The organism is Spinactinospora alkalitolerans, from assembly GCF_013408795.1.
Taxonomy (GTDB): domain Bacteria; phylum Actinomycetota; class Actinomycetes; order Streptosporangiales; family Streptosporangiaceae; genus Spinactinospora; species Spinactinospora alkalitolerans.
This window is the reverse complement of sequence record NZ_JACCCC010000001.1, coordinates 2,054,470-2,515,842: the sequence shown is the minus strand read 5'-3', so window position 1 is coordinate 2,515,842 and position 461,373 is coordinate 2,054,470. Positions and strand designations below refer to the sequence as shown.

The following is a 461,373-nucleotide window of genomic DNA, read 5'->3' as shown; positions in this document are numbered from 1 at the left end:
TGCGCCGCTTTCCGGTATCCGCCTTATGAGGGGGGGAAGGCGACCGGGAGCCGGGAGTCCGCTCGGACTCCGCTGGTGGGCTTTTCGCCGATTCGAGCCCTTACCAGGATGTGGAAGGTCGGCCGGGGCGGTCCCGTCCTCCGGCTGCGAGGGACCGCCCCGGCCTCGTAGTGCCCCTCTTTTGTCGCACAGCGGCAATGAGACCGTTCAAAACGCGAGTCAGGTTCTGATCATGCTGGACCCCATACCGCAGCACCCTTACCCGCCCGGCACACGCGTCCATGAAGCCAGCGAAGACGATGCGGTCGCGTTCATCCAGGGAACCGCCGCCATCGTCAGCTCCCGGCCGCAACCCGACGGCACATACATCTACCTGGTGCGCCCGGATCTCGGCGAGGCATCGCTCTCCTGGCCGTCCTACTTCACCATTCCGGCCAGAACCTGGGCGACGCCGCTGGACGCCGATCCGCTCCGTGGTCCGCGAGAGGCCCCCTCTGAGACCGATCCCGCACCGAGGAGGCGCACCGTTCGGCCGGACCCACCTGCTTCCAGGGATGAATCCCGCCGTCTTCGTGGAAGCGAGGCGGCGAACGAGGGCACTGAGCCGGCCCCGTCCCAGTAGTCGGCCGCGGGCGTGGTGCTCGCCGGTCCCACCGCCGCATGCCGCCGGCCGTCGCCGTCCGAGCCGTTCTCGGCAAGGAGTCGATCGCAGGCTTTTTGTCTGGTTATTTGCTGCCCTCCGGAAGTAATCGCCATCCTCGGGGATAGCCGAGTCTGTGGGGCGCCGTCCGGCGTCTTGTGGTGATGCGCCGGTGAGACCGGCGCGTCGGAGCGTTTCCCGAACACCACGATGAGCAATGACGAGGAGGAACCATGGCCCAGGGGCAGAACAGCGACAATCCGCGTGCCGAGCACGGTGACCGCCGACTCGAGGAGAAGCGCGAGAAGTACGGCGACCTCGCGAATCTGACCGTGGAGGAGCTGCAGCAGCGCGCCGAGGAGCGAGGGATCGAGAACCGGTCGGAGATGCGCAAGGAGGAGCTGCTCGAGGCGCTGTCGCGCGGCAACAGGTAACACCCCGGAGAAGGTGCGCGGGCCTGCCGCAAGCCGGGCGGGCCCGCGCGTTCTGCGCCGCTGGACGCCCGCCTGACCTCGGGTTTCGATGATGCCGTTGCCATCGCCGGCCCGTGTGCGGTCGTCGGCCGTGCCCGTGTGCCGTACGCCGGCCGCGAGGACGCCTCAGCTCTCGGCCATGAGGCTGGCGTGCAGCTGATCGAGTGTCTGGGCGAGCAGGCGGGAGACGTGCATCTGGGATATTCCCAATGCTTCGGCGATCTCGGCCTGGGTCTTGTTGCCGAAGAACCGCAGCAGGACGATGCGCCGCCTCCGGGCGGGGAGTTCGGCCAGCGCGGCCTGCAGCGCTTCGCGGTCCACGACGCTTTCCAACGCGTGGTCGGCTTGTCCGAGCGTGTCGCCGAGGGAGGTGTCCTCCTCCTGGCGGTCGCCGTAGGGCGCGTCCAGTGACAGTGCGCTGTAGGCGGTGGCGGCGTCGATCAACTCGACCGCGGCGTCTGTGTCCATCCCCAGCGCCTCGGCGGTCTCGGCCGTTGTGGGGGCGCGGCCGCGGCTCTGGGTGAACTCGATGGTGAAGCGGTTGAGTTCGGTGCGTTTCTCCTGGTGCTTGCGCGGCACGCGGACGGCCCAGGTGGCGTCGCGGAAGTGCCGCTTGAGCTCACCGGTGACCATGGGCAGCAGGTAGGAGACGAACGGCCTGCCGTAGCCTGGATCGAATCCCTTGATCGCCTTCATCACCCCGAGCATGGCGACCTGGTAGAGGTCGTCGAAGGGTTCGCCGCGGCTGCGGTAGCGCCGCGCCTCCCTGTGCGCCAGCGGCATGTAGATCTCGGCGAGCGTAGAACGGATGCGGGCCGCGTCCGGGGCATCGGCCGGCATCTCGGCCAGCGCGGCCAGCAGGTTTTCGGGGCTGGTGCGCGGCCGCGGAACCGGCGGTGCGGTATCGGCGCCGCTGCTGGGAGCGGACGAAGCGCGGGATCGTGGAGCGGTGTGCGTGTCCAAGGTGAGCATGGCAAGGCCCCCGTTTCGCCGAGCCGGTCAATCCGTGTGGGAGAGCGGTGGTGCCCCAACCGCTACTCGACCGGTTGCGGCCGTGCCGGACAGGGCACGGCCGACCGGAGTTTTCAGGCCGCGCTTTCGGACCTGTTCAAGCCCTGCCCTGGCCGCAAAGACACAAACACCTCGCTTTCAAGGCCACATTGCCATGGCCGAATGGATGGCGGTGAGGTGCGACGGGAGCCGATGGGGACGGCGGGTCCGTCAATGGCACCGTCCGCAGACCGCTGGACAGGACCGGACCCGCTCGCTTCACGCGACCGCTCTTACCTCGATGAAGCGGGTCCAGCGGAAAAGAGGCCTCCGTCCGCACGCATTCCCGGCCTCGGTCCCGATCCCGTTCGTGGCCGTTCACAAGAAGCCGCTCGGATTTACCGCATTTGTGAATGCGCTGGCCAAGACGCTGGCGGATCGTTCTTCCGGGTGCCGGATCCCGTGCACCGGCTCCGCTACTCGCCCTACCCGGACATCCACCATCCCGGTGACCACCGGGGAATCCGAGGAGGAGCCCGTCGTCAACGAGGTCGTCTCCCAGGTGGAGACGGCGGCGACCGCCGGCACTCCTGGGAACCGCGGGTCTACCCCTTCTACCGCGACGGCGCCTTCATCGTCGGACGGTTCGAGGCCACCCGCGGACTCGCCGCCCGGACCCCCGCCTTGCGGACCCACCATGCCGGCGCCTCCCCGGAGACCCAGGTGCGGCTGGTCGCCGAGTTGGAGGCCAAACTCGGCGTGGACGGCCGGAAGGACGTCGCAGGGCGCGCCCCTGGCCCCGGCGGAAGCACGCCAGAACCTCTCCTAACGTGAAGGTAGGGTTGCCGGTGGCAGCAGACGATCTGCCACGGAGACGACGCGGCCCTGCGAGGCGCGCATCCCGCGAACGCGACCACCGTGCTCCGGTCCCTCGCACCGACCGACCGGATCCGCGCCCGCCGTCTCCCCTCGTAATCCGTTGTCCCGCCGAGAACCGAGGCAGCCCTCACCATGCCCGAACGCGCGCCCGATCCCGCCGTCGACCCCGAGATCCGCTCCGAACGCGCCTTCCTCGCCGACGCCCGAGCCGCCTTGGGGCGCATGCACGAGGACGTCGTCACCACCGAGACCGTGCAGGACAGCTCCGAGGACGCCGACTACACGTTCACCAACCGACTGCTGGCCTCCGACCGGCAGCGGCGCGCCGAAGCCCTCGTCGACCTGCCCGACGTGCCGCTGTTCTTCGGACGGCTGGACTACCCGCCCGGCGCCGTCTACGAGGCCGATCCCGCCGACCCGCCGTCGGCGACCCGCGCGCCCGAGGCCGACCGGGTCTACATCGGGCGGCGCCACGTGCACGACGCCGACGCCACGCCCCTGATCGTGGACTGGCGGGCGCGGATCTCCGCCGCGTTCTACCGGGCCGGCCGCGACGACCCGCAGGGGGTGCTGCTGCGGCGCCGCTACGGCTTCTCCGACACCGCCGAGCTCACCGCCTACGAGGACGAGCCGCTGTCGGCTCCCGGCGGCCCCGCCGCGGAGTCCGGGTCGGCCGACACGCTGCTGGCCGCCGAGATCGAGCGCCCCCGCACCGGCCCGATGCGCGACATCGTCGCCACCATCCAGCCCGAGCAGGACCACCTGGTCCGGGCACCGCTGCGCCCCACCCTGTGCGTGCAGGGCGCCCCGGGCACCGGCAAGACCGCCGTGGGCCTGCACCGCATCGCCTACCTGCTCTACACCGAGCGCGACCGGCTCCGCCAGGACGGCGGCGTGGCCATCGTCGGGCCGAACCGCTCCTTCCTGTCCTACATCCGCAACGTGCTGCCCGCACTCGGCGAGGTCGGCGTCCGCCAGGCCACCGTCGAGGAGCTGATCGACCGGGTGCCCGTGCGCCGCGACGAGGAACCGCACGCCGCGCGGGTCAAGGGCGACGCCCGCATGGCCGAGGTCATCCGGCGCGCCCTGTGGGCGCAGCCGCGGCCGCTGGAGGAGACCCTGGTCGTGGAGCGCGGCTCGCGCAAGTGGCGGCTCCACCCGGAAGAGCTGGCCGAGGTGCTCACCGAGCTGCGCGGCCGCGGCATCGGCTACGGCGCGGGCCCCAACCTGCTCGTCCAGCGCATCGCGCACCTGGTGATGCGCCAGATCGAGAACGCGGGCGAGCCGTGCGACTCCGGCACGCTCACCGAGTTGCGCCGCAACCGGGCGATCAGCGCCGCGGTGCGGCGGATGTGGCCCAAGGCCGACCCGGTCCGGCTGCTGCTCGCCCTGCTCACCGACCGCGACCGGCTGGCCCGCGCCGCCGACGGCGTCCTCACCGCCGAGGAGCAGGAGGCGGTCCTGCTGCCCGGTCGGCCGCGCGGGCCGAAGTCGGCGAAGTGGTCCACCGCGGACCTGGCGCTGATCGACGAGGCCGCGGCCCTGATCGAGCGGCCGGCGACGATGGGCCACATCGTCGTCGACGAGGCCCAGGACCTCAGCCCGATGCAGTGCCGCGCGATCGGCCGGCGCTGCACCAGGGGCTCGCTCACCGTGCTCGGCGACATCGCCCAGGGCACCGGGCCGTGGGCGGTCGGCGACTGGTCGTCGCTGCTGGAGCACCTCGGCCAGCCCGACGCCCACGTGGCGGTGCTCGAGCGCGGGTTCCGGGTCCCGGCCCAGATCATCGACTACGCCGCGCGGCTGCTGCCCCAGATCGCCCCTGGCCTGGGCGCGCCCACCGGGGTGCGCCGCGCACCGGGAGCGCTGCGGGTCACCGAGGCGGCGCGGGACGACCGGCTCGGCGCCCTCGCGCTGGCCTGCCGGGAGGCGCTCAAGGGCGACGGCTCGGTCGGCCTCGTCGCCGCCGACGCCGACGCCGCCGCGATCCACGAGCGCCTGCTCGCCGAGGGCCTGGAGGCCGGGCTGCTCGGCGGGGCCGAGGACGCGCTGGAGGCCACCCGCCTGGTGTGCGTCCCGGCCGCCCTCGCCAAGGGCCTGGAGTTCGACTCGGTCATCGTCGCCGAACCGGCCCGGATCGCCGCGGCCGAGCCGCGCGGGCTGCACCGCCTCTACGTCGCCCTCACCCGCGCGGTCAGCGGCCTGCACATCGTGCACACCGACCCGCTCCCCCAGGCCCTGCGCGACGCCCGCGGTTGAGGGGTCCGGCACGGGCTTCCGGCCGGGCGACGGCGACCACCGCGGTCGCGTCGTGCGCAGTGCCCGGTTCAGCGCTGCCGCGGCGGTCTCGACCTCGGTCAGGGGCGTCTCGGGCGAGCCGCCGCAGGAAGGGGGGCGGTATCCGTCGGCGCAGTCGAGCAGTGTGCTCTCGTCGCGGGGATGGCGGTCGGCCAACGGAACCCCTTCGGTCGGGGTCCATGGCCTGGACGGCCGTGGCTCCCGTCGGCTCCCCACCCCGAGTGAAGTCTACTCTTACGAGAGAGTAGAGTTATGGACGACGGAGGACCGGCCGCCGCTTCCGATGCGTACTCGCCGGTCCTCCTCCCATCGCGGTGGTTCGGGTGCGTTCCCCAGCATTCAGGCGCCCGTACCACTGCGGTGGTCCACGGCGGACGGTCGGCGTGGAGGCGGGGAGCCCGAAGCTCCCCGCGACGGACGTCCCTGCTCTCTTCGCCAGGCGATAGGGGATCCGGGGCTTTCCAGGGTCCGTTGCCGCAGAAAGGAGAAGGAGTGGGAATGGTCGTCACACGACGGGAGATCGCCGAGCATCTGGAGGGCGCGTTCGGTTCCGGCCCCCTGAAACGGGGGCAGGTGATCAGCGCGGCGGAGTCGCAGGGAGCCCGCAGCGATGTGCTGAGCGTCCTCGGCCGGCTGCCCGATGGCTTCTACCCCCATCTGCGGAGTCTGTGGGATCACCTCCCCGAGGTCCCGCGCGATGCCCAGCCGCACGTCCGGCGGGATTCTTGAGACCGCGGCCCTCGCCGATGCGCGGCGCCTCGCCGCTCTGCCGGAGCTCCCGCCGGCCGCGGTGAAGCGCTGAGCCGGGTCCGCGCCGGCCGATCACGCCTTTTTCGGCTTTTACGGGCGGCGGACGTGCGGAGATCCGCGCGTCCCGCCGCCCGTTGCGTTCGCCCGCGGCTCCTGCCCCGCTGCGGTGGCCGGTCGGGGCCGGGACGGGCGTGTCACCGGGGCAGGATGAGGGTGTCGGCGGCGTCGTCGCCGCCGTCCCGGCGCTTGCGGGCGGCTGCGGAGTGGTACTGGCCGGGGACGGGTTTCTGCTGGTTGGCGCGGGCCAGCATGGCGGCGTCGCAGCCGGCGCACAGCGGGATGTAGTGCAGGCCGACGATGGAGAGCTGGGTACCGCGGGAGTACTGGGTCAGAGCCTGGGGGCGCATGTGGATGTCGTCGCCGCCGCACGTGGCGCAGGTGTAGGGGGTGTCGCGCGCCCATTGGGCCTCGCACGCGCCGCAGCGGATCACGATGCCCGCATCGGTGCGCTCGCCACTGAGGTCCTCGGTCTCACCGCAGGCGGGGCAGGTCATCTGACGTGGCATGGGCGGACTCCTCGCTGATCGATGCCGAGTGCGTCGCTGTGGCGAGGCCCGCCACGGTCGGCAACGGATATCCGGTACTCATCTTTCACGTTAGGGTAGATTGTTCTGAGGAGGTGCGTCGATGGGCGCGGAGCACATGCAGATCGGTGAGGTGGCCGAACGCACGGACCTGTCGCTGCGGACGATCCGCTACTACGGTGAAGTGGGCCTGGTGAAGCCGTCGGCGCGCTCCAAGGGCGGATTCCGGCTCTACACCGGCTCCGATGTGGAGCGGCTGCTGCTGATCAAGCGGATGAAGCCGCTGGACTTCAGCCTGGAGGAGACCCGCGACCTGCTCGACGTCCTCGACCGGCTGGAGGCCGGCGACGTCACCGAGCAGGAACGCACCGCACTGATGACCCGGCTCGACATGTTCGAAGAGGCCACCGCGGCGCGCTGCGCGGCACTGCGCCGGCAACTGGACATGGCCCGGGAGTTCGAGAACCGGCTCCGGGCGCAGCGCGGCAGGCACGAGGTCCGCGCCTGAAGTGAAGGGAACGGGACGCGACGGTGACTGCGGCAGAGACGGCGGCGAACGGAGCACCGGCCGCCGAGGTGACGGCCGAGGCGGCTCGTCGGCGTACGTTTGCGGTGATCTCGCATCCGGATGCGGGCAAGTCGACGTTGACCGAGGCGTTGGCGCTGCATGCGGCGGCCATCGCCTCGGCCGGGGCGGTGCACGGCAAGGGCGAGCGGCGCGGGGTGGTCTCGGACTGGATGGAGATGGAGCGCGCCCGCGGGATCTCCATCACCTCGGCGGCGCTGCGCATCGACTACGACGGCCACGTGCTGAACCTGCTGGACACCCCCGGCCACGCCGACTTCTCCGAGGACACCTACCGGGTGCTGGCCGCGGTGGACTGCGCGATCATGCTGCTGGACTCGGCCAAGGGCCTGGAGCCCCAGACCCTGAAGCTGTTCGAGGTGTGCCGGGCCCGGCGGGTCCCGGTGATCACCTTCGTCAACAAGTGGGACCGGCCCGGCCGCGAGCCGCTGGAGCTGCTCGATGAGATCGAGCAGCGCATCGGGCTGCGCCCCACCCCGCTGAACTGGCCGGTGGGCATCGCCGGGGACTTCCGCGGCCTGATCGAGCGGCCCGGCGGAGCCTACACCAAGCTGGAGCGCACCCCCGGCGGCGCCACCCGGGCCCGCGAGGAGACGCTGAACGCGCAGCAGGCCGCCCGGGCCGAGGGCCCGGCCTGGGCCCAGGCCGGCGAGGAACTCGAGCTGCTGGCCGAGATCGGCGCCGACTACGACCAGGCCTCCTTCCTGGCCGGGGCCTCCTCGCCGGTGCTGTTCGGCGCCGCGCTGCCCAACTTCGGCGTCGCCGCGCTGCTGCGCACCCTGATCGCCCTGGCCCCGGCCCCCTCGGCCCAGCCTGATGCCGGCGGCCGGCCGCGCCCGGTCCAGGCGCCGTTTTCGGGCCTGGTGTTCAAGATGCAGGCCAACATGGACAAGGCCCACCGCGACCGGATGGCGTTTGTGCGGGTGTGCTCGGGCCGCTTCGAGCGCGGCATGGTGCTCACCCACGCCGCCACCGGCCGCCCGTTCGCCACCAAGTACTCCCAGGCCGTGTTCGGCTCCCAGCGCCACACCATCGACACCGCCTACCCCGGCGACGTGATCGCCCTGGTCAACGCCGCCGCCCTGCGGGTCGGCGACACCCTCTACGCCGGGCCCAAGGTCGAGTTCGCGCCGATCCCCAGCTTCGCCCCCGAGCACTTCGCGGTGGCCCGCGCCACCGACGCCGGCCGCCACAAGCAGTTCCGCCGCGGCATCGACCAGCTCGACACCGAGGGCGTGATCCAGGTGCTGTCCTCTGAGGTGCGCGGCGACCAGGCCCCGGTGCTGGCCGCGGTGGGCCCGCTGCAGTTCGACGTGGTCGCCCACCGGATGGCCCACGAGTTCCGCGCCCCGATCGAGCTGGCCCACCTGGACTACAGCATCGCCCGCCGCACCGACGCCGCCTCCGCGCCCGCCCTGCACGCCCTGCCCGGCGCCGAGGTCCTGACCCGCCGCTCCGACCACGCACTCCTGGCACTCATCCACAACAAGTGGCGGCTGCGCGTGATCCAACGCGACAACCCCGACCTGACCACCGCCCCCCTCCTCGCCGGCGGCCTCGAAACCCAGGACTAGACCCACCCACCGCACCGAAAGCCCCGGCCCGACGGCCCCCGCAGGCCGACCAATGCCCCCGGCCGGTCCGGAGCACGCCCCGTGATGAAACGTTTTAGGAGTCATCCTGTCATCCTCCGCCTTACCTGACGCAGGCTCCGACGCCGAGCGGACCGGCCCGAAGGCGCCGAGAACCGCGGCGCCGAGCCCGTCCCACGAGTCGCCGCTGCCGCGCGGTTTCGCGGGGCGGGCGCGCGCCGGCGGTCCTCACCAGGTCACGGGCAGCTCGGTCAGGCCGCCGGTCAGCACATCGCTGTTGAAGGTCAGCTCTTCCACGGCCACGGCCGGGCGCATGGTGGGGAATCGCGGGATGAGCTGGGAGAAGACGGCCTGCAGCTCGATGCGGGCCAGGGGTGCGCCGATGCAGTAGCGGGCGCCGTGGCCGAAGGTGAGGTGGCCGGCCGCGCGCCGGGTGACGTCGAAGCGGTCGGGGTCGGCGAAGACGGCGGGATCGTGGTTGGCGGCACCGGTGTCGAGCAGGACCAGTTCGCCCGCGCGCACCGGGGTGCCGGCGATGTCGAGGTCGGTGCGGGCGTAGCGGGGGATGCCGCCGGTGTTCTTGGCCGGCGCGCGCAGGATCTCCTCCACCGCGGAGCCGACGAGGTCGGGGTCGGCCTGCAGCCGCCGCCACTGGGCGGGGTCGGCCAGCAGGAACAGGGCGCCCAGTCCGATGGCCACGACCGTGGTCTCGTGCCCGGCGAACAGCAGGGCCATGCCCAGCATGGCGGCCTCGTCGTCGCCGACGCCCTCGGTCGCGCACAGGCGGGAGATGACGTCGTCGCCGGGCTCGCGCCGCTTGCGGGCCACCAGTTCCCGGCCGTAGCCGAACAGGTCGGCCAGCCCTTGCTCGGAGCGGGCGCGGTCGCCCACGTCGGCGGCGGCCCGGGTCCAGGCGCGGAAGCGGTCGCGGTCGGCGTAGGGCACGCCGAGCAGTTCGCAGATGACCGCGATGGGCAGCGGCAGGGCCAGCGCCTGGTTGAGGTCGGCCGGTGGGCCCTGCCGGGCGAGGTCGTCGAGCAGGTCGGAGGTGAGCGCCTCCACGCGGGGGCGCAGCTCGCGCATCCGCCGGGGCGAGAAGTGCGGTTGCATCAGCGCCCGCATCCGCGCGTGGTCGGCGTGCTCGGTGTCGTGGTCGCCGTTCGGGCCGCCGAACAGGGCCGACTCCCCGGTGCGGGCGGCGTTCGCGGGGTCGGGATGGGAGCGGCCGAGCCGGTCGTCGTCCAGCAGGCTCCGCACCTGTCCGTGATCGGTGACCAGCCACGCTTCGTCTCCGACCGCGGTGCGGACCCGGTGGACGGGCCCGCGGGTCTGCAGTTCGCGCAGCACCGGTGCGCTGCGCAGCGGATGGGACTGCTCGAACGGCAGTCGGACGAGACTCATCGCGCCCTCCTTGTTGACGCCAACTTGTATACTCTTCTTTAAACAAGAGCACATGTATACTTCCGTGTCAACAAAGAAGGGCGGGCGGCATGAGCGAGGACGGCCGACAGGCACGTGAGCGACCGGGGACGCACGGGCCGGTGCGCCGGCTGCGCCGGGCCGAGCGGCGCGGGCAGATCCTGGACGCCGCCACCCGCGCCTTCGCCCGCGCCGGATTCGCCGCGACCGGCCTGGACGACATCGCCGCCGAGGCCGACATCACCCGGGTGCTGCTCTACCGGCACTTCGACTCCAAGGCGGCCCTGTACCGGGCGGTGCTCGACCGCGCCTGCCAGCGCCTGGACGAGCAGGTGGGCGTCGACGACTTCGGCGACGACGCCATCCCCTCGCTGCTGCGCGCCGCCGCCGCCGATCCCGACGCCTTCCGGCTGCTGTTCCGCCACGCCGCCCGCGAACCGGAGTTCCGCGACCTGGTCGACGCCCTCACCTCGGCCTCCACCGAGATCACCCGCAGGAACCTGGCCGGACGCCTGCCCGAGGGGCCCTGGGCCGACTGGGCCTGCCGGCTGGTCCCGGCCCTGACCATCGAGGCGGTCATCGCCTGGCTCGACACCGGCCGACCCGACCCCGAGGCCGCCGCCCGGCGCATCAGCGCGGCCGTGCACGGCGTGATCGACGCGGCCGGGGACCACCCCGGCTGACGACCGGCCGCTGCCTGATCGCCCAGCCGGGTGGGCGCGCCCGGTCCCGGTCCACTCCCGGTCCACGCATCGGCCGGACCGAAGAGGCTAGGGTCGCTGCGTGACCGCTTCCTGGGAGCCCGCGGCGGCGGGTGTGCTGCGCCTGCCCTCGGGTCGGCTCGTGCGCGGCAGGGGACTCAGACGTCCCCTGCCGGCGGGGCCGGTGCCCGCCTTCGCGCTGTATCTGCTGGGGCGCCGACCGCCCCCGGTCGACTGGGAGGCCCGCTGGCTGCGCTGGCCCGACTTCTGGCTGCCGTCCGACCGCGCCGCCACCGAGGCGGCGCTGCGCGAGGCGTGGGAGCGCGCCGGGACCGAACGCGTCGAGGTCGCCTGCGGCGGCGGACAGGGGCGGACCGGCACCGCGCTGGCCTGCCTGGCCGTCCTGGACGGAGTACCCGGCCGTGAGGCCGTCGCCTACGTCCGCGAACACTACGCGCCACGCGCCGTGGAGACCCCCTGGCAGCGCCGCTTCGTCACCCGTTTCCAGCGGTGACCCACCGCATCGGCGGCCCGGCGCCCGATCAGTCCTGGGTGGACCGCCGGAAGTGGCGGGTCCCCGGGGCCCGGGCAGCGGCGGCCGGGGCAAGGAAGCACAGGACGGCGCAGACGGCGAGCACGATGTCGGTCCCGAAGACCTGGGCGGCCGGGGCGATCAGCGCCAGGCCCACCGGCGCGAGCCCGTAGGAGAACAGGAAGTCCAGCGAGGACACCCGGGCGAGCTTGCCGGGCTCCACCTCGCGCTGGGCCGCGGTGAACCACGGGACGTTGAACAGCTCGATCCCCACCCCGGCCAGGGCGTAGGCGGCGAAGACCACCAGGGGGTCGACGGGGAACAGCAGGCTCAAGGGCGCGAACCCGTACAGGGCCAGCCCCGCCAGCGCGGTCCATCCCTGGGAGGAGAAGCGTCGGCGCCCGATCAGCACCGCACCCGCCAGCGCGCCGACGGTGTAGGCGGTCAGCGCGCCGGCCAGCACGGCCTCGGTGCCGAACACGTCCCGGCTGACCACGGGCAGCAGCACGCCGGTGGCCGAGTACCCCGTGGCGATCACCGTGGTCAGGGCCCCGAGGCCCGCGATGAACCAGGGGTGGCGGCGGGCCTCGCGCATTCCGTCGGCGAACTCGGCGCGAAAGGACGACCGGGCCCGGGCCTCCACCGGGCCCCGGACCCCCGATGGCGGGGCCAGGGCTGCCACCGCCCAGAGCGCGGCGGTGATCAGCAGCAGGGGGCCGATGCCGAGCACGGTGGACAGCAGCGCCGTCAGCCCGGGGGCCAGCAGGGTGGTGACCCGCACCGAGAAGGTGATCGCGGCGTTGGCCTGCTGGCGCCGCGGTTCGTCCACCACTTCGGCGGTCAGCGCCTGGAAGGCGGGTCGGCACGCTCCCTGGCCCGCACCGACCACCGCCGCCGCCGCGGCCATGAGCCCCGTGGAGCCTCCGACGCCGACGGCCACCAGGGGGGTGGCCGCCGCGGCCGCCGCCGCGGCCCACAGCACCACCGCCCGGCGCGAGAGGCGGTCGGCCAGGAGCCCGCCGAAGGGGACCGCCAGGAGGAAGCCCGCCGTCCTGGTGGCCAGGGCGAGGCCCAGGTCGAAGGCTGTGATGGAGCCGTCCAGGACGGCCAGCCCGAGGATGAAGGGCATGGCCCACGTGGCCAGCCCCGAGGCGGTGGTGCCCGACCACAGGCGGACGAAGGCGGGGGCGAGCAGGACGGTCCTCTGCGGCTCCTCGGCCCGCTCGGCCTCGGGTCCCTGCGGGTGGGCCACGGTCGCTCCTCTTCTGGTTCCGTACGCGCATCTGAATGGAACGCAATGAAAACAGTTATCGTTTTCGATGGCAAATCACGAGCGCGCCCCTGAGCCGCCCCCGGCGCCCGCCGCGGCCGCGCATCCGGCTCCGGAGCCCCCCGTCCCGGCGCCGGACCACCGCCCGCACCGCCGCGCCGCGCCCACTGTGACCTTCCAGACACTTTCAGCCACCGGAATGCGGATGACAATGATTTTCATTTTCACTAATGTATGCCCGGAACGCCTCGCCTGTCCGAATGGCGACGGTTCCGGTCCCCTCCGGACGGACACCCGTGACCGAGGCCGCCCGGTGCGGCCGCCACCACCGAAAGGATCCCCGTGGAGCGCTCCCTCATCGCCCAGCTCCCCCCGCCGCTGCCCGCGGAACAGATCATCGCCCTCAACCGGCCCAAGGAGGACCTGCACACCACCCGCTCCTACGCCTGGAACGGCTGGGACTTCGAGGTTCCCCCCAGGGTCTTCCTCCCCGGGGCCACCAGCAGGATGATCCACCAGCGGATCCTGGACGACGACATCGACGTGCGCGGACGGCGCTACGCCGCCATGGGCGTGGGGCTGGGCGTGGAGGCCGTCGTCGCCGGGCTCCGGGGGGCCGAGCGGATCTACGCTGTCGACGTCCACCCGCAGAGCGTGGCCGCCACCAAGCAGAACTACGAGCGCCTCGCGGGCGGCCGCACCGGGAGCACGCTGGTTCCCGTGGTCTCCGACATGTTCGAGGGCCTGCCCGACGGCGTCCGGCTGGACGTGGTCACCTTCAACCCGCCCGCCGTCAGCCAACCTGTCAGCAGCGACCCCGACATCGTCCGCAACGTCTGCGCGGGCGCACCGGTCACCGAGGCCCTCTTCACCCAGCTCCGGCGGCGCGAGCTGCTGGCCCCCGGCGCAGAGGTCTTCCTCGTCGCCTCCAACACCGCCGACCTGCGCCGCATCGTCGGCCAGGCCGAGGACACCGGCTTCACCGCCGAGGTGCGCCACCGCCACGACTGGGGCGACGGAGTCGTGACCCACCTGTTCCGTCTCCAGCGCGAGGGGGCGGCGTGAGAACCCTGGACGACCTCTTCCACCAGGCCCTGGACCAGGCGCGAGGGACCGTGGCGACCAGCGTCTTCTGGCTCCACCACGGCACCAGGCTCGCCGGGGGCGGCACCACCTACCTCAACCGCTACGTCGTCGTCCGCGCGGGCCGGGTCTTCGGGGCGTGCGCCTTCGAGGCGGGCGAGATCGCCCCCGAGGTCTGCCGCGAGGCCTCCGGGGCGCCCCTGGCCGAACTGATGTCCCGCGGCCCCCTGCCCCTGCGGGTGGCCGCCCTGGACGCCCACCTCGCCCAGGCCGCCCCGCACCCGGAGGACCTCCGGGCCGAGCGGGTCGAGCTGCCCGCAGGGACCCCCGAGGAGCGCGCCGAGGCGCGGGACGCGGCCATCGCCGATCTCGTGCCCATCGCCGAGGGCGCGCGGATCGGACTGATCGGCGTGGTCAACCCCCTCGTCGCGGCGATCCGCGAGCGCGGCGGCGAATGCCTGCCCTGCGACCTCAACCTGCGCACCACCCAGTGGGGCGATCCGGTGGCCGAGACGGCGGCGGAGGTCGTCGACGCCGCCGACGCGGTGGTGGCCACCGGAATGACCCTGGGCAACGGCACCTTCGACGAGCTCCTGCTGCGCTGCCGCGAACGGCGGGTCCCCCTGTACGTCTACGCCCAGAGCGGCGGCGCGGTGGCCCGGGCCTTCCTCGGCGCCGGGGTGTCGGGGGTCTCGGCCGAGCCCTTCCCCTTCTCCCAGTTCAGCGCCGACCCCACGGCGCTGTACCGCTACCGCGCCACGGACCGGGTGTGAGGCCGGGCACGGGCCTGGCAGCATGCCACCACGGGGAGATCCTGCAGGGCGTGTTCCTCGACGAACGGGGGCGCCCCTGCAGGGGCCTGGTCACGCTCCCGATGGCCCGGCCGCTGACCCGGGCGACGTTCACTCCCCTGCCGGGCACCCCGGCGCACCGCGTCCTGGTCCCCGGCCGGGGGCGCGCCAAGGCGGCCAGGGCGGCCGCCCTGGCGGTGGCCGAATGCGCACGGCTGTCGGGGACGCGCGCGTGCGGAGGGCTGCTGCACCTCAGCACGGGCGTGCCCGTCGGCCTGGGGCTTGGCTCCTCGACCAGCGACGTCCTGGCCGCGATCCGCGCCGTCTCGGCCTGCTTCCGCACGGAACTGCCGCCCGGCGCCATCGCGCGTCTGGCGGTGAGCGCCGAGCGGGCCGCCGATCCGACCATGTTCGGGGACCGGCCGGTGCTGTTCGCCCAGCGGCGGGGACTCGTCCTGGAGGAGCTCGGGGCCGCCCTGCCCCCGATGGCCGTGGTGGGCTGCCTGACCGGCGGTGGGCGGGCGGTCAGCACGCTCTCCGTGACCGGGCGGACCCACCGCGAGGACGACGTCGACGCCTATGAGCGGCTGCGCGACCTGCTGCGCCGTGCCATCGCCGCGGGTGACGCCGCCGAGGTGGGACGGGTCGCCGCCGAGAGCGCGCGCCGCAACCAGCGTCTGCTGCCCAAGGCCGAACTCGGCGCGCTGGAGGGCGTCGCCCGCGCCTGCGGCGCCGTCGGCCTGCAGGTCGCCCACAGCGGAAACGTCGCCGGCCTGCTCTTCGACGCCGGGCAGCAGGCCCTGCGGGAGCGCCTGGACGAATGCCGGGCCCGGCTGCGCGGTCACGGGCTCACCGCCGTACGGACCTTCCGGACTCCTCCCGAGAACGAAGGAGAACGACCATGGACGACCACGTATCCGAAGCGATCGGCAGACCGGACCTGATCGACCTGGGCGGCGGGCTCCTGTGCCTGCGGTTCGAGACGATGAAGGTGGTCTCGGCCCTGGCCGCGGTCCGCCACCTGATCGAGGCCGGGACCGTGCGCCCCGGCGACACCGTGCTGGACAGCTCCAGCGGCATCTACGCCTACGCCCTCGCCCTGGCCTGCCACCGCTACGGCCTGGGCTGCCACATCGTCGGCTCCACCACCGTCGACCGCACCCTGCGCGTCCAGTTGGAGGTCCTGGGCGCCTCGCTGGAGCAGATGGCTCCCTGCCGGGACCTGAAGCTGGACCAGAGCCGCCGGGTGCGCCGCATCCGGGAGATCCTGCGCGCCAACCCGCGCTACCACTGGATGCGCCAGTACCACGACCCCGTGCACTACCAGGGGTACCGCTCCGTCGCCGACCTCGTCCTGCGGGAGGCCGGCACCGAGGACCTGACCCTGGTGGGCGGGGTCGGCTCCGGCGCCTCGACCGGGGCGCTGGCCACCTTCCTGCGGCGGAGCGCACCGGGGACCGTGCTGGCGGGGGTGCAGCCCTTCGGGAGCGTGACCTTCGGCGGCGACGGCGTGTCCGACCCCGACATCATCATCGCCGGCATCGGCAGCGCCATCCCCTTCGGCAACGTCGACCACGCGCTCTACGACATCGTCCACTGGATCGGCTTCGAGGCCGCCCTGGCCGGGAGCGTGGAGCTGCTGCGCCGCCACGCCCTCTTCGCCGGACTGTCCAGCGGGGCCGCCTACCTGGCCGCGCGCTGGGAGAGCCTGCGCGCCCCGGAGCGGACGGTGCTCTTCGTCGCGGCCGACACCGGGCACCGCTACGCGGACTCGGTGTTCGCCAGGCACCGGGAGGCCTGTGCCGTGCAGGACCTGAAACCGCTCGACGTCACCGACCCGGCCGAACTCGGCCTGCCCTGGTCCCGCATGCGGTGGTCGGGGGCCGCGGCCCCGCGCCGGGCGGTGTTCGACGGGACCGGGTGAGCGGCGGGCCCGCGCCGGCTCCGGGAGGGCGCTCGCTCCCCGGGGCCGACGCGAGCCGGGCGGGCCTTTCCCCGGTCCGCTAGTCCGCGCGGAGCTCGCGCAGGTACTCGGCGAACTTCTCCAGGCCGTCGATGTTGCGGGGGCCGGAGATGCCCTCGTTGTAGTCCAGCACGAAGAAGTCCTCCTCGACCACGGCGGGCAGTTCGGCGGTGGCCGGTGACGACTTCAGGAACTCGATCTTGTCCTCGGCGGGCTGGTCGCCGTAGTCGAGGATGATGATGACCTCGGGCCGGGCCTGCACGACGGACTCCCAGCCGACCTGGGTCCACCGCTCGTCGAGGTCGGCGAAGATGTTCTCTCCCCCAGCGAAGCGGATGATGTCGTTGGGGGGCACCTGGCTTCCCGCGGTGAAGGGCTGGTCGGTTCCCGAGTCGTAGAGGAAGACCGGGACCGGCTCCCCCTCGGGGGCCTGCTCCCGCACCGCGGCGACCCGCTCCTTGTACCCCTCGACGAGCTCGGCGGCCTCCTGCTCGACCCCGAAGACGGCGCCCAGCCGCTCCAGGTCGGCGTAGAGGGCCTCGAAAGGGGGCATCCGTTCGGGGTGGCCCGGGTAGTTGTAGCAGGACTCGGTGTGCATGAAGCTCTGGATGCCGAGGTCGTCCAGGATCTCCGGGGTGATTCCGCGCTCGTCGCTGAACCCCGAGTTCCATCCGGCGAGGACGAAGTCGGCCTCGGCGTCCACGACCAGTTCGCGGTTGAGCAGGTCGTCGCTGAGGAACTCCACCTCCTCGTACTCCTGCGCCCACGGCGACTCCGAGACCGGGGGGTTGGCCGGCGGCAGCACGTAGCCGTGCACGTGCTCGGTCAGGCCCAGGGCGAACATCTTGTCGGCGCTGCCGCCCTCGTAGACCACGGCGCGCCGGGGGGTCGTGTACTCGACCTCCTCACCGCACCGGTTCACGGTGACGGTCCGCGCCTCGTCCGCGCTTCCCTCGACCCGGGCACCGCAGCCCGTGGCCAGGAGCGCGAGGGCGCCCAGCAGGGCGGCGCCCCGCAGGGGCGAACCGGGTGCGCCGGATGCTCGGTCGGTCATGTGCGTCCTTCTTTCTCAAGAGACATCAGAGGAGAGCGTGTAGAGCAGTTGCGGGTCCCCGGTGAGCGGGTGGGGGACGACGGTGGCCTCGACGCCGAAGACCTGCCTGACCATCGAGGGGACCAAGACCTCTCCGGGCGTCCCCGAGGCGACCAGCCGCCCCTGGGAGAGCACGCCGATGCGGTCGCACGCGGCCGAGGCCAGGTTCAGGTCGTGCAGGACCAGCAGGACGGTGATCCCGGCCCGCCTGACGAGGGAGAGCAGCCCGATCTGGTGGCGCACGTCGAGGTGGTTGGTGGGTTCGTCCAGGACGAGGACCCGCGGTTCCTGCACGAGGCAGCGGGCCATGAGCACCCTCTGGCGCTCGCCGCCCGACAGCTCGAGGACGCCCCGATCGGCCAGGTGGGCCACGTCCATCCGTTCCATCGCCTCGCGGCACAGGTCCTGCTCCCGGCCGTCCAGGGGCCGGTTGCCGCGCTGGTGGGGCGTCCGCCCCATGGCGACGACCTCGGCGACGGTGAAGTCCAGGTCGCTGCCGCTCTCCTGGGTGAGCGCGGCGACCGAGCGGGCGCTGCCGCGCAGGCTCAGCGAGGAGAGGTCCCGCCCGTCGAGCCGCACCACCCCGCTGCTGGGGCGCAGGGCCCGGTAGACGCAGCGCAGCGCCGTCGACTTGCCCGAGCCGTTGGGGCCGACGAGTCCGACGACCGCGCCCCCCGGCACCTCCAGCGACAGCTCGCGGACCAGGCTCGCTCCGCCGATGTCGACCGAGATCCCGTCCAGGTGCAGATCCATCACCGGCCGCCGAACAGATAGCCCCTGCGGCGCAGGAGCGCGATGAAGACCGGCACTCCGACCAGGGCGGTGATGAATCCCAGCGGAAGCTCGCGCGGGGCCACGAGCACCCGTGAGGCCAGGTCCGCCCAGACCATGAAGACCGCGCCGGCCAGGGGCGCCACCGTCAGGACCCGCCGGTGGCCCGCGCCCACGACGATGCGCACGACGTGCGGCACGACCAGCCCCACGAACCCGATCGCGCCGCTGACCGCGACCATGGCCCCGGTCATCAGCGCGGTCAGCGCGAACAGGCCCTTGCGCAGGCGGTCGGTGCCCACCCCCAGGCTCGCGGCCGTCTCGTCCCCCAGGGTCAGCACGTCCAGCGGCCGGCTCACCGCGCGCAGGACGAGGGTTCCTGCGAGGACCACGGCCGCCACCGGGGGAAGGGACCCCCAGGTCGCGGCGCCGAAGCCGCCCATCGTCCAGAACAGGACCGTGCTCGTGGCCTCGCTGTTCGGGGCGAAGTAGACGATCACGCCCATGACCGCCTGGAAGCCGAACGACAGCGCCACCCCGGTCAGGACCAGGCGCAGCGGGGTCACCCCGCCCCCGGCGGAGGAGATCAGGTACACCAGCGCCGTCGCGCCCAGCGCCCCCAGGAACGCGCCCGCCGAGACCGCGTAGACGCCCAGGGCGGTCAGGATCCCGAAGGCGCCGACGGCGACCGCGCCCACCGAGGCCCCGGAGGAGACGCCCAGGATGAAGGGATCGGCCAGCGGGTTGCGCACCATCGCCTGGATCGCCACCCCCACGGCTCCCAGGCCGGCCCCCACGATGGCGGCGAGCAGCACCCGAGGAGTGCGCAACTGCCAGATGATCTGGTACCGGGTCACCTCGTCGGCGCCGATCTCCCCGCCGCTGAGCGCCGCCCACAGGTAGCGCAGGGTGTCGGCCGGTGCGACCACCGCCGATCCCAGACCGATGGCCAGCACCGCCGAGAGCGCCAGCAGGGGCAGGAGGACCGCGACGGCGCCGAGGCCGCCCAGGGCCGGTGACCGGCCGGTTCCGGCGGTCCCGGTGGAACCGCCGGGACTCCGGACCGCTCTGGGCACCGATAAAGGGGGTGGGGCACCGGTTCGCGGCACGTGACACCTTCTCCCGAGATCGAAACGACGTTGCTCACCGGCACGCCCCCGCGTGCGGCGCGCCGCACCCCCTCGGGGAGGCGGGACCGGCTGCGGGGAGAGCGCCATGGGTGTTCCCGTTCCTCGAAAGGGGCAGGAGGACCAGGCATGAAAATGATAATCATTCTGTCAAGCCGGTGGGGCACACCACCGGACGCGAGGGAGGAACGCGCACGCCACCGCCTGGCCGCGGATCGTTCGCCCCTCCGCGCGGGCGTCCGTTCCCCTTCGCACCGCGCGCGGGCCCGCGGGGGCCGATGCGGGCCGGGGGCTCAGACCGGCGAGCCGGTAGAGGCGGGACCGGCCGTCGTGGTCCAGGCGCAGCGCCCGCCCGCGCAGCGCCAGATCGTTGACGGGAGTTGGAGGGCTGTGGCCGCAGCCCTCCAATCACCGCGCATGACCTGGGAAGGCCGCCGTCAGCGCCGGCGCGCCGGCGACAGCCCCACCAGGCCCGCACAACCACGGCAGGGACCGGAGACGATCCCGGCCCTTTCAACGTCTAGCGCGCCTCGTGGGGCGGGTCCGGGGACGCGGGGCTCCTGCAGGGCGAGGATCTCCTGCGGGGTGAGGTAGTCGCGCCAGAACGCGATCCGGCCGCCGGAGATCTTCAGGACCCACAGACAGCGCACGGCGAAGGGGCGGCCGGTGCCGGTGGCCACGCCGTGGGCGTCGTATTCGGCGGCGACCACTTCGGGGTCCGCGGTGCTGTGCACCGCGACCTCCCGGAACTCGTGGAAGTCCAGGGTCACACCGGCGAGGGTGGTGAAGCGGTCGCGGATCCGCGCCGGGCCGCCGGAGTCGGCGCGGTGGCGGCACCGGCGCGCGGTGCCCGCGGGCTACAGCGGTTTCTCCCACACGGCGGAGTAGCGCCACAGCAGGTGGCGGCGGAACAGGGACCCCGGCAGCAGGTGCCGCGCCTCCCGGCGGACCTCACCCCAGGCCATGTCGGGGTCGACGATGGGCACGCCGGCCGGACCGCCCCTGCCGCCGCGCCCGCAGCCGCGCCACCGGGACGCCGACGCCGCTGACGACCCAGTCCAGCGGAGTGCGGTTGTTCGCGAGCCCGACGACCGCCAGGCGCCCGCCGGGCGCCAGCAGCCGCACCATCGCCTCGACCGCCCGCGCGAACCCCGGGTGGTGCACCACCGCCACCGCGCTGACGAAGTCGTAGCCGCCCTCGGGCAGGCGGCCGCCGACGGCGTCGCAGACGTCGGCCTCCACGAAGTCGGCGTTGCCGACGTGCCCGCTGCGTTCGCGGGCGAGCGGCACCATCGCCGCCGAGCGGTCCACCCCCGTCGCCCTGCGGGCGCGCCCGGCCCGCCTGCGGACCAGCAGGCCGTCGCCGCAGCCCACGTCCAGTGCCGCACCGCGTCCCTGCGGCACCGCGTCGAGCACGGTCGGGTGGTAGTGCACGTTGTGGTTCCAGTACTCCTCGGGCACCCGATCACGGTAGCCCCTCACCGGACTCCCTCGGCGGTTCGTCCCCCGGTCCCGGCACCGCCCGTCCGGAACCGGTCAGGCCGCCCCCGGGCCGCTCCCACTCCCCGCACCGGGAGGACCGGTCGCCGTCGCGGCGGGTTTGCCGCCGGGACCGGGTCTGCCCTAGCTTGAGGGTAGTTAGGTTCGCCTAACCTTTCTGTGCGCCAAGGAGAGGGAGACACGATGGCAGAGCAGCGGCAGCGCGCGAAGAGAACCGTCCACCGCGGCCGGGTCGAGAGCGTGCAGCACGTGACCCCGCACATGGTCCGGGTGGTGCTCGGCGGCGCGGGGCTCGCGGAGTTCGGCGTCGGCGCGGCGACCGACAGCTACGTCAAGCTGCTCTTTCCCCCGCCCGGTGTGGACTACCCCGAGCCGTTCGACATCGACGCGATCCGCGGCGAGCGGCCCCGCGAGGAGTGGCCCGTGACGCGCACCTACACGGTCCGGACCTGGGACCCCCGGGCGCGCCTGCTCACCATCGACTTCGTCGTGCACGGCGACTCCGGCCTGGCCGGCCCGTGGGCGGCCGGCGCCCGCCCCGGCGACCTGCTGCGCTTCCTGGGCCCCGGCGGCGGCTACGCTCCGGCCCCCGAGGCCGACTGGCACCTGCTCGCCGGTGACGAAAGCGCGCTGCCGGCCATCGCGGCCTCGATCGAGCGCCTGCCCGGGGGACGCACGGCGCACGCCCTCCTCGAAGTGGCCGGCCCCGGCGAGGAACAGGACCTGGCCGCCCACCCCGACGTCCACGTGCACTGGCTGCACCGCGGCTCCAGGCCCGTGGGCGCCGCGCTCGTCGAGGCCGTGCGGGCGCTGGAGTTCCCTCCCGGCGAGGTCCAGGCCTTCGTGCACGGCGAGGCCGGCACCGTCAAGGAACTGCGGTCCCTCCTGCGCGTCGAGCGCGGCGTCCCGCGGGAGGGCCTGTCGATCTCCGGCTACTGGCGCCTGGGCCGCGACGAGGACGCCTGGCAGTCGACCAAGGCCGAATGGAACCGCCGGGTCGAGGAGGAAGAGGCCGCCCTCATCGCCGCCGCCTCCTGAGGCGACGGCGGGCTCGGGGACCCAGGTGGTCGAGCATCATCGAGGCCGACCAGACCGCGCCGAGGGGGGCGGCCGCGCCCCGGGGGACCCCGCTGGCGAAGAACCGCGCGGTGGCGCAACCGCCGACGCGTCCGCTCCGTCAATGGCGCCGATCGAGCAGCCCATGGTCCGCACGCCCCGGTCCACGAAGCGCTCGCCGTACTCGCGGTGGCCGTTCGGGAGCGGCCGGGGCTGATCGGTCCCCTGCTCCCCGTGGTAGCGCAGCAGTCGCCGGGCTCACCGGTGTCGCGCTCCGGCCAGGAAGTCGAGTACGGCTGCGCCGGCGGTGGTGCGGAACTCCTCGAAGTAGGCGTGCCGCGCGCCGGGGACGAGGTGCAGGCGGGCGCCGGGGATGCGGTCCGCGAGCAGCGACGCGTTCGCGGCGGGGTTGAGGGCGTCGTCGGTGCCGTGGACCACCATCGTGGGCGCCTCGATGGCGGGCAGCGCCTCCCACGCGTCATGGCGGTTGCTCGCGCTCAGATGCCTGCGCCGGGCGTAAGCGGGCATCGCGGGATCCCCGAGGGTCGTGTACGGGCCGGGGTGCAGCGCCAACCACTCCGGGGTGTACATCAGCTCGAGCAGGGCGCGCCGGGCCGCGGCCGGGTCGGGCTGGGCCAGGGACCTCCGGACGTCGTCTCCGCGTTCGACGCCGTGCCGCGTGCCCGGAGAGGTGCAGCCGAGCACGAGGGAGCCGACCCGCTCCGGGTGGCGGACGGCCAGCCATTGGGCGACCCGGCCGCCCATCGAGGTTCCGTACACGGCGGAGCGGTCGACACCGAGCTCGTCCAGCACCGCGATCACGTCATCGGCGAATCCCTCGGTGCTGTAGGGACTGTCGGGCTTGTCGCTGGCGCCGGTCCCGCGGTAGTCGAGGGTGATGGTGCTGTGGGCGCCGTCGAAGTCATGCCGGACCGGGTCCCACCAGCGGTGGTCGTTGGCCTGGCCCGCGAGCAGGACGAGTGGGGGGCCGTCGCCCCGGACCTGGTAGGCGATCCGGGTTCCGTCGGCGGCGGTGGCGTGCGGCATGTCGGGTTCCTTACGCGCCGACCGGCCGGGCCGGCTCGGCGTCTCGTGGGTGAGTGGCGGACGACGGTCACAACGCAGTCGGAGCGCCCGGGCGAAGAGGAACGGCCTCCACAGGCTTCCACGGACACGGTCGCCCCGTTTCACCGGCGAGGCGAACCGCCGCCCCCCTTCAGCCACACAGCGGAAAGCCCCGGTCAGACTCCGAGAGCGTATACGGAACCGTGTGATCCGGTTCCTCCGCGGAATGTGCGGCGCCCCCACCGTGGCGAAGTGTGATGACGCGCCCGCCCGCCCACAGGATCCGAGGAAGCGGCGAAGGCGGCGTTCACTCTGAGGACGGGGAGGAAGGAAGCATGGCCACCTGGAAGTCACCGGTGGAGTTGCGGATCGAGGCTCGGGACCGGCACCGCTGGTTGGCGGCGGCGGCGTTGGGCGGCCTGGTGGCCGGGCGCCGGCTCAACGTCGACGTGCGGTCATGGCCCGCGGTCGCGGTCGTCGGCGGCGTGCTGTTCGTGCTGCTGGGCGTCAACCAGCAGTTCCACGCCGACCTGCTGCGCACCCCCTCCCAGGCGTCCTCCCCCATCGGCCCGATCCTCAACGCCGCACCCGCCCTCGCGCTGAGCGCCTGGATCGCCGTTCGGCGTCGCCGGACGACCCGCGAGGCCGACCACTGATCCCCCGAGTCAGGGAACCGAGGAAAGGGGCTGAAGCACGACGGCTCGGCCCGTGGCGGTCACGGGGTCAGGGAGTCCAGGGCGGCCTGGATCTGACGGGCGGCCTGCTGGGCCACCGGCTGCAGTTCTTGGCGTTCGGGAACGCTGACCATGACGTGGGGGTCGAGTGCCTGCACGAGCGCGCCGTCCTGGTGGGCGCGGACGACGACGTTGCAGGGCAGCAGCAGACCGATCTCGCGTTCGGCCTCCAGCGCCTGGTGAGCGAGGTTCGGGCTGCACATGCCGAGGATGATGTAGGGCTCCATGTCCTCGCCGAGTTTCTCCTTCAGCGTGACCGTCACGTCGATTTCGGTCAGTGTGCCGAAGCCCTGGGCCTTGAAGGCCTCCTTGACCCGCGGGACGGCCTGGTCGTAGGGCAGGTCCAGGGTGATGCTGCGGGCGTAGTCCATGCTCTCCGGCCTTTCCGTGCGGTCGTCCTGTGGTCGGCTAGTCCTCGGTGGGCAGGCCGGCGTTCTTCCATGCGGTCATGCCGCCGGCCACGTTGAGCACCTTCTCCTTTCGGTCGCGGGCGAGCAGGCTGGCGGCCACCGAGGATCGGTAGCCGCTGCCGCAGGTCACGGCGAGCGGCCGGTCCGCGGGGACCTCGCCGATGCGGTCGGGGAGCTCGGCGCCGGTGATGTAGACGGCGCCGGGAACGTGCCCGCCGGCCCATTCGCCGGGCTGGCGTACATCGAGCAGGTCCACTTCGCCGTTGTCCAGGGCGTCGCGGAGGCGGTGGACGCTGATCTGCTGCAGGCTCTCGATCGGTCGGGCGGACGTGCGCCAGGCGGCCATACCGCCGGCCAGCCAGCCGATCGGGGGTGCGTAGCCGATGCGCAGCAGTTGCCAGGTGGCCTCCCACACCTGCTCGGAGCCGTCCACGACGAGCAGGACGTGCGCATCGGCGGGCAGCACGGTTCCGGCCCAGGTCGCGAAGGCGGGGCCGAGGCCGACGTTGAGCGCGCCGGGAATGTGTTCGCCGCCGAAGGCCTCCGGTGTCCGCGCGTCCAGGACGAGCGCCCCTGCCTGCTGCTCCTCGGCGAAGGCGTCCACGGGCAGGGCGGGAGGCTCGCCCAGCACGCCGAGAGGGTCCACGCCGGCGAGGTTCCGTTCGCGCATGCGCCGCCAGTACGGCGGGACCGCGGGCAGGTTGTCCAGCCGGATGCATTCGCGCACGAACTCGTCCTCGGAGTCCATCCGTGCCAGGATCGCGTTCGTTTTCCGCTCGTAGCCCAGCGTGGTCGACAGGCGGGAGCCGATGCTGCCCCCGCACAGTGATCCGGCCACGTGAGTGGGGAAGACCTGCACGCCGTCGGGCAGAGGCAGCAGCTTGGTCTGGACCGTGTCGCAGAACTCCCGGGCCGCCCGGCGGGCGTGCTCCTCTCCGCCGAGCAGGTCCGGCCGGGCCAGGTCTCCCACCAGCAGCGCCCCGCCGGAGAGCAGCAGTGCCGGAACGTCGGAGCCGGCGGAACGGTCATAGACCAGCAGGCTGATGTGCTCGGGGGTGTGTCCGGGCGTGTGCATCACCTCGATGCCGACGTCACCGAACTCGATGGTCTCCCCGTCGCGCAGCCCGCGGTGCTCATAGCCCAGCTGCGCCCGAGCCGATCCCCACAGGTCCAGACCGTCCTGGCGGGCGGCCAGCTCGCTCAGCCCGGACAGGTAGTCGTTGTGGCCGTGGGAATCGGCGGCGTAGGCGATGCGCAGGCCCTGCCGCCGGGCGGCGTGCAGATAGACCTCCACGTCGCGGCGGGGGTCGAACACCAGTGCCCGCCCGGTCTTCTCATCACCGACGAGATAGGAGGCATGGCCCAGGCTCGCGAGGTAGAACTGCTGGAAGAACATCGGTCACCTTGTGGCGCTGATTGTGAGACGGCGGGCCGCACTTCACGTCCGCCGGCGCGATCCGCTCCGTACCGGCGGCGCATCGCGCCGCTACCCGCGACCTCGGCGGATACACACCCGACAGCTGTGCCGACGGATCGGGGCGGCCTCCGGCCGGACCCGTCCGACGGCGGATGACGCCTACGGGCCCGGGCACGGCACGACCGGGCACTCCACCGGCCGGGGTGGCTCTGACCCGCGGAGCGAGATCGACCTGGAATAGTGGTCGAGTGCGGGCGAGCACGATGGGGTCGGCGACGCGGACATCTCCGACGGAGGTGTGACCGGGCACCCGCAATCCGTCTACGTCGCCGGAGCCCGCGGCTCGGTGGTGGCCGAGGGCGTCGACGGCGTGATCGCCGCCGCGGTCTACGCCGTCCAAGCCGGGATGACCGTGGTCACGACCTTGCGGACGGCACCGGCCTCCGGCGGGGCGCCTTTCCGGTCGGCGAACAGCAGGTGCCCGGCCCCGATCAGCGTGGGAGCGAGCGCGTCGACGTCGGCATCGGCCGCGATGCGGCCCAGTTCGCGCTCGGCGGTGAGGTAGGAGGCGATCATGGCCGTGGCCTCCGTCAGGACCGGCAGGCCGGTCGGCGTGGTCTGGCGCAGCCGGGCACGCAGGTCGTCCCGGAAGGTGACGAGGCCGACGATCGCCACGGCGACCGGCCCGAACAGGGCCGTCAGCGCGTCGGTGAGGTTGTCGGCGACGGTGCCGGTCCCGGCCGAGTCGCGCAGGGCGGCGGCCTGGCGGTCGATCCGGTCGATGCGGTCCAGCACAAGTTCGGCGAGGAAGGCGTCGAAGTCGGCGAAGTGCCGGTGCAGGACGCCCTTGGCACAGCCCGCCTCCGTGGTGACCGCCCGGCTGGTCAGTGCGCTCGGCCCGTCCCGGAGCAGGACGCGCTCGGCGGCGTCGAACAGATGCTCGCGCACGGCGCGTATGGCCACCCCTGTCGGCACCGTGCATCACTCCTCTCCCTTGCTCGGTCCCACCCGATTGTCGAGTGGGCACTTGCCCACTATGGTGGGCGCATGCCCACCATACCGCCGGAGCGAGCGCGCCCTTCCGAGCACGAGCCTCATCAACACCGACAGGTAGCGGAGTCGTTCGGCTCGGACGCCGAACGCTATGACCGGGCCCGGCCCCGCTACCCCGACGCCATGGTGGAGGCGATCGTCGCCGCCGGCCCCGGGCCCGACGTCGTCGACGTCGGCTGCGGTACCGGCATCGCGGCCCGGCAGTTCCAAGCGGCCGGCTGTCGGGTGCTCGGGGTCGAGCCGGACGCGCGGATGGCCGACTTCGCGCGGCGGAGCGGGGTCGAGGTCGAGGTGGCGGCGTTCGAGGTCTGGGACCCCGCCGGCCGAGCATTCGACGCGGTCGTCGCCGGGCAGACCTGGCACTGGGTGGACCCGGTCGCGGGAGCGGCCAAGGCCGCGCAGGCGCTGCGGCCCGGCGGCCGGCTGGCGGTGTTCTGGAACGTGGATCAACCGCCGCCCGACGTGGCGGAAGCCTTCGCCGAGGTCTACCGCGGGGTGATGCCCGACTCCCTTGCCTCCCGCCGATGGACGACCGACTCGGACGGGTACTCGGTGCTGTGCACCAGGGCAGCCGACGGGATACGGCAGGTGGGCGCGTTCGGCGATCCGGAGCAGTGGCGATTCGACTGGGAGCGGTCCTACACCCGGGACGAGTGGCTGGACCAGATACCCACTCAAGGCGGCCACAGCCGGTTCCCGCCGGCCAGGCTGGAGGAGCTGCTGGCAGGCATGGGCGCCGCCATCGACACGATGGGAGGCGGCTTCACGATGCGCTACACCACGGTGGCGGTCACCGCGGCGCGAACCGATGCCGCCTGACCTGCGGGGGCAGCCTGCGTCGGTAAGGGTGGCGCCTGCCGCCCGGCATGTCGGCTTACCGGCAGCCGTGGTCGGCATGGCTGGTGGAAGCCGCCGGCCGCCGCTGGTCGGCGGAGGAGAACCTCCAGACCGCCGGACCCCTCACCGGACTGGGCCGGCACCAGGCCCGGCACTGGCGATCCTGGCACCGCTGGACGCTGCCGGCCATGCTCGCTCACGCCCTCCTCACCGTTCTCGCCATCGGTCGGCGCACCAGCCGGACGACTCCCCACGGTCTGGCCGCCGTCACCGAAGTCCTCCGGTGCCTCCCCCTGCGCCGCACCGTCCAGACGAACCGTCGATGATGGGGCAGATGGCACCGGAGTCGCCGACCGGGTCGGCCGGTGGCGTGGTGCGCGCGTGCTCCAGGGTGGTGCGCAGCGCGCGCAGATCGGCGATGGCGGCATCGATTTCGGCCAGGCGCTCATCGAGCAGGCCCCGGACCTCCGCACATGGCGCCTGACCGCTGCGACCCACCGCCAGGATCCCGGCGATGCCGTCCAACCCCAGTCCGAGCGCGCGGGCCCGGCGGATGAACACGGCCACCTCCACCTCGGTCCGGCTGTAGCACCGATAGCCCTGCGGGCCGCGCTCAGGACTGAGGAGACCACGCTCCTCATACACCCGCAGCGCCTTTCGCGAGACCCCGGCCGCCTCGGCGATCTGGCCGGTCGTGAGCATCGCAGCCATCCGCCCGCCTCCTTCTTCGTCCTCCCGGTCTTGACCCGGCCCCCGGGGCCGGGTTCTAGCGTCACTACCAGGAACGAACGGAAGGAGCCGATCATGCCATTGCGTGAAGGCGAGACCTACCGCTGCCCCGACCCCGGCTGCGGATGCGAGGTCACGGTGACCCGCGGCGCTCCGGCCACCTGCACCGGTGACCAGAACCCGACGTGCTGCTGCGGCAGGACGATGGCCGAGGTCTCGTGACCCGCAAGCGGGGGCGGACCGAACCGGCCCGCTCCCGCCCGTGCACGCCCTCGGCCCCCTTGCCTTGAGAATGCCGACGACCGCGAGGAGCCGGTAACCACCACGGACAACCGTTGTTCCCTGACGCGGTGTTTCGGGCGCCGGATACCGGGCAGTGGGCCGCCGCCAATCGCGATCGACGACGACGGAGGCCGACGATGACCGTTGCCGGTGACATGCTCCAGACCTATCCGGCGAGCCTGGGCCACCTGGACCGGGAGAAGCTGACCCGCTGCATCCAGGAGTGCTTCACCTGCGCACAGGCCTGCACGGCCTGCGCCGACGCCTGCCTCAGCGAGGAGCGGGTGGCGGAGCTGCGCAAGTGCATCCGCGCCAACGACGACTGCGCCGACATCTGCCTGACGACCGGACGGGTGCTGTCCCGCCACACCGGCTACGACGCCAACATCACCCGCGAAGTACTCCAGGCATGTGCGCAGGCGTGCAAGAGCTGCGGCGACGAGTGCGCCCGCCACGCCGACATGCACGACCACTGCCGCGTCTGCGCCGAAGCCTGCCGACGCTGCGAACAGGCGTGCAACGACCTCCTCACCTCCCTCGGCTGAGGACGGGGCCGGTTCCGCCCCAGACGTAGGGCGTGCCGATCCTGCTGTAGGCGAGGTCCAGGGCCGCACGGGCGCTGCCGGAGGCCGATCCGGTGTAGGAGCCGCCGCCGGAATCCGGCGCGGTGGTGATGAGCCTGTCCACCATCGTGGTGGCCCTCAACGCCCAACTGCTGAGGAGGATCGGACTCGGCCCCGCCTTCGGACGAACCCGCCCGTTCCGTTCCCTTTTGCCGGATTGTCGCGTTGGCCGGTATGCTTTCCGCCTTGTGACGGACAAGACGGCGGATCCCTCATCGGCAGCTCGCCCCATCCGCTCCGCGGAGCCCTCGTGGAGAACCGCGTCGACGTCGTTGCGCGTCCTTGCCGTCATCCACAGCGTCGCCGCCGCCACGCGCATGACCGACGTACTCCCTGTCTTCCACGACCGGCGCGTCCAGCTCTTCAGCGTGCAGACGAGCGACGCCGTGTTCTCCTCCGGCGTCGAGGAACACATGAAGGAAACGGGATTTCTGCGCCTGACGTGGGAACAGGCGGCGAGCCTCGAATTCGATATCGTCGTCACCGCGAGCCTCGGGGACAACCTCCACGAATTGAAATCGCCGATTCTGCGAATTCCCCATGGCAATGGATACAATAAAAGGTGGAGCCGGGAGCCGGGAGCCGGGAGCCGGGAGCCGGGAGCCGGGAGCCGGGAGCCGGGAGCCGGGAGCCGGGAGCCGGGAGCCGGGAGCCGGGAGCCGGGAGCCGGGAGCCGGGAGCCGGGAGCCGGGAGCCGGGAGCCGGGAGTCTTCGGCCTGTCCGAGGACACCCTGAAGCACGACGGGCGTCTCGTTCCGTCCGCCATCGCGCTCTCTCACTCCGAGCAGCTCGGTCGGCTCGCCGAAGGCTGCCGCGACGCCCTCCCCCTCGCCTTCGTCGCCGGCGACCCCTGCTACGACCGCCTCCTCGCGAGCCTGCCCCGCCGGCTCAACTACCGCCGCGCCTTCCGTCTGCGCCCCGGCCAGCGGCTCATCACCGTCAACTCGACGTGGAAAGACGACTCGCTGTTCGGGCTCGACCCCGAACTCATACCGCGCCTCCTCGCGCAGCTCCCCCACGACGAATTCCGAATCGCCCTGATCCTGCACCCCAATATCTGGGCCTCCCACAGCGAATACCAGATTCGCGCATGGCTGTTCGACGCGCTCCGCGCCGGGCTGTTCCTCATCCACCCGCACGAAGGCTGGCGGGCCGCCGTCATCGCCTCCGACTGGGTCGTCTCCGACCACGGTTCCGTCGGCATGTACGCCGCCGCCGTGGGCCGACCGGTCCTACTCGACAAGAGCGGCCGCTCCGCGATCGACCCCTGCTCCGGCCTCGGCCGGCTCTTCGACGTCGCGCCGACCCTCGATCCGTTCGCGCCGATCCGGCCGCAACTGCACCTCGCCGAGGAACTCCGCGGACAGACGCACGCGACCGGCGCCGCATGGGTCAGCTCCGCACCCGGCCGCTCGCTCCCTCTGATCCGGGAAGCGGCCTACCGGATCATCGGCGCCCCGCCGCCGGAGACCGAACCCGCGCTGCTCGCCGTCCCCGCCCCGGAGCTCGGCAGCGCGTCGCCCTCCTCGCTGTGGACGCACGTCCGGCAGGTCGACGGCGGCGGTCCCGGCGAGCTCTCCGTCCACCGGACCCCGGCCGCCGTTGCCGCCGACGCCCCGATCACCGCGCCCCTTCCCGAAGGGGTGCTGATCGTCTCCGACGAGGAGCTCGACCACCGGCTGTTCGGACTGGCCGACATCGTCCGAGTCCCGCTGGACGCACTGCCCTGTGACGAGGAGACGTGGTCGGCCGACGTCTTCGAGCACCGCTGCGGCGCCCGGTTGACCGTCGTCCACGATGCGCACGGCGCCCGCGTGCGCACGCGCGACGGCCGATCGGCGTCGCTCGTCCTCGACTCGATCGACCACGCCGAGGACGCGGAGCTGGTGCTCGCCGTGCTGGCGGAGCGGATTCTGACCGGAGCGCACGCCGTCGAGGACATCGCGGCGTCGAGCCCTCTGGTGGTCCACGTCTCCCCCGAGCGCACGGTCCGCGCCGAGTTCCGCGCCACCACCCGCTGACGCCTGTATCCGATGGCCCGGTCAGCCGGTGCGGCCGAGTTTGGCGCGCACGCGATCGGCCGCGCCCGCGTTGCCGATGCGGGCATAGAGGTCGAGCGCCGCCTGCCAGTACCGGCCCGCGGCCTCGTCGCCGCCTCCGAGATCGCCGAGGGCTTCCACGGCCTTGCCCTCCTGGTAGGGACGCTGCGCCGCGCGGAAGCGGGTCACGGCCTCCTCGAACAGGGCCCGCGCCTGGTCCGGGTGTTCCGCCGCCAGCGATCGGCCCTGCCCCATCAGGACCTTGCCCTCGTTGGCGTGGTCGCGCCGTCCCTCTTCGGCGTATTCGCGGAAGCACGCCATGGACGCGGCGTAGCACTCCAGCGCCGCCGGGCGGTCGCCGAGGACGGCGTAGGCGTCGGCCCGGTGCATGTGGTGCAGGGCGTGGCTGCGCCTGCGCGCGGGATCGAGGAACGGCCGGGACCTGTCGAGGTACTCCAGGGCCCGGCGGGGCCGTCCGCGGCGGCGCTCGGTGATGCCCAGCCACTCCAGCGCGGCGCCCACTCCCCGTGGATCGGCACCGGCCTCGGCCGCCTCCAGTGAGCGCCGGAACCGTTTCTCCGCCTCGTCCGGCCGGCCCTGGCCGAGCAGCATCTCGCCCCACTGCGCCTGGACGCGCGCCTGGGCGTCGGCGTCCTCGCACGCCAGCGCGTCCTGCTCGGCCCAGGCCAGAATGGTCGCACGCTCGTCGCCGCGCCCGTTGGCGGTGAAATAGGCGTTGGTGGCCTCGGCCATCTGCCACCGGTAGCCGGGGGCCGGGCGGCTCCCGTCCCATATCCGGCCGGAACGCTCCATGCAGGACATGATCGCGGCGAGGTTGTCCCCGATCCACTCCATGGGTGCCGGCGGATCGCCGGGGCTCCGTTCGGCCGCGGGGTCGCGCCGCAGAGCAGCGGCGAAGTCCGGAGGCGGGAACGGCGGCCGTTCGCCGTAGAGCCGACCGAGCCGCCAGCGCTGGGACAGGTGGGTGTCCGCCGCGACGGCGCCGTGGAGGTAGTGGTCCGCGATCCGCTCGCGGATCCGCGCGCGCTCGCCGGGGCCGGTGCTGCGGTGGGCGCGCGTCGCGGCGTGTTCGTGGGTGAGGTCGTCCATCAGGCTGCGGCCGCGCCGGTCCGCCTTGACCAGCCCGCGGCGCAGCAGCTCGCGCAGTCCCGCTTCACCGCGCTCCGGGGAGTCGGGGAACAGCGCCGGAATCAACCCGGAGTCGAAGTCCCGGGTCGGATGCAGGCCGATGGCGCGGTAGACCTCGGCGCCATCCGGGCCGAGTTCGGCGTAGGAGACGTCGAACACCGATGACGGGCGGGCCATGGTGTCGTCGTCCCCGTCCTCGATGGCGGTCAAGCGGCCGTGTTCGGCCATCCGGGCGACGAGTCCACCGATCGGCAGGTTCGGCCGGTCGTGCAGCAGGCCGGCAGCGTGGCCGGCGACCAGGGGCGAGCCCGTGCACAGCGCGACGAGTTCGGCGAAGGCGCGGGGCTCCGCTGCCGTGCGCTCCTCGTCCAGGATTTCGACGAGCAGGTCCGCCAGGGCCTCGCCCGTCATCGGGGCCAGGTCCAATCGGCGCGGCCGGTCCTGAGCGAGCCCGGGGAGCGGGACGCGGCTGGTGACGATGACCAGTAGCCCCGGAAGGTTCGACAGGAACGGCCGGACCTGGGCGGCCGATTGGACGTCGTCGAGGAGGAGCACGACCGGACGCTCCTCGATCAGCGAGCGGAACAGGTCGATCTTCGCGGCGGGCGTCCCCAGCGCGTGCCCTTCGGTGACGAATCCGGTCAACGCGAAGTAGCGGTCGCACACCTCCTCGATACCGCGGCCCCGGCCGCCGCGGGAACCGCCTCCGCACTCCATGGCGATCTGGGCGTGGCCGAAGCGGTGCCGGTTCTCGTTGATCCAGGTGAGGGCGAGCGTGGTCTTTCCGATCCCGGACGACCCCGTGATGTTCCACAGGCGCCTCCCGCCGGCTTCGGCCTCCTCGGCCCAGCCGTCGAGTTCGGCGAACTCGACCGTACGGTTCTGAAACGCCGAGGTGACCGCGGGTAGCAGGCGAACTCCTCGTCTCCCCTGCTGCCCGAGGTCCACAGACCCGTTGAGTGTGCCGATCTGGATCAGCGTCCCCGAGACCTGGCCACCCGACGAGTTACGGATTGTGTCCACGGCGCCCCATCTTGGCCCATAATCCAGCACTCCACCAGTCCGCAGGTCAGCCACACGGCCGCGGTCGTGTGCTGCGGTCCGGCGCGTCGCCGGCGGGCGGGGTCAGGCGCTGATCGCTCCCGCCGTCGACGCGATCCGCGCCGCTGACGTGCCCAGGCCGGTGGGCGACCACGCGTGGTCGTCGGGGATGCCCGGCGCCGTGTGGTACCGGCGCTCGGCCTCGGTGTAGCGGACGCACTTGCGGTGCCACTCCATGATTCCCGACATCCACTCCTTGTGGTCGTCGGCGTGGCGGGTGAGGATCCTGCGGACCGGCTCGTCGAGGTCGAACTCCTCGAACAGCCTCGGCAGGTCGTTGGCGACGATGTGCTCGAACTGCTCCATCCGCGCCGTCATCAGGTCGGCCACGACGTCTCGTGCCGCCAGGCGGTCGACGCCCAGGAAGTTCTCGACGACCAGGACCATGTTGTGGATCTCCCCCTCGAACTCGATCTCCTTCTGGTAGGAGAACAGGTCGTTGGTGAAGCAGGCGTAGTCCTGGGCCGCGGTGTCCAGCTCGCGCATGACCCGCGTGTCGTAGACCTCCTGGGGCACGTCACCGGAGTGCGCGAGCCGCGCGAGAGCCATGGTCATGTCCGAGCCGAAGGTCTTGCGGCGCATCTCCATGTAGTCGACCGGGTCGGGCATGCGGTTCCCGGCCTGGTTGTCCAGCTCCCACAGCCAGCTCGCGGTCATGTCCTCCACCGCCGCACGGAACTGCTCCCGCGCGGGCGGCGCCATCGGACCCGCCGTGCGGCGCCAGAGGTCGGCCAGACCGCGCTCGATCGGGTTCGTCGGCTCGGGCATCGGCTCGCCGTTCAGCGGCATGAAGGCCGGCAGCCGCTCGTTGCAGAGCTTGGCCGCCGCCAGGTTGCGGCTGCCGCCGAACACCAGAGGGAAGTAGTCGTCGCCGTAGGTCCCCCACGCCAGCCAGTCCGAGGACAGGTAGAGCTCCTCCAGGTCGGCGTCGGCGTGGATCATGGCGGCGCAGTGCGGGAGGTCCAGGCCGATGAACCGCTGCTCGTCCCAGACCCCGCCGTACTCCACGCCGGGCACCGAGTCGAACATGCCCATGCGCCGCGCCCAGCCGATCGCGTACGCGCGCGCCGTGTCCAGATGCGGGCTGGTCCGGATGGGGTAGGGCATGGGGAGCTCCGGCAGCGGCAGGTGCCCCACGGGACGGAACAGCGGCTGGGAGAGCTGCCGCGACCTGCGCTGCAGACCCGGTACGACCGAGAGGAACGCCGGCCTGGCGGCCGCCGTGCCCAGCCCGGTCGGTCCCGAGAGCGGACCGGCCGGGCGGTTGGCGGCGCCCTCGTTCATGTACCGGCTGGACCTCGCGTGCCACTCGTGCCCGCCCGCCTGCCAGTCCTGGAGTCCCTTGACGTAGGCGGCCACCCCGGCCTGCTCGCCCGGGGACACGGCGTGCTCGGCCAACAGGCCGGGCACCTCACCCAGTGCCGTGTTCTCGAACTGCACCAGCCGGGAGGTCAGCAGTTCGTTGACCAGGTCGGCGGCCTCCTGCGTGGAGCGGCCGAAGAACCGCTCGAAGACCAGCACCGCGTTGGAGTTCTCCCCCTCCTCCCGGACCTCGCGCTGGTAGGAGAACAGGTCGTTGCGCAGGTGCACCGCATCGGAGAAGGTGTCGGCCAGGACCCTCATGGGCCTCGTCCCCGCGATCGCCTCGGGGATCTCGGCGCCGACGGCGACCTCGACGAGGTTGGCCGACCACGGCGCCCCACCGACCCTGCGCCGCATCTGTATGTACTCGATCGGGTTGGCGACGCGGTCGCGGTCGATGTTGTCCAGCTCCCACATGGATTCGACCATGAGGTTGTGCGTGCTGGTGATGAAGCGCCGCCGCCAGTCGGCCGACATCGACGGCACCGTGCGCCGCCACAGGTCGGCCAGTCCCGACTCGGCCGCGTTCTCCGGCTCCGGCGGCTCCCGCCCCTCCTCGGTCATGAACAGCTCGAGGCGGTCGAGGTAGGACCTCGCCCCCGCGAAGTCGCGGGAGTACTTGAACCGCTCGAGGAAGTCGTCGTCGAAGAAGAACACCCAGACGTACCAGTCGGTGATCAGGTCGAGCATGGGACCGTCGCAGTCCGGATGGGTGTAGGCGCACATCAGCGCGTAGTCCATGCCGGCCAGGTCCGCCTCGTCCCAGACGGTGCCGCCACCGGGTTTGGGGGCGTCGAGCATGCCCATCCGCCGAGCCCATTCCGTGCTGTGCTCGCGGGCCCGCTCCAGGTGGGGGTTGATCCTGGCCGGGTGCGGGAGGTAGAAGTCGGGCAGTTCGAAAGCCTCCATGAGCGCTCCTGCTCTCATCTCAATTCAAGGAATTCCATTCACCGGGCCGACACCAAAGAGACCACAGGGCCAGCGGGAATTCAATCGGAATGGAAATTATTCCGCGAGGCCTGCGGTCGAATGTTCGAGCGACCATACCCGGCCCGCGGTCAACCATTCCAGGAATCGGCGGATCGCTGCGATCGCCGCACCCGGGCGCCCGCGCGCCGCATTCAGAAATGGGGAGATCTACCGCCAAACCGCATCGGCGGTCGCACCGGGCCCGCACAGAAGGAGCGTGATGTCGCAATGGTCCGATCACGGGCCGCATTGATTACGGAGCGGATGCGGAGACCGTTATGGACAGTCCGGCGAAGGAGCCGCGCGTCGGACGGGAACCGGCTCGACGCCCCGCGTCGGATCCGGGAGGGACGTCCGCCGGGAGACAGGAGACCACCGGATTCGAATGAGGCGCCGGTCCCGGCACCGCAGGGCGGGGCGTCCGGCCGCGGCCACCGGGCAGACCCCGTCGACCGGGGTCCGACGGCCGCCCTCGTCATACTCGTGCGCTCGGCGGGGGCCCGGGGCCGTGGCCGACCGCCGGCAGGATCGCCTGATCGACGATGGCGGCGATGTAGGCGTCATCGGGCAGCGCGAACGTGTCGAGGCCGTACTTGAGCATGAGCGCCTCGCCGATGTCGAACACCACGGGGGTGAGCCGCGCGGGGTCGATGTGGCCGTGCTCGGCGTAGTGCAGCAGCACGGTGCGGGTGAACCGGCCGCCGCGAGCGTCGAACACGTCGCTGTAGAGCCGCTCGTGCAGGTCTGGCCGGCGGCGCGCCTCTTCCAGCAGGGCGGCCATGACCGCACCGTGGACCGGCTGCATCGCCCCGTCGCGCATCAGCGCGAGCGCGGCGATGAGGTCGCCGCGCAGGTCGTCGGCGCCCGGGGAGGGCTCCTCCATCGGATACGTCCGGTACAGCGCCTCGATCACGATGTCCTCGGGCGAGGACCAGCGCCGGTAGAGGGACGTCTTGGCGGTGCCGGCCCTGCGCGCGATGCCCTCCATGCTCAGCCGTCCCAGCCCGTGCTCGACGGTCTCCTCCAGGGCCGCCTCGTGGATGGCGGCCACGAGCTCCTCGCCGCGGCGCCGCCTGGCGGGCGTCCGGGCGTCCCCGTCGGCTGTCCGGTTCCGGTCGGTCACACCCAGCCCCTTCCTTGGATACGTCTGCGTATCTTATATTCCTCCTGTTGGATACGGAATCGTATCTAAGGTTCGATGGACGATCGAGGACGGACCCATGCCCCAGAACACGACCACCCGAGGCGGCCCGCCGCCGGAGTCCGGCGCGGTCCCCACGGCGCAGCGCTCGCTCGCCCCCGACCTGGCCCGCGGGTTCATGCTGCTCGTCATCGCCACCGTCCACGCCCACATGTTCCGCGTGGCCACCGGCGGGGGCGGCTACGCACTCGACGGCCCCTTCGACGTCGCCGTCACCGCCTTCATGGCGCTGTTCGGCGAGAACCGGGGCTACCCGATGTTCGCCGCCCTCTTCGGCTACGGCCTCGCCCAGATCCACCTCCGCCGCGCGGCCGAAGGACGCGAATGGCCGTGGGTGCGCCGCCTGCTGCGCCGGCGCGGCCGCTGGCTGGTGACCATCGGCGTCGCACACACCGCGCTGCTGTTCTACGGCGACATCATCGCCGTCTACGGCCTCATCGCCCTGCTGTTCACCGCGGTCCTGCAGTTCACCGACCGTCGGCTGCTCACCCACGCGTTCGCCTGGATGGCCGTCGGCGGCCTCTTCTACGCGGCGGTCAACAACGTGCTGTACTCCGCCGCGCAGGAGGGGTCCCAGGACGTCACTCCCCTGCTCGACATGGCGATGCGCGTGGTGACGCTGCCCTTCTTCTGGCCGCTGATGATCGCGATCTCGGCGTTCCCGTTCATGATCGGCGTGTGGGCCGCGCGGCGCCGCCTGCTGGAGGAACCGCAGCGGCACCGCGTCCTGCTGCGGCGCGTCGCGGTCTGGGGGATCGGCGCGGCGGTACTCGGCGGGATCCCGCACGCACTGATCAACATCGAGGTGTGGGACGCCTCCCCGATGGCCGCGGCCGCCGTCTTCTGGCTGCACCTGGTCGTCGGCTACGCGGGCGGCTTCGGCTACGCGGCGGTCATCGCGCTCGTCGCGCTCCGGCTGGGGCGGCGGCGCGGGCCGGTCGTCACCGCACTCGCCGCGACCGGGCAGCGGTCGATGACCTCCTATCTGCTGCAGTCGGCGGTCTGGGCGGTGCTGATCCCGCCCTACGCCCTGGGGATCGGTCCCTCCCTGACCGACGCGCAGGCCGTCGGCCTCGGCGTCGCGGTGTGGCTGGCCACGGTCGTGCTGGCCGACACCATGCGCCGCGCCGGCTTCAGGCAGGGACCGGCCGAGTGGTTCCTCCGCCGCATGACCTACGGCCGACCGGCCCCCGCCTCGCGGAACTGACCGGCGTCGGCGCCCGCACCGCCCTCCACGGGGCCGGGCGGTGCGGGCGCCGACGCGTTCCCGACGGGCGGTCGGCTCGTACCCGACTGGGGGACACCGTGATCACGCAAACGCGGCGGGAGCGCCAGGCGGCCACGTTGACCGATGACGTCCCCGCACCGCGGGCGCGGCCGTGCGGGTCGACTCAGCCGGCTGCGGTGTCGAGGCGGGCGATGTAGGCGTCCATGTAGTGGTCGCGGATGCCGTCGGTGCCGGGGGCGAACACGTCGGCGGTGTGGCCCTTGACCCGGTCCGCCAGACCGCCCATGAGGGACGGCGCCCTGTCGCGCATGCGGCCGTCGGCGTCGAAGTACTTCATCTCGGCGACGTGGCGGTAGATCGGTTCGGGCGGGACCTGGGCGACGATGTCGCTGTTGTTGACGAACCGGAACATCCGGCCCCGAAACGCCGTGTCGTAGGCATCGGCGAGCGCCGCGTCGCAGGTGCGCGGCTGGCCGAAGGTGTAGACGCCGTCGGCCAGCAGGCCGTCGACGAAATGCATCCGGGCGGCGGCCAGCATCGCCAGGGCGCCGCCGAGGCTGTGCCCGGTGAACCACAGCGACTGCCCGTCGGCGCGGAACTCCCGGACCGCGTCGAGGATGTCGGGGTAGACCGCCTCCAGGGCGGTGCTGAACCCCCAGTGCGCCATGCCGGTGTTGCCCGAGTGGGGGACCATGGGGGCGTTGGCGTCGGAGAGCCAGTCGCGGATCTCCTCGGCCTGGGTGCCGCGGAAGGCGATGATGACCATGTCGTCGCTGGCCATGGCGTAGGCCTGGGTGTCCTCCAGCGGGAACGGCGGGGTGTGCGGCACCCGGAAGAACCGGACGCGGTCGAACCCCCATTCGCGCGCCTTCTGCTCGACCTGCTCCTCGTCCTCGTAGGCGAGTTGCGCCGCGTAGGCCAGGCACCGCGCGTGCGGCAGCCGGTAGTCGGTGGTCGTGTGGTCGAAGGCGATCGTGGTCATTCCCTACCCCTGGTAGACGGATCAGCGGCAATCACTGTGCGTGATCGGTCTGTCCGATGGGTGCTCGACCAAACGGCCGCTACGGTACCGGCTCAGGTTCCGGACCACCGAAAACGAACGGGTCAATGCGGATTTCCCGACAAGCCCGGCGAATGAGGGCGGCACGATACTCGCTGACCCGGCGTAATGGGACGAGAGAATACGCTGCGGGCCGTGCCCGCAATTCCCCGATGGCCGCGGAACGGTGTCCGGGCCCGATCCGCCGATCCGGCCCGCTCGATCGTCACCGGGCCGCTATAGCCCCACCGGCATGCGGCTCGGGGTCCTTGAGCGCGGGCATCGGCGGCGCGCCCGCCTGTTCATGTCGATGGCGGCGCGCCTGTCCGGTGCCGAGACGGCCGACATCGTCAAGGTCCTGCTGTACCGACCGGGGTTCTTCGGCCACACCATGCCGGAGCTCACCTCCCGGGCGATGCGCGGCCCGTCGTTCTGGACGGCCGCGGAGCGGGAGTACACGGCGCTGCTCACCGCGCGGCTGCACCGGTGCCCGTTCTGCATCGACACGCACACCGAGCTGACGCGGATCGCCTCGCGCGGGGAGATCGGCGCCGCCGACCCGGAGTCGGCGCGCCCCGACGGTGCCCGCCGACCTCAGCACCGCTGGACGCCGGAGCCCGGCGACCGGGGCCGGGCCGGTCCGCTCCGGTCGGGAGGCGCGGGTGTCGGCCTCGCGGTGGCGCGACCCGCTCGGCGGCGCCGGCGCACCGGTGCGGGGGCGAGGCCGACGAGCAGTCCCGTGACGGTCAGCACCAGGCCCACCAGCCCACTCGCCGTGGGCGTGCTGGTGTGCAGCAGCAGACCGGCGGTCAACGCACCGATGGGGGTGAAGGCGTAGAACAGGCCCGCGTGGTCGGCCCCGATGCGGGGCAGGGCCGCGTACCAGAGCAGGTTGGCCGCGACGGCGATCACCAGTGCCAGATAGAGCAGGCAGGCCAGTTCGGTCGCCGTGGGCGTGCGGAGGAGGCCGGCGGCGCCCTCGGCGGAGAGGCTTGCGGCGGCGAGCAGGAGCGCGGCCGCGGTGACGGCGTAGGCGGTGGTGCGCAGGGTTCCGAGCCGGTCGATGAGCGGGACCGCGAGCAGGGAGAAGGCGATCTCGCAGACCAGCGCACCGAGGCACAGCAGCGCTCCGGATGCGCCGCTGCCGCCCGACCCGGTGGCCGCGACGGTGCCGACCGCGACGATCACGCATCCGGCCGCGACCGTGGGGCTCGGGCGGTGCCGGCGCATCGCCGGACCGAGGACCGCCAGGGCGATCGGAGCCACGGCCAGCACCGTGCCGACCAGCGTGGGATCGGCCGCACGGGCGGCGGCCACGAGGAAGACGTTGAACCCGGCGATGCCGACCAGCCCCAGCACGGCCGACCCCGCGAGGTCTCGCACCGTCGGCCGGGACGGGGCGGCCCCGCCCGCGGCGGGCAGCAGCGCCAGCAGGACCACCGCCGCGACGGCGAACCGGACGGCCTGCCCGCCGAGTAGGGGGTAGTCCCCCAGTCTGGCCGCGACCGGTGCCGAGGTGCCGATCAGGAACAGCGCGGCGACCGCGGCACCGCACCCCGAGATCCACTCGCCCCTCCGCCGCCGGTGCGTTCGGTCGGCCGCGGGCCCGCCGCCGGGGCGGGCCGCGTCAGTAGGGGGACGAGGCGCGAAGTCCATGGTCACCAGCATCGTCGGCGTCCAGGTGTAACACCAGCGACGTCTTCGGCACCCGGTGTTAAGCTGGACTTGATGCTGGAGTTTCGTCATCTGGTGGTCCTGCACTCCGTGGCCGAGCAGGGCTCGATGACCAAGGCCGCCGCCGAGCTGGCGTTCACTCCCTCCGCGGTGTCCCAGCAGATCGCCGCCCTGGAGCGGCAGACCGGCACCCCACTGCTGATCCGGCACGCCCGCGGAGTGCGCCTCACCGAGGCCGGCCGGCTGCTCACCGAGCACACCGGAGCGCTTCTGCAGCGCCTCCAGCGCGCCGAGACGGAACTGACCGACCTGGTCAACCTCCGTGCGGGCCGACTCCGGCTGGCCACGTTCCCCAGTGCCGGGGCACGCCTCCTCCCCGAGGCCATCGGCGTGTTCCGCCGCGAACACCCCGACGTCCAGATGAGCCTGGACATCCGTGAACCCGCTGCCTGCCCGGCTCTCGTCCGCGATGGCGCGCTCGACCTCGCCGTCGTGTTCGACTACCACCCCGGGCCGACGCTGCCGGTGGGCGACCTCGACCGGCACCGACTGCTCGACGATGCGATGCACGTCGCCCTGCCCGCCGACCATCCCGCCGCGGCCGCCGACCCGCGTCACGTGGCCATCGCCGAGTTGCGCGAGCAGCCGTGGATCCGCGACAGCGGCCCGGACCCCATGTGCCGGGAACAGCTCGACCACCTCTGCGCCGCCGCCGGGTTCCGCCCTCACGTCGCCTTCGAGAGCGACGACTACCTCGCCGTCAGCCGCCTCGTCGCCTCCGGTGTCGGTGTGGCCCTGGTACCCCGGCTCGCCGCGGACCACATGGGCCCCGGTGTCGCGCTCCGGGAGATACGCCCCCGCGTGCTCCGACGCATCTCCGCCGTCACCTCACCGACGACCACGCCCGCCGTCCGCGCGATGCTGACCGTGATCACCGACCTCTCACGGCACTACGCCTATTGAGGTCTGCAGAAGTCGAGTGGGCCTTTAGGTGCAGGGACGGTTCTGCGGGAGGTTGCCGGGAGAGTGCGGCCCTCTTGGCGCGTCCTTCACCGGTGAGCCCGGCGTGGGGCCGCGCCTCCCGGCCGAAGCGGTGGCGCGGGTTCGCGCACACCTTTGCCGTCTGCTTCGGCGGCGGGGCGCGGCGGGACGGCGTCCGCGCCGGACGCACCTCCCGTTCCCGGGGGGCGGCGCGCCCGGCGGCGCGCACCCGCGGGGCCGCACCGTCCTCCCCCTGTCCGGTTGAGGCCGCGGGGCGAGGGACCGCCCGGCCGACCGGTGCGCCCCCGGGCGGGATGATGGGCTACGGAGAACCGGTGTCGAGGGCGAGCTGGCCTGCGGGCACACCGCCGCTCCGGCGGGGAGCCGTGCGGCGGCGGCACCGCTGGCAGGTGACGGGGCGGTCACTGGGGCGCAGCCGCATCGGATCGGCGGTGGCCCGGCAGGCCGGCACCGCCACCCGCATCCCGATCCAGGTGGTCTCCTCCACCGCGTGCACCACCGCGGAGGCACCGATGGTGGCGGTGCGGCCCCGCAGCTCCTCGCGCTGCCTGCGCAGCAGCGCGGCCAGGTGCTCGGCGGCCGGGTCGGTCCCGAACAAGGGCTGCTGAGAACTCATGGGTCAGGTATGCCCACTACGACCGGGCCGACTGCCGGAGGGCGCCTCCCCGGTCCGCGTGACCTGGCGGCCACCTCGTGGAGCTTGGTGTTGAACTCCATGGATGCCCGCCTGAGCACATCGAAGGCCTGCTCGCCGGTGAGCCCGTGGCGCTCCATCAGGATGCCCACCGCCGCACCGATCTCCTGCCGGGTCTCATAACCGGCGCGCAGCGTCTCCCCCCGCTGGACGGCGGCGATCGCGACGGCCGCGTGCGAGGCGAACACCCAGCCCACCTCCCTGGAGTGCTCGTCGAAGGCGTGCGCCCTGCGTGAATACAGGTCCAGCGCGCCGAAGACCCTTTCGTGGGGGAACAGCTCGAACCCCATCATGGCGGCGATGCCCAGCTCCACCGCGCGCGGCCGGTAGCGCGGCCACCGGGTCTCCCGCGCCATGTCGACCACGAGGAAGCTGCGCTCGTGCCGGGCCGCGTCCAGGCACGGCCCCTCATCGGACTCGAACTGCGCCTCGTCGGATGCTCTGACCAGCTCACCGGTTGTCGCGGGCGTCTCAAAGCGGCGCCGCCTGCGGTCCACAAGCAGCACACCGGCCTCCTCGCAGCCGTCGATGGTCCGCACCGCCAGCCGCACGATCTCATCGAGGACGTGCTGCAGCGATCCCTGCGCCAGCAGATCCCTCGTGATGTCGGCGAACACCCTCGCGAGCTCCTCAGGTCGGACCTCGCTCACCGGCTTCTCCTCCCTCGACGGCGGTTCCGGTCGGCGAACCGGGGAGCGACCGCTGCGGACAATGCCGAGGCTTTCATCGGGCATCGACTCCGGGGCCGTGCGGCGCACGGCTCTCCCCGAGTGCGGGCGCGACCGGCCGAGCACGGGGCGACGGGGGTTCAGGTGCTCGGCCCCGTCCACGCGGTGCCCCCGCAGAACTCGTCGACGTCGCCCACCGTGAGCGGGGCGGGCAGCGAGTAGCGGGGCGGAAGGGACCGGAACGCGGGCTGGTAGCGAAGGGTGCTCCCGGTGTCGCTCGGGTAGGCGCCGGTGTCGACCCCGATGACGTCCTCCTGTTCGCGGGCACGGCCGGTGATGAGGTGCCGCCACTGCTCGATGGACACCGCCCCGGGCGACCACAGCCCCTGGGAGAAGAGGTTGAGGTGGATGCGGTCGTAGAGGGCGGCGGCGTCGAGGTAGCGGTCCAGGTCCTCATACGAGGGCCGCATGTTGAACCTGAGCCAGAACGGGACCGCGCCCAGGCGCAGCGTCCACATCGGGTCCCACTGCACGTAGGACTGCACGAGCAGGCGGTTGGCGGGCATGCCGCGGCCGCGGTACCACCAGCGGTACAGATCGGCGGCGAACGGGCTCAGCTGCTGCGGTTCGGTCACGGTGAGCCTGCGCAGCGAGTAGCCGTTGCGGGCGGCGGCGGTCTCGATGTCGCGGGTGAGCGCGGGATCGAACCCCCATTCGGCTTCGGGGCGCCGGCCGTCGGGCTCGGGCGGCTCCCACCGCCACCGGGGGGAGTTCTGCCCGGCCAGGTAATCGGCGATGCGCTCCCCACTGTTGTGGTACTCCTCCTCCGACACCCCGCCGAGGGCGCCGAACTGGAAATAAGCGCGCTCTCCCACCTGCCGGGTGCGCCAGTCGCGGGTGCACTCCAGCTGGATGACCGTCGCTCCCGGTGCCAGTCGCTGTTCGAGGAAGCGCTCGTAGACGCGGCCGAGCCGGAGCCGCTTGAGCCGCAGATAGGCCATTCCCTCCAGCATCGGGCGGTCCTGGGCGGGATCGTGCATGTGGTGCACGGCGACCTCGGGGTTGTTCGCCGCCACCATGCGCGCGGTGGGGGCCAGGGCGCGCATCGCGCCGATGGGGTCGTCGGGGTGGGTGGCGGTGTCATGGGCTCCCACCAGCAGGGTCTGCGGCAGGAACGGGGCCCGCAGCGCCGCCGCCAGGAACACCGCAGCACCGCTCGCCGAGCCGATGACGACGGCCGGATACGGACCGGAGCCGTACTGCCGGGTCACCCACTCGGCGAGTTCGTCGGCGCGCACCTGCTGCGCCCAGTTCAGCGGAATCCCCTGGCCGCGTCCCATGGCGGTGAAGGACGCACGGCGCAGCGAATGGGGCGGCGCCGAAGCGGCTCCGGCCAGAACCGCCGAGCCGGGCCCCACGGACATGCCCCGGTGGTCCTTGCCGCGCAGGAAGCGGCCGAGGGCCCGGACCATGTTCACCGACGAGTCGAAGTCGGTCAGCATCCGGGCGGCGCGCAGACGTCCCATGAGCATCTCCTCACGATCGGCCTCTCCCCGTCGAGCAGGTCGCGCGTGATCCGCGCCAGCTCCTCGGGGGCCGAGTAGTTCAGGGTGTGTCCGAATCCCGACACTTCGATCAGCCGGCCGGTCGGCAGCAGGCCGGCCACTTCCGCGCCCCATTCGTGCGGGACCACGGGGTCGCGGGTGCCGCGGAGCACCAGTGCGGGCCCGCGGACGCGCGGCAGCTTGCGCTCCACCGGATCGGCCAGCGCATGGGCGAACGTGGCGACCAGCCGACGCGGTCCGCAGTCGAGGTAGTCGCGGGCGAGGACCGCGCCGAGGCTCGGCCGCTCCCGGAGTCCGTCCAGCGCCAGACGCGCCAGCTGCCGGGGCAGCGTCCGGGCGCGCCGGTCCATCGTGGGGCCGTTGAGGACGGCGGGCCCCATCAGCTCCGGCGCGTGCACGGCCATGTCCACGACCACTTGGCAGCCCACGGAGTTGGCGACCAAGGGCGCTCCCGCCCGGCCGCTCGCACGCAGCCAGTCGGCCAGCGCGCGGGACAGGCCGCGGATGTCCAGGGCCTCGACGGGGCCGGGGGTCCGCCCGAAACCGGGCAGGTCCACCGCCACGGCCCGGAACGCGGGCGCGAGCGCGCGGGCGAAGGGCATGAAGTAACGGTGCGAGCATCCCAGACCGTGCACGCACACCACCTCTTCGGCCGCGGCCGGTCCCACGACGGCCGCGTGCACGCGGGTCCCCGCCGCCGGTGTGAACTCGCGCCCGATCCGGATCGGGGGACGGATCAGCGCCGGCATCGGCGGACGCCCGCGGCGGCGACTGCGCCCAGCGCCGCGGCCGCGGCGAGGCGCCGCACGGCGGTGCGGCGCCGGCCGTGCCAGCCTCCGTGCACGCTCCCGGTTCCGGGCGCCGGCCGGTAGAGGCTGCCGCTGCCGGCGGCCGCGGGTTCCTTGCGCGACAGGTGGGCGCGGTCCACCTGGGTTCCCATGATCCGCTCGGCCAGTCCCGGGGCGGTCTTGGACAGGGCGACCAGACCGCGGCCGGGTCCGACGACGACCTCGCGGCGCGGCACGCGCACCAGGTCCACGATGGCGCGGGCCACGCTCTCCGGTGTGTAGACCGGGGGCATCGCCACCACCTTGCGCCCGGTGTAGTTCGCGGCGTGCTGGAAGAACGGCGTGTCGATCGTGGCCGGCAGCACGCTGCACACGTGGATCCGCCGGGCCCCCTCCAGCCGCAGTTCCTGGCGCAGGGAGGCGCTGAGTCCGCGGATGGCGAACTTCGTCACGCCGTAGGCGTGGGTGTAGGGCTGGGCCACCACACCGACGATCGAGGAGACGTTGACCAGGACGCCGCGCCCCTGCTCCCGCAGGTGGGGCAGGGCCGCCCGGGCCCCGTGGACATACCCCATGAGGTTCACGTCCACGACCCTGCGAAAGTCTTGCAACGGCACTTCGCTGAACGGCCCGAACAGGGTCAGCGCGGCGGCGTTCACCCACACGTCGATCCGCCCGAACCGCTCGGCGGCCCGCCGCGCCAGCGCCTCGACGCTCTCGTGGTCGGCCACATCGGTGGGGACCGCGAGGGCCTGCCCGCCGTGGGAGCGGCACTCCTCGGCGACCTGCTCCAGCGCTTCTTCGCCCCGGGCGGCCAGCACCACCGCGGCCCCCTTCTTCGCGAGGGCCAGGGCGGTGGCCCGCCCGATGCCGCTCGAGGCGCCGGTGACGACGGCGACACGGTCCTTGACTCGCACGAGAATCGGTTCCTTTACCGTGATGAGCTGCACGTGAATGGTTCGGCCGCCACTACCCGCGACCCTGCCGGGAAAACGCCCGTCCGGACGGTCCCGGACTTCGATATCCGGTTCACCGGAGCCCGCCGTCCGGATCCGCGGGCGACCGGGGCGCGCGAGCCGGTGGCCGACGGGGCGGCCGGCGATCCGCGCTCGCACCCGGTCCTCGGCGAAGGGCCCGCCCGCGTGTTTGGCAACGGGCGGCCGGGGCAATGCGGGATGCATGGGTTCACACCGCGCTCCGCTGATCGACAGCACCCCGTACATGCTGGCCAAAGGCTACGCCTGGCTGCCCGACCGCCGCCGCCGCGCCGCCGGGGGCGTGGTCCGCGCACGGGTGCTGGGCCAACACGCCGTGGGCCTGTGCGGACCGGAGGCGGTGCGGTTCTTCTACGACGAGCGCCACGTGCGCCGGCACACCGCCATCCCCGAGCCGGTGCGCAGCACGTTGTTCGGCAACGGGTCGGTGCACACCCTCGACGGGGAGGCCCACCGCGTGCGCAAGGCGATGTTCCTGTCCCTGCTCGCCGACCCCGCCGGCATCGCCGCGCTGGTCGACCGCACGACCTCGGCGTGGGACGAGGCGGTCGCGTCGTGGGCGGACCGCCCGCGGGTCGTGCTGTTCGACGAGGCGAGCCGGATCGTCACCCGGGGGGTCTGCCGGTGGGCCGGTGTCCCCCTGGACGAGGCCGATGCGGCCCCGATGGCCCGCGACCTGGTGGCCATGGTCGACGGCTTCGCCACCCCGGGCCCGCGCCACTGGCGCGCCCGGTGGGCGCGCGGACGCCGGGAGGCCGGGCTGGCGGGCCTGGTGGAGGACGTGCGCGGCGGCGCGGTCACCGCGCAGCCGGGTTCGGCGCTCGACGTGGTGGCGCGGCACCGCGACGCCGACGGCGAACCGCTGCACCCGCGCGTGGCGGCGGTGGAGCTGCTCAACGTCGTACGCCCCACCGTCGCGGTCTGCTGGTTCGTCGCCTTCGCGGCGCACGCGCTGCACCTGTGGCCGCGGCACCGGGCGCGGTTGCGCGAGGGCGGCGAGGAGGGCGCGGCCTACGCCGAGGCGTTCGTGCAGGAGGTCCGGCGCTTCTACCCGTTCGCCCCCTTCATCGGCGGCCGGGCGGCCGCGGACCTGACCTGGCGCGGCGAACCGATCCCGGCCGGCGCGCTCGTGCTGCTCGACCTGTACGGGCAGAACCACGACGCCGGGCTGTGGACCGACCCCTACGCCTTCGCCCCGCAGCGCTTCCTCGACCGACCGGCCGGACGCGACGACCTGGTTCCGCAGGGCGGCGGCGACCCGCACACCGGCCACCGGTGCCCGGGTGAGGGCGTCGCCGTCGCGCTGCTGCAGGCCCTGGTGCTCCGACTGGCACGGCTGGACTACGACGTCCCGGACCAGGACCTGACGATCTCGCTGCGCCGCGTCCCGGCCCGCCCGCGCAGCGGCCTCGTCATCAGCGGCGTGCGCCCGCCCCCGCGGCCGCCCTCCGCCGCGGGCCCCGACCGATCGCGCTGACCCCGGTATCGGCGTTCACTCCGGCGGCTGCTCGTGCCGGCCGGTCTCCGCTCGCCGCTGGGTCGGGCCGTGCGAGGTCTGGAGGGTGAAGGCGGTGTTGACCAGGGCGATGTGCGACAGCGCCTGGGGGAAGTTGCCCACCATCCGCCCGGCGCGCGAATCGTACTCCTCCGCCAGCAGCCCCAGGTCGTTGCGCAGGCCGAGCAGCCGCTCGAACAGCGCGCGCCCCTCCTCCACCCGCCCCTGCAGGATGTGGTTGTCGGCGAGCCAGAACGTGCAGGGCAGGAAGGCGCCCTCGCCCGGGGGCAGCGCGTCGACCTCCCTGCTCCACGCGCTCATGGCGTAGCGCTGGACGAAGCCGTCCTCGCACAGCTCGCGCTCGATGGCCGCGACGGTGCCCTCCATCCGCTCGTCGTCGGCCGACAGGAAACCGACGCTGGTCATCAGCAGCAGCGACGCGTCCAGCCCCGAGGAGCCGTAGTACTGCGTGAACGTGCGGCGCTCACCGTCGTAGGCCTTGGCGCACACCTCGTCGAAGATCTCGTCGCGCAGCCGCTTCCACTTCTCCACCGGACCGCTCAGCTCGAAGTCCTCGACGGCCTTGACCGCGCGGTCCACCGCCGTCCAGGCCATCACCTTGGAGTGGGTGAAGTGGCGGCGCGGGCCGCGCATCTCCCAGATGCCGTTGTCGGGTTCGTCCCAGCGCGACTCCAGGAACTCCATCAGCGCGCGCTGCAGCCGCCACGCCTGCTCGTCCGGCGGGATGCCGCGGTCGCGGGCCTGGTGCAGGGCGTCCATGATCTCGCCGTAGGCGTCGAGCTGCCACTGCCGGGCGGCCTCGTTGCCGATGCGCACCGGGCGCGACCCGGCGTAGCCGGACAGCCAGTCCAGCTCGTTCTCCGGCAGCCGGCGCTCGCCTTCGATCCCGTACATGATCCGCATCTGCCCCGGGTGCCCGGCGACCGCGCGCAGCAGCCACTCCCGCCACGCGGCGGCCTCCTCCTCGTACCCGGCGTCCAAGAGCGCCAGCAGGGTGAACGTGGCGTCGCGGATCCAGCAGTAGCGGTAGTCCCAGTTGCGCACCCCGCCCAACTGCTCGGGCAGCGAGGTGGTGGGGGCCGCGACGATGCCGCCGCTCGGCGCGTAGGTGAGCGCCTTGAGCGTGATCAGCGACCGGATGACCGCCTCCCGGTACTCCCCGCCGTAGTCGCAGCGCCCGGCCCACTCCCGCCACCACTCGTCCGTGTCGTCGATGGCCCGGCCGATGTCGAGATCCCGCGGTTCGGGCGCGGTCGACGGGGTCCACGTCAACCGGAAGCCCACGCTCTGGCCCTCGGCGACGGTGAACTCCGCCACCGGTTCCGTCGGGTCGTCGACGTCGAACTCGACGTCGGAGTCGAGGTGGACGGCGTCGGGGCCCGCGACCATGCGCAGCCGGTGGCCGTCGCCGGGCAGCCACGGGATGACGTAGCCGTAGTCGAAGCGGACCTTCAGCCGGGAGCGGACCCGGACCCGGCCCCGCACGCCCTCCACCCGCCGCACCAGGTCGGGCGCGCGGTCGCGGATCGGCATGCAGTCGACGACCCGGATCGCCCCCTCGTCGTCACCGAACTCGGTCTCCAGCACCAGGCTGTCGTCGCGGTAGCGCCGCCCCAGCATCCGGTGCGGCCCCGCCGGGGCCATACTCCAGCGGCCGTTGTCGGCGTCGCCGAGCAGAGCCGCGAAGCAGGCCCCGGAGTCGAACCGGGGCAGGCACAGCCAGTCGATCCCCCCGTCGGTCCCGACCAGCGCCGCCGTCTGCGTGTCCCCGATCAGCGCGTAGTCCTCGATCCGCAAAGGCAATTCGCGTCCTCCTTCGCGGCGACCGCTACCCGGCCGGGGGCCGAACATGCGGTGCGGCCGGGCACCGCGACCGCGGCGCCGCAGCGGCGGCGCACGCGTCCTGCGCTCCCGTGGTCAGCGGGAGCGCAGGACGCCGCTGCGCTTGAACGGGCTGACGATGAGCGAGGTGTCCACGGCTGCGGCGCGGCGCGACCACGCGCCGCGCGAGATGAAGTCGTGCAGCTCCGCCTTTGACGGCGCGGCCACGTGGCACAGGATCTGGTACTCGCCCATCAGCACGGCCGCGTAGCGCACCCACGTCGATTCGAGCAGCCCGTGGCCGATTTCGTCGGTCGCGTGCGGCGCGGCCTTGATCCACAGCAGCGCCTCGACCGGGAGCCCCAGCAGGGCGGGCTCCACGACCGCGCGCAGGTGGACCAGGCCGCTGGCGCGCAGCGACTCCACCCTGCGCCGGGCCGTCGGCTCCGACACCCCGGCCATGCGGCCGAGCACCTCGTGGGTGAGCCGGCCGTTGCCCGACAGTCCGCGCAGGATCGCGTGGTCGACCTCGCTCAACGAGTCCGGCGGCGGGTTCTGCGCCGTGGGCGTGATCGGCTCGAACTCGCAGAGCCCCGCGGTCTCGTCGGAGGTGAGGACGCCGGGGAACCACTCGTGCACGGTCCGGTAGTAGTGCAGCACCGGCAGCGTCTCGACGCCGACGACGCCGGGCAGGCCGGGCAGTTCGTCCACGGTGAGGGCCAGCAGCCGCTCCGGCGCGCAGAACAGCTCGGTGACGCAGTCCGCGGTCCCGGTGACCGCGTAGCTGAACGTCGTGTCGGAGCGGCGGGCGAGCGCGGTGCCGCCCATGCGGAGGCCGCCGCTGGCGTGCCGGCTGCGGACGATGACCGGCTCGCCGCCGATGCACAGTCCGATGACCGTGACGAGCCCGCGCTCCAGCAGCCGGTTGCCGCGCCGCGCGACCGAGCGCTCCGGTTCGCCCAGCACGGCGGCGATCCGGCGCCACGGAGCCCGCCCGTCGACCTGGAGAGCGGCCATGATCCGCCGGTCGAGTCCGTCCAGCTCCTGCGGCATGGTAGCGCCCTCCGGTCATTCTGATGGCTGTTTTCGTCACTATAGCGATTCCACTTGTCTGTAACAGGCGGCACATGCATTCTTGGCCACACGTTTTCTTCAGCCAAGGAGGCCGACGTGTCCGACTCCCCCACCACACGGACCACCGGGGCGCTCCGGTGAGCCGCAAAGGCGCCGTGGCGTTGCTGGCCGTTCCCGTCGCCGCACTGCTGTCGTCGGTGTGGCTGCCGTTCGTCAACACCGACCGGCTCTGGTTCGGCCTGCCCGCGCTGTTCGTCTGGACCTCGGTGTGGGTCCTGGCGATCACGCCGTTCCTGGCGCTGGTGAACCGCACCCACCGCGGTGCCGACGAGGAGGACGGCCCGTGCTGACCACGACGTTCCTGGTGTCCCTGGCCGGAATGGCCGTCATCGCGCTCCTCGGCCTGCTCGGCCGCAAGAAGTCGGTGAACCTCTCGGAGTGGACGGTCGGGGGCCGCGACTTCGGCGCGCTGTCGATGTGGTTCCTCCAGGCCGGCGAGTCGTTCACGACCTTCACCTTCCTCGCCGTCGCCGGCCTGGCGTTCACCGGCGGCGCCGCCGCCACCTACGCCATCCCCTACATCCCGCTGAGCTACCTCGGACTGTTCTTCATCGGCCCGATGATCTGGCGGCTGGGCAAGGAGCACGGCTACATCACCCAGGCCGACTTCTACGCGCACCGCTACTCCAGTCCGCTGTTCGGCAGGCTCGTCGCCGTCATCGGCGTGGTGTTCCTGCTGCCCTACCTGCAGCTGCAGATCACCGGGCTGGGCCTGATCGTCGAACTGGTCACCGGGGACGCGGCGTCGGGCACGCTGAGCATGATCGTGGCGACCGTTCTGATGGTGGCCTTCGTCCTGTGGTCGGGGATCCGCGGCATCGCGACGACCGCCTACTTCAAGGACGCGCTGGTGATCGTCGTGATCGCGGTCATCGCGGTCCTGGTCCCGATGCACTACGCCGGCGGAATCGGCGCGCTGTTCGAGCAGGTCCGCGAGCTGCGCCCGGAGATGCTGACCGTCGGCGACGTCGAGGGCTTCTCCCGGACCTGGTGGTTCAGCAACGTCCTCGTCTCCGCGCTGGGCAGCGCGTTCCTGACGCTGCCGCATATGTGGCCGCCCATGCTCGCCTCCCGCAGCGCGGCGGTGATCCGCACCAACAACGTGTTCCTGCCGCTGTACCAGGTGGTCATCATCCTGCCGATCATCGTCGGCTTCACCGGGCTGCTCGTGCTCGACTCCGGCACCCGCAGCGACGCCGTGCTGCTCACGCTCGCCGCCGGCGCGCTGCCGGACTGGGCCACCGGCGTGGTCGCCGTCGCCGCCGCCGCGACCGCGATGGTGCCCGGGGCGGCGATGTGCCTGGGCATCTCGACGCTCGTCGCGAACAACCTGGTCACACCGCGCGGGGAGCGCGCGAGGTTCGCCGTCAACCACGGCGTGGTGGTCGCCTCGGCCTCGCTCGCGCTGGTCCTGGGCATCCTGCGCCCCGACCTGCTGGCGAACCTGCTGCTGCTCACGTTCAGCGGCCTGACCCAGCTCGCGCCGGCGCTGCTCGCCGCGATCGGCAGGCGGCGGCTGCTCGACGCGGGGCCGGCGATGCTGGGCATGCTGACCGGTGTCGGCGCGGTCATCGTCCTGACGTTCACACCGCTGCGCTTCGGCGACGTCAGCGAGGGCGTCGTCGCACTCGTCGTCAACGTCGCGGTGGCCGCCGCGGCCCAGCTCGTGCTGAACGCGCGCCGGAGGGCCGGCGCGCCGGAGGAGCCGACGCCGTCGGTGCCGGTCGCCGCGGAGAAGTAGAGAGGGAGGAGTGCGAGCCATGAGCGACACGACCGCGACGGATGCGGCAGCGGAGCGCGCGCGGCTGAAGGCCGCCGTCTGTGCGGAGATCGACCGGCGCGCCGAGGAGGTCACCGCGGTCTCCGAGGAGGTCCTGCGCCACCCCGAGACGGGCTGGCGGGAGACGCGCACGTCGGAGCGGGTGCGGCGGTGGTTCGACGGCATGGGCCTGGCCCACGAGGACGGGCTCGCCGGGACCGGCGTCAAGGCCCGCATGCGCGGCCGGACGTCGCGGCGCACCGTCGCGGTCCTCGGCGAGCTGGACTCGCTGCTGGTCTCCGGCCACCCCTACGCCGACCCCGAGACCGGCGCTGCGCACGCCTGCGGGCACAACGCCCAGATCGCGTCGATGATCGGGGCCGGGTTCGGCCTGGCCCCGGTCATGGACCGGCTCGACGGCGACGTCGCGCTGTTCGCCGTGCCTGCTGAGGAGTGCATCGAGGTCGACTGGCGGCTGTCGCGCCGGGAGGCCGGGGACTTCGAGTTCATCCTCGGCAAGCCGGAGCTGATCCGGCTCGGCGCGTTCGACGACGTCGACATCGCGATGATGACGCACGCCGGGCCGATGGTGAGCTCGCCGGCCGCGGCGGTCGCGATGTCGGCGAACGGCTCCCTGGTCAAGCGCGTCACGTTCACCGGCGTCGCCGCGCACGCGGGCGCGACGCCGTGGGCCGGCGCCAACGCGCTGAAGGCCGCGACGCTGGCGATCGCGGCGATCGACGCGCAGCGCGACACCTTCGACGACGCCGACACCGTGCGGGTCAGCCAGATCCTCACCGGCGGGGAGGCGGTCAGCGCGGTCCCGGCCCGCGCCGACATGGAGCTGATGATCCGGGCCGGGACGGTCGCGGCCATGCGCGACGCCGCGGCGAAGGTGGACCGCGCGCTGCGCGCCGGGGCGTTCGCGCTGGGCGTGGACGTGCGGATCGAGACGGTCGGCGGCTACCTCCCGCTGGAGACCGACGCGCCGCTCGCCGACCTGATGTACGCCAACTGCACCGATCTGTTCGGCGTGCGGGAGACGGTGCGCGACGGCGGCCGCATGGGCGGCTCCACCGACGCCGGCGACCTCGGCCACATCATGCCGGTCGTGCACCCGTGGGCGGCCTCCGGCAGCTCGGCGGCGTTCCACGGCCCCGGCTTCCACACCGCCGACCACGTCGCCGCCGCCGTGAACCCGGCGAAGTTCATGGCGATGACCGTCGTCGACCTGCTGTGCGACGGCGCCGCCGGGGCCGACCGGGTCGTCGCGGAGAGCGGGCCGAAGATGTCCCGCGAGGCCTACCTGGAGCTTCGCCGCTCCTTCGACACCGTGACCGGAGGAATCGTTGAGCACTGAGCTGTGCCGCCTGGACGCCGTGGAACTCGCGCGGATGCTGCGCGCCCGGGAGGTGTCGGCCCGCGAGGTGGTCGGGGCGCACCTGGACCGGATCGCGGCGGTCAACCCCGCGGTCAACGCGGTGGTGACGGTGTGCGCGGAGCGGGCGATGGCCGAGGCCGCCGCCGCCGACGAGCGCCTGGCCTCCGGCGCCGGGGTCGGCCCGCTGCACGGCCTGCCGATCGCGCACAAGGACACCCACGAGACCGCGGGCGTGCGCACCACGTTCGGCTCGCCGGTCTTCGCCGACCACGTGCCCGAACGCGACGAGCTGATCGTGGAGCGGATGCGCGCCGCGGGGGCCATCACGATCGGCAAGACCAACGTGCCGGAGTTCGCGGCCGGATCGCACACCTTCAACCCGATCTTCGGGACCACCCGCAACCCCTACGACACCGCCAAGTCGGCCGGCGGCAGCAGCGGCGGGGCCGCCGCCGCGCTCGCCGCGGGGATGCACCCGCTCGCCGACGGCTCCGACATGGGCGGCTCCCTGCGCAACCCCGCCTCCTTCAACAACGTCGTAGGCCTGCGCCCCACCCCCGGGCGAGTGCCCGCCTGGCCGTCGTCGCTGCCCTGGGAGACGATGGCGACGGCGGGGCCGATGGGGCGCACGGTCGCCGACGCCGCCCTGCTGCTGTCGGCGATCGCCGGACCCGACCCCCGGGCGCCCGGCGCGCTGGGCGAGCCGGGATCGGTGTTCGCGGCGCCGCTGGAGCACGACGTGCGCGGGCTGCGCGTGGGGTTCTCGCCGGACTTCGGCGGCGCGCTGCCGGTCGAACCGGAAGTGGCGCGCGTCGTCACCGAAGCGGCGAAGACGTTCGCCGGGCTGGGGTGCGTGGTGGAGGAGGTCCGTCCGGACCTCTCCGGCGCCGACGAGGTGTTCCGCACGCTGCGCGCCTGGCAGTTCCACCTGGCGTTCGGCCCGCTGATCGAGGCCCACCCCGGCCGGGTGAAGGAGGCCGTGGTCGCCAACGCCGCGGCCGGCCGCGCACTGTCGGGCGAGGACGTCGGCCGGGCCAAGGAGGGGCTGGCCGCGCTGTTCCACCGGTTCCGGGAGTTCTTCGGCCGCCACGACCTGCTGCTGCTGCCGGTCAGCCAGCTTCCGCCGTTCGACGTGGGACTGGAGTACCCGACCGAGGTCGCGGGCGAGCCGATGAGGGACTACCTCGACTGGATGCGCTCGGCCTGCCACGTGACGGTGACGGGCTGCCCGGCGATGTCGGTGCCGGGCGGCTTCACGCCGGACGGCCTGCCGGTGGGCGTCCAGCTCGTCGCGCCCTACGGGGCCGACCTGGCGCTGCTCCGCCACGGCCGCGCGTTCGAGCGGGCCACCCGCTTCGCCGAACGCCGTCCGGCACTGGAGTGACCGGCCGCCCCCGGTGCTGAGGGAGGGACGCCCGCGGGCGGCGTGGGCGCAGCCGCCCCGCCGCCCGCGGGGTCGGCCCTCACCCGGTCTTCGCGGGTGGCGGAGCCGAGCCGATCCGCGCCGCGTCGCGTTCGGGACGGGTGCAGGCGAGCGCGACGGCGCCGCACACCACGGTCAGGACGCCCCAGAAGAGGAAGGCGTTGTTGAGCCCGGCCTCCTGGGTGGCGGCCTGCTCGGCGATGAGCCCGGTGAGCCACGGCGCGATGATCCCGGCGAGGCCGTAGACCGCCGCGTAGGTGCCCAGCACCCCCGCGCGGCGGGCGGCGGGGGCGATCTGGCCGATGACGGTGCTGCCGACAGGGAAGGCGATCAGGCCGATGCCGCCGAGGACGCTGCAGGCGAGCTTGGGGTACAGGCCGGGGGCGTACACGAAGCCGATGAACGCGAACCCGGCCGCGATCACGCAGGCGCCGCCGAGGGCGCCGCGCGAGACGCGGCCGGAGAAGCCGCGGGCCATGAGTGCCTTCATGGTGTAGCCGAGCCCGATGTAGACGGCCACCGTGGTGAAGATCTGCCCGACGATGATGAACAGGCTGATCTGCTGCTCGGTGAGGTGCAGCACCTGTTCGGCGTAGAGCGGCTTGAAGGACAGGCCCACGGCGATCGCCCAGTTCCCTGCGAAGGCGCCCAGCGACACGGCGATGAAGGTGGGCGTGGTGACGATGCGCAGGAAGGACGGCCCTGTGCCCGGAGCGGGCGCGGCGCCCCCGACGGGGCCGGGACCGTGCGCGTCCGCCGCGGTGGTGTCGGGGGCCGCGGCGCTCGCCTTCGCCGCGGTGGCCGGTGCGGTCGCGGCCGTGGAGTCGGGGTCCCTGCGGCTGAGTGGCCCCTCCCGTCCGACGAAGATCCAGGCCAGGCACCACACTACGCTGGCCAGCCCCGAGACCAGGAACGCCGCCCGCCAGCCGTGGTCGACGATGAGCCAGGTCAGAACCGGTGCGCCGATCATGACGCCGAGCGAGCCGCCCGCCGAGAGCAGGGAGCTGGCCAGGTTGCGGTCGCCGTCCCTCAGCCAGGAGAAGGCCGCGTGGTTGACCAGGCCGTAGGTGGGGCCCTCCGATGCGCCCAGCAGCAGTCGGGAGAACAGGATGACCCCGAGGCCGGTGGCGAAGACCATGGAGATCTGCGCCACGCCCCACAGCACCGCGATCGCGCCCAGCGGCCGGGTGCTGCCGGTCCGGTCGGCCGCGAACCCGACCAGCAGGGTGGTGATGAAGAAGGGCACGTAGAAGGCGCTGCCGGCCAGCCCGAACTGGTCGAGCGTCAGGTCGAACTCGGCGATGATCGGGGTGGCGGCGAGGCCGAACGCCAGCTTGTCGGCGTAGTTCAGCGCCATCAGCACCACGAGCATCGCGACGATGAGCCAGGCCCGGCGGGAGCCGGCGGCCGCTTCGGGGGGCGTGTCCCGCTTGGCGGTACGGAGTGCCACGGTTTCGGCGCCTTTCACTCGTAACGGTCCTTCGGACGTGCCGGGGTCAGCCGCGGGAGGCGAGGTCGCGCTCGCCTTCGCGGCTGGCCGCGGCCGCGTGGCCGAGGATGTTGCGGACCATGAGGGAGGACTCCCCCGCGGCGCGCTCGGCGTAGATCCGGGCGCGCAGCTCGTGGACGTCGGCGTCGTCGGGCGCCGCGCGCACGGCGTGCTCGACGAGGTGGCAGGCGAGCCGGGAGTCCCCGTCCCGGTGCAGTTCGGCGGCGCGGTCGAGCACGCTGCGCACCCCGCCGGCCAGGCGCACCCATTCGCGCGCCTGCGCGTCCCGCGGCGCGGGCACCAGGTTGTCGGGCTCGCCGTCGTACCAGCCGCCGTAGCGGCGCCAGATGTTGCGGACGACGAACTGCGGATGGTCGTAGACGGGCTGCAGGTAGGGCCGGTCGGCCAGGTGGGCGGGGACGGAGACGGCATGGATGACCTCGTCCAGCGGCAGGCCCCGGTTCATCGCGGCCAGGGTCTGGGCCTCCAGGGACTCGAGCAGCTCGGCGGTTTCGGAGCAGGCCCTGCGGACCCGGTCGGCGCCGAAGACCGGCAGGCCGTGGCCGGGCAGCAGCAGTTCGGCGCCGAGGGCGGCCATCTCGCGCAGCGCGTGCGCCCAGTCGCTCGCGTAGCGCTGCACCTTCTGCGGGTTGCCGGCGTTGGGCAGCGCCCAGATGAACAGGTCGCCGGTGTGCACCGCCTTCAGCTCCGGGATCCAGGTCCAGGTGGCGTCGTCGGTCTCGCCGCGGGCGTGGTGCAGGTCGAAGGTGAGGTCGCCCCGGTGGAAGGCCATCCGGTCGCGGTAGCCGACATCGGGGTGGCGGAACCGGTCGGGCCAGCGGAAGTCCGGGGTGTCGACGGCGAACTGGCGGCGGTTGAGCGCGGTGTTGAGCCCGTTGGTGGCGCGGTAGCGGTCGAAGTGCGGGACGACGTCGGCGTGCGCGTGGACGACCGGGGCCGGCCACCCGCGTTCGGCGGCCTCCGCGTCGAAGGGGGCGACGCCGAAGACGTGGTCGACGTGGTGGTGGGAGTAGACCGCGCCGTACAGCGGGGTGTCGGGGCGCCAGTCGCGGATCCGCGCGTGCAGGTCGGCGGCCTCGGCGACGTGCCCGGCGTCCAGGAGCACCAGTCCGTCGCCGGTGTCCACGGCGTAGCTGTTGGCGAGCCCGCTGAAGACGAGGATCCGCTCGTGCACCTCCTCGGCGCGCGAGCGCCGGACCCGCACCGGATGGAAGTCGACCTTCAGGTCGAGGGCGCCCGTCCAGCCCTGCTCGGCGAGTTCCCGGATCGTCTGCATCGTGTGTCCCCCTGGGGTCGCGGCGCGGCCACTCTGCCTAACACTGTTCGGAAAAGCATGACGCAGGCCACATTAAAGCGTATGCTTTAATCCGGCAAGAGGGGATGCCGAGTACGTTGGGGGCAGCCGCCACTCGGACGCGTCCCCGCGACCACGAGGAGAACCATGCCCAGTCCGCGCTCTCCCGCGTCCACCACCAGGGAACGGCTCATCGAGACGGCCGAGCGGCTGTTCGCCGTCAACGGCATCGCCGCCGTCTCCCTGCGCGAGATCGCGGCGGCGGCCGGGCAGCGCAACACCTCGGCCGTGCACTACTACTTCGGCGACAAGCAGGAGCTGGTCCGCGCGATCTTCGAGTACCGGATGCGCGACATCAACGCCCTGCGGATGGAGATGCTCAAGCGGATCGCCGACGGCGGCCCGCAGGACGACCTCCGCGTCCTCCTGGAGGCCCTCGTCTTCCCCCTCGCGGCCAACATCCTCGAAGGCAGCCACTACGCGCGGTTCTTCTCCCAATTGGCCGCCGATCCCGTCCACCGGCGGGAGTTCCTGCACTTCGGCTGGGAGGAGGCCGACGGGCTGAACGCGGTGTGGGACGGGATCACCGCGCGCCTGTCCGGGCTGCCGGAGGCCGTGCTGCGCAACCGGCTGCGGATGCTGCGCACCCTCGTCATCATGACGGCGGGCGACATGGAGCAGCGCGGCGCGACCGCCGAGGCCGGCACGCCGCAGCCCTGGGCGGTGGACCTGGTGGACGCCGCCGAGGGAATGCTCACCGCCCCCTCGCGCGACGCCGAAGCCCCCCCGGGACGGGCGGACCGGCCAGTGTCCTGAGTCGTCGGCTCGGTGAAGATCGCCGCGCCGGTCACCGTCCCGCTGTCACGGCAGCCGCCGCAGGACGTCGGCCAGGGTCGCCACGCCCTCGCCGATGGCGGTCGGCGTGCTCGCGGCGTAGCCCAGGACGAGCCCCGGCCGGTCCGGGCGCCGGCCGTGCCACGACAGCGGATGCACCTTCACGCCGCGCGCGAGCGACGCTGCGGCGAGGTCGGCGTCGGCGAAGCCGGCGTCGAAGGTGATCATCAGGTGCAGGCCCGCCGCGGCGCCGTGCACGACCGCGTCCGGGAGGTGGGTCCTGATCGCGTCGATCATCGCGTCCCTGCGGCGGCGGTGGCGTCTGCGCAGGAGGCGCAGATGGCGCTCCATCTCCCCCGATTCCATCAGCCGTGCCAGGACCATCTGCGGCAGCACGGCGTTGCCGAGGTCGGCGTGGCGCTTGGCCGCCACGAGGGCGTCGCGGTACTTCGGCGGCGCGAGGACCCACCCCACGCGCAGGGCCGGAGCGAGGAGCTTGGACACGCTCCCGGCGTAGCAGACGTGCTCGGCGAGCATCGATCGCAGAGCCGGAACCGGTGGCCGGTCGTAGCGGTGCTCGGCGTCGTAGTCGTCCTCGATGACCAGCCCGCCCTCACCGGCCCACCGCATCAGCTCGCGGCGCCTCCCGCCGCCGAGCACCACCCCGGTCGGGAACTGGTGCGCCGGGGTCAGCAGGACGGCCGGGGCGCCCTGGGCGCGCAGCGCGTCGACGCGGATCCCTTCGGAGTCGACCGGGACCGGCGGGGCGACCAGTCCCCGGCTGCGCAGGTGCTGGCGGGCCCCGAGCGATCCGGGGTCCTCCACCGCCACCTCGGAGATCCCGTCGTGCCGGAGCACCTCCGCGAGCAGCCCGAGCGCCTGGGCGACGCCGGCGACGACGAGCACCTCGCCCGGGTCCGCCCTGATCCCGCGGTTGCGGGCCAGCCAGTTCACGACGGCCAGGCGCAGCGCCGCGGCCCCTCGGGGATCGCCGTACCCGAGGTCGGACGCCGAGAGGTCGCCGAGCACCGAGCGCTCGGCGCGCAGCCACGCCGCTCGCGGGAACGCGGCCAGGTCCGGCAGACCGGGCGACAGGTCGATCCGGGCCGGGACCGCTCGCAACGCGTCGAAGGCGTCCGCGCCGGGCGCGGCGAACAGCGCGTCCACCGGCGGCGGACCGGTGGGCGCGGGCGGCCGCGCCGCCGCCGGCGCGGCCACGGGAGCGGCGACGACGACCGTTCCGCGCCGACCGCGCCCGGCGACGTGCCCGTCCTCGGCCAGGCGCCGGTAGGCCTCGGTGACGACGCCGCGGGACACGCGCAGTTCCGCGGCCAGGACCCGGGTGGCAGGCAGCCGGTCGCCCACCGGCAGGCGGCCGTCCGAGATCGCGAGCCGGAGCCGCCGGGCCAGCCAGTCGGACAGCCCGCCCGCCGGCGCGTCGCCGATGTCCAGTTGGAGGAAGTCGGATCCGGACGTTATGGACCGGTCAAAGGCCTGCACTTTGGACCTGTTCACCGGACCACGATAGCGGCAGAGTGATCGGCGGCGGGGCACTCCCGGTGTCGCCGCCCGTACCACCGCCGCGCCCGGAGGACCGCCGTGACCATCGAGTTCCTGCTGACATCGCTCATCGTCGTCGCCACACCCGGCACCGGCGTCCTCTACACGATGGCGGCCGGCCTCTCGCGCGGCGCCCGCGCGAGCGTCGTCGCCGCGGCCGGGTGCACGCTGGGCACCGTCCCGCACGTGGTGGCGGCGATCACGGGACTCGCGGCGCTGCTGCACACGAGCGCACCGGCGTTCCAGGTCCTCAAGTACCTGGGGGTGGCCTACCTCCTCTACATGGCGTGGAGCACGCTGCGGGACGAGGGCGCGCTCGCGGTGCGGGAGGACACCGCTCCGCGTTCGGCGGTGCGGGTGATCGTCTCCGCCGTCCTGATCAACATCCTCAATCCGAAGCTCACGATCTTCTTCTTCGCGTTCCTGCCGCAGTTCGTGGGCGCCGGCGAGCCGAACGCGCTCCTTCACATGGTCGAGTTGAGCGCCGTCTTCATGCTGCTCACGTTCGTCGTCTTCGTCGGCTACGGCAGGTTCGCCGCCGTGATCCGCACCCGCGTCATCTCGCGCCCTCAGGTGCTGACCTGGATGCGCCGCGTCTTCGCGGGCGCGTTCGTCGCCCTCGGCGCCAGGCTCGCGCTCACCGAGCAGTGACGCCCCTCCCCTCTCTTCGATGCCGCGGCCGGTGGGCGGAGTGCGCCCGCCGAGGCGGTTCAGAAGTCCGTCCTGTGCAGGCGCCGCAGGGCGAGCGCGAGCTGGAGGCGCAGCCGGCCGGCGGGCTCGACCGCGTTCCAGCCGAGCCTGGCCTCGGCCTGGCGCATCCGCTCCCGCAGGGTCGAATGGTGCACGTGCAGGGCGGTGGCGGCGGCGCGCAGGCTGGCGTGGGTGGCGACCGCGTCCAGGGTGACCAGCATCCACGGCGCGGCATCGGAGGCCCGGTCCAGCCGATGGACGTCGGGGACCACGGGAGCGCCCCGGTCGACCCCCTCGGCGAGGACGGCGAGCCCGCCGAGCCGGTCCGCCTCGACGGTGCGCGGCCCCGGATCGACGGCCGTGCCCGCGGCGGTGAAGCGCAGTGCGAGGTGCGCCGCCGCCCACGATCCGGGCAGCTCCTCGACGGGGACGGCGGGACCGATCCCGACGCGCCCCGGCGGGGCGGGCCGGGGACGGCCGAGGTGCTCCACGAGGGCCTGGGCCCCGCCGATCCGGGCGGCGCCGGGCAGCGGCGCGGCGCCGTCGGTGAGCACGGCGAGCGCCCGCACCCGCGCTGCGGCCGGGTCCAGGCCCAGGCGGCGGGCGGCCCGCAGCCGGATGTCGCCGGAGGCCTCGGCGTCGAGCAGCACTTCGACGGAGGCGGGGTCGTCATCGGGGAAGAGGCGGCCGCGGGTGCGGTCGAGGACGACGCGCGCACCGGCGGCCAGGCGTTCGAGCACGATCTCGTCGAGGGGGCGCGGGCCGGCGGCGCGCTCGATCCAGACGCGGGCCTCGCCCCCGGGGTGGTGCAGCGCGGTCGACGGCCAGACCGGATCGGGCGGCGCGGCGGAGTCCAGTCGGCGGCCATCGGGCTCGACCCGGACGTGGACGCGCCGCTCGGGATCGGCCAGACGCGCGGAGCACCCCGTCAGCACGGCGGCGCCGCGCACGAAGGACTCCAGTCCCGCGTGCTCGTCGAGCAGGGTGTCGAAGTAGGCGATCACCTGGACGGCCGCGCCGGCGTCGGGGTCCAGCGCGGCCAGGCGGGCGGCGAGTTCCTGCATGGCGGCGATCCTGCTCCTGACCGGAGCGGTTGTCCAGATCGGCCGCAGGACGTGGTCGTGGTCGGGTCGGATCCTCTTCCGCCCCATCCCCTTCCCGCCGACGCTTCTCGACCGTTCTCGACCGTGAGTTTCAACCTCGGCCATCGGGGGTCGTGAAGCCTCAGCCCAAGGAGGGATCCGCGGTGACCGGGCGATCCTCTCGCGCGGCCGGAGGCCCATCAAGGGATCGCCCCGGCGCCGCGCCGCCCACGCCGCCACCGTGGGTGCCAGGGCGCGACCGGGGTTTCGGCGAGCGCCCACGGCGGCGGGCCGCCGTGGGCGACCGGGCCGGCCACCGAGGGCGTGAAACACCGGCCACAGGAGTTTGAACCCCGGCCCAAAGACTGAACGCACGCCGCCACCTCGGGCTCCGGGCCGAAACCGCGGTGTCGGTCTGTGCCCATGGTGTCGGCGTGCGCTTCGCGCGCGGGAGGGCGATTTCGCGTCCACGGGCCTTCGGCCACGCGAGAGAATCGCCCACCCGCACGCCACCCCTCCTGGGGCGGGCCTTCACAACCCCCTGGAGTCAAGGTGGAAGGGACCCACCCGCGCGCCCACTCCATCCCGGGGTTGGGGTTGAAGCCCCCCTGGGGTCGAGGTTGAAACCCAAAGTCGAGATCGCCGCCGGAGGAGACGCAGCCGCCTGCCGGTCCCCGACTTCCGCAGCCTCAGTAGGAGCCCAGCAGCCGCCGGATCCACTGGACGCGCGCCGCCTGGGCCGCCTGGGAGAGGGCGGCCTGCGGGAGCATCAGGTCGAAGCCGTGGAAGCCGCCGGGCCAGACGTGCAGCTCGGCCGATCCGCCGGCCTGCCAGATGCGGGTGGCGTAGGCGACGTCCTCGTCGCGGAAGGTCTCGACCGAGCCGACGTCGACGAACGCCGGCGGGAGACCGGACAGGTCGTCCGCGCGCGCCGGCGCGGCGTAGGGGGAGACGTCGGGTCCGCCGCGCTGCTCGCCGAGCAGCGCGCCCCAGCCGGTGAGGTTGGAGGTGCGGTCCCAGACGCCTTCGCCGTCGAGCTCGTGGCTGGAGGGCGTCTCGTTGCGGTCGTCGAGCATGGGGCAGATCAGCATCTGGCCCAGCAGGGCCGGGCCGCCGCGGTCGCGGGCCATGAGCGCGACGGCCGCCGCCAGCCCGCCGCCCGCGCTCGCCCCGGCGATCAGCAGCCGCTGCGGGTCGATGCCCACCTCGGCGGCGTTCGCGGCGGTCCACAGCAGTCCGGCGTAGCAGTCCTCAACGGGGGCGGGATGCGGGTGTTCGGGGGCGAGCCGGTACTCCACCGACACGACGATCACGCCGAGCTGCTCCACCCAGTCCAGCAGGGCGGTGATCGCGGTGCGGTTGTCGCCCATGATCATGCCGCCGCCGTGGATGTTGTAGACCCCGGGGGCCGGGGTCGCGGCGCCGGCCGGGCGGCAGATCAGCACCGACAGGTCGGGGGCGCTCTCGGGACCGGGGATGCCGCGCTCCTCGATCTCGATGCGCCCGCCCCGGCGCAGCTCCTCGTCGCCGGGCCGCTGGAGTGCGTTGCGCTCCCGCAGCGCGGGGATCAGGTCGGGCGTGAGCGTGCCGGGGGCCTGGCCGGCCATCACCATGGCCTGCAGGGCGGCGCTGAGCTCCGCATCGAACGGCGGATGCGCGGCTGTCGTCATCAAAGCCTCCTGGTGTCGCGGCCACACGAGCGTGACCTACGACTCATCCTTGGGTCCAGGCCGACGCGGCACCACCGCCATGCGGCGGGAGTTCCCGTCCCCTCCCCGCCACCTGGCGGAGGCGCGGCGGCGGGCGTACTTTCGCCGGTCTTGACCGTGTGGACCCTGAAACCACGGTTTCAACGTCGATAAGGTCGAAGTCGACGGGAAGGAGGCGGCTCAGGCCGACCGCGACTTCTGCAGGACCCGGTGAGAGGAGCCCCGTGCCCGACTTCGCCTTCACCTCCTTCGGGCGCGTGCACGGCGACCCGCCGCACGGCAGCGGTCTGCTGGTCGACCTGTCCGAGGCCCTGCACAATCCGCAGGCCGACCCGGCGATGCGCGAGCTGACCGGGCTGGACCCGCAGGTGCGCCGGCACGTCCTGGCCACCCCCGGCGCCGAGGAGATCGTCGAGCGCGTCGTCGGCCGGGCACTGGCGCTGCTGCCGTACTCCGCCCCGCCGGACGACCCGGTGAACGTGTTCGTGTGCTGCCAGGACGGCCGGCACCGCTCCGTGGCCGTCGCCGAGGAGTGTGCGCGGCGACTGCGCCGATGCGGTTTCACCGCGGAGACGGCCCACCGCCACATCGCGCGCGGCACCCGATGACCGCCCCGTCCCCGAACCGTCCGGAGGGTTCGGGGACGGGGCGGCGGGGCCGGGCCGGTCAGACGGCCGGGTCGGCTCCCGTGGCGATGACCCTGCCGCTCACTCGCCGGCCCCCGTCGCGGGCAGGACACGGCCGCGGACCTCGCCGAATCCGATGCGCCCGCCCGCGGTTCCCGGCGCGGTGGCGGAGATCGCGACCTCGTCGCCGTCCCGCAGGAAGGTGCGCTCCTCGCCGTTGACGCCGACCGGCTCCCCGCCGCCCCAGGTCAGTTCGATGAACGCGCCGCGCTGCCCCTTCTCCGGCCCGGAGACGGTGCCCGAGGCGTAGAGGTCCCCGGCACGCGTCGAGGCGCCGTTGACGGTCATGTGCGCCAGCATCTGCGCCGGCGACCAGTACATCTCCCGGTACGGCGGCCGGCTGACCTCCTGGCCGTTCCACTCCACGGCCATGTCGACGTCCAGCCCCCAGGCCCGGCTCTCCCGCAGGTAGGGCAGCGGCCGCGGATCCTGGACCGGCGTGTCGACGCGGGCGGCCTCGAGCGCGAGCAGCGGCACGACCCACGGCGAGACCGATGTCGCGAAGCTCTTGCCGAGGAACGGGCCCAGCGGCACGTACTCCCAGGACTGGATGTCGCGCGCCGACCAGTCGTTGACGATGACCGCACCGAACACCCGCTCGGCGAAGTCGTCGCAGGAGACTGGGCTGCCCTGCTCGGAACCGGTGCCGACGACGAACCCCATCTCGGCCTCGATGTCGAGGCGCCGGGAGGGCCCGAAGGTCGGCGCGGCCTCGCCGGGCGCCTTGCGCTGCCCGCAGGGCCGCACGATGTCGGTCCCCGACACCACGACCGTGCCGCCGCGGCCGTGGTAGCCGACCGGCAGGTGCTTCCAGTTGGGCATGAGCGGCGCCGCGTCGGGGCGGAACAGCCGGCCGAGGTTGGCGGCGTGGTGCTCGGAGGCGTAGAAGTCGACGTAGTCGCCGACCCGGAACGGCAGGTGCAGCGTCACCGCGCCGACCGGGTGGACCGCGCCGTCGGGGACGTCGCCCGACACCAGTTCGGTGATCTGCTCGCGCACCGCCGTCCAGCGCCGGTGCCCCTGCTCCATGAACGGGTTGAGCGTCGGCCGGGCGAAGACGTCGTCGCCGAGCGCCCGCGCCAGGTCCACGACGGAGTCGCCGACCCGGACGCCGACGCGCGGCGCGGCGCCCGGTGTGGAGAACACGCCGTAGGGCAGGTTGTCGAGCCCGAACAGCGAGCCGTCGGGGATGGTCAACGTCGTCACGGGGTTCCTCCGTTCGCGGTCGCCACCGAGGCCGGGAGCAGCCCCAGGCCGACCAGTTCGGTGAGCGGGTCACTGATGCTGCAGGTGCCGAAGGACGCGAAGGCCGCGCGGGCCGCCGCGGCGCGGGCCTCGTCCAGTCCGGCGACGCGGGCGGCCACCGCCGCCGCGTCCCGCTCGGCGAGCACGCCCGCCAGTTCGGCCGCGTCCGCGCCGCGCAGGGCGGCGTCGGCGGCGAGCAGCACGTTGAGGAAGCCGTGCTGTTCGAAGCCCGTCTCCGGGTCGGTGTTGCGGACGGCGTGGTGCAGGCCCGCGGTGGCCTTGAACGGCACCCCGGCGCCGACTACGGCCGCGATCGCCGCGGCGAGCTCGGCCTCGTCGGGGTACAGCTCGGCGCGCACGCCCCCGGTGCGCAACTTCGCGCGGTAGCGGGTCGAGGGCAGCGCCGCGATGATCTGTGCGCGGCGGTCGTCCCGCGGCACCTCGACGAAGACCTCCGCCCGTTGCGCCGCGGCGCCGGAGCAGGCCCGGTCCAGCGCGGCCAGCAGCTCCGGCGCGTCCGTCCCGTCGGGCACCGCGACCTCCAGGGCGCGCAGGTGCACCGGCAGCGCCTCGACCGCGGCGAGCGCGGCGCCGACGTGCCCGGGGCCGGAGGGGACCGTGACGGCGAGGTCCAGGCGGTCGCCGTCGGGGGCGGGCAGGAGCCGCGCCAGTTCGTCGAGCCCCGCCGCGGCCACCACGAGCGGCCCGACCAGGCCGGCGTGGGCCGAGGCGGCGTGGTGCGCGTGCGCGGGAACGGCGTCGGCCAGCGGCGCCAGCCCGGGCGGGAAGACCGCGGCGTCGTCGCACAGCCGCCTGGCGAAGGCGGGCAGCGAAACCGGTGCTGTCACTTCCGCGGCCCCTTTCCGGCCCAGGTCCAGGCGTAGTTGTCGTCCTCGCAGGCCAGGGCGCCTTCACCGAGTTCGAGCGGGCGGAAGGTGTCCACCATGACGGCGAGCTCGTCGAAGAACTCCACGCCGACGCTGCGCTCGTAGGCGCCGGGCTGCGGGCCGTGGGCGTGCCCGCCGGGGTGCACCGAGACCGACCCCTGGCCGATGCCCGAGCCCTTGCGGGCCTCGTAGTCGCCGCCGCAGTAGAACATGATCTCGTCGGAGTCGACGTTGGAGTGGTAGTAGGGCACCGGGATGGACAGCGGGTGGTAGTCGACCTTGCGCGGGACGAAGTTGCACACCACGAAGTTGTGCCCCTCGAAGACCTGGTGCGCGGGCGGCGGCTGGTGGATGCGGCCGGTGATGGGCTCGTAGTCGTGGATGCTGAAGGTGAACGGGTACAGGCAGCCGTCCCAGCCGACCACGTCGAACGGGTGGTGCGGGTAGACCATGCGGGTGCCCACGATGCCGCGGGACCCGCGGTGCTTGACCAGCACCTCGACGTCGGTGCCCTCGGCGAGCAGCACCTCGTCGGGGCCGTGCAGGTCCCGCTCGCAGAACGGCGCGTTCTCCAGGAGCTGGCCGTAGCGGGACAGGTAGCGCCTGGGCGGGGCGATGTGGCTGCCGGCCTCGATGGCGTAGGCGCGCAGCGGCCCGTCGCCGGCGGGCAGCCAGCGGTGGGTGGTGGAGGTCGGGATGAGCACGTAGTCGCCGGCCGTGGCCCTGAGCGTGCCGAACACCGTCTCCACCGTCGCCTCGCCGGACTCGACGTAGACGATCTCGTCGCCCACGGCGTTGCGGTACAGCGGGGACTGCGCGCCGGCCACCACGTAGGAGATGCGGACGTCGGCGTTGCCGAGGACCAGCCGGCGCCCGGTGACGGCGTCGGTCCCTGCCGCGCCGCCCTCGGGGAAGAGGTCGTGCAGCTTCAGGTGGCGCGGCCGCAGCGGGTGGTTGGGGACGGTGTCCTGGTTCGGCGGCTCCCAGACGCCGGAGTCCACGATCGCCGACGGGATGTTGCGGTGGTACAGCAGCGAGGAGTCCGACGAGAAGCCCTCCTCGCCCATCAGCTCCTCGTAGTAGAGCCGGCCGTCGTCGCCGGGGTGCTGGGTGTGGCGCTTCGGCGGGACGTCGCCCACCCGGCGGTAGTACGCCATGGCTCGCCTCCTTGAACGTCGGTGGGGACCGCGGCCGCGGTCGTGCGGACGCCGGACCCGCGGCGCTGTGGGTGCCGCGGGCGACCGAACGCCCTCCCCACATAGTTAACACATTGACTACTTTTTGGACAGGGTTGCCCCCGAGATCGCGGACGCCCGCCGCCGCTGCGGCGCGGACGCCTCCGGACGCGCAGGGGCGGGGAGGAAGAGGAGGGGCCGCTGCGCGCAGCGCTCCGCACGCAGCGCGCGCCACGCGCTCAGGTGCGGCCGCGGACGTCGAACTGGTCGCGGTTGGTGATCAGCTTGTCCAGCAGCATGATCAGGATGCGCTGCTCGGCCTCGGTGAGCACGCTGGTCCACCCGTGCTCGCGCTCGTTGTGGACGCGGAAGACGTCAACCATCTCCCGCCGGCCGCGCTCGGTCAGCGACAGCCGCACCGACCGGCCGTCCTCCGCCGAGGGCGCGCGGTCCAGCAGGCCGTCGGCGATCAGCGTCTTGGTCAGGTTGGAGACCGCCGCCCGGCTCATTCCGGTCAGATCGGCCGCGTTCTTCTGCTCCAGCGGCCCCACCAGCCAGGTGACGAACAGCAGCCGGAAGCCCGACCAGGAGCGACCGCGCGGGCGGTGCACCGTGGAGGCCAGGTCGTAGGTGACGATGTCGGAGGCCCGGTTGAGGGTCAGCAGCACCTCGGTGGCCAGCGGGTGCTCGAAGCCGTACTCGGCTGCCAGCCTCCGCTTGGCGAGGTCGACGAAGGACCAGAAGTCCAGGTCGCCCGGTGCCGGGAAGAGCTCGTCCCCCGGCTCCCGCCCGCCGTCTTCGCCCATGAGCCTCAGCCTATCCGCAGCAGGCCCGCGGCCCCCGCACCGGAGATAGTCAATACGTGGACTATATCCGGCGGGAAAGGCCGCGGGGCCTCCCCGCTACTTCGCGGCCGGGGCGGTCGGCGCCTGGGCGCCCGCCTCAGCGGCGGGGCGGTCCGCACGCGGCACCTTGAGGAACGCCAGCATGACCGCGCAGACGACCAGGCAGCCGATCGGGAAGTACAGGCCCACCGAGACGTCGTCCGCCGTGGCGTTGACACCGATCACGTATGGGCCGAAGAAGCCGCCGAGCGCGGCGATCGAGTTGATCGCCGCCAGACCGACGGCCGTGTGCTCCCTGGACAGCAGGCGCGAGGCCAGCGCCCAGTACGGCGCCATGTAGCCGAGGACGCCGATCCCCACCATCGACAGGCAGGCCAGCGCGATCACCGGGTCGGTCCGGAACTGGATGGTGCCGAACAGGCCCGCCGCCGCCAGCAGCATCAGGGCGATCACGTGGAACCTGCGCTCGCCGGTGCGGTCGGAGTTGCGGGCGACCAGCAGCATGCCCACCGCACCGACCAGGAACGGGATCGCGCCGAGGAAGCCGATGTTGGTCGCGGAGTACGACGGGTCCATCTGCTGCACGATCTGCGGCAGGAAGAACGTGAACCCGTACAGCCCGCACGCGGCGAACAGGTTGGCGACCGCGAGGTAGAGGACCCGCCCGTCCTTGAGCACACGGAGCTGGCCGAGGAAGGTCTCGGGCTCCGCTACGTGGGCGGCGGCGTTGCCGCCGCCCACGTAGCGGAGCCCGAGCACGCCGGCCCCGGCCTCGCCCGCGGCGAACAGTCCGGGGACCACGGCCCCCCGGTCGTCGAGCACGGCCGCGTCGGCGTTGATCTCCAGGCCGGCGTGGGTGCAGACGAGTTCGGCGGGCAGGATCCGCACCGCGTAGAACGGCGCCTTGTCGATCGGGTCGGGATGGTGCTGCGAGCCCTTGTTCGCCAGTGTGCGGTGGCGCAGGAAGTCGGGGTCGGCGCCCTCGGGCACCTGCGCGTTCCACCGGTCCACCGTCGCGATCAGGGCGTCCGCGGGAACGCCCATCGCCTCGGCGAGTCGCTCCAGGGTAACGGCGCGCAGCGTGCGGCCGGCGTCGGCCTCCTCCAGGACCCGTGCGGCGTCCCAGGCCGACACCGACGACATGTTGACGATCGCGCCGCCCGGCCGCATGTGGCGGGCCGCGGCCTGGGCCCCGAACAGCACGCCCTCGACGTTGACCGACAGGGTCGCGCCGATCTGCTCGGCGGAGATCTCCTCCGCCGCGGCGGAGGGGAAGATCCCCGCGTTGTTGATCCAGAAGTCGATCCCGCCGAACTCCTCCAGCGCGTCCCGCGCCAGCGCCTCGTGCTCCTCGGGTCTGGTGACGTCGAGGCGGCGGGCGAGCACCCGTCCGGGGCGGTCGCCGAGCGCGGTCGCGCGGGCCTCGGCGCCGACCTCCTCGGCGGTGGCTGCCATCTGCTCGGCGTCGATGTCGCCGCCGACCACGTCGACCCCGCGGGCGGCGAGGCCGGCCGCGAACCGGGCGCCCATGCCCCGGGCGGCGCCGGTGATCACGGCGGTCCGGCCCGGAAGCTCGGGGTAGACGGCGGTCATCGGGCGGTGCAGGACGCGTCCGGGGCCGGTGGGATCGGGCTCGCTCGTCATATGTTCTCCGTCGGTCGGTCGGCGGCCGCGCGGGGCCGCGGGTCGTCTGTGTGCGCTGGCCTCGGGGGGTGCCGAGGGAGGGGCGCGCTCAGCCGGGTTCGTCGTCGCGCCGCACGACGCGGCGGCGCACCCGCCAGCCGCCGGGTGAGCGGACCACGTCGTCGGTCAGGGTGGTCAGCCGCACCAGCCGGGGCTCGCCGCCCGCGGGGGTGCTGACGATCTGCAGGTAGGCGCGGACGGTGGCGGCGTGCTCGGCGGCGGCCGGCTCGGCGTGGACGTTGGTCACGACGTGGCGCCGGATCTCCCCCGCGGCCCGGGCGTCGGCGTGGAACCGCTCGGCGAAGGCGGTCAGCTCCGCGGTGCCGACCACCGGCTCGGGGTAGCTCGGCGAGTGGAACTCCCCGTCCTCGGTGAACGTCCGCGCCCACTCGCGCGCGCGGCCGCCGTCGATCCAGTGGCTCTGCGCGGCGTAGAGCTGCTGGATGCCGGCGAGCGCCTCGGCGTCGAGCGCTCGCTCGCAAACACCTGACACGGAAGGGACCTCCACGAGAAGACGTGACTTCGTTCGGTGACCGGGGTGGCAAACCCCTCGTGTATGTGCGATAATCGCACGTAATGTGCGCTTAACGAAAACAGTAAAGTGATCGAGCGCACGCGTCAAGAGGAGTGACATGCCTGAACCCCCCTCCGCCGGCCCCGGCGACGACACCCGTCCGCGCGACTCCGGACTGTCGAAGACGCTGGACAACGGGCTGCAGATCCTGGAGCTGCTCGTCCGCCACCCTCAGGGCCTCTCCCTCACCGAGATCGCCGACGGCATCGGGGTGCACCGGACCGTGGCCCACCGGCTGGTCCGCACCCTTGAGGCGCACCGCCTGTGTCACCGGGACTCCTTCAAGCGGATCTCGCTGGGCAACGGCCTGGTCCGCCTCGCCGAACCCGTCGAGCAGGACCTGCGCGCCCTCGCCCGCCCGGTCCTCGAAGGACTCACCGACGCCACCCGGGCCACCGCGCATCTGGTGGTGCGGGAGGACGAGGCGCAGGTGCGGATGATGATGATCGTCGAACCGCGGCACGCCCGGATGCACGTCTCGTTCCACGCCGGGCAGGTCGACCCGATCGACCGAGGTTCCGCCGGGCTGGCCATCCTGGCGGCGCAGCCGCCGGTCCCGAACGAGCGCGCCGAGGTGGCGCGGGCGCGCGAGCGGGGGTTCGCCGTCTCCTACGGCGAGATCGCGTCCTCCATCACGGGCATCTCGGCACCGGTGCCCGACAGGCGGGGCGCGCGGCCCATCAGCATCGGCCTGTCCCTGTTCGAGGTCTCCGACGAGGAGGCGCTCGGCACGACGGTCGTCGACGCGGCCCAGCGCCTCGGCGCCCTGCTGTGACCTGAGGGTCGGAGGCCCGCCGCTCCTGCCGCTCGTCGTTGCCGAGGGCCGGGACCTGCATCGTGGCCGAACCGATGACGTAGTCGGCCAGCGCGTAGGCGGCGGTGAGTTCGGGGCCGGTGAACCCGTCTGGACGGAGGGCCGGGCCGGCCGCCCGCGCCGCTGACCCCGCCCGGAGCCCCTGGTCCACGAGGAACTCCGGGAGGCCCCTCCGCCCTGCATCGGGGCACGCCGTCCCGATGGCGGGTCGCCGTCCGGCCCGGTGGGCGGGTGCGGGTGGCGGGGTCAGGGGGTCGAGCGGCGGATCGCGGTGATGATCCGGTCGCGCGCACGCCGGCCCTCCGGGATCCGGTACAGCGGGTAGACGTGGATCTGGCCGGGGGCCTCGTGGAAGTCCACCGGGACGCCGTCCCCCTCGGCGAGGGCGCGGAACCGGTGCGCGTCGGGGTTGAGCACGTCGTGGGTGCCGATGAAGACCGTGGTGGGCGGGAGCCCGGCCATGGTGCCGTTGATCGGGCTGACCACGGGATCGTCCGGATCGAGGTCGTGCGCCCACAGCCCGCCGGCGAACCGCAGCGCCGGGCTGGACAGCTCGGGGTCGCGCGGCTCCACCTCGGGGATCGCCGGGTTCCTCATCGTCACGTCCAGCCAGGGCGAGATCAGGATGAGGCGGTCGGGCTGGTCGCCGCCCTCGTCGCGCAGGCGCTGCGCCGCGGCCAGGACCATGCCGCCGCCCGCCGAGTCGCCCATGAGCACCACGTCGCCCGATGCGCGCTCCAGCAGCTCCCTGGCGAGCCCGGTGACCTCGGGCGCGACGCTTCCCGCGCACCCCCGGGGCGCGAGCGGGTAGACCGGCACGGTCACCCGCGCCGACAGCGCGGTCGCCAGTCGCTCGATCAGCCGCCAGTGCATGGCGCTGATCTCCTCGATGTAGGCGCCGCCGTGGACGAAGAGCACGTCGGGGCCGGGGGCGCCGGTCCGGGGCGCCACCCGGTAGCAGGGCCACCCGCGCCGGTAGTCCAGGTCGACGGCGCAGGTGCGCTCCAGGCGCCGGGGCGGCCCGTAGGAGGTGGGCCGCACCTGCTTGGCCTCGACCTTGCGGCGCACGACGTCGGGGTCGCGATACTCGACCTGGGCGCCGATCACGGACGCCGTCATCCTCAACAACCGGCTCGCGACACTGGGCACAACCGCCTCCGTCCTCATCGACCGGCCGCCCTGCGGCGGCGGGCTCCCGTTCCCCCTTCCCGCATCGGTCGCGGCTTCACGCCGATGCGAACTACAAGGCTCTCGCCTGCGGTGATGCACTCATGAACGGTCGAGCGGCCGGCTCCCCGCGGCAGCGGGCGGCGGTGGATGTGGCGCGGAGGTAAGGGAAGTGTCACCCGCGGCGCATCGCGCGGGAAACGGCGGGCGCGGCCCCGGGCGCGCCCGGGTGGACCGGTCGGCGGCCGGGGGTGTCGGCGGCGCAGGTCCGGGGAATCCGGTGATCCTCCCCTGGACGATACCGGGCGCCGCCGGGACGCTCCGGCGCCGCGGCCCCGCGGCAGCGGGCGGCGGGCGCACGGAAGGTGACAGCCCCTTGACCGAACGTGGACACCGAATTACGGTCTGGACCAATTGGCGGGCGCGAACGCCGAGTGGCCCGGGACGGCGCCTCCGGCGCCCCCAGCGTCGCCCGCCGCCACGGGAGGAATGCCCATCGCCCTGTTCGCACGTGAACCGAAACCAAGGGAGGCGGCGCACTCCACACACGTCGCCGACGAGGTCGCACGCACGGCGTAGCAGTGCGGGCGCACTCCCATCCCGAGGGTTCCGCACAGCCCTCATCTCCCCACCGCCGCGCCTCCCCGCCCCCTCCGGGCACCGGGCCGACCCGGCGCCCCCGGATCCGGGGATCGCGGTCCGATACGAGAAGGGCCTGCAATGAACCTGAAAAGGAAGTTCCTCTCCGCCGCCGCCGTCACCGCCGTGACCCCGCTCCTCTTCGTGCTGATGCCCGCGGGAACGGCCAACGCCCACGGCTACGTGTCCTCCCCGGCCAGCCGCCAGGCGCAGTGCGCGGCCGGAACGGTCTCCTGCGGCAGCATCAAGTGGGAACCGCAGAGCGTCGAGGGCCCCAAGGGCCTGACCAGTTGCAGCGGCGGCAACAGCCGGTTCGCCGAGCTCGACGACGACAGCAAGGGCTGGCAGGTCACCCCCGTGGGCAACTCGGTGGACTTCACCTGGACGATCACCGCCCGGCACTCCACGAGCACCTGGGAGTACTTCGCCGGCGGCCGGCGGCTCGCGGTCTTCGACGACCACGGTGCGCAGCCGCCCTCCTCGCTGACCCACAGGGTCGACCTCGGCGGGCTGAGCGGTGAGCAGAAGATCCTCGCGGTGTGGAACATCGCCGACACCGCCAACGCGTTCTACGCCTGCATCGACGTCAACGTCGGCGCCGCCTAGCGGCACCGGCGGCGGGGTGCGCGGGCCGCGCGGCCGGCGCCCCCGGAAGCAGGCGGGGGCCTCCGGATCGGTTCGGATCACCGGCGTCGGCGCCGAACCACCGGGGGCCCTCGCACGTCCGGCCGTCAGCGGTTCCAGGCCTCCGGTCGCGCGTCGGCGGCGAGCACCGCCGCGCACAGGTCGGCCGCGTGCCGGGCGGCGCGGACGTCATGGGCGCGGATGACGCCGGCGCCGCGCAGCACGCCGACGGCGACCGCGGCCGTCGACGCGGCGCCGCGCTCCCCTGTGTCCAGGCCGAGCAGCCGCCCCAGGAATATCTTGTTGGAGGCGGCCAGCAGCACGGGGTGGCCCGGCCGGGCGAACCGCCCGATCGCGGCGAGCAGCCGCAGCGACTGCCGCCAGGTCTTGCCCAGGTCCAGGCCCGGGTCGAGGATCACCCGGTGGGCCGGCAGGCCGGCGTCCCAGCACCGTTGTGCGAGGTGGCGCAGGTGCGCGGCGACGTCGCCGACGACGTCGCCGTAGACCGGGTCCGGGTCGGGGATCCCGGGCGGAAGCCGGGTGTGGGTGGCGACCACGGATGCGCCGTGCCGCGCGGCCGCCGGCAGGTAGCCGGGATCGCCGAAGCCGCTCATGTCGTTGCCCAGCACCGCTCCGTGCGCGAACGCCGCCTCGGCGACCGCGGCGCGCGTGGTGTCGACCGAGACCGGCGCGTCGAACCGCTCCCGCAGGGCGGTGACCGTTTCGACGACGAGGTCGCACTCCTCGAGGAGGGGGACGTCGCGGACGCCCACGCCGCCCGGTCGGGCGCCCACGTCCAGGATGTCGGCGCCGTCGCCCACCATGGACTCGGCGCGGCGCAGCAGGGCGTCGAGGCGGAAGTGGCGCCCGCCGTCGTAGAAGGAGTCCCTGGTCCGGTTCAGGATCCCCATGACGAGGGGGTGTGCGGTCACGTCGTGGCGCCTGCCGCCCAGACTCAGTTCCGTTCCCACACGTCCTCCCGTCCGCCGGTCAGTGCGCGCTCCGCCCACTGCGCGCCCTGCATGAGGGCGTGGTCCATGTTTCCGATCTCGTAACGCCAGGCCCCCATGCGCCCCCGTGAGCTGATGCCGTGCCCGGCCAGCCACGGCTCGATGGCCGCGAGCGCGGCGTCGCGGTCCAGCGTCGGCACCGGGTGACTCTTCTCCCGCAGGCAGTGCCACGTGGTGGCGGGGCGCTCGCCGGCTCGGAGCAGGCCGACGCGTTCCATGCCCCGGAGTACGGAGGCGACCACCGCGCCCGCGTCGACCGGCCGGTGGCGGGAGACCGAGAGCTCGGCCAGGAGCAGGGACTGGTCCGGGCGGGCGGTCATCCGCGGGGAGTAGTTCGACAGCAGCGTCACCCGGTGGAAGGGCACGTCGGGCTCGGGGTAGTAGACCCAGGTGCGTTCGGAGGGGACCGGGCGGTCCAGGCCCACTCCGACCACGTGGGTGCCGGTGGCCGCGAGCCGCCGGGCCGCTGCGCGCACGTGCGGCGGAGCGCCGTCGCAGCACCGCACCAGGTCGTCCATCGGCATGGTGCTGAGCAGGAGGCCGTAGCGGCGCGCGGCGCCGTCGGCGGTGTGGACGACGCGCCGCTCCGGTTCGACGCGCACGACGGGGCTGTGCAGTCTGATCTGCGCGGTCAGCGGGCGGGCGAGCCTGGTGTAGAGGTACCCGGTCCCCTCGCGGGCGGGGTAGCGGAAGGTGCTGTTGGGCCCCCAGTCCAGGTCGCCGTCGCCGAGCACGACGTGGCGCAGGGCCGCGTCGACGTCGACGACGGAGACGCGTTCGCCGATCCACTGGTAGGCCATCTCGTGGAGGGGGGTGGCCCACACCTTGGCGTTGTAGGGCCGCATGAAGTGCCGGGCGATGCCGTCGCCGAAGGTGGCGTCGATCCAGTCGGCGAAGTGGCGGGGTCTGGGCGGTGATCCGGCCGCGTTGACGTGCGCGCCGACCAGGCCGCGCAGGCACTCGTAGACGGTGGGGGCGTCCAGCCCGCCGAAGTGGTTCTGGAAGGGGTAGGGGATGTGGCGCTGCCGCATCCGGATCCACGCCGAGCGCCGGATCGTGGTGTGGTCGTCGCCGAGCAGCCCGTCCAGCAGCCGGTCGACGTAGGGATAGTGGCTGAAGATGACGTGGCCGCCGATGTCGTAGGTGAATCCGGCCTCATCGAGGTAGGACCGCGCGAGCCCTCCGACGCCGTCGGAGGCCTCCAGCAGCACCCACGCGTCGCAGCCGAGTTCGCGCAGCCGGTGCGCCGCCCCCAGACCGGTGGGGCCGGCGCCGATGATCACCAGGCGGTCACCGGTCATCGGTGGCGCCCTCCTCCCTCAGGCGCCGGAACAGCGCGATCAGTTCGTCGACGCGGTGGTCGAAGGTGAACTCGTGCCTGCGGGGCCAGATCGAAGCGCGCAGCTCCGACATCGAGCCGTCGTCGTGCAGCCGGGCGGCGAGGTCGGCGGGCCCGTCGTAGAGCAGGCCGACCCGGTGCCGGGTGACGAAGCGCTCCATCGCCACGGTGCAGCCGGGGTTGCGCACCTGGAGCAGCGGCAGCCCGGCGGCGAGCAGGGTGCCGACGCGGGCCGGGTGGTTGAGGTCGTCCCAGCCTGCCGCGCGCAGGTCGCCGTTGTTGCGGCTGGTGAAGCGGTGCAGCCATCCGGCGTCGTAGCGGGACAGCACCCGCACCCAGTCCCGCTGGTCGACGGGCGGGTGGACGTGCAGTCGGCCCGCGCACCGGTGCAGCGCGTCGCCCAGCCAGTCGCGCCATCGCCCCTGCGGGCCGGGGCCGTCGACGAGTCCGTGCAGGTGGACGTGGATCCCGAGGGCGGTGAGCTCGGCGAGGAAGTCGGTGCCGAAACCGAGCGGACGCCCCAGCACGGCGGTGTGCGGGGCGCCGTCGCGTTCGGCCAGCCGCTCGGCGCGGCGGCCCCGCAGCCAGTCGGCCTTGGGCAGGCTGCCGTCGATCACCAGCGTGCGGGCCGGATCGATGCGGCCGGGCAGCGCCAGCTCGAACCACTCCCGCTCCTCCGGGGTGGACAGGACCAGGGCGTCGGCCCGGGTGCACAGGTCGGCCAGCAGGCGCCACTCGCCGCGCGCGATGCTGCGCTGCGGGGACTCCTTGAAGTGCCAGACGAAGGGCACGCCGCGGGAGCGCCGCATGACCTCGTGGGCGAAGGGCACGGCCCGCCAGCCGAGCTGGGCGTAGACGACGTCGGGCCGCAGCTCGCGGACCGCCTCCGGCCAGTCCGCCGCCGGCACATCGGCGACGTGCCCGAACGGCAGCGGGCCCACGGTGTCGACGCCGAGGCCGTCGGGCGTCCACAGTCCGTGCAGCCGGTGCCCCCGCTCGGCGAGGGCCAGCACGCGTTCGGGCTGGTAGGACAGTTCCCCGACGAGCAGGATCCGCAGCCCGTCCGGGGCCGCCGGATGCGGCCTGCGCCGGAACCGGTCGTACAGGCGCCGCTCGTCGATCCGGGTGCCGTCGCTGGTGTGGAAGCGGAGCGGGTCGGCGATCCGGTAGCGCCGCCGGAACACGTTCAGGCCGCCGTCGTGGCGTTCGCGGATCGCCTTGTGCCGCTGGTCGGGGTGGTCGGTCCAGGTGCAGGTGACCCGGCCGGTGCCGACGGCCCTCCCGCGCCGGCGCAGCGCCGACCACAGCAGCCGGTCGAGGTCGTCGCTCTCCAGTTCCGAGCGCTCCACCCAGCGGTCCGGGGTCCGGCGGTGCATCACCTGGACGAGCTGGAGCGGTCCGCCGCACGGTCCGTCGAGGAACTCCGCCGCGTCGCCGTGCCGCGTTCCCGACCAGGCGAGCACGACCCCGTCGTCGTCGAACGGCTCCAGCAGGACGGCGAGGTGGGTGCGGTCGTAGACGTCGTCGGAGGGCAGGTAGGCGATCAGCGGTGCGCGCGCCATGTCCAGTCCGATGTTGGCCGCGGCGCCGAGGCCGCGGTTGACCGCCGAGCGGTGGCAGCGCACCCGGGGGTCGCGCAGGAACGGGCGCAGCGCATCGGGCGTGCCGTCGGTGGATCCGTCGTCGACCACGATGAGCTCCCAGTCCGGCACGTCCTGGGCGAGCAGGCCGGCGACGGCCCGCGGGAGGAAGGCCGACTGCTCGAAGGTCGGCATGACAACGCTGACCCGGGGTAGCCGGTCGCCATCATGGCCTCGGCTCTCATGGACCCCGATGTCCGCGGCGTCGCGTTCGTACGGTTGCGCGTCGGTCTCGGCGACCTGCTGTGCGGCGCCCCCGCTCTGCGGGCGGTGCGCCGGGCCCGCCCTGATCTGCGGATCACGCTGGTCACCTGGGCCGAGATGGCGCCGGTCGTGCGGCGTATGCGCGCCTGCGTGGACGAACTGCTGCCGTTCCCCGGCCATCCGGGGATCCCCGAGCGCCCGCCCCGCGCGGAGGAGCTGCCGGGGTTCTGGCGGCGGGCCGCCGAGCGCGGGTTCGATCTGGCCGTCCAGTCCTACGGCGACAACCCGGTGGCGGGCGAGGTGACCGAACGGATGGGGGCGCGCCTGGTCGCCGGGTTCGCGGTGGCCGGCTGGCGCCCGCCGGACCCGGCGCTGGGGCTGGCCTACCCCCGGGAGGCCCACGAGGTCTGGCGGCACCTGCGGCTGGTGCGGCGCCTGGGCGTCCCGGCCGCCGCCGGCGCCGACGCGCTGGAGTTCCCCTCCACCCCCGCCGACCACCGCGAGTACCGCGGCCTGTGCGGGCGCCACGGTCTGCGGCCCGGCGGCTACGCGGTCGTCCACCCGGGGGCCACCTGCGCCAGCCGGCGCTGGCCCGCCGACCGCTTCGCGCGGGTCGCCGACGCCCTCGCCCGGCGAGGTCTGCGCGTGGTGCTCGGCGGGGTCCCGGCCGAGCGGGGGCTCACCGCCGCGGTCGCCGGGGAGATGCGCGAACCAGCCACCGACCTGGCCGGGCGGACGACGCTGGGCGGCTACGCCCTGCTGCTCCGGGGCGCGCGGCTGCTGGTGGGCAACGACACCGGGGCCGCGCACCTGGCCGCGGCCGTCGGCGCGCCGAGCGTGACGGTCTTCCTCTCCGGCGATCCGGTGCGCTGGGCCCATCCCGGTCCCCGGCACCGCGTCGCCCGCAGCGACGTCGGATGCAGCCCGTGCCGGCACCTCACCTGCCCCATCGACTTCCGCTGCGCCTCGCGGGTGTCGGTGGACGACGTCGTCGGTCACGTCGAAGCCCTCATCGGGTGACCGGCGCCGGCGGAGGCGATGACGCCGGCGTAGTCGTCGGCCATGCGCTGGGCGGAGAACGACGCCAGGGCCCTGCGCCGCGCGCGCTCGCCCAGCGCGCGGCGCAGCGCCGGATCGCCGAGCAGCCGGTCCAGCGCCGCGGCCAGTCCCACCTCGTCCTCCGGCTCGACCACCAGGGCGTCCTCCCCCACTTCCGGGCCGACGTCGCCCACCGCGGTGGTGACGCAGGGCAGGCCGTGCGCCATCGCCTCCAGCAGCGCCAGCGACAGCGCCTCGCGGCGGGACGGCAGGCAGAACACGTCCAGGCGGCGCAGCAGCGCGGGCACGTCCGCGCAGTGCCCGATGAAGGTCACCGGCAGCCCCGGCGCCTGCCGCTCCAGCCGCGCCCGGTCCCGGCCCTCCCCCGCGACGACCACGGCGAGCGGGCGGCCGCCGCGGACCAGTCGGCGCACGGCCCCCAGCAGCACGTCGAAGCCCTTCTGCTCGGTGAGCCGCCCCACGGCGCCGATCAGCAGCGGCGTCCTCCCCGGCGGCCGCGCGGCCTCGGCGGGCAGGTCCACGCCGTTGCGGACCCGCACCACGCGCTCCGGGCGGACCCCGAGCTCGCAGAGCTGGGCCGCGATGGGCGCCGAAGGCGCCACCGCCCGGTCGAGCCCGCCGTACAGGGCGGACAGGCCCGATGGGTCGGGTCCGGGGTGCCCGGTGAGGTGCAGGGTGGCGACCGTCGGCGCGGTGTCAAGGGCCGCGGCCAGGCACGCGGCGTTGCTCGCCGGATCGACGAGGTTGACGTGCACCACGTCCGGTTCCAGCCGGGCCAGCGCCGCGGCCACCTCCGGGGCGCTGTCGCGGTGGCGGGCGAGGGGCACGGCGACGCGCTCCGCCACGTGCGGCACCGAGCGGAACGCCGGGGCGACCGGCTCGGAGACGACGAGGCCGCGCCGGATCCCCGGGGGCAGCCGGCGCAGCAGGTGCGAGGTGTGGACCTCGGCTCCGCCGAAGGCGTCGCTGTCCACCACGAACACCGCCCTCATACCGGCTCCACCCGGGCGGGCAGGACGAGGTCGGCGTAGAGGGAGAGGACCTGCCGGGCGAGCCGGTCCCACCGGTAGCGCGCCGCCCGCGCCCGGCCCGCTGCGGCCAGCCGGGCCGCGAGATCGCGGTCCCCCAGCAGCCCGGACAGCGCGCGGGCGAGGGGTTCGGGAGCCTCCGCGGGCACCAGCAGGCCGGTGACCCCGTCCTCGATGACATCGGGGATGCCGCCGGTGTCGGCCGCGACCACCGGCACTCCCGCCCGCAGCGCCTCGACCAGCACCGTCCCCAGCTCCTCGTAGCGCGAAGGCAGCGCCAGCGCGTCGACCGCCGCCAGTATCGGCGGGACCTGCTCGTGCGGGACGAAACCGCGCCAGTGCACTCGCGCGGCCACGCCGAGCCGGTCGGCGAGTGCACGCAGGCCCGCCGCCTCGGGCCCGTCCCCGACCACGACGAGGTGGGCGCCCTGGTCGGCGATGCGGGAAAAGGCCCGCAGCAGGACGTCGACGCCCTTCTGGCGGTGCAGCCGCCCCAGGAACAGGACGCGCGGCCGCGGCACGCCCGCCAGCGGATCGGGCCCGGAGGTCCCGCCGGCGAACGCGGGTTCGGCCACCCCGGAGGAGATGACGGACACCTTCTCCCGCGCCACTCCCAGGCCGCGGACCAGCCGCCGGGTGCGCGGGGTGAGGACGATGACGGCGTCGGCGCGCGCCAGCCCCAGGGCCTCCATCCGGCCGCCGAGCAGTTTCAGCATCGCTGAACGCGGCCCGTCGGCGGTGACCGTGTGCAGCACGCTGCAGTGCACGGTCAGGACGAGCGGCAGTCGGCGCCGGCTGACCGCGAGCAGGGCCAGCGGGACCACGGCGATGTCCTCTCCCAGGTGGGCGTGGACGAGATCGGCGTCCGCGGCCAGTCGGTGCACCCGTCCGGCCGCCGGCAGGCTGTACATCTGCCGCGCCCACGGCACGGGAAGGCCCAGGCGCACCACCTGCCCGCGGCTCCCCAGCGGCTCCCGCGTCGGCGCGCCGGGCGGCCGGGTCGTCAGAACCGTCTGCGCCACCCCCAACCGGTCGAGCTCCTCGCTCAACCGGGCGGTGTGGTTCTGCATCCCCCCGACGGGATCGAACCGGCGCCCCCGCCCCTCCAGCACGCCCGGCGGCACCTCGAAAACCGAGCACAGCCGCAATACCCGCATTCCCACCCCCCGCACGCAGCACCGAGCCGACGCCGGGCCGACTACCCGTGGACGCGGCGCGCATGCCCGGCCGCACCGATCGGACGCCGACCGCGCGGTGGAGGCGGCGCCCGACCGCGCGGTCGGCGGTGTTCAGGGCGTGGTTCTTCGCCTTCTGCGTGCTGACCGTGGTGGCGTGGGTGCCGCCGTACTTCCCGAGGTTCGCAGTGGTCGGGTGGTGCGCCCGGCGGGATCGGTTGCGGTCCGGTGACCGGAGGTCTGCTGTGCGGCCCCACACGGCCGACGGAAGGCTCCTCGTCCCGATCGGCCTCGACGGCCGCAACCGATCATCAGCCCAGGGTGGCGCCGAAGGCCAGTCCGAGCAGGTAGGTCAGTGCCGCGGCGGCCGCGCCGATGGCGAACTGGCGCAGTGCGCGACGCAGCGGCGGCGCGCCGGACAGCACCCCCACGACTCCGCCGGTGAGCATCAGCGCGACCCCGGTGAGCAGCCCGGCCGCCACGACGGCGGCGAGGCCCTCCGCCCCGGCCAGGAACGGCAGCACCGGCACCAGCGCACCGGTTCCGAAGAACGCGAAGCTGGCCCCCGCCGCGCCGATCCCGCTGCCGACGACGTCGGCGCCCTCGGAGCCGGACACGGCCGGGGCCGGACCGGAGTGCTCGCGGCGCAGCACCGCGTCGGCGTGCCGCCGGGCCTCCTCCGCCGGCATCCCCCGCGCCCGGTAGACCAGGGCGAGCTCGTTGGCGTCGACGTCGAGTGCGGGCAACGACGCCCGCGCGGCCTCGTCCGGTGTGGAGGCGGCCAGCAGCTCGCGCTGCGAGCTCACCGAGATGTACTCCCCGGCCGCCATCGACAGCGCCCCGGCCAGCAGCCCCGACAGCCCGGTCAGCAGCACGGTCTGCGTGCCGGCTCCGCCGCCGATCACCCCGAGGACCAGCGCGATGTTGCTCACCAGCCCGTCGTTGGCCCCGAAGACCGCCGCGCGCAGCGTTCCCGACATCCGGGCCCGCCCCCGCGCGGCGAGCCCGCGCACGACCTCGCCGTGGATCCGCTCGTCGGCCGCCATCGCGGGCGGGGCGTCGGAGTCGGAGTCGTAGACCGGCCGGCTCTCGGCCTGCTGCATGAGCGCCAGCACGAACACCCAGCCGAAGTGGCGGGCGAGGAAGGTCATCAGCCGCGTCCGCGGGGTACCGCGGCGCAGCCTGCCGACGTCCTCGCCGAGCAGGCCCTCCCAGTGCGCCACGTGGCGCTCCTCCGCGGCGGCCAGCCCGAGCAGGATCTCCCGCTCCTCACCGGAGCGGCGGGAGGCCAGCTCCCGGTAGGCCCGGGCGGCCTCCTGCTCGTCGGCCAGCAGGCGGCGCCACCGCCGCAGCATCGCGGGCGACGGCCCGAACGGCGGCTCCGATTCCTCGTCGTCTCCCGCTCCCATGGCGCCTCCTTCCGGCGCGGTGCGCGACCGGTACGCCCACGTCCCTACCCCGGCGGACGCGCGCCGAGCACCCGGCGCGCCGGGGCCGCGCCGCGCCTCCTTTGGCGCCGATCTTGACCTTGTGGGGCCTGAAGACGTTGAAATAACGCCCACAAGGTCAACGTGAGTTTCAACCTCGGCCACTGGGGGTCGTGAAGCCTCGACCCAAGGAGGGATGGCCTACACGCCCCCCTGGGATCGAGGTGGAGGGGACCTACCCGCGCGCCTACTCCATCCCGAGGCCGAGGATAAAACCCAAGGTCGAGATCAGCGAGAGAACCACCGCAAACCTCAGAACACCCCTCGGGACCTCGGCCCCGGCTACGCCGCCTCGGTGCCGAGCTGGGCGGCGACGAGGGTGAGCGCGCCGGCCCGGTCGAGGTCGCGGCCCTGCCGGTAGGCGGCCCGGTAGGCGTGCTCGCCCAGCTCGGCCCGGAGCCGATCGGCCAGCCGCACCGCATCGGGGTTGAGCGCTTCGAGCGAGCCGCGCAGCACGTGGGCGGCCCCGAGCGCCCGCACCGCCGGGATCGGCCGACCCGGGGCGCCCGCGGCCGCGTTCCGCCCGCTCCAGGGCGTCACCGCGCGCGGGGCTCGTGGACCTCGGCCATCCAGTCGGCGAGCTCGCCCAGCACCTGGCGGATCTCGGCGTGCGCGTAATGGGTGCGGTCCCAGCCGGCGTACAGCGAGAACGTCAGTAGGCCCTCGGGGCCGCGGATCCGCGCGGAGCACAGGCCGAAGGAGGGGAGGTCGGAGACCACGCAGACGCCCTCCCCCGCCGCCGCCAGCGCCTGGGCCATGATCGGCGAGTTCGGCTCGGCGACCGGGTCGATCGTGTGCTCCCCGCCGACCACGGCCGCGTCGAAGATGCGGCGCACGGCGCTGCCCCGCCCCATGAGGACGAGCGCCGCGTCGGCGAGCTCGGCGAGGTCCACCTCACCGCGCCCGGCCAGTGGGTGGCCGGGCGGCATCTGCGCCCACAACGGCGCGGCTCCCACGTAGATCGAGGCGAGGGAGGGCGGCGGGGGCACGGTGCTGATGCCGAGGTCGCCTTTTGCCTCGGCGACGAGGTCGAAGACCGCTTCGGGCTGGTGCGGCAGCACATCGGCGAAGGGGGCCGCCCGCTGCGCGGCGAAGGGCGCCACCAGGTGAGTGGCGGTGGCCGGCGGGCAGATCACCCGCAGCCGCACCCGCCGCTGCTCGGCCACCGAGCGCATGAGCTCCCGCGCCCGGGATGCCCGCCCGACCAGGTCGCGCGCGATGGGGAGGAAGCGCTCGCCGGCGGCGCTCAGCCGCAGCGGCCCGCTCCCCCGCTGGAACAGCTCGACGCCCAGCTCCCGCTCCAGGGTGCGCAGCTGCCGCGAAACCGAGGGCTGGGCGACGCGGACCTGTTTGGCCGCGCTCGTCACCGACCCGTGGTCGACCACGGTGAGGAAGTAGTTGACCACCCGCAGTTCCACAATGCCTCCCAGGCATGAACGGCCGACTTTTTGAGTATTGGACTGTATAGCCGCTGGGTGCCCAGACTGTCCACTGTTCATCTTTCGGACAACGGCCGTCCCCTTCCGGGGCAGGTCCTGAGCGGAATCCGGGGTCCCCATGACCACGACCGACGTCCCGGTCGGCTCGCGAACGCGGCGGGCGACGATCGCCTCGTTCGTCGGCACCGCCATCGAGTGGTACGACTTCTACATCTACGGGACCGCCTCCGCGCTGGTCTTCGCACGCCTCTTCTTCCCCGAGGTCAGCCCGGCCGCGGGCACCATGGCGTCGTTCGCGGCCTTCTGGGTCGGCTTCCTGGCGCGCCCTCTCGGCGGAATCGTCTTCGGCCACATCGGCGACCGCCTGGGCCGCAAGCAGACCCTGGTCGTCACGCTGCTGATGATGGGGGTCGCCACCACCGGCATCGGCCTGCTGCCGACCTATGCCGCCATCGGGCTGGCCGCGCCGCTGCTGCTGGTGGCGCTGCGCTTCGTCCAGGGCGTCGCCGTGGGCGGCGAATGGGGCGGAGCGGTCCTCATGGCCACCGAGAGCGCACCGAAGAAACGCCGGGGGATCTCGGGGATGTGGGTGCAGCAGGGATCGCCGGCCGGCGCCACCCTGGCCACCCTGGTCTTCATGGTCGTGGGCTACCTGCCCGACGAGGCATTCTTCTCCTGGGGTTGGCGCGTGCCCTTCCTGCTGTCGGCCGTGCTGGTCGTGGTCGGGCTGGTCATCCGGGTCAAGGTCGAGGAGTCGACGGACTTCGCCGAGACCAGGCGGCAGGCCGGAGTGGTCAAGGCGCCCCTGGTCGAGGTGCTGCGCTCCTCCTGGGGTCTGGTTCTGCTGGCGATCGGCGCCAGCGCCATCGGCATCTCCGCCGCCTACTTCACCAACACCTTCGTGCTGTCCTGGACCACCACCGAACTGCAGGTGCCCCGACAGACGATGATCTACGTGCTGCTGGCCGTCTCCGTCCTGCAGTTCCTCTGGCAGCCGGCCGCCGCGCTGATCGCCCAGCGCGTCGGCACGGTGCGGCTGATGGCCGGAGCGCTGATCGGCAACATCGTCGCCGTGGTCCCGATGTTCCTGCTGATCATGACGGCCCAGCCCGCGCTGATCACCGCGGGTCTGGCGCTGGGCATCGTCACCGGCTCCGCCTACTACGCCATGCTGGCCGGCTTCCTCGCCCAGGTGTTCCCGGCCAACGTCCGCTACACCGGCATCTCCGTCGCCTACCAGTTCTGCGGGTCGGTCATCGGCGGCTCGACGCCGCTGGTCGCGCAGTACCTGCTGACCTCCAGCGACGGCTCGCCGTGGGCGGTCGCCGGCTACTACGTGACGCTCCTGCTGCTCACCGTGGCCTGCGTACTGGTCCTGGCCCGGCGCCTGGCCGCCCGGCGGGCGAGCGGCGCCTGAGGGCCCGCGGCAGAAGCAGCACCGCAGACACGCAGAAACGGGGGATCCTCATGCGACTCGACGCACTGTTCACCAACGCCAGGTTCACCACGCTGGACCCGCGGCGCCCGCACGCTCAGACGATGGGGGTGGTCGCCGGGCGGATCGCCGGCTTCGACGAGGAGGTCGCAGGCGCGGCCGCCGACCGGGTCGTGGACCTGGGCGGCGCCCCGGCCGTCCCCGGCTTCAACGACGCCCACCACCACCTGAGCATGCGCGGCGACCGGCTGCGCTCCCTGGACCTGCGCGCCTCGCAGGTCCCGACCCTGGAGGCGCTCTACGAGGCGGTCGCCCGGCACGCCGCCCGACTGCCGGGGGACGCCTGGGTGCGGGGGGCCGGCTACGACCAGAACAAGATCGGCGCGCACCCCACCGCCGCCGCGCTGGACGCCGCGGCCGGCGGGCGGCCGGTCTGGCTGGAGCACGTGTCCGGGCACATGGGAGTGGCCGGCACCGCCGCCTTCGAGCGCGCCGGGTACCCGGGCCGCGACGGGGTGCCCGGTGTCGAGGGCGGCCACGTGGCGCGTGACGCCGACGGCCGTGCCGAGGGCCTGCTCCAGGAGACCGCCCAGGCGCTGGTCACCCGCGTGCTGCGCCCCGAGCCGGTGGAGGAGATCGTCGCGAGCATCGCCGCGGCCTCGTGGGCCGCGCTGGCCGAGGGGCTGACCAGCGCCACCGAGCCGGGCATCGGGGCCGTGGAGCACATCGGGCACGGGCCGGTCGACCTGCACGCCTTCCACCTCGCGCGGGAGCGGGGGGCGCTGGGGGTGCGCATGACCGTCATGCCCTATCTGACGGTGCTGCGCGACCTCGGGCTGTTCCAGCCCGGCGAACGCTGGTTCGGCCTCGACCTGGGGCTGCGCAGCGGCTTCGGTGACGAATGGCTGCGCGTCGGACCGACCAAGGTCCTCTCCGACGGCTCGCTCATCGGGCGCTCGGCCCACATGTGCTGCGGCTACCACGACGACCCCGACAACCGCGGGTTCCTCCAGTTCGAGCGCGAGGAACTGCGCGAGATGGTCGTCGAGGCGCACCGGTGCGGCTGGCAGGTCGCCGCGCACGCGATCGGCGACGCCGCGATCGGGGCCGTCTTGGACATCCTCACCGAGGCGCAGGAGCGGCACCCCCGCGCCGATGCCCGGCACCGGATCGAGCACTTCGCCGTGGCCTCCGACGCCCAGGTGCGCCGCGCGGCCGAGCTCGGGGTCGTCCCGGTGCCGCAGGGGCGCTTCGTCTCGGAGCTGGGCGACGGCATGCTCGCGGCCCTGGGTCCGGAGCGGAGCCGACGGTGCTACCGGATGCGCAGCGTCCTCGACGCGGGCATGGTGCTGCCCGGCAGCAGCGACGCCCCGGTGGCCCACGGCAGCCCGATCCTCGGGATCCACGACATGGTCAACCGGCGCACCGCCTCGGGTGCGCCGCTCGCCCCGGAGGAGGCGCTCACCCCGCTGCAGGCGCTGCACGCCTACACCGTCGGCTCGGCCCACGCCGTGCACGAGGAGGGCCGCAAGGGCGTGCTGCGGCGCGGCATGCTCGCCGACGTCGCCGTCCTCTCCGACGACCTGCTGAACGTCGCCCCCGACAGGATCAAGGACGTCTCCGTCGGAGCCACCGTCGTCGGCGGAAGGGTCGCCCACGACGGCGGCGCCGTCAGCGAACGGTGATTTCCTTCCCCGCGCGTCGGGGGGCGCCGGCGCCTCCTGTCACCATGGCCTCATGGATTCGGCACCGGATCGCGCGGCGGTCACCGTCTGCGAGGCGGGTGAGGACCAGCGGCCCGTGATCGAGCGGCTGGCCCAGCTCGAACGGCACGACCTGTCGGAGTTCCGCGGCTACACGCCGGACGCCGACGGGGTGTTCGCCTTCGACGCGCTCCCGTCGTTCTTCGGCGAGCCGGACCGCCGCGCCTACCTGATCCGCTCCGGGCCGACCCTCGCCGGCTTCACGCTGACACGGGGCCTTGCCGACGGTGCGACGTCGATCTTCGCGTTCTTCGTGGTCCGCGCGCTGCGCAGGCGGGGGGTCGGCCACCGGGCGGCCCTGGAGCTGCTGCGCCTGCGGCCCGGGCCCTGGGGTATCGCCTTCCAGGAGGAGAACCCCGGCGCCGCCCGGTTCTGGCGGCGGGTGGCCACCGCGTGCGTCGGGTCGGCCTGGCGGGAGGAGCGGCGCCCGGGTGCGGGCGGGACGCCGGACGTGTGGATCCGGCTGGACACGACCGAGCGGGCACGCGGCGGCGGGGGCTGAGGGCGGTCGTCGGAGCGGGCGTCCCCGCGTCCTGCGCCAGCCAGAGGTCCGGGCGGTGCCGCAGCACGGCGGCCCCGGCGCGGCGGGCCGCCCTGTCGGGCCTGCGCCCGCCCTGCCGCGTCGCGGTCGGGGTGCGGCCCGCTCCGCGACGGCGACCGGTCGGCGCTCTCACGCACCCGGGGACGCTGACGGGTCCTCCGGAACCGCTCCCGCCCGGCGCCTCCCGCCGTCCGGGCGGCGGAAAACCCGTCGCGGGGCCGTGCCCCGGCCGGTAGGTTCGAAGACTTCCCTCTCCGCGGGAAGTGCCCGGTGCGGGGCGCCGCACCACGACATGGAGGGAAGGTCCGGCCGATGAAGCACTCCAGCCCCGAGTTCGCCGCGATCGCCGAGCGGACGACGATCCTGCGCTGCCAGGTGGGATCGGGGGTCCACGGCATCACCGTCGCCGGCCAGGACGACCGCGACGAGATGGGCATCTGCGTCGAGCCGCCGGAGTACGTGATCGGACTGCGCCGGTTCGAGCAGTACGTCCACCGCACGCAGCCCGAGGGGGTGCGCTCCGGGCCCGGCGACCTCGACCTGACCGTGTACTCGCTGCGCAAGTGGCTGCGGCTGGCGCTGACGGGCAACCCGACGGTGTTGCTGCCGCTGTTCGTGCCCGAGGACGAGATCGTCCGCGTCACCGACCTGGGGCGGCGGCTGCGCGCCGAACGCGAGCGGATCCTGTCCCGCCAGGCCGGGCACCGGTTCCTCGGCTACCTGCGGGCGCAGCGCGACAGCATGCTGGGGCGGCGCGGCGGGCGGCACACCAACCGTCCCGAGCTGATCGCCGAGTACGGCTTCGACGTCAAGTTCGCCTACCACATGGTGCGGCTCGGCGTTCAGGGTTCGGAGATGCTGCGCACCGGGCGGGTGACGCTGCCGATGCCGGACCCGTGGGCGTCCTGGCTGCGCGAGCTGCGCCGCGGCGAGCACTCGATGGCCGAGGCGCTGGCCGCGGCCGAGGAGCTGGAGGCCGAGCTGCGCGACCTCGTCACCACCTCGCCGCTGCCCGAGCACCCCGACCACGCCTGGGCCGACGCCTGGCTGGTCGAGGCCTACCAGCGCACATGGAGCGAACCCGCCCTCGCCGCGGCGGCCGCCGCCGCGGGGCGGGGCTGACCGGAGGACGCCGGCGCCGCCGGACGGGCCGGTGCCCCACCCGCCGGCCGGCCGGGGAAGTCCCGGCCGGGCGGGCGGGCGTGAAGACGGGGGTGCGGTCTCTCCTCGCTCGCCCGGACGCGTCCGGCTCAGCCGCGCCAGGCGCCCCGGGCCGCGGCTTCGGCGGCGTAGGACTCCAAGTCCCTGGGGTCGCGTCCCGTCACGCGCCGCACCGCGTCGGTGGGCTCGGCGTCGCCGAGGCCGCGCAGGGCCGCGAACGCCGCGGCCGCGCCCGCGGCCTCCTCCCGCGAGGCCCCTGAGGCGACCTGGACGGCCAGGTACTCCTCCTCCGTCCCCAGGAAGCGCAGCCGCCGACCGCTCGCCCGGCCGATGACCGCGAGGGCCTCGGCGAACGACAGCGCCCGCGGACCGGTCAGCTCGTAGCTGCGCCCCGCGTGGCCGTCCCCGGTGAGCGCGGCGGCGGCGACCGCGGCGATGTCGTCGGCGTCGACGAACGCCTGGCGCGCCTCCCCCAGCGGCAGCGCGAGCTCGCCCGCCGTGACCGCCTCGCGGAAGAAGCCCTCGTCGAAGTTCTGGTTGAACCAGTCCGGCCGCACGACGGTCCACTCCGCTCCGGACTCGCGCACCGTCCGCTCGGCCGCCATCAGCCGCTCGTCGCCCATCGTCTCGATGCCCCTGCTGGAGAGCAGCACGATGCGCCGCACCCCCTGCCCGACCGCGCAGGCGACGAACGACGGGTCGATCGGCAGCTCGTGCGGCGCCATGAGGTACATGCGCGACGCGCCGGACACGGCGGGCTCCCAGGTGTCGGGGTCGGCCCAGTCGAAGCGCACCGCACCTCCGCGGGAGGCGGCGCGCACCGGGTGTCCCGCGGCGCGCAGCAGGTCGGCCACCCGTCGACCGGTGGAGCCGGTCGCCCCGAGGACCAGAATCGGTTGTTGTTGGGTCATGCGCACAGTCAAGCGCCCTCTACCTGACAGGGAGTGTCAGGTAGAGGGCGCGGGGTGGCCCGCGGGGGCACGCGGCGCGGTGGCCCGCACCGCGCCGCACCCGTCAGCCGGCCAGGTCGCGCCGGCGCAGCAGCGCGACCGCGGCCAGGGAGAACCCCAGCGCGTAGCAGCACAGCGTGACCGCGGCCCGCTCGCCGCCGACCACGTCGACGACGCCCGGGACCGGCCCGCCCGCGGCGACGCCCTCGGCCAGCGCCGAGACGAGCGATCCGGCGTTCGCGCCCGGAAGCGCGTCCCGCACCGGCTGCAGCGCCGTGAGCAGGTTGTCGGCGATGCCGGAGAGCAGGTTCTCGACGCCGAGGATCCACACGACGCCCAGCCCGATCGGCAGCGCCACGCCCCGGGTGAGGAACGCCAGCGCCCCGCCGGCCAGGCCCCACACGGTCAGGATCAGCCAGCCCGCCAGGAGTCCCCGCGCCGCGTCGGCCGCCGGCGGCCAGTCCATCGCCGCCCCGTCCAGCAGCGCGACCCCCGCGCCCAGCAGCGCGCACCAGGCCAGCGCGGCGACGACCGCCAGCAGCGCGGACAACGCGATCGCGGCCACCTTGGCCAGCGCGAACGCCGTGCGGGACGGCCGCTGGGTGAGCACCGTCTTCATCGTGTCCCAGCCGTACTCCGACCCCACGGTCAGCGCGCCGAAGACCAGCATCAGCGCGCCGGCGAACACCGGCATCGCAGACAGCGCGTTGACCACGAGCTGGTCGGGCAGTGCCGGCGCGAGCGCGGCCCGCCCCGGCCCGCCGTCCTCCAGCGAGGCCGAGTAGGGGATCGCGTAGCGAAACACGGTGAGCAGCAGCAGGAACGCGCCGAGCAGCACCAGGTTGGCCGGACGCCTGCCCAGTTTCACCATCTCGGCCGCGACGGCCGCCGCGAACGCGGACATCATCGGTTCCCTCCCCCGGTCCCGGTCACCTCGAAGAACGCGTCCTCCAGGGTGCGCTTCTCGCGGCACAGCTCGGTGACGGTGATCCCGGCGCCGACAAGCTCCTTGTTGAGCGGGCCGGCCCCGGCCGGATCGGTGCGCAGCCGCAGGCCGCCGCCGTCGAGCGCGACGCGGTCCGGCCCGACCAGCCGCTCCAGCAGCTCGCGGGCCCGGTCCAGAGGGTCGGCGCGCACGCGCAGCACGCTCTCGCCGCGCAGTTCGGTGACGTCGCCCTCCGCGACGAGGCGGCCGCCGGAGATCACCGCGACGCGGTCGCAGAGCTGCTCCACCTCGGCCATGAGGTGGCTGGACAGCAGGACGGTGTGCCCCCAGTCGGCGAGGTCGCGGATGAGCCCGCGCATGTCGCGCATGCCGCCGGGGTCGAGGCCGTTGGTGGGCTCGTCCAGGATGACCAGCTCCGGGTCCTTCAGCAGCGCCGCGGCGACGCCGAGCCGCTGCTTCATGCCCAGCGAGTACGTCGCGAACGCGTCGCCGCCGCGCCCGGCCAGACCCACCGTCTCCAGGGCCGCGTCCGTCCGGCCCGCGCGGATCCCGGCGTAGCGGGCGACGAGGCGCAGGTTGTCGCGGCCGGACAGGTAAGGGTAGAACGCCGGGCCCTCGATCAGCGCGCCGATCGCGCGCAGCGCGGCGGGGTGCCCGGGCGGGCGTCCCAGGACCCTGGCCGTTCCCGACGACGGGCGGATCAGGCCGAGCAGCATCCGCAGGGTCGTGGTCTTGCCCGCGCCGTTGGGGCCGAGGAAGCCGAAGATCTCACCGCGGCGCACGGTGAGGTCGAGCCGGTCGACGGCGGCCGCGCCGCCGTAGCGCTTGGACAGGTCCGTGGTGCGGACCAGCAGTTCGTCGGAGTCGTCGGGCATGGGCCGGCGCCTTTCTCGCGATCGCGGAGGTCGGATGCTGACCAGCCTGCTCCCCGGCCGGGGTCGCGGTCGTCACCCACGGAGCGGTTCCGCCGCTACGTCCGGGGGCGTAGTCGGACTGCGCCGCGGGCCGGGCGAGAGGCGCGCCCCTTCCCCGACGGCCTTTTCGCCGATCTTGGCCTTATGGGGCCTGAAAACGTTGGTGGTTTCCGATGGTGGTTGCAGCGGGGTGGGCGATGGTTGCCCTCCAGGCCACCGGTGATGCACGGAAAGCCCGCGGTGGCTGGGCGATGGTGCACGCCGTCCCCGGCCTCAGGGGGTCGAGGTGGAGGGCCCGCCCGCGCGCCTGCTCCGTCCCGGGGCCGAGGTTGAAACCCAAGGTCAAGATCGACAAGAGAGCCACCGCAAAAAGGCCGCACAGCAGACTTGAGCCGCACGTTCACCACCGGGCCGGTCCACCTGGCTTTCGCACTCGGTGGTGTGCACGCGATCCTCAGGCGGGCTTTCGAGCCTCGATCAGGAAGCGCGTCGTGTGCGCGACGAAGGGGCCGTCGGTGCGGATGCGCTCGTGCAGGGCGCGCAGCTCGGCGCGGTACCGGTCGACGGTGAACCCCGGAACCATCCAGATGACCTTGCGCAGGAAGTAGACCACCGCGCCCACGTCGAAGAACTCCGTGCGCAGCGACTCCGATCGAAGGTCGACCACCTCCAGACCGGCGGCCTCGGTCAGCGCCCCGGCGTCGTCGGGGTGGCGCCTGCGGCGCACCTCGGGCGGCTGCGGCCCGAGGAAGTACTCGACCAGTTCGAACACGCTCGCGGGTCCGACCTGCTGGGAGAAGTACGTCCCGCCCGGCTGCAGCACCCGGGCGATCTCCTCCCACCACGTGGTCACCGGGTGGCGGCTGACCACGAGGGCGAAGGCGTCGTCGGCGAACGGCAGCGGCGGCTCGTCCTCGTCGGCGACGACCGCCACCCCGCGCGGGCGCAGCAGCGCGGTCGCCCGTGCGAGGTTGGGCGGCCACGCCTCGGTGGCCACGGTCAGCGGGGGCAGCTTCGGGACGGCGGCGAGGACCTCCCCGCCGCCGGTCTGGACGTCGAGGGCGGCATCGGCCCGCGCCATCCGCTCGCCCATCGACCGCGCGTATCCCCAGGAGGGGCGCTCCTCGGTCGCCCGCCCGTCCAGCCAGGAGAAGTCCCAGCCCTCCACGGAGACGGACTCGGCCTCGGCGATCAGGTCTTCGAACGTAGGCGCCATGCCGCGATCGTCCCAGGCCCGCCCCACGATCGGCCAGCGGTTATCCGCGCGTCGCGGTCGGCCGTCGACGGGATCGCCCCCGGCCCCTTGGCCGGACACCGGGGCCGGGGCGTCCCCGCTTCAGAGACGGTCCGCGTCCGCCAGGAACGCCGTCCACTCGGACGCGGGGAATGTGAGGGACCCGTGACCTCTGTTCTTCGTATCGCGGACGTACACGACCTCAGGGGTCTCCGCGACCTCGACGCAGTTCCCACCGTCGCCACTGGTGTATGAACTCGTGTGCCAGTTCACCTGGTCATCTCCTTTTGGATCGTGCGGATCAGGTCCAGCGAGGCATCCGGGGGAAGCGCCTCGCCCAACAGTGTCCCGAACAGGGTTGACGCTTCGTTCACCCGCTCCGCTGCGTCGATCGTCTCCCCTCCGAGTGCATGCTCTGCGTACGCGACCGTCTGGGAGTCGTTGAGCGCGATCAGTCGGAACGGTGGACACAGCCCCGGGTGTCTGCGCGTCGGAGGAATCACCTGGAACCTGACCATCTCACCTTCTACCAGCTCGGCCACATGTCCGAGTTGGTCACTCATGATCTTCTCAGAGCCGATCACCCGGGTGAGGACCGCCTGATCAACGATGAACCACAACAGAGGTCGGTTCGGAAGTAGGGCGGGAAACCGTTCCGTTCGCGCCTTAGTCACCTGGTCCACCTGATCCGCGCTCGCCCGAACACGCCGTGCTCGGATCAGTGTCCGCGCATAATCCGAGCTCTGAAGCAGCCCTGGAATGAGCACCGGCTGATATTCCCGTAGCTCGGTTGCCCGGCGTTCCAGAAGCAGGGCGTCCCGGAACCATGCGGGAACGTCTCTTTGGTTCGTCAGCTCTTCCCACAGCCGGGTGAGAAATCCCCCTGTAGACAGCGCGGTATCAAGGGATTCCGAATGGTCTCTCCGTGGGGCACGTGTTCCTCGCTCCATTCCCGAGATCATCGCCTTCGACAACAGGACGGACCTACCGAGATCGGTTTGCGTTCTGCCTGATGCCAGGCGCAATCGCCGAAGCTCCGCACCGTAGCGCGCCCATATCGGACTGACCTTGTCTCCCACGTCTACACAGTTCCACGGACGGGCTACAGGATTCCACCGATTCCCGAAGAAGACCGGGAAATGTGGCTTCCCTGGCAGGTCGGAATGTGTAGCGGGATGGTTGCCCCATACGAAGTCCCGGCGACTGCGGACACAGCCCCGGGACACGGCCACCGTTCCAAGGAGTTCCGGTGACGAAACCACGCTACCAACCCCGCCATGCCCGGCAGGCGTCGATGATCCGGCCCTACCTGGTCGCCCACGAGGAACGGCGGCGGGCCGAGGACATCATCCGATCCGCCTCCTTCGCGCGTCGGCGGCGCGCCGCCCTCCGGGTGCTGCGGCAGAGCGCGTCATGAGCCCTTTGACCCCCGAAGAGCGGGATGCGCTACAGGAATTGCTCGACGACCTGATCGCCGCCACGGATCGCCATGAGTGCTGGTTCGGGCGCGTGCGCGAGACCTCCCTGGAGCTCCGCGACAAGATCACCGAAATGATCAACGAAGGTGAGCGCGAAAGGAAGGGATGAATTCCGGAACGGGGCCCACGTGCGGAAACGGAGTCCCGGCGCCGATCGGAGAAACCGGCTCCGGGGCAGGGGTCCGGGCGGGTCAGACGTTGTCGCGGGGGACGCTCTCGCTCCATTCGCGGGAGAACACCCGCTCGGCTCCCTCGTAGCCGTCCAGCGTCGCGTGCAGCACGAACTCGGTCTCGGTGGAGCGCAGTACGGTGCGGGTCACGGTCCGGGTGCTCCAGTCGCCGCGGGCGAAGCCCATCGTCCACGTCGACTCCCCGCGCACCGATTCGAAGTCGCCGGCCACCGAGTCGTAGCGCTCGTAGGCGCGGCGGCTCACGTCGAGGTCGATGCCGTCGTAGCGCACCGTCCCGTTGTCCTTCACGATCTCCAGCGACGAGCTGTAGTCAACGAGGTCGCGGAACACCCTCCAGTGGTGCTCGCCGGGGCTCACCTGCATGGTCGAGGCCGGCGGCGTCCCCTCGGGCTCGCCGAACGGCCGCGACCCGGTCTCGTCGGATTCGCCGGTCGGGCGCACCGGCAGCGTCAGGCTGCTGGTGCCCGCGTACACGCTCAGCAGCACGGGCCTGGGCGGCGGCCAGGCCAGCGGCCAATACGACGTCGACAGCGACAGCCGGATCCGGTGCCCCGGCGGGAACACCTGCGCCACGCCGTTGAGCTGCACGGCCGCCCGGTAGCGCTTGCCGGGGACGAGCGGTTCCGGCTCGTCGAAGCTGTCCCGGCGGGTGAAGTTCAGCAGGCCGTAGGTGACCCGGGTGGCGCTGCCGTCCGGGGCCACGTCCGACAGCCGCGCGGCCACCATCGCGACGGGTTCGCTCGCCGCGATTTCGAGGTACACGGTCGGCGAGCCGAGGATCTCGGTGCGCTCGGTGAGCACGTCGGTGTCGAAGACCAGCGAACCGCCGTCCTCCTCGCGCTGGTCGTAGGGCAGGTCGGGCGGCGCGTTGTAGGAGGCCCACTTGCCGGCGAACTGGCCCACGGACAGGGGCGACCGCACCGTCAGCTCCGCCTCCTCCATCGCGTCGCCCGGCGCTCCGATCCGGTGCCTGCTCAGGGGGTGGGTCACCTGCTCGACGTGCGGGGACGGCCAGGACGGCTCGCCCACCCAGCGGCCGGGCCGTTCGGCGTAGGCGGTGGAGGGCGGCACGCTCTCCTGCATCCACGCCTGCAGCATGGGCCCGTCCGTCGCGCCGTTGTCCGCGTCCTTGAGCCAGTGGTCCCACCAGCGCACGACCTCCTGCAGGTAGCCGATCGCCGGACCGGGCTCCCCGAGGTGCGGCAGCTTGTGCGACCACGGGCCGATCAGCCCCTTGCGCGGCACGTCCAGGTACTCCAGCAGCCGCGTCACCGCGTTGGAGTAGCCGTCGGCCCAGCCGCTGGAGGCCAGCACCGGGCACCGCACGGCCCGGTAGTCCTCGCAGACCGAGGCGTGCCGCCAGTAGTCGTCGCGGCGCTGGTGGTGCAGCCACTCCAGGACCCACGGGCGGCTGTGCTCCATCCGCTCCAGCCACATGTCCCGCCAGCGATCGCCGACCAGGGCCGGGTCGGGCGGGCAGGTGGCGTGCGCGAACATGGTGCCCGCCTCGGCGAGGTTGTCCGAGAGCATGCAGCCGCCCATGTAGTGGAAGTCGTCGGCGTAGCGGTCGTCGGTGAAGGAGGCGATGACGATCGCCTGCAGGCTGGCCGGCTGCCGGGCCGCGGCCTGGAGCGCGCTGAAGCCGCCCCAGGAGATGCCCATCATCCCGTTGCGGCCGTTGCACCACGGCTGGTCGGCCATCCACGCCAGCACGTCCTCGGCGTCGTGCTGCTCCTGCTCCAGGTACTCGTCGACGAGGACGCCCTCGGAATCCCCCGTGCCGCGCAGGTCCACCCGCACGCACGCGTAGCCGTGCCCGGCGATGTAGGGGTGGTGGATGGAGTCGCGCACCGAGGTGAGGTCGCGCTTGCGGTAGGGGATGTACTCCAGCACGCCCGGAACGGGCTCGTCATCGGAGGAGGTCGGACGCCAGATCCGGGCCGCCAGGCGGGTGCCGTCGGAGACCGGGATCCAGACGTGCTCCTCCTCCTTGATCGCGTTGGGCAGGGCGGTCACTTCGCGCATTAACGGGCGTCCTCCTCTCCTGGCGCCACTTCGTCGAACTCGAAGTTCAGCGCCTCCACGCAGCGGTCGTACTTGGCCTGCAGCTCCGCCTGGCTGTCCGCGCCGACGAAGATGTGGGCGAGCTCGTAGCTGTAGCTGTCCTGCCCCGGCATGTCGGAGAGCCGCTCGCCCTCCTGGGGCACGAGGTCGACCTTCACGCCGGGGATCTCCTGCTCCAGGCGGTCGACCTCCTCCTGCGTCGGCCTGCGCCGTACCACGCCGTCGGCGAAGCGCCGGTAGTACCACTTCGCGGCCAGGTCGTAGCTGCCCTTGTGGTCCGGCAGCCGCGGGTCGCGGCCGAGCGCGAGGCTGATCATGCAGTGGTGGTTGGGCACGCCGTCGACGTACTCGAACATCTCGGAGTGCGACTGCGAGTGCCGCGGGTTGACCTCCAGCAGGTTGACCTCCTCGGTCTCGGGGTCGTAGAAGAACTCGATGCTGAACGTCGCCGAGTCCATGCCGATCTGGGCGATCACCCGCTTGGAGATGTCCTTGAGCCGGCGCACCACGGGTTGGGGCAGGCGGGAGGGGTACTGGTGGCGCAGGAAGACGGAGCTGTCGGGGTAGTTGACGGAGTCCAGCGCCCCGTACACGGTGATCTCGCCGTCGAACACGTAGCCCTCGACCGCGGCCTGCACGCCCGTGAGCGCCTCCTCGGCCAGGCACGCCTGCCCGCCCGCGGCCGCGATCTCCGGGGGCAGGTCCATCCGGTCCATGATGTACTCGAACGGTCGGCCGATGCGGTGGACGCCCTCGCGGATCTCGGCCACCGCCTCCCGGAACTCCTTCTCGTCGGCGACGTGGAAGGCCAGCTCCGACGAGAAGGACTTGACCGGCTTGAGCCACATCGGGAACCGCAGGCCCGCCGGCGGCTCCGGCTCGCCTTCGAGGTCCACGAGCGCGAACCGCGGATGCTCGTCGATCACCTTCTGCTGCTCCAGCCGGCTCCAGTACTTGTGCTCGCACTTGACCACCGACTCCAGGCTCGTGCTGCGCGTTCCGTAGCGCTCGGCCAGGATCGGCACGATCGTGCTCACCGGGAAGTCCCAGTAGCCGACGATGGCGTCGATACTCCCGCCGAAGGCGTCCAGCTCCGACTCCGCCTTGCGGATCAGGTCCGCCACGGGGATCTCGCCGTACTGGAGCTCCTCGACGTTCAGCAACGGGTGGAACCGGTAGTCCGCCGCGTGCGGGACGTCCCGCAGCGTGTCCAGGTTCGCCTCGTCCAGCCCGATCACGAAGATGTTCGTCTGACTCACTCTTGTCTCTCCCCCGCTGCCTCTTCAGGTGGACTCCGCCGCTACCCGGCGTTCGGAACCCCAATCTCCATTGGCGCGGATCCACCGGTGGGCGGCCCTTGACGGCGCGCGGCCGGGACCGGCGCCGAGCGCGGCCGAGCCCTCGGGGCCGCGGCGTTGAACGGATTCCCAGGCGCGTCCGGTGAACCCCGCCGCGCTCCGAGGCATCAACCCAAGAGAAAGGAGTGGTGAACATGGCATCGAGAACGGCACCGCGCGGCCCGGTGGCCCGATCGAGCGGGCTGGTCGCGGCGGCCGCGCTCCCGGCGCTGCTGATCGCGGCGCCCGCACCCGCGGCCGGGGCCTCGACCTCGGCTCCCGGGGCCGAGGCCCCGCCGGACTGCCGCACCGACCAACTGGAGATCAGCGAGTACGGGCGCGGCGCCGCCACCGGCAGCACCTACATCGAACTGGAGTTGCGCAACACCTCCGACCGCGCCTGCACGCTGTACGGGTACCCGGGGGTGTCCTGGCTGGACATCGAAGCCCACCAGGTGGGCGCCGACGCCGACCGCACCGGCACCGCGGACCGGTCGTTCACCGTCGACCCCGGCGCCTCGGGCTACGCCACGCTGCGCCAGCCCAATGTCGGCAACTACGACCCGGCGGAGTGCCGGCCCGAGAACGTCGTGGGGCTGCGGGTCTACCCGCCCGACGCCTACGAGTCGACGTTCGCCGAGGTCCGGGGCATGCAGGCGTGCGCCAACCCCGACGTCGGGGTGCCGACCGTCACGGCCGTGCACCAGGACCCGCGGCCCTGACCCCCGGTGCGGCGGCCCCGCCCCTCCGGGGCCGCCTCCTCTGATCTCGTCGGTGGGTGTGCTCCACCCCGCCGGAATCCACATAGCCTTTGAAAGCTCGGCAAGGGCCCGATAGCGGCGTTCGGCCATAGCATCTCCGTGAGAAACGGTCGCCGTCTGATGAGGAGCCGACACCCGATGCGTTCCGGCCCCCGCGACGGCTCCCCTCCTGAAGACGCGCCGCTGCCCGGGGCGCTGCAGGCGTGCTTCGTGGTCGAGTCGGAGCGCTTCGCCTGGTGGGGCGTTGCCGACCCGCCAGGCCCCGTCGGGCTGCACCCACGCGTGCACGCCGTCGGCGATCTCCTGCAGCGCCGCGGCGTCGGGGCCGACCTCGTCGTTCGCCTCGCGCCTCCGGATCGGCTCTCCTTCGGATCGGGATCGGAGGCGCCCAGCCCGGGCCGGTCCACCGCGATCAGCCGCACTCCCCGATCGGCGAGGATGTCCGCGCCGAACCCCAGGCCGCGCCCCATGGCGGCACCGGAGAAGAACAGCACCGGCGCCCCGTCCGGCGGCCCCCACTGCGCCCAGCCCAGCCTCCGCCCATCGGGCAGCTCCACCGCGCCCAGGCGCTCTGCTTCCCGCACCCCGTAGTCCATGACCGGCACCGGAGAAGAGCCCTCGCGCCCCGGCCGAACCGTTTTCCCCGCCGGCACCCGAGACGGCGCGGCCGCGGACGCGGTGTCAGGCGGTGGCCTCGTGTCTGGCCCGCTGTTCGCGCAGCCGACCGCCGAACTCCTCGGCCATGTCCAGATGCTCCCGCAGCGTCCGGCAGCGCGCCGCCGCGGCCTCGCTGAACATGTCCAGGCGCGCGAGCAGGGCGTCGCGCTCGGGTTCGCCGAGCTCTCCGGCCTCCAGCCGGTCGAGGACGTCGAGCAGGTCGCGGGTCTCCTCCAGACTGAAGTCCAGCGGCTTCATCCGCTTGATCAGCAGCAGCCGCTCCACATCGGAGCCGGTGTAGAGCCGGAACCCGCCCTTGGAGCGCGCCGACGGTTCGACCAGCCCGACCTCGCCGTAGTAGCGGATCGTCCGCAGCGACAGGCCCGTGCGTTCGGCCACCTCACCGATCTGCATGTGGCCCTCACTCATGGACGCACCCCCTCAACTGAACCCACCCTAACGTGAGACGATTCTTCACCCTTCCGGAGCCGACGGGCCCCGGCCCGAGGAACAAGCGTGCCACGCCGGGCGGGCGGGTCAGTCGGTGCGGGGCGAGCGCCGCTGGAACTCGTCGATGAGGCGGGACGCCTCGGCCTTGCTGAGCCCTTCGGGCACCTCCTCGCCGGCCTCCCTCGCCAGCGTCTCCAGGTAGCTGAGCTGCGGTCCGGTGGCCGGCTCCTCGCCGGTCTTCCAGTCGTCGGTTTCCTTGCGCGGATCCTGGTCGGTCATGTGCCCGCCGCTACCCCGGATCGGGGCGCGGAACCCACCCGGTTCCGGTCGCGGCGGCGGGTCAGCGTGCCGCGGCGTCAGCGGTCGGTGCGCCCGGCCCGTTCGGCGCGGTCGAGCTCGACGGCCAGCTCGGCGACCAGGCTGCGGGCCCGGCTCAGCGACGGCGGGGCCGCTCCGGTCCCGGCCGCCCGCTCCGGCGGCCGCGCGGCGCCCGGGGGTGCGGCCGGGTGCAGGCTGACCTGTTCGGCCGACTCGTCGGCGTCGATGTCGAAGACGATGCGGTCGGAGCGGTGCCAGCTCTCGAACCACTCGACGGGCGCACCGCCGCGGTCGCTGCTGCTGCCCTCCAGCAGCAGCAGCGGCGCGCCCGCGGGGATGCCGAGGTGGCCGGCGATGGTGTCGTCGGCGGGCACGGCCCGGATCTGGCGGCGCCCGCTCACCAGGCGGATCCCGAACCGGTCCTGCAGCAGCCGGTGCAGGGACGCGTCGGTCAGCAGCGTGGCGGTGAGGCCCTCGATCCGGGACGCGGGCAGCCACGTGCGCACATAGGCCAGCGGGCCGTCCTCGACCGACCTCAGGCGTTCGAGCAGCAGGACGTCCTTCGTGCCGAGCTGCTCGCCGATGTGGCGGGGCGCGGTGGTCCGCTCCAGCCGCAGGACCCGGGTGCGCAGGGACAGCCCGGTCCGGTCGAACTGGTCGAACAGGCCGGTGACGCGCTGCACGAGCCGCCGGTGCTCGCCCTGGCCGACCGCCACCGGGGCCCGGCCGGGCGCGCGCCGCACCGTCCCCTCGTCCTCCAGGGTGGACAGTGCCTGGCGGACCACGCTGCGCGAGACGCCGAAGCGCTCGCACAGGGACGCCTCGCTGGGCAGGGTGTCGCCGGGCGAGATGGTGCGGTCCCGGATCTGCGCGCGCAGGGCGCCGGCGACCTGGGCGTGCAGCGGGCGGCTGTCGGTGCGATCGATGCGCATGGCCGGAATTGTAGGTGCCCCTGATTCGGCGGACGGGTCAGGACGGCGCGGCCGCGCCGCCGCCCGGATCGGGGCGGGCGCGGCCGCCGCGGGCCGCGGTCACGCCGCGGAGCGGGGCTCGCCGGCCCGCCGGACGTGGCCCCATCCCGGCGCCAGTTCGGCGGCCCTGCGGATCGACAGCACCAGGCTGGCCTCGCGGGCGATCCCCTTGCCCGCGATGTCGAAGGCCGTGCCGTGGTCCACCGAGACCCGGACCACCGGCAGGCCCACGGTGATGTTGACGCCGTCGTCGCCGTAGACGGCCTTGAACGGGGCGTGTCCCTGGTCGTGGTAGCAGATCGTGATCAACTTCCAGTCGCCGCGCACGGCCGCGGGGATGAGGGCGTCCGCGGGCAGCGGGCCGACCGCGTTGAGCCCCTCCTCGTTGAGCCTGCGCACCACCGGCTCCAGGATGTCGGCGTCCTCGTCGCCGAACAGCCGGTTCTCCCCGGCGTGCGGGTTCAGCCCGGCCACGCCGATGCGCTCGTCGGGGGTGCCCAGCGCCGCGGCGAACGACCCCACCAGCCGCAGCACCGACTCGACCCGCTCGGGGGTCAGCAGCCGGATCGCGTCGGCGAGCGAGACGTGCGTGGTGATGTGGAAGAAGTAGAGGTCCCCCGCGGAGAGCACCAGGCTGAAGTCCTCGACGCCGAACTCGTGCGCGAGCAGTTCGGTGTGCCCGGGCCACTTGTGCCCGCCCATGTGCATGGCGGCCTTGTTCAGCGGGGCGGTGACGATGCCGTCGACCAGTCCCCTCCTGGCCAGGTCGCAGGCGCGCATCACGAAGCGCGCCGAGGCGTCGCCGGCCTTCGCGCTCAGCTCGCCGTGGGGCACGTCGGCCAGTGACGGGCCGGTCTGCACGACCTCGATCAGCCCCGGCTCGTTGACGGCGTCGGCCGGCGACTCCACGGTGCGGACCGCCGCGGGGTCGCCCCCGACCGCGGCCACGGCCCCGCGCAGCGCGTCGGCGTCCCCGATGACCACCGGGCGGCTGATCTCGCGCAGCTCGGAGTGGCCGAGCAGGGACTTGGCGGTGATCTCCGGCCCGATGCCGGCGACGTCGCCCAGCGTGACGGCGAGCGTGGGAACGGTCATGGTGCTACCTCCTCTGGCGGACCGCTGTCGCGGCCCTGATGAGTACGTCGGTGTCGCCGAACCCGCCGGCCTTGGTGACCAGGAACCGGCCGTGCAGCGGCCCGCCGACCAGGGTGCCGATGGGGATTCCCGGGGCGACCTCCCCGGCCAGCGCGATGCCGGTGGCGGCCAGCGCGTCTGCGACGGCGCGCGCGCCGTCGCCGCCGGTCACGACGAGACCGGCGATGCGGTGCGCGCCCGCCAGGTCGGCCGCGAGCGCGCCGAACCGCCGGGCGACCAGCTCCGGGGCGAGCCGGGCGTCCCGGTCCTCCGGCGCGAGCAGGACGAGCAGCTCTTCGGCCGCGGCCAGCCGCTCATGGGCCGCGGCCGACCACCGCGCCCACGCGTCGGCGTCGAGCAGGGTCGCGGGGTCGGGACGCAGCAGCGCGTCGGGGCGGCGCAGGGCGAGCGCTTCGGCCTGCGCGCGGGTGGCATGGTGCAGCGAGGTCACGACGACGAGGGCCGGGGCGGGGTCCTGCTGCGCGGCCCAGGCGCCGGCCATGGGCCCCGCGAGTCCGGCCGAGCCCACCGGGACCGCGCCGCGGCCCGCGCGGGCGACGGCCTCGGCGAGCCGCCGCAGGTCCTCGTCGGTCTCGGCGTCGGCCACCACGACCGGGCCGGCCGCGGTGATCTCCTTGGCGCCGGCCGCGGGGTCGTCCCCGGTGAGCCGCACGTGGGCGGCGTCGAGGAGGGTGGGCAGGTGGCTCTCGCGGACGGGGGCGACCGGGTCGCGGCCGATGCCGGTCCGCGCCACCGGCACCCCGTCGACCAGCAGAACGCCGTCGCGCACGGTCCGCCCGGCCGGCGGGAACGCCGGGCAGACCACCGCGGTCGCGCCGGGCGCCCACGCCGACAGGGCCGCGTCGATCTCGGCCCGGATCGGGCCGCGGAGCGTGGAGTCCACCTTCTTGTACAGGTGGCGGGCTCCGGCGGCACGCAGCGCGGCGGTCTGCTCGGCGACCACCCGGGCCGCCTCCTCGGCGGGCAGCGCCCGGGAGTCGGTGCTCACGGCCAGCACGTCGGCGCTGACGTCGGCGCCGCCGGCGAGCCGCAGCTCGGTCGACCAGCCGGCCCGCAGGAACTGGACCGCGGTGTCGCCGGCACCGGTGAGGTCGTCGGCGATCAGGGCGATGGCGGGGCTCACGGGGCCACCTCCTCTTCCGGCTCCTCGGATCGGACGGTGGCCGCGGTTCCGCTGCGCTTGAGCAGCCAGGACACCATGAGGGGCGCCAGGAGCGCGCTGACCAGCACGCACGCCGCGACCTGGGAGGTCGCCGCCCCGGCGTAGGCCTGGAAGGAGGGGTCGGCCGCCGCGACGACGGCGGGGGTGGCGACCGCGTTGCCCGAGGTGGTGCCCGCGGCGAAGCCGATGGGGCTCTCCGCGCCCCGGCGCAGCAGCAGCCGGTAGCCCAGGTAGACCAGGCTGCCGGTGATCGGGGTGATCAGCACGCCGAGGACGACGCCGGTCAGTCCGCCGGAGGCCACGTCGGCGAGGTCGATCCCGGTGCCCAGCGCGAAGGCGAAGAAGGGGATCACGATGCTGGGGACGGGCTTGAGGGTTTCGCGCCACTGGGCGTCCACGTTGCCGACGATGACGCCGAGGATGAAGGGGACGATGGCGGCGAGCAGCGCCAGGAACGGGATCTGGCCGAGCCCGGAGGCGCCGATGAACAGCAGGGTGAAGAACGGGCCGTCGTTGACGGCTCCGGCGATGTAGGCGCCGCGGTCGCGCTCGCGGCCGTACTGCCCGGTGATCGCCAGCCACAGGCCGCCGTTGGCGTTGGTGGCCGCGGCCAGCAGGGCGAGGATGGAGACGCCGAGGAGCCCTTCGGGGCCGACGACCATTCCGAGCGCGATGATCAGCAGTCCGGGGATGACGCTCTTGCCGAGCAGCACCACGCCGGTGGTCGCCAGAACCGGACCCCCGGTGCGCATGGTCACCTGGGTGCCGGTGGCGAAGATCAGCAGGGCGATCAGCGGCATCGCGCTGTCCTTGAACAGCGCCGTGGTGAAGCTGCCGATCTCCAGCGCGCCGGGCGCGAAGGTGCCGACGAGCGATCCCAGGACCAGGGGCACCAGCATCAGGCCGCCGGGCAGCCGGTTCATCACTTTGAACATCGGGATCGCGGATCCTCCGGGATCGGACACGCCCACTCCTCTCCGGGCGACGAGCCCTGCTCGTCCTCGTCGCGCGCCACACTGGGAAACCGTACGGTACGTACTGCCTGTACGTACAATAAACGAACAAGTCGTATCGTACGTCACACGGCGCCGTTGGCACGACCGGATCCGCCCTGATCCACGCTGATCCGCGGGATATCCGTCGAGGGCCGCCCCGCACGGCCCGCCGGACGGCCGTTCCGGCCGGGGACGCCGCGCCGCAGGAGCGCCCTCCGGCGCGGCGGAATATCGGCCCTCGCCATGTGGTTGTGCGGGGTGCGGGTCGATGCGGTAGCAAGTGTCCCCCGGGCCTCACCCATCGCCTTCGCGGAATACCGCGGACCGGCACCCGCGCCCGGCGCGGGAGGGCCGGACGGTCTCGGAGCCGCGTTGCGCCACGCGCCGAGAGGCGACCGCCGCATCGCACCCGGCACACGTGAACGGGCCCGGCGAGCGTTGCTCGCCGGGCCCGTCCGCTGTACCGGAAGCCGAGTCCGGCGTGGCCCGCATCACGGAAGGCGGTTCGGTCACTCCATGAAGCGGGCTTGATCCGGACAGAGTCCGGCATGGGTTCGTCCGTGCCACCGCCTGAACAGCGGAAGCAGCCCTGACCCGCTCCCCCGGGTCACACGTGTGCCGCGGTCACGTACTCGGCCAGGACCGCGTCTCCGCGAATGCCACTCCTCCTGCCCGCCCCCACCGGCGGTAGCGGTCAGGTCAGCTCCCTGGCCAGCAGGGGGATCTGGCCGCCGGCCAGCACGGCCTCGACCTGGGGCGGCGAGAGCCGGTGGCGCAGCCGGTACTCCTCCCCCTTCGTGTCGTTGCGCACGGTCAGCTCGGCGCCGGAGGGCAGGGTTTCGGCCAGGTCGCGCAGGACGAGAACGTCGCCGGCATCGATGCGATCGTAGTCGGCCGGGTCGGCGAACTCCAGCGCCAGGACGCCGAAGTTGGCGAGGTTCTGCCAGTGGATCCTGGCGAAGGACTTGGCGATCACCGCGTGCAGACCGAGGTAGCGGGGGGTGATCGCCGCGTGCTCGCGGGAGGAGCCCTGCCCGTAGTTGTCCCCGCCGATCACGAAGTGCCCCGACTCCCGGGCGGTCTCGCGCGCCCGCTCCGGGTAGTCCTCGTCGATCTGGGTGAAGGTGAACTCGGCGAGCTTGGGGACGTTGGAGCGGAACGGCAGCGCGCGGGCCCCGGCCGGTGAGATCTCGTCGGTGGAGACGTCGTCGCCGACCTTGAGCAGGACCGGCGCCTCGATCCGGTCGGGCAGCGGCGGGAAGTCCGGCAGCGCGGAGATGTTGGGGCCCTTGACGAGCTCCTCGCTCTCGGCCTCCTCGCGCGGTAGCGGCGGAACCAGCATCGCGGTGTTGACGCTGGCGCGCTCGGGCAGCTCCAGCCTCGGATAGGCCATCCCGAGCTTCTCGGCCAGGTCGCGGGGGTCGGTGATGACGCCGGTGAGCGCGGAGGCGGCCGCGGTCTCCGGCGAGCACAGCCACACCGAGTCCTCCTTGGTCCCGGAGCGGCCGGGGAAGTTGCGCGGGAAGGTGCGCAGCGAGTTGCGGCCGACCGCCGGCGCCTGCCCCACCCCGATGCAGCCGAGGCAGCCGGCCTGGTGGATCCGCGCTCCGGCGTTGATGAGGTCGAAGGTCGCGCCCATCCGGGTCAGGTCGGAGAAGATCTGGCGCGACGACGGATTGACGTCGAAGCTGACCGCGCTGTCGGTCTGGCGGCCCTTCACCATGGCCGCCGCGATGGCGTAGTCCCGCAGCCCGGGGTTGGCCGACGAGCCGATGACCACCTGGCTCACGTCCGTCCCCGCGACCTCGCGCACCGGCACGACGTCGCCCGGCGACGACGGCCGCGCGATCAGCGGCTGCACCGATGACAGGTCGATCTCGTCGGTGACGTCGTAGTCGGCGTCGGGGTCGGCGAGCAGCTCCACGAAGTCGTCCTCGCGGTCCTCGGCGCGCAGGAAGTCGCGCACCGCGCCGTCGGCGGGGAACACCGTGGTCGTGGCGCCCAGTTCGGCGCCCATGTTCGCGATGACGTGGCGGTCCATCGCGGTGAGCGTGGCGACTCCCGGACCGTGGTACTCGACGATCCGGTTCAGCCCGCCCTTGACGCCGTGCCGCCGCAGCATCTCCAGGATCACGTCCTTGGCCGAGGTCCACGCGGGCAGCTCACCGGTGAGCCTGACGCCCCAGATCTCGGGCATCCGGACCCGCAGCGGACGGCCGGCGATGGCCATGGCCACCTCCAGGCCGCCGACGCCGATCGCCAGCATGCCCAGCGACCCCGCGGCGCAGGTGTGGGAGTCGGAGCCGGCCATCGTCTTGCCGGGGACGCCGAAGCGCTGCATGTGGGTCGGGTGGGAAACGCCGTTGCCCGGCTTGGAGAACCACAGCCCGTAGCGACGCGCCGCCGAGTGCAGGAACGCGTGGTCCTCGGCGTTCTTCTCGTCGGCCTGGAGCAGGTTGTGGTCCACGTACTGCGCGCTGAGCTCGGTCCTCGCCCGGTCCAGGCCCAGCGCCTCCAACTCCTGCATCACCAGGGTCCCGGTGGCGTCCTGGGTCAGGGTCTGGTCGATGCCGATCCCGATCACCTCTCCGGGCACCATCTCGCCTTCGACCAGGTGCGACTCGATCAGCTTGTGTGCGACGCCGCGTCCCATCTCGCTCCTTCTCCCCTTTCCCGCCTTTCTCTCGAAGCTGACCGGGGACGCGGGCGGCAAACCGAAATCGGCGCCGAATATGGCCGCGGGGCGAGGAGCGCGGCCCCGCGGGCGGCGCGGGTCCTGCCGGGGTGCCGCCCCGTCAGGACGGCGGGGGCTCGCTCCCGGAGCGCACCACCATCACCGGGACCGCCGAGTGGTGCAGCACCGCTCGGCTCACCGAGCCCAGCAGCAGGCCGAGGAAGCCGCCGTGGCCGCGGGATCCGACGACCAGCAGGGCGGCCCCTTCGCTCTGCTCCAGCAGCGCCTGGGCGGCGTGGCCCTCCATCACCGCGACCCGCACGTCGACGCCCCCGCTGCCCGGGGGACGTTCCCGGGCGACGAAGTCGTGGACGTAGCCTTCGACCCGCTCCGCGTTGGTCCGGCGGTCCCGGTCCGACTCCGCGTCCGCGTCCGGCGCCAGCGGACCGGGCGGCTCGGGTGCCCGCAGGACGTGCACGGCGACGAGGTCGGCTCCGATGCGCGCCGCCTCCCGCAGCGCGCACCGCAGCGCCGCCGCCGAGGCCGGGGAGCCGTCCACCCCCACCACGACGTCGCGCCGGTCCCCGCGCGCGCCCCCCTTCTTCTCGGGCGGGATCACCACGACGGGGCACGCCGCGTGGGCTGCGACGCGCAGGCTCACCGACCCGAAGAAGGTCGACCCCAGACCGCCCAGCCCTCGAGAGCCCACGACGGCGAGCTCGGCGTGCTCCGCCGCGGCGAGCAGGGCCGGAGCCGGCTCGCGCGCCGAGACCTGCGTCTGGACCGGCAGCCTCGGGTGGGCCCGGCCGACCCGCTCGGCGGCCGCGGCCAGGAACGCGCCGCCCCTCTCGGCCACTTCCGGGGTGGGGGCCATGCGGATGGCCTTGCCGAAGGGCTCCCTGACCAGAGGCATGCTCAAGGCGTAGACGATCCGCAGCGCCGCTCCCCTGCCCGCGGCGGCCGCCGCGGCCCACTCCAGGGCGGCCCAGGCCGGTCCCGATCCGTCCACCCCGGCGACGATCTCGCGGGGTCCGCGCGGTTCGGCGTTCTCCGGTGTCATCCTCGGCTCCCTCCGTCCGACGCCGCTGCCTCCTTAGAGGTACCCCGCCCGGGGTCCTGTTGTCGCAGACGGACGCGTCCCGTCGGCGTCGCGTCCGGAAGCGGACACGCGGGCGCCCGCCCGGCCTACCGCTCGGAAGCGCCGGCGACCGGGGCGGCGGGCCTGCTCCTGCGGCGGATGGCCAGGGACATCGCTGCGGCCACCGCGCACAGGGCGCCCGCTCCGTACCAGGCGAGGTCGTAGCCGCCGGAGTGGTCGCGGACGAGCCCGGCCAGGAGCGCCACCGCGCCGGCGCCGACCTGGTGTGCGGCCAGCACCCAGCCGAAGACGATGGGGCCGTCCTCGCCGAAGTGCTCGCGGCACAGCGCGATGGTCGGCGGCACGGTCGCCACCCAGTCCAGGCCGTAGAAGACGATGAAGAACAGCATCGGCGGCTGCACCTGGTCGGCGAACAGGAACGGCAGCAGCATCAGCGAGAGCCCGCGCAGCGCGTAGTAGACGCCGAGCAGCGCGCGCGAGTCGAAGCGGTCGGTCAGCCAGCCGGAGGCGACCGTACCGATCAGGTCGAAGACGCCGATCACGGCGAGCAGGGACGCCGCGGCCGTGATCGGCATGCCGTGGTCGTGGGCCGCCGGGACGAAGTGCGTGCCGACGAGGCCGTTGGTCGAGGCGCCGCAGATCGCGAACGTCCCGGCCAGCAGCCAGAAGGGGCGGGTGCGCGCGGCGGCGAACAGCACCCTCAGCGTGCGCAGCGCGGCCCCGGTCTGCGCGGGGACCGGGGCGGCCGGGCCCTCGGCGCCGTAGGCCGTGGTGCCGACGTCCTCCGGCCGGTCGCGCAGCAGCCACGCCACCAGCGGCACGACGGCCAGCGCCGTGAACGCGACCGTCAGCGACGCCGTGCGCCAGCCGTGGTGGTCGATGAGCACGGCGAGCAGCGGCAGGAAGAGCAGCTGCCCTGTCGCCGTCCCGGCCGTGAGGACGCCGGTGACCAGGCCGCGCCGCTTGACGAACCACCGGCTGGTCACGGTCGCCACGAACGCCATGGCCATCGACCCGGTGCCCAGGCCGACCAGCACGCCCCAGCACAGCACGAGCTGCCAGCTCGTCTCCATGAGGACCGTCAGCCCGCTGCCCGCCGCGACCAGCAGCAGCGCGGCCGAGACGACCCGGCGCATGCCGAACCGGTCCATCAGGGCCGCCGCGAACGGCGACGTCAGCCCGTACAGGACGATGTTGACCGAGACCGCGGCCGAGATGGTGCCGTGCGACCAGCCGAACTCCTCGTGCAGCGGCTCGATCATCACGCTCGGGGCGGCCCGGAACGCCGCTGCGCCGACGAGCGCGACGAACGCCACGGCAGCGACCCACCAGGCGCGGTGGACGCGGGGGAAGCGGTTCGGCGGATTCGCGGGGGGACGCCGGTCCGCGGAATCGGAGAATGTCTGTGTCACCGGATCATTGTGCGCCGCGCACCACCCTCCGACGAGTGGCCGGAAGGCCATGCTCCGCAAGAATCAGGCCATGGAGGGTGCCGGTGGTCTCAGGCGATCGCAACGGGTGTGCGTCGCCGTTGGCTCGGTCGTGCTGCTGATGGGGGCGGAACACCCGGATCGCCAGGACCGCAGCGGTGAATGGAGGCCGTCCGGTGATCCGGGCGGTCCACCCCCGCCGGAGTCCCCCCGGCGACCGTGATCCCCGCTCGCCCTCGCCTGCTCCTACGCGCGGGTCGGGGGTTCGTCGATGTCCTCGTCGCCTTCGAGTTTGTTCTTGTCCTTCCACTGGTTGGGCGGGTCCGTCGGTGACGGCGCGTCCTCATCCGCGATGTCAGCGGCGCCCGTGGGGTTCTCCTCGACCTGCTCCTGCGGCCTGCGGTCGGCCAATGGGCGCCGGTCGGAGTCCTCATCGCCCTCGTGCATCGCCGTCCTCCCTCCGCTGGCTGCGGCTGCCGCTACCCGCGGCGCTCGCGGGGCAAACCGCTCCCCCGGGCGGTTTCCGCGCTCATCCCGCGGTTCGCCGGTACGCTGCTCGGCATCGGCGCGCTCCATCGCCCTGGCGATCGGCCTCTCACACTCGGGACGGTGACGTGGCAGCGAAGGAAGCACGGTCCCCCGGACCCCTCGCAGGCGCCGCGGCCGCGGCGCCGCTCCGGTGCGCGCACGCCGGGCCTCCGGCCGGTTCCGGGAGCGCGCGGTGATCGCGCGGGGCAGCCGGCGGCTGCAGCGGCTGCGTCCCGAGGACCCCGCGACGGTGGGGCCCTACCGGCTGGTCGGCCGGGTCGGTTCGGGCGGCATGGGCACCGTCTACGCCGGCAGCGCCGACGGCCTGAGCGGTTACCTGGCGATCAAGGTGATCCACGGCGCGCACGCGGCCGACCCGGAGTTCCGCAGGCGCTTCGCCCGCGAGGCCAGGCTGATGGCCCGCGTCGACAGCCCCTGCGTCCCCCGGTTCGTCCACGCCGACGTGGAGGCCACGCTGCCCTGGCTGGCCACCGAGTACGTACCGGGGCCGACGCTGCGCCACCACGTCGAGCGGTACGGGGCGCTGCGCGGCGGCATGCTGCTGGGCCTGGCCGTCGGCGCGGCCGAGGCGCTGCGCGCGGTCCACGCGGTGGGCATCGTCCACCGCGACCTCAAGCCCGGCAACGTCATCCTGGCCCCCGGCGCACCGAAGGTGCTCGACTTCGGCATCGCATACGCCCACGAGGACCCGACCCTGTGGCTGCGCCTGCGCCGGATGCGCCGCCGGGTCAGCGAACTGCGGATCCCCCACCCGCCGTCGCCGCCCTACCGGACCGGTGCGCCGATCGCGTCCGGCGCACCCGGCGGCGACCGGGTGGGCACGCCCGGCTGGATCAGCCCGGAGCAGTACCGGGGCGCGCACGCGACCAGGCGCTCCGACGTCTTCCTCTGGGGCGCGCTGGTGGCCTTCGCCGCCGCACGGCACGACCCGTTCGGCCACGGCCACCCCAAGGTGCTGGCCCGGCGCGTGCTGCACGAGGAGCCGGACCTCGCGGGGCTGCCGCCGGGACTGGAGGAGCTGGTGCTGGCCGCGATGGCCAAGAGCCCCGGCGACCGCCCCGAATCCGCCGAGCTGCTGCGCCGGGCCCTGGCGCTGGCACCGGGCGGCGGGCGGGGCCCGGACGGCGCACCGGCGGGGACCGACCGGCAGCGCGTCCGCGCCCTCCTCGACCGCGAATGGACCCGGGTCTCGGCCCGGCTGCCCAAGCCGCCCCGGCGCAGCCGCCTGCCGGTGCCGTTCGGCCCGCGCCGACCGGAGTGACCCCGCAGGGCCGCCGCTCAGCGGCCCCGTCCGGCCGGCGCCCCGCGACCGGTCCCGGCTCATCCCGCGAGCACCGCCTCGAGGTCGAGGCCGCCCGCGCCCATTACGACGCCGCGCACCCGCGGACGCGATGACGCGGCGTCCGCGGGTGCGCGGTGGCCACGCCGCGGCGAACCAGGTGCCGCCCGAGCCCTGGCCGTTGACGTCGCCGGGCACCACGTCGCCGGGCACCACGTCGCCGACGTAGCGGTACAGCGGCCACCCTCCGAGCGTGATCTGCCACGTGCCGTCGGGCCGTTCGATCCGGTCGACGAGTCCCTGGTCGATCCCCTCGGTCGAGACCTCCTCCTCGCCCACGGCCGGCGGCCACTGCTCGGCGCACTCGCCTTCGCAGACCGAGGCCGGGGGCCGGCGGAGTCCTGGCCGAACCGGTAGAGCGTGCAGCCCTCGCTGTCGGTCACCACGTCGCTGATCGGGGTCCAGTCCGACACGCTCAGCGCCACCTGTCCGCCGCCGTCCGGGGCCTCCTCGGATACGGCCGCGCCGGGGGCGGCCTCGCCGGCGCCCTCGTCCGCGGCCCCGCCGTACCCGTGCCGCACGCGGTCGCCATCTGGGGCCGGGCGGCGCGATGGCGCTGCACGGGATCATGGCGCTGGAAGGAGCCGATGAGTAAAGAAATCGGAAATCCCATGAATTCCCCGTTATCGGCGGCCCTTTTGTTGAACCTGAGGTTTAACCTCGGCCCCGGGATGGAGTGGGCGTGCGGGTGGGTCCCCTCCACCTCGACCCCCTGAGGCCGGGGACGGAGGGCACCATCGCCCAACCACCGCGGATCCCACCTTCGGCTGAGGTTCGCGACCCCCGGTGGTCGAGGTTGAAACTCACGTTAAAGGTTCAGCTTCACATTCCATCGACGACCTCGCACCACCACCCCCGATCGCCGCGGCGATCCCGCTTTAGTAGCGTTGCGGATCAAACGTCGTCATCGAGGGAGGCGGACAGGTGTCGTCCACGGATGCGGCCGCGCGGCGCGCGGCCGTCCTGCGGGAGTTCGGCCGTCAGGCGGGCACGTTCGAGGACCGGCGGCTGAACTCCGCGTTCACCGTGCACCTGGAGCGCCTCGTCGACTTCGCCCGACCCGGCGCCGCCGACGTGTGCCTGGACGCCGCGTGCGGAACCGGGCTGGTCGCCCGCGCGCTCGCCGCGCGCACCCGGCACGTGAACGCACTGGACAGCACCCCGGAGATGCTGGCGGTCGGCAAGGAGCGCGCCGACGCCGAGGGCATCGCCAACGTGGTCTTCGAGCGCGGCGACGCCGCGGCCCTGCCCCACCTGGACGACTCCTTCTCCCTGGTGGTGTCGCGCTTCTCGCTGCACCACGTGGTCTCCCCCGCCGGCGTCACGGCCGAACTGGTGCGGGTGTGCCGTCCCGGGGGCCGCGTCGTCGTGGCCGACATGGTGACCGACCCCGCGGCGCCGGGCGACGCCGACCGCATGGAGCGGCTGCGCGACCCCTCCCACGGGTCGATGCCGACGGCGGAGGGGATCGCCGAACTGCTGGAGGCGGCCGGCGCGGCCGTGCGGCGCACGGACGTCTTCGACGTCTCCCGCCCGCTGCGCCAATGGCTCGAACAGGCCCGCACCCCCGCCGACGCCGCCGCGCGGATCGAGCGGGAGCTCGGCGCCGAACTCGACGGCGGCCCCGCCACCGGCCTGCGCCCGCACCTGGTCGACGGCGCGCTCTTCTTCACCCAGACCTGGGCGCACGTGGCGGCCGAGCCGCGCTGAGGAGGAGTTCACCGGCTTCATGCGCGGCGGCCGCCGGTGACGCCGGTCCGGCTCCGCACCGCGCGGGGTCGGCGCGGCCCCGACCCGCCGCGCCGACCGGGGCCGTCACCCGTCGACGACGATGCGGTAGGTCTGCGAGCAGCCCAGGGACGGCGACTGCAGGAGGCTGACGTCGACCGTCGGCTGCTCGCCGGGCCGGTTCCCGACCGCCAGTTCGCAGACCGCTCCCCGCCCGGTGAGCGGGTACCAGAACCACGTGTCGCCCACGGCGGCGCGGTCGACCGTCTGCCACCGGCCGTCGGTGAAGCGGTGGGCGGTCAGCACGACGTCGGCCTCGTACTCCCCTGCCCTGACCGCCGTCAGCGTGACCTTCAGGTCCTGGCCCAGCGTGGTGGTCGCGATGTGCTGCCGCTCCTCGGCGGGCGCGTCGTCGGCCGCGGCGGCCGTGGACGCGACGGCGGTCAGCGTGGCCGCCGCGGCGGCTGCGGCGAGCGCGAGGCGCGCGGAACGCCGTCGGGTGGAAGAGCCGATCGGCATGGGATCCTCCCGGGATCGCGAAGGGACCTGGCCGGTGCCACGGTCGTTGAGCCCTCTACCCGGTAGGACGCCCCACCCCGCCGAGGGTTGACGCGCTGTCCCACAGCGGACACCGGGAGCTGCGCCGATGTCGAAGCGGGTTTCTCACGGAGTGGGGCGGCACCCTGAAAAACCGCCGCCGGAACGAGGTGCCCGGCCTCAAGACCGGCGAGGAGCCTCCGGGCTCCGTCTGCGATGGGCCCGCACGCCGATGCCGCTGGCGAGGATGAGGATCGCACCGGCGAGGAGCAGCGCCGCGGCGCCGCCGATGGCGCCGTCGGTCCAGTCCCAGACCGCCTCCGGCACGGCCAGCGTGACCCCCGCGACCCCGGCCACCAGCAGCACCCATGCGCGCTCCCGCTGGTAGAGGACGAGGCAGCCGACGGCCACCGCCAGCGTCAGCGTGTAGCCCCACGCCACGTCCACTCCCCCGCCGTAGAACGGCTGCTGCGCCCCGAGGAGCGCGATCGTCGCCCCCGCCCCGAGCCCGAGCGCCCTGGGGGCGAGCAGGCCCGCGACCGCGAGCGCGCCCCAGACCAGTCCGAGTGCGATGAGCGCCAGCGCCCAGGCCGGTTCGGGCTCGTCCGGGATCTTCTCGACAGCGGCCAGTACCGCGATCACGCTCAGCACCGCGCAGGTCAGCAGGCCGAGAACGGTGGGCAGTGCGGCGTAGCCGAGGGCGGCCACGAGTAGACCGGTCGCCGCGGAGGCCAGGACGGTGTGGTCGTCGAGGGCGACGCCGACGGCGAACGCCGCGGTCGCGGCGGCGAGGGCGAACAGCGCTCCGGCGATCCTGCGCCGGACGGCCGGGACCCGGTGCCGGCGGCTCCCGGCGACGTCGCGCACCCCGCCGGCGGTCAGCACGCCCGCGGCGATCGCGGCCGCGGTGACGGCCGCCAGCAGCACCACCTTGAGCGTGCGGGTCAGCTCGTCCCAGGAGGCGCCGACCAGGACGACGGCGCCGGCCAGCACCAGCCCGCCGCCGAGGTAGCCCACGACCTCGATCCAGCGCACGCCGGACCGCTCCGGCTCCGCGGCGTCCAGGGCCTCGCGGACCGCGGCCGCCTGGGCCCCCGAGAGCACGCCCTGCTCGACGAGTCCGCGCAGCGCCTCCTCACGGGCATCGTCCGGACCCGCGTCCCCCGCCATGGCCACTCACCTGAATCATCGAACGGTCCGTGCACCGGCTGCTGCCGAGGATGGTAGTAGGCGGATCAGAACTTGGCGGCCCCGCGGGCCTCCTCGGCGGCGGCGACGACGGCGCCCAGGTCGGCTCCGCCCGCTGCGGTGACGGCCGCGGCGACCGCGCCCTCCACGAAGGGCGCGTCGACGAGGACGACGTCGGAGCGGGGATGGTCCTCCAGGACCGCGCGCGAGGTGAGTACGGAGCTGCCGATGTCGGGCAGGACGATGACGCCGCCGCCCCGGTCGGCCTGCTCGACGGCCGACGCGATCAGGTCGTAGCTGGTGCCGATGCCCCCGTCGTCGGTGCCGCCCGCGGCGACCAGCGGTACGGCGTCGGAGCCGAGTTGGGCGAGGAGGTCGCGCAGGCCGGCGGCGAGCCGGTCGCTGTGGGACACGAGTACGATGCCGACAGACGTGCTCATGAACACTTAGGTTAGATACCGGAACGCTGTTCAGCAATAGCGAAAGCGGGGACTCCCCATGGTGCAGTCGGTGCGCCGCGCGGTCCTGATGCTGCGCGAGCTGGCCGCCGAAGGGCCGGGCCTGGGGGTGACGGAGCTGGCGCGGCGGCTCGGGATCGCCAAGCCGACCGCGCACGCGCTGCTGCGGACGCTGGAGGCGGAGGGGCTCGTGATGCGCGACCGCGGGTCCGGCAGGTACCGCCCCGGCCCGGGCCTGCTGCAGCTGGGCAACGCCTACCTGGAGCGCCAGGAACTGCGGACGCGGTCGCTGACGTGGGCCGACGCGCTGGCCGCCCGCGCCAACGAGGCCGTCTGGGTGGCGGTTCCGGCCGAGAACCGGGTCCTCGTCGTCCACCACGCCTTCCGCCCCGACGGCGCGGTGCAGATCCTGGAGGTCGGCGCCACGCTGCCGTGGAGCACGTGCGCGCTGGGCAAGGCGATCGCGGCGTTCCTGCCCGGCCCGCGCCGCAGGGAGCTGCTGGCCGAGGAGCCGCCGGTGCTGACCGGATCCAGCATCACCGACCCCGCGGTCCTGGCGGAGCAACTGCGCGAGGTGGCGCGCCGGGGCTACGCCGTGGAGGACCAGGAGTCGGCGCTGGGCGACGCCGGGATCGCCGCGCCGGTGTTCGACGGCTCCGGCGAGGTCGCGGGGGCCATCGGCGTCGTGGGCCCGGTCGAGCGGGTCCTGGCCGAGCCGGCGGCGGAGGACAACGCCGTCGCGGTGCGCGAGACCGCCCGCAACCTCTCCCGCGACCTGGGCGCCCCCCGCGGGACGGGCTACGGCGGGCGGGACGGGTGGGATCGGGCATGAGGTCCCGCGCAGTCGGGCATGGAAGGCCCTGGAGGCCCCGGGGCGCGGCCCCGCCGTCCTTGACAGTGACCCGGGGCACACTTACTGTCCGATACACCGTTCATCATTGACGAACACCTCGGGTTTGCGCCGCATGTCCCGTCCGCCGAGGCCGCTGGAGGAGCCCAGCCGTGAAGAAGTTCCTCAACACCGCCGATTCCTTCCTGCCCGACGCCCTCGCCGGGCTCGCCGCGGCACACCCCGACCTGCGGGTGGACCTGGAGGCCCGGACGGTCACGCGCGCCCGGGGCGCCACGGAGAACAAGGTGGCCCTGGTCTCGGGCGGCGGGTCGGGGCACGAACCGCTGCACGCCGGCTTCGTCGGGGCGGGGATGCTCGACGCGGCCTGCCCGGGCGAGGTGTTCACCTCGCCGGTGCCCGACCAGATGCTCGCCGCGGCCAAGGCGGTCGACGGCGGCGCCGGGGTGGTCTTCGTGGTGAAGAACTACACCGGTGACGTGATGAACTTCCAGATGGCCGCCGAACTCGCCGGCGACGAGGGCATCGCGGTCGAGACGGTGCTGGTCAACGACGACGTCGCCGTCCAGGACTCCACGTTCACGGCGGGGCGGCGCGGCACGGGGGCGACCGTCTTCGTCGAGAAGATCGCCGGGGCCGCCGCCGCGCGGGGCGACGACCTCGCCGCGGTGGCGGAACTGGGGCGCCGGGTCAACGCGGCCTCGCGGTCCTTCGCCGTGGCGCTGACCGCCTGCACCACGCCCGGCTCCGGCGAGCCGGGCTTCGACCTGCCCGAGGACGAGATCGAGGTGGGAGTGGGCATCCACGGCGAGCCCGGCCGCAGCAGGGAGAAGCTGCGGCCCGCCCGCGAGATCGTGGCCGACGCGGTCGGGGCCATCCTGGACGACCACGACCTGGCCTCCGGCGACGAGGCCATCGTGATGGTCAACGGGATGGGCGGCACCCCGCTGAGCGAGCTCTACCTCGTCTACGGCGAACTCGCCTCGATCTTCGCCGAGAAGGGGGTCGGCATCGCCCGCAACCTCGTCGGCGACTACGTGACCAGCCTGGACATGGCCGGGTGCTCGATCACCGTCTGCAAGGCCGAGGAGCCCTTCCTGGCCCTGTGGGACGCCCCCGTGCACACGCCGGCCCTGCGCTGGGGAGTCTGAACGGCTTCCCACCGATCCCGACGTCATCGGTACCGCCGGTTCCGGCCCCGCGGCCTCGGGACCGGCGGGAGAACGGAGAAGCGGATGGACATCGAGCTCGCCCGAGCCTGGGTCCGGGCCATCGCCTCGGCCATCGAGGGCGACAAGGAGCGCCTCACCCGGCTGGACTCGGCGATCGGCGACGCCGACCACGGCAACAACATGCACCGCGGGTTCTCCGCCGTGCTGCAGGCGCTGGACGGCCACGAGGCGGCCACCGTCGGCGACGTTCTGGTCAAGACCGGGACGACGCTGATCTCCCGCGTGGGTGGCGCGTCCGGTCCGCTCTACGGGACGGTCTTTCGCACCGCGGGCAAGCGGCTCACCGGCCCCGAGGCCGATGCCGGCGAGGTGGCCGACGCGCTCGCCGCCGGTCTTGACGGGGTGCGCGGGCTGGGGGCCGCCCAGGTGGGCGACAAGACCATGGTCGACGCCTTCTCCCCGGCGCTGGACGCCTTCCGCGCCGCCGTGGAGGCCGGCGGCGACCTCGCCGCCGCGGCGCGGGCCGCCGCCGAAGCGGCCGCCGAGGGACTGGAGGCCACCACCCCGCTGCAGGCTCGCAAGGGCCGCGCCTCCTACCTCGGCGCCCGCAGCATCGGCCACCAGGACCCCGGCGCGGCCTCCACCGCCCTGATCTTCCACGCCCTGGCCGACGTGACCGCCCACTGACGGAGCGGGGTTCCGGAGGATGCCCGGCCGGTGGCTTCACGGGGCCGTGCGGCCACCACGCGAAACCGCCGACCTCGGCCGTGCGGTCGCCGGACCGGAATCCGACGGGTGCGCCGCCGCGGCCGTCCTCCGCGGCGGCGTACCCATGGTGGTCCTGGGTGTCCGGGACACCCTGCGGACCGATGCCGTGGCGGGCGTGCGCCGGTGCGCCGCCCTCACCACGCAACCGACGCTATTGCCCACCGATGACAATCCGGAGGGCCGCGCGGCGGATCGCCGAGGCGCGCCGTCGGCGGCGGCCGGGACGGCGCCCTCCCCCGCAGAGGGGGAGGGGGAGGGCGCCCTGGAGGGGAAGGCCGCGGGCGTTACCGCCGCGAACGGTCCACCGGGTCCTCCCGATCGCGGAGGCCGACCGACCGCACCGCGAGGGAATCGACTACCTGGAAATGATTACCAGATCCACTGTCGATTGTCGAAAGGCGATGGAGGGCACGTGACCGGGCGGGCGCGCGTCGCCGTCAGCGGCGCGCGGCCAGGTCGTCGGCCGGATGCGCCGGCCGGACCGCTCCGGACGGCCGGGCCGCTCCGGACGGCCGGGCCGATCCGGACGGCCGGGCCGACCGTTCCCTCCGCAGGACCGGGAGGAGGGTGACCAGGCCCGCTGCGGCCAGGGCGGCGCCGACCCATATCGGCGAGGTGAGGCCGTACCCCGACTCGATGCCCAGGCCGCCGATCCAGGACCCCGCGACGAGCCCGGCGCTGATGACCGAGGTGTGCACCGTGTTGACCAGGGGACGGTCGTTGCCCGCCCGCATCACCCGGGCCGTCATGGCGGGGGTCATGGACACGCCCGCCAGGCCGAGCAGGGCGACGGCGGCGACCGTGACGGTCGGGTCGTGCGCGAACAGGCCGAAGACGGCGAGCGCCGCCGTCACGGTGGCGAGCCCGGCGGCCAGCACGGGCACGGCGTGGCGGTCGGCGAGCCTGCCGACGACGGCGTTGCCGACGACGGTAGCCGCGCCGTAGCCGGCGAGGAGCAGCGGGACCGTGGCCGGGGCGAAGCCGCTGACCTCGGTGAAGATCGGCGTGAAGTAGCTGAACACGGCGAACACCGCGCCGATGATCAGCGCGCTGGTGGCGTAGGCCGCCCACAGCCGCCCGTTGGCGAAGGCCGTGAGTTCGGTGCGCAGGCTCTGTGCCTCCCCGCGCAAGGACCGCGGAATGACCAGCAGCACGGCCAGCCCGGTCGCCAGCGTCAACGCATCGACCGCCCAGAAGCTGGCACGCCAGCCGAAGTGCTGGTCGATCAGGGTGGCCGCGGGAAGGCCGAGGACCGTGCCCACCATCAGCCCGCCGAGCACGACCGAGGCCGCCCGGCCGCGTTGCGCGGGGCCGGTGATCTGCGCGCAGATGGCGAGCGACACCCCGAAGGTCGCCGATGCCGCGACGCCGGTGATGATCCGCGCGGCCATCATGACCTCGTAGTCCGGGGCCAGCGCCCCGAGGGTCTGCCCGGCGAGGAAGACCCCCACCAGGATCAGCAGCGCCCCCTTCGGGGGGATCCGCAGCAGTCCGACCGTGAGAACGGGGCCGCCGACGACCATCGCGGCCGCGTAGGCGGAGATGAGGTAGCCGACGGCCGCCACCGACACCCCGAACTCGGCCGAGAGTGAGGGCATCAGCCCCGACACCATGAATTCGCTCGTGGTCATCGAGAAGATCCCGAGTCCCAGCACGTAGACAGCCAGGGGCATGGTGGTCAGCTCCGTTTCGCAGAAGTTTTGGATCGATCAGTTCAAAACAAGGGCATAAAAAAGAGGAGGCTGCGGCGCCTCACTGAGCTTTGACGACTGCGTTCATGGGACAGGGGTGGGATTTCCAGGGCTCGAACCCGCTATGCCGCCGGCGCTACGCACACTGCGGCAGCCCCCCTGCGCGGACCCGGTCGTCAAACACCAGTCAGAACGCGTCGAGCACGGTGCCGGCAATCCCCTCCAGCGCGCTGCGATCGGCACCGGTGCGGGCGGCGACGCGCATGCCGCTGACCGTCGCGGTCACGAAGTGCGCGAGGACGCCGGCGTTCTTGTCCGCGCCGATCTCGCCGCGCATCCGCCCGGCCTCGATGGCCGTCCGCAGGGCCTCGACCCGGCGGCCGTAGTCGCGCTCGAGCAGGCGCGCGATCTCCCGGTCGCGTTCGGCCAGTTCGACGCCGGTGTTGACCACCAGGCAGCCGAGCCGGTCGCCGCATTCGTCGTCGATCACCTGCTCCAGCAGGACGCGGACCTTCTCCCGAACGGGCCCGTCGCCTTCCAGCAGCTCGATCTGCCGTCCGGTGGCGGTCTCCATGTAGTGCCGCAGCGCCTTGTCGAACAGGTCGCGCTTGCTCTTGAAGGTGTTGTAGATGCTGCTGCGCCCCAGGCCGGTGGCGTCGCACAGGTCCTGGGTCGACGTCGCCTCGTAGCCGACGGCCCGGAACGCGCGCATCGCCGCGTCGACCGCCCGCTCCTCGTCGAACTTCTTCGGTCGGGCCATGGTGGAACCGTACACGTTTTGGAACGCTTGGTTCAATACCTGGCCCGGCCCCTCGGCGACGCCGAATCGGAATGGCCGTGCGGCCGGACTGCGCCAATCGGCCGAGGGGCAACCGCAGAACCCGCAAGAGGTGACTCACCGACGACTTCAGGATCGGACGGAGGAGTCCGGCACGCCCAGGGCGAGGTAGCCGAAGCCCATGACACGGCGGTAACCGCGCAGCCAGGCGTCGCGGTACCGGTCGGGGACGTGCGCGACGTGGCGGTGTTCCGCGAGGACTCCCCCTATCGGTCGCTGGACGAGGTGCCGCCGGGCACCTCCAGCGGCACCGGCGCGGTCCGCCGCAGGGCCCAACTGTTGAAGTACCGCCCCGACCTGCACGTCGACCGCATCCGGGGCAACGTCAACAGCCGTCTGGCCCGCCTGGACTCCGCGGTGTGGAGTGAGGGCTGCGCCTCGGCCATCCGGTCGGCGGCGGACATGTGCTCATGGCAGGCCGGGTCGGCGAGCACCGCCCGGAAGGCCTCCTCGCTCTTCCACTGCGCGTAGTCCACCATGTGCGCACCGTCGAGGTCGGCGTGGGCGTCGGCCGCGCCGGGTCCCGATGTCAGGGCTTGCGGGAGACTCCGCACAGCAGCAGGTGCTGGTCGCCGCGCAGCTGCTGCGGCGGAGGGCCGTCGGGCCACCAGTGGGGCAGGAAGCCGACCCCCGGCTCGACCAGTTCGGTGCCGTCGAACAGGGCGGTGATCTCCTCGCGGCTGCGGAACCGGCCCGATCCCAGGCCCGTGAGGCAGATCTCCTCGGTGCGCCGGGCCTGCTCGTCGAACTCCCCGCCGGGGTTGTGGAAGTGGGAGACGGCCATGTGGCTGCCCGAGGGCAGCCGGTCCAGGTAGGTCCGGACCAGGCCGTGGGGGTCGTCGGCGTCGTCGAGGTGGTGGACGATGCTGATCAGCAGCAGGCCGACCGGCCGGTCGAGCCGGAGCAGCCTGCGGGTCGTCTCGTCGCCGAAGACCGCGTCGGGGTCGCGCATGTCGGCGACCACCACGGCGGTCTGGTCGTTCTCCTCCAGCAGCGCGCGGCCGTGCGCGAGCACGATGGGGTCGTTGTCGACGTAGACCACTCGGGCCCGGGAGTTCATCCGCTGGGCGGCCTGGTGGGTGTTCTCCATCGTGGGCAGTCCGCTGCCGATGTCGAGGAACTGGTCGATGCCGAGCCGCGAGAAGTAGCGGGTGGCCCTGATCAGGAACTCGCGGTTGTCCTTGCAGACCAGCGGCATCTCCGGGACGAGTTCGCGCACCTGCGCGGCCAGGTCCCGGTCCACCTCGAAGTTGTCCTTGCCGCCCATCATCGCGTCGTAGGAGCGCGCCACGGAGGGCCTGGCCATGTCGATCTCCGGCGGCGTGGACTGAGGGGAGGCGTGTATCCGGGGGAAGTCGGTCATCGGGGGCTCCGTCCTATGCGGTTTTCCCGCATCCTACGGACCCCGGGCCCCACCGCGGGGAAGTACCGGAAAACATCGGGAAACCCGGCGGGACCGCCCGCGTCGGCGCCGTTCCCGTCCGGGGACGGCGGAGATCGCTCCGCCCTTCCCGGTCATTACGGGTCGGAATCGGACAGCAGTCGACAAGCGCCAGGTCGTCGCGGCACGGCCGTCGCCATCGGAGCGCCAATGACGGCTTCGGCGCCGAGCCGGTCGGCGGGGTCCCCGAGCTTACCTTGACAGAATCACGACTATCGATCGAATATGAGCCGAGTTGGTCAGAATCGTTCAATCACGTCGACCGCGGCGACAGAGGCTGGGATACCCGACCGCATGAACCCTTCCGACATCATCCACCTGCACAGCGACGACGTGAGCGCCGTGCTCGACGCCCGCGGCCCCGGACTGCCCCTCGTCGTGCACTGGGGCGCTCCGCTGGGCGGACCGGACGCGGCCGACCTGGCGGCGATGGCCGACGCCCTGCGCCCCGCCATGCCCGCCGGCAACGCCCCCGATGCCCCGATCCGGATCGGGCTGCTGCCCGAACCGGGCACCGGCTACGCCGGGCGCGCGGGGCTCAGCGGGCACCGGCTGGGCGCGGACTGGGCGCCGGCGTTCACCCTGACCGGCGTGCCCGGCCCGGACCGCGGTCGGTGGCGTTCGAGGCGGTCGACGTCGAGGCCGGGCTGGCCCTCACCGGCGAGGTCGAGCTCGCCGACTCCGGGCTGCTGCGGATGCGGCACCGGCTGCGCAACACCGGGATCGGGCCCTACGTGGTCGACGGCCTGCACGCGGCACTGCCGGTGCCCGGCCACGCACGCGAACTGCTCGACCTCGCCGGCCGCTGGGCCAAGGAGCGCCGGCCGCAGCGCCGCCCCCTGGGCACGGGCGCGTGGGTCCGCGAGGTCCGGCGCGGCCGCACCGGGCACGACGCCCCGCTGGGGCTGTTCGCCGGCACCGAGGGGTTCGGGTTCGGCCACGGCGAGGTGTGGGGACTGCACGTCGCCTGGAGCGGCAACCACGTCAGCTACGCCGAGCGCATGGCCGAGGGCACCGCGCTGCTGGGCGGCGGCGAGCTGCTGCTCCCCGGCGAGATCGTGCTGGACTCCGGCGAGGAGTACGCGACGCCGTGGCTCTACGCCGCCTACAGCGGCCGCGGGCTGGACGGCGTCAGCTCGGCCTTCCACGGCCGGCTGCGTTCGCGCCCCCACCACCCGGGGGCCGACCGCCCCCGCCCGGTGGTGATCAACACCTGGGAGGCGGTCTACTTCGACCACGACCTGGACCGGCTGCGTGAGCTGGCCGACAGGGGCGCGCGGATCGGGGCCGAACGGTTCGTGCTGGACGACGGGTGGTTCCGGCACCGGCGCGACGACAGCGCGGGGCTGGGCGACTGGTACGTGGACGAGACGGTGTGGCCGAATGGGCTCGAACCGCTCATCTCCCACGTGCGCGGGCTGGGCATGGAGTTCGGGCTGTGGGTCGAGCCGGAGATGGTCAACCCCGACTCCGACCTCTACCGCGCCCACCCCGACTGGGTGCTGCGGCGCACGGCCGACGCGCTGCCGCCGTCGTGGCGCAACCAGCAGGTGCTCGACCTGGCCAACCCCGAAGCCTACGCCCACATCCTGGAACGCCTCGACTCCCTGCTGGAGGAGTACGAGATCGGCTACCTGAAGTGGGACCACAACCGCGACCTGATCGAGGCCGGACACGAAGGGCGCCCGGGCGTGCACGCCCAGACGGCCGCGCTGTACCGGCTCATGGACGAGCTGCGGGCCCGCCACCCCGGCGTGGAGATCGAGAGCTGCTCCTCCGGGGGCGGCCGGATCGACCTGGAGATCCTGGAGCGCACCGACCGGGTGTGGGCCAGCGACTGCATCGACGCCCTCGAACGGCAGTCCATCCAGTTGTGGACCGGTCTGCTGCTGCCGCCGGAGCTCGTCGGCTCCCACATCGGGGCCGCCCCGGCGCACACCACGGGCCGGGTGCACGGGTTGGGCTTCCGGGCCGCGACGGCGCTGTTCGGGCACTTCGGCATCGAATGGGACGTCTCCCGGCTGGACGAGCGGGAGCTCTCGGAGCTGGCCGGGGCCGTGTCGGTGTACAAGGAGCTGCGCGGACTGCTGCACAGCGGCGACGTGGTCCGCGCCGACCACATCGACCCCTCGGTGCTGCTGCACGGCGTCGTGGCCGCGGACCGCTCCGAGGCCGTCTTCTGCTACGCCCGGACGGCCGCGCCCGATGACGTGCTGCCGGCGCCGGCCCGGCTGCCCGGGCTCGACGGCTCCCGGCGCTACCGGGTGAGCGCCGTCGACCCCACGGGCCGACCGGCCGGGCCGGAGCGGCGCGACCCGGCCTGGGTGACGGAGGGTTCCGTCACGCTGCCCGGCGCGGTCCTGGCCTCGGCAGGGGTGCCGGTCCCCCTGCTCGCCCCCGAACAGGCGTTCCTGCTGCGCGTGCGGGCCGTCGACTGACCCGGGAGAGACCCCGCGCCGCATCCGGTCTCAGATCGTTGACGGGGAAGGGCCGGGATTGTCTCCAGGTCCTGCTGTGTTCCTGCGGGCCTGGTGGGGCTGTTGTCAGCGCGCAGCGTCCGGCGACGCGAAAAGGCGTGGATCGCCGCTGACCGAGGTCCCGGCCGCCTGTGGCGGGCGACCGGCGCGGACGGATACAGCGCGACCTTTCGTACCGCCACCGCCGGCGCGCTGACGGCAGCCTTCCCAGGTCACCAGGGGGAATGGAAGACTGCGACCACAACCTTCCAACCCCCATCAGCGATCCCAGTGCTCGGGGACCAGGACGGCCACGCCTCTCGGGGGCAGCGTGACCTGCGTCGTCGCCGCCGCGTCGGCCAGGAGGTCGGTCATCGGCTCGGGCAGCGCCACCGCCCGGTCCTGCCCGGTGTGGTTGAGCAGGAAGGTGAACGTCTCCTCGGCTCCGTGCCTGCGGGTGGCCTGGACGCCCTCGGGCAGGTCGGCCAGCACCGGTTCGGCCCCGGCGTCGCGGGCGGCCCGCTCCAGCAGGGCGCGCAGCCAGAGGGGGTCGGGCCGGGTGGCGACGTAGGTGGCGACGCCGTCGCCGAAGCGGTGGCGGGTGACGGCCGGGCCGCCGGCGAGGTCGCCGGAGGCGAACCGCGCGACCGGTTCGGCGCCCTCCGGCAGGACCTCCTCCGACCACAGCGTGGCCGAACCCGGCGCCCCGCCGCTGTCCGTGCCACCGGCCGGATCACCGCTCAGCTCGACGCGCTCCCCTGGCCCCAGCGGCCAGAACTCGGTCGTGCGCGTCCCCAGGACCGGGCGCAGCGGGCCGCCGTAGCCGCCCAGGTGCACCCGGTCGTCGCCGTCGACGATCCCGCTGAAGTAGGACACCACGAGATGCCCTCCGCCGCGGACGTGGTCGGCGATGCGCGCCCCGGTCGCCTCGTCGAGGAGGTGCAGGCAGGGGGCGACCACCAGCCGGTACCCCGACAGGTCGCGGTCGGGCGGGACGACGTCGACGCCGATCCCGGCCCGCAGCAGCGGGGTGTGGTAGGCGAGCGCCTCGTCGATCTGGTCCAGCTCGGCGGGGTGGGAGTCCAACTCGAGCGCCCACCAGCTGTTCCAGTCCAGGAGCAGCGCCACGTCGTTGCCGCTGCGCGCGCCGAGCACGCCGGGGACCCGGGCCAGCTCGGCCCCGAGGGCGCTGACCTCCTTGAACACGCGGGTGTCGGGTCCTGCGTGCGGCACCATGGCCGAATGGTACTTCTCGGCTCCGCCGCGGGAGGCGCGCCATTGGAAGTACAGCACCGCGTCGGCGCCCTGCGCGACGGCCTGCCAGCTCCACAGCCGCATCTGCCCCGGGCGCTTGGGCGCGTTGTGCCGCCGCCAGTTCACCGCGCTGGGCGCCTGCTCCATCAGCAGCCACGGCTCACCGGCCCCGGCGCCGCGGGTGATGTCGAAGACGAGCGCCGACCGGGCCTCGGGGGCCGCATCGAGGGGGTCGGGGTAGTTGTCCAGCGAGACGACGTCCATGTGCGGCGCCCAGGTGAACGCGTCGACCTCCTTGTGCGCGGCGACGAGGTTGGTCGTGACCGGCACGTCGGGCGTGACGCGGCGCAGCACCTCCAGTTCGGCGAGGTAGCAGGCGCGCAGCGCGGCGTCGGTGAAGCGGGCGTAGTCCAACTGCTGGGCCGGGTTGGGGAAGGTCGGTGCGGTGCGCGGCGGCTGGACCTCCTCGAAGTCGGCGTAGCCCTGCGACCAGAAGCCGGTGGACCAGGCGTCGTTGAGCGCGTCGATGTCGCCGTGGCGCTCGCGCAGCCAGCGCCGGAAGTCGGCGGCGGAGACGTCGCAGTAGCAGGCGGGGACGTGGCAGCCGTACTCGTTGCCGACATGCCACATGGCCAGCGCCGGATGCCCGGCGTAGCGGGTCGCCACCTGCTCGGCCAGGCGCACGGCGCGGTCGCGGTAGACGGGGCTGCTGGGGCAGTAGTGCTGCCGCCCACCCGGCCACAGGCGCGTGCCGTCGGCGGTCACCGGCAGCGTCTCGGGGTGGGTCCGGGCCAGCCAGGGCGGGGGCGAGGCCGTCATGGTGGCGAGGTCGGCGGCCACGTCGTTCTCGGCGAGGAGGTCCATGACCCGGTCGAACCAGCCGAAGTCGAACTCCCCCGGCCGCGGCTCGACCCCGGCCCAGGAGAAGACGCCGACCGTGGCCAGGTTGACGCCGGCCTCCTTCATCAGCCGCGCGTCCTCGGCCCAGACCTCCTCGGGCCACTGCTCGGGGTTGTAGTCGCCGCCGAACCCGATCCCGCCCAGGCGGCGGTGCAGGCTGCGGATGCGGTCGTGGCGGCCGGTCATGCGCGCTCCGTGGGAGTGTCGGCGGCCCGGGGGCCGGGGTGGCGTCGTGGTCGCTCGGCCGTCCCGCCGGTCCGGTCCGTGGGGCGCACGGACGAGCGAACAGCACTGTTGTATACCGAAATTGATCGGATCAAGCTCAATGCTGATCCTATTCACTAGGTAAGGGCTTTCCAATACGGTGATCGGAGCCGGTTTCACCAACAGCAGTCAGGAGCGGTCGAAGTGTTCAACTCCGATGCGTGCGGGTCCGGCCCCGACCGCCCTCGAGGCGGATCCGATTGAGGCCGGGAGCAGCCGGTCGGAGTCAGTCGGCCAGGCGGGCGACGCCGCCGTAGTGCCAGCGGGTGGCGTCGGCCGGGACGCCGGCGGGGTCGGGGCGCCACCAGGGGAGGTGGCAGGCTCCCGGAGGCAGCAGGTCGAACCCGTCGAAGAAGCCGCGGATCTCCTCGGGATCGCGCAGGTGGACCGGTGCGGTGGCGCGGTTGTAGGTCTGGGTCATCGTGTCCACGGCCCTGTCGCCCGCGCTGCGGGTGCCGTGGGCGATCACCAGGTGGCTGCCGGGGGCCATGACCGAACGGAACCGCCGGACGATCGAGGCGGGGTCCTCCTCGTCGGAGACGAAGTGCAGCACGGCGACGAAGAGCACGGCGACGGGCCGGGACAGGTCGATCAGGCCCTCGTCGCGGACCTGGCCGATGACGGCGTCGGGATCGCGCGCATCGGCGCGGACCACGCTGGTGCCTCCGTTGTCGGCGAGCAGCGCGCGGGCGTGGGCGAGGACGATGGGATCGTTGTCGACGTAGACGACGCGGGCGTCGGGCCGGACGCCCTGGGCGATCTCGTGCACGTTGCCCTGGGTCGGCAGGCCGGCCCCGACGTCGACGAACTGCCGAATTCCGGATTCGGCGAGCAGGCGCACCGCCCGGCGCAGGAAGGAACGGTTCTCCTGCGCGGTCTGGAACAATTCCGGCACGTCGGCGAGGATTTCCCGGACCGCGTCGCGGTCGACCTGGAAATTGTCCTTTCCGCCCAGGTAATAGTCGTACATGCGGGCCGGGCTGGGCTTTTGCAGATCGACCGCCGGCGGCTGCCAGCCGGGCCGCGCCGCACCGGTGCGCCGCATCCAGTCCGGTGTCATCGCACCCATGCCCCACGTCCTCCGAGATGCCCGTGGCGGCGGCGGGCGGCCCCGCGCGGGTGCACCCCCGGCCGGGGCGTTCACCACCGCCGCGACGTACGTCTTCAACCGTTCTTCAGCGTGCGTCCGGCAATGCGCCGACGCGATACGGACACATGATATCGGCCGTTTCCCCGGTTTGGGACCGGAACCGTGGATCCGACTGTTGCCGACGCACCCGTGACCGGGTATAGCGTTTCTTCCGCTGATTCATCTCAAGATGTGCCGTTTCACGGTCGTGAGGAAGTGCTGATGGGGTTCGGTGTCCTTTTCACGCAGGGAGTCGTCTCGGGTGACCCGCACCAGGTGAGCCGGGAAATCCTGGAGCAGGCATCGGCGGCCGACCGGCTGGGGTTCGACGCCGCGCTGACCACCGAGCACAAGTACTCCGAGGAGTACTTCGGCTCGCCCCTGCACCTGGCCTACGCCATCGCCGCGCGCACCGAACGGGTCCGGGTGGGCACGAGCATCGCGATCGGCCCGCTGTACAACCCCGTGGAGCTGGCCCAGGACGCCGCGATGCTCGACCAGCTCTCCGGGGGCCGGCTCTTCCTCGGGCTGGGAGCGGGCTATCTGGAGGAGGACTTCAGCACCGTCGGCATCCCCTTCGGCGAGCGCGCCCAGCGCCTGGACGAGGGGGTGCGCGTCATCCGCGAGGCCTGGACCAAGGAGCGCTTCTCCTTCGCCGGCCGGCACTACGCCTTCGACGAGGTCTCGGTGATCCCCAAGCCCCGCCAGGGGCCCGGCACCCCGATCCACCTGGGCGCCTGGACGCCCGGCGGACTGCGGCGCGCGGCGCGGCTGGGAGACGGGTGGATCAGCAACGCGCTGATGTCGGTCGACACGATGGCGCAGATGGCCTCGGCCTACCGCGAGGAGGCCCGGCGGCACGGCAGGCCCGGGCGCGTCACCGCGGTGCGGTTCTGCTGGCCGGCCCTCAGCCGCGAGGAGGGCGAGCGCGACTTCGGCGCCACGGCGCTGGCGATGATCCGGACGCTGTGGGAGTACGGGGCGATCGGAGACATGCCCGAGGTGTCCTCGGCCGCCGACATCACGCTGGCCGACGCGGTGCGCGACCGCATCGTCTTCGGCACCCCGGACGAGTGCGCCGAGACCGTCGAGCGGTTCCGCGCCAAGGCCGGCGTGGACGACTTCATGCTGATCTTCCGCCACCCCACCGGCCCGGAGCAGTCGAAGGTCCTGAACGCCATGGAACTGTTCGCCTCCGACGTCGCGGGCAGGTTCCGGTAGCGCTCCGCCGCTTCTGCGCCGATCGCGGCCCGGGTCCCCCGCGAAGCGGGGCGAACCCCTGAGCCCGCGGTCCAGGCGTCACTAGGGTCGAGGGCGACGAGGCTTTCGGAGGAAGGGGTGTCATGGTCGAGCAGCGGCCGGTGCGCGTGGGGGTCATCGGCGCCAACTACGGCGCGGCCACCCACCTGCCCGCTTACGCCGCACTGTCGGAGTTCGAGGTCGTCGCGGTGGCCACCGGCCACATCGAGGGCGCCAGGGCCGCGGCCGACCGGTTCGGCGTCGAACGCGCCTACGGCGACTACCGCGACCTGTGCCGCGACGACGACGTCGACCTGGTCGACGTCGTCACCCGGCCCCGCCTGCACGAGCCCATGGTGCTGGCCGCCGTCGAGGCCGGCCGGCACGTGCTGTGCGAAGCCCCGCTGGCCGGTACCGCCGCCGAGGCCGAGCGGATGCTCTCGGCCACCCGGCGGGCCGGGGTGCGCGGGTTCGTGGACATGCAGTCGCGCTTCTCCACCGGGCTGCGGGAGCTGCGCCGACGGGTGCGCGAGGGCTGGATCGGCCGGGTGGAGAACGTGCGCGCGAGCGCCTTCTATCCGACCTTCACCCGGCCCGAGGCCGTGCGCTCGTCGCTGTGGTGCGCCGATGCCGCCAACGGCGCCGATTCGCTGCGCGTGCACGGGCTGCACACCCTCGACCTCATCCGCTGGATGTTCGGCGAGGTCGCCGACACCGCCGTGCGGACCGCGACGCTGCGCCCCGCCTGGCCGGGCGAGGACGGCCCGGTGCCGGCGAGCAGCGCCGACTCCTCCGCCATGATCGGCCGGCTCGCCGACGGCGCCGTGTTCTCCCTGCACACCTCGTGGGTGGCCCGGCACGGCGGCGGGTGGACGCTGGAGGCCTACGGGGACGAGGGCGTGCTGCGCGCGAGCGCGACCGGCCACACCGGGCACTTCCCCGTGACGGTGACCGGCGCCCGGCACGACGATCCGGCCGAGGCCCGGCTCGCCCCGGACCCCGACGACGGCGTCGGCGTCGGCGGTATCACCGACGGCTCCCCCAACCACGCCCTGGCCGGGCTGCTCACCGCGGTCGCCCGGGACCTGCGCACGGGCGCGGCCGACCCCGACGTCCCGACGTTCGCCGACGGCGTGCGCCTCCTGCGCGTGGCCGAGGCCGGCGCGCAGGAGAGCTGACCCGCGCCGGTCGGCGGGCGCACGGAGCGCCCGCCGACCGGCGACCGGATCGGACGGGGGCGTCGGTCAGGCGACCCGGACGGCCGAGGTCATGTTGTCCTCATAGTAGCCGGACAGGTCGACCGTCTCGACCGAGCTGTCGGAGTTGGGCGCGTGCACCATCTGGTCGTCGCCGACGTAGATGCCGACGTGGCTGGGCCCGTTGTAGAAGAAGAGCAGGTCGCCGACCTCGAGGTCGGAGGTGGAGACCTTCTCGCCCGCGTCGACCTGGTCGTAGGTGGTGCGCGGCAGCTCCACCCCGGCCTCGCCGTAGGCCCACTGGACCAGCCCGGAGCAGTCGAAGGCGTCGGGCCCTTCGGCCCCGTAGGAGTAGGGCGTGCCGATCTTGCTCTCGGCGTTGTCCACGGCCTCCTCGGTGACGTCGGTGGCCGCGTGGGCCGGCGTGGCCGAGAGCAGCCCCAGCGTGCCCGACGTCGCCAGGACGCACAGTGCGGCGGCCGGCAGGCGGCGCCGGAGGTGACCGTTCTCATCGCGGGAACGCAGATTCATTTTCTCCCCCATGGGTGGAACGCGGCCGGGCCCGATGGGCACCGGTCGATGGCCCGTGCCGCGCACGGAAAAAGGCGCGCGGCGCGGGCGCGAATGCGGAAAAGGAATGAGCGGGCGACGACGGCGCGCAAAGCCCCCCGGCTTTACCGAAGCCGTCGGCGAGGGTGGTTCTTTTTCGCCCGCTCCGTGATCAGGGCCACAGGGTCCGCAGGTCAGGGGCGGACCGGGCCACGGAGCTCTGCGGGGCAGAGCCGTTGGCGACGGAGGTCCCGTGCATCATGATCGGGAGTTCGGGAGGCTCCGCCGGAATGTCCCAGGAAGGGTCAGGTACGGACGCCACATCGCGCCGTTGTCCTGGGGGCACCGCGGGAACGCGGTGGTCTTCGCGCTGTGGAAAGTGGTCGTGCACCTTTCTGTCGGCGCGCTCTGGCAACTGGCCGATACGCACACTACCTATGCCGCGTCTTATGTCAAACATGGGCGAAATGGTGCATTGATCACCCCGTGTGACCTGTGTGGCGCCGCGGGCCGGTTTCCCGTGCCCGTGGGTTAAACGGCGGCTCGCTGGGCAGCGGCGGCGATACACGGGCTGTCGGGTCGACCGCCCGCGCACACGTCCCCGGGAAGCGGAGGTCAAGACCGATGAAGGCGCTGGTATGGCACGGAGCACGCGACGTGCGCGTCGACGAGGTGCCCGATCCCACGATCCAGGAGCCCACCGACGCCGTTGTGCGCATCACCACATCAGGGCTGTGCGGTTCGGACCTGCACCTCTACGACGTGCTGGGACCGTTCCTGAGTCCAGGGGACATCCTGGGCCACGAGCCCATGGGCGTGGTCGAGGAGGTCGGCGGCGAGGTCACCGGGCTCGCCCCCGGCGACAGGGTGGTCGTCCCGTTCCAGATCGCGTGCGGGCGCTGCTTCATGTGCGTCCAGGGGCTGACGACCCAGTGCGAGACCACCCAGGTCCGCGAGCAGGGCATGGGGGCCAGGCTGTTCGGCTACACCAGCCTCTACGGCGCGGTGCCGGGCGGCCAGGCCGAGTACCTGAGGGTGCCCCAGGCCCAGTTCGGGCCGATCAAGGTGCCCGAAGGGCCGGCCGACGACCGTTTCGTCTACCTCTCCGACGTGCTGCCGACCGCGTGGCAGGCGGTCGAGTACGCCGGGGTCCCGCAGGGCGGCAGCGTCGCCGTGCTCGGTCTGGGCCCCATCGGCGACATGTGCTGCCGCATCGCCCGGCACCATGGCGCCGAGCGGGTCTTCGGCGTCGACCTGGTGCCGGAGCGGCTCGAACGCGCCCGCAGGTACGGCGCCGAGACCTTCGACGTCACCGGGAGCGACGACGTCGTCGAGGCCATCCGCGAACGGACCGAGGGCCGCGGCCCCGACGCGGTCATCGACGCCGTGGGGATGGAGGCCCACGGCACCGCCGCGGGCAAACTCGCCCAGCAGATGGTCAAGCTCCTTCCCGGCGACGTGGCGGCCAAGCTCATGAGCAAGGCCGGCGTCGACCGCCTCACGGCCCTCCACACCGCCATCGACCTTGTGCGGCGCGGAGGGACCATCTCCGTCATCGGCGTCTACGGCGGGATGACCGACCCGCTGCCCATGCTCACGCTGTTCGACAAGCAGATCCAGTTGCGCATGGGCCAGGCCAACGTCAAACCCTGGATCGACGACATCCTGCCGCTGCTCACCGACGACGACCCGCTGGGCGTCGACGACTTCGCCACCCACCGGGTCCCCCTGCAGGAGGGGCCCGCGGCCTACGACACCTTCCAGAAGAAGCAGGACGGGGCGGTGAAGGTCCTGTTCCACCCCTGACCACGCGGGTTTTCCGCCGATCTTGACCTTGTGGGGCACGAATCAGCGGATTCGGGCCCCACAAGGTCAAGATCGGCGGGGGAAGAGGACTCCGGTCAGGTCAGGGAGAAGGAGCTCACGCGCAGCTCCCCGGTGAGGACGAGGTGGACGTCGCGGATGCCGGCCGCGCCGTCCAGCTCCACCGACACCGTCTCCCAGGCGTAGGCGCCGCCGGTGTCGGGGACCTCGACGCGTCCGATCCGCCGGCCGGTCGGCGAGCCGAGCCGGACCTCGATCGCCGCCTCGCCCCCGGAGGCGCGCGCCACCCGCGCGGTGAGGGTGTCCGGACGCGAGCGCAGGTCCGATTCCGCGAAGGAGATCCAGCCGCCCTCCTCGCCCGTGCCGACGGCGTCGCCGCTCACCTTGGTCTCGTCGACGATCCGCACGCCCGAGTAGTCGTCGAAGTCGACGGCGCGGGTCTCCTTCGACAGGTCCCTGGCCGGGATGTCCTCCCCGTGCACCCTGATCCCGGCCTTGCGCCGGATGTCGTCGGAGGAGGAGCCGATCAGCACCTCGTGGGCCGCGTCCTCGACAACGGAGCGGCCGCGGGTCACGTCCCAGAAGGCGAGGTCGGCCGCTCGCACCCGCAGCTCCACGGTGGCCGTCTCCCCGGCGTCGAGGTGGATCCGCTCGAAGTCGCGCAGCGTCTTCAGCGGCTGCTCGACCCGTGACCTCTTCTGCCGGGTGTAGAGCTGGACCACCTCGTCGCCGGCCCGGTCGCCGGTGTTGGTGACCGGCACGCGCACCGTCACCTCGCCGTCGGCGTCGATGCGGCGGTCGTCGAGCTCGGGCCTGCCGTACTCGAACCCGGTGTAGGAGAGTCCGTGCCCGAAGGCGTAGAGCGGGTCGCCGGTGAAGTACTGGTAGGTGTGGCCGGAGTCGATGATGTCGTAGTTCAGCATGTCCGGCAGGCCCTCGACCGACCGGTACCAGGTCTGCGGGAGCCGCCCGCCGGGGTTGTGGTCGCCGAACAGCACGTCGGCCAGGGCGTTGCCGGTCTCCTGCCCGGCGTGGGAGGTCCACAGGACGGCCGGGACGTGGTCCTGGGCCCAGGTGATCGCCTGGGGATAGCTGCTCTCGACCACCAGGACGGTGTCGGGGTTGGCCTCGGTGACCGCCTTGACCAGCTCCTGCTGGGCCGACGGCAGCGCGATGTCCTCGCGGTCGTCGGTCTCGCGCCCGTTGATGAAGGGCATGTTGCCGACGACGACCACCGCGGTGTCGGCCGCGGCCGCGGCCTCGACCGCCTCCTCGGTGCCGTCGGCCAGCGTCTCGCGGGTGAACTCCGTGGCCTCCTCGGCCGTCTCCGCGCTCACCGACAGGGTCCCGTCGTCGCCGACGACCACGTACTTCCGGTTCCAGGTGTCGTAGCCGGCGTACTTGATGACGTAGCGGCCCTCGGAGCGCTCCTCGAACCGGAAGAGCTGCTGGACGGACCAGCCGTTGGGCTGCTCCTGGTCGTTGTACAGCAGGTTGCCCTCGCCCAGGCCGACGACCTTGCCGTTGGCCTCGGTGCGCAGGGTCACCACGCCCTCGCCCCAGTCGAACACGCTGATGGCGCGGGCGTCCTCGGCGCCGTCGCCGTCGGCCCGGAGCGGGCCGCCGTCGGCGTCGGAGGCCGCGGTGACGTAGCGGCCGTCGGCGGTCTTCAGCGCGATCCGGTCGGCGCCCTCACTGGAGACGACGCTCCCCTGCTCGCCGAGCCGCCGCGCGATGCCGTCGGCCGGGGTGACCTCGTAGGGCATCGTCCCGCTGTACCAGTCCTCGTACAGGGTGTCGGCCAGCGGCCCGACCACCGCGACCTCCCGGTCCTTCCCCGGGTCGAGCGGCAGGGCGCCGTCGGCGTTCTTCAGCAGCACCATCTGCTCGCGCGCCGCCTCGCGCGCGAGTTCGCGGTGCTCGGGGGAGTCGATGGCATCGGCGGTGATGTCGGCGTAGGGGTTGAGCTCCGGCGGGTCGAACTCGCCGAGCCGGAACCGCACGGACAGGATGCGGCCGACCGCGGTGTCGACGTCGGCCTCGGAGACCAGCCCCTGGTCCAGGGCGGCCTCGATCTGCTCGATGGTGAACTCCGACTCGGTGCCCTGGTCGGTGAAGCTGTCGATCCCGGCCCGCAGCATCGCGGCGTGGGATTCGGGGTGGCTCTGGTAGTACTCCTGGGTGTTGACGACGTTGGAGGGCCCGAAGGCGTCGCTGACGACCATGAGCTCCTCGTCGGTCCAGGTGCGCACCGCGTCGTTGATCTCGGGCGCCAGGTGCGCCGGGCGGCCGTTGACCAGGTTGTAGGAGGCCATCACCCCGGTGGCGTTGCCCGCGGCGATGGCGGGACGGAACGCCCGGTGGACGTACTCGTGCATGACCCGCGGCGGCACGCTGATCGAGAGCCGGTCGCGGTCGGCCTCGACGTTGTAGCCCATGAAGTGCTTCAGCGTCGGAGCGGTCTTCAGGTAGAACGGGTCGTCGCCGCGCAGGCCGCCGGCGTAGGCCGTGGACATCGCCCCGATGAGGGCCGGGTCCTCGGAGTAGCCCTCCTCGTTGCGGCCCCAGCGCGGGTCGCGCAGCGGGTCGACGACCGGGGCCCAGACGTTGAGGCCGTTGGCCGCGGGGTCCTGGGCGTGGTAGCCGCGCATCTCGGTGCCGACGGCGTCGCCGACCCGTTCCACCAGCTCCGGGTCCCATGTGCTGCCCAGGCCGACGGACTGCGGGAACACCGTCGCCGGCCCGAGCCAGGACACCCCGTGCAGGGCCTCGGAGCCGGTGCGGAACGGCTCGATCCCCAGGCGCGGGACGGCGGGCTGGTACTGGTGGAGCAGCGAGACCTTCTCGTCGAGGGTGAGGCGGCCGAGGAGGTCGGCCACCCGCTCCTCCAGCGGCAGGCCGGGATCGCGGAACGGCAGGGTCTCCTGGGCCGCCGCCGGGTTCGCCGGCGCGGCCAGCAGGCAGGCCGCGAGGGCGAGTGCGGTGAGCCGACGCAGGAACCGCCGCGCGCCGGTCGGGTGGGGGGATCTCGGTTTCACGGCCAACGTGCTCCTTCGATCGGGGGCATCGAACCGGGGCGTCGGGTGGGCCCGTGTCGGGGTCGCGGACCGGATTGCGGGGCAGAGGTCCGGTCGGGGCCGCCGGGCCGGGTGCGCCGTTGCACCGTCGAAGCGCTTCGACAGCACCGGCGCGGCCGCTCGGGCGGCGGCCGGGGGCTCTCGGTGCGCGCGCGGTGGGGTCGGGGGCTCCAGGTCTCGAAGCGCTTCGATTCGGGTTGGATGTTACGTCGCTCACAATGTGTGCGCAATGGGTCACGTGCGCCGCGGCCGGTGCGTGCGCAGCCCTCCGACGAGGGCCGCCGCGGGCCCATTGCGGCACACTCCGCTCTGGACTATGGTGCGGACCACTTTCGAAGCGCTTCGACCCCGCCGCACCCCCGGGAGGCCCCGTGGTGACGATCGCCGACGTCGCCCGCCACGCCCACGTCTCGATCAGCACGGTCTCCTACGTGCTCTCGGGCAAGCGCTCCATCTCCGCCGAGACCGAGCAGCGGGTGCGGGCGTCGATCCGCGAGCTGGGCTACCGCCCCAACGCCGGGGCCCGTGCGCTGGCCAGCAGCCGGACCAACGTCCTGGCCCTGGTGATGCCGCTGCGCTCCGACATGCACGTGCCCGTCCTCATGCAGTTCGTGACCGGCGTGGTCACCGCGGCCCGGGCGCACGAGCACGACGTCCTGCTGCTCACCCAGGACGAGGGCGTCGAGGGCCTGCGGCGGGTGGCCGGCACCGCCATGACCGACGCCCTCATCGTGATGGACATCGAGGAGGACGATCCCCGGCTGGAGGTCCTGCGCCGACTCCCTCAGCCCAGCGCCCTCATCGGCGTGCCGGCCGACCCGTCCGGCCTGGCCTGCGTCGACCTCGACTTCGAGACCGCCGGCGCCGTGTGCGTCGACCACCTGGCCGGTCTCGGCCACCGCAGGATCGGCTTCATCGGCGCCCCCGCTCAGGTCTACGAGCGCGGCACCAGCTTCGCGTGGCACACCCTCGCGGGGTTCCGCGGGGCGGCCGAGCGGCACGGGGCCGCCGCGGCCAGCGTCGCGTGCACGCCCGACCACACCGGTGTCCGCAGGGCGCTGGCGGAGCTGCGGGCGGCCGGGCCGGAGCCCAGCGGCCTGGTCGTGCACAACGAGGACGCGCTGCCCGCGCTGCTGGACATCCTGGGCTCCGACGGCGTGCGGATCCCCGACGACCTGTCCGTGGTGGCGATCTGCTCCGACCAGCAGGCCGAGAGCCTGCCCGTCCCGATCACCGCCGTGGCCATCCCGGCCGAGGAGATCGCCAGCTCGGCGGTGCGGGCGGTGATGCGCGGCCTCGGCGGTGAACCGCGGCCGGGCGTGCACCTGCTGCGGCCCCGGCTGCGGGTGCGGGCCAGCTCCGCGCTCCCCGCGGCCCCGCCCCCAGCGCGGGGCGCGCCGACGTCCTGACCCCCGCATCCCCGCGCTCCCCTCCCCCGACCGCCCGCGGCCCCGCCTCCGGCGGGAGGAGCCGCACCCCGGCGCGCTGCCGGGGTGCGCCCGCCCGGGCGGGGATAGCCTTTTCGGCATGAGCGACTCCCCCTCCCCGGTCCGCGGCGCGCGGACCAAGGCCCTGTCCGCGATGTTGCGCCTGCTGGCCCGCACGACGCCGTGGGTGGAGTCGGAGGTGCTCGGGCTGCGCAGGGTCGTGCGCCCGGGGATGGTGTGCGTCGACGCCGGTGCGGCGCTGGGGCTCTACACCGCGGTGCTGTCCGACCTCGCCGGGCCGCGCGGCACGGTGCACAGCGTGGAGCCGCTGCTGTTCGCGCACCCGGCGATGAGCGCCCTGCTGCGGCCGCGCAGCGGCGCCAACGTCCGTCGGCACGCCCTCGCCCTGGGAGCGGCCTCGGACGAGACCGTGATCCGGGTTCCGGTGCGCAACGGCGGGCTCGTGACCGGGCGCTCCTTCATCGAGCGCGACGCCCTCGGCGTCGGGCCCAACGACGAGTTCGAGGCCCACATCGACGTCAGGGTCCGGGTGGAGTCCCTGGACGGCCTGTGCGCGAGCGCCGGCATCGAACGGGTCGACTTCATCAAGGGCGACGTCGAGGGCGCGGAGCTGGCGCTGCTGCACGGAGCCGAGCAGACGATCGAGTCGCACCGCCCGGCCCTGCTGCTGGAGATCGAGGCGCGGCACACCCGGCGCTACGGCCACGAGCCCGAGGACGTCACCGCGTGGCTGAGCGCGCGCGGCTACCGCATGTACGCGCTGCGGGGCACCGGCTGGCACCCCGTCACCCGCGTCGTCCCCGGAATCCGCAACTACCTGTTCCGGCACTCGGGCGACTGACCCGGACCGTGGGCACCGCGCGGAGAGAGGAGCCGCGGAGCCACAATGAAGGGTGTGACACGGGCACGGGGACGACTGCGCGTCTACCTGGGGGCGGCGCCCGGGGTGGGCAAGACCTACGCCGCGTTGGACGAGGCGCGGCGCCGCAGGGGGCGCGGCGCCGACATCGCCGTGGGATACGTCGAGGCGCACGGCCGCGCCAGGACCGCCGAGCTGCTGGACGGGCTGGAGGTGCTGCCCCGGCGGGTCCTGGCATGTCGCGGGGCCACCTTCGAGGAGCTCGACGTCGACGCCGTGCTGCGGCGTCGGCCCGCGGTGGCGGTGATCGACGAACTCGCGCACACCAACGTGCCCGGATCGCGCAACGCAAAGCGCCACCAGGACGTCGAGGAGATCCTCGACGCCGGTATCGACGTCATCTCCACCCTCAACATCCAGCACCTGGAGTCGCTCAACGGCGTCATCGAGCAGATCACCGGAACGCGCCAGCGGGAGACGATCCCTGACGAGACGGTGCGCCAGGCCGACCAGATCGAGCTGTGCGACATGTCGCCGCACGCGCTGCGCCAGCGCATGGCAACGTCTACCCCGCGGAGCGGATCGACGCCGCGCTGTCCAACTACTTCAGGGAGGGCAACCTCACCGCGCTGCGGGAGCTCGCCCTGCTGTGGGTGGCCGACCGCGTGGACGAAGGGCTGGCCCGCTACCGGGGTGCGCACGGGATCCGCGCGACCTGGGAGGCGCGTGAGCGGGTCATCGTGGCGCTCACCGGCGGACCCGAGGGGGAGACCCTCATCCGCCGCGCCGCGCGCATCGCCGCCCGGTCCAGGGCCGGGCGGCCGCAGCCCAGCCAGCTCATGGCGGTGCACGTGGTCAAGGACGACGGACTCACCTCCGCCACGCCCGACGCGCTCGCGCGCCAGCGGCGACTCACCGAAAGCCTCGGCGGCACCTACCACCAGGTCATCGGTGACGACGTCGCGGCGGCGCTGCTGGACTTCGCCCGCGGGGTCAACGCCACCCAGATCGTCCTCGGCTCCTCGCGCCGCCGCAGCTGGCAGCACGTCTTCGGGCCCGGCGTGGGCATGACGGTGACGCGCGAGTCCGGCGACATCGACGTCCACATCGTCACCCACGAGCACATCGGCCGCGGTCGCGGGCTGCTGCCGCCCCGGTCCCACCGGCACGGCCGACGGCGGACGGCGCGGGTCTGGGCCATGGCCGTCCTCGGCCCGCCCCTGGTCACCGTGCTGCTGCACCTGCCAGGTCCCGACCTGTTGGGGATGACCACAGCGGTGCTGCTGTTCCTGCCGGCCACCGTCGCCGTGGCGCTGGCAGGAGGGCTGCGGGCCGCCGTGTTCGCCGCCCTGTGGGCCACCGCGCTGCTCAACTTCTTCTTCACCCATCCGCTCTACGGGCTCACCGTCGCCGGCCTCGACAACGTCATCGCACTCGCCGTCTTCCTACTGGTCGGCATAGCGGTCGCGCTCGTCGTCGACCTGGCCCGGCGCCGCGCCGACCAGGCCGCGCACGCCCGCGCCGAGGCCACCACCCTCAGCCTGCTCGCCACCAGCCTGCTGGGCGACCCCCGGCCGACCACCTCGCTGCTGCGGCAGGTCCGCGAGACCTTCGGCCAGCGCTCCGCCGCGCTGCTGCGGTGCGGCGACGGCGGGACCTGGAGCACCGTCGAGAGCGTCGGCCCCGGCCCGTGCGGCGACCCCGACCAGGCCGACGCGCTGGTCACCGTCGGCGACTCCCTCGTGCTGGCCCTGCGCGGCCACGTCCTGGCCGCCGCCGACCGGCGCGTGCTCGGGGCGTTCGCCACGCACGTCGGCATCGCGCTGGAGCGCCGGCGGCTGGAGCGCGACGCGGCCGAGGCGCGCCGCCAGGCCGCGGGCAACAAGATCCGCACCGCGCTGCTCGCCGCGGTCTCCCACGACCTGCGCACCCCTCTGGCCTCCATCAAGGCCGCCGTGGGCAGCCTGCGCGCCACCGACATCGACCTCGACGAGGACGACCGCTCGGAGCTGCTGGCCACGGTCGAGGACTCCGCCGACCGGCTCGACGCCCTCGTGGCCAACCTGCTCGACATGAGCCGGCTGCAGACCGGTGCGGTGACCCCCGTCCACCGCACCGTGGGACTGGAGGAGGCCGTGCCGGCCGCCCTGCTGGGCGGCGCGGCCGACGGCGTCGACATCGACGTCCCCGACGACCTGCCCCGGGTGCGCTGCGATCCGGGACTGCTGGAGCGGGCCGTCGCCAACGTCGTCGAGAACGCCCTGCGCCACAACCGCGGGCCCCGCCCGGTGCGGGTCGCGGGCAGCGCGCTGGGCGGCACCGTCGAACTGCGCGTCGTCGACCACGGCCCCGGCGTCCCCGACGAGTCCAAGGAGCGGATCTTCGAGTCCTTCCAGCGGCTGGGCGACGCGCCCAGGGGCAGCGGACTCGGGCTGGGCCTGGCCGTGGCCCGGGGCTTCACCGAGGCCATGGGCGGAACGCTCACCGCCGAGGACACCCCGGGCGGCGGCCTGACCATGGTCTTCGGCCTCACCGGCGCGCGGACGGCCGGCCGCGCGCGGCAGCGGAGCCAACACCCACCCCGGAACGGAGCATCGGATGCGGGTCCTGGTCGTCGATGACGACGCGCAACTCGTCCGGGCCATGCGCATCGACCTGCGGGCGCGCGGCTACGGCGTCGACACCGCGCCCGACGGCGGCACCGCGCTGGCCGTCGCGGGCGAGCGCCCGCCCGACCTGGTGCTGCTGGACCTCGGCCTGCCCGACATGGAGGGCGTCGAGGTCCTGGAGGGGCTGCGGAACCGGACCTCGGCCCCCGTCATCGTGCTGTCGGCCCGGCACTCCGAGACCGAGAAGGTGCGCAGCCTGGACGCCGGGGCCGACGACTACGTCACCAAGCCCTTCGGGATGGACGAGCTCCTCGCCCGCATGCGCGCGGCCGCCCGCCGCTCCGTGCACGTCGAGGAGGCCCCGGTCGTGCGCACCCCCGACTTCACGGTGGACCTCGGCGCCAAGCGCGTCATCCGGGACGGCGCGGAGGTGCGGCTCACCCCCACCGAGTGGCACATCCTGGAGATCCTGGCCCGCAACCCCGGCCACCTGATCAGCCAGCGCAGGCTGCTGCACGACGTCTGGGGGCCCGCCTACGCCAAGGAGACCAACTACCTGCGGGTCTACCTGGCCCAACTGCGCCGCAAGCTCGAACCCGACCCCGCCCGCCCGCGCCGGCTCATCACCGAGCCCGGCATGGGCTACCGGTTCGAGCCCGGCGAGTGAGCCCCCCCCGGGGGCGCGGGGCCGCGCCCCCGGGGGCGGCGCGGGCTCAGCCGGTCCGCGTGATGCGGCCCTGCCCGCCCTCGGGGTAGTCGGCGGCGCGCACCGTGCCGCCGAGGTCGTCGGTGAGGTAGCCGACCAGGGCCTGCTGGTAGGTCACCCCGACCGAGGTGAACGGCAGCCCGCGGAACGGGTACTGGTCGCCGCCGCGCGCGGAGAAGTCGTTGGTGGCCACGGAGATCCCGGCCCCCTCGACGACCTCGCCGCCGGAGACGATCACGGTGCCGTCGTCCAGGACCGCCTCGCGCACCCGCTCCCCCGGCCGCAGGACGGTGCCGTCGTTGTCGACCTGCTGCGCGGTCGCCGAGGCGTCGTACTCGAAGCTGACGCCCGCCACCTGGGCGAACCTGCCGTCGGCCGCGGGCGCCGAGGAGACCGCGTTCTCCAGCAGCTCCTTGACCTGGGCGCGCGGTACATCGGGCACGACCGCGACGAAGTTGGCGAACGGCGCGATCGCGTAGGTGTCGTACTCGGTGACGTCGCCGGGCGGGATCAGCGAGTTGTTGCGGATGCCGCCGCTGTTCTGCAGCGCGATCTGCGGCGGCGCGACGCCGTACTCCTGCGCCCGGTCCCGCCCGGCGTCCAGCAGCGCGTCGGCGACCAGGTTGCCGAGGTTGGTCTCGGCGGTGCGCACGCCGGGGTCGCGCCGCCCCTCCAGGGCGACCTCGCTGACGGCCGAGACGTTGGCCTCCAGGTCGGCGACGTGATCCCGGACCGGTTCGGTCACCGTACGCCGGACCACCTCGTCGGGCCGCACCGCGTCGTCGCCGACCCCGGAGACGCGAACCGGGCCCGAGCGCTCGGCCACCGACGTCACGCCGCCGCGGGCGTCGAAGCTGACCACGAGCCGCCCCACGTACTTGTAGTCGCCGGCCGTCGTCGCCACGGGGACGTCGACGCCCTCGGAGTCGGGCACGTGCAGCGGGTAGCGCAGCGGCTCCCCGGTCTCGGGGTCGACGGTGACCGTGTCACCGGGCACCAGCGGGTCGTCCTCGCCCGCCAGCAGCTCGTCGCCGCCGCCCGCGATCGCGACGTCGACGTCGCGCAGCTCCCCGATCAGCGCGCGGTCCTCCAGGATGCTCTGCAGATGCGAGACGAGCACGATCTTGTCGACGCCGTCGGCGGTGAGCGCGTCCACCTCCTGCTGCACGGCGGCCCGCACGTCGGGGTCGACCCGCACGCCCCGCGGGCTGGATACGGCGGCCAGCGCCGGTGTGGTGGCGCCGACGACGCCGATGCGCTCGCCGCGCTCGCGCACCACGGTGCTCGCGGCGATCCGGCCCTGTTCGGCCAGCCCGGCCAGCGCCGGTTCCGGGGAGACGTCCAGGTTGGCCGACAGGAACGGGGGCTCGCCCGGCACGCCCGAGATGTAGTCGGCCAGCACGTCGGGGCCGAAGTCGAACTCGTGGTTGCCGATGGCGATCGCGTCATAGCCGATCCGGCCGGCGGCGAGGGAGTCGTAGAACGGGACGCCCTTGTCCAGGCTCGCGGCGAACTGCGGCCCGGCCAGGTAGTTGTCGCCGGAGGACAGGGTGAGCACGCCGCGGCGCCGCGACTCGTCCTCCTCGGCCGACGAGGGCCGCAGTTCACTGGTCCGCAGCCCGCGCACCAGGGCCGCGAAGCGCGCGGCGCCGCCGTAGTCGGGGTCGGCGGGCGCCCCGAGCAGTTGGGACTCGCCGTCGTTGTTGTGCAGGAGGGTGAGGGTGAAGGCGGCCCTGCCGTCCCGGCCGGACCGGGGCGCCGGATCGGCGGCGACCGGTGCGGCGAACCCCGCCACCAGTAGCGGGGCCAGGACGAGTGCGCCCGCGGCGCGGCACAGGGACGTGGGGGATCTCAACATGCGCGGCTCCTGTCCGGGAGAGCATGACGCCCATGAGTGTCGCACCCGGGAAGCGATCGGCGCCAGATCCGGTTGTGCGAAGGGCCAGCCCCGGCCGAAGGGCCGGTGCGGGCGCAGGAAACCGACCGACGGATCGAACCAGGGAGAACCGTGCTTTTCGGAGACGAACACGTGCGCAAGTACCGGGAGACCGGCGGCGAGGTCGGACACGACTGGCAGGGCGTGTCCACGCTGCTGCTCACCACCACCGGCCGCCGCTCGGGCCGGGAGCGGACCACGCCGCTGATCTACCGCCGCGACGGCGCCGACCACGTCATCGTCGCCTCGGCCGGCGGTCAGCCCGGCCACCCGGCCTGGTACCACAACCTGTCGACCGACCCCGAGGTCACCGTGCAGGTGAAGGACGACCGCTTCCCCGCGCGCGCCAGGACCGCCACCGAGGAGGAGAAGGCGCGGCTGTGGCCGCGGATGGCCGAGGTCTGGCCGGACTACGACGAGTACCAGACCAAGACCGACCGGCCGATCCCCGTCGTCATCCTGGAGCGGCGGGACTGATCCGGGCCCGACCGTGCGGTGCGGGGTCGCGCGGCCCCGCACCGCCGGAGGGGACGACGGGGACGGCGCGGGCCGAATCGGCGGTATTCGCGCGATGATCGAAAAACCCGGAGAAACCGGTTCCGGTGATTGCGGCGATGACCACAAAGGCACCGCAAAAACTCCGTCAACACCATCATGACCTGCGGTGCACCATCTCCGTCCGAATCGGGCCCCGCGCACCGGGATTCGGAGTCGAACGGCCCTTGACCGGGCCCGCGCCGCGGGCGGCCGCGTATTGTCGCACGGTTGGATCGATGGCGTCCGGGGAATCTTGACACGGATCGACGTGTTACACCCACGAGACCGCAAGAGCGCCTGGAGGCAGACAGACGATGGCCGAGCGAGCACTTCGCGGGACACGACTCGGGGCGACCAGCTACGAGAACGACCGCAACACCGACCTGGCACCGCGCCAAGAGGTTACCTACGACTGCCCCCGGGGTCATCGCTTCTCCGTCACCTTCGCGACCGAGGCCGAGATCCCGTCGAGCTGGGAGTGCCGCTTCTGCGGCGACAACGCGCTGATGGTCGACGGCGAGCAGCCGCAGCAGAAGAAGACCAAGCCCACGCGCACGCACTGGGACATGCTGCTGGAGCGCCGCAGCATGGAGGACCTCGAAGAGGTCCTGGCCGAGCGCCTGGCGCTGCTGCGCGCGCGCCGCAAGGAGGAGCAGGAGCACCTGCACAGCCTGGCCCGGCAGCGCTAGGGCGCCCGGGGCGGGAAAAGTGAAGGGCCGGCGGCGACCGTACATCGGTCGCCGCCGGCCCTTCGTGCGCGCGGTGGCGGGGCCCCTCCCCGGGGCGCCGGCCTCGCGGGCCGGTCAGTCCTGCGGGTCGAAGGGGTTCTCGGTGCGGCCGATCAGGTCGGCGACCGATCCGCGGACCGTGGTGGGCCGGTAGGGGAAGAGCTCGGCGGTCTCGGCGCCGGAGATGCCGCTGAGCACCAGGATGGTCTGCAGCCCGGCCTCCAGGCCCGAACGCACGTCGGTGTCCATCCGGTCCCCGATCATCAGGGTGTTCTCCGAGTGCGCCTTGATCGCGCGCAGGGCCGAGCGCATCATCAGCGGGTTGGGCTTGCCGACGTAGTAGGGGGCGCGCCCGGTGGCCTTCTCGATCAGCGCGGCGACGGCCCCGGTGGCCGGCAGCGGGCCCTCGCGGCTGGGCCCCTTCTCGTCGGGGTTGGTGGCGATGAACCGCGCGCCGCTCTCGACCAGCCGGATCGCGCGGGTGATCGCCTCGAAGCTGTAGGTGCGGGTCTCGCCCAGCACGACGTAGTCGGGGTCGCGGTCGGTCAGCACGTAGCCGACGCTGTGCAGCGCCGTGGTCAGCCCGGACTCCCCCACCACGTAGGCCGAGCCGCCGGGCCGCTGCTGGTCCAGGAACTGGGCGGTGGCCAGCGCCGAGGTCCAGATCGACCCCTCGGGGACGTCCAGGCCGGTGCGCAGCAGCCTGGCCCGCAGGTCGCGCGGCGTGTAGATGGAGTTGTTGGTCAGCACCATGAAGGGGGTGCCCCTGTCGCGCAGTTCGCCGATGAAGGCATCGGCCCCGGGGACGAGCTGCTCCTCGCGCACGAGCACGCCGTCCATGTCCATCAGGTAGTTCCAACCGGTTTCACTCATCACACCCCCGATTGTTCCATCCCGGGCGGTACCGGGGGAGGTGGAAGGCGTCCGGTGCTCGCGTGGCGGCGGTCCGGCGCGTCAGTCGCGGTGCTCGTCCTCGGTGACCACGTGGCCCTGGACGACCTTGCCGCTGCCCGGCGGGCGGGCGGCGGCGTCCGGCCGGCGGGCGCCCAGGTGCGCGCCGAGGGGGCCGTTGCGGGCGTCGCCGTCGACGGTGGCGTTCATCCGCTCCATCCTGCGCCGGGCCCAGCCGGTGAACGCCCAGCGCAGCGCGGGGCGGGTGAAGGGCAGCGACAGCGCGAGCCCGAGCACGGCGGTGATGAAGCCGGGGACGACCAGCAGGACGCCGCCGACGAACAGCATCAGCATGTCGAGGCCGCCGGTGCGCGGCGGGGTCCCGGTGCGCATCGCCGCGTCGACGTCGCGGAAGGCCCGGGTCCCGGCGCGCCTGATCACCAGCATCCCGGCCACGCTGAGCGCGAACAGGGCCGCGATGGTCCAGGCCGCCCCGATCTGCTGACCGACCAGGATCATCGCCCAGATCTCCAGGAACGGCAGCGCCATCAGTGCGATTCCGATAAGCAGCGGCATGGCCACCATCCAATAATCTCGACGTCCCTTCCGGTAACGACCCACCGCCCGATTTCGTTCCCGCCCCAAGTCGCGTGCGGGTGGGCGGTTCTCTCGCGTGGACGAAGGCCCGTGGACGGAAACCGCCCACCCGCACGCGGAGCAGACCCGATGCCTTGAGCGCACACCGACACCGTGGTTTCGGTCTGGCACTCAAGGTGGCGGCGTGGGCGACGCGGCGCCGGGGCGATCCCTGCAATGGGCCTTGCGGCCACACGAGAGGATCGCCCAGTCACCGCGAATCCCTCCTGTGGTCGGGGTTCAAGATCCCTTGGCCCAGAGGCGGGGCCCCGGTCGGCGCGAGCGGCGCTCCAGCGCGACCGCCGCGGCGACGGCGCCGACTCCGAGCAGCGTCAGGACCGCCTCGGGGAACACGCCCAGCCTGGTGGCCGGGGTCAGGCCCGCCATCGCCGGCACCTGGGCGACGTGGACGGCCGGCTCGGCCTCCGGGGAGCGGTAGGTCACGGTGCCGTCGGTGGCCACGACCGCGCTGACGCCGCTGGTGGAGGCGACCACCGCGGGCCGGCCGTGCTCGACGGCGCGCAGTTGGGTGATGGCCAACTGCTGGTCGGACTGGCCGGTGAAGTTGTAGTTGGCGTTGTTGGTGGGGACCGCGATGATCTGTCCGCCCGCGGCCACCGACTCGCGCACCGGCCGGTCGAAGGCGACGTCGAAGCAGATGGCGGTGGCGACGGTGGTGTCGCCCATGCGCAGCGCCCCCGGTTCGGTCCCGGGCACGGCGTCGCTGCCGACCTGCTCCAGCCGGGACACGATCGAGGCGAAGAAGTCCCGGAACGGCACATACTCGCCGAAGGGCACCAGGTAGCGCTTGGTGTAGTACTCCCCGGGCCCGTCCTCGGGGTCCCACACGACGCTGCGGATCCAGCGCTGAGTGCCGTCCTCGCTGTATCTGGTGATGCCGAACAGCAGGGGCGCGCCGACGTCCTCGGCGGCTTGCTGGATGAGTTCGGCGGCGGCGGGGTCGGCGTAGGTGTCGATGTCGCTGGCGTTCTCCGGCAGGACCACCAGATCAGGCTGGTCCACCTCGCCCGCGCGGACCCGCTCGGCGAGTTCGTGCACGCCCTCGACGTGGTTGGTCAGCACCTGCATGCGCTCGCCGAGGATGTTCATCTCCCCCACGCCGGGCACGTTGCCCTGCACGAGCGCGACCGTGGCGGTGTGGTCGCGCTCCGGCGCGCCGATGGCCGGGGCGAAGGCCCCGGCGACCGCGACGGCCAGGATCACGACGAGGTGATTGGCCAGCGACCGGACCCCGCCGGCCGGGTCGCCGCCGCGGCGGGCGCGCGCGACCGCCCGCACCGCGGCGACCAGCAGCGCTCCGGTCAGCGCGACGGTGAAGGTGACCAGTGCCGAGGAGCCCAGCGCGGCGTAGCCGGTGAAGACGGTGTCGGGCTGGCTGAAGGCCAGCTTGCCCCACGGGAAGCCGCCCAGCGGGAAGCGGGCGCGCACGAACTCCTGGGCGACCCACAGGGCGCTGGTCCACACCACCCAGCCGGGCAGCCGGGACACCAGGGCGATCCCCATGGCCATGGGGACGAAGTAGACCGTCTCGGCCGCCGCGATGACGAGCCAGACGTCGGCGCCGAAGACCTCCTGCCACTTGATCAGCGGCACCATGAGGGCCGCGCCCGCGAGCAGGCCCAGCCACGCGGCTCGGCGCGCCCGCACCCCGTGCACGGCCCACAGGAGCAGCGCCGCGCTCAGCGGGGCCAGGACCCACAGGCCGTAGGGCGGCAGCGCGGCGAGCTGGGCCAGGCCGGAGGCGAGCGCGGCCAGTGCCCGCAGGAGGAGGCCGAGGCGCCCGCGCCGCGCGGGGACTCCTCCGGTACCGGCATCGCTCCCGCTCCCGGAGGACCGCTCCTCCACGGGCTGGGTGCCCTCAGCTACCACGCCTGGCTCGCCCTCCACCTGACAATCCCGAACAGTCCCGGCAATGACGTCGACGCCTTGCAGCCTAATGGGCCGGGTCGGACGGGGGCGCCGGGCTGCGCCGGGGGCGGGACCGCCGACGCCCGCGCGGCGCGGCGGCGGTATGGGGGGACACGGAAAAAGGCCCGAGCACCCTTCGGACCGGATCCGTCTCGTAGGCGGCGAGCGCGGAGACCGTTGTCTACTGGATGTTCGGGCCTTTTCCGGGTCCAACCCCCCGCCCGGTCGCGAAAACCGGTTCTTCCACACGCCTTGCGCCGCACCTGGTGCGTGGCACGGCGTCCAGCGAGGCAAGAACCGGACCGCTCGACCGGTCCGTCCAGTGCTGGACTGGTCAGTAGCCTACCCAGACTCGTGTTGGACCGCTTCGATCGCCACCTCGTGTCGGCATCCCTGTGAGAAGCTCCGGTGCGGCGAGTGCGGCCGGGCCTTGCCCGGGCGACCGACCGCCAGGCTAACGCACCCGGGATGACCGCGCCAGTCCTCGCCGGTCCTCGCCCGGGCCCCCTCGGACCCGCGGCCGGAGCGGCCGACATCTGCGGCGATTCCTCTCGATCGTTCTCGGATCGACCGATCAGCAACACGATCAGCGCTCCCCCGTATAGCCGCGCAGACTCTCACCTGTCTCACGATGTGGACACCATTGACCTGTTTGGCCGCGCACTATCGACAAAACGGTCGGGAATGGTGTTCGATATGAGCATCGATTCGATACGAACCGATCATCAATCGAAAACAACGTTCGGCCCCCGGCCGGACCGGAATCGGGCCCGCCCGATGCCGACCGAGCGGAGCGCCCCTCCTCGGGCGCCGACGGCCGGGCATCGGCTGCACGCCAGACGGGAGCTGTTCATCCATGGCCAAGATCGTCCTCGACAGTGTCGACAAGGTGTATTCGGGCGGCGTCAAGGCCGTTGACAACCTGAACCTGGAGATCGAAGACGGCGAGTTCATGGTGCTCGTCGGTCCGTCGGGCTGCGGCAAGTCCACCGCGCTGCGGATGATCGCCGGCCTGGAGGAGATCACCGACGGAACGCTCGCCATCGGCGACAAGGTCGTCAACGACCTGCCCCCCAAGAACCGCGACATCGCGATGGTCTTCCAGAACTACGCGCTCTACCCGCACATGACCGTCGAGCAGAACCTCGCCTTCGGCCTGAAGCTGCGCAAGACCTCCAAGACCGAGATCGAGCGCCGGGTGAAGGAGGCCGCCGCGATGCTCGGCCTGGAGCCCTACCTCAAGCGCAAGCCGGCCGCGCTGTCGGGCGGTCAGCGCCAGCGCGTGGCGATGGGCCGCGCCATCGTCCGCGAGCCGCAGGCGTTCCTGATGGACGAGCCGCTGTCCAACCTCGACGCCAAGCTGCGGGTGCAGATGCGCGCCTCGCTGAACCAGTTGCACGAGCGCCTGGGCGTCACCACCGTCTACGTCACCCACGACCAGACCGAGGCGATGACCCTGGGCGACCGGGTCGCGGTGCTGCGCGACGGCAGGCTGCAGCAGGTCGACACCCCGAAGAACCTGTTCGACCAGCCGGTCAACCTGTTCGTCGCCGGGTTCATCGGCTCCCCCGCCATGAACTTCGTGTCCGCGCAGCTTGAGCAGGACGGCGACGGCGCCGTCCTGAAGTTCGCCGACCACAGCCTGCCGGTGACGTCCGAGGACCTCCAGGCCCGCCAGGGCCTGCGCGACTACCTCGGCCGCGAGATCGTGCTGGGCATCCGGCCCTCCGACTTCGACGACGCCGACCTGGCCGTGCACGGCGGCGGCACGATGGAGGTCGTCGCCCAGATCACCGAGGAGCTCGGTACCGAGATCAACGTCATCTTCACCGTCGACGCCCCGCCGCTGGAGCACGAGGACGCCGCCGCGCTGGCCGCCGACGCCGCCGACGGCGAGGACGAGGACGCGGCGCTGCCGCTCGCGGGCGACAAGTCCTTCTTCACCGCCCGCGTCAACCCGCGCAGCGGCGTGCGCCCCGGCCAGCCCATCACGCTGGCCATCGACACCCGCCAGCTGCACTACTTCGACAAGGTGACCGGCCTGGCCATCGGCCACCCGGCCAACGTCGGGGCCGCGGCCGCCGTCTAGGCGGGACCGCCGCTGAGGTTGTGGCGAGAGTGCGGCCCCGCAAGCGGGGCCGCACCTTTTCCGGCATCGTGGGCCGCGCCTCGCTACCGAAGCAGGCGCTCGGGTCTCCCATCAGCCCCTGCCACCGCTTCGGCCGGGAGGCGCGGCCCTCACAGCATCGACGCGACAGCATCGGACAGACCGACAGGGCCGCACTCTCCCGGCAGCCTCCTCTGGGAACCGCTCCCGTGAATATCGCCGCCGCGTCCGCCGTCACTTCACCGCGCCGGCCATGACGCCCTGGACGAAGTAGCGCTGGAAGGCGAAGAACACCACCAGCGGGACGACCAGCGACAGGAACGCCCCGGAGGCGAGCACGTCGATGTTGGCGCCGAACTGGCGCATCTCCGACTGCAGCGCCTTGGTCATGGGCTGGGCCGAGGTGTCGGCGAACACCAGCGCCACCAGCAGGTCGTTCCAGACCCACAGGAACTGGAAGATGGTCAGCGAGGCGATGGCCGGGCCGCCCAGCGGCAGGATGACCCTGCGGAAGATGGTGAACTCCTTGCCGCCGTCCATGCGCGCGGCCTCCAGCAGGTCGCGGGGGATGCCCGCGAAGAAGTTGCGCAGCAGGAAGATCGCGAACGGCAGGCCGAAGCCGACGTGGAACAGCACCACGCCGGGGATCGAGCCGAAGACGCCCACCGAGCCGTAGAGCCGGGCGATCGGGATGAGCGCCACCTGCAGCGGGACCACCAGCAGGCCGACCACGCCGAGGAACAGCCAGTCGCGGCCGGGGAAGTCCAGCCAGGCGAAGGCGTAGGCGGCCAGCGAGGCGATGACCACGATGAGGACCGTGGAGGGCACCGTGATCGCGATCGTGTTCCAGAAGGAGGCCACGAAGGTGTCGTTGGCCAGCAGGCCGGCGTAGTTCTCCAGGGTCAACTGGGAGGGCTCCAGGAACACCGTCCACCACCCGCCGGCGCTGTTGTCCTGCGGGCTGCGCAGACTGGCCACGAACAGCCCCAGCGTCGGCAGCAGCCAGAACACGCCGATGACGACGAGCACCACCTGGACCGCGCCCGATCCCAGCCGGTTCACGATCCGGCTCGCCACCGACCGGCGCGGCGCCTCGGCCTCGCCCGCGCCGGCGTCGCTCCCGTGCTCGCGCGGCCGCTGCGCCGCCTTCTCCGATGATGTGGTCACTGGTTCTCCTGCCGGAACCGCCGGATCTGGAAGATCATCGCGGGGACGACGAGCAGCAGCAGGAACACCGCCAGTGCGCTGCCCAACCCCTGGTCGTTGCCGCCCCCGAAGGACACCCGCCACATCTCCAGGGCGAGCACGTTGGCGTCGGCCTGCACCGACCCGGGCGCGATGATGAACACGAGGTCGAAGATCTTGAGCACGTAGATCATCAGCGTGACGAAGACGACCAGCAGCACCGGCGACAGCAGCGGCACCGTGACCCTGCGGAACACCTGCCACTCGGTCGCGCCGTCGACCCGTGCCGCCTCCAGCGCCTCGCGCGGGATCGCCGCCAGGCCCGCGGCGATCAGCACCATCGCGAACCCGGCCCACACCCACAGGTAGGCGCCGATGATGGCGGGGGTGATGAGGGTGGGGCCCAGCCAGTTGACGCCGTTGTAGGGCTCGGTGAAGTTGTCCGCGGCCAGCCGGACGGTGTACTCGCCCTCCCCCAGCCCTTCGAGGGCGAACGTGCCGTCGTCGGCGGTGGTGGCCGTCGCGGCCACCTCGCCGTCGCGCACCGCCTGCACCCGCACGCCCGGCAGGCCCGCCTCGGTGGGGTCGATGGTGCCGGGGGTGCCCTCGCCGCCGCGGGTGAAGTCCACCCAGACGGTGCCGGAGACGCCGTCGCCGGTTGCCTGCGGCGCCGCGGCCGGCACCGCGTCGCCGACCGAGTCGGCCTGCACGCCGACCAGCGGCAGCAGGACCGGGTCGGCGCCGGCGGCGACGGGCCGGTCCAGTTCGTAGCCGCCGCCCTCGGCCTCGGTCAGCGGCGCCTCCGGCCGCGGCCGGGCGTCGGGGTGGGAGGCGGTGGGCGCGACCGTGTCGCGCACGGTGGTGAGGACCGCGTTGGCCAGGCCCCGCTCCGGATCCTGCTCGTAGACCAGCCGGAAGATGACGCCGGAGGCGAGGAAGGAGATCGCCATCGGCATGAACACCACGATCTTGAAAGCCGTCGACCAGCGGATCCGCTCGGTGAGCACCGCGAAGATCAGGCCGGCGACGGTGACCGCGGTCGGGGCGACCACCACCCAGACGACGTTGTTGCGCAGCGCCACGAAGGTGCTGGGGTCGGTGAACATCTCCGCGTAGTTGGCCAGGCCCACGAAGTCGAGACCCGTGGCGTCCCAGAGGCTGCGGTAGATCGAGAACAGGATCGGATAGACCATGTAGGCGCCGAGGAACAGCAGCGCGGGCAGCAGGAACACCGCCGCCAGCCACGAGGGCGGGCCGAGCCGGCCCGACCTCGACGCCCGCGGGGCCGCACCGGCGGTCGCGACCGGCGTCACGACCCTCGGCCTCCCGGTCTTCGGCATCGCGGCCCCCGCTCCTTCGCGGTCGGCCCCGTGCGGGGCGTCACTCATCGGCGTCGGAGGCGGCCTGCTCCAACCGCTCGGCCGCCGCCTCCGGGTCGCTCGGGTCGCGCAGGAAGTCCTGCAGGATCGCCCACATGCCCGACCCCTCGGTGGCGCCGAAGGTGCTGGGGACCTGGTCGGAGAGGTCGTAGCGGACGTCCTCGCCGGCGTCCAGGATCGTCTGGGCGAGCTGCTGGGTGAACTCGTCGGCGTAGGCGTCGGCGGGGACGTTGCCGTTGGGCGAGAGGTAGCCGCCCAGCTCGGCCCAGGTGGTGCCGGCCTCGGGCGAGGCCAGGAAGGCGAGCAGTCGCTGGGTCCCCTCGTCCTCGCTCATGGCCACGGCGATGTCGCCGCCGACCACCACCGGCGGAGCCTCGCCCACGGCGGGGAACGGGAACGCCAGGGCGTCGACGCCGACCTCGGCCCCGGACTCCACGACGTTGGCGGCCACGAAGTCGGCCTCGTAGACCATCGCCGCCTGCTGCTGGCCGTAGACCTGGGTGACGCAGGTCGGGAAGTCGGTCTGCACCGCGCCGTCGGTGCCGCCGTTCATCAGGCTCTCCTCGCCCCAGACGTCGGCGAGGGTCTCCAGCGCCTGGACGACGCTGTCGTCGGTCCACTCGATCTCGTGCGCGGCGAGCCGGTCGTAGTTCTCCGGGCCGGCCTGGGAGAGGTAGACGTTCTCGAACCAGTCGGTCAGCGTCCAGCCGGACGCGCCGCACATCGCGAACGGGGTGATGCCGGCGTCGGAGAGGGTGCCCGCGGTGTCGTCGACCAGGGCGTCCCAGGTCTGGGGCGCCTCGACCCCCGCCTCGTCGAAGGCCTCGGGCCGGTACCAGATGATCGACTTGTGCGCGGCCTTGAGCATGATGCCGTAGGTCTGGTCGTCGACCGAGCCCAGTTCCTGCCAGTAGTCGCTGTAGTTCTCGGCCAGCGCGGCCTCGGCGTCGCCCTCCAGGGGGAACAGGGCGTCCTGGGCCGCGTACTCCGAGACCAGGCCGGGCTGCGGCAGAATCGCCACGTCGGGAGGGTTGCCGCCCTCGATGCGCGGGCCGAGGTAGGCCCCGGTGTCCTCGCCGGTGGAGTCGTAGGTGACGGTGGCCCCGGTCTGCTCCTCGAACAGGTCGAGGACCTGCTCGAAGTTCTCCTGCTCGACGCCGGTCCACTTGGCGGCGACGAGGAGTTCGGCGCCGTCGAGGTCGCCGCCGCCGGCGGTCCCGCCGCCGTTCTCGCCCCCGCCCGGTGCGCAGGCAGCGGCGGCCAGCGCCACCGCGGCCGCGGCCGCGGCCGCGACCGCGGGCACGGCGCGCGCGTTCCTCTTGTGCTCAGGCATGGGTTCCCTCTTTCTTCTGGTGCACGGGGTGGGCGGGGTCCCCCCAGATCGCCGCGCCCGTATCGGGATCGAAGAAGTAGAGCCGTTCGGTGTCGACGCGCACCCGCACCGGGCGGCCGATCGCCGCGGTGGAACGCGGGCTGAACCGGGCGATCATGTCGCTGCCGGCCCGGTCGGCGTCGTCGACCTCGTCGGCGCCCGCGTCGCGGGCGAGCTCGCGGGTGTCCTCGGTGACGACGGGGGACGCGTCGATGCGGAAATGCGCGAGCAGCTCGGAGCCGAGCGCCTCGACCAGTTCGGTGGTGGAGGTGAGCACGGCCCCATCGGCGGCGCCGGCGCCGCCGATGTCGGCGTCCTCCATGTCCTCGGGCCTGATGCCGACGGCGACGTCGCGGCCGATGTAGTCGCGCAGCCCCGGGCGCGCCCGCAGCAGCGAGGCCGGCACGGCCAGACCCTGGCCGCCGATGGCCAGCGCGGCCGCGTCGCCGTCGGCCGAGAGCGCGCCGCGCAGCAGGTTCATCGCCGGGGACCCGATGAAGCCGGCGACGAAGAGGTTGGTGGGGCGGTCGTAGAGCTCCTGGGGCGGGGCGACCTGCTGCAGCACGCCCTTCTTCAGCACGGCGACCCGGTCGCCCAGGGTCATCGCCTCGACCTGGTCGTGGGTGACGTAGACGGTGGTGACGCCGAGGCCGCGCTGGATCCGCGAGATCTCGGCGCGCATCTGCACCCGCAGCTTGGCGTCGAGGTTGGACAGCGGCTCGTCCATCAGGAACGCCTGGGGCTTGCGCACGATGGCGCGGCCCATGGCCACCCGCTGGCGCTGACCGCCGGAGAGGTTGCGCGGCTTGCGGTCGAGGTGCTCGGTGAGCCCGAGGGTGCGGGCGGCCTCCTCCACCCTGCGGTCGATCTCGCCCTTGGGGGTCTTGCGCAGTTGCAGGCCGAAGGCGATGTTGTTGCGGACCGACAGGTGGGGGTAGAGCGCGTAGCTCTGGAAGACCATGGCGACGTCGCGGTCGCGTGCGGGCACCTGGTTGACGACGCGGTCGCCGATGCGCAACTGCCCGGTGCTGATCTCCTCCAGCCCGGCGACCATGCGCAGCGCCGTGGTCTTGCCGCAGCCCGACGGCCCGACCAGGACGAGGAACTCGCCTTCGGCGATGTCGAGGTCGAGGCCGTCCACCGCGCGGGTGCCATCGGGATAGACCTTGCTGACCTGGGCCAATTGGACCTTCGCCACGGCGCGTCTCCCCAGTCTCGTCAGCCGAAACCGTCTCGTTTTCGGTGGAGACGCGATGCCGTGCGCGTCAGGCCGCAGCGCCTCACGGAAACTGTCGTATCAGCGTTTGAGACCGGGGAACAGATCGGCACGATCGCTGTTACCAATCCGTAGCCACACGCGTGCACAGAGAGAAACGAGCAGCTCAGAGTGGCGTTTGTAAGGTCATGTGACGCATGTGAAGTCTGCGGTCAATCCATCCGGAGCGGCCGGGCGGTTCTCTCGGCGGTCTTGACCTCGTCGGGGTGATCGCGACGTTTTCAGGCCCCACAAGGTCAACGTGAGTCTCAACCTCGGCCACCGGGGCTTGTGAAGCCTCAGCCCGAGGACGCAAGCCCGCGGTGACTGGGCGATCCTCTCGCACGCCCTCCCTCCTGGAGCGGGCCTTCACGCCCCCCTGGGGTCGAGGTGGAAGGGACCCACCCGCGCGCCTGCTCCGTCCCGGGGCCGAGGTTGAAACCCAAGGTCAAGAAGTGTCGGCGGGAAGGGGGCGCTATTCGTGCTCCTTGGCCAGGTGGCGGCCGATGACCATGCGCTGGATCTGGTTGGTGCCCTCCACGATCTGCAGCACCTTGGCCTCGCGCATGAGCCGCTCGGCGGGGAAGTCGACGGTGTAGCCGTAGCCGCCGAGGACCTGCACGGCGTCGGTGGTGACGCGCATCGCGGCGTCGCTGGCGAACAGCTTGGCCATGGCGGCCTGGCGGCCGAACGCCCGGCCCGCGTCGCGGCGGCGGGCCGCGGCCAGGTAGAGCTCGCGGGCCGCCTCGACCTGGGTGGCCATGTCGGCGAGCATGAAGGACAGGCCCTGGAAGTCGCCGATGGGCCGACCGAACTGGCGCCGCCGGCGCGCGTAGCCGGCGGCGAGGTCGAGCGCGGCCTGGGCGACGCCGACCGCGCATGCGGCGATGCCGAGCCTGCCCGAGTCCAGCGCGGCCAGCGCGATCGCGAAGCCCTCCCCCTCGGCGCCGATGCGGGCCTCCTCGGGCACCCGCGCGCCGTCGAAGCGGACGGCGGCGGTGGGCGAGGAGCGCATGCCCATCTTGGCCTCGGGGGCGTCGGCCGAGACGCCCTCGGTTCCGGCGGGGACGTGCAGGCAACTGATGCCGCGGCCGCCGGAGTCGGGGGCGCCGGTGCGGGCGAAGAGGGTGTAGAAGTCGGCGGCGCCGCCGTGGGTGATCCAGGACTTGGCGCCGTCGATCCGGTACCCCTCGGGACCGGCCTGGGCCCGGGTGGTCAGCGCCGCGGCGTCGGATCCGGAGTCGGCCTCCGAGAGGCAGTAGGCGCCGAGCAGGTCGCCGCCGAGCATGTCGGGCAGCCACGCGGCGCGCTGGGCCTCGGTGCCGTGGCCGGCGAGCGGGAAGCAGGACAGGGTGTGCACGCTCAGCCCCAGTCCGACGGCCAGCCAACTGCTCGCGAGCTCCTCGACGACCTGGAGGTAGACCTCGTAGGGCTGCTCCCCGCCGCCGTACTCGGCCGCGTAGGGCAGGCCGAGCAGTCCGGCTCCCCCGAGCAGGGTGAACAGGTCGCGGGGGAAGGCTCCGGCCTCCTCGTCCCCCGCGGCGCGGGGGGCGATCTCCTTGACCGCCAGGTCCCTGGTGAGCTCCAGCAGGTCGGCGGCCTCCCGGGTGGGAAGGGTGCGTTCCACGGCCATGCCATCCCCCAACATCGTCGCGCCCGCGAGGGCCCGGAACGTTTACTAGGTCATCCAACTATATGGTGACGCGCAGCACTGTATCTCGCGATGTGGACGGTCTTCCACCCGGGCCGCAGCGGGCGCGCGCTCCGGGCGCGCCCGCTGCGGCGGCTCACTGATGTCCGACGGCCGCGCTCGCACGGGGGGCGGCTGTCGCGGTGCGCGCAAGCCGCAGGCGGCACAGCAGGTCCAGGCCCTGGAGATCCCGGCTCGCTCCACGAACGCGGCCGTCGGGGTCCGATCAGTCCGCCGACACCTCGCTCACCAGCCGCCTGGTGTGGTCGACGGCGCGGACCTCGCCCTCCAGGCGGATCCGGACGCGGTGGCGCACGTCGGCGCTTGACGCGGCCAGGCACAGCTCGATGTCGCCCGGCTCGACGATGCGCCGCCCGTCGCGCCCGGTGTAGGCCGCGAGGTCGGCGGGCACCGTGAACTCGACCCGGCGCGCCGCGCCCGGCTCCAGGTGCACGCGGGCGTAGCCGACCAGTCGGCGCACCGGCCGCGTCACCTGCGCCACGGGATCGCTCAGGTAGAGCTGGACGACCTCGGTCCCCGCGGTGTCGCCGGCGTTGCGCACGGCGCAGCCCACCGTGACCGCGCCGTCGGTGCCCACGGCTGCGGCGTCGACCTCGGCCTGCGGCACCCCGTTGAGCCTGGGCTCCTCCCACGCGAACCGCGTGTAGGACAGCCCGTGCCCGAACGGGTACAGCGGGGTGGGGTCGACCGAACTGACCTCGCTGCGCAGTCCCAGCGGCGGCGCCAGGTAGGTCGAGGGCTGCCCGCCGGGCCTGGCGGGCACGCCCACGGGCAGCCGCCCCGACGGGCCCACCCGGCCCGAGAGCACCCCGGCGATCGCCGGGCCGCCCTCCTCACCGGGGAAGAACGCCTGCACCGCCGCAGCGAGCCGGTCGGCGACGGCGCCCAGGGCGTAGGGGCGGCCGGTGAGCAGCACCAGCACCACCGGCGTGCCCGTCTCGATCAGCGCCTCCAGCAACTGCTCCTGGACGCCGGGCAGCGCCAGGTCCTCGGCGTCGCAGCCCTCCCCCGAGGTGCCGCGGCCGAAGAGACCGGCCCGGTCGCCCAGCACCGCCACGCACACGTCGGCCGAGCGCGCGGCGGCCGCGGCCGCCGCGATCCGCGAGGTGTCGGGGTCGTCGACCCCGCAGCCGACCTGGTGCTCGATCCGCTTGGAGGGCAGCTCCATGCGCAGGGCCTCCAGCAGCGTCGGCACCTGCACGCCGATCGGGACGCCGGGGTACTGGGGGCCCACGTGGCTGGGGAAGGAGTAGCAGCCGAGCATGGCCATGGGGTCGTCGGCGCGCGGCCCGACCACGGCCAGGTTCTGCTGCGGTTCCAGCGGCAGCGCGCCGGCGTCGTTGGCGAGCAGGACGACCGACTCCTCGGCGAGGCGGCGGGCGAGGTCCCGGTGCTCGGGCGGGTCGAGGACGACGCTGCCCCGCACCTGGCGCGCGTCCGCATCGGGCGCGCCGCCGGCGAGCGCCGCGGGCATCGGCGACCAGTCCGGGTCGAGCAGGCCCAGCTCGCACTTTTGCACCAGCACGCGCCGCGCGGCGCGGTCGACCAGCGCCTCGGGCACCTCGCCCGCGCGCACCGCTTCGATCAGGGGCTCGCCGAAGCAGCGCACCGTGGGCAGTTCGACGTCGACGCCCGCGGCCAGCGCGAGCCCCGCCGCCTGCGCCGGCGACCCGGCGACCCGGTGCAGGGTCTGCAGGAACGCCACGCCGAAGTAGTCGGCGACCACCGTGCCCTCGAAGCCCCACTCCTCGCGCAGCAGCTCCGTCAGCAGCGACGGGTCGGCGGCGACGGGGACGCCGTCGTTGTCGTTGTAGGCCTGCATCACCGACCGGGCGCCGCCCAGGCGCAGCGCCATCTCGAACGGCGGCAGCAGCACGTCGGCGAGCTCCCTGGGCCCGACCGACACCGGGGCGAGGTTGCGTCCGGCGCGCGAGGCGGAGTAGCCGACGAAGTGCTTGAGGGTGGCGATGACGCCGGCCGACTGCAGCCCCCGGACGTAGGCGGTGCCGAGCGTGCCGACGAGGTAGGGGTCCTCGCCGATGGTCTCCTCGGTGCGCCCCCACCGCGGGTCGCGGGTCACGTCCAGCACCGGTGCCAGCCCCTGGTGCACGCCGACGGCGCGCATGCTCGCCCCGATGGCGGCCGCCATCTCCTCGACCAGGCCGGGGTCGAAGGAGGCGCCCCAGGCCAGCGGGGTCGGGTGGATCGTCGCCGTCCACGCGGTGAAGCCCGACAGGCACTCCTCGTGGGCCAGCGCCGGGATGCCGAACCGGCCGGCCGCGGCGATCCGCTCCTGGGAGCGCGCCAGGGAGCGCACGCCCAGCGCCGGATCGACCGGTACGGTGCCGAAGGGCCGGGTGAGCTGCCCCAGCCCGTCGGCGATCAGCGCGTCGAAGTCCGGCGGCTCCTCCGCCATGTCGTGCTGGTGGGGCGCGACCCCTTCACCGGACTCCTCCGCGCCGACCCACACCCCGTAGAGCTGGGCGACCTTCTCCTCCAACGTCATGCGCCGCAGCAGGTACTCCACCCGCTCGGAGGCCGGCAGCGAGGGGTCGCGCCAGGCGGCGTCCCCCTCCTCGGCGTCGCCCGGTCCGGGGGCCGTCCGGCGGTCATCGTCGGCAGAGAGCGTCATACCTCGTCCTTCTCGAAGAAACAGGGCTCCGGATCGCGGAGCCGGTGGTCGTGCGCCCGCGGCCGCGGTAAGGGGCCGCGCGGGCGCCGCTACTTGCCGCCCACGCCCATCAGGCCGTTGACCAGGGAGCGGCGGGCGATGAGGTACATCACGAAGATCGGCACCGCCGACAGCACCACGGCGGCCAGCAGGCCGGGGATGTCCACGCGGTACTGGCCCTGGAAGTCGAACAGCCCCAGGGTGATCACCCGTTGCTCGCGCGACTGGGTCAGGATCAGCGGGAACAGGAAGTTGTTCCAGGCCTGCAGCGCGGCGTAGACGGCCACCGTGCTGATCCCCGACCGCGACAGCGGGACGACCAGGCGGAAGAAGGTCCGCACCTGCCCGGCGCCGTCGAGGGCCATGGCCTCGTACAGGTCGTCGGAGATGTCGCGCATCGACCCGGTCAGGATCAGCACGCACACCGGCAGCGCGAAGGCCGCCGTGGGCAGGACGATCGCCGGCAGGGTGTCGTAGAGGCCGAGCTCCCTGATGATCAGGTAGACCGGGATGATCACCGCCTGCGCCGGGATGGCCAGGCCCAGCAGGAAGAACCGGAAGAGCGCGTCGGTCCCCCTGGTCCTGGCCCGCACCACCGCGTAGCCGACCGGGACGGCGAGGACGACCACCAGGGCGACCACCCCGGCCGTCACCAGGAGCGTGTTGCCGACGAAGACCAGGAAGCCGTTCTCGATCGCCTTGGTGTAGTTCTCCAGGGTCGGGTCGCCGGGCGGCGTGAGCGGCCCCGACTCCAGGTACCGGTCGCTGCGCTGCAGGGTCGCCACGAGCAGCGCGTAGACGGGCACGCCGACGACGAGCAGCCAGATGAACGCGCCGAAACCGGCGAGCGGGTTGGCGCGGGTCCGCCGCCGGGTCCGCCGCCGGGGCTCGGGGGCCCGGCGCCGGGCGGTGCCGGGACCGGGGCCCGGATCGGGGGCCGCCGCGGCGGGCGCGGAACGCGTCGGAGCCATCTGCCTCACATCCCCTCCCGGGTGCTGCGCATCGAACCGAAGCCGGTGAGCCGGACCATGACGAGCGAGACGGCCGTCGCCACGATCACGAGCGTGAACGCGATGGCGCTGGCGTAGCCCATCTCGTAGCCCATGAACCCGAACCGGTACATCAGGTACGGGACGATCGAGGTGGAGGTGCCCGGACCGCCGCCGGTCAGGATCAGCACGGTCTCGAAGTAGGTCAGGGAGCCCACGACCATGAGCACCGACGAGGTCGTGATCGTGTTGCGCAGCTGCGGCAGCGTGATGTGCAGGAACCTGCGCGGCACGCTCGCGCCGTCGATCTCGGCGGCCTGGTACAGCGACGCGGGGATCTGGCGCGCGCCGCCCTGGTACAGCAGCATGTGCAGCGGGATGAACTGCCAGGCGCTGACGAACACGATGACGGCGAAGGCCCCCGAAGGGCTGCCCAGCAGGCTGACGCTGTCCAGCCCCAGCCACGGACCGATCCTGGCGAGCGGGCCGAAGTTGGGGTCGAGCAGGGCCTTCCAGATGATCGCGATCGCCGCCGAGGACAGCAGCAGCGGGACGAAGAAGACCGCGGCGAGCACCGCCCGGTTGCGCTGCGGTCCCGCGGCCCACACCCCCAGCAGCATGCTGATCGGCGTCTGCACCGCCCAGCTCCCCACCGTCAGGCCGAGGCTGAGCAGGACCCCCTGGTGCATGACGGGGTCGCCGGCCAGCCGCTGCCAGTTCTGCGCGCCGACGAACTGGGGCGTGCCCAGGCCGTTCCACGACGTGAAGGACAGGTAGGCGACCAGTCCCATCGGGATGACCGCGAAGAACAGGAAGAACAGCGCTGCGGGCAGCGCCCAGACGGCGCCCGGCCGGCCCACTGAGGGGCCGCCCGGGCGGCGGCGCGGCGTCCGCAGCGGCGCGGAAACGCTCACTGCAGCCCCGCCATCGCGTCGACGAACTGCTCGGGCGTGCTCTGGCCGTTGAACAGCTTCTGGATCTCGGTCAGCATGCCCTCGGACACCGAGGGGGGCAGCGCCTGGTCCCAGGAGAGCTGGAAGTGCGGCGCGTTCTGCACCATCTCGTACTGGAAGGTCGCGAAGTCGGGGCTGGGGCTCAAGTCCAGCAGGTCGGCGGCGTTGGTCGTCGTCGGCACCTCGCCGTTCTCGATCATGTCGCGCACGTAGGCGTCGCTGGAGGTCTGCTTCAGGAAGTCGACGGCCGCGTCCTCGACGGGGCTGTCGGCGCTGACCGAGAAGTAGTTGGCCGGGTTGCCCACGACGTTGGCGGGGTCGCCCTCGCCTCCGGAGATCGCGGGGAAGGCGACGTAGCCCAGCCCGTCCTCGGCGAACTCCGGCGCCTGGTCCAGCAGGGTGGAGTACTCCCACGACCCCATCAGGTGCATCGCGCCCTCGCCCTGGGCCAGCAGCGCCGAGGCCGCGCCCTCGGTGTAGCTGACCGAGCCGTAGTTGTCGCCGAAGGCGCCGCTGTCGACGAGGTCGCGCACCATCTGGGCCGACTCCAGGACCGCCGGGTCGCGCCAGCCCTCGGGGTCACCGCTCTGGATGCGCTGGAAGACCTCGGCGCCGCCGTTGCGGTCGACCAGGTACTGCAGCCACATCTGCTCGGTCCAGGCCGTGGCGCCGGCCAGGACGAAGGGGGTGATGTCCTCCTGGGTGAAGGTCTCGACGAGCGCGAGGACGTCCTCCCAGGTCTCCGGGGGCTCGGCTCCGACCTGCTCGAACAGCTCCTCGTTGTAGAAGAGGATCACCGGCTGGGTGCCGCGCATCGGAACGCCGTACTGGACGCCGTCGATCCGGCCCGCCTCCATGACGGAGGGGATGAACGACTCCTGGAACTCCGGGTCGGCCTCCATCATGTCGTCCAGCGGGAGCAGCATGTCGGCCTCGACGTAGGAGCGGATGCTGCCGCCGCCCCAGTTGAAGAACACGTCGGGCTGGTCGCCCGAGCCCATGGAGGTCCGCAGCTTGTCCTGGTAGCTGTCGCCGGGGACCTCGGTGATCACGGCCTGGGCCCCCGATCCCTCGTTGAACCGCTCCACGGCGCCCTGCTGCACGACGACCAGGCTGTCCTGGTACATCCACACGTCCAGGGTCTCGTCGCCCGCGGCGCCGCCACCCGAACCGCAGGCGGTCGCCACCACGCCCAGCGCGGTTGCCACCGCGATCGCCCGCGCCGCCCTCATCGCCGCCATCAGATCTCCCTCGAAACTATCGGTACTTTTACCGAAATGCTTGAGGCCAGAAGCTACGTTGTCGAAACAACGAACGTCAAGACCTTAATGAGACACTCGCCACTCCCGACGTCGCGTTTTCCGAAGATGCCAGTACAATTGGGCATCGTGACTGCAGAAGCGGGGCCGAACCACCGAAACGCGGCCGACACGGAGACCATAACGATCTCGAAAATTGCGGAAGCCGCGGGCGTATCCGTCCCGACGGTCTCCAAGGTCCTCAACGGCCGCGCCGATGTCGCACCCGACACCCGGTCCCGGGTCGAGGAACTCATCCACCGGCACGGCTACCGGCGCCGCCGCGGCCCGGGCGGCGGCCGCTCGACAACGCTGGACCTCGTCTTCCACGAGCTCGACAGCGCCTGGGCCATCGAGGTCATCCGCGGGGTGGAGCGCGTCGCGCGCGCCGAAGGGCTCAGCGTCGTGCTCTCGGAGTCCGGCGGCGCGCAGACACCGCAGGACTCATGGGTGGAGTCGGTGCTCGCCCGCCAGTCGGCCGCCGTGATCCTGGTCCTCTCCGACCTCGAGCCCGCGCAGCAGGCGCGGCTGTCGGCGCGCGGCATCCCCTTCGTCGTCGTCGACCCCACCGGCGACCCCGGCGACGACGTGCCCTCGATCGGATCGGCCAACTGGAACGGCGGCCTGGCCGCGACCCGCCACCTCATCGAGCTCGGCCACGAGCGGATCGCGGTGATCGGCGGGCCCCGCGACGTCCTGTGCAGCCGGGCCAGGATCGACGGCTACCGCGCCGCGCTCGACACCGCGGGGATGCCCGTCGACCCGCGCCTCATCCGCACCGGCGACTTCCACGTCGAGGGCGGCCGCGACAACGGCCGCGACCTTCTGCTCATGGACGACCCGCCCACGGCGGTCTTCGCCGGCAGCGACCTGCAGGCGCTCGGCCTCTACGAGGCGGCCCGCGAACTGGGCGTGCGCGTGCCCGAGGACATCAGCGTCGTCGGCTACGACGACCTGCCCCTGGCCCGCTGGGTCGGCCCGCCGCTGACCACGGTGCGCCAGCCGCTGACCGAGATGGCCGAGGAGGCGACCCGGCTCGCCCTGAGCCTCAGCCGGGGCGAACGCCCCGCCAACCTGCGCCTCGACCTCGCCACCAGCCTGGTCGTGCGGCAGAGCACTGCCCCGCCCGCACGCCGATAGTTTCGAGAACGACGGAAACGGCCCCGGCCCGAAAGACCGGGACCGGGGCCGGCGCGGGAGGGGTCAGCCCTTGACCGCTCCGGCGGTCAGGCCGGAGACCACGAAGCGGCGGAACACCAGCACCAGGATCGCGATCGGCGCGGTGACCGACACCGCGGCGGCGAAGATCGTGCCGTAGGGGACCTCGAACGTCGTGCCGTACAGGGCGATGCCGACCGGGATCGTGCGGAAGGCGTCCTGGGAGTTGAAGGTCAGCGCCATCAGGAACTCGGTCCAGGTCGCGGTGAAGGTGAACACCCCCGCCGTGAACAGGCCCGGCTTGACCTGCGGCAGGATCACCGAGAGCACGGTGCGCGTCGGCGAGGCCCCGTCCACCCTGGCGGCGTCCTCCAGCCCGCGGGGCACCCCCAGCATGTAGTTGCGCATGATCCAGATCGCGAACGGCAGGTTGAACGCGATGTAGGGGACCATCAGCCCGATGTGCGAGTTGAGCAGCCCCAACTGGCGCTCCATCAGATAGAGCGGGATCAGCACCGCGATCGACGGGTACACCGAGATCATCAGCAGCGCGATCATCACCGGACCGCGCCCGCGCATGGGGGTGCGGGCCAGCGCGTAGCCGGCGAAGGTGGCCAGGCCGACCACCACCACCGTGGCGCACAGGCACACCACCAGGCTGTTGACGATATAGCGGCCGAACCCGACGCTGACGAAGGCGTCGACGTAGTTGGCGACGGTGACCTCGTCCGGCCACGCCGTCGGCGGCACCCGCCCCACCTCCGAGGCGGGCTTGACCGAGTTGACCACCAGCCAGTACAGCGGCAGCGAGGTGAACACCACCAGCACCAGCGCACCGAGGTTGACCAGGTTGAACACGCGGCGAACGCCGCGCCGCCCGCGCGCGGTCATGCCACCTCCTCCTTGCCCACCTGGGCCTTGAACGCCTTGAGGAACAGCAGGCACGCCCCCGCCACCAGCAGCCCGGTGGTGGTGGCCACGGCCGCGCCCGGACCGATGTTGAGGTCCTGGAACAGCACCTTGTAGCCCATGACCGCCAGCGACTGGGTGGCGATCCCCGGGCCGCCGCCGGTCAGCACGAACGGCAGGTCGAACACGCCGAACGCCTGCAGGATCCGGAACAGCACCGCCACCGCGATCGTGGAACGCAACTGCGGCAGTGTCACCCGCCAGAACGTGGTCCAGGCGTTGGCGCCGTCGACCTCGGCGGCCTCATAGACGTCGCGCGGCAGCATGACCAGACCGGCGAGCACGATGATCGCCACGAACGGGGTGGTCTTCCAGATGTCGGCCACCATCATCGCCCCGATCGCCGGGGCCGGCTGGCCCAGGATCAGCGGCGTGGAACCGGTGACCGCCTCCACCGCCCAGGTGATCACCCCGTAGGAGGAGTTGTACATGTAGGCCCACAACTGCGCCGAGACCACCGTGATCATGGACCACGGGATGAGCAGCAGCGCCATGATCCAGCCCCGGCCGGCCCCCAGCCGCTCCATCACCAGCGCGGCCATCGTGCCCAGCACCACCTCCACCGCCACGGTCACGACCGTGTAGAAGACCGTGAAGCCCAGCGCGTAGTACCAGTCGGAGGAGGACAGCAGCGCCACATAGTTGCCGAAGGTCAGCGCGTCGATGGCGAAGCCGTCGTAGGTGATGCGGACCTGGGAGAAGCTCAGCACCAGGGAGAACACGATCGGGAAGATCGTGACGCCGCCGATGACCAGCAGCGAGGGGGCGGTGTAGAGCCAGCCCGTCCTGGCCATCCGCCGCTCCACGGCGTCGCGGCGCACCGTTCCGGAACCGCGGCGGGGCGCGCCGCCGCCGGGGTCGGGGCGGGGCCGCGCCGGAGCCGTCGGCCTGCTCAGTCCGGTCGTCACAGCGCCTCCCCGTCGCGGGCCCGCCGCATGCCCTCGGCCATCTCCGAAAGCACCGCGCCGGCGTCCCCGCCGCCGTCGACGATGAGCGGGTTGGCCGTGGTGTAGATCGCCTTGCTGATCTGGGGGTAGTGCGGCGACTGGGTCGGCCGCACCACGAACTCGGCGTCGGCCGACAGCCCGAACGTCGGATTGTCCTGGCCGACCACCTCGGGGTCGGCCAGGACGCTGGACAGCGTGGGCGTGTAGGGCGATGTCGTGGCCATGATGGTCTGCGCCTCCTCCTGCGCGACCCAGCGGGCGAAGGCCAGGGCCGCGCCGAGGTGCCGGGTGTGCGGGTTCACGAAGTTGTGCCAGCCGCCGAGCGTGGACAGCCGCGGTCGCCCCGAGCCCTCGAAGGTCGGGCGCAGCGTCGCGCCGACCTTGCCGGCCACCGCCGAACCCCCGGGCGCGTTGGCCGCACCCCAGGCGTAGGACCAGTTGCGCAGGAACGCCGACTGGCCGCCGGAGAACGCCGTCATCGCCTGCTCCTCGGCGAAGGTGCCCACCGCCGCCGGAGACACCCCGTCGGCGACCAGCCCGGACATGAACTCCAGCGCACGCCGGCCGGCGTCGGAGTCGACCAGGACCTCCTCGGCCCGCTCGTCCATCAGCGCGCCGCCGGCGTCGGCCAGCATCTCGGCGAAGTTGCAGGTCAGCGTCTCCGAGGATGCGCCCTGCCAGACGAAGCCGTAGCGGACGTCGCCGGCCTCGGTGAGCCTGCCCGCGGTGCGGTGCAGCTCCTCCCAGGTCGCCGGAGGCTCCAGCCCGTGCTTGTGCAGCAGGTCCGCGCGGTAGTAGAGGAACGCGATGTCCAGATACATCGGGAAGGCCCAGGCCCGGTCCTCGTAGCTGACCGCGGTGACGATGGGGTCGGGGTAGCCGGACCAGAAATCGGCGCCGTCGGAGAGCATGCCCAGCGGCATGGCCAGCGAGTGGTGGGCGAACTGGGCCGGCCAGGCGCAGTCGCCGAGGTAGACGTCGGGGGTGACCGCTCCGCTCGCGATCTGCGTCGTCAGCGTGGTGCGGCGCACGTCGGTGGTCGGCGGCACCTGGACCAGGCGCACCGTGATGGTGGGGTGGCGTTTGTGGAAAGCCTCGATGAGGGTGCGCCGCAGGTCGTTGCCCTCGTTGTCGGACAGCTCCTGCGACAGCCAGTCGATGGTGACCGGTTCCTCGGGCAGCTCGGTGCTGCGCCCGGCCATCGGGTCGGCGACGCCGGCCTCGCGGGCACAGCCGGCCAGCGAGGCCGCCGCCAGGGCCGCACCACCGGCGAGCAGGGATCTACGCGACAGCCGCATGTCGTTGCTCCTTGGCGACGGACCGTCAAAAGTGGCTGCAAACGCTGCCATCAGAAGTGTGGCCGAGTCAACACGAGGTGAACAAATGCCTGAGTAAACCGGCCCGTATTTCCACCGGGTCAATTGAGATCGTTGCCAGTTGCGCCGAAGACGTGATTTCATCCGTAACCGTGGCGGCCGCCGGACACCCCCGAACGCCCGCTCGCCGCCCCTCCCCGACCGCGAAGGGAAGCCATGAGTGAGAACTGGTGGCGCGACGCCGTCATCTACCAGATCTATCCGCGCAGCTTCGCCGACACCGACGGCGACGGGGTCGGCAACATCGCCGGGATCACCCGGCGCATCGACCACCTGGCGGCCCTGGGGGTCGACGCCGTGTGGCTGTCGCCCTTCTACCCCTCGCCCTGGGCCGACGGCGGATACGACGTCGCCGACTTCCGCGACGTCGACCCGCTGCTGGGCACCCTGGCCGACTTCGACGCGCTCGTCGCCGCCGCGCACGAGCGCGACATCCGCATCATCGTCGACATCGTCCCCAACCACACCTCCGATCAGCACCCCTGGTTCCAGGAGGCGGTGCGGGCCGCACCGGGCTCCAGGGAGCGCGAGCGCTACGTCTTCCGCGACGGCAGGGGCGAGGACGGATCGCTGCCGCCCAGCAACTGGGAGTCGAGGTTCGGCGGACCGGCCTGGACCCGGCTGCCCGACGGCCAGTGGTACCTGCACCTGTTCGCCCGCGAACAGCCCGACCTGAACTGGGCCGACCCGGAGGTCCGCGAGGAGTTCCTGGACATCCTGCGGTTCTGGAGCCGGCGCGGCGTCGACGGCTTCCGCATCGACGTGGCCTACGCGCTGATGAAGGACCTCACCGAGCCGCTGCGCGACGTCGTGGTGGTGCCCGAGGGCAGCGGCCTGGACGACATCGCGGTCAACCCCGACCACCCGCACTGGGACCGCCCCGAGACCCACGACATCTACCGCGAGTGGCGCCGGGTGTTCGAGGAGTTCGATCCGCCGCGCGTCGCCGTGGCCGAGGCGTGGCTGCCCAGCGACCGGCTGGTGCACTACCTGCGCGAGGACGAGCTGCACCAGGCGTTCAATTTCGAGTTCCTGCGCTGCGCGTGGGACGCCGACGCCTACCGCAAGGTCATCGACACCAGCATCGCCGACGCCGCCTCGGTGCGGACGGTGGCGACCTGGGTGCTGTCCAACCACGACGTGGTGCGCCCGGCCTCCGTGCTGGGCCTGCCCAACGGCGCCGACCTCAACTCCTGGCTGATGAGCGACGGCACCGAGCCAGCGGTCGACGTGGAGCTGGGCCGGCGCCGGGCGCGGGCCGCGGCGCTGCTGGAGATGGGCCTTCCCGGGTCCACCTACATCTACCAGGGCGAGGAGCTGGGCCTGCCGGAGGTGGCCGACCTGCCGGCCGAGGTGCTGCAGGACCCGAAGTGGGAGCGCACCGGCCACACCGCCAAGGGCCGCGACGGCTGCCGGGTGCCGATCCCGTGGGAGGTCGACGGCCCGTCGTTCGGCTTCGGCGACGCCCCCGGCTGGCTGCCGCAGCCCGACGACTGGGGCGGGCTGTCGGTGCGGGCCCAGACCGGCGACCCCGACTCGACGCTGGAGCTGTACCGCGCGGTGCTGCGGGCGCGCAGGGAGCTCACCGGGGAGTTCTCCCCCGGTGAGTCCCTCGCCTGGGACGACGACCTGAACCAGGGCGACGTGCTGGCGTTCTGGCGCGGCGAGCACTGGCTGGTGCTGGTCAACACCGGCTCGACCCCCGTCACGCTGCCCGAGGGCGACGTGGTGGTCTCCAGCGTCGCCCTGGGCGGCGACCGCACCCTCCCCGCCAACGCCGCGGCCTGGCTGCGCAGGTAGCGACACTCGGACAGGACGGGTCCGGCCCCGGGACACCCGAGGCCGGACCTGTTTCGAGCTGCCACCTTTACGACGTAGATTTCTTGAGGAAGAGCGCTCAGGTCGTCAGGGCCGCAGCGGCGAATCCCCCGCCCCCACCCGATGACCTGAGCGCTCTCCCCCACCGGAATACACGTCGGACTCCAGACTCGGCACACTAGCTCAGCGAGGAGTAGGCCACCACTCCCCTGCGGACCGCGTCCATCGCGGTACGGGCGTTGGGGCGCACCCTGCTGCCCTCGGGGGCGGCGTCGGCGATCTGGCCGAGCATGTCGATGAGCTGCTTGGTGGCGCGCACGAAGTCGCCGGCCGGCATGTCGGCCTCCCACAGGATCCGGTCCAGCCGGTCGCCCTTGGCCCAGCGGTAGGTGGTCCAGACGAAGCCGAGGTCGGGTTCGCGCAGGAAGGACACCCGGTGGTCGCGCTCGGTCTCGTGCAGCTCGCCCCACAGCCGCACCATCTCGGCCAGCGTCTCCTCCGACGGGCCCGGGGGGATGCGCGGGTAGCTCTCGTCGGACCGGCGCGACTCATAGACCAGCGACGACACGCACGCCGCCAGGTTCACCGGGTCCAGGTCCTCCCACAGCCCGCGGCGCAGGCACTCGGCGACCAGCAGGTCCAGCTCGGAGTAGATCTTGGCGAGCAGCCGCCCCTCTTCGGTGACGCTGTCGCCGTCGAGGTAGTCAAGCTGCTGCAGCACCCCGCACACCCGGTCGAAGGTGCGGGCGATCACGTGGGAGCGGCCCTCCACCCGGCGGCGCAGCCCCTCGGTCTCCTTGCGCAGCCGGAAGTGGCGCTCGGCCCAGCGGGCGTGGTCCTCGCGCTCGGCGCAGCCGTGGCAGGGGTGGGCGCGCAGCTCGCCGCGGAGCCGGGCGATCTCGGGATCCTCCTCCCCTCCTCCGCGGCGGGGCCGCGGCGGCGGCGCGGTGTCCATGTCGTCCAGCTTGTTGCGCAGGGTCGAGGCCAGGTCGCGCCGGGACTGGGCCGAGCGGGCCGAGAAGTTCTTGGGGACGCGCAGCCGCCCGACCGGCTGCACCGGTACCGGGAAGTCGGCCGAGTTCACCCGCTTGGCCTGCCGGTTGATCGTCAGCACCAGCGGCACCGGGTCCTCGCCGGCGCGCACGCCCGGATCCAGCACGACCGCGAAGCCCGAGTGCCGCCCGGCCGGGACCCGGATGACGTCGCCGACCCGCAGCGACTCCAGGCTGCGCACGGCCTCGCGGCGGCGCACCGCGCCCTTGTTCCTGGACGCCTGGGACTCCCTGCCGCTGAGCTCGCGGCGCAGCGCCGCGTACTCCATGAAGTCGCCGAGGTGGCACTGGGCCGCCTGGGCGTAGCCCTCCAGCGCCTCCTCGTGCTTGTGCAACTGGCGCGCCAGGCCCACCACGGCCCGGTCGGCCTGGAACTGGGCGAAGGAGGACTCCAGCATGTTGCGGCTGCGCTCGCGCCCGACCTGGCCGACCAGGTTGACCGCCATGTTGTAGGAGGGCTGGAAGCTGGAGTTGAGCGGGTAGGTGCGGGTGCTGGCCAGACCGGCCACGGCCTCGGGGTCGGTGCCGGGCTGCCAGATCACCACGGCGTGGCCCTCGACGTCGATGCCGCGCCGCCCGGCCCTGCCGGTGAGCTGGGTGTACTCGCCGGGGGTGAGGGGGGCGTGGGTCTCGCCGTTCCACTTGTCGAGCTTCTCGATCACCACGGTGCGCGCCGGCATGTTGATGCCCAGCGCCAGCGTCTCGGTCGCGAAGACCGCGCGGATCAGGCCGCGCGAGAACAGCTTCTCGACGATCTCCTTGAAGGTGGGCAGCATGCCCGCGTGGTGTGCGGCGATCCCGCGCTCCAGCGCCAGGATCCACTCGGAGTAGCCCAGCACCGCCAGGTCGGCCGGTGGGATGTCGGCGCACTGGCGCTCGGCGTACTCGCGGATCTCGGCGGTCTCCTCCTCGGTGGTCAGGGTGAGGCCGGAGTGGATGCACTGGCGCACCGCGTCGTCGCAGCCGGCGCGGCTGAAGATGAAGGTGATGGCGGGCAGCAGGCCCTCGCGGTCGAGTTCGTCGACGATCTGCACCCGGCTGGGCGGGGCGAACTTGGAGCGCGGCCGGGGCGTGCCGCCGCGGGCCCGGGTCTGCGGGTGGCGGCGCCGGTGCGCGAGCTGGGTGACCCGGTCGTCCTCCTGGGCCAGCCGGATCAGCCGCGGGTTGACCTGGAGGCGCTCGCCGTTGACCATGATCTCGGCGGTCTTGCCGCCGGCCTCGCGGCGGTCGCGCCGGCGCTTGCGCTTGCCGGGCCTGCCGGACTCGCCGCCGTCCTCGGCCGCCTCGGTCTCGACGAACAGGTCGTGGATGCGGATTCCGGCCATGACGTGCTGCCACAGCGGCACCGGCCGGGTCTCGTCGACGATGACCGCGGTGTCGCCGCGCACCTGCAGCAGCCACTGCCCGAACTCCTCGGCGTTGCTCACCGTGGCCGAGAGCGCCACCATCCGCACCGACTCGGGCAGGTGGATGATGACCTCCTCCCACACCGCGCCCCGGAAGCGGTCGGCGAGGTAGTGCACCTCGTCCATGACGACGTAGGCCAGCCCGCCCAGGGTGTGGGAGCCTGCGTAGAGCATGTTGCGCAGCACCTCGGTGGTCATGACCACGATCGGGGCCTCGCCGTTGACGCTGTTGTCACCGGTGAGCAGGCCCACCTTCTCCGCGCCGTAGCGGCGCACGAGGTCGTTGTACTTCTGGTTGGACAGCGCCTTGATGGGCGTGGTGTAGAAGCACTTGCGCCCGTCGCGCAGCGCCAGGTGGACCGCGTACTCCCCGACCACCGTCTTGCCCGATCCGGTGGGCGCCGCGACCAGCACGCCGTTGCCCGACTCCAGTTCCTTGCAGGCCCTGATCTGGAAGTCGTCGAACTCGAATCCGTACAGGGCCTGGAAGTCCTCGATCTCGGTGCTGGACTCCTTCTGGCGCCGACGGAACGCGGCGTAGCGCGCGGCGTGAGTACTCATATCCAGTAAGCCTAGAAGGTCCGGCAGGTGTTCGCGCCTCGGGCGGCCGGGCGGCCGGGCGGACCGCGGGGACCGGGCGGACCGCGGCCGGACTACTCGGCGCCGGCGGAGCCGGGGTTGTTCGGCGAGGGCACCGCCCGGACCGGGACCTCGCCGCGCTGCATCGCGGCCTCCTCCGGGGTCAGGTACTCCTCGGGGATGTCGAACTCGCCGTCCTTGGCGCCCAGGACGAACGCCTCCCACTCGGCGGGGGTGAAGAACAGGATGCCCTTGTCGGGGTTCTTGCCGTCACGCACCGCGCGGAAGCCGTCGTCGAACTTGGCGACCTCCACGATCGCGTCGGACTCCTCGTTGGACAGCGACGAACGCATCCACACCGCGTCGGTGGTGTCGTGCCACTTCTCGTTGCCCTGCGCCTCCGGCGGCAGATCGCGCGCGCCCTCGCCTTCGCGGGCCTGCTCGTCGGGATTCTGCTCGCCCATGGTCGGTCCCTCCCTGCGGTCGTGCGGCGTTTCGAGGACGACCTTAGCGCTTCGGCGCCGCTTCGGAGGTCTCGTCCTCCTCCAGCGGGGAGACCTCGTCGTCGTCGAGGTCGCCGTAGGGCTCGGCCACGCCCTTGCGGCGGTCGTTGAGGAACGCGACCAGCTCGGCGATCTCGAACAGCACCACGACCGGGACGGCCAGCGCCAGCATGGTGATGGGGTCGCCGCCGGGGGTGGCGATGGCGGCGAAGACGAACGCCAGGAAGAGGATCATCCGGCGCCACTTGGCGATGGTGGCGTGGGAGAGCGCCCCGAGGAAGTTCAGCAGCACCACGATGAGCGGGAGCACGAACGCCGCCCCGAACACCAGCAGCATCATGATGATGTAGCTGAGGTAGTTGTCCATGGTGATCAGCGGCGTCGTGCCCTCGGGCGCGAAGCCGAACATGATCTCCATGCCCTTCTGGGTGACGTAGTAGGCCAGTGCCGATCCCCCGAGGAACAGCGGCACCGCGAACCCGACGAAGGCGTAGGTGTAGCCCTTCTCCCTGCCCTGCAGGCCCGGGGCGACGAACGCCCAAAGCTGGTAGAGCCAGAACGGGCAGGACACGAGGAGGCCGATGATGATCGCGACCTTGAACCGCAGGAAGAAGGCGTCGAAGATGCCGGTGAAGATGAGGTCGCAGCTTCCCTCGGTGCCGCCCCGCACCTCAGCGGGGAGCGCGCAGTAGGGGGCCTTCAGGAACTCCCACACCGGCTCGAAGACCATGAAGCCCGCGACGATGCCGAGCGCGATGAAGATCGCCGCCTTGACCACGCGCTTGCGCAGTTCGCGCAGGTGGTCCATCAGCGGCATGCTGCCGTCGGGATTCGCCTCGGCCCGCCGTCGCCTCAGCCGCATGATCGGTTTCTCTCTCCGCCAGTCCATGGGTCATTCGCGCGGCGCCGCGCCTCGGCGCCGCACAGGCTCGGATCCGGCCCCGTGGCCGACTCAGTCGCCGTATCAGCCGCCGTACTGGTGGCGGCTCGGCTCACCAGACTCGTTCACGATGCGCTGACCTGCGGGCAGTTGCGGGTAGCCGTTCTGCTGCGACTGCTGGCCGTAGCCCTGGTCGTGCTGCTGCTGGGACCCCGGCTGCCGGGCCGGGTCCTCGCCCGAGGCCTGGGCCTTCTGGCTCGATTCCTCGTTGTTGTCCTCGTCGCCGAGCCCCTTGGCCTCGGCCTTGAGGATGCGTGCGCTGCGCCCCATCGACCGCGCCAGTTCCGGCAGCTTCTTCGCTCCGAACAGCAGCAGGGCGATGACCAGCAGAATGAGGATCTCGCGTGGTCCGATACCCATGTCTCAACCTCTCTCCAGGGCGCTACCTGCGCCATCGATGGTACGCCCTGTCCGACCGGAATTCACCGGGCTCCCGCCCGGGCGCGCTCGCTCAGCTCCCGCAGCACCGCGTGGCGCGGCTCCAATTCGGCTCTGGTCCGCGCCACCTGGGACTCCAGTGACCTGAGCTGCCGCACCATCCGGAGGGCGAAGAACCCGATGACGAGCAGGCCGAGGAGGGAGACGGTGACGAGACCGGCGATGGCGAACACGCTTCCGAGCCTACTCAATGGTTCGCCGAACGCCAGTAACCCCCCGGTTAACCGGGAGCGACATCGCCCCCTCAGATCGTTGATGGAAGGTGGGAGGCTATGGCCACAGCCTCCCGTTCACCGCCGGTGACCTCGGAAGGCCGCCGTCAGCGCGCCGACGCCGGCGGGGCGAAAGGGCGCGCCGCACGGGTCCGTGCCGGTCCCCGCCAGGCCTGACTTCAGGGATCAGCGGGGTCTCACCAGCCGGTCTGCCCCACCCTGACCCTTCTCAGACATCCTCTAGCTTGAGTTTTGACCTTGGCCACTGGGGGTCTTCGACACCAGCCCCAGGAGGGACCCGCGGTGACCGGGCGACGGTGCACGCCGCCCCCGGCCTCAGGGGGTTTGAAGCCTCAACCACAGGAGGGATCCGCGGTGACCGGGCGATCCTCTCGCACGCCCTCCCTCCTGGGGCGGGCCTTCACGACCCCCTGAAGTCAAGGTCTCTTCCACCTCTCTTGGGGCGGGCCTTCACGACCCCCTGGGGTCGAAGTGGAAGGGGCCCACCCGCGCGTCCACTCCGCCCCCAGGGCCGAGGTTGAAACCCAAGCTAGTAGCCGACCAGGGCGCGGGCGGCGTCGGCGCGGACCCGCTCGGCCAGCTCGGCCGGGGCCGCCACCCGCGCCTGCGGGCCCAGCCGCAGCGCGAGCCGGCGCACCCACGCCGGAGCGGGCGTGCGCAGCGTCGCGCGCAGCCACCCGTCCGCCAGCTCCCGCAGGTCGGTGCACACGTACTCCTCGGTGACCCAGCGCGCCCCCGGCGCGAGGTCCAGGGTGACGTAGACGTCGTCGGCCGACCGCTGCAGCAGGCCGCCGCGCAGGTCGCGCTCGCGCGCGTGGCCCGGCACCTCGGCGGCGACCGGCAGCACCGTCAGGTCCAGCACCCGGTCCAGCCGGAACAGCCGCACGTCGGTGCGCAGCCGGCACCAGCCCTCCAGGAAGGCGTGCCCGTCCTGGACCACCAGGCGCATCGGGTCGACGTCGCGCTCGGTGACCTGGTCCTGGTAGCCCGACAGGTAGCGCAGGTGCACCCGCTGGCCCGCGCGCAGCGCATCGCCCGCCCGGCGCTGCACCTCCTTGACCTCGTCGGTCTGCTCGATGCGGACCTCCACGGCGTCGGCGAGCCGGTCCACCGCGACGCCGGCCGCCGCGCGCAGCTTCTCCCCCACCCGCTTCAGCGCGTCGCTGGCCACGCCGGGCATCTCGCGCAGCAGCTCCACGCCCACGACCAGGCTCGCGGCCTCGTCGGCGGTCAGCCGCAGCGGCGCGGCCAGCGTGTCGGCGTTGGCGATGATGATCTCGCCGGTGGCCTGGGCCGCGTCGAGGTCGACGTCGATCAGGTCGCCCGGGGTGTAGCCGGGCAGGCCGCACATCCACAGCAGGCCCAGGTCCTTGAGCACCTGCTTCTCGGTCAGCCCGAAGTGCGCCGCCACCTCCGAGACCCGCACGTCGTGGCTGAGGGCGTAGGGCACCAGCATCAGCAGCCGGCGCAGTTGCTCCGAGGAGGTGCCGCCGCGCCGCGGCTGCGGGTCGGGCGCCCGCTCCGGCTCGGGGGCCGGCTCGGTCCCGGCCGCGGGCTCGCGCTCGGCCACCGCGCGCAGGTGCTCCTCGACCGCCGCGCGCGCCTGCGCCGGCTCGCGCAGTACCACCCGGTCGCCGAACTGCGCCACCCGCCCCACCAGCGACGCCACATCGGTGAAGGGATACTCCAGCAGGTCCCACCCCGGCTCGCCCGTCGAGCGCTCGCCGGGAACGATCCGGCGCGCGCCGCGCCGCAGCTCGTGCGCGGAGTCGGCGCGCACCAGCACGGTGGCGATCTGCTCGACCTCGCCGTGCCTGCCGCTCACCACCGAGCGCACGTCGACGCCGTCGGGCACCTGCACGGCCGGACCGCTCGCCACGACCCGCACCTCGCCGACGATCCGGCTGAGCCGGAACACCCTGCGGTCGCGCCGGTCGCGGTCGTAGCCGGCCACGTACCAGTGGCCGTTCACGTTGACCACGCCCCACGGCTCCAGCTCGCGGCGGGCGAGGTCGCGGTTGGGCGCGCGGTAGTCGAAGACGATCGGGCGGCGGTCGCGCACGGCCTGCCAGATCGGCAGGAACGCCGGCTCGTTGGTGCCCAGCACCGGCGTGATCCCCGAGGTGGCGTCGCCGTCCACCGGGACGCCCGCGGCGCGCAGCTTCAGCAGGGCGTCGGCCGCGACGTCACCCAGTGCCGCGTGCCGCCACGCCCGCGCGGCCAGGCCCAGCACGGCCGCCTCGTCGGCGCGCAGCTCGATCGGCGGCAGCTCGTAGTCGGCCCGGGAGATCCGGTAGCCCTCCTCGTCGCTCCACAGGTCGCCGCCGCCCGTCTCGATCGGGATGCCGGCCTCCCGCAGCTCCTTCTTGTCGCGCTCGAACATGCGCTTGAACGCGGCATCGCTCTCGGCCCGGCCGTAGCCGTAGACCGTCGCGCGGATCTCCCTGGCGGTCAGGAAGCGCCGCGTGGCCAGCAGGCAGATCACCAGGTTCAGCTGACGTTCGGTCTTCTCCTGCGACATCGCCGTGCTCTCTTTCGGGATCACCGTTTTCGCGCGAGTCCACCCGCTCGCCTGGTCCAAAACGGTACCGTGCCAGCGTGATCAGATGGCGTGACGGCGAGGTGACCGGGATCCGCGGCGAACGGCCCGGTGTGGCCGAACTCGACGTCGCGATCCGGGGCGAGGCCTCGGCCTGCCGGGCGCTGGCCTACACCGAGCTGGTGGGCCGCCCCCGGGTGGGCGACCGGGTGCTGCTCAACACCACGGCCCTGGCCATGGGGCTGGGCACCGGCGGCTACGCCATGGTCGTCGCCGTCCCCGACCGTCTGCCGCCGGATCCGGCCGGACCCGGCCACCTCGTCAAGGCCCGGTACACGCCTTTGCAGACCACGGTACTCGGCGTCGACGAGCAGGACTCCCCCCACCACGCGACGCTGCGCGAGGCCGCCGACGTCGCCGCCATGCCCGTGGTGGTCGCCGACCTGCACTCGGCGCTGCCCGCGGTCCTCGCGGGGATCGGGGCCGAGCGCCCCGGCACCCGCGTCGTGCACGTGATGCTGGACGGCGGCGCGCTGCCCGCACGGTTCTCCCGGGCGGTGGCCGAGCTGCGCGCGGCCGACCGGATCGCCGCGACCGTCACCGTCGGCCAGTCCTTCGGCGGCGACCTGGAGGCGGTCACCACCCACACCGGGCTGCTGGCGGCCCGCCACGTGCTGGGCGCCGAGATCGCCGTCGTCGCCCAGGGGCCGGGCAATCTGGGCACCGGCACGCCGTGGGGCTTCTCCGGGGTCTGCGCGGGCGAGGCCGTCAACGCCGCGGCGGCCCTGGCCGGGCGGCCGGTGGCGGCCCTGCGGGTCAGCGAGGCCGACCCGCGCGAGCGGCACCGGGGCGTCTCCCACCACAGCATCACCGCCTACGGCCGCGTGGCGCTGGCGTCGGCCGACGTGGTGGTGCCGCGGCTGCCGGGCGCGTTCGGCGAACGCGTCCGGGCCGAGGCCGCGGCGCTGGCCGAACGCCACGTCCTGGTGGAGGTGGAGGTCGACGGCCTGCACGAGGCCCTGCGGGCGTCACCGGTACCGATGTCCACCATGGGCCGGTCCCTGGAGGAGGACCTCGCCTGCTTCCTCGCCTCCGCCGCCGCCGGCCGCCACGCGGCACGGCTGCTGGCCTGAACCGCCGCGGTCCCCGGCCGGGGACCGCCGGACGGGGACCGCGGGACGTCTGCCGACCCGGCCCTACTCCTCTTCGGGCTCCGCGGGCGGGGACGCCGGCTCCTCGGGGGCGGGCTGGCTGTCGACCGCGCCGAGGATGTCCACGACGAAGACCAGCGTCCCCGATGGGGCGCCGCTCGCCGCGGCGTCCTCGCCGTAGGCCATCTCCTCGGGGATCACCAGCATCACGCGGCTGCCGACCTCGTGGCCCACCAGGCCCGTGTCCCAGCCCTCGATGACCTGGCCGGCGCCGGCGATGAAGGTGAAGGGCGTGCCGTCCTTGCCCGCCACCCACGTGGAGTCGAAGACCTCGCCGTCGCTCCAGGTCACACCGGTGTACTGGACGACGAGCTGCTGGCTCTCCTCGACCTCGGGCCCCTCGCCCTCGACCAGCGGCACCGTCTCCAGGTCCTCGGGCGGATCGGTGTCCTCGGGGATCGTGATCTCGGGCATGGCGTGGCCGGCGTCCTCCACCGTGGGCAGGTCGCCGCCGCCGTTGCCGGTCTGCTCGCCGGGAACGGTCTGGCCCTTGCCGTAGCGGCCCTGGATGTCCACGATCGACACCGTCGAGCCCGGCTCCGGGGACGGCTGGCCCATCTGCTGGGCCTGGGCCGGGTCCTGCGGCGGGAAGACGTAGACCACGCGGCTGTTCAGCGGCTGGTCGACCAGGTCCGCGCTCATCTCCTCGTTCATCTGCGACAACTGGAGCAGCACCGGGGCGCCCGTGTCGTAGGTGGACTGGGTCTTCTCCGCCTCGCCCTCGGCGGTCCACTGGTAATCGACGATGTCGGCCAGGAGCAGGTCGTCGGAGCGCACCAGCTCCCCTTCGCCCTCGCCCTGATGCACCACGCCGGAGATCTGCTCGCTGGGCGGAGCGATGTCGGGGAAGGAGACCTCGGGCTCCTCGCCGACCGGACCGGTCACCGTGGGCAGCCGCTCATCGACCTCCTCCTCTCCGGACTGCAGGAAGGCGGGCGTCTTCCAGTCTTCAGGGATGGATCCGCAGCTGGAGACCGCCAGCATCACGGCTGAGAACGGCACCGCAAGGGCCGCGGCGGCACGTCGACGCATATGTCACTACCTCAAGAGTCAGGCCAGGATCTCCGACACACTACCGAAACAGCCATACTGCCCCGGCCGGGTAAGAACGCGGTAAGAGGGCGCACCCCCGGCGCGCCCTCCCGGCCGTCGTCCGCACCGGGCGGTCCTTCGCCGCCCGGCGCCGCCGACGCTACATGCCGGCGATCAGCTTCTCCACCCGCTCGTCAACGGCCTTGAACGGGTCCTTGCACAGCACCGTGCGCTGCGCCTGGTCGTTGAGCTTCAGGTGCACCCAGTCGACGGTGAAGTCGCGGCGCTTCTCCTGGGCCCTGCGGATGAACTCCCCGCGCAGCCGCGCCCGCGTGGTCTGCGGCGGCACCGATTTGGCCTGGAAGATCTTCAGGTCGCCGACCACGCGGTCCATCTGCCCCTTGCGCTGCATCAGGTAGAACAGGCCGCGGTCGCGGTGGATGTCGTGGTAGGTCAGGTCGAGCTGGGCGATCCGCGGCGACGACAGCGACAGGGAGTGCTTGGCGCGGTAGCGCTCAAGGAGCTGGTACTTGGCCACCCAGTCGATCTCGCCGGCCACCAGGTCGAGGTTGCCCGTCTCGATCGCCTCCAGCGTGCGCTGCCACAGCTCCAGCACCCGCTTGCCGGTGGCGTCGGTGCCGTTGCGGTCGACGAAGGTCTGCACCTTGTCCAGGTACTCGCGCTGGATCTCCAGCGCGCTGGCCTCGCGCCCGTTGGCCAGCCGCACCTTGCGCCGCCCGGTCATGTCGTGGCTGACCTCGCGGATCGCCCGGATGGGGTTCTCCAGCGTGTAGTCGCGCATCACCACGCCGGCCTCGACCATGCGCAGCACCAGGTCGGTGGAGGCCAGCTTGAGCAGCGTGGTCATCTCGCTCATGTTGGAGTCGCCGACGATCACGTGCAGCCGGCGGAACCGCTCGGCGTCGGCGTGCGGCTCGTCGCGGGTGTTGATGATCGGCCGCGAGCGGGTCGTCGCCGAGGAGACCCCCTCCCAGATGTGCTCGGCGCGCTGGCTCACGCAGTACAGCGCGCCACGCGGGGTCTGCAGCACCTTGCCGGCGCCGCAGATGATCTGGCGGGTCACCAGGAACGGGATCAGGATGTCGGCCAGCCGCCCGAACTCGCCGTGCCGCCCCACCAGGTAGTTCTCGTGGCAGCCGTAGGAGTTGCCCGCGGAGTCGGTGTTGTTCTTGAACAGGTAGATCTCGCCGGCGATGCCCTCCTCGTGCAGGCGCTGCTCCGCGTCGACCTGCAGCCCCTCCAGGATGCGCTCGCCGGCCTTGTCGTGCGCCACCAGGTCGATGAGGCTGTCGCACTCGGGGGTCGCGTACTCCGGGTGGCTGCCGACGTCGAGGTAGAGCCGCGCACCGTTGCGCAGGAACACGTTGCTGCTGCGCCCCCACGACACCACCCGGCGGAACAGGTAGCGCGCCACCTCGTCGGGCGACAGGCGCCGCTGCCCCCGGAAGGTGCAGGTGACCCCGTACTCGTTCTCAAGACCAAAGATCCGACGTTCCACGCGGCCTCACCTAGTTTCCGTCCCACGGCGCCGCGGACCGGGGTCCGCGGCGCTCCACGAACTCACACTATGTGCCCGTGTCGCCCTGGCGGAGCGGGCGCATCAGGACTGGGCGCCGTCGTCTCCGGCCTCGGCCGACTCCCCGCCGTCCTCGCTCTCTCCGCCGCCGCCCCCGCGCACCTGCTCGATCAGCCGGTTCAGCCGCGGCCCCTGGATGCGGCGGAACTTGCGGTGCTCGCGCGCCCGCTCCAGCACCGCGACCTCCAGGCCGGCCGCCTCCAGCTCCCGCTGCTCGCCGTTCTCGTGCGTCAGCGCGTGCATCGCCGCCGACAGCGCGTCGGCCAGGGAGGCGTCCTTGTCGTAGCGCTCCCGCAGGGCCCCGGTGACACGCTCGGCCGATCCGCCCATCGCCACGAAGTCGCGCTCGTCGACCACCGAGCCGTCGAAGGTGATCCGGTAGATCTGGTCGGTGTCGGCGCTGTCGCCGACCTCGGCGACCACGATCTCCACCTCCCAGGGCTTGCTGCTCTCGGTGAAGACCGTGCCCAGGTGCTGGGCGTAGGCGTTGGCCAGCGCCTGCCCCGTGACGTCACGGCGGTCGTAGGCGTAGCCGGTGGAGTCGGCGATCCGCACGCCCGCCAGGCGCAGGTTCTCGAACTCGTTGTAGCGCCCGACCGCGGCGAAGGCGATGCGGTCGTAGAGCTCACTGATCTTGTGCAGGGTCCGGGACATGTTGTCGGCCACGAACAGGATGCCGCCGTCGTACTGCAGCACGACGGCGCTGCGGCCGCGCGCGATCCCCTTGCGCGCGTAGTCCGCCTTGTCCTTCATGATCTGTTCGGGCGAGACGTAGAACGGCATCGACACCGCGGAGGTTTCCTTTACTGGTCGAGTCGGGGCGGTCGGGGCCCACCGGATTCTGATCAACAGGGCCGCGGGCCCGTAGGCGAGCGGTCAAGGACCGAAGGTACGTGCCGCCGGCGCTACGCGCCCTGCGGCGGCCACCCCCCTGTGCGAACCCGGTGATCAATGTCTTGGTCAGCGCAGCGGCGCGGTCGGACCGTCGGGGCGCTCGGAGCGGCCCTGCACGACCGATTCGGCCAGTCGCTCGACGTCCTCGGCGGGGAGCCGCCGGTGCCCGTCGTCGGTGATGACGTCGACCAGCGGGAAGATCTTGCGGTACACGTCGGGGCCGCCGGTCGCGGAGTCGTCGTCGGCGGCGTCGTAGAGCGACTGCAGGGCGGCGACGGCCGCGCCCTCCTCGTCGAGGTCGTCGCGGTAGAGCTTCTTCAGGGCGCCGCGCGCGTAGACCGAGCCCGAGCCGATGGAGTGGTAGCGGTGCTCCTCGTAGCGGCCGCCCACGGCGTCGTAGCTGAAGATCCGGCCCTCCTCGCGGGAGTCGTCGTAGCCCACCAGCAGCGGCACCACGACGAAGCCCTGCATGGCCATGGCGAGGTTGCCGCGGATCATGGTGGACAGCCGGTTGGCCTTGCCCTCCAGCGACAGCGAGCGCCCCTCCATCTTCTCGTAGTGCTCCAGCTCCACCTGGAACAGCTTGGCCAGCTCGATGCCGATGCCGGCCGCGCCCGCGATGGCCACGGCGGAGAACTCGTCGGTGCGGAAGAGCTTGTCCATGTCGCGGTTGGCGATGATGTTGCCGGAGGTGGCCCGCCGGTCGCCGGCCAGGACCACGCCCCCGGGGAAGGTCAGCGCCACGATCGTGGTGGCCTCGGGGGTGAGGCGGGAGGAGTCGCCCTGGAACGGCTCGCGCCGGCCCGGCAGCAGATCCGGGTTCACCGCGCCGAGAAAGTCGATGAACGACGACGTTCCCCGGTTCACGAACGCAGCGGCCAGTCGCCCGCTGCCCTCAAACGCTTCGGACACGCGACTCCCTTCGATGGCGCCCCGCCGCGACCGAGGGGGTGGGCGGGGGCATGGTGGGTTGTTCGGTTGGCAGGTGTCTCGACCTTACTGACGCGGGCGGGCGGCGGCGCCTCCCTCATCCGCCATCTCGCTGTGGGCGAACCGACCCGGCCGATCCGCGGCCGGTGTCCGGCGGGGCGCCCCGGTCGCGGGCCGCAGGGCCCGAGCCGGGCGGCCCCGTCCGGGGGAGCCGGGCCGGGCCTTACTGCCCGCCCTTCTGGACGAACTGCCGGACGAAGTCCTCGGAGTTGCTCTCCAGGACCTCGTCGATCTCGTCGAGGATGTCGTCGACGTCCTCGTCCAGCTTCTCGTTGCGCTCCTGCACATCGGTGCCGGCTTCGACCTCGTCGACCTCTTCGTCGCGGCGGGTCGTGTGCTTCTGACCGCCGCCCTCGTTCGTCGCCATCTGTCGCAACCTCCCGGTCAATGGGCTCTCGCCCTTATATTGGCCCATCGACGCCCGGCTCAACCTTGATCCCGACGTCTGTTTTGGCCACGTTCCCCGCAGCGGGGTCCGTACACCCGTCCGAACGCGGCGGGGACGGCCCCTGATTCCCCCGCACCGGTCCGGGGAAGGGGGCGGCGTGGTGCGCGTGCGGTAGAAACGGTCCGGGCGTCCGGGTCGTCCCGCGTCCGCGCGTCCGCACCGCGGTCCGCGCTTCACGCCACCGAACTTCTGCGAGGAGGGACGGCGTCTTCTCCCCCGCGCGAGAGCGGGGGCCGCACGCCGGAGAACAGATGACCCCATCCTGGACCGACCTGCCCGGCCACCGGCACTGGCTGGAGACCGAGGCCGCCCGCCTGCTGTCCTTCGCCGCCGCGGCGCGGCACCCGGTCGGCGGGTTCGCCTGGCTGGACGCCGAGGGCCGCCCCGAACCGGAGCGGGGCGTGCGGGCCTGGATCACCTGCCGGATGACGCACGTGTTCGCGCTGGCGCACCTGCGGGGCGTCCCGGGTGCGGGGCCGCTGGCCGATCACGGGGTCCGGGCGCTGCGGACGGTGCTGCGCGACCCCGAGCACGGGGGCTGGTACTCCGCGCTGGACGCCGAGGGCCGCCCCGCCGAGGACGGCAAGAACGCCTACGACCACGCCTTCGTGCTGCTGAGCGCGTCCAGCGCGGCCGCGGCGGGCCGTCCCGGCGCCCGCGAGCTGCTCGACGACGTGATCGCCGTGATCGAGGAGCGGTTCTGGCGCGAGGCCGAAGGGCGGTGCCTGGAGAGCTGGGACCGGGCGTGGAGCGGCACGGAGGACTACCGGGGCGCCAACAGCAACATGCACCTGGTGGAGGCGTTCCTGGCCGCCGCCGACGCCACGGGCGACCCGGTGTGGCTGGAGCGGGCCCTGCGCATGGCCGGGTTCTTCATCGACGAGGCCGCCCGCGGGCACGGCTGGCGGCTGCCGGAGCACTACTCGGCCGACTGGGAGCCGCGGCTGGACTACAACAGCGGCGAACGCGCCCACCCGTTCCGGCCCTACGGGGCCACCGTCGGCCACGCGCTGGAGTGGGCGCGGCTGCTGCTGCACCTGGAGTCGGGGCTCACCGATCCTCCGGGCTGGCTGCTGGAGGGCGCCGAGGCGATGTTCGGCACCGCGGTGGCCACCGGCTGGCACGCCGACGGCGCCGACGGATTCGTCTACACCCTGGACTGGGACGACACCCCGGTGGTGCGCGAGCGCATGCACTGGGTGATCGCCGAGGCCGTGGCCGCAGCGGCCGTCCTGCACCGGCGCACCGGCCGGCCGCGCTACGAGGAGCTGTACCGGCTCTGGTGGGACCACGCCGCACGGTTCTTCATCGATCCCGGCGCGGGTGGCTGGCACCACGAACTCGACCCCGCCAACCGGCCCGCGGCCACGGTCTGGGACGGCAAGCCCGACGTCTACCACGCCTACCAGGCGGTGCTGCTGCCCACGCTCCCCCTCAGGCCCGGCCTGGCCGGTGCCCTGGCTCACGCGGCGGGCCAGGAGCTGCCGTTCAGGTCGTAGGCGAGGTGGAACCACACCTGGCGGAAGCTGGGGTGGCCGTTGTCGCCCCAGGCGGTGGCGATGCTGTCCACCAGGGCCAGGCCCCGGCCCGCCTCGGCGGTGAGGCGCTCGCCGAACCGCGCGGCGGCCAGGTGGCTGCGTTCGCCGGGACCGTCGCGCCGCGCGTCGAGGGCCCCGCCGTCGCGGCAGGTGAGGGTGAGCCCTTCGGCCGAGCGGTCCACCTTCAGCGTGTAGGTCCGGCCGGGCAGGCCGGAGCAGGAGTGCTTGATGGCGTTGGTGGCCAGCTCGGTGCCGAGCAGGTCGAACAGGTAGCGGTACTCCTCGTCGCGCGTTGCCGCGCAGGTGTCGAGGAAGGCGTGCACCAGCGGCAGGAACACCGGCTCGCCGCGGAACTCGAAGGCCCGGCGGGTGTAGTAGCGGCGGTCGGAGCCGCGGTCGAAGTAGTGCTCGTAGCCGCTGGGGATGACCAGGTCCAGCGGGATCGTCGTCTCGGGCAGCGGAGGGACGGGGGTGAGCGCGGGCATGACGGACTCCTTCAGGCGGGCCGCACGGATGCGGGAGGACAGGAGGAGCGCCCGCGAATCGGCCCGTTTCCCGGACATGGCGGCGGACGCGGCGTAGCGTGACCAGGTGGACTCCAGGTGATCAGCCAATCACCGGCCACACACTCAGACTAGCTCGACATTGTCGAAACTCAAGAGATTTCTCGACATTATCGAGAAAAAAGTTCTAGACTTCGAGTATGCGAGACCCCCACAGCCCCACGCTCCGGCTGCGACGACTGGCCGCTGAACTGAAACAGGGCCGCGAGAACGCGAAATTCACGGTCTCTCAGGCCGGACAGGCTTTGGGCTGGACCGCCTCCAAGATCAGCAAGATCGAGACCACCGAGACCAAGCGGATCTTGGCCGCCGATCTCGACCGGCTGATGGATCTCTACAAGATCCGCGATCCCGCCAGGCGCGAGGCCATGCAGGCGCTGGCCCGCGACGCCAAGGAACGCGGCTGGTGGTCGAAGTACCGGGAGATCTTCGGTTCCCAGGCACTCCCGGACTTCGAAGCCGAAGCGTCGGTGATTCGCACCTTCGAAGGTCTCGTGATTCCCGGACTGCTGCAGACTCCTGAGTACGCCGAAGCCCTGTTCCAGGGCGGCCGGTACACCGGGCCTGAGGACATCGAGCGCCGTGTCGAAGCTCGCATGGCGCGGCGCGAGATCCTCACCCGGTTCAATCCGGTGCGCCTGCGCGTGGTCCTGGACGAAGCCGCGCTGCGCCGCATGATCGGCGGTCACGGGGCCATGCTGGCGCAGCTGCGGCATCTGCTCTACATGGCCGAACTGCCCAACATCGACATCCAGCTCCTCCCCTTCTCGGCCGGGTCCCACGCGGCGCTCGTAGCCCCGTTCAGCATCCTGGAGTTCCCCGAGCATCTGGATCCGCCGATCGTCCATGTCGATACCGTCACCGATTCAGTATTCTTCGAACAGCCCGGAGACGTTGAGCGCTATAGCGTGGCATTCGGCGACATCCAGGGCACGGCCATCAGCACCTCGCAGAGCGCCCGGTTCATCACCGACCTGCTCAGATCCCTGGAGAGCGAACAATGATCGACGAGTTGGTTTTCCGCAAGAGCAGCTACAGCGGACAGGCTCCCAACTGCGTCGAGGTCGCCGGCCTCCCCTCCGGGGCGGCGGTGCGCGACTCCAAGCACCCCGTTCTCGGCCATCTCGCCTTTCCCGTCACCGAGTGGGACGCCTTCCTCACCGCCGCCCGCTCCGGTCTGCTCTAACCGCCTCTAGTCGGCCTTCTCGCCCTTCGACCCGCCCTCGGCCTCCGGCCGCCGCCTGCCGGAGAGCAGTTCGGTCTGCAGGAGCAGGGCCGTGTGGTCGAGGGAGCCGTGGCCCTGGGCGCGCAGGGAGCCGAGCAGGCTGGCCACCAGGGCGCCGACCGGGGTGGCGACGCCCGCCTCCCTGGCGGCCGCCGCGGCGATCCCCAGGTCCTTGTGGTGCAGGTCGACCCGGAACCCGGGGGTGAAGTCCCGGGCGAGCATCCCCGGCGCCTTCTTCTCCAGTACGGCGCTGCCCGCGAGACCCCCGCTGAGCACCCGCACGGCGGACTCCAGGTCGACGCCGTGCGCGTCCAGGAAGACCAGGGACTCCGAGACCAGTTCGAGCGTGCCCGCGACGATCAACTGGTTGGCCGCCTTGACGGTCTGGCCGGCCCCGGCCGGGCCGACGTGCACGACCGTGCCGCCGACCACGTCGAATACCGGCCGCGCGGCGTCGAAGTCGGCGGCCTCTCCCCCGACCATGACGGACAGGACGCCGTCGATCGCCCCCTGCTCGCCGCCGCTGACCGGGGCGTCCAGCACCCGCACCCCGCCGCCGTCCCGCTCGGCCCCGGCCTCGGCGAGCCGCCGCGCCACGTCGGGCCGGATCGTGCTCATGTCGATGAGCAGCGCGCCGGGCTCGGCGTTGGCGAGCACCCCGTCGTCGCCGAGGACGACCTCCTCGACGTCGGGCGAGTCCGGCAGCACGGTGATGACGACGTCTGCGCCGACGACCGCCTCGGCGACCGATCCGGCCCCGCGCCCTCCGGCCGCCACCAGCGCCTCGACCTTGGCGGGGCTGCGGTTGAAGCCGACGACGTCGTACCCCGCGGCGACGAGGTTGGCGGCCATCGGCGCGCCCATCACGCCGAGTCCGATGAATCCGATGGTCGTCATGTGTGCGACTCCTGTTCTCGCGCCGCGCGGACCGCTGCCGGTCCGCGGCGCCGCTCGCGTACTGCCTTCGGTACGGTCCATCCTGCTACCCGGCCGACCGCGGTTCGGCCGCGACCACCGACATTTGCGTCCGGAGTGATCGGTTCACTACTCTTCGAACAATCATTTCTCGGCTCGGCCGTTCCACCGGCCTTCTGAGCTGTCCGCCTTCTCTCCCTCCCCTCTCCCTGAAGAGACCCGCCATGAACCTGGACGTTTCCATCCCGCCCGGACCGGGCCCCCGCCGCTCCGCGAGGCGGCGGGTGATCGGATTCGTGAAGGGGCTGCCCCGGTGGTCGTGGATCGCCACCGGCGCGCTCGCCGCCGGCGGCGCCCTCTACGCCGCGACCGCGTCGGCCGCCGCTCCCGATCCCGCGGTCGGCAGCGGCGCGCAGGACGCGACGTCGCAGACGGGCACGCCCGGCCCGGCCGCGCCCAGCCCCGAGGGGCTGCGGGCGACCCTTGCGGAGGAGCGGCAGGCGGAGTCGAGCGCGACGGACACCACCGAGCAGGCCCCGCCCCCGCCGGCCCCCGCGGAGTCCCCGGCCGAGGACGCCGCGCCGGAGGCCGCAGAGGAGACGCCGGACCCCGCGCTGGACCGGCCGGCGGAGTGGCCGCAGGAGTGGCCCAGCGAGGAGGAGCTCCAGGAGATGTGGGAGCGCTACCAGGAGGAACAGGCCGACCGGGAGGGCCGCTGACCCCTATCAGGCATCCTCCGCCTGCACACCCGGAAGATCGGCGAAGCGGGCCTTGGCGTCGCGGCTGATGACGGTTCGGCCGGTCTGCGCGGCGTGTGCCGCGATGATCAGGTCATGCGCACCACGAGGTGTCCCAGCACGACGGACATGGGCGATCAGACCGGCATGGTGGGCCGCAGTGGCTTCGGTGTAGTCGAGGACCTCGACCACCGAGGTGATCGCGGCGAGAGCCCGGGCGCGTTCAGCCGCACGCGCCGCCGAATCGGCGAGTTCAATGCCGACCCGGTACTCCGCGACGGTGATCGAAGCGATGGCGAGTTCATCGGAATCCAGCGTCGACCTGTCGATGGTGCCGCGTTCATAAGCGATCAGGCCATTGGTGTCCAGGATCAGGCGTCGGCCCACGGGTCCCTCTCCTCGTTCGTGACCAGAGTGAGGGCGTTGGCGACATCCTCGGCGAAGCGGTCGTCCGGTGGCGACACATCACGCAGAGCCGCCCGTAGATCGGCTCCTGTTCTGTGTCGGGCCGGGCCGATCTCGGCCACGGGGACTCGGCCGCGAGTGATCGTCACAGTTTCGCCGTGCTCGATGGCATCGAGCAGATCAGAGAACTTTCGAGATGCCTCTGTTGCGGTCATGGTTCGCATACGGAAATCATATCTGATAATCAGATTTCTGTTCTCCGTATTTGAGACACCTCTCGCGCGGACCCCCGCTACTCCGCCACCACCAGGGCCTGAGGGGCCGCGGCGCGCATGCGGGTGCGGAGCCATTTGAGCTGGGTGGCGGTCTCGCCCTCGCAGGCGGTGACCACCGCGAACAGCTCGGTGTCGCGCGCGCCCTGGGCTGCCTGGCCGATCATGGTCCAGGCGACGTCGCACTCCGCGGCCATCAGGTAGAGGTCGTGCAGGTCGCGCAGCAGGCCGAGGCCTCCTTGGCGTCTGCCGCGGAACAGCTCCGAGTGCAGCCGCTCGGGCTCCTCGTCGGCCTCCTCCCTGTAGCGCTCGGCGAACGGGGCGAGCCGCTCGACGTGCCCCTCGCACTGCCCGGCGAGCATCCGGCAGATGTGGGCGATGTCGTGCTCGTCGGCGTGGGCCTCGGCGATCTCGCGCAGCGCCGAGGCGAGCGCGTCCTCGGCACGGTGCAGCAGTCCGATGTAGTGGGCGAGCTGCATCAGTCCTCCTCGACGTCGGTGGTCCCACCCGCTGCGGGTCCGGCGAGCACCGGCGACCCGCCCCGGGCGGTGCCGAAGTCCGACTCGAAGATGTCCCCGCCGTGGGTCTGCGTCGCCTTGGTCACCCGCACGGCGGCGACCTTGAAGTGCGGCTGCTTGGAGACCGGGTCCCAGCTCGTCACCGTCAGCTCGTTGGCTGCGCGCGGCCTGCCGCCGTCCGGACCCGCGGTGCCGTGGTCCCAGTAGCCGTAGTGGAAGGGCATGAACACCACGCCCTTCCTGATTCCCGACACCCGGGCCCGGACCAGGACCGAGCCGCGCTCGGACTCCACCCACACCGGATCGCCCTCGATCACGCCCAGCTCCTCGGCGTCCTCGGCGGAGATCTCCAGCCATGCATCGGGAGCGGCCTCGCGCAACTGCGGCGTCCTGCCGGTCTTGGTCCTGGTGTGGAAGTGGTAGACGGTGCGCCCGGTGGTCAGCAGCAGCGGGTACTGCGGCCCGGTCAGCTCCGGGCCCGGCCGGTAGGGCTCGGCGTGCAGGAAGGCGCGGCCGTGGGGCTCCTTGGCCCGGTAGTCCTCGGCGCTGTCGACCGCCCCCGTGGTGAGGTCGTGGCCGTAGGTCTCGCAGTACTCGGGGTCGGTGTTGAAGCGGCCGTCGGAGTAGAGGCGCTCGGCCCCGGGCTCGGAGGGGTCGGTGCAGGGCCACTGGATGCCGCCCTCGCTGCGCAGCCGAGCGTAGGTGATGCCGGTCTGGTCGCAGGGGCGCCCCCGGGAGCACTCCTTCCACGCCTCGAACGCCGACTCCGGATCGTGCCAGGTGATGAGCGGGCCGCCGGAGGCGTTGCGCAGGTCCATGCGCCGGGCGTAGTCCAGGAAGATGTCGAGGTCGGAACGCGCCTGGCCGGGCGGTTCCACGGCCTTGTCGCACAGGTGCAGCGTGCGGTCGGCGTTGGTGAACGTCCCGAGTTTCTCGCCCCAGGTCGCCGCGGGCAGCACCACGTCGGCGAAGCGCGCGGTCTCGGTCAGGTAGAGGTCCTGGACCACCACCATCAGGCCGGCCTTGGCCAGGATGCGGCGGATGCGCGGCAGGTCGGGCAGGGACACCGCCGGGTTGGTCGCCGAGATCCACAGCAGCTTGACGGAGCCCTGCTCGGCGTAGCGGAAGATCTGCATGGCGTGGGTGGGGGCGGCCCAGTGCGGGATGGTCATCGGGTCGACGTTCCACAGCTCGGCCAGTTCCCGGATGTGGTCGGGGTTCTCCCAGTTGCGCAGGCCCGGCAGGTCGCCGTCGGCACCGGTCTCGCGGGTGTTCTGCGCGGTGGGCTGGCCGTTCATCTGCAGCACGCCCGCGCCGGGCCGACCGATCATCCCCCGGATCAGGTGCAGGTTGTTGACCTGGCATCCGGCGGCCGTGGCCTGGTTGGACTGGTAGAAGCCCTGGAGCACGGTGGACAGCAGGCGGCGGGAGGTGCCGAGGAGCTCGGCGGCCTCGCGGATCTGGCTCTCGGGCACCCCGCAGATCTCGGCGGCGCGCTCGGGCGGGTGGTCGGCGACGGTCGTGCGCAACCGCTCGAAGCCGATCGTGTGCTCGCGGACGTAGCGCTCGTCGTAGCGGCCGTCGGCGATGACCAGGTGCAGCAGCGCGTTCATCAGGGCCTGGTTGGTGCCGTTGCGCACGGCCAGGTGCAGGTCGGCCTCCTTGGCCGCGGGGGTGCGCCGCGGGTCCACCACGAGCATCCTGGGCGGGTTGGGGCCGCGCCTGCGGTCGAGCATGCGCGCCCACAGCACCGTCTGGGTCTCGGCGACGTTGTGGCCCCACAGGGCGATGGCGTCGCAGTGGTCGACGTCGGTGTAGGAGCCGGGCTGGCCGTCGGTGCCGAAGCTCGCCTTGAGCGTGGCGGCGGCGGTCGCGGTGCACAGCCGGGTGTTGCCGTCCATGTGCGGCGTGCCGATGCCGGCCTTGCCGATCACGCCGAGCGTGTAGTACTCCTCCGAGAACAACTGGCCGCTGGTGTAGAAGCCGAACCGGCCCCAGCCTCCGGGCTGCGAGAGCAGCTCTTTGGAGTGCGCGACGATGCGCTCCATCGCGGTGTCCCAGTCGGTCTCGACCAGCTCGCCGCCCTTGCGGATCAGGGGGGCGGTCAGCCGGTCGGCGCTGCGGTTGGCCTGCCAGCCGTACAGGTCCTTGGGGCCCAGCCGGCCGCGGTTGACGCGGTCGTCGGCGCGGCCCCGCACACCGACGATGCGCCCGCCCCTGGCGGCGATGTCCATCGCGTCGCCGTTGGAGTGCAGGATGGAGGCCGCCCGGGTCCAGGCCTCCACGTCGTCCTCTGCGACGCCCTCCTCAAGGAGGGTGTCCACCCGCTCCGGCCAGACGGCGTCGTCGGCGCCCGGCGCGGACGGGCCGTAGGGGGTGCGCGGCCCCCACGGGTCGGCGATCCGGTCGTTCATTACGTGGCCTCCCGCCTCGGATCGGTTCCGGCCCTTCCCCTAACCGGCGGAGGTGGGTTCATACCTGCCCGGGAGGCCGCCTCTTTTCGCCGATCCCGACCTTGTGGGCCTGAAAGCGCTGCGGTAACCCCCACAAGGTCGGGATCGGCGTCGGGCCACCCAACTCAGCAGCCGGCTCCGGGCGGGTCGTAGCGGCCGTCCACGGCGGTCCAGCCGCCGTCGACGGTGAGCACCGACCCGGTGACGTAGCTCGCGGCGTCGGAGGCCAGATAGACCACCGCGCCGGCCAGCTCCTCGGCCCCGGCCCAGCGGCCCAGCGCGGTCTTGCCCGCGTAGGCGTCGTACCAGGCCGGGTCGTTCTTGATCTGGGCGGTGAGCGGGGTCTCCGCCACGCCGGGGGCGACGGCGTTCACCCGCACCCCCGAGGGCCCGAACTCCGCCGCGGCGGTGCGCAGGAGCTGGATCAGACCGGCCTTGGTCGCCGCGTAGACGCCCTGGCCCGGTTCGACGCTGAAGGCGCGGATGGAGGAGAAGCCGATGATGCTGCCGCGGCCCCGGCGCACCATGGGGGCGCCGAAGGCGCGGACCAGGTCGAAGGAGGCCCGCAGGTTGAGCCCGGTGACCCGGTCGAACTCCTCGGGGGTGTAGTCCAGCAGCCGCTTGCGCACGTTGGTGGCCGCGGTGAACACCAGGGCGTCGACGTCGCCGAGGTCGCGGGCGGCCCGTTCGACGGCGCCGGCGTCCAGCACGTCCAGGCCCAGGGCCCAGCCGCGCTCGATCTCGGCGGCGGTACCGGCCGCGGCGGCCTCGTCGCGGTCGGCGCACACCACCTCGGCGCCGTGGGCGCCCAGCGCCAGCGCCGACTCCCTGCCGATGCCGCTGCCCGCGCCGACCACGACGGCCCTCCTGCCGTCCAGCCGGAACAGCCGCGCGTAGTCCATGCCCGTCCCCTCCCTTTCCCCTTCCTTCCCGCCGCGCCTACTCGGGGCGGATCACGGCCATGCGGGTCACGGTCAGCTCCTCCACCGCGAACCGCGGGCCCTCGCGGCCGATGCCGGAGTCCTTGACGCCGCCGTAGGGCATCGTGTCGGAGCGGAACCCCGGCACCTCGTTGACGACCACGCCGCCCACCTCCAGACGGCGTACGGCGGCGAACGCCGTCGCCATCGAACGGGTGAAGACGCTGGCGTGCAGGCCGTAGCGGGAGGCGTTGACCGCGTCGAAGGCGGCCTCGACGTCGGGGACGGTGCGCACGCACACCACGGGGCCGAAGACCTCCTCGTCCCAGGCCGCGACGCCGTCGGGCACGCCGGTCAGGACGGTGGGGGCGACGGCGGTGCCGACGCGCCCGCCGCCCGCGGCCACGCGCGCACCCGCCGCCGCGGCCGCGCGCACCCACTCCAGCACGCGCTCGGTGGAGCGCTCGTCGATGAGGGCCGAGACCCGGGTGCCCTCCTCGCGCGGGTCGCCGACGGCCACCTCGCCGACGGCGGCCAGCAGCCGGTCCAGGAACTCCTCGGCCACGGGTTCGGTGACCAGCACCCGCTGCACCGAGATGCACGCCTGGCCCGAGGCGTAGAAGCCGCCCTTGACGACCGCCGCCACGGCGGCGTCGAGATCGGCGTCGGGGGCGACGCACAGCGCCGCGTTGGAGCCGAGCTCCAGCAGCGTCTTGCGCGGCGCGGCGGCGCGGGCGATCGCGTGGCCGACGGCGGCCGAGCCGGTGAAGGACACCGCCGCGGCCCCGGGGTCGGTCACCAGCGCCGAGCCGACGTCGGCGTCGCCGGTGACCAGTTGCACCGCCGCCGCGGGGGCTCCGGCCCGCGCAGCGGCCTCGCGGACCAGGTGCACCAGCCACAGCGTGGCCAGCGGGGCCTGCGGGGCGGGCTTGCACACCACCGGGCAGCCGGCCGCGATCGCCGGGGCGATCTTGTGGGCGGCCAGCAGCAGCGGGTAGTTGAAGCCGGCGATGCCCACGACGACGCCGACGGGCCTGCGCACCCAGAAGCCGAACATGCCGTCGCCCGAGGGGAGCAGGTCCAGCGGCACGGTCTCGCCGTGCAGCCGGGCCACCTCCTCGGCCGCGGCCTCCAGCGTGACCAGCGTCCGCTCCACCTCGACCCGGCAGTCCACCAGCGGCTTGCCGGTCTCCAGCACCAGCAGCCGCTCGACGTCGGCGCGCCGCTCGGCCAGCGCGCCGCGGGTGCGCGCGAGCACGTCGCGGCGCACGCGCGAGGGCAGCTCCGCGACCTCTCCAGCGACCGCGGCGGCGGCCCGCATCGCCGCGGCGGCGTGCTCGGTCGAGCCCACCGGGGCCTCGGCCACCGGCGAGCCGTCGTAGGGGAAGCGCACCGTCTCGGTGCGCCGCGGGTCCACCCAGCGCGCACCGATGGGCAGTCCGCCGGGGAACGGCGGGTCGGCGAGGAGCGGGCGGTGCTGCGTCGGCGATGTCATCGGTCACCTTTCGGACGTGAACGCCGATGGGAAGGCGTCGCGGTAGCCCGGCCACGCGCCCGCGGGGGTGCGCACCGAGGTCGCGGCGAGCACGGCGTGGGCGACGGCGCGGGTGAAGCAGTCCCCCGCCGCGGCCAGCAGGTCGTGGAAGCCCTGCTGGTCCGGTGCCGGGCGCCGCCCGGTGGCCAGGGTGAAGACGGTGTCGCCGTCGAGCATGGTGTGCACGGGGCGGACCGCGCGGGCCAGGCCGTCGTGGGCGATCCCGGCGGCCTTGGCGCACTGGGCCTTGGTCAGCGCCGCGTCGGTGGCCACCACGCCGATCGTGGTGTGCAGGGTGGTCTCGGGGCCGGCCGGGCGGGCGGCGAACGCGGCGGCCTCGGCGGGGTCGGGCCGACCCAGGCCGGGGAACTCGCCGGGCAGCGCGAACCGGGCGGCGTAGAGCTCCCCGGTGTCGGGGTCGAACGCGGAGCCGGCCGCGTTGACCACGGCCAGGGCCGCGACCGTGCCGCCGTCGGCGAGGACCGCGCTGGCCGAGCCGACCGCGCCCTTGATCCGGCCGACCAGCGCCCCGGTCCCGGCCCCCACGCAGCCCTGCCGCACGGGCCCGGTCCCGGCGTCGTCGTAGGCCGCCGAGCCGAAGTCGGCGGTGGGCCTGGCCCGGGGGTCGCCGCCCCGCCCCAGGTCGAACACGACCGCGCCGGGCACGATCGGCACGATGACCGCGTCGCCGGGGCCGACCCGCACGCCCTCTCCGGCCGCCAGCAGTCGCTCCATCACCCCGTCGGCGGCGGCGAGACCGAACGCGCTGCCGCCGCCCAGCAGCACCGCGTTGACGCGTTCGACCGCGTTGCGGGGGTCCAGCAGGTCGGTCTCGCGGGTGCCGGGGCCGCCGCCGCGCACGTCGACCCCGCCGACGGCCCCGCCGGGCGGGGCCAGCACCACGGTGGTCCCGGTCAGCCGGCCCGCGCCGACCGCGGTGCGGTGGCCGACCCGCACTCCGGTGACGTCGGTGAGGTCGTTGGTCGGTCCGGGCACGGGCACGTGGCCCGAGGGCAGCGCGCTCATCGGGCGCCCCCGGTGAGGAAGCGCTCGGCGGCCTCGGCGTAGACGTGCGCGCAGCGCACGATGTCGTCGACCTCGACGAACTCGTCGGCCTGGTGGGCGATCCACTTGCCGCCGGGGCCGTAGACGACGGTCGGGATGCCGGCGTCGCGGGTCAGGATGGTGCCGTCGGTCGCGCCGGGCACGCCGCCGTAGCGCGCGGCCTCGCCGGTGACCGCCTCGTGCGCCGCGGCCAGCGCGGTGACCAGCGGGGAGTCCGGGTCCACCGCGACGGCGGGCCGGTCGTCGACGACGCCGGTGCGCGCGGTCACCGACTCCGGTTCGGCCGCCTCGCGCGCCAGCCGGGCGACGCGCTCGACGAGGGCCTGGTGGTCGACGCCGGGGACCGTGCGCACGTCGACGCAGACCGTGGCCGACGCCGGAATCACGTTGATCTGCTGCGCCGACCCGGCGTCGGCGACGGTGGGCGTGAGGTAGACGCGGCCCAGGTGCTCGTGCGCGCCGTGCTCGGCCCACAGCTCCTGCTGGTAGCGCTCCAGCGCGACGAGCAGCCGGCCGACCGCGGCCAGCGGGTTGCGGCCGTGCTGGGGCATCGCGCCGTGCGCCATCGTGCCGGTGAAGTCCGTCCGGATCCGGATCGCGCCCTTGGCCACGACGCAGATCTCGCCCTCTTCCGGCTCGCAGATGACCGCGCCGTCGATGCCGGAGGCCTGCCGCGAGGCCGCGAAGTGCTTGGCGCCGATCATCATGCCCTCCTCGTCGACGAGGGCGCAGACCGCGACGCGGCCGGGGAACGGCCCGGCCCGGTGGAGGGCGTGCACGGCGTAGAGCATCGCTGCGACGCCGGACTTCATGTCGGCGGCCCCCCGGCCGTAGAGGCGGCCGTCGCGGATCTCGCCGCCGAAGGGGTCCACGCTCCACTCGGCGGACCCGCCTTCGGTGACGACGTCGGTGTGGCCCTCGAAGGCCAGGGTCGGGCCCGGCCCGCCGCCGCCCTCCACGACCGCCACCACGTTGGGCCGGCCGGGGGCGACCTCGGTGACGACCGGCTCCCAGCCGAACTCGCGCATCTTGGCCTCGACCAGCGCGGCGGCCTCCGCCTCGGCCGTCCCCCGCTCGGGGTCGTGCACGCTGCGGACGCGGACCAGCCGCCGGGTGAACTCCACGACGCCCTCGGCGTCGATCGGGAACCGGCGCGACGGTCGGGACGGCGCGGTGGTCATCGGACCTCCTTGTCGGTGGTGGCCGGCTCACCGGCCAGGTCGGCGGCCGTGGCCCCGGCCAGGGCCCGGCGCAGCGTCGGCACGGCGGCGACGAGGCTGCGGGTGTAGGGGTGCTCGGGCGCGTCGTGGACCCGATCGGTGGGGCCGAGTTCGACGACGCGCCCCTGGTGCATCACGGCGGTGGTGTCGCAGACGTGCCGGACCACGGAGAGGTCGTGGGAGATGAACACCAGGGTGAGTTCGTAGTCTTCGACGAGGTCGGCGAGCAGGTTGAGGATCTGGGCGCGCACCGAGACGTCGAGCGCGCTGACCGGCTCGTCGGCGACCAGGACCGAGGGCCGGGTGGCCAGGGCGCGCGCGATGGAGATGCGCTGGCGCTGCCCGCCGGAGAACTGGTGCGGGAAGCGGGCGGCGCTGTCGGGCGGCAGGCCGACGTCGGCGAGCAGCTCGCGCACCCGCGCACCCGGGTCGGTGTGGCGCCGGGCCACCAGGGGTTCGGCGATGATGTCGCGCACCCGCATCCGCGGGTCCAGCGAGCCCATCGGGTCCTGGAACACGATCTGCATCCGCTCGCGCAGGAAGCCCAGGTGGCGCTCCGGCCGTCCGGTGACGGGGCGGCCCTCGAACTCGACCGTGCCCGAGGTGGGCCGGTCCAGCGCGCACAGCAGCCGCGCCAGCGTGGACTTGCCCGACCCCGACTCGCCCACGATCCCGAACCGCCGGCCCGCGGCGACGTCGAAGGACACCCCGCGCAGGGCGTGCACCCGCGGGGCCGGGCGCAGCAGCGAGGTGCGCGGGCGCCGGTAGTCGCGGTGCAGGTCCCGCACGCGCAGCAGCGGCGGGGCCGCCTCGGCGGGTGCGGCGGGTGCCGCCTCATGGGCCGCGGACTGAGGGTTCACGTCGGGTCTCCCACGGGGTGCAGGCAGGCGTGGCCGGCCGCGGGCGCGCCCGACCACGGCGGCGGGGCCGCCGCGCACTCGGCGGTCGCGCGCGGGCAGCGGTCGCGGAACACGCAGCCGCCGGGGAGGCGGCCGGCGTCGGGCACGGAGCCGGCGATGGTGCGCAGCCGGCCCCGTTCGTCGGTGGACTCCAGGTCGGAGGCGTCGAGCAGGCCCCGGGTATAGGGGTGGCGGGGGCGGGTGAAGACCTCGGAGACCGGTCCGGCCTCCACGATCCGGCCGCCGTACATGACCAGCACGCGCTCGCACACGGTGGCGACCACCGCGAGGTCGTGGGTGATGAACAGCAGCGCGGTGCCGCGCCGGGCCACCCCCTCCTCGATGAGCCGCAGCACCTGGGCCTGCACGGTCACGTCCAGGGCCGTGGTGGGCTCGTCGCACAGCAGCACCGCCGGGTCGTTGGCCAGCGCCATGGCCAGCATGACGCGCTGGCGCTGCCCGCCGGAGAGCTGGTGCGGGTAGGCGCGCGCGGTCCGCTGCGGGTCGGGCAGCCGCACCCGCTCCAGCAGCTCCACCGCGGCCTCGCGGGCCGAGCGGCGGTCGGGCCGGGTGCGGTGCAGCCACATGACCTCGGCGACCTGCTCGCCCACGCGCATGACCGGGTTGAGCGCGGTCATGGGCTCCTGGAAGACCATGGACATCTCGGCGCCGCGCAGCCGCGACATCCGCCGCTCCGGCGCGCCGACGAGGTCGAAGTCCGCGCCGGTCAGCCGCACCGACCCGTGCGCGCGCACGTCCTCGTCGAGCAGCCCCATCACCGCCAGCGCGGTCAGCGACTTGCCCGAGCCCGACTCCCCGATCAGGCCGACCCGGTCGCCCGGGTCCAGCGTGAAGGAGACGTCGTGCACCAGCTCGGTCTCCGCGGTGCCCACCCGCAGCCCCTCGACGGCCAGCGCCGGGCCGCCGCGCCCGTCGGGCGGCGCCGGGGCGGTCTCGTCAACGGTGGTCATCGCCGGCCCTCCAGTCTCGGGTCGAGTCGGTCCCGCAGCCCGTCGCCGAGCAGGTTGAACCCGAGCACGGCGAGCGCGATCGCCAGGCCGGGCCACAGCGCGAGCGAGGGCATGACGTAGAGCAGCTCCTGCGACTCCTGCAGCATCCGGCCCCACGACGGCGTGGGCGGGCGGGTGCCGAAGCCCAGGAAGGACAGCGCGGCCTCGGCGAGCACGGCGATCGCGAACGACACCGAGGACTGCACGATCAGCAGGCTGGAGATGTTGGGCAGCACGTGCCGCACCGCTATGGCGACGGGCCGGCGCCCGGCCGCGCGGGCGGCGAGGACGTAGTCGGTGCCCATCACCTGCAGCGTGGCCCCGCGCGCGATGCGGGCGAAGGAGGGGATCGTCGCGATGCCGATGGCGACCATCGCGGTCAGGGTGCTCGCCCCGAACACCGCGCCGAACATGATCGCCAGCAGCAGCGCGGGGAAGGCCAGCACGAGGTCGTTGACGCGCATCACGAACTCGCCCGTGCCGCGCCCGGCCATCCCGGCCAGGATCCCCAGCGGCGTGCCCGCCAGCGCGGCGACGCCCACCGCGACCACGCCGACGAACAGGGTGGTGCGCGCGCCGACCATGAGCCGACTGAAGACGTCGCGGCCGTACTTGTCGGTGCCCAGCCAGTGGTCGGCCCCGGGGCCGAGAAGCCGGGCCGAGGCGTCGACCAGGACGGGGTCGTGCGGCGTCCAGGCGAAGGAGAGCGCCGCCGCCACGACGACGGCGGCGACGAGGACGCCGCCAAGGAGCAGGGCCGGGGAGCGCCGGGCGCGGCGGCGCGCCGGCGGCGCCTCCGGGACCGGCGCCGCGGGATCGGTCGCGTCGCTCAATGCGCCCTCCGCATCCTCGGGTCCAGCACCGTGTACAGGACGTCAACAGCGAAGTTGATCAGCAGCACCGCGGCGACCAGCACCATCACCACACCCTGCACCAGCAGCAGGTCGCGGTTTGCCACGCCGTCCAAGAGCAGGCTGCCCAGGCCCGGGATCACGAAGACGCGCTCGATCACCACGGCGCCCACCAGCAGGGTGGCCAGTTGCAGCGCCAGGACCGTGACCACCGGGATGGCGGCGTTGCGCAGGCCGTGGCGCACCAGCGCGCGGTAGGGGGTCAGCCCCTTGGCCCGCGCGGTGCGCAGGTGGTCCTCGCGCAGCACGTCCAGCACAGCCGAGCGCACGTACCGGGTCAGGATCGCGGCCTGCACCAGCCCCAGCGACACCGCGGGCAGGATGAGCTGGCGGACGAAGGCCACCGGATCCTCGATGGGCGGCGTCCAGCCGCCGGAGGGCAGCAGCCGCAACTGCACGGCGAAGAGCGCGATGAGCAGCAGCCCGGCCAGGAAGTTGGGCACGGCCACGCCGACCTGGCTCAGGCCCGACAGCGCCATGCCGCCGATCCCGCGGTGGCGCACCGCCGAGACCACGCCCAGCGGCAGCGCGATCACCAGTGCGACGGCGATCGCCGTGAGCACCAGCCACAGGGTGACCTGGAACCGGTCGGCGATGTAGGGCGCGATGAGCTCCTGGGTGACGTAGGAGCGCCCGAAGTCGCCGGTGAGCAGGCCGCCGGCCCAGTCGAGGTACTGCACCACGAGCGGACGGTCGGTGCCGAAGCGCTCGTGCATCTCGCGCACCGCCTCAGGGGTGGCGTTGACGCCGAGGGCCACCTGGGCGGGGTCGCCGGGCAGCACGGCCATGAACGTGAACACCACGACCGAGGCCACCAGCAGGCCCGCGGCCAGGACCAGCGCCTTGCGGATCAGTTGTGCGAGCACGGCGCCGCCACCTCCCCGCACGTCAGGATCGGGCCCATGACAGCTCCGTCACGTCGAAGGACTCGGTGATCCTGTTCTCCGGGAGCCCGAGGACGTCCTCGTGGGCCAGGATCAGGTTGGGCTGCAGGTACAGAAAGACCGCCGCGGCGTCGTCGTGCAGCAGTCGCGCGGCCTCGCGCATGGCCGCCACCTGCTGCTCCTCGCTGCCCCGGTCGGCCTCGGCGAGCAGGTCGCGCAGCTCGGGACTGTCGTAGCGCCAGTAGTAGTCGGGGTCGCCGAAGGTGACGATGTCGCGCGGCTCGGTGTGCTGGATGACCGACATGTCGTAGTCCTGGCCGGTGAAGACCTCCTCCAGCCAGCGCGCGGGGAACTCCAGCACGTCGATCTCCGCGGTGATCCCGACCTGCCTGAGCTGCGACTGGATCACCTGGGCCGAGGCGACGGCGTAGGGCAGGTTGGGGACGCGGAACTCCAGCGCGAGGTCCTCCTGCCCGGCCTCGGCCAGCAGCTCGCGAGCCCGCTGCGGGTCGTGCTCGTAGCCGGACAGGCCCTGGTACCAGGGGTCGGTGGGCGGCACCATGCTGCCGATCAGCGTGCCGTGGCCGGCCCAGACCGTGTCCAGCAGCGCCTCGCGGTCGACGGCGTGGTTGACGGCGCGGCGCACCCGGACGTCGTCCAGCGGGGCGCGGGAGTTGTTCAGCGCGAGCACGACCTCGCCGTTGGTGGTGCCCTCGATGAGCCGGAAGCGCTCCTCGCTGGTGAACTGCTCGATCGTCTCGGGCGCCTGCACCGAGCTGATGACGTCGATCTGCTCGGTGAGCAGTGCGTTGTTCAGCGCCAGCGCGTCGTTGAAGTAGCGGAAGACGACTCCGTCCAGGGGCGGGGCCTCGCCCCAGTAGTCGTCGCGTGCGCGCAGCGTGATCGATTCGCCGCGCACCCATTCGGCCAGCTCGAAGGGGCCGGTGCCCACGGGGTCGTTGGCGAGGTCGGCCACGCCCTCGCGGGAGAACACGGCGCCCACGCGGGTGGTCATGTCGAACAGCCACTTGTTGCTGGGCCGCTTCAGCCGCACCCTGACCTCGGTGGGCGAGAGCACCTCGACGTCGTCCACGACGTCCATGCTCGACTTCAGCGCCAGCGTCCATTCGGTGGGCACGCGCTCGATGCTGAACTCGACGTCCTCGGCGGTGAAGGGCTCGCCGTTGGAGAAGACGACGTCGTCGTGCAGGGTGAAGTCGTAGACCGTGCGGTCCTCGCTGACCGTCCAGGACTTCGCGAGCAGCGGCTCGATCTCGCCGGAGGCGCCCAGCTCGACCAGGCCCTCGTAGACGTTGGTCAGCATCACCTCGGGGATCGCCACGCCCTCGGTGGTGGTGAAGTCGAGGTTGGCCGGCTCGGCGGTGAACCCGATGCTGAGCGTGTTGCGCGGCCCGGCCTCATAGGAGCCGGCCGCGCAGGCCGCAGCGGGCAGCAGCGCGAGGACCGCGAGCAGGGCGCCTGCGCGCCGGAGGATGCTTGCGGGCACGCTGGTCCTCCTCGGTCCTCGGCAGCGTCCTTACCGCCTGGCCACTGGTCGAACCAGTCGGCCGTTGACCGACAACATTGGCACGCCGCAGGTAGACGGTCAAGAGTTCACGCTCACTGGTCCGACCAGTGGACTACAGTAGCGGTCGGGAAGGGTCAGGGACCGCCGTCGGCCCCGGCCGGTCCGGCAATCGAACGGAGGCCGTGTTGTTCGAGCGGGTGCATCCGGTCCGGGCCTATGAGCGGATCGTGGAGCAGATCGAGTCGGCCGTCTTCGAAGGGCGGCTCGCACCGGGCGACCGGCTGCCATCGGAGCGGATGCTCAGCGAGCAGTTCGGCGTCAGCAGGGGCACCGTCCGCGAGGCGCTGCGCGTGCTGCGCAGCCGGGGCCTGGTCGACTCCCGGCACGGCGACCGGGGCGGTCCGGTCGTGCTGCCCTTCACCACCGACGCGCTGAAGGACGCGCTGTCCTCCCTGGCTCTGGTGGAGGGTCTGTCACTGGGCGAGCTGCTGCAGTTCCGCATGCTGACCGAGGGGTGCGCCAACCAGCTCGCCGCCGTGCTGCGCACCGAGGCCGAACTGGCCCGCCTGGAGGAGTCGATCTCGGCCATGGAGGCGGCCCTGGCCCGCGGCCACGCCGCGTTCAGCGCGGCCGACATGGCCTTCCACGACCTGGTCGCCGAGATCGCCGGCAACCGGCTGCTGCGCATCTCCGACGAGGTGGTGCGCTCGGTGGTGCTGCGGCTCATGGCCACCAAGATCGAGCAGGCCCCCAACAGCGAGGCCCAGATGCGCGACAGCGTCCGCCGGCACCGACTGGTACTGGACGCCGTGGCCGCCGGCGACTCCGCCGGCGCCGCCGCACTGGCCCGCCGACATCTCTTCGAGTACTACGCCGACTACCTCACCCCGCCCGAACGCACCCGCGCCGCCGCCCTGCTGGACGGGGAGGAGGCGCATTATTGAGGCTTGCAGAAGTCGAGTGGGCCTTTAGGTGCAGGGACGGTTCTGCGGGAGGTCGCCGGGAGAGTGCGGCCCTCTTGGCGCGTCCTTCACCGGTGAGCCCGGCGTGGGGCCGCGCCTCCCGGCCGAAGCGGTGGCGCGGGTTCGCGCACACCTTTGCCGCCTGCTTCGGCGGCGGGGCGCGGCCCACCGGCGGCGATAAAGCATCCCGCCCGAGGAAAGGGGCCGCGCTCCCGCCGCAGCCTCCCCGCCATCCCACCCCGCACAACTTCTGCAAACCTCGGTAGGCGCTGGAGCCCCGCGGTGACCAGGACGACCGCGCAGCCGTCCTCAGCCTCAGGGGCCTTTGACCTCAGCCGCAGGTGGGATCCGCGGTGACTGGGCGATTTTGCGTCCACGGGCCTTCGGCCACGCGAGAGAATCGCCCACCCGCACGCCCTCCCTCCTGCGGCAGGCCTTCACACCCCCTGAAGTCAAGGCCTCTTCCACCTCTCCTGCGGCGGGCCCTACAGCCCCCCGGCGGCCAAGGCCTCCTCACCCCCTCGGGCGGCTTCGTCTCCGGTCAGGGCAGCAGGCCCGCCCTGCGGGCGGCGACGACGGCCTCCATGCGGGTGTGGCTGTCGAGCTTGCGCATGGCGGTGCGCAGGTAGCTCTTGACGGTCTCGGGGCGCAGGCCCAGCCGTTCGGCGGCCTCGGCGTTGGTGCCGCCCAGGGCCACGCAGGCCAGAACGTCGAGTTCGCGCGGCGACAGCCGGGGCGCGGGCGCCGGGCCGGGCGGGCCTCCGGCGCCGGCCAGCCGGGCGCAGATCCGGTGCAGCCGGGTCCGCAGCTCGGGGTCGCCGCTGCGCTGGGCCAGGGTGCGCAGTTCGGCGTGGGCCCGGCGGACCTCCTCCCACTCGCGCCCGCCGGCCCCTCGTTCGGGCAGGTGCGCCGCAGCCAGGTCGAGGGTGCCGAGCCTGCGCTGAACCTCGTCGTGCGCCGCGAGGTCGCGCTCCAGCCCGCGCGCGGCGCCCACGGCGGCGGAGACGACCCGGTCGCCCAGCGGCCGGGCGCAGCGCAGCGCGCCGTAGAGCACCGCGCGCACGCCGCGCCGGCCCACGACCGGCACGGCGACGATCGAACGCAGCCCCTCGGCGCCGACCGGCCCGTCGTACTCGTGGCTGATCGAGCGCGCACTCTCGTAGTCGGCCACGGCGAGCGGACGGGCCAGCGCGATGGTCTTGCCGCCCAGCCCCGATCCCGGCGTGACGACCAGGCCGCGCAGCGAGTCGGTGGCCGCCCCGTTCAGCTCGGTCAGGCGCAGCCGCCGCCCGGTGCCCATCGCGCCGCCGAAGGCGACCGGCAGGTGCGTCTCGCGCCGCAGCGCCAGCACCGCCGTGCGGATCGCCCCGGCCTCACCACCGTACGTCGTCGCGACTGCCATGCACTTCCCACATTCCACGCGGCCTGCGCTTCCCCCCGTTCGGGGGTGGTGAGACCTGGCTCACTCCGCTCACGATAGTAGGACCCATCGAATCGGGCCGCCAGAAGGAGGAGACGTGTCGGTGAGCGGTGCCACGGAGGTCTTTCGCCAGGCCAGGGATTTCCTGCTGCGCCACAGGGAGGACTACGAGAGCGCCCGCGCGGGGTTCCGCTGGCCGGAGCTGACCGAGTTCAACTGGGCGCTGGACTGGTTCGACGTGATCGCGCGCGGCAACGACCGGCCCGCACTGTGGATCGTGGAGGAGGACGGCTCGGAGCGGCGCTGGTCCTTCGCCGAGATGTCGCGGCGCTCCGGCCAGGTCGCCAACTGGCTGCGCGGCCACGGCGTGCGGCGCGGCGACCGGCTGATCCTGATGCTGGGCAACCAGGTCGAGCTGTGGGAGACGCTGCTGGCAGCGGCCAAGCTCGGGGCGGTGGTCATCCCCGCCACGACGCTGCTGGGCCCGGCCGAGCTGCGCGACCGCCTGGAACGCGGCCGGGCCGGGCACGTGGTGGTCGGCTCCGACCACACCGCGAAGTTCGACGCCCTGCCCGGCGACTACACCCGCATCAGCGTCGGCGCGCCGGTCCCGGGCTGGCTCGACCACGCCGACTCCGCCGCGGCCCCCGACGCGTTCGAGCCCGACGGCGCGACCCGCGCCGAGGACACCCTGCTGCTGTACTTCACCTCGGGCACCACCGCCCGGCCCAAGCTGGTCGAGCACACCCACGTCTCCTACCCCGCCGGGCACCTGTCCACGATGTACTGGATCGGCCTGGAGCCGGGCGACGTGCACCTCAACATCTCCTCGCCCGGCTGGGCCAAGCACGCCTGGAGCAACGTCTTCGCGCCGTGGAACGCCGAGGCGTGCGTGTTCATCCACAACTACACGCGCTTCGACGCCGGCGCCCTGCTCGACCAGATGCAGCGCTGCGGGGTGACCTCCTTCTGCGCGCCGCCCACCGTGTGGCGGATGCTCATCCAGGCCGACATCTCCCGGCTGCGCACCCCTCCGGCCAAGGTCGTGGGCGCGGGCGAGCCGCTCAACCCCGAGGTGATCGAGCACGTCCGCTCGGCGTGGGGGGTGACCATCCGCGACGGCTTCGGCCAGACCGAGACGACCGTGCAGGTCGCCAACACTCCCGGCTCCCCGGTCCGGCCGGGCTCGATGGGGCGGCCCTGCCCCGGCTACGCCGTCGAGCTGATCGACCCGGCCACCGGCGCCCCCGGCGACGCCGGCGAGATCTGCCTGGACCTGTCGCAGCGGCCGCTCGGCCTGATGGTCGGCTACCACGGCGACCCCGAGCGCAACGCCGAGGCGATGCGCGACGGCTACTACCACACCGGCGACATCGGCTCCAGGGACGCCGACGGCAACATCACCTACGTCGGGCGCACCGACGACGTGTTCAAGGCCTCGGACTACCGCATCTCCCCCTTCGAGCTGGAAAGCGCGCTGCTGGAGCACCCGGCCGTGGCCGAGGCCGCGGTGGTGCCCTCCCCCGACCCGATCCGGCTGGCGGTGCCCAAGGCGTTCGTCGTCCTGGCCGCGGGCTGGGAGCCGGGCGAGGACACCGCGCGCGCGATCTTCGCCCACTCCAGGGAGGCCCTGGCGCCCTACAAGCGGATCCGGCGGCTGGAGTTCACCGAGCTGCCCAAGACGATCTCGGGCAAGATCCGCCGCACCGAGCTGCGCGCCCGCGAGGCCGAGCAGCGCGACGACAGCACCGCCACGGCCCTGCCCGACGGGGAGTTCCGCGAGGAGGACCTCACCGGCCCGCGGGCCTGACCGGTGTCCGACGACCGCGCTCGCGCAGGGGTCGGCCGCCGCAGTGCGCACAGCGCCGGCGGCACGGCGGGAACCATGGAGGTTCCGCCCCGCGAACACAGCGGTCAACGTTCGACGAGACGGCACCGGACCCACCGGAAGAGCACGCCTGAAAGGACGCAAGATGACCCCGTCACCGGCCTATGCCAGCGGTGTCTCCGACATCCCGCTGCTCGGCGAGACCATCGGCGCCAACCTCGACCGCGCGATCGCCGCGCATCCCGACCGCGACGCGCTCGTCGACCGGCCCAGCGGGCGGCGCTGGACCTACGCCGAGTTCGGCCGCGCCGTCGAGGAGGTCGCCCTGGGACTGCTGGCCGCGGGCGTGGCCAAGGGCGACCGGGTGGGCGTCTGGGCGCCCAACTGCCCGGAGTGGGTGCTGGTGCAGTACGCGACCGCCAAGATCGGCGCGATCCTGGTCAACGTCAACCCGGCCTACCGGCTGCACGAGCTGGAGTACGTGCTCGACCAGGCCGGCGTGAGCCTGCTCGTCTCCTACACCGAGTACAAGACCAGCGACTACCGCTCCATGGTGGAGCGGGTGCGCGCCGCCCGCCCCGCGCTGCGCACGGTCGTCTACATCGGCGACCCCACCTGGGACCGGCTGGTCGAACGCGGCTCCGGCGTACCGACCGGGCGGCTGGCCGAACGGGAACGGGAGCTGTCCTTCGACGACCCGATCAACATCCAGTACACCTCGGGCACCACCGGGTTCCCCAAGGGCGCCACGCTCTCCCACCACAACATCCTGAACAACGGCTACTTCGTCGGCGAGCTGCTGGGCTATGACGAGCACGACCGGATCTGCCTGCCGGTGCCGTTTTACCATTGCTTCGGCATGGTCATGGGCAATCTCGCGGCCACCAGCCACGGCGCGTGCATGATCATCCCGGCGCCGACCTTCGACCCGGCCGCGACGCTGGAGGCGGTGGCGCAGGAGCGCGCGACGTCGCTGTACGGGGTGCCGACGATGTTCATCGCCGAGCTCGGCCTGGACGGCCTGGCCTCCTACGACCTGTCCTCGCTGCGCACCGGGATCATGGCGGGCTCGCCCTGCCCGGTGGAGATCATGCGCCGCGTCATCGGCGAGATGCACATGGAGGAGGTCGCGATCTGCTACGGCATGACCGAGACCTCCCCGGTCTCCACCCAGACCCGGCGCGCCGACGACCTGGAGCGGCGCACCTCCAGCGTCGGCAGGGTGCTGCCGCACCTGGAGGTCAAGGTGGTGGACCCGGTCGCCGGCACCACGATGCCGCGCGGCGAGGCCGGGGAGCTGTGCACCCGCGGCTACTCCGTCATGCTGGGGTACTGGGACAATCCGGAGGAGACCGCCGAGGTCATCGACGCCGGACGCTGGATGCACACCGGCGACCTGGCGGTGATGCGCGGGGACGGCTACGTCGACATCGTCGGCCGGATCAAGGACATGATCATCCGCGGTGGCGAGAACGTCTACCCGCGCGAGATCGAGGAGTTCCTGTACTCCCACCCCAAGATCTCCGACGTTCAGGTCATCGGGGTGCCCGATGACAAGTACGGCGAGGAGATCATGGCCTGCGTCATTCCCCGCGTCCCCGGCGACACGCTGACCGCCGAGGAGGTGGCCGAGTTCTGCAGCGGGCGCCTGGCCCACTTCAAGGTGCCGCGGCACGTGCGGGTCGTGGAGTCGTTCCCGATGACGGTCAGCGGCAAGGTCCGCAAGGTGCAGATGCGCGAGGAGTTCACCCGCGACCTCGGCGCGGCCGCGGCCACCTGAGCCGGGCCGCGGGCGCCGGGGCCGGTCCCGGTTCCGGCGCCCCGGCGCCGCCTAGCGCCGCTCGCCGGTCAGGACGGCGACCAGGTCGGCGGCCGTGGCCGAGCGGTCCAGCAGCGCCCCCACGTGCTCCTTGGTGCCGCGCAGCGGCTCCAGGGTGGGCACGCGCTGCAGGGAGTCGCGGCCGGGCAGGTCGAAGATGACGGAGTCCCAGGAGGCCGCGGCCACGGAGTCGGCGTACTTGGCCAGGCAGCGGCCGCGGAAGTAGGCCCGGGTGTCGTGCGGCGGCTCGGTGATCGCGCGCTCGACCTCCGACTCCTGCAGCAGCCGCTGCATCCTGCCGCGGGCCACGAGCCGGTTGTACAGGCCCTTGTCCTCGCGCACGTCGGAGTACTGCAGGTCGACGAGCTGCAGCCGGTGGTGGCCCCAGTCGAGGCCGTCACGGGAGCGGTAGCCCTCGAGGAGTTTGAGCTTGGCGACCCAGTCGAGCTCCTCGGACAGCCGCATGGGGTCGTCGGCCAGGCGCTCCAGCGTCGACTCCCACCGGTCGAGCACGTCGGCGGTGCCGGGGTCGACGTCGGCGCCGAAACGGTCCTCGACGTACTTGCGGGCCTGGTCGAGGTATTCGCGCTGGAGCTGCAGGGCGGTCATGCGCCGGCCGTCGCGCAGCCGCACGGCGTGGGTCAGGCCGGGGTCGTGGGAGACCGCGCGCAGGTCGGCGATCGGGGTCTCCAGCGACAGGTCGACGCTGATGAAGCCGTCCTCGATCATCGCCAGCACGATGGCGGTGGTGCCGACCTTCAGGTAGGTCGAGATCTCGCTCATGTTGGCGTCGCCGATGATGACGTGCAGCCGCCGGTACTTGTCGGGGTCGGCGTGCGGCTCGTCGCGGGTGTTGATGATGGGCCGCTTGAGGGTGGTCTCCAGTCCGACCTCGACCTCGAAGAAGTCGGCGCGCTGGCTGATCTGGAAGCCGGCCTCGCGGCCGTCGGCGCCGAGGCCGACCCGGCCGGCGCCGCAGACGACCTGGCGGGAGACGAAGAACGGGACCAGGTGCCGGACGATGTCTGCGAAGGGGGTCGCGCGGCGCATGAGGTAGTTCTCGTGGCAGCCGTAGGACGCGCCCTTGTTGTCGGTGTTGTTCTTGTAGAGCTGGATGGGGTCGATGCCGGGGATGGCGGCCGCGCGCCGGGCGGCGTCGGACATGACCCGCTCCCCCGCCTTGTCCCACAGCACCACGTCCATGGGGTTGGTGACCTCGGGCGCGGAGTACTCGGGGTGGGCGTGGTCGACGTAGAGCCGTGCGCCGTTGGTGAGGATGACGTTGGCCAGGCCCAGGTCCTCGTCGGTGAGCTGGGTGGGGTCGGCGACCTCCCTGGCGAGGTCGAATCCGCGCGCGTCGCGCAGCGGGTTCTCCTCCTCGAAGTCCCACCGGGCCTTGCGCGCCCGGGCGGCCGAGGCCGCGAGGTAGGCGTTGACCACCTGCGTGGAGGTCACCATCGCATTGGCTCCGGGATTGCCGGGCACGGAGATGCCGTACTCGGTCTCGATGCCCATAATCCGCCGCACAGTCATGTCAAGAGGGTATCCAGCGTTACGGCGTTTCGAACGTCGAGCGGCGAATTGTGGCTCAATGGTGCCCCTTGTCCCGGTTGTACGGAAATCCGGCTGGATCCGGCCGTGCAACGAGGCCGCGGCCCCGCCGGTCGGCGGGGCCGCGCGTCGTCCGCGGTGACGGTGGGCGGCCGGTCAGAGGTACTGACCGGTGTTGGCCACGGTGTCGATGGAGCGGCCGGACTCGGCGCCCTTCTTGCCCGAGACCAGGGTCCGGATGTAGACGATGCGCTCGCCCTTCTTGCCGGAGATGCGGGCCCAGTCGTCGGGGTTGGTGGTGTTGGGCAGGTCCTCGTTCTCGCTGAACTCGTCCACGCAGGCCTGGAGCAGGTGTGTGACCCGCAGACCCTTGGCGCCGGCCTCGATGAAGTCCTTGATGGCCATCTTCTTGGCGCGGTCGACGATGTTCTGGATCATGGCGCCGGAGTTGAAGTCCTTGAAGTACAGGACCTCCTTGTCACCGTTGGCGTAGGTGACCTCCAGGAACCGGTTCTCCTCGGTCTCGGTGTACATGCGCTCGACGACCCGCTGGATCATCGCGTCGACCGTCGCCTTGCCCGAGTCGCCGTGTTCGGCCAGGTCGTCGGCGTGCAGCGGCAGCACGTCGGTGATGTACTTGGAGAAGATGTCGCGCGCGGCCTCGGCGTCGGGACGCTCGATCTTGATCTTGACGTCGAGCCGGCCCGGCCGCAGGATCGCGGGGTCGATCATGTCCTCGCGGTTGGACGCGCCGATCACGATGACGTTCTCGAGGCCCTCGACGCCGTCGATCTCGCTGAGCAGCTGCGGCACGATCGTGTTCTCCACGTCGCTGGACACGCCCGACCCGCGGGTGCGGAAGATCGAGTCCATCTCGTCGAAGAACACGATGACCGGCGTGCCCTCGCCCGCCTTCTCCCTGGCCCGCTGGAACACCAGCCGGATGTGGCGCTCGGTCTCGCCGACGTACTTGTTCAGCAGCTCCGGGCCCTTGATGTTGAGGAAGAAGCTCTTGCCGACGTCGCGGCCGGTCTTCTCGGCGACCTGCTTGGCCAGCGAGTTGGCGACGGCCTTGGCGATGAGCGTCTTGCCGCATCCGGGCGGCCCGTAGAGCAGCACGCCCTTGGGCGGGCGCAACTGGTGCTCGTAGAAGAGGTCCTTGTGCAGGTAGGGCAGCTCGACCGCGTCGCGGATGAGCTCGATCTGCCCGCCGAGGCCGCCGATGTCGGTGTAGGCGATGTCGGGAACCTCTTCGAGGATGAGCTCCTCGACCTCGGACTTGGGGATGCGCTCGTAGACGTAGCCCGAGCGCGACTCCAGCAGCAGGGAGTCGCCCGGGCGCACCGGCTCGTCGCGCAGCGGCTCGGCCAGCCGGACGATCTTCTCCTCGTCGTGGTTGGAGATGACCAGGGCCCGATCGCCGTCCTCAAGGAGCTCCTTGAGCATGACGACCTCGCCGATCGTCTCGAAGGACTGCACCTCGACGACGTTGAACGCCTCGTTGAGCATGACCTCCTGGCCGGGCCTGAGCTCGCCGATGTCGACCGATGGGCTGACGTTGACCCGCATTTTGCGGCCGTTGGTGAAGATCTCGACGGTGTCGTCGTCACGCGCCTCCAGGAAGACCCCGAAGCCCGAAGGCGGCTGCGCCAGCCGGTCGACCTCCTCCTTGAGCGCGACGATCTGGTCCCGGGCCTCCTTCAGGGTCGTCACCAGCCGCTCGTTCTGCCCATTGGCGGCGGCCAGGCTGGCCTGCGCCTCACGGAGACGATCTTCGAGCAGCCGCACGTGTCGAGGGGAATCGGCGAGTTTGCGCCGGACTACGCTGAGTTCCTTTTCCAAATAGGAGACCTGAGCGGTGAGCTCTGCCACACGCTCGCGCTCCGCCTGACGCTCGTCGTCGCGATCGGCCACGTCCGCCACCTCCCTATAAGAGGACGACTACTCGGAACCCTACCTACCCATGGTCTATTCCTAACCTGCCCGCGACGTCCAGTGTCGAAGGACTCACTTTTCGATCTTGAGAAGCCCGAGCTCAGACTGGTAGAGCGTGGAGCAGCGTAATGAGAAAGTAACGTCCGGTTCCGGACTCCGTGCCCGTTTTTTTACGCGGCCGGTCCGGCGGTCTCCGGCCGGCTCCCGGATCAGTCCCGCTCGGACTCGGTCCGCGGCTCCGCGTCCGCCGGCCCCGCCGCCCCGGCGTCGGGGGGCGCTCCCCCCGACGGCGCCGGCGGCGCCGGTGATGCCGACGGTGCCCGCTGCGCCCAGTCCTCGCCGTAGGCCCCCTTCGCCGGGCGGCGCCGCCGTTCGGGGGCCCGGGCGCCGTCGGCGAGCCGGCGCGCGGTGACCAGGAAGCCGGTGTGGCCGATCATCCGGTGGTCCGGGCGCACCGCGAGGCCTTCGACGTGCCAGGTGCGGACCATGGTCTCGAAGGCGGCCGGCTCGTAGAACGCCCCGTGGTCGCGCAGTCCCTCCACGACCCGCGACACCTGGGTGGTGGTGGCGACGTAGACGCAGACGAGGCCGCCGGGGACGAGCGCCTTGGCGACGGCGTCCAGGCACTCCCAGGGCGCGAGCATGTCGAGGACGACCCGGTCGACGTCGGTGTCGGCGACCGACTCGGCGAGGTCTCCGACGGTCAGCCGCCACGCGGGGTGCGGGCGGCCGAAGAAGCGCTCGACGTTGGTGCGGGCGATCTCGGCGAAGTCCGCGCGGCGCTCGTAGGAGGAGACCAGGCCCTCCTCGCCGACGGCGCGCAGCAGCCAGCACGACAGCGAGCCCGATCCGGCCCCGGCCTCGATCACCCGGGCTCCGGGGAAGATGTCGGCCTGGGCGACGATCTGCGCGGCGTCCTTGGGGTAGACGATGGTCGCGCCGCGCTTCATCGACAGGGTGAAGTCGGCCAGGAGCGGCCGCAGCGCGACGTAGGCGGTCCCCGAGGTGGCCCGCACCACGCTGCCCTCGGGCGAGCCGATCAGGTCGTCGTGGTCCAGGCGGCCCCGGTGGGTGTGGAACGCCGTGCCGGCGCGCAGGGTGATGGTGTGCATCCGCCCCTTCGGGTCGGTCAACTGCACGATGTCGCCGTCTTCGAAGGGTCCGCGGCGGCCGTGGATGCCGGTCACTGGTGTTCTCGTCTCCCCCACATCATGGATCGCAAGAGCAGTGGCCAAGCGTATCGGCCCTGGTCCGCCACGCTGTAATCGGCGAATGGGGCGGCCGTCCGGCGTGCCCGGGGTCACACGGGCACTCCGCTCAGAGGGTTGAATACGGGGAGAGGCGCTCCCACCGCGGAGCGCGGACCGCCCGGGAACGCAGAAAGGCATGCGAGCGATGGTGAACAACGAGGTCGGACTCGGCATCGACATCGGCGGCAGCGGGATCAAGGGCGCGCCCGTCGACCTGCGGACCGGGACGTTCCTGGTGGACCGGCTCAAGAGTCCAACCCCGCAGCCGTCGTCCCCGCAGGCGGTGGCCAAGGTGGTGGCCGAGATCGCCGGCTCCTTCGACCAGGTCGATCCGGACTGCCCGCTGGGCGTCACCTTCCCCGCCGTCATCCAGCACGGGGTGGCGCGCAGCGCCGCCAACGTCGACCGGTCCTGGATCGGCTTCGACGCGGGGCGCCTGCTCGCCGAGGAGACCGGGCGCAGGGTGTACGTGGTCAACGACGCCGACGCCGCCGCGGTCGGCGAGCACCGGTTCGGCGCCGCGGCCGGCGCCGAGGGCGTGGTGCTGATGACCACGCTGGGCACCGGCATCGGCACGGCGATGCTGCTGGACGGGCGCCTGGTGCCCAACACCGAGTTCGGGCACCTGGAGATCGACGGCCACGACGCCGAGAGCAGGGCCGCCTCCAGCGTCAAGGACCGGGAGGGCCTGTCCTACCGGGAGTGGGCCGAGGAGCGCCTGCAGCGCTACTACTCCGTCGTGGAGGACCTGCTGTGGCCGGACCTGGTCGTGGTCGGCGGCGGTGTCAGCCGCGACGCCGAGAAGTTCCTGCCGTACCTGCACCTGCGCGCCCCGATCGTGGCCGCGAAGCTGCGCAACACCGCCGGCATCGTCGGCGCCGCGATCCTGGCGATGGAGCGGTTCGGGAAGAGGGCTTGAAGGAGGCTCCGGCCTCAGGGGTCTTGAAACCCGACCGCAGGAGGGGGTCCGCGCGGAGCCGGGCACCCCGCGCACGGGCCTGCGGCCACACGGCGGGCCGCCCGTTCACCGCCAACCCGTGTGGCTGAGCTTCAAATCCCCCACTGGCCAAGGGCGGCGGGCAGGCGCGGAGTCATCCCGGCCGCCCGCCCGGAGGGCCGGTGCCGGCGCGCCGGAGCATCCGTGCGATGCGGCGCGCGGCGGCGGCGCTGTCGGCCGCGGGGACGAGCGGGGTCGGCAGCGGGGCGGCCGCACCGTGTTCGGGGAACGCGTGCAGCCACCACCACAGCCGTCCCCGGTGCGGCCGCAGCACGGCGCGCTGGGTTCCGCGGCGTCCTCCCGGGCGGAGCGGACCGCGCAGGGCGGCGTCGACGGCGCCGATCGTGTCGTCGGCGAGCGCGTCCACCCCGCGGGCCTGCAACTCGGCGGTCAGAACGCGCAGTGCGCGCGCCCATGGCGCATCACTTCCCCCGAAGTCAAGATCATGGCCGACTCCGGCCAGTCCGGGGGTGCCCGCGGGGGGCGTCTCAAGGGTCATCGGAGCATCCACTTCAGGCGAGATTTCCCACGGAACAAGGGCTTTGGCCCCTTGACTCTGCCCCGTCGCGGTATTTCGGCGAAAGCGCCATGCATGTCACGCATAGCATCATTCTTATTACACATAGCCACGAAGGGCTGGTGGTGTCCCTAATCTAGGCTCATGCCCCAGCGTGACGGCGCTTTACCGCCGGAGTTTTGGACACGTCCCGCCATGGCCGCCGCACTGGCTTCGTGCGACATGGCCGCCATCGTGGAGGCCATCAGGCTCTCCTGTGGCTGGTCACAGGCCGAACTGGCCCGCAGCGTGGGCTACTCCCAGAGCTGGGTCTCGCGGGTGGTCAACGGCCAGCAGTCCCTGACCCTCGACCAGGTCCGGCAGGTCGCCCATCGGCTGGACATCCCCGTCCACCTGCTCCGGTTCGCGAGCTCGGGGCCCATCCCCGCTCCCACCGCGCCGCCGCGCCCCGCCGCCGTGCGCGCAGCGGGTGAGGGGAAGGGGGCGGATCCCACGCGACGCAGGGATTTCGGAAAGGCCGTCGCCATGACGGCGCTGCCGCTGCCGGCCGCGCCCGGCTGCGGGGACATCGACGAGACGACGGCGCTCACGCTGCGCGCCATCACCGGGGGACAACGGCGGCTGGACGCCTCGTCCCCCGCCCGCGACCTGGCCAAGGCGGCAGTGGCCCACCTGGAGCTGTCGGGCAGGACGCTGGCGCGGGCGCGCCGCACGCCCTTCGCCGCCGACGTCGCCGCGGCGGCCAGCGAGGCGGCCGGGTTCGCCGCGTGGCTGCACGCCGACATGGGCGACGCCGGCTCGGCCCGCTCCTACTACCGGACCGCGGTCGAGCGCGCCCGCCAGTCGGGGCACGGCCTGCTGGACGTCTACATGCTCGGCAGCCTCGCCTCGTTCGAGATCGACGCCGAGGACCCCGAGCTGGGCCTGACCCTCGCCGTCGAGGCGGGCCGGCGGATGGGCGACGACGCGCACCCGACCGCCCAGGCGTGGCTGGCCTGCGTGCGGGCGCTGGGCCGGGCGGGGATGGGCGACGCCGCGGCGGCGCACCGCGAGATCGCGCGGGCCGAGGCGGCCGTGCGGCGCCCGGACAACGCCGCGCCCCCGTGGCCGTGGGTGTTCGCATTCGACGACGCCAAGGTCGCCGGCTACCGCGCGCTGGCCGCGGTGCGGCTGCGCCGCCCCGGCGACGCCCGCACCGCCTTCTCCGACGCCTTCGGGGGCACCCGGCCCGGCGCCAAGCAGGGCGCGGTGCTGCTGGTGGAGCTGGCCACGGCGCACGCCGACGCCGGCGACGTGGACGAGGCGTTCCGGCTGGCCTCGGAGGCGCTGCGCACCGGTGCGGCGTTCCGTTCGGAGCGGATCATCGGTCGGGTGCGGCGGTTCCGCCGCGGGTACCGGGGACCCCGCGCACGGTGCGTGAGCGCGCTGGACGAGCAGCTCACCGCGCTGCTGACAGGAGGGTCGCCGCCGGCCGGACGGGGGTAGGAGACGGGGAAACGGGTGGCGCACCCGCTCCCGTCGTGAAGGGCGGGACGAACCGAGGAGTTGTGCTGTGCGGCGCATCGCGATCACCGGGCACCGGGGGCTGCCCCCGGAGGTCGAGCAGATCATCGACACGGCCGTTCGCGGCCATCTGGGCGCCTTCGGCCCCGCCCTCGTGGGGCTGTCGTGCCTGGCCGACGGCGCCGACACGGTCTTCGCCCGCGCGGTGCTGGAGGCGGGCGGCACCCTGGAGGCGATCGTCCCCGCGGAGTACTACCGCGAGGGCCTGCCGCAGGAGCACCGCCCGGCCTACGACGCCCTGCTGGCCGGGGCCGCGCTGGTGCACCGGCTGCCGTTCCTGGAGTCCACGCCTGAGGCGCACCTGGCGGCCGGCCGGTACATGGCCGACCACTGCGACGAGCTCCTCGCCGTGTGGAACGGCGAGCCCGCCCGCGGCCTCGGCGGTACCGCCGACATCGTCGAATACGCCCGCTGCAGGGAGCTGCCGGTGACCGTCGTCTGGCCGGCGGGGGCCCGCCGGTAGCGAGGGCCGGTCAGGCCCCGGCGAAGGCGGCCTGGACGTCGGCGGCGCGCAGCACGCCGAAGGGGCTGCCGTCCTCCTCGACGAGCAGGTACTCCGAGGCGGGGTGGTCCCGCAGCGCCTCCAGCAGCTCCTCGCCCTCCAGGTCGACGGGGACCAGGATGCCGGAGGTGATGGCGCGGGCGACGCTGGACACCGGGACCCAGGGTCGGCGGTCCTTCGGCACGGCGGCCACGGCGGAGTCGTTGACGATCGAGGTCGGCGTGCCGGCCGAGTCGGTGACGATGATGGCCGCGGCCCCCTCCTCGGCCATCCGGCGCAGCCCTTCGGCGACGGAGGTGTCGGCGGGGACGAGCGCCGGGCGCCGGGCCAGCCGCCGGCCGCGCAGCCTGGGCAGCCGCTCGCGGAAGCGGGCCGCGCGCAGCGAGGAGGTGGCGCCCATCCAGATGAAGGAGCCCAGCAGCACGGCCCACAGGATCGCGAACACGTCGGGCGCCGTCCCCTGGTTCCAGGAGTGCAGGAAGGGCAGGGCGATCACGAAGGCGGCGAGCACGCGGCCCACCCAGGCGGCGACCACGGTCCCGGCCGTGGGGCGGCGGGTGATGCCCCACACGGCGGCGCGCAGCAGCCGACCGCCGTCCAGCGGCAGCCCCGGCAGCAGGTTGAACACGCCGACCAGCAGGTTGGCCACCCACAGCTGCCAGACGAGCACGCCGACGATGGTCGCGGGTTCGACGAACAGGTAGCCGACGAACCCCAGCGCGGCCAGCACCAGGGACAGCAGCGGCCCGGAGAAGGCCACCCAGAACTCCCGGCCGGGGGTCTGGGGCTCGCGCTCGATCTCGGAGACGCCCCCGAGCATGTACAGCGTGATCCGGCGGACCGGCAGTCCGTACATGCGGGCGACGACCGAGTGCGCGAGCTCGTGGACGAGCACGGATGCGTAGAGCAGCACCGCGAAGACGAAGGCCACCAGGTAGGACAGCGGGCCCAGCGCCAGCGCGCCCTCGACCATCGGCTGGTAGAGCACGGTGATGATCGCGGCGATGATCAGCCACGACGGGGAGACGTGGACGGGGATGCCGAAGGGGCGCCCCATGAGGAGGCCGGGCCGCCTTCCGCGGCCCCGGGCTTCGTCGGGCTCGGGCCGGACCGAAGGGTTTCCGCTGCCTGGTTGCGTCACACCTCCAGGCTACGTGGTCCGGTCCGGCCACACGCCGCCGCACGGCGGTGCGCGCCGGTGCGCTCCGGCGTCCGCCCGTTGCCCGGACCGAGCGGATCCGGTGCCGGAGTCACCCGGTCGGCATAGGCTTGATGACCATGAGCTCCCCGCACGACGCCGCCCCGCTGGTCCCGGCGCTGTCACCGTCGCGGGCCGGTGACTTCCTGCAGTGCCCGCTGCTGTTCCGGTTCCGCGTCATCGACAAGCTCCCGGAGCGGCCCAGCGCGGCCGCCGTGCGCGGAACGCTGGTGCACGCCGTGCTGGAGCGGCTGTTCGAGCTGCCGGCCGAGGTGCGCACGCCGCGTTCGGCGCTGAGCCTGCTGGAGCCGCAGTGGGAGAAGCTGCGGGCCGGCCGGCCCGAGGTCGGAGAGCTGTTCGCCGACGAGGGGGAGCAGGCGGCGTGGCTGGAGGAGGCGCGGGCGCTGCTGCGGCGCTACTTCGAGATGGAGCTGCCCCAGCGCCTGGAGCCCCGCGAGCGGGAGATGCGGCTGGACGTGACCCTGGAGTCGGGGCTGCGGCTGCGCGGCTACATCGACCGGCTCGACGTCGCGCCCGGCGGGCAGGTGCGCATCGTCGACTACAAGACCGGCAAGTCGCCGCGCCCCCGCTACGAGGACAAGGCGAAGTTCCAGATCTTCTTCTACGCGGTGATGATCTGGCGCGAGACCGGCGAGGTGCCCACGCGGCTGCAGTTGATGTACCTGGGCGACGGCGGCGTGCGCTGGTACGAGCCGACCGAGGCCGAACTGGTGGCCGCCGAGGCCGAGATCACGGCGATCTGGCGGGAGATCGAGGCGACCGCCCGCTCGGGCGAGTGGCGGCCGCGCAGGAGCAGGCTGTGCGACTGGTGCGACCACCAGGCCCACTGTCCCGAGTTCGGCGGCACTCCCCCGCCCCTGCCGACGGGCTAGGTGTACCACCGGGGCACGCACCTCGGCTCCAGAGGATCGTGGACCTCGGCCCAGAGCAGGCCGTGCGGGCGGGAACACGCCCACTCCGGCCCGAGGAGACCGGAAAGACCCGCCCAGGAGGAAGCTGCGCGCGGGTGGGCGATTCTCTCGCGTGGCCGCCGCGGGCTCGCCGTCCGCAGCGCCTGGGCCGGGAACGGCCGGTCTCGTTCGTGCGTAGGAGGGCGGTTCGGTCCGGGGAAGGGCGCCTTTCAGGGCGGGCCGGATCTAGCGTTGAGGGGTGACGGAGCCGAAGCGGCGGATCGGGGCTGCGGCCCGGGCGCGGAAGATCCTGTTGTCCGGAGCGGTGCTCACCGACGCGTTCATCGTGGCGCTGCTGGCCGTGGGCAACGCCGCGACCGTGGCGCTGCTGGCCGGCGAGTCCGGCGGCTGGGTGCCCTACGAGCCCGGTCGACCCGCCAGCGAGATCGTCGGCGCCGTGCTGCTGCTGGCGCTCTTCGCCCGGCGCTCCCTCCCGTTCACGGTGCTGGCCGTGCTGGCCCTGGGCGGCCTGGGCGCCGACCTCGCCGGTCTCTTCACCTGGGGCGGCGTCGGGCCCGCCATCGCGATCGCCGCCTACTCCATCGGCCGCCACCACGCCCTGGTCCGCTCGCTGATCGGGCTTCTGGCGGGCCTGGTGGTCGATCTGGCCTCGACGGCGCTGTCACCGGCGACGGGCTCGGTCTGGCCCGACTACGCCTTCTACGTCGGCTGGCTGATCGGAGCCTGGTGGATCGGCCGGCTGGTACGCATGCGCGCCTTCCACGTCGCCGAGCTGCGGGCCCGCGCCGAGCGGCTGGAGCGCGCCCGTGACGCCCACGCCCGCGCCGTGCTGGCCGAGGAGCGCTCCCGCATCGCCCGCGAGCTGCACGACGTCGTCGCCCACCACGTCAGCGTGATGACCGTGCAGGCCACGGCCGGCAGCCGGGTCATCGGCCGCGATCCGGAGCGGGCCCGCCAGGCGCTGACCGACATCGAGGCGACCGGCCGGCAGGCGCTGTCGGAGATGCGCAGGATCGTCGGCGTGCTGCGTACGTCCGGCACCGAGGACGCCCAGCGCGGCCCGCAGCCCGGACTGGGCGACCTGACCGAGCTGGTCGGCCAGGTGCGCGAGACCGGCGTGGCGGTCACGCTGCGGTCCGAGGGGTGCCGCGTCCCGCTGCCCCCGGGGCTGGACCTGACGCTGTACCGGGTGGTGCAGGAGTCGCTGACCAACGTCCTCAAGCACGCGGGCGAGCGCACCCGCACCGAGGTCCGGGTGTGCTTCGAGCACCGGGCGGTGCGCGTGGAGGTCGAGGACGACGGCGCAGGCCCGTTCGCGGACGCGAGGGGCGGGGACGAGCCGGGGCACGGCCTGCTGGGGATGCGCGAGCGGATCGCGCTGTTCGGCGGCGAACTGGAGGCGGGCCCCCGGCCGGCGGGAGGCTTCTCGGTGCGCGCCCGGGTCCCCCTGGAGTCGGGCGGCCCGGCCGGGAGCTGACCCTTGGCACGCGGGGCCGGGCGGCCGACCGCCCGGAGGCGGCACCGGCCCCGCCCTCTGGCGCCTTCCGGCCGGATCCGGCCGGGGGCGGGGCCGCACGCCCCACCGCCTCTCCTGATCGGGGACAATCGTCCCCATGTCCGTTCGCGTCCTGCTCGTCGACGACCAGCCGCTGCTCCGGACGGGTTTCCGGCTCATCCTGGAGTCCGAACCCGAGGTCTCGGTCGTCGGCGAGGCCGCCGACGGCCACGACGCGCTGGCCACGACCAGGCGGCTGCTGCCCGACGTGGTGCTGATGGACATCCGGATGCCCGGCAAGGACGGCATCGACGCCACCCGCGAGATCCTCGCCTGGGCCTCGGGGGCCGGGCAGCGGGTGCGCGTCCTCGTCCTGACGACCTTCGACCTGGACGAGTACGTCGTGGAGGCGCTGCGCGCCGGAGCCAGCGGCTTCCTGCTCAAGGACGTTCCGCCGGACGAGCTGGTCTCGGCGATCCGGGTGGTGGCCGACGGCGCCGCGATCGTCGCCCCGACCGTCACCCGGCGGCTGCTGGACCGCTTCGCCGCCAAGCTGCCCTCGACCAGGCGGGCGCCGGAGCCCGGCCTGCAGCGGCTCACCGAGCGCGAGCGCGAGGTGCTGCGGCTGCTGGCGCGCGGCATGTCCAACGCCGAGATCGCGCGCCACCTGGTGGTCAGCGAGACCACGGTCAAGACGCACGTGGGCAACGTCCTCACAAAGCTCGACCTGCGCGACCGGGTGCAGGCGGTCGTCTACGCCTACGAGACCGGGATCGTGCACCCCGGCGAGGCCGACGAGGCGCATCCCTGACGCGGCCGCCGCCGGTCGGCTTCCGCGGCCCTGCGCCGCCTCCGCGCCGGACGGCGCGGGCCGGACCGGCCGGCGCCCCGCCTCGGTCGGCGCCGTGACGGAGTTCACCTCCGGGTGAGGACGGAGCCGGTCAACCCGAGCGTTTCCCTACACGTCTCACCGTGTGGCGCCGCCGATGCGGGCGCCCCCACTCCCACTTTCTCCCGTGCGCACGGGCCTCTGAGCATGCCCGGCGCACAGGGGGTATGTGGTCCCATGACCGATCCGGGTGTCCTTGCGGCCGTGCCCGGTCCGAGCAGCGAGTCTCTCGCGAGGAGGTGTCAGAACCGCCAATGGCGCAGCGAATCCAGCGGCCGGCCCCGCTGAACGACAACAATCTGCTGAGCAGGCTGCGGGACTGGCGCGCGGCCAGGGAGTCCGAGCTGCACGCCGACGGCCTCGACGACGAGGCCGTGGAGCTGCCCGATCCGCGTGCGCTCGACCTCGTGCTGCGGGTCGGCGAGCTGCTGCTGGCCAGCGGCGAGGGGACGGAGGCCGTCAGCGAGGCGATGCTGAGCCTCTCTGTGGCCTTCGAGCTGCCGCGCACCGAGGTCTCGGTGACCTTCACCGCCATCACGCTGTCCTGCCACCCCGGCGGCGACCACCCGCCGATCACCGGCGAGCGCGTCGTGCGGCGGCGCACCCTGGACTACTTCCGGGTCAGCGAACTGCACACGCTGGTGCAGGACGCCGCGCTGGGCCAGGTCGAGCTGGAGGGCGCGATCACGCGGCTGCGCACCATCAAGCGGGCCAACCCGCCCTACCCCAACTGGCTGCTGGTCAGCGGGTTCGGGCTGATCGCCTCCAGCGCCAGCCTCATGGTCGGCGGGCAGCTCATCGTCGCCACCGCGGCGTTCGTGGCGACCGTGCTGGGCGACCGCGCCTCGGTGTTCCTGGCCAAGCGCGGCATCGCGGAGTTCTACCAGATGGCCGCCGCCGCGGTGATCGCCTCCAGCATCGGCGCCGCGCTGCTGTGGGCGAGCTCGGAGCTGGACCTGGGCCTGCAGGCCGGCGCGGTCATCACCGGTAACATCATGGCCCTGCTTCCGGGGCGCCCGCTGGTCTCCAGCCTGCAGGACGGCATCAGCGGCAGCTACGTCTCCTCGGCGGCGCGGCTGCTGGAGGTGTTCTTCACCCTGGGCGCGATCGTCTCCGGTGTCGGCGCCGTCGCCTACACGGCGGTGCGCCTGGGTGTCGGCATCGACCTGGAGAACCTGCCCTCGGCCGGTACCGACATGGATCTGCCGGTGCTCATCGGCGCGGCCGGGATCGCGGTGGCCTTCGCGGTCTCCCTCGCCGTCCCGATCCGCATGCTGCCCGCGATCGGCCTGATGGGAGTGCTGATCTGGGTGACCTACGCCGGTCTGCGGGGCTTGCTGGACGTCCCGCCGATCGTGGGCACCGTCGCCGGCGCGATGGCCGTCGGCGTCATCTCGCACTGGCTGGCGCGGCGCACCCAGAGCCCGGTGCTGCCCTTCATCATCCCCTCGATCGCCCCGCTGCTGCCGGGGAGCATCCTGTACCGGGGTCTGCTGCAGCTCAGCCTGGACGACCCGGTCGCGGGTCTGCTCAGCCTGTCGGAGGCCGTCGCCGTGGGCCTGGCGCTGGGTGCCGGCGCCAACCTCGGCGGCGAGCTCGTGCGCGCCTTCCAGCGTGGCGGCCTGGCCGGCGCCGGCCGCCGCGGCCGCCCCGCCGCCCGCAGGACCAGGGGCGGGTACTGACGGCTCCACCGGCCGCGCGCGCGAAAGGCCCTCCCCGCTCCGGCGGGGAGGGCCTTCCTGTTTCGTCCGCCGACGTGTGGGGCCGGGGTGCCTCAGGCGAGGCTCTCCTGGGCCTGGCCGCGCAGCCGGGCCCGCTCGGCCCGGTGCCGCCTGGCCTCGTCGGGGTCGAGCACCGGCGCGGCGGCCAGGAGCTGCCTGGTGTAGGGGTGCTCCGGGTTCTCATAGACCGAGTCGCCGTCGCTCATCTCCACGATCTGGCCCTTGCGCATGACCGCGACCCGGTCGCTGACCTGGCGCACGACCGCGAGGTCGTGGGCGACGAAGATCAGCGTCAGGTTGAAGTCGTCCTGCAGCTCCGACAGCAGCCGCAGCACCTGGTCCTGGGTGGAGACGTCCAGCGCCGACACCGGCTCGTCGCAGATGATCAGCTTGGGTTTGAGGATGAGCGCGCGGGCGATCGCGATGCGCTGGCGCTGCCCCCCGGAGAACGCGTGCGGGAAGCGGTTGTAGTGCGTGGGCTCCAGGCCGACCCGCTCCAGCAGCTCCTGCACCCTGCTCTTGATGAGCTTGGTGTTGCGCTCCCCCTGGACCCGCAGCGCGGTGCCGATGCTGTCGCCGATGGTCAGCCTCGGGTTCAGCGAGGAGTAGGGGTTCTGGAAGATCATCTGGATGTCGCGGCGCAGCGGGCGCAACCGCCGGTCGGGCAGGTGCGTGATGTCGCGGCCCTCGAAGACGATGCTGCCGGCGGTGGGGCGCAGCAGCCGCATGATCATCCGCGAGAGCGTGCTCTTGCCCGAACCCGACTCGCCCACGACACCCAGCGTCTCGCCCTTGTACAGCTCGAAGGAGACGTCGTCGACCGCGTAGAAGTCGGTGGAGCCGCCGAACATCCCGCCGCGCACCTTGAAGCGCTGGCGGACGTTGGACACCTTCAGCAGCGGCTCGGCCTGGGAGGCCGCGGCCGGCTCCCGGGGCGCCGCCGGCGCCGCGGTCCGCTCGGCCGACTGCTCGGCCGGTTCGGCCGGTGCGGCGCCGCCCTTGGCCGCGGCCCGGTCCGCCCGGACCTGGGCCCGGCGCTGGGCGCGCGAGACCTCGACCCGCGGCACGGCGGCCAGCAGCGACCGGGTGTAGGAGTGCTCGGGCTGCGACAGCACCTTGCGCACGTCCCCGCGCTCGACGGCCCGGCCCTTCTGCATCACCAGGACCTCGTCGACCGACCCGGCGACGACCGCGAGGTCGTGGCTGACCAGGATCAGCGACATGCCCAGGTCCTGGCGCAGGTCGTCGAGGAGGTCGAGGATCTGGGCCTGCACGGTGACGTCCAGCGCCGTGGTCGGCTCGTCGGCCAGCAGCACCTTGGGCTCGCAGACCAGGCCCATGGCGATGAGCACGCGCTGGCGCATGCCGCCGGAGAACTCGTGCGGGTAGGAGTTGATCCGCTTGTCCGGGTCGGGGATGCCCACGCGGCCCAGCGCGTCGACGGCGCGCTTGCGCGCCTCGCCCACGCTCGCCGAGGGGCGGTGCGTGCGGTAGGCCTCGATGATCTGGTTGCCGATGGTGTACTGCGGGTGCAGCGACGACATCGGGTCCTGGAAGACCATCGCGATGTCGTTGCCGCGCATCGCCCGGAGCCGGGCGTCGGGGGCCTGCACGATCTTGGGGGGCAGGGGTCCGCCGTCCTTGTCCCTGCCCTCGGACTCCCTGACCGTCTTGACGATGTCGACGCCGGCGACCGTGAGGTCACCGGTGATCCTGGCCTTGGTGCCGCGGTGCAGCCCCATCAGGGCCAGTGACGTGGCGCTCTTGCCCGACCCCGACTCGCCGACGATGCCCAGCGCGCCACCGGGAGCCACCTCGAAGGACAGCCCGTCGACCGCGTGGACGTCGCCGTCCATCGTCGGGAAGGTGATCGTGAGGTCGCGGACGCTGACGGCCGCGCCCGTGCTCGCTGCGGGTTCCTGTCCGGTTCCCGGTGTGGTCATTGCCGTCTTCCTTCGGCTCGGTTGCCCGTCGGGGCAGGAGAGTGATCGTCCTTTTGGTCTGCGGGACCCGCCGGCTCGTGCCCGGCGGGCCCCGGCTCGCTAGCCGGCGACTCTGACCCGGGGGTCCACCCAGGCGTAGAGCAGGTCGACGATGAGGTTGCACACGACGATGAAGAACGCGCCGAACAGGGTCACGCCCAGGATGACGGGGAGGTCGCTCTGCACGATGGCGTTGACCGCGTAGCGGCCGATGCCGTTCAGCGAGAACACCTGCTCGGTCAGCACCGCGCCGCCGAGCACCAGGCCGATGTCGAGGCCGAAGATGGTGAGGATCGGGGTCAGGGTGGGGCGCAGCCCGTGCTTGAGCACGACCGTGCGCTCACTGAGCCCCTTGGCCCGCGCGGTGCGGATGTAGTCCTCGCCCATCGTCTCCAGCATGCCCGCTCTGGTCTGCCGGGCGTACTGCGCCGCGTGCAGGAAGGCCAGCGTCAGCCACGGCAGGATGAGGCCGGACGCCCACGCCAGCGGGTTCTCCGTGAAGGGAGTGTAGTCGGCGTTGGGGAAGAGGTCCCAGGCGTGCACCAGGAAGGCCAGCGACAGCAGACCGGTGAAGAAGATCGGCAGGGAGACCCCGGCCAGGGCGACGCCCATGGCGATGCGGTCGAAGATGCTGCCCTTCTTGATGGCGGAGAGGATGCCGACGGCCACGCCGCCGACGAGCCAGATGACGGCCGCACCGAGGGCCAGCGAGAAGGTCACCGGCAGGCGCTTGACGAGCTCGGGGAAGACCTCCTGGTAGTTCTGGAAGGAGTAGCCGAAGCACGGCGCGGAGCACTGCACGGTGTCGCGGCCGAACTGGTACTCGGCCCCGACGAAGATGCCTCTGACGAACTCCCAGAACTGCAGGGCGAGCGGCTGATCCAGCCCGAGCCGGTCGATGGTGGCCTGGATGGCCTCGGGCGTGGGCGCCTTGCCCACGTACATCGTGGCGAGCTGCTCCGTTGTCTGCCCGGCCAGCCGCGGCACCACGTAGAAGATGAGGAAGGTCACCAGGGTGACGACCGCGAGCAGCAGGACGCCCGCGCCCAGGCGACGGAGAATGTATGTCAGCATCGTGGCCGGCGGCGGAGCCCGGCCGGTCCTCGTGGGACGCGGCCGGGTCCGCCGCCTTCACCTGCCTATCTCAACTGGTCGAGGCGAGGTCTACTCGTTCGTGGTGCCGAGCGCCATGTAGTCGTACATGGCGTAGCCCGCGTGGAAGTAGACGTTGGTCAGGTTCTCCGGACGGTAGGTCACCGACTTCTCGAACACGCCCGGCAGGATGGCGGCGTTCTCCATCACCAGCCGGTCGATCTGGCTGTAGATCTCGGACCGCTCCGCCGGGTCCTCGGTCTCGACGACCTGGTCGAACAGCTCGTTGATCTCCGGGTCGTCGAGCTCGGAGATGTTGGAGTTGCCCGCGTCGACGATGGAGTCGCCGTCGACGATCTTGCTCATGAAGCCGTAGCCGCTGGGCCAGTCGGGGATCCAGCCGTAGACGCTCAGGCCCATCTCGTTGTCGTGCACGAAGTCCGGCGAGCCCGCCTGGGTGTTGGTGAAGGTGTCCGACGGGTACTGCTCGATGTTGATGTCGATGCCGACCTCCGACAGCGACTGCTGCAGCGCTTCGGCGGCCGCGACCTCGGTGGGGCGGTCGCCGCGGACGCCGAGGCCGGTGCTGAAGCCGTCGTCCTCGCCGCACTCCTCCAGCTTCTCCCTGGCCTTGTCCGCGTCGCCCTGGTTGTCCTCGGAGGGGTACAGGTCGATGCTGTCGTCGGCGCCCGGGAGCTGCGGCGGCATGATCTGGGTCGGGATCTCGCCGCCGATCTCGCCGCCCCAGGCGCGCTGGATCGCCTCGTGGTCGGCCGCGTACATGATCGCCTGGCGGCAGGCCAGGTCGTCCAGCGGCTCGACGACGGTGTTGACGTTGAAGTAGCGCAGGGCGCCGGTGGGCGGGTTGTCCAGGTAGGGCTTCTGCGAATCGTCCGTGACGACCTGGCCCTTCATCGCCGGGCCCAGGCCGGTGCCGCCCAGGTCGACGTCGAGCTCGCCGTTGACCAGGCGCTGGTCGATCTCGTTCTGCTCGACGCCCAGCTCCACGGTCACGCGGTCGGGCAGCGCCGGGCGGACCGGGTCGGACTCGGGGTCCCACTCCTCGTTGCGCACCAGGTTGAGGTGGCTGCCGGGCTCGTAGTCGCCGTCGAACTTGTAGGGGCCGGAGGAGAGCACGTGGCTCTGGTACTGCTCACCGGTGTCGGCCTCGGCCGGGACCGGGGCGGTCTGCGGCTGGATCAGGATGTAGGGGAACTCCGAGAACGGCTTGCTGAGGTGAAAGACCAGCGTGTGGTCGTCCGGGGTCTCGACGCCGCCGAAGCCGGCCAGCGGGTCGCTGGCGTTGGCGTAGGGGCCCTCGTAGTCGTCGCTGTCGGCCAGCAGGTCGCTGAAGTACTTCGGGCCGTTGGGCAGCGCCTGGTCGCCGAAGTTGCTGCGCGCGATGGCGTACTTGATGTCCTCGGCGACGATCTCGGAGCCGTCCTCGTAGGTGAGGCCCTCCTTGATCTCCACCGTCCACTCGGTGCCGTCGTCGTTGGACTCGGGCAGGTCCACGGCGAGGTCGGGGACCAGCTCGGTCGCCGCCTCGCCCGGCTCGCTGTTGTAGGCGAGCAGGGTACGCGCGTAGTACCGGCTGAAGTTCCAGCTGAACCCGTAGTAGGTGTTGCCGGGGTCCGGGGAGTCGAAGTCGGCCGAGATGGCGTAGCGCAGCGTCCCGCCCTGCTGGTCCGACGGGTTGACGATCTCGGTGGTGCCCTGGTCGTAGGCGACGTCGGCCGAACCGCCGCCGCCGCCGTCGCCGCCGCCGTCACCGCCGCAGGCGGACAGCAGCAAGGCCGAGGCCGCGCCGAGCGCGACGAACCCCAACGCACGTTTTCTCAATGATCTGCCTTTCTCGCGGGCTGCGGGATGGGTTCTCCGAAGAGCGGGCCCCTTGTGGGGGCCGGTGCGCCCTTTAGTCGGAGGAGCGGGGATCGAATGCGTCCCGAAGGCCGTCGCCGAGCAGGTTGAACGCCAGCACGGTGATGAAGATGGCCAGGCCGGGGATGAGCACGAAGTGCGGTGACGTCGTGTAGTACTGCAGCGACCCGGACAGCATGCCGCCCCAGGTCGGCGTGGGCGGGTTGATGCCGACGCCGAGGAAGGACAGTGCCGCTTCGAACAGGATGTTCGTGGGGATCAGCAGCGTCGAGTAGACCAGGATCGGCGTCACCAGGTTGGGCAGCAGCTCCCGGAACAGGATGTGGGCGTTGCTGGCGCCCAGGCTGCGGGCGGCCTCGACGAACTCGCGCTCCTTGAGCGTGAGCGTCTGGCCTCGTACGATCCGGCCGATGTAGGGCCAGTTGAAGAACCCGATGATGAAGATCAGCACGCCGATCCGCAGACCGTTGCCGCTGAGCCCGAACGCCCCGTCGGGGATGACGCCGGCCAGCGCGATCGCGAACAGCAGCAGCGGGAAGGCCAGGAAGATGTCCATCGCGCGGCTGATGACGGTGTCGACCCAGCCGCCGAAGTAGCCCGCGATGATGCCCAGGACGGTGCCGATGAAGACGCAGAGGAGGGTCGCGGCGAAGGCGACCAGCAGCGAGATCTGCGCGCCGTAGACGATGCGGCTGAACATGTCGCGCCCGTTGACGGGTTCGAGGCCGAGCAGGTGGTCGCCGCTCATGCCGCCGAGGGGGTCGAGTCCGCCCATGGGGTTGTTCGGATCGGCCAGCACGCCGCCGGTGAGCGGATCGATGAGGTCCTGGTGGAACTCGTTGGGCGGGTAGCCGAACAGCTTGCTCAGCAGCGGCGCGAGGATCGCGATCAGGATCAGCAGGATGACGACGATCCCGCCGGCCAGGGCGATCTTGTCCCGCTTGAGCCGCTGCCAGGCGATCTGGCGCAGGGACCGGTTCGCGGAACCGCGAACGCCTTCGGTCATCGCCTCTGGTTCGGCGTGCTGCGCCGACTCGGGTGCGTCCAAAGGCGCGGTCATGACACCACTACTCCCCCACTACTCCCGCTTTTGGCTGCGGCGTTGGCTCCGGTGGATCTCCCGGACGTTCGGCGCCCCGGGCACCGCGCGTGAACCGCTTCGCGCTCTCCGGTGGACAGCCGTGACCGACGGTGGGTGGGTCTCCCACCGCCGGGGACGCGCGATCGCGGTCCGCTTAACGCTCGGGGTAAACACAGCTAACGCGCGCCGTGCGCCGAGTAGCGCACGACGGATAATTTACGCGCCGGTACATTGCCGTTCGTCCAATTCGCCAGGTTGTGGCCCAATTGTGACGCGAGCCTGATATTCCCGTCACTTACGAGAAAGGCGACTCACCGAGAAGCGTTCGCGACAGAGTGTGCATGATCGATCGGCCGAGTGCCCACAGGCGCGCCAGGACGGGGCGATTCGTTACGGGGCGCGCACCGCGGGCCCGGACACGGCGGCGCCGCCCGTCCACGGGGACGGGCGGCGCGATGCCGAACCGGCGGTAGGGGCGGGTGTTCAGTCGGGCTTACGGCCGGACCCGCGAGGAGGTCAGCCGATGCCGCGCTTGCGCAGCAGCTCTTCGATGTCGCTGAAGTCGTCGTCGCCCCCGCCCGAGGACTTCTTCTCCGGCTTCGGCGCGGGCGCGCCCACCTGCGGACGGCCGCCCGCCGCACCGGCTTCGCCGGCCTGATCGGTCGCGCCCGCGGCGTCGGCGGACCCGCGCCGTTTGCGGCCGCCGCGGTCGGTGACGCCGATGTTGCGCGCCCGCATGACCCCGGAGACCACCCACAGCACCACGGCCAGGCCCGCGACGGCCACGCCGGCCCACACCACCGGGTTGAACACCATGCCGACGAAGAAGCCGACGAGGTCGGCGACCAGCCGCCACAGGATCGTCATCAGCCCCATCAGCCCCGCGGCCAGGGGCAGCAGCGACCAGGCCACCCCGCGCAGCCCGGCCGCGGCGCCCCTGCGGCGCCACACCACCCAGGAAATGATCAGCCCCACGACCGTGAGGGCCGCTCCCAGCATCGGACCTTCGAACGGGATCTGTGTCGGCATGCCCCCAGTCTCGCACTCCGCAGCGGATCCGGCCATCGGGCGACTCCCCTAGTGGACGGATCGGGGACGCGCCGGGGCGGCGGTGCGTCCCGCACCGCCGCCCCGGGTCCTCGTCGCGGCTCCCGCCGCCGCGGCTACTCGCGGGTGGTCCCCAGCGCCATGTAGTCGTACATCTTCCAGCTCGGGTTGAAGTAGACGTTGGTCAGGTTCTCCGGCCGGTACAGCACCGACTTCTGGAAGATCATCGGCACGATCACCGCCTCCTCCATGACCATCTCGTCGATCCGGGCGTAGATCTCGGCCTGCCCGGCCGGGTCCTCGACCGTGACCACCTCGTCGAAGAGCTCGTTGACCTCGGGGTCGTCGAACTCGGAGATGTTGGAGTTGCCGGCCTCCTTGATGGAGTCGCCGTCGAGGATCTGGCTCATGTAGCCGTAGCCGCTGGGCCAGTCGGGCATCCAGCCGTAGATGTTGAGGCCGAGCTCGTTGTCGTGCACGAAGTCCGGCGAACCCGCCTGGGTGTTGGTGAAGGTGTCGGAGGGGAACTGCTCGATGTCGACGTCGATGTCGGCGCGGGCCAGCGCCTGCTGCAGCGCCTCGGCGGCCGCGACCTCGGCCGGCCGGTCCGAGCGGACCCCGAGATTGGTGGAGAAGCCGTCCTCCTGGCCGCACTCCTCCAGCTTCTCCCCGGCCTTGTCGATGTCGCCCTCGTTGTTCTCCGAGGGGTAGAGGTCGAGGTCGGGGTCGGCGCCGTCGACCGCCGGCGGCAGCACCTGGGTGGCGATGGTGCCGCCGATGTCGCCGCCCCAGGCCCGCTGGACGGCGTTGCGGTCGACCGCGTACTGCACCGCCTGCCGGCACGCCCGGTCGTCCAGCGGCTCCACGTGGACGTTGAGGTTGACGAAGTAGTGCGCGCTGGTCTCGGGGTTGTCGAGGTGGACCCTGGTCTCCTCGTCGGGGACCGCCTGGCCCTTCATCGCCGGGCCCAGGCCGGTGCCGCCCAGGTCGACGTCGAGCTCGCCGTTGGCCAGGCGCTGGTCGATCTCGTTCTGGTCGACGCCCTCCTCGACGGTGACCCGGTCCGGCAGCGCCCTGCGGATCGGGTCGGATTCGGGGTCCCACTCCTCGTTGCGCACCAGGGTGATCCCGTTGCCGGGGTTCCACTCGCCCTCGAACTTGTAGGGCCCGGAGGAGACCACCTGGGTCTGGTAGCGCTCGCCCTGGTCGGCCTCCGCGGGCACGGGCGCGCTCTGCGGCTGGACCATCACGTAGGTGAAGTCGACGAACGGCTCCTTGAGGTGGAAGACCAGCGTGTGGTCGTCCGGGGTCTCGATGCCGTCGAAGCCGGCCAGCGGGTCATCGGCGTCGGTGTAGGGGCCCTCGTAGTCGTCGCTGTCGTCGAGCAGCTGCTGGTAGTACTTGGGGCCGTTGGGCAGCGCCTGGTCGCCGAAGTTGGCCCGGGCGATCGCGTACTTGACGTCCTCGGCGACGATCTCGGAGCCGTCCTCGTACTTCAGCCCCTCCTTGAGCCGGACGGTCCAGGTCGTGCCGTCCTCGCTGACCTCGGGCAGGTCCGCCGCGAGGTCGGGGACGACCTCCCGGCCGGCCTCGCCGGGCGAGGCCGCGTAGGTGTAGAGCGTGCGCGCGTAGTACCGGCTGAAGTTCCAGACGTAGCCGTAGTAGGTGTTGCCGGGGTCGGTGCTCTCGATGTTGGCCGCGATCGCGTAGCGCAGCGTGCCGCCGGTCTGGTCGGAGGGGTTGACCACCTCGGCGACCCCCTGGTTGAACTCACCCCCCGCGGTGTCCCCGCCTCCGTCACCGCCGCCGCCGCAGGCGCCCAGAAGCAGCATCGCCGCGGTACCCACCGCGGCGAACGACAACGCTCGTTTGTTCACTTTTATCCCCTTTCTCATGGGGGTCCGGGGCGGGGCGAATTCCCGCGGACGCCGGTGCCGCCGCGCTGCGCGCGCCGGATCCGGTCATCCCACGAAGTCGCCGCCAGGCGAGGCGCGGTCACCGACCCGACCGGGCGAATGACGCTCGGTCAGCTCATGCGGCACTCTATTGCACTGCGCCCGCTTTTACGGGGTGAGACCGAATCGTGACGGAAAGCCTATTCGCCCGAAATTCCGGTAAAAGGGATTGATTTACCGGTCTTTGCACCCCCGCAGCCCCGCCCGCCGCGTGCCGCCACCGGCCAGGGCTGCCGGAAGAGCGCGGCCCTGACCGGCTCCCCTCGCCGTCCGGCCGACCCGCGGGCCGCCGGATGAGCGAAACAGCGAGAGTGCGGACCCAATGGGCCCGCACTCTCGCGGCAGCCTTCCGAACAGGCGGTGAGCGGCCGCCTCACTGATGTTTGACGATCGGGTTCGCACAGGGGCCGGCTGTCGCAGTGCGCGCAGCGCCGGCGGCACAGCAGGTCCGAGCCCTGGGAATCTCACCCCGACCCGCGAACGCGGCGGTCAAAGCTCGATCAGGCGGCGCCGGACTCCGCGGCCAGCCGCCGCAGCCGGTCCAGGTCGACCTCCTCCAGGGAGTCGAGCACGACGCGCCGCGGCGCCGGTTCGACCGGCACCAGGTGCGGAACCGCCACCGTGACGCAGCCGGCGGCCCCGGCGGCGGCGACGCCGGCCGGGGAGTCCTCCAGCACCACGCAGCGGGCCGGGTCCACGCCCAGCAGCCGGGCGGCCTTCAGGTAGGGCTCGGGGTGCGGCTTGTTCCGTTCGACCTCGTCGCCGGCCACGGTGAGGTCGAAGTGCTCGGCGCCGATCGCGGTGATCGAGACCTCCAGCAGCGGACGGTGCGTGGAGGTCACCAGCGCCTTCGGCAGGCCGGACTCGCTGACCTGGGTCAGCAGCCTCTTCGCCCCGGGCATCAGCTCGGGGCCGGCGGCCAGGCGGCGGCGCATGGACGCCGCCAGCATCGCCATGACCTCATCGGGCCCGATCGGCGCCCCGGTCAGCTCGACGATGTAGGCCGCGGCGGTCTGCGCCGACCCGCCGATGTTGGCCCGCTGGTCCTCGACCGTCCAGACCCCGCCGAGCTCGGCGACCACCTCGCTCTCGGCGGCCATCCACATGCCCTCGGTGTCGATCAGCGTGCCGTCCATGTCGAACAGCACCGCCTGCAGGGCGGTGTCGTCCGGGACGGGGGGCGCGGCGACGGAAGGATCGGTGAAGGTCATGCGTTGAAGTATTTCGCCTCGGGGTGATGGATGACGATCGCGTCGGTGGCCTGTTCGGGAACAAGTTGGAACTCTTCGGACAACGTCACACCGACCCGCTCGGGTTCCAGCAGCCGCATGATCTTCGCGCGGTCCTCCAGGTTCGGGCAGGCGCCGTAGCCCAGCGAGAACCGCGCGCCCCGGTAGCCCAGTTTGAAGAACGCCTCCAGCTCCGCGGGGTCGTCCCCGGCGAAGCCCAGCTCGGCGCGTACCCGCGTGTGCCAGTACTCCGCCAGCGCCTCGGTGAGCTGCACCGAGAGGCCGTGCAGCTCCAGGTAGTCGCGGTAGGCGTTCTTCTCGAACAGCTCCTGGGTGGCCTTGCTGATCGCGCTGCCGACCGTGACGACCTGGAAGGCCACCACGTCGGTCTCGCCCGAGGACTTCGGGCGGAAGTAGTCGGCCAGGCACAGGTGCCGGTCGCGCCGCTGCCGGGGGAAGGTGAAGCGGGTGCGCTCGGAGCCGTCGTCGTCGAGCACCACGAGGTCGTCGCCCTCGCTGTGGCAGGGGTAGTAGCCGTAGACGACGGACGCCTCCAGCAGGCCCTCGGTCTGCATCCGGTCCAGCCACATGCGCATGCGCGGCCGGCCCTCGGTCTCGACCAGCTCCTCGTAGCTCGGGCCGCCGCCGCGCGAGCCCTTGAGCCCCCACTGGCCCATGAACGTGGCCCGCTCGTCCAGGTAGGCGGCGTAGTCGGCGAGCGGGACGCCCTTGCTGATGCGGTCGCCCCAGAACGGCGGCTCGGGCACCCGGTTGTCGACGGCCACGTCGCTGCGCTCCGGCATGTCCTCGGGCTCGGTGACCTGGAGCTTGGCGGCGCTCTTGACCCGGCGCTTGCGCAGCGCGGGCAGCTCGGCGCCCTCGACGCCGCGCTTGACCGCCATGAACGCGTCCATCAGCCGCAGGCCCTCGAAGGCGTCGCGGGCGTAGCGGACCTCCCCGGGGAACATCTCGGCGAGGTCCTGCTCGACGTAGGAGCGGGTGAGCGCGGCGCCGCCCAGCAGCACAGGGAAGCGGTCGGAGAGCCCGCGGGACTCCATCTCCTCCAGGTTCTCCTTCATGATCACCGTGGACTTCACCAGCAGGCCGGACATGCCGATGACGTCGGCGCGCTGCTCCTCGGCCGCCTCGATGATCGCCGACACCGGCTGCTTGATGCCGAGGTTGACGACGTCGTAGCCGTTGTTGGACAGGATGATGTCGACGAGGTTCTTGCCGATGTCGTGCACGTCGCCCTTGACCGTGGCGAGCACGATGCGGCCCTTGCCGTCGTCGTCGCTCTTCTCCATGTGCGGTTCGAGGTGGGCCACGGCGGCCTTCATGACCTCGGCCGACTTCAGCACGAAGGGCAGCTGCATCTCGCCGGAGCCGAACAGTTCGCCGACGACCTTCATCCCGGCCAGCAGCGTGTCGTTGACGATCTGCAGCGCGGGGCGCTGGGTCAGCGCCTCGTCGAGGTCGGCCTCCATGCCGACCATCTCGCCGTCGATGATGCGCCGCTCCAGCCGGTCCCACAGCGGCAGCGCGGCCAGCTCCTCGGCGCGCGAGGCCTTGAGCTGCTGGGCGTCCACGCCCTCGAACAGCTCCAGGAACCTCTGCAGCGGGTCGTAGTCCCCGGTGCGCCGGTCGTAGACCATGTCGAGGGCGACCTGGCGCTGCTCCTCGGGGATCCGGTTCATCGGCAGGATCTTGGAGGCGTGCACGATCGCGGAGTCCAGGCCCGCCTCGGCGCACTCGTGCAGGAACACCGAGTTCAGCACGATGCGCGCGGCCGGGTTGAGGCCGAAGGAGACGTTGGACAGCCCCAGCGTGGTCTGCACGTCGGGGTGGCGCCGCTTGAGCTCGCGGATCGCCTCGACGGTCTCCAGCGCGTCGCGGCGCGACTCGTCCTGACCGGTGGCGATGGTGAAGGTCAGGCAGTCGATGAGGATGTCGGACTCGCGGATGCCGTATCTGCCGCCCAGGTCGCTGATCAGCCGCTGGGCGATCTCGACCTTCTTGTCGGCGGTGCGCGCCTGGCCCTGCTCGTCGATGGTCAGCGCGACGAGGGCCGCGCCGTGCTCGACCGCGAGCGAGGCGATCCTGTCGAACCGCGAACCGGAGGCGTCGCCGTCCTCGTAGTTGACGGAGTTGAGCACGGCGCGCCCGCCGATCATCTCCAGACCGGCCTGCAGGACGTCGGGCTCGGTGGAGTCGAGCATCAGCGGCAGGGTGGAAGCTGTGGCCAGCCGGGAGGCCAGCTCCCGCATGTCGCGCGCGCCGTCGCGGCCGACGTAGTCGACGTTGAGGTCGAGCAGGTGGGCGCCGTCGCGGATCTGGTCGCGGGCGATCTCGATGCAGTCGTCGTAGCGCTCCGCGACCATGGCCTCGCGGAACAGCTTGGAGCCGTTGGCGTTGGTCCGCTCGCCGATGGCGAGGTAGCTGGTGTCCTGGCGGAACGGCACGCTCTGGTACACCGAGGCCGCGGCGGCCTCGGTGCGGGGGGTGCGGTTCTTCACGCCGCGCCCGGACACGCGCTCGACGACCTGGCGCAGGTGCTCGGGGGTGGTGCCGCAGCACCCTCCGGCCAGGGACAGCCCGAACTCGCCGGTGAAGGTGTCGTGGGCGTCGGCCAGTTCGTGCGGCTGCAGCGGGTAGACCGCGCCGTCCGTGCCGAGCTCGGGCAGGCCGGCGTTGGGCATGCAGGAGATGGGCACCCGGGCGTGCTGGGAGAGGTAGCGCAGGTGCTCGCTCATCTCCGCGGGGCCGGTGGCGCAGTTCAACCCGATCACGTCGATGCCCAGCGGCTCCAGCGCGGTCAGCGCCGCACCGATCTCCGAGCCGATCAGCATCGTGCCGGTCGTCTCGATGGTGACCTGCGCGATGATCGTGATGCCGGAGCCCGCCGCGCGGCGCGCCCGCTGCGCGCCGACGACGGCGGCCTTGGTCTGCAGCAGGTCCTGGCAGGTCTCGATCAGAATGGCGTCGGCCCCGCCGTCGATCAGGCCCTTGGCGCACTGCTCGTAGTAGTCGCGCAGCGTGGTGAAGTGCGCGTGGCCGAGCGTGGGCAGCTTCGTGCCGGGGCCGACCGAGCCGAGCACGTAGCGGGGGTGGTCGGCCGAGGAGTACTCGTCGGCGACCTCCTTGGCCAGTCGGGCGCCGGACTCGGCCAGCTCGTAGGTCCGCTCGACGATGTCGTATTCGCCGAGGTTTCCGAAGTTCGCGCCGAAGGTGTTGGTCTCGACGCAGTCGACGCCCACGTCGAAGAATGCGGCGTGCGTGGACCGCACCACATCAGGGCGAGTGACGTTGAGGATCTCGTTACAGCCTTCGTGCCCTTGAAAATCGTCCAGACCGAGGTCGTGTACCTGCAGCATGGTGCCCATCGCCCCGTCGGCCACGATGACGCGTTGTGCGAGGGCATCCCGGAAGGAGAGTCGAGAACTCATAATCCTTAACTGTAGTGTCAGGGGACCGGCCCCGTCGGAGGCGGGCGGCGCAGAGGATCGCCCCGGCGAAGAGAGCGGTGGTCGGCGCGGTCGTGTCCGGATCCGGCCCGGCCCGACGATAGCGCACGGCCGGCGCGCGCCCGGCCGCCTCTCCCCCGCCCCGGCCCCGCTGGTCGGCGCGGCACGGCGGAACAACATGCGGCGCCGCGCTGTTGTGCCCAGGGTGATGTACAGCGATCCGGTCGGCGCGGCCGCGCCCAGCCCCGTGCGGTGGGCCGCCCGACACTTGCCCGGCGCCCTCTGCGGCCCGTGGGGCATAGGACATAGGGTGGTCCTGTCCGGCCGAGCCCGCTTCGGCCACCGCGACGGCATTTCGCTGTCCTCGCGGCGGGCGATCATGGTAGGGCTGGAGACCGCGTCAGTGTTGGTGTTGTCGACCGGAGGGCCCGAGGCCGGGAATCCGGAATGTGAGGAGGCGGCCTGTGCCTGAGCTCGACAGCGTTCCTGAGCTCGTCGAGCCCGTGATGGTGGCCGCGTTCGAAGGCTGGAACGACGCCGGCGAGGCGGCCAGCGCCGTCATCGAACACCTGGCCGCGGCCTGGGACACCGACGAACTGCTCTCCCTCGAATCCGACGACTACTACGACTTCCAGGTCTCGCGCCCCCGCGTGGAGACGCTGGACGGCGAGAGCCGCAGGATCCAGTGGCCCACCACCAAGGTCTCGGTGGCCCGGCCCCGCGGCGGCGGGCACGACATCGTGCTGGTGCGCGGGACCGAACCCAACATGCGCTGGCGCGGCTTCTGCAGCGACCTGCTGGCGGTGGCCCGCGAGCTGGGCGTGCGCAGGGTCATCCTGCTGGGCGCGCTGCTGGCCGACGCCCCGCACACCCGGCCGGTGCCGGTGACCAGCGTGGCCTCGCCGCCGGAGCTGGGACGCAGGCTGCACCTGGAACCGACGACCTACGAGGGGCCCACGGGCATCCTCGGCGTGCTGCAGGAGGTCTTCGGCTCCGCGGGCCTGGAGACGGTCTCGCTGTGGGCCGCCGTGCCGCACTACGTCGCGCAGCCGCCGTGCCCCAAGGGCACCCTGTCGCTGCTGCGCAGGGTCGAGGACATCCTCGACGTCACCGTGCCGCTGGGCGACCTGCCCGAGGAGGCCCGCGCCTGGGAGCACGGCGTCAACGAGCTCGCCTCGGAGGACTCCGACATCGCCGGCTACGTCCGCAGCCTGGAGGAGGCCAAGGACGCCGCCGAACTCCCCGAAGCCACCGGCGAGGCCATCGCCAGGGAGTTCGAGCGCTACCTCAAGCGCCGCGGCCGGGGATAGCGCCGCCCCGGCACCGCGCGAGCGGCGGCCGGGGGCGGCGCCGCTCCCGGCCGCCGCCGTCACCGACGGATCTCGCGCCACTCCCCCGTCGCCAGGACCGCAGCCCAGGCTCCGGCGATCCGGGCCAGGCCGCGGCGGACCTCGTCGACGACGGCCGGCGCCAGCGGCGACAGCCCGGCGTCGCCGGGGGCGATGCGCACCGTCACCCGCAGGCCGTCCAGGATCCGCTGCCCCCGGGCGATCGCCTCTGTGTCGGCGGGCCGCCCCGCCGCCTGGTCCAATTGGGCGCGCAGACCGTCGCGCAGCGCGACGGCCTCGTCGAAGTCGGCGAGCGTGATGGGAATCGCGCCTTCGGGGACGAGTCGCTGCTCGCGCAGGAACCGGGCGAGATCGGCCCGGTCGCCGAGCGCGTCGCCGGTGACGATGAAGGCGTGGATGAGAGCCGCTGCGGTGCTCTTCGTGGTAGGGGTTGCCATGGCTCTATCTCACCACGGAAGGCCACCGCTCGATGACATTTCGCCAGTCCGGTCGGGGCCACGGTCGTGGGGAGCCGAAGGAGGCCCCGGCCCCAGGGGGTTGGTAAGGCCCGCCCCAGGACGGAGAGGCGTGCGGATCCCTCCTTCGGCTGAGGTCGAAGACCCCCGGTGGCCGAGGACAGCGGATAACCGCCGCCCGGCCGTCGAAGGGCCGGGGCCCGCGATCCTAGAGCCGGACCCCCAGCAGGGTGTCGACGGTGTCGCGCATGAGGGCCGGGGCCGCGGGGTCACCGGATCCGGCCGGCAGCGCGGTGCGGGCCCAGGCGTCGACCTCGGCGAGGGCGGTGGCGGTGTCGAGGTCATCGGCCAGCGCGGCGCGGACCCGCTCCAGTAGCGGCATCGCGTCGGGGCCGGCCGGCAGCGCAGCCGCGGACCGCCACAGCTCCAGGCGCTCGACCCCGCCGGCGAGCTCGGCGTCGGTCCACTCCCAGGCCGTGCGGTAGTGGTGGCCCAGCATGGCCAGGCGCACCGCCATCGGGTCGACGCCCTCGGCGCGCAGCCCGGAGACGAACACCAGGTTGCCGCGGGACTTCGACATCTTCTCGCCGTCCAGGCCGACCATGCCGACGTGCATGTAGTTCTGGGCGTGCGGGCGGGTGCCGGTGGCGCAGCGCGCCTCGGCCGCGCCCATCTCGTGGTGCGGGAAGACCAGGTCGTCACCGCCGCCGTTGAGGTCGAAGCCCATGCCGAGCTCGCGCAGCGAGATGGCGCTGCACTCGACGTGCCAGCCCGGCCGGCCGCGGCCCAGCGAGGTGTCCCAGGCGGGTTCGCCGGGACGCTCGGCCCGCCACAGCAGCCAGTCCAGCGGGTCCTTCTTGCCGCTGCGCCCGGGGTCGCCGCCGCGTTCGGCGAACAGCTCCAGCATCTCCTCGCGGTTCAGCCCGCTCACCTCGCCGAAGCCCTGCGAGGCCGCGGCGGAGAAGTAGATGTCGCCGTCGAGCTCGTAGGCCGCGCCGCGCTCGCGGATGCGCTCGATGAACTCCACGATGAGGTCGATCGACTCGACGACGCCCACGTAGGCGCGCGGCGGCAGGATGCGCAGCGCCGTCATGTCGTCGCGGAAGACCTGGATCTCGCGTTCGGCCAGCGCGCGCCAGTCCTCCTCGTTGGAGTCGGCGCGCTCCAGCAGCGGATCGTCGATGTCGGTGGTGTTCTGCACGTAGTCGACGTCGTGGCCCGCGTCCCACCACACCCGGTTGACCAGGTCGAACGTCAGGTAGGTGAAGGCGTGGCCGAGGTGGGCGGCGTCGTAGGGCGTGATGCCGCAGACATACATTCGCGCGGTCGGCCCGGGACTCGTGGTGCGCAGGGCGCCGGTGACGGTGTCGTGGACGCGGAGCGGCCCGCCGCTTCCGGGCAGGCGGACGATGTCGGGCGCAGACCAAGAACGCATACCAAGAGACTATCCGCCCATCTCGGCGGTTTCCCCCTGCGGGGAGGCCTCCGGATGAGACGAATCCCCCTCCGGGGCGGGCCGCCGCACGCCGATGCCGGCGTCACAGGCCGCGCCGGGGGCGCTTGCGCGTGGTGATCAGCCTGACGCTGAACAGCACCGCCAGCACGCACAGCACCGCCAGCACGTCGTTGCCGTAGCGCCAGTGCCACAGCGCGGCGGCCAGCGCGACGACGTACAGCAGCCAGTAGGAGGCGGGCTCCCAGCACGGCCCTGCCGCGGAACGCTCCGGGCCGTCTCGTCCGCCGGTTCCGCGCCGGCGCAGTCGTCGATTGAGCACGTTGGACTCGCAGTTCCTTACCCCGCACGACCCACGCGGATACGGCCGCGACGGTGCACACGATGCGATCAGCCGTCCCATTTCCGGATCGGCCTCAAATAGACGTGTGCGATCTTCCTGCGGTTTACGCCGGAGGGGGCGTGGCGATCGGCACCGCGTGCCGCCGGACGCGTCCCGGCATCGGATCTCCGTCGCCGCCTTCGGCTGGTCCGGCCGCCGTACCGCCTTGACCGGCGGAATCGGGCCGCGACCGTGTCGGCGGCGGCCGCATCACCCGAGAGAGTCGCGACATAAGAGCCGGATAAAAGCCGTCCGCGACACGGCGTCTGTGGTTTTCCGCAGAGGGAGTGGAGTGCGGACACACCCCGGCGTGTGGTGCGGGCATCGCCGCGGCGGCGGTCCGCGCTCCCTTAGGCTCGGCACGTGCGCGCCGCCGCCGCGCGGCTCCCACCGCGGCGGCGCGGGCTCGCCTGCCCCGACCGACCGCCGAGAGGCCCCTTCCCGGTCGCCCCGGACGGACACGATATGGAGAACGGATGCCCCAGCAAGGTGAACCGATGCTCGCCGGAGCACCCGTCCTCGACGAGGTGCGCGGCCTGACGGCCGCGGAGGTCGCCGACCGCGTCGCCGCGGGCCGGACCAACGACGTCCCCGTCAGGGCGAGCCGGACGATCGGCCAGATCGTCCGGGCCAACCTGTTCACCCGGATCAACGCCATGGTCGCCGTGCTGTTCGCCATCATCGCGGTCATCGGCCCCGTGCAGGACGGACTGTTCGCGCTGGTCATCGTGTTCAACACGCTGATCGGCATCGTGCAGGAGCTGCGGGCCAAGCGCACGCTGGACCGGTTGGCGATCGTCAACGCCGTCCGCCCCCGGGTGCTGCGCGACGGCGAGGTGGTCGAGGTCGCCACCCAGGACGTGGTCATCGACGACGTCATCGAGTTCGTCCAGGGCGGGCAGGCCGTCGTGGACGGCGTGGTCGTCTCGGCCGCCGGCCTGGAGGTCGACGAGTCGCTGCTCACCGGCGAGGCCGATCCGGTGCTGAAGCGGCCGGGCGACAGGATCATGTCGGGCAGCTTCGCCGTCGCGGGCAGCGGCAGGTTCCGCGCGACCGAGGTCGGCCGCGCGGCCTACGCCGCGCGGCTGGCCGAGGAGGCCAGCCGGTTCTCCCTGGTCCACTCCGAGCTGCGCTCCGGCGTCAACCGGATCCTGAAGTTCATCACCTGGGCGCTCTTCCCCGTCGGCGCGCTGCTCGTCTACAGCCAGTTGTTCCTCGGCGGCACCGTAACCATGGAGGAGTCCCTGGGCGGCACCGTCTCCGGCCCGCTGGCCGACGCGCTGCGCGGGATGGTCGCGGCGCTGGTGTCCATGATCCCCGAGGGGCTGGTCCTGCTGATCAGCATCGCCTACGCCGTCGGCGTGGTGCGGCTGGGCCGCCGCCACTGCCTGGTGCAGGAGCTGCCCGCGATCGAGGGGCTGGCCCGCGTCGACGTCGTGTGCACCGACAAGACCGGGACCCTCACCGAGGACGGCATGCGCGTCACCGAGGTGCTCGCGCTGGACGGCGACGACGGCGCGCACCCGGTCGACACCGTCCTGGCCGCGCTGGCCTGCGCCGACCCGCACCCGAACCCGAGCATGGCGGCCGTCGCCGAGGCCCACCCCGCCGTCCCCCCGTGGCCGGTCACCGCGGTGGCGGCGTTCTCCTCCGCGCGCAAGTGGAGCGGCGCGAGCTTCGGCACGCCCGAAGGGGAGCGGCACTGGGTGATCGGCGCCCCCGACGTGCTCGCCGCCCAGGAGAGCCCGGCGGCCGAGCAGGCCGAGCTGATCGGCGCGCGGGGCCTGCGCGTCCTGCTGCTGGGCCGGGGGGAGGAGCGGGTCGACTCCGCCGGCGCCCCCGGCCCCGTGACCCCGGTGGCGCTGATCGTGCTGGACCAGCGGATCCGCGCCGACGCCCCCGACACGCTGCGCTACTTCGCCGACCAGGACGTCGAGGTCAAGGTCGTCTCGGGCGACAACGCGACCTCGGTCGGCGCGGTCGCCCGAGAACTGGAGCTGCCCGGGGCGCACTCCCCCGCCGACGCCCGCGACCTGCCCGAGGACGACGAACGCCTCGCCGAGGCGGTGGACGGGGGCTCGGTCTTCGGCCGGGTCTCCCCCGAACGCAAGCGGTCGATGGTGCGCGGCCTGCGCGAGCGCGGGCGCACGGTGGCGATGACCGGTGACGGCGTCAACGACGTGCTGGCGCTGAAGGAGGCCGACATCGGCGTCGCCATGGGCTCCGGCAGCCCCGCCTCCCGCTCGGTCGCCCAGATCGTGCTGCTGGACAACAGGTTCGCCACCCTCCCGCACGTCGTGGCCGAGGGCCGGCGCGTCATCGGCAACATCGAGCGGGTCGCCAACCTCTTCCTGACCAAGACCGTCTACTCGATGACGATGGCCGGCATCGTCGGCGTGCTGGCCGTGGCCTACCCCTTCTTCCCGCGCCACGCGACCCTCATCAACGCGGTCACCTTCGGCATCCCCTCGTTCTTCCTCGCGCTGGCCCCCAACGTCGAGCGCGCCCGCCCCGGCTTCGTCTCCCGCACCCTGCGCCTGGCCGTTCCCGCGGGACTGATCAGCGGCGCGGCCGCGATCACCACCTACCTGATGGTGCTGGACGGTGCGGCGACGCCCGAACTCACCGACCGCACCGCGGTCGTCATCACCCTGTGCGCGACCACGCTGTGGGTGCTGCTGCTGGTGGCCAAGCCCTACGTGTGGTGGAAGGCGGGTCTCGTCGCGGCGATGGTCGGCCTGCTGCTCACCGCCATGCTGACCCCCGTCGGCCGGGCCTTCTTCGCGCTCGACGTCAGTGATCCGGCCAAGGTGGCCACCGCGCTCGCCGTCGCCGCCGTCGCCGCCGCGCTGATCACCGTCGTCCGCCTGGTGGACGACCGCCTCGTCCGCCGCAAGGAGGGGGCTGAGCGCTGAAATCCAATGCCGCGAAGTTCAGGGCCGGGTGACGGTCGCCAAGGAACATGAAGGTCCAGAGCTCCCCGGCCGGAGCCTGCGGGATCAGGCTGTCGTCAGCGCGCCGGCGACGTGAAAGGCCGCGGTGTCAGCGCCGGCGCGAGTCCGGTGGTCGGGCTCCAGCGCGAAGAAGCCGAGCGAGACCTCTCGCGCGGCCACCGCTGCGCGCTGACCGCGGCCCTGCCGGGCACGCTCGATCACAGGGAGACCTGCGGGACATCGATTGACGTCGACTCGCCGAACCGTTGACTTCGCGGCCTCGGATTTCAGATCGGCGGCCAGGGGACGGAGGGCCAGTCGGGGGAGGGATAGGGGTGCACCCCGTGCTCGCACAGGATCTGCACCCGGCTGCGGAGGGCGTAGCGCTCGGCCTCGGTGAGGTGGGCGGCGAGTTCGACCGACAAGGGGTCACCGGGGTCCAGCAGCCGGTCGCGCATCGCCGCCAGCGCCGCCGGGACCTCCGCCGGCAGCGGTTCGCCCTGCCACTGCCACAGCACCGTGCGCAGCTTGTAGTCCTCGGCGAAGGAGACGCCGTGGTCGCAGCCGTAGAGGTGGCCGTCGGGGACCGGCAGCAGGTGCCCGATCTTGCGGTCGGAGTTGTTGATGACGGCGTCGAAGACGGCCATCCGGCGCAGGCCGGCGTGGCCGCGGTCGCGCGAGAGGGCGACGAGGTCGACCGCTTCATCGCCGTTCACCCAGAGCTGCACCATGCCTTCGCCGTAGGGGCCGTCGCGGTACACGGTGGGCGGCACGATGGCCCAGCCCAGCGCCTCGGAGATCGCGTGGGCCGCGATCTCGCGGCCGGCCAGCGTGCCGTCGGGGAAGTCCCAGAGCGGGCGCTCCCCCGCCACGGGCTTGTAGACGCAGGCGGCTTCGGCGGTGTCGGTGGCGACCGTGCAGTAGAGGGTGATGTTGGAGGCGTCGGTCAGGCGCCCCACCATCGTCAGCTCACCGGTGCGCAGCAGCGCCAGGGCATCGGTCGCCGTGCGGCGATCGAACGACGCGGTCATGACACCCCCAATGTCGGCCGGCCGGATCCGCCGGCGCGCCCCCACCATGGTCGCCCATCGGCCGCGCACCGCGCGGCCGGGTGTGCGCAGGCGCGCGGAGCGGCCCCTCGGCTACAGCCCTATGGGCTTGTAGCCGTTCTGGCGCGGGCAGATGTGCCCGTTCGGATCGAGCGGCTGCCCGCACAGCGGGCAGTTGGGCCGGCCGGCCGCGACGACCTTCATCGCCCGGCCGGCGAAGGCCCGCGCGGCCGAGGGGGTGAGGTGCACGCGCAGCACGTCGCGGGCCTCGGGCACGTCCTCGGCGAAGACCTCGATCTCCTCGCCCTCGGCCTCGGCCTCGCCCTCGCCCTCGCCCTCGGCGGCGCTCTCGTCCAACTGCTGGGCCTCGATGATGACGCGCCCGGAGTCGGCGTCCCAGGCCAGCGCCATGGTGCCGACGCGGAAGTCCTCCTCGATCGGCTGCTCCAGGGGCGCGTCGTCGATCTCGTCCTGCTCGGTCGGCTCGCCCGTCTGTTCCCCGAAGCGCTGCCGGACCTCCTCCAGGAGCTCCTCCACGCGCTCGGCGAGCGCGGCCACCTGGGCCTTCTCCAGCACGACGCTGGTGATCCGGCCACCACCGGTGGCCTGCAGAAAGAATGTGCGCTCTCCCGGCTGGCCCACGGTGCCGGCCACGAATCGCTCGGGAGGGTCGTATTGGAACACGGGCATGCCTAGCACCCTAGAGGATCATGGTTACCGTGGCGATTCACCGGCTCCGGTCTCCCGCGCGGCGCCGGGCGCGGGGGCTCCCGCTCCACCGCCCACGGTGGCGTCGCCGGAGGCCTCGCCCGGGGCCGGGGCCAGGCCCGCCGCGGACTCGCCGACGTCGTTGAGGCGCAGCAGGAACGCGCGCGTCGGGGTGTAGCGGATGGCGGTGATCGAGCAGGGGTCGGCCTGGATGCGCTGGAACTGGTCCAGGTGCAGGCCGAGCGCGTCGGCCACGATCGCCTTGATCACGTCGCCGTGGCTGCACACCAGGTAGACGGGGTCGCGGTGCTCGGCGAGCAGCCGGTCGTTCCAGTCCCGCACGGCCGCGACGGCCCTGGCGGAGGTCTCGGCGAGGCTCTCCCCGCCGGGGAAGCGCGCGGCGCTGGGGTGGGCCTGCACGACCCTCCACAGCGGTTCCGCGGCCAGTTCCTTGAGCGGGCGACCGGTCCAGTCGCCGTAGCGGCACTCGCCGAACCGGTCGTCGACGACGGCATCGGGGCCGCCGGAGCGGGCCTGGGCGATCACCTCGGCCGTCTCGCGGCAGCGCTCCAGCGGGCTCGACACGATCGCCGCGAGGTCCAGTCCGGCCAGGCGCTCCGCCGCGTCCTTGGCCTGCGCGCGGCCGCGCTCGTCGAGGTGGATTCCCGGGGTCCAGCCGGCCAGCGTGCTCCCCGTCACCGCGGTGAGTCCGTGCCGGACCAGCAGCAGGGTGGCGGCGCCGCGCTCCGGCACCGGCTCCTTCGGTTGGATGGCCATGGCAGCCAACCCTAGTAAAGGATCGGTCCGGACCGCGATGGAGGAGAGCCGGTCCGGAGCGCGGCGCCGCGCCGTGGAGGGCCCTATCCGGCGGCGGGGGTCTGCTCGCCGTGGACGACCGCGGGATCGTAGGGCCGGCCCGTGTAGGGGTCGATCGGCAGCCCGGTGCCGGGGTCGATCTGCACGAGCTCACCGGTGACCGGGTCCTTGTGCTGCCCGGTCTCGGGGTCCCTGGCCAGCCCGGTCTCGGCGTCGATGGGCCAGCCCGTATCCGGGTCCACGCTCGCCGACGGGCTGGGCTCGGCCGAGGGCGAGGGCTCGGGGCTCTCGGAGGACTCGGACTCCGCCTCCTGGACGGTCTCTCGGGCGCCGGAGGCGGCCTCGGCCTCCGCCCCGCCTTGGGGGTCGAGCACCCGGAAGCTCACCAGCGTCAGGATCAGGATGCCCAGGGCGATGCGGTAGTAGACGAACGGCATGAAGCTGTTGGTGGAGATGAAGCGCATGAACCAGGCGATGACCGCGTAGCCGACGAAGAAGGCGACCACGGTGCCGATGATCGTGGCGGCCGCGCCGGCGTACTGGTCGCCGCCGATGTCCTTGAGCTTGTAGACGCCGGAGGCGAACACGGCCGGCATGGCCAGCAGGAAGGCGTAGCGGGCCGCGGCCTCGCGCTTGAAGCCCAGCAGCATGCCGCCGGTGACCGTGGCGCCGGAGCGCGAGACGCCCGGGATCAGCGCCAGCATCTGGAACAGGCCGTAGACGACGCCGCGCTGCACGTTGAGGTCGGTCAGCTCGCGGTGCTTGCGGGCGTAGCGGTCGACGATGCCCAGCAGGACGCCGAAGACGATCAGGGTGAGCGCGATCAGCCGCAGATCGCGGAAGGGAGCGGCGATCTGCTCCTCGAACAGCAGCCCGGCCACGCCGATCGGGATGGACCCGATGATGATGTACCAGCCCATCCGGGCGTCGATGTTGCGCCGCAGTTCCTTGTTGCCCAGGGACCGGAACCAGGTGGAGAGGATGTTCCAGACGTCCTTGCGGAAGTAGATCAGGACGGCGAGCTCGGTGCCGATCTGGCTGACCGCGGTGAACGCCGCACCGGGGTCGGGCCAGCCGGAGAAGGCGGCGACGACCCGCAGGTGGCCGCTGGAGGAGATCGGCAGAAACTCGGTCAATCCCTGGACAAGTCCAAGGATGATGGCCTCGAAGATGGACACGGCGGAAGTGACTCCTGGCTGGTCGTTGCTGTGGCGGCGGTCGTGCCGGGGACGGGGGACCGCGCGGCCGGATCGGCCGGCGCCCACGGCGGCTCCCAGCCGACCGGTCGCCCTCGCGGCGGCGCAGCGGTCCTGGGCGGAGGATTCGAGATAGGGCTGGACATACCTCGAGGGGGCGCGCGGCACCGGCTCGACGAGTTAGGGGGCGGACCCCGGCAGCTTACTCCGTGCCCGCCCGCTCCGGCAGCCCCAGGCGTTTCCCGCCGCGACGGGGCGCGGGCCGCCGGTGCGCGCGGTGCGCGTCGACGGACGGTGCTCGCTGTCCCGCGCCCTGCTCCGCCGGCACGTTTTCCGCCCGTCACAACGCCGCCGACACCGGGAGGCGGTACTCTCCGCGCCATGGAACAGCGACAGGTGGGTGGGTCGGGCCTGTGGGTCTCTCGGACCGCTCTGGGCACCATGACCTGGGGCAAGGACACCGAGGAGGAGGAGGCCGCCGACCAGCTCGCCGCGTTTGTGGACGCCGGCGGCACCCTTATCGACACCGCCGATATCTACACCGGCGGCCACAGCGAGCGCATCGTCGGCCGACTGCTGCGCACCGTCGTACGGCGCGACGATGTGATCATCGCCACGAAGGTCGGGCACACCCCGGAGCGGCACCGGCCCTGCGACACCTCCCGCAGACACCTGCTGGCCACGCTGGACGCCTCGCTGCGCCGGATGCAGATCGACCACATCGACCTGTGGCAGTTGCACGTCCACGACCCCGAGACCCCGGTGGAGGAGACGCTCGCGGCGGTGGACGCCGCGGTGGCCTCGGGCCGGGTCCGCTACGTCGGCGTCGGCGACCTGGCCGCGTGGCAGTTCGCCAAGTACGCCACCTGGCAGCGGGCGGGGCAGGCGGCCGGCCGCTCCCCGATCGTCTCCCTCGGCGCGGAGTACTCGCTGCTGAACCGGCGGGCCGAGATCGACCAGCTCCCCGCGGTGGCCGACTGCGGCGCCGGACTCATCGCGTGGTCCCCGCTGGGCCGGGGGGTGCTGACGGCCAAGTACCGCAACGGCGTCCCCAGCGACTCCCGCGCCGCGCTGCCGCACATGGCGCCCTACGTCGAGCCCTACTTCGACGAGCGCAGCAGGCGCGTCGTGGAGTCGGTGTGCACCGCGGCCGACGGCCTGGGCGTCTCCCCCCTCGCCGTGGCCCTGAGCTGGGTGCGCGACCACCCCAACGTCGCGACCACCACCGTGGGCCCGCGCACCGCCGCCCAGCTCGGCGGCGTCCTCTCCGCCGAGGGGGTGGTCCTGCCCCGCGAGATCCGCGAGGCCCTCGACGACGCCTCCTCCCCGACGCAGTAGAACGTAGTGGTAGGTGTTCTCCGCCGATCCCGCGGGATCTGCGGGGGAGGGAAGACGTCCCCAGGCCGAGCCGGCCGTGGCGCCGGATCGCCGCGGGATCGCTAAGCTCACCACACGTGGCGCCCGCGCGTGCGGTGCGCCCGGGCCGGAGCAGTCGCCGAGGAGAGGTTCACTTCGTGGTCGACCCGTCATCGTCGCCGTTGCCCGATGCCGCGGCGCAGCCGGGAGGTACCGACGCGGTCGAACGGGTCCGTGCCGTGCTCGCCCGGATGGGCGCCTCCGCTCACCTCGCCGAAGGGCTCGTCGGCGCACTCGGGCCGGGCGCGGCCGAACAGCTCGGCGACGATCCGTGGCGGCTGCTCGTGCTGCCGGGGGTCACGCCCGAGCAGGCCGACTACTGCGCGCGCCGGCTGCTCGGCGACGCCGCGAGCGCCGACGACCCGCGCCGGGGCCGGGCGCTGGTCGGGCACCTGCTGCGCCGCGCCACCCGCGACGGCCACACCGCCATCGACCAGACCCGCCTGGCCGGGGCGCTGCGCTCGCTGGGGGTGCGCTCGACCGAGCCCGCGATGACGGCGGCCCTGGACGACGGCGACGTGCTGGTGTTCGAGGTCATGCCCGACTCCGACGACGACTTCGACGGCGACGCCGTGCCGGAGATGCCCGACCCCGAGCGGTTCTTCGCCCTGGCCCGCATCGGCCTGGCCGAGCAGGACCTCGGCGAGGGCCTGGTCCGGCTGTCGGGCACCAGCGAACCGATCATGGACTCGGCGACCGCCGCGGAGACGGTCGAGGAGGCGGCGCGGCGACTGGGCCGCCCGCTCGTCCCGGAGATCGCCGCCGCCCTGGTCACGGTGGCGCTGCGCGGGGTGTGCGTGCTCACCCACGGCCCCGGGGCGGCCGGCGGCGTGGCCGAGGCGGTCTCCTACGCCGCCGCGATCGCGGCCGACAGCGAGGTCGGCGTCGCGGTGGCCGCGCCCACGGCGCGCGGAGCGGCGGCGCTGCGCGAACGGCTCGCCGCGGTCGGCGCCGAGGTCGACGTCGCCTCCGTCGCCGCCCTGCTGGAGTCGCACGGCCCGGGCGTCTACGGCCGCGGCGCCGAGCGCCCCGTCGAGGCCGGTCTGGTCGTCGTCACCGAGGCCATGGCGCTGGACGTGGAGACCGCCGCCGCACTGGTCGACGCCTGCGCCGACGGCACCCACCTCGTCCTCGTGGCCGATCCGGCCCAGGCCCCCTCGGCGGCGCCGGGGCAGGTGGTCACCGACCTGATCGCCTCGCGCACGGTCGCGGTGGCGGCGCTGCCCGGCGACCCGCCCGGCCCGCTCGCCCGGCTGGCCGGCGGGGTCGCGGAGGGCGAATTGGAGCAGGTCGAGGCGCCGGGCAGGGAGGTCGTGGTGGTCCCGGCCGACTCGGCGGGCGAGGCCGCGCACCGGGCGGTGCAGCTCATCACCGACTCCATCCCGCGCGCGCTGCGGATCCCGGCCGACGACGTGCAGATCATCACCGCGACACGCGGCGGCGAGGCCGGAGCCGACGCGGTGAACGGCGCGTGCAAGGCCCGGCTCAACCCCGGTCCGGGGGCGCTCAACGGCCTCGACCCCGGCGACCGCGTGCTGCTGGGCGGGCACGGCCCCGGCTACGCGCCGGGCGACACCGGCCTGCTGCGCGAGGCCGGCGACGACGGCGCCGTAGTGGAGCTGGCCGACGGGACCGCGGTCACGGTCGGCGATCCGGGCCACCTGCGCCCGGGCTGGGCGATCCCGGTCGCCGCGGCCCACGGCGGCGTCTGGCCCGCCGTCGTCGCGGTGTTCCCGCCGGAGACCAAGGGGTCGCGGCCCCAGGTCTACACGGCGCTCACCCGCGCCGAGCGCCACCTCTCGATCGTGCACGCGGCCGGCCCGGCCCTGGCCCGGGCCGTACGCGAGGTCCCGGCGATCACCAGGCACACCCGCCTGGCGGAGGTGCTGAGGGAGGGGTGAGCCCGAAAAGGCTCGATGCAGGTCCTTCTGTCATTCGCAATGGACCTGTGTGTGGCAGTAGCCGCGTGAAGTGGACCCGGCGACCTTCCGGACGGTGGGCGAGCCGGGTTTTGCGCTCTTATGTCTTGTCGAGCTGCTGGACACGCTGGAACGACAACCCCAGCAGTCGGGCGGCGTCGCGGACGGACACACCTTGCTTCCGAAGGCTCACGACTGCCTTGCGCTGAGCACGCTCGTAACCGGCCTTCGTCTCCTCCAACTGCTTTCGCAGCTCGGTGAACTCGGCCATGGCCGCGGCCGAGTCGCTTCCCACGGCCTCCTCCCAGTGCCACTCCAAGGAGAAGGAATCGGGCTCGGCATCGGTGAGACCCGAGATCAGGTCACGGACCTCAATTTCGAGGTTGATCAATGTCCGCGTCTCCGTCGCCCCGCCGCGCAGTCCGTCGACAACCGCCACCCAGCGTCCGTCCTCGCGGGTGACGCCCACCCGGAAAGTCGTCATTTGTCCAGCCACCCCTTCCCGAAGAGCGGTTCCAGGGCGTCCTCGCACGAACGAGTGACCGTCTGTGTCATTTGACCGGGATGCCCGGTCAACACACCCGGCCGAGTTCACCTCTCACCGGATCGATGACGCCCCCATATCTCATGCGAGCCCTTGCCTCGTTTGGGCAGGCGTCGAACGATCCACCCTTTTCGCCGCGCATGTGTGCGAACCGCGGCCAAGACCTGTCGAGCACTTCGAGTACCGTTGGCCATACGACAAGTCTAGTGAGATAGACAGTCAAGTGTCTAACTCACTAGACAAAAGAAGGTGCTTTTAGGTCTCCTTCAGGAAAGCCCTAAATCCGGTCCACGAAGCCGCCGTCCACGACCACGTTGGTTCCGGTGATGAAGGAGGCGGCCGGGCTGGCCAGGAAGGCCACCGCGTTGGCGACCTCCTCGGGGCGGCCCAGGCGGCCGCACGGGATCCGGGCGCGGATGCTCTCGTAGAACTCGGGGTCGCTCTCGCGGCGCCGGTCCCAGCCGCCGCCCTCGAACTCGATGGGGCCGGGCGAGACCGTGTTGACCCGGATCCCCTTCTGGGGCAGGGTGCGCGCCAGCGAGGCCGCGTAGTGGTTCAGGGCCGCCTTGATCGGGCCGTAGGCCTTCGGCCCTGACGGCGCGCCGGTGTGCAGCGCCGAGGTGGTGGAGATCAGCACGACGGAGCCGCCCAGCTCCGAGACCGACAGGTAGGGTTCGGCGATCTCGGTCATCCGCACGAACGGCATCAGGTCGGTGGCGAAGTTGCGCTCCCACTGGTCCTCGGTGGCGCTGCCGCCGCCGGAGACGTTGGAGACCAGCACGTCGATGCCTGCGAGCTCCACGGCCGCGCGCTCCACGAAGCGGTGCAGCGCATCGGGGTCGGCGACGTCGACCGCCTCGGCGAGGACGGTGCGGCCGGTGCCGCGCAGCTCGTCGGCCGCCTGCCGCAGCGGCTCGGGCGAGCGGGCGCAGATGGCCAGGTCGGCCCCCTCCTCGGCGAAGGTCTGCGCGATCGCCCGGCCGATGCCGCGGCTCGCGCCGGTGACCACGACCTTGGCTCCGTCGAGTCCGAGATCCATGTGCTCTCCCCCCTGATGCGACCTGATGCGACGACCGCGGAACGGACCGCGGCGGCCCGCATCGCGGGCGCCCCCCATTCGGGGACGCCCGCGATGCGCGCCTGCCGGTCCAGCCTATGCCCGGTGGGCCTAGGCGCCGGTGGAGTGGAAACCGCCGTCGACGTGGACCATCTCACCGGTGGTGGCGGGGAACCAGTCCGACAGCAGCGCCACGACGGCGCGGGCCGCGGGCTCGGGGTCGCCGGTGTCCCAGCCCAGCGGGGCCCGCTGCGGCCAGGAGTCGGCCAGCGTGTCGAATCCGGGGATGCTGCGCGCGGCCATGGTGCGCAGGGGGCCGGCCGAGACCAGGTTGACCCGGATGTCGTGCTCGCCGAGGTAGCGGGCGAGGTAGCGGGCCGTGGAGGCCAGGCCGGACTTCGCCACGCCCATCCAGTCGTAGATGGGGTAGGAGACGCTGTTGTCGAAGTCCATCGCCACGATCGAGCCTCCGCTGTCGCGCATCAGCGGCAGCACCGCGGTGCTGAGCGCCTTCAGCGAGAAGGTGGAGGTGTGCATGGCGGTGGCGACGTCCTCCCACGTGGTGTTGAGGAAGTTGCCGCCCAGCGCGTCCTGGGGGGTGAAGCCGATCGAGTGCACCACGCCGTCGATGCCGTCGACGTGCTCGCCGATGCGGTCGGCCAGGCTGGCGAGGTGGTCGTCGTCGGTGACGTCGAGCTCCAGCACCGGAGGGGCGTCCGGCAGGCGCTTGGCGATCCGCTCGACCAGGCTGAGCCGCCCGTAGCCGGTGAGCACGACCGTGGCGCCCTGCTCCTGGCAGAGCCGGGCCACGTGGAAGGCGATCGAGCTGTCGGTGATCACCCCGGTGACGAGGATGCGCTTGCCCTCGAGAATTCCCATGGAGTCCTTCGTCCTGTTCTTGGAAGTATGGTGGCCGGGCGCGCCCGAGTGGGGCGGTTCAGTGGCCCATGCCGAGGCCGCCGTCGACGGGGATGACGGCGCCGGTGATGTAGGCGGCGCCGTCGCCGGCGAGGAACCGCACCGTCTTGGCGATCTCCTCCGTCGAGCCGTAGCGGCCCAGCGGGACGTTCTTCTTGATCTCGGCCTGCCGCTCCTCCGGCAGGGCCGCGGTCATGTCGGTCTCGATGAAGCCGGGGGCCACGACGTTGACCGTGATGTTGCGGGAGCCCAGCTCGCGGGCGAGGGAGCGGGCGAAGCCGACCAGGCCGGCCTTCGAGGCGGCGTAGTTGGCCTGGCCGCCGGAGCCGAGCAGGCCGACGACCGAGGAGATGAGGACGATGCGGCCGGTGCGCTTGCGCATCATGCCGCGCACGGCGCGCTTGGCCACCCGGAAGGAGCCGGTGAGGTTGGTGTCGAGGACGGAGGAGAAGTCGTCCTCGCTCATCAGGGCGAGCAGTTGGTCCTTGGTGATGCCGGCGTTGGCGACCAGCACCTCGACCGGCCCCTGCTCGTCTTCGACCTGCTTGAACGCCGCGTCGACCTGGGCGGTGTCGGTGATGTCGCACTGGACGCCGAAGAGCCCCTCGGGCGGCTCACCGGAGCGGTAGGTCACGGCGACGTCGTCGCCGCCGGCTTTGAGCTCGCGGGCGATGGCCAGGCCGATCCCCCGGCTGCCGCCGGTGACCAGTACCGAGCGGGACATATGAAGGGCACCTCCAGTGTGCTGCCGAACGCAGCGAGAACCATGTCGAGAACGGACAGCAGGGTATCCAGCTACCCACCGGTAGCCCCAACCGAGGCCGACTGAAAGGCGTCCTCTTCCTGTGAGAACGATCGCCCGCCGGGGGTGCGACGCGTTGGGGGGCGGGTCGGGCGGGTAGTGGTCACGGAGAACGGCGGCCCGGCGGGAGGGGCCGCGGGGAGCAGGAGTTGCGCAATGCCGACAGCGATCGTCGCCACGCCCGTCGACTTCGAGGCCTACGGGGACTACGGCGCCAAGATGACCAGGCCGAAGGGGCCGGCGTTCGAGCGCCCGCCCTACCCGTTCCGCGGCAGGATCGGCTCGGCGGAGTTCCCCGCCGAGGCCGGCCGGTACCACGTCTACGCCTCCTACGCCTGCCCCTGGGCGCACCGCAGCCTGATCGTGCGGGCGCTCAAAGGCCTGGAGGAGGCCGTCTCGGTCGGCATCGTCGACCCCGTGCGCGACGGCCGGGGCTGGGCGTTCCGCGAGGGGCCCGGGCACGGTCCCGACGCGGTCGGCCGCTTCGCGACGCTGCGGGAGGTCTACGAGGCGACCGAGCCCGGCTACGACGGCCACGTCTCGGTGCCGGTGCTGTGGGACAAGCGGGAGCGGCGGATCGTCAGCAACAACTTCCCCGACATCACCCTCGACCTCAACGCCCGGTTCGACGCCTGGGCCCGCAACGACATCGACCTCTACCCCGCCGACCTGCGAACCGAGATCGACGCGCTGAACGACCTGGTCTACGCCACCGTCAACAACGGCGTCTACAAGTGCGGGTTCGCGCCGACGCAGGAGGCCTACGAGGAGGCCGTGGCCGCGGTCTTCCACACGCTGGACGAGCTGGAGGAGCGGCTCTCCCGACGCCGCTACCTGACCGGGGAGCGGATCACCGAGGCCGACGTCCGGCTGTGGGTCACGCTGGCGCGGTTCGACCCGGTGTACTCCACGCACTTCAAGGTGAACCTGCGGCGTCTGGTGGACTACCCCAACCTGTGGGGCTACACCCGCGACCTGTACTTGCTGCCGGCCTTCCGCGACACCACCGACTTCGGCCACATCAAGCGGCATTACTACACCACGCACGCCGCGCTCAACCCCAAGCGCATCGTGCCGGTCGGCCCGGTGCTGGACTTCGACGCGCCGCACGACCGCGCGAGGTTGAGCGCATGAGCACCTGATCGCTATGCGGCGATCGGGTGTGCACAGGGGGTCGGCCGCCGCAGTGCGCGCGAGCCGCCGACGGCACAGCGGATCCGCGCCGTGGAAGTCCCGCCTCGCCCCGCGGACTCGACAGTCGAAGCTCGCTGAGCAGCGGGGCCTTCCGGCGGAGCCGTCCCTCCTCCCCCCGTTCCGGGCCTTCAGTCCTGGGCGAGGTGCTTGAGCCCGCCGGTGACCAGGGTCGGCACGACCTCGCCGATCCGGTCGAAGTCCTCGCCCACGGTCTTGCCCTGGCTGAAGCGGTAGTGGATGCCCTCGAGGATCACCGCGAGCTTGAAGAAGGCGAAGCCCACATACCAGTTGAGCGCGGAGACGTCGCGGCCGGAGCGCTCGGCGTAGCGGGCGACGAGCTCGTCGATCGCCGGGTGGCCGGGCGCCTCCCTGACGTTGCTGACGCCGCTGTCGGCGGGCAGCTCCCTGCTGGTGTAGGCGACCACGAGGGCGAGGTCGGTGAGCGGGTCGCCGAGCGTGGACATCTCCCAGTCGAGCACGGCCGTGATCCGGTCGTCGGTGTCGACCAGGATGTTGTCCAGCCGGTAGTCGCCGTGGACGATCGTGGGCTCGGGGGACTCCGGCAGCGCCGCGGCGAGCCGGGCGTGCAGTTCGTCGATGCCGGGCAGGTCGCGGCTGCGCGAGGCCGCCAGTTGCTTGCTCCAGCGGCGCAACTGGCGCTCCATGAAGCCCTCGGGGCGCCCGAAGTCGGCCAGGCCCACCGACGCCGGGTCGACGGCGTGCAGGTCGACGAGCGTGTCGATCATGGACAGCACGACGGCGCGGGTGCGTTCGGCGCCGAGTTCCCTCAGCTCCTCGCTGGTGCGGTAGGGGGTGCCGGGCACGAAGTCCATGACGTAGAAGCGGGCGCCGATCACGTCGGGGTCCTCGCACAGCAGCACGGTCGGCGGCACCGGGACGTCGGTCCCGGCCAGCGCGGAGATGACGCGGTACTCCCTGGCCATGTCGTGCGCGGTGGGCAGGACGTGGCCCAGCGGCGGCCGGCGCACCACCCAGCGCCGGACGCCGTCGGTGACGGCGTAGGTGAGGTTGGAGCGGCCACCGGCGATGACGTCCGCGGAGAGGTCCCCGCTCACCAGTCCGGGCCGCTCGGCGTCGAGGTGGTCGCGCAGGCGCCGCAGGTCCAGCCCCGGAGGGTTCGTCACAGCCATCAGCTCCTTCCGCCCGCCCGTCGCACCGTGCCGACGGGGGGGGCGTCGTCCTTCGGGCACGCTGACCGACCGGGCGGTATCGCCGGTCGGCCGTAGGCAATATACCTCAGCTCAATTAGGCAAAAAAGCGAGGATTGGCATTGACATACCATCCAGTCGGTTTCACGCTTCGCATAGGGATTTTCGTGACCTGCGACACGTGTCCTCCCATTCGCAGCCCCCTGACCGCTCCCCCCGACTTCCCGGAGGCCAGGCCATGACCGCACAGACACCGCACGATCCGCCGGCCGGCGGCGCCCCCGGCGGCGTCGACACCCGTACCCGGCGCGTCGTCGCCACAGCGGCCGCGGCGACCGCCGCGGTCGAATGGTACGAGTTCTTCGTGTTCAGCGTTGCGGCGGCACTCGTGTTCGGCACGCTGTTCTTCCCCGACTTCAATCCCGTGGCCGGGGTGCTCGCGTCCTTCGCCACGTTCGCCGTGGGCTTCCTGGCCCGACCGCTCGGCGGCATCATCGGCGGCCACCTCGGCGACAAGTACGGCCGCAAGCCGACGCTGGTGTGGGCGCTGCTGGCGATGGGCGCGGCCACCACGCTGATCGGCCTGCTGCCCTCCTACACCGCCATCGGCGTGCTCGCGCCGGTCATCCTGGTGGTGCTGCGCCTGGTGCAGGGCGTCGCCGTGGGCATGCAGTGGGGCGGCGCCGCCCTGCTCGCCACCGAGTACGCCCCGCCCGGCAAGCGCGGCCTCTACGGCAGCCTGGTCCAGATGGGCGTGCCGATCGGGCTGGTCGTCGCCTACGCCGTCTACTTCTCGATCAGCGCCGCCGTCGCCCCCGACGCCTTCCTGGCGTGGGGCTGGCGGGTGCCCTTCCTGATGGGCGCGCTCATCCTGGTGCTGGCCTGGCTGATCCACCGCTACGTCGAGGAGACGCCGGAGTTCCGCGAGGCCGCGGCGGGCAACGCCGAGCCGCGCTCGCCGCTGCGGGAGATCATGCGCTCGCACAAGGTCACCGTGCTGCTGGCCGGCGGGTCGTTCATGGTCAACCACGCGACGTTCTACGTCCTGATCACCGGCATCCTGGACTACGCGACGCGCGAGCTGGCGCTCACCCGCGAATCGGTGCTGCTGGTGGCCCTGGGGCTGAGCGTCTTCCAGCTCCCGCTGATGCCGGCCGCTGCGGCGGTCTCGGACCGGATCGGCCGGATCAAGGTCTACTCCTTCGGCATCATCGGCCTGTTCCTCTGGTCGATCCCGCTGTTCCTCCTGGTCGACACCGCCAACCTCTGGGTCATGGCGATCGGCATGTTCGTCTGCGGCATCTTCCTCAGCATCATGTACGCGCCGCAGGCGGCCCTGTTCGCCGAGCTCTTCGAGCCCGAGGTCCGCTTCACCGGCGCCTCACTGGGCTACCAGCTCAGCTCCGTGGTCGGCGGCGGGTTCGCCCCCTTCGCGATGGTGCTCCTGCTCGACGCCACCGGTTCCTCGCTGTCGGTCTCGTTCTACCTGATGGCCCTGTCGGCCATCGCGCTGCTGTCGGTGTGGATGCTGGTCCGCCGCCGCAACCGCCGCCTGACCACCACGGCCTGACCACCTCGGGCCGGGGTCCCGGACCCCGGCCCGCCGCCGTGCCACCGGTCCGCCTCCTCCCGGGTATCACTCCCGAGGAGTGACCAGGTATGCGCAAGGCCCCGCACCCTCCGGCAGGGTGCGGGGCCTTCGTGTCACAGGATCTACAGCTCGCCGTGCTTCACGGCCTCCAGGAACGCGCTCCACTCTCCAGCCGCGAAGGGGAGATGGCCACGGTCGCGGCTCTTCGTGTCACGCACCGCCGCCACACCGGGCACGTTCTCAGCGACCTCGACGCAGTTCTGACCGTTGGCGCTGTAGCTGGACTTGTGGAACTCGAACTCGCTCTTCATGGGTATCACTCGCGTTCGGCTAGGTAGGGATCTCGGCCTTCACCTGCTCGATGAAGTCCACTGACTGGGACGGTGGCAGCGCCGAGCCGAGCAGATTCCCGTACACGTCGGTGCACCTCTCCAACTGGTGCGGTTCCTCAACGAACAGGCTACTCGCGACCGATTCGGTGAAGGCCAGGCTGGGGTCGAGCGGGTCCGGGAAATGCAGGATCAGGAACGACCCGAGCATCCCCGCGTGCGCGCCCGCAACGAACGGCAGAACACGGATGTCCACATTATGGCGGGTCGCCATGTTGATGAGGTGCTGTAGTTGCTCGGCCATCACGTCGGGACCGCCGACCATGCGCCGCAGCGTGCCCTCGTCGATGATCGCCTGCAACCGGGTGGGATGCACGCCCTCCAGGATGCGCTGCCGCTCCAGCCGCGCTTCGATGTGCCGTTCCACGACGTCCGCGGAGTGCGCCGCGCCTCCCCGGAACGCCGCTTCGATGTAGGCCGGCGTCTCCAGCAGCCCCGGAACGGCCTGCGCTTCGAACGTTTGGATCAGGTTCGCTTCGGCCTCGAAATCCGGGAGCGCGCCGGGCCCGAACACATCCCGGTAGTCGGTCCACCAGCCCCGGTACTTCGCGTCCTTCGCGAGCTGGGTGAGACCTTCCCGGACCGCCGGGTCCTCCACCTCGTACAGGTCCAGAAGGCGTTGGAGGTCGGGGCCGTTGATGCCCTGGTCCGCGCGTTCGATCCGCGTGATCTTGGAGTGCTGCCAGCCCAGTGTCTTCGCCGCGACCGCGCCGGTCATGGCCTCGGCTTCGCGGAGCTTCCTGAGCTCTGAGGCGAGGCGCCTGCGTCGGACGGACGGGCTGTAGGCACGGGGACGTCGCATGCGTCGATGATAGCGCCGCACGCCACTTTTTTCGTAAACTGCGATCTGTAAGGTTGCTAAATAGCAGTTTGCTATTCATGATGGATGTCACCTAGCCATTGGCTAGCGTAGCGACTTCAGTCGCAACCGGGAGTGATATTCGCATGGAACGAGCAACCCCCCACAGTGCTCTGCCCGCTCCGCCGTCCACGTCCCGCCTGCCGCCTGACCACGGCGAGCACTACGCGAAGTTCTGCGCACTCGCGGAGCGCGCCTCGAAGCACGGCATCGAGATCAGCCGCGCGGAACTCCCCACCGGCTACGAGTACGAGGTGCGGATGCCCTGCGGTTCGCGGCACGTCCGCGGGTGGCTCCGCGATGTCCAGGTCCTCGTGGACCAGGCGGCCCGAAGGGCCGGACGGGCCGCCGGCTCCTCCACTCCTGAACGGGAGGCCCGGTGATGGGACGGCGGCGACACTCCCAGGACGCGTGCGCGCGGCTGCTGGAGGTCCGCAACCCGGGCTGGCGGGCGGAATACCGTCCGAGGACGGGCCTGTACCACGCCGCGAGGATCAGCCCGCACGGCGGCGGCCTGGTGCCGCCTTTCCTCGCCCACGCGGACCCGTCAGCAGTGGACGCGGCCATACGGCGGGACGAGGCGCTGACGGGCGAGCTGCGCGCCCGCCTGTACGAACTCCGGGACAAGGGCCTGCTCCCCGATTGGGACGGGCTTCCGCCTCCTATGGAGATGGCCCCACGATCGGCCGTCCGACCTCGTCCTTCCTTTCCTGGACGGGAATCCCGCAGACACCATCCGACGCTCAGCGAGCCGTCGGACGTCGGACGTTAACCACTCCTTGCTCGCGTGACCACACACGGACAACCGGACGGAATAGGCCTCCGGCCGGGAATGCCCTATCCGACCCCGAAGAAGGGACACCCCCATGGAACCCACGCTCAACGACCTGTTCGTCGACGAAGAGACCCTGACGACCCTGGACGACGCCGAGGAGTACACCAAGAAGGACGGCTCCTCCGACCAGCCCACCAAATACGACGAAATGTAATCCGACGACCACAGGACAGACGAGGGCGGACACATGCAGTGTCCGCCCTCCACCGTCGAAACAGGGAGTCGAGCGTGTTCAAACTCCGCATCAGCCACACCGACATCGGCACACCACTGGAATGGGACTCCGCCGGTCGCTGGACTACCGGAGGGTCCTGGATCGAGCCGTTCACCCATCCAGTCCTCGAATACGGGATGACAGTCCGTGGCTCCGACGGGTGCGCGCTCATCGTCAACCGGGAACGAGTCCGCAGCACCCGGACCTGGTGCAACATCCCGGCAAACGAGACCGTCAGCGATGCCGTCTACGTCCGGCGTCTGGCCGAAGCCCGGGCGTGGCCGCTCGGGTTCGTCTTCATCGAACACGGCCCCGAGGCGTTACAGATCACCGCAAGCTCGTGGGGTACGGCCCCCATACACCTGACCGCGCCAAGTGGGACGCTGTACGGCTCATGGAACCTGCTCGACCTGGTACCGCACATCGACCCGCGGTCGTTCAACGGCGCGGAGGTGGTGCGCTTCCTCACCTACACGCCGCACTACTCCGCCCAGACGCCACTGGCTGATGTTGCCACGGTGACCGAACGTGCCACCGCCACCTACAGCCACGAAGGACTGCGGATCGACTATCCCGAGCCGGGCCTGCATGCCCTACCGCGCGTCCTCAAACCCGGCGCCGATCCCGTGGCGTTCTTCGAACACGAGTTGGCCCGTGTCATCGACCGGTGGGATTTCACTCCCGACACCGCTGTCGCCGATGTCTCCGGGGGAATGGATTCGGCCAACGTCGCTCTCACCCTCGCCCGGCTTCACCCCGGCCGGGTGGCGACCGGCGCCATGATGCTCGCCGGAGACCACGGGCACCAGCAGGTCCGGCGGCGCACGGAACTCCTGCGTTCCGGATTCTCCACCGACTATCGGCTCGCCATGATGGACCATCTCCCGTTCGCGCCCGGCGGCCCGCGCGCCCGCGGTGAAAGATTCGATCCGAAGGAAGACCCCTACGCTGAAGCACGAAACTTACTCCTCGACGCCTACGCCGCCGACGGCAAGACGGTGGTGTTCACCGGGCTCGGCGGCGACGAGGCGATGAAGGTCCGCAGCACTGAGATCACGCCCGGCCCGCACCCAACGCCGTCCCCACTGCACCTCAACAGCGGCATACCGGCGTTCCTCGGCGAGCACGGCCGGCGGCTTCTACCGTCCCGCTTTGATGGCGTCGCGCCCATCGGCCCCACCCTGTGGTCGATCCTGGAATGCTTCTCCGCCCTATACCCGCACTACATGGAACGCGGCCTGTGGCCGATCAACCCGCTCGCCGCACCCGAGATCGTCCGCCTGGCCGAATCCCTGCCCGCCGAGTGGCGGACGCGCAAACGCCTGCTGCGCGACCGGCTGCACCGCTGCGGCTTCTCCGACGACGTCGTCCACCCGCGGCTGCCGGAGAATTTCCAGCACATCCTTGACACCGCGATGCGCCGCCACGGCATCCCCATGCTCGAAATGCTCCTCGACGGCGGCGCGTGGCTCGTGCAGGACGGTTACCTGGACGAGGCCGAACTGAGCCGGGCCGCCCGCGTCTTCGCCAGAACGGGCGACCGCACGTTCGACGTGTATCGGCCGCTGATGCTGGAGACGGGCCTGCGTCGCCTCAACGGCCGGTCGGTACCGCAACCGCAAGATCGGGCTGGAGCTCGGCGGGACGGGCCATGATGTAGGCGGTGCGGCCGCGCCGTTCCAGCTCGCGCAGCAGCGTCCAGCCCTGCACCTGGCAGTAGTAGCGCATCAGGCCCTGCTCGAACGCACCGCGCCGCACGCTGGTTCTCCCCGAGCGGGCGGCGTGGTCCAGCGCCCACCGGGCGATCACGAACCCGAGCCGTCGCCCCTCACTGGGCATGGTCCACGTGGAGGCCAGAAACAACGCAGGTTCGGCCCGCTCCGTTTCGGTGAACGCCCATTCCGGGGACTCATCGAACACCGTCGTGCAGCCGAGGACACCACCGTCTTGGACCAGGACCCACACGAGGAACTCGGGATCGCCGGCCTGCCTCGCGATGGTGTCGGCTGCGCCTTCGAAGAACCGCAGACCCCGCTCACTCATCCACGCGGTGCGGGCACCGATCATCGCGGCGATACCGTCCCGGTCACCGGTGTCAGCCGACCGTATCCACAGCATCTGCCCTCCCCATCACTTTGGCTCCCACTAGATTAAGGTCACCACTCTTTGGGACGCAGGGAGCAGGGGATCGGCTATCTCTCCCTGGAGGCGCCGGACGGCTCCTGGGCCGAGATCGAGATCGAGCCGGCCGGCGGCCCGTATCGCGTGGACCAGGGCGGCCCTCGGCGGCTGTGGGATCTCGTCGAGGACGCCCACTCCTGGTGGACCGACGCCGGAAAGCCGGACTGGTCCGCGTTCGGCGTGACCGTCACACCCGAAGACCAGCACGCCTGGTACGAAACCCCGGACAGCGCCCACCGGTGGTCGCTGTAGCCTTCTCGGCCGAGTCGCCCGCCGCGCGGAGCTCACACGGCCGGTTTCGAGGACGACCCCGCCCCCGGGGCTCCGGCCCGCCGCCGTGCCACCGATCCGCCTCCTCCCGGGTATCACTCCCGAGGAGTGACCAGGTACGCGCAAGGCCCCGCACCCTCCGGCAGGGTGCGGGGCTTCCTTTGCTGTTGCGGTCCTACCGTGCATCGTCCCGTGACAAAGTAGGAACCCCGTGAGGAAAGGACCTGCCGTGACCGCGCCCCCCACTGCTGACCCGATCCGGCTCCTCGTTGTCGACGACCACGCGTTCTTCCGCCGCGGCCTCGTCTCCGTCCTGGAGGAGGAACCCGACATCGACCTGGCCGGGGAGGCCGGAGACGGCATCGACGCGGTTCGGCTCGCCGAGGAGCTGACGCCCGACGTCGTGTTGATGGACGTTCAGATGCCGGGCATGTCGGGAATCGACGCCTGCGCCAAGGTGAAAGCGGCCGTACCGTCCGCGAAGATCGTGATGCTCACCATCTCCGACGAGGAGGAGCATCTCTTCGACGCGATCAAGGCCGGCGCGACCGGGTATCTGCTGAAGTCGGTCGCGATCGACGAGCTCCCGGACGCGGTGCGGGCCGTGCGCGACGGGCAGTCGTTCATCAACCCGTCGATGGCGACGAAGCTGATCGGGGAGTTCGCGGCGCTCGCGCGGAAGGAGCATCAGCGGCCCCGTGAGATGCCGAATCCGCAGCTGACGGGGAGGGAGACGGAGGTGCTGAAGGAGATCGCTCGGGGCTTGTCGAATCGGGATATCGCACGGGTGCTGCACATTTCGGAGAACACGGTGAAGAACCATGTGCGGAACATCTTGGAGAAGCTCCAGCTGCATACGCGGATGGAGGCGGCGATGTGGGCGATCCGGGAGCACGTGCTGGAATGATCCGGTGCCGGTTCCCGACCGGCGGGTCAGGTTCGGGCTCTCCACGTGACTGACTGAGCTTTGACGACTGCGTTCGTGGGACAGGGGTGGGATTTCCAGGGCTCGAACCCGCTATGCCGCCGACGCTACGCGCACTGCGACAGCCACTCCCCTGTGCGAACTCGATCGTCAGACACCAGTGAGGGAGCGGCCGCAGCGGTCGGCGGAAACGGCGGGGCGCAGACGGCGGCGGCACCGGATCCGCGGCTATCGCCGCGCCTACGATCAGCGCGGCGATATTGACGTTCCTGCTCCTGAACGCCATCGCATACGGCGAGGTCACCGGCCCGACGACCTTCTACGCCGCTGCCGCAGCCGTGTTCTCCGGGAACATGGAGCGACTCCAGGACACGCATCCGCCGCCTGCCACGGTGAAGACGTTCCCGGCCTGAAGCGGTGGAGTCCCATTCCCCATGGGGCTCCGCGGCGCGCCGCCGCCCGGCCGAGGCCGGGTTCAGGTCTGCGGCGCTCCCGGGCGCAGGGCGTCGAGGAGCAGGCGGGCGTAGTGGCCGCCGACGTCGGTGGCCGACCACTCCCCCTCGGGCCGGTACCAGGTGCTGAGGTGGTGCACCGAGCCGAAGTAGAAGTCCACCACGATGTCGGCGGGCACGCGGTCGGTGAAGACGCCGGCCTGCTGCCCCTCGATGACCATCGAGCGGAACAGCTCGTGGTAGCGCCTGCGCTCGTTCCGGACCTCGCGCTGCTTGCGCGCGCTCAACTGGTGCAGCGACCGGAAGAAGATGGTGGTGTCGTCGAGGTTGGCGATCGAGGTGACCACGACGTCGGCCGCCGCCTCGCCGAGGCGCTCGGAGACCGCGCCCGGCCCCGACGCGATGCGCTCCAGGCGGGTCATCTGCATCCGCAGCACGCGGGTGTAGATCTCGGCGAGCAGGTCGTCCTTGGAGTCGAAGTAGTGGTACATCGCCCCCTTGGTCACCCCGGCGGTGTCCACGATCTCCTGGACCGAGGTCCGGTCGAAGCCCTTCTCTGCGAACAGCCGGGTGGCCACCGCCAGCAACCGGCGGGGGACCGATCCTTCACTTCCGGCGGGGTCGGTGGCGGCGGGGTCCGCGGCCGGGTTGGCCGGCGTGCCGCGTCCCCGGCCGCCGCGGGCGCGGACGGCCACGGCGAAGCCTCTCTTCACGCGTCGAAAAGGACGGAGGGCCGGCGGGCCCTCGCCCGGTCCCCGCTGGTACGGGGCCGGTTCCACGATAGACGCCCCGTCAGGGCTCGGAGCCGTTCGCGCTCCGGCCGGAACATGCCACCCCATAAGACCAACTGGTCGGTTTGTTCGGGGCGGACGAACGGCTTCCGCATGCTCTGGACATGAGCACCACGGGAGACGGTGCCGGCGGAAGGCTCCTCCGCCGGCAACGGACCGTCACGGCCGGCGGAGGCCCGCTACGACCCCGTCCGGTCTCTCCGGTCGTCCCACCAGTTGCCCGTTGTGCCCCCGCTGTCCATCGACGTGTCCCAGGTGCTCGTCGAGGCGTCCCAGTCGTTCGTCGAAGTGTCCCAGGTGCTCGACGTGCTCGACGTGCTCGAACCGTTCCAACTGTTCCACTCGTCCTCGGAATCGTGTTCGCACCTCATGCGCTGATCGGCATACGTCCGCAGTCCGAGCGAACCGACCGACAGCCCCGAGGGCCCATCGGCCTGCTCCCGCAGCGCGATCGAACCGATCGCCACCCCCAAGGGCCCCAGGTTGAGGATCTCCTCGGTGTCGTCGAGGTCCTCGCGGGGCACCGTGCACGTCACCATCCCCTGCGGCGTCCACATATGGAACTCGTAGTTCTCGTCCTCTTCGCCGAGCTTCACCTTGATCGTCAAGGGCGATTCATCGTCCTGGTTCCAGAACGGCCCCTGGAACGGCCCCTGGAACGGCCCGGGAGGCGGCGCCTCCAGAGCATGCGCGGGAACGCCGGGCAGCGCCACCCCCACCCCCAGACCGGCGACGACCATCGCCCTGCCGACGGCACGCAACATTGCTGACTCCTTCGTTGTGGTTCTGCGTGGAGCACGCGATCCGCCTGCCCCCTTCGCTGCGACCCACGGTCGCTACTGTACGAAGTAACCCAAATACACTCAGTGATGCATGCGTCGGTGATCGAGCGCCGAATTCCGGTAAACATCCGAAAAACCCCGTGCCCGGTCCGGTCCTCCACGCGCGACGGCCACTCCCCGCACACAGGGAGTGGCCGTCGGCCGCCGGCCGACCCGGTCCGCTCTGCAGGCGGCCCGGGCCCCGGCGTCAGTCCGCTGAGCTCTCCAGCCTCTCGACGCTGGCCCCGTCGGGGCCGGCCTCGTACCGGACCTGCTCATAACGCACATTGCCGTCGTCGTCGACGACGCTGCGCACGCCGTAGAGAACGGCGCCGTCAGCGTCGGCGCTGCCGAAGGTGTGCTTGAAAAAGGCATCGGCCATGGCCGCGGCCGGCGCCGAGATCACCAGAGCCGGTACCGCGATGCCGATGACGGCGGCGCGCTGCAGAGTCGTCTTCACGTCCTTGGTTCCTTTCGACGGGTCACAACTCACGATGGTGGATGGTGACTCCGGGTGACGGGACCGTGGCGCCGACACGCCGCGCATCGGGGCCATGGGCGAGGTCCCGCCTCCCCAGGGACGGGACCTCGACGCGCGCCGGCCCGGATGCCGGAAAACGGTCGGCGCGCCTCCGCTCACGATCGCGGATCGGATGGGACATCCGGATTCCGCGCGACCCGTTTCTAGTCGGCGCTGCTCTCGACGCCGTAGGAGACGGCACCGTCAGGGCCGGCGGCCTCGACCGACTTCTCGTAGAAGACGCCGCCGTTGTCGCCGTTGTCGCCGTCCTTGCGGTCGCCGTTCCAGTCGTCGCCGTTGGCGCCGCTCTCGACCTCGTAGGAGATCGCCCCGTCGTGCCCCGCGGCCTTGAAGTGCTCGTTGTAGAAGACGTCGGCCATCGCGGCGGCCGGCACCGAGAGCGCGAGTGCGGGCGCGGCGACGCCGACGACGGCGATGCGGCACAGAGTCTTCCTCATTGCGTTTCCCTCTCCTCTAATGGCTGCCTGACGCTCCGCCAGGTCCGGATTCGGAGGCTCGCTCGCCTGCAACACGAACTCGGTCGGGTTGGGCGAGGCCACCGATTCACAGTCCTCCAGATACCCGAGCCACCCACCCGAAAACAGACCGTAGTCACTTAATAGCTAAAAGTAATCAATCGAGGAGATGGACTGGAATTTACCGTCCCGATGACAACCCGAACCGAAGCCGGCGCACGCGAAGGGGCGCTAGACCCACCCGGCGTCGTGGGCGAGAATCGCGGCCTGGACCCGGTTGGTCATGTCCAGCTTCGCCAGGATCCGGCTGACGTGCGCCTTGACCGTGGCCTCCCGCATTCCCAGTTCGCGGCCCGCCTCGGCGTTGGACATGCCGCGGGCCACCGCGACCAGCACCGCGCCCTCCCGGTCGCTGAGCGCCTCCAGGCGCCTGGCCGCGGCGCCGGCGGTGCCGGATGCCGGGGCGGCGAAACGCTCCAGCATGCGCCGGGTGACGCTGGGCGCGAGCATCGCGTTGCCCCCGTGGATGGTGCGCACCGCGCCGATGAGGTCGCGCGGCGGGGTGTCCTTGAGCAGGAAGCCGACCGCGCCGGCGCGCAGCGCCCGATGCACGTACTCGTCCAGGTCGAACGTTGTCAGCAGGACGATCTTGGGCGGATCGGGCAGCGTGGCCAGCTCGGCCGCCGCGGCGAGCCCGTCGACCCCGGGCATCCGGATGTCGAGCAGGATCACGGAGGGGTCCAGCTCCCTGGCGAGCCGCACCGCGGCGGCCCCGTCGGAGCCCTCCCCCACGACCTCGATGTCCTCCGCGGAGTCGAGGATCATCCGCAGTCCCGAGCGCACCAGTTGCTCGTCATCGACCAAGACGACCCGGATCACGTCTCCCCCGCCTGCTCGGCACCGATTCCGGCGCCGCCCCGCGGCGACGCCTCCACCACGGGCAAGATAGCGCGAACCTGCCACGCCCCGTCCGGGTACGGCCCCGCCGAGAGGCTCCCACCGGCCAGCGCCACCCGCTCGCGCAGCCCGGCCAGGCCGTAGCCGCTGCTGGGAGGGGACTCCCGCGGCGCGTTCCCGCCGGGCCGCGGGGGTTCGTTGGTGACCACGGCCTCCAGGTCGCGCTCGCCGTAGTCGACGCGGACCGCGACGGGACTCCCCGGCGCGTGCTTGGCCGCGTTGGTCAGCGCCTCCTGGACGACCCGGTAGGCGGTGCGCTCCACCTGCGCGGCGAGCGCGCGCGGCGTTCCGGTGGTGCTCCACTCCACCCACATTCCCGCGGCGCGCGAGCCGCCGATGAGCCCGGCGAGATCGGAGAGCATCGGCTGCGGGGCCGTCGGCGCCCGGCCGTGCGCGTCCTCGCGCAGCACACCGAGGATCTCGCGCAGCTCGGCCAGCGCCTCGCGCCCCGTGGTGCGGATCAGCCCCGCCGTCTCGGCGCTCCTGTCGTCGGCGGCGGAGACCTCCAGGCCGCCGGCGTGCAGCACCATCAGACTCACCCGGTGGGCGACGACGTCGTGCATCTCGCGGGCGATGCGGCTGCGCTCGGCGGTGATGGCGTGCTCGGCCATGAGGTGCTGCTCGCGCTCCAGCCGCTCGGCGCGCTCCCGCAGGTTGACGATGAGCTGGCGGCGGGTGCCCGCCCACAGCCCGGCGAGCAGCGGCAGCACCAGGGTGAGGAGGATGACGGAGACGATCGTCTCCGGTTCGGGGACGCCCCAGAAGCCGAGGAGGATCGCGACGGTCGCGAGCCCGGTCCAGGCGGCGAGCCTGCGCCGGTCGCCGAACCATGCGGCGTAGCTGTAGATCCCCAGGGTGATGGGGAAGATGTTGCCGAACAGCGCCAGCACCGCGACGCTGAGGCCGAGCAGCCATACCGGCCGGGTGCGGCGGTACATCGTGGCGATCGCGAACAGGACCGGGACGGCGAGCAGCGCCGGCACCGCAAGGAGGCTCTCCGGGAACGGGGCTCCCAGGCCCTCCTTGACCAGTCCGACGCCCGGTGACGCGGTGCCGATCGCGACGAACGGGAAGTAGAACAGCGCGTAGCAGGCGTCGGCGATCCGGTGGCGCCGGTCCCAGCCCCGGCGCCACGCGTCCCGTACCCTCCCGGTCGCTCTCCACCCCATGAGGCGGAGTCTACGGCGGCAAAAAAGATGCCAAAACCGCTGGTAGACGCCCCTTTACCGGCATCGACTCTCGTCGGTGCGGCGGGTCGGCGCAGGTGAGAACGGCCACCGCGACCGCATCCGGCTCCCATGGGCGCGCCCGGCACCGACTTTCGTCGGTGCCGGGCATCGGCCGTCCTCGACGATCGTCCCCGCCCGGCTGCCATTCGGTCATGGCCGGAATCGGCTGCGCGGCCGAGGATCCGGCCGTCCCGGCGGCCCTAGCGTTGTCCCCGGCCGGAGCGGACGGCGACCAGCGCCCGCTCCTCCCGACGAACCCGTCACCGATATCAGGAGAGACCGTGAGTGAGACCGCCGTCCACACCACAGCGCAGACCCAGGCGCCGCCCGCTGTGGCCGCCCGCGGGTTGACCAAGGTCTACGGGACCGGGGACTCGGCGGTGCGGGCGCTGGACGGGGTGGACGTGGCCTTCGCCCGGGGCGCCTTCACCGCGATCATGGGCCCGTCGGGATCGGGCAAGTCCACCCTGATGCACTGCCTGGCCGGCCTGGACGTCGCCACCTCGGGCAGCGTGCACCTGGGCCGCACCGACCTCACCACGCTCAAGGACAAGCAGCTCACCCTGCTGCGCCGCGACCGCATCGGTTTCATCTTCCAGTCCTTCAACCTGCTGCCCATGCTCACCGCCCAGCAGAACATCCGCCTGCCCGCCCAGATCGCCAAACGCAGAACCGACCAGGTCCGCTTCGAGCGGATCGTGGAGGTCGTCGGCCTGGCCGACCGCCTGGACCACCTGCCGTCCAAGCTGTCGGGCGGCCAGCAGCAGCGCGTGGCCGTGGCCCGCGCCCTGCTCGGCGCCCCCGAGGTCGTCTACGCCGACGAACCCACCGGCAACCTCGACTCCCGCTCCGGAGCCGAGATCCTGGGCTTCCTGCGCGATTCGGCCCGCGAGCTGGGCCAGACCATCGTCATGGTCACCCACGACCCCGTCGCCGCCGCCTACGCCGACCGGGTGGTGTTCCTGCGCGACGGCCGCCTGGTCGACGACCTCACCGGCCCCACGGCCCAGACCGTGCTGGACCGCCTCGTCAAGCTCGAAGCGGAGGCCTGATGCTGCGCACCACCCTGGCCGGCCTGCGCCTGCACAAGAGCCGGCTGTTCACCACCGCCCTGGCCATCGTCCTCGGCGTCATGTTCGTCACCGGAACCCTCGTCTTCACCGACACCCTCCGCGAAAGCTTCGGCACCCAGGTCATGGGCTCCGCCGAGAAGCTCGACGCGGTCGCGCTGGCGGACCTCGCCGACGTCGGCCCCGACGACGAGGTGCCGCGGCTGGCGCCCGAGACCCTGGCCGAGATCGAGGACCTGCCCGAGGTCGCCGCGGCACAGGGCGTGATCAAGGGCGACGCCCCGCTGCTGGACGCCGACGGCCGCGCGATGGGGACGCTGCCGACCCTGGGCATCTCCGTCGGCGGCGGCGTCGAGCGCTACGAGGCCGCCGAAGGGCGGCTGCCCACCGCCGGCGACGAGGTCGCGCTGGCCACGACAAGCGCCGACCAGGGCGACTACGAGGTCGGCGACGCGGTCGGCGTCCTCGACTCCGAGGGCGAGGAGCACGCCTTCACCGTCACCGGCCTGATCGACTTCGGCCTGGACCAGGAGGTCGGCTACCGCGGCGCCGTGGCCTTCACCCCCGATGCGACCGAGCGCATGACCGGTGTCGGCGAGTACGCCGAGATCGACGTGATCGGCACCGAAGGCACGCCGGCGGCCGAGGTCAAGGACGCCGTCGCCGCGGTCGCGGGCGGGGACGCCGAGGTCATGACCGGCCGGGAGCTGGGCGAGGAGCTCGCCGACGCCGCCGGCGCCCAGGCCGACGTGATGGCCACCGGGCTGCTGCTGTTCGCCGCGATCGCCGTGTTCGTCGCCGCGCTGGTCATCTACAACACCTTTGCCATCCTCATCGCCCAGCGCCAGCGCGAGATGGCGCTGCTGCGCTGCGTCGGCGCGACCCGCGGCCAGGTCTTCCGCGGCGTCCTCGTCGAGGCGGTGATCATCGGCCTGCTCTCCTCGGCCGTCGGCGTCGCGGTCGGCATCGGGCTGGGCGCGGGCGCGTTCACGGTCGGCGGCGAACTGCTCGCCAACGGCTCGTCGGTGCCGGCGTCGCCGGTGATCAGCCCCCTCGCAGTCGGCGTCGGCCTCCTCGTGGGCACCGCGGTGACCCTGGTCGCCTCCCTGCTGCCGGCCAGGCGCGCCACGAAGGTCCCGCCGCTGGCCGCGCTGCGCACCAGCGCCGTGGCGAACGGGATGGAGAAGGGGATCGGCCGGCTCCGCGTCTGCTCCGCCGCCGTGTTCCTGCTGGGCTCCGGCGCTGTGCTGGGCGGCGCGCTGGCGGGCGAACCCGGACAGCAGGCGCTGATGCTGGTCGTGGCGTCGGGGATGCTGTGCTTCGTCGGCGTGCTGATCATCGGCCCGCTGCTGGTGCGCGCGGTCGTCGGCCTGGTCGGCCGCCCGATGCGCCGGATCGGCGTGCCGAGCATGCTGGCCGCCGACAACGCCCGCCGCAGCCCCAAGCGCGCAGCCACCGCCATGATCGCGCTGACCGTCGGCGCCACGCTCATGACCGGCTACTCCGTCATCAGCGCGTCGCTGCAGACCACGATGAACGAGATGCTGGAGGAGCAGTTCCCGGTGGACTTCGCGCTCATGCCCCAGCTCGGCGAGGACGGCGGCGGCGTCCCCGCCCCGGTCGGCGAGGAGCTGCGGGAGTCCCCCGAGATCGGCAAGGTCTTCAGCTCGCGATCGACCGAGGCCGACGTCGACGGCGAGCCCGTCCGTCCCTCGGCCTACCTTGGGGCCGACATCGGCACCGACATCAGCAGCGACGTCGAATCCGGCGACCTCGACGGCCTCGGTCCCGGCGCGGTCACGCTGAACGCGAGTACGGCGTCGCGGCTGGACGTGGGCTTCGGCGAAGAGATCACCCTGGAGGGCGCCGACGGCGAGGAGTCCTTCGAGATCGTCGCGGTGGTCTCGGACATGGGCTCGCTGCCGGGCCTGACGATGGACGAGTCCGACTTCGCCGCGGTGTTCCCCGATGCCGACACCGACGAGAGGGTCTACGTCAACGCCGCAGAGGGCGTTTCGAGCGGCGAGGCGCGCGACGCCGTCGACGCGGCGATCGCCGAGTACCCGACCGTCCGGGTGGACGGCTCGGCGGAGCTGAAGCAGCAGTACACCCAGATGCTGGACATCATGTTCATGACCGTCTCGGCGCTGCTGGCGCTGGCGATCATCATCGCGGTGTTCGGCATCGCCAACACCATGGCGCTGTCGGTGCTGGAGCGCACCCGCGAGTCCGCGCTGCTGCGGGCGCTGGGCCTGGCCAGGCCGCAACTGCGCCGGATGCTCAGCATCGAGGCGGTGCTCGTCTCGGTGATCGGCACCGGCGTGGGCATCGGACTGGGCGTGCTGTTCGGCTGGGCCGCCGGCGCGACGGCGATCGGGGACATGACGTTCACCCTCCCCGCCGCCCGGATCGCGGTGTTCATCGCGGTGGCGGTCGTCGCGGGGCTGCTGGCCGCGGTCATGCCGGCCCGCAGGGCCGCCGGGACCTCGATCACCGGGGCGCTGGCCGCCGAGTAGCCGCTGCGCCGCCTCCCGTCCCACGGGCGGTCCCCACGCGGGGCCGCCCGTGTCTGCTGTGCGCGGTGGGGGCGGGTTCCGCGGTGCCGAGGGGCCGCCCTTCGGCGCCCGCCCGGGCTCCGCGGCCGGCAACGCCGTGGGCGCTGTTCCGGCCGATCTCGGCGAAACGGGCTTCACGGCGCCGCACGTGCGGTACACATCCTTCAGGCCGCCGAAGACCCGGGGCGCCCCGAATTCCGACCGATAGAGTAGGTTTATGGTTCGCGAGCTGATGGACGCCGACTCCGAGCCGGTCATCGCGTTCGTGGGCGGCGGTGCGAGCGCCGCGCTCACCGCGATCGCGCTGCTGCGCTCCACCACCTGGCTGCGGCTGCGCTACCGGGTGGTCCTGCTCGACGAGCACGGCCGGCACGCGCGCGGCGCCGCCTACTCCACCACCGACGACGGCCACCTGCTCGACTCCCCGGCCAAGGGCATGTCGGCCCTGCCCGACCGGCCCGGGCACCTGGTGGAGTGGGCCAGGGAACGCGGACTGGCGTGCACGCCCGAGACGTTCCTGCCGCGCCGCCGCTACGGCGACTACCTGGCCGCGACGCTGGCCGAGACCGCCGCGTGGGCCGAACCGCACGCGCGGCTGGAGTCGCGCACGGCGCGCGTGACCGCGGTCGAGTCCCGCGCCGACCGGGTGCGGCTGCACCTGGCCGACGGCGGGCGGTTGGACGCGGCGGCCGCCGTCGTGGCGACCGGCGACGCCCGCGCCGATCCGCCGACCGGCGCGGCGGAGGCGCCGCGGTCGGGCCTGGTCGCCGACCCGTGGCACCCGACCTCGGGAATCGCCCGGCTCGCCGGATGCCGCTCGGTGCTCGCCGTGGGCACCGGGTTGACCATGGTCGACGTGGCGCTGTCGGTGACCGGGGCGCACCCCGAGGCCGTCGTGCACGCCGTCTCGCGGCACGGCGTGGCGCCGCAGCGGCACCGGCCGCCGCTGGTCACGCCGCCGGGCCTGGTCGACCTGCGCGGCCCGCTGTCGCTGCGCCTGCTCACCCGCCGGGTCCGCGCCGCGATCGAGGAGTACCCGGGCGACTGGCGGCACGTCGTCGACTCGCTGCGGCCGCACGTCCCCGCGCTGTGGCAGGGGTTCTCCCAGGCCGAGCAGCGGGTGTTCCTGGCCCGACTGGCTCCGCACTGGGAATCGGCCCGGCACCGGACGGCCCCCGAGGCCGCCCGCAGGCTGGACGCGCTGCGCGCGCAGGGCCGCCTGCGGCTGCACACCGCGGACGTGGCCGAGGTGCTCCCTGCGGCGGGCCGGCTGCGCGCCGGCCTGACCGACGGCGCGAGCCTGACCGTCGACGCGGTCGCCGACTGCACCGGCGCGCGCCCCGGCGCGGCCCCGGTCATCCGGCGGCTGCTCGCCGACGGCCTGGCCCGCCCCGACCACCTGGGCCTGGGGATCGACACCTGCCCCCGCGGCGCACTGGTCTCGGCGTCCGGACGGGTCAGCCGCCGCCTGTTCGCCCTGGGACCGGTGCGCCGCGGCCAGCTCTACGAGACCACCGCCGTCCCCGAGATCCGCGTCCAGGCCGAACACCTCGCCCAGCGCATCGCCGACACCGTCCTGCGCGACCGCAGGACCGAGCCGACCGCGTCACGCTGAGCCACACGGTCAAGATCGTTGACGGCCCGGCGGCTCCTACCGGTCCCGGTGGCGTTCGTGGCGGCGGAGTTGGAAGGGGCGCAGTGCGGACTCCAGTTGGACGGCCAGGTCCATCTTGCTGGCGCCCTCCTGGCGGTCCTCGAAGTGGATCGGGATCTCCACCATCTTCTGGCCCCGGCGGTAGGCGCGGAAGTGCATCTCCACCTGGAAGCTGTAGCCGCTGCTGTGGATGCTCGGCAGGTCCAGCACCTCCAGGGCCTCCCGGCGCCACAGCTTGAAACCGGCCGTCACATCGCGGATCGGCATCGCCAGGATCGCCTTGACGTAGGCGTTGGCCCAGCCGCTGAGCAGGCGGCGGCGCACGCCCCACTGCTGGGAGAGGCTGCCGCCCGGCACGTAGCGGCTGCCGATCACCACCCCGGCGCCGGTCGACAGCAGGGTGCCCAGCAGCTGCGGCAGGTAGGCGGGCGGGTGGGAGAGGTCGGCGTCCATCTGCGCGACGAACTCCGCGCCGTCCTCCAGCGCCCGGGTCATGCCGGCCACGTAGGCGCGGCCCAGGCCGTCCTTCGCGGTGCGGTGCAGCACCGTGATCCGGTCCTGCGCTCCCCCGTGCTCGACGGCGAGCTTGTCGGCGATCTCGCCGGTGCCGTCCGGGGAGTTGTCGTCGACGATCACCAGACGCAGGCCGGGCAGGCCGAGACCGAGGACCTGCTCGACGAGGACCGGCAGGTTGTCGGCCTCGTCGTAGGTCGGCACGACGACGCTCACCTTGGCCCGGGACCAGGGCTCGGGCAGTGTCACCGGGGTGGGCATGGGACGGCCTCCAAGGGTGTCGATCGGCCGAGGGAACGTGCCGCGCGGCGACGCGCTCCCGGTGGAGTCCGCGGCGCCCCTCCCTCGGCATCGGTGCGTCAGCGGGTAGCGTACGCCCTCATTCGGGCGCGGCGCGGGCCGCGCGCCCCCCAGTCCGTGACCGCTAACGGCCGATTTGTTCCGCTGTGCGGCCGCGCCCGGCGCCGTGGCGCTTCGCGACCGGTTCCGATCGGAGGCCGGCTACTCCCCGCGGTCGATCTCCAGCACGGCGACGTACACCGTGGTGCCCATGTCCTCCAGCGTCATCAGCACCTCGGGGTCGGCGTGGTTGTCGGTGACCAGGTGCGCGATGTGCTCCGGCGGGACCGTCTGCACCATCGTGTCCACGCCGACCTTGGTGTGGTCGGCCAGGACGACCACCTCCTGGGCGCACGCGACCAGCGATCGGTCCACGCTGGCCACGGCCGGGTTGGGCGTGCTCAGGCCCCGGTCGGCGGTGACCCCGTTGCCGGAGACGAACGCGCGGTGCACGCGCAGGCCGGCCAGCGACTGCTCGGCGGCCGTGCCGACCAGCGCCAGGATCGAACCGCGCAGCGACCCCCCGGTCATCACCACGTCCACCCCGGGCGCGCCCGCCAGCACCTGGGCGACCAGCAGCGAATTGGTCACAACGGTCAGGTTCTGCCGTCCGATGAGTTCCCTGGCCAGGGCCTCGGTGGTGCTGCCGGCACCGAGGACGACCGCGTCGTCGTCCTCGACCAGTTGGGCCGCCGCCTTGGCGATGGCGAGCTTCTCCGGCGCGGCCAGCCGGGTCTTCTGGGCGTAGCTCTGCTCGTGGCCCAGCCGTCCCGGCAGCGCGGCCCCGCCGCGCCGCCGGTCGATCAGTCCTTCGGCCTCCAGCGCGCGCACGTCGCGGCGCACCGTGACCTCCGAGGCGCGCACCTGCGTGGCGATGTCGCGCAGCGCCATGGCGCCGTTGGCCCGGACCAGCTCCAGGATCCGTTCCCGCCGCTCGGCCGCGAACGCCGGCTTGCCGTCCTCTGTCATGGGTGTGCCCTTCGACCTCGCGCTGTTCCGCGCCGCGGGCCCGGCCCCGGCGAACGTTCGTGCAATCCGATCATAAACGGTCAGGCGGTCGGCGACCGGCCGCCGGGGCGGCGCCGCAGCGGCCCCGGCTACTGGCCGCCGAGACCCGTGGTCGCGACGCTGCGCACGATCTGGCGCTGGAAGAGCATGAACACGATGACCATCGGCGCGGCGGCGATCACCGACTGGGCCATCTGCATGGCGTTGACCGTGCCGTAGGAGTCGAGCACGTTGGGGATGCCCACGGGGAGGGTCATCAGCGCCGGATCGGTGATGACGACGAACGGCCAGAGGTAGTTGTTCCAGGCCGTGATGAAGACGAAGATCGACGTCGCCGCCAGGATCGGCCGCGACAGCGGCAGGACGACCGAGACCAGGATCCGCCAGTTCGTCGCCCCGTCCATCCGCGCCGCCTCCTCCAGTTCCCGGGGGATGTTGTCGAAGAAGCGCTTGAGGATGAACACGATGACCGGCATCACGAGCTGGGGCAGGATCACCGCGGCGTAGGTGTCGACCAGGTTCAGCGCCGCCATCTGCTCGAACAGCGGGACGATCATGAGCTGCGGCGGGACCATGATCGCGGCGATGGTGAGGACGAACAGCGTCCTGCGGCCGCGGAAGGCCGTGCGGGAGAAGGCGTAGGCGGCCGGCGCCGAGACGACGACGGTGAGCGCCGTGACCGCGACCGCGATGACGAGGCTGTTGAACATCCAGAGCTGGACGTCGCCCTCGGCGAACATCGCGCGGTACTGCTCCAGCGTGAACCCGGTCTCGGGGATCCAGCTCAGCGGCAGCGCGACCGCGTCCTGCTCGGTCTTGAGCGAGGTGGCGGCGGCCCAGACCATCGGCAGCAGCCAGATCGCGGCCATGGCGATCAGCGCGGCCATGCCCAGGATCCGCGGGACCGGTCCCGGGCCGAGCACGAGGGAGCGCTGTCTGCGGGCGGTCTCGCCGCGCTGCGCGCGGGCGCGGGGGGCCGGTCCGGGCGGCGCCGGGCGGGTGGCGGTGTCGACGGCCATGTCATGCCCTCCTGCGTGCGGCGAGACGGAGCTGGACGATCGAGATGACGACGACGATCGCGAGGAAGAGGTAGGAGACCGCGGCGCTGTAGCCGAACCGGTAGCCGGTGAACCCGACGTCGTAGACGTAGAGGAGCAGCGAGCGCGTCGAGTCCTGCGGGCCGCCCATCGTCATCAGATAGATCTGGTCGAAGACCTTCAGCGAGGCCAGCAGCTGCAGCACGCAGACGACCACGGTGGTGCCCCGTAGCTGCGGCAGCGTGATGGAGCGCAGCCGCGCCCACGCGCCGGCTCCGTCGATTGCCGCGGCCTCGTAGAGGTGGTCGGGGATCGACTGCAGCGCGGCGAGGTAGAGCAGGAAGTTGAAGCCGACCGTCCACCACACGGTGGTCAGGGCGATGGACCACATCGCGACGCCGGTGTCGCTGAGCCACCCCACGCCCTCGCCGCCGAAGAACCCGATGAACTGGTTGATCAGACCGAAGTCCTGGTTGTACAGGAACTTCCAGACCAGGGCGACGGTGGCCACGGGAAGCAGGAACGGGAGGAAGAAGGACAGCCGCCACAGCCACTGCCCCGGGAGGCCGCTGTGCACCAGCAGCGCCATGGCCAGCGCGATCAGCACCAACGGGACCGTGCTGATGACGGTGAAGAACGCGGTGTTGCCGAGCGCGTTCCACATCATCGGGTCGCCGAGCGCCTCGGCGTAGTTGGCGAGGCCGACGAAGGCGCCCCCGCTGCCGTTGAGCGCGGTGTCGGTGAAGCTGAGCCAGAACCCGCGCAGCAGCGGCCAGAGCAGGAACGCCCCGTAGACGAGCAGGAAGGGCAGCAGGAAGCTCCAGGGGGAGCCGGCGAGGCGCTGCAGGAGCGGGGCCGAGGCGACCTGCTCGCCTCGGGAGCGGGGGGCGGTGTCTTGGCCGCGCGTCACCGTGGGCGCACTCATCACGCGCTCTCCTCCGTCGGGTTGGTCCTGGCCACCCAGTTCGACAGGGCGCGGTCGAGCTGGTCCACGGCGGCTTCGGGGCCGGCGCCCATGAGAGCGGTCTGCACCACCGATCCCATGTCGCTCTGGAAGTCCGAGCCCGCTCCGGCGAACCAGGCTGCCGGCTCCAGGGCCGGGTTCTCGGCCGACGCCGCGTAGTCGGTCTGCGGGCCGAGTCCGCGGTAGGCCGCCGATTCGACCACCGGCTGGTAGGCCGGGACGTGTCCGGCCTCGGCCCAGGTGAGGCTGGCGCGCACCATCAGGGCGACGAACTCGTGCGCGGCGCGCACCCGCTCGGGGTCGGGATCGGACTGGCGGGGCAGCACGAAGGAGTGGGAGTCGGCGTAGGAGGCGGGCTGCTCGAAGAGGGTGGGGAACGGCGCGACCCCGAGGTCGGGCACCGCGTCCCTGAGGTAGGGCAGCTCCCATTCGCCGCAGAAGAGCAGGCCGGAGCGCCCGCTGCTGAAGCCGGCCAGCGCGGTCTGGTAGTCGAGCCGGTTCGACGACGTCTCGCCGTCGAACACCTCGGCCAGGAGGGTGAAGACCCGCAGCGCCGCGTCGGGGTCGAACACGGCGGGGCCGCCCGCGGGCAGCTCCATGGCGGCCCCGGTCTGGCTGTAGAGGGAGAAGAAGACCCGCCACCCCTGCGCGTCGTCGTTGACGTGGCCGAAGGCGACCCCGTTGTCGCCGCTGGCCTCGGCCAGCTCGCGCGACGCCTCGACGAAGTCCTCCGGCGACTCGAACGCGCGCAGCGCGCCCTCACTGGTCAGCAGGCCGGCGCGGTCGGCCGTCCCGGTGTCGTAGAAGACGATGAGGGGGTGGGTGTCGAGGGGGATGGCGTAGTGCCGGCCGTCGTGGGAGGCGCGCCCCCACAGCTCGGGCAGGAAGTGCTCCGCCCCGACCCCGAACTCGGCGAGGAGGCCGAGGTCGAAGGGGTCCAGCAGCCCTCCGGGCGCGTACCCGGCCAGCCGGGACAGGTGCATGATGCCGGTCTCCGGGGCCCGGCCGCCGACCGAGGCCATGGCGAGCTTGGTGTAGTAGGGCGCTCCCCAGGCCAGCACGGTCGGTTCGACCCGCAGGTGCGGCGCCTGCTCGGCGATCTCGGCGAGCATGCGCTCCATCAGCGCCCCGTCGCCGCCGTTGAACAGGCTCCAGTAGCGCACGGTCGAGCCGCCGGGGCCGGCCGCGGGGCCGCACCCGCCCAGCAGCCCGCCCAGCGCCAGGGCCCCGGCCCCGGCGAGGCCGCCCTGCAGCAGCCGTCGCCTGCTCAGGAGGGCCTGCCCGCGTGCGGCGCCGGGCGGCCCGGCACCGTCATGGGATCGCTGCACCATCGACGACCTCCTCGTTCAAACCTCGGCCCCGGTCCCGGCGGCGCCGGAGGGGGCCTGCGGGGGATGGCCGGGGGCCACGTCGCCCGAGACCGGCCGTGTGTCTCTTCACGACCCGGCGATGTGACCCCCGCAACACTGTTTCCCCTTTTTACATCGATGTATAAGGGCTGTAAAGAGTTCTTTGAGCAGGTTCGATCAATTTCCGGTCACAAGTGATCAACCACGCCGGTGCGCGATCGCCCCGGTGCATCCGGCCGCCGCTCACGTGCCGGCCGGCCCCTCCTCCTCGAACGCGGCCGGGCGCCGCTGGACCGCGCGGATCCGGTCGACGTCCAGCTTGTCGCCGCGATCGAAGCGGTAGATGCCGTTCTGCTCCTGGAACACGTCGGTCAACTGGGTGTAGCAGTAGCCGAACATCTCCGGGTCCTCCAGCAGCACCTCCACCAGCCCCTCGAAGCGCCGGTGGAACTCCTCGGCGTCGCGCGGCCGCTCGCCGTAGCCCCAGGAACCGCCGTCCCTGAGCTCCCCGAGCGCCTCGGGGTTCCACCAGATCCCGCCGAACTCGCTGCAGAAGTAGGGCTGCCCTCGGTAGGGCACGGACCAGGCCCGGCCGTCCGGAGCGGTGTTGACGTGCGGCGCCCCCTCCGCAAGGCCGGCCATCTGCTTGCGGAAGGCCGCGGGGTCCTGCTCGTAGCTGTGCGAGTCGTAGACGTCGGTCTCGGGCACCCGGTGTGCGTAGCCCGAGGCGTCGATCACCGGCCTCGTGGGGTCGGCGGCCTTGGTGGCCAGGAACATCGCCCGCGTCACGTCGTCGAGCGCGGTGGTGCGGTCGTGCAGGAGCTGGTAGGTCTCGTTCAGCGGGCACCACCCGATGATCGAGGGGTGGGAGTGGTCCCGCTCCAGCACCTCCAGCCATTGGGAGACGTAGGAGGCGTCGGGCTGCTGGTTGCGGCCCGAGGAGTGCCCGCCGGTCTCGCACCCCCAGTCGGCGAACTCCCCCCACACCAGGTAGCCGAGCCGGTCCGCGTGGTAGAGGTAGCGCTCCTCGAAGACCTTCTGGTGCAGCCGGGCCCCGTTGAAGCCGGCGCGCTGCCCCAGCTCGATGTCGGCGACCAGGGCGGCCTCGCTGGGCGCGGTCATGATCCCATCGGGGTGGTAGCCCTGGTCGAGCACGAGCCGCTGGAAGACCCGCCGGCCGTTGAGGAGCACGGACCTGCCCTCGATCGTCACCGAACGCAGGCCGGCGTAGCTGTCGGCGGCGTCGACCGCGCGGCCCTCGGCGTCGAGCAGTTCGATGCGCAGCCCGTACAGGTGCGGGTCGTCGGGCGACCACGCGCGGCGCCGGTCGGGCGGAACCGGCAGCGTCAGGTGCGGGGCGGGGTCCCGGTCCGCCGGGGCCTCGGCCTCGGCCACCACGCCCCCGCCGTCGCTGAGCACCGCCCGGACGCGGTGCCCCCGCCGGGTCTGCGACAGCGGCAGCCGCAGGTGGAAGGCTCCCGCGGCCGAGTCGGGCGTGATCCGGGGGCGGCGCAGGTGCGCGTCGGGAACCGGCTCCAGCCACACCGACTGCCAGATTCCGGTGGTGCGGGTGTAGTTGCAGTGCGTATTGGCGTACCAGGTGGCCTGCTTGCCGCGCGCCTGGGGGCCGTGGCGCGAGTCGCGCGCCCGCACCACGATCACGGCCTGCTCGCCGGGTTCGGCGACGCCGTGCAGGTCGGCGCTGAACGGGGTGAACCCGCCGCGGTGCCGGACCACCTCGACGCCGTTGACCCACACCGTCGCGTCGTAGTCGACCGCCTGAAAGTGCAGCAGCACCCGGCGGCCGGTCCAGGCGTCGGGAAGGGTCACCGTCCTGCGGTACCAGACCGCTTCGAGGAAGTCGGTCTCGCCGACGCCGGACAGCTCCGACTCCGGGCAGAACGGCACCAGGATCCGGCCGGCGAGCTCGGCCTCGCGCAGCCCCCGTTCCAGACCGCTGTCCCCGCGGTCGGTTTCGAACTGCCACTCGCCGTTGAGGCAGAGCCAGTCGGGGCGGACGAATTGGGGACGGGGATGCTCCGGGCGGGGAACGGAAGGCGCCTGAACAGGCACGGGCCACTCCTTGACTCATCATGGCAACGTGCGGCCCGGTCGCCTCCGGGCCGCGCGGCGAACGCCGCACCCGCAATGCCAGCACGGATTTACATCGATGTAAAGAGCGGAGTCCTCCGCGGCCCTCCGCGACCGCCCGCGTTCACTCCTCCCAGGCTCCCACTGGGCGCAATCGCCCTAGACTGGCAGGAATTCGGAGGTGAGTGTGGCGACGAGGCCGAGGATCAAGGACGTCGCGCGGCGCGCGGGGGTGTCGGAGAAGACCGTCTCCAACGTGATCAACGACTACCCGCACGTCACGGAGAAGACCCGCGGCGCCGTCAGGGAGGCCATCGCCGAACTCGGCTACCGCGTCAACCTGACAGGGCGCCACCTGCGGCGCGGCCGCACCGGCATCATCGCCCTGGTGCTGCCCGAACTCGACCAGGACTACTTCGCCGAGATCGCCAAGCACATCATCAAGGAGGCCGAGAGCCGCTCGACCACGGTCCTGGTGCACCAGACCGAGGGCCGCAGGGACCGCGAGCTCGCCGCGCTGGACGGCTTCGACGCCGACTTCGCCGACGGCCTCATCTTCAGCCCGCTCACCATGGCCCACGACGACCTGCGGCGGCACCGGGCGCGGCTGCCCGTGGTGCTGCTGGGCGAGCGGACCGCCCCCGGACTGCACGACCACGTGGCGATCGACAACGTCGCAGCCGCCCGCGAGGCCACCGAGCACCTGCTCGGGCTGGGCCGGCGCCGCATCGCCGTCCTCGGCGGGCGCCTGGGCCCCGACCTGGGCACCGCCGAACTGCGCACCCAGGGCCACCGGGAGGCGATCGAGGCCGCCGGCCTGGAGTTCGACCCCGCCCTCGTGCGCCCGGCGGGCGCGTTCCTCTGGCAGGACGGCGCGGAGCTGACCGAGGAGCTGCTGTCCTCGGCGGCCCCCCGACCCGACGCGCTGCTGTGCCTCAACGACCACCTCGCGCTCGGCGCCGTCCGGACGCTGCACGAGGCGGGCGTCGCCGTCCCCGATGAGATCGCGGTGGTGGGCTTCGACGGCATCGCCGCCGGCCGCTACAGCCTGCCCTCGCTCACCACGGTCGCCCCCGACAAGCCGTTCCTGGCCCGCGGCGCGCTGGACCTGCTGCTGAGCAGGCTGGAGGGCGCCGAGCGGCCGCCCGGCGAGATCGTCGTGCCGCACACCCTGGTGGTCAGGGAGAGCAGCGCGGCCTGAGGGCGCCTACTGGCCGAACCGCACTCCGTGCGCGGCGAAGGCCTCATCGATCACGTCGTCGTCGACGAGGTCGTCGACCGGGCGGATATCGGAGTCCAGGACGAGGGCCAGGATGAAGGACGTGACGAGCACGGCGAGGACGATGAGAGTGGCGACGCCGAACATGACCATGACCGACATGCGTTCGCTCCTTCAGGTCCGGGGTTGACCTGCTGTCCTCCCGGACGGTGGCGACCGCGCGCCGGTCGGGAGATCACCTAACGCATGCCCGGTCCCGAGCCGGCTTACACCCCCGGGCGGGCCATATCCGCCTCTTCTCCCGACCGGGGGAGGCGGTCCCCGGCCCCGCCGACGACCGTCCCGCGGGCGCCCGGCGGCCCTCCGCGGGACGGCCCGGTCGGCGGAGGCGCCACAATGGGACGGTGATCCGACCGGCGAACCCCGTGACCTGTGCCGTGTGGTGGGCGGACCCGGCCCTGGCCGGCCCCGCCGCGCTGCCGGCCCTGCTCGACGAGCGCGAACGGGAACGGCACGCGCGCTACCGGATGGCCGCCGACCGGGACCGCTACGCCGCCGCGCACGCGCTGGCCCGCCTGGTCTGCGCGCGCGAGGCGGGATGCGCCCCGCAGGAGGTGGCCTTCACCCTGCACTGCGGCCACTGCGACCGGCCGGAGCCGCACGGCAAGCCGCGTCCGGCCGGACCGGCCCAGGGCCTGGAGCTGTCCATCACGCACTCCGGCGCGCGGGTCGCGGTCGCCGTGGCGCGCGGCGCGGCGGTCGGCGTGGACGTCGAGCAGGTGCGCGAGGGCCGCGACATCGAGGGGCTGGCCGACTACGCGCTGACCGGGGCCGAGCGCACCGCCCTGGACGCCGTTCCCGCCGCCGGACGCACGGCCGGGTTCTTCACCTACTGGTCGCGCAAGGAGGCCCTGCTCAAGGCGACCGGCGAGGGTCTGTCCGGCGGGCTGGCCTCGGTCGCGGTGAGCGGCCCCGCCGACGACCCCGCGGTGCTGGCCTGGGACTCCCCCGGCGCGCCGGAACACGTGTGGCTGGGCGACCTGGACGCCGGGCCCGACCACCGCGCCGCGCTCGCGGTCCTGACGGGCGCCCCTGTCGATGTCGTCGAGCACGACGCGACGGAACTGCTCACCACCGTGCCAGGACAGCACGTCTAGGCCGCCATCGCCAGGGCAACGCCGAAGGAGGTCAGGGCGACGCCGCTGGTGAGTTCGATCCCCTGGCGGACCCGGGGGCGGCGCAGCAGCGCGGAGAGCCGGGCGATCGCCAGTACGTAGAGCAGCCACCACACCGCGGCGAGCACGACCACGGTGCCCCCGAGGAACAGGGTCTGCGGCCACACGGGCGCGTCCGGGACGACGAACTGCGGCATGAAGGTGAAGAAGAAGACCAGGGCCTTGGGGTTCAGGCTGTTGTTGAGCAGCCCCTGCAGGAACGGCGCTCCCCTCCCGCTCCGGGACGGCGAGGGGGCCGCGGCGCGCCCGCCCGCACCGCGCCGCAGCGCGGCCAGGCTCTGCAGACCGAGGAGGACGAGGTAACCCGCACCGGCGAACCGCAGAACGACCAGCGCGGTCGTGCTGGCGGAGACGAGGACGGCGACTCCCAGCGCCGCGAGCGCGGTGTAGCCGGCCAGCCCGGTCGCGATCCCCGCGGCGGTCGCCAGGCCCGCGGTGCGCCCCCGGGTCAGCGTGTTGCGGGTGACCAGGACGAAGTCCGGTCCGGGGACGACGAGGACCGTGACGGTCGCCGCGATGTAGACCCACAGGTGTTCGGACATGCCGCCCCTCCTCCGGATACCGGATCGATCCGCTGGTTCACGCACGGGCGGAGTCCCGCCGCCGACGCACACCCATTATGAATTAGTGCCGTTCTTCTTTGTCCTTTCCCGGATATGATTCGGTCCATGAGGGAAAATCTGCGTTTTGATCCGGTTGACCTGCAGATTTTGCGGGTCCTGCAGAACGACGCACGGATCACCAACCGGGACCTGGCCGCCGCCGTCGGGATCGCGCCGTCGACCTGCCTGGACCGGGTGGCCCGGCTGCGCGAGGGCGGCGTCATCCTCGGCCACGCCCTGCGGGTGGCCCCGGAGGCGCTGGGGCGGCCCATCCAGGCGTTCCTGTCGGTGCGGGTGCAGCCCCACCGCCGCCCGCTGGTGGAACCGCTCGTCGAGCACATCCGGACCCGGCCCGAGACCCGTGCGCTGTACCACCTCACCGGCCCCGACGACTTCCTGGTCCTCGTCGCGGCGGCCGATGTGGCCGACCTGCAGCGCCTGGTCCTCGACGAGTTCACGGCCCGGCCCGAGATCACCCGGGTCCAGACCATGCTCGTCTTCCAGGAGTGGGACGGCGGGCCGCTGCTGCCGCCCGGGTGAGGGCGTGCCGCGGCGCCGCCAAACGTTACCCGGGGGCGACATTGCTGTCCTTATGGGCAAGCAATGAGTTACTTGACCGGTTTGCGGCGGCGCTTGAAGTATGTGAACCGTGCGAAGCCGTCTCCTTGTCCTCGCCCGCCGCCCGACCCGCTTCCGTTCCCGGCCGGAGCGCGCCTAGGTGAGCGCGCGAGCCGTGCACGGGGGCCTCGTGCTCCCCGCCGACGGGCGGGCGGAGCCGGAGGCGGTCGTCGACACCGTCCACGGCCGGCCCGTCGCCGACCCCTACCGCGCGCTGGAGGACCCCGAGTCGCCCGCGACCCTGGCCTGGCTCGCCGAGCGGGAGCGGGAGTTCGCCGCTGCCGCCGCGACCTGGCCGCTGCGCTCCTCGCTGGCCTCCGGCATCCGGGGGCTCGTCGCCGCCGACCTGTGGTCGCCCCCGGTGCGCCGCGGTGGCGCGGTGTTCGCGACCCGGCGCGACGCGGGGGCCGAGCACCCCCGGCTCGTCGTGCTCGCCGACGGCGCCGAACGGGTGCTGTTCGACCCCGTGGCGTTCGACCCGAGCGGCGGCACCACCCTGGACGCCTGGGAGCCGGGCCCCGACGGCGCCCTGGTGGCGGTGCAGACCTCCCGAGGCGGGACCGAGCGGGGCGAGCTGCGGGTGCTGTCCGCCGCGACCGGGCTGCCGGTGGAGGAGCCGGTGCGCGGCGTCCGCTACACCCACGTGGCCTGGCTGCCCGATCCCGCCTCCCCGGCGTTCTACTACGTGCGCCGCGACGACGGCGACGGCCGGCGCGGCGTGTGGCTGCACCGCGTCGCCGACGCCCGGGGCCGGGACGCGGCCGACGTGCTCGTGCAGCCGGCCGGACCGCGCAGCGTTCCCGGCGTGCGGCTGCGGCGCGGCCGGTGGCTGCTGGTCTCGCACAGCCACGGCACCGGGCACCGCAACGACCTGTGGATCGCCGACCTGGCCGCGAGCGCCCCGGAGGCGCCGCGCCTGGTCCCCGTGCACGTCGGCGCCGACTGCGAATCCGAGGCCGATGTCGGCCCCGACGGACTGCTCTACCTGCGCACCACGCTGGGGGCCGCGCGCCGCCGCCTGTGCGCCGCCGATCCGGCCGAGCCGGGCACCGGGCACTGGCGCGAGGTCGTGGCCGAGGACCCCGGCGCGACGCTGGACGGCTTCGCCGTGGCCGGTGCGGGCGACGGCACCGAGGTGCTGGTCACCCGCACCCGCCTGGGCATCAGCGAACTGACCGCGCACGATCCGCGCGGGATCCGGCCGCCGCGGCGGGTGCCGCTGCCCGGTGAGGGCATGGTGACCCGGTTGGAGCCGGACGAGGACGGCTCGGCGCACTTCTGCTACGCCGACGTGGCCACCCAGCAGACCGTGCTCACCTGCCGGCCCGGCGATCCCGAGCCGGCGCGCTGGCCCGCGGCCGCGGCGCCGCCTCGCCCCTCGCGGGTGCGCCGACGCACCGCCTGGTGCCGCTCCGCCGACGGCACCAGGGTGCCCGTCAGCGTGTTCTCGCTGCGCGGCTTCGACGAGCCGCGCCCGACGATCCTGCACGCCTACGGCGGGTTCGGCCGGCCCCGGCAGTTCGGGTTCAGCGCGACCGTGCTGGCCTGGCTGCGCGCGGGCGGCCGCTACGCGGTGGCGCACGTGCGCGGCGGCGGCGACTCCGGGCGCGACTGGCACCTGCGCGGCGCCCGGCGCAACAAGGTCCGCGCGGTCGAGGACCTCGTCGCGGCCGGGGACGCCCTGGTGGCGGCCGGTCACTGCACCCGCGGCCAGTTGTGCCTGTCGGGCGGGTCGGCCGGGGGCCTGCTGGTGCTCGCCGCCGCGATGGCGCGGCCGGACCTGTGCGCGGCCGTCATCGCCTCGGCGCCGCTGGCCGACATGGTCCGCTTCGAACGACTCGGTCTCGGCGCGATGTGGACGGCGGAGTTCGGCACCGTCGCCGACCCCGGCGACTTCGCCGCGCTGCTGGCCTACTCGCCCTACCACCGGGCGCTGGAGCAGGGGCGGCGCGACCTCCCGGCCGTGCTGCTCACCGGGTTCCACGGCGACACCCGCACCGACGCCGCGCACCCGCGCAAGATGTGCGCGGCCCTGCAGGAGGTCAACGGCGGAGCGCGCCCCGTGCTGCTGCGCTACGAGCGCGGCGTCGGGCACGGCCCCCGCGCCGTCACCCGCGCCGTCGACCTGGCGGCCGACGCGCACGCGTTCGCCGCCGCCCAGACGGGGCTGTCACCGGCGCGCTGAGCACCGCGCCACCGCCGGGGACGGCTCACTTTCAAAAGGAAGAGAGGTGAAAGAAATGGACCCGAACCAGTTCGAGGTGGAGGTCGAGGACCTGACCGAGGTCACTTCGCGGGACATCACCGCGGGTGGCGACAGCGACGGCACCGACTCCAGCTCCGACTTCATCTGATCCAGTGATCGCGTGACCGGTCGCCGGGGGCCGACACCCACCGGCGGCCACCTCTCGTCCCGCCGTCTCGCCCTGGAGGACGACCGCCCGTGACCGACCGCCTGTTCACCGAAACGCTGCGCGCAGCCGTCGGCGACGACCTGCTCAGGGAGCGGTTGTCCCAGGACTTCGTCTTCGCCGACCTCGGGGCCGGGGCCGTGCGCCCGCTGCTCGACTTCGACGCGCTCAGCGGCATCCTCAGCACCCACCAGTTGGAGCCGCCGCGGCTGCGGCTGCACCGCGAGGGCGCCCCGGTCCCCGCGGCCCGCTACACCGAGGCGGCCGAGGCCTCGGGGACGGCCCGCAGGCTCATCCGGCCCGAGGCGCTGTACCGGGAGCTGCGCGAGGGCGCCAGCATGGTGATCGACGGGATCGACCGGCTGCACCCGCCCGTCCGCGCGGCGACCGACGACCTGATGCGCCTGGTCCGCGAGCGCGCGCAGGTCAACCTGTACCTGATCTGGGGCGACTCGCACGGCTTCGACACCCACTGGGACGACCACGACACCTTCATCGTCCAGGTGGCCGGCACCAAGTCCTGGCAGGTACACGGCCAGGGCAGCCGCCCCCACCCGATGAAGGTCGACGCCGACCACTCCCACACCCCGCCCGACCGGACCCTCTGGGAGGGGGTCCTGCGCCCCGGGCAGGTGCTGCACGTCCCGCGCGGCTGGTGGCACACGGTGAAGGGCACCGGCGACGTCAGCATGCACCTGACGTTCGGCTTCACCCGGGCCACCGGGATCGACTGGGCGCGGGCGCTGCTGGACCGGCTGCACGACATCGAGTTCCTGCGCACCGACCTGCCCCGGTTCGCCTCGCCCGACGAGCGCCGCAAGCACCACCACGAGCTGGTCCGGCGGTTGACCGATCTGGCCGAGCGGCACGACGTCGACGCCCTCCTCGCCGAACGCGACGCCCGCTTCCCCCGCCGGCAGTCCTTCTCCCTGCCGTGGGCGGTGGAGGACGCGGAGCCGGGTCCGGAGACGGTGGTGGAGTTCACCCCGATCCTGCCCCCGCCGCTGGAGCGCGAGGGCGACGCCGTCACGGTCACGGTCTCGGGTCGGCGCTACCGGTTCCCCGCCGCGGCCGAGCCCGTGCTGGCGGCGCTGTCCGCGCAGCGCTCGCTGCCGCTGGGCGAGCTGGCCGAGCGCTCGGACACCTCCCTGCCCACCGCGGTCGGGGTGGTGCGCGCCCTGGTCCGGCACCACCTGGTGTTGCTGCGGTGACGCAACCGGAGCGGCGCGACGTGAGGGCCGCGATTGCCATCGAATAATCGATTAGGGTAGCCTCAGTTAAGAAGCCGGGCCGTTGAGGCGCCTTCGGACCACTGTGTTCCGTGCGCCCCGTCCCGGCCCGCGACGGGGCGCGAAAGCCGTGTCCACGATTCAGCCGCGAGGGGGACGTTCTCGGTATGGCACGCACGGACCACCCCCTGCAGACGGTGGTGGACGCCTGCGCCCCGCTGAAGTTCGCGCCACTGCCCGACATCCGCACCCCCGAGGTGCTCTCGGTGCGCGACCACCCCGGGACCGAGCACTGGTACCGCACCGACCTGATGGTCGCCGAAGACGCGGTGCCCGCCCTGTTCGACCAGATCACGGCGCACCACGGCCCCGGCCACCTGCTGCCCGCGGCGACGCACTTCCTGCGCGCGCTGCTGCGCGAGCCGATCTTCATGGTCTCCGCCGGCGTCTACCTCACCGGGCGCGCGCCGCTGCTCGACCCGGCCGACCTGTGGTTCCCGTGGCGCTCCAACGCCAGCTTCGGCACCCCGATGGTGACCGGCGCGCGGATCGCGGTGCTGCCGGACGACCCGCACGCCGGGCACCCCGACGCGGTCGTGGTCGCCGACGAGGCCGAACTCGACCGGCTGGCCGCCGCGTGCATGGTCCGGGCGTTCTCCCCGATCATCGACGCGGTGCACGCCCACACGCGGGTGGGCCTGCGGACGCTGTGGGGCTGGGTCATGGACATCCTGCACTTCTACATGCTCAACCCGGCGCGCTTCCTCGGCCGCGACGCCGAGGCCGCCTGGGACCGCGCCGACCGGCTGGGCGACGCGCTCGGCCACGCCGGCGCGGTGACCCGCGCCCGGCCGCGGCTCTTCCCGTTCTGCGAGAACCACCCGAGGGGCACCTGGGCGGTCCGGGGCACCTGCTGCTTCGACTACAAGGGCGATCCCGAGCACGGCTACTGCACGACCTGCCCGCTCAAGCCCGACTCCCAGCGCCGCACCGAGCTCCAGGAGTGGATCCGCAACCCCGCCCTGGCTCCCTAGGGAGTGTTTGACGAAGGCTTTCGGCTGCCCCTACTGTGCGCTGCTCCGCAAGCTCCGCAGCCTCGCACAGCGGGGGCCCGCGAGCGGCCGTCCAGGCAATCTCTCGCAAGACGATTCGCGCAGATCATCCTGGTTGGCTGTTCAAGCGACATCGGCGCAGCGAGAGGCCCCTACTGTGCGCTGCTCCGCAAGCTCCGCAGCCTCGCACAGCGGGGGCCCTGCCTGGTGGTCGCGAGCCCGAAATGGTTCGGAAAACACGACCTAGCGGGCCGAGGCGCGGCTCCGGGCGCTGAGGGTCCGCAGGGCCAGGATGATCACCGGGACGGCCGGGGCGATCGCGACGGCGTTGAGGACGCCGAAGCCGAACGCGCCGAGGAGCACGCCGGAGAGGGCGCCGCAGGCCGCGCCGCCGAGGCTCATCGCCATGTCGGAGACGCCCTGGGCGCCGGGCCGCTGATGGGGCTCCAGCGACTCGGCCAGCAGCGTCGACGCCGAGACCAGGCCGAAGGACCAGCCCACTCCCAGCAGGACCAGTCCGGTCACGACCATGCCCTGGTGGTGGCCCGCCGTTCCGGAGACGGCCGCGGCGGCGATCAGGATGGTCTGGCCCGCGAGCAGCATCGGAATCCGGCCGTACCGGTCGGCCAGCCATCCCACCAGCGGTGAGAGGGCGAACATGCCGGCGATGTGCAGGCTGATCGTCAGGCCGATGACGGTGAGGGTGGCCCCGCCGTGCGACATGTGCACCGGCGTCATCGTCATGACCATGACCATGCAGGCGTGGCTGGCCACGATGGCCACCACGGCCAGCACGGCTCCCGGCGAGCGCGCGATCGTGCCGAAGGAGGCCCACGGCCCGGGTCCCGAGCCGCGCCGCGCCGCGGTCGGAGCGGCGTCCCCGCCGGCCAGTCCGCGCGCGGCCAGCAGCGGGTCGGGGCGCAGCAGCACCGCGATCAGCATTGCGGCGGCGAGGAGTCCGACGGTGGAGAACACCAGCGGCCCGAGCAGCGCGGACAGGCCCAGCCATCCGGCGACGACCGCGCCGGGGCCGGTCAGGTTGGGGCCGGCCACCGAGCCGATGGTGGTGGCCCACACCACCAGCGACAGGTCCCGTCCCCGGCTGCGCTCGCCGGCGAGGTCGGCCGCGGCGTAGCGCGACTGCAGGTTGGTGGCGGTACCCGAGCCGAACAGGACCGCGCCGAGCAGGAACACCGCGAAGAGGCCGGCGTGCGCGCCGCCGATCATCACCGCTCCGCCGGTCCCCGCGACGAACCAGCCGAGGCTCAGGCCCGGGCGGCGGCCGCGGCGCGCGGCGATACCGGCCAGCGGCAGCGCGAACAGCGCCGCGCCGAGCGTGATCATGGTCGTGGCCATGCCGGCCCAGGACTGCGACCCCGTCAGCTCCTCGGCGATCAGCCCGCCGACGGACAGCGCCGAGCCCACGCCGACGCCGCCGATGATCTGGGACGCCATCAGGACGAGCACGGTGCGGCGCTGCAGCCGGACCGGATCGATCGTCCGGCCGCCCGCTCCGACCTGCGGCCCCTCAGTGGTGGTCACCCTCGTCCCGCCCCCATTCGTCGCCTTTTCGACCTTATCGACCTTTCGCGTGCGCCGAGCCGGGCGAGGTCAGGACCGGCGGCCGTAACGCCAGCGCAGGAAACCGTGCAGGCGTTCCACCTCGCGCATCTCGGTGTAGAGTCCGGCCGGGTCGGGGGCCGAGACGACGGCGCCGCCCAGCGGGACCGGCCAGCGGGCGAAGGCCCAGAAGCGGCGGGTGTAGGGGCCCCACATGACCAGCCAGGCGTCCTGCTTCTGCCACTGGATGTGGGCGGCGACGCCGTGCCGGTCGGGGTCGTGGCGCTCGCGCGGATCGGCCTCGGAGGACCCGCCCGGCCCGCCGCCGGTCATCGCGACGCGCACGGCGGCGCCATCGGCCTGCGGCACGACACGACCACGCTCAACCGGGTTCCCTCCACCGTGGTGGGCCTGTGCCCACCAGGTTCACACGGGGCGGCTGCGCAGTGGAAGACGCGGGAGGGCATCGGTGGGCGCGGGACCGGATGCGGTCACAGCGCCCGGGACCGGACCCGTCCGGGCGCGGGGAGCCGGGGCCGGCTCAGTCGTCCTCCTCGTGGTGGTCCAGGTTGGAGGTGCCGCGCCGCCAGTAGCCGTCGACGTCCATCGAGCGCCCCTTGACGAATCCGCGCTCCTTGAGCAGGCGGCGGACCGGCCGCAGCGCCGTGGCCTCGCCGGCGACCCAGACGAAGCACTCGCCCTCGGGAACCCGCAGGTCGCGGATCGCGCGCTCCAGCAGGCCGGTGCCGCCGGCCTCGGCCCCGTCGCGGTGCAGCCAGGTGACCGAGGCGCCCGCGGGCGCGTCGACGCGCTGCTCCTCGGCCGCGTCGGCGACCTCGAGGAAGGCCTGCACCGCGGCGTCGCGCGGCAGCTCCTCCAGCCATCGGGCCGCGGCCGGCAGCGCGGTCTCGTCCGCGGCGATCACGTAGTGGTCGTAGTCGTCGGGGACGAACTCGGTGCCGCGGGGTCCGAGCACGCCCAGGCGCATGCCGGGCTCGGCGCGCCCGGCCCACCGGCCGGCCGGACCGTGGTCGTGGGCGACGAAGTCGACGGTCAGCTCGCGGGCCGCGGCGTCGAAGCGGCGCACGGTGTAGTCCCGGAAGACCACGCCGGGGGCGCGGAAGTTCAGGGCGCGGTCGTTCTCCACGATCGGCAGGACGTGCTCGCCGGTCTCCTCGTCGGGGAACCACAGCTTCACGTGGTCGGCGTGGTTGTCGCTGCGGAAGCCCTCCAGGTCGTCGCCGCCCAGCGTCACGCGGATCATCCGCGGAGTGATGCGCTCGACCGAGCGCACTTCGAGCACCCGCGGCTTGAGCGGGTACATCTCCAGTCGGGTCTGTCGCTGCGCGACTGCCATACGGGCTGCTCCTCGAAAGCCTGCGCGGCCCGGCGTTCGGACCGTCACGCAGATATTAGCTTAGCCTCAGCTAACTCGCACTGCCGCGCCGGGTCCCGGTTCCCTCCGCCGCCCCGGCCTCCTCCGGGGACTGCGCCGCACCGGCCCGGCGCAGTCCGGGGAAGAGCGCCGCGATGGCGGCCACGGCCGCGACGGTCGCGGTGCCCCCGGCGATGATCGCCAGTCCGGGGCCGAGGAGGGGCGCCAGCGCACCCAGCGTCATCGCCCCCAGGGAGCCGCCCACGGTGGCCTGCGCGGTCCAGACGCTGTTGACCCGGCCGCGCAGCGCATCAGGGGTCTGCGCCTGGATCAGCGAGTAGCGCAGGATCTCCTCGATGACCTGCCCCAGACCGAGCAGGACCAGGACGGCGAAGGCCAGCGGCAGGTGCGGGCTGGCGCCGAACCCGGCCACGGCCAGGCCGCACAGGCCGACCGCGCCGAGCAGGACGGCGCCGCCGCGGCGCACCCGGCCGGTCCAGCCACTGGTGAGCGAGCCGATCAGCGCGCCCACCGCCGGCGCGGTGTAGAGCAGTCCGGCCGCGGTCTCCCCGCCGCCGAGCACCCGGTCGGTGAACTCCGGGATCAGCACCTGGGGCATGGCGAACAGGAGCTGCACGAACCCGAGCAGCAGCAGCGGGCCGACGACCGGGCTGCGGGTGGCGAAGCGCAGCCCCTCGGCCATGGCCTGCAGAACCGGCCGCTTCGCCGCATCCCCGCCCGGCTTCAGGGGCGGGAGCAGCATGACCAGGACCGTGGTCGCCGCCGAGGCCACGGCGGTGATGGTGTAGTTGACGCCGAAACCCCACGCCGCGATGATCGCGCCGCCCAGCGCCGGCGCGGCGACCGAGCCCAGCTCACTGGTGAGCGCGAGCAGCGCGCCGGCGGCGGCCAGCCGGTCCCGCCCGACGATCGCCGGCGCGGCGGCCTGCAGGGCGACGGCGCTGAACGTGCCGAGGACGCCGTTGAGCGCGGCTCCCGCATAGATCACCCACAGCAGCGGCTGTTCCGGGATCACGGTGTTGACGGCGAACAGCGCGAACGCCGCCGTGCCCGCGGCCCGGCCGGTGACGATCAGGACGCGCCGGTCGAACCGGTCGGCGAGCAGCCCCCCGACCAGGGTCCCGCAGAAGATCGACAGCCCGCTGACCGTGCTCACCGTGGCGACGGCGAACGACGAGCCGGTCATGCCGTAGACCTGCAGCGGCAGCGCCACCATCGTGAAGCCGATCCCGAACAGCGAGACCAGGCGGGCGGCGAAGAGGACCCGGAATTCCCGGCTGGCGCGCAGCGGAGTGAGGTCGATGACGAGGTCGGCTGCTCTCACGGTGTTCCACGCATCGGACGGGGACCTTTCTTCGTGTCCGTCGAGGTCGGTCGGCCCCCGCCCGCAGGTTCACCGCACTAGCGGGAGAGCGCTGCGCCGGACTGGCCGGAGCCGGGGACCGGCTCGGAGGGGTCGGCGCCGAGGGCGACGACGCGGTTATCGGCGTCGACGTGCACCACCTTGGGGGTGTGCCGGGCGCGCTCGCCCTCCTCGACCTGGGCGTAGGAGATGATGATGACCAGGTCGCCCGGCGACACCAGCCGCGCGGCGGCGCCGTTGACGCCGATGACACCGCTGCCGCGTTCGCCGGTGATGGCGTAGGTGACCAGGCGGTTGCCGTTGTCGATGTCGACCACGTGGACCTGCTCGCCGTCGACGAGGTCGGCCGCGTCCATGAGGTCGGCGTCGATGGTGACGGAGCCGACGTAGTGCAGGTCGGCCCGGGTCACGGTGGCCCGGTGGATCTTGCCGTTGAGCATCGTGCGCTGCACGGGTTTCCTCGTTTCGCGATGGAGTGGTGGAGCCCCTCACGGGTGCCCCCCGACCATCCATCATGGGACCACCCCCGGCCGGGACGCGCAACCGGGGGCCGGGGCGGCCGTCAGGCCTCCCCCATGGCCACACGCAGACTCCTGGGACGCAGGTCGGTCCAGTGCGCGTTCACGTACTCCAGCGCCTCGTCGCGGGGGACGGGCCCGTGGACGGCGGTCCAGCCCTCGGGGACGGCGGCGAACTCCGGCCACAGGGAGTGCTGCTCCTCGGCGTTGACGAGCACGAGGAAGGCGCCGTCGGCGTCGTCGAACGGATTGCTCATGGGATCCTCCCCGACATAGAGATATTAGGCAAGGCTAGCCTTCTTAGTCTGCTGAGAACTCTAGACGGCCCGGCCCGCACGCACCAGCCCCGCGGCGCAACCCGACGGTGAGGATCGGCATACCGCGTACGCCGCCCGCTCACCCGCCGCCCGCGCCGCCGCGGCGCAGCCCCGGGCACGCCGCGGCGATCGCCGCGACTCCCCCGACGCACAGCGCGCCGCCGGCCACCAGGGCCGCCGCCGGACCGGCCAGCGCCGCCAGCAGGCCCAGCACGGTGGCGCCCAGCGAACCGCCGACCGTCGCCTGGGCCAGCCACGCGCTGTTGACCCTGCCGCGCAGCGCGTCCGGCGTGTGCGCCTGCAGCAGCGCGTAACGCAGGATCTCCTCGACGGCCTGGCCGAACCCCAGCAGCATCAGCGCGGTGATCGCGGCCACCGCGCTGCTGCTCGCGCCCAGCGCCGCCACGGAGACCCCGCACAGCGCGACCGCCCCCGTCACGATGGCGCCGCCGCCCCGGACCCGCCCGGTCCACCCGCTGGTCAGTGAGGCCAGCAGCGCTCCGGCCGCCGGGGCCGTGTAGAGCAGCCCGGCCAGGGCCGCGTCGCCGCCCAGCACCCGGTCGGTGAACTCCGGGACCAGCACCATGGGCGTGGCGAAGAGGACCTGGACGAAACCGAGCAGCAGCAGCGGCCGCACCATGGCGTCCCCGGCCACGAACCGCAGCCCCTCGCCGACGGCGGCCAGGACCGGCTGGAGCCGCGCGTCCCCCGTCGGGCGCAGCAGCGGCAGGAACCACACGGCCGCCATGGCCACGGCCGCGATGACCGAGGTCGAGACGTACCCGATACCGACGCCCCAGGCCGAGATGAGCGCGCCGCCCAGCGCGGGCGCCGCCATGGCGCCCAGTTGCGCGGTCAGCGCGAACAGCGCGCCCGCCGCCGCCAGCCGGTCCCGGCCGACCAGGGCCGGGACCACCGACTGCTGGGCGATCAGGCCGATCGTGCCGACGACCCCGTTCACCGCCGCACCCACGTAGATCAGCCCCAGTACGGGCTCGGGCGGCAGGTAGGTGTTGACGGCGAACAGCGCGACCACCGCCGCCTCGGTGCCCAGCCCGGCCAGCACGAGCCGGCGCCGGTCCAGCCGGTCGGCCAGCAGGCCGCCGATGAGGGTACCGGCGAAGCTCGCCACCCCGTTGACGATGCCGACGCTGGCCACCAGGAACGACGACTGCGTCATCGCATAGACCTGCAGCGGCAGCGCCACCATCCGGAAACCGCCGCCGAACAGCGAGATCAGGCGGGCCGCGAAGAGGATCCGGAACGCTCCGCCCGCCCTCAGCGGCCCCAGATCGATCACCAGGCGGGCGAGCTGCACGTGACTCCGTTCGGATTCTGGACGCCGTCACCCCGGTACATCCTCTTCGGTCCGAGGCAGGACGAACAGCGCGGCGCGCTTGTGCGGCAGGTCGATCTCGCCGAGGAGGCGCATCCCGGCGCGCAGGGCCGCGCTGCGGGCCGCGCGGTTGGCCGCGTCGGGTTCCAGCATGACGCGCCGGCAGGCGGGATCGACGGCGAAGAGGGCCCGGGCGAAGGCGCCGACGATGGCCGGGCCCAGCCCCCTGCCGGTGTCGCCGGGCGAGCCGATCGCGATGTGCAGGCCGATGTCGCCCGCGTCGGCCGGGTAGTGCCCGGCGATGACGTCGCGGGCCGCGCGGTAGAGCTCCACGTAGCCGACGTCGGTGCCGTCGCGGGCGACGACGAACGGCCGGGAGTAGGTCCCGGCGAGCTGCCCGGCCAGCTCGCCGGCCCAGTCCCGCCTGGACCACGCCTGGCCGAAGAACTCGGCCACGTGCGGCCGGTTCATCCACGCGTGGACCAGGTCGAGGTCGGATCCCCCTGGGTCGGCCGTCCGTGCGCTGAACGGGGCCGCCAGCACCGGCACCGGCGGCGGGCCGGCGCGCAGCACCTCGGGCGCCAGCCCGTCGTGCAGCTCCCGCCCGCTGCCCGGCCGGGCCCCTGTCGTCTCGGGCACCGCCTCAACCTCCGATCGAATCAACGGCTCGGCTCACTGGAGATCACTCAGCACGCGCTCCTCCAGCTCGTCCAGGACGAGCAGGCCGCTGGTGTAGCTCATCGCGCCGAGCCGGGGCACGTGGTAGACGTGCTCCTCGCGCACGGGCTCGACGCCGCGCCACGGGCCCTGCTCCATGACCTCCGCGATCTGCTCGGTCGGCTCGCCCTCCTCGGTCGCCCGGGTCAGCACGGCGTCGTAGTCGTCGAGCCGGTCCAGCTCCTCATACGACAGCGACTCGCTGAACGCGCCGCCCTCGGCCTGCTCGGTGAAGTCCAGCCCGGCGTCGGCGGGCACGGTGGTCCCGTGCGCGTCCCGGTGCTCCAGCGTCCAGTTGCCGTCCCCGAAGGCCGCGATCGAGGCGAAGCGGGTGTCGGCGAGGACGTCGGCGTGGGTCTCCTCGATCTCCGCCGCCCGCTCGTCGTAGCGCTCCTTCAGCTCGGCGTGCGCGTCCGCCACTCCGGCGGCGTCGGCGACCCGGTCGTTCATGTCCTTCCATTCGGCCGGGGTGTTCATGGCCGCGACCGCCACCGGGGCCACCTGCTCCAGGTCGGCGTAGTCGTAGTCCATGGCCGCGGCCAGGCCCGAGACGATGAGGTCGGGTTCGAGCGCGGCGACCTCCTCGACGCTGATGTCGAGGTCGGTGCCGACGCTGGGCAGCGACTCCACCTTCTCCAGCTCCTCGGGGGTGAGGCTGGTGTCCTGGGTGCCTCGGGTGACGCCGACCAGGTCGGCCTCCTCGACCGAGATCAGCGGGGTCACCGCCCAGCCGATGGCCACGATCCGCTGCGGATCGGCGGGGATCCGCACCGGCTCCCCGGTGTGGTCGCTGGTGAACGCGCGGGTCCGGTCACCGGTCGGCTCGGCCTGCCCGGCTCCGGCGCCGCAGGCGGTGAGACCGGTCAGCAGCAGGGCCGCGGCGCCCGCGGCGAGGGCCCGGCGCACCGGGTCGGGACTGGTCATGTCTGCTCCTCGGGGTGGTGTTCGATTGCGAGGTCACCGGATGCGGTGCGCGGCGGGCAGAGCCGCGCGCGCTCGTCCGTCACGGCCGCCTCCGGCCGGACGCGGCGATCCGGGCCGCGATCACCGGGCCGATCACCGCCAGCGGTTCGGGGTCCAGCATCGCGTCGTGGCCGCAGCGCACCTCGTGGTGCTCGATGTCCCCGGCCACGGAGCGGGCCCACGCCTCGGGTCCCGCTCCACCCGGCCCCTCGGCCGCGGTGAAGAGCACGGCGCCGCCGGGGTGGCGGCGCGGCCGGGCCCGCGCGAGCAGCCGCGCGGCCAGCCGGTGGTTGGCGGCCAGCAAGCCGGCGTCGCCGTGGTCGCGCCCCACCGCCTCGGCAACGGGGGTGGCCGGCGGGGCCGGTGCCGCGGCGTCGGGCCGCGCGCCCGCATGCGGCGGGTGGGCGTCCAGCAGGGCCAGCAGCGCCACCTCCTCGCCCTCCTCGGCCAGCAGGCAGGCCATAGTGTGCGCCACCGCGCCGCCGAATGACCAGCCGGCGAGGTGGTAGGGGCCGCCGGGCTGGACGGCGCGCACCCGCCGCAGGTAGGCCCGCGCCAGCTCCTCCAGCGAGCCGGGCGGGTCCTGGCCGGGGCCGAGCGCCTCGGCCAGCCGCGGCGACTCGATGCCGTGGATCGGGTGCTCCGGATCGATGTGGCGGCGCAGGCCGACGAAGGGCCAGGCGAAGCCCCCGGCCGGATGCACGCAGAACAGCGGGGCGCGGTCGCCCCCGGCGCGCAGCACGGCGGTGCCCGGTGCGGCGGTGCCGGACGCGGTCGTCGGCGCCCGGCCGTCCGCGCGGGCGGACAGGTGCGCGGCCAGCGTCGCGGGGGTGGGGTTGGCGAACAGCTCCGCGATCGGCAGGTGCGCGCCCGTCTCCGCCTCCAGCCGCGAGCGCAGCCGCACCAGCAGCATGGAGTGCCCGCCGAGGTCGAAGAAGTCGTCGTCGGGCCCGGCCCCCGCGGTGTCGAGCACCTCGGCGAACAGCGCGCACAGCACCGCCTCGGCGGCGTCTCGGGGCGGCCGCCCCTCCGCCGGGGCCCGGGTGCGCGGCTCGGGCAGCGCGGCCCGGTCCACCTTCCCGTGCGCGGTCAGCGGCAGCGCGTCCAGCTCCACGAACGCCGCAGGGATCATGTAGTCCGGCAGGACCGGGGCCAGGTGCGCGCGCAGCCGCGCTGCGTCGACGCCGCACCCGGGCGCGGGGACGACGTAGGCGGCGATGCGCCGGTCGCCGGGCCGGGCCTCCCAGGTGTCGACGACGACCTGGTCGACGTCGGGGTGCCCGCCCAGCGCGGCGGCGACCTCGCTCGGCTCGATCCGGAAGCCCCGCACCTTGACCTGGTCGTCGGCGCGGCCGAGGTAGTCGAGGCTGCCGTCGGGCATCCAGCGGGCGAGGTCGCCGGTGCGGTACATCCGCGAGCCCGGCGGGCCGAAGGGGTCGGCGACGAACCGTTCGGCGCTCAGCCCGGGGCGGTTCAGGTAGCCCCGCGCGAGCCCGGCCCCGCCGAGGTAGAGCTCGCCCACGACGCCCGGGGGCACCGGCCGCAGCCCGGCGTCAAGGACGTGGGCGCTGGTGTTGGCGGTCGGCCGGCCGATCACCGGCCGCTCGCTGTCGCGCACGCGTGCCGCCAGCGCGTCGACCGTGGTCTCGGTGGGGCCGTAGAGGTTGTAGGCCTCGGTGCCGGACAGGCCGCGCAGCCGGTTCCACAGCGTCGGAGGGACGGCCTCGCCGCCCACGCCGAGCGCCACCAGGTCGCAGTCCTCGCCCTCGACCAGGCCGGCCCGTGCCAACTGGAGCGCGTGCGAGGGCGTGACCTCGATGAAGTCGATGCGCTCGGCGCGGATGTAGTCGACCAGCAGCTTGGGATCGTGCAGGGTCTCCTCGGTCACGACGTGCAGGGCGTGCCCGTCCAGCAGCCACAACTGCGGCTGCCATGAGGCGTCGAAGGCGAAGGACCAGGAGTGCCCGACCCGCAGCGGTCCGCCGCCGGCCCGGGCCGCCGTCGGCCGGTACAGCGTCTCCCGGTGGCTGTGGAACAGGTTGACCACGCTGCGGTGGGTCACCACCACACCCTTGGGCCGGCCGGTGGAGCCCGAGGTGTAGATCACGTAGGCCGGGTGCAGCGGCGAGAGCGGGCGGGTCCGGTCGGTGTCGGAGGGGTTGTCCCCGGACCGGTCCCGTGCCGTGTCCGGTCCGAGGACGAGCCGCGGAGCGCCGCCGGGCAGCCGGGCGGCCAGGGCCGCGGTGGTGACGGTCAGCGCCGGCGCTGCGTCGGCGAGCATGCGGCCGATCCGATCGTCGGGGTAGGCCGGGTCCATCGGCAGGTAGGCCGCACCGGCTTTGAGGACCGCCAGCAGTGCGACGACCGTCTCCTCCGAGCGCGGCAGCAGCAGCGCGACGATCCGCTCGGGGCCGGCGCCCGCGGCGATCAGCTCGCGGGCCAGCCGGTTGGCCCGGGCGTTGAGTCCGGCGAAGGTCAGCGAGCGCCCCTCGCAGACCAGCGCGGTCGCCTCGGGGGCGGCCTCGACCTGCTGCTCGAACAGCCCGACCAGCGTGGTCTCGGCGACCGGCAGGCTCGGGCCGTGCGCGCGTTGTGCGACCCGCCGGTCCTCCTCCTCGCTGAGCAGGTCCAGCCGCCCGATGGGCCGGTCCGGGTCGGCGGTGGCGGCCTCCATCAGCCGGAGCAGGCGCAGCGCGATGTTGGCGACCGTGTCGGCGTCGAACAGGTCGGCGCTGTAGTCGATCACGCACCGGATTCCGTCGGTGTCGTGCGGGTCGATGAACTCCAGCGCCAGGTCGAACTTCGCGGTGGCGAAGTCCACCGGCTCGCGGCGCGCCCGCACCCCCGCCAGCGGGAACTCCAGGGCTCCGGCGCGCTGGTAGGCCAGCATCACCTGGAACAGCGGGTGGCGGGCCATCGAGCGGGCCGGGTTGAGGAGTTCGACCAGCCGCTCGAACGGGATGTCCTGGTGCTCGTAGGCCGCCAGGTCCGCCTCGCGCACCCGTGCCACCAGCTCCTTGAACGTCGGGTCGCCGGAGGTGTCGGTGCGCAGCACCAGGGTGTTGACGAAGAACCCGACCAGGTCGTCGAGCGCGTCGTCGGAGCGGCCGGCGACCGGGCTGCCGATGGGGACGTCGGTGCCGGCGCCCAGCCGGGTCAGCAGCGCGGCCAGGGCGGCCTGCAGCAGCATGAACAGGCTGGCGTCGCAGGAGCGCGCCAGCTCGCGCAGCCCGCGCTCGAGCTCGGGCGGGACCGTCCACTCCAGCGCGGCGCCGCGGCCGCCGGACATCGCCGGGCGGGGCCGGTCGGTGGGCAGCGGCAGCTCCTCGGGCAGCCCCTTCAGCGCCTCGCGCCAGAACGCCGCCTGCGCCGAGACGACGCTGCCGGGGTCGTCCTCCGTCCCCAGCAGCTCCCGCTGCCAGATCCCGTAGTCGGGGTACTGCACGGGCAGCGGCGTCCAGCCCGGCGCGGCGCCCTCGCGGCGCGCGGAGTAGGCCAGGCCGATGTCGCGCAGCAGCGGGCGGGCCGACCAGCCGTCCCCGGCGATGTGGTGCAGCAGCAGCATCAGCACGCGCTCGTCGGGGCCGGTCTCGAACAGCAGGGCGCGCAGCGGAGGCTCCTCCTCCAACCGGAAGCCCCTGGCCAGGGCGGCCGCGAGCTCGCCGGGCAGCGACTCCTCGTCGGTGCGCAGCACCGTCAGCTCCGGCCGCCCCTGCTCGGGGGGCAGCACGTGCTGTCTGGGCACGCCCTGGTCATCGGGGAAGACGGTGCGCAGGCTCTCGTGGCGCTCGGCGACGTCGCCCAGCGCGGCCCGCAGCGCGTCGGCGTCGAAGGGACCGCTCAGGCGGGCGACGAAGGGAATGGTGTAAGTGGGGCCGGGCCCGGCCATGCGGTGCAGGAACCACATCCGCTGCTGGGCGTAGGACAGCGGGAGCGCGGCCGGGCGCTCGGCCGGGCGCAGCGGGGGCAGGTCCCGGCCGCTCTCCAGCCGCTCCACGAGCCGGGCCACGGTGGGGGCGTCGAAGACCGTGCGCAGCGGCAGCTCGCGGCCCAGCGCCGAGCGGACCCGCCCGACCAGCCGGGTGACCAGCAGCGAGTGCCCGCCCAAGGCGAAGAAGTCGTCGTCGACGCCGACCCCCTCGACGCCCAGCACCTCGGCGAACAGTTCACACAAGAGCTCCTCGACCGGGTCGCGCGGCGGGCGGCCGCCGACCTGAGCCGCGAGGTCGGGCGCCGGCAGCGCCGAGCGGTCCAGCTTCCCGTTGGGCAGGGTGGGCAGGCGCTCCAGCAGCGTGAACGCCGCCGGGACCATGGCGGCCGGCAGCGCTGCGGCCACGTGCTCGCGCAGCGCGCGCACCTCGGGAGCGCCGCCGCTGCCGGGAACCGCGTAGGCGGCCAGCATCAGCGAGCCCGAGGCGTCCTCACGGGGCACGACGGCGCACGCGGCCACGCCGGGGTGGGCCGCGAGCACGGCCTCGACCTCACCCGGCTCGATCCGCACGCCGCGGATCTTGACCTGGTCGTCGGCGCGGCCCAGGAAGTCCAGGACCCCGTCGCCGGTCCAGCGCACCAGGTCGCCGGTGCGGTACATCCTGGAACCGGGCGGGCCGAACGGATCGGCGACGAAGCGCTCCGCGGTCAGGCCGGGGCGGCCGTGGTAGCCGCGCGCCAGGCCGGCGCCCGCGAGGTAGAGCTCGCCGGCCGCGCCTTCGGGCAGCGGGCGCAGCCCCGCGTCCAGGACGTAGGCGCGCACACCGGGGTCGGGGCGGCCGATGGGCACCCTGGCGCCGGCGTGCGCCGGGTCGCACTCCCCCAGCGTGGCGTTGACGGTCGCCTCGGTCGGGCCGTAGCAGTTGAACATCGGGCCGCGGGCGGCGTAGCGGCGCACCAGGGCGCCGGAGACGGCCTCGGTCCCGGCGAGCACGGTCATGCCCTCGGGCAGCTCGACGTCGTCGGGGATGGCCGAGAGCAGCGCCGGGGGCAGGCCGCTGTGCGTGACGCCGTGGGCGCGCAGGTACTCGGTCAGCGGCGGGCCCGGCACCCGGCGCTGCGCCGGGACGATGACGAGCCTCCCCCCGGAGAGCAGGCCCATGGTGATCTCCCAGAACGCGACGTCGAAGCTGGGCGAGCCGAACTGCGAGATCCTGCTGCCGGGCCCCACCCCCAGCCGCTCGCGCGCCGTGGCGACGAGTTTGGCGACGCCCTCGTGGCTGACGACGACGCCCTTGGGGCGGCCGGTGGAGCCGGAGGTGTAGATGACGTAGGCGGCGTTGGCCGGGGTCAGCGGAGCGGTGCGGTCGGCGTCGGCGGGTGCGTCGGCGCGGGAGCGCGCGAGTTCGGCCGCCGTTTCGGCGTCGTCGGGGACCAGGAGCGGCACCGGGGCGAGTCCGCTCACCCGCTCGGCGAGCTCGCCCGCCGCGACGGCGCACACCGGGGCGGCGTCGGCCAGCATGTGGGCCAGCCGGTCGTCGGGATAGTCGGGGTCGAGCGCCAGGTAGGCGCCGCCGGCCTTGAGCACCGCGGCGAGGGCGACGATGAGCTCGGCCGAGCGCGGCACCGCGACGGCCACCACGCTCTCCGGCCCCACGCCCCTGGCGATGAGCGCGTGGGCCAGCCGGTTGGCTCGCTCGTCGACCTCGGCCGCGGTGAGCTCGGTGCCCTCCACCACCAGCATGGGCGTGTCGGGCGCCGTGGCCACCCGCCGCTCCAGCAGCTCGGGGAAGGTGCCGAACTCCATGGCGGCGGCGCCGGCCGCGCCGCCGTCGTTGAACCCCGCCACGATCCGGTCGTGCTCGGCGGCGGTGAGCAGCGGCAGCCGCGCCGACGGCGCCGCGGGGTCGGCGGCGATCCGCTCCAGCAGCCGCACCAGCCACGCGGCGATGCGCTCGACCCGCTCGCGTTCCAGCACGTCGGGCCGGTACCCGAGGTTCAGCCGCATGCGCTCGCCGGGAAGCACGGCCAGGGACAGCGGGTAGTGGGTGGCGTCGGCGGACCCGGCGACGCTCGCGCGCAGGCCCGGCACGGCCTCGGCCGGGTCGGCGCCTCCCCAGGGATGGTTCTCGAACACGACGAGCGTGTCGAACAGATCGGGCACGCCGGCCAGGCGCTGGATGTCGGCGAGGCCGAGGTGCTGGTGGTCCAGCAGCAGCGCCTGCTCGTCCTGGACCCGGGCGAGGAGGTCGGCGACGGCCTCGGCCGGGCGCAGCCGCACCCGCACCGGGACGGTGTTGATGAACAGCCCGATCATCGACTCCACGCCGTCGATCTCGGCCGGACGGCCCGACACCGTGGTGCCGAACACCACGTCGTCGCGGCCCAGCAGCCGGCCGAGCAGCACCGCCCACGCCGTCTGCACCACGGTGTTCAGGGTCAGGCCGCGCTCGCGCGCCATCGCGCGCAGCGACGCGGTGGCCGGGGCGGGCAGTTCGGCGGTGACGCCCTCGGGGACGGCGGCCGCCGGCGCCGCCGTCGGCGCGAGCCGGGTCGGCGACTCCACCCCGGCCAGCGCGGCGCGCCACGCCGCCTCGGCGGCGGGGCGGTCCCGCCGCTGGAGCCAGGCGAGGTGGTCGCGGTAGGGCGCGGGCCGGGCGAGGCCGTCCGGGTCGCCGCCCGCTGCGTGCAGCGCGAACAGCTCGCGCACCAGCAGCGGCAGCGACCAGCCGTCCAGCAGGATGTGGTGGTGGGTCAGGACGAGCCGGTGCCGTTCGGCGCCGAGCCGCACCAGCAGGAACCGCAGCAGCGGGGGCCGCGCCGGATCGAACCGGGCCGCGCGCTCGGCCGCGGCGAGCCGGTCCAGCTCGCGCGCCCGCTCGGCCTCGTCGGCGCCGAAGAGGTCGGCGTCGCGCCACGGCGCCTCGGCCTCCTTGGGGATGAGCGCGACGGCCTGCCCGCTCTTGCGCCGTCGGAACGCCGAGCGCAGGTTGGGGTGGCGGCGCAGCAGCGCCGCCGCTGCGGCGCGCAGCCCCGAGGGATCGAGCGCCCCGTCGAGGTCGATCGCCACCTGCACGTTGTAGACGTCGGGCCCGCCCTCGTCGAGCTGGCTCTGGAACAGCAGCCCCTCCTGCAACGGCGACAGCGGCCAGATGTCCTCCAGGCCGGATTTCGTACTCACGCGGGCCTCCGCTCTGGTCGTACCGGTGCTGCTTCGCTGACGTGGGTGCGTGGGTGTCCGTCGGCCCTGAGACGGCGATGCGGGCGACGACAGGTGGAGGCGGGACGCCGAGGGGCCGCCGACCCGCCCACCTCGGCCACTGAGGCTTGAACCTCAGCCGCAGGTGGGATCCGCAGTGGCCGGACACTGGTGCGGGCCCTCCTCGGCCACCGGGGGTCGTGAAACCTCAGCCGCAGGAGGGGCCCGCGGTGACCGGGCGATCCTCTCGCGCGGCCGAAGGCCCCCAAAGGGATCGCCCCGGCGCCGCGCCACCCACGCCGCCACCTCGAGCGCCAGGACGCGACCATGGTTTCGGCGCGCGGTGAAGGCGCGGGCCACCGTGCCCGCCCGCCTCGGCCACCGAGCGCGTGAAACACCGGCCACAGGGCTTGAGCCCCGCCCCAAGGCTTCAACCGCACACCGCCGCCCTGACCACCGCCCCGAAACCGCGACGCCTGCCGCGCCCACGGCGTCGGCGTGCGCTTCGCGCGCGGGAAGGCGATTTTGCGTCCACGGACCTTCGGCCACGCGAGAGAATCGCCCACCCGCACGCCCTCCCTCCTGCGGCGGACCTTCACACCCCCTGAAGTCAAGGCCTCTTCCACCTCTCCTGCGGCGGGCCCTACAGACCCCCTGCGGCCAAGGAACACGCGCCCCCACCCGCGCGCACCCCCTCCTCCTGCGGCGGGCCTTGAAAACCCCCTGGGGTTGAGGTTCGAGATCTCCTGGGGCCGAGGTTCCGACCTCCCCACTGGCCAGGGTCCGCTGTTCACAGCCACTCCGATTCGAGGTCGTCGATCTCTTCCTGGCTGAGGTCCACCAGGCCGAGGTCGGACGGGGTGTGCCCGCCGGCCGCGGGGGCCTGGGCGTGCCGCACCAGTGCGCCGAGGAAGTCGAACCAGTCGCGGGCGAGCTCGCGCACCGCCTCCTCGGCCAGCACGCCCTCGGGCCAGATCCAGGTGGCGGTCAGGACCGGCCCGTCCGCGCGGTCGTGGGTGACGGCGTTGATCTCCAGCGGGTGGCGCACGGGCAGCGCGGGATCGGCCCCGGGCGGAACCGCGGCCGTCTCCGGCGCGACCGTCCACTCCGGCCCGTCCCCCGTGACGGCCAGCCGACCCAGGTAGTTGAACAGGATCTGCGGCTCCGGCGCCGCGGCCAACCGCTCGGCGGCCGCGGCGTCCAGGTGGCGCAGCAGCCCGTAGCCCACGCCCTTGGCCGGGACGTCGCGCAGCGCCTCCTTCACCCGCTTGAGCGCCCGCCCCATGGCCGGGCCGCCGGTGCGGGCCTGGGCCGGGTCGATCCCGGACAGGTCCAGGCCGACGGGGAAGACGCTGGTGAACCAGCCGACGGTGGCGGAGACGTCGGGCAGGCCGAGTAGGTCGGACTCCCGGCCGTGCCCCTCCATCTGCAACCGGACCGGCAGGTGCGCGCCGCCGCGCCCGCGCCGGGACCGCCAATGCGCGACGGCCAGCGCCAGCGCGGTGACGAGCGCGTCGTTGACTCCGGCGCGGAAGACCTCGGGCACCCGCGTGAGCAGCGGCCCGGTCTCCTCGGCGGGCAGGCCGAGGGTGAGCCGCAGCGTGCTCGCCTGGGTGTCGCGCGCCGGGTCGAGCGGGCGTTCGGTCAGCGGCGGATCCGGCATCCGGGCGACCGCGCCCCAGTGCTCCAGCTCGGCCCGGCGGTCGGGATGCGCCGCGACCTCGTGCAGGCCGCGAGCCCATTGGATGAAGGAGGCCGTCGCCGGTGCCGGGGCGGGCCGGCGGCCGGCGGCGACGTCGCGCCACGCCGCGGCGATGTCGCCGATGAGGATCCGCCAGGACACGCCGTCCACGGCCAGGTGGTGCACGACCAGCAGCAGCCGCCCCGCCTCCCGGGCGCCCGGGTCCAGCCACACCGCGCGGACCACGACTCCTGCGGCCGGGGCCAGTTCGGCCTGGGCGGCCTCGCCCGCCGCGCGGATCTCCTCCTCCAGCGCCGCGGCGCCGCATCCGGCGACGTCGACCCGCCGCAGAACCTCCTTGGCCTCGACCGCGCCGGGCTCGGCTGCGGTGAGCCGCCACCGCCCGGCGCCGTCGATCTCCAGCCTGGAACGCAGCATGGCGTGGCGGTCCAGGACCGCCTGGAGCACTTCGGTGAGCCGGGGCTCGTCGGCCCCGACCGGCGTGCGCAGCAGCATGGCCTGGCTGAACCGGTCGATCGGGCCGCCGCGCTCGCGCAGCCAGTGCATGACCGGGGTGAGCGGGACCTCCCCCGACTCGGCCCCGTCCTCGGTGCCGGGGGCCGCGGCCGCGGTCCGCGCCGAGGGAAGCCTGCGGGCCGAGGGGGCCAGCAGCGCCGGCGTCTGGTGCCGGAAGACGTCGCCGGTGGCGAGTCCGAGCCCGTGCGCCCGGGCGCGGGCGACCAGTTGGATGGCGAGGATGCTGTCGCCGCCCAGGGCGAAGAACCCGTCGTCGACGCCGACCCGGTCCACGCGCAGCACCTCGGCGAAGAGCGCGCACAGCGTCTCCTCCGCCGCGTCGCGGGCGGCCCGGCCGCGCCCGGCGTCGGCCGCGGGGTCGGGCACCGGCAGTGCGGCGCGGTCGATCTTGCCGCTGACGGTGAGCGGGAACTCCGCCAGCACCACGACGGCGGCCGGGACCATGTACTCGGGCAATCGCGCGGCCAGGTCGCGGCGCAGCACCTCGGGATCGACCCCGGCCGGCCCGCGCGACACGACGTAGCCGACCAGGCGCCGACCGCCGCCGGCCGTCTCGGGCGCGGTGACCACCGATCCGGCGACGTCGGGCCGCGCCGCCAGCGCGCTCTCGATCTCGCCGAGTTCGATCCGCAGGCCTCGGACCTTGACCTGGAAGTCGGTGCGGCCCAGGAACTCCAGCACCCCGTCGCGGTTGCGCCGCACCAGGTCACCGGTGCGATACATCCGCGAACCGGGCGGACCGAACGGATCGGCCACGAACCGCTCCGCACTCAGCCCCGCACGGCCGAGGTAACAGCGGGCCAACTGCGTACCGGCCAGGTACAGCTCGCCGGGAACGCCGGGGGGCACGGGCCGCAGCCACTCGTCCAGCACGTGGCAGGCGGTGTTCCACACCGGGGTGCCGATCGGGACCGGCGCATCCGATCGCGCCGTGGTCGCGGGGAAGGCGGTGACGTCCACCGCCGCCTCGGTCGGACCGTACAGATTATGCAACTCGACACCCGGCAGCACCGCCGCGAAACGCTCAGCGACCTCCCCGCCCAGCGCCTCACCCGAAGCGAACACCCGACGCAACCCCGCACAGGCGGCCGCAGACGGCTCCTCCAGAAACACCCGCAGCATCGACGGCACGAAATGCGCCGCCGTGACACCGTGACGCCGGACCAACTCCGCCAGATAGGCCGGATCACGATGCCCGCCCGGCCGCGCCACCACCAACCCGGCCCCCGCCAGAAACGGCCAGAAGAACTCCCACACCGACACATCGAACGACGCCGGCGTCTTCTGCACCACCCGATCAGCAGCAGTCAACGGATAGGCGCCCTGCATCCACAACAACCGATTCACGACCGCCGCATGCGACACCACCACACCCTTCGGCCACCCCGTCGACCCCGACGTATAAATCACATAGGCCGCGTGCGCGGGGCGCAGCGGGGCGCGGCGCTCGCCGTCGGCGACCGGGGCGGCGTCGCGCCGGGCGAGGTCGCCGTCGGTCTCGGCGGTGCCGAGGACCAGGCGCGCCGTGCCGGGCGCGTCCGGCACGACCTCGGCGCTCACCGGGTCGAGCAGCGCGCACACCGGACGCGCGTCGTCGAGCATGAACGCCAACCGGTCCGCCGGATGGTCCAGGTCCAGCGGCAGGTAGGCCGCCCCGGCCCGGACCACGGCGTGCAGCGCCACGACCAGCTCCACCGAACGCGGCAGCGCCACGGCGACCACCCGGTCCGGACCGGCGCCCTCGCTGATGAGCCGGCGCGCGAGGCGGTTGACCCGGGCCTCGAACTCCGCGCGCGTCAGCCTCTCCTCGGCGTGCTCGCCGGAGAGGACGAGGGCGAGGGCGTCCGGTCGCGCCGCGCCGCGCGCCACGAGATCGGGCAGCGTCGCCGCCTCGACCGGGTGGGCGGTGGCGTTGGCCTCCTCCAGCATGCGGCGCTCCTCCTCGGAGAGCACCTCCAGTTCACCGACCGGCAGCGCCGGGTCGGCCAGCGCGGCGCCGAGCAGCCGGACCAGCCGCGCCGCCATGCCCTCGGCCGTGGAGCGGTCGAACAGGTCGGCGGAGTAGCGCAGCGCCGCTGTCAGCCCGTCCCGCCCGGGAACCTGGACGAACTCGAACTCCAGGTCGAACCGGGCGCCCTGCACCGCGGTGTCGTCGACGCGGGTCTCCAGCCCGAACAGGCGGTCGGCGCGCTCGGGGCGGATCTGGTGGGAGACCATCGTCTGGAACAGCGGATTGCGGTTGAGGGAGCGGGCGGGGTTGACCGCGTCCACGACGCGGTCGAAGGAGAGGTCGGCGTGTGCGAAGGCGCCGAGGTCGGCGGCGCGCACGCGCTCCACGAGCTCTCCGAACGACGGGGCGCCGCTCAGGTCGGCGCGCAGCACCAGCGTGTTGAGGAAGAACCCGACCGCGTCGTGCACCGCCTCGTTGGAGCGGGTGGTGGCCGGGCTGCCCAGCGGGATGTCCTCGCCCGCGCCGAGCCGGTGCAGCAGGGCGGCCACCGCGGCCTTGAGCACCATGAACGGGGTCGCACCGCGCGCGCGGCCCAGCTCGGTGAGCGCGCGGCCCAGTTCCGGAGGCACCTCGACGCCGACAGCGCCGCCCTCGGCGGTGCGCACGGCCGGGCGCGGCCGGTCGGTGGGCAGGGCGATCTCCTCGGGCAGGCCGCGCAGCGCCCGGCCCCAGTGCTCACGCTGCCGGGCCGCCACGCTCCCGGCGTCCTCGGGATCGCCCAACCACTCGGCCCGCCACAGCGCGTAATCGGCGTACTGCACCGGCAACGGAGCCCACTCCGGCTCCCGTCCGGCCGACCGCGCCGCATAGGCCGCGTCCAGATCACGCAGGAACGGCTCCTGCGACCACTCGTCGACGGCGATGTGGTGGAACAGGAAGAGCAGCACGTGCTCGGCCGGACCGACGGTGAACAGCGTCGGCCGGAACGCGGGCTCCGCCCGCAGGTCGAACGGGCGGCGCGCGGCGGCGGCCACCAGGTCACCGGCGTCACCACCCGCCGCGTCGACGACGTCCAGGACGGGTGCGACCGGCGCGGGCCGCACCTCCTGCCGCGGTTCGCCCTCGACCTCGGGGAAGACGGTACGCAGCACCTCGTGCCGGGCGATCACGTCGCGCAGCGCCGCGTCGAGCGCTTCGGCGTCCAGGTCGCCGCGCACGCGCAGCACCCACGGAACGTTGTAGGCGGTGCCGTCGGGATCGACCCGGCCGGTGACCCACATCCGCCGCTGGGCGTCGGACAGCGGCAGCGGAGCCCCGTCCCGCCGCCGGGGCCGGATCGGCGGGCGCGCCCCGCCCGCGTTCCCGCCGATCCTGCGGGCCAGGGCCGCGGCGGTGGGGGCCTCGAACAGGTCTCCCACCGCGGCGTCGAGCCCCAGGCCCGCGCGGATCCGGTTGGCCGCGCGGGCGGCGGCCAGCGAGTTGCCGCCGAGGGCGAAGAAGTCGTCGTCGACGCCGACCCCGTCGAGGCCGAGGACGTCGCCGAACACCTGGCGGAGCAGCTCCGCCACGGGGTCGTGCGGGGTCCGGCCGGGTCCGTCCGCCGCGACCGGAGCCGATCGGGGCTCGGGCAGTGCGGCGCGGTCGATCTTGCCGCTGACGGTGAGCGGGAACTCCGCCAGCACCACGACGGCGGCCGGGACCATGTACTCGGGCAATCGCGCGGCCAGGTCGCGGCGCAGCACCTCGGGATCGACCCCGGCCGGCCCGCGCGACACGACGTAGCCGACCAGGCGCCGACCGCCGCCGGCCGTCTCGGGCGCGGTGACCACCGATCCGGCGACGTCGGGCCGCGCCGCCAGCGCGCTCTCGATCTCGCCGAGTTCGATCCGCAGGCCTCGGACCTTGACCTGGAAGTCGGTGCGGCCCAGGAACTCCAGCACCCCGTCGCGGTTGCGCCGCACCAGGTCACCGGTGCGATACATCCGCGTCCCCGCCGGACCGAACGGATCGGCCACGAACCGCTCCGCACTCAGCCCCGATCGATTGGCGTAGGCGCGGGCGAGCTGGTCACCGGCGAGGTACAGCTCCCCCGGCACGCCCGGCGGCACCCTGCGCAGCCGCCCGTCCAGCACGTGCGCGCGGGTATTCCACACCGGGGTCCCGATGGGCACCGGGGTCGGTGATCCGGGCCTCCCCTCGGCGGTCGGCGCATCCGATCGCGCCGTGGTCGCGGGGAAGGCGGTGACGTCCACCGCCGCCTCGGTCGGACCGTACAGATTATGCAACTCGACACCCGGCAGCACCGCCGCGAAACGCTCAGCGACCTCCCCGCCCAGCGCCTCACCCGAAGCGAACACCCGACGCAACCCCGCACAGGCGGCCGCAGACGGCTCCTCCAGAAACACCCGCAGCATCGACGGCACGAAATGCGCCGCCGTGACACCGTGACGCCGGACCAACTCCGCCAGATAGGCCGGATCACGATGCCCGCCCGGCCGCGCCACCACCAACCCGGCCCCCGCCAGAAACGGCCAGAAGAACTCCCACACCGACACATCGAACGACGCCGGCGTCTTCTGCACCACCCGATCAGCAGCAGTCAACGGATAGGCGCCCTGCATCCACAACAACCGATTCACGACCGCCGCATGCGACACCACCACACCCTTCGGCCACCCCGTCGACCCCGACGTATAAATCACATAGGCAGGATGGTCAGGACGCGGCCGCTCGGCCTCGGCCGGACCGATCGGCGTCACCGGCTGCTCGGCCAGCCGGGCCAGGACGGCCGGGTCGTCCAGCACGATCCGCTCGACCCCGTCGGCGCGGGGAACGAGCGGGTCGGTCTCCGCGGTGAGCAGGAGGCAGTCGGGCCGGGCGTCGTCGAGCAGGAACGCCAGCCGCTCGGCCGGGTGGTCGGTGTCCAGCGGCAGGTAGGCCGCCCCGGCCCGGACCACGGCGTGCAGCGCCACGACCAGCTCCACCGAACGCGGCGCGGCCACGGCCACGATCCGCTCCGGGCCGATGCCGCGGGCGGCCAGCAGCCGCGCCAGCCGGTTCACCCGCGCCTCGAACTCCGCGCGCGTCAGCCGCGCGGGCTCGGCCGCGTCGACCAGGAGGGCCGGGGCCGCGCCGTCGGCGGTGCCCGCGGCCAGCAGCGCGGTCAGCGTCGTCGCGGGCACCGGATGGGCGGTGGCGTTGGCCTCCTCCAGCGTGCGGCGCTCATCGGGGGTGAGCACCGACGGCTCCCCGATCGGGCGGTCGGGGTCGGCCAGCGCGCCGGACAGCAGCAGGAGCAGCCGCTCGCCGAACCGCTCGACGGTGTCGCGGTCGAACAACGCGGTGGCGTAGCGAATCGCGGCGTCCAGGCCGGTGCCGTCCGGCCGTTCGATGAACGCCACCTCCAGGTCGAACCGGGCGCTGTGAATGACCAGGTCGTCGAGGCGGGTGCGCAGCCCGAGCAGCCGGTCGGTGCGATCGGGGCGGATCTGGTGGGAGACCAGCACCTGGAACAGCGGGTGCCGACCGCGCGAGCGGACCGGGTTGACCGCGTCCACGACCTGATCGAAGGGCAGGTCGGCGTGTGCGAAGGCGTCGAGGTCGGCGGCACGCACACGCTCCAGCAGCTCGCGGAACGACGGGTCGCCGCTCAGGTCGGTACGCAGCACCAGCGTGTTGAGGAAGAACCCGACCGCGTCGTGCACGGCGGCGTCGGAGCGGGTGGTGGCCGGGGTGCCGATGGGGATGTCCTCGCCCGCGCCGAGCCGGTGCAGCAGCGCCGCGACGGCGGCGCGCAGGATCATGAACCGGGTGGCGCCGGTGGCCGAGGCCAGATCGGCGGCCGCCTCGCACAGCGCGGCGGGGACGGCGAAGCGCACCACGTCGCCGTCGGTGCCGAGGACGGCCGGGCGCGGTCGGTCGGTGGGCAGGCCCGTCTCCTCGGGCAGGCCGCGCAGCGCCCGGCCCCAGTGCTCACGCTGCCGGGCCGCCACGCTCCCGGCGTCCTCGGGATCGCCCAGCCGCTCGGCCCGCCACAGCGCGTAATCGGCGTACTGCACCGGCAACGGAGCCCACTCCGGAGCACGCCCCGACAGCCGCGCCGCATAGGCCGCGTCCAGATCGCGCAGGAACGGCTCCTGCGACCACTCGTCGACGGCGATGTGGTGGAACAGGAAGAGCAGCACGTGCTCGGCCGGACCGACGGTGAACAGCGTGGCCCGTACGGGCAGGTCGGCGGCCAGGTCGAAGGGCTCGGCCGCGGCGCGGGCGACGCGCTCGTCCGGGCGCCCGTCCGGCTGCGCGCCGCCGGTGTCGGTCCGCAGCAGCGGAACGGGCAGGTCAGCGGCGTCGGTGACCCGCTGCTCGGGCAGTCCGTCGACGCCGGGAAAGCGCGTGCGCAGGATCTCGTGCCGGGTGATCACGTCGCGCAGGGCGGCGTCCAGAGCGTCGGCGTCCAGAACACCGCTCACCCGCAGCGACCAGGGCACGTTGTAGGTGTCGGCCGGGCCGTCGAGCTGGTCGATGAACCACAGCCGGCGCTGCTCGGCCGAGAGGGGGACGCGTGCGGGCCGGTCCCTGCGCTCCAGCCGCGGACCGCCGTCCGCGGCGGCGCCCAGCCGGGGCGCCAGGTCCGCGACCGTGGGGGCCTCGAACAGGTCCCGGACGCCGACGCCGGCGTCCAGGTCGGCACGGACCCGGTTGACCGCCCGTGCGGCGGCCAGCGAGTGCCCGCCGAGGGCGAAGAAGTCGTCGTCGATCCCGACCTCGGCCAGGCCCAGCACCTCGGCGAAGACCGCGCACAGCCGCTCCTCGACCGCGTCGCGCGGGCCGCGCCCGGCCACCACTCCCGCGAGGTCGGGCTCGGGCAGCGCCGCGCGGTCGATCTTGCGGTTCTCGGTGAGCGGGAAGGCCTTCAGCACCACCAGAGCCGAGGGCACCATGTACTCCGGCAGCCGCGCGGCCAGGTCGGCGCGCACCTCCGCGAGATCGAGTTCGGCACCCGCGCGCGGCACGACGTAGCCGACCAGCCGCGCGGCGCCCCGCTGGTCGGGCCGGGCGGTGACGACGGCCTGGGCGACGCCGCCGCAGCCGGTCAGCGCCGCCTCGACCTCGCCCGGCTCGATCCGGAACCCGCGCACCTTCACCTGATGGTCGGTGCGCCCCAGGAAGTCCAGCGTGCCGTCGCCGCGCCAGCGGGCGAGGTCGCCGGTACGGTACATCCGCGAACCGGGCGGACCGAACGGATCGGCCACGAACCGCTCCGCACTCAGCCCCGATCGATTGGCGTAGCCGCGCGCCAGGCCGGCCCCCGCGATGTAGAGGTCACCGGCGACCCCGGTCGGCACCGGCCGCAGCCCCGGATCGAGCACGTAGGTCCGGGTGTTGGCGATCGGGCCGCCGATGCCGACCGGCTCGCCCGTGCGCACCGGCGCCGCCGTGGACCAGATCGTGGTCTCGGTCGGCCCGTACAGGTTCGTCACCGACCGCGCCCCCGAAGCCAGCCGCTCCGCGAGCGCCGGGGGCAGCGCCTCGCCGCCGACCAGGACCCGCAGACCGGTCAGCACCTCGGGCCGCTCCTCGGCCAGCGCCTGCCACAACGTGGGCGTGGCCTGCACGATCGTCGCCCTCTCTGCGGCGGCCAGCGCGGCCAGCGCTTCGGGATCACGCACGGTGTCGCGCTCGGCCAGCACCAGCGTCGCCCCCGCCAGCAGCGGCAGATACAACTCCAGCGCCGAGATGTCGAAGCCGACCGTGGTCACCGCCAGCCACCGGTCCTCCGGCCCCAACGGGAACCGAACAGCCATGTCGGCCAGGAAGTTGCCCAACGCCCCCTGCGAGACCACCACCCCCTTGGGCCGCCCCGTCGAACCCGACGTGTAGAGCACATAAGCGGCCGCGTCCGGCGCGGTCCCGGCGGCGCCGCTCCGGGCCCCGTCCGCCGCCGCGGCGGCCTCCGCGGTTGCGGGATCGTCCAGCAGCAGGTGCGGCGTACCGTCGGGCAGCCCGGCCGCGATCGCGGTGGTGGTGACGGCCAGGACCGCGCCGGAGTCGGCGAGCATGTGGCCGATGCGCCCGGCCGGAAAGTCCGGATCGACCGGCAGATAGGCCGCACCCGTCCGCTGCACCGCCAGCAGCGCGGCGACCAGCTCCACCGAACGCGGCAGCGCCACCGCCACCACCCGCTCGGGACCCGCGCCACACGCCCGCAGCCGCTCCGCCAACCGATCGGCCATCGCCGCCAGCTCCGCATAGGAGACCTCCCGCTCCCCCGACCGCACCGCGACCCGCCCACCGTGCACGCGCGCGACGTCGCCGATCCTGCGGTGCAGCGGCCGCTCCGGCACGGCGCACCCGGTCGCGTTGGGCTCCTCCAGCAGCCGGCGCCGTTCGGCCGCGGACAGGATCTCCAGGTCGCCGATCGGACGGTCGGGGTCGGCGACGATCTGGGCGATGAGGCCGCGCAGGCGCCGCACCATCGCCTCGGCGGTCCCCCGGTCGAACAGGTCCGTCGCGTAGCGCAGGTTGGCCGCGAGCCCGTCGAGGCCCGGGCGTTCGATGAAGGTGAACTCCAGGTCGAGCTTTGCGACGTCGATGTCGACCGGCTCGACGGCGGATTCGGTGCCGAGCAGGCCGGAGCGGTCGGGGTCGCGCTGGTAGGTGAGCATGATCTGGAACAGCGGATGCCGGCCCGGGGAGCGCGCCGGGTTGACCGCCTCCACGACCTGGTCGAAGGGGGCGTCGGCGTGCGCGAACGCCGCGACGTCGGCGCCGCGCAGGCGGGCGAGCAGGTCGCGGAAGGTCGGCCGGCCCGACAGGTCGCAGCGCAGCGTCAGCATGTTCAGGAACAGGCCGACCGCGTCGTGCACGGCGACGTCGTCGCGGTTGGCGACCGGGGTGCCGATGGGGATGTCCTCACCCGCGCCGAGCCGGTGCAGCAGCACCGCGACGGCGCCCTGCAGCACCATGAACGCCGTGGCGCCGCTGCCCGCAGCGAGTCCGCCGATCGCGGCGCGCGTGGCCGCGTCCAGCTCGAAGGGCACGGTGCCGCCGTGCCCACTGGCCACGGCCGGGCGCGGCCGGTCGGTCGGCAGCACCGGTTCCCCCGGCAGGTCGTGCAGCTCGGTGCGCCAGAAGTCCAGGCGGCGGGCCAGGAGCCCGTCGGGGTCGTCGGCGGCGCCGAGCCGTTCGCGCTGCCACAGCGCGTGGTCGGCGTAGCCGATCTCGCGGGTCGGCCACTCGGGGGCGCGGCCTGCCCGGCGGGCGGCGTAGGCGGCGTCGAGGTCGCGGGTGAAGGGGGCCTCGGACCACTCGTCGACGGCGATGTGGTGGAAGACCAGGACGAGCACGTGCTCGTGCGGCGCGAGCCGGAACAGGGTGGCGCGCACGGGCAGGTCACGGGTGATGTCGAACGGGCGGTGCAGGCGGCGCTTCACCTGCGCCGCCAGGTCGGCCTCGGCGACGTCGACGGTCTCCAACCCGGGGTCGGCGGCGGACAGGATCCGCTGGTAGGGGGTGTGGCCGTCCTCGGCGTAGAGGGTCCGCAGCGTCTCGTGCCGCGCCGTCACGTCGCGCAGCGCCGCGGCCAGCGCGTCGGCGTCCAGAACGCCGCGCAGCCGGAACGCCACGGGCACGTTGTAGGTCGGGGTGGGACCGTGCAGCCGCTCCAGGAACCACAGGCGCAGTTGGGCGTGCGAGAGCGGGGGGCGCTCGGGCCGGGGGCGCGGGGCGAGCGGCGGGCGGGCGGCGTCCGCGGCGGCGACGCGCGGGGCGAGGTCGGCGACCGTGGGGGCGTCGAAGACGTCGCGGATGCGGATGTCGGCGCCGAGCAGGTCGCGGATCCGGTTGACGACCCGGGTGGCGGCCAGCGAGTGCCCGCCGAGGGCGAAGAAGTCGTCGTCGATCCCGACCTCGGCCAGGCCCAGCACCTCGGCGAAGACCGCGCACAGCCGCTCCTCGACCGCGTCGCGCGGGCCGCGCCCCGAAGGCGTTCCCGCGAGGTCGGGCTCGGGCAGCGCCGCGCGGTCGATCTTGCGGTTCTCGGTGAGCGGGAAGGCCTCCAGCACCACCAGAGCCGAGGGCACCATGTACTCCGGCAGCCGCGCGGCCAGGTCGGCGCGCACCTCCACGAGATCGAGTTCGGCGCCCGCGCGCGGCACCAGGTAACCGGCGAGGTAGGGGCGTCCGGGGGTGTCCTCGCGGGGGACGGCGACGGCCTGGGCGACGCCGCCGCAGCCGGTCAGCGCCGCCTCGACCTCGCCCGGCTCGATCCGGAACCCGCGCACCTTCACCTGATGGTCGGTGCGCCCCAGGAAGTCCAGCGTGCCGTCGCCGCGCCAGCGGGCGAGGTCGCCGGTACGGTACATCCGCGAACCGGGCGGACCGAACGGATCGGCCACGAACCGCTCCGCGGTGAGATCGGCGCGGCCGGCGTAGCCGCGCGCCAGGCCGGCCCCCGCGATGTAGAGGTCACCGGCCCGGCCGACCGGGAGGGGGCTCAGGGCGGAGTCCAGCACGCGGATCCCGGTGCCGGCGATCGGTCCGCCGATGCCCACCGGCTCGCCCGTGCGCACCGGCGCCGCCGTGGACCAGATCGTGGTCTCGGTCGGCCCGTACAGATTGGTCGCCTCGCGCCCGCTCCCGGCGAGGCGCTCCGCGAGCGCCGGGGGCAGCGCCTCGCCGCCGACCAGGACCCGCAGACCGGTCAGCACCTCGGGCCGCTCCTCGGCCAGCGCCTGCCACAACGTGGGCGTGGCCTGCATGATCGTCGCGCCGGTCTGCACGATGAGGTCGCCCAGAGCCCGGGGGTCGCGCACGGTGTCGCGCTCGGCCAGCACCAGCGTCGCCCCCGCCAGCAGCGGCAGATACAACTCCAGCGCCGAGATGTCGAAGCCGACCGTGGTCACCGCCAGCCACCGGTCCTCCGGCCCCAACGGGAACCGCCCGGCCATGTCGGCCAGGAAGTTGCCCAACGCCCCCTGCGAGACCACCACCCCCTTGGGCCGCCCCGTCGAACCCGACGTGTAGAGCACATAAGCGGCCTCATCGGGGATGCCCGGCCTGGCGGCCGGGGCTCCTCCACGAGGACCGGCCGCGGGCTCCTCCGGGGCGTCCACCAGGACGCGGGCCGGGCCGACCGGCAGGTCCCGGTCCAGGTCCGAAGTCGTGACCAGCAGCGCGGCGCCGGAGTCGGCGAGCATGTGGCCGATGCGCCCGGCCGGAAAGTCCGGATCGACCGGCAGATAGGCCGCACCCGTCCGCTGCACCGCCAGCAGCGCGGCGACCAGCTCCACCGAACGCGGCAGCGCCACCGCCACCACCCGCTCGGGACCCGCGCCACACGCCCGCAGCCGCTCCGCCAACCGATCGGCCATCGCCGCCAGCTCCGCATAGGAGACCTCCCGCTCCCCCGACCGCACCGCGACCCGCCCGCCGTGCACGCGCGCGAGATCCGAGACGCGGTCGGCGACCGGCTGCACCGGCGGCGCCCCGGGCGCGGTGGCCGAGGCGTCGAGGGCGCTCCGGCGCCGCCGCTGCGAGACCGGGTCCAGGGCGGCGACGCGGCGCGTGGCGAGCGCGTCGGCGCCGGGCAGGCCGGCGAGCACCCGGCCGAACTCCGCGAGCCGCTCGGCCAGGTCGTCGCCGGTGTAGCGGGCCGCGTTGCCGTTCAGCTCCAGGCGCAGGCCGTCGCCGTCGCGGTAGACCGACAGCGACGCGTCGTCGACCGGCCCCTCGGACAGGGTGTGCGTCGTGCCGCGGACCCCGCCGAAGCGCAGGTCGTAGTCGAAGGCCTTGATGTTGACCACCGGCCCGTACAGCCCGGCGGCCCGGCCCACCAGGTTGAGGTCGCGCCGGATGTCCTCGGCGCGGTAGCGCTGGTGGGCGCGCAGGTCGCGCAGCCGGTCCGCGGTGTGGCGCAGCAGGTCGCCGACCGCGTCGCCCGGGCGCACGCCCAGCCGCAGCGGCACGACGTTGACCACCATCGAGGGGGTGCGCAGCGACGCCGAGCCGAGGCGGCCCATCGCCGGCATGCCCAGGACGACGTCGCGGGCGCCGGTGCGGCGGTGCACGTAGCCGGCGAACGCGGCGACCACCGCCTCAGCCCAGTTCGCGCCGGCCGCCTCGGCCGCCTCCGCCAACCGGGCCAGCGTCGCGGCGTCCACCCCGGCCTCCGCGCGCAGCACCGCGCGGGGCTGCACCGGCGGCGCGTCGCTGAGCAGCACCGGTTCGGGGCGGTCGGCCAGCAGGTCGCTCCAGTAGGCCCGATCGTCCGCGCACCGCCGCGAACCGGAGTAGCCGGCCTCCTCGGCGACGACCGCGGCCAGCCCGCCGGTCCCGCCGCCCCGGCCCGGGTCGGCCCCCGCGGCGATGCGGGTGTAGACCTCGGCGACCCGGCGGGCCAGCGCGGTGATCGCGTAGGCGTCGGCGATGATGTGGTGGAACCGCTGGAACCACAGGTGGCGCTCGTCGGCGACGCGCAGCAGCGCGTAGGTGAACAGCGGGCCGGCCACCGGGTCGACCGGCCGCGCCATTTCCGCGCGCATCCACGCCATGGCCGCGCCGAACGGGTCGGCCTCGCCGCGCAGGTCCAGCAGCAGCGGCGCGAACGCGCCGGACTCACAGGGCTCGCCGATCTCCTGCCACACCGAGTCCGCCGCCTCCACGATCCGGGAGCGCAGGGCCTCGGTCTCGGCCACGACGCGGCGCAGCGCGGAGGTGAACGCCCCGGTGTCGATCGGCCCGGGCAGATCGACGTACTGGCCGACGTTGTAGATCGGACTGTCCGGATCGACCTGCTGGGCGTACCAGACGCCGGCCTGCGCTCCGGTGAGGGCGAGGCGGTCGGCCGATGCGTGGGTCATGTGCTGCTCCCGGTTGAAAGTGGTCGGCGGCGGGCGGTTCGGCGTCAGGCCGGTTCGGCCCAGCGCAGCCCGTCGGCGGCGGGCACCAGGCCGCCGGGCAGCAGAGGGGCCTCGGAGGACTCCCCCACCACGCCGCGGTGCTGGATCCGGTTCATCTCGGTCATGACCTCGCCGACGACCGGCGTGCGGAAGAGCTCGGTCATCCGCTCCCCCGACTCGGTGCGCGCGGCGCCGGTGCGTTCGACGGCGCCGGCCAGGTCGCGCGAGGAGGCGGTGAACCGCTCCGTCAGCGCCTCCGGCTCCACCAGCGCCCTCTCCCCGGAGTTGGCGCCGGCCACCAGCGTCGCGAACGCCTCCAGGTCGCCGGCGCCGAAATTGGTGACCTTGCGCGCCTTCCAGAAGTAGGACTCCTCGTTGACCTGCATGTCGTAGAAGGCCGAGAGGAATTCGCAGAAGACGGCGTACTCGCGTCGGTAGCGGCCCTCGAACTCGGTGAAGGCGCGCTCCTCGGTCAGCTCCCCGGCCAGGACGCTGTTGACCGAGCGGGCCGCGAGCAGCCCGCCGTAGGTGGCCAGGTGCACGCCGGTGGAGAACACCGGGTCGATGAAGCAGGCCGCGTCGCCGATCAGCGCGATGCCCGGGGCCCAGAAGGCGGAGTTGGCGTAGGAGTAGTCCTTGCGGACCCGGATCCGGCCGTAGGTGCCCTCGGTGACCCGGGTGGCGCCGGCCAGGAGGTCGCGCACGATCGCGCACGCGTCCACCGATTCCATCAGCGTCCGCTCCCGGTCGGCCTGGATCCTGGCCGCCTGGTCGCGGTTGAGGACGGCGCCGACGCTGGTCAGCGTGTCGCTGAGCGGGATGTACCACAGCCAGCCCTCGTCGAAGGCCGCGCACAGGATGTTGCCGCTGTCGGGCGCGGGCAGTCGCCCGCCGCCCTCGAAGTAGCCGAACACCGCGAGGTTCTGGAAGAAGTCGGAGTGGTGCCGCTCGCCGCCCACCGCGGCGTGCAGCCGCCCGGTGTTGCCCGAGGCGTCCAGGACGTGGGCGGCCGACAGCTCCCCGACCGCGCCCGATGGGCCGGTGCAGCGCACCCCGGTGACCCGCCCGCCGGTGCGCACCGCCTCCAGCACCGGGGTCTCCTCGCGCACGTCGACTCCGTGCCGGGCCGCGTTCTTCAACAGGATGTCGTCGAAGGTCATCCGGTCGACCTGGTAGGCGTATGAGGTCGGGCCGGACAGCTCGGGCGAGAGCGCGAACAGGAAGTTCCACGGCTCGGGGCTGGTCCCCCACCGGAAGCTGCCGCCGCGCTTGACCATGAACCCGGCGGCCTCCAGCTCGCCGGTGACGCCGAGCAGCCGGCACACCCCGTGCACCGTGGCCGGCAGCAGCGACTCGCCGATCTGGTAGCGGGGGAACCGCTCCTTCTCCAGCAGCGCCACCCGGTGCCCCTGCCGGGCGACGAGGGTGGCGGCGGTGGACCCGGCGGGGCCGCCGCCGACGACGATGACATCGAATTCCTCGGTTGCACTCACGTGGTGCTCCTAGCGCGCCGGGCGCGGTCGATGGGGGGCGGGACGGGAGGGGAGGGGCGCAGCGGGCGGGCTCAGTCGAGCAGCAGCCGGGTCCAGGCGGCCACGGTGGGCTCCTCGGCCAGGGTGATGAAGTCGGTCTCGGCCCCGGCCTTGCGCCAGGTCTCCACCAGGCTCATCAGCCGGATGGAGTCCATGCCCCGGTCGAGCAGGTTCTCCTCGGTGTCGATGTCCTCGGGCCGCTCGCCGAGCACGCGGGCGGCGTCGGCGTGCAGCCGGGCCGCGGTCAGGCCGGCGTCCGCGGTTCCGGCCACCGCCGCCGCCTCGTCTTTCTGGGTTTCGGACATGGAGGGGTTCCCTTCCGCTCGGTTTTCGGTTCGGCCGGTTTCGGTTCGGGTTCAGCGCTGAGCGGGGACCGCGTCGACCGCGGTGCTGCGGGCGCCGATCGAGGCGAGGATCTCGCCGACGCGCACCGCGACGTTGGACAGCAGCGACGAGGAGATGCCGTGCGTGTGCTCGGTGCCGCCCTGCAGGTAGATGCCGCAGGTCACCTCGTCGGTGGTGGCCAGCCGGTAGTCGCGCTGCACCATCGGGCGGCCCGCGTCGTCGGCGAGGCAGTGCCGCGCGACCTCGCCGAGCAGGCCGCGCGGGTCGCTGGGGTGGTAGCCGGTCGCGCAGACCACGTAGTCGGCCTCGATCGGGGTGTGCTTGCCGCTGGGCAGGTGCTCGACGGTGACGGTGACGCCGGAGCCGGTCTCGTCGACCTCGGCCACCCGTGAGGTGTTGAGCAGCCGCAGCCGCTCGGTGCCGCGCACCTTGTCCTGGTAGACCCGCCGGTACAGCGCGTCGATGAGGTCGGGGTCGACCACGGAGTAGTTGGTGTTGCGGTGGTAGCCCATGATCTCGGCCTTGACCTCCCGAGGCGCGTCGAAGAAGGTGTCGACGGCCTCGGGGTCGAAGATCCGGTTGGCGAAGGAGCTGTCGTCGGAGGGGCTGTAGCCGTAGCGCGCGAACACCGCGTCGACCCGGGCGCCGGGGAAGCGCTGGTAGAGGTGGTCGGCGACCTCGGCGGCGCTCTGGCCGGCCCCGACCACGACGAACCGGGCCGGGCGGGCGTCGGGCCCGAGTTCGGCGAGGCGGTGCAGCAGGTGCTCGTTGTGCCAGACCCGCGCCGAGGCCTCGACGCCCTCGGGCATGCGCGGGGTCAGCCCCGGGGCGAAGACCACGTTGCGCGCGCGGTCGCGGCGCACCGCCCCGGCCGGGTCGCGGGAGAGCACGTCCAGGCGGGAGATCCGGCCCCCGCCGTCGCGGACCGGTTCCACCGCGAACACCTCGCGGTGGTAGCCGACCTGGTCGGCGACCCGCTGCGCGCACCAGGCGAGGTAGTCGTGGAACTCCGAGCGCAGCGGGAACAGCGTCTTGTGGTTGATGAAGTCGTGCAGCCGGCCCACCTGGTGCAGGTAGGACAGGAAGCTGAAGTCGCTGGCGGGATCGCGGGTGGTGACCAGGTCCTTGAGGAAGGACACCTGCATGGTCGCGTCGTCCAGCAGCATCCCGCGGTGCCAGCCGAACTCGGGCTGGCGTTCGAGGAAGACGCCGCTCAGCGCCGGGGCCGCGGGGTCGGCGGCCGCGCGCTCGCGCTGTTCGCGCAGTGCGACGGCCAGCGCCACGTTGGACGGGCCGAATCCGATCCCCACCAGGTCGTGGACCTGTGGGGAGGCTGGCGTTGGGGTCACGGTGTTCCCTTCGTGTCGCGTGGGTCAGGCTCGGGTCGGCACGGTCGCGGCGAACGGCTCCGACAGCGCGTCCGCCGCCCGCGCCGCGGGCAGCACGACGGCGCAGCGCCGCGCGGCGTAGTGCACGGCGAAGCGATGGTCCTCGGCTGAGAAGTCGGCCATGGCGTCGGCCACGAAGAACGCCTGGATGTCGCGCATGAACGCGTCGGCCGCGGTGAGCAGGCACCCGATGTGGGCGTAGACGCCGGTGACGAGGATCTGGTCGCGGCCCCGCCGGCGCAGCCGTTCGGCGAGGTCGGTCTGGACGAAGGCGCTGTAGCGCCACTTGGTGATGAGCACGTCCTCGGCGTCGGGCGCCAGATGCTCGGTGATGCCGGTGTGCTCGGGGACGGCCCGCATGCCGCCGCCCCAGAAGTCGCGCTCCAGACCGCGTCGGCCGGGATCCATGTCGCCGGGCTTGGCGGTGTAGACGACCGGCACGCCGGCGGCCCGGCAGGCGTCGCGCAGGGCGGCGATGTTGGCCAGGGCCGCGGCGAGCGGCTGCTCACCGGGCGGGTAGGGGCGCAGGAAGTAGCGCTGCATGTCGTGGACGAGCAGCGCGGCCCGCGCGGGGTCGGGCCGCCAGGGGGCCCGGTTGGCCGGCAGCTCCTCGGGGCCGGGCAGCGGGTAGGGCTGGATCTGGGGCAGTGCGGTGCGGGCGGTCTCGGTCACGGGGTTCCAATCAGCGGCGTCGGGACTCGGGCGGCTGCCGCGGTCAGGAGGTGTCGGCGCGCCGGGCCAGTTCGGCGGTGATCGCCCGTCTCAGCTCGCGCCTGCTGACCTTGCCGACGCCGGTCGCGGGGAACTCCGGCACGAACTCGACCCGGTCGGGGATCTTGTAGCCGGCCAGGCCGCGGCCGCGCAGGAAGCCCAGCAGCTCCGAGCGCGCGGGCGCCGTGCCGCGCGCGATCACGTAGGCGCAGGTGCGCTCGCCGAGGAAGACGTCGGGCATCGCGACGACCGCGGCGTCGTGGACCCCGGGGTGGGCGAGGATGTGGTTCTCGATCTCCTCGGCCGCGACCTTCTCGCCGCCCCGGTTGATCTGGTCCTTGGCGCGGCCCTCGACGACCAGGCCGCCCTCGGGGGTGCGCCGGACGACGTCGCCGGTGCGGTAGAAGCCGTCGGGGGTGAACGCGCGGGCGTTGTGCTCGGGCGCGGCGTAGTAGCCGCGGATGGTGTAGGGACCGCGGGTCAGCAGGTGCCCGGTCTCGCCCGGGGCGACCGGCCGGTCGGCGTCGTCGACCACGCGGATCTCGTCGTCGGCGCTGATCGGCCGGCCCTGGGTGGTGACGATGACGTCCTCGGGGTCGTCCAGCCGGGTGTAGTTGACCAGACCCTCGGCCATGCCGAAGACCTGCTGGAGGGTGCAGCCGAGGACGGGGCGCACCCGGCGCGCGGCCTCGGCGCCGAACTTGGCGCCGCCGACCTGCAGCACCCGAAGGGAGGACAGGTCCCGGTGGGCCTGGGAGCCGCCGGCCACGGCGTCCAGCCACAGCAGCGCCACCGGCGGCACGACGGCGGTGATGGTGACGCGCTCGGCCTCGATCAGGGGCAGGCAGGTGCCGGGACCGGGGTCGGGGGCGAGCACGACGGCGCCCCCGGCGTGCAGGACCCCGAGGAAGCCGGGCGAGCTCATCGGGAAGTTGTGCACGATGGGCAGCGCGCCGAGGTAGACGGTTCCGGGACCGAGCTCGCAGATGTCGGCGCTGGCCCGCACGGAGTACAGGTAGTCGTCGTGGGTGCGCGGGATGAGCTTGGGCAGGCCGGTGGTGCCGCCGGAGAGCTGGAAGAACGCCACGTCGCCCGGGTCGGGGTCGGCGAGGACCGCGGGGTCGGGGCGGTCGGCGCGCAGGTCGGCCAGCGCGGTGCGGCCGTCCGCGTCGCCGGCGTCGCCTGCGACGACCACGTGCCGCAGGCCCTCGACGGCGCCCCGGACCTCGGCGGCCATCGCGCGGTGGTCGAAACCCGCGTGCACGTCGGCGACGACCAGCGCGACCGCCCCGGTGAACGCGCACAGGTACTCGATCTCGCTGCGCCGGTGCGCGGGCAGCGCGTACACCGGCAGCGCGCCGAGCCGGTACAGCGCGAACGCCACCTCGATGACCTCGGCGACGTTGGGGAGCTGCACGACCACGCGGTCGCCCGCCGCGATCCCCAGTCCGGCCAGCCCGGTGGCCAGGGCGTCGGCGCGCCCGTCCAGGTCGGCGTAGGTCCAGCGGGTGTCACCGGCGACGACGGCGGTGCGCCCGGCGAAGCGGCGCGCGCGCTCGCGCAGGAACGCGCCGAGGGTCTCGCCGGTCCAGTGGCCGGCCGCGCGGTAGCGCGCGGCGGCCTCCGCCGGCCAGGGCGTGCATCCTGCGAGCATGGGGTGGGGCCTTTCCGGGTCGGGTGCCGTGGGATCGAACGCCTCGGGTGCTAGAGCGGCTGGTTGACGCCGAGGGCGAGCAGGAGGGTGCGCAGCTTCGCCGAGGTCTCGGCGAGTTCTGCGTCGGGGTCGGACTCGGGCACGATGCCGCCGCCGGCGAACAGGTCGAGGGTCCGGCCCGCGACGTCGGCGCAGCGGATGGTGACCACCCACTCCCCGTCGCCGTCGGCGTCGGCGTAGCCCACGGCGCCGGTGTAGAAGCCGCGGTCGAACGGCTCGATCTCCCCGATCGCCGCGCGGGCCCGCGCGGTCGGGGTGCCGCAGACCGCCGGCGTGGGGTGCAGCGCCGCGGCCAGCACGGGGACCGGCGGCGCCGGAGTGCGCAGCTCGCCGGTGATACGGGTGGACAGGTGCCACATGGTGGCGGTCGCGGCCGGCTCGGGCTCGGCTGGCACGTCGAGTCGGCGGCAGAACGGACGCAGCCCCTCGGCGACCGCCTCGACGACCACGGCGTGCTCGTAGCGGTCCTTGGCCGAGGTCAGCAACGCGACCGCGCGCTGCTGGTCCTTGGTCGGGTCGGCGCTGCGCGGGACGGAGCCGGCCAGCGGATTGGAGGTGACGGTCCGGCCGCGCTTGGCGACCAGCAGCTCGGGGCTGGCCCCGATCAGGGTGCGCGGTTCCTCCCCGCGCGGCGGCAGGTTCATCGCGAAGGTGAACCCGGCCGGGTCGCGCCAGGCGAGGTTGCGCAGCACCCGGGCGAGGTCCACCGGCTCGCTTCCGGTGATCCGCAGGCAGCGGGCGAGCACCACCTTGCGCAGGGCGCCGTCGGCGTCGGCCAGCAGCTTGAGGGCGCGCTCCACGCCGCGCACGTGCGCCGCGGGCTCGGGCACCGGCCGGACGTCCCAGGTGCCGGGCAGCCTGCGGCGCGGCCCGCCGGCCGGCGCGGCGGCCGGGGACGGCGCCCGGTGCACCGTCTCCGGCACGACGAGGTGCGCCGGTGCGTCGGCGTCGAAGGGCACCGCGCCGATGGCGATCGGCCGGGGGCCGTCGATGCCGCGCAGGACGGCCGCGACGTCGTCGAGCCGGTCGGCGGTGGCGAGGGCGCCCCGGCCCAGCACCGCGCCGGAGGCGGAGGCGAAGAAGGAGGCGCCGGGACGGTAGGCGTCGAGGAGGTCGCCGGCCGCCGTGGCTGCGGGAGCGACGCGCTGGAGGGGCACCGATCGGCCTTTCTGTGACGAGCGCGGGCGAGGGCGCGGGCGGCGGGGTCCCCGCCGACGCGGCGGCTCACTGATCAGGTAGGTCCAGTGGAGAAAAGGGCCGGAGCGGCCCGGCGGGCCGGGGCCGGGTCAGGCGCGCAGGGTCGCGCCCCCGTCGACGTAGAGGTCGTGCATGGTGATGTGCCGGGCGGCGTCGGAGGCCAGGAAGCACACCGCATCGGCGATGTCGGCGGGGTCGGCGATGCGGCCCAGCGGGATGCCCACCCTGTAGCGCTCCGGTACTCCGGCGACGGTGCGCGCCGCGCCGTCGGCGCCGCTCCACATCGAGCGCTGCATGGGGGTGTCGGTGGAACCGGGCGAGACGACGTTGCAGCGGATGCCGTGCGGCGCGAGCTCCAGGCCCAGAGACTTGGTGAACAGGGTCGCGGCGGCCTTGGACGCGCCGTAGGCCGCCATGTCGGCGCGCGGCACGCCCGAGGCGTTGGAGCCGACGGTGATGATGCAGCCGCCGCCCCGCGGCCGCATGCGGCGGGCGGCGGCGCGGGAGACGTGGAAGACGCCGGTGGCGTTGACCGCGAAGAGCTCGGCCCAGTCAGCGTCGGAGCAGTCGGTGACCGCTCCGGTGCGCAGCACGCCCGCGACGTTGACGGCCAGCGAGACCGGACCCAGGTCCCGTTCGACGCCGTCGAAGAGGCGCTCCACCTCAGCGGCCTCGGCCACGTCGGCGACGAGGCCCAGCGCTTTGCGCCCGGCCTGCTCCAGCTCGGCCGCCGCGGCCCGCGCCCGGTCGGGATCGCGGTCCACGGCGGCGATCACGGCGCCCTCGGCCGCCAGCGCATGCGCCACGGCGCGCCCGATCCCCTGGCCGGCGCCGGTGACCACGGCGATCGATCCCTCGATCCCGCTCTGGCCCACGTCTCTCCCCCTCACCACCGTTGTGGAGCGCGACGGGACCGCGTTCGGCCACGCGCGCACGACAAAGGCGAAGCAAACCTCACTAAGGTAACGCTTACCTAAGCAACTGTCCGCCAGTCTTGAACGACGGTGCGCATCGTGTCAACCCGCGAGATCCCGACATTCCGCCCAAAAGGCGACAAAGGACCAGGTCAGACGGCATTCGCAAAATCACGTCGGGACACCCCTCGACGACTCGGCGAAGCCCTCGGGGCGGCGGCCTCGAGGAGAAAATGAAAACGGTTATCGTTTTAGGTAAGATGGCCCCTGATCCGGATCCCCACATCGAGGACAGGAGACCCATATGTCCCGGACCTGCCAGGTGACGGGCAAGGCGCCCGCCTTCGGCAACCGCGTCTCGCACTCCCATCGGCGCACCAGGCGCCGGTTCGACCCCAACATCCAGTCCAGGCGCTACTGGCTGCCCGGCGAGAACCGGCACGTCCGGCTGCGCGTGAGCACCAAGGGGATGAAGGTGATCGACCGGCGCGGCATCGAGCGGGCCGTCGCCGACATCCGCGCCCGCGGGGAAAGGGTCTGAGGCCGTGGCGAAGAAGAGCAAGATCGTCCGCAACGAGCAGCGCGCCCGCGTCGTGGCCCGGTACGCCGAGCGCCGCGCCGAACTCAAGCGCGTCATCGGCCACCCCGGCACCGATCCCGAGAGCCGGGCCGCCGCCGTGGCCGAGCTGAACCGGCAGCCGCGCGACGCCAGTGCCACCCGGCTGCGCAACCGCGACTCCGTCGACGGCCGCCCCCGGGGCCATCTGCGCAGGTTCGGCCTGTCCCGGATCCGGTTCCGGAAAATGGCCCACCGCGGCGAGCTGCCCGGCGTCACCAAGTCGAGCTGGTAGCGGCCGACGACGACCCGCGAACCGGCGGCGGGGCCGGGGAGCAGCACTCCCCGGCCCCGCTAAGGCAGCGACCTGGGTCCGTGTGCGGCCTTGTCGGCCGGTCGGCCACCACTGACCCGAAGGAAAAGCAGCGGCGAGGGCGGTGACGGGTCCGGACAGGCGCACAAGGTGTCCGTTCTGCGGTGATTCTCTCGCCGATCTCGACCTTGGGTTTCAACCTCGGCCCCGGGACGGAGCAGGCGCGCGGGTGGGCCCCCTCCACCTCGACCCCCTGAGGCCGGGGACGGCATGCACCGTCGCCCAACCACCGCGGATCCCTCCTTGGGCCGAGGCTTCACGACCCCCGATGGTCGAGGTCACAACTCAAGGTCGAGATCACCCGCCGCACGGCCGCACAGCAGACCTGGTCCGCCTTCTTCGGCGCGGACCGGTCAGGACGCCGTGTCCAGGTCGAGCACCTCGGCGAACGGGTCGTCGGCCCGGTTCCACTCCCGGGTCTCCGCCAGTTCGGCCTCGGTGAGCAGGCAGGAGTCGAGCACCGCCGCCAGGCGCTCGACGTCGAGCCCGACCCCGGTGAAGGACAGGCACTGGCAGCGGTCGCCCGCGACGGGGTGCCAGTCGAGCTGGGCGGCCGTGCGCCGGTGCTCGGAGACCAGCTCCCAGGCGGCGTCGGGCAGGGAGGCCAGCCAGGGGCCGGCTGGCTCCATCGCCAGCGACCCGCCGGCCGCGTCCCAGACCAGCATCGTGTCGGGGCGGCTGGCCAGCCAGAACCGGCCGCGGCTACGCAGGCAGGTGCCGACCACGTCGTCGAGGGCCGCGTGCAGCCGCCCCGGGTGCATCGGGCGGGACCGCCGCCAGGTGAGCGTGCGCACCTCCCCCGCCTCGCACGAGTCCGGCGGCTGGGCGCTGGTGGGGTCCACCCGCGCGGCCGCCGCTGCGGTGTCGAAGGATCCCTCGGCCAGGGCGGCGAGCCGGGCGCGTTCCGGGGGCAGGATGACCGCCGCGGGATTGAGCTGGCCGAGCACCGCGGCGCAGCGCCCGACCGCACCCGGATCCCGCAGGCCCCCGTGGACCGTCAGCGCCGTCGGGTACTCGATCTGGCGGGCCAGCACCTCGGCGACGGTGCGGTCGTCCTCGGAGGCGATGTCCAGGCCGCGGTCGGCCATGTCGTCGCCGGTGCCCAGGTCTGCGACCAGCCGGTCGGCGTCCACCGCGGTGAGCACGGCCCCCAGGTGCAGCCAGCGGGTGACGGGGCGGCCGTTGACCACGGTCTCGGTCACCGCCTCGGCGATCGCGCGCGGCTCCACCCCGTCCCACGCCTCCACCACGTGAAGCCGGTCCTCGCCCCGCTCGGCCAGGTCGACCAGCAGGGGCGCCAGATCCTCCCGCAGCGTGCAGGAGACGCACGCGTGCACCAGGTCGATCCGGCTCCGGTCGCGCTCGCCCCAGCGGTCGCGCAGCACCCGGTGCACGACGCCGCGCCCGATCTCGGTGAGGTCGTGGTGCACGGCGACGGCGCCGGGCAGCGCCAGCAGGATCTGGTCGACCGCGTGCGCGCGGGCGTCGCCGTGCAGTCCGGCGACGATCAGCACGCGCGCGGTCCCGGGCCGTGTCATCAGGACACCTCCGCTTCTCATGATTGAAAATGATTATCATTACCTTACAAGACGCACGCCTCCACCCGCTCACCGACTCGGTGAAACCCGCCCGGCTCCCCGAAAGACCCGCACCGTGACTGTGAGTCACGATTTAATCATTCTCAGTGCCCATCGATCGGATGGGAGTCAAGACGACACTGGAGACAGCACCGTGCGAAACCGACACACCGTTGCAGCAGTCCTGGCCGCGGCCACCGGCCTCGCGGCCGTCCTCACCGCCCCCGCGGCGAGCGCCGCGCAGGCCCCGGAGTCCCGGCTGGACCTGACCATCACCCAGCGCAGCGACAACGGGCAGCAGCAGGCGTCCAGTCAGCGCTACGTCGGGTTGGAGTGCGGCCCCGCCGGCGGCGGCCACCCCAGAGCCGAGGAGGCGTGCGCCGCCCTTGAGGAGGCCGGCGGCGACTTCGACCGGCTCGCCACCGACCCCGGCGCGTGCACGCTGGAGTACGCCCCGGTCACCGTCGCGGCCACGGGCCACTGGCGCGGGTCGGAGGTCGACTACGAGGAGGAGTTCGCCAACTCCTGCACCGCCGCCCGGCGGACCGCCGGGATCTTCGACTTCTGAGCCGCCCGCGCCGAGGTCTACTCGTAGGGGTCCGGGGGGTCGGCGACCTCCGACATCGTCTCGACCTCGATCCGGTGGTCGCGGACGGCCTGGAGGTCACCCTCGGGCTCCACCCAGGTGCCCCGGACCGTCCACCAACTGTCCTTGTCCGGCTCCGGCTCGTCGGTGATCAGCACCCGGTTGACGATGGCGTCGGCGGCGCAGCAGGCCATCTGCAGCCGCGCCAGGTACCAGCCCTCCCCCTCGGGGTTGGGCACGGCGAACCCGGTCAGCTCGATCTCGCGCCCCGCCATGGCCCGCTCCTCGTCGGTCCAGGCGCGCATCACGAACTCCTGCAGCTCCATCTCCACCGGCTCGCCGGCGGCGGCCTCGGTACCGAGGTCGCCCAGGGCCGCGGCGTCGGCCTCGGCGGGCGGCGCCGCGGCGGCGCCGGTGGCGGCGCTGTAGGCGCCCAGCGCGGGCGGGGCGACGGCGAACACCGCGACGACCGGCAGCAGCAGCAGCCAGGCCACGCCCGGCCCGCGCGCGTGGTCGTGGCCGTGCCCGTCGTCGCCGTGCCCGTCGTGCTCCCGTCCGCCGCCGTCCGCGGCGCGCATGTCGGCCACGATGGCGATGACACCCAGCACCAGCAGGACCGCGCCGGCCCCGACGAGGAACGGGCGGAACGCCGGCTGCACGTAGTTGAGGTAGAGGTCGGAGGCGAGCGTACAGCTCAGCGCCGCCGCGCCGAGCAGCACCATGAGCAGGCCCTGAGCGATCCGGTTCACAGCAGCCACCATCCGATCGCGAAGCTGAACAGGAGGGTCAGTACCAGCGTCAGCGGTACGAAGCGGCGCACGAAGGCCCAGCCGAACGTGCCGGCCTGCAGCGCGATCAGCTTGAGGTCGATCATGGGGCCGACCACGAGGAAGGCCAGCTTGGCCGTCGGCGAGAACGCGGTGAGGCTGGCCGCGACGAAGGCGTCGGCCTCGGAGCAGATCGACAGCAGGATCGCCAGCAGGGCCAGCACCAGGACCGAGAGCACCGGCCGGTCGGCGACGGCGGTGATCCAGTCGCGCGGGACCACGACGTTGAGCGTCGCCGCCGCGAGACCGCCCACGACGAGGAAGCCGCCCGCGTGCATGATGTCGTGCTGCATCGACTCGCGGAAGACGCGCCACTTCGAGGCGTCGGGGTCGTGGTGCAGGCGGGGCGGGCGCAGCCAGTCGCTCCTGCCGAAGCGCGCCCACAGCCACCCCACGGCGACCGCCGCGCCGAGCGACGCGGCGAAGCGCGCCGCGACCATCTCCGGCTGACCGGGGAAGGCCACGGCGGTGGCCACCAGGACGACGGGGTTGATGGCCGGAGCGGCGAGCAGGAAGGTGAGCGCGGCCGCCGGGGCCACGCCCCGCTTGATCAGCCCTCCGGCGACCGGGACCGAGGCGCACTCGCAGCCGGGCAGCACCGCTCCGGCGGCGCCGGCGACCGGAACGGCGAAGACGGACCTGCGCGGGATGGCGCGCCGCCAGAAGGCCGCCGGCACGAACGCGGTGAGCGCCGCCGACAGCGCGACGCCGAACACCAGGAACGGCAGCGCCTGCAGGCTGATCGCGGTGAAGATGGTCGCCCAGGCGAGGAACGCCTCGCCGTCCAGCCGGTCCGACAGCCAGGTGTTGCCCACTGCGAGCAGGGCGATGAACAGCGCGAACACCCAGACGGTCGCGGTGCGTCGGGGCCCGCGCGGCCGCCCCCATTCAGAGGGTGGGAGCCCGTCGTCGTCCCCGTCCCATCCGTGTGCGAGGGAGTCGCCCAGGGAGAGTGACGGGACCGAGGAGCCCGAAGAACTGTCCGGCACGGTACGTCCTCGTTCGGATTCGGTTTCCGGGGGTCGGTGGCATCGTAACCGACGACCGTTTTCATTTTCGGCACGGAGCGCGGCATCGGCGTCGGCGCGTCGGAATCGGGTCGCGTCCTCCCGCGCCGATCCCCCTGGTCGGCGTGGACTGCGCCGCAGGTCCCGGGCCCGGAGATGTGTGCGTCCCACATGGAACTCCGCCTCCCTGTGTGAGGCGGAGATATGGGACAGATCACACCGGACGTCTAGCGTGCCGGGCATGGAAGCCCCTAGCAGCCAATCCGGCCCGCCGGCGGAATCGGTGCGCCTCGACCTGCGCGGCCGCGCGGTCCTCGTGACGGGTGCGGGCAGCGGAATCGGGCGGGCGTGCGCGCTGCGCCTCGCCGAGGCCGGTGCCCGGGTCCACCTCGCCGACATCGACGCCGAGGCCGTGAAGGAGGCCGCCGACGCGGCCGGCGGCACGGCCCACGTGGCCGACCTGACCGACGAGGCGGCCGTCGCGGCCCTGCCCGACGCGATCGACGTGCTCGTCAACAACGCCGGCGTGCAGCACGTCGCACCGGTGGAGGCGTTCCCGCCGGAGCGGTTCCGCCGGATGCACGCGCTCATGGTGCACGCCCCGTTCCTGCTGCTGCGGCGCGCGCTGCCGCACATGTACGCCTCGGGGTGGGGGCGCGTCGTCAACATCTCCTCGGTGCACGGGCTGCGCGCCAGCCCCTACAAGGCGGCCTACGTCTCGGCCAAGCACGCGCTCGAAGGGCTGAGCAAGGTGGTCGCCGCCGAGGCCGCGCCGCACGGCGTGACCAGCAACTGCCTGTGCCCCGGCTACGTCCGCACGCCCCTGGTGGAACGGCAGATCACCGACCAGGCCGACGTGCACGGCATCGCCGAGGGCGAGGTCACCGAGAGCGTCCTGCTGCGGCGCTCGCCGATCAAGCGCCTCGCGGAGCCCGAGGAGGTCGCCGAGGCGGTCGCCTGGCTGTGCACCCCGCACACCGGGTACCTCACCGGCGCCTCGATCTCCCTGGACGGCGGCTGGACGGCCACCTGAGCCGCGACCGCCCGGCCCGCATCCCCCTTTCACTCCGACCCGCAAAGTGGTGAACACGATGTCGCGATCCGACCACCGCACCCCCTTCGGCAGGGTCGTCGTGGCCAGCCTGATCGGCACGACGATCGAGTGGTACGACTTCTTCCTCTACGGCTCCGCCGCGGCCCTCGTCTTCAACGCCGTGTTCTTCCCCGAGTCCGAACCGCTGATCGGAACCCTGCTCGCCTTCACGACGTATGCGGTCGGGTTCGTGGCGCGCCCGCTGGGCGGGCTGGTCTTCGGCCACTACGGCGACCGCATCGGGCGCAAGCGGCTGCTGGTGATCAGCCTGCTGATGATGGGCGGTGCGACGTTCGCGATCGGGCTGCTGCCCACCTACGCCGCGATCGGCGTCGCGGCCCCGCTGCTGCTGACCCTGCTGCGGGTGGTCCAGGGCTTCGCGCTGGGCGGCGAGTGGGGCGGGGCGGTGCTGCTGGTCTCCGAGCACGGCGACGAGCGCAACCGCGGATTCTGGGCGTCCTGGCCGCAGGCCGGCGTCCCGTGCGGCAACCTGCTGGCCACCGCGGTGCTGGCGGTCCTCGCCGTGGTGATGCCCGACGCGGTGTTCCTCGACTGGGGCTGGCGCGTCCCGTTCCTGCTGTCCGGCGTCCTGGTGCTGATCGGGCTGTGGATCCGGCTGGCGGTGAGCGAATCGCCGGTCTTCCAGGAGGCCGCGGCCCGCGCCAGGACCACCGGGTCGGCCGAGCGCGCGCCGATCCTGGACGTGCTGCGGCACCACTGGCGCGAGGTGCTCGTCGCCATGGGCGTGCGCATGGCCGAGAACATCTCCTACTACGTGATCACCGCCTTCATCCTGGTCTACGCGACGCAGACCACCGACCTGGGCAACGGCCCGGTGCTCAACGCCGTGCTGATCGCCTCGGCCGTCCACCTGGTGGCGATCCCGCTGTGGGGCGCGCTGTCGGACCGGCTGGGCCGCCGGCCGGTCGTCGCGCTGGGTGCCGCGGGCGTCGGCGCGTGGAGCTTCGCGTTCTTCCCGCTGATCGACATCGGCTCCTTCGGTGCGGTGACGCTGGCCGCGACGGTCGGGCTGGTCCTGCACGGGGCCATGTACGGGCCGCAGGCCGCCTACTTCTCCGAGCTGTTCGGCACCCGGATGCGCTACTCCGGCGCCTCCATCGGCTACCAACTGGCCTCCATCGCCGCGGGCGGGATCGCGCCGCTCATCGCGACCGCACTGCTGGCGGCCTTCGGCTCCAGCCTCCCGATCTCCGGCTACGTCGCCGCGGCGTCGGTGCTGACCCTGATCGCCGTGTGGTCCTCGCGCGAGACCCGAGGCCAGGACCTCGCGGCGGTGGGCGCGCGGTCGTCCGCGGCCGGCCGCTGAGTGCGGACAAGTGCGAACATCGGCGGCATGAGCCCTTCCAACGCACCCGCCGCCATGCGCCGGCTCCTCGATCTACTCGCCGGGAACGCCCCGGTGGAGGCGTTCGAGGAGCCGGCCGCGTCCCTGCGCGCCGCCGACGCGCCGCCGGCCGACATCGCCGAGGTCGAGGCCGCGACCAGCGTCGCCCTGCGCATCCACGGCTCGCTGGCCCAGCACCGGCGGCGCGAGGCCCAACTGACCGCCCTGTTCGAGACGTCGGGGGACCTCGCGGCCTCGCGCGACCTCGACACGGTGCTGCGCGCGATCGTGCGGCGCGCCCGCCGGCTGCTGGGCACCGACACCGCATACATGACGCTGGACGACGAGGAGCGCGGCGACACCTACATGCGGGTCACCGACGGTTCGATCTCCCCGCGGTTCCAGCGGCTGCGCCTGGGCTACGGGGAGGGCCTGGGCGGGCTGGTGGCCGAGACCGCCGAACCCTACGCCAGCGCCGACTACCTCAGCGACCCGCGCTTCGCCCACACCGGCGCGATCGACCACGGGGTGGGCGACGAGGGGCTCGTGGCCATCCTCGGCGTGCCGCTGCTGCTGGGCGACCGGGTGATCGGCGTGCTGTTCGCCGCCGACCGGGCGGCCCGGACGTTCACCCCCGACGAGGTGGCGCTGCTGTGCTCGCTGGCCGCGCACGCCGCGATCGCGATCGACGGCACGAAGCTGCTGGCCGAGACCCGCGCGGCGCTGGCCGAACGCAACACCGCGCACGCCGGCCTGCGCGCGCGCAACGCCGCGATCCAGCGCGCCGAGGAGGCGCACGACCGGCTCACCGACCTCGTGCTGCGCGGCGCCGACCTGACGGAGGTGGCGACGGCCGTCGGCGCGGTCCTCGGCGGCGGCATCACCGTGACCGGCGCCGACGCCGAGGTGCTCGCCCAGGTGGGAACGGCGCCCCGGGACGGCCTGGCCGAGGCGGTCGCGGTCTCGCGCACGCGCCGCAGGGCGGTCGCGCACGAGGGGACGTGGGTGTGCGCGGTGATGGCCGGCTCCGAGCCGCTGGGCGGCCTGGTCCTCACCGGTCGGCCGGACCTGGACGAGGCCGACCGCAGGCTGTTCGAGCGCGCCGGGGTGGTCACCGCGCTGCTGTTGCTGCTGCGCAGGTCGGCGACCGAGGCCGAGGACCGGCTGCGCGGCGAGCTCATCGGCGAACTGCTGGCCGGCTCGGGGCGCGATCCGGCGGCCCTGGCCGCTCGGGCCCGGCGGCTCGGCGCCGACCTCGCCGGTCCGTGCGCGGTGCTGCTGGCGTGGGCGCCGGAGACCCGGCGCGGCCTGGCCGAGCGCGCCCGCGGCGTGGTCGCGCGCTCCGGCGGCATCAGCGGGCGCAACGGCGACCACGTGGTGCTGCTGCTGCCCGGCGCCTCCCCCGCCGCCGCGGCCCGCAGCACCGCGGCCGAACTGTCCAAGGCCACCGGGGCGCCGGTCACGGTGGCCGGGGCCGGACCGGCGACCGGCCCGGCCCAGATCCCCGACGCGCACGCCGAGGCCGAGCGGTGCCTGCGGGCGATGCGCGCGCTCGGCCTCACCGAGCGCGGGGCGGCGATGGCCGACCTGGGCTTCGCCGGCATGCTGCTGGGCGACCGCGGCGACCTCGGCGGCTACGTGCGGGCGACGCTCGGCCCGGTGCTGGACTACGACGCGCGGCGCGGCACCGAGCTGCGGCGCACCCTGGAGAGCTACTTCGCGCGGGGCCGCAGCCTGAACCGGACGGCCAAGGCGCTGCACGTCCACGTCAACACGGTGGCCCAGCGGCTGGAGCGGGTCACCGACCTGCTCGGCCCCGACTGGAGCGAACCCGAACGCGAACTGGAGGTCCAACTGGCCCTGCGGCTGCGCGCGTTGACGGACTGACCGCCCGTCAGGGCGCGCAGCCGACAGACGGCCGTAGACGGCCGTGACCTACTTGAACCCGGCGGTGTCGAGCGCGGCGTCGAACGGGTCGGGAAGCGGCAGCGCCTCCCCGAACGGTACGGTCATCCGGCGGCGGTAGGCGTCCTTCTCCGGCTCGCTGAAGAGGGTGACCGACCGGTTCCCGCGATCGACGAGCAGGTAGTGCCCGACGTCGTCGAAGGCGTACCCCATGGGCTTGACCTCCCGGTCGATGTCGGCGTTCCAGCGCGAGGTGACCTCCAGGGCCAGCAGCACCTCATTGGCCGGAAACGTCCACTCCTCCGTGTCCAGAAGTTCCTCGGGACAGACCACCAGGTCGGGAATGTAGCGCTGCGAGGTGACCGGCAGGGCTACGGTGACGTTCTCGGCGGTGACCATGCCCGAGGGCAGTATCCGTTCCAGTTGCAACCTCACCTGGCGGACGAGCAGCGCGTGGATTCCGGCGGGTGAAGCGGACACCAGGATTTTCCCCTCGATGATCTCGACCCGGTAGCCTTGGGGCACTTCCACCTGGTCTGCCGCGAGTTCCAGAGCGGTGAACTCATCGGGCTCGACCATCACGGGCATGGCCATGATCGGCTCCTTTCTCCGGTTCCTCATCGCAGGAGTCCTCTCACGGTCACACCCGGTAATCCACAGGAAAATCCGCGTCCCCGCCACTTATACCCGCGCGGGCGGTCTCAGGTGCCGGTGCGCACCACCATCTTGCCGATGTTGCCGCCGCGCAGCATCGAGATGAACGCCTCCACCGCGTTGTCCAGGCCGTCCACGGTGGTCTCGGCGAACTTCAGCCGGCCCTCGGCCACGAGCGGGACCATCTCGCGGTAGAAGTCGCTGCTGCGGTCGCTGTCGCCGACGATGAAGCCCTGCAGGCTCAGCCGCTTGGTGACGATGAGGAACATGTTGCGCGGCCCGGGCTGCGGCTCGGTCGCGTTGTAGGAGGAGACCGCGCCGCACAGCGCGAACCGGGCGAAGTCGCTGGCCGCGCCGATCGCCGCCTCCAGGTGCTCGCCCCCGACGTTGTCGAAGTAGACGTCGACGCCGTCGGGGGCGACCCCGGCGAGCTGCTCGGCCACCGGGCCGTCCTTGTAGTTGAACGCCGCGTCGAAGCCCAGCTCGTCGACGAGGTAGGCGACCTTCTCGGCCGACCCGGCGCTGCCGACCACGCGGGCGGCCCCCTTGATCCTGGCCAGCTGGCCGACGATGCCGCCGACGGCGCCGGCCGCCCCGGACACGAACACGGTGTCGCCCCGCTGCATCCGGGCCTTGTCCAGCAGCCCGACGTAGGCGGTCAGGCCGGGCATCCCCAGCACGCCCAGGTAGGCGGTCGGGGAGAGGGACTCGGGCACGTTGACCGGGCGGACCCGCGCGGCGTCGAGCACAGCGTGCTCCCGCCAGCCGGCCGCGTGCAGCACCGTGGTCCCCTCGGGGAAGTCGCCGCTGCGGGACTCCTGCACGACGCCGATCGCGCCGCCGTCCATGGGTTCGTCCAGCTCGTAGGGGTCGGTGTAGGTGCGCTTGCCGTTCATCTTGCCGCGCATGTAGGGATCGACCGACACCGCCAGGTTGCGCACCAGCATCTGCTCCTCCCCGAGCTCGGGCAGAGCCCGTTCGACCAGGGCGAAGTCCTGCGGTGTCGGCTCGCCCCGCGGACGGGCGGTGAGATGTACCTCACGGGTGGTCACTGGCATGGCCGGGTCGTCTCCTCACGTCGTTGGCCGGGGTCCGGATGCGGCGGTCCCCGTGATCATGGCTGCCCGATCCCGCGCCGCTCACACTCCCGCGTGCCGGTCCCCCTCGGCGTGCCGGTCCCCCTCGGCCGGCGCGGCGCCGCTCTCCTGGGCGGCGAACTGGGTGCGGTACAGGTGGGCGTACAGGCCGCCGTGCGCGAGCAGGCCGTCGTGGCGGCCCTGCTCGATGACGCGGCCCCGGTCGAGCACCAGGATCCGGTCGGCCTCGCGGACGGTGGAGAGCCGGTGCGCGATGACCAGCGAGGTGCGCCCGGCCAGCGCCGCCGACAGCGCCTCCTGCACCGCCGCCTCGGACTCGGAGTCCAGGTGCGCGGTCGCCTCGTCCAGCACCACCACCGAGGGCGCCTTGAGCAGCAGCCGGGCGATCGCCAGCCGCTGCTTCTCCCCGCCGGAGAGCCGGTAGCCGCGCTCCCCGACCACCGTGTCCAGCCCGTCGGGGAGCTCGGCCACGAGGTGCTCCAGCCGGGCCGCGCGCAGCGCCTCGGCCATCTCGTCCTCGGTGGCGCCGGGCCGGGCGTAGCGCAGGTTGGCGGCCACGGAGTCGTGGAACAGGTGCGCGTCCTGGGTCACCACGCCGACCGTGTCGCGCAGGGACGCGCCGGTGGCCTCGCGCAGGTCCAGCCCGCCGATGCGCACCGACCCCTCAGTGGGGTCGTACAGCCGGGTGACCAGGTGGGTGACCGTGGTCTTGCCCGCGCCCGAGGGGCCGACGAGCGCGATCATCTCGCCGGGTGCCGCCGTGAACGACACCACGCTCAGGACCGGCTGCTCGGCCGCCTGCCGGGTGTCGTCGCCGCGGGCCGGGGCCGCGACCGACTCCAGGGAGGCCAGCGAGACCTCCGAGGAGTGCGGATAGCGGAACGCCACGTCCTCGAACTCCACGCCCACCGGGCCCTCCGGCAGGTCGCGGGCGCCGGGCCGGTCGGCGATCGAGGGCTTGAGGTCCAGGACCTCGAAGACCCGGTCGAAGCTGACCAGCGCGGTCATGATGTCGACGTGCACGTTGGACAGCGCGGTGAGCGGCCCGTACAGCCGGGTGAGCAGCGTGGCCAGCGCGACGAGCGTGCCCAGTTGGAGCGCGCCGCCGATGGCCAGCACCCCGCCGAGACCGTAGACGACGGCGGTGGCCAGGGCGGCGACGAGGGTGAGACCGGTGAAGAACAGCCGGCTGTACATGGCGGAGACGACACCGATGTCGCGCACCCTGGCCGCGCGTCCGGCGAACTCCGCCGACTCCTCCTCGGGGCGGCCGTACAGCTTGACCAGCATCGCGCCGCCGACGTTGAAGCGCTCGGTCATCAGCGAACTCATCTGCGCGTCCAGCGCCATCCGCTCCCGGGTGATGACGGCCAGCTTCCGGCCGAACGCCTTGGCCGGGACGACGAACAGCGGGAGCAGGAGCAGCACCAGCAGGGTGATCTGCCAGGACAGCACGACCATGGTGACCAGGACCAGCACCAGGCTCACCACGTTGGAGACCACCGAGGACAGGGTCGTGGTCAGGGCGCGCTGCGCGCCGATGACGTCGGTGTTGAGCCTGCTGATCAGCGAACCGGTCTGGGTCCGGGTGAAGAACGCCAGGGACATGCGCTGGACGTGCGTGAACACCTGGGTGCGCAGGTCGTGGATGAGCCCCTCGCCGATGCGCGCGGAGTACCAGCGCTGGGCCAGGGTGAGGACGGCCTCGACCAGGGCCAGGCCGGCCAGGGCCAGCGCCAGCCAGACGACGAGGCGGGTGTCGCCGGGCACGACGCCCTCGTCGATGATCGCCTTCATCAGCAGCGGGGTGGCCACCACGATGCCGCCGCCCAAAGCGGTGAGCAGCAGGAACAGCACGAGTTCGCGCTTGTGGCCGCGGGCGTGGCCGGCCACCCTGCGCACGGTGCCCGGACGCAGCCGCTCACTCGCCACGCTCCTGTCCCGCGAGAAGCTGCGAAACGTGCTCCACGTGGCGTTGGACCCCTGCATCGTGTGCGTCCTCCCGATCGTGTGCGGTGCCCCCGCCGTCTCGCCGTCTGCGGTGCCGGCGACGATACGCGGCCGGGGCCGGTGCGAACCGTCGCCATGCCCGTCAACAGCGGCGGCGGGGCCGCTGCTTCCCGCGCCGGGCCGACGTTTGCCTCCCACTCCAGCGGGAAAGCGGCCACAACAGGGAGGTGCGGCATGGACAGAGACGACCGGCAGCACAACAAGGGTGACGAGCCCGACATCGGTGCGTCCTTCGAGCGCTCCTCGCACTGGGGAAGCTGGACGTCGTGGGTGGCCGTGGCCATCATGATCGCCGGCTTCGTCACCGGCGGGCTCGGTCTGATCATGGGACCGAACTGGGTCGTGTTCGGCGCCGGCGCGGCACTGTTCGTCGTGGGCGGCCTGGCCGGCTACCTGCTGGGCATCCAGCGCGACGTCGTGATCGTGGAGCCCCCCGAGCGCTACCACGACGACGAGGGGCAGCGGAGCGGCGAGGCCCAGCCGCACAGGGACTGACCCCGGGACCGCACCGCGGTCCCGCCGAAGTACGGGGAGCATCCGACGAGAAGTGGCCACGCCCTGCGGGCGTGGCCACTTCTCGTCGTTGCCGGTATCGCCGGTCAGGCGCGTGAGGCGCCCGGGTGGCGGCGCTCGCCGCCGCGGTAGGGCTTGCGACCGCCGCGGCGGTCGTCACCACCGCGCCAGGACGACGGGCGGTCCTCGCCGCGCCGACCGGGGCGGTCGTCGCGGAACGGGCGGTCGTCGCGGCGCGGGCGGTCGTCGCGGAACGGACGGCGCTCGCCGTCGGCGCGCTGGCCGCCGCGGCGGTCGTCGCCGCGCGGGGCGCGGTGGCCGCCGTCGCCGCGCTCGCCGAAGTCGCGGCGCGGGCGGCCGTCGCGGTCGCCGCGGGAGCGCCGGTCACCGAAGTCGCGACGCTCGCCGCGCGGGCGGCCGCCCCCGTAGCCGTTGCGGCGCTGGCGCGGACCACCGCGGCCGCGACCGCGGCGCTCGGGCTCCGGCGGCTCGATCCACGGCTCGTAGGAGGGCTCGCGGGCGCCGGTGACCTCGGTCAGCAGCTCGTCGCCCGGGTTGACCAGGTGCTGCTTGGCGTCCACGCCGGCGTCGACGAGCAGTCGGCGGGCCTGGCGGCGCTGGTTGGGCGCCACGATGGAGACGACCCGGCCGGACTCCCCGGCGCGCGCGGTGCGGCCGCCGCGGTGCAGGTAGTCCTTGTGGCCGGTGGGCAGGTCGATGTTGACCACCAGGTCGATGCCGTCGACGTGGATGCCGCGCGCGGCGACGTCGGTGGCCACCAGCGCCTGGATGCGGCCCTCGCGGAACTTGGCGAGCGTCTTGGTGCGCACGCTCTGGGTCTTGCCGCCGTGCAGCGACGCGGCCGGGACACCGGCGTTGACGAGCTGCTCGCTGATGCTGTCGGCCCGGTGCTTGCTGCGCACGAACAGGAGGGTGCGGCCGTCGCGCGCGGCGATCTGGGTCACGACCTGGTTCTTGTCGCGCGGGAGCACCTTGAGCAGGTGGTGCTCCATCGTGGTGACCTGCGAGACCGGCGGGTCGACCGAGTGGGTGCGCGGTTCGTTCATGTAGCGGCGCACGAGCTTGTCCACGTCGCCGTCCAGCGTCGCGGAGAACAGCAGCGTCTGGCCACCGGGGCGGACCTGGTCGAGCAGCTCGCTGACCTGCGGCATGAAGCCCATGTCGCACATCTGGTCGGCCTCGTCGAGGACCGAGAGCACGACGTCGGAGAGGTCGCAGGCGCCCTGCTCGATCAGGTCGCTGAGCCGGCCGGGGGTGGCGACGAGCACGTCGACGCCGCGGCGCAGCTCGTTGATCTGGCGGGTGTAGGAGCTGCCCCCGACGACGTCGCCGATGCGCATGCCGAGGGTGTGCGCGTAGGGCTCGAGGGCGTCGCGCACCTGGTGGGCGAGCTCGCGGGTGGGGACCAGCACCAGGCCGCGCGGGCGGCGCGACTCCGAGCGCTGCTGACCGGCCAGGACCAGCACCGGCAGGCCGAAGGCCAGGGTCTTGCCGGAGCCGGTGCGGCCGCAGCCGAGCACGTCGCGGCCGTCGAGGGCATCGGGGATCGTCGCTGCCTGGATCGGGAACGGGTTGGTCAACCCGTTCTGCTGCAGCTTGTCGACGATCTTCGCGGGCAGGCCGAGATCACCGAAAGCAGGGCATGCGGCATTGTCCGTCAAGTGACGTAAACCTTCCTCATCAATGGCGGCGTTTCGAGGAAGGCTTCGGGGCCACAGCGGCAACCGCGAAGAAATCACACAAACGCGCCGGATAACGCGACACGGGGGTTCAGGAGAGCTTCCCCCGGCGCCAGACGGCCCGGCGCGCCGGATGCGCGCAGCATGAATTGACCGCCTGGAGCAGCGTACTAGACAACCGGTCCTAACCGGTAAGCGGTTCCGGATATTCCCGGCGTGGTCCACGCCACGCGGCGGAGCCGGTCGGGCGGCGGGGCTCTCAGCCCTGGGCGCTGAGGGCGATGAGGCGCTCGACCTGGGCGGCGCGCTCGGCCCGGGCCTGCTCCTCCAGCGTGTTGCCCTGCGCCTGGAGCAGCAGCGCCTTGGTGGCCGCCGCGGCCTCGGCCGGTGCGGCCAGCAGCGCGGCCACGAGGTCGGCGACGGCGTCGTCGAGGTCGGAGCCGGGGACCACGAGTTCGGCGAGCCGCAGTTCGCGGGCCTCCTCCGCCGAGACCGTTCGCGCCGTCAGGCACAGCTCGATCGCGCGGTTGACGCCCACCAGCTCCACCAGCGGTTTGGTGCCGGTGAGGTCGGGCACCAGGCCGAGAGCGGGCTCCTTCATGCACAGCTTCGCGTCGTCGGCGAGGACGCGCAGGTCGCAGGCGAGTGCGAGTTGGAAGCCGGCACCGACGGCGTGCCCGCGCACGGCGGCGACGGAGACGATGTCGGGGCGGCGCAGCCACAGGTAGCCCGCCTGGTACTCGGCGATGCCCTCGTCCAGGGCCGCCCGGTCCCGCGGTCGCGTACCGGCCTGCCGGAAGAGGGACGTCTCTCCCGATACTCCTTCGGGGCCGAACATGGCGAGGTCGATTCCGGCCGAGAACGACGGCCCTTCGCCGGTGATGACCACAATACGGACAGATGAGGGCAGGCTATGGCCGACATGGGCCAGGGTGGTCCAGGTGCGGCCGGTCATGGCGTTGCGCCGCCGGGGTCGCGCGAGCGTGATCGTCGCGACCGCGCCGGCGGTGTCCAGCTCCAGCCGCAGTCCGGCCGCCGCCAGATCCTCGGCCGAAGGGATCGCCGCCTCCGCCATGCACACCTCCGCCTCCCCCGCTCACCATGACCGAGCGGGATTCGGTTCACCGTTGACGGCCCTCACAGTAACCCCTCGGGGGCGGCGTGCTCCTCTCCGGGGGTCGGACCGGCGGCGGGCACCGCGCCAGGGCGGGTCCGCGAAGGTATTCAGGCAGGTCAGAGTCTGTTTCGTGCCCTCAGTTTCTAGGATCGGCTTCTGCGCGTGGCCCCGCCGCGGCCCCGCAGGCTCACCCCCGCCTCCGTGAGCAGGCGGTGCACGAAGCCGTAGGACCGCCCCGTCGAGGCGGCCAGCGACCGGATGCTCTCACCGCCGTCGTACCGTTTCTTCAGCTCGGTGGCGAGCTGCGAACGCTCGGTTCCCGTCACGCGGGTGCCCTTTCTCAGGGTCTCGGCCACGAGTACCTCCTGTGCTCTTGGCGACCGAAGCGACATTGCAGCCCATGATCAGTCATGGGGCGTCGGCTGGCTACCCACCGGCACCGGAAAAGAACGCGTGTCGGCCCTTCGACCGTATTTCGGACACGTCGTAACCGAGACCGTAAAGCGCGGCATGGCAACGCGGGCGGCGCTCTGCGCCGCCCGCGTCCGGGGTCGGGAAAAAGGTCGGTCCGGGCTCTGTCAGGCCAGGGCGATCAGGTCGGTGAACTCGGCGTTCCACACGTCCTCGACCCCATCGGGCAACAGGATGACCCGTTCCGGCTGCAGCGCGTCGACCGCGCCCTCGTCGTGCGTCACCAGCACGATGGCCCCCTTGTAGTTGCGCAGCGCGCTGAGGATCTCCTCGCGGCTGGCGGGGTCGAGGTTGTTGGTCGGCTCGTCCAGCAGCAGCACGTTGGCGCTGGAGACCACGAGCGTGGCCAGCGCCAGCCGAGTCTTCTCCCCGCCGGAGAGCACGCCGGCGGGCTTGTCGACGTCGTCGCCGGTGAACAGGAACGAGCCCAGCGTCCGGCGCGCCTCCACCTCGGGCAGGTCGGGCGCGGCGCTCATCATGTTCTCCAGCACCGAGCGGTCCACGTCGAGCGTCTCGTGCTCCTGGGCGTAGTAGCCCAGCCGCAGGCCGTGCCCCTCGGCGACCTCGCCCGTGTCCGGCTTCTCCACCCCGGCCAGGATGCGCAGCAGCGTGGTCTTGCCCGCGCCGTTGAGGCCGAGGATGACCACCCGGCTGCCCCGGTCGATGGCGAGGTCGACGCCGGCGAAGATCTCCAGCGACCCGTAGGACTTCGACAGCCCCGAGGCCGTCAGCGGGGTGCGGCCGCTGGGCGCGGGGTCGGGGAAGCGCAGCTTGGCGACGCGGTCGACCTTGTGCTGGCCCGACACCGAGCCGAGGATCCGCTCGGCGCGGTTCTGCATCTGCTGGGCCGCCTTGGCCTTGGTCGCCTTGGCGCGGAACCGGTCGGCCTGCTTCTGCAGCGCCGAGGCCTGCTTCTCGGCGTTGGCCTGCTCGCGCCTGCGGCGGCGCTCGTCGGCCTCGCGCTGGGCGAGGTAGGCCCGCCAGCCCATGTTGTAGATGTCGATGACGCAGCGGTTGGCGTCGAGGTAGAAGACCTTGTTGACCACGTGCTCCACCAGTTCGACGTCGTGGCTGATCACGATCAGCCCGCCCTGGTGGGACTTGAGGAAGTCGCGCAGCCAGATGATGGAGTCGCCGTCGAGGTGGTTGGTCGGCTCGTCCAGCAGCAGCGTGTCGGCGCCGCTGAACAGGATGCGGGCGAGCTCGACCCGGCGGCGCTGACCGCCGGAGAGGGTGTGCAGCGGCTGGGAGAGGACCCTGTTGGGCAGTCCGAGGCCGGCCGCGATGGAGGCCGCCTCGGACTCGGCGGCGTAGCCGCCCAGCACGTGCAGGCGCTCCTCCATCCGGGCGTAGGCGCGCACGCCCTGGTCGCGGCGCTTGGGGTCGTCGGAGGCCATCTTCTCCTCGGCGACGCGCATCTTGCGCAGCACCTCGTCCAGGCCGCGCGCCGAGAGCACGCGGTCCAGGGCGATGACGTCGAGGTCGCCGGTGCGCGGGTCCTGCGGGAGGTAGCCGATGGTGCCGCCGGTGGTGACCCTGCCCGAGGAGGGCGACGCCTCGCCGGCGAGCACCTTCGTCATCGTCGTCTTGCCGGCGCCGTTGCGGCCGACGAGGCCGATGCGGTCGCCTGCGGCGACGCGGAAGCCGGTGGGCTCCAGCAGCAGCCGGGCGCCCACGCGGAGTTCAAGGTCAGAGGCGGTAAGCATGAAGGAGGACTTTCTGCGACGTCGTGCGGGACGGGGAACGGGCGGCCTGGCGCCGGCGGCTCAGCCGATGAGGGGGCGAGCGACGCGGGCGCCTGCGGGTTTCAGTCCGGAATTCCACGCACGGACTCGAGGGTAGCCGCTCCCCGGTCCGCGCGCACACCGGCGGCACCCGCCCCGGGCGTCGGCGCCGCCGGACCGTGGCGGTCCGGCGGCGCGCGGAGGGTCCGGGCCGGTCCCTGGCGTCAGCGCTTGCGCTTGCCGCCGCCCTCCTGCTCCTGCTCCTGCTTCGTCGCGGAGGTCTCGGCGGGCACCGCCGCGGGGGCCGGGGAGTCACGGTCGCCGGCGGCGGCCGGCTCGGTCCCGGCGCCGTCGGCCGCGCCGCCCGCGGCGATCCGCTGCTTCTCGGCCCCTTCCGTTCTGGAATCGGCGAAGGGCCGGTTGCGCAGCAGGGCTGCGAGGACCGCGGCCACCGGGGTCGCCAGGAACGCGCCCGCGATCCCGGCGACGATCGAGCCGATCGTGATGGCCAGCAGCACCACCGCCGAAGGCAGGTCCAGCGACTTCCCGTAGACCCGCGGCGCGAACAGGTTGCTCTCCAACTGCTGGATCAGGATGGTGGCGCCGACGACGATCAGCGCGATGATCCAGCCTTCGGCGACGAAGGCCACCAGCGCCGACAGCAGACCCGAGGCGAAGGCGCCGACCACGGGCAGGAACGCGCCGATGAAGGTGAGCATGATCAGCGGGATCGCCAGGTTGGCGTCCAGCACGATCAGCAGCACGATGCCGATGAGGACGGCGTCGAAGAGGCCGACCAGCGCCACCCCGCGCACGTAGCGGCCCATCACGCCGTAGGTGATGTCGCCGGCGGTGCGCAGCGCGCCGCGGGTGTTGCGGGGGAACAGCTCGCGCACCCACTCCATCAGCTTGTCGCCGGAGTGCACGAAGTACACGGTCAGCACGATCACCAGCACCAGGCCCAGCAGGAACTCGCCGACGACCACGGCCCCGGCCCACGCGCCGCTGACGATCTGGCTGCGGTTGTCCTGGAGCTGGCTCCAGCCCTGCTCCAGCAGGCGGTTCAGCGTCGTGGCGTCCAGGCCGAAGCTCGCGGCGATGCCCTCCAACTGGGTGATCGCCTCGCCGACGCTGGCCACCAGGTCCTGGAAGCCGGCGACGGCCGGCTGCACGATCACCGTGATACTGCCGCTGAAGACGATGAGCGCGGTCAGCATCACGATCGTGGTCGACGCTCCCCGGCCCAGCCCCTTGCGGCGCAGCCAGTTGGCGAACGGCATCAGCAGCGCGGTGAGGAAGACCGCGAGGATGACCGGCAGGACGACGACCCGGATGTAGGTGGCGCCCCACAGCAGCAGCACGATCACCGCGCCGATGATGAGGATCCGCCAGGCCGCGTCGCTCACCCGGCGCAGCAGGTCGTCCTCCTCATCCTCGGGCTCGGCGACGACGACCTCGACCTCCTCCCGGGGCTCCTCCGCCGCGGCCGCGGGCTTCCGCCTCCTGAAGAACGACCACTGACTCGGTCGTGTCAATTGCACCCTGGCCCCTTACTCCCGTCCGACCAACGTCGGTCCATCGAACCCCCTGCCGCGCCCCGCGCGGGCGTCACCGCCGCGCCGGCCGGTACGACGAACGTACCCCGCCGGACCCGCGACGTCAGATCTGCCAGGGCTCCCGGCGCACCTCGCTGGAGACGATCTCGTTGCCGAAGGGAGCCAGCGCCACCGGGATCATCTTCAGCGAGGCCCAGGCCATCGGGATGCCGATGATGGTGACGGCCAGGCCGATCGCCGTGGCGATGTGGCCGATGACCAGCCACCAGCCCGCGACGATGATCCAGATGACGTTGCCGACCATGCTGCCGGCGCCGGCGCCGGAGCGGCGGACCAGTTCCCGGCCGAACGGCCAGAGCGCGTAGTTGGCCATGCGGAACGACGCGACGCCGAAGGGGATCGTGACGATGAGGATGAAGCAGATGACGCCGGCGACGGCGTAGCCGACGGCCAGCCAGAATCCGGCGACGATCAGCCAGACGATGTTCAGGATGAGACGTAGCAGCGCCACGGTGGTGCGTCCCCTTACTCGATGCCTCGTGTGCCGCCGACCGGCGCCGGCGGTCCCCGTTGTTGTCCTCGCGGGCGCCCGGGCGCCGAACGCGCCCGAACACCCTGCTTTCCCACTACCTAGGACGTTCCAGGATCATGCGCCGTTCCCGCCTCGGACCCGCAGAGCTCCCCTAAGGGGGCGCGGTCGGTACAGGGTGGTGCGGTGGCTCTCCTCCGCACGCGGCGGTCACGTCCGGATCACCGGCCGGACAACGGCCGGCCAAAATTCCGCCGCCCTCCGGTGTGGCGCCTGGCCCGGAGGGGGAGGCCATGTTTCGTGGACAAGACGCGAGAATCCGAGGTTTGCGCGTCCGCTCCGGCGCGCGCCGTCCCCTCACCCGCTCTCACGGGGGAGGACCCCGCACCCGCGTCGGACCCTCCGATCGGAACCGAGGCGCTCGACTCCGTCGACGCCGCGACAATGGACGAACTGCTGCGCCGAGTGCGCCGGCGCCCGGACCCGCTTCCCGGGTGTCCGCCGCGGCGGCGAGCCGAACCACCCGACAGGACCTAGGACGTCAAGACCCGTGCGTATCACCAAACTGGGACATGCCTGCGTGCGCCTGGAGCAGAACGGCACCACCCTCGTCATCGATCCGGGCGCCTTCAGCGAGCCCGACGCGGCCGTGGGCGCCGACGCCGTCGCCATCACCCACGAGCACCCCGACCACTTCGACATGGACCGGCTGCGCGCCGCGGTCCGGGCCAACCCGGACCTGGAGATCCACACCCATCCCGGCATCGCGGCCGGGCTCGGCGAGCTCACCGAGGCGGGCGCGCGGGTCCACGAGGTCGGGCACGGCGACGCCCTGGAGATCGCAGGCTTCGACGTGCACGTCTACGGGGAGCGCCACGCGGTGATCCACCCCGACATCCCGGTCATCGCCAACGTCGGCTTCCGGATCGGGGGATCGGGCGGGACCGGAGCGGTGTTCCACCCCGGCGACGCGCTGACCGTGCCCGAGGACCCGGTGGAAACGCTGCTGCTCCCGCTGCACGCGCCGTGGCTGAAGATCAGCGAGCTGATCGACTACGCCCGCGAGGTCGGCCCGCGGCGCGCCATCGCCGTACACGACGGCCTGCTCAACGAGACCGGAGCCGGCGTCTACGCCAAGAACATCATCGCCCTGGGCGTGGCGGGGGGCGACTACGAGCGCCTGGAGCCGGGCGACAGCCGCGAGCTGTAGGAAAAGGGAACATTCCGCTCCCCGCGGGCGTTGTGCCCGTGGGAAGCGGTCATGTCCGGAACGTTCCGCACGACCCCCGGAAAACGCCCGGTGACCCGGATGTGACTCGCGCATCAACCGCGAACCCTGGCCAGACAGCGAAAAACGGCATACGATGTTCCACATCCAGTGCATGCACTGGATCCTGCGATTCCGTCGAAAACTGGACAGACCACCGAACAACGGTCTACTCGAGCCAGATTTCGATAACGGTTGAGCGAGTAATTTCGCCACCCCCCGTGCGCAATCGGGAGTGGGGATGGCATGATTACGTACCGGCTCGCAGGGAGAGCGTTTCCGCCTCCGCAGCCTGTCGCGTGAGCGCCCGCCGACCTCGGCGGATCTGCGCCACCGTGGTCTCAACCACACCGGGAACACCGAAGGACGGCATGGCGTTTTCGTCATGCTGGGTGCTCACGCTGCACGACCCAGTTTTATGACTCAGCTTCTGACAGCTTACTAGTGATTTCAGTAGAGGTGGTTCAACCATGTCTCAGGTACGTCGGCAGGCCGCGCTGCGCCCCCGCCCGAGCTGGGGCTGGCAGGATGCCGCCGCGTGCCGGGGCGAGGACCTTGTGCTCTTCTTCGGCCCGGACGGCGAGCGCCAGCCGGAGCGGGAGATCCGCGAGCGCAAGGCCAAGGAGATCTGCGCTCAGTGCCCTGTTCGCACCGAATGTCTCGACTACGCGATCTCGCGTCCCGAGAAGTACGGCACGTGGGGCGGCCTGAACGAGGACGAGCGCGCGTCCGAGCGCCGGCGCCGCATGCGCCGCGCCAACGCAGCCTGATCAACCGCCCGCCCCGGGCGAAAATCGCGGCGACGACCATGTCCGCGACGACGATTCTCGCGATGTCCGTCGGGCGCACTCCCCGGTCGGCTCCTTCCCCCGGATTCGAAGAAACCGGCCCGCACCCCCCGACGACCGCTCTGGCGGCCGCAGAGTCCGCTTCCCGTGGCGCCCCGGCGACCTCCTCGCCGAGGGCGCCGCGGTTTTCTCCGGGCCTCTCCCGCGGCCTCCTTTCGGCGGTCGCACGGCTCACAGGGGGCGCCTCGGCCGCACGACCGCTCCGGCGCCCCGCAGCTCGGCCAGCACCGCGGTGACGCGGTCGTCGGAGAGCTGCTCGAAGTCGCGGTACCACTCCCCCACCGCGTGGAAGTTCTCCGGAACGGTGAGCGCCACGAGGTGGTCGGCCTCGGGGCGCAGCGCCTCCACCGCGGCCTCCGAGGCGACGGGGACGGCCAGCACCAGCCGCGCCGGGCGGTGGCGCCGCACCATGCGCAGCACGGCCCTGGCGGTCCCGCCGGTGGCCACGCCGTCGTCCACGACGATGACGTCCCGCCCGCTCAACCGCGGCGCCGACCGCGCGCCGCGGTAGACCTCCAGGCGGCGGGCGAGTTCCAGGCGCTCGGCCTCGACGACGGCGCTCAGGTGCTCGCGCGATATCCGAAGTCTGGCCAGCGTGGAGTCGTCGAAGCAGACGTGGCCGTCCTCGGTGATGGCGCCGACCCCCAGTTCGGGATGGCCGGGCAGGCCGATCTTGCGGACGACGATGACGTCGAGCGGGGCCCGCAGGCTCCGGGCGAGCTCGGCGCCGACCGGCACGCCGCCCCGCGGCAGGGCCACCACAATGGGGTCGGCCACCGCGAACGCGCGCACCCGTTCGGCGAGCCGGCGTCCTGCCTCGGCTCTGTCGGTGAAGGGCAGCGATACGGGTAGCGGATTCACAACGACCTACCGCATGGCTCGGCACGGAGAAAGTGCTACGGGCATACCCGCTCCACCCGGCCGCGCAACCCCAGCGAACCCGTGAATCTCGCCGGGTTCAGCCGTGGTCGGCCGCGGAACGCGCGCCGCCCCTGCCGGGGAACGGGCCCATGGCCCTGCGGAAATCCCGCTCCAGCACCGACATCACCAGCGCGTCGTGGCGGCGCCCCTCCCACAGCAGCGCGTCGCGCAGCCGTCCCTCGACGGCGAACCCGCAGGCGCGGTAGGCGGCGATCGCCCGCATGTTGAAGGCGTAGACCTCCAGTGACACGCGATGCAGGCCGATCCGCTCGAAGGCGTACTCCAGCAGCAGCCGGGTCGCCTCCCTGCCCAGCCCGCGGCCGGTGAACTCGATCGCCGAGAGCGCGATGCGGTAGGCCGCGCTCTCGTTGTAGCGGTCGACGTCCATGAGCGAGAGCTCACCGAGGTGCCGGTCGCCGGCCTGCTCGATGATCGCCAGATCCAGTCGGTCGGGCTGCGCGGCCCGCTCGGCGCACCACTCGCGGACCTCCCCCAGCGTGAAGATGCGGTGGGTCCCCATCAGACGGCGGGTCTCGGGGTCCTGCGTCGACTCATAGAGCGCCTCGGCGTGCTCCTCGGCCAGTGGCACGAGCCGGACATGGTCGCCGGAGAGGGTCGGTTTCTCGCGCAGCGCGCTCATGTCGATCATCAGTCAGGACTCCGGATCATCGTGCTGGGGCCGAGCGTGGGATCGCCTGATCGGTCGGGGGAGGAACCGGTCGATGGGGTTCGCGCGGACGGACAGGGGGTGAGGGGCGGGGCGGCAAGACGCTCGGAGGATCATATGTAGGGGAGGCACCGCCGTCGCGCAACCCCTGATCGTGCCGACGGCGCCCCGGTTCCCTTCGGCGGACGAAAACCCCTCCCATGATCGGCTGTGTTCCCTTATGGTCAAGGAGATCCGGCGCACGATCCCGCCGCCATCCGTTCTACCCGAGTCGCGCCCGTCGCGCATGGGAGCGTTCACAAGAATGGCCGGTGCCGGACTCCGCCCCCGTGGAGAGGGAGGGACACGGCACGGCATCTGGAGGTCGAGTGGGCGCGGACCGGCAGGCCCTCGCGGGACCGGACAGGGTGGCCACGAGAGCGCGGCTCGCGGTCGTCGGGCTCTTCTTCAGCAATGGGTTCGCCTACGCCAACGTGGTGCCGTGGCTGCCCGCGATCAAGGACGACCTGGGGCTGTCCAACACCGCCCTCGGCACGGCGATCGCCGCGATGCCGCTGGGCGCGCTCCTCCTGGGGATGCTGGCCGGTCCCCTGATCGCACGCCTGGGCAGCGGCCGGGCCTCGGTGCTCGCCGCCGTTCTGCTCGCCTGGGTGCTGCCGCTGGTGGCGCTGGCGCCCAACTGGCCGGCGCTGGCCGCCGTGCTCTTCTGCATCGGCACGCTGGACTCCTGGACCGACTCGGCGATGAACGCCCACGGGCTGCGCGTGCAGCGGCGCTACGGCCGCACCATCATCAACACCTTCCACGCCGTCTGGAGCGTCAGCGCCGTCGGGGGCGGCCTGCTCGGCGCGGCCATGGCGGGGCTGCGGGTCCCGATGCCGGCGCACCTGACCCTCGTGGCGGTCCTGCTGACGGCGGCGGCGCTGTCGGCGGCCCGGTTCCTGCTTCCGGGCCCCGAGCACACCGAGCGCGGCGCCGCCTCGGAGACCCCGGCCCCGGGTGCGGCGCTGCCGCTGCTGGTGCGGTCGGCCCCGGTGCTGCTGGCGCTCGCGGCCCTGCTGATGATGGCCGGGGGCATCGAGGACTCCGCGGCGTCGTGGGGCGCGGTCTACATGCGCGACGAGATCATGACCTCCGCGTTCCTGGCCGGGCTGCCGTTCGTGGCCTGCCAGGGGCTGATGACCGTGGGCCGATTGACCGGCGACCGGCTGACCGACCGCTTCGGGGCGGTCGCCGTGACGCGCACCGGCGCGCTGCTGGCCGCGGTCGGCCTGGGAACCGCGTTGCTGTTCCCCACGCCGGCCACCGTCATCATCGGCTTCGGGCTCTCCGGCCTCGGCGTGGCGACGCTGTTCCCGCTGGGCCTGGCCGCCGCCGGCGACATCCCCGGCGTGCGCAGCGGCGACGGCGTGACCATCGTGGCCTGGCTGGCCCGCGTGGGCTTCCTGTGCTTCCCGCCGCTGGTGGGCACGGTCGCCGACGCATCCTCGCTGGGTACGGGCCTGCTCATCATCCCCGTGGCCGCGCTGGTCGCGGCCCTGCTGGCCGGCAGCCTGCGCCCGCGCCCCCCGAAGGCGCGGCAGACCTGACAGCGTCCCCGGGCACCCTAGGCGCAGGTGTCGAGCATGTCGTCCAGTGCGTCGTGGTCCTCGGAGGCCAGGGCCAGGTCGTAGCGGTGGGTCACGTCGATGTAGCGGATGGCGTAGGAGCACCGGTACTCGGCGCGGGGCTGCCACTCTCCGGGGCCGGAGTCGCTCTTCTGGCCGTTGGCCGGGCCGTCGGCGGCGATCAGGTTGCCGGGGTCGTTGGCGAACTCCACCCGGCGGTCGCGGTCCCACTCGTCGGCGCCCATCCGCCAGGCCAGCGACAGCGGCACCACGTGGTCGATCTGGACGGCCTGGGGATCATCGCTGGTGAACTCGATGCGCTCACCGGTGTAGGGGTCGTCCAGGACGCCGTTGACCACCTTGCAGTCGGCGTCGGCCGTGACGGCGTCCAGGTCGCGGGCGAGCACGTCGTTGCGGGTGGAGCAGCCGTTGTCGTCGGTGTCGATCCAGCCGTCGCCGAACTCCTCCCGCTCGTAGTCGCCGCGGGAGTCGGGGACTGCGACCTCGATTCCGGCGAGCCGCTCACGGGCCTCCTCCGCTTCGGCCGCGGCCGGGGCCTGCTGCCCCGATCCCCCGGAGCCCGACTGACCGGAGGTGCCGGGGCCGCCGGTGAGGCCGCGCAGGGCGTCAAGGAGGTTGGTCTCGGTCAGCGCCGAGACCAGAACCGCCAGCACGACGATCGCGAGCACCGAGGCCAGGCCGCCGACCAGGCGTCTGCTGCCGGTTCTGCCGGGACGGGACGAACGTGCCATGGGGCTCTCCATCTGTTCGGCGCGGGGAGGGGCGGCCCCGGGCGGCGGGGACCGGTCGGCAGAATCATGCCGGACGACGCCGCTGCCCGCACAGTCGCGCGGCGGTGGCTCCGGTCTCACTCACCCTTGCGCGACACCAGCGGGTCGGCTCCGGGACGCCCGCCGCCGTCCGCCTCGGAGCCGCGCACGGGCCGCTGGGTCGGCACGTCCGGCTCCTCGGTCCGGGGCTCCCCCTCGTTCCCGGGGGACGCGTCGCCGGGCTCCTCCTCCCCCGGCCCTCCGGCCGCGGGGATCTGCGCGGCGTCGGAGTCGGCCTCCTCCGCGGGCGCGGCACCGGCCGGCCCGCGGGCGGCGCCGTCAGCGTCTCCGCCGATCCGCTCCAGGACCTCCTCGGCCTCCGACGCCTCGGCCTCCTCGGCGATCTCGTCCTCGTCCTTCCGCGCGTCGCCGCGCTCGACCACGGTCCGCAGCGCCTCCTCGTGCCGCCGGACCAGCCGGGTCGCCCTGGCGTGCCGCCGGGCGGCGATCTCGGCCCGCGCCTCGGCCGTGGTGGCCGTCGGCCACATCGCGTCGATCTCGGCGTTGAGCAAGGAGCCGATGAGCACCGCCAGCGCCATGACGTAGAACCAGGCGAGGATGGCGATCGGCGCCGCGAGCGACCCGTAGATGGTGACCTGGCCGAAGGAGGCGTCCAGGTAGACGCGCAGCAGCACCGAGCCCAGCAGCAGGACGACCATCGCCACGACCGAGCCGGGCAGGTGCCGCCACAGGGGCGTGCGGACGGGCACGCTCAGGGTGTACAGCGCGAGCAGGCAGGTCAGCGAGAGCAGCCCTACCACCGGCCAGTAGGCCAGGTGCAGGTAGTCGCCGGCCATCGGCAGCAGGTCGCGGACCAGGTTCGGGCCCGCCACCAGCACCGGCAGCACCACCAGCGCGAACAGCAGGCCGCCGAGGTAGCCGATGAAGGCCAGCGCGCGCTGGCGGAAGTAGCCCCGCACCTCCGAGAGGCCGTAGGCGATGGTGATGGACTCGATGAAGACGTTCATGGCGCGCGACCCCGACCACAGCGACACCAGGAACGTCAGGGAGAGTATCCCGCCCTGGGCGCCGCGCAGGAAGTCGTCGACCAGGGGCGCCACCACCCTGTCGACGGTCTGGGCGGTCAGCGCGGTGGTGGCGAGGTCCAGGATCCAGGCCCGGATCTCCAGCACGGTGCCCTGGCCGAGCACCGAGCGGAGGTGCCCGAGCGTGCCGATGAGGCCGAGCAGCAGCGCCGGCAGGGAGAGCAGCGCGAAGAACGCCGACTCCGCCGCAAGCCCGATGATGCGGACCCGCACGGCCGACTTGGTCGTGCGCACGGCGAGCGTCACGGCCGCGCCGGCGCGCGGGTGGCGGGACCGCCATTCCTCGACGGCGCGTCGGGCTCGCTCCAGGTAGGCTCGCACCCTTCCCAACGTAGCGTTCTCCGCCGCTGAAAGGCGTGGTGGGCGGCGCGAACACGGCGATCCGTACCGATCCGATGGCAAAACGTGACCCAATTCCCTACTGAGGTGGTCGGTTTTACGTGACGTGCTTCACCGCGTGTCCGACCCGCCCACACCTGGACAAACATCCGTCCCACGTGCCATTGTCGGTGTCATGGCTACTGCTCTGGACCCAATGCTCTGCGTGCGTCGGCACGTGGACTTCCTTCGGGTCCGCAGTGCCATCTGTCGTAACGTCGGCTGATCCCGCCGCCGCTTCATACCTTTTTTCGCCCGTTTTCTGGGGCATCCGCGGCGCCGACGTTCTCTACCTCCTTTTTCCGCGAACTCCGGTTCCGACACGATGACGTGCGGAACGCGGTGCGCGGTGGGGTGCCCGTCGGTCGCCGCGCCCCGCGACCAGCTCGGAGGACCCCACGATGCCTCCCGCATCCGCAGCGACCGGCCACAAGCCCTCCCGACCGCGCCGCGGCGAGGGCCAGTGGGCCCTCGGCTACCGCGAACCGCTGAACAAGAACGAGGAGAACAAGAAGAACGACGACGGGCTCAACGTCCGCCGGCGCATCATCGACATCTACTCCAAGGCGGGCTTCGACTCGATCGACCCCGCCGACCTGCGCGGACGGTTCCGCTGGTTCGGGCTCTACACCCAGCGCGCCCCGGGCATCGACGGCGGCAAGACCGCGGTCCTGGAGCCGGAGGAGCTCGACGACCGCTACTTCATGCTGCGTGTGCGCATCGACGGCGGCCAGCTCAGCGCGGCCCAGCTGCGCGCCGTCGCCGAGGTCTCCACCGCCTACGGCCGCGACACCGCCGACATCACCGACCGGCAGAACGTCCAACTCCACTGGGTGCGGATCGAGGACGTCCCCGCCATCTGGGAGCGGCTGGAGGGCGTGGGGCTGTCGACCACCGAGGCCTGCGGCGACACCCCGCGCGTCATCATGGGCTGCCCGCTGGCCGGGATCGCCGAGGACGAGGTCATCGACGCCAGTGAGCAGATCCGGCAGGTCTACGACGACCACATCGGCAGCCCGCTCTTCTCCAACCTGCCGCGCAAGTTCAAGACCGCCATCGCCGGGTGCTCGGTGCACTGCACCAACCACGAGATCAACGACGTCGCCTTCGTCGGCGTGGTCGGCCCCGACGGTCAGCCCGGCTTCGACCTGTTCGTCGGCGGCGGCCTGTCCACCAACCCGATGTTCGCCCAGCGCCTGGGCACCTTCGTGCGCCCGGACCAGGTCAGCGAGGTCTGGGCCGGCGTGTGCTCGATCTTCCGCGACTACGGCTACCGCCGGCTGCGGCACCGCGCCCGGATCAAGTTCCTGGTCAAGGACTGGGGCACGGAGAAGTTCCGCGAGCTGCTGGAGAAGGAGTACCTGGGCTACGCGCTGCCCGACGGTCCCGAGCCGACGCTGGACCCCGGAACCCGGCGCGACCACATCGGCGTGCACCGCCAGCGCGACGGCCGCTTCTATGTCGGCTTCGCCCCCAAGGTCGGCCGGGTCTCGGGGACCGGGCTGAGCCGCATCGCCGACATCGCCGAGGCGCACGGCTCGGACCGCGTCTGCACCACCGCCGACCAGAAGCTCATCATCCTCGACGTCACCGAGGACAGGGTTGACTCGGTCGTCGCGGCGCTGGAGGCCGAGGACCTGGAGGTGCGGCCGAGCACCTTCCGCCGCCAGACGATGGCCTGCACCGGCATCGAGTTCTGCAAGCTCGCCATCGTCGAGACCAAGGCCAAGGGCGCCTCCCTGATCGAGGAGCTGGAGCGGCGGCTGCCCGACTTCCCCGAGCCGGTCACGATCAACCTCAACGGCTGCCCCAACTCCTGCGCCCGCATCCAGGTCGCCGACATCGGCTTGAAGGGCCAGCTCGTCACCGACGGCGAGGGCAACCAGGTCGAGGGCTACCAGGTCCACCTGGGCGGCGGGATGGGGCTGAACGCCGCCTTCGGCCGCAAGATCCGCGGCCTGAAGACCACGGCGGACGAGCTGCCCGACTACGTCGAGCGCGTGCTGCGCCGCTACCTCGCCAAGAAGGAGGACGGAGAGGCGTTCGCGACCTGGGTGGCGAGGGCCGAGGACGCCGATCTCAAGTGAGGCGCGAGCGAGGAGCGGTGAGCGCGCAATGACGGCGCGACGCGAACCCGACACAGCAAGCGGAGCGGGCGGTGCCCGACGCGCCGCCGCACGCTCCGCCCGCGCAGCGAGCGAGGAGCGGTGAGCGCGCAATGACGGCGCGACGCAAACCCGACACAGCAAGCGGAGCGGGCGGTGCCCGACGCGCCGCCGCACGCTCCGCCCGCGCAGCGAGCGAGGAGCGGTGAGCGCGCAATGACGGAGAGAGCAGCCCCCTACTACTGCCCCTACTGCGGGGACGAGGACCTGGAGCCGCACGAGGGCGACGGCGAGAAGGGCGCGGGCTACGCCTGGACCTGCGGCGCCTGCGCACGGGTGTTCAGGGTGAAGTTCGTCGGGCTTCGCAGCGCCGCGATTACCGGCACGGTTGATGGCACACAGACGGGTGGGAACGCATGAACGTCACGCTGGACGGTGCGGCACTGGCCGAGGAGGCCGCGGCTGAGCTGGAGGAGGCGAGTGCGCAGGAGATCATCCGGTGGGCCGCCGAGACCTTCGGCGACAAGCTGTGCATGACCTCCTCGATGGCCGACGCGCTGATGGTCGACCTCGTCTCCAAGGTCAAGCCGGGCATCGACGTGATCTTCCTCGACACCGGTTACCACTTCGCCGAGACCATCGGCACCCGCGACGCGGTCGAGGCCGTCTACCCGATCAACCTGGTCAACGTCGAGCCGCGGCGCACCGTGGCCGAGCAGGACCGCGACCTGGGGCCGAGGCTGCACGGCCGCGACCCCAACATCTGCTGCTACCTGCGCAAGGTCGAGCCGTTGAAGCGGGCGCTGGCCCCCTACGACGCCTGGCTCAGCGGACTGCGCCGGGACGAGTCCGCCACCCGGCGCGGCGTCGGCGTCGTGCAGTGGGACGCCAAGAAGAAGATGGTCAAGGTCAATCCGATCGCGCGCTGGACCCAGGGCGACGTCGACGCCTACATGGCCGAGCACGGCGTCCTGGTCAACCCCCTGCGCTACGACGGCTACCCCTCGATCGGCTGCGCGCCGTGCACCCGGCGGGTCGAGGCCGGCGCCGACCCCCGAAGCGGCCGCTGGGCCGGCACCGGCAAGACCGAGTGCGGGATCCACCTGTAGGGACTTTCGATGAATCCTCAGACGACCGATACCGATGTACCGCTGATCGCGGTGGCGCACGGCAGCAAGGACGCCAGGTCGGCGCGTGCGGTCGGCGCGCTGTTCGACCGCGTGCGGCGGCTGCGTCCCGGCCTGGACGTGCGGGTGGCCTACCTCGACCACGTGGCGCCCGACCCGGAGGCGGCCATCGGCCGGCTGGCCGCCGAAGGGGCCGGGGAGGTCGTGGTGCTGCCGGCGCTGCTGACGGCGGCCTACCACAGCAAGACCGACCTGCCGCAGGCCCTGGCCAGGGTGCGCGCGGCCTTCCCCTGGCTGCGTGTCCGCTACGGCGACACGCTGGGTCCGCACCCGCTGCTGGAGGAGGCGGTGCTGCGCCGGCTGGCCGAGGCCGACGTGGCCGCGGCCCCCGACACCGCCCTGGTGCTGGCATCGGCCGGCTCCAGTGACGCCGGCGCGAACGCGGTGATCGAGGAGATGGCCGCGCGGCTCGCCGCGCGGGGCGCGTGGCGCGCGGTCGTGCCGGCCTACGCTTCGGCCGCCTCCCCCACGCCCGGCGAGGCGGTGGCCCGGCTGCGCGCGGCGGGGGCGCCGCGGGTCGCGGTGGCGACCTACCTCCTGGCCCCGGGGTTCTTCTCCGACCGGGTGGCCGAGCAGGCGTTCGCGGCCGGTGCCGCGGCGGTCTCCCCCGCTCTGGGCGACTGCCCGGAGTCGGCCCGGGTCGTGCTGGAACGCTACGACGAGGCCCTGGCCCAGAGCCCCCGGCACCGCGTCCCGGTCCGCTGACCCCCGTTCCCGCACCGCCCGCCCTCCGCGACGAGGGCGGGCGGTGCTCTTTTCCGCGCGTCGCCCCGCGCCGACGGCCGTTCACGGTGCGAGCGGGCACACAAAAGTGAATTGACTTCAGTTCTTGAGTGGGTGGCCGGGTTACGCTGGGGCGGACCCGCCGCCCGCCCGAAGGGAAGTCGCCGCCCATGCCTCCCACGCACGAGGTGTTCAACCAGCCGACCCCGCTGGAGGACCACGACGTCGCCGCCGAGCCCGCGCTGACCGAGGGGCTGGAGCGCGAGGGCGGCGGCTGGGCCGGTGAGGAGCTGCACGAGCTCGGCAGGCTGGCCGGCGGCGCCCCGGCGCGCGGCTGGGGCGAGCAGGCCAACGCCAACGAGCCGGTGCTGCGCACCCACGACCGCTACGGCCACCGTGTGGATGAGGTCGACTTCCACCCCGCCTGGCACGTCCTCACCGACACCGCGGTCTCCCACGGCCTGCACGCCGCGCCCTGGGCCGACGAGAGGGCCGGCGCACACGTGGCCCGGGCCGCCAAGTTCTACGTGTGGAGCCAGGTGGAGGCCGGGCACGGCTGCCCGATGTCGATGACCTACGCCGTGGTGCCGGCCCTGCGCCACTCCCCCGAGCTCGCGGCCCGCTACGAGCCGCTGCTCACCTCGCGCACCTACGACTTCGGGCTGCGCCCGCCCCTGGCCAAGCGGGGCCTGCTGGCCGGAATGTCGATGACGGAGAAGCAGGGCGGCTCCGACGTGCGCGCCAACACCACCCGCGCCGTGCCGGGCGGCCCCGACGGCGCGCACCGGCTGACCGGACACAAGTGGTTCACCTCGGCGCCCATGGGCGACCTCTTCCTCACTCTCGCCCAGGCGCCCGAAGGGCTGTCCTGCTTCCTGGTGCCGCGGGTCCTGGAGGACGGCACCCGCAACGCGCTGTCCATCCAGCGCCTCAAGGACAAGCTGGGCAACCGCTCCAACGCCTCGGCCGAGCTGGAGTACGACGGGGCGCTGGCCTGGCCCGTCGGCGAGCCCGGGCGCGGGGTGCGCACCATCATCGAGATGGTCAACGGCACCCGGCTCGACTGCGTCATCGGCTCCGCCGCGGGGATGCGCGCCGGGCTGGTCCAGGCGGTGCACCACGCGAGCCTGCGGCAGGCGTTCGGCGGGGCGCTGATCGACGCGCCGCTGATGCGCAACGTGCTGGCCGACCTCGCGCTGGAGTCCGAGGCCGCGACGGCGCTCATGCTGCGGCTGGCCGGCGCGGCCGACCGGGCCGTGCGCGGCGACGAGTCCGAGGCGGCGTTCCGCCGCCTGGCGGTGGCCGCGGGGAAGTACTGGGTGACCAAGCGCCAGCCCGCGCACGCCGCCGAGGCCCTGGAGTGCCTGGGCGGCAACGGCTACGTGGAGGAGTCGGGGATGCCCCGGCTGTTCCGCGAGTCGCCGCTCAACTCCATCTGGGAGGGATCGGGCAACGTCGCGGCGCTGGACGTGCTGCGCGCGATGGCCAAGGAGCCGGTCTGCGTGGAGGCGCTCTTCGCCGAGCTGGCCCTGAGCCAGGGCGCCGACCACCGCCTCGACGCCGCCGTCAAGCGGCTGCACACCGAGCTGGGCGACCTCGACGCCGCCGAGTACCGCGCCCGCTCCGTGGTGGAGCTGATGGCGCTGTGCCTGCAGGCGTCCCTGCTGGTACGGCACGCCCCGGCGGCCGTGGCCGACGCCTTCACCGCCTCGCGCCTCGGCGGTGAAGGGGGACGCGCCTTCGGCACCCTGCCGCGCGGCGTGGACACCGAGGCCGTCCTGGACCGCTGCCGCCCGCGGACCTAGTGTGCTGATGGGAGTTGGAGGGCTGTGGCCGCGATCCTTTCGTTCACCGCCGCATGGCCTGGGAAGGCCGCCGTCAGCGCGCCACAGACGGCCGGGGCCTTGAGCGGCCGTGTTCCCGCGGCCTCTCGCTTCGCCGGAGGCCTCGCGCCCGGCAACAGCCCCACCAGGCCCGCAAAGACCAAGCAGGGCCGGAAAATCAGTCCCCGTCCTCCCTCATCGACGATCCAGACTCCCGGCCGCCCGCGGGACCGGTTCGCCGACGGTCGGCGAGCCGGTTCCGGTCGCGCGCATATCACCGGTTTCACCTGCGAAGCGGGCACGATCCGATGTCGATCCCGCCGATCGTGAATACTGACGGGGCCATGGCGGAACAACCATCACGTCATGCACGCGGAGGAAAGAGATAGCGACGCACATGGTGGAAGTCTGGCCCGGCGACCCGTACCCGCTCGGCGCCACCTACGACGGTTCGGGGACCAACTTCTCGCTGTTCTCCGAGGCCGCGCAGCGGGTGGAGCTGTGCCTGTTCGACGACGAGGGCGCCGAGACCCGGATCGAGCTCACTGAGAACGACGGGTTCGTACACCACGGCTACCTGCCCGGCATCGGGCCGGGGCAGCACTACGGCTACCGCGTGCACGGCCCGCACACCCCCGAGCACGGGCACCGCCACAACTCGGCCAAGCTGCTGGTCGATCCCTACGCCAAGGCGCTCGAAGGCTCGCTCACCTGGCACGAGTCGGTGTTCGACTACCACTTCGACGACCCCGCGCGGCGCAACACCCGCGACAGCGCCCCCTTCGTGCCCAAATGCGTCGTCGTCAGTCCGTTCTTCGACTGGGGCAACGACCGCCCGCCCAAGGTCCCCTACAACGAGAGCGTCATCTACGAGGCGCACGTGCGCGGGCTGACCATGCGCCACCCCGGCGTGCCCGAGGAGCTGCGCGGCACCTACGCCGGCCTGGCCCATCCCGTGATGGTCGACTACCTGACCGGGCTGGGCGTCACCGCGGTGGAGCTGATGCCGGTCCACCAGTTCATCCCCGAGCACGCGCTCGTCGCCCGCGGCCTCACCAACTACTGGGGCTACAACACGCTGGCGTTCCTGGCCCCGCACGACGGCTACGCCGCCCACCCCGGCCGGGGCAACCAGGTGCAGGAGTTCAAGGCGATGGTGAAGTCGCTGCACGAGGCCGGCATCGAGGTCATCCTGGACGTGGTCTACAACCACACCGCGGAGGGCGACCACATGGGCCCGACGCTGTCGCTGCGGGGCATCGACAACCTCAGCTACTACCGCGTCCGCGACGACGACCAGCGCTACTACCTCGACTACACCGGCTGCGGCAACAGCCTCAACGTCCGGCACCCGCACTCGTTGCAGTTGATCATGGACTCGCTGCGGTACTGGGTGCTGGAGATGCACGTCGACGGCTTCCGCTTCGACCTGGCCTCGGCGCTGGCCCGGGAGTTCCACGACGTGGACCGGCTCAGCACCTTCTTCGACATCGTCCAGCAGGACCCGGTGATCTCCCAGGTCAAGCTGATCGCCGAGCCCTGGGACGTCGGCCCCGGCGGCTACCAGGTCGGCAACTTCCCGCCGCTGTGGACCGAGTGGAACGGCAAGTACCGCGACACCATCCGCGACTTCTGGCGCGGCCACCCCGTCCTGCCCGAACTCGCCTCGCGGCTGTCGGGCTCCAGCGACCTCTACCAGGACGACGGCCGCCGCCCCGTCGCCTCGATCAACTTCGTCACCTGCCACGACGGGTTCACGATGGCCGACCTCGTCTCCTACGAGCACAAGCACAACGAGAACAACGGCGAGGACAACCGCGACGGCACCGACGACAACCGCTCCTGCAACCACGGCGCGGAGGGCCCCACCGACGATCCGGCGATCGTCTCGCTGCGCCGCCGCCAGGTGCGCAACCTGCTGGCCACCCTGTTCTGCTCCCAGGGCGTGGTCATGCTCTCCCACGGCGACGAGATCGGCCGCACCCAGCAGGGCAACAACAACGCCTACTGCCAGGACAACGAGATCGCCTGGGTGGACTGGAAGCGCGCGGCCGAGGAGGAGGATCTGCTGGAGTTCGTGCGCACGCTGGCCGAGCTGCGCAGGGAGCACCCCGTGTTCCGCCGCCGCCGGTTCTTCCAGGGCCGCCCGCCGCGCGACGGCGAACTGCGCGACATCGCCTGGCTGCGCCCCGACGGCGCGCTGATGGCCGACCAGGACTGGGGCCGCGGCGGGCGGGCGCTGGGCGTCTTCCTCAACGGCGACGCCATCACCGAGCCCGATCCGCGCGGCCGCGCGGTCCGCGGCGACTCGTTCCTGCTGCTGTTCAACGCCGGCCACGACGACGTGGAGTTCACCCTGCCCGGCAAGGCCTACGGCACCGCGTGGGAGACCGTGCTCGACACCGCGGAGCCCGACATCGGCGACCGCCCGTTCGCCCCGGCCTCCGGCACCGTCACGGTGATCGACCGGGCGGTGCTGCTGCTGAGGCGGGTCTGCGAATCCGGCGAACGGTAGCCGAGGGCCGCGTTCCCGCCGCGGGTCGCCCGGCTACCCTCGGGGATCATGAGTTCCGATACCGCCGCGTCCCCGGCACCGCGCTTCCGCCGACTGCTGCCCGATCCCGGCGGCGAGGCCGACCTGGCCGCCGCCTACGCCTACCCGGGCGACCTTCGCCGCCCCTGGCTGCGCGCCAACATGGTCGCCAGTGCCGACGGCGGGGCGTGGGGCCCTTCGGGGCGCACGGCTGAGCTGTCCTCGCCCGCCGACCGCGCCGTCATGGGCGTGCTGCGCGCGCTGGCCGACGTCGTGCTGACCGGCGCCGGGACCGCGAGGATCGAGGGCTACCGCCCGGTGCGCCCGCGCGAGGTCTGGCGGGGGCTGCGGGCGGGCCGCTCCGAGACCCCGCCCATCGCCGTGGTCACCCGGACCCTCAACGTGCACCCCGAGCTCCTGGCGGGCGCGCCGCCGGACGCGCGCACGATCGTCCTCACCACCGCCTGCGCCCCGCCCGAGCGGCGCGCGGCGGCGGCCGAGCACGCCGACGTCGTCGTGGCCGGGGAGGATTCCGTGCAGCCCGAGGCGGCCATGGCGGCCCTGGCCGAGCGGGGCCTGTACCGGGTGCTCACCGAGGGCGGCCCGCACCTGCTCGCCGAACTGGCGGCCGACGGCGTGCTGGACGAGCTCTGCCTGACGGTCAGCCCGCACCTTCTGGGCCCGGCCGCGTCCCGCATCGTGGCCGGCGAGGCTCCCTCGCACTCCCGGTCGCTGCGCATCGGCCACCTGCTGGAGTCGGAGGAGTCGCTTTTCGTGCGCTACGTACGAAGCTGATCGAACGACCGGATCAGGCCATATCGGACGGCCGGCGCGGGCACGGATCCGCACATCACGGGATGGATCACGCCCCACGGGGCCGGATTCGGCTGCACATTAACCATGCATAAAGCTCCTGCAACCGGACATACCCGCTGTGTGGGTCCAGCAGTGGCGGCAACGGCATCGCAGGGTGAAAAATGAAGCAATCCGCTTTTCACTCCGAAACAGCGCAGAGGCCGCACCGCGGGGCACCGCGGCAGGACAACTCAATTCGTGCGACCGCGCAGTCCGGGCGAGAGGATGAACGCAGTGCCGACGTCCGAAAACCGAGGCGACATGAGAGACCCCTCTCCGCCGGTCTACCGTGAGATCGCCGAGGCGTTGCGGTCCGCGATCGCCTCAGGAGAGCTCTCCGACGGCGACCGGGTACCGGGCGAGAACGACCTGATGAAGCGGTACGGGGTCGCCAGGGCGACGGCCCGCCAGGCCCTGTCCGTGCTCATCAACGAGGGGATCGTGGTGGCCGTGCGCGGCTCGGGCGTCTACGTGCGCACCTTCCGGCCGCTGCGCCGGCACGGTCCGCGGCGCCTCTCCCGCGAACTGTGGGGCGGCGGCCGGGCCATCTGGCAGGCCGACACCGCCGATCGCGCCTTCGCCGCCGACAACATCACCGTGCGCGAGACCGCGGCGCCCGAGCACGTGGCCCGCGCCCTGGACCTGCCCGAGCAGGAACGGGTGGTGGTGCGGCGGCGCCGCTACCTCCTCGACGACCGCCCCATGCAGCTCGCCACCTCCTACCTCCCCGCCAAGCTCGCCGCCGGCACCGCGATCGCCGAGGCCGACACCGGCCCCGGCGGCATCTACGCCCGCCTCGCCGAACTGGGCCACGCCCCCGCCCATTTCACCGAGGAGATCCGGGTGCGCATGCCCTCCCCCGCCGAGGTGGAGGAGCTCGCACTGAGCGCGGGGACCCCCGTTCTCGACGTCATGCGCACCGCGCTGACGTCGGACCACCGCGCCGTCGAGCTCAACGAGATGACACTGGACGGATCGGCCTACATCCTGCAGTACGACTTCGACGCCTGACCCGCGGCGCCCCGTCCGCTCGCGCGAAAAAGTGGACATTTGGCTGTATACCGGTTGACTCTTCGGCGGTTCTGTGTCGATATAAGAGAGCGGATTCTCTAGAGAGCTCTCCCGTGCTCTTCGGACGCGCGCCGATCGTCGTGCGCCGCCATGAGGGAGGGGCCCAAGCGGCGGGCCGGGGAGGACGGCCCCGGCCCGCCGCCGCGAGCCGGGGGGTGCGCGTGACCGCTACCCGTCCGCGTTCTCCCGGCTGACGCGGCGACCGCCCTTCGAGGCGAACACCAGGTACAGCAGCCCGAGCAGCGCCACGCCCACGACCACGACCGCGCCCATGGGCGGGGCGGCGTCCGGCGAGGTCATCATCCAGTGCGCCAGGGCGATCCCCAGCGGACCGGCGACGGCCAGCGCGCCGATGCCGGTGAGCGCCGCCAGTAGCAGCAGCGCACCGTCACCGAGCGGCCTCGGGCGCACCCGATCCACACCGGCGAGCACGAAGGACGCCGTCGCGGTCGCGGCGCCGCAGATTCGCAGCGCCGCACCCCGGACGGTCTCCTCCGCGGGACGGGTCCGGCTCCTGAGATGGCCGAGGTGGTACCCCAGCCACAGGAGGCCGTAGTGGGCCAGGCTCACGCGCACCGGTTGTCGATAACCCATCGGCTGTCGATACGAAACGAGCATCGTCATTTCTCCCGGCCGGTTCTAGCCTTCGCCAGGTCCGTACCCCTTGATTCGAGGAACGAACTTCTCACTTGTAAAGAAATGAACACAGAGGGCATGAGACCGTTCCACTCCGGGTGATCGTCTTCGGCCGCCGTGGTGACGGGCACGTCGGGAGGAATCGGGGTAGCGTCCCATACATGGACGAAACAACGGGGTCGGTCCACAGGACCGAGGAGGAATGGCGGGAGCGGCTGAGCTCCCAGGAGTACGCGGTGCTCCGCCAGGGGGCCACGGAGCAGCCGTGGAGCGGTGAGTACGTCTCGGCGACGTCCGTCGGCGTCTACCGGTGCCGCGCCTGCGGGGCGGAGCTGTTCCGCTCGGCCGAGAAGTTCGAGTCGCACTGCGGGTGGCCGAGCTTCTATGATCCGGCCGACAGTTCGGCGGTAACCCTGCACGAAGACAGAACCCTTGGCATGATACGCACCGAGGTCCGCTGCGCCCGCTGCCGATCCCATCTCGGCCACGTCTTCCACGGGGAGGGCTATTCCACCCCCACCGACGACCGGTACTGCATCAACTCCATAGCCTTGACCTTGGAGCCGGAGCATCCCGTGGCATAGCATCGCCCTTCATCGGGTGGCCAAGGCCGATCTCCCTTGAACCGGACGCGACACGATCGTCCTGCGGGCTCCCGATGCGTTCCGGGCACCCGCGTGCCCGGACCCGCAGGTTTTCCGCCGCAAGGCCTCTCGACGAAAGCTCCCAATGACCGACGATCATCATCCTGTCGCCCCTTCCCGGCCGCGCGTGCGCATGGCCCGCGGCTCGGCCCCCTGGCTGGTACCCGCGTGCGCGATCGCAGGGGCCGCCGTACTCGCCGGCCGCGGCTCGCGCCTGCGCAAGACCCTGGCCGTTCCCGCGGTCGGGCTGGCCGCGGGAATGGCGTGGTTCTTCCGCGACCCCGACCGCGGACCGGCCAGCGGCCGCGTGATCTCCTCCGCCGACGGTGTCGTGCAGAGCATCGACCCCCAGCCCGATGGCAGGATCCGGGTGGCGGTCTTCATGAACCCTCTCAACGTCCACGTGAACCGGGCACCCCTGGCGGGCGTGGTGACCGGGGTGGAGCACCGGCCAGGGGGCTTTCGACCGGCTTTTGACAAGGACAGCGAACGGAATGAACGTGTCATCTGGACCTTCGACACCGAGATCGGCGAGGTTACGGTCATCCAGATCGCGGGGGCGATGGTCCGCCGCATCGTCCCGTATCGCGAGGTCGGGCAGAAGGTGGAGCAGGGGGAGAGGATCGGCCTCATCCGGTTCGGCTCGCGCGTCGACGTCTACCTTCCCGCCGGGATCACCCCGGCCGTCGAGGTCGGGCAGAAAGTCCGGGCCGGTGAAACGCGCCTTGACAGCGACTGACCAGGGATTCGCCGGCCTGGCGCACGGCGACGACGCGGCGCCCCGGTTGCGACTCGTGCTCGCCGACTACTTCACGCTCGGCAACGCGCTGTGCGGCTTCATGGCCGTCTGGCAACTGGCCGCGGCCCAGGTCGGTCAGATCTCGGCCGGCCATGTCGGCCCGCTGCATCGGGCCGACATGGCCGTCGCGGTCATCCTGCTGCTGATCGCGGCCGCCTGCGACCTGTTCGACGGCCGGGTGGCGCGCAAGCTCGGCGGCAGCGGCATGGGCGCCGAGCTCGACAACCTGGCCGACGTGATCAGCTTCGGCTTCGCACCGGCGTTCTTCGTCGTCGCCTGGGGCACGCTGGCCCCGGACAACGGCGGGGTGCTGCCGATCATCGCCGCCGCCGCGGTGCTGCTGGCCGTGGTGGTGCGCCTGGCGCGGTTCTCCTGCCAGGCGCCGGGCGAGGAGTACTTCACCGGACTGCCGAGCCCGTTCGGGGCGATGGCCGTCATCACCGTCGTGCTGCTCGATCCCCCCGTGTACGCGGGCGCGGCCATGATCCTGGTCATCGCCTGGCTCATGATCAGCCGGGTGGAGTACCCCAAGCCGCGCGGCCGGCTCGCCTTCGCCGTGCTGGCCTGGATCCTGGGCAGCGTGGGGTGCCTGGCCGCGTGGGCGGTCGACGCCCCCGCCGGCGACGCCCTGCTCTACTCCGGCTCCAGCCTCGTCCTGGTGCTGATCCTGACCATCCCGTTCTACGTCCTGGTGACGCGGCGCCATGACCAGGGCGGCGACGGGGACGATCTTCCCCTGCCGTCGGTCCAGGAGGGCTGAGGTCCGAGTTCCCTCCCGGGCGGTGCGCCGCCCGGGAGGGAACTCGGACGGCGAAGAGGGGGCGCACCCGGCGGGTGCGCCCCCTCTTGCCTTTTCCTCGTTCCCCGTCCGCGCCGTGCCTGCACGCTTCCGCTGCGCCGCGGCCGCGGCGCGCGGATCAGTCCAGCCGGTGCCGCGGGGAGTGCGACTCCCCCGTGACGGGAGCGGTCGGCTCAGGGGCCGTGGAACCGCCGACCAGCGGCTCCGGCGTCGCGGATTCGGCGGGGAGGGGCTCCAGGCCGCGGCGGATCCGGATCAGCTTGCGCACCCGGACGGCGACGAACCAGAGCAGCAGCAGCGCGACGATCGCGACGACGGCGCTGCTGAGGATGCCGCTGAACTCCTCCAGCAGGGGCTTGATGGCCGGACCGAAAGCGAAGCCGAGGCCGATCCACAGCGAGTTCCACACGGCGCTGCCGACGAACGTGTAGAGCGTGAACCTCCAGAACGACATCCGCTCGATGCCGGCCGGGATCGAGATGAAGCTGCGCACCATGGGGACGCACCGCCCCACCAGTACGGCCATCCCGCCCCACTTGGCGAAGATGCGCTCGCACTTGTAGAAGTCCTCGACCTCCAGCAGCGGCATCTTCTCGACGATCCACTTGGTGCGCTCGCGCCCGAGCATCGCACCCATGGCGTAGAAGCCCCAGCCGCCGACCAGTGCGCCCAGCGTGGCGGCGAGGATGGCCAGCCAGAGGTTCATGTGGCCGTCGTAGGCCAGGAAGCCGGCGCCGGGGAGCACCGCCTCACTGGGCATCGGGGGGAAGAAGGTCTCGATGAGCAGCGCGAGGCCGACGCCCACCTCGCCGAGGTCGGTCATCAGGCCGAGCACCCATCCGATGAAGCCCTCGTAGCCTTCCGATGGATCGATCGGGGCGTTCTCGGTGCTCGCGGCGAGCGATACAGACCAGTCCACAGGTCCCATGGTCCTCTTAGTTCTCTCGGTGGCCGAAAGGGGCAGGGGGGCAACGGTCTCCACAACGGCGACGGGCCGAAAAAGACCAGAGAAGCTCCGGCCGCCGGGCACGGATGCCACGCGGCGACCGGAGCCGCAGACCGCGTTCGTGGGGCGGTTTCATCTTGACGTCCTCTTCGGCGTGAACAGCCGGAGATTTCTGGCCTGCCGTAACTACGGCTTCCAACGGGTTCCTGCTTCAACAACCCAAGCCACTGTCCAAGCTGGTCTTACCAGGTCTCCAACAGGCGTTTCTTCAACCCGCTTACGCGGCTCTCCGCCCGCCCGGCGGCGAGGAACACTGCCGTACTGCTGTAACCACTGCCCGCTTGGTTCTCGCGGACGGTGAACAGCGTACTGCAAATCAATACAAGCGATCCACCTCCGGCGTGGCCCCGGGACGGTCTCGCCGCTGCGGAACCCGCGCGAGGAACGGCGAACCGCGGCGCCGCCCCGCCCGCGGTCAGGCGAGGGACTCGACCAGTTCGGCCACGCTCCTGCGGCGGCCGGTGTAGAAGGGCACCTCCAGGCGGGTGTGCCTGCGGGCCTCAGCGGCGCGCAGGTGGCGCATCAGGTCGACGATGCGGTGCAGCTCGGCGGCCTCGAAGGCCAGCATCCACTCGTAGTCGCTGAGCGCGAAGGTGGAGACGGTGTTGGCCCGCACGTCGGGGTAGGGGGCGGCCATGCGGCCGTGCTCGGCGAGCATCGCGCGGCGCTCGTCGTCGGGCAGCAGGTACCACTCGTAGGAGCGCACGAACGGGTAGACGCAGACGTAGTCCTGCGGTTCCTCGCCGGCCAGGAACGCGGGGACGTGCCCCCGGTTGAACTCGGCGGGGCGGTGCAGGGCCATGACGGACCAGACCGGGGTGCTGGCCCGGCCCAGCAGGGTGCGGCGGAAGGCCGCGTACATCTCCTGGAGCGCGTCGGGGGTGTCGGCGATCCACCAGAACATCACGTCGGCGTCGGCCCGGAACCCCTGGACGTCATAGGCCCCGCGCGTGGTCAGGCCCTTCTCTGCCGCGTCGTCGAACAGCCGGGCGACCTCGTCGGCCGCCGCGGCGCGGTCGAACGCCCCGATGTCGCCGACCTTGAAGACCGACCACATGGTGTAGCGAATGAGCTGGTTGAGGTCCTCGTTGCCGGAAGGACCGTTGTGGCTGTCCTGCCCCGTGGTCACGTTTGGCTCCCTATGTCGGTTCGGAAAAAGACTGCTCTGGAAACGCTTTGGACCGCCGCGGAGAACCGCTCGGGCCACCCGGTCGGCGCCCGCGCGCCGCACCCGGGGTGCGCGCTCGCGCTCACCGCGACGGCGCGCCGCGCGCGGCCAGGTCGGCCGCCACCCCGTTCGCCGCCCGCGTGGCGTCGGCGATGCAGGCCGGGACGCCGACGCCGCCGTAGGCCGCGCCGCACACCGCGAGGCCGGGGCGGGCCGCCACCGCCGAGCGGATCCGGGCCACCCGGTCGTTGTGCCCCACAGCGTATTGCGGCAGGGCACCGCCCCACCGGGTGATCCGGTGGTCGACGGGCCGCCCGGCGACGCCGCAGATCCCGGCGAGGTCCCGCTCCGCCAGCGCGGTGAGCTCCTCGTCGGAGCGCTGCAGCACGGCCTCCTCCCCCACCCGGCCGATCGAGCAGCGCAGCAGCACCTTCTCCGTGCCGGGGTCGACCGCGCGCAACTCTTCGGCCAGCCACGGCCACTTGCCGCTGCTGAAGGTGGCCGCCTTGATGGTGCGCCCCTCGCGCGCGGGCACCAGGAAGCCGCTGCCGGCCGGCGGAGCGGGAAAGGCCGAGGTGCGGTAGGCCAGCGTCACGATGGCCATGCTCGCGTAGTCGATCCCGGCCAGGTCGCCGGCCGCCTCGGGCGCCTCGTCGCACAGCAGCCGCGCCGCCGCCGGGGCCGGGCAGGCCAGCACGACGGCGTCGGCGTCGATGCGGCGCGGGCCGCTCGCCGGGCCCACGGTGAGCCGCCAGGCCGCGCCGTCGCGGCGCAGCTCGCGCACTGTCGCCGAGGTCTGGACGCGTGCGCCGCTCTGCTCGGCCAACGCGTCGACGAGGGTGGCCAGGCCGCCCCGCAGGGTCGCGAACACCGGCGCCGGGCCCGCACCACCGTCCTGCGCCGCGCGCGCGGCCTGCTCGGCCTTGACCTCGCGCACAGCCGCCATGAGCGAGCGTCCCTTCCGGGCCAGCGGCGCGATCTGCGGGAGGGTCGCCTCCAGCGACAGCCGGTCGGCGCGTCCGGCGTAGACGCCGCCCAGCAGCGGCTCCACCAGCCGGTCGACGACCTCGCGCCCCATGCGGCCGCCGATGTAGTCGGCGACGGAGACGTCGCCGCGCACCGGTGCGCCCGGCCAGACGAGGTCGCGCGCGGCACGCAGGGTGCCGGCCCTGGACAGCACCCCGCTGCGGGCCAGCGCGGCGACGTCGCCGGGGACCCCCATCAGGTGCCCTTCGGGGAACGCCCGCAGCGCTCCCCTGCTGTACAACTGCGACGCCGTCGTGCCCGGGTGGGTCAGCCGGTCCTGCAGCCCGAGTTCGGCGATGAGGTCCAGCGCTTCGGGGCGGCGGGCGAGGACCGCCTCCGCGCCCGAGTCGACCGGCACACCGGCCACCGCGGAGGCGTCGAGCTTGCCCCCGGTCCTCGGGGCCGCCTCCAACACGGTGACCTCGGCCCCGGCCCGGGTGAGCCGGTGAGCGGCGGTCAGCCCGGACACCCCGCCACCGACCACGACGACGTGCGGTCTGGTCTCCATGGCACCAGCTTCGCAGATGCCTCCGGCATCGGAGCCGCACCCCCGCAGATCCCCGGCGCCGCAGCGGGGGACGCCGCCCGCCGCGCACCGGCGGCGCCGACCGTGACTCATGCGTTATGCCGTGGGCGAAACGGCCGGGTGCGCGGGCACGTCGAACCGGCATGAACGCCACCGCGACACCGCGATCGAAGCGACAGAAACGACACCGCCTGCTCGTCCTGCTCTCGCCGGTGCTGGCGGGCGCCCTGCTCACGGGCTGTTCCGGTGGCGACGGCACCTCGATGTCGGGGTCGGGGGCCGCCGTGTCGGACCGGGGGGCCCAGGAGGAGGCCGCCGCCCCGGGGGCCGCGGCCCCCGAGGACGCGGCCGGCGGCGCCGGCGACGCCGGGGTGGAGCTCGACGTGAGCGAGCGCACTGTGATCTCCACCGCCGACCTCTCGGTGGAGGTCCCCGAGATCACCGAGGCCGCCGACGCGGCACGGACGTGGACGGTCGACGCAGGCGGTTACGTGGCCGCGGAGAGCGTCAGCGCCGCCGACGACTCCGCACCCAGCGCGACGCTGACCCTGAAGGTGCCCGCCGACCGCTACGACGGCGCCCTGGAGGAGCTCGCCGGGCTGGGCGAGCAGGTGAACCTGGACCGGCGGGTCGAGGACGTCACCGAGGAGGTCGCCGACGTCGAGAGCCGGGTCGACTCGGCCGAGGCGTCGCTGGAGCGGCTGCGCGAGCTGCTGGAGGACGCCGGGACGGTGGAGGAGGTCCTCTCCGTCGAGGGCCAGATCAGCACGCGCCAGGCGGAGCTGGAGTCCCTGCAGGCGCGCCGGAGCGCGCTGGCCGACCAGACCGCCTACGGCACCGTCCACCTGGAGCTGCTGCCGCCCGACTCCTACGTCGTCGACGACGAGGACGACTCGATCGGGTTCCTCGGCGGACTGGCCGCGGGGTGGCGGGCCCTGCTGGCGCTGTTCGACGGCGTGGCCGTCGTTCTCGGCTGGCTGCTGCCGTTCCTCGTCCTGGCCGCGGTCATCGCGGCGCCGGCGTGGCTGCTGCTGCGCCGCCGGCGCCGCGCGCGGGCGCACCCGGCCCCGGCCGCCGTCGCGGCCGAGGCCCCGGAGGACCCGGAGGAGGGGACCGGAAGGTCCGATCCGGCCTAACCCGCCGTCTCCTGGTGGACGAAGTCCGTCAGCCGCGCCAGCGCGTCCGGATCGGTCGAGGGGAGCACGCCGTGACCGAGGTTGAAGACGTGACCCTCCGCCGCGCGGGCGCGGGAGAGCACGTCGCGGGCGCGCTCGGCGACCGCGCTCCAGGGGGCGAACAGCGTGGCGGGGTCGAGGTTGCCCTGCAGGGCGGTGCCCGGCTGCACGCGCTGGGCCGCCTTGTCCAACGGCACCCGCCAGTCGACGCCCACCACGTCGGCGCCGGCCTCGCTGAGCAGCCCGAGCAGTTCGCCGGTGCCGACGCCGAAGTGGATGCGCGGCACGTCCAGCGCGGCCAGCCGCTCGAAGATCCACGAGCTGTAGGGCAGCACGCCGGTGCGGTAGTCCTCGGCGCTGAGCACGCCGGCCCAGGAGTCGAAGAGCTGCACCGCCGAGGCGCCGGCCGCGACCTGCACCCGCAGGAACTCCAGGGTGATGGCGGACAGGCGCTGCATCAGCTCGGCCCAGATGTCGGGCTCGCCGTACATGAGCGCCTTGGTGTGCTCGTGGTTCTTGGACGGCCCGCCCTCGATGAGGTAGGAGGCGAGCGTGAACGGGCCGCCGGCGAACCCGATCAGCGGGCGGTCGCCGAGTTCGCCGACCAGCTCGCCCACCGCCTCGGTGACGTAGGGAACGTCGCCGGGTTCGAGGTCGCGCAGCCGCTTGATGCCGTCGAGGTCGCGGATCGGCTCGGCCACCACGGGACCGACGCCGCTCTTGATGTCCAGGTCGACCCCGATGGCCTTCAGCGGCACCACGATGTCGCTGAAGTAGATCGCGGCGTCGACCTCGTAGCGGCGCACCGGCTGCATCGTGATCTCGACGATCATGTCGGGGCGCGCGCACGCCTCAAGCATGGGGACATCGGCGCGGACCCTGCGGTATTCGGGCAGTGAGCGCCCTGCCTGGCGCATGAACCACACCGGGGTGTGGGACACCGGCAGCCGCTGGCAGGCGCGGAGGAAAGGAGAGTCTTGAAGCGTCACACCATTGATCGTGCCACGCGCAGGAGGGAGGTGGTGCGAGAAACCGCGGAGGTGCCGACCGGATCACCCGCGCCTTCCTGCGCGCTCCCCGGGCGCGCCGCACATCCCAAGATCATCACAAAACACCGACACGCCGGAAAAGCTCCGCGGGCTCGTGCGTGACTCGTGCCACCGTCATGGGGTGCCCGTCGTCGCGTCCCGCGCCGAGCCGCGGCGGCGCGGCCGTGGCCGTCGGCGCCCGACCGTGGCGCGGCCGTTCCAGGGCCGTCGGCGCGAAGTGGCAATTTCAAGATTAAGGCTGACGTTTCCATCATGCCCCCTCTCGGTAGGGTCGATGACGCGCCTCCCGCGTTCCGGCGAGCGGTCGAAAGCCTGCGCACGCCGGTGGTACGACCCGAGGTCGTGGTCGAGGACATCCCCGCTCCGCAGCGACTCGCGCCCCACGCCGTCGCGATGTCGGCGACCGTCCACCTGAACGACGACGACGTCGCGCTGGGCCGGCTGATCGTGCTGTACGACCCCGACGGCACCAGGGAGTGGCCGGGGCCGTTCCGGGTGGTCGCCTACGTCAGCGCCGAACTCGAACCCGAGATCTCGGTCGATCCCCTGATCGGCCAGGTGGCGTGGAGCTGGCTGACCGAGTCGCTGAGCGAGCGCACCACCGGGCACGACGCGCTCAGCGGTACGGTCACCCGGGCCAGCACGGAGGGCTTCGGGATCAAGGCCGACCAGCCCACGACCACCGAGCTGGAGCTGCGCGCGTCCTGGTCTCCCGTTGACGAGGACCTGTCGGGGCACATGGCCGCCTGGCTGGACCTGCTCTCCTCGGCCGCGGGCCTGCCGCCCCTCGACGTCACCGACATCTCCCAGCGCCGCCCCCGCCAGGACTCCTGACAGAGGCGCGGACCGGGCCGGCCCGCCGCTGCGCGGACCGCCGGCCCGGTCCGACCCGCGCGCACCGGCCGCGGATGAAAACCGCATACCGTAGTGCTGTGGCGAACGTGCTGAACTCCAAGACAGGTGAACCGGAACCCGACGCCCCGAAGGGAAAGCCGGAGGAGGCCCCCCTGCTGCGGGAGCCGCGGGAGGGACTGCCGCCCGTCGTCGCCGACGCCGAAGGGCTCGCCCGCGTCACCGAGGCGTTCGCCGGGGGCACCGGCCCGGTGGCGGTCGACGCCGAGCGCGCGTCGGGGTACCGCTACGGCCAGCGCGCCTACCTCGTCCAGTTGCGCCGGGCCGGTTCCGGTTCGGCGCTGGTCGATCCGGTCGCCTGCCCCGACCTGAGCGGGCTGGGCGCCGCGTTCGGTTCGGCCGAGGTGGTGCTGCACGCCGCACACCAGGACCTGCCCTGCCTGGCAGAGCTCGACCTGCGCCCCGCGCTGCTGTTCGACACCGAACTCGCCGGCCGGCTGCTGGGCTACCAGCGGGTGGGGCTGGGCGCCATGGTCGAGCGCGTGCTGGGGCTGCGCCTGGCCAAGGAGCATTCGGCGGTGGACTGGTCGGTGCGGCCGCTGCCCGAGGACTGGCTGCGCTACGCGGCCCTGGACGTGGAGATCCTGGTCGAGCTGCGCGACGAGCTGGAGGCGGAGCTGGCCGAGGCGGAGAAGCTGGAGTGGGCCCGCGAGGAGTTCGCCGCGGTCCTGGCGGCCCCGCCCAAGGAGCCCCGGCCCGACCCGTGGCGGCGCACCTCGGGCATCCACCGGGTGCGCAATCAGCGGAGCCTGGGCGTGGTGCGCGAGCTGTGGTTGGAGCGCGACCGCGTCGCCCGCGAGCGCGACCTGTCCCCCGGCCGGGTGGTGCAGGACTCCGCCCTGGTCGAGGCCGCGCTGGCCATGCCCCGCACGGCCCAGGAGCTCTCGGCCCTCAAGCCGTTCGGCGTGCGGCTGGCCCGCCGCTACGTGCCGACGTGGATCAAGGCGATCAACCGGGCGCGTGACATGGCGCCCTCGGAGCTGCCGCAGCCGAGCGCGCCGGGTGACGGACCGCCGCCCACCAACCGGTGGGCCGACCGGGACCCGGCGGCGGCCCGGAGGCTGGAGGCCGCGCGCGCGGCGGTGAGCGCCATCGCCGAGCGCATCACGATGCCCACCGAGAACCTGCTGCAGCCCGACGCGGTCCGCAGGCTGGCGTGGGCGCCGCCCCGGCCGCTGGACGAGGAGGCCGTGGCCGATCACCTGCGTCGGCACAGCGCCCGCCCGTGGCAGATCGGACTGACCGCGCCGGCTCTTGCGGAGGCGCTGCAAAAAGCCGACAATCAAGGCTGACCAGCCTTAAACCTCCCTCCGAGGCATTTCACCCTGAAAGTGACGCAATTCACCGGGCGCGCACCCCCTTCTCCTGCCGCCCGGAGGCCCGCACGCGGACTAAGTTATTGAATTGTGTTGTTGCTGATGCGGAACGGCAAGGTTCGCTGGCGGGAAGCTCTCGGTCGTCTTGGGGTGGTGTGTCTCGTGTCGGTGTGGCGGTCCCTCCTGCGCGCAAGCCGGCTCACCGGCGCCAGGAGTGCGCACCGCGAACCCGCGGCGCCCGCCGTGCAGGGGACCCCGGGGCGGCGCGCGGCGAAGCTGGAGCAGACGCTGCGGGAGTACGTCGAGACGCTCGGCGCCGACCACTCGCGCAGCATCGCCGCCCGCAACAACCTGGCCAGCCAGTACGCCCAGATGGGTCGGCGCGAGGCGGCCATCGGGCAGTTCGAGGAGGCGTTGGCCGACTCGGTGTCCGCCCTGGGCGAGGAGCACCCCCAGACCGACGTGATCCGGGAGAACCTCGCCTGGTCCTACGAGGACGCCGCGCGGTTCACCGAGGCCGCGGCGCAGTGGGAGATCCTGCTGCAACAGCGCAGGCAGCGGCTGGGCTCGGCCGTCGCCGAGACGGTGACCGCGCGCACCCGCCTGGCCTTCTGCTACCGCAGGACCGGGCAGTTCGACGCAGCGATCGTGCACTTCGAGCGGGCCCTCGAGGACTCCACCGGCGCGGTCTCCGACGAGCTGGAGGGCCTGCGCATCGGCCTGGCGCTGGCGTTCCTGGCCACGGACAGGTTCGACGACGCGGCCCAGCAGTTCCGCATGGTGCTGGCCCAGCGGCACCGGAGGCTGGGCAGCCGGCACTACGAGACCCTGGTGGTCCAGCATCGGCTGGGCCGCACCTACCTGCAGGCCGGCCGGGACGCCGAGGCCGTGGAGACGCTGCGGAGCGCCTACCGCAACTGCCTGGCCGCGGCCGGCGACCACGAGATCCGGCTGCTCACGATGAAGGTGCGCCGGGAACTGGCCGGCGCCTACCGCTCGGTGGGGCGGCCGCGCGACGCCGCGGCACTGTACTGACCGATCCGGCATCCGCGGAGGTCAGGGGTGAATTCGGCGCATCGGGGTTATTCCGGCGGTAGGCGTGGAATGTTACGCACCAGTTATTGAACCGATGCGGGACGAGGCGCCGTGGAGCTCGCGAGGCTGGCAAGGCTGATCGGTCAGACGGGTGTCGCGGTTCTCCTGGGGGCTGCCCTGTGGTCGGCGGGCCGCCCGTTCATGGGGATCGCGGTCCTCCTCCTGGTCGGAGTGGTCATCCCGGTCGCGGCCTGGTGGCTGTTCGAGCGCCAGGGCCCCGCGCCGACCGGGGCCGGACTCGACCGGCAGATCCTGCGCGACGAGCTCGGGCTGGCCCACCACGAGGACCTGCTCGGCCCGGCGCATCCCCAGACGCTCACCGCACGCAACAACCTCGCCTTCGACTACGCCCTGGCCGGGCGGTTGGACGAGGCCATCGTGCACTACGAGACCGCGCTGACGTTCGCGATCCACGTGGAGGGCCCCGACCACCCCGAGACGCTGATCGTGCGGCGCAACCTGGCCGACGCCTACCGCCGGTCCGGCCGGCGCGCCGAGGCGGCGGCCCAGATGCGCCTCGCCGACCGGACCGGCGGCTCCCCCGCTATGACGCCGTGAGCAGTTGTGAGGCGGCCAGGTCGCGGTAGAGCTCGTCGGCGGCGACGAGCTCGGCGTGGGTGCCGACCGCGCGCACGCGCCCGGCGTCCATGACCACGATCCGCTCGGCGCTGGTCACCGTGGACAGCCGGTGCGCCACGACCAGCACGCTGATGTCGCGCGCCACCTCCAGAACGGTGTTCTTCAGCGCCGCCTCATTGGCCGCGTCGAGCTGGGAGGTCGCCTCGTCCAGCAGCAGCAGCCGCGGACCGCGCAGCAGGGCCCGGGCGATGGCCACCCGCTGCCGCTCTCCCCCGGAGATGGTGGTGCCCCGGTGGCCGATCCGGCTGTCGAGCCCCTCGGGCAACCGGGCCAGCAGCGGGCCCAGCCGGGTCCGCTCCACGACGTCGGCGATGTCGGCCGCGGTGGCGTTCGGCGCGGCCATGAGCAGGTTCTCGCGCAGCGTGCCGTCCAGCACCGGCGCGTCCTGCTCGACGTAGCCGATCGCCGAGCGCAGCGCGGCGATCGGCCAGTCGCGCACCTCCACACCGCCGACGCGCACCTCGCCGCCGGTCGGGTCGTAGAAGCGCTCCAGCAGCGAGAACACCGTGGTCTTGCCGGCCCCTGACGGCCCCACCAGGGCGGTCAGGCCGCGGCCCGGCGCGTCGAAGGTCACGCCGTGGTGCACCATCGGCAGGTCGGGGGCGTAGCGGAAGGCGACGTCGGTGAAGGACACCGCGGCGGAACCGCCGTCCGCGCGGACGGCGCCGGCGCCGGCGCCGGTGTCGGTGTCGGTGTCGGTGTCCTCCTGCTGCAGCGTGGCGACCTCGTCGATGCGGTGGATCGCGGCGAGGCCGCCCTGCAGCTCGGTCGCCGCCTGGACCAGCGAGGTGATCGGCTCGGTCAGGTAGAACAGCAGCATCAGGAAGGCGATCAGGGACGAGATCTCCAGCGCCCCGGCCGCCACGCGGGCCCCGCCCACGCCCAGGACGGTCAGGAAGGCGATGTTGACGGCCAGGCCCGCCAGGGTCCCCGACAGTGCCGTCCAGCCGGCCACGTCCACGCCTTTGCGCCAGGCCCGCAGCGCTGCGGCGTCGAGCCGCTCGCCCTCGGCCCGCTCGGCCCCGCTGGCCTTGACGGTGCGAAACGCCCCGAACACCCGCTCCAGCAGCGATCCCATCTCGCCCACCGCGGCCTGGCCCGCGACGGTCGCCCGGCCGATCCTGGGCAGCACCACGCCCATGATCAGGGCGGTGGCGGCCAGCACTCCGATCGTCACGCCGAACAGCACCGGGTCCATGACCGCCATCAGCGCGATGCCGCCGGCCAGCAGCAGCACGCCGGTGACGGCGTTGGTGATGCTGCTCGTGGCCACCGAGCGCAGCAGGGTGGTGTCGGAGGTGATCCTGGAGACGAGGTCGCCGGGCTTGAGCCGGTCGACCTCGGCGACGCGCAGCCGCAGCAGCCGGGCGACCAGTTGGCGGCGGGCGGCCAGCACCACGCTCTGGGCGGTGCGCTCCAGCACGAACATGCCCGCCGCCGCGATGACCGCCCCGCCGACCACCAGGACGCCGAGGACGAACAGTGGGGTGGTGAGCGGGTCGCCCTCGGCGAGCGCGTCGATGACCAGCTTGGCGACGAGGGGCTGGGCCAGCCCGGTCAGCCCTCCGACGAAGGTCAGCAGCCCGCCGACGACCAGCACGCCGGTGTGCGGGCGGGCATGGTCCCAGAGCCGGCGCAGCGGCGCTTTGGGCCCCGCGCCCTCCGGCACCGGCTCCTCCGTGCGCTGTGCACCCGCCATGGCCCCGTCCTCTCGTCTCGCCGTCGCGGCGCGGTCGTCCGCGCCGCCGCCGGGGCCGTCGGCGGACGCCGCCAACCCTCGTCAACAAAAGTTGACACACGCACGGAGTGGCATCAATCCAAGTTGACGACAATTCCGACGAATCCTCTTCTCGCCCCCCATGCTCACCGCGCGCCCTGACATCCCGCTGACACCGGCCGGCGCCGCACCGACGGCCCCTTCGCCGCACTCCGTCCGCCGCGCCGACGCGAAGTCGGCCTCCTGCTCGCAGCACTAGTTACCGGCGAGTAGCATGTGGGGCACCAGGACCACCCATCCGCTTGAGAAGGAGGGGCAATCGTGCCGCGAACCGCCCGCGACGTCGTGTTCGTCGACGGGGTGCGCACCCCGTTCGGCAAGGCCGGCAAGGGCCTCTATGCCGAGACGCGCGCCGACGACCTCGTCGTCCGCGTCATCCGTGAGCTGCTGCGCCGCAACCCCGGCCTGCCGCCGGAGCGCGTCGACGAGGTCGCCGTCGCCGCCACCACCCAGATCGGCGACCAGGGCCTGACGATCGGCCGCAGCGCCGCCCTCCTGGCCGGCCTGCCCCGCAGCGTCCCCGGCTACGCCATCGACCGCATGTGCGCGGGCGCCATGACCGCTGTGACCACGAGCGGCGCCGGAATCTCCTTCGGCGCCTACGACGTCGTGATCGCCGGCGGCGTCGAGCACATGGGCCGCCACCCCATGGGCGAGGGCGTCGACCCCAACCCGCGCTTCCTGTCCGAGAAGCTGGTGGACCCCTCCGCGCTGGTCATGGGCAACACCGCGGAGAACCTGCACGACCGCTACCCCTCCATCACCAAGGAGCGCGCCGACGCCTACGCGGTGCGCAGCCAGGAGAAGGTCGCCAAGGCCTACGCCGACGGCAGGATCCAGCCCGACCTGGTGGAGGTGCTGGTCCGCTCCGCCGAGCAGGGCTACGGCCTGGCCACCGCCGACGAGCCGCCGCGGCCCGGCACCACGCTGGAGGACCTGGCCGGGCTGAAGACGCCGTTCCGTCCGCACGGCAACGTGACCCCCGGCAACGCCGCGGGCCTCAACGACGGCGCCACCGGTGCGATCATCGCCGCGGAGGACGTCGCGGCCGAGCTGGGGCTGACCGCGAGGATGCGGCTGGTGGACTTCTCCTTCGCCGGCGTGGAGCCCGAGGTCATGGGCGTCGGCCCGGTGCCGGCCACCGAACGGCTGCTCGCCCGCCAGGGCCTGAGCATGGACGACATCGGCCTCATCGAGATCAACGAGGCGTTCGCCGTGCAGGTGCTGGCCTTCCTGGAGCACTTCGGGATCGCCGACGACGACGCCCGCGTGAACCCGTGGGGCGGCGCCATCGCCCTGGGCCACCCGCTGGCCTCCTCGGGCGTGCGGCTGATGATGCAGCTGTCCCGCCTGTTCGCCGAGCGGCCCGATGTCCGCTACGGCATGACCACGATGTGCGTGGGGATGGGGATGGGCGGAACGGTTCTCTGGGAGCGAGTGTGACGCAGCGAGCGCAGTGGACGGCCGCGACGCCGAAGGCCGCCCCTTCGGCCGGCCGCGCAGGGAGCGGGGAGCACGAGCGACCCATGAGAACTGAGAACACCGGCTACGAGGGGGACAAGTGAGCAGCGCGATCGAGGAAGCCCGCGATCTGTTCGCCGACGAGGTCGTCACCAGGGCGCTCTCGCGCGACGTGGAGCTTCCCTACGGAGCGGGCACCGCCGTCCTGATCACCCTGGACAACGGGCACGACCACACCAAGCCCAACACCTTCGGCCCCGGCGGCCTGCTCAGCCTGGGCGAGGCCGTCGACGCCGCCACCGCGCGCAGCGACATCGCCGCGATCGCCGTCACCGGCAAGCCGTTCATCTTCGCCGTCGGCGCCGACCTCAACGGCGTGCCGAAGGTGCGCACCCGCGAGCAGGCGCACGCCATCGGCAGACTGGGCCACGACGTGTTCCGCAAGCTCGGCGAGACCGACGTGCCGACGTTCGCGTTCGTCAACGGCGCCGCCATGGGCGGCGGCCTGGAGGTGGCGCTGCACTGCCGCTACCGCACCGTCTCCTCCGGCGTCCCGGCGGTCGCGCTGCCGGAGGCATTCCTCGGCCTGGTGCCGGGCTGGGGCGGCACCTACCTGCTGCCCAACCTGATCGGCGCGGAGAAGGCACTCAAGCTCGTCATCGACAACCCGCTGGCCCAGAACAAGACGATCAAGGGCCCGCAGGTCTTCGAGATGGGCATCGCCGACGCGATGTTCGAGCCGGCCGACTTCGTCGAGGAGTCGCTGCGCTGGGCGGCCAGGGTCGTCAAGGGCGACGTCACCGTCGAGCGCGCGGCCGTGGACAAGGGCGAGGCGTGGGACCAGGCGGTCGGCAACGCCCGCTTCATGGTCGAGGGCAGGCTGCACGGCGCGGCGCCGGCTCCGGTGCGCGCGCTGGAGCTGGTGGCCGAGGCGAAGAACCGCACCCGCGACGAGGGCTTCGCCGCCGAGGACGAGGCGCTGGCCGACCTGATCATGAGTGACGAGCTCAAGGCCGGCCTCTACGCCTTCGACCTCACCCAGAAGCGGGCCCGCCGCCCCGCCGGCGCGCCGGACAAGACGCTGGCCCGCAAGGTCACCAAGGTCGGCGTCATCGGCGCCGGTCTGATGGCCGGCCAACTGGCGCTGCTGTTCGCGCGGCGGCTCGGCGTCCCGGTCGTCATGACCGACCTCGACCAGGAGCGGCTGGACCGGGGCGTGGGCCACGTCCACGGCGAGGTCGACAAGCTGGCGGCCAAGGGTCGCGTCTCCGCGGACCAGGCCAACCGGCTCAAGAGCCTGGTCGGCGGCTCGCTGTCCTACGAGGCCTTCTCCGACGCCGACTTCGTGATCGAGGCCGTCTTCGAGAGGATGGAGGTCAAGCAGGACGTCTTCGCCGAGGTCGAGCGGTTCGTCTCGCCCGAGGCGATCCTGGCGACCAACACCTCCTCGCTGTCGATCACCGAGATGGCCGGCGGGCTGGAGCACCCCGAACGCGTGGTGGGCTTCCACTTCTTCAACCCGGTCGCGGTGCTGCCGCTGCTGGAGATCATCCGCGGTGAGCGGACCGACGACGCAGCGCTGGCCACGGCGTTCGCCACCGCCAAGGGGCTGAAGAAGAGCGCGGTGCTGGTCAAGGACGCTCCGGCGTTCGTGGTCAACCGGCTGCTCACCCTGTTCATGGGCGAGGTGCTGGCCGCGGTCGAGGAGGGCACCGAGCCCGAGGCCGCCGACCGCGCGGTCGCACCGCTCGGCCTGCCGATGTCGCCGCTGCTGCTGCTCCAACTGGTCGGCCCGGCCGTCGCGCTGCACGTGTCGGAGACCCTGAACGCGGCCTTCCCCGAGCGCTTCGCGGTCTCCGAGCAGCACCGCAGGCTGGTGGAGTCGGGCAGGACCGAGGTCTTCGGCCAGGACTTCGCGATCGACCCCGAGGTCAAGGCGCTGTTCAGCGGCGGGGACAAGCCCTCGGCCGAGCCGGAGATCCTCAACCGCGCCCTGGAGGCGCTGGCCCGTGAGATCCGGATCATGCTCGACGAGGGGGTCGTGGCCGAACCGGCCGACATCGATCTGTGCCTGATCACCGGTGCCGGCTGGCCGTTCCATCTCGGCGGGATCACGCCCTACCTGGACCGCTCCGGCATCGCCGAGAAGGTCAACGGCGCCCCGTTCCACCCGAACGGGCTGAAGGCGCTGTAGGGCCCCAGCCCGAAGGGGCCGTGCGGGTGTGCGGTTCTCTCGTGTGGCCGAAGGCCCGTGGAGAGAACCGCGCGCCCGCGCGCGAAGCCGACTCCGCCTTGGGAGCAGGCCGGCACCGTGGTTGCGGCCTGGATCCCGGAGTGATCCGATGTGCTCCGCGCGGAGCCGGGCACTCCCGCGGAAACCGGGCCTTCGGCCACACGGGGGAGTGCCCGTTCTCCGCGAGCCCCTGCGCCCGGGACTTCAGACCTCTCAGTGGCTGAGGGCGGGGTTCGGGCGTGTGCTGTTTCACAGCGGCCCGGTGCGCGACCTATTCTTGGGGCCATGGCGAGCCCAGCGCGGTCGTTCACGGTCCGCAGCCGCTTCCGGTTCACGTGGGAGGGGGTGTGGCTGGCCGCGGGCTGCCTGGTCTTCGTCGCAGCGGGCGTCGCGATGGTCCTGGAGGGCTCCAGGGGCACCGTCGTCCTGGGGACGCTCGCCATCGTGCTGTTCGGCGGCGGCGGGCTCCTGGCCTCCAGCAGCTCCCTGTCCCGGCGCCCCGTCCTGGAGATGGACGACGAGGGCGTGTGCGTCGCGGTCCCCTGGCCCCGCAACCGGATCGAGGACCACCGCCTGCCCTGGGACCGGATCGCCGGAATCACCGCCTACACCCAGAAGATCCCGTACCAGGGCGGCACCGCCCAACACCACTACCTGGCGTTCGTGCCGCAGCGGGAGCACCCCTCCCCGTCGGCCGACGGGGAGGTGCCGAGCATCGAGCCGCCCTGGGAGCTGCGCTACTCCCTGCACATCAGGTCGAGCTGGAACCACGACGTGGCCGAGATCGTCGAGGAGGCCCGCCGGCGCCGGCCCGACCTGCACTTCACCGACCGCCGCGCACCCGGCGCGCGGATCCCGGACGACCGGGCGAGCGGGCGGTGGGAGAGCTGAGGCGACGAAGGGACGCGGGCGCCGCCGGATCCGGCGGCGCCCGCGTTCTCCGCTCCGTCCGCGCCGCTCAGCCGGTCCGGGTGAGCTCGCGATCCTCGCTGCCGCGCGGCTCCGGGGTCTCCTCGCCCTCGCTGACGCCGACGCGGTCGTGCAGCCACCGCAGCGGCCGCGGCAGCCACCAGTTGGCGCTGCCGAGCAGCCGCATCGTGGCCGGCACCAGCAGCGCCCGCACCAGGGTGGCGTCCACGACGACCGCCATGGCCAGGCCGATCCCCATGATCTTCAGGAACAGCAGGTCCGAGGAGCCCATGGCGGCCAGCACCACGACCAGCAGCAGCGCGGCGCTGGTGATGATCCCGCCGGTGCGCTGCAGCCCGACGGCGACCGAGTGGGTGTTGTCCCCCGTCCTCAGGTACTCCTCGCGCACCCGGCTGAGCAGGAACAGCTCGTAGTCCATCGCCAGGCCGAAGGCCACGATCAGGATCAGCACCAGGTAGGTCGGGTCCATCGTGCCCACGGCGTCGAAGCCGAGCAGGCCGGCCAGGTGCCCCTCCTGGAAGCCCCAGATGACCACGCCGAGCGACGCGCCGAGCGACAGGAAGCCCATCAGCACCGCCTTGAGCGGCAGCACCACCGACCCGAAGGCCATGAACAGCAGCACGACGGTCACCGCGGTGACCGTCACCAGGGCCCAGGGAACGGCGTCGACGATCGCGCTGATGTTGTCGATCTGCTGGGCCGCGGTACCGCCGACGAGGACCTCCTCGGCGCCCTCGGGCTCCGGCTCGGCGCGCACCTCGCGCACCAGGTCCCCGGTCGCCTCGTCGTCGACCTCGCCCTCGTAGCCGACCGTGACGTGCGCGGTCTCGCCCGAGGCGCGCTCGAGGCCGGCGCCGACCGCGCCGTCCAGCCGCCCGAGCCGCTCGGCGTAGTCCTCCAGCGCCGCCTCGTCGACGGGCCCGGTGACGGCGATGCCGATCCGGCCGGTCCCGCCCGCGGGGAAGTCCTCCCGCAGCGACTCGGTGGCGATGCGGCTGCCGGAGTCCTCGGGCAGGTAGCGCTGGTCGGTGGAGCCCACCTCGTTGGACAGCAGCGCCGAGGCGAAGGCCACCAGCACCGCGCCGACGGTGAGGAGGTAGAGCACCGGCCGCCGCATGACGCTGTACGCCAGGCGCGCCCAGGCGCCCGTCCCGGCCGCGACGGCGCCCGCGCCCTTGCCGCGGCGCGGGAGCAGCCGCAGCGCGTCCACCCTGCGGCCGATCACCGCGAGCAGGGCCGGCAGCACCACCAGCGCGGCGACCATGTCGAACAGCACCACGGCGATGCCGCCCAGGCCGATCGAGCGCAGGATCGGCTGCGGGAAGAACATCAGGCCGGCGAAGGCGATCATGACGGTGACGCCGGAGAATGCGACCGTGCGCCCGGCCGTGGACAGCGTGGGCGGCAGCGCCGCGGCCACGTCGCCGGTGCGGTGCAGCTCCTCCCGGAACCGGTTCACCAGGAACAGCCCGTAGTCGATGGCCAGTCCGAGGCCGAGCAGGGTGGCGACGTTGACGGCGAACACCGAGACGTCGGTGACGTAGGTGAGCGCGCGCAGCAGCGTCAGCGAGCCGAGGATGGCCAGCCCGCCCACGGCCAGCGGCATGAGGGCCGCGACCACGCCGCCGAAGATCACCACCAGCAGCACGAGCAGGATCGGCAGCGAGATCAGCTCGGCGCGCACGACGTCGCTCTCGGCCTCGGCCGACAGCTCGTGCTCGACCGCGATGGGGCCGCCGAGGTGGGTCTCCAGCTGCCCGGCGTCGAGGTCGTCGGCGATCGCCTCGAAGTTGGCCATGCGCTCGGCCTTGTCGTCGCCCTCCAGGGTGATGGCGACGTAGGTGGCGTGCCGGTCCTCGGAGACGAGCACGCCGCGCTCGCGGTCGGACAGGCCCTCGTCCAGGTAGGAGGTCGCCGATCTGACCCTGTCCTCGGGCAGGTCGTCGAGCATCTGCCGGACGGAGAAGACGAACATCTGGTTGTCCACGGGCAGGTCGATGCTGCGGTAGACCGCGACGACGTCGGCCGCGTCGTGGCCGAGCTCCTCCTCCAGGACCTCGGTGGCCCGGGTGGACTCGGCTCCGGGGTCCTCGAAGCCGCCGTCGCTGACCGCGCTGAACAGACCGGTGCCCCACACGGCCGCGAACGCCACGAAGAGCGCGGTGACGACGAGCACCCAGGCGCGCCCGCGGTAGGCGAACCGGCCCAGCGCTGAGAACATGAATCCGCTCCTCGACATGCTGTTAACGTGAAGTGAATGCGCATAAGATGAGTAAACGATGTTAGCTTACGGGGTTCACTCAAAATTACCCCATTAGCACAGCGTCGATGTGACACACGACATGTCCGGATTCGGGTCGGATCACACGAAGGAAGAGGCGTGCCGAAACAGGCGATATCAGGGCGGGCCGAGGAGAAGGCCGGGCCGGCCCCGCGGCCCTCGCGCAGGGAGCGCGTGCGCGAGGCCACGCTGCGGGAGATCAAGGGCATCGCCCGCCTGCACCTCATCGAGCAGGGACTCCCCGGCGTCTCGCTGCGGGCCATCGCCCGGGAGATGGGCATGACCGCGCCGGGCCTCTACCGCTACTACGCCGGCCTCGACGACCTGCTGCAGTCGCTGCGGGCCGACTTCTTCGACGAGCTGTCCGAGGCGGTCGGCGACGCCGACCGGGCGCTGCCGGCCGACGACGTCGACGGCCGCATCCTGGGGTCGCTGCGCGCGTTCCGCTCCTGGGCGCTGGCCAACCGCGCGGAGTTCACCCTCCTGTTCGGCCCGCCGAGCCCGCACCGGAGGGACCCCGACGAGGGCGTCGCGGCCGAGGCCGGGCAGCGCTTCGCCGCCACCTTCTTCACGCTCTTCGACGAGCTCCTGCGGCAGCGGCGGTTCACTCCCCCGCCCGACGAGGAGCTCTCCCCGGCGCTCTGCCGGCAGCTCGAGCACTTCGCCGAGCACACCGGCTTCCTCGCCGACAGCGCCTCCCACGGCGCGCTGCGCGTCCTCATGGCGTGCTGGGTCCGCCTCTACGGCCTCGTCTGCATGGAGGTCTTCGACCACCTGGCGTTCGTGATGGACGACATGGAGCCGCTGTTCGAGGCCGAGGTGCGCGAGATCCTCACCACCGCGGGCGTGGAGTACCGCCCGCCCGGGTAAGAGGCCCGCGGCCTCTCCGGGCCGGCGGGGCGGGCCGGCGCGGTTGCCGCGGCGGTGCGGTGTCCGAATAGAGTTGATCACCCTCGATTCCGACCCCCCGCACCAAAGGATCACCATTGGACACCATCCGCGGCGGTGAGCGAGAGCCCGGCCCGGAGCCGACCCCGTTTCCCCCCGCCCCGCCCCGCGACGTCCTCACCGGGGCCCACCCGGCCGGGCCGCCCCTCGGCGCCCGGCCCCCCGCACCGCCCCCGGCCGCGCCCCCGGTCGGCGGGCCGTCCACCGCCGTGTGGCTCACCGCCGGCGGTTCGGCCCTGGTCGCCGCGGTCGCCCTGACGGTCTGCGCCACGCTGGTCTTCGTCTCCCTCGACGGCACCCCCGTCTCCGGCGCCAAACCGGACCCGACCGAGATGTACGACGCCCGCCGCTACTGGGCCGGCGAGCCCGTGGAGATCGAGGTCGGCGACCACCCGATGTACGCGCTCCCGGCCCCCGAAGCGGTCGACTGCGCCGTCCCCGACCTCAACCCCCGCTCAGCCGCGTCCTGGGAGGCGTTCAGCGCCGAGGTCGGCGGGTGCCTCGACGAGATCTGGCACCCCCGCCTGGAGGAGCTCGGCCTGCGGCCGGAGTCGCCCGGCTTCCACATCCTCAGCGAGGCGCCCGACGACATGGTCACCAGTGACGAGGAGGGCCTGACCCTCGCCTTCTACCAGGACCGGGACATGTCCATCAGCGTGCTGCTGCCCAGCGTCACCGAGGTCGCGACGACCGTCCCCGGCGGCGCCGACGAGCGCGTGTGGGTCGCCCTGCTCGCGCACGAGTACGGCCACCACGTCCAGGGGCAGACCGAGATCCTGATGGAGACCTACGAGATGGAGTACGCGGCGTCCTCGGAGAACGAGGCGCTGGACGTGCTGCGCCGCACCGAGTTGCAGGCCGAGTGCTTCAGCGGCGTGGCGGTCGGGGCCTTCGCCGACTACGACGCCGCCGACGCGTCCTTCATCAACGAGACCTTCAACGGCAGCAGCGGCGACCTCGACACCCACGGCAGCTCCGGCAACCGCATGCACTGGTTCGAGGAGGGGTGGGAGCTCGACACCGTCGAGGGGTGCAACACCTTCGCCGCCAGCCGGACCCTGACCGGGTGACGGCGCCTGCGGGGAGGCCGCCCCGGGACGGACGGGGCCCTCTTCCGCGGGGCCGACCGGGTCAGCGCCGCATGGCCTCGTAGAGCTCGTCCCAGCCCAGGAGCTTGACCCGTTCCCCGCGCTCCAGCTCCGAAGCGCGGGCCGCCTCGGCGGCGTCGATGGCCAGCCAGTCGGCGTAGGTGGTGGCGGTGGCCCCGGTTCCCCGCAGGATCTCCTCGACGGGCATCAGGCCGGTGCGGGCCGCGCGCAGCGCCGGCGCGTCGTCCAGCAGCGAGCGGACGGTCGCCGCGGCGTCGGACTTGTTCGTGCCGATCACGCCCGAGGCGCCGCGCTTGAGCCAGCCGGCCACGTAGTCGCCGTGCACCGCTGCGCCGCCTTCGGCGTCGAGCACCCTGCCCTGGTCGTGCGGGACCGTGCGCGCGGCCGCGTCGAAGGGCACGCCCGGCAGCGGGACGCTGGCGTAGCCGATGGAGCGGAAGACCATCCCCACCGGGAGCGTCTCGCGCTCACCGGTGCCCACCAGCCGCCCCTCGCCGTCGAGCGCGGTGCGCTCGGCCTCCAGGGCGCTGACCCGCCCCTCGCCGTGCAGGGCGACCGGCCGCAGCCAGAAGCGCACGTCCACGCGGCGTTCGCGTCCGGCCGGCTCGCGTCCGGCCCACTCGGTGAGGATCTTGAGGTTGGTGCGGGCCGGGCGGGCCGCGCGCAGCATGGCCTCGCTGTTGAGGTCGACGTCGATCTCATCGGGGCGCACGACCACGTCGGCGGTGCCGAGCCGGCCGAGCTCGCGCAGCTCGTTGGCGGTGAACTTGGCCTGCGCCGGACCGCGCCGGCCGAGCAGGTGGATCCGGCGCACCCGGCTGGCCGCGAGCACGTCCAGCATCGGCTGGGGAATGTCGGTGCGGTGCAGTTCGTCGGCGCCCTTGGCCAGGATGCGCACGACGTCCAGCGCGACGTTGCCCACGCCGACGACCGCCACCTCCTCCGCGTCGAGCAGGAAGCGCTCGACCTCGGCGTCGGGGTGGCCGCAGTACCAGTTGACGAAGTCGGTGGCCGCCACGCTCCCGGGCAGGTCCTCGCCGGGGACGCCGAGCCTGCGGTCGACGGTGGCGCCGGTGGCGTAGACGACCGCGTGGTAGGCGCGGGCGAGGTCGTCGCGGGTGAGGTCCCGGCCGAACTCCACCGCGCCGATGAAGCGCACCTGCGGGTTCTCCAGTACCTCGCGCAGGGTGCGCGCCACGCCCTTGATGGTGGTGTGGTCCGGCGCGACGCCGTAGCGCACCAGGCCGTAGGGGGTGGGCAGCCGGTCGAGCACGTCCACGGCCACGGTCTCGCGTCGCTGCCGGGTCAGGGCGTCCGCGGTGTAGATGCCCGCGGGGCCGGAGCCGATCACCGCCACGCGCAGGGGGTCGGGTGTGGTCATGCCCCCATTGTCGCGCACTCGCTCCGCGCCCCGCTCGAGGACCGGGGCCCTAACGCGCCGGCTCGTCCTCCATGGACCGCTCGGTGTGCCGGGAGACCGTCTCGGTGAGCCTGCGGGCCAGGTCCTGGGAGGTGAGCCCCATCTCGGCCAGGATCTCGTCGCGCTTGGCGTGGTCCAGGAACCCCTGCTCGACGCCGAACGTGCGGACCGGGATGTCGAGGTCGGCATCGCGCAGCGCGCGGGCGACGGCGTCGCCGACGGCGCCCACGCGGCCGTTGTCCTCGACCACCGCGACCACGCTGTGGCGGGCGGCCTCGTCGGCCAGCGCCGGGTCGAGCGGCTTGACCCAGCGGGGGTCGACGACGGTGACGCCGATGCCCTGGTCGGCCATGCGGTCGGCGACCTCGCAGCAGGTCTCGGCCATGGAGCCGACCGCGACGAGCAGCAGGTCCTCGGAGTGGCCGCCCCGGGTCGCGCGGCGCAGCACGTCCATGGAGCCCACGTGGCCGACGGCCTCGATCTCGGCCGCGACGCCGCCCTTGGGGTAGCGCACGACGGTGGGGCCGTCGTCGACGGCGACCGCCTCGCGCAGCAGCTCGCGCAGCCGTGCGGCGTCGCGCGGGACCGCCAGGCCGAGGTTCGGGACGACCTGCAGGATGGACAGGTCCCACATGCCGTTGTGGCTGGCGCCGTCGTCACCGGTGACGCCGGCGCGGTCGAGGCAGAACGTGACGCCCTGGCGGTGCAGGGCGACGTCCATCAGCACCTGGTCGAAGCAGCGGTTGAGGAACGTCGCGTAGACCGCGACGACCGGGTGCATCCCGCCCATGGCCAGGCCCGCGGCCGAGGTCGCAGCGTGCTGCTCGGCGATGCCGACGTCGTAGATGCGGTCGGGGTAGGCCTCGGCGAACTCCGCGAGGCCGGTGGGGTGCAGCATGGCCGCCGTGATGGCCACGATGTCGTCGCGCTCGGCGCCGAGCCGGACCATCTCCTCACTGAACACCGACGTCCACTGCAGCCCGGCCTTGGGCTTGGCGACGCCGGTCTCGGCGTCGAACGCGCCGAGGGAGTGGAACTGGTCCTCCTCGTGGTTCTCCGCCGGGGCGTAGCCCTTGCCCTTCTGGGTCAGGCAGTGCACGATGACCGGCCCGCCGAAGTCGCGGGCGCGGCGCAGTGCCTTCTCCACCGTCTGCTCGTCGTGGCCGTCGATCGGGCCGAGGTACTTGATGCCGAGGTCCTCGAACATCACCTGCGGCTGGATGGCGTCCTTGAGGCCCTTCTTCAGGCCGTGCAGCGCCTCGTACAGCGGCGGGCCGACGACGGGGGCGCGGTTGATGGTGCTCTTGGCGATGTCGAGCACCTGCTCGTAGCCCTGCGTCATGCGCAGCGACGCCAGGTGGTCGGCCAGCCCGCCGATCGTGGGCGAGTAGGAGCGGCCGTTGTCGTTGACCACGATGACGAGGCGGCGGTCGCGGCCGGCGGCGATGTTGTTCAGCGCCTCCCAGGCCATGCCGCCGGTGAGCGCGCCGTCGCCGATGACGGCGACGACCGTGCGGTCGGTGTCGCCCCGCAGCTTGTTGGCCTTGGCCAGGCCGTCGGCGTAGGACAGCGAGGTGGAGGCGTGGGAGTTCTCGATGAAGTCGTGCTCGGACTCCGCGCGCGAGGGGTAGCCGGACAGGCCGCCCTGCCGGCGCAGGTCGGCGAAGTCCTGGCGCCCGGTCAGCATCTTGTGCACGTAGGACTGGTGACCGGTGTCGAACAGGATCGGATCGCGCGGGGAGTCGAACACGCGGTGCATCGCGATGGTGAGCTCGACGACCCCCAGGTTCGGCCCCAGGTGCCCTCCGGTCCGGGAGACCTTCGAGACGAGGAACTCACGGATCTCGCCCGCCAGCCGGGGAAGCTCGTCGGCCGCGAGTTTCTTCAGGTCGTCCGGATTCTTCACCGACTCGAGCAGCGTCACTCTCGTCATTCCCCTCATCAGCGGGCCATGTGCCGTGCCAGTGGTGCGGGCGCCCCCGACACGCACCGTGCACCGAGTTTAAAAGCAGCCTTGGGCGGCTCTTGCCCGAAACCTATCTCACCCGAACACGCTTGTTCAGTCGAATGCGCTGCGGCCGCCGGGGATTCCGGCCGCCCGCCCGCGCACCCTGGCCAGCTCCTCCGCGATGGCCTCGGCGCTCCAGTGCGCGTTGAGGCCGCTGGGATTGGGCAGCACCCAGACCGGTGTGCCGCCGACGGTCTCGTCCCGCGGCCCGATCCGCGCATCGGGCCGGGCGAACGCCTGCCGGTAGGCCGTCACGCCGAGCACCGCCAGCAGGGCGGGGCGGTACTCGCGCAGGCGGCGCCGCAGCACCGCGCCGCCCTCGCGCAGCTCCTCGGCCGTCAGTTCGTCGGCGCGCGCCGTGGCGCGGGCGACGAGGTTGGTGATGCCGAGCCCCCATTCGGGCAGCAGGTGCTGCTCGGCGGGGCTCAGCAGCCGCGGGGTGAACCCCGAGGCGTGCAGCGCCGGCCAGAAGCGGTTGCCCGGTCTGGCGAAGTGCAACCCGGTGTGGCCGGAGTACAGGCCGGGGTTGATCCCGCAGAACAGCACGTCGAGTCCTGGTGCGAGCACGTCGGGAACGGTGGCGCCGTGTGCGTTTCGGAGGTCGTCCTTGGAGGGCCTGGCCATAGGCCTCCAGACTATCTCCCGCGCCGCGCGCGCACCGGGGCCTCGGCGATGACCTCCGCCACCGCGCGCCCGCGGGCGGACAGCGGATCACAGCAGCGACTGGAGCAGCAGGACGACGCCGGAGACGGTCACGACGGCCAGCAGGGCGATGCGCATCTTGCCCGCGTCGACGACCCGCCGCAGCGGGCGGCCCAGCAGGAAGCCCGCCACCACGAAGGGGATCAGGGCCGCGCCGATCCACACCTGGCGGGCCGGGAGCTGTCCGCCCAGGCCCAGGGCGACCAGCGAGACGCTGACCCCGATTATGAAGTAGCCGGCCAGCGTGGCGCGCACACGCGGACCGGGCTCGTGCTGGTAGAGCAGTGCCATGGGCGGCCCGCCGATGGAGGTCGCGGTGCCCGTCACGCCGGAGACCAGGCCGGCGGCCGTGAGCGTCCACGGGGTGATGCGCATCCGCAGGTCCCACAGCGACAGCACCACGGCGGCCAGCACCATTGCCCCGACGGCCCCGCCGAGCATCCGCGGGTCGAGGGCCGCAACGATCCACACGCCGGCCGCGGTGCCGAACAGCCGGCCGCCCATGCCCCAGCCGATGCCGCGCCAGTCGGTGTGCCGCCACTCCGATCCCAGGGTCAGCATGGGCAGCACGGCCGTGGTGATCAGCATCGAACCGGGCATGAGGCCGGGGTCGAGCAGGGAGATCACCGGCGCGGCGACCAGCCCCAGTCCGAGGCCGACGCCGCCCTGCACCATGGCGCCAAGGAGCACCGCGGTGCCCGCGGCGATGAGGAAGAGGAAGTCCGGCACGACTGTCCACGCTATATTCCCGCCGTCCCGGTAGGGATAAAGAGGTCGGACATCTGATGATGGGCTGTCCGATCCCGCCGGGACCGACCGGGGTCGACCGGGCCACGCGGACGGCGGCGGACGCAAGCGGGCACCCCCGGAGGGGAGGGATCTCCGGGGGTGCCGCGGCCGGCCACGCGCGCCGGAGTGGAGTGGGGTGGGTGGCGGCGCGGCCGGGTTGGGATGCCCTCGGCTCTTTTCAGCCTCGGGCGTGGGTCTTGCGGCTGCGCCGCGACAGGGAGTCCAGGACGACCGCGATGAGCAGCACCGCCGCGGTGATCATGAACCGGACCGAGGAGTCCATCTGCAGCAGGAACAGGCCGGAGGCGATGGCGTAGAGGACCAGGCCGCCCAGCAGCGCCGAGTAGGCGTTGCCGCGGCCGCCGAAGAGGCTGGTGCCGCCGATGACCGCCGCGGCGATCGCCATCATGAGCTCGTCGCCGCCGCCGCTGGACTGGCTGACCGCGAAGCCGCGCGACACCATGAGGATGCCGCCCACCGCGGAGAGCGCGGAGGCCAGCGCGAACACCGAGATCCGGATCAGGTCGACGTTGATGCCGGCGCGGCGGGCCGCCTCGGCGCTGCCGCCGACGGCGAACACCATGCGCCCGTAGCGGGTCTTGCGCAGCATCAGGTCGAAGGCCACCACGAACCCGACGAAGATCAGGAACGCCAGCGGGACACCCTTGTACTGGTTGAACACCGCGATCGCGCCGAAGACCGGGATCGCCAGCAGGACGGTGCGGACCACGACCTCGGCGGTGGACTTGGCCGGCAGGCCGGCGGCGATGCGGCGGCGCTCGCCCAGGAACGTGGAGCCGAAGTACAGGCCGACCGCCGCGATGCCGATGGCCCAGCCGACCACGGGCACGAAGTAGGTCTGGGTCAGGTAGGCGATCGCGCCGTCGTAGCCGATGTTGATGGTGCCGTTGGAGCCGAGCAGGTAGATCTGCGCGCCCTGCCAGCCGATGAGGCCGGCCAGGGTGACGACGAACGCCGGGACCCCGACCTTGGCGAAGACCGTGCCGTGCAGCGTCCCGATCACCAGGCCGGTCAGCACGGCCGCGATGATCGCCACGATCTCGGGCAGCCCGTACCTGACCGCGCAGACCGCGAGCACCACGCCCGAGACGCCGGCGACGGAGCCGACCGACAGGTCGATCTCACCGAGCAGCAGCACCATGATGACGCCGCTCGACATCAGGCCGACCGCGACCATCTGCACGGCGAGGTTGGACAGGTTCTGCGGCGTCAGGAAGTTGGCGTTGAGCGACTGGAAGACCACCCCGATGACGATGAGCCCGAGGATGACCGGCAGCGAGCCGAGCTCGCCGCCGCGTATCCGACGCACGGCCCCCGAGAGCAGTCCGCTCGGTGAAGCGGTGTCGACGACCAACCGGGGGTCCCGGGTGCCCTCCGCGGTGTTGGCGACTGGGGTCTGCTGAGCCATCACGCTTCCTCCGATCCCGACACCGCGACGCGCCCGGCCCGCCGTGCGACGGGGTTGTCCGCGGCTCCCGTGATGGCCGCCACGATCTCCTCGTAGCTGGTGTCCTCGACGTGGAAGTCACCCGCGTTGCGGCCGAGCCGCAGGACGGCCGCGCGGTCGGCGACCGCGCGGACGTCGGCCATGTTGTGGCTGATCAGGATGACGCCGAGCCCCTTGTCGCGCAGCCGCTCGATCAGGTCGAGGACCTGCGCGGTCTGGGCCACGCCCAGCGCGGCCGTGGGCTCGTCCAGCATGACGACCTTGGGGTCGCCCAGCAGGGAGCGGGCGATCGCGATGATCTGGCGCTGGCCGCCGGACAGCGAGGCCACCGGCACCCGCAGGCTGGGAATCCGCACCGAGAGCGAGTCGAGCAGCTCCTGGGCCCGCCGCTCCATCTCCAGCTCGTCCAGGATGCCGGCGGTGGTCCGCTCGTTGCCGATGAAGAGGTTGGCGACGATGTCCAGGTTGTCGCAGAGCGCGAGGTCCTGGTAGATGGTGGCGATGCCGAGGTTCTGGGCGTCGCTGGGCTTGCCGATGCCGACGGGCCTGCCCTCCCAGCGGATCTCGCCGGTGTCGGCGGGGTTCACGCCCGCGATCACCTTGACGAGCGTGGACTTGCCGGCGCCGTTGTCGCCGAGCAGGGCCACGACCTCGCCGGGGTGCACCCGCAGGTCCACCTCGCTGAGCGCCTGCACCGCGCCGAATCTCTTGGAAATCCCGGAGAGTTCCAGGACTGGTTCGCTCATTGGCTTCCCTAAATCTCCGCCCCCGGCGGGGTCCGTTCGATCCCCTGCTGGTCCCCGGGAGGGCGCCGGACGGGTGGGTGGGTCCGGCGCCCTCGGTTCCTCTTCGCGGGGGGCTACTTGTCCTCGTCCTCGTCCCCGCCGTCGGCCTGCTCGCACAGCTCGGTGTCGGCGTAGGCGTCGGTGCAGATCTCCTCGATGCTGTAGAAGCCGTCGGAGATCACGGTGTCCTCGACGTTGTCCTCGGTCACCGCGACCGGCTCCAGCAGGACCGCCGGGACGGTGTTGCCGTCGGCGTCCTCGACCTCGGTCAGCATGTGCTCGCCGCCGCCCTCGTACTCCTCGCCGGTGGCCGCTGCGACCGCCATCGCGGCGGCGACCTCGGCTTCGGGCCTGATGGCCTTGTAGACGGTCATGTACTGGTCGCCGGAGATGATGCGCTGGATGCCGGCGAGCTCGGCGTCCTGGCCGGTGACCGGGGGCAGGTCCTCGACGCCGGCGCTCTTGAGCGCGGCGATGATGCCGGCGGCCATGCCGTCGTTGGCGGAGTAGACGCCGGTGATGTCGTCGGCGCCGATGGAGGTGATGGCCTGCTCCATCTGCTGCTGGGCCTTGTCGGGCGACCAGTCGGCGGTGTCGTACTCGGCGCCGATCTCGACCTGGCCGTCGAGGACCTCGTGCGCGCCGGCCTTGAAGTCGGCTGCGTTGGGGTCGGTCGGCGAGCCGTTGATCATGACGATCTCGCCCTCGCCCGCGGTGCCCTCGGCCTCGAGGGCCTCGATCAGGGCCGTGCCCTGGGTCCTGCCCACGGTCTGGTTGTCGAAGGAGACGTAGTAGTCCACCCCGCCCTGGGCGAGCCGGTCGTAGGCGACGACGGGGACGCCCTGGCTCTTGGCCTGCTGGACGACGCTGGCCGCGGCCTCGGCGTCGACGGCGTCGAGCACCATCACGTCGATGCCCTCGGTCAGCATGGCCTCGGCCTGCGACTGCTGCTTGGACGTGTCCTGGTCGGCGTTCTGGTACGAGACCTCGCACTTCTCGCACAGCTCGGCCACGGCCTCTTCGAAGTAGGGCCGGTCGAACTTCTCGTAGCGCGCGGTCTTGGACTCGGGCAGCAGCAGCCCGATGTCGAACCCCTCCTCGACCGAGGCGTCGCCGCCCTCAGCGGCCTCCCCGCCGGTCGTGGTCGCGCCGCATCCGGTGGCCGCGAGCATCGCGAGGGCGGCGGCACCGATCGCGGCGCGGTAAAGGAACGCGTGTGGGGTGTTCGATGACTTCAACGACTCTGACCTCCTCCTGAGGGCCCACCGAGCTGGGGGATGCGGACGCACCCGCCGCGACGTGCGTTGGGACACTCGGCGAACCGGTGCGTGAAGTCAAGCCCCTTGAAACGTTGCCGTCAAGCCTTGAACACATAACTGAAACGTCACAGACCGTTCATTCACGACTTGAATTCAATAAAAGCACAGGTCGCGGCACATGGTGCCAGATATGTACGGTTCTGTGACAGCGGAGAGTTTTTACCTTCTCACTTCACCCGGTGGAGGCAAGGGCGTAGCGCAGCGCCCCGCGCAGCGCCGCGCTCGAGCCGAGCCGCCCCTGGACCAGCCGCAGATCGCGCAGTGCGCTGCCCAGCGTCCCCAGATCCATGGCGCGCCGCATCGGCTCCAGGAAGAGCTCCCCGGCCTCGGCGAGCTCGCCCCCGACGACGACCATCTGCGGGTTGAACATGTTGGCGACGATCGCCATCCCGCGCCCCAGCGCCGATCCCGCCTCGGCGACGATGCGGCGGCAGCCGGGGTCGGCACCGTGCGCGGCGCCGACCATGTCGGCCAGCGTGGCCGGATGGCCGAGGTTGCCCTGCTGCGGGAGCATGTTCAGCAGGTAGGGGGCGCCCACGAGGGTCTCCAGGCAGCCGCGGTTGCCGCAGCGGCACACCTGTCCGCGCTCGTCCAGCCCGATGTGGCCGATCTCCCCCGCCGTGCCGCCGGCGCCGTGGAACAGCCGTCCCGAGACGATGACGCCGGCGCCCACCCCCTCGGAGAGGTTGACGTAGACGACGTGGTCCAGCCCGCGCGCCACCCCCTCGGCGGCCTCGGCCAGCGCGCACAGGTTGGCGTCGTTGTCCACCCGCACCGGCAGCCCCAGCCGCTCGGCGAGTTCGGCGCCGGGGCGGAACCCCGCCCACCGCGGCATGCAGGTGATCCCGCCGACCTCGCCGGTCGCGAGGTCGATGGGTCCCGGGACGGCCGCCGCGACGGAGGTGACCATGGAATGGTCCACCCTCGCCTGGGTGAGCAGCGTCTCCGCCAGCCACACCGCGCGCCGCACGCCGCGCTCGGGGTCGGCGGCGACATCGTAGGCGATCGCCTCCTCCAGCAGGACGCGGCCCTGGCTGTCGCCGAGCGCGACCTTGAGGCGGGAGAAGGCGAAGTCGATCGCGACCACGACGCCGGGCGGGCGCAGCAGCGTCACCGCCCGGGCCCGCCGCCCGTTGGAGGAGGTCTCGCGCACCGAGACCGTCCCCACGCCGCGCAGGTCGCGGACGATGTTGGACACGCTGGCCGCCGACAGCCCGGTGGTGCGCGCGATCTCGGCCTGGGTGAGCGTGCCGCCCTCGCGCAGCGCCTCGACGACCCGCTGCCGGTTGGCCTGGCGCAGCGCCGCCTGTGACCCGGGGGTCACCTCCGCGTCCGTCACCACGGGCCCTCCTCGATGTACCGGCGTGCGAGCGATGCTGGTGAAAACGAGCCTACAAGGCTTGAATGCACGGCGGTAAAGAGCCTATGGCGTGGGAACCCGCGGGGGAAGGGCCGCCCTCCGCCTCATCCTCCGGCGGCGAGACCGTAGAACTGGGCCAGGGTACCGGCCGCGGCGAGGGCGAGTTGGGCCGCCTCGACGGGACGGTCGCTCAGCAGGTCGGCGACGGTCTCCAGGGCGCGCCTGATCCTGCCCTGCCGGGGACGGTCCCGGTTGGCCTCCTCCTCGATGTGGCTGACCGCCTGCACGTAGTCGGCCTGGTCGACCTCGTCCAGACCGAGGTCGGGCAGCGCGTCCCACAATTGCCTGACCAGCGCGGCCGTGTCGGCCGGGTGACCGTGAACGACCGCCCGCGGCGCGCTCGCGTGGTCACCGACGGCGAACTGGTTGCCGTCGCCGCTGTTGTGGATCACCGTGGTGTGGTTGGTGGCCGTACCGCCGGGACGCCGGCGATTCTCCCCGTTCACCGCTCCTCCGATTCCTGGACCGATCCTTGACGGCGCGCGCGGGCGCACCCGCCGCACCCGTCCTCCTGGTGACCCCCCGTGACCGCTCCCCCGCAACCGGGTAACCGGGTAACCGAGCATATTCGAACACGGGTTCGATGTCCAGGAGACCGCGAAGAGGTTGGGTAGGCTGCGGTCCGTGCTCGTCGTCTCGACCGACTCGCGTACCTGGGCCGCCGACTCCGCCGCGCTGCTGCGCCAAGGCCCCGCGCGGGCCGGGCGCTGCAGGATCGTGGCCCTGGAGGGGCGCTCCGGTTCGGGCAAGACCCGGCTGGCCGATGCGCTGGCCGTGCCGCTCGGCTGCTCGGTCTTCCACCTCGACGACGTCTACCCCGGGTGGGACGGGCTGGCCGCGGCCGTCCCGCTGGTGCGCGAGTGGGTGGTCGAACCGCTGCTGCACGGGCGCGACCCGTGCTGGCGCCGCTACGACTGGGAGCGCGGCGGCTACTCCGGCTGGCACCGCACCCTCGCCGACGAGGTCCTGCTGGTCGAGGGGTGCGGCGCGGGGGCGAGGGATCTGCGCCCCTACCTGTCGGCGCTGGTCTGGGTGGACGTCCCCGATCCGGTGCGCCGCGAACGCCTGGAGGCCCGCTTCGACGCCGCGGCCTACGCGCCGCACCGCGAACGCTGGGCCACCCAGGAGACGGCCTTCTACCTGGAGAGCCGCCCCCGCGAACGCGCCGACCTCGTCATCGACAACAGCCGTCCGGTCCCGGAGTGGTGAACCGCCCGCCGGCCGGCCGCGCCGACCGATGGGGCCGGGGCCGTCGGGGCACGGAGAAAACGGGGTGCGGACCGGGGCGCCGAGCGGCCAGGATCGAAGACCATGAGCGATGCGATGCACATGGCGCCCGAACGCGGCGCTGACGACGCGCGGCGCCCGCTGGCCCTGGTCACGGGGGCCGGCCGGTCCGCGGGGATCGCCGCGTCCGTGGTACTGGACCTGGGCCGGGCGGGGTGGGACGTGGCGTTCACCTACTGGACCCCCTATGACGCGCGGATGGAGTGGGGAACCGATCCCGAAGCGCCCTCCGCGCTGCGGAAGCGGCTGGGCGGGCTCGGGGCGAGGGCGCTCGCGGTCGAGGCCGACCTGAGCGACCCCGCCGCACCGGCCGAGCTCTTCGACACCGTCGAGCGCGGCCTCGGCGGCGTCACCGCGCTGGTGCTCGCCCACGCCGAGTCCGTCGACTCCGGCCTGCTGGACACCACGGTGGACAGCTTCGACCGGCATTTCGCGGTCAACGCCCGGGCGACGTGGCTGCTGATCAGGGAGTACGGGCTGCGCTTCCGCGGCGCGCACGGCAGCGGCCGGATCGTCAGCCTGACCAGCGACCACACCGCGGGGAACCTGCCCTACGGGGCGAGCAAGGGCGCGGTGGACCGGATCACCCTGGCCGCGGCCCGTGAGCTCGCCCACCTGGGCGTGACCGCCAACGCCGTCAACCCCGGTCCGACGGACACCGGGTGGATGACGGAGGAGCACAAGGCCGACATGGTCGGCCTCACCCCGCTGGGCCGGATCGGCGTGCCTCAGGACAGCGCGAACCTGATCACGTTCCTGTGCTCCCAGGCCGGTGGCTGGGTCAACGGCCAGCTCCTGCACAGCAACGGGGGTCTGCAGTAGCGCTCCGCCCCGGAGGCTCGGGCCCGGCTCCACCGAGGTCCGCAGAAGCGGGACGGCCGAGGCCTGCTCGGGGGCACGGTCTGCTGTGCGGCCCCGTCGGCTGCCGAGTGACGGGGTCTGCACGGGAAAAGCGGCGAGGAGGGCGGGCAGGGACGCGAGCGGACACGCAAGCCGCAGCTCCCTCGCCGACCTTGACCTCGAGTTTCAACCTCGGCCCCGGGGCGGAGCAGCCGCGCGGGCGGGCCCCCACCTCGACCCCAGGGAGTCGTGAAGGCCCGCCCCAGGAGGGACGGCGCGCGGGTGGGTCCTCTCCCCCTCGACCCCCGATGGCCGAGGTCACAACTCACGTTGACCTTGTGGGGCCTGAAAACGTTGCGACAACCCCGACAAGGCCAAGATCGGCGAGAAGACGGGGCGCCGTCGGCTCAGCCCTCGTCGTCCATCATCTCCTCGTCGGCCATGGACTCCTCGTCGTCCATCGACCCCTCACCCTCCATGGCGTCCTCATCGTCCATGGGCTCCTCCTCCATGGACTCCTCGCCCATCGGGGACTCCTCGGTCATGGGCGACTCCGACTCGGAGGTGACCTCGCTCCCCCGCCCCTCGGCGTCGTTGCAGGCCGCCAGGGGCAGCGCGGTCATCAGGGCGATGCCGCCGACGGCGGCGACGCGGCGCAGGGCTGCCAGGTTCTCGGAACTCATTTCCTCACTCCTTGCGGTTGTCTGGTTTCTCTGTGCTACGGACGTACGGCGCGGCCGTCCGCCCGCCGTGCGGCGCACCGCACGGGGTCATGGCCGCCCGGGACGGCCGTTCCGTCCCGGGCGGAACGGCTTCCTCAGGTGACGGTCACGGTGACGGTGTGCAGGCCGGTGGCGCCGTCGGGGGCCGGGGGCGCCTCGGCCGCGGTCTGGGTGCGCCCCGAGCGGTCGGTGGCCCGGACCTGCAGGGTGTGCTCGCCCGGTGCCGCCTCCCATTCCATGAGCCACTGCCGCCAGGTGTCGGCGGTGTCCTCCTCGGACAGCCGCGCCTGCTGCCACGGCTCGTCGTCCACGCGCACCTCGACGCGGTCGACGCCGACGTGCTGGGCCCAGGCCACGCCCGCCACCGTCACCCTGCCCCGGCCGACGCCGCCGCCCGCGCGCGGGGTGTCGATGCGCGACTGGGTCTTGATCGGCCCCTTCGCCGACCAGCCGCGCGGCACCCAGTAGGCGTCGAAGGCGCCGAACGTGGTCAGCTCCATCTCCACCAGCCATTTGCAGGCCGAGACGTAGCCGTAGAGCCCCGGCACGACCATGCGCACCGGGAAGCCGTGCTCGACCGGCAGCGGCACCCCGTTCATGCCGAGCGCGAGCATCGCGTCCCTGCCGTCGAGCACGTCGGCGACCGGGGTGCCGATCGTCATGCCGTCGGAGGAGCGCGACACGATCTGGTCGGCCGCACCGCCCTCGGCCGGGGCGCGCACGCCCGCCTCGCGCAGCAGCGCGGCCAGCGGCACCCCGATCCAGCGCGCGTTGCCGATGTACTCGCCGCCCACGGGGTTGGACACGCACGCCAGCGTGATGTCGCGCTCGATCAGGTCCGACCGGTTGAGCAGGTCGTCGTAGGCGTACTCGCGCTCGGTCACGCCCCGGCCGTGGACGCGCAGCCGCCAGGCGGTGGCGTCGATGCGCGGCACCGACAGCGCCGTGTCGATCCGGTAGAAGCCCTCGTTGGCGGTGAAGAACGGCGCCAGGCCGGCGATCTCCAGGTCGACGCCGTCGGGCAGGGGCGGGGCGGGCGAGGCGGGACGGGGCAGCCGGATCGCCGCGCGCACCGCCGTGGTGTCGACGCGGGTCACCGAGAGCCGGTGCCCGGCGAACCCGGCGCCGGCCGACAGCGTCGCGGTCGCGCCCGCCAGCAGCACGAACCGGCGCCGGTCGAAGCCCGGCGCACCGCCCGCCCGAGACGCCGCGCCCGCTCCGGCGTCCCCTGCTGCGGGCGCGGACGCGCCGTCCGGTGCGCCGCCTCCTCCGGATCCGCCCTCCGGTGCCGGTCCGGCCCTGCGCGGCCGGGACGCCTCCAGCAGCAGCCACAGCACGGCGGCCGCGACCAGGCCGCCGGCGACGGAGGGCAGCACGTCGACGGCCGTTCCGTCCGGCCTGCTCAGCGCAGCCACCGCGCCGATGAGCGCGAACAGGGCGATGCCGACCGCGCCGAGCCGCCGGCGGCGCCGCCCGGCGACGCCGATCAGCGCCGCGAAGGCGGCGAGCACCACGGCCATGCCGCCGAGCAGGACGGGCTTGTCCGCCGTGCCGAACGCCTCGACGGCGAAGTCCTTGAGCGGCGGCGGCGTCAGATCGATGACGGCGCCGCCCACGACGAGCAGCGGAGCGGCCCCGGGCGCGATCAGGGGCGCGGCGAGCTCGGCCGCGGCCAGCGCCGCGCAGGCGGCGAGGACGCCGCACAGGGCGTCGACGAGCCGGGGCGGGGACGTCTGCGAGGATCGGTCGTCCAGATGGTCGGTCACGCCCCTGCTTCGGAGCGGTCCGAAGCGGGGCGACCCCGATTTCGGTAACGGAATCGCAACGGCTGGATTCGCCGGGGTCCGTCCGGATCGGCGGGGATCCGCCGGGATTCACCGTCCGGTGGACGTCGCCTCCCCCGCCCCGGTTCCGAATGCCATGGTGGAGATCAGCGTGCCGCGCACCCCGGTGCCCGGCCACGAGTCGAGGAACGGTGACGCGGGTGGAGCGGGCGATACCGGTGGGTCCGGTGCACGGACAGCCCTTCGGATCCGCGGCGGAGGGCCCGCCCGATCTCGCCGACCGGTTGCGCGCGATCGCCCTGGGCGACCTGGCGGCGTTCGAGGAGTTCTACCGCGAGCTGTCCGGGCCGGTGTTCGGGCTGGTGCGCCGGGTGCTGCGGGACAGGGCCCAATCGGAGGAGGTGACCCAGGAGGTGTTCACGGACGTGTGGCGGCTGGCCGCCCGGTTCGACCCGGCGATGGGCTGCGCGCGTTCCTGGGTGCTGACCATGGCGCACCGCCGGGCGGTCGACCGGGTCCGCTCGGAGCAGGCCGCCACCGCGCGCACCGAGGAGGCCGGCCGGCTGGACCCGGTGGCCTCCCCGGCCGACGACGTGCCCGAGCAGGTGGAGCACCGGCTGGAACGGGAGAAGGTGCGGCGCTGCCTGCGCCGCCTGACCGAACTGCAGCGCGAGACCGTCCGGCTGACCTACTACACGGGCTACACCCAGCGCGAGGCCGCCGACCTGCTCGGGGTCCCGCTGACCACGGTGAAGGGCCGACTGCGCGACGGGCTGATCCGGCTGCGCGACTGCCTGGGGGTGGGCGCATGAGCACGCCCGACCACGAGGCGCACGGGCTGACCGCCGGCTACGCCGTGCACGCCCTGACCCCCGAGGAGCGCGAAAGGGCGGAGCGGCACCTGGGCGAGTGCCAGGACTGCCGACGTGACCTGGAGGAGTTCCGCGAGACGACGGTGCGGCTGGCCTACGGCGCCGCCGAGGCCCCGGACGAACGGGTGTGGCTGCGGCTGCGGGCGAGCGTGCCCGACGTCCGCAGGCTTCCGCCCGGCGTCGCCGAGGACGCCCCCGATCGCGCGCCGGGGTCCGTCGTCACCGCCATGGCCGGGCGCCGCAGGCCGCACCGGCGGCTGCCCTGGCTCATCGCGGCGGCGTCGGTGCTGATCGCGGTGGTGTTGGCCGGCGCCACCGTGTCGATGGACCGGCGCATGACCGAGCTGCGGGCGCACACGGCCGAGGTCGAAGCCCTGCTCGCCGCCCCCGACACCAGCATGACCGAGTCGCCGGTCACCGAGAGCGAGGCTCGGGCCACCGTCTTCGCCTCCCAGGAGCACGACGCGGTGATGATCGTGGTGAAGGGCCTGCCGCCGGCTCCGGAGGGCATGGGCTACCAGATGTGGGTCGTCGACGGCGCGGACATGCGCTCGGCCGGCATGCTGCAGCCCTCCGCCGACGGCATGCTCACCGGCATGTCCTTCGACCTGGGCTCGGCCCGGCAGCTCGGCATCACGATGGAGCCGGCCGGGGGCATGCCGCACCCCAGCAAGGAACCGATGAAGGTGGAGGTGTGACGGGGCGGGTCCCTGCGCCTTCCGGGCGGGGCCCGGATCACAATGGTCGGGAGCACGGTGACGCGGCGGCCGCCCCGCGGCGGGCCCCGCCGGGCCGGCCGACCGGACCAGACGAGAGGTGCATCCCATGGAGAAGTTGTCGCTGACCGCCCTCGCCCGTCAGCAGCTCGAAGCCGCGCGGCGGAGTTCGAGCGGCCGCGGCGCCAAGACCGTGTACGGCGGGCACGAGCACGTGCTGCGCCAGACGCTGATCCCGCTGACCGCCGGACGGGTGCTCGACGAACACGAGAACCCCGGGGAGGCGACCGTGTACGTGCTGCAGGGCCGGGTGCGCCTGCACGCGAAGGAGACGTCCTGGGAGCGCGGAGACGCCTCCTGGGAGGGCAGGCCCGGCGACCTGATCATTGTGCCCAATGCCCGGCACAGCCTGGAGGCGCTGGAGGACTCGGTGGTGCTGCTCACCGTGGCCAAGATCGGCTGAGCGGCCCGGTCCGGGACGCCCCTGCGCGGAAAGGAGGGCGGGGCGGACGGCGCGGCCCGGCTCCGTTGTCGATGACCGCTGGAACTCCCCAGCGCGGAGAACGTGTCCACGCCGGGCGAGAGGGGCGGGAACTCCCGCGGAGCCAAAGAGACAAAAGGCGCCGGAAGAGCGACCGAAGCAATTCCCAAAAAAAGGATAATGCGGCGCACCGAACAATAAGGAAACAACCAACCGGAACGGGACGATCGAAAAAGCGCCGCCGCACCTGTTGGGTGCGGCGGCGCCTGTGAGCCGCCCGGCGGACCTGGTGGGCCCGGGCGGGGTCCTTCGCCGCGGCCTCGCTACTCGGCGATCAGCTGGCGCAGCACGTACTGCAGGATGCCGCCGTTGCGGTAGTAGTCGGCCTCACCGGGGGTGTCGATGCGCACCACGGCGTCGAACTCCACGCCGGTGTCGGTGCTCACCTTCACCGTGGCGGGGACGCGGCCCTCGTTGAGCTCGGTGATGCCGGTGATGGAGAAGGCCTCCTCGCCGGTCAGGCCGAGGGAGTCCGCCGACCGCCCCTCGGGGAACTGCAGCGGCAGCACGCCCATGCCGATGAGGTTGGAGCGGTGGATGCGCTCGTAGGACTCGGTGATGACCGCGCGCACGCCCAGCAGGGCGGTGCCCTTGGCCGCCCAGTCGCGCGAGGAGCCGGAGCCGTACTCCTTGCCGCCGAGCACCACCAGCGGGGTGCCCTGCGCGGCGTAGTTCTGCGCGGCGTCGTAGATGAAGCTCACCGGAGCGCCGTCCTGAGTGAAGTCGCGGGTGTAGCCGCCTTCGGTGCCCGGGGCGATCTGGTTGCGCAGCCGGATGTTGGCGAAGGTGCCGCGGATCATCACCTCGTGGTTGCCGCGCCGCGAACCGTAGGAGTTGAAGTTCCTGCGCTCGACCCCGTGCTCCTTGAGGTACTGCCCGGCCGGGGTGTCGACCTTGATCGCGCCGGCCGGCGAGATGTGGTCGGTGGTGACCGAGTCGCCCAGCTTGGCCAGGACGCGGGCGCCGGAGATGTCGGTGACCGGCTCCGGGTTCTCGGCCATGCCCTCGAAGTAGGGGGGCTTGCGGACGTAGGTGGAGTCGCCGTCCCATTCGAAGGTGTCGCCGGTCGGCGTGGGCAGCGAGCGCCAGCGCTCGTCACCGGCGAACACGTCGGAGTAGGCCTGCTCGTACATGTCCGAGGCGATCGCGGAGTCCATGACCTCCTGGATCTCCTCGGCGGAGGGCCAGACGTCGGCCAGGTACACCGGCTCGCCGTCGGTGCCCGTGCCCAGCGGCTCGGTGGTGATGTCGACGTCCATGGAGCCGGCCAGCGCGTAGGCCACCACGAGCGGCGGCGAGGCCAGGTAGTTCATCTTGACGTCGGGGTTGATCCGGCCCTCGAAGTTGCGGTTGCCGGACAGCACCGAGGTGACCGCGAGGTCGTGGTCGTTGACGGCCTTGGAGACCTCCTCCGGCAGCGGGCCGGAGTTGCCGATGCAGGTGGTGCAGCCGTAGCCGACCAGGTTGAAGCCGAGCTTGTCCAGGTACGGGGTGAGTCCGGAGCGCTCGTAGTAGTCGGTGACGACCTTGGAGCCCGGGGCGAGCGAGGTCTTGACCCACGGCTTGCGGGACAGTCCCTTCTCCACCGCCTTCTTGGCCAGCAGGGCCGCGCCCAGCATGACCGAGGGGTTGGAGGTGTTGGTGCAGGAGGTGATCGCGGCGATCACCACGGCGCCGTGGTCGATCTCGGTCACGGTGCCGTCGGCCAGGGTGACCGTGGCGGGATTGTGCGGCCGCTTGAGCAGGTCGGTGGTGGTGTGGCCGGCCGGGGCGCCTGTCGTGTCCGGGCCGGGCGGCACGTTCGGAACCGGCTCCTTCTCCTCCCCGCTCTTGGTCGCGCTGGCGGGGATGTAGCCGGGCGGGTCGGAGGCCGGGTACGAGTCAGCGGACGTCTTGTCCAGGAGGTTCCCGAGGCCGTCGTCGTGCACGTAGTCGCGCGCGTTCCTGCGCCAGGTCGGCTTGGCCTCGGCCAGGGCGATGCGGTCCTGCGGGCGCTTGGGGCCGGCGATGGAGGGCACCACGTCGGCGAGGTCGAGCTCCATGTACTCGGAGTAGACCGGCTCGACCGACGGGTCGTGCCAGAGGCCCTGCTCCTTGGCGTAGGCCTCGACCAGACGGGTCTGGTCCTCGCTGCGGCCGGTCAGGCGCATGTAGCGGATGGTCTCGTCGTCGATCGGGAAGATCGCGGCGGTGGAGCCGAACTCCGGGCTCATGTTGCCGATGGTGGCGCGGTTGGCCAGCGGCACCGACCCGACGCCGTCGCCGTAGAACTCGACGAACTTGCCGACGACGCCGTGCTCGCGCAGCATCTCGGTGATGGTCAGCACCAGGTCGGTGGCCGTGGTTCCGGGCTTGAGCTCACCGGTCAGCTTGAAGCCGACGACGCGCGGGATGAGCATGGAGATCGGCTGGCCCAGCATGGCCGCCTCGGCCTCGATGCCGCCGACGCCCCAGCCCAGGATGCCCAGGCCGTTCTGCATGGTGGTGTGGGAGTCGGTGCCCACGCAGGTGTCGGGGTAGGCCTGGCCGTTGCGGGTCATGGTGACGCGCGCCAGGTGCTCGATGTTGGCCTGGTGCACGATGCCGGTGCCGGGCGGGACGACCTTGAACTCGTCGAACGCGGTCTGGCCCCAGCGCAGGAACTGGTAGCGCTCGCGGTTGCGCTCGTACTCGATCTCGACGTTGCGCTCGAAGGCGTCGGGCCGGCCGAAGATGTCGACGATGACGGAGTGGTCGATCACCAGCTCGGCCGGAGCCAGCGGGTTGATCTTGGCCGGGTCGCCGCCCAGGTCGTTGACGGCCTCGCGCATGGTCGCGAGGTCCACCACGCACGGGACGCCGGTGAAGTCCTGCATGATCACCCGCGCGGGGGTGAACTGGATCTCCTGGCTGGGCTGGGCGGTCGCGTCCCAGTCGCCCAGGGCCCGGATGTGCTCGGCGGTGACGTTCGCGCCGTCCTCGGTGCGCAGGAGGTTCTCCAGCAGCACCTTCAGGCTGTAGGGAAGACGCTTGGAGCCCTCGACGGCGTCCAAGCGGAAGATCTCATACGACTCGTCGCCAACGCGGAGCGTGTCACGGCTGCCGAAGCTGTTCGCGGACACGGTGATTGCCTCCTGATCTCGCCACTTTGTCCCAGCATCCTGCCTTAGGGCCGCGCCGGGAAATCACTGAGGCTGCCCTTACGAGCTCTGCGAGAGCGGTCCCCGATAGCCGTGGTCGCCTCCGACTCGCCGCACGCCGGACGCAGCGGTTCACCGGCCACGATGCCCCTGATCCCGGATCGGCCCCGCCATCGCCGGATCAGGCGGCCTCGGCACCATCATGGCAACTGCCCCACCGGGGCGCGATCAACCTCACATGCTCAGTGATTCGTTCTCGCTTTATCTCGACATCAAGCTACCGAACATATATCTCGATATCAAGCTACTGGCGGGTAATGAGGGGCGGTGAGAAGGGTTCCACCGGATTCCGCGGGCGGCCGTCCGGTGCCTCCGGCCGGGACGGGAGCGGCCGGAGGCACCGGACGGCGACGGGCCCCGCCGCGGTGCGCGTACTAGCCGAGTTGCGGCGCCACCCGGGACGCGACCAGCTCCAGGTGCTCCAGGTCGGACAGGTCCAGGACCTGCAGGTACATCCGCTCCGCGCCGATCTCGGCGAAGCGGCCGATCTTGTCGGCGACCTCGTCGGGGCTGCCGGCCAGGCCGTTGGCCTTGAGCTCATCGACCTCGCGGCCGATCGCTGCGGCGCGGCGGGCCACCTCGGCGTCGTCGCGGCCGCAGCACAGGACCTGCGCCGCCGAGTAGACCATGGGCGCCTGCCGCCCGGAGTCCTTGACCGCGGCGCGCGTGCGCTCGAACGCCGCCGAGGTGTCCTCGACCGAATTGAACGGCACGTTGTACTCGTCTGCGTGCCGGGCCGCCAGGCGCGGCGTCCGCTTGGGCCCGGTGCCCCCGATGAGCACCGGAGGACGCGGCGCCTGCGCCGGCTTGGGCAGGGCCGGGCTGTCGGAGAGCTGGTAGTGCCGCCCGGTGTAGGAGAACGTCTCTCCGGCCGGGGTGTCCCACAGGCCCGTGATGACGTCGAGCTGCTCCTCGTAGCGCTCGAAGCGCTCGCGGGCCGTGGCCGGGAACGGGATGCCGTAGGCGGAGTGCTCGTCCTCGTACCAGCCGGCGCCGAAGCCGAACTCCACCCGGCCCCCGCTCATCTGGTCGACCTGGGCGGCGCCGATCGCCAGCGGCCCCGGGTGCCGGAACGTCGCCGCGGTCATGAGCGTGCCCAGCCGGACCCGGCCGGTCTCCCTGGCGAGCCCGGCGAGGGTGATCCAGGCGTCGGTGGGGCCGGGGAGCCCGTCGCCGCCCATCGTCAGGTAGTGGTCGGAGCGGAAGAAGGCGTCGAAGCCGAGGTCCTCGGTGGCTCTTGCCACCGTGAGGAGGGTGTCGTAGCTCGCGCCCTGCTGCGGTTCGGTGAAGATCCTCAAACGCATGGGGCCCATTATCCCCGCTTCTCCCACCCGTCTCGGAAAGGACATCCGTCCCGTCCGCGCACGGGCGTCCGGGATGCCCGATGAGCTGCACTGCTCCCGAACTCTCCCGGTTCGGCCAGGTCATTGGTCCGATTGGTGCCACATGCCTACGGTCGCGTCGTTGGGATGGTCCAGCGGAAAGGACGAACATGCGGATCAAACAGCTGGCGATCGGCGCGGTAGCGACCCTGGCCGCCGCCGGAGGCGCGTTCATCGCCGCGGCGCCCGCGCACGCGGTCGACGTCATGGGGCCGTTCGAGAGCCAGGAGGAGTGCGAGGCCGCGGCCAAGGAGCTGTTCGAGGCCAAGCAGATCGCCGACGGCTTCTGCGCCCCGTCGATGGCCGAGAACGACACGTGGGTGCTGTGGGCCGACGAGAAGGTCGACTCCGCCCCGGCCGGCGAGCCGAGCGAGAACCCGGCCGGAACCCAGCAGCAGGAGGAGGTCCCCGGCGGGACCCAGGAGGAGGCCCCCGGCGGGACCCAGGAGGAGGAGACACCGGGTCAGAACCCGGCCTGACGGGTCGCTGACGGCGGCGCCGGCGGCAGTGCTACCGGCGCCGCCGCTGGACGCGCTCCAGCACGGCCAGGCACTCGACGTGGTGGGTCATCGGGAAGGCGTCGAACCCGCGGAGGTCCGCCAGCTCGTAGCCCGACTCGGCGAAGGCCGCGATGTCGCGGGCCAGGGTGGCCGGATCGCAGGAGACGTAGGCGACGCGGCGCGGCCGCAGCGCGCCCAGCGCCCGCACGACGGCGGTGCCGGCTCCCGCCCGGGGCGGGTCCAGGACGGCGACGTCGGCGCGCAGGTCGGACCACTCGCGCAGCCGCGAGGCGACGTCGCCGCGGTCCACCCGCGCCTGGGGCACGTCGCGCAGGTTGTGGTGGGCGTCGCGGACCGCGTCGGCCTGGCCCTCCACGCCCATCACCCGCCCCTCGGGCCCGACGACCTCGGCCAGCGCGCCGGCGAACAGGCCTGCGCCGCAGTACAGGTCGAGCGCCGTCTCACCCGGCTTGGGCTCGAGGGCCGCGAGCACGGCCGCGGTGAGCGTGTCGGCCGCGGCCGGGTGCACCTGCCAGAACCCGCCGGCGCCGACCCGCCACTCGCGGCCCGCCGCGTTCTCGCGGACGCCGCGCCGGCCCTTGATGGGCTGGGTGCGCCCGCCCTTGAACCGGCGCAGCAGCGCCGAGGACGCCTTGGGCTGCGGGAGCGCCGGGAGCCTGGCCCCGCGCGGGGTGACGATGACGGCGCTGTCGGCGGTGGAGCCGGAGGAGACCGCCTCGACCTCGGAGACGCCCGACCAGTCCAGGTCGGTGACGCCGAGCCGCTCCACCTCCGGGTGGGCGATGGGGCAGGAGTCGATGAGCTCCAGCTCGTGCGAACGGTGCCGGCGCAGCCCGGCGTTGCCCTCGGAGTCGACCGCGTAGCGCACCCGGGTGCGCCAGCCGAGCCCGTCGGGGGCACCGGGCAGCTCCTCGACGACGAGCTCCCGGTCCAGCTCGATGCCCGCGATGCGGCGGAGCTGCTCGGTCACCACCCTGGCCTTGATGGCGCGCTGGGCGGGCAGCGAGGCGTGCTGCCAGTCGCAGCCGCCGCACTTGCCGGGCCCGGCGAAGCGGCACGGGGCCTCCACCCGGTCCGGCGAGGCCTCCAGCACCTCCACGGCGTCGGCGCGCAGGAACCGCTTGGTCTCCTCGGTGACCAGCACCCGCACCCGTTCACCGGGCAGCGCGTGCCGCACGAACACGACCTGCTCGTCGTGCCGCCCCACGCACCACCCCCCGTGCGCGACGCCGTCCACGCGCAGCTCAAGGCGGGTTCCGACACGACTCATGTAAAACGACCTCTCGGGCGACGGGGCGGGCGGGGCAGCGGGGATCAGGCGGGGACCGCGCGGACGGCCGGGGAAAGGCACCCGCTCATCTGCGTCAACTCTAGTCGAGGCGGTGCGTCGCCGTGGCCCGGCCGAAGACCGGGCCGATCGATCCGGGCGGGCGGGCACCGCGGGCGAGCGTTTCGGCGCGCCGTTCGATACGGTCGGTTCGTTGGCGCCGACGGGGATCGCGGCGCGCCCGCGCCCCCGTCGCCCCGTGTCGAGCGCCCCGGGAGCGGATAGCCAGTGCACATCGTCATATTGGGCTGCGGGCGGGTGGGGTCCACCCTCACGCACACGTTGGAGGACATGGGGCACACGGTCGCGGTGATCGACCGCGAGCCCGAGGCGTTCCGCCGGCTGCGCTCGTCCAGCGCCAAGTGCGCCGTCGCGGGTCTGGGGCACGACCGCGAGGTGCTCATCAGGGCCGGAATCGAGTCCGCGACCGCGTTCGCCGCCGTGAGCAGCGGTGACAACTCCAACATCATCGCCGCGCGGGTGGCCAGGGAGTCCTTCGGCGTGCGCCACGTCGTCGCCCGCATCTACGACCCCCGGCGCGCCCAGGTCTACCAGCGGCTGGGCATCCCCACCGTGGGAACCGTGCGTTGGACGGCCGACACGATCCTGCGCCGGCTGGTCCCGGGCGGCGGTGCCCGCAACGGCGGGGACGGGACCGCTCCCGACGCCCTGTGGCACGATCCGTCGGGATCGCTGGTCATGACCGAGGCCGTGCTGGACGGGGCGTGGGCGGACCTGCGCGTCGAGCAGTTGGAGGCCGCGCTGCCGCTGCGCGTGGCCTACCTGTCGCGCGCCGGGGAGATCGTGCTGCCGCGGGGGGACTCCCCGCTGCTGGCCGGCGACGTCGTCCACGTGCTCGCCCAGGCCGCCGACATCGGCCGCGTCGAGGAGCGGCTGCGCGGGTCCGGGGGCGCGGTCGGCGGTGCGGCCGGAGGCGGAGCGGGCGAAGGAGGGAACCGGTGATGCGGGTCGCGATCGCGGGGGCCGGGGGCGTCGGCCGGTCCATCGCCGCCGAACTGCTCGACAACGGCCACGAGGTGCTGCTGATCGACCGCGACAGCCGCGCCATCAGCGTCGACGAGGTCGAACGGGCCGAATGGCTGCTGGCCGACGCCTGCGAGCTGAGCTCACTGGAGGACGCCCGGCTGGACCAGTTCGACGTGGTGGTCGCCGCCAGCGGAGACGACAAGGTCAACCTGGTCGTCTCGCTGCTGGCCAAGACCGAGTTCGGCGTGGGCAGGGTCGTCGCGCGGATCAACGACCCCCGCAACGAGTGGCTGTTCACCGAATCCTGGGGCGTCGACGTCGCGGTGTCGCCGCCGCGGCTGATGGCCGCGCTGGTCGACGACATGGCCGGGGTCAACCACGCCGGCGACGCGGTCGCCCTTATGGCGCTGCCCGACACCGACCTGCTGGAGCTCACGCTGCCCGACGGCGCCCCGCACGCGGGCCGGCCGGTGCGGGAGCTGTCGGCCGAGCTGCCCGAGGACACGGTTCTCGTCGCGGTCGTGCGCGACGGGCACGTGCGCGCCCCCTACGCCGAGACGATGCTGGAGGCAGGCGACGACCTGGTGTTCCTCAGCAGCGCCGAGGTCTCGGAGGAACTCGGCGACGTGCTGGCGCCGCGGGGGTAGCGCCTTCAGCGCCGCTCCCCCTCGGGGTCGGGGTCGGTCTCGATGGGGGTGCGGCCCCGGGCGAGCAGCCACACCATGGCGGCCAGCGCGGCCACCTGCAGCGGCCAGCCCATCAGGATCTTGGCCGCACCCAGCCAGCCGACCGTTCCGGCCGCCCACAGGGGGTACTGCACGACCACCCGGACGACGCAGGGCAGCACGAGCAGCCAGGTGAGCCGGGAGCTGAGCTTCAGGATGGCGGGATTGGCCCGCCATCCGGTGGGGTCGCCGGTGACCGCGCCGATCAGCAGGCCGACGGCGGGCCAGCGGATCAGGATGGTCAGGATGAGCACGGCCGCGTAGCCGGCGTTGTAGATGATGCCGGGCAGGAACGCGTCCTCCGCCTGGCCGCTGCGCAGCGCGAAGACGGCCGCGACGCCGATGCCGAGCAGGCTGTTGACGACGAACTGCACCGAGGAGCGCTGCACCAGCCGGACCGCGCCGAGCAGCACCGCCGCACCGATCCCCAGGCCCAGTGCGAGCCTGAGCTCGGTCGTGAGCAGGTAGGTGACGGTGAAGACGACGGTCGGCACCGCCGCCTCGGCCATGCCGCGCTTGCCGCCCAGGGCCTTGGAGAGCTGGGCGCGGACGACCGACTCGACGGTGTCCTTGGAGATCTCCCCGCCCACCTGATCCTCCCCGTCGGCCGGCTCGTCGGCGCCCGTGCGCCCCGGATCCGGCGACGCCGCCGATTCCGACCTCGGCTCCGCCTTCGGCACGGCCGCGGCGTCGTCCTCGGCGGTCTCGACGGCCCGGTGCTGCTCGGTCATGCTGCTCCTGACGGAAGATCCTGACGGGCGGTGCGCCGCGCGCGCTGCCACGCCGCGCGGCCGTCGGTGCGCGGCACCCGAACCGACCGGCCGGGACGCGCCCCTTCCACCCTAAGCGACGCCTCCCCGCGGCACCGTGTTTCCCGTCCGACGCGTCGCGCCCCGCGAGCGCGCGGGAGCGCCCGCGCTCACCGGCGCCGGTCGACCACCACGGCGGCCAGGACGAGGCATCCGGCCATCGGCAGTGCCAGCGGCGCCAGCGCCCAGGCCGCGACCGCCGCGGCGGCCAGGGCCGCGACCAGCAGGGCCGATCCCGCGGCGTCGGTGCGCGAACAACGCGCGGCCAGGCGCAGCAGGTCCGGCCAGCGCGCACCGGGCCGCCACGCCGCTGCGGCGCGCAGGGCGACGACGGCGACCGCCGCGGCCAGGACCACGCAGGCCAGCAGGACCGGCCGGCCACCGGGCAGCCCGGCCCGCACGATCAGCACGTCGGCCGCGAGCACCGCCGCCGCGCCCGCGATCGCCAGCGAGGGGCCCGGCGCCCCGGGCAGGGCCGACCGGAACCGGGCGAGGAAGTCGGCGATACCCGTGCTCCCCTCCCCCTCGATGTGGGCGCGCAGGTGGGCGCAGCCGGCGGCGAGCGCGGGCAGCAGCGTGACGACGGGCAGCGCCGCCAGCACGGCGAGCACACCCGCCAGCAGGCACTCCCCGAAGAGCGCGAACCGCTCGCCGGGCGCGGACCGGTGCGCTCCGGGCCGCGCCGGACCGGTCGGGCCCGGTGCCGGGGCCCGGTCGGCGGCGGCTCCGGAAGGCGACCGCTTCGGCACCGCGCTCACCCCTTCAGCCCGCTGGTCGCCATGCCCTGGACCAGCAGCCGCTGGAAGGCCAGGAAGAACAGCACCACCGGCAGCAGCGCGATCACCGACATCGCGATCATCGCGCCGTAGTCCGATGTGGCGGTCTGGTCGATGAACAGCCGCAGCGCCAGGGTGACCGGGTACTTCTCCGGCGTGTTGAGGTAGATCAGCGGCGCCAGCAGGTCGTTCCAGGTCCAGATGAAGGTGAAGATCGCCGCCGTGGTGAACGCCGGCCGCGACAGCGGTACGACCACGTGCCAGAAGATGCCCCAGTAGCCGCAGCCGTCGATGCGCGCGGCCTGGTCCAGCTCGCGCGGCAACTGGCGCATGAACTGCACCATGAGGAAGACGAAGAACGCCTCGGTGGCCAGGAACTTGCCGAGCAGCAGGGGCGCGTAGGTGTCGACCAGTCCCGCCTGCTGGAAGATGATGTACTGCGGGATGATCAGCACGTGGAACGGCAGCAGCAGCGTGGTGATCATCAGCACGAACATCAGGCCGCGCCCCCTGAAGCGCAGCCGGGCGAAGGCGTAGGCGGCCAGGGCCGAGGAGACCACGGTGCCGACGACCGAGGCCCCCGCCAGGACCAGCGAGTTGCGCAGGAAGACCAGGGCGCTGATGCCGGCGATGCCCTCCATGGCCCGCTGCAGGTTGTCGAGGACCGGCCGCGTGGGCAGCAGCTGGGTGCTGCCCACGATGTCGCCCGAGGGCTTGAACGCCGCCCCGACCACCCACACCAGGGGGTACAGGATCACCGCCAGCAGGGCCAGCGCAGCGAGGTGCCACGCCACCGAGGCGAGCCGGCCCCTGCTCCGCCGTTCGGCGGTGCGGCCGCCGTCCGCCGCAGCGCCGCCCGTGGTGGTCGCGGTGGCCGTTTCGTCGCTCATCGGCCGTCATCTCCCGAGTAGTAGACCCACGCGCGCGAGAGCCGGAACAGCAGCACCGCCACCAGGCCGGCGCCGAGGACGAGCATCCAGGCCATCGCCGAGGCGTATCCCATCCGGAACTGGGTGAACCCCTGCTGGTAGAGGTACAGGGTGTAGAACAGGGTCGACCCCGCGGGGCCGCCCGTTCCGTTGCTGACCACGAAGGAGGACGTGAACACCTGGAAGGCGTTGACGGTCTCCAGCAGCAGGTTGAAGAACAGCACCGGTGAGATCATCGGCAGGGTGATCGAGCCGAACTTGCGCAGTCGGCCCGCGCCGTCGACGTCGGCCGCCTCGTAGAGCTCGCGCGGGACCTGCTTGAGGCCGGCCAGGAAGATCACCATCGGCGCGCCGAACTGCCAGACGGCGAGCAGGATGAGCAGCCCCAGCGCGTAGTCGGGGTTGCCGACCCAGCCGCCGGTGTCGATGCCGACGGAGGACAGCGCCCGATCCACGACGGCGTCGTCGGAGAACAGCGCGCGCCAGACCAGTGCGACGCTGACGCTGGCCCCGAGCAGGGACGGCGCGTAGAACGCCGAACGGTAGAACCCCTGGCCCCGGCGCGGGCGGACCAGCAGCATGGCCACGGCCAGCGCCCCGGCCAGCTTCAGCGGGACCGAGACCGTCACGTAGACCAGGGTCACGCGCACGGACTGCAGCCACTGGTCGTCGCGGAACAGCGCGCGGTAGTTGTCCAGGCCGACCCATTCCGGCGCCGTGAACAGGTTGTAGTCGGTGAAGGACAGGTACAGGGAGGCCAGCATGGGCCCCATGGTCAGGAGCAGGAACCCCAGGATCCACGGGGAGAGGAAGGCGTAGCCCGCCAGGCCTTCGCGATCGGGGCGCCCGCGCCGCCGCCGCGGTGCGGCCGAGCGGGTGCGCTCGGCCGCGCCGCGCCCGGCGGACGGGGGCGAGTCGTGGGACAGGGCTGTCGACACCATCGGAAGGGACCGCTTCCTGCGCTCAGGGGTTCAGGGTGCGCTCGGCGAAGGCGGAGAACTCCGCCGCGGCCGCTTCGGGGGTCATCCGGTCGAAGCCGACCTCCTCCGAGATGCGGATGAACTCGGCCTCCAGCGCCCCCGCGCCGGCCGGCGGCGCCGGCGGCATCTCCTGCAGGTCGTCGAGCAGCTCGTCCTCGTAGGCGGCGATCGCCGCGTCGACCCCGCTGAACTCGGCGGCCTCGCGCTGGGTGGTGGTGGCGGGGATCCCCCGGCTGCCGCCGAAGATCTCCGCGACCTCGGGATCGTTGATCATGAAGTCGATCAGCGTCGCCGCCTCGGCCCGGTACTCGGTGCCGGCCGAGGCCGACAGCATCAGCGAGGGCTTGAGGTACTGGCCGAGCCGGTCGGGGTCGCTCGTGGGTACGGGGCTCAGCTCCACCTCCGCCTCGGCCTCCTCGGCGAAGCGCGCCAGGAAGTTGTCCCAGCTGAACTCCGACGCGGCGAGGTCGGCGCCGAGCGGCGACACCGGCAGGGCCTGGACGGCCTTGGACGCCGGCACCACCTGGTCGTCCTCGCGCAGGGACTCGCCCTGCTCCCAGAACTCGGCCAGCCGCTGCTCGTCGAACCCGAGCTCGCCGTCCTCGGTGAACAACTGCCCGCCCTCCTGGCGGAGCTGCAGCTCGAAGACCCAGATCAGGTTGGTGTAGTCGCTGCCGCCGTAGGGGTCGGCGCCCGTGGACCCGGTGACCGCCCGGACCGCCTCGTCGTAGTCCTCCCAGGACCATCCGGGCTCGGGCGCCGGCGCGCCGGCCTCCTCGAAGGCCGCCGGGTCGTGGAACAGGGCGAAGACGTTGCCGCCGATCGGCACGGCGTAGCGCGCCCCGTCGATCTCCCCCGCGGTCTGGAAGTTCTCCAGCAGGTCACCGGTGTCGAGGTTCTCGCCGGTCTGCTCGTTGAGGTCGAGCAGCACGCCCCGGTCGGCGTACTCGCGCAGGTAGGAGAAGTCCATCTGCAGCACGTCGGGCATCCCGCCCCCGGCGGTCTGGGTGGAGAGCTTCTCCCAGTAGCTGTCGTACTCGGAGAAGGTGGGGGTCACGGTGATGCCGGGGTTCTGCTCCTCGAACAGGTCGATCGCCTGCTGCATGAGCTCGGCCCGGTCGGCGTTGCCCCACCACGAGTAGCGCAGTTCCACGTTCCCGCTGCCCGAACCCCCGCCGCACCCCGCCGCGACCAGCCCCGCGGCCAGTGCGACGGCGGTCAGGCCGTAGGTCCGTGACCGTGCTCTCCGTGCCATTTCCCACCTCCGGTCAGGCGCCACGGCGCTTCCGCCGCGCCGCCACCGCTCCGATAAATCGTTTTATGGAAAGCGCTTGCTCGTTGTTAGAGGCTCAGATTAAGCTGCCGTTAAAACGACGTCAACGGGGTCTGTGCAAATTAGATCGATTGTGATCAGCCGCAGTCAGCCACAGCCGGAGGGCTCCCTCCCCGCACACCCGCCCCGACGTCCCCGGCAACTCCGCCCCAGAACGGACCCGCACGCGACCAGGCCGATGGAAGCCGCTATCCAACCCCCTGAGGAGGCCCCCTTGCCGGAACCCGCCCGACGCCCCGCCCCCGCCGCGCCCCGACCCCCGCGGTCCGCGGCGCGCGCGAGCACCCTCACCGCCCTCGCCCTCACCGGAGCCCTGACCTGCACGGCCACGCCCGCGCTCGCGGAGGAGCCGACCGGCTCCGCGACGATCGAGCCGGAGCTGATCAGCGAGATCGACACCAGCGCCGCGGGCGGCGGCGCGCGCATGCTGCTCGGCGACGTCGACGGCGACGGCCGCCGCGACATCGTGATGATGCAGCCGACCTACTCCGCCGACGACCGCTACATCGGCCGCCAGGTCCAGGCGCTCACCGCCTACGACATCACCGGGGAGATGCTCTGGCAGGCGGGCACCCCCGACCCCCGGGTCGAGCGCAACGGCACCGACATCCCCGCGCAGATCCACGACCTCGACGGCGACGGCCGCAACGAGGTCGTCGCCGTCATGGACGACCGGTTCACCGTCCTCGACGGCGGCACCGGCGACTTCGTCCGCGACTTCGCGCTGCCGCACCCCGAGGCCCACGACGCGATCGCGTTCGCCGACTTCCGGGGCACCGGCCGACCGAACGACATCCTGCTCAAGGACCGCTACAACCAGATCTGGGCCCTGGACGACCAGGGCGAGGTGCTGTGGACGCACGAGGGCGACGTCGGGCACTACCCGTGGCCCGTCGACCTCGACGGCGACGGCCGCCAGGAGCTCATGGCGGGCTACGACCTGCTCGACTCCGACGGCTCGGTGCTGTGGAGCGCCGACATGGCCGACCACGCCGACACGATGTGGATGGGCGACGTCGACGGCGACGGCGAGACCAACGTGGTCCTCGGCGGAGCCGAGACGGTCGCCCACGACACCGAGGGCAACGAGGTCTGGCGCAACAACGAGACGGTGGAGTCCCAGAACGTCATCCTCGGTGACTTCCGGCCCGACCTGCCCGGCCTGGAGACCCTGGGCCTGGACAGGATCGACCGCAGCGACGACGGCGTGGACGGGCTGTTCCTGATCGACTCCGAGGGGTCGATGGTCTTCCAGGAGGACCGCCGGACGCGCGGCTGCTGGGGTTCGATCCCCGGCAAGGTCCACAACTGGGACGGCGAGCACTCCGACCTGATGATGGCGTGGAACCGCGGCTGCGGCGAACTCCCCTCCGTCTTCAACGGCGACGGCGACGTGGTCACCCGGTTCGAGGTCGACGGCCGGCTGCAGACCGCCGACCTGTGCGGCGACGACAAGGAGGAGATCGTCAATTTCGTGCTGGGCGAGACCGCCCGCGTCTACGCCAACGGCGGGTGCGATCCCGACTCCCACGTCACCGGGGAACCCCTGCCCCAGACCAAGCAGTACTACAACTTCACCCGCTACACCGCGGGCGAGCAGCCGTTCGACCACGCCCCCGCCGGAACCGCCCGGGGCTCCAGCGCCCGCGACGGCAGCGGGGCCGACCTCGCCACCGACGGCGACCCCGCCACCGCCTGGCGCCCCGCGCCCCGGGACGGGCGGCCGTCATGGCTGGTCGACCTGGGCACCCGGCGCGAGATCACCTCGCTGCTGCTGACGCCGCGCACCGGCGCGCGGGTCGACTACCGGGTCGAGTCCTCGACCGACCGGGAGAGCTGGACCGAGCTGACGAGCGGCACGTTCACCGGAAAGGGCGAGCAGGAGCACGACGTCACCGGCATCGGGCGCTACGTCCGGGTCTCCTTCGACCGGGCCGGACCGGCCGGGCTCGCCGACATCCGGGTGCTCGGCAACCGCTGACGAGGAACGGGCGGGGCGCGACACGCGCCCCGCGGAGGCTCCTGCGGGCCGGGCGCGGCGCACGCCGCGCCCGGCCGCGGCTCTTCGGCCCGGCGCGAAACGGGCGCGTTTTCGTAAGCTGGGCGGGGTTGTTCGGAACCGACCGCCTGAGGAGTCCGCGATGCCCGATCCCCTGCGCCCCGACCATCTCGCCTTCGCGCTGCGGCTGCACGGCGAACTCACCGCCTCCGGCGCCGCCGACCTGGTGTGGTCGCCCTACTCCGTGGCCTGCGCCATGGGCCTGGTCGCCTCGGGCGCGGCCGGAGGGACCCGGGCCGAGCTGACCCGGCTGCTCGGCTCCGACCTCGACGCCCACCTCGCGGCGCTGGACGACGCCGTGGCGGCCGGGCCGGAGCTGGCGACCGGGACGGGGCTGTGGGTGCGCGAGGACCTGCCGATCGAGGCGGACTTCGAGGCCCGGCTGCGGACCCGCCCCGACTCCGCCGTGCACGCCGCGGACTTCGAGGGCGATCCCGAAGGCGTGCGGCGAACGGTCAACGCCGAGATCGCGAAGGTCACCCGCGGCCTGATCGACGAGCTGCTCGCGCCCGGCGACGTGCACCCCCGCGTCCAGGCGCTGCTGGCGAACGCGCTGTGGGTGCGGCTGCGCTGGCAGGAGCCGTTCAAGGTCGCCGAGACCGCGGAACACCCCTTCCACGCGCCCTCGGGCACCCGGCGCACGCCCATGATGCACCGGCGCGGGCAGCTTCCCTACGCGCGGCGCCGCGGCTGGCAGATGGTCACCCTCGCCGGTGACCACGACCTCGCCCTGGACGTGCTGCTGCCCGACGACGCGGCGCGGCCGGCCGCGCTGGAGCCCGCGACGCTGAGCGCGCTGCACCGCGCCGCCTCCTCCACCGACGTCGAACTCACGCTGCCGCGCTTCGAGCTGACGCACCGCAGCGAGCTCTCCTCCGTGCTGGCGGGGACCGGGGTGCGCACCGTCTTCACCGATCAGGCCGACCTGAGCGGCATCTCGACGCGCCCGCTGCGCGTGGACGAGGTGATCCACCAGGCCAGGCTGCGCGTCGACGAGGAGGGGGCCGAGGGCGCGGCGGCGACGGCCGTGGTGATGCGGCTCGCCGCGTTCGTCCCGCAGAAGCCCGTGGTGTTCACCGCCGACCGCCCGTTCCACTTCGTCCTGCGCCGCCGGGGCGCCATCCTGTTCCTCGGCGTCCTCGCCGAGCCCGAGGACCCCGGCCCCGCCAACGGGTGAGCCACCCGATCCCCACCGAAGTCTGCAGAAGCCGCGTCGGGTGGTCGGTGGCCGAACGCAACTTTCGCGGGCCTGGATCGCTGACGGGAATCGGAAAGCTGTGGTCGCGGTCCTCCGTGCACCACCGCATGACCTGGAAGGCTGCCGTCAGCGGGCCAGCGGTGGCGGCACAGCGGATCCGGGTCCCGCAAGCCCGCCCCGCCCCGCGAACGCGGCGTTCAGAGCCCGGTGAGCGCCCCACCTCCGTCGAACACACATCGAACCGGCGACCCGGCACACTAGGGCCGGAACACCTCGAAGACGGTGGCGAGGGCGACGCCGCAGCGGGTGCCCGCGGACTCGGCGTTGGTGCGCAGGAACCCCTTCTGGTCGAAGCCTTCGAGGGCGGCCAGGTAGGTCTCGTGGGCGTCCAGCGAGGCGATACCCGCTGCGAGCTGCTCCTCGGTGATCTCCACGTAGTGGGTGACCCGCGGCGAGTTGGAGAATGCGACGAGCGCCACGCCCTGCCACGGCTCCAGGCCCTCTTCGGCCAGCTCGGTGAAGACCCAGCGGTTGGCGGCGTCGCGCACGGCGTCCAGCAGGGCGGGGCCGAGGACCCGGTGGTCGGCGTGGTTGAAGGAGTCGCCGCCGAAGGACTCCCGGAAGTTCAGCGAGATGATCGCCTGGGGCCGGTGCTCGCGGATCGCTCGGGCGAGCTCGCGGCGCAGGACCAGGCCGTACTCCAGGGTGCCGTCGGGGAAGTCGAGGAACTCCACGGTCTCCACGCCGACCGCCCTGGCAGCGGCGATCTGCTCGTTCATCCGCGTGGCCGCGCACTCCTCCGGTTCGAGCGTGGCGATCCCCGCCTCGCCCCGGGTCACCAGCAGCTCGGCGACGTGCTTGCCCTGGGCGCTCCACCGGGTGATCGCGGAGGACGCACCGAACTCCAGGTCGTCGGGGTGGGCGACCACGGCGAGGACGCGTTCCCAGTCCTCGGGCAGGGCGGCCGGAGAGGTGTCGGCGGTCATGGCGTCCTTTCGCGGGTCAACCGGTCACTTCTCGGATTCGCCGGACTCGGCGGATTCCGCGGCTCCGGCGGATTCGTCGCCGGGCTCGGCCGGCTCTGCGGCTTCCTCGGGTCCGGCGACCCGCCGGGCCTCTTCCCGGTCCGTCCCGCCCGCGGCGGCCGCCGACTTGGCGTTGGGCGGCAGCTTGAGCTCCAGCAGGTCGCGGGGCGGGATCGGCTGGTCGCCGCGGATCACGACGATGTTCTGGAAGATCTCCTCCACGCGGGCGGCGACGTCGGGCTTGACCGCGCCCTCGCCGCGGATCACCCCGCGCAGGAACCAGCGCGGACCGTCGACCCCGATGAACCGGGCCGGCTGGCCGAGCGGGGTGCCCTTCTCGTTGGTCTTGCCGGGCATCGGCACGATCGCGCGCAGCTCCGGGCCGAAGGTGCCGTCGAAGTCCTCGACCTTGCCGCCCGACTGCGAGATCTCCGCGCTGATCTCCTCGCGCACCTCGTTCCACAATCCGCTGGTCTTGGGCGCGGCGAACGGCTGCACCTGCAGCGCGGTCTTGCCGTTGATGACGGTCACGCCGATGACCGCGTTGCGGTTCTGCTGCTTGGTGACGTTGACCTGCACCTCGATGTCGGGCCCCACCGGGACCTGCAGGCTGCCGAGGTCGACCCGCTTGGCCTCGGGGGCGTTCTCCGAGACGTCCCACGGCCCCTGGGCGCGGAACCGGTCATCGGACTTGGCCGGCTCCGTCACCGCGCTGTGGCGCTCGATGGCCTCGGCGAGCTCGTCGGTGCCGGCGGCGTCGGCCGCACCGGTCTTCCCGCTCTTCTTGCGTCGGCGTCCGAACACGCCTCACACCTCTCCCGATTCCCCGGTCCCCGGCCGCACCGGGCCCGGACCGCCGTCACTGTCTGTCGAGTCTCGTCATCATCGGCGCACCGCCGTCATCCCGGCGCCGACCGCGCCGCGTGGCCGCCCGTGGACCCGAACCCGTTCGTCCCGCGAGCCGACGGCGGAAGCGCGCTCACCTCCGAGAAGACCGCCCGCTCCACCCGTTGGACCACCAACTGGGCGACGCGGTCGCCGCGCACCAGCCGGACCGGCGTCGCGGCGTCGGTGTTGATCAGGGTCACCCTGATTTCGCCACGGTACCCGGCGTCGACCGTCCCGGGCGCGTTGACGAGGGTCAGACCGCACCTGGCGGCCAGGCCGGAGCGCGGGTGCACGAACGCGGCGTAACCCTCGGGCAGGGCGACGGCGATGCCGGTGCGCACCGTGGCGCGTTCTCCCGGCGCCAGCTCGACGTCCTCGGCGGTGACCAGGTCGGCGCCTGCGTCCCCCGGCAGGGCGTACTCCGGCGGCGGCAGATCGGGGTCGATCCGGTGGATCAGCACCTCCACCGAGGCGGCGGGGCGGCTGGTTGCTTCACGGCTCACACTGCGCGAGCCTACCGCGCGCGGCCGCCCGGCCGGACGCCGAAGAAGGCGGGGCGGCGGCCCCGCCGCTCCCCTCCGGCGGGCGCCCCGCGGTGGCGGGGGCACCCGCCGGCCGGTGCGGACCGGGGCCGGCCTACTCCGCCGGCTCCGGGAGCGTGACCTCGACGCGCAGCTCGGCTTCGTCGCTGGCCTGGAAGTCCAGGTCGGCGGCGCGGCCGGCGGCGGCGATGTCGCCCCGGGACAGCCGCGCGCTCTCGACGTTCTTGCCGCGGACCACGACCCGCTCGACCTCGGCGCGCATCGACAGCTTCGCCTCGGACTTGGCCTTGCGGACGGCGCGCAGCACCTCGGAGGCCGCGGTGAGCACGGCGGGGTCGCCGTTCCCCGCCGCGGTGCGGAACTCCGCGGCGTCGGGCCAGGCCGCGGCGTGCACGGACTCCTCCTGCCACCACGACCAGACCTCGTCGGCGACGAACGGCACGAACGGCGCGAACAGCCGGTGCAGCGCCGACAGCGCGATGAGCAGCGCCGAGCGGGCCGAGGCCCCGGCGGTGGACTCGGCGTCGTAGGCGCGCGCCTTGACCAGCTCCAGGTAGTCGTCGCAGAACTCCCAGAAGAAGCGCTCGGTGCGCTCCAGCGCCCGCGTGTGGTCGTAGCCCTCGAACGCCGCCGTGGCGTCCTCCACGACGTCGGCCAGCGCGGCCAGCATGGCGCGGTCCAGCGGCTCGGTGACCGCGGCGGGGTCGGCCCCGCCCGAACCGGTCAGGGCCCCCTCCCCGGCCACCGACAGCGCGAACTTGCTGGCGTTGAGGATCTTGATGGACAGCCGGCGGCCGACCTTCATCTGCCCCTCGTCCAGCGCGGTGTCGGTGCCGAGCCTGCCGCTGGCCGCCCAGTAGCGGATGGCGTCGGAGCTGTACTTCTCCAGCAGGTCGATCGGCGTGACGACGTTGCCCTTGGACTTCGACATCTTCTTGCGGTCGGGGTCGAGGATCCAGCCGGAGATGGCGGTGTTGTACCAGGGCAGCGACCCGTGCTCGAAGTGCGAGCGGACCACCGTTGAGAACAGCCAGGTGCGGATGATGTCCTGACCCTGCGGGCGCAGGTCCATCGGGAAGACCCGGGCGAACAGGTCCTCGTCGCGCTCCCAGCCGGCCGCGATCTGCGGCGACAGCGAGGAGGTGGCCCAGGTGTCCATGACGTCGGGGTCGCCCGTGAAGCCGTCGGGCTCGCCGCGCCGGTCCTCGGTGTGGCCGGGCGGGACGTCGGAGCTGGGGTCGATCGGCAGCGCGGCCTCGTCGGGCAGGATCGGGTCGTCGTAGCGCGGGTTGCCGTCGGCGTCCAGCGGGTACCAGACGGGGAACGGCACGCCGAAGAAGCGCTGGCGGCTGATCAGCCAGTCGCCGTTGAGCCCCTCGACCCAGTTCTCGTAGCGCGTGCGCATGTGCGCCGGGTACCAGGTGAGGTCGCGACCGCGCCCGATGAGGGCGTCGCGGACCTCGGCGTCGCGGCCGCCGTTGCGGATGTACCACTGGCGGGTGGTGACGATCTCCAGGGGCTTGTCGCCCTTCTCGTAGAACTTCACCGGGTGCGTGATCGGCTTGGGCTCGCCGATCAGGTCGCCGGAGTCGCGCAGCAGGGCGACCATGCGCTCGCGCGCGGTGTGAACGGTGGCGCCGGCCAGCGCGGCGTAGGCCTCGCGGGCCTCGGGCGAGTCGACGTCCGCCGGCGGCTCGGCGACGACGCGGCCGTCCCAGCCGATGATCGGGCGGGTCGGCAACTGGAGCTCGCGCCACCAGGTGACGTCGGTGACGTCACCGAAGGTGCAGATCATCGCGATGCCGGAGCCCTTCTCCGGGTCGGCCAGCCGGTGCGCCTTGACCGGGACCTCGACGCCGAAGACGGGGGTGCGCACCGTGGAGCCGAACAGGTCCTGGTAGCGCTCGTCCTCGGGGTGGGCGACCAGCGCGACGCAGGCGGCCAGCAGCTCCGGCCGGGTGGTCTCGATGCGGACCGGTTCGCCGCCGTCGCGGTGGAAGGTGATCTCGTGGTAGGCGCCGGGCCGCTCGCGGTCCTCCAGCTCGGCCTGGGCGACGGCGGTGCGGAAGGTGACGTCCCACAGCGTGGGCGCCTCGGCCATGTAGGCCTCGCCGCGCGCCAGGTTGCGCAGGAAGGCGCGCTGGGCCGCGGCCCGGGAGCCGTCGTCGATCGTGGCGTAGGTGTGGCGCCAGTCGACGCTCAGGCCCAGCCGCCGCCAGATGCCCTCGAAGACCTTCTCGTCCTCGACGGTGAGCCGGTCGCACAGCTCGATGAAGTTGCGCCGCGAGATCGGGACCTGCCGCTTGGGGTCGGGCTTGGCCGGCGGGGCGAAGTCCGGGTCGTAGCCGATCGACGGGTCGCAGCGGACGCCGTAGTAGTTCTGCACCCGGCGCTCGGTGGGCAGGCCGTTGTCGTCCCAGCCCATCGGGTAGAAGACCGACTTGCCGCGCATGCGCTGGAAGCGCGCGACCGTGTCGGTGTGGGTGTAGGAGAAGACGTGGCCGATGTGCAGCGACCCCGAGACCGTGGGCGGCGGGGTGTCGATCGAGAAGACGTCCTCGCGGCTCTTGGTGCGGTCGAAGTGGTAGACGCCGGACTCGTCCCACGCGTCTACCCATTTCGCCTCGATGCCGTCGAGCGAGGGCTTGTCGGGCACGCGGAAGGAACGGGAGCGGTTGGTCATAGGGCCAATGGTATTGGTGTTTCGACCTTGGTCGCTCCCGGTTTCGCGGCAGCGGCGCGCGCGGACGCCGGGGCGCCCCCGCCCGCTCCGAGCGGCCGCGACGCCCCGCGGTGCCGGACGCGCCGGGCGGGCGCGGCACGGGCCTGCGCCGCCGCCGCGGCTCGTGACAGTATTTCCGACGGCACCGTTTTCGGGCGGCACGCCCCAACGGGGTCCAACGACCGGATCAGCAACGGGATCAATCGGAAACGGAAGTGATCGGTTCACATGGCAGACAAGGACGGTGAACTCGCCGCCCGGATCGTCGGGGGCGCGGCCGCCTTCGCGGCCGCCTACGCCACGCGCAAGCTCCTCACCTTCGCGTGGACCAAGGCGGTGGGCAAGGAGCCGCCGAGCGACCCCGAGTCCCCCGACATCGGTCTGGGCGAGGCCCTGGGCTGGGCCGTGGTGACCGGTGTCGGCATGGAGGTCGCCCGCGTGCTCTCCATGCGGGCCGTGCACAAGCGGCTCGCCCCCGGGCAGCACAGGGAGATCGAGGACCTGCCGGTCTGACGCGCGGGCCGGCGGCGTGCGCGAGCGGGGGGAGGGGCACCGGATGCCCGGCGCCCGCCTTCCCGCGCCGAGAGGGTCCGCGCCGGCCGGCGTCAGCGGCGCCGCTCGCCGCCCTCGGGCAGGGCGCGGCCGCCCCCCGCGGGGGAGCCGCCGACAGCGCCGGCGGCGTCGGCAGTGGAGCCTCCCGGCAGGGCGGTGGAGCGCAGATCGGCGCGCACCGATCTGGCCAGGGTGCGGGTACCGGCCCGGTTGAGCGCGCCGCCGGCCACGGCTCCGGTCAGGTAGGGGCCCAGCGTGGTGAGGTGGCGGCCCAGCAGCCGCATCAGCCGGTTGCGCAGGGCCGTCTTGGCGGCCGCGCCCAGCGCGACGGTGACGGACTCGGCGGCCTGCAGGGGGTCGATCCCGCGCTTCTTGGCCCAGGAGACCAGGTAGCCGGAGGTGCGCTGCAGCGGGCCGCCCCGGGCCGGAACCCCGTAGACCTCGTGCAGCTCCCCGATGAGCTTGACCTCGATCGCGGCGACCACGACGGTCTCGGCCACGATCTGGGCCGGGGCGGTGAGCAGCAGCGGTGGCGCGGTGAACTGCACGGCCGCCAGCGCCCCGCCCGCGGCGCCGACCGCGGTCGTGGCGTTGGTGGCGTTGCGCACCAGCGCGTCGGCGAGCTCCTCGCCTTCGAGCCCGCCGTGGTGGGCGACCAGGGTCTCCCGGTCGCGCACCGGGACCCTCGGCGCGATCTCGTTGGCGAACAGGTCGGTGAGCCACCTGCCGCCGGCCACGCCCTTGGTCCCCGCCGCGCGGGCGCTGCCGGCCAGCGCCTTGGACAGCCGGCCCAGGAGGCGGACCCGCCGCTCCTTGTCGGTCCCGTCATCGGCCACGAGCCGCTGGACGAGGTCGCCCACCTCGCTGTCGCCGACGGGCACCAGATCGGCGGTGCCGGCGCGCCCCCGCTCGTCGTGGCCGTCGATGCCTGGTGTGCTACCGGACACAGGTCCCATCCCTTCGCCGAATCCGTAGGCTCCCTGCCTCGTCAACGCAGACGGCGCCCGTGAAATGCCCCGGGGCGCGAAAAAGCGATGCGTCCCCGGCGACTTCCGGGGACGCATCGCACGCCACTGTTCTTCGACCGTCGAGGCAGCGGAGAGGGAGACCGCCCTGCTCAGGCGGCGCACTCCTTGCACACGAGCCGGCCGTTCCGCTGCTCGGCGAGCTGGCTGCGGTGATGCACCAGGAAGCAGCGGGAGCAGGTGAACTCATCGGCCTGGCGCGGCAGCACCCGCACGGCGAGCTCCTCGCCGGACAGGTCCGCACCCGGCAGCTCCATCCCCTCGGCGACCTCGTCGGGGTCGACGTCGATGGTGCTGGTGCCCTTGTCCACCCGACGTGCCTGCAGCTCCTGAAGGCTGTCCTCGTTCAGGTCCTCATCGGTCTTGCGCGGGCTGTCGTAGTCGGTGGCCATCTTTCTTACTCCATCCCCCTCGTTCTATGTGCCTCGTCGCGCGGGTGTAACGCTCAAGAGACCCATCTTGTGCCCGGATCGGCCGGAAAATTCCCGTGGCGTAAGCGGACTGTGACCCCTCCCGGGTGCGCGGTCGCACCAGATGGCAGCATCGAGTGGCCGAACGCGGCCACCTCAGGCACCGCGAATCGGTTCGTCCTCATGTGCTACCCAACGCCCGAAGGTTTCCGACCTGTTCCTCCGTCTTTCCTCGCACCGGCGTGGAACGCGGGCCCCCACGCCAAGTGACGAGGTCAGAACAGACACGTTCACACCGGGAAGTGTTCCCGCCGTGTTCACGCCCGGGTGAGCATACCTACACCGGAGACCGGTTCGGACCCTGGACGGCCGTGTCATCGGACACGTATGGATATCACGGGAGTGTCGCCGTGCGCAGCCGATACCGCGACGACACGATCGGCTGCGCGCGGGGCGAGCGGACCGGAGCGCGCGGGCCCGCGGGGCCTCATCGGACTTCGGCCGCCGCGTTCGCGGGGTGGGACGGGATCTCCCGGGCTCGGCCCTGCCGTGCCGCCGGCGCTACGCGTACTGCGGCGGCCGCCCCCCCTGTGCGAACGCGATCGTCGGGCATCGGTCAGGAGGCGCCGTCGCCCTCGGGGCGGCGGTGGCCGGTCGGGAACCGCACCGTCACGACGAGCCCTCCCCCGGCCCGCGGCCACGCGACGACGGTGCCGCCGTGCGCGCGCACCACGGAGCGCACGATGGACAGCCCCAGACCGGCGCTGTTCTTGGAGCGCACCCGGTCGCCGGCGCTCCGCCGGAAGGGCTCGAACAGCCCTTCGATCTCGTAGGCGGGGATCACCGGGCCGGAGTTCTCGACCTGGACGGCCGGCGCGCCCTCGTTGATGCCGGAGCGCACCGTGATCTCGCCGTCGGCGACGTTGTAGCGCAGCGCGTTCTCGACCAGGTTGGCCACGAGCCGCTCCAGCAGCACCGGGTCGCCGGTGACCGGGGCGCCGCGCAGGTCGGAGCGGACGGTCAGCCCGGACTCCTCGATCCTGGCGGCGAGCTGGCTGAGCACCGTGCTGGAGACCTCGCCCAGGTCGACCAGGGTGCGCACGTCGAGTTCGCGGTCGCTCCTGGCCAGGAAGAGCAGGCCGTCGATGAGGCGCTCGTGCCGGGAGTTGGTCTCCAGCAGCGTGCGCCCGATGGTCTTGAGGTCGGGCGTGGCCTCGGGATCGGCCAGGGCCACCTCCAGCAGCGTGCGGTTGATGGCCAGCGGGGTGCGCAGTTCGTGGGAGGCGTTGGCGACGAAGCGCCGCTGGCCGTCGAAGGCCCGGTCGAGGCGCTCCAGCATGGCGTCGAAGGTGTCGGCGAGCTCCCGGATCTCGTCGTCGGGACCGCTCAGCGCGATGCGCTCGTGCAGGGAGCGCTCCGACAGCCGCCGGGCGGTGCGGGTGATCTTGTGCAGCGGCGACAGCGCCCGCCCGGCCACGGCGTAGCCCAGCGCCAGGGCGAGGAAGCCGACGATGACGAGGGCGAGGATGGAGAACCGGGAGATCTGGCCGAGCACGCTCTCGATGAAGCTGTTCTTGGCCTCCTCGACGATCACCGGGTCGAGGTCGTAGGCCCCGGCGACGGTGAAATCCAGGCTGTCCAGGATGCCGGCGACGATCACGTAGTTGAGCAGCACCAGCAGGGAGCCCGCGGCGAAGAACAGCATCCCGTAGATCAGGGTGAAGCGCATCCGCAGGCTGATGTTGTCACTCAGGTGGGTGACGCGGCCCGAGACCGAGCCCTGCGCCGCCGCAGGCTCGACCGGCGGCGCGCTCAGCCGCCGCCAGGTGCCGGTGTCGCCGGGCGGCGTGGGAGGGACCTCGCCGGGCGCCGGTGCGGCCGGGCCGGCGGGCTCGGCCCCGTGGCCCGGCCGCGCCTCGGGGCCGGGTTCCCCATCGGGTCTCAAATCCGGTACCCCGCGCCGGGGACGGTGTGGATGACCGGGGGCTCGCCGAGCTTCTTGCGCAGCGTCATGACGGTGACCCGCACGACGTTGGTGAACGGGTCGGCGTTTTCGTCCCAGGCCTTCTCCAGCAGCCCTTCGGCGCTGACGACGGTGCCGCCGGCCCGCATCAGGACCTCCAGCACCGCGAACTCCTTGGGGGTCAGCGCGACGTCGTGGCCGTCGCGCTGCACCGTGTGGTTGGCGGGGTCGAGGGTGATGCCGCTGCGGCGCAGGACCGGGGGCAGCGGCGGGGCCGCGCGCCGTCCCAGCGCCCGCACCCTGGCGATGAGCTCGGCGAAGGCGAACGGCTTGGCGAGGTAGTCGTCGGCACCCAGGGTGAGGCCCTCGACCTTGTCGCTGAGCTCGCCGGCGGCCGTGAGCATCAGGATCCGGCCGGGATAGCTCCGGGCGACCAGGGAGGCGCACACGTCGTCGCCGTGGGTTCCGGGGAGGTCGCGGTCCAAGACGATGACGTCGTAGTCGTTGACGCTGGTGTGCTCCAGGGCGGCGTCGCCGTCGTAGACGACGTCCACCGCCATCGACTCCCTGCGCAGTCCCACTGCGACCGCGTCAGCGAGGACCTGTTCGTCTTCGACCACGAGTACGCGCACTGTGTCCTTCGTTTCCGTCGCGAGCCGGCGGGCCGCCCGGTGAACCGCTTGCGACACCACCCTAGCCAAGGGCGGGAGTGGAGGGAGGCCCCGAAAGAGGGCCGCTGCCGGCGCATCCCCCAACACACCGGCAGCGGCGCTTAACCCCCGGCTGCAGTCACCGTTATCGCACACCTCGGATAAGGAGTGGGTAAGCCTGTGAGCAGGGGTTCGCAGCTCACACGCCACCCGCACCGCAGGGGCGCGATCCGGTTGGGCCGGGGAGCCCGAGAGGCGGCGTCCGGTCGCCGGCGCGTGTCCGCCGGCGGTGGGACGCCACCGCGTTCCTCCGGATGGTGCGGGCTCCCCGGTGACGCGGGCCCGCATGGCGCGCCGGCCCCCGAAACGAGGAGTCGCTGCCGGTGTATCCCCCAGACCACCGGCAGCGACGTTCACCCCGCACATATCGAATGTGACACATCCAGAATAAGAAAGAGATAAGGTATGGCGCGAATCGGGGAATGTGGTGTATGCCACCCGCCGACCGCCCCCAGGGGTCGCCTCGGGCGGAGCCCGGAGCGCGTGCGGCCCCCCCGGACACGATCGCGCCGCACCCCTTGGCATCATGGGACCGTCTGGTTCACACGCCCTCGCGCCGATAGCCGACAACGGTCACGGATCGGTCACTTCGCCGGATTCGTGGTTTGAGTGGAGCGATGCGGCGGGTAGGGCCAGCAACTGCCGACCGCAGCGACGAGGAGTGCGGATCTCCCGTGGGCATCACCACGGGCCGTTCTCCAAGGGTCGTGGCCGGCCGCTGCAAGACCAGCAGTTCACGAACGGCCGATCGCGTCTCGGCCCGCGGGGGCCGTCCTCGGCGGCGCCGCGGCGGTCGGGTCGGGCGTGAGGCGTTCCCGGGTGCGCCCGGTGCTGCAACCCCGTCACGACGTTGTGACTCAACGTGTCGCAGGCCACATGCATTGAGTGAGGTGAAATGGGCGAGTTCCTGTCTGAAATCCGGGTCCGCATCAACGAGACCTACATGTCGCTCCAAGCGGCCCAGGCCGCCGGAGACGAGTTCCTTGCCGACGCGCACGCGTCGGAGCTCGAGGACTTGCACCGCATCGCCGCCCGCAACGGGATCGACCCGAACTGCGTGTGACGCCACCGAGGCCACTGGCGAAAACGGCGGGGCCGGCCGGATCAGCGCGATCCGGCCGCCCCGCCCCCGTTTCGGGGCCCGCTCCGCGCGGCTCAGCCGTCGGTGTCGGCGCCCAGCGGCTCCAGCAGGTCGTGCAGTTCCTCGAAGAGGCCCGGAACGGCCGCGATGAGCAGGTCCGGGTTGGCCGGCGCACCGCGCAGGCCGCCCACCCTGGCGCCGGCCTCCTGCGCGACCAGCGCGGCGGCGCCCCAGTCCCAGGGGTTGAGCCCCCGCTCGTAGTAGGCGTTGACCTGGCCGCGGGCCACCCCGCACAGGTCCAGGGCCGCCGAGCCGCCCCGGCGGACGTCGCGCACCCGCGGCAGCACCGTCCGCAGCACCTCGGCCTGCCGGGCCCGGCGCCGCGCCTCGTAGCCGAAGCCGGTCGCCACCAGCGCCATCTCCAGCGGCACCCGCGGCGCGGCGCGCAGCGGAACGCCGTCGCACTGGGCGCCGCCGCCCAGCGTCGCGATGTAGGCCTCGCCCCGCACCGGCGCCACCACGACCCCGGCGACCACCTCGCCTTGGACCTCGGCGGCGATGCACACCGCCCAGTCGGGCCGCCCGTAGAGGTAGTTGACGGTGCCGTCGATCGGGTCGACGATCCAGCGGACGCCGCTGCTGCCCTGCTCGGCGCCGCCCTCCTCGCCCAGCACCGAGTCGCCGGGCCTGGCGCTGAGCAGGCGCTCGCGGATCAGCTCCTCGGCCGCCCGGTCCATCTCGGTGACCACGTCGGTCGGCGAGGACTTGGTGTCGAGCACGCTCACCTTCGCCTGGCCCCGCGCGGCCAGCGCCCCGGCCTCCCCCGCGGCCTCGGATGCCAGTTCCAGGAGTTCCCTCGGGTCAGGCGTTGCCATCGTCGTCTCCTTGCTCGTGGTGGTGCTCGTGACCGCGCGCTCGCCGCGCCGCCCGCCCGGCGCCGGTGCGCGAGCGCGCCGGGCGGGCGGCGGTGTCACAGCAGTCGCGGGCGGCGCCATTCCTTGCCGTGCACGTGGTGGTCGAGGAACGCGAAGACCGTCTCGTACCAGACCTCGATGTTGCCCGGCTTGAGGATCCAGTGGTTCTCGTCGGGGAAGTACAGGAACTTCGCCTCGACCCCGTGGTCGAGGAGGTCCCACCACAGCCGCAGGCCCTCCCCGATGGGCACCCGGTAGTCCCTGTCGCCGTGGATGACGAGCACGGGCGTGCGGATGGCGGCGACGTGGCGGTGCGGGGAGTTGAGCTCGTAGCGCTCCGGCCGGGTGTGGGGGTCGCCGAACTCGCGCATCCACACCGGCGGGTAGTCGGTGGTGGCGTGGAAGCCGTCCAGCGCCCACAGCGAGGCGTGCGTGACGACCGCCTTGAACCGGTCGGTGTGGCCGGCGATCCAGTTGGCCATGTAGCCGCCGAAGGAGCCGCCCATGACCGCGGTGCGCTCGGCGTCGATGTCGCCGCGGGCGACGGCGGCATCGGTGACGGCCATCAGGTCGGCGAAGGTGCGCGGGCCCCACGCGCCCCAGGCGCGGCGCAGCATGCCCTGGCCGTAGCCGGTGGACAGCGCGGGGTCGGGCAGCAGGACGGCGTAGCCCCTGGCCGCCATCAGCCACGGGTTCCACCGCCACGACCAGCCGTTGAAGCTCATGTAGGGCCCGCCGTGCACCCACAGCAGCAGCGGCGCCGGGGAGTCGGCCGAGGCCTCGGCGGGCAGCACCAGCCAGGCGCGGACCCGGGTGCCGTCGTCGGCGGCCGTCTCGACCTCGGTGAGCCGGCCGGGCACCTCCAGCGGCGGGCACGGCGACTTCAGCCGGACGGGGTCCTGGCCGGTGGCCCCGGTGTCGATGCGGACCGGCGTCGGCGGCTCGTCCCAGGAGTCGCGCAGCGCGTAGAGGGTCCGGCCGTCGGGGGCGGGGTTGAGCTGGCTGTAGGCGCCCTCGCCGGTGAGGCGGACGAGCTCACCGGTCTCCAGATCCACCCGGAAGACGGGCCGGCGCCCGTCGAGGTCGGCGACGACGTAGACGGCCCGGGAGTCGGGGGCCCAGGCGTGCTCGCGCGGCCACAGTTCGTGGCCGGCCAGCAGGTCGCGGCCCTCGCCGGTGGCCAGGTCGACCAGCCACAGCGTCTCGTCGCGGGGCTCGCCGTCGTATTCGCCCTGGGAGGAGCGGACCGCGGCGACGCCGCGGCCGTCGGGCGAGACCGCCGGCGCGGCGAAGTCGAAGTCGGGGTGGGAGGCCAGGACCCGGCGCTCGCCGGTCGCCGTGTCGATCGCGGCCAGTTCGCCGCGCCGGTCGGCGCGGCCGTGCGGGACGGCCCAGCCGGTGACGACGGTGCCGCCGTCGGGGGTGAGGGCCTGGGACTGCACGTGCAGCGCCATGCCCGGTTCCGGGGTGAGGTCGCGCGCCTCGCCCAGCCGGGCGCCGGCTCCGGCGGGCGGCGCGGCGGCGAAGAGCCGGGTCCGGGCCGGACCGAGGTCGTGGTCCCAGTAGCGCACCGGGTGCTCCTCGTGCAGGATCGCGCTGACCCCGGCGTCCTTGCGGGCCTTGCGCGCCTGCTCGTCGGCCTCGGCGTCGGCCGCGCCCGGATGGACCTCGGCGGAGTAGACCACGGTGCCGGCCTCGCGGGCGACCTCGACCGCGCCGATGCCGCCCGGGTGCGACGCCACCCGGCGGGCCTCGCCGCCGTCGGCGGGCAGCAGCCACAGCGACGGCCGGGCCTCCTCGCCGGGCTCGGCCTCGGGGTCGGGCCGCTTGGAGGTGAACAGCACGGAGCCGTCGGGCAGGAAGCGCGGGGCGCTCTCCCCCGCGGCGGAGCGGGTCAGCCGGCGCGGTTCGGCCTCGCCCGCGGGGTCGATCTCCCACAGCGCCGACCCGAACGCCTTGCCGTCGGGTTCGGGCTCGCTGACTGGCGCGACGAGCCGGGTCCCGTCCGGGGAGAGTCGCAACCCGTTCACGCGGCGCAACGCGATGTAGCCGGTCAGTTCATGCCAGGGACGAACCACAAGAACCCTCCGATTCCCGACGCTGGGTCGGTTCCGACCCTATCGGGACGACCGGCCGTGTGATCGCGGCCGGCACCGGCCGCGGTCGCTGATCAGCGCTGCCCGCAGCAGCCCGGCGGGCAGTCGTGGCAGGTGGGGGTCAGCGCGCTCAGCCCGGCCCGCGGCGCCTCGGACTCGGCGCGCTCGCGGACGAGGTCGCGCACCATCGCCACGAACGACGGGTGCGTCCCCGGCGCCAGCGCCCGGACCAGGCGGATGCCGAGCTTGTCAGCGGTCTCCAGCGCCTCCACGTCGAGGTCGTACTTGACCTCCATGTGGTCGGAGACGAACCCGTGGGGCACCACGACGACCGCCTTGACGCCTTCGGCCGCCAGCTCCTCCAGCCGGTCGTTGATGTCGGGCTCCAGCCAGGGCTGGCCGGGCGGGCCGCTGCGGCTCTGGTAGACGAGCTCATGGGCGTGGCCGCGCTCAGAATCGGCGTCGACCCGCTCGGTCACCAGGCGGGCGACCTCCGCGAGCTGCGCCGGGTAGGCGCCGCCGGCGGCGCCGGGGCGGCACTCGGGGTCGCCGCTGGCCTGCGACATCGCGGTGGGGATGGAGTGCGCCGAGTACAGCAGCCGCGCGTCGGCGCGCAGATCGGCGGGGAGGCGCCGCAGCGCGGCCCGGGTGTTGTCGGCGAAGGAGTCGATGAACCCCGGGTGGTCGAAGTAGGGCCGGATCAGGTCGATGCGCGGGGCCCCGGCTCCGACCGCCTCGCGGGCCCGGTCGACGTCCTCCAGGTACTGGCGGTGGCTGGAGTAGCTGCTGTAGGCCGACGTCGCCAGGGCGACCACCCTGCGCACGCCGTCCTCGGCCATCTGCGCGACGGTGTCGGTCAGGTAGGGGTCCCAGTTGCGGTTGCCCCAGTAGATCGGCAGGTCGACGCCGTTGGCGTCGAAGTCGGCGCGGACGGCCTCGATCAGGTCGCGGCACTGCTGGTTGATCGGGCTGACGCCGTTGAAGAGGAAGTAGTGCTCGCCGACCTCGGCCAGCCGCTCGCGCGGGATGCCGCGACCGCGGGTGACGTTCTCCAGGAACGGGATGACGTCGTCGGTCTTCTCCGGACCGCCGAAGGAGAGCAGCAGGAAAGCATCGTAGGGCCTCATGGGATCCATGAAACCAGCTCACGCGGTGGACCGCGCGGTGACCCTGGGTAAGCGGCGTCACGTTCGCCGCGGGCGGGGCGCCCGGCCCCGCGGGGGACGGGGCTGTCCGCCCGGCCCCGGTGTGTGTAACGTGCTGGCCCATGGTGAACGCGTCGTGGGCCACATGGGCGGGCACGCACCGGACCGAGCCGCGCAGGACGGCCACCCCCAACAGCACCGCCGACGTCGTCTCGGCGGTCCGCTCCGCCGCCGACGAGGGCCTGCGGGTCCGGATGGTCGGTTCGGGGCACTCCTTCACCGACGTGGCGATCACCGACGGCCTGCTGCTGTCGCCCGCCGCGCTGACGGCGGTGCGCTCGGTGGATCCCGGGGCCGGCACCGTCACCGTCGAGGCGGGCCTTCCGCTGTGCGACCTCAACGAGGCGCTGGCCGCCCGCGGAGTCGCGCTGGCCAACATGGGCGACATCGCGGTGCAGACGGTGGCCGGCGCGGTCCAGACCGGCACCCACGGCACCGGCCGGACCGCCGGCGGGCTGGCCGCCCAGGTGCTGGGCATGGAGATGGTGCTGGCCGGCGGCGAGGTCGTCACCTGCTCGGCCGAGGAGGACCCCGACCTGTTCCACGCCGCCAGGGTGGGCATGGGGGCGTTCGGCGTGCTGACCGCGCTGACGGTGGCGGTGCAGCCGGCGTTCCTGCTGCGGGCGCGCGAGGAGCCGATGCCGCTGGAGGAGGTGCTGGAGCGGCTGGAGGAGCTGCGCGCCGGCAATGACCACTTCGAGTTCTACTGGTTCCCGCACACCGGGCTGACCAGCACCAAGCGCAACAACCGCGTCCCGGGGCCGGCCGAGCCGCTGTCGCCGTTCCGGGCGTGGCTGGACGACGACCTCCTGTCCAACTCGGTGTTCGAGGTGGTCAACCGGATCGGCGCCCGGCTGCCGGGGGCGATCCCCGCGATCAACCAGGTCTCGGCCCGGGCCCTGTCGGCGCGCGCCTACACCGACGCCTCCCACCGGGTGTTCGCCAGCCGGCGCGAGGTGCGGTTCGTCGAGATGGAGTACGCGATCCCCGCCGAGCACCTGTGCGACGCGCTGCGCGAGATCCGCTCCCTGATCGAGCGGCGCGGCCACAGGATCAGCTTCCCTCTGGAGATCCGCTTCGCCCCGGCCGACGACGCCTGGCTGTCCACCGCCCACGGCCGCGACACCGCCTACATCGCCGCGCACGTCTACCGGGGCAGCCCCTACCGCGACTACTTCGCCGACCTGGAGGCGGTGCACACCGCGGTGGGCGGCCGCCCGCACTGGGGCAAGGTGCACACCCGCGACCGCGGCTACCTGGAGGCGGTCTACCCCCGGTTCGGCGACGCCCTGGCCGTCCGCGACCGGGTCGACCCGCGGCGCCGCTTCGCCAACGCCTACCTGGACACCGTCCTGGGCCGCTGAGACCGAGCCGCCCCTCCCCCAGCGCGAAGAACGGCCCCGGGAATCCTCCCGGGGCCGCTGCGTCCGCATCCGCTCCGTCGGCGCCTAGGGCTCCGGCTGGACCTGCCGGGAGCCGTCGGCCGGGGGCGCGTCGCCCGGCGCCTGCTGGGAGCCGCCGGGGTCGGAGCCCGAATCGCCGCCGTCGGAGGTGCCGTCGTCGGCGCCGCCTTCGGGGTCGGCGGGCGCTTCGGTCTGCTGCCCCTCCTCCCCGGGTTCCGGGGTGGCAGCGGGTTCCGTCGGCTCGCCGGTGCCCTCGCCCTCGCCGTCCGCGCCGTCCTCGGCGCCGGGAACCTGCGAGGGGCCGGTGGTCGGCTGCTCGCCGGTCGTCTCCTCCTGGCCGCCGGTGTCGGGTCCGGTCGTCGGGACGTCGGCCGACGCGTCGGCCCCGGAGCCGGAGTACCCGCCCAGCAGGGAGGGGGCCGAGCCGGAGTCCTCACCGCGCAGCGTGTCCGACAGCGCTCTGCCGGAGAACAGCTCGAACGCGGTGATGACCGCCATCACGAGCAGGAAGACCGCGACCGCGGGGATGACCAGGGCCCGCCACCTCCGCCACCACGTCGAGTCCCGTCCGGCCCCGTCCCGCTCGGCCTCCGGCCGCTCCGCGCCGCCCGCTGAGGGCAGCGCCCGCGTGTCGTCGCCGCGGACCCCGTCCGGGAGTTTCCCCCGATGTTCGGGCCGACTTTCGGCGTCGATGGCGACGGTTTCGTCCGCGCCGAATCCCGAGGTCTCTCCGACCGCCGGAAAAAGCTGCGTGGTCTCGACGTCACCGTCGCGGCGCCACCGCTGCGAGGGAGCCTCGGTCTCGGTCGCCGCCGCCAGCAGGGTGTCCGCGTCGGCGGCGGTCCCCGGGCCCGCCGCCCGCAGTTCGCCCGTCGCGCTGTCCGAGCGCCCGCGCGTGACGGCCACCTGGGCCCGCCGCTCCGCCAAGCCGCGGGCCCTGTCCCCGCTCCGCTGCAGGTAGTGCTGCGCGACCGCGGTGCCCGCGGTGCTGATGACGCTCATGACCGCGGTGCCGATGATGGTGCCGTAGACCCCCAGGTAGGAAGCTGCGGTCGCCGCCGTCAGCGTGGCGACACCGCCCCCCACGACCTGGGACATGCTCAGATCGATGCGCTTCTTCTTTTCCTCGCCCTCGCTCATCCTCCCCCCTCCGGCGCCGCGCGCGGGCGCGGCGCGGGCCCCGCGCGCAGCGGGCCCTTTCGCCGAGCGATCACCGCACCACTGCCCGACAGTGGACGGCCCTCGCTCACTCCCCCGTCCATAAGTGGACAACTCGGCCGACGGGCGCCAATGTTCCGATAACCGCGAGGAAGTGTATGGATCACTTTTCGGTCGCGTTGGGCGTGTCGACTTGCGCAACAGCACCCTCACCTGGAAAAGAGCGGTGGTGCGAACCGGCCGTCGGAGCGGACTCGGATCGTGTCCGGGTGCTCCGGCGGCACGCGAGATAGCATCACCGAGGGATCGTCAAGCGACCATGGACCGAAACCCGCGCGCCGCCCCGGCGCCACGGTCGGAGATCCGGCCGGCGCGCGTGTCAAGATGGCACGATGGGAAAGAGGTGTCCCATCGGTCCGGCGGATCCGCGGCCGGGCGGAGGCAGGACCGCGGCCCGTGCGCGCGCCGGTGCACGCTCCGGACATGCCGGATGCGGTGCTGGCCGATCGGGCGGTGGCGCACGAGACTGATGACATGGGGGATGGCCGAGGACATACCCTCGACGGGACGCGAAAGGGAGGGCGATGCAGGAGCTTCGCCTCGTCGCCGTTAGCGAGGACGGAACCTACCTGGTACTGGCGAGCGCCGGCCGGGGTACCCGCTTCATGCTGCCCGTCGACGACCGTCTCCGCGCCGCTGTGCGCGGCCAGTTCTCCCGGCTCGGCCAGTACGAGATCGAAGTGGAGAATCCGTTGCGCCCCAAGGAAATCCAGGCCCGGATCCGCTCGGGTGAGACCGCGGAGGCGATCGCCGAGGCCGCCGGGATCCCCATCGAACGCGTGCGCTGGTTCGAGGGTCCGGTGCTGCAGGAGCGCGAGTTCATGTGGCAGCAGGCCCAGCGGGCCACGGTGCGGCGGCAGGGCGAGTCCAGCACCGGCCCCGCCCTCGGTGACCTCGTCGCCGACCGCATCGGCCGCCACCAGTTGGAGACCGGTGACGCGGTGTGGGACTCCTGGAAGAGGGAGGACAACGCCTGGCAGCTCAAGCTGACCTTCCTGGCCGGGGGCGAGGAGCACCTGGCCCACTGGGTCTACGAGCCGCGCCGCCGCTGCGTGACGCCCAACGATGAGGAAGCGGTCCGCTTCTCCTCCCCCGAGGCCGAGGGACCGCTGGACCTGGGCCCGGCCAGCGCGAACGTGACCCCGTTCGTGCCGCGCCGCCAGTCGGCGCGCGAGCCCCAGGCGCCCGCCGAAGCCCCGCCGGCCCGCCCCGCGCCACCGCAGGTCACCGAGACGCCCCCTCCTCCGGCGCCCCCGGCCCAGCCCGCGCGGATCCCGGTGACGCCCGAGCGCGCGCGCCCGGCCCCCGCCGAGCCGGAGGCCCCCACCGCCGCGGCGCCGCACCCGCCGGCCGAGCGCCCCCGCTCCGAGCCCAGACCGGCCGCCGACGCCCCCTCGGCGCCCCCGGCGCCTCCGGAGCGCCCCGCGAAGCGCCAGACCGAGCGCCCCGCGGCCAAGCCGGCCGAACAGCCCGCGCCGCCGCAGCGCCCGAACGCACCGGCCGCCGAACGCGCCCCCGGGGAGCAGCGGACGCCGCCGCTGCCCGCCGCCGCAGCCGGCGGCGGCAACCCCCAGCCGGCCCGCCGCAAAGGCCGCAGCCGCCGCGCGTCGGTGCCGTCCTGGGACGAGATCATGTTCGGCTCGAAGAAGCCGGAGTAGCGCCCCGGAGGGTGCACGGCGTCTCGCCGCCCTTGCCCCCGTGTCTTCTACCGGGGTCCACGGAAGCTGGGTGGTACCTGGCGGGGACCGGTCCGCCGCCATGCGGCCACGGTCTGCTGTACGGCCTTGTCGGCTGTCAGGCGATGGGCGGCCTTCAACGTGAGTTTCAACCTCGGCCCCGGGACGGAGTAGGCACGCGGGTGGGGCCCTTCCACCTCTCCACCTCGACTCCGGGGGGTCGTGAAGGCCGGCCCCAGGAGGGAGGGCGTGCGGGCGGGCGATTCTCTCGCGTGGCCGAAGACCCATAGACGGAAATCGCCCTCACGCGCGCGAAGCGCACGCCGACACCGTGGGCACAGACCGACACCCCGGTTTCGGCCCGGCGCCCAAAGCGGCGGTGCGCGGTCGCGTCCTCGAGCCGGGGCTCAAACCCCTGAGGCCGGTGTCTCACGCCCTCGGTGGCCGAGGCATGCGGACACGGCAGCCCGTGCTTTCCCCGCGCACCGAAACCCCGGTCGCGTCCTGGCACGCACGGTGGCGGCGTGGGCGGCGCGGCGCCGGTGCGATCCCTTTAGGGGCCTTCGGCCACACGAGAGGATCGCCCGGTCACCGCGGATCCCTCCTTGGGCTGAGGCTTCACGACCCCCTGGGGCCGGGGACGGCGTGCACCGTCGCCCAACCACCGCGGATCCCACCTTCGGCCGAGCCTTCACGCCCCCCGGTGGTCGAGGTCAAAACTCAAGGCCGAGAACAGCGGCGGCGAGGGCGGCAGGGGCGGCGAAAACGCTGCGGCACCGCCCGCCACCCGGCCGACCACAAGGCCGCACAGCGCACCCGAGTCACCCCGAGGGCGAGCCGGACGGCTACGCCTCCTCCTCTTCGCCGTCCTCCCGCGGTCGCCGGCCCTCCTTGGCCAGGAACGGGCCGACCATGTGCGGGGTGACCCCGCTCGCGAAGGAGACGGACTCGGCGAAGTCGGCGTCGACCGCGTCGTAGCCGCCGCTCCCCGCCCCCACGGTGACCTCCAGGGTGGCCAGATCGGCGCGGCGCTGGAACGGGCTCTGCCGCCACTTCCAGCCGATGATCGCGTCCCTGCGCACCACGGCCTGCTCGCGGCGCAGCGACCCCGAGCGCACGCTGACCCGCCGGCCGTCGTAGCCGTGCCCCAGCGACCGGTAGCGGTCCAGGCCCAGCGGCACGCCGAGCAGGGCCGACAGCGCGAACAGGGCCGCGACCCAGTACAGCCCGAGCCCCGCCGCCGCGGCGGCCACCAGGGCGGCGGGGACGACCGCGCGGAACAGCCGCCGGGTGCGCGCGGCCGGCGGGTGCGCGGTCAGGGTCCCGCGGTAGGGGGCCAGCGCCTGCTCGACGACCGCGTCGACGCGCTCACGCGGTCCGATCGGCAGCAGCGCTGCGCGCGTCGAGACGTCCCCGAGGCCGGTGACGATCGCGCGCAGTTGCACGGCCCGGCGCACCCGCTGCAGCGGGTTGTCGATCAGCTCGTGGCCGCGAATCCTGCGGTGCTCCAGGGTGACGCTCTGGCGGGTGAACAGTCCCCGCTCGGTGACCAGGGCCTCCCCCCTGCGGCGCAGGGTGAAGCCCCAGTGGTTGATGGCGTAGGAGGCGACGGCGAAGACCGGCATCAGCACCAGCAGCAGGGCGGCGGCCGCGACGGCCAGCAGGATCAGCGCCGCCGCGCCGCTGTCCACGATCCGCTGGGCCAGACCGGCCGCCTCGTCGGGGTCGACGTCGATGGCCAGGTCGTCGACGATCTGGGCGAGGAAGCCGAGCACCGCGGCCAGCGCAGCGAACGGGGTGAGCAGATAGCCCAGGCTGAGGACGGCGTAGAGGTACCAGCCGCGCGGCATCTCGAAGTAGACGGTCTCCGGCTCGGCGGCCTCGGGCTCCGGCCGCGGGGCCGCCCCGTCCTGCTCCCCGGCCCCCGCCGGGACCGGGTCGGCGCCCGCGCGCGCCGCCGCGTCACCGCGCAGCACCGCGCGGCGGTGCAGCAGCTCACCGCGCAGCCGCTCGGCCTCGGCGCGCGTGACGGCGTCGAGCTTGCCCTCCTCCTGGCCCCCTCCGCCGGCCGCCGCCTCGATCTTGACCACGGCCAGGCCCAGGGCGCGGTGCAGCAGGGTGGAGGTGACGTCGACGCCGCGGATGCGCTCCAGCGGGATGGTGCGCCGGGACCGGCCGATCAGGCCCCTGCGGATCTCCAGCCGTTCGGCCCCCACCTGGTAGCGCACCGTCCACCAGGTGACGAATCCGGTGACCAGCATGCCGGCGAGGGCGACGGCCGAGGAGCCCAGCACCCACGGGTTGAAGCTGCCCGCCACCAGCGCCACGACGATCGGCACGATGAAGGACTTCAGGTAGTTGATCGGGGCCGTGACCGTGGTCAGCCCGCTGAGGCGACGCTCGGGCTCGGCCCGGATCTCCTCGGGGGAGTCCTCCCGCGCCGGCGGCTCGGCCGCGGGCGGCGGGGTCTCCTCGGCCGGCCGCTCCTCGGGGACCGGCGGCACGGGCTTCTCACGGTCGGCTCCGTCGGCTCCGCCGCTCATGTCGCGTCGTCCCTCAGTTCGCCGGCGCGCATCGCCAGGTCCTCCGAGATCTGCTGCGCCACCTGCGCGCCCAGTCCGGCGATGCTGGAGGAGCCCGCGTGCGAGGCCGTCTGGATCTCCAGGGTGGCCAATCCGAACAGGCGCTCCATCCAGCCCTGGGTGTGGTCGACCGTCTGGATGCGGCTGACCGGCACCAACTGCCATTCGCGGCTGATCCAGCCGACGCGGGTGTAGACGACGTCGGCGGTGACCTCCCAGCGGTGCACCCGGTAGCGCCAGCGCGGCGCGATGACCGCCCTGGCGACGGCGTAGCAGCCGTAGAGCACCGGGATCCACCAGGCGCGCTCCAGAACCCATTCGGGCACCCACGACCAGCGGGCGTAGACCAGCATCCAGGCGATGCCCGACAGCACCGCGATGCCCACCACCGCCCCGATCACCCCGCTCAGTGTCCACATGTGGACGGCTCGGGGGGAGACGCGGTTCTCGGGAGGGCGCAGCCGGGTGGTCGTCACCAGCCCGATTTTAGGGGTGTCCGGCCGATTCGCCGTAACGGACGGCGATTCCGCGCGCTCACCTGTTCTGTCCTGCGGCCGCACGGGCCGCGCAGCCAGGGGGAAGGCGGCGGCCGGCGGCGGGGTTGCACCCCCTGCGGGCCGCGCCGCGGCGCGGCCCGCAGGCGCCCGCTGCACCGGGAGGTGTCAGGACCTGTCGGTACCTGACAGGTCCTGCCGCAAGCCGTCCGCACCTGTCAGTGCTTTGTCAGTGGCCCCGGCCAGACTGGTGCCGATCATGTGGAATTGGAGGATCAATGACTGAAGCCATCCGTGCGGAGGGGCTGGTCAAGCGGTTCAAGGGCAATACAGCGCTGGCAGGGGTGGACCTCGTGGCGCGCACGGGAGCCGTGCTGGGGGTCCTCGGGCCGAACGGCTCCGGCAAGACCACGACCGTGCGCATCCTGTCCACCCTGCTGCGGCCCGACGGCGGGCACGCCACCGTCGGCGGCTACGACGTGCTGAAGCAGCCGCACGAGGTGCGTCGGCTCATCGGCCTGACCGGGCAGTACGCCGCGGTCGACCAGGACCTCACCGGCGCCCAGAACCTGGTGCTGATCGCCCGGCTGCTCGGCTTCTCCCGCGGCGACGCCAGGACGCGCTCGGCGGAGCTGCTGAAGCGCTTCGCGCTGACCGACGCCGGGGACCGGCCGGCCAAGACCTACTCCGGCGGCATGCGCCGCCGGCTGGACCTCGCGGCGAGCCTGGTGGGCCGGCCCAGCCTGCTCTACCTGGACGAGCCGACCACCGGCCTGGACCCGCACAGCCGCAACGGGCTGTGGGAGGTGGTGCGCGGGCTGGTCGACGACGGCGTCACGGTGCTGCTGACCACGCAGTACCTGGAGGAGGCCGACCAACTGGCCGACGACATCGTCGTCATCGACCACGGCCGGGTCATCTCCACCGGAACGCCCGAGGAGCTCAAGGCCAGGGCCGGCACCCAGGTGCTCCAGGTGCGGCCGGTCGACCTCGGCCGGCTCGACCTCGTGGCCAAGATCGTGGAGACGACGGCGGACTCCGGGGTCCGCTCCACCGACACCTCGGTGCACGCCTCGGTGACCGACCCCGGCGTGCTGCCCGAGGTGGTGCGCCGCCTCGACGACGCCGAGATCGCCGTCGCCGAACTGGCCCTGCGCAAGCCGAGCCTCGACGAGGTCTTCCTCGCGATCACCGGCCGCCCCGCCGACGAAGTCCCCGCCGACGAGGAGAGCGGCGCGACCCCGGAAAGGACGAACGCATGAGCGCCGCGACCACGGCGGAACGCCCCGCCGCCCAGGCGCCGAGCCCGTCGGCCCGGATCACCCCGGTGTCGGCCGCACGGCACGGCGCGCTGCTGACCTGGCGCAGCCTGCTCAAGATCAAGAGCAATCCCGAAGAGGTCCTCGGCCTGACGTTCATGCCGATCATGTTCGTCGGACTGTTCGTCTTCGTCTTCGGCCAGGCGATGATGGGCGACTGGCAGGCCTACCGGGACTTCATCATCCCCGGCATCACCGCCCAGTCGGTGATCTTCGCGACCATCGGCACCGGTGTCGCGCTCAACACCGACATCGAGAAGGGCATCTTCGACCGGTTCCGGTCGCTGCCCATCGCCCGCTCGGCGCCGCTGATCGGCGCCATCCTCGGCGACATGGTGCGCTACCTCCTGACCGTGGTGATGGTGCTCGTCGTCGCCGTGGCCATCGGGTTCCGGCCGCAGGGCGGCGTGCTGGGCGTCGTCGCCGCCGCGGCCGTGGTGATGGTGTTCGCGTTCGCGCTGTGCTGGCTGTCGGCCTTCGTCGGCCTGCTGCTGCGCACCCCGATGGCGGTCAACATCTTCGGCTCGGTCTGGATGTTCCCGCTGACCTTCGGCAGCTCCACGTTCGTCCCGCCGGAGAACATGCCCGGCTGGATGCAGACGTTCGCCGAGATCAACCCGGTCACCCACGTCACCGACGCCATGCGCGGCCTGATGCTGGGCGGGCCGGTGGCCGAACCGCTGCTGTGGACGGCGGTCTGGGCGGTCGCCATCGTCGCGGTGTTCTTCCCCCTCGCCGCCCGCGCCTACCGGCGGCGTTCCTAAAGGCGGGCTTCCCAGAGGTGCTTCCTAGAGGTCCTCGCGCGGCCAGGCGGCGATCCAGGCGTCGACGGACTCGGTGATCCCGCCGGTCCCCGCGGCCGCGCCCCGGGCGTAGGCCTGGGCGAACCCCTCTTCGCCCAGGCGCTCGCACAGCAGCGCGCGCAGCCGCGCGACCTCGGGATCGACCTGGTTGGGCAGGCCGCGCACGGCCTCGGCGTGGCCGAGCAGCCTCGCGCCGCGCTCGGGGTCGCCGTCGGTGAGCGCCAGCTCGGCCAGCCCGTCGAGCACGCCGCCGCAGGAGGGTGCGTCGCGGCCGTCGCGGGCGGCGTCCCACGCGGTCGCCAGGTACCGGCGGGCGGCGTCCCAGCGCCGCGCGTCCAGCGCGATGCGCCCCAGCTCCCAGTTCCACATCGCCGAAAGCTGGGGGCGGGCCACGATGCCCAGGAGGCGGATCTCCGAGAGCAGCGACGTGAGGCCGCGCTCGGCGCGGCCGAGCTCGCCCGCCCGGCGATCCACCTCGGCCTCGGCGAAGTCCACGATGAGCCGCATCGGCTGCTCGACCCCCGCCCCGCCGCGCATCGGCGTCCGCGCGGTGGCGATGTGCCCCCGCGCCTCCTCGATGTCACCGCGCACGGCGGCGGCGCCCGCCAGCCGGACGTGGAACATGCGGAGGAGGTCGGCGAACGCCATCTCCTCCGCGATCTGCGCGCCCTCCTGCAGCAGCGCCTGCTCGGCCGCCGGATCGGTGAAGCGCACGATCTCCGACAGCGAGGTCAGGGACTGCGCGGTCCCCCATCGGTCCCCGATCCGCCGGAACAGTTCGACGGCCCGGGTGAGGCGGGCGAGGGCCCGATCGGCCAGGCCGGCCTGGAGCGCCATCATGCCCTCGAAGGACGTCGCCGTGGCGCGCAGCCACGGGTCGGCATGGCCGGTCCAGGCCGCGATGCGCTCCATCCCCGCGCGGGGATCGCCCTGGACCAGGGCCAGGCAGGTGGGGACCAGGATCAGGTTGGGGTGGTCCTCGGCCGCCTCGCCGGCCTCGGTCAGGATCCGCAGGGCCCGGTCGAGTTCGGCCGCCGTGCTCGCGCCCGTGTCGTCGCCGATGGCGATGGCGGCGACGCACTCGGCGTAGGCGACGGCCCTGCCCTCGGGCGGGCGGTCACCGGCCAGGGCGGCGATCTCCCCGGACCAGCGGCACGCCTCCGAGCAGCCGTCGGTCATCTGCCAGTACCACTGGGCGGCGTGGGAGAGGTCCAGGGCGAGCGCGGTATCGCGGCGGTCCACCGCCCAGCGCAGCGCGGCGGTGAGGTTGTCGTTCTCGACCCGCAGCAGCGCCAGCCAGCCGAGCTGCTCGCCCGTGCGCAGCATCGGGTCGGCCAGCCGCCACAGCCGCAGCACGTCCTCGGCGTGGGCGCGGCGCAGGGCCTCGGCCTCGCCGGACTCGGCCAGGCGCTGGGCGCCGTAGGCGCGGATCGTCTCCAGCATCCGGTAGCGCGGGGCCTGGCCCTCCCCGTTCTGCGGCTCCTCCGCGACGACCAGCGACTTGTCCACGAGGGCGAACAGCACCGGCCAGACGTCGCGGCCGCCGACCCCGCCCTCGCCCGCGACGTCGGCGCAGACCCGCTCCACCGCCTCCAGCGTCGCGCCGCCGGCGAACACGGCCAGGCGGCGCAGCAGGGTGCGTTCGGCGTCGTCGAGCAGCTCCCAGCTCCAGTCGATGACGGCCTGCAGCGTCTGGTGGCGCGGCAGCGCCAGGCGGCTGCCGCTGGTGAGCAGCCGGAAGCGGTCCGACAGGCGCGCCGCGAGCTGCGCGACGGGCATGGCGCGCAGCCGTGCTGCGGCGAGCTCCAGGGCCAGGGGCATGCCGTCGAGTTCGCGGCAGACGCGCACGACGTGGTCGACGTTGCCGTCGTGGACGGTGAACCCGGGCGCGACCGCCTCGGCCCGTTCGGCGAACAGGCGCACCGAGGCGCAGTCGAGCGCCTGCGCCGCCGTCGCCCCCTTGGGCGGCGGCTCCAGCGAGGGCACCGGCAGCAGGCGCTCGCCCGGGACCCCGAGCGGCTCCCGGCTGGTGGCGAGGATGCGCACGCCGGGGCAGGCCGCCAGGAGCCGGGCGGCGAAGCCGGCCGCCGCCGCCACGACGTGCTCGCAGTTGTCCAGCACGATCAGCACGTCCTGACCGGCGAGCGCTTCGCAGATCCGTGTCACGGGGTCGCCGGCCGGGACCGACGCACCGCCCCTGATACCGATGAGGCTGCGTTCGCGCAGGCCCAGCGTTGCCATGACGGTGTGCGGGATCTCGGCGGCCTCGGTGAGCGGCGCGAGCTCCACGAACCAGACCCCGTCGGCGGCGAGGCCGGGGTGGCACTCGGCGAAGTCGGCCCCGCTGCGGATGGACAACCGGGTCTTGCCGGCGCCGCCGGGGCCGGTCAGCGTGACCAGCCGCTGCCCCGACAGCAGCTCGACGGCGGCGCCCACCTCCCCGTCGCGTCCGATGAAGCTGGTCAGCAGCGGCGGCAGCCGCAGGACGGGAGCGGCGCCGCCGTCGAGCGCCGGCTTCCCGGGCCCGGGCGGGCGGTCCGGCCCGGCGGCGTCCAGTTCGCCGCGCAGCAGACGCAGGTGCAGGTCGCCGAGCTCGCCGGAGGGATCGATGCCCAGCTCGTCGGAGAGCTCGCGGCGCAACCGGTCGTAGACGGCCAGGGCCTCGGCCTTGCGCCCCGAGGCGGCCAGTGCGCGCATGAGCAGCCCGGCCGGCTGTTCGCGCAGCGGCTCCTGGACGGCGAGCGCCTCGATGTCGGGCAGCACCTCGCGGTGGCGGCCGAGGTCCAGGTGGAGTGCCAGCCGCTCCTCGGTGACCGCGCGGCGCAGGCCGGCGAGGCGCAGCGCTGCACCGGCGCCGGCGGGCGCGGCGGAGATGTCGGCGAGCGCGGGCCCCCGCCACAGCGCGAGCGCACCGTCGAAGGCGCGCACGGCGCCGCGGAGGTCGCCGTGGGAGCGGGCCCGGCGGCCGAACCCCACCAGGTCCTCGAACTCCCACAGGTCGATCCGGTCGCGCGTGACGTCCAGGCGGTACCCGGTGGCCTCGCCCAGCACCGGCGCCCCGGCACCGAGCGTCCGCCGCAGCCGCGACACCAGCGCCTGCAGTGCGTTCGACGCGTCGGCGGGGACGGTGGCGCCGTCGTCCCAGATGCCGTCGATCAGCCGTTCGGCGCCCACGGTGCGCCCCGGCTCCAGCAGGAGCAGCACCAGCAGGGCGCGCAGCCGGGCGCCTCCGACGGGCACGGTCCGGCCCGCGCCGTCGTACACCGTCAAAGGACCCAGAATCGAAAACCGCACGGATACATCGTTGCCGATACCGGGTGGTGCTGCCCAACCGGTTTCGGCGCCGACTTGCGGGGGGCGGCGAAAAACCCGCGCGCCGGGCGACCGCGCCGCGGCCGCCCGGCGACACTCCGTACATTCGGGGTTGATCGGCCTACGGACAGCAGTAAGGTTCGGTGGGAGCCCGCCGCAGGAGCGACGGCGGCGCCGCGATCCGAGCGCGGCCCGCGCCGCCCGGCGAATCCGCAGCCATCGACCGTCCGTTTCGCAGGAGCCCCATGTTTGCCGTCGCACCACACTCCTCGGCCCCCAGGCGCCGCCGCACGCGTCGGCTGACCGCCGTGGGGGGCGGCGCCGCCGCGCTGCTGGCCGCCGCGACGGGCTGCGGCGTGCTGGCCGACGGCACCAACGGCGAGACGAGCGAGGACATCACCGTGAGCAGCCCGGTGCTGCAGGAGGACGAGACCATCCCGCAGCGCTACACCTGCGACGGCGAGGGCGTTTCGCCGTCGCTGCGCTGGTCGGGCCTGCCGGACGGGACCGAGTCGATCGCCGTGGTCGTCGACGCTCTGGAGGCCGAGGGCGGCGCGACGGTGCACTGGGTGGTCTACGGACTCGATCCGGAGAACCCCGAGATCCCGGAGGGCAGCGTTCCGCAGCCCGGCCATCAGGGCGAGAACAGTTTCGGGGAGGTCGGCTACGAGGCCCCCTGCCCCACCGACGACCAGGAGCAGGAGTACCGGTTCACGGTGTACGCGCTCGGCTCCGACGTCGACCTGCCCGACGGGGCGCCCCTGGACGAGGCGCTGGGTGCGATCGCCTCGCACACGCTGGCCCGCGGCCGCCTGATCGCCACCGACAGACCGTGAGATGAGACACCGGCGAGAAGACCGCACAGGGTCATATTTCGGGCAGATCACGACATCGCAAAGCTCTTTGCCACAGGAGGAAGCCATCGTCGCCCTCTGCACGGATGGCACATCTATGCATAAAGTGGGGCCGTGCCCCCCGTTGATTTTCTGATGGCCGAATTCGGTTCGCGCACACCATGGCGGCGATGCGTTCGTTCGCACGTCGGCACAGACGCCTACCGCGGCTCCGCCCGCGCCGGACACCGGGCGCGTTTCGGCGACCGCGCAGGGGGGCGCGCCTCACGATCCATCGAGTTCCCGTCCGGCACGCACAGTCCGGAATCCCATGACCGCTCCCGCGGCGAACCGCAGGCGGCCCGCCGCCGCGGCCCCCTCCGCTGCGGACGCGGTCCAGCACCGGCCAGTTCCATCACCACCGCCGGTGGCACCTCTGTCCTCTATAAGGCCACGGGGCCTAGGGTGGTGCGCTCACCATGATCATTGCACTTGTCGCCATCGTCGTCGTCCTGCTCGTGCTCGTGCTCATCGCCTTGGGCATGCGCGCCCTGGGCGCCAACACCGCCCGCGGCGACGACTACGAAGACGACTACGACCTCGAAGAGGTCGACGACGAGGTGGAGGAGAAGCGGCCGCGGCGATCGCGCCGCGCCGCCGCCCGTGGCGACCGCGACGATCCCGACGACGACGCGGAGTTCGAGGACGAACCGGCTCCCCGCTCGCGCGGCGGCCGCCGTTCCCGCTCCTCCGACGAGGCGCGCCCCTCCTCCCGCCGGCCGCGCGCCCGCCGCGGCCGCGGCGGCGGCGAGGACTGGGGCGACGACTCCGGCGGCATGTCCGACAACGCCTTCTGGTCGAGCCTGTCCGACGACGGCGACCGCGACGGCGACGCGTTCGACGACGACCCCGCGGGCGACCGCGTCGACCTCGACGACGACGTCCGCGCCGACCGCAGGGACACCCGCAACGAGTCGACGGCGTCCATGGAGGCCGTGCGCGACGACGACTACGAGGACCTCTACGACAACAACGAGCCCCCGCCGCGCCCGCGCGGGCGCCGTTCCCGCCCGGAGGCCGAGGAGCCCGCGCCCGCCGCGAGCGCCCCGGCGGAGTCCGGCGGCGGTTCCGGCGACCCCCTGGCGATGCTCGCCAGCCTCGGCCAGGGCGGCGGTCCCGGCGAGGCCGCGCCCTCGGGTCCGCAGACTCCCGCCGCCGGCGCGCCCAAGGTCGATCCGCTCAGCGCGCCGGTCGCGCGGGACCAGGCCCCCCAGCCTCCCGCGGCGCCCCCGGCGCCCTCCGCTCCGGCGCCCGCGGCCACCCGGAGCTGGAACCCGGCCGGCTCCGAGGGCGGCTCCGGGCAGCAGGCGCCGTGGGACTCCGGGTCCTTCTCCCGCGACCCGCTGGCAACGCCGGCCTCCGGCTACCGCGGCCTGGACGCACCGGCGCAGCCCGCGGCCTCCGACACCGGCTCGCACACCCGGTCCTCCTCCGACACCGGCTCGCACAGCCGCCCGTCCTACGACACGGGGTCGCACAGCCGCCCGTCCTACGACCCGGCCGCCGCCGCGCCGTCGCCGTCGCCGTACGGCACCGGCTCGCACACCCGGTCCTCCTACGACACCGGCTCGCACAGCCGCCCGTCCTACGACAGCGGGTCCCCGCTGTCGGGGGCCGCGCGCGCCGGCAGCGGGGACCCGCTGACCGATCCGTCGTTCACGCCGAGCTCCTCCGAGGCCGACTCCCCGATCTGGTCGAGCATGGACACCGGCTCCCACCAGCGACCGGCCGCGCCGCAGTTCCCGTCGTCGGCCCAGAGCGGGTCCGGCGGGTTCTCCCCGGGGCCGGACGAGCGGGCGCCGATGCCCCCGGGCAGCGGCCCCGACACCCCGCCCGCCTACACCACCGGCCCCTTCAGCCGCGACCCCTACGACACCGGTTCCTACACGACCGGCTCATACGACACCGGCGCCTACAACCGCGGCGACTACGGCCACCCCGGCGCCGCGGCCCCCCAACCGCCGGCTCCGGGGACCCCGGTCCCCGGTTACCCCGAGCCGTCCTTCGACCCGTCCCGGCGCGCGGGCGAGCCCGCGGGCGGCTACGGGACGGACCCGCAGGCCCCGCCCTGGGACCGGCCCGCGGCGTGGAACGGTGCGACCGGCGCCCAGCCGTCCTTCGGCGGCGGGTTCTCCCCGGGGCCGGGCGAGCGGGCGCCGATGCCCCCGGGCAGCGGCCCCGACACCCCGCCCGCCTACACCACCGGCCCCTTCAGCCGCGACCCCTACGACACCGGTTCCTACACGACCGGCTCATACGACACCGGCGCCTACAACCGCGGCGACTACGGCCACCCCGGCGCCGCGGCCCCCCAACCGCCGGTCTACAACAGCTACCCCGACGTGCTCGGCGACTACGGCCAGGGCGGCGGCCGGGACTCCTCCGGGGGGCACCCCGGCTTCGGCGGGGGCTACGGCTACACCGACCCCTCGGGCGAGTGGCCGCCGTACCAGGGCGGGCAGCCCGCAGGGCGCAACCACCCGGACAGCGATCCCAACGCCTACGATTCGGGCATGTATCGCTACGGGGACGGGCCGTTCCGCTAATCCCCACGCGGTCCGAAACGAGAAAGGGGCGAGGCGCCGACAGGCGCCTCGCCCCTTTTCGCGTCCGTAACGCCCGGAACCCGATGCGAGTTCCCGGGAAAACGGTTATCAACGTCACTCCGCACAGCGGTTCTTCGAGCACAACGGCAACTACAGTAAGTGATCGACGGCTCTCGTCGAGTAGCCGGAACGTCGACGCCACGGGACGCGAGCGGACCGGGGCCGCGACGACCGGACCGACCGCGCCGCCTCCCCACAACGCCGTTCGACACACGACTCGGGGGTAACCGCATGCACACCCAGGGAGCAGAACAGACCCACCACGCACCGACCGGAGACCGGCCGGCGCCGCTGCGCCCCGGGCGGTTACCGCGCCACCTGACCGGCGACCTCGGAGCCTCACTCGTGGTCTTCCTCGTCGCCGTGCCGCTGTCACTGGGGATCGCCGTCGCATCGGGGGCTCCCCTGATCGCCGGCGTGATCGCCGCGGTCGTCGGCGGGATCGTCGCCGGGCTGCTCGGCGGATCGGCCGTCCAGGTCAGCGGCCCCGCCGCGGGGCTCACCATCATCGTCGCCGACCTCGTCCTGACCTACGGCTGGCGGATCACCTGCTTCATCACGGTCCTGGCCGGCGTGGTCCAGCTCGCGCTGGGCGCGTTCCGGGTCGCGCGGGCCGCGCTGGCGGTCTCGCCCGCCGTGATCCACGGCATGCTGGCCGGAGTCGGCGTCACGATCGCCCTGGCGCAGCTGCACGTGGTGCTCGGCGGTGACCCGCAGAGCTCGGCGGTCGCCAACGTCGCGGAGCTGCCGCAGCAGATCGCGCACAACCACACCCCCGCGGTCGCCGTCGGGGTCGTCACCGTCGCGATCATGTTCGCCTGGCCGCGGATCCCGGCACTGGGCCGGCTGCGCCCGCGCCGGATCCCGGCCGCGCTGGTGGCGGTGGGCACCGCGACGGCGGTGGCGACGGTCGGGGACTGGCCGGTGGAGCGGGTGTCGCTGCCCGACTCCCTGGCGCAGGCCTGGACCGGCCCCGCCCTGCCCGAGGCCGGCCAGGTGCACGGCATCGTGGTCGCCGTGGCGACGGTCGCGCTCGTGGCCAGTGTGGAGTCACTGCTGTGCGCGATCGCGGTCGACCGGATGCACGACGGCCCGCGCGTGCGGCTCAACCGGGAGCTGACCGGCCAGGGCGCCGCCAACATCGCCAGCGGCGCGCTCGGCGGGCTGCCCATCGCCGGCGTGATCGTGCGCAGCACCACCAACGCCACCGCCGGCGGCCGCACCCCGCTGTCGGCGATCCTGCACGGCGTGTGGGTGCTGGCCTTCGTCGCGCTGTTCGCCCCGGCCGTCGAACTGATCCCCATGGCGGCGCTGGCCGGCCTGCTGGTCTTCATCGGACTGCAGATGGTCAAGGTCGCGCACCTGCGCGACCTGAGCAGGCACCGCGAGATCAGCGTCTACCTGGTGACGCTGACCGCCGTGGTGGTGCTCGGCCTGCTGGAGGGCGTGCTGATCGGGCTGGCCCTGGCCGTCCTGGTATCGCTGCGCAGGCTGACCCGGGTGACCGTGCTGACCGAGGAGCGCGGCGGGCGCTGGCACGTGGTCGTGCAGGGATCGCTGACCTTCCTCGGCGTCCCGCAGGTCACCCAGGTCCTGCGGGAGATCCCCACGGGCGCCCGAGTCGACCTCGACCTGCACGTGGACTTCATGGACCACGCGGCGTTCGAGTCGATCCACGCCTGGCGGGTGGACCACGAGCGCACCGGCGGCCACGTCGACATCGACGAGGTCCACGAGAACTGGTACGAGCGCAACTCGATGCAGGCCCCGCCATCCGCCAAGACGCCGCCGCACGGCCTGGCCCGCTGGTGGGCGCCCTGGGGGATGCGGCGCGGCTACGAGGCGGGCGATCCGATATCGGGCATGCTGCTGGCCGGGGCGCAGGAGTACCACGCCAGCACGGCCGAGCGGATGCGGTCGCTGATGGGCCGGCTGGCCCACCACCAGGACCCCAAGGCGCTGTTCATCACGTGTGCCGACGCGCGCGTGGTGCCCAATCTGATCACCGCCAGCGGCCCCGGCGACCTGTTCACCCTGCGCAACGTGGGCAACCTGGTGCCGCGCTGGAACTCCGACCCCTCCGACGACTCCACCGCGGCGGCGATCGAGTACGCGGTGTCGGTGCTGGGCGTGCCCTCGATCGTGGTCTGCGGCCACTCGCACTGCGGGGCGATGAAGGCGCTGCTGGAGGGAGCGCCGCAGGACTCCGACGACGCCGAGCTGGGCAGGGTCGGGCGCTGGCTGCGGCACGCCGGGCCGATCCTGGAGCGCAGCGGCCCCCTGACCGACGCGGTCCCCGCGGCCGAATCGGTGCGCCGGCTCTCCCAGGCCAACGTCGTGCAGCAGTTGGAGAACCTGCTGACCCACCCCGCGGTGCGGCAGCGCCACGAGGCCGGGCTGCTGGAGCTGACCGGCATGTACTTCGACCTGGAGACGGCGATGGTGCACGTGCTGGACGAGCGGCGGGAGCACTTCGCCGCGGTGCCCGCGCACGTGCTCCCCGAACAGCACGGCGACGAGGACCAGGACCGGCCGCGGGAGCACCAGCCGCGCTAGTCACGGCCGGTGCCGATCGTGCCGGCCGGGCGGGGGCTACTTCTTCTGCTCCTCGCCCGGCCGGTCGTCGCGTTCATCCTTGTTAACCGGGGACGACTGGTAGCGCGCGAAAGCGATGATCACGATGATCGCGACGAGAGGCAGCCCGAACATCAGCACCCAGGTCATCGAGGAGCCCATAATCACCGACTCTGTTGTGGGACGAAGCCGAAACCGTGACGCGCACCCGCCACGTGCGGCGAAAGAACGCGCCCCCTCCAATCTAGCGGCGTTTCCGGCCCCGTGAAGGGCACCGCACCGGTCAGCGGCGTTCTCGGCGGTCCAGGGCAGGCGCACGAGGAGCGGACGAGAGCCCGGCCCGGCCGGTCGGCCCCGGAAACGGAAAGAGGAGAAAGGGAGGAGTCGGCCGATAAGCCGGATTCTGTCGGTCCGATGGACCGGACGGCCATCCATCTGGGACTGCCGTTGCCGACAGCCTCGGTGCGGTCTACCCGCGGACTCGGGCGGGCCGCCCTCGAACATCCGCGCGGGGGCCGGAGCCCCCTTTTTGACCTTGCTCCGGGTGGGGTTTACCAAGCCGACCGGATCGCTCCGGCCGCTGGTGGTCTCTTACACCACCGTTTCACCCTTACCACCGCGCGAGCGGTGGCGGTCTGCTTTCTGTGGCACTGTCCCGCGGGTCACCCCGGGTCGGCGTTACCGACCACCCTGCCCTGTGGAGTCCGGACTTTCCTCGACGCCGCCGAAAGGCCGCGCCGCGGCCGTCTGGCCGACTCCGCCCTCAGACGACGATTCTACCCGGCGAGCGGGTCGAGATGGGCCGTGTCGTTGAGGGAGCGGACCAGCATCGGACCGTCGCTGAAGCAGTCGACCTCCGACAGGCAGCCGACGTCGAGGTGCATCCGGTACAGCGCCTGGACCGGCGCGAGCAGGGCCTGCTGCACCAGCACCTTGATGGGCGTCACGTGGCTGACGACGAGCACCGACCCGCCCGCGTGCCGCGCCAGCAGCCGCTCCCTGGCCGCGGCGACCCTGCGGGCCACGGCGGCGAAGCTCTCTCCCCCGGGCGGCGCGGTCTCCGGGTCGGCCAGCCAGCGGTCGAGCTCCTCCGGCCAGCGCTCGCGCGCCTCGGCGAACGTCAGCCCCTCCCACGCGCCGAAATCGGTCTCGCGCAGGTCGTCGTCGATCTCGACCTCCAGCGACAGCTCCTTGGCCGCGTACTGGGCGGTCTCACGGGTGCGCCGCAGCGGCGAGGAGACGATCGCGTCGATCCCGCGCCCGGCGAGCCGGTGGGCGGCGGCCCGCGCCTGATCGTGGCCGGTCCCGGTGAGCTCGATGTCGCCGCTGCCGGCGAAACGCCGCTCCACCGACAGGGGGGTCTGCCCGTGCCGGAGCAGGACCAGCCGGGTGGGCGCGGTGTCGGGGTGGCCCCAGCCGACGGCCGGGGACGCCGGCGCCGGCGGCAGGGAACCGGCCCCCTCCGGCTCCTCCTCCGGCCCCTCCCCCGGTTCCTGCGGACGCGCGGCCGGGCCCCGCGACGGCGTGCGGCCCTCGGCCGCGGCGTCCATGGCCTCGTTGGCGAGCCGGTCGGCGTGCGCGTTCTGCGCCCGGGGCACCCAGGTGTAGTCCACCCCGCCCAGCCCCGAGGCGACCTCGTGCGCCCGGCGGGCCAGCGGCTGCATGTCCGGGTGCTTGATCCGCCACCGGCCCGACATCTGCTCCACCACGAGCTTGGAGTCCATGCGGGCCTCGACCCGTGCCTGCGGGTCGATCCCGGCCGCGGCGGTCAGGCCCGCGATCAGCCCCCGGTACTCGGCGACGTTGTTGGTGGCCCGCCCGATCGGCTCCGCCACCTCGGCGAGCACCTCACCGGAGGCCGCGTCGCGGACCACGGCGCCGAAACCCGCGGGCCCCGGATTGCCCCGGGCCCCGCCGTCGGCCTCGATGATGAGCCGCCGAGTCACCCGCGCCCTCCCCGCCCGGTCGCGGCCGCGCTCACGCCTGCAGCCCCGACTCGGTCGTGCGGACCAGGATGCGCCGGCAGTCCTCGCAGCGCAGCACCTCGTCGGAGGGGGCGACGCGGATCTCGCTGAGCTCGGCGGTGCTCAGCGCCAGCTTGCAGCCCTCGCAGCGGCCGTAGCGCAGCGCGGCGGCGCCGACCCCGCTGTACTGGTCGCGCAGTCTGGTGTAGAGGGCGAGCAGATCGGCGGGGATCTCCTCGGCGACGCGGGTGCGCCGCTCGGCCGCGGCGGCCTCCTCGTCCTTGATCTCGCCCGCCGTCGTGGAGCGCCGCTCCTCGGCCGCCGAACGCTCCTCGGCGGCGGCCTCCTGCTCCTTCTCCAGGTCGGCGCGGCGGGTCTCGGCCTCCTCGCGCCGCTCCATGACGTCCAGGACGATCTCCTCCAGCTCGCCCTGGCGGCGCCGCAGCGACGCGATCTCGGACTGCAGGCCCTCCAGCTCCCTGGGCGAGGAGACCTGGCCGGCCTCCAGCCGCCGGGCGTCGCGCTCGGCGCGGGTGCGCACCTGGTCGACGTCGGACTCGGCCTTGCGCTGCTCCCTGTCGAGGTCGCCCAGACGGGTCTGCGCGGCGGCCAACTGGTCCTGCAGTTCGCTCAACCGGGCGTCCAGGCGCTGGACCTCGGCGATTTCGGGAATGGTGCGGGCGCGGTGCGCCAGGCGGCCCAGCGCGCTGTCGAGCTCCTGGAGGTCCAGCAGGCGCATCTGGTGGACGGGATCGGCTTTCACTTGTCCTCAGTTCCTTGTGGCGACGAGAAGGGGACGGCGGCTGGATCGGTCACGGCGCGGTGCTGTCCGGAGCACCGAACGTCTGCGACCAGGCGTCGGTGACGAGCGCGGACACGCGGACATCCACGTTAGTCGCTCGGCCGCCCAGCGCGCTCGCCAGCCGGGACGCCCCGTCGGCGAGCCACGGCCATTCACTCGCCCAGTGGGCGGTGTCGACCAGGGCGACGTCGCCGTGCTCGGCGAACTCCGAGGCCGGATGGTGGCGCAGGTCGGAGGTGAGGAAGACGTCGACGCCGGCCGCGCGGGCCGCTCCCAGCAGCGAGTCCCCGGCGCCGCCGGAGACCGCGACGGTGCGGACGGGGCGCTCCAGGTCACCGGAGACGCGGACGCCGGCCGCCGTTGCCGGCAGCCCGGCCGCCGCCTGCTCGGCGAACGCGCGCAGCGTCATCGGCTCGGGCAGGGTGCCGATGCGGCCGATGCCGCGGCGCCCCTCGGGGTCGCCCGGGTCGGGGTCGAGGGGGCGCAGTCCGCCGGTGAGCCCGACCGCGGCGGCCAGCGCGTCGGAGACGCCCGGGGCGGCCGTGTCGGCGTTGGTGTGCGCGGTGTAGAGGGCGGTCCCCGACCCGATCAGGCGGTGCACCAGCCGCCCCTTGGGGGTGGTGGCGGCGACGCTGTGCACCCCGCGCAGCAGCAGGGGGTGGTGGGTGATGACGAGGTCGGCCTGGATGCACACGGCCTCGTCGACGACCTCGGCGACGGGGTCGACCGCGAACAGGATCCTGCGCACCGGCTGCCCCGGGTCCCCGCACACCAGTCCCACCGCGTCCCAGGAGGCGGCCCAGGCCGGATCGTAGAGCCGCTCGAACGCGGCGGTCACCTCGGCCAGGGTCGGGGGTGCCGGCGAAGTCGGAGATGCGAGTGAAGTGGTCACGGACCGCAGGTTAACGGTTCGCGCCGCCGACCGGCACGGCATCGACGTCCCGCTCGACCGCGCGGTGCCGGCGCTGCCGCGGGCACTGGGCGAGGCCGGCTTCGCGGGGCGCACCCGCTGGTCGCCGCGGGGCGGGCCCCGCCGTTTCCGGCCGCGTCCGGGGATGGTCAGGAGCCGCCGCAGTCCAATAGCGTCGTCCTCGGCCGACCCGCCGGACCTGACCGGCGGGTCGAATCGACGATGGAGTGGAGTGGCCGTGAAGTTCCTGGTTCGGGAGCGCGTGTTCG

Annotated in this window: 381 protein-coding genes, 1 other RNA gene and 4 pseudogenes (1 of these 386 only partly in view); 144 read left to right on the top strand and 242 right to left on the bottom strand. The window is 73.0% G+C overall.

The window, feature by feature from the left end:
• The first annotated feature begins 873 nt into the window (after nt 1-873).
• Complete coding sequence (locus HDA32_RS11065; RefSeq protein ID WP_179643112.1) at nt 874-1,074, top strand: Rho termination factor N-terminal domain-containing protein; 201 nt, start codon at nt 874-876, stop codon at nt 1,072-1,074.
• Nucleotides 1,075-1,239: 165 nt separating this feature from the next.
• On the opposite strand, the gene HDA32_RS11060 is transcribed toward HDA32_RS11065, so the two are convergent.
• Nucleotides 1,240-2,085, bottom strand: a complete 846-nt coding sequence (locus HDA32_RS11060) for a SigB/SigF/SigG family RNA polymerase sigma factor (RefSeq protein ID WP_179643111.1) — start codon at nt 2,083-2,085, stop codon at nt 1,240-1,242.
• Nucleotides 2,086-3,114: 1,029 nt separating this feature from the next.
• On the opposite strand from HDA32_RS11060, the gene HDA32_RS11055 reads away from it, so the two are divergent.
• Nucleotides 3,115-5,241: a HelD family protein gene (locus tag HDA32_RS11055; protein WP_179643110.1), complete on the top strand. Its 2,127-nt coding sequence runs from the start codon at nt 3,115-3,117 to the stop codon at nt 5,239-5,241.
• 537 nt (nt 5,242-5,778) lie between these two features.
• Nucleotides 5,779-6,009, top strand: coding sequence for a DUF2795 domain-containing protein (locus tag HDA32_RS11050; RefSeq protein WP_179643109.1), 231 nt, complete (start codon nt 5,779-5,781; stop codon nt 6,007-6,009).
• 215 nt (nt 6,010-6,224) lie between these two features.
• Here HDA32_RS11050 and HDA32_RS11045 read toward each other — a convergent pair whose 3' ends face one another.
• On the bottom strand, nt 6,225-6,596 hold the full coding sequence (locus tag HDA32_RS11045) for a hypothetical protein (protein WP_179643108.1): 372 nt from the start codon (nt 6,594-6,596) through the stop codon (nt 6,225-6,227).
• A gap of 121 nt (nt 6,597-6,717) precedes the next feature.
• Between HDA32_RS11045 and HDA32_RS11040 the strand changes: the two genes are divergently transcribed.
• Together HDA32_RS11040 and HDA32_RS11035 are read left to right on the top strand one after the other, a co-directional pair.
• Nucleotides 6,718-7,122 carry a MerR family transcriptional regulator gene (locus tag HDA32_RS11040; RefSeq protein ID WP_246334295.1) on the top strand — a complete coding sequence of 135 codons (405 nt, stop codon included), beginning with the start codon at nt 6,718-6,720 and terminating at the stop codon, nt 7,120-7,122.
• A 23-nt stretch (nt 7,123-7,145) separates the two neighbouring features.
• Nucleotides 7,146-8,774: a peptide chain release factor 3 gene (locus HDA32_RS11035; RefSeq protein WP_179643107.1), complete on the top strand. Its 1,629-nt coding sequence runs from the start codon at nt 7,146-7,148 to the stop codon at nt 8,772-8,774.
• Nucleotides 8,775-9,020: 246 nt separating this feature from the next.
• On the opposite strand, the gene HDA32_RS11030 is transcribed toward HDA32_RS11035, so the two are convergent.
• Nucleotides 9,021-10,193, bottom strand: coding sequence for a cytochrome P450 (locus HDA32_RS11030; protein WP_179643106.1), 1,173 nt, complete (start codon nt 10,191-10,193; stop codon nt 9,021-9,023).
• Nucleotides 10,194-10,282: 89 nt separating this feature from the next.
• Here HDA32_RS11030 and HDA32_RS11025 point away from each other — a divergent pair, with 89 nt between their 5' ends.
• The gene (locus tag HDA32_RS11025) at nt 10,283-10,894 is read left to right on the top strand and encodes a TetR/AcrR family transcriptional regulator (protein WP_179643105.1); all 612 of its coding nucleotides are present in this window, start codon (nt 10,283-10,285) and stop codon (nt 10,892-10,894) included.
• 100 nt (nt 10,895-10,994) lie between these two features.
• Nucleotides 10,995-11,426, top strand: a complete 432-nt coding sequence (locus HDA32_RS11020) for a protein-tyrosine phosphatase family protein (RefSeq protein ID WP_179643104.1) — start codon at nt 10,995-10,997, stop codon at nt 11,424-11,426.
• 28 nt (nt 11,427-11,454) lie between these two features.
• On the opposite strand, the gene HDA32_RS11015 is transcribed toward HDA32_RS11020, so the two are convergent.
• Nucleotides 11,455-12,696 (bottom strand): MFS transporter, encoded by a 1,242-nt coding sequence (locus HDA32_RS11015; RefSeq protein WP_179643103.1) that lies wholly within the window; start codon nt 12,694-12,696, stop codon nt 11,455-11,457.
• A gap of 360 nt (nt 12,697-13,056) precedes the next feature.
• On the opposite strand from HDA32_RS11015, the gene HDA32_RS11010 reads away from it, so the two are divergent.
• The 4 genes from HDA32_RS11010 to HDA32_RS10995 are packed head-to-tail and all read left to right on the top strand — an operon-like array spanning nt 13,057 to nt 16,512.
• Nucleotides 13,057-13,779: a class I SAM-dependent methyltransferase gene (locus HDA32_RS11010; RefSeq protein ID WP_179643102.1), complete on the top strand. Its 723-nt coding sequence runs from the start codon at nt 13,057-13,059 to the stop codon at nt 13,777-13,779.
• A complete protein-coding gene (locus HDA32_RS11005; RefSeq protein ID WP_179643101.1) occupies nt 13,776-14,570 on the top strand; it encodes a Rossmann-like domain-containing protein in 795 nt (264 codons plus the stop codon). The genes HDA32_RS11010 and HDA32_RS11005 overlap by 4 nt, the downstream gene beginning before the upstream one ends.
• Complete coding sequence (locus HDA32_RS11000) at nt 14,567-15,532, top strand: GHMP family kinase ATP-binding protein (RefSeq protein ID WP_179643100.1); 966 nt, start codon at nt 14,567-14,569, stop codon at nt 15,530-15,532. Before HDA32_RS11005 ends, HDA32_RS11000 begins: the two co-directional genes overlap by 4 nt.
• Entirely contained in the window at nt 15,490-16,512 is a 1,023-nt protein-coding gene (locus tag HDA32_RS10995) for a pyridoxal-phosphate dependent enzyme (RefSeq protein WP_179643099.1), read from the top strand. Before HDA32_RS11000 ends, HDA32_RS10995 begins: the two co-directional genes overlap by 43 nt.
• A 79-nt stretch (nt 16,513-16,591) precedes the next feature.
• On the opposite strand, the gene HDA32_RS10990 is transcribed toward HDA32_RS10995, so the two are convergent.
• The 5 genes from HDA32_RS10990 to HDA32_RS10970 form a co-directional block, all read right to left on the bottom strand.
• Complete coding sequence (locus tag HDA32_RS10990) at nt 16,592-17,605, bottom strand: ABC transporter substrate-binding protein (protein WP_179643098.1); 1,014 nt, start codon at nt 17,603-17,605, stop codon at nt 16,592-16,594.
• Between the two features lie 15 nt (nt 17,606-17,620).
• Complete coding sequence (locus tag HDA32_RS10985) at nt 17,621-18,397, bottom strand: ABC transporter ATP-binding protein (RefSeq protein ID WP_179643097.1); 777 nt, start codon at nt 18,395-18,397, stop codon at nt 17,621-17,623.
• On the bottom strand, nt 18,397-19,491 hold the full coding sequence (locus HDA32_RS10980) for a FecCD family ABC transporter permease (protein ID WP_179643096.1): 1,095 nt from the start codon (nt 19,489-19,491) through the stop codon (nt 18,397-18,399). The genes HDA32_RS10985 and HDA32_RS10980 overlap by 1 nt, the downstream gene beginning before the upstream one ends.
• Nucleotides 19,492-19,979: 488 nt before the next feature.
• Nucleotides 19,980-20,342, bottom strand: coding sequence for a nuclear transport factor 2 family protein (locus HDA32_RS10975; RefSeq protein WP_486387601.1), 363 nt, complete (start codon nt 20,340-20,342; stop codon nt 19,980-19,982).
• Between the two features lie 151 nt (nt 20,343-20,493).
• Entirely contained in the window at nt 20,494-21,024 is a 531-nt protein-coding gene (locus HDA32_RS10970) for a class I SAM-dependent methyltransferase (RefSeq protein ID WP_312863130.1), read from the bottom strand.
• Nucleotides 21,025-21,225: 201 nt separating this feature from the next.
• Between HDA32_RS10970 and HDA32_RS10965 the strand changes: the two genes are divergently transcribed.
• Nucleotides 21,226-22,080 (top strand): siderophore-interacting protein, encoded by an 855-nt coding sequence (locus HDA32_RS10965; RefSeq protein WP_179643094.1) that lies wholly within the window; start codon nt 21,226-21,228, stop codon nt 22,078-22,080.
• 276 nt (nt 22,081-22,356) lie between these two features.
• Here HDA32_RS10965 and HDA32_RS10960 read toward each other — a convergent pair whose 3' ends face one another.
• Entirely contained in the window at nt 22,357-23,145 is a 789-nt protein-coding gene (locus HDA32_RS10960) for an alpha/beta fold hydrolase (protein ID WP_179643093.1), read from the bottom strand.
• Between the two features lie 353 nt (nt 23,146-23,498).
• Here HDA32_RS10960 and HDA32_RS10955 point away from each other — a divergent pair, with 353 nt between their 5' ends.
• Entirely contained in the window at nt 23,499-23,819 is a 321-nt protein-coding gene (locus HDA32_RS10955; RefSeq protein ID WP_179643092.1) for a hypothetical protein, read from the top strand.
• A 59-nt stretch (nt 23,820-23,878) separates the two neighbouring features.
• Here HDA32_RS10955 and HDA32_RS10950 read toward each other — a convergent pair whose 3' ends face one another.
• The 3 genes from HDA32_RS10950 to HDA32_RS10940 form a co-directional block, all read right to left on the bottom strand.
• Nucleotides 23,879-24,268, bottom strand: a complete 390-nt coding sequence (locus HDA32_RS10950; RefSeq protein ID WP_179643091.1) for a DUF302 domain-containing protein — start codon at nt 24,266-24,268, stop codon at nt 23,879-23,881.
• Nucleotides 24,269-24,305: 37 nt separating this feature from the next.
• Nucleotides 24,306-25,703 (bottom strand): MBL fold metallo-hydrolase, encoded by a 1,398-nt coding sequence (locus HDA32_RS10945; protein ID WP_179643090.1) that lies wholly within the window; start codon nt 25,701-25,703, stop codon nt 24,306-24,308.
• A 408-nt stretch (nt 25,704-26,111) separates the two neighbouring features.
• Complete coding sequence (locus tag HDA32_RS10940) at nt 26,112-26,699, bottom strand: TetR/AcrR family transcriptional regulator (RefSeq protein WP_179643089.1); 588 nt, start codon at nt 26,697-26,699, stop codon at nt 26,112-26,114.
• Nucleotides 26,700-26,771: 72 nt separating this feature from the next.
• Here HDA32_RS10940 and HDA32_RS10935 point away from each other — a divergent pair, with 72 nt between their 5' ends.
• Nucleotides 26,772-27,596 (top strand): class I SAM-dependent methyltransferase, encoded by an 825-nt coding sequence (locus HDA32_RS10935; RefSeq protein ID WP_179643088.1) that lies wholly within the window; start codon nt 26,772-26,774, stop codon nt 27,594-27,596.
• A gap of 285 nt (nt 27,597-27,881) precedes the next feature.
• On the opposite strand, the gene HDA32_RS10930 is transcribed toward HDA32_RS10935, so the two are convergent.
• Nucleotides 27,882-28,325: a MerR family DNA-binding protein gene (locus HDA32_RS10930; RefSeq protein ID WP_179643087.1), complete on the bottom strand. Its 444-nt coding sequence runs from the start codon at nt 28,323-28,325 to the stop codon at nt 27,882-27,884.
• A gap of 93 nt (nt 28,326-28,418) precedes the next feature.
• On the opposite strand from HDA32_RS10930, the gene HDA32_RS10925 reads away from it, so the two are divergent.
• Both HDA32_RS10925 and HDA32_RS10920 read left to right on the top strand, forming a co-directional pair.
• On the top strand, nt 28,419-28,565 hold the full coding sequence (locus tag HDA32_RS10925) for a hypothetical protein (protein WP_179643086.1): 147 nt from the start codon (nt 28,419-28,421) through the stop codon (nt 28,563-28,565).
• 197 nt (nt 28,566-28,762) lie between these two features.
• Nucleotides 28,763-29,170 (top strand): four-helix bundle copper-binding protein, encoded by a 408-nt coding sequence (locus HDA32_RS10920; RefSeq protein WP_179643085.1) that lies wholly within the window; start codon nt 28,763-28,765, stop codon nt 29,168-29,170.
• A 4-nt stretch (nt 29,171-29,174) separates the two neighbouring features.
• Here HDA32_RS10920 and HDA32_RS10915 read toward each other — a convergent pair.
• Nucleotides 29,175-29,282: pseudogene (locus HDA32_RS10915) on the bottom strand (NlpC/P60 family protein); the annotation flags it as partial.
• A 238-nt stretch (nt 29,283-29,520) separates the two neighbouring features.
• On the opposite strand from HDA32_RS10915, the gene HDA32_RS10910 reads away from it, so the two are divergent.
• Entirely contained in the window at nt 29,521-31,269 is a 1,749-nt protein-coding gene (locus HDA32_RS10910; RefSeq protein ID WP_179643084.1) for a hypothetical protein, read from the top strand.
• A 21-nt stretch (nt 31,270-31,290) separates the two neighbouring features.
• Here the strand turns inward: HDA32_RS10910 and HDA32_RS31720 are convergent, their stop codons facing one another.
• The 3 genes from HDA32_RS31720 to HDA32_RS10895 form a co-directional block, all read right to left on the bottom strand.
• Nucleotides 31,291-33,459 carry a tetratricopeptide repeat protein gene (locus tag HDA32_RS31720; RefSeq protein WP_179643083.1) on the bottom strand — a complete coding sequence of 723 codons (2,169 nt, stop codon included), beginning with the start codon at nt 33,457-33,459 and terminating at the stop codon, nt 31,291-31,293.
• Nucleotides 33,460-33,561: 102 nt separating this feature from the next.
• On the bottom strand, nt 33,562-35,808 hold the full coding sequence (locus tag HDA32_RS10900; protein ID WP_179643082.1) for a terpene synthase family protein: 2,247 nt from the start codon (nt 35,806-35,808) through the stop codon (nt 33,562-33,564).
• A 535-nt stretch (nt 35,809-36,343) separates the two neighbouring features.
• A complete protein-coding gene (locus HDA32_RS10895; RefSeq protein WP_179643081.1) occupies nt 36,344-36,991 on the bottom strand; it encodes a TetR/AcrR family transcriptional regulator in 648 nt (215 codons plus the stop codon).
• A 97-nt stretch (nt 36,992-37,088) separates the two neighbouring features.
• Between HDA32_RS10895 and HDA32_RS10890 the strand changes: the two genes are divergently transcribed.
• The gene (locus HDA32_RS10890; protein WP_179643080.1) at nt 37,089-38,276 is read left to right on the top strand and encodes a DUF418 domain-containing protein; all 1,188 of its coding nucleotides are present in this window, start codon (nt 37,089-37,091) and stop codon (nt 38,274-38,276) included.
• A gap of 184 nt (nt 38,277-38,460) precedes the next feature.
• Here HDA32_RS10890 and HDA32_RS10885 read toward each other — a convergent pair whose 3' ends face one another.
• Entirely contained in the window at nt 38,461-39,279 is an 819-nt protein-coding gene (locus tag HDA32_RS10885) for a lipase family protein (protein ID WP_179643079.1), read from the bottom strand.
• 651 nt (nt 39,280-39,930) lie between these two features.
• Complete coding sequence (locus HDA32_RS10880) at nt 39,931-40,992, bottom strand: DMT family transporter (RefSeq protein ID WP_179643078.1); 1,062 nt, start codon at nt 40,990-40,992, stop codon at nt 39,931-39,933.
• A gap of 72 nt (nt 40,993-41,064) precedes the next feature.
• On the opposite strand from HDA32_RS10880, the gene HDA32_RS10875 reads away from it, so the two are divergent.
• Nucleotides 41,065-41,973, top strand: coding sequence for a LysR family transcriptional regulator (locus tag HDA32_RS10875; protein ID WP_179643077.1), 909 nt, complete (start codon nt 41,065-41,067; stop codon nt 41,971-41,973).
• Nucleotides 41,974-42,313: 340 nt separating this feature from the next.
• Here the strand turns inward: HDA32_RS10875 and HDA32_RS10870 are convergent, their stop codons facing one another.
• The 5 genes from HDA32_RS10870 to HDA32_RS10850 all read right to left on the bottom strand — a co-directional run bounded on the left by HDA32_RS10870 (nt 42,314) and on the right by HDA32_RS10850 (nt 46,644).
• Nucleotides 42,314-42,628, bottom strand: coding sequence for a hypothetical protein (locus HDA32_RS10870; protein ID WP_179643076.1), 315 nt, complete (start codon nt 42,626-42,628; stop codon nt 42,314-42,316).
• Nucleotides 42,625-43,356, bottom strand: coding sequence for a GAF and ANTAR domain-containing protein (locus HDA32_RS10865; RefSeq protein WP_218882402.1), 732 nt, complete (start codon nt 43,354-43,356; stop codon nt 42,625-42,627). The genes HDA32_RS10870 and HDA32_RS10865 overlap by 4 nt, the downstream gene beginning before the upstream one ends.
• A 158-nt stretch (nt 43,357-43,514) precedes the next feature.
• Nucleotides 43,515-44,900, bottom strand: coding sequence for a hypothetical protein (locus tag HDA32_RS10860; RefSeq protein ID WP_179643075.1), 1,386 nt, complete (start codon nt 44,898-44,900; stop codon nt 43,515-43,517).
• Complete coding sequence (locus HDA32_RS10855; protein WP_179643074.1) at nt 44,870-45,688, bottom strand: alpha/beta fold hydrolase; 819 nt, start codon at nt 45,686-45,688, stop codon at nt 44,870-44,872. Before HDA32_RS10855 ends, HDA32_RS10860 begins: the two co-directional genes overlap by 31 nt.
• Nucleotides 45,676-46,644 (bottom strand): SDR family oxidoreductase, encoded by a 969-nt coding sequence (locus tag HDA32_RS10850; protein ID WP_179643073.1) that lies wholly within the window; start codon nt 46,642-46,644, stop codon nt 45,676-45,678. The genes HDA32_RS10855 and HDA32_RS10850 overlap by 13 nt, the downstream gene beginning before the upstream one ends.
• Before the next feature lie 262 nt (nt 46,645-46,906).
• Between HDA32_RS10850 and HDA32_RS10845 the strand changes: the two genes are divergently transcribed.
• Nucleotides 46,907-48,199 carry a cytochrome P450 gene (locus HDA32_RS10845; protein WP_179643072.1) on the top strand — a complete coding sequence of 431 codons (1,293 nt, stop codon included), beginning with the start codon at nt 46,907-46,909 and terminating at the stop codon, nt 48,197-48,199.
• A gap of 15 nt (nt 48,200-48,214) precedes the next feature.
• Here HDA32_RS10845 and HDA32_RS10840 read toward each other — a convergent pair whose 3' ends face one another.
• Nucleotides 48,215-50,089 (bottom strand): glycoside hydrolase family 15 protein, encoded by a 1,875-nt coding sequence (locus HDA32_RS10840; RefSeq protein ID WP_218882401.1) that lies wholly within the window; start codon nt 50,087-50,089, stop codon nt 48,215-48,217.
• 66 nt (nt 50,090-50,155) lie between these two features.
• Nucleotides 50,156-51,112: an Lrp/AsnC family transcriptional regulator gene (locus tag HDA32_RS10835; RefSeq protein ID WP_179643070.1), complete on the bottom strand. Its 957-nt coding sequence runs from the start codon at nt 51,110-51,112 to the stop codon at nt 50,156-50,158.
• A gap of 158 nt (nt 51,113-51,270) precedes the next feature.
• On the opposite strand from HDA32_RS10835, the gene HDA32_RS10830 reads away from it, so the two are divergent.
• From HDA32_RS10830 to HDA32_RS10815, 4 genes are read left to right on the top strand one after another with little or no spacing between them, the layout of a single operon-like run.
• Entirely contained in the window at nt 51,271-51,483 is a 213-nt protein-coding gene (locus HDA32_RS10830) for a hypothetical protein (protein ID WP_179643069.1), read from the top strand.
• Entirely contained in the window at nt 51,477-52,934 is a 1,458-nt protein-coding gene (locus HDA32_RS10825; protein ID WP_218882400.1) for a sodium:solute symporter family protein, read from the top strand. The genes HDA32_RS10830 and HDA32_RS10825 overlap by 7 nt, the downstream gene beginning before the upstream one ends.
• 19 nt (nt 52,935-52,953) lie before the next feature.
• Complete coding sequence (locus tag HDA32_RS10820) at nt 52,954-54,312, top strand: amidohydrolase (protein ID WP_179643068.1); 1,359 nt, start codon at nt 52,954-52,956, stop codon at nt 54,310-54,312.
• 34 nt (nt 54,313-54,346) lie between these two features.
• The gene (locus tag HDA32_RS10815) at nt 54,347-55,717 is read left to right on the top strand and encodes an amidase (RefSeq protein WP_179646608.1); all 1,371 of its coding nucleotides are present in this window, start codon (nt 54,347-54,349) and stop codon (nt 55,715-55,717) included.
• 79 nt (nt 55,718-55,796) lie between these two features.
• Here the strand turns inward: HDA32_RS10815 and HDA32_RS10810 are convergent, their stop codons facing one another.
• Together HDA32_RS10810 and HDA32_RS10805 are read right to left on the bottom strand one after the other, a co-directional pair.
• Nucleotides 55,797-57,206, bottom strand: coding sequence for an MFS transporter (locus HDA32_RS10810; protein WP_179643067.1), 1,410 nt, complete (start codon nt 57,204-57,206; stop codon nt 55,797-55,799).
• 46 nt (nt 57,207-57,252) lie between these two features.
• The gene (locus HDA32_RS10805) at nt 57,253-58,542 is read right to left on the bottom strand and encodes an alkyl sulfatase dimerization domain-containing protein (RefSeq protein WP_179643066.1); all 1,290 of its coding nucleotides are present in this window, start codon (nt 58,540-58,542) and stop codon (nt 57,253-57,255) included.
• A gap of 165 nt (nt 58,543-58,707) precedes the next feature.
• On the opposite strand from HDA32_RS10805, the gene HDA32_RS10800 reads away from it, so the two are divergent.
• Nucleotides 58,708-59,376, top strand: coding sequence for a TetR/AcrR family transcriptional regulator (locus HDA32_RS10800; protein ID WP_179643065.1), 669 nt, complete (start codon nt 58,708-58,710; stop codon nt 59,374-59,376).
• Between the two features lie 45 nt (nt 59,377-59,421).
• Here HDA32_RS10800 and pdxR read toward each other — a convergent pair whose 3' ends face one another.
• Nucleotides 59,422-60,909, bottom strand: a complete 1,488-nt coding sequence (gene pdxR, locus HDA32_RS10795; RefSeq protein ID WP_179643064.1) for a MocR-like pyridoxine biosynthesis transcription factor PdxR — start codon at nt 60,907-60,909, stop codon at nt 59,422-59,424.
• 84 nt (nt 60,910-60,993) lie between these two features.
• On the opposite strand from pdxR, the gene HDA32_RS10790 reads away from it, so the two are divergent.
• Complete coding sequence (locus HDA32_RS10790; protein WP_179643063.1) at nt 60,994-61,605, top strand: LysE family translocator; 612 nt, start codon at nt 60,994-60,996, stop codon at nt 61,603-61,605.
• 59 nt (nt 61,606-61,664) lie between these two features.
• Here HDA32_RS10790 and HDA32_RS10785 read toward each other — a convergent pair whose 3' ends face one another.
• Nucleotides 61,665-62,708 carry a helix-turn-helix domain-containing protein gene (locus tag HDA32_RS10785; protein ID WP_179643062.1) on the bottom strand — a complete coding sequence of 348 codons (1,044 nt, stop codon included), beginning with the start codon at nt 62,706-62,708 and terminating at the stop codon, nt 61,665-61,667.
• Nucleotides 62,709-63,415: 707 nt separating this feature from the next.
• Nucleotides 63,416-64,396: an alpha/beta hydrolase gene (locus HDA32_RS10780; RefSeq protein WP_179643061.1), complete on the bottom strand. Its 981-nt coding sequence runs from the start codon at nt 64,394-64,396 to the stop codon at nt 63,416-63,418.
• A gap of 263 nt (nt 64,397-64,659) precedes the next feature.
• Here HDA32_RS10780 and HDA32_RS10775 point away from each other — a divergent pair, with 263 nt between their 5' ends.
• Entirely contained in the window at nt 64,660-65,043 is a 384-nt protein-coding gene (locus HDA32_RS10775; RefSeq protein WP_179643060.1) for a RapZ C-terminal domain-containing protein, read from the top strand.
• 99 nt (nt 65,044-65,142) lie between these two features.
• On the opposite strand, the gene fahA is transcribed toward HDA32_RS10775, so the two are convergent.
• The 6 genes from fahA to HDA32_RS10740 form a co-directional block, all read right to left on the bottom strand.
• Complete coding sequence (gene fahA, locus HDA32_RS10770; RefSeq protein WP_179643059.1) at nt 65,143-66,327, bottom strand: fumarylacetoacetase; 1,185 nt, start codon at nt 66,325-66,327, stop codon at nt 65,143-65,145.
• Complete coding sequence (locus HDA32_RS10765) at nt 66,324-67,214, bottom strand: hypothetical protein (protein WP_179643058.1); 891 nt, start codon at nt 67,212-67,214, stop codon at nt 66,324-66,326. Before HDA32_RS10765 ends, fahA begins: the two co-directional genes overlap by 4 nt.
• Nucleotides 67,211-68,410 (bottom strand): homogentisate 1,2-dioxygenase, encoded by a 1,200-nt coding sequence (locus HDA32_RS10760; RefSeq protein WP_179643057.1) that lies wholly within the window; start codon nt 68,408-68,410, stop codon nt 67,211-67,213. Before HDA32_RS10760 ends, HDA32_RS10765 begins: the two co-directional genes overlap by 4 nt.
• A 257-nt stretch (nt 68,411-68,667) precedes the next feature.
• Nucleotides 68,668-69,234, bottom strand: coding sequence for a MarR family winged helix-turn-helix transcriptional regulator (locus HDA32_RS10755; protein WP_179643056.1), 567 nt, complete (start codon nt 69,232-69,234; stop codon nt 68,668-68,670).
• Between the two features lie 96 nt (nt 69,235-69,330).
• On the bottom strand, nt 69,331-70,917 hold the full coding sequence (locus HDA32_RS30180; RefSeq protein WP_218882399.1) for an MFS transporter: 1,587 nt from the start codon (nt 70,915-70,917) through the stop codon (nt 69,331-69,333).
• Nucleotides 70,918-71,005: 88 nt separating this feature from the next.
• Nucleotides 71,006-71,449 (bottom strand): nuclear transport factor 2 family protein, encoded by a 444-nt coding sequence (locus tag HDA32_RS10740; protein WP_312863129.1) that lies wholly within the window; start codon nt 71,447-71,449, stop codon nt 71,006-71,008.
• A gap of 139 nt (nt 71,450-71,588) precedes the next feature.
• Here HDA32_RS10740 and HDA32_RS10735 point away from each other — a divergent pair, with 139 nt between their 5' ends.
• Nucleotides 71,589-72,305, top strand: a complete 717-nt coding sequence (locus tag HDA32_RS10735) for an IclR family transcriptional regulator (protein WP_179643054.1) — start codon at nt 71,589-71,591, stop codon at nt 72,303-72,305.
• 285 nt (nt 72,306-72,590) lie between these two features.
• On the opposite strand, the gene HDA32_RS10730 is transcribed toward HDA32_RS10735, so the two are convergent.
• Nucleotides 72,591-73,463, bottom strand: a complete 873-nt coding sequence (locus HDA32_RS10730; protein WP_179643053.1) for an alpha/beta hydrolase fold domain-containing protein — start codon at nt 73,461-73,463, stop codon at nt 72,591-72,593.
• 768 nt (nt 73,464-74,231) lie between these two features.
• On the opposite strand from HDA32_RS10730, the gene HDA32_RS10725 reads away from it, so the two are divergent.
• The gene (locus HDA32_RS10725; protein ID WP_179643052.1) at nt 74,232-74,756 is read left to right on the top strand and encodes a lytic polysaccharide monooxygenase auxiliary activity family 9 protein; all 525 of its coding nucleotides are present in this window, start codon (nt 74,232-74,234) and stop codon (nt 74,754-74,756) included.
• Between the two features lie 125 nt (nt 74,757-74,881).
• On the opposite strand, the gene folP is transcribed toward HDA32_RS10725, so the two are convergent.
• The 3 genes from folP to HDA32_RS10710 are packed head-to-tail and all read right to left on the bottom strand — an operon-like array spanning nt 74,882 to nt 78,898.
• Complete coding sequence (folP, locus tag HDA32_RS10720) at nt 74,882-75,745, bottom strand: dihydropteroate synthase (RefSeq protein WP_179643051.1); 864 nt, start codon at nt 75,743-75,745, stop codon at nt 74,882-74,884.
• Nucleotides 75,730-77,085 (bottom strand): protoporphyrinogen/coproporphyrinogen oxidase, encoded by a 1,356-nt coding sequence (locus HDA32_RS10715; RefSeq protein WP_179643050.1) that lies wholly within the window; start codon nt 77,083-77,085, stop codon nt 75,730-75,732. The genes folP and HDA32_RS10715 overlap by 16 nt, the downstream gene beginning before the upstream one ends.
• Nucleotides 77,075-78,898, bottom strand: coding sequence for a glycosyltransferase (locus HDA32_RS10710; RefSeq protein ID WP_179643049.1), 1,824 nt, complete (start codon nt 78,896-78,898; stop codon nt 77,075-77,077). The genes HDA32_RS10715 and HDA32_RS10710 overlap by 11 nt, the downstream gene beginning before the upstream one ends.
• Before the next feature lie 33 nt (nt 78,899-78,931).
• Here HDA32_RS10710 and HDA32_RS10705 point away from each other — a divergent pair, with 33 nt between their 5' ends.
• On the top strand, nt 78,932-79,987 hold the full coding sequence (locus HDA32_RS10705) for a glycosyltransferase family 9 protein (RefSeq protein WP_179643048.1): 1,056 nt from the start codon (nt 78,932-78,934) through the stop codon (nt 79,985-79,987).
• On the opposite strand, the gene HDA32_RS10700 is transcribed toward HDA32_RS10705, so the two are convergent.
• From HDA32_RS10700 to HDA32_RS10680, 5 genes are all read right to left on the bottom strand, one after another.
• Entirely contained in the window at nt 79,963-81,018 is a 1,056-nt protein-coding gene (locus HDA32_RS10700; RefSeq protein WP_179643047.1) for a glycosyltransferase family 4 protein, read from the bottom strand. The genes HDA32_RS10705 and HDA32_RS10700 overlap by 25 nt on opposite strands.
• Nucleotides 81,015-82,211: a glycosyltransferase family 4 protein gene (locus HDA32_RS10695; protein WP_179643046.1), complete on the bottom strand. Its 1,197-nt coding sequence runs from the start codon at nt 82,209-82,211 to the stop codon at nt 81,015-81,017. The genes HDA32_RS10700 and HDA32_RS10695 overlap by 4 nt, the downstream gene beginning before the upstream one ends.
• 329 nt (nt 82,212-82,540) lie before the next feature.
• Nucleotides 82,541-83,638, bottom strand: coding sequence for a VIT1/CCC1 transporter family protein (locus HDA32_RS10690; RefSeq protein ID WP_179643045.1), 1,098 nt, complete (start codon nt 83,636-83,638; stop codon nt 82,541-82,543).
• 360 nt (nt 83,639-83,998) lie between these two features.
• Nucleotides 83,999-84,196 carry a hypothetical protein gene (locus HDA32_RS10685; RefSeq protein ID WP_179643044.1) on the bottom strand — a complete coding sequence of 66 codons (198 nt, stop codon included), beginning with the start codon at nt 84,194-84,196 and terminating at the stop codon, nt 83,999-84,001.
• Between the two features lie 56 nt (nt 84,197-84,252).
• The gene (locus HDA32_RS10680; RefSeq protein WP_179643043.1) at nt 84,253-85,134 is read right to left on the bottom strand and encodes a LysR family transcriptional regulator; all 882 of its coding nucleotides are present in this window, start codon (nt 85,132-85,134) and stop codon (nt 84,253-84,255) included.
• Between the two features lie 139 nt (nt 85,135-85,273).
• On the opposite strand from HDA32_RS10680, the gene HDA32_RS10675 reads away from it, so the two are divergent.
• The 4 genes from HDA32_RS10675 (at nt 85,274) to HDA32_RS10660 (ending at nt 90,016) form a co-directional block, all read left to right on the top strand.
• Nucleotides 85,274-86,572: an MFS transporter gene (locus HDA32_RS10675; protein WP_179643042.1), complete on the top strand. Its 1,299-nt coding sequence runs from the start codon at nt 85,274-85,276 to the stop codon at nt 86,570-86,572.
• Nucleotides 86,573-86,622: 50 nt separating this feature from the next.
• Complete coding sequence (locus HDA32_RS10670) at nt 86,623-88,275, top strand: amidohydrolase (RefSeq protein WP_179643041.1); 1,653 nt, start codon at nt 86,623-86,625, stop codon at nt 88,273-88,275.
• 52 nt (nt 88,276-88,327) lie between these two features.
• Nucleotides 88,328-88,855 carry a GNAT family N-acetyltransferase gene (locus tag HDA32_RS10665; protein WP_179643040.1) on the top strand — a complete coding sequence of 176 codons (528 nt, stop codon included), beginning with the start codon at nt 88,328-88,330 and terminating at the stop codon, nt 88,853-88,855.
• A 351-nt stretch (nt 88,856-89,206) separates the two neighbouring features.
• Nucleotides 89,207-90,016 (top strand): nucleotidyltransferase domain-containing protein, encoded by an 810-nt coding sequence (locus HDA32_RS10660; RefSeq protein WP_179643039.1) that lies wholly within the window; start codon nt 89,207-89,209, stop codon nt 90,014-90,016.
• A 128-nt stretch (nt 90,017-90,144) separates the two neighbouring features.
• Here HDA32_RS10660 and HDA32_RS10655 read toward each other — a convergent pair whose 3' ends face one another.
• The 6 genes from HDA32_RS10655 to HDA32_RS10630 form a co-directional block, all read right to left on the bottom strand.
• On the bottom strand, nt 90,145-90,966 hold the full coding sequence (locus HDA32_RS10655) for an NmrA family NAD(P)-binding protein (RefSeq protein ID WP_179643038.1): 822 nt from the start codon (nt 90,964-90,966) through the stop codon (nt 90,145-90,147).
• 103 nt (nt 90,967-91,069) lie between these two features.
• The gene (locus HDA32_RS10650; protein ID WP_179643037.1) at nt 91,070-91,912 is read right to left on the bottom strand and encodes an ABC transporter permease; all 843 of its coding nucleotides are present in this window, start codon (nt 91,910-91,912) and stop codon (nt 91,070-91,072) included.
• Nucleotides 91,909-92,826, bottom strand: coding sequence for an ABC transporter ATP-binding protein (locus HDA32_RS10645; protein ID WP_179643036.1), 918 nt, complete (start codon nt 92,824-92,826; stop codon nt 91,909-91,911). The genes HDA32_RS10650 and HDA32_RS10645 overlap by 4 nt, the downstream gene beginning before the upstream one ends.
• A gap of 493 nt (nt 92,827-93,319) precedes the next feature.
• Nucleotides 93,320-94,081: a class I SAM-dependent methyltransferase gene (locus HDA32_RS10640; protein ID WP_179643035.1), complete on the bottom strand. Its 762-nt coding sequence runs from the start codon at nt 94,079-94,081 to the stop codon at nt 93,320-93,322.
• 120 nt (nt 94,082-94,201) lie between these two features.
• Nucleotides 94,202-94,372 (bottom strand): DUF397 domain-containing protein, encoded by a 171-nt coding sequence (locus tag HDA32_RS10635; protein WP_179643034.1) that lies wholly within the window; start codon nt 94,370-94,372, stop codon nt 94,202-94,204.
• The gene (locus HDA32_RS10630) at nt 94,369-95,178 is read right to left on the bottom strand and encodes a helix-turn-helix domain-containing protein (protein WP_179643033.1); all 810 of its coding nucleotides are present in this window, start codon (nt 95,176-95,178) and stop codon (nt 94,369-94,371) included. Before HDA32_RS10630 ends, HDA32_RS10635 begins: the two co-directional genes overlap by 4 nt.
• A gap of 170 nt (nt 95,179-95,348) precedes the next feature.
• Between HDA32_RS10630 and HDA32_RS10625 the strand changes: the two genes are divergently transcribed.
• Both HDA32_RS10625 and HDA32_RS10620 read left to right on the top strand, forming a co-directional pair.
• Nucleotides 95,349-95,516, top strand: a complete 168-nt coding sequence (locus HDA32_RS10625; RefSeq protein ID WP_179643032.1) for a hypothetical protein — start codon at nt 95,349-95,351, stop codon at nt 95,514-95,516.
• Entirely contained in the window at nt 95,513-95,686 is a 174-nt protein-coding gene (locus tag HDA32_RS10620; RefSeq protein WP_179643031.1) for a hypothetical protein, read from the top strand. Before HDA32_RS10625 ends, HDA32_RS10620 begins: the two co-directional genes overlap by 4 nt.
• 82 nt (nt 95,687-95,768) lie before the next feature.
• On the opposite strand, the gene HDA32_RS10615 is transcribed toward HDA32_RS10620, so the two are convergent.
• Together HDA32_RS10615 and HDA32_RS10610 are read right to left on the bottom strand one after the other, a co-directional pair.
• The gene (locus tag HDA32_RS10615; RefSeq protein WP_179643030.1) at nt 95,769-97,793 is read right to left on the bottom strand and encodes a CocE/NonD family hydrolase; all 2,025 of its coding nucleotides are present in this window, start codon (nt 97,791-97,793) and stop codon (nt 95,769-95,771) included.
• Nucleotides 97,793-99,091 (bottom strand): ATP-grasp domain-containing protein, encoded by a 1,299-nt coding sequence (locus HDA32_RS10610; RefSeq protein ID WP_179643029.1) that lies wholly within the window; start codon nt 99,089-99,091, stop codon nt 97,793-97,795. Before HDA32_RS10610 ends, HDA32_RS10615 begins: the two co-directional genes overlap by 1 nt.
• A gap of 233 nt (nt 99,092-99,324) precedes the next feature.
• On the opposite strand from HDA32_RS10610, the gene HDA32_RS10605 reads away from it, so the two are divergent.
• Nucleotides 99,325-99,891, top strand: a complete 567-nt coding sequence (locus HDA32_RS10605) for a DUF4232 domain-containing protein (protein ID WP_179643028.1) — start codon at nt 99,325-99,327, stop codon at nt 99,889-99,891.
• 177 nt (nt 99,892-100,068) lie between these two features.
• Nucleotides 100,069-100,521, top strand: a complete 453-nt coding sequence (locus HDA32_RS10600) for a hypothetical protein (RefSeq protein WP_179643027.1) — start codon at nt 100,069-100,071, stop codon at nt 100,519-100,521.
• 90 nt (nt 100,522-100,611) lie between these two features.
• Here HDA32_RS10600 and HDA32_RS10595 read toward each other — a convergent pair whose 3' ends face one another.
• From HDA32_RS10595 to HDA32_RS10550, 10 genes are all read right to left on the bottom strand, one after another.
• Entirely contained in the window at nt 100,612-101,016 is a 405-nt protein-coding gene (locus HDA32_RS10595) for a MerR family transcriptional regulator (protein WP_246334290.1), read from the bottom strand.
• Nucleotides 101,017-101,124: 108 nt separating this feature from the next.
• The gene (locus HDA32_RS10590) at nt 101,125-101,316 is read right to left on the bottom strand and encodes a DUF3072 domain-containing protein (RefSeq protein ID WP_179643026.1); all 192 of its coding nucleotides are present in this window, start codon (nt 101,314-101,316) and stop codon (nt 101,125-101,127) included.
• A gap of 77 nt (nt 101,317-101,393) precedes the next feature.
• Nucleotides 101,394-102,287, bottom strand: coding sequence for a GntR family transcriptional regulator (locus tag HDA32_RS10585; RefSeq protein WP_179643025.1), 894 nt, complete (start codon nt 102,285-102,287; stop codon nt 101,394-101,396).
• Nucleotides 102,288-102,386: 99 nt separating this feature from the next.
• Entirely contained in the window at nt 102,387-103,421 is a 1,035-nt protein-coding gene (gene pdxA / locus HDA32_RS10580) for a 4-hydroxythreonine-4-phosphate dehydrogenase PdxA (RefSeq protein WP_179643024.1), read from the bottom strand.
• A gap of 4 nt (nt 103,422-103,425) precedes the next feature.
• Nucleotides 103,426-104,604 (bottom strand): four-carbon acid sugar kinase family protein, encoded by a 1,179-nt coding sequence (locus tag HDA32_RS10575; RefSeq protein ID WP_312863128.1) that lies wholly within the window; start codon nt 104,602-104,604, stop codon nt 103,426-103,428.
• Nucleotides 104,601-105,608, bottom strand: a complete 1,008-nt coding sequence (locus tag HDA32_RS10570) for a 2-keto-3-deoxygluconate permease (protein WP_179643023.1) — start codon at nt 105,606-105,608, stop codon at nt 104,601-104,603. The genes HDA32_RS10575 and HDA32_RS10570 overlap by 4 nt, the downstream gene beginning before the upstream one ends.
• Nucleotides 105,609-106,332: 724 nt before the next feature.
• Nucleotides 106,333-108,291: an aconitate hydratase gene (locus HDA32_RS10565; protein WP_179643022.1), complete on the bottom strand. Its 1,959-nt coding sequence runs from the start codon at nt 108,289-108,291 to the stop codon at nt 106,333-106,335.
• Nucleotides 108,292-108,433: 142 nt separating this feature from the next.
• Nucleotides 108,434-109,372, bottom strand: coding sequence for a universal stress protein (locus tag HDA32_RS10560; RefSeq protein WP_179643021.1), 939 nt, complete (start codon nt 109,370-109,372; stop codon nt 108,434-108,436).
• Between the two features lie 125 nt (nt 109,373-109,497).
• Entirely contained in the window at nt 109,498-110,823 is a 1,326-nt protein-coding gene (locus tag HDA32_RS10555; RefSeq protein WP_312863127.1) for an MFS transporter, read from the bottom strand.
• 264 nt (nt 110,824-111,087) lie between these two features.
• Entirely contained in the window at nt 111,088-111,288 is a 201-nt protein-coding gene (locus tag HDA32_RS10550) for a hypothetical protein (RefSeq protein WP_179643019.1), read from the bottom strand.
• A gap of 274 nt (nt 111,289-111,562) precedes the next feature.
• On the opposite strand from HDA32_RS10550, the gene HDA32_RS10545 reads away from it, so the two are divergent.
• Nucleotides 111,563-112,651: a serine/threonine-protein kinase gene (locus HDA32_RS10545; protein WP_179646605.1), complete on the top strand. Its 1,089-nt coding sequence runs from the start codon at nt 111,563-111,565 to the stop codon at nt 112,649-112,651.
• Between the two features lie 177 nt (nt 112,652-112,828).
• Here the strand turns inward: HDA32_RS10545 and HDA32_RS32040 are convergent.
• A pseudogene (locus HDA32_RS32040) lies at nt 112,829-113,299 on the bottom strand (hypothetical protein); the annotation flags it as partial.
• Between the two features lie 354 nt (nt 113,300-113,653).
• On the opposite strand from HDA32_RS32040, the gene HDA32_RS10535 reads away from it, so the two are divergent.
• Nucleotides 113,654-114,439 carry a class I SAM-dependent methyltransferase gene (locus tag HDA32_RS10535; protein ID WP_179643018.1) on the top strand — a complete coding sequence of 262 codons (786 nt, stop codon included), beginning with the start codon at nt 113,654-113,656 and terminating at the stop codon, nt 114,437-114,439.
• 105 nt (nt 114,440-114,544) lie between these two features.
• Here HDA32_RS10535 and HDA32_RS10530 read toward each other — a convergent pair whose 3' ends face one another.
• The 3 genes from HDA32_RS10530 to dhaM form a co-directional block, all read right to left on the bottom strand.
• A complete protein-coding gene (locus HDA32_RS10530) occupies nt 114,545-114,976 on the bottom strand; it encodes a hypothetical protein (RefSeq protein ID WP_179643017.1) in 432 nt (143 codons plus the stop codon).
• Between the two features lie 198 nt (nt 114,977-115,174).
• Nucleotides 115,175-116,164, bottom strand: a complete 990-nt coding sequence (locus HDA32_RS10525; RefSeq protein ID WP_179643016.1) for a DUF2157 domain-containing protein — start codon at nt 116,162-116,164, stop codon at nt 115,175-115,177.
• 65 nt (nt 116,165-116,229) lie between these two features.
• Nucleotides 116,230-116,622, bottom strand: coding sequence for a dihydroxyacetone kinase phosphoryl donor subunit DhaM (gene dhaM / locus HDA32_RS10520; RefSeq protein ID WP_179643015.1), 393 nt, complete (start codon nt 116,620-116,622; stop codon nt 116,230-116,232).
• 58 nt (nt 116,623-116,680) lie between these two features.
• On the opposite strand from dhaM, the gene HDA32_RS10515 reads away from it, so the two are divergent.
• The 3 genes from HDA32_RS10515 to dhaL all read left to right on the top strand — a co-directional run bounded on the left by HDA32_RS10515 (nt 116,681) and on the right by dhaL (nt 119,349).
• The gene (locus HDA32_RS10515; RefSeq protein WP_179643014.1) at nt 116,681-117,472 is read left to right on the top strand and encodes an IclR family transcriptional regulator; all 792 of its coding nucleotides are present in this window, start codon (nt 116,681-116,683) and stop codon (nt 117,470-117,472) included.
• A gap of 170 nt (nt 117,473-117,642) precedes the next feature.
• On the top strand, nt 117,643-118,641 hold the full coding sequence (gene dhaK / locus HDA32_RS10510; RefSeq protein ID WP_179643013.1) for a dihydroxyacetone kinase subunit DhaK: 999 nt from the start codon (nt 117,643-117,645) through the stop codon (nt 118,639-118,641).
• A gap of 84 nt (nt 118,642-118,725) precedes the next feature.
• Entirely contained in the window at nt 118,726-119,349 is a 624-nt protein-coding gene (gene dhaL / locus HDA32_RS10505; protein ID WP_179643012.1) for a dihydroxyacetone kinase subunit DhaL, read from the top strand.
• A 518-nt stretch (nt 119,350-119,867) separates the two neighbouring features.
• Here dhaL and HDA32_RS10500 read toward each other — a convergent pair.
• Complete coding sequence (locus HDA32_RS10500; RefSeq protein WP_179643011.1) at nt 119,868-121,103, bottom strand: MFS transporter; 1,236 nt, start codon at nt 121,101-121,103, stop codon at nt 119,868-119,870.
• Between the two features lie 205 nt (nt 121,104-121,308).
• Complete coding sequence (locus HDA32_RS10495; protein ID WP_179643010.1) at nt 121,309-121,881, bottom strand: TetR/AcrR family transcriptional regulator; 573 nt, start codon at nt 121,879-121,881, stop codon at nt 121,309-121,311.
• Between the two features lie 18 nt (nt 121,882-121,899).
• Here HDA32_RS10495 and HDA32_RS30555 point away from each other — a divergent pair, with 18 nt between their 5' ends.
• A complete protein-coding gene (locus HDA32_RS30555; RefSeq protein WP_246334289.1) occupies nt 121,900-122,430 on the top strand; it encodes a hypothetical protein in 531 nt (176 codons plus the stop codon).
• 58 nt (nt 122,431-122,488) lie between these two features.
• Here HDA32_RS30555 and HDA32_RS10485 read toward each other — a convergent pair whose 3' ends face one another.
• Entirely contained in the window at nt 122,489-123,322 is an 834-nt protein-coding gene (locus HDA32_RS10485; RefSeq protein ID WP_179643008.1) for an SAM-dependent methyltransferase, read from the bottom strand.
• Between the two features lie 692 nt (nt 123,323-124,014).
• Between HDA32_RS10485 and HDA32_RS10480 the strand changes: the two genes are divergently transcribed.
• Nucleotides 124,015-125,838, top strand: a complete 1,824-nt coding sequence (locus tag HDA32_RS10480; protein ID WP_312863126.1) for an alpha-galactosidase — start codon at nt 124,015-124,017, stop codon at nt 125,836-125,838.
• Between the two features lie 297 nt (nt 125,839-126,135).
• Here HDA32_RS10480 and HDA32_RS10475 read toward each other — a convergent pair whose 3' ends face one another.
• Together HDA32_RS10475 and HDA32_RS10470 are read right to left on the bottom strand one after the other, a co-directional pair.
• Complete coding sequence (locus HDA32_RS10475; RefSeq protein WP_179643007.1) at nt 126,136-128,196, bottom strand: beta-galactosidase; 2,061 nt, start codon at nt 128,194-128,196, stop codon at nt 126,136-126,138.
• A 304-nt stretch (nt 128,197-128,500) separates the two neighbouring features.
• Nucleotides 128,501-129,343 (bottom strand): SAM-dependent methyltransferase, encoded by an 843-nt coding sequence (locus HDA32_RS10470; protein ID WP_246334287.1) that lies wholly within the window; start codon nt 129,341-129,343, stop codon nt 128,501-128,503.
• 282 nt (nt 129,344-129,625) lie between these two features.
• Here HDA32_RS10470 and HDA32_RS10465 point away from each other — a divergent pair, with 282 nt between their 5' ends.
• Together HDA32_RS10465 and HDA32_RS10460 are read left to right on the top strand one after the other, a co-directional pair.
• A complete protein-coding gene (locus HDA32_RS10465) occupies nt 129,626-130,624 on the top strand; it encodes an LLM class flavin-dependent oxidoreductase (RefSeq protein ID WP_179643006.1) in 999 nt (332 codons plus the stop codon).
• A 122-nt stretch (nt 130,625-130,746) separates the two neighbouring features.
• Nucleotides 130,747-131,820 (top strand): Gfo/Idh/MocA family protein, encoded by a 1,074-nt coding sequence (locus HDA32_RS10460; RefSeq protein ID WP_179643005.1) that lies wholly within the window; start codon nt 130,747-130,749, stop codon nt 131,818-131,820.
• Between the two features lie 66 nt (nt 131,821-131,886).
• Here HDA32_RS10460 and HDA32_RS10455 read toward each other — a convergent pair whose 3' ends face one another.
• Nucleotides 131,887-132,369, bottom strand: a complete 483-nt coding sequence (locus HDA32_RS10455; RefSeq protein ID WP_218882398.1) for a C40 family peptidase — start codon at nt 132,367-132,369, stop codon at nt 131,887-131,889.
• A 642-nt stretch (nt 132,370-133,011) separates the two neighbouring features.
• Between HDA32_RS10455 and HDA32_RS10450 the strand changes: the two genes are divergently transcribed.
• Nucleotides 133,012-134,193 (top strand): zinc-dependent alcohol dehydrogenase, encoded by a 1,182-nt coding sequence (locus tag HDA32_RS10450; protein WP_179643003.1) that lies wholly within the window; start codon nt 133,012-133,014, stop codon nt 134,191-134,193.
• A gap of 95 nt (nt 134,194-134,288) precedes the next feature.
• Here HDA32_RS10450 and HDA32_RS10445 read toward each other — a convergent pair whose 3' ends face one another.
• Complete coding sequence (locus tag HDA32_RS10445) at nt 134,289-137,249, bottom strand: glycoside hydrolase family 3 protein (RefSeq protein ID WP_179643002.1); 2,961 nt, start codon at nt 137,247-137,249, stop codon at nt 134,289-134,291.
• A 410-nt stretch (nt 137,250-137,659) separates the two neighbouring features.
• Here HDA32_RS10445 and HDA32_RS10440 point away from each other — a divergent pair, with 410 nt between their 5' ends.
• From HDA32_RS10440 to HDA32_RS10425, 4 genes and pseudogenes are all read left to right on the top strand, one after another.
• A complete protein-coding gene (locus HDA32_RS10440; protein ID WP_312863125.1) occupies nt 137,660-138,697 on the top strand; it encodes a LacI family DNA-binding transcriptional regulator in 1,038 nt (345 codons plus the stop codon).
• Nucleotides 138,698-138,815: 118 nt separating this feature from the next.
• Complete coding sequence (locus HDA32_RS10435; RefSeq protein WP_179643000.1) at nt 138,816-139,577, top strand: FkbM family methyltransferase; 762 nt, start codon at nt 138,816-138,818, stop codon at nt 139,575-139,577.
• A 45-nt stretch (nt 139,578-139,622) separates the two neighbouring features.
• A pseudogene (locus HDA32_RS10430) lies at nt 139,623-142,216 on the top strand (DUF4118 domain-containing protein).
• Nucleotides 142,194-142,871: a response regulator gene (locus HDA32_RS10425; RefSeq protein ID WP_179642999.1), complete on the top strand. Its 678-nt coding sequence runs from the start codon at nt 142,194-142,196 to the stop codon at nt 142,869-142,871. Before HDA32_RS10430 ends, HDA32_RS10425 begins: the two are co-directional and overlap by 23 nt.
• Nucleotides 142,872-142,917: 46 nt before the next feature.
• Here the strand turns inward: HDA32_RS10425 and HDA32_RS10420 are convergent, their stop codons facing one another.
• Entirely contained in the window at nt 142,918-144,768 is a 1,851-nt protein-coding gene (locus HDA32_RS10420) for a bifunctional metallophosphatase/5'-nucleotidase (protein WP_179642998.1), read from the bottom strand.
• 150 nt (nt 144,769-144,918) lie between these two features.
• On the opposite strand from HDA32_RS10420, the gene HDA32_RS10415 reads away from it, so the two are divergent.
• On the top strand, nt 144,919-145,323 hold the full coding sequence (locus HDA32_RS10415) for a nitroreductase family deazaflavin-dependent oxidoreductase (protein ID WP_179642997.1): 405 nt from the start codon (nt 144,919-144,921) through the stop codon (nt 145,321-145,323).
• Nucleotides 145,324-145,697: 374 nt separating this feature from the next.
• A complete protein-coding gene (locus tag HDA32_RS10410; RefSeq protein ID WP_179642996.1) occupies nt 145,698-146,072 on the top strand; it encodes an RNA polymerase-binding protein RbpA in 375 nt (124 codons plus the stop codon).
• Between the two features lie 114 nt (nt 146,073-146,186).
• Here HDA32_RS10410 and HDA32_RS10405 read toward each other — a convergent pair whose 3' ends face one another.
• From HDA32_RS10405 to lnt, 3 genes are all read right to left on the bottom strand, one after another.
• On the bottom strand, nt 146,187-146,957 hold the full coding sequence (locus tag HDA32_RS10405) for an HAD-IIA family hydrolase (RefSeq protein WP_179646603.1): 771 nt from the start codon (nt 146,955-146,957) through the stop codon (nt 146,187-146,189).
• A 108-nt stretch (nt 146,958-147,065) separates the two neighbouring features.
• Nucleotides 147,066-147,578, bottom strand: a complete 513-nt coding sequence (locus HDA32_RS10400) for an FxsA family protein (RefSeq protein WP_179642995.1) — start codon at nt 147,576-147,578, stop codon at nt 147,066-147,068.
• A 300-nt stretch (nt 147,579-147,878) separates the two neighbouring features.
• Complete coding sequence (gene lnt / locus HDA32_RS10395) at nt 147,879-149,528, bottom strand: apolipoprotein N-acyltransferase (RefSeq protein WP_179642994.1); 1,650 nt, start codon at nt 149,526-149,528, stop codon at nt 147,879-147,881.
• A gap of 895 nt (nt 149,529-150,423) precedes the next feature.
• On the opposite strand from lnt, the gene HDA32_RS10390 reads away from it, so the two are divergent.
• Entirely contained in the window at nt 150,424-151,656 is a 1,233-nt protein-coding gene (locus tag HDA32_RS10390) for an ABC transporter ATP-binding protein (RefSeq protein ID WP_179642993.1), read from the top strand.
• 252 nt (nt 151,657-151,908) lie between these two features.
• Here HDA32_RS10390 and HDA32_RS10385 read toward each other — a convergent pair whose 3' ends face one another.
• The 9 genes from HDA32_RS10385 to HDA32_RS10345 form a co-directional block, all read right to left on the bottom strand.
• Nucleotides 151,909-152,841, bottom strand: a complete 933-nt coding sequence (locus HDA32_RS10385) for a carbohydrate ABC transporter permease (RefSeq protein WP_179642992.1) — start codon at nt 152,839-152,841, stop codon at nt 151,909-151,911.
• Nucleotides 152,838-154,199, bottom strand: a complete 1,362-nt coding sequence (locus HDA32_RS10380) for an ABC transporter permease subunit (protein WP_179642991.1) — start codon at nt 154,197-154,199, stop codon at nt 152,838-152,840. The genes HDA32_RS10385 and HDA32_RS10380 overlap by 4 nt, the downstream gene beginning before the upstream one ends.
• A 40-nt stretch (nt 154,200-154,239) precedes the next feature.
• Nucleotides 154,240-155,571: an ABC transporter substrate-binding protein gene (locus HDA32_RS10375; RefSeq protein WP_179642990.1), complete on the bottom strand. Its 1,332-nt coding sequence runs from the start codon at nt 155,569-155,571 to the stop codon at nt 154,240-154,242.
• Nucleotides 155,564-156,808, bottom strand: a complete 1,245-nt coding sequence (locus tag HDA32_RS10370) for an ABC transporter ATP-binding protein (protein ID WP_179642989.1) — start codon at nt 156,806-156,808, stop codon at nt 155,564-155,566. The genes HDA32_RS10375 and HDA32_RS10370 overlap by 8 nt, the downstream gene beginning before the upstream one ends.
• Nucleotides 156,809-157,340: 532 nt before the next feature.
• Complete coding sequence (locus tag HDA32_RS10365) at nt 157,341-158,498, bottom strand: acyl-CoA dehydrogenase family protein (protein WP_179642988.1); 1,158 nt, start codon at nt 158,496-158,498, stop codon at nt 157,341-157,343.
• Between the two features lie 283 nt (nt 158,499-158,781).
• Nucleotides 158,782-161,208 carry a beta-xylosidase/alpha-l-arabinosidase gene (locus HDA32_RS10360; protein WP_179642987.1) on the bottom strand — a complete coding sequence of 809 codons (2,427 nt, stop codon included), beginning with the start codon at nt 161,206-161,208 and terminating at the stop codon, nt 158,782-158,784.
• Between the two features lie 89 nt (nt 161,209-161,297).
• Nucleotides 161,298-162,218: a carbohydrate ABC transporter permease gene (locus HDA32_RS10355; RefSeq protein ID WP_179642986.1), complete on the bottom strand. Its 921-nt coding sequence runs from the start codon at nt 162,216-162,218 to the stop codon at nt 161,298-161,300.
• A gap of 5 nt (nt 162,219-162,223) precedes the next feature.
• A complete protein-coding gene (locus tag HDA32_RS10350; RefSeq protein WP_312863124.1) occupies nt 162,224-163,150 on the bottom strand; it encodes a carbohydrate ABC transporter permease in 927 nt (308 codons plus the stop codon).
• On the bottom strand, nt 163,147-164,430 hold the full coding sequence (locus tag HDA32_RS10345) for an ABC transporter substrate-binding protein (protein ID WP_246334286.1): 1,284 nt from the start codon (nt 164,428-164,430) through the stop codon (nt 163,147-163,149). Before HDA32_RS10345 ends, HDA32_RS10350 begins: the two co-directional genes overlap by 4 nt.
• A 198-nt stretch (nt 164,431-164,628) precedes the next feature.
• Here HDA32_RS10345 and HDA32_RS10340 point away from each other — a divergent pair, with 198 nt between their 5' ends.
• Complete coding sequence (locus HDA32_RS10340; RefSeq protein ID WP_312863414.1) at nt 164,629-165,627, top strand: LacI family DNA-binding transcriptional regulator; 999 nt, start codon at nt 164,629-164,631, stop codon at nt 165,625-165,627.
• A 63-nt stretch (nt 165,628-165,690) separates the two neighbouring features.
• Here the strand turns inward: HDA32_RS10340 and HDA32_RS10335 are convergent, their stop codons facing one another.
• From HDA32_RS10335 to HDA32_RS10325, 3 genes are read right to left on the bottom strand one after another with little or no spacing between them, the layout of a single operon-like run.
• Nucleotides 165,691-166,536, bottom strand: coding sequence for a carbohydrate ABC transporter permease (locus HDA32_RS10335; protein ID WP_179642984.1), 846 nt, complete (start codon nt 166,534-166,536; stop codon nt 165,691-165,693).
• Nucleotides 166,533-167,522 carry a carbohydrate ABC transporter permease gene (locus tag HDA32_RS31370; RefSeq protein ID WP_312863123.1) on the bottom strand — a complete coding sequence of 330 codons (990 nt, stop codon included), beginning with the start codon at nt 167,520-167,522 and terminating at the stop codon, nt 166,533-166,535. The genes HDA32_RS10335 and HDA32_RS31370 overlap by 4 nt, the downstream gene beginning before the upstream one ends.
• Nucleotides 167,519-168,859 carry an extracellular solute-binding protein gene (locus tag HDA32_RS10325; RefSeq protein WP_179642983.1) on the bottom strand — a complete coding sequence of 447 codons (1,341 nt, stop codon included), beginning with the start codon at nt 168,857-168,859 and terminating at the stop codon, nt 167,519-167,521. Before HDA32_RS10325 ends, HDA32_RS31370 begins: the two co-directional genes overlap by 4 nt.
• A gap of 234 nt (nt 168,860-169,093) precedes the next feature.
• Here HDA32_RS10325 and HDA32_RS10320 point away from each other — a divergent pair, with 234 nt between their 5' ends.
• Nucleotides 169,094-170,737 (top strand): glycoside hydrolase family 13 protein, encoded by a 1,644-nt coding sequence (locus HDA32_RS10320; protein WP_179642982.1) that lies wholly within the window; start codon nt 169,094-169,096, stop codon nt 170,735-170,737.
• Between the two features lie 196 nt (nt 170,738-170,933).
• Here the strand turns inward: HDA32_RS10320 and HDA32_RS10315 are convergent, their stop codons facing one another.
• From HDA32_RS10315 to HDA32_RS10290, 6 genes are all read right to left on the bottom strand, one after another.
• Nucleotides 170,934-173,774, bottom strand: a complete 2,841-nt coding sequence (locus tag HDA32_RS10315; protein ID WP_179642981.1) for a DEAD/DEAH box helicase — start codon at nt 173,772-173,774, stop codon at nt 170,934-170,936.
• A 92-nt stretch (nt 173,775-173,866) separates the two neighbouring features.
• Nucleotides 173,867-174,256 carry a DUF397 domain-containing protein gene (locus HDA32_RS10310; protein WP_179642980.1) on the bottom strand — a complete coding sequence of 130 codons (390 nt, stop codon included), beginning with the start codon at nt 174,254-174,256 and terminating at the stop codon, nt 173,867-173,869.
• 43 nt (nt 174,257-174,299) lie between these two features.
• Entirely contained in the window at nt 174,300-175,157 is an 858-nt protein-coding gene (gene tatC, locus HDA32_RS10305; protein ID WP_312863122.1) for a twin-arginine translocase subunit TatC, read from the bottom strand.
• A gap of 102 nt (nt 175,158-175,259) precedes the next feature.
• On the bottom strand, nt 175,260-175,595 hold the full coding sequence (gene tatA / locus HDA32_RS10300) for a Sec-independent protein translocase subunit TatA (RefSeq protein WP_179642979.1): 336 nt from the start codon (nt 175,593-175,595) through the stop codon (nt 175,260-175,262).
• Between the two features lie 62 nt (nt 175,596-175,657).
• Complete coding sequence (locus HDA32_RS10295) at nt 175,658-175,846, bottom strand: hypothetical protein (RefSeq protein ID WP_179642978.1); 189 nt, start codon at nt 175,844-175,846, stop codon at nt 175,658-175,660.
• Between the two features lie 589 nt (nt 175,847-176,435).
• Nucleotides 176,436-178,427, bottom strand: a complete 1,992-nt coding sequence (locus HDA32_RS10290) for a helix-turn-helix transcriptional regulator (RefSeq protein ID WP_179642977.1) — start codon at nt 178,425-178,427, stop codon at nt 176,436-176,438.
• A gap of 77 nt (nt 178,428-178,504) precedes the next feature.
• Between HDA32_RS10290 and HDA32_RS10285 the strand changes: the two genes are divergently transcribed.
• Nucleotides 178,505-179,578, top strand: a complete 1,074-nt coding sequence (locus tag HDA32_RS10285) for a DUF3866 family protein (protein WP_179642976.1) — start codon at nt 178,505-178,507, stop codon at nt 179,576-179,578.
• Nucleotides 179,579-179,641: 63 nt separating this feature from the next.
• On the opposite strand, the gene HDA32_RS10280 is transcribed toward HDA32_RS10285, so the two are convergent.
• From HDA32_RS10280 to HDA32_RS10260, 5 genes are all read right to left on the bottom strand, one after another.
• Nucleotides 179,642-180,688, bottom strand: coding sequence for an FKBP-type peptidyl-prolyl cis-trans isomerase (locus tag HDA32_RS10280; RefSeq protein ID WP_179642975.1), 1,047 nt, complete (start codon nt 180,686-180,688; stop codon nt 179,642-179,644).
• Nucleotides 180,689-180,848: 160 nt separating this feature from the next.
• A complete protein-coding gene (gene pafA / locus HDA32_RS10275) occupies nt 180,849-182,207 on the bottom strand; it encodes a Pup--protein ligase (protein ID WP_179642974.1) in 1,359 nt (452 codons plus the stop codon).
• Nucleotides 182,208-182,309: 102 nt separating this feature from the next.
• Nucleotides 182,310-183,068, bottom strand: coding sequence for a proteasome subunit alpha (prcA, locus tag HDA32_RS10270; protein WP_179646598.1), 759 nt, complete (start codon nt 183,066-183,068; stop codon nt 182,310-182,312).
• Nucleotides 183,069-183,245: 177 nt separating this feature from the next.
• Nucleotides 183,246-184,091: a proteasome subunit beta gene (gene prcB, locus HDA32_RS10265; RefSeq protein WP_179642973.1), complete on the bottom strand. Its 846-nt coding sequence runs from the start codon at nt 184,089-184,091 to the stop codon at nt 183,246-183,248.
• A 241-nt stretch (nt 184,092-184,332) separates the two neighbouring features.
• Entirely contained in the window at nt 184,333-184,536 is a 204-nt protein-coding gene (locus HDA32_RS10260) for a ubiquitin-like protein Pup (RefSeq protein ID WP_179642972.1), read from the bottom strand.
• Between the two features lie 332 nt (nt 184,537-184,868).
• Here HDA32_RS10260 and HDA32_RS10255 point away from each other — a divergent pair, with 332 nt between their 5' ends.
• Nucleotides 184,869-186,116 carry an AGE family epimerase/isomerase gene (locus HDA32_RS10255; protein WP_179642971.1) on the top strand — a complete coding sequence of 416 codons (1,248 nt, stop codon included), beginning with the start codon at nt 184,869-184,871 and terminating at the stop codon, nt 186,114-186,116.
• Here the strand turns inward: HDA32_RS10255 and HDA32_RS10250 are convergent.
• Nucleotides 186,080-186,640 carry an ATP-binding protein gene (locus tag HDA32_RS10250; RefSeq protein ID WP_179642970.1) on the bottom strand — a complete coding sequence of 187 codons (561 nt, stop codon included), beginning with the start codon at nt 186,638-186,640 and terminating at the stop codon, nt 186,080-186,082. The genes HDA32_RS10255 and HDA32_RS10250 overlap by 37 nt on opposite strands.
• Before the next feature lie 218 nt (nt 186,641-186,858).
• On the opposite strand from HDA32_RS10250, the gene HDA32_RS10245 reads away from it, so the two are divergent.
• Nucleotides 186,859-187,722: a helix-turn-helix domain-containing protein gene (locus HDA32_RS10245; RefSeq protein ID WP_179642969.1), complete on the top strand. Its 864-nt coding sequence runs from the start codon at nt 186,859-186,861 to the stop codon at nt 187,720-187,722.
• Nucleotides 187,719-187,904, top strand: coding sequence for a DUF397 domain-containing protein (locus tag HDA32_RS10240; protein ID WP_179642968.1), 186 nt, complete (start codon nt 187,719-187,721; stop codon nt 187,902-187,904). The genes HDA32_RS10245 and HDA32_RS10240 overlap by 4 nt, the downstream gene beginning before the upstream one ends.
• Before the next feature lie 6 nt (nt 187,905-187,910).
• Here HDA32_RS10240 and HDA32_RS10235 read toward each other — a convergent pair whose 3' ends face one another.
• A complete protein-coding gene (locus HDA32_RS10235) occupies nt 187,911-188,840 on the bottom strand; it encodes a 2-hydroxy-3-oxopropionate reductase (protein WP_179642967.1) in 930 nt (309 codons plus the stop codon).
• A gap of 242 nt (nt 188,841-189,082) precedes the next feature.
• On the opposite strand from HDA32_RS10235, the gene HDA32_RS10230 reads away from it, so the two are divergent.
• Nucleotides 189,083-189,577 (top strand): hypothetical protein, encoded by a 495-nt coding sequence (locus tag HDA32_RS10230; protein ID WP_179642966.1) that lies wholly within the window; start codon nt 189,083-189,085, stop codon nt 189,575-189,577.
• A gap of 6 nt (nt 189,578-189,583) precedes the next feature.
• On the opposite strand, the gene HDA32_RS10225 is transcribed toward HDA32_RS10230, so the two are convergent.
• From HDA32_RS10225 to HDA32_RS10165, 13 genes are all read right to left on the bottom strand, one after another.
• Complete coding sequence (locus HDA32_RS10225; protein ID WP_179642965.1) at nt 189,584-189,982, bottom strand: type II toxin-antitoxin system VapC family toxin; 399 nt, start codon at nt 189,980-189,982, stop codon at nt 189,584-189,586.
• Entirely contained in the window at nt 189,967-190,224 is a 258-nt protein-coding gene (locus HDA32_RS10220; RefSeq protein WP_179642964.1) for a type II toxin-antitoxin system Phd/YefM family antitoxin, read from the bottom strand. The genes HDA32_RS10225 and HDA32_RS10220 overlap by 16 nt, the downstream gene beginning before the upstream one ends.
• 68 nt (nt 190,225-190,292) lie before the next feature.
• Nucleotides 190,293-190,751, bottom strand: coding sequence for a hypothetical protein (locus HDA32_RS10215; RefSeq protein ID WP_179642963.1), 459 nt, complete (start codon nt 190,749-190,751; stop codon nt 190,293-190,295).
• Nucleotides 190,751-193,204, bottom strand: coding sequence for a molybdopterin oxidoreductase family protein (locus HDA32_RS10210; protein ID WP_179642962.1), 2,454 nt, complete (start codon nt 193,202-193,204; stop codon nt 190,751-190,753). Before HDA32_RS10210 ends, HDA32_RS10215 begins: the two co-directional genes overlap by 1 nt.
• A gap of 164 nt (nt 193,205-193,368) precedes the next feature.
• Nucleotides 193,369-194,145 (bottom strand): SDR family NAD(P)-dependent oxidoreductase, encoded by a 777-nt coding sequence (locus tag HDA32_RS10205; RefSeq protein ID WP_179642961.1) that lies wholly within the window; start codon nt 194,143-194,145, stop codon nt 193,369-193,371.
• Nucleotides 194,146-194,182: 37 nt separating this feature from the next.
• Nucleotides 194,183-195,658 carry an aldehyde dehydrogenase family protein gene (locus HDA32_RS10200; protein WP_179642960.1) on the bottom strand — a complete coding sequence of 492 codons (1,476 nt, stop codon included), beginning with the start codon at nt 195,656-195,658 and terminating at the stop codon, nt 194,183-194,185.
• Between the two features lie 3 nt (nt 195,659-195,661).
• Nucleotides 195,662-196,723, bottom strand: a complete 1,062-nt coding sequence (locus tag HDA32_RS10195) for a P1 family peptidase (RefSeq protein ID WP_179642959.1) — start codon at nt 196,721-196,723, stop codon at nt 195,662-195,664.
• The gene (locus tag HDA32_RS10190; protein WP_179642958.1) at nt 196,720-197,943 is read right to left on the bottom strand and encodes a M20 family metallopeptidase; all 1,224 of its coding nucleotides are present in this window, start codon (nt 197,941-197,943) and stop codon (nt 196,720-196,722) included. Before HDA32_RS10190 ends, HDA32_RS10195 begins: the two co-directional genes overlap by 4 nt.
• Nucleotides 197,940-198,842: an ATP-binding cassette domain-containing protein gene (locus tag HDA32_RS10185; protein WP_179642957.1), complete on the bottom strand. Its 903-nt coding sequence runs from the start codon at nt 198,840-198,842 to the stop codon at nt 197,940-197,942. Before HDA32_RS10185 ends, HDA32_RS10190 begins: the two co-directional genes overlap by 4 nt.
• Complete coding sequence (locus HDA32_RS10180; RefSeq protein ID WP_179642956.1) at nt 198,839-199,852, bottom strand: ABC transporter ATP-binding protein; 1,014 nt, start codon at nt 199,850-199,852, stop codon at nt 198,839-198,841. Before HDA32_RS10180 ends, HDA32_RS10185 begins: the two co-directional genes overlap by 4 nt.
• On the bottom strand, nt 199,849-200,724 hold the full coding sequence (locus tag HDA32_RS10175; protein WP_179642955.1) for an ABC transporter permease: 876 nt from the start codon (nt 200,722-200,724) through the stop codon (nt 199,849-199,851). Before HDA32_RS10175 ends, HDA32_RS10180 begins: the two co-directional genes overlap by 4 nt.
• Nucleotides 200,721-201,668 carry an ABC transporter permease gene (locus HDA32_RS10170; protein WP_179642954.1) on the bottom strand — a complete coding sequence of 316 codons (948 nt, stop codon included), beginning with the start codon at nt 201,666-201,668 and terminating at the stop codon, nt 200,721-200,723. The genes HDA32_RS10175 and HDA32_RS10170 overlap by 4 nt, the downstream gene beginning before the upstream one ends.
• Nucleotides 201,669-201,690: 22 nt before the next feature.
• The gene (locus HDA32_RS10165; protein WP_312863121.1) at nt 201,691-203,193 is read right to left on the bottom strand and encodes an ABC transporter substrate-binding protein; all 1,503 of its coding nucleotides are present in this window, start codon (nt 203,191-203,193) and stop codon (nt 201,691-201,693) included.
• A 206-nt stretch (nt 203,194-203,399) separates the two neighbouring features.
• On the opposite strand from HDA32_RS10165, the gene HDA32_RS10160 reads away from it, so the two are divergent.
• The gene (locus tag HDA32_RS10160; RefSeq protein ID WP_218882396.1) at nt 203,400-204,158 is read left to right on the top strand and encodes a FadR/GntR family transcriptional regulator; all 759 of its coding nucleotides are present in this window, start codon (nt 203,400-203,402) and stop codon (nt 204,156-204,158) included.
• 559 nt (nt 204,159-204,717) lie between these two features.
• On the opposite strand, the gene HDA32_RS10155 is transcribed toward HDA32_RS10160, so the two are convergent.
• Nucleotides 204,718-205,578: a helix-turn-helix transcriptional regulator gene (locus tag HDA32_RS10155; RefSeq protein ID WP_179642952.1), complete on the bottom strand. Its 861-nt coding sequence runs from the start codon at nt 205,576-205,578 to the stop codon at nt 204,718-204,720.
• Nucleotides 205,579-205,699: 121 nt separating this feature from the next.
• Between HDA32_RS10155 and HDA32_RS10150 the strand changes: the two genes are divergently transcribed.
• Entirely contained in the window at nt 205,700-207,406 is a 1,707-nt protein-coding gene (locus tag HDA32_RS10150; protein WP_376766951.1) for an AMP-binding protein, read from the top strand.
• A 163-nt stretch (nt 207,407-207,569) separates the two neighbouring features.
• The gene (locus HDA32_RS10145) at nt 207,570-209,204 is read left to right on the top strand and encodes an AMP-binding protein (protein ID WP_179642950.1); all 1,635 of its coding nucleotides are present in this window, start codon (nt 207,570-207,572) and stop codon (nt 209,202-209,204) included.
• Nucleotides 209,205-209,255: 51 nt separating this feature from the next.
• Here the strand turns inward: HDA32_RS10145 and dop are convergent, their stop codons facing one another.
• The 3 genes from dop to HDA32_RS10130 all read right to left on the bottom strand — a co-directional run bounded on the left by dop (nt 209,256) and on the right by HDA32_RS10130 (nt 213,916).
• Entirely contained in the window at nt 209,256-210,776 is a 1,521-nt protein-coding gene (gene dop / locus HDA32_RS10140; RefSeq protein WP_344731258.1) for a depupylase/deamidase Dop, read from the bottom strand.
• A gap of 174 nt (nt 210,777-210,950) precedes the next feature.
• Nucleotides 210,951-212,717, bottom strand: a complete 1,767-nt coding sequence (gene arc / locus HDA32_RS10135) for a proteasome ATPase (protein WP_312863120.1) — start codon at nt 212,715-212,717, stop codon at nt 210,951-210,953.
• Nucleotides 212,718-212,938: 221 nt separating this feature from the next.
• The gene (locus HDA32_RS10130) at nt 212,939-213,916 is read right to left on the bottom strand and encodes a tRNA (adenine-N1)-methyltransferase (protein ID WP_179642948.1); all 978 of its coding nucleotides are present in this window, start codon (nt 213,914-213,916) and stop codon (nt 212,939-212,941) included.
• Between the two features lie 208 nt (nt 213,917-214,124).
• Between HDA32_RS10130 and ppgK the strand changes: the two genes are divergently transcribed.
• Complete coding sequence (gene ppgK / locus HDA32_RS10125; RefSeq protein ID WP_179646595.1) at nt 214,125-214,898, top strand: polyphosphate--glucose phosphotransferase; 774 nt, start codon at nt 214,125-214,127, stop codon at nt 214,896-214,898.
• Between the two features lie 172 nt (nt 214,899-215,070).
• Here ppgK and HDA32_RS10120 read toward each other — a convergent pair whose 3' ends face one another.
• The gene (locus HDA32_RS10120) at nt 215,071-215,475 is read right to left on the bottom strand and encodes a hypothetical protein (protein ID WP_246334285.1); all 405 of its coding nucleotides are present in this window, start codon (nt 215,473-215,475) and stop codon (nt 215,071-215,073) included.
• Between the two features lie 213 nt (nt 215,476-215,688).
• Here HDA32_RS10120 and HDA32_RS10115 point away from each other — a divergent pair, with 213 nt between their 5' ends.
• Complete coding sequence (locus HDA32_RS10115) at nt 215,689-216,978, top strand: helix-turn-helix domain-containing protein (protein ID WP_179642947.1); 1,290 nt, start codon at nt 215,689-215,691, stop codon at nt 216,976-216,978.
• 67 nt (nt 216,979-217,045) lie between these two features.
• Nucleotides 217,046-217,519, top strand: a complete 474-nt coding sequence (locus HDA32_RS10110; RefSeq protein WP_179642946.1) for a hypothetical protein — start codon at nt 217,046-217,048, stop codon at nt 217,517-217,519.
• A 10-nt stretch (nt 217,520-217,529) separates the two neighbouring features.
• Here the strand turns inward: HDA32_RS10110 and HDA32_RS10105 are convergent, their stop codons facing one another.
• Entirely contained in the window at nt 217,530-218,699 is a 1,170-nt protein-coding gene (locus HDA32_RS10105; RefSeq protein WP_376766950.1) for a site-2 protease family protein, read from the bottom strand.
• 137 nt (nt 218,700-218,836) lie between these two features.
• On the opposite strand from HDA32_RS10105, the gene HDA32_RS10100 reads away from it, so the two are divergent.
• From HDA32_RS10100 to HDA32_RS10085, 4 genes are all read left to right on the top strand, one after another.
• The gene (locus HDA32_RS10100) at nt 218,837-219,649 is read left to right on the top strand and encodes a RecB family exonuclease (RefSeq protein WP_179642945.1); all 813 of its coding nucleotides are present in this window, start codon (nt 218,837-218,839) and stop codon (nt 219,647-219,649) included.
• Nucleotides 219,650-219,926: 277 nt separating this feature from the next.
• A complete protein-coding gene (locus HDA32_RS10095; RefSeq protein ID WP_179642944.1) occupies nt 219,927-221,165 on the top strand; it encodes a sensor histidine kinase in 1,239 nt (412 codons plus the stop codon).
• A 136-nt stretch (nt 221,166-221,301) separates the two neighbouring features.
• Nucleotides 221,302-221,994, top strand: coding sequence for a response regulator (locus HDA32_RS10090; protein ID WP_179642943.1), 693 nt, complete (start codon nt 221,302-221,304; stop codon nt 221,992-221,994).
• Between the two features lie 332 nt (nt 221,995-222,326).
• Nucleotides 222,327-223,754, top strand: a complete 1,428-nt coding sequence (locus HDA32_RS10085) for a threonine/serine exporter family protein (RefSeq protein WP_179642942.1) — start codon at nt 222,327-222,329, stop codon at nt 223,752-223,754.
• A 92-nt stretch (nt 223,755-223,846) separates the two neighbouring features.
• On the opposite strand, the gene HDA32_RS10080 is transcribed toward HDA32_RS10085, so the two are convergent.
• The 8 genes from HDA32_RS10080 to metH form a co-directional block, all read right to left on the bottom strand.
• Nucleotides 223,847-225,736, bottom strand: a complete 1,890-nt coding sequence (locus tag HDA32_RS10080; protein WP_179642941.1) for a dipeptide ABC transporter ATP-binding protein — start codon at nt 225,734-225,736, stop codon at nt 223,847-223,849.
• 99 nt (nt 225,737-225,835) lie between these two features.
• Nucleotides 225,836-226,849 carry an ABC transporter permease gene (locus tag HDA32_RS10075; protein ID WP_179642940.1) on the bottom strand — a complete coding sequence of 338 codons (1,014 nt, stop codon included), beginning with the start codon at nt 226,847-226,849 and terminating at the stop codon, nt 225,836-225,838.
• A gap of 90 nt (nt 226,850-226,939) precedes the next feature.
• Nucleotides 226,940-228,709, bottom strand: a complete 1,770-nt coding sequence (locus HDA32_RS10070) for an ABC transporter substrate-binding protein (RefSeq protein WP_179642939.1) — start codon at nt 228,707-228,709, stop codon at nt 226,940-226,942.
• A gap of 73 nt (nt 228,710-228,782) precedes the next feature.
• Nucleotides 228,783-229,808, bottom strand: a complete 1,026-nt coding sequence (locus tag HDA32_RS10065) for an ABC transporter permease (protein ID WP_179642938.1) — start codon at nt 229,806-229,808, stop codon at nt 228,783-228,785.
• A 537-nt stretch (nt 229,809-230,345) separates the two neighbouring features.
• Nucleotides 230,346-230,858 carry a cellulose synthase gene (locus tag HDA32_RS10060; RefSeq protein WP_246334284.1) on the bottom strand — a complete coding sequence of 171 codons (513 nt, stop codon included), beginning with the start codon at nt 230,856-230,858 and terminating at the stop codon, nt 230,346-230,348.
• 134 nt (nt 230,859-230,992) lie between these two features.
• Nucleotides 230,993-232,753 (bottom strand): ABC transporter substrate-binding protein, encoded by a 1,761-nt coding sequence (locus HDA32_RS10055; protein WP_312863119.1) that lies wholly within the window; start codon nt 232,751-232,753, stop codon nt 230,993-230,995.
• A 578-nt stretch (nt 232,754-233,331) separates the two neighbouring features.
• Nucleotides 233,332-234,042 (bottom strand): HAD family hydrolase, encoded by a 711-nt coding sequence (locus HDA32_RS10050; RefSeq protein ID WP_179642936.1) that lies wholly within the window; start codon nt 234,040-234,042, stop codon nt 233,332-233,334.
• Nucleotides 234,039-237,506, bottom strand: coding sequence for a methionine synthase (gene metH / locus HDA32_RS10045; protein WP_179642935.1), 3,468 nt, complete (start codon nt 237,504-237,506; stop codon nt 234,039-234,041). Before metH ends, HDA32_RS10050 begins: the two co-directional genes overlap by 4 nt.
• 482 nt (nt 237,507-237,988) lie before the next feature.
• On the opposite strand from metH, the gene HDA32_RS10040 reads away from it, so the two are divergent.
• Nucleotides 237,989-238,834, top strand: a complete 846-nt coding sequence (locus HDA32_RS10040) for a PAC2 family protein (RefSeq protein WP_179642934.1) — start codon at nt 237,989-237,991, stop codon at nt 238,832-238,834.
• Nucleotides 238,835-238,893: 59 nt separating this feature from the next.
• Here the strand turns inward: HDA32_RS10040 and HDA32_RS10035 are convergent, their stop codons facing one another.
• The 3 genes from HDA32_RS10035 to HDA32_RS10025 form a co-directional block, all read right to left on the bottom strand.
• Nucleotides 238,894-239,310 carry an ABATE domain-containing protein gene (locus HDA32_RS10035; RefSeq protein WP_179642933.1) on the bottom strand — a complete coding sequence of 139 codons (417 nt, stop codon included), beginning with the start codon at nt 239,308-239,310 and terminating at the stop codon, nt 238,894-238,896.
• A 226-nt stretch (nt 239,311-239,536) separates the two neighbouring features.
• Nucleotides 239,537-240,763: a cysteine--1-D-myo-inosityl 2-amino-2-deoxy-alpha-D-glucopyranoside ligase gene (mshC, locus tag HDA32_RS10030; RefSeq protein WP_179642932.1), complete on the bottom strand. Its 1,227-nt coding sequence runs from the start codon at nt 240,761-240,763 to the stop codon at nt 239,537-239,539.
• Between the two features lie 103 nt (nt 240,764-240,866).
• Nucleotides 240,867-241,103 (bottom strand): hypothetical protein, encoded by a 237-nt coding sequence (locus HDA32_RS10025; protein WP_179642931.1) that lies wholly within the window; start codon nt 241,101-241,103, stop codon nt 240,867-240,869.
• Nucleotides 241,104-241,639: 536 nt separating this feature from the next.
• On the opposite strand from HDA32_RS10025, the gene HDA32_RS10020 reads away from it, so the two are divergent.
• On the top strand, nt 241,640-244,078 hold the full coding sequence (locus HDA32_RS10020; RefSeq protein WP_179642930.1) for an HAD-IC family P-type ATPase: 2,439 nt from the start codon (nt 241,640-241,642) through the stop codon (nt 244,076-244,078).
• A gap of 84 nt (nt 244,079-244,162) precedes the next feature.
• On the opposite strand, the gene HDA32_RS10015 is transcribed toward HDA32_RS10020, so the two are convergent.
• From HDA32_RS10015 to HDA32_RS09995, 5 genes are all read right to left on the bottom strand, one after another.
• Nucleotides 244,163-244,318 carry a hypothetical protein gene (locus tag HDA32_RS10015; RefSeq protein ID WP_179642929.1) on the bottom strand — a complete coding sequence of 52 codons (156 nt, stop codon included), beginning with the start codon at nt 244,316-244,318 and terminating at the stop codon, nt 244,163-244,165.
• Nucleotides 244,319-244,383: 65 nt separating this feature from the next.
• Entirely contained in the window at nt 244,384-245,127 is a 744-nt protein-coding gene (locus HDA32_RS10010; RefSeq protein WP_179642928.1) for an Rv2133c family protein, read from the bottom strand.
• 111 nt (nt 245,128-245,238) lie between these two features.
• The gene (locus HDA32_RS10005) at nt 245,239-245,835 is read right to left on the bottom strand and encodes an Rv2134c family protein (RefSeq protein ID WP_179642927.1); all 597 of its coding nucleotides are present in this window, start codon (nt 245,833-245,835) and stop codon (nt 245,239-245,241) included.
• Nucleotides 245,836-245,859: 24 nt separating this feature from the next.
• Nucleotides 245,860-246,630 (bottom strand): histidine phosphatase family protein, encoded by a 771-nt coding sequence (locus tag HDA32_RS10000; RefSeq protein ID WP_179642926.1) that lies wholly within the window; start codon nt 246,628-246,630, stop codon nt 245,860-245,862.
• 83 nt (nt 246,631-246,713) lie between these two features.
• Nucleotides 246,714-247,847: an undecaprenyl-diphosphate phosphatase gene (locus tag HDA32_RS09995; RefSeq protein WP_179642925.1), complete on the bottom strand. Its 1,134-nt coding sequence runs from the start codon at nt 247,845-247,847 to the stop codon at nt 246,714-246,716.
• A 399-nt stretch (nt 247,848-248,246) separates the two neighbouring features.
• On the opposite strand from HDA32_RS09995, the gene HDA32_RS09990 reads away from it, so the two are divergent.
• Entirely contained in the window at nt 248,247-249,203 is a 957-nt protein-coding gene (locus HDA32_RS09990; protein WP_179642924.1) for an aldo/keto reductase, read from the top strand.
• A gap of 269 nt (nt 249,204-249,472) precedes the next feature.
• A complete protein-coding gene (locus HDA32_RS09985; protein WP_246334832.1) occupies nt 249,473-251,182 on the top strand; it encodes an AAA family ATPase in 1,710 nt (569 codons plus the stop codon).
• A gap of 118 nt (nt 251,183-251,300) precedes the next feature.
• Here HDA32_RS09985 and HDA32_RS09980 read toward each other — a convergent pair whose 3' ends face one another.
• The 4 genes from HDA32_RS09980 to fabG all read right to left on the bottom strand — a co-directional run bounded on the left by HDA32_RS09980 (nt 251,301) and on the right by fabG (nt 254,443).
• Nucleotides 251,301-251,684, bottom strand: a complete 384-nt coding sequence (locus tag HDA32_RS09980) for a helix-turn-helix domain-containing protein (protein WP_179642922.1) — start codon at nt 251,682-251,684, stop codon at nt 251,301-251,303.
• A gap of 337 nt (nt 251,685-252,021) precedes the next feature.
• A complete protein-coding gene (locus HDA32_RS09975) occupies nt 252,022-252,783 on the bottom strand; it encodes an SDR family NAD(P)-dependent oxidoreductase (RefSeq protein WP_179642921.1) in 762 nt (253 codons plus the stop codon).
• A gap of 129 nt (nt 252,784-252,912) precedes the next feature.
• A complete protein-coding gene (fabI, locus tag HDA32_RS09970; RefSeq protein ID WP_179642920.1) occupies nt 252,913-253,680 on the bottom strand; it encodes an enoyl-ACP reductase FabI in 768 nt (255 codons plus the stop codon).
• A gap of 58 nt (nt 253,681-253,738) precedes the next feature.
• The gene (fabG, locus tag HDA32_RS09965; protein ID WP_179642919.1) at nt 253,739-254,443 is read right to left on the bottom strand and encodes a 3-oxoacyl-[acyl-carrier-protein] reductase; all 705 of its coding nucleotides are present in this window, start codon (nt 254,441-254,443) and stop codon (nt 253,739-253,741) included.
• Between the two features lie 234 nt (nt 254,444-254,677).
• Between fabG and HDA32_RS09960 the strand changes: the two genes are divergently transcribed.
• Nucleotides 254,678-255,655 (top strand): glutathione S-transferase family protein, encoded by a 978-nt coding sequence (locus HDA32_RS09960; RefSeq protein ID WP_179642918.1) that lies wholly within the window; start codon nt 254,678-254,680, stop codon nt 255,653-255,655.
• A 188-nt stretch (nt 255,656-255,843) separates the two neighbouring features.
• Here HDA32_RS09960 and HDA32_RS09955 read toward each other — a convergent pair whose 3' ends face one another.
• Nucleotides 255,844-256,866 (bottom strand): phosphotransferase family protein, encoded by a 1,023-nt coding sequence (locus HDA32_RS09955; RefSeq protein WP_179642917.1) that lies wholly within the window; start codon nt 256,864-256,866, stop codon nt 255,844-255,846.
• 256 nt (nt 256,867-257,122) lie between these two features.
• Between HDA32_RS09955 and HDA32_RS09950 the strand changes: the two genes are divergently transcribed.
• The gene (locus HDA32_RS09950) at nt 257,123-258,454 is read left to right on the top strand and encodes an MFS transporter (protein ID WP_179642916.1); all 1,332 of its coding nucleotides are present in this window, start codon (nt 257,123-257,125) and stop codon (nt 258,452-258,454) included.
• Between the two features lie 143 nt (nt 258,455-258,597).
• On the opposite strand, the gene HDA32_RS09945 is transcribed toward HDA32_RS09950, so the two are convergent.
• Complete coding sequence (locus tag HDA32_RS09945; RefSeq protein WP_179642915.1) at nt 258,598-258,786, bottom strand: DUF397 domain-containing protein; 189 nt, start codon at nt 258,784-258,786, stop codon at nt 258,598-258,600.
• A 19-nt stretch (nt 258,787-258,805) separates the two neighbouring features.
• On the bottom strand, nt 258,806-259,666 hold the full coding sequence (locus HDA32_RS09940; RefSeq protein ID WP_179646591.1) for a helix-turn-helix domain-containing protein: 861 nt from the start codon (nt 259,664-259,666) through the stop codon (nt 258,806-258,808).
• A gap of 143 nt (nt 259,667-259,809) precedes the next feature.
• On the opposite strand from HDA32_RS09940, the gene HDA32_RS09935 reads away from it, so the two are divergent.
• The 3 genes from HDA32_RS09935 (at nt 259,810) to HDA32_RS09930 (ending at nt 262,427) form a co-directional block, all read left to right on the top strand.
• Nucleotides 259,810-260,106, top strand: coding sequence for a hypothetical protein (locus HDA32_RS09935; RefSeq protein ID WP_179642914.1), 297 nt, complete (start codon nt 259,810-259,812; stop codon nt 260,104-260,106).
• A 483-nt stretch (nt 260,107-260,589) separates the two neighbouring features.
• Nucleotides 260,590-260,712, top strand: coding sequence for a hypothetical protein (locus HDA32_RS31365; RefSeq protein ID WP_281370378.1), 123 nt, complete (start codon nt 260,590-260,592; stop codon nt 260,710-260,712).
• A gap of 38 nt (nt 260,713-260,750) precedes the next feature.
• Complete coding sequence (locus HDA32_RS09930; RefSeq protein WP_179642913.1) at nt 260,751-262,427, top strand: hypothetical protein; 1,677 nt, start codon at nt 260,751-260,753, stop codon at nt 262,425-262,427.
• Here HDA32_RS09930 and HDA32_RS09925 read toward each other — a convergent pair.
• Nucleotides 262,366-262,890 (bottom strand): GNAT family N-acetyltransferase, encoded by a 525-nt coding sequence (locus HDA32_RS09925; RefSeq protein ID WP_179642912.1) that lies wholly within the window; start codon nt 262,888-262,890, stop codon nt 262,366-262,368. The genes HDA32_RS09930 and HDA32_RS09925 overlap by 62 nt on opposite strands.
• 48 nt (nt 262,891-262,938) lie before the next feature.
• Here HDA32_RS09925 and HDA32_RS09920 point away from each other — a divergent pair, with 48 nt between their 5' ends.
• From HDA32_RS09920 to HDA32_RS09910, 3 genes are all read left to right on the top strand, one after another.
• On the top strand, nt 262,939-263,205 hold the full coding sequence (locus HDA32_RS09920) for a hypothetical protein (RefSeq protein ID WP_179642911.1): 267 nt from the start codon (nt 262,939-262,941) through the stop codon (nt 263,203-263,205).
• A 247-nt stretch (nt 263,206-263,452) separates the two neighbouring features.
• Nucleotides 263,453-264,130 carry a response regulator gene (locus tag HDA32_RS09915; protein ID WP_312863118.1) on the top strand — a complete coding sequence of 226 codons (678 nt, stop codon included), beginning with the start codon at nt 263,453-263,455 and terminating at the stop codon, nt 264,128-264,130.
• A 278-nt stretch (nt 264,131-264,408) separates the two neighbouring features.
• Nucleotides 264,409-264,561 (top strand): hypothetical protein, encoded by a 153-nt coding sequence (locus HDA32_RS09910; RefSeq protein WP_179642909.1) that lies wholly within the window; start codon nt 264,409-264,411, stop codon nt 264,559-264,561.
• A gap of 62 nt (nt 264,562-264,623) precedes the next feature.
• Here the strand turns inward: HDA32_RS09910 and HDA32_RS09905 are convergent, their stop codons facing one another.
• From HDA32_RS09905 to HDA32_RS09880, 6 genes are all read right to left on the bottom strand, one after another.
• On the bottom strand, nt 264,624-265,187 hold the full coding sequence (locus HDA32_RS09905) for a TetR/AcrR family transcriptional regulator (protein WP_218882952.1): 564 nt from the start codon (nt 265,185-265,187) through the stop codon (nt 264,624-264,626).
• Nucleotides 265,188-265,570: 383 nt separating this feature from the next.
• The gene (locus tag HDA32_RS09900; protein ID WP_179642908.1) at nt 265,571-266,155 is read right to left on the bottom strand and encodes a hypothetical protein; all 585 of its coding nucleotides are present in this window, start codon (nt 266,153-266,155) and stop codon (nt 265,571-265,573) included.
• 265 nt (nt 266,156-266,420) lie between these two features.
• Nucleotides 266,421-266,672 carry a hypothetical protein gene (locus tag HDA32_RS09895; RefSeq protein WP_179642907.1) on the bottom strand — a complete coding sequence of 84 codons (252 nt, stop codon included), beginning with the start codon at nt 266,670-266,672 and terminating at the stop codon, nt 266,421-266,423.
• Between the two features lie 224 nt (nt 266,673-266,896).
• Entirely contained in the window at nt 266,897-267,190 is a 294-nt protein-coding gene (locus HDA32_RS09890; RefSeq protein WP_179642906.1) for a hypothetical protein, read from the bottom strand.
• Between the two features lie 249 nt (nt 267,191-267,439).
• A complete protein-coding gene (locus tag HDA32_RS09885) occupies nt 267,440-268,087 on the bottom strand; it encodes a response regulator (RefSeq protein ID WP_179642905.1) in 648 nt (215 codons plus the stop codon).
• Nucleotides 268,084-269,334, bottom strand: coding sequence for a sensor histidine kinase (locus tag HDA32_RS09880; protein WP_179642904.1), 1,251 nt, complete (start codon nt 269,332-269,334; stop codon nt 268,084-268,086). Before HDA32_RS09880 ends, HDA32_RS09885 begins: the two co-directional genes overlap by 4 nt.
• Before the next feature lie 341 nt (nt 269,335-269,675).
• Here HDA32_RS09880 and HDA32_RS09875 point away from each other — a divergent pair, with 341 nt between their 5' ends.
• The 3 genes from HDA32_RS09875 to HDA32_RS09865 all read left to right on the top strand — a co-directional run bounded on the left by HDA32_RS09875 (nt 269,676) and on the right by HDA32_RS09865 (nt 274,634).
• Complete coding sequence (locus tag HDA32_RS09875) at nt 269,676-270,446, top strand: ABC transporter ATP-binding protein (protein ID WP_312863117.1); 771 nt, start codon at nt 269,676-269,678, stop codon at nt 270,444-270,446.
• Nucleotides 270,446-272,980 carry an ABC transporter permease gene (locus tag HDA32_RS09870; protein WP_179642902.1) on the top strand — a complete coding sequence of 845 codons (2,535 nt, stop codon included), beginning with the start codon at nt 270,446-270,448 and terminating at the stop codon, nt 272,978-272,980. The genes HDA32_RS09875 and HDA32_RS09870 overlap by 1 nt, the downstream gene beginning before the upstream one ends.
• A gap of 256 nt (nt 272,981-273,236) precedes the next feature.
• Entirely contained in the window at nt 273,237-274,634 is a 1,398-nt protein-coding gene (locus HDA32_RS09865) for an FAD/NAD(P)-binding protein (RefSeq protein ID WP_179642901.1), read from the top strand.
• Between the two features lie 36 nt (nt 274,635-274,670).
• Here HDA32_RS09865 and HDA32_RS09860 read toward each other — a convergent pair whose 3' ends face one another.
• The 6 genes from HDA32_RS09860 to HDA32_RS09835 all read right to left on the bottom strand — a co-directional run bounded on the left by HDA32_RS09860 (nt 274,671) and on the right by HDA32_RS09835 (nt 281,956).
• Nucleotides 274,671-275,447: a polyprenol monophosphomannose synthase gene (locus tag HDA32_RS09860; protein ID WP_179642900.1), complete on the bottom strand. Its 777-nt coding sequence runs from the start codon at nt 275,445-275,447 to the stop codon at nt 274,671-274,673.
• Nucleotides 275,448-275,687: 240 nt separating this feature from the next.
• A complete protein-coding gene (locus HDA32_RS09855) occupies nt 275,688-276,494 on the bottom strand; it encodes a DeoR/GlpR family DNA-binding transcription regulator (protein WP_179642899.1) in 807 nt (268 codons plus the stop codon).
• Nucleotides 276,495-276,622: 128 nt separating this feature from the next.
• Nucleotides 276,623-277,552 (bottom strand): carbohydrate ABC transporter permease, encoded by a 930-nt coding sequence (locus HDA32_RS09850; protein WP_179642898.1) that lies wholly within the window; start codon nt 277,550-277,552, stop codon nt 276,623-276,625.
• 1 nt (nt 277,553) lies between these two features.
• A complete protein-coding gene (locus HDA32_RS09845) occupies nt 277,554-278,495 on the bottom strand; it encodes a carbohydrate ABC transporter permease (protein WP_179642897.1) in 942 nt (313 codons plus the stop codon).
• Nucleotides 278,495-279,865, bottom strand: a complete 1,371-nt coding sequence (locus HDA32_RS09840) for an extracellular solute-binding protein (protein WP_179642896.1) — start codon at nt 279,863-279,865, stop codon at nt 278,495-278,497. Before HDA32_RS09840 ends, HDA32_RS09845 begins: the two co-directional genes overlap by 1 nt.
• A 261-nt stretch (nt 279,866-280,126) precedes the next feature.
• On the bottom strand, nt 280,127-281,956 hold the full coding sequence (locus HDA32_RS09835; RefSeq protein WP_179642895.1) for a glycoside hydrolase family 2 protein: 1,830 nt from the start codon (nt 281,954-281,956) through the stop codon (nt 280,127-280,129).
• A 199-nt stretch (nt 281,957-282,155) separates the two neighbouring features.
• Here HDA32_RS09835 and HDA32_RS09830 point away from each other — a divergent pair, with 199 nt between their 5' ends.
• Nucleotides 282,156-283,175 carry a LacI family DNA-binding transcriptional regulator gene (locus tag HDA32_RS09830; protein ID WP_312863116.1) on the top strand — a complete coding sequence of 340 codons (1,020 nt, stop codon included), beginning with the start codon at nt 282,156-282,158 and terminating at the stop codon, nt 283,173-283,175.
• A 6-nt stretch (nt 283,176-283,181) separates the two neighbouring features.
• Here HDA32_RS09830 and HDA32_RS09825 read toward each other — a convergent pair whose 3' ends face one another.
• On the bottom strand, nt 283,182-283,355 hold the full coding sequence (locus HDA32_RS09825) for a hypothetical protein (protein ID WP_179642894.1): 174 nt from the start codon (nt 283,353-283,355) through the stop codon (nt 283,182-283,184).
• Nucleotides 283,356-283,597: 242 nt separating this feature from the next.
• On the opposite strand from HDA32_RS09825, the gene HDA32_RS09820 reads away from it, so the two are divergent.
• Nucleotides 283,598-284,350 (top strand): 4'-phosphopantetheinyl transferase family protein, encoded by a 753-nt coding sequence (locus tag HDA32_RS09820; protein ID WP_312863115.1) that lies wholly within the window; start codon nt 283,598-283,600, stop codon nt 284,348-284,350.
• Here HDA32_RS09820 and HDA32_RS09815 read toward each other — a convergent pair.
• The gene (locus tag HDA32_RS09815) at nt 284,347-284,970 is read right to left on the bottom strand and encodes a LysE family translocator (RefSeq protein ID WP_179642893.1); all 624 of its coding nucleotides are present in this window, start codon (nt 284,968-284,970) and stop codon (nt 284,347-284,349) included. The two genes, HDA32_RS09820 and HDA32_RS09815, sit on opposite strands and share 4 nt — an antisense overlap.
• A gap of 126 nt (nt 284,971-285,096) precedes the next feature.
• Between HDA32_RS09815 and HDA32_RS09810 the strand changes: the two genes are divergently transcribed.
• The 4 genes from HDA32_RS09810 to HDA32_RS09795 all read left to right on the top strand — a co-directional run bounded on the left by HDA32_RS09810 (nt 285,097) and on the right by HDA32_RS09795 (nt 290,322).
• Nucleotides 285,097-285,570, top strand: coding sequence for an Lrp/AsnC family transcriptional regulator (locus HDA32_RS09810; RefSeq protein ID WP_179642892.1), 474 nt, complete (start codon nt 285,097-285,099; stop codon nt 285,568-285,570).
• Between the two features lie 178 nt (nt 285,571-285,748).
• Nucleotides 285,749-287,833, top strand: coding sequence for a prolyl oligopeptidase family serine peptidase (locus tag HDA32_RS09805; protein WP_312863114.1), 2,085 nt, complete (start codon nt 285,749-285,751; stop codon nt 287,831-287,833).
• Between the two features lie 258 nt (nt 287,834-288,091).
• The gene (locus HDA32_RS09800; protein ID WP_179642891.1) at nt 288,092-289,270 is read left to right on the top strand and encodes a JmjC domain-containing protein; all 1,179 of its coding nucleotides are present in this window, start codon (nt 288,092-288,094) and stop codon (nt 289,268-289,270) included.
• Nucleotides 289,271-289,455: 185 nt separating this feature from the next.
• Nucleotides 289,456-290,322, top strand: a complete 867-nt coding sequence (locus HDA32_RS09795) for a (2Fe-2S)-binding protein (RefSeq protein ID WP_179642890.1) — start codon at nt 289,456-289,458, stop codon at nt 290,320-290,322.
• 261 nt (nt 290,323-290,583) lie between these two features.
• On the opposite strand, the gene HDA32_RS09790 is transcribed toward HDA32_RS09795, so the two are convergent.
• The 18 genes from HDA32_RS09790 to HDA32_RS09705 all read right to left on the bottom strand — a co-directional run bounded on the left by HDA32_RS09790 (nt 290,584) and on the right by HDA32_RS09705 (nt 328,468).
• Nucleotides 290,584-291,882 carry an MFS transporter gene (locus tag HDA32_RS09790; protein WP_312863113.1) on the bottom strand — a complete coding sequence of 433 codons (1,299 nt, stop codon included), beginning with the start codon at nt 291,880-291,882 and terminating at the stop codon, nt 290,584-290,586.
• A gap of 69 nt (nt 291,883-291,951) precedes the next feature.
• The gene (locus HDA32_RS09785; protein ID WP_179646585.1) at nt 291,952-292,233 is read right to left on the bottom strand and encodes a hypothetical protein; all 282 of its coding nucleotides are present in this window, start codon (nt 292,231-292,233) and stop codon (nt 291,952-291,954) included.
• Nucleotides 292,234-292,441: 208 nt separating this feature from the next.
• Nucleotides 292,442-293,257 (bottom strand): siderophore-interacting protein, encoded by an 816-nt coding sequence (locus HDA32_RS09780; RefSeq protein ID WP_179642889.1) that lies wholly within the window; start codon nt 293,255-293,257, stop codon nt 292,442-292,444.
• Between the two features lie 70 nt (nt 293,258-293,327).
• Nucleotides 293,328-294,620 carry an enterobactin transporter EntS gene (entS, locus tag HDA32_RS09775; protein ID WP_179642888.1) on the bottom strand — a complete coding sequence of 431 codons (1,293 nt, stop codon included), beginning with the start codon at nt 294,618-294,620 and terminating at the stop codon, nt 293,328-293,330.
• Between the two features lie 77 nt (nt 294,621-294,697).
• Nucleotides 294,698-295,099: an aspartate 1-decarboxylase gene (gene panD / locus HDA32_RS09770; RefSeq protein WP_218882946.1), complete on the bottom strand. Its 402-nt coding sequence runs from the start codon at nt 295,097-295,099 to the stop codon at nt 294,698-294,700.
• 122 nt (nt 295,100-295,221) lie between these two features.
• Nucleotides 295,222-295,434: an MbtH family protein gene (locus HDA32_RS09765; RefSeq protein WP_179642886.1), complete on the bottom strand. Its 213-nt coding sequence runs from the start codon at nt 295,432-295,434 to the stop codon at nt 295,222-295,224.
• A 139-nt stretch (nt 295,435-295,573) separates the two neighbouring features.
• Nucleotides 295,574-296,812 (bottom strand): enterobactin transporter EntS, encoded by a 1,239-nt coding sequence (entS, locus tag HDA32_RS09760; protein ID WP_312863112.1) that lies wholly within the window; start codon nt 296,810-296,812, stop codon nt 295,574-295,576.
• Between the two features lie 27 nt (nt 296,813-296,839).
• Complete coding sequence (locus tag HDA32_RS09755; RefSeq protein ID WP_312863111.1) at nt 296,840-297,469, bottom strand: GNAT family N-acetyltransferase; 630 nt, start codon at nt 297,467-297,469, stop codon at nt 296,840-296,842.
• 33 nt (nt 297,470-297,502) lie between these two features.
• Complete coding sequence (locus HDA32_RS09750) at nt 297,503-298,471, bottom strand: ABC transporter substrate-binding protein (RefSeq protein WP_179642885.1); 969 nt, start codon at nt 298,469-298,471, stop codon at nt 297,503-297,505.
• Nucleotides 298,472-298,550: 79 nt separating this feature from the next.
• The gene (locus tag HDA32_RS09745; protein ID WP_179642884.1) at nt 298,551-305,621 is read right to left on the bottom strand and encodes a non-ribosomal peptide synthetase; all 7,071 of its coding nucleotides are present in this window, start codon (nt 305,619-305,621) and stop codon (nt 298,551-298,553) included.
• Between the two features lie 808 nt (nt 305,622-306,429).
• Nucleotides 306,430-320,667 carry a non-ribosomal peptide synthetase gene (locus tag HDA32_RS09740; RefSeq protein WP_179642883.1) on the bottom strand — a complete coding sequence of 4,746 codons (14,238 nt, stop codon included), beginning with the start codon at nt 320,665-320,667 and terminating at the stop codon, nt 306,430-306,432.
• Nucleotides 320,668-320,711: 44 nt separating this feature from the next.
• Nucleotides 320,712-322,199: a tryptophan 7-halogenase gene (locus HDA32_RS09735; protein ID WP_179642882.1), complete on the bottom strand. Its 1,488-nt coding sequence runs from the start codon at nt 322,197-322,199 to the stop codon at nt 320,712-320,714.
• Nucleotides 322,200-322,270: 71 nt separating this feature from the next.
• Nucleotides 322,271-322,543: a phosphopantetheine-binding protein gene (locus HDA32_RS09730; protein ID WP_179642881.1), complete on the bottom strand. Its 273-nt coding sequence runs from the start codon at nt 322,541-322,543 to the stop codon at nt 322,271-322,273.
• A gap of 51 nt (nt 322,544-322,594) precedes the next feature.
• Nucleotides 322,595-323,932, bottom strand: a complete 1,338-nt coding sequence (locus HDA32_RS09725) for a lysine N(6)-hydroxylase/L-ornithine N(5)-oxygenase family protein (protein ID WP_179642880.1) — start codon at nt 323,930-323,932, stop codon at nt 322,595-322,597.
• Between the two features lie 24 nt (nt 323,933-323,956).
• Nucleotides 323,957-324,643, bottom strand: coding sequence for an isochorismatase family protein (locus HDA32_RS09720; RefSeq protein WP_179642879.1), 687 nt, complete (start codon nt 324,641-324,643; stop codon nt 323,957-323,959).
• A gap of 43 nt (nt 324,644-324,686) precedes the next feature.
• A complete protein-coding gene (locus HDA32_RS09715; protein WP_179642878.1) occupies nt 324,687-326,336 on the bottom strand; it encodes a (2,3-dihydroxybenzoyl)adenylate synthase in 1,650 nt (549 codons plus the stop codon).
• Between the two features lie 50 nt (nt 326,337-326,386).
• Entirely contained in the window at nt 326,387-327,553 is a 1,167-nt protein-coding gene (locus HDA32_RS09710) for an isochorismate synthase (protein ID WP_179642877.1), read from the bottom strand.
• 129 nt (nt 327,554-327,682) lie between these two features.
• Complete coding sequence (locus HDA32_RS09705) at nt 327,683-328,468, bottom strand: 2,3-dihydro-2,3-dihydroxybenzoate dehydrogenase (RefSeq protein ID WP_179642876.1); 786 nt, start codon at nt 328,466-328,468, stop codon at nt 327,683-327,685.
• A gap of 343 nt (nt 328,469-328,811) precedes the next feature.
• Between HDA32_RS09705 and rpmB the strand changes: the two genes are divergently transcribed.
• Together rpmB and rpsN are read left to right on the top strand one after the other, a co-directional pair.
• Nucleotides 328,812-329,048, top strand: coding sequence for a 50S ribosomal protein L28 (gene rpmB, locus HDA32_RS09700; RefSeq protein WP_179642875.1), 237 nt, complete (start codon nt 328,812-328,814; stop codon nt 329,046-329,048).
• 4 nt (nt 329,049-329,052) lie between these two features.
• Entirely contained in the window at nt 329,053-329,358 is a 306-nt protein-coding gene (gene rpsN / locus HDA32_RS09695) for a 30S ribosomal protein S14 (protein ID WP_179642874.1), read from the top strand.
• Nucleotides 329,359-329,789: 431 nt separating this feature from the next.
• Here rpsN and HDA32_RS09690 read toward each other — a convergent pair whose 3' ends face one another.
• A complete protein-coding gene (locus HDA32_RS09690; RefSeq protein ID WP_179642873.1) occupies nt 329,790-330,974 on the bottom strand; it encodes a CobW family GTP-binding protein in 1,185 nt (394 codons plus the stop codon).
• Between the two features lie 193 nt (nt 330,975-331,167).
• Between HDA32_RS09690 and HDA32_RS09685 the strand changes: the two genes are divergently transcribed.
• Nucleotides 331,168-331,581: an SSI family serine proteinase inhibitor gene (locus HDA32_RS09685; protein ID WP_179642872.1), complete on the top strand. Its 414-nt coding sequence runs from the start codon at nt 331,168-331,170 to the stop codon at nt 331,579-331,581.
• Nucleotides 331,582-331,598: 17 nt separating this feature from the next.
• On the opposite strand, the gene HDA32_RS09680 is transcribed toward HDA32_RS09685, so the two are convergent.
• The gene (locus tag HDA32_RS09680; RefSeq protein ID WP_179642871.1) at nt 331,599-332,348 is read right to left on the bottom strand and encodes a TIGR03943 family putative permease subunit; all 750 of its coding nucleotides are present in this window, start codon (nt 332,346-332,348) and stop codon (nt 331,599-331,601) included.
• Nucleotides 332,345-333,415 carry a permease gene (locus HDA32_RS09675; protein ID WP_312863110.1) on the bottom strand — a complete coding sequence of 357 codons (1,071 nt, stop codon included), beginning with the start codon at nt 333,413-333,415 and terminating at the stop codon, nt 332,345-332,347. Before HDA32_RS09675 ends, HDA32_RS09680 begins: the two co-directional genes overlap by 4 nt.
• Before the next feature lie 259 nt (nt 333,416-333,674).
• On the opposite strand from HDA32_RS09675, the gene HDA32_RS09670 reads away from it, so the two are divergent.
• Genes HDA32_RS09670 through HDA32_RS09660 form a run of 3 tightly spaced genes read left to right on the top strand, consistent with a single transcriptional unit; the run spans nt 333,675 to nt 337,758 of the window.
• Nucleotides 333,675-334,466: a 3-hydroxybutyrate dehydrogenase gene (locus HDA32_RS09670; protein WP_179642869.1), complete on the top strand. Its 792-nt coding sequence runs from the start codon at nt 333,675-333,677 to the stop codon at nt 334,464-334,466.
• Nucleotides 334,467-334,524: 58 nt separating this feature from the next.
• Complete coding sequence (locus HDA32_RS09665; protein WP_179642868.1) at nt 334,525-335,853, top strand: MFS transporter; 1,329 nt, start codon at nt 334,525-334,527, stop codon at nt 335,851-335,853.
• 27 nt (nt 335,854-335,880) lie between these two features.
• On the top strand, nt 335,881-337,758 hold the full coding sequence (locus HDA32_RS09660; protein WP_179642867.1) for a helix-turn-helix domain-containing protein: 1,878 nt from the start codon (nt 335,881-335,883) through the stop codon (nt 337,756-337,758).
• A 48-nt stretch (nt 337,759-337,806) separates the two neighbouring features.
• On the opposite strand, the gene HDA32_RS09655 is transcribed toward HDA32_RS09660, so the two are convergent.
• The 3 genes from HDA32_RS09655 to HDA32_RS09645 form a co-directional block, all read right to left on the bottom strand.
• The gene (locus HDA32_RS09655; protein ID WP_246334281.1) at nt 337,807-338,370 is read right to left on the bottom strand and encodes a Uma2 family endonuclease; all 564 of its coding nucleotides are present in this window, start codon (nt 338,368-338,370) and stop codon (nt 337,807-337,809) included.
• A 107-nt stretch (nt 338,371-338,477) separates the two neighbouring features.
• Nucleotides 338,478-339,488: an NADP-dependent oxidoreductase gene (locus HDA32_RS09650; protein ID WP_179642866.1), complete on the bottom strand. Its 1,011-nt coding sequence runs from the start codon at nt 339,486-339,488 to the stop codon at nt 338,478-338,480.
• An 81-nt stretch (nt 339,489-339,569) separates the two neighbouring features.
• Entirely contained in the window at nt 339,570-341,516 is a 1,947-nt protein-coding gene (locus HDA32_RS09645) for an ABC transporter ATP-binding protein (RefSeq protein WP_179642865.1), read from the bottom strand.
• 195 nt (nt 341,517-341,711) lie between these two features.
• On the opposite strand from HDA32_RS09645, the gene HDA32_RS09640 reads away from it, so the two are divergent.
• Nucleotides 341,712-342,032, top strand: a complete 321-nt coding sequence (locus HDA32_RS09640; protein ID WP_179642864.1) for a hypothetical protein — start codon at nt 341,712-341,714, stop codon at nt 342,030-342,032.
• 104 nt (nt 342,033-342,136) lie between these two features.
• Here the strand turns inward: HDA32_RS09640 and HDA32_RS09635 are convergent, their stop codons facing one another.
• The 6 genes from HDA32_RS09635 to HDA32_RS09610 form a co-directional block, all read right to left on the bottom strand.
• Nucleotides 342,137-343,732 (bottom strand): DEAD/DEAH box helicase, encoded by a 1,596-nt coding sequence (locus HDA32_RS09635; protein ID WP_179642863.1) that lies wholly within the window; start codon nt 343,730-343,732, stop codon nt 342,137-342,139.
• 277 nt (nt 343,733-344,009) lie between these two features.
• Nucleotides 344,010-344,825, bottom strand: a complete 816-nt coding sequence (locus HDA32_RS09630) for an enoyl-CoA hydratase/isomerase family protein (RefSeq protein WP_179642862.1) — start codon at nt 344,823-344,825, stop codon at nt 344,010-344,012.
• A gap of 185 nt (nt 344,826-345,010) precedes the next feature.
• Nucleotides 345,011-345,223, bottom strand: a complete 213-nt coding sequence (locus HDA32_RS09625) for a helix-turn-helix domain-containing protein (protein WP_179642861.1) — start codon at nt 345,221-345,223, stop codon at nt 345,011-345,013.
• A 222-nt stretch (nt 345,224-345,445) separates the two neighbouring features.
• Nucleotides 345,446-347,044 (bottom strand): ABC-F family ATP-binding cassette domain-containing protein, encoded by a 1,599-nt coding sequence (locus tag HDA32_RS09620; protein ID WP_179642860.1) that lies wholly within the window; start codon nt 347,042-347,044, stop codon nt 345,446-345,448.
• A gap of 242 nt (nt 347,045-347,286) precedes the next feature.
• The gene (locus HDA32_RS09615; RefSeq protein ID WP_179642859.1) at nt 347,287-348,603 is read right to left on the bottom strand and encodes an AI-2E family transporter; all 1,317 of its coding nucleotides are present in this window, start codon (nt 348,601-348,603) and stop codon (nt 347,287-347,289) included.
• 118 nt (nt 348,604-348,721) lie between these two features.
• The gene (locus tag HDA32_RS09610) at nt 348,722-349,129 is read right to left on the bottom strand and encodes a YccF domain-containing protein (protein WP_179642858.1); all 408 of its coding nucleotides are present in this window, start codon (nt 349,127-349,129) and stop codon (nt 348,722-348,724) included.
• 568 nt (nt 349,130-349,697) lie between these two features.
• Here HDA32_RS09610 and HDA32_RS30545 point away from each other — a divergent pair.
• Both HDA32_RS30545 and HDA32_RS09600 read left to right on the top strand, forming a co-directional pair.
• Nucleotides 349,698-350,357: an MBL fold metallo-hydrolase gene (locus HDA32_RS30545; protein WP_179642857.1), complete on the top strand. Its 660-nt coding sequence runs from the start codon at nt 349,698-349,700 to the stop codon at nt 350,355-350,357.
• Nucleotides 350,358-350,884: 527 nt separating this feature from the next.
• Nucleotides 350,885-351,184, top strand: a complete 300-nt coding sequence (locus tag HDA32_RS09600; protein WP_258862676.1) for a WhiB family transcriptional regulator — start codon at nt 350,885-350,887, stop codon at nt 351,182-351,184.
• A 294-nt stretch (nt 351,185-351,478) separates the two neighbouring features.
• Here the strand turns inward: HDA32_RS09600 and HDA32_RS09595 are convergent.
• Both HDA32_RS09595 and HDA32_RS09590 read right to left on the bottom strand, forming a co-directional pair.
• Nucleotides 351,479-352,123: pseudogene (locus HDA32_RS09595) on the bottom strand (phosphoribosyltransferase); the annotation flags it as partial.
• Nucleotides 352,124-352,220: 97 nt separating this feature from the next.
• Nucleotides 352,221-352,832 carry a GNAT family N-acetyltransferase gene (locus tag HDA32_RS09590; RefSeq protein ID WP_179642855.1) on the bottom strand — a complete coding sequence of 204 codons (612 nt, stop codon included), beginning with the start codon at nt 352,830-352,832 and terminating at the stop codon, nt 352,221-352,223.
• Between the two features lie 386 nt (nt 352,833-353,218).
• Between HDA32_RS09590 and HDA32_RS09585 the strand changes: the two genes are divergently transcribed.
• Nucleotides 353,219-354,439 (top strand): MFS transporter, encoded by a 1,221-nt coding sequence (locus HDA32_RS09585; protein ID WP_376766949.1) that lies wholly within the window; start codon nt 353,219-353,221, stop codon nt 354,437-354,439.
• Between the two features lie 17 nt (nt 354,440-354,456).
• On the opposite strand, the gene HDA32_RS09580 is transcribed toward HDA32_RS09585, so the two are convergent.
• Together HDA32_RS09580 and HDA32_RS09575 are read right to left on the bottom strand one after the other, a co-directional pair.
• Nucleotides 354,457-355,209 carry an HNH endonuclease family protein gene (locus HDA32_RS09580; protein ID WP_179642853.1) on the bottom strand — a complete coding sequence of 251 codons (753 nt, stop codon included), beginning with the start codon at nt 355,207-355,209 and terminating at the stop codon, nt 354,457-354,459.
• Between the two features lie 116 nt (nt 355,210-355,325).
• The gene (locus HDA32_RS09575; protein ID WP_179642852.1) at nt 355,326-356,654 is read right to left on the bottom strand and encodes a YihY/virulence factor BrkB family protein; all 1,329 of its coding nucleotides are present in this window, start codon (nt 356,652-356,654) and stop codon (nt 355,326-355,328) included.
• A gap of 458 nt (nt 356,655-357,112) precedes the next feature.
• On the opposite strand from HDA32_RS09575, the gene HDA32_RS09570 reads away from it, so the two are divergent.
• The 8 genes from HDA32_RS09570 to HDA32_RS09535 all read left to right on the top strand — a co-directional run bounded on the left by HDA32_RS09570 (nt 357,113) and on the right by HDA32_RS09535 (nt 366,948).
• Nucleotides 357,113-358,798, top strand: a complete 1,686-nt coding sequence (locus HDA32_RS09570; protein ID WP_179642851.1) for a nitrite/sulfite reductase — start codon at nt 357,113-357,115, stop codon at nt 358,796-358,798.
• 234 nt (nt 358,799-359,032) lie between these two features.
• On the top strand, nt 359,033-359,236 hold the full coding sequence (locus tag HDA32_RS09565) for a hypothetical protein (protein ID WP_179642850.1): 204 nt from the start codon (nt 359,033-359,035) through the stop codon (nt 359,234-359,236).
• Nucleotides 359,233-359,925, top strand: coding sequence for a phosphoadenylyl-sulfate reductase (locus HDA32_RS09560; protein ID WP_179642849.1), 693 nt, complete (start codon nt 359,233-359,235; stop codon nt 359,923-359,925). Before HDA32_RS09565 ends, HDA32_RS09560 begins: the two co-directional genes overlap by 4 nt.
• 9 nt (nt 359,926-359,934) lie before the next feature.
• Nucleotides 359,935-360,708, top strand: coding sequence for a sirohydrochlorin chelatase (locus HDA32_RS09555; protein WP_179642848.1), 774 nt, complete (start codon nt 359,935-359,937; stop codon nt 360,706-360,708).
• A gap of 188 nt (nt 360,709-360,896) precedes the next feature.
• The gene (locus tag HDA32_RS09550; protein ID WP_179642847.1) at nt 360,897-362,531 is read left to right on the top strand and encodes an acyl-CoA dehydrogenase family protein; all 1,635 of its coding nucleotides are present in this window, start codon (nt 360,897-360,899) and stop codon (nt 362,529-362,531) included.
• Nucleotides 362,532-362,946: 415 nt separating this feature from the next.
• Nucleotides 362,947-365,064 carry a glycogen debranching protein GlgX gene (gene glgX, locus HDA32_RS09545; protein ID WP_179642846.1) on the top strand — a complete coding sequence of 706 codons (2,118 nt, stop codon included), beginning with the start codon at nt 362,947-362,949 and terminating at the stop codon, nt 365,062-365,064.
• 48 nt (nt 365,065-365,112) lie between these two features.
• On the top strand, nt 365,113-365,877 hold the full coding sequence (locus tag HDA32_RS09540; protein ID WP_179642845.1) for a pyrimidine reductase family protein: 765 nt from the start codon (nt 365,113-365,115) through the stop codon (nt 365,875-365,877).
• Between the two features lie 294 nt (nt 365,878-366,171).
• Nucleotides 366,172-366,948 (top strand): GntR family transcriptional regulator, encoded by a 777-nt coding sequence (locus HDA32_RS09535; protein ID WP_376766948.1) that lies wholly within the window; start codon nt 366,172-366,174, stop codon nt 366,946-366,948.
• A gap of 228 nt (nt 366,949-367,176) precedes the next feature.
• On the opposite strand, the gene HDA32_RS09530 is transcribed toward HDA32_RS09535, so the two are convergent.
• Nucleotides 367,177-367,602 carry a hypothetical protein gene (locus HDA32_RS09530; RefSeq protein WP_179642843.1) on the bottom strand — a complete coding sequence of 142 codons (426 nt, stop codon included), beginning with the start codon at nt 367,600-367,602 and terminating at the stop codon, nt 367,177-367,179.
• Between the two features lie 203 nt (nt 367,603-367,805).
• Between HDA32_RS09530 and msrB the strand changes: the two genes are divergently transcribed.
• From msrB to pssA, 3 genes are all read left to right on the top strand, one after another.
• Nucleotides 367,806-368,228: a peptide-methionine (R)-S-oxide reductase MsrB gene (gene msrB / locus HDA32_RS09525; RefSeq protein ID WP_179642842.1), complete on the top strand. Its 423-nt coding sequence runs from the start codon at nt 367,806-367,808 to the stop codon at nt 368,226-368,228.
• Between the two features lie 145 nt (nt 368,229-368,373).
• Complete coding sequence (locus HDA32_RS09520; protein ID WP_344733581.1) at nt 368,374-369,027, top strand: phosphatidylserine decarboxylase; 654 nt, start codon at nt 368,374-368,376, stop codon at nt 369,025-369,027.
• Nucleotides 369,014-369,847, top strand: coding sequence for a CDP-diacylglycerol--serine O-phosphatidyltransferase (gene pssA, locus HDA32_RS09515; RefSeq protein ID WP_246334279.1), 834 nt, complete (start codon nt 369,014-369,016; stop codon nt 369,845-369,847). Before HDA32_RS09520 ends, pssA begins: the two co-directional genes overlap by 14 nt.
• A 157-nt stretch (nt 369,848-370,004) precedes the next feature.
• Here pssA and HDA32_RS09510 read toward each other — a convergent pair whose 3' ends face one another.
• From HDA32_RS09510 to hemG, 3 genes are all read right to left on the bottom strand, one after another.
• The gene (locus HDA32_RS09510) at nt 370,005-370,805 is read right to left on the bottom strand and encodes a DedA family protein (protein WP_312863108.1); all 801 of its coding nucleotides are present in this window, start codon (nt 370,803-370,805) and stop codon (nt 370,005-370,007) included.
• Between the two features lie 502 nt (nt 370,806-371,307).
• On the bottom strand, nt 371,308-371,949 hold the full coding sequence (gene hemQ / locus HDA32_RS09505; protein ID WP_179646579.1) for a hydrogen peroxide-dependent heme synthase: 642 nt from the start codon (nt 371,947-371,949) through the stop codon (nt 371,308-371,310).
• 193 nt (nt 371,950-372,142) lie between these two features.
• Entirely contained in the window at nt 372,143-373,594 is a 1,452-nt protein-coding gene (gene hemG, locus HDA32_RS09500; RefSeq protein ID WP_179642840.1) for a protoporphyrinogen oxidase, read from the bottom strand.
• 161 nt (nt 373,595-373,755) lie between these two features.
• Here hemG and HDA32_RS09495 point away from each other — a divergent pair, with 161 nt between their 5' ends.
• Nucleotides 373,756-374,748, top strand: coding sequence for a DUF4349 domain-containing protein (locus HDA32_RS09495; RefSeq protein WP_179642839.1), 993 nt, complete (start codon nt 373,756-373,758; stop codon nt 374,746-374,748).
• Here the strand turns inward: HDA32_RS09495 and hemE are convergent.
• The gene (gene hemE / locus HDA32_RS09490; protein WP_312863412.1) at nt 374,745-375,713 is read right to left on the bottom strand and encodes a uroporphyrinogen decarboxylase; all 969 of its coding nucleotides are present in this window, start codon (nt 375,711-375,713) and stop codon (nt 374,745-374,747) included. The genes HDA32_RS09495 and hemE overlap by 4 nt on opposite strands.
• Before the next feature lie 375 nt (nt 375,714-376,088).
• On the opposite strand from hemE, the gene HDA32_RS09485 reads away from it, so the two are divergent.
• The 4 genes from HDA32_RS09485 (at nt 376,089) to HDA32_RS09470 (ending at nt 379,717) form a co-directional block, all read left to right on the top strand.
• Complete coding sequence (locus tag HDA32_RS09485; protein ID WP_179642837.1) at nt 376,089-376,670, top strand: DUF3000 domain-containing protein; 582 nt, start codon at nt 376,089-376,091, stop codon at nt 376,668-376,670.
• Nucleotides 376,671-376,768: 98 nt separating this feature from the next.
• Complete coding sequence (locus HDA32_RS09480; RefSeq protein ID WP_179642836.1) at nt 376,769-378,040, top strand: HRDC domain-containing protein; 1,272 nt, start codon at nt 376,769-376,771, stop codon at nt 378,038-378,040.
• Between the two features lie 186 nt (nt 378,041-378,226).
• Nucleotides 378,227-379,099 carry a tetratricopeptide repeat protein gene (locus tag HDA32_RS09475; RefSeq protein ID WP_312863107.1) on the top strand — a complete coding sequence of 291 codons (873 nt, stop codon included), beginning with the start codon at nt 378,227-378,229 and terminating at the stop codon, nt 379,097-379,099.
• Nucleotides 379,100-379,210: 111 nt separating this feature from the next.
• Complete coding sequence (locus tag HDA32_RS09470) at nt 379,211-379,717, top strand: tetratricopeptide repeat protein (protein WP_179642835.1); 507 nt, start codon at nt 379,211-379,213, stop codon at nt 379,715-379,717.
• Here the strand turns inward: HDA32_RS09470 and HDA32_RS09465 are convergent.
• Nucleotides 379,704-381,497: an ABC transporter ATP-binding protein gene (locus HDA32_RS09465; RefSeq protein ID WP_179642834.1), complete on the bottom strand. Its 1,794-nt coding sequence runs from the start codon at nt 381,495-381,497 to the stop codon at nt 379,704-379,706. The two genes, HDA32_RS09470 and HDA32_RS09465, sit on opposite strands and share 14 nt — an antisense overlap.
• 339 nt (nt 381,498-381,836) lie before the next feature.
• Here HDA32_RS09465 and HDA32_RS09460 point away from each other — a divergent pair, with 339 nt between their 5' ends.
• The 3 genes from HDA32_RS09460 to HDA32_RS09450 all read left to right on the top strand — a co-directional run bounded on the left by HDA32_RS09460 (nt 381,837) and on the right by HDA32_RS09450 (nt 386,160).
• A complete protein-coding gene (locus tag HDA32_RS09460) occupies nt 381,837-383,018 on the top strand; it encodes a thiolase family protein (RefSeq protein WP_179642833.1) in 1,182 nt (393 codons plus the stop codon).
• Between the two features lie 118 nt (nt 383,019-383,136).
• The gene (locus HDA32_RS09455) at nt 383,137-385,230 is read left to right on the top strand and encodes a 3-hydroxyacyl-CoA dehydrogenase NAD-binding domain-containing protein (protein WP_179642832.1); all 2,094 of its coding nucleotides are present in this window, start codon (nt 383,137-383,139) and stop codon (nt 385,228-385,230) included.
• A gap of 324 nt (nt 385,231-385,554) precedes the next feature.
• Entirely contained in the window at nt 385,555-386,160 is a 606-nt protein-coding gene (locus HDA32_RS09450) for an STM3941 family protein (protein ID WP_179642831.1), read from the top strand.
• A gap of 67 nt (nt 386,161-386,227) precedes the next feature.
• On the opposite strand, the gene HDA32_RS09445 is transcribed toward HDA32_RS09450, so the two are convergent.
• Nucleotides 386,228-388,420 (bottom strand): MMPL family transporter, encoded by a 2,193-nt coding sequence (locus HDA32_RS09445; RefSeq protein WP_179642830.1) that lies wholly within the window; start codon nt 388,418-388,420, stop codon nt 386,228-386,230.
• Between the two features lie 159 nt (nt 388,421-388,579).
• Between HDA32_RS09445 and HDA32_RS09440 the strand changes: the two genes are divergently transcribed.
• Nucleotides 388,580-389,350 (top strand): TetR/AcrR family transcriptional regulator, encoded by a 771-nt coding sequence (locus HDA32_RS09440; RefSeq protein WP_312863105.1) that lies wholly within the window; start codon nt 388,580-388,582, stop codon nt 389,348-389,350.
• 116 nt (nt 389,351-389,466) lie between these two features.
• Complete coding sequence (locus HDA32_RS09435; protein ID WP_179642829.1) at nt 389,467-390,498, top strand: neutral zinc metallopeptidase; 1,032 nt, start codon at nt 389,467-389,469, stop codon at nt 390,496-390,498.
• Between the two features lie 61 nt (nt 390,499-390,559).
• Here HDA32_RS09435 and HDA32_RS09430 read toward each other — a convergent pair whose 3' ends face one another.
• The 9 genes from HDA32_RS09430 to HDA32_RS09390 all read right to left on the bottom strand — a co-directional run bounded on the left by HDA32_RS09430 (nt 390,560) and on the right by HDA32_RS09390 (nt 400,894).
• Nucleotides 390,560-391,918, bottom strand: coding sequence for an FAD-dependent oxidoreductase (locus tag HDA32_RS09430; RefSeq protein WP_179642828.1), 1,359 nt, complete (start codon nt 391,916-391,918; stop codon nt 390,560-390,562).
• Nucleotides 391,919-391,967: 49 nt separating this feature from the next.
• Nucleotides 391,968-393,881: a 1-deoxy-D-xylulose-5-phosphate synthase gene (gene dxs, locus HDA32_RS09425; RefSeq protein ID WP_179642827.1), complete on the bottom strand. Its 1,914-nt coding sequence runs from the start codon at nt 393,879-393,881 to the stop codon at nt 391,968-391,970.
• Between the two features lie 135 nt (nt 393,882-394,016).
• Entirely contained in the window at nt 394,017-394,589 is a 573-nt protein-coding gene (gene mug / locus HDA32_RS09420) for a G/U mismatch-specific DNA glycosylase (RefSeq protein WP_179642826.1), read from the bottom strand.
• An 87-nt stretch (nt 394,590-394,676) separates the two neighbouring features.
• Complete coding sequence (locus tag HDA32_RS09415; RefSeq protein WP_179642825.1) at nt 394,677-395,396, bottom strand: sulfite exporter TauE/SafE family protein; 720 nt, start codon at nt 395,394-395,396, stop codon at nt 394,677-394,679.
• Between the two features lie 238 nt (nt 395,397-395,634).
• Nucleotides 395,635-396,885 carry a sugar ABC transporter permease gene (locus tag HDA32_RS09410; protein WP_179642824.1) on the bottom strand — a complete coding sequence of 417 codons (1,251 nt, stop codon included), beginning with the start codon at nt 396,883-396,885 and terminating at the stop codon, nt 395,635-395,637.
• The gene (locus tag HDA32_RS09405; RefSeq protein ID WP_179642823.1) at nt 396,885-397,670 is read right to left on the bottom strand and encodes an ATP-binding cassette domain-containing protein; all 786 of its coding nucleotides are present in this window, start codon (nt 397,668-397,670) and stop codon (nt 396,885-396,887) included. The genes HDA32_RS09410 and HDA32_RS09405 overlap by 1 nt, the downstream gene beginning before the upstream one ends.
• A 113-nt stretch (nt 397,671-397,783) precedes the next feature.
• On the bottom strand, nt 397,784-398,881 hold the full coding sequence (locus tag HDA32_RS09400) for an ABC transporter substrate-binding protein (RefSeq protein WP_179646576.1): 1,098 nt from the start codon (nt 398,879-398,881) through the stop codon (nt 397,784-397,786).
• Between the two features lie 319 nt (nt 398,882-399,200).
• Nucleotides 399,201-400,367, bottom strand: a complete 1,167-nt coding sequence (locus HDA32_RS09395; protein WP_179646575.1) for an ROK family transcriptional regulator — start codon at nt 400,365-400,367, stop codon at nt 399,201-399,203.
• A gap of 125 nt (nt 400,368-400,492) precedes the next feature.
• Complete coding sequence (locus tag HDA32_RS09390) at nt 400,493-400,894, bottom strand: hypothetical protein (RefSeq protein ID WP_179642822.1); 402 nt, start codon at nt 400,892-400,894, stop codon at nt 400,493-400,495.
• Between the two features lie 178 nt (nt 400,895-401,072).
• On the opposite strand from HDA32_RS09390, the gene HDA32_RS09385 reads away from it, so the two are divergent.
• Both HDA32_RS09385 and HDA32_RS09380 read left to right on the top strand, forming a co-directional pair.
• Entirely contained in the window at nt 401,073-401,657 is a 585-nt protein-coding gene (locus HDA32_RS09385; RefSeq protein WP_179642821.1) for a nucleoside/nucleotide kinase family protein, read from the top strand.
• Between the two features lie 102 nt (nt 401,658-401,759).
• The gene (locus HDA32_RS09380) at nt 401,760-402,557 is read left to right on the top strand and encodes an SDR family oxidoreductase (RefSeq protein WP_246334277.1); all 798 of its coding nucleotides are present in this window, start codon (nt 401,760-401,762) and stop codon (nt 402,555-402,557) included.
• A 425-nt stretch (nt 402,558-402,982) separates the two neighbouring features.
• On the opposite strand, the gene HDA32_RS09375 is transcribed toward HDA32_RS09380, so the two are convergent.
• Entirely contained in the window at nt 402,983-403,258 is a 276-nt protein-coding gene (locus HDA32_RS09375; protein WP_179642820.1) for a hypothetical protein, read from the bottom strand.
• A 134-nt stretch (nt 403,259-403,392) separates the two neighbouring features.
• Complete coding sequence (locus tag HDA32_RS09370) at nt 403,393-405,063, bottom strand: molybdopterin-dependent oxidoreductase (protein WP_312863104.1); 1,671 nt, start codon at nt 405,061-405,063, stop codon at nt 403,393-403,395.
• Nucleotides 405,064-405,308: 245 nt separating this feature from the next.
• On the opposite strand from HDA32_RS09370, the gene sigK reads away from it, so the two are divergent.
• The 3 genes from sigK (at nt 405,309) to HDA32_RS09355 (ending at nt 407,132) form a co-directional block, all read left to right on the top strand.
• Entirely contained in the window at nt 405,309-405,893 is a 585-nt protein-coding gene (sigK, locus tag HDA32_RS09365) for an ECF RNA polymerase sigma factor SigK (protein WP_312863103.1), read from the top strand.
• A complete protein-coding gene (locus tag HDA32_RS09360; protein ID WP_179642818.1) occupies nt 405,890-406,651 on the top strand; it encodes an anti-sigma factor in 762 nt (253 codons plus the stop codon). The genes sigK and HDA32_RS09360 overlap by 4 nt, the downstream gene beginning before the upstream one ends.
• A gap of 127 nt (nt 406,652-406,778) precedes the next feature.
• Nucleotides 406,779-407,132 (top strand): cupin domain-containing protein, encoded by a 354-nt coding sequence (locus HDA32_RS09355; protein ID WP_179642817.1) that lies wholly within the window; start codon nt 406,779-406,781, stop codon nt 407,130-407,132.
• A gap of 341 nt (nt 407,133-407,473) precedes the next feature.
• On the opposite strand, the gene HDA32_RS09350 is transcribed toward HDA32_RS09355, so the two are convergent.
• Both HDA32_RS09350 and HDA32_RS09345 read right to left on the bottom strand, forming a co-directional pair.
• A complete protein-coding gene (locus tag HDA32_RS09350) occupies nt 407,474-410,311 on the bottom strand; it encodes an aconitate hydratase (RefSeq protein WP_179642816.1) in 2,838 nt (945 codons plus the stop codon).
• 452 nt (nt 410,312-410,763) lie between these two features.
• On the bottom strand, nt 410,764-411,693 hold the full coding sequence (locus HDA32_RS09345; protein ID WP_179642815.1) for an LLM class F420-dependent oxidoreductase: 930 nt from the start codon (nt 411,691-411,693) through the stop codon (nt 410,764-410,766).
• A gap of 188 nt (nt 411,694-411,881) precedes the next feature.
• On the opposite strand from HDA32_RS09345, the gene HDA32_RS09340 reads away from it, so the two are divergent.
• On the top strand, nt 411,882-412,250 hold the full coding sequence (locus HDA32_RS09340; RefSeq protein ID WP_179642814.1) for a hypothetical protein: 369 nt from the start codon (nt 411,882-411,884) through the stop codon (nt 412,248-412,250).
• A gap of 31 nt (nt 412,251-412,281) precedes the next feature.
• Here HDA32_RS09340 and HDA32_RS09335 read toward each other — a convergent pair whose 3' ends face one another.
• A complete protein-coding gene (locus HDA32_RS09335) occupies nt 412,282-413,562 on the bottom strand; it encodes a class I SAM-dependent RNA methyltransferase (RefSeq protein WP_179642813.1) in 1,281 nt (426 codons plus the stop codon).
• A gap of 285 nt (nt 413,563-413,847) precedes the next feature.
• On the opposite strand from HDA32_RS09335, the gene HDA32_RS09330 reads away from it, so the two are divergent.
• Together HDA32_RS09330 and HDA32_RS09325 are read left to right on the top strand one after the other, a co-directional pair.
• On the top strand, nt 413,848-414,582 hold the full coding sequence (locus HDA32_RS09330; RefSeq protein WP_179642812.1) for a potassium channel family protein: 735 nt from the start codon (nt 413,848-413,850) through the stop codon (nt 414,580-414,582).
• Nucleotides 414,582-415,253, top strand: a complete 672-nt coding sequence (locus HDA32_RS09325; RefSeq protein WP_179642811.1) for a potassium channel family protein — start codon at nt 414,582-414,584, stop codon at nt 415,251-415,253. The genes HDA32_RS09330 and HDA32_RS09325 overlap by 1 nt, the downstream gene beginning before the upstream one ends.
• Before the next feature lie 5 nt (nt 415,254-415,258).
• On the opposite strand, the gene HDA32_RS09320 is transcribed toward HDA32_RS09325, so the two are convergent.
• The 5 genes from HDA32_RS09320 to HDA32_RS09300 all read right to left on the bottom strand — a co-directional run bounded on the left by HDA32_RS09320 (nt 415,259) and on the right by HDA32_RS09300 (nt 420,080).
• The gene (locus tag HDA32_RS09320; protein WP_179642810.1) at nt 415,259-416,062 is read right to left on the bottom strand and encodes a DUF3159 domain-containing protein; all 804 of its coding nucleotides are present in this window, start codon (nt 416,060-416,062) and stop codon (nt 415,259-415,261) included.
• A gap of 188 nt (nt 416,063-416,250) precedes the next feature.
• Nucleotides 416,251-416,889, bottom strand: a complete 639-nt coding sequence (locus tag HDA32_RS09315) for a hypothetical protein (protein ID WP_218882386.1) — start codon at nt 416,887-416,889, stop codon at nt 416,251-416,253.
• Nucleotides 416,890-416,894: 5 nt separating this feature from the next.
• On the bottom strand, nt 416,895-417,806 hold the full coding sequence (locus HDA32_RS09310) for a carbohydrate ABC transporter permease (RefSeq protein ID WP_179642809.1): 912 nt from the start codon (nt 417,804-417,806) through the stop codon (nt 416,895-416,897).
• A complete protein-coding gene (locus tag HDA32_RS09305; RefSeq protein WP_179642808.1) occupies nt 417,803-418,786 on the bottom strand; it encodes a carbohydrate ABC transporter permease in 984 nt (327 codons plus the stop codon). Before HDA32_RS09305 ends, HDA32_RS09310 begins: the two co-directional genes overlap by 4 nt.
• A 22-nt stretch (nt 418,787-418,808) precedes the next feature.
• Entirely contained in the window at nt 418,809-420,080 is a 1,272-nt protein-coding gene (locus HDA32_RS09300) for an ABC transporter substrate-binding protein (RefSeq protein ID WP_179642807.1), read from the bottom strand.
• A 292-nt stretch (nt 420,081-420,372) separates the two neighbouring features.
• On the opposite strand from HDA32_RS09300, the gene HDA32_RS09295 reads away from it, so the two are divergent.
• Both HDA32_RS09295 and HDA32_RS09290 read left to right on the top strand, forming a co-directional pair.
• Complete coding sequence (locus HDA32_RS09295) at nt 420,373-422,139, top strand: discoidin domain-containing protein (protein WP_179642806.1); 1,767 nt, start codon at nt 420,373-420,375, stop codon at nt 422,137-422,139.
• A gap of 160 nt (nt 422,140-422,299) precedes the next feature.
• A complete protein-coding gene (locus tag HDA32_RS09290) occupies nt 422,300-423,394 on the top strand; it encodes a serpin family protein (protein WP_179642805.1) in 1,095 nt (364 codons plus the stop codon).
• A 278-nt stretch (nt 423,395-423,672) separates the two neighbouring features.
• On the opposite strand, the gene HDA32_RS09285 is transcribed toward HDA32_RS09290, so the two are convergent.
• From HDA32_RS09285 to valS, 4 genes are all read right to left on the bottom strand, one after another.
• Nucleotides 423,673-424,401: a PIG-L deacetylase family protein gene (locus HDA32_RS09285; RefSeq protein WP_179642804.1), complete on the bottom strand. Its 729-nt coding sequence runs from the start codon at nt 424,399-424,401 to the stop codon at nt 423,673-423,675.
• A 24-nt stretch (nt 424,402-424,425) separates the two neighbouring features.
• Nucleotides 424,426-425,244, bottom strand: a complete 819-nt coding sequence (locus HDA32_RS09280) for a DUF3710 domain-containing protein (protein ID WP_179642803.1) — start codon at nt 425,242-425,244, stop codon at nt 424,426-424,428.
• Between the two features lie 95 nt (nt 425,245-425,339).
• Nucleotides 425,340-425,831 (bottom strand): dUTP diphosphatase, encoded by a 492-nt coding sequence (gene dut, locus HDA32_RS09275; RefSeq protein WP_312863102.1) that lies wholly within the window; start codon nt 425,829-425,831, stop codon nt 425,340-425,342.
• A 133-nt stretch (nt 425,832-425,964) separates the two neighbouring features.
• Nucleotides 425,965-428,553, bottom strand: coding sequence for a valine--tRNA ligase (gene valS / locus HDA32_RS09270; protein ID WP_179642802.1), 2,589 nt, complete (start codon nt 428,551-428,553; stop codon nt 425,965-425,967).
• A gap of 267 nt (nt 428,554-428,820) precedes the next feature.
• On the opposite strand from valS, the gene HDA32_RS09265 reads away from it, so the two are divergent.
• Nucleotides 428,821-429,105: a DUF4235 domain-containing protein gene (locus HDA32_RS09265; protein ID WP_179642801.1), complete on the top strand. Its 285-nt coding sequence runs from the start codon at nt 428,821-428,823 to the stop codon at nt 429,103-429,105.
• Between the two features lie 92 nt (nt 429,106-429,197).
• Here the strand turns inward: HDA32_RS09265 and HDA32_RS09260 are convergent, their stop codons facing one another.
• The 4 genes from HDA32_RS09260 to HDA32_RS09245 form a co-directional block, all read right to left on the bottom strand.
• Nucleotides 429,198-430,100 carry a hypothetical protein gene (locus HDA32_RS09260; protein WP_179642800.1) on the bottom strand — a complete coding sequence of 301 codons (903 nt, stop codon included), beginning with the start codon at nt 430,098-430,100 and terminating at the stop codon, nt 429,198-429,200.
• A 161-nt stretch (nt 430,101-430,261) separates the two neighbouring features.
• Nucleotides 430,262-430,561, bottom strand: coding sequence for a DUF4193 domain-containing protein (locus tag HDA32_RS09255; RefSeq protein ID WP_179642799.1), 300 nt, complete (start codon nt 430,559-430,561; stop codon nt 430,262-430,264).
• Nucleotides 430,562-431,195: 634 nt separating this feature from the next.
• Nucleotides 431,196-432,524 (bottom strand): sensor histidine kinase, encoded by a 1,329-nt coding sequence (locus tag HDA32_RS09250; RefSeq protein ID WP_179642798.1) that lies wholly within the window; start codon nt 432,522-432,524, stop codon nt 431,196-431,198.
• Complete coding sequence (locus tag HDA32_RS09245; protein ID WP_179642797.1) at nt 432,521-433,174, bottom strand: response regulator transcription factor; 654 nt, start codon at nt 433,172-433,174, stop codon at nt 432,521-432,523. Before HDA32_RS09245 ends, HDA32_RS09250 begins: the two co-directional genes overlap by 4 nt.
• Before the next feature lie 973 nt (nt 433,175-434,147).
• Between HDA32_RS09245 and HDA32_RS09240 the strand changes: the two genes are divergently transcribed.
• On the top strand, nt 434,148-434,315 hold the full coding sequence (locus tag HDA32_RS09240) for a hypothetical protein (RefSeq protein ID WP_179642796.1): 168 nt from the start codon (nt 434,148-434,150) through the stop codon (nt 434,313-434,315).
• A gap of 92 nt (nt 434,316-434,407) precedes the next feature.
• Here the strand turns inward: HDA32_RS09240 and HDA32_RS09235 are convergent, their stop codons facing one another.
• The 3 genes from HDA32_RS09235 to HDA32_RS09225 all read right to left on the bottom strand — a co-directional run bounded on the left by HDA32_RS09235 (nt 434,408) and on the right by HDA32_RS09225 (nt 438,470).
• The gene (locus HDA32_RS09235; RefSeq protein WP_179642795.1) at nt 434,408-435,208 is read right to left on the bottom strand and encodes an inositol monophosphatase family protein; all 801 of its coding nucleotides are present in this window, start codon (nt 435,206-435,208) and stop codon (nt 434,408-434,410) included.
• A gap of 95 nt (nt 435,209-435,303) precedes the next feature.
• The gene (locus tag HDA32_RS09230) at nt 435,304-437,325 is read right to left on the bottom strand and encodes a S9 family peptidase (RefSeq protein WP_179642794.1); all 2,022 of its coding nucleotides are present in this window, start codon (nt 437,323-437,325) and stop codon (nt 435,304-435,306) included.
• 92 nt (nt 437,326-437,417) lie between these two features.
• On the bottom strand, nt 437,418-438,470 hold the full coding sequence (locus tag HDA32_RS09225; protein ID WP_179642793.1) for a ferrochelatase: 1,053 nt from the start codon (nt 438,468-438,470) through the stop codon (nt 437,418-437,420).
• A gap of 140 nt (nt 438,471-438,610) precedes the next feature.
• Here HDA32_RS09225 and HDA32_RS09220 point away from each other — a divergent pair, with 140 nt between their 5' ends.
• Nucleotides 438,611-439,912, top strand: a complete 1,302-nt coding sequence (locus HDA32_RS09220; protein WP_179642792.1) for a D-arabinono-1,4-lactone oxidase — start codon at nt 438,611-438,613, stop codon at nt 439,910-439,912.
• A gap of 84 nt (nt 439,913-439,996) precedes the next feature.
• Here the strand turns inward: HDA32_RS09220 and HDA32_RS09215 are convergent, their stop codons facing one another.
• The gene (locus HDA32_RS09215) at nt 439,997-441,091 is read right to left on the bottom strand and encodes a hypothetical protein (protein WP_179642791.1); all 1,095 of its coding nucleotides are present in this window, start codon (nt 441,089-441,091) and stop codon (nt 439,997-439,999) included.
• A gap of 602 nt (nt 441,092-441,693) precedes the next feature.
• On the opposite strand from HDA32_RS09215, the gene sepH reads away from it, so the two are divergent.
• On the top strand, nt 441,694-442,827 hold the full coding sequence (gene sepH / locus HDA32_RS09210) for a septation protein SepH (protein ID WP_179642790.1): 1,134 nt from the start codon (nt 441,694-441,696) through the stop codon (nt 442,825-442,827).
• A gap of 863 nt (nt 442,828-443,690) precedes the next feature.
• On the opposite strand, the gene HDA32_RS09205 is transcribed toward sepH, so the two are convergent.
• The gene (locus HDA32_RS09205; RefSeq protein ID WP_179642789.1) at nt 443,691-445,388 is read right to left on the bottom strand and encodes a PH domain-containing protein; all 1,698 of its coding nucleotides are present in this window, start codon (nt 445,386-445,388) and stop codon (nt 443,691-443,693) included.
• The gene (locus HDA32_RS09200; protein WP_312863100.1) at nt 445,385-445,903 is read right to left on the bottom strand and encodes a PH domain-containing protein; all 519 of its coding nucleotides are present in this window, start codon (nt 445,901-445,903) and stop codon (nt 445,385-445,387) included. Before HDA32_RS09200 ends, HDA32_RS09205 begins: the two co-directional genes overlap by 4 nt.
• Nucleotides 445,904-446,199: 296 nt before the next feature.
• On the opposite strand from HDA32_RS09200, the gene HDA32_RS09195 reads away from it, so the two are divergent.
• Entirely contained in the window at nt 446,200-447,183 is a 984-nt protein-coding gene (locus HDA32_RS09195) for an ATP-binding cassette domain-containing protein (protein ID WP_179642788.1), read from the top strand.
• Complete coding sequence (locus tag HDA32_RS09190; protein WP_179642787.1) at nt 447,180-448,004, top strand: ABC transporter permease; 825 nt, start codon at nt 447,180-447,182, stop codon at nt 448,002-448,004. Before HDA32_RS09195 ends, HDA32_RS09190 begins: the two co-directional genes overlap by 4 nt.
• A 24-nt stretch (nt 448,005-448,028) precedes the next feature.
• Here the strand turns inward: HDA32_RS09190 and HDA32_RS09185 are convergent, their stop codons facing one another.
• A complete protein-coding gene (locus HDA32_RS09185) occupies nt 448,029-451,307 on the bottom strand; it encodes an AfsR/SARP family transcriptional regulator (protein WP_312863411.1) in 3,279 nt (1,092 codons plus the stop codon).
• Between the two features lie 293 nt (nt 451,308-451,600).
• Between HDA32_RS09185 and HDA32_RS09180 the strand changes: the two genes are divergently transcribed.
• From HDA32_RS09180 to HDA32_RS09170, 3 genes are all read left to right on the top strand, one after another.
• Nucleotides 451,601-452,191 carry a YbhB/YbcL family Raf kinase inhibitor-like protein gene (locus HDA32_RS09180; protein WP_179642785.1) on the top strand — a complete coding sequence of 197 codons (591 nt, stop codon included), beginning with the start codon at nt 451,601-451,603 and terminating at the stop codon, nt 452,189-452,191.
• A gap of 476 nt (nt 452,192-452,667) precedes the next feature.
• Entirely contained in the window at nt 452,668-454,794 is a 2,127-nt protein-coding gene (locus HDA32_RS09175; protein ID WP_179642784.1) for a hypothetical protein, read from the top strand.
• A 291-nt stretch (nt 454,795-455,085) separates the two neighbouring features.
• Nucleotides 455,086-457,410 carry a SulP family inorganic anion transporter gene (locus tag HDA32_RS09170; protein WP_179642783.1) on the top strand — a complete coding sequence of 775 codons (2,325 nt, stop codon included), beginning with the start codon at nt 455,086-455,088 and terminating at the stop codon, nt 457,408-457,410.
• 36 nt (nt 457,411-457,446) lie between these two features.
• Here HDA32_RS09170 and HDA32_RS31355 read toward each other — a convergent pair whose 3' ends face one another.
• From HDA32_RS31355 to HDA32_RS09150, 5 genes are all read right to left on the bottom strand, one after another.
• Entirely contained in the window at nt 457,447-457,578 is a 132-nt protein-coding gene (locus tag HDA32_RS31355) for a hypothetical protein (RefSeq protein ID WP_281370376.1), read from the bottom strand.
• A gap of 226 nt (nt 457,579-457,804) precedes the next feature.
• An RNA gene (gene rnpB, locus HDA32_RS09165) (RNase P RNA component class A) lies at nt 457,805-458,187 on the bottom strand.
• Nucleotides 458,188-458,204: 17 nt separating this feature from the next.
• Nucleotides 458,205-459,374 carry a bifunctional RNase H/acid phosphatase gene (locus tag HDA32_RS09160; RefSeq protein WP_179642782.1) on the bottom strand — a complete coding sequence of 390 codons (1,170 nt, stop codon included), beginning with the start codon at nt 459,372-459,374 and terminating at the stop codon, nt 458,205-458,207.
• Nucleotides 459,375-459,405: 31 nt separating this feature from the next.
• Nucleotides 459,406-460,155: a zinc ribbon domain-containing protein gene (locus tag HDA32_RS09155; protein ID WP_179642781.1), complete on the bottom strand. Its 750-nt coding sequence runs from the start codon at nt 460,153-460,155 to the stop codon at nt 459,406-459,408.
• 49 nt (nt 460,156-460,204) lie between these two features.
• Complete coding sequence (locus HDA32_RS09150; protein ID WP_312863099.1) at nt 460,205-461,086, bottom strand: Nif3-like dinuclear metal center hexameric protein; 882 nt, start codon at nt 461,084-461,086, stop codon at nt 460,205-460,207.
• 256 nt (nt 461,087-461,342) lie between these two features.
• On the opposite strand from HDA32_RS09150, the gene HDA32_RS09145 reads away from it, so the two are divergent.
• A protein-coding gene (locus tag HDA32_RS09145) for an LURP-one-related/scramblase family protein (RefSeq protein WP_179642779.1) crosses the window boundary here: on the top strand, nt 461,343-461,373 show its beginning. The gene runs 488 nt beyond the window's last position; the window shows 31 of its 519 coding nt (coding positions 1-31); its start codon is at nt 461,343-461,345; its stop codon lies off the right edge, out of view.

What these genes read in the sequence shown, in the direction of transcription:
- HDA32_RS10755 (WP_179643056.1), bottom strand. Translation starts at nt 69,234, where the DNA reads ATGGGCGAAGACGGCGGGCGGGAGCCGGGGGACGAGCTCTTCCCGGCA.
- HDA32_RS09890 (WP_179642906.1), bottom strand. Translation starts at nt 267,190, where the DNA reads ATGAGGAAGACTCTGTGCCGCATCGCCGTCGTCGGCGTCGCCGCGCCC.
- prcA (WP_179646598.1), bottom strand. Translation starts at nt 183,068, where the DNA reads ATGCCGTTCTACGTCTCGCCCGAACAGATCATGAAGGACAAGGCGGAC.
- valS (WP_179642802.1), bottom strand. Translation starts at nt 428,553, where the DNA reads ATGACCAACCGCTCCCGTTCCTTCCGCGTGCCCGACAAGCCCTCGCTC.
- HDA32_RS09410 (WP_179642824.1), bottom strand. Translation starts at nt 396,885, where the DNA reads ATGGCTCAGCAGACCCCAGTCGCCAACACCGCGGAGGGCACCCGGGAC.
- HDA32_RS09180 (WP_179642785.1), top strand. Translation starts at nt 451,601, where the DNA reads ATGTTTGCCGTCGCACCACACTCCTCGGCCCCCAGGCGCCGCCGCACG.
- HDA32_RS10485 (WP_179643008.1), bottom strand. Translation starts at nt 123,322, where the DNA reads ATGACCGACTTCCCCCGGATACACGCCTCCCCTCAGTCCACGCCGCCG.
- HDA32_RS09650 (WP_179642866.1), bottom strand. Translation starts at nt 339,488, where the DNA reads ATGCCAGTGACCACCCGTGAGGTACATCTCACCGCCCGTCCGCGGGGC.
- HDA32_RS10525 (WP_179643016.1), bottom strand. Translation starts at nt 116,164, where the DNA reads ATGGCGGGGGACGCGGGTCCGGACGATGCCCGTGAGGAGGCGCTGCGC.
- msrB (WP_179642842.1), top strand. Translation starts at nt 367,806, where the DNA reads ATGGACGAAACAACGGGGTCGGTCCACAGGACCGAGGAGGAATGGCGG.
- HDA32_RS10075 (WP_179642940.1), bottom strand. Translation starts at nt 226,849, where the DNA reads ATGCTGACATACATTCTCCGTCGCCTGGGCGCGGGCGTCCTGCTGCTC.
- HDA32_RS10325 (WP_179642983.1), bottom strand. Translation starts at nt 168,859, where the DNA reads ATGCGGCTGTCGCGTAGATCCCTGCTCGCCGGTGGTGCGGCCCTGGCG.
- HDA32_RS09520 (WP_344733581.1), top strand. Translation starts at nt 368,374, where the DNA reads ATGACCGACGATCATCATCCTGTCGCCCCTTCCCGGCCGCGCGTGCGC.
- HDA32_RS10785 (WP_179643062.1), bottom strand. Translation starts at nt 62,708, where the DNA reads ATGCAGGAACTCGCCGCCCGCCTGGCCGCGCTGGACCCCGACGCCGGC.
- HDA32_RS10435 (WP_179643000.1), top strand. Translation starts at nt 138,816, where the DNA reads ATGAGCGACTCCCCCTCCCCGGTCCGCGGCGCGCGGACCAAGGCCCTG.
- HDA32_RS10335 (WP_179642984.1), bottom strand. Translation starts at nt 166,536, where the DNA reads ATGACCGCGCGCGGGCGGCGCGGCGTTCGCCGCGTGTTCAACCTGGTC.
- HDA32_RS10760 (WP_179643057.1), bottom strand. Translation starts at nt 68,410, where the DNA reads ATGGCGTACTACCGCCGGGTGGGCGACGTCCCGCCGAAGCGCCACACC.
- HDA32_RS09690 (WP_179642873.1), bottom strand. Translation starts at nt 330,974, where the DNA reads ATGACACGGCCCGGGACCGCGCGCGTGCTGATCGTCGCCGGACTGCAC.
- HDA32_RS09825 (WP_179642894.1), bottom strand. Translation starts at nt 283,355, where the DNA reads ATGTCGGTCATGGTCATGTTCGGCGTCGCCACTCTCATCGTCCTCGCC.
- HDA32_RS10180 (WP_179642956.1), bottom strand. Translation starts at nt 199,852, where the DNA reads ATGACCACCGTTGACGAGACCGCCCCGGCGCCGCCCGACGGGCGCGGC.
- HDA32_RS10620 (WP_179643031.1), top strand. Translation starts at nt 95,513, where the DNA reads ATGAGCCCTTTGACCCCCGAAGAGCGGGATGCGCTACAGGAATTGCTC.
- hemG (WP_179642840.1), bottom strand. Translation starts at nt 373,594, where the DNA reads ATGGAGACCAGACCGCACGTCGTCGTGGTCGGTGGCGGGGTGTCCGGG.
- HDA32_RS10475 (WP_179643007.1), bottom strand. Translation starts at nt 128,196, where the DNA reads ATGACCGGCCGCCACGACCGCATCCGCAGCCTGCACCGCCGCCTGGGC.
- HDA32_RS31365 (WP_281370378.1), top strand. Translation starts at nt 260,590, where the DNA reads ATGGAACCCACGCTCAACGACCTGTTCGTCGACGAAGAGACCCTGACG.
- HDA32_RS10890 (WP_179643080.1), top strand. Translation starts at nt 37,089, where the DNA reads ATGCCCCAGAACACGACCACCCGAGGCGGCCCGCCGCCGGAGTCCGGC.
- HDA32_RS09555 (WP_179642848.1), top strand. Translation starts at nt 359,935, where the DNA reads ATGAATCCTCAGACGACCGATACCGATGTACCGCTGATCGCGGTGGCG.
- HDA32_RS09255 (WP_179642799.1), bottom strand. Translation starts at nt 430,561, where the DNA reads ATGGCCACCGACTACGACAGCCCGCGCAAGACCGATGAGGACCTGAAC.
- HDA32_RS10640 (WP_179643035.1), bottom strand. Translation starts at nt 94,081, where the DNA reads ATGGCGCCTACGTTCGAAGACCTGATCGCCGAGGCCGAGTCCGTCTCC.
- HDA32_RS10085 (WP_179642942.1), top strand. Translation starts at nt 222,327, where the DNA reads ATGGCGCAGCGAATCCAGCGGCCGGCCCCGCTGAACGACAACAATCTG.
- HDA32_RS10885 (WP_179643079.1), bottom strand. Translation starts at nt 39,279, where the DNA reads ATGACCACGATCGCCTTCGACCACACGACCACCGACTACCGGCTGCCG.
- HDA32_RS09810 (WP_179642892.1), top strand. Translation starts at nt 285,097, where the DNA reads ATGAGGGAAAATCTGCGTTTTGATCCGGTTGACCTGCAGATTTTGCGG.
- HDA32_RS10235 (WP_179642967.1), bottom strand. Translation starts at nt 188,840, where the DNA reads ATGACGACCATCGGATTCATCGGACTCGGCGTGATGGGCGCGCCGATG.
- HDA32_RS09950 (WP_179642916.1), top strand. Translation starts at nt 257,123, where the DNA reads ATGACCGCACAGACACCGCACGATCCGCCGGCCGGCGGCGCCCCCGGC.
- HDA32_RS11040 (WP_246334295.1), top strand. Translation starts at nt 6,718, where the DNA reads ATGGGCGCGGAGCACATGCAGATCGGTGAGGTGGCCGAACGCACGGAC.
- HDA32_RS10065 (WP_179642938.1), bottom strand. Translation starts at nt 229,808, where the DNA reads ATGACCGCGCCTTTGGACGCACCCGAGTCGGCGCAGCACGCCGAACCA.
- HDA32_RS10590 (WP_179643026.1), bottom strand. Translation starts at nt 101,316, where the DNA reads ATGACCGACCAGGATCCGCGCAAGGAAACCGACGACTGGAAGACCGGC.
- tatA (WP_179642979.1), bottom strand. Translation starts at nt 175,595, where the DNA reads ATGGGTATCGGACCACGCGAGATCCTCATTCTGCTGGTCATCGCCCTG.
- HDA32_RS11055 (WP_179643110.1), top strand. Translation starts at nt 3,115, where the DNA reads ATGCCCGAACGCGCGCCCGATCCCGCCGTCGACCCCGAGATCCGCTCC.
- HDA32_RS10815 (WP_179646608.1), top strand. Translation starts at nt 54,347, where the DNA reads ATGCTGCGCGCCCGGGAGGTGTCGGCCCGCGAGGTGGTCGGGGCGCAC.
- HDA32_RS09815 (WP_179642893.1), bottom strand. Translation starts at nt 284,970, where the DNA reads ATGTCCGAACACCTGTGGGTCTACATCGCGGCGACCGTCACGGTCCTC.
- HDA32_RS09940 (WP_179646591.1), bottom strand. Translation starts at nt 259,666, where the DNA reads ATGCGACGTCCCCGTGCCTACAGCCCGTCCGTCCGACGCAGGCGCCTC.
- fabG (WP_179642919.1), bottom strand. Translation starts at nt 254,443, where the DNA reads ATGTCCCGCTCGGTACTGGTCACCGGCGGCAGCCGGGGGATCGGCCTG.
- HDA32_RS10345 (WP_246334286.1), bottom strand. Translation starts at nt 164,430, where the DNA reads ATGGCGGCGATGAGGGCGGCGCGGGCGATCGCGGTGGCAACCGCGCTG.
- HDA32_RS09450 (WP_179642831.1), top strand. Translation starts at nt 385,555, where the DNA reads ATGGCGAGCCCAGCGCGGTCGTTCACGGTCCGCAGCCGCTTCCGGTTC.
- HDA32_RS10005 (WP_179642927.1), bottom strand. Translation starts at nt 245,835, where the DNA reads ATGCCCGTGTTCCAATACGACCCTCCCGAGCGATTCGTGGCCGGCACC.
- HDA32_RS10655 (WP_179643038.1), bottom strand. Translation starts at nt 90,966, where the DNA reads ATGACCCAACAACAACCGATTCTGGTCCTCGGGGCGACCGGCTCCACC.
- HDA32_RS10875 (WP_179643077.1), top strand. Translation starts at nt 41,065, where the DNA reads ATGCTGGAGTTTCGTCATCTGGTGGTCCTGCACTCCGTGGCCGAGCAG.
- HDA32_RS09620 (WP_179642860.1), bottom strand. Translation starts at nt 347,044, where the DNA reads ATGCTTACCGCCTCTGACCTTGAACTCCGCGTGGGCGCCCGGCTGCTG.
- HDA32_RS10145 (WP_179642950.1), top strand. Translation starts at nt 207,570, where the DNA reads ATGACCCCGTCACCGGCCTATGCCAGCGGTGTCTCCGACATCCCGCTG.
- HDA32_RS10390 (WP_179642993.1), top strand. Translation starts at nt 150,424, where the DNA reads ATGGCCAAGATCGTCCTCGACAGTGTCGACAAGGTGTATTCGGGCGGC.
- HDA32_RS10060 (WP_246334284.1), bottom strand. Translation starts at nt 230,858, where the DNA reads ATGCCGACACAGATCCCGTTCGAAGGTCCGATGCTGGGAGCGGCCCTC.
- HDA32_RS10530 (WP_179643017.1), bottom strand. Translation starts at nt 114,976, where the DNA reads ATGCCGATCGGCTCTTCCACCCGACGGCGTTCCGCGCGCCTCGCGCTC.
- HDA32_RS10835 (WP_179643070.1), bottom strand. Translation starts at nt 51,112, where the DNA reads ATGCCGCAGGAGCTGGACGGACTCGACCGGCGGATCATGGCCGCTCTC.
- HDA32_RS09235 (WP_179642795.1), bottom strand. Translation starts at nt 435,208, where the DNA reads ATGGCAACGCCTGACCCGAGGGAACTCCTGGAACTGGCATCCGAGGCC.
- dhaL (WP_179643012.1), top strand. Translation starts at nt 118,726, where the DNA reads ATGGACATCGAGCTCGCCCGAGCCTGGGTCCGGGCCATCGCCTCGGCC.
- HDA32_RS10710 (WP_179643049.1), bottom strand. Translation starts at nt 78,898, where the DNA reads ATGCCGACCTTCGAGCAGTCGGCCTTCCTCCCGCGGGCCGTCGCCGGC.
- HDA32_RS09580 (WP_179642853.1), bottom strand. Translation starts at nt 355,209, where the DNA reads ATGGCACGTTCGTCCCGTCCCGGCAGAACCGGCAGCAGACGCCTGGTC.
- HDA32_RS09715 (WP_179642878.1), bottom strand. Translation starts at nt 326,336, where the DNA reads ATGCTCGCAGGATGCACGCCCTGGCCGGCGGAGGCCGCCGCGCGCTAC.
- HDA32_RS09285 (WP_179642804.1), bottom strand. Translation starts at nt 424,401, where the DNA reads ATGACCGCCGACACCTCTCCGGCCGCCCTGCCCGAGGACTGGGAACGC.
- HDA32_RS09225 (WP_179642793.1), bottom strand. Translation starts at nt 438,470, where the DNA reads ATGAGGCCCTACGATGCTTTCCTGCTGCTCTCCTTCGGCGGTCCGGAG.
- HDA32_RS09860 (WP_179642900.1), bottom strand. Translation starts at nt 275,447, where the DNA reads ATGCCCACCCCGGTGACACTGCCCGAGCCCTGGTCCCGGGCCAAGGTG.
- panD (WP_218882946.1), bottom strand. Translation starts at nt 295,099, where the DNA reads ATGCTCAACGGCAAGATCCACCGGGCCACCGTGACCCGGGCCGACCTG.
- HDA32_RS10660 (WP_179643039.1), top strand. Translation starts at nt 89,207, where the DNA reads ATGAAGCACTCCAGCCCCGAGTTCGCCGCGATCGCCGAGCGGACGACG.
- HDA32_RS10645 (WP_179643036.1), bottom strand. Translation starts at nt 92,826, where the DNA reads ATGCCCGACGACTCCGACGAACTGCTGGTCCGCACCACGGACCTGTCC.
- HDA32_RS10050 (WP_179642936.1), bottom strand. Translation starts at nt 234,042, where the DNA reads ATGACCTTCACCGATCCTTCCGTCGCCGCGCCCCCCGTCCCGGACGAC.
- HDA32_RS09660 (WP_179642867.1), top strand. Translation starts at nt 335,881, where the DNA reads ATGAGCCCTTCCAACGCACCCGCCGCCATGCGCCGGCTCCTCGATCTA.
- HDA32_RS10455 (WP_218882398.1), bottom strand. Translation starts at nt 132,369, where the DNA reads ATGAATCTGCGTTCCCGCGATGAGAACGGTCACCTCCGGCGCCGCCTG.
- HDA32_RS10670 (WP_179643041.1), top strand. Translation starts at nt 86,623, where the DNA reads ATGCGACTCGACGCACTGTTCACCAACGCCAGGTTCACCACGCTGGAC.
- HDA32_RS09880 (WP_179642904.1), bottom strand. Translation starts at nt 269,334, where the DNA reads ATGGGGTGGAGAGCGACCGGGAGGGTACGGGACGCGTGGCGCCGGGGC.
- HDA32_RS10860 (WP_179643075.1), bottom strand. Translation starts at nt 44,900, where the DNA reads ATGGGACGTCTGCGCGCCGCCCGGATGCTGACCGACTTCGACTCGTCG.
- HDA32_RS10600 (WP_179643027.1), top strand. Translation starts at nt 100,069, where the DNA reads ATGCGTTCCGGCCCCCGCGACGGCTCCCCTCCTGAAGACGCGCCGCTG.
- HDA32_RS10920 (WP_179643085.1), top strand. Translation starts at nt 28,763, where the DNA reads ATGACCGTTGCCGGTGACATGCTCCAGACCTATCCGGCGAGCCTGGGC.
- HDA32_RS09785 (WP_179646585.1), bottom strand. Translation starts at nt 292,233, where the DNA reads ATGACCGGCGGCGGGCCGGGCGGGTCCTCCGAGGCCGATCCGCGCGAG.
- HDA32_RS10605 (WP_179643028.1), top strand. Translation starts at nt 99,325, where the DNA reads ATGGCATCGAGAACGGCACCGCGCGGCCCGGTGGCCCGATCGAGCGGG.
- HDA32_RS09565 (WP_179642850.1), top strand. Translation starts at nt 359,033, where the DNA reads ATGACGGAGAGAGCAGCCCCCTACTACTGCCCCTACTGCGGGGACGAG.
- HDA32_RS10375 (WP_179642990.1), bottom strand. Translation starts at nt 155,571, where the DNA reads ATGCCTGAGCACAAGAGGAACGCGCGCGCCGTGCCCGCGGTCGCGGCC.
- HDA32_RS10715 (WP_179643050.1), bottom strand. Translation starts at nt 77,085, where the DNA reads ATGACCGGTGACCGCCTGGTGATCATCGGCGCCGGCCCCACCGGTCTG.
- mshC (WP_179642932.1), bottom strand. Translation starts at nt 240,763, where the DNA reads ATGCGTTCTTGGTCTGCGCCCGACATCGTCCGCCTGCCCGGAAGCGGC.
- HDA32_RS09310 (WP_179642809.1), bottom strand. Translation starts at nt 417,806, where the DNA reads ATGAGCGACGAAACGGCCACCGCGACCACCACGGGCGGCGCTGCGGCG.
- HDA32_RS10495 (WP_179643010.1), bottom strand. Translation starts at nt 121,881, where the DNA reads ATGGCCCGACCGAAGAAGTTCGACGAGGAGCGGGCGGTCGACGCGGCG.
- HDA32_RS10585 (WP_179643025.1), bottom strand. Translation starts at nt 102,287, where the DNA reads ATGCGCATCGATCGCACCGACAGCCGCCCGCTGCACGCCCAGGTCGCC.
- sepH (WP_179642790.1), top strand. Translation starts at nt 441,694, where the DNA reads ATGCAGGAGCTTCGCCTCGTCGCCGTTAGCGAGGACGGAACCTACCTG.
- HDA32_RS09670 (WP_179642869.1), top strand. Translation starts at nt 333,675, where the DNA reads ATGGAAGCCCCTAGCAGCCAATCCGGCCCGCCGGCGGAATCGGTGCGC.
- HDA32_RS09600 (WP_258862676.1), top strand. Translation starts at nt 350,885, where the DNA reads ATGTCTCAGGTACGTCGGCAGGCCGCGCTGCGCCCCCGCCCGAGCTGG.
- HDA32_RS10250 (WP_179642970.1), bottom strand. Translation starts at nt 186,640, where the DNA reads ATGCCCGCGCTCACCCCCGTCCCTCCGCTGCCCGAGACGACGATCCCG.
- HDA32_RS09655 (WP_246334281.1), bottom strand. Translation starts at nt 338,370, where the DNA reads ATGGCCATGCCCGTGATGGTCGAGCCCGATGAGTTCACCGCTCTGGAA.
- HDA32_RS11065 (WP_179643112.1), top strand. Translation starts at nt 874, where the DNA reads ATGGCCCAGGGGCAGAACAGCGACAATCCGCGTGCCGAGCACGGTGAC.
- HDA32_RS09290 (WP_179642805.1), top strand. Translation starts at nt 422,300, where the DNA reads ATGCCCGATCCCCTGCGCCCCGACCATCTCGCCTTCGCGCTGCGGCTG.
- HDA32_RS10900 (WP_179643082.1), bottom strand. Translation starts at nt 35,808, where the DNA reads ATGGAGGCTTTCGAACTGCCCGACTTCTACCTCCCGCACCCGGCCAGG.
- HDA32_RS09900 (WP_179642908.1), bottom strand. Translation starts at nt 266,155, where the DNA reads ATGTTGCGTGCCGTCGGCAGGGCGATGGTCGTCGCCGGTCTGGGGGTG.
- HDA32_RS09870 (WP_179642902.1), top strand. Translation starts at nt 270,446, where the DNA reads ATGCTGCGCACCACCCTGGCCGGCCTGCGCCTGCACAAGAGCCGGCTG.
- HDA32_RS10990 (WP_179643098.1), bottom strand. Translation starts at nt 17,605, where the DNA reads ATGACCGACCGAGCATCCGGCGCACCCGGTTCGCCCCTGCGGGGCGCC.
- dop (WP_344731258.1), bottom strand. Translation starts at nt 210,776, where the DNA reads ATGACTGTGCGGCGGATTATGGGCATCGAGACCGAGTACGGCATCTCC.
- hemQ (WP_179646579.1), bottom strand. Translation starts at nt 371,949, where the DNA reads ATGTGGTCGGTCTTCAAGGTCGGCGACATCGGGGCGTTCGACCGCGCC.
- HDA32_RS10930 (WP_179643087.1), bottom strand. Translation starts at nt 28,325, where the DNA reads ATGGCTGCGATGCTCACGACCGGCCAGATCGCCGAGGCGGCCGGGGTC.
- HDA32_RS10010 (WP_179642928.1), bottom strand. Translation starts at nt 245,127, where the DNA reads ATGACCGCGTCGTTCGATCGCCGCACGGCGACCGATGCCCTGGCGCTG.
- HDA32_RS09840 (WP_179642896.1), bottom strand. Translation starts at nt 279,865, where the DNA reads ATGGTGCAGCGATCCCATGACGGTGCCGGGCCGCCCGGCGCCGCACGC.
- HDA32_RS10995 (WP_179643099.1), top strand. Translation starts at nt 15,490, where the DNA reads ATGGACGACCACGTATCCGAAGCGATCGGCAGACCGGACCTGATCGAC.
- HDA32_RS10730 (WP_179643053.1), bottom strand. Translation starts at nt 73,463, where the DNA reads ATGACGGCGTCCGTGATCGGCGCCCAGGTCGAGTATCGCGACCCCGAC.
- HDA32_RS10360 (WP_179642987.1), bottom strand. Translation starts at nt 161,208, where the DNA reads ATGACGCTCTCTGCCGACGATGACCGCCGGACGGCCCCCGGACCGGGC.
- HDA32_RS10735 (WP_179643054.1), top strand. Translation starts at nt 71,589, where the DNA reads ATGCCTGAACCCCCCTCCGCCGGCCCCGGCGACGACACCCGTCCGCGC.
- HDA32_RS10780 (WP_179643061.1), bottom strand. Translation starts at nt 64,396, where the DNA reads ATGACGACAGCCGCGCATCCGCCGTTCGATGCGGAGCTCAGCGCCGCC.
- HDA32_RS09850 (WP_179642898.1), bottom strand. Translation starts at nt 277,552, where the DNA reads ATGGCCGTCGACACCGCCACCCGCCCGGCGCCGCCCGGACCGGCCCCC.
- HDA32_RS09765 (WP_179642886.1), bottom strand. Translation starts at nt 295,434, where the DNA reads ATGAGCAATCCGTTCGACGACGCCGACGGCGCCTTCCTCGTGCTCGTC.
- HDA32_RS09955 (WP_179642917.1), bottom strand. Translation starts at nt 256,866, where the DNA reads ATGGCTGTGACGAACCCTCCGGGGCTGGACCTGCGGCGCCTGCGCGAC.
- HDA32_RS09540 (WP_179642845.1), top strand. Translation starts at nt 365,113, where the DNA reads ATGAGTTCCGATACCGCCGCGTCCCCGGCACCGCGCTTCCGCCGACTG.
- HDA32_RS10320 (WP_179642982.1), top strand. Translation starts at nt 169,094, where the DNA reads ATGAGTGAGAACTGGTGGCGCGACGCCGTCATCTACCAGATCTATCCG.
- HDA32_RS09985 (WP_246334832.1), top strand. Translation starts at nt 249,473, where the DNA reads ATGGGCGCCTCCGCTCACCTCGCCGAAGGGCTCGTCGGCGCACTCGGG.
- HDA32_RS10310 (WP_179642980.1), bottom strand. Translation starts at nt 174,256, where the DNA reads ATGGGCGAGCAGAATCCCGACGAGCAGGCCCGCGAAGGCGAGGGCGCG.
- HDA32_RS09495 (WP_179642839.1), top strand. Translation starts at nt 373,756, where the DNA reads ATGAACGCCACCGCGACACCGCGATCGAAGCGACAGAAACGACACCGC.
- HDA32_RS10560 (WP_179643021.1), bottom strand. Translation starts at nt 109,372, where the DNA reads ATGACACCGGAGAACGCCGAACCGCGCGGACCCCGCGAGATCGTCGCC.
- HDA32_RS09355 (WP_179642817.1), top strand. Translation starts at nt 406,779, where the DNA reads ATGGAGAAGTTGTCGCTGACCGCCCTCGCCCGTCAGCAGCTCGAAGCC.
- mug (WP_179642826.1), bottom strand. Translation starts at nt 394,589, where the DNA reads ATGGCCAGGCCCTCCAAGGACGACCTCCGAAACGCACACGGCGCCACC.
- HDA32_RS10965 (WP_179643094.1), top strand. Translation starts at nt 21,226, where the DNA reads ATGGCAGAGCAGCGGCAGCGCGCGAAGAGAACCGTCCACCGCGGCCGG.
- HDA32_RS10405 (WP_179646603.1), bottom strand. Translation starts at nt 146,957, where the DNA reads ATGGACATGGACGGCGTGCTCGTGCGCGAGGAGCAGCTCGTCCCCGGG.
- HDA32_RS09300 (WP_179642807.1), bottom strand. Translation starts at nt 420,080, where the DNA reads ATGGCACGGAGAGCACGGTCACGGACCTACGGCCTGACCGCCGTCGCA.
- HDA32_RS10925 (WP_179643086.1), top strand. Translation starts at nt 28,419, where the DNA reads ATGCCATTGCGTGAAGGCGAGACCTACCGCTGCCCCGACCCCGGCTGC.
- HDA32_RS11050 (WP_179643109.1), top strand. Translation starts at nt 5,779, where the DNA reads ATGGTCGTCACACGACGGGAGATCGCCGAGCATCTGGAGGGCGCGTTC.
- HDA32_RS10870 (WP_179643076.1), bottom strand. Translation starts at nt 42,628, where the DNA reads ATGAGTTCTCAGCAGCCCTTGTTCGGGACCGACCCGGCCGCCGAGCAC.
- HDA32_RS10195 (WP_179642959.1), bottom strand. Translation starts at nt 196,723, where the DNA reads ATGAGCGCGCTGCCCTCGGGCCACGTGCCCGTGCCCGGACCGACCAAC.
- HDA32_RS09430 (WP_179642828.1), bottom strand. Translation starts at nt 391,918, where the DNA reads ATGACCACACCCGACCCCCTGCGCGTGGCGGTGATCGGCTCCGGCCCC.
- HDA32_RS09640 (WP_179642864.1), top strand. Translation starts at nt 341,712, where the DNA reads ATGGACAGAGACGACCGGCAGCACAACAAGGGTGACGAGCCCGACATC.
- HDA32_RS09925 (WP_179642912.1), bottom strand. Translation starts at nt 262,890, where the DNA reads ATGCTGTGGATACGGTCGGCTGACACCGGTGACCGGGACGGTATCGCC.
- HDA32_RS10080 (WP_179642941.1), bottom strand. Translation starts at nt 225,736, where the DNA reads ATGACCACACCGGGAACCGGACAGGAACCCGCAGCGAGCACGGGCGCG.
- pdxA (WP_179643024.1), bottom strand. Translation starts at nt 103,421, where the DNA reads ATGACCGTTCCCACGCTCGCCGTCACGCTGGGCGACGTCGCCGGCATC.
- HDA32_RS09445 (WP_179642830.1), bottom strand. Translation starts at nt 388,420, where the DNA reads ATGTTCTCAGCGCTGGGCCGGTTCGCCTACCGCGGGCGCGCCTGGGTG.
- HDA32_RS10675 (WP_179643042.1), top strand. Translation starts at nt 85,274, where the DNA reads ATGACCACGACCGACGTCCCGGTCGGCTCGCGAACGCGGCGGGCGACG.
- HDA32_RS10255 (WP_179642971.1), top strand. Translation starts at nt 184,869, where the DNA reads ATGACCCCATCCTGGACCGACCTGCCCGGCCACCGGCACTGGCTGGAG.
- HDA32_RS10805 (WP_179643066.1), bottom strand. Translation starts at nt 58,542, where the DNA reads ATGCAGACGATCCGGGAACTCGCCGAGCAGGGCTGGACGGGCGCCCTC.
- HDA32_RS09530 (WP_179642843.1), bottom strand. Translation starts at nt 367,602, where the DNA reads ATGGGTTATCGACAACCGGTGCGCGTGAGCCTGGCCCACTACGGCCTC.
- HDA32_RS10950 (WP_179643091.1), bottom strand. Translation starts at nt 24,268, where the DNA reads ATGGACTACGCCCGCAGCATCACCCTGGACCTGCCCTACGACCAGGCC.
- rpmB (WP_179642875.1), top strand. Translation starts at nt 328,812, where the DNA reads ATGTCCCGGACCTGCCAGGTGACGGGCAAGGCGCCCGCCTTCGGCAAC.
- HDA32_RS10705 (WP_179643048.1), top strand. Translation starts at nt 78,932, where the DNA reads ATGGCCTCGGCTCTCATGGACCCCGATGTCCGCGGCGTCGCGTTCGTA.
- HDA32_RS09220 (WP_179642792.1), top strand. Translation starts at nt 438,611, where the DNA reads ATGGTGAACGCGTCGTGGGCCACATGGGCGGGCACGCACCGGACCGAG.
- tatC (WP_312863122.1), bottom strand. Translation starts at nt 175,157, where the DNA reads ATGCGGCTGAGGCGACGGCGGGCCGAGGCGAATCCCGACGGCAGCATG.
- HDA32_RS10090 (WP_179642943.1), top strand. Translation starts at nt 221,302, where the DNA reads ATGTCCGTTCGCGTCCTGCTCGTCGACGACCAGCCGCTGCTCCGGACG.
- HDA32_RS09550 (WP_179642847.1), top strand. Translation starts at nt 360,897, where the DNA reads ATGCCTCCCACGCACGAGGTGTTCAACCAGCCGACCCCGCTGGAGGAC.
- HDA32_RS10220 (WP_179642964.1), bottom strand. Translation starts at nt 190,224, where the DNA reads ATGCGAACCATGACCGCAACAGAGGCATCTCGAAAGTTCTCTGATCTG.
- HDA32_RS09750 (WP_179642885.1), bottom strand. Translation starts at nt 298,471, where the DNA reads ATGACCAGTCCCGACCCGGTGCGCCGGGCCCTCGCCGCGGGCGCCGCG.
- HDA32_RS10380 (WP_179642991.1), bottom strand. Translation starts at nt 154,199, where the DNA reads ATGCCGAAGACCGGGAGGCCGAGGGTCGTGACGCCGGTCGCGACCGCC.
- HDA32_RS09980 (WP_179642922.1), bottom strand. Translation starts at nt 251,684, where the DNA reads ATGACGACTTTCCGGGTGGGCGTCACCCGCGAGGACGGACGCTGGGTG.
- HDA32_RS09570 (WP_179642851.1), top strand. Translation starts at nt 357,113, where the DNA reads ATGCCTCCCGCATCCGCAGCGACCGGCCACAAGCCCTCCCGACCGCGC.
- HDA32_RS11045 (WP_179643108.1), bottom strand. Translation starts at nt 6,596, where the DNA reads ATGCCACGTCAGATGACCTGCCCCGCCTGCGGTGAGACCGAGGACCTC.
- dhaM (WP_179643015.1), bottom strand. Translation starts at nt 116,622, where the DNA reads ATGAGCACGTCTGTCGGCATCGTACTCGTGTCCCACAGCGACCGGCTC.
- HDA32_RS09960 (WP_179642918.1), top strand. Translation starts at nt 254,678, where the DNA reads ATGCCGACAGCGATCGTCGCCACGCCCGTCGACTTCGAGGCCTACGGG.
- HDA32_RS10650 (WP_179643037.1), bottom strand. Translation starts at nt 91,912, where the DNA reads ATGATGTCCGCGTTCGCGGCGGCCGTCGCGGCCGAGATGGTGAAACTG.
- HDA32_RS09740 (WP_179642883.1), bottom strand. Translation starts at nt 320,667, where the DNA reads ATGACCCACGCATCGGCCGACCGCCTCGCCCTCACCGGAGCGCAGGCC.
- HDA32_RS09170 (WP_179642783.1), top strand. Translation starts at nt 455,086, where the DNA reads ATGCACACCCAGGGAGCAGAACAGACCCACCACGCACCGACCGGAGAC.
- HDA32_RS10215 (WP_179642963.1), bottom strand. Translation starts at nt 190,751, where the DNA reads ATGCAGCTCGCCCACTACATCGGACTGCTGCACCGTGCCGAGGACGCG.
- HDA32_RS10820 (WP_179643068.1), top strand. Translation starts at nt 52,954, where the DNA reads ATGAGCGACACGACCGCGACGGATGCGGCAGCGGAGCGCGCGCGGCTG.
- HDA32_RS10035 (WP_179642933.1), bottom strand. Translation starts at nt 239,310, where the DNA reads ATGGCAACCCCTACCACGAAGAGCACCGCAGCGGCTCTCATCCACGCC.
- HDA32_RS10425 (WP_179642999.1), top strand. Translation starts at nt 142,194, where the DNA reads ATGCGGGTCCTGGTCGTCGATGACGACGCGCAACTCGTCCGGGCCATG.
- HDA32_RS10845 (WP_179643072.1), top strand. Translation starts at nt 46,907, where the DNA reads ATGGGTTCACACCGCGCTCCGCTGATCGACAGCACCCCGTACATGCTG.
- HDA32_RS10205 (WP_179642961.1), bottom strand. Translation starts at nt 194,145, where the DNA reads ATGGACTACGCGCGGCTGTTCCGGCTGGACGGCAGGAGGGCCGTCGTG.
- HDA32_RS09405 (WP_179642823.1), bottom strand. Translation starts at nt 397,670, where the DNA reads ATGAGCGAACCAGTCCTGGAACTCTCCGGGATTTCCAAGAGATTCGGC.
- HDA32_RS10460 (WP_179643005.1), top strand. Translation starts at nt 130,747, where the DNA reads ATGGTCGAGCAGCGGCCGGTGCGCGTGGGGGTCATCGGCGCCAACTAC.
- HDA32_RS09945 (WP_179642915.1), bottom strand. Translation starts at nt 258,786, where the DNA reads ATGAAGAGCGAGTTCGAGTTCCACAAGTCCAGCTACAGCGCCAACGGT.
- HDA32_RS10365 (WP_179642988.1), bottom strand. Translation starts at nt 158,498, where the DNA reads ATGGCCGTGGAACGCACCCTTCCCACCCGGGAGGCCGCCGACCTGCTG.
- HDA32_RS10355 (WP_179642986.1), bottom strand. Translation starts at nt 162,218, where the DNA reads ATGGCTCCGACGCGTTCCGCGCCCGCCGCGGCGGCCCCCGATCCGGGC.
- HDA32_RS10240 (WP_179642968.1), top strand. Translation starts at nt 187,719, where the DNA reads ATGATCGACGAGTTGGTTTTCCGCAAGAGCAGCTACAGCGGACAGGCT.
- HDA32_RS09380 (WP_246334277.1), top strand. Translation starts at nt 401,760, where the DNA reads ATGAGCGATGCGATGCACATGGCGCCCGAACGCGGCGCTGACGACGCG.
- glgX (WP_179642846.1), top strand. Translation starts at nt 362,947, where the DNA reads ATGGTGGAAGTCTGGCCCGGCGACCCGTACCCGCTCGGCGCCACCTAC.
- HDA32_RS09215 (WP_179642791.1), bottom strand. Translation starts at nt 441,091, where the DNA reads ATGAGCGAGGGCGAGGAAAAGAAGAAGCGCATCGATCTGAGCATGTCC.
- HDA32_RS10290 (WP_179642977.1), bottom strand. Translation starts at nt 178,427, where the DNA reads ATGTCGCAGGAGAAGACCGAACGTCAGCTGAACCTGGTGATCTGCCTG.
- HDA32_RS09590 (WP_179642855.1), bottom strand. Translation starts at nt 352,832, where the DNA reads ATGATCGACATGAGCGCGCTGCGCGAGAAACCGACCCTCTCCGGCGAC.
- HDA32_RS10100 (WP_179642945.1), top strand. Translation starts at nt 218,837, where the DNA reads ATGAGCTCCCCGCACGACGCCGCCCCGCTGGTCCCGGCGCTGTCACCG.
- HDA32_RS09665 (WP_179642868.1), top strand. Translation starts at nt 334,525, where the DNA reads ATGTCGCGATCCGACCACCGCACCCCCTTCGGCAGGGTCGTCGTGGCC.
- HDA32_RS09375 (WP_179642820.1), bottom strand. Translation starts at nt 403,258, where the DNA reads ATGAGTTCCGAGAACCTGGCAGCCCTGCGCCGCGTCGCCGCCGTCGGC.
- HDA32_RS10315 (WP_179642981.1), bottom strand. Translation starts at nt 173,774, where the DNA reads ATGAGTACTCACGCCGCGCGCTACGCCGCGTTCCGTCGGCGCCAGAAG.
- HDA32_RS10450 (WP_179643003.1), top strand. Translation starts at nt 133,012, where the DNA reads ATGAAGGCGCTGGTATGGCACGGAGCACGCGACGTGCGCGTCGACGAG.
- HDA32_RS30180 (WP_218882399.1), bottom strand. Translation starts at nt 70,917, where the DNA reads ATGACGAGCGAGCCCGATCCCACCGGCCCCGGACGCGTCCTGCACCGC.
- HDA32_RS10120 (WP_246334285.1), bottom strand. Translation starts at nt 215,475, where the DNA reads ATGACCCTTGAGACGCCCCCCGCGGGCACCCCCGGACTGGCCGGAGTC.
- HDA32_RS10230 (WP_179642966.1), top strand. Translation starts at nt 189,083, where the DNA reads ATGAACCTGGACGTTTCCATCCCGCCCGGACCGGGCCCCCGCCGCTCC.
- HDA32_RS10880 (WP_179643078.1), bottom strand. Translation starts at nt 40,992, where the DNA reads ATGGACTTCGCGCCTCGTCCCCCTACTGACGCGGCCCGCCCCGGCGGC.
- HDA32_RS09935 (WP_179642914.1), top strand. Translation starts at nt 259,810, where the DNA reads ATGGAACGAGCAACCCCCCACAGTGCTCTGCCCGCTCCGCCGTCCACG.
- ppgK (WP_179646595.1), top strand. Translation starts at nt 214,125, where the DNA reads ATGGTGAACAACGAGGTCGGACTCGGCATCGACATCGGCGGCAGCGGG.
- HDA32_RS10985 (WP_179643097.1), bottom strand. Translation starts at nt 18,397, where the DNA reads ATGGATCTGCACCTGGACGGGATCTCGGTCGACATCGGCGGAGCGAGC.
- HDA32_RS09400 (WP_179646576.1), bottom strand. Translation starts at nt 398,881, where the DNA reads ATGCTCGCGGCCACCGGATGCGGCGCGACCACGACCGGCGGGGAGGCC.
- HDA32_RS09630 (WP_179642862.1), bottom strand. Translation starts at nt 344,825, where the DNA reads ATGGCGGAGGCGGCGATCCCTTCGGCCGAGGATCTGGCGGCGGCCGGA.
- HDA32_RS10155 (WP_179642952.1), bottom strand. Translation starts at nt 205,578, where the DNA reads ATGGCAGTCGCGACGACGTACGGTGGTGAGGCCGGGGCGATCCGCACG.
- HDA32_RS10945 (WP_179643090.1), bottom strand. Translation starts at nt 25,703, where the DNA reads ATGTTCTTCCAGCAGTTCTACCTCGCGAGCCTGGGCCATGCCTCCTAT.
- HDA32_RS10960 (WP_179643093.1), bottom strand. Translation starts at nt 23,145, where the DNA reads ATGCCGCACGCCACCGCCGCCGACGGAACCCGGATCGCCTACCAGGTC.
- HDA32_RS10550 (WP_179643019.1), bottom strand. Translation starts at nt 111,288, where the DNA reads ATGCACGAGGGCGATGAGGACTCCGACCGGCGCCCATTGGCCGACCGC.
- fabI (WP_179642920.1), bottom strand. Translation starts at nt 253,680, where the DNA reads ATGGGAATTCTCGAGGGCAAGCGCATCCTCGTCACCGGGGTGATCACC.
- HDA32_RS09205 (WP_179642789.1), bottom strand. Translation starts at nt 445,388, where the DNA reads ATGAGCGGCGGAGCCGACGGAGCCGACCGTGAGAAGCCCGTGCCGCCG.
- HDA32_RS10115 (WP_179642947.1), top strand. Translation starts at nt 215,689, where the DNA reads ATGGCCGCCGCACTGGCTTCGTGCGACATGGCCGCCATCGTGGAGGCC.
- HDA32_RS09645 (WP_179642865.1), bottom strand. Translation starts at nt 341,516, where the DNA reads ATGCAGGGGTCCAACGCCACGTGGAGCACGTTTCGCAGCTTCTCGCGG.
- HDA32_RS10695 (WP_179643046.1), bottom strand. Translation starts at nt 82,211, where the DNA reads ATGCGGGTATTGCGGCTGTGCTCGGTTTTCGAGGTGCCGCCGGGCGTG.
- HDA32_RS09730 (WP_179642881.1), bottom strand. Translation starts at nt 322,543, where the DNA reads ATGTCCGAAACCCAGAAAGACGAGGCGGCGGCGGTGGCCGGAACCGCG.
- HDA32_RS09360 (WP_179642818.1), top strand. Translation starts at nt 405,890, where the DNA reads ATGAGCACGCCCGACCACGAGGCGCACGGGCTGACCGCCGGCTACGCC.
- HDA32_RS10565 (WP_179643022.1), bottom strand. Translation starts at nt 108,291, where the DNA reads ATGGGACGCGGCGTCGCACACAAGCTGATCGAGTCGCACCTGGTCGAA.
- HDA32_RS10700 (WP_179643047.1), bottom strand. Translation starts at nt 81,018, where the DNA reads ATGAGGGCGGTGTTCGTGGTGGACAGCGACGCCTTCGGCGGAGCCGAG.
- HDA32_RS10500 (WP_179643011.1), bottom strand. Translation starts at nt 121,103, where the DNA reads ATGCCCCTGGCTGTCTACGTGCTGGGACTCGGGATCTTCTCGATGACC.
- HDA32_RS09795 (WP_179642890.1), top strand. Translation starts at nt 289,456, where the DNA reads ATGGCACGCACGGACCACCCCCTGCAGACGGTGGTGGACGCCTGCGCC.
- HDA32_RS09325 (WP_179642811.1), top strand. Translation starts at nt 414,582, where the DNA reads ATGCGGGTCGCGATCGCGGGGGCCGGGGGCGTCGGCCGGTCCATCGCC.
- HDA32_RS09195 (WP_179642788.1), top strand. Translation starts at nt 446,200, where the DNA reads ATGACTGAAGCCATCCGTGCGGAGGGGCTGGTCAAGCGGTTCAAGGGC.
- HDA32_RS09265 (WP_179642801.1), top strand. Translation starts at nt 428,821, where the DNA reads ATGGCAGACAAGGACGGTGAACTCGCCGCCCGGATCGTCGGGGGCGCG.
- HDA32_RS09190 (WP_179642787.1), top strand. Translation starts at nt 447,180, where the DNA reads ATGAGCGCCGCGACCACGGCGGAACGCCCCGCCGCCCAGGCGCCGAGC.
- HDA32_RS10935 (WP_179643088.1), top strand. Translation starts at nt 26,772, where the DNA reads ATGCCCACCATACCGCCGGAGCGAGCGCGCCCTTCCGAGCACGAGCCT.
- HDA32_RS11025 (WP_179643105.1), top strand. Translation starts at nt 10,283, where the DNA reads ATGAGCGAGGACGGCCGACAGGCACGTGAGCGACCGGGGACGCACGGG.
- HDA32_RS11030 (WP_179643106.1), bottom strand. Translation starts at nt 10,193, where the DNA reads ATGAGTCTCGTCCGACTGCCGTTCGAGCAGTCCCATCCGCTGCGCAGC.
- HDA32_RS10690 (WP_179643045.1), bottom strand. Translation starts at nt 83,638, where the DNA reads ATGGGAGCGGGAGACGACGAGGAATCGGAGCCGCCGTTCGGGCCGTCG.
- HDA32_RS10245 (WP_179642969.1), top strand. Translation starts at nt 186,859, where the DNA reads ATGCGAGACCCCCACAGCCCCACGCTCCGGCTGCGACGACTGGCCGCT.
- HDA32_RS09320 (WP_179642810.1), bottom strand. Translation starts at nt 416,062, where the DNA reads ATGACCGAGCAGCACCGGGCCGTCGAGACCGCCGAGGACGACGCCGCG.
- HDA32_RS11060 (WP_179643111.1), bottom strand. Translation starts at nt 2,085, where the DNA reads ATGCTCACCTTGGACACGCACACCGCTCCACGATCCCGCGCTTCGTCC.
- HDA32_RS31355 (WP_281370376.1), bottom strand. Translation starts at nt 457,578, where the DNA reads ATGACCTGGGTGCTGATGTTCGGGCTGCCTCTCGTCGCGATCATCGTG.
- HDA32_RS09335 (WP_179642813.1), bottom strand. Translation starts at nt 413,562, where the DNA reads ATGAGTCGTGTCGGAACCCGCCTTGAGCTGCGCGTGGACGGCGTCGCG.
- HDA32_RS10420 (WP_179642998.1), bottom strand. Translation starts at nt 144,768, where the DNA reads ATGTTGAGATCCCCCACGTCCCTGTGCCGCGCCGCGGGCGCACTCGTC.
- HDA32_RS10855 (WP_179643074.1), bottom strand. Translation starts at nt 45,688, where the DNA reads ATGCCGGCGCTGATCCGTCCCCCGATCCGGATCGGGCGCGAGTTCACA.
- HDA32_RS10260 (WP_179642972.1), bottom strand. Translation starts at nt 184,536, where the DNA reads ATGGCGACGAACGAGGGCGGCGGTCAGAAGCACACGACCCGCCGCGAC.
- HDA32_RS10725 (WP_179643052.1), top strand. Translation starts at nt 74,232, where the DNA reads ATGAACCTGAAAAGGAAGTTCCTCTCCGCCGCCGCCGTCACCGCCGTG.
- HDA32_RS09560 (WP_179642849.1), top strand. Translation starts at nt 359,233, where the DNA reads ATGAACGTCACGCTGGACGGTGCGGCACTGGCCGAGGAGGCCGCGGCT.
- metH (WP_179642935.1), bottom strand. Translation starts at nt 237,506, where the DNA reads ATGAGTTCTCGACTCTCCTTCCGGGATGCCCTCGCACAACGCGTCATC.
- HDA32_RS10615 (WP_179643030.1), bottom strand. Translation starts at nt 97,793, where the DNA reads ATGCGCGAAGTGACCGCCCTGCCCAACGCGATCAAGGAGGAGGAGCAC.
- HDA32_RS10470 (WP_246334287.1), bottom strand. Translation starts at nt 129,343, where the DNA reads ATGGGTGCGATGACACCGGACTGGATGCGGCGCACCGGTGCGGCGCGG.
- HDA32_RS09865 (WP_179642901.1), top strand. Translation starts at nt 273,237, where the DNA reads ATGGTTCGCGAGCTGATGGACGCCGACTCCGAGCCGGTCATCGCGTTC.
- HDA32_RS09175 (WP_179642784.1), top strand. Translation starts at nt 452,668, where the DNA reads ATGATCATTGCACTTGTCGCCATCGTCGTCGTCCTGCTCGTGCTCGTG.
- HDA32_RS10955 (WP_179643092.1), top strand. Translation starts at nt 23,499, where the DNA reads ATGGCCACCTGGAAGTCACCGGTGGAGTTGCGGATCGAGGCTCGGGAC.
- HDA32_RS10840 (WP_218882401.1), bottom strand. Translation starts at nt 50,089, where the DNA reads ATGTTCGGCCCCCGGCCGGGTAGCGGTCGCCGCGAAGGAGGACGCGAA.
- HDA32_RS09345 (WP_179642815.1), bottom strand. Translation starts at nt 411,693, where the DNA reads ATGCGTTTGAGGATCTTCACCGAACCGCAGCAGGGCGCGAGCTACGAC.
- HDA32_RS09305 (WP_179642808.1), bottom strand. Translation starts at nt 418,786, where the DNA reads ATGGTGTCGACAGCCCTGTCCCACGACTCGCCCCCGTCCGCCGGGCGC.
- HDA32_RS09340 (WP_179642814.1), top strand. Translation starts at nt 411,882, where the DNA reads ATGCGGATCAAACAGCTGGCGATCGGCGCGGTAGCGACCCTGGCCGCC.
- HDA32_RS10800 (WP_179643065.1), top strand. Translation starts at nt 58,708, where the DNA reads ATGCCCAGTCCGCGCTCTCCCGCGTCCACCACCAGGGAACGGCTCATC.
- HDA32_RS10210 (WP_179642962.1), bottom strand. Translation starts at nt 193,204, where the DNA reads ATGAACGACCGGATCGCCGACCCGTGGGGGCCGCGCACCCCCTACGGC.
- HDA32_RS09465 (WP_179642834.1), bottom strand. Translation starts at nt 381,497, where the DNA reads ATGGCGGGTGCACAGCGCACGGAGGAGCCGGTGCCGGAGGGCGCGGGG.
- HDA32_RS09485 (WP_179642837.1), top strand. Translation starts at nt 376,089, where the DNA reads ATGCCCCCTCTCGGTAGGGTCGATGACGCGCCTCCCGCGTTCCGGCGA.
- HDA32_RS10515 (WP_179643014.1), top strand. Translation starts at nt 116,681, where the DNA reads ATGGTGCAGTCGGTGCGCCGCGCGGTCCTGATGCTGCGCGAGCTGGCC.
- HDA32_RS10280 (WP_179642975.1), bottom strand. Translation starts at nt 180,688, where the DNA reads ATGCGTCGACGTGCCGCCGCGGCCCTTGCGGTGCCGTTCTCAGCCGTG.
- HDA32_RS10665 (WP_179643040.1), top strand. Translation starts at nt 88,328, where the DNA reads ATGGATTCGGCACCGGATCGCGCGGCGGTCACCGTCTGCGAGGCGGGT.
- HDA32_RS10400 (WP_179642995.1), bottom strand. Translation starts at nt 147,578, where the DNA reads ATGCCGCTGCTTATCGGAATCGCACTGATGGCGCTGCCGTTCCTGGAG.
- HDA32_RS10200 (WP_179642960.1), bottom strand. Translation starts at nt 195,658, where the DNA reads ATGACATCGCCGACGCAGCACCGCCCGCTCCTCGCCGACCCGCCGTTC.
- HDA32_RS10410 (WP_179642996.1), top strand. Translation starts at nt 145,698, where the DNA reads ATGGCCGAGCGAGCACTTCGCGGGACACGACTCGGGGCGACCAGCTAC.
- HDA32_RS10465 (WP_179643006.1), top strand. Translation starts at nt 129,626, where the DNA reads ATGGGGTTCGGTGTCCTTTTCACGCAGGGAGTCGTCTCGGGTGACCCG.
- HDA32_RS09845 (WP_179642897.1), bottom strand. Translation starts at nt 278,495, where the DNA reads ATGAGTGCGCCCACGGTGACGCGCGGCCAAGACACCGCCCCCCGCTCC.
- HDA32_RS10190 (WP_179642958.1), bottom strand. Translation starts at nt 197,943, where the DNA reads ATGACCACCGCGCCGTCCCGACCGTCGCGCCGGTTCCCGATCGACGCC.
- HDA32_RS10020 (WP_179642930.1), top strand. Translation starts at nt 241,640, where the DNA reads ATGCCCCAGCAAGGTGAACCGATGCTCGCCGGAGCACCCGTCCTCGAC.
- HDA32_RS10595 (WP_246334290.1), bottom strand. Translation starts at nt 101,016, where the DNA reads ATGAGTGAGGGCCACATGCAGATCGGTGAGGTGGCCGAACGCACGGGC.
- HDA32_RS09990 (WP_179642924.1), top strand. Translation starts at nt 248,247, where the DNA reads ATGGAACAGCGACAGGTGGGTGGGTCGGGCCTGTGGGTCTCTCGGACC.
- HDA32_RS09260 (WP_179642800.1), bottom strand. Translation starts at nt 430,100, where the DNA reads ATGGGACCTGTGTCCGGTAGCACACCAGGCATCGACGGCCACGACGAG.
- HDA32_RS09240 (WP_179642796.1), top strand. Translation starts at nt 434,148, where the DNA reads ATGGGCGAGTTCCTGTCTGAAATCCGGGTCCGCATCAACGAGACCTAC.
- HDA32_RS09855 (WP_179642899.1), bottom strand. Translation starts at nt 276,494, where the DNA reads ATGACAGAGGACGGCAAGCCGGCGTTCGCGGCCGAGCGGCGGGAACGG.
- HDA32_RS09975 (WP_179642921.1), bottom strand. Translation starts at nt 252,783, where the DNA reads ATGGATCTCGGACTCGACGGAGCCAAGGTCGTGGTCACCGGCGCGAGC.
- HDA32_RS10000 (WP_179642926.1), bottom strand. Translation starts at nt 246,630, where the DNA reads ATGGCCATCCAACCGAAGGAGCCGGTGCCGGAGCGCGGCGCCGCCACC.
- HDA32_RS09780 (WP_179642889.1), bottom strand. Translation starts at nt 293,257, where the DNA reads ATGGCAGTCGCGCAGCGACAGACCCGACTGGAGATGTACCCGCTCAAG.